Annotated in this window: 461 protein-coding genes, 7 tRNA genes, 1 other RNA gene, 5 pseudogenes and 1 other annotated feature (2 of these 475 cut by a window edge); of the genes and pseudogenes, 213 read left to right on the top strand and 261 right to left on the bottom strand. The window is 59.1% G+C overall.

The window, feature by feature from the left end:
* Positions 1-853: the 5' portion of a circularly permuted type 2 ATP-grasp protein gene (locus tag Q1A34_RS11885; RefSeq protein ID WP_300034020.1), read on the bottom strand. It extends 572 nt beyond the left edge of the window; 853 of the gene's 1,425 nt are visible here — the first part of the coding sequence; it begins with the start codon at positions 851-853; its stop codon lies beyond the left edge, outside the window.
* A gap of 427 nt (positions 854-1,280) precedes the next feature.
* Positions 1,281-3,236: a bifunctional 2',3'-cyclic-nucleotide 2'-phosphodiesterase/3'-nucleotidase gene (locus tag Q1A34_RS11880; protein WP_300034018.1), complete on the bottom strand. Its 1,956-nt coding sequence runs from the start codon at positions 3,234-3,236 to the stop codon at positions 1,281-1,283.
* 968 nt (positions 3,237-4,204) lie between these two features.
* Here Q1A34_RS11880 and Q1A34_RS11875 point away from each other — a divergent pair.
* The 7 genes from Q1A34_RS11875 (at position 4,205) to Q1A34_RS11845 (ending at position 14,801) form a co-directional block, all read left to right on the top strand.
* Complete coding sequence (locus Q1A34_RS11875; RefSeq protein ID WP_300034016.1) at positions 4,205-5,014, top strand: YgcG family protein; 810 nt, start codon at positions 4,205-4,207, stop codon at positions 5,012-5,014.
* 564 nt (positions 5,015-5,578) lie between these two features.
* Positions 5,579-8,710: an adenylate/guanylate cyclase domain-containing protein gene (locus Q1A34_RS11870; RefSeq protein WP_300034014.1), complete on the top strand. Its 3,132-nt coding sequence runs from the start codon at positions 5,579-5,581 to the stop codon at positions 8,708-8,710.
* Positions 8,711-8,841: 131 nt separating this feature from the next.
* Entirely contained in the window at positions 8,842-9,789 is a 948-nt protein-coding gene (locus Q1A34_RS11865) for a hypothetical protein (RefSeq protein ID WP_300034012.1), read from the top strand.
* A 12-nt stretch (positions 9,790-9,801) separates the two neighbouring features.
* Positions 9,802-10,386, top strand: a complete 585-nt coding sequence (locus Q1A34_RS11860; RefSeq protein ID WP_300034010.1) for a hypothetical protein — start codon at positions 9,802-9,804, stop codon at positions 10,384-10,386.
* 83 nt (positions 10,387-10,469) lie between these two features.
* Positions 10,470-11,495 (top strand): ABC transporter substrate-binding protein, encoded by a 1,026-nt coding sequence (locus tag Q1A34_RS11855; protein WP_300034008.1) that lies wholly within the window; start codon positions 10,470-10,472, stop codon positions 11,493-11,495.
* A 9-nt stretch (positions 11,496-11,504) separates the two neighbouring features.
* Positions 11,505-13,718, top strand: coding sequence for an iron ABC transporter permease (locus Q1A34_RS11850; protein WP_300034006.1), 2,214 nt, complete (start codon positions 11,505-11,507; stop codon positions 13,716-13,718).
* Positions 13,719-13,727: 9 nt separating this feature from the next.
* Positions 13,728-14,801: an ABC transporter ATP-binding protein gene (locus tag Q1A34_RS11845; protein WP_300034005.1), complete on the top strand. Its 1,074-nt coding sequence runs from the start codon at positions 13,728-13,730 to the stop codon at positions 14,799-14,801.
* On the opposite strand, the gene Q1A34_RS11840 is transcribed toward Q1A34_RS11845, so the two are convergent.
* Positions 14,789-15,571, bottom strand: a complete 783-nt coding sequence (locus Q1A34_RS11840) for an inositol monophosphatase (RefSeq protein WP_300034003.1) — start codon at positions 15,569-15,571, stop codon at positions 14,789-14,791. The two genes, Q1A34_RS11845 and Q1A34_RS11840, sit on opposite strands and share 13 nt — an antisense overlap.
* Positions 15,572-15,928: 357 nt before the next feature.
* On the opposite strand from Q1A34_RS11840, the gene Q1A34_RS11835 reads away from it, so the two are divergent.
* Complete coding sequence (locus Q1A34_RS11835; protein ID WP_300034001.1) at positions 15,929-18,034, top strand: methyl-accepting chemotaxis protein; 2,106 nt, start codon at positions 15,929-15,931, stop codon at positions 18,032-18,034.
* 625 nt (positions 18,035-18,659) lie between these two features.
* Here the strand turns inward: Q1A34_RS11835 and Q1A34_RS11830 are convergent.
* The 11 genes from Q1A34_RS11830 to Q1A34_RS11780 all read right to left on the bottom strand — a co-directional run bounded on the left by Q1A34_RS11830 (position 18,660) and on the right by Q1A34_RS11780 (position 31,305).
* The gene (locus Q1A34_RS11830) at positions 18,660-19,595 is read right to left on the bottom strand and encodes an acetamidase/formamidase family protein (protein ID WP_300033999.1); all 936 of its coding nucleotides are present in this window, start codon (positions 19,593-19,595) and stop codon (positions 18,660-18,662) included.
* Positions 19,592-20,758, bottom strand: a complete 1,167-nt coding sequence (locus Q1A34_RS11825) for a M20 aminoacylase family protein (protein ID WP_300033997.1) — start codon at positions 20,756-20,758, stop codon at positions 19,592-19,594. Before Q1A34_RS11825 ends, Q1A34_RS11830 begins: the two co-directional genes overlap by 4 nt.
* Positions 20,759-20,779: 21 nt before the next feature.
* Complete coding sequence (locus Q1A34_RS11820; RefSeq protein WP_300033995.1) at positions 20,780-21,517, bottom strand: FadR/GntR family transcriptional regulator; 738 nt, start codon at positions 21,515-21,517, stop codon at positions 20,780-20,782.
* Between the two features lie 43 nt (positions 21,518-21,560).
* Positions 21,561-22,307: a DUF1028 domain-containing protein gene (locus Q1A34_RS11815; protein ID WP_300033993.1), complete on the bottom strand. Its 747-nt coding sequence runs from the start codon at positions 22,305-22,307 to the stop codon at positions 21,561-21,563.
* Positions 22,304-24,085: a gamma-glutamyltransferase family protein gene (locus Q1A34_RS11810; RefSeq protein WP_300033991.1), complete on the bottom strand. Its 1,782-nt coding sequence runs from the start codon at positions 24,083-24,085 to the stop codon at positions 22,304-22,306. The genes Q1A34_RS11815 and Q1A34_RS11810 overlap by 4 nt, the downstream gene beginning before the upstream one ends.
* Positions 24,086-24,097: 12 nt before the next feature.
* Positions 24,098-24,985: an ABC transporter permease gene (locus tag Q1A34_RS11805; protein ID WP_300033989.1), complete on the bottom strand. Its 888-nt coding sequence runs from the start codon at positions 24,983-24,985 to the stop codon at positions 24,098-24,100.
* A 1-nt stretch (position 24,986) separates the two neighbouring features.
* The gene (locus Q1A34_RS11800) at positions 24,987-25,931 is read right to left on the bottom strand and encodes an ABC transporter permease (RefSeq protein ID WP_300033987.1); all 945 of its coding nucleotides are present in this window, start codon (positions 25,929-25,931) and stop codon (positions 24,987-24,989) included.
* A 58-nt stretch (positions 25,932-25,989) separates the two neighbouring features.
* On the bottom strand, positions 25,990-27,510 hold the full coding sequence (locus Q1A34_RS11795; RefSeq protein WP_300033985.1) for an ABC transporter substrate-binding protein: 1,521 nt from the start codon (positions 27,508-27,510) through the stop codon (positions 25,990-25,992).
* Between the two features lie 2 nt (positions 27,511-27,512).
* Positions 27,513-28,634 carry a dipeptide ABC transporter ATP-binding protein gene (locus Q1A34_RS11790; RefSeq protein ID WP_300033983.1) on the bottom strand — a complete coding sequence of 374 codons (1,122 nt, stop codon included), beginning with the start codon at positions 28,632-28,634 and terminating at the stop codon, positions 27,513-27,515.
* A complete protein-coding gene (locus Q1A34_RS11785) occupies positions 28,631-29,704 on the bottom strand; it encodes an ABC transporter ATP-binding protein (protein WP_300033981.1) in 1,074 nt (357 codons plus the stop codon). Before Q1A34_RS11785 ends, Q1A34_RS11790 begins: the two co-directional genes overlap by 4 nt.
* Positions 29,705-30,300: 596 nt before the next feature.
* Complete coding sequence (locus tag Q1A34_RS11780) at positions 30,301-31,305, bottom strand: GlxA family transcriptional regulator (protein WP_300033979.1); 1,005 nt, start codon at positions 31,303-31,305, stop codon at positions 30,301-30,303.
* A gap of 62 nt (positions 31,306-31,367) precedes the next feature.
* Between Q1A34_RS11780 and Q1A34_RS11775 the strand changes: the two genes are divergently transcribed.
* The 16 genes and pseudogenes from Q1A34_RS11775 (at position 31,368) to Q1A34_RS11700 (ending at position 45,850) form a co-directional block, all read left to right on the top strand.
* Positions 31,368-31,622, top strand: coding sequence for a DUF1272 domain-containing protein (locus Q1A34_RS11775; RefSeq protein ID WP_300033977.1), 255 nt, complete (start codon positions 31,368-31,370; stop codon positions 31,620-31,622).
* Between the two features lie 15 nt (positions 31,623-31,637).
* On the top strand, positions 31,638-32,117 hold the full coding sequence (locus Q1A34_RS11770; RefSeq protein ID WP_300033975.1) for a protein tyrosine phosphatase family protein: 480 nt from the start codon (positions 31,638-31,640) through the stop codon (positions 32,115-32,117).
* 269 nt (positions 32,118-32,386) lie between these two features.
* Complete coding sequence (locus Q1A34_RS11765; protein WP_300033973.1) at positions 32,387-33,709, top strand: sugar ABC transporter substrate-binding protein; 1,323 nt, start codon at positions 32,387-32,389, stop codon at positions 33,707-33,709.
* 88 nt (positions 33,710-33,797) lie between these two features.
* Entirely contained in the window at positions 33,798-34,670 is an 873-nt protein-coding gene (locus tag Q1A34_RS11760) for a carbohydrate ABC transporter permease (protein ID WP_300033971.1), read from the top strand.
* A gap of 3 nt (positions 34,671-34,673) precedes the next feature.
* On the top strand, positions 34,674-35,552 hold the full coding sequence (locus Q1A34_RS11755) for a carbohydrate ABC transporter permease (protein WP_300033969.1): 879 nt from the start codon (positions 34,674-34,676) through the stop codon (positions 35,550-35,552).
* 46 nt (positions 35,553-35,598) lie between these two features.
* Positions 35,599-36,657: a sn-glycerol-3-phosphate ABC transporter ATP-binding protein UgpC gene (ugpC, locus tag Q1A34_RS11750; RefSeq protein ID WP_300033967.1), complete on the top strand. Its 1,059-nt coding sequence runs from the start codon at positions 35,599-35,601 to the stop codon at positions 36,655-36,657.
* Positions 36,658-36,661: 4 nt separating this feature from the next.
* Positions 36,662-37,972, top strand: coding sequence for a histidinol dehydrogenase (hisD, locus tag Q1A34_RS11745; protein ID WP_300033965.1), 1,311 nt, complete (start codon positions 36,662-36,664; stop codon positions 37,970-37,972).
* Positions 37,973-39,004: a LacI family DNA-binding transcriptional regulator gene (locus Q1A34_RS11740; protein WP_300033963.1), complete on the top strand. Its 1,032-nt coding sequence runs from the start codon at positions 37,973-37,975 to the stop codon at positions 39,002-39,004.
* Entirely contained in the window at positions 38,991-39,950 is a 960-nt protein-coding gene (locus Q1A34_RS11735) for a nuclear transport factor 2 family protein (protein ID WP_300033961.1), read from the top strand. Before Q1A34_RS11740 ends, Q1A34_RS11735 begins: the two co-directional genes overlap by 14 nt.
* Positions 39,951-40,067: 117 nt before the next feature.
* Entirely contained in the window at positions 40,068-41,036 is a 969-nt protein-coding gene (locus tag Q1A34_RS11730; protein ID WP_300033959.1) for a cupin, read from the top strand.
* On the top strand, positions 41,036-41,731 hold the full coding sequence (locus Q1A34_RS11725) for an alpha/beta fold hydrolase (RefSeq protein WP_300033957.1): 696 nt from the start codon (positions 41,036-41,038) through the stop codon (positions 41,729-41,731). The genes Q1A34_RS11730 and Q1A34_RS11725 overlap by 1 nt, the downstream gene beginning before the upstream one ends.
* On the top strand, positions 41,716-42,426 hold the full coding sequence (locus Q1A34_RS11720) for an RraA family protein (RefSeq protein WP_300033955.1): 711 nt from the start codon (positions 41,716-41,718) through the stop codon (positions 42,424-42,426). The genes Q1A34_RS11725 and Q1A34_RS11720 overlap by 16 nt, the downstream gene beginning before the upstream one ends.
* A 340-nt stretch (positions 42,427-42,766) precedes the next feature.
* Positions 42,767-44,044, top strand: a complete 1,278-nt coding sequence (locus Q1A34_RS11715) for a multicopper oxidase family protein (RefSeq protein WP_300034139.1) — start codon at positions 42,767-42,769, stop codon at positions 44,042-44,044.
* 74 nt (positions 44,045-44,118) lie between these two features.
* A pseudogene (locus tag Q1A34_RS11710) lies at positions 44,119-44,464 on the top strand (IS1595 family transposase); the annotation flags it as partial.
* Positions 44,465-45,089: 625 nt separating this feature from the next.
* Positions 45,090-45,359, top strand: a complete 270-nt coding sequence (locus tag Q1A34_RS11705) for a DUF6527 family protein (RefSeq protein WP_300033954.1) — start codon at positions 45,090-45,092, stop codon at positions 45,357-45,359.
* A gap of 128 nt (positions 45,360-45,487) precedes the next feature.
* Entirely contained in the window at positions 45,488-45,850 is a 363-nt protein-coding gene (locus Q1A34_RS11700) for a hypothetical protein (RefSeq protein WP_300033952.1), read from the top strand.
* On the opposite strand, the gene Q1A34_RS11695 is transcribed toward Q1A34_RS11700, so the two are convergent.
* From Q1A34_RS11695 to Q1A34_RS11675, 5 genes are all read right to left on the bottom strand, one after another.
* Positions 45,842-46,834, bottom strand: coding sequence for a hypothetical protein (locus tag Q1A34_RS11695; RefSeq protein ID WP_300033951.1), 993 nt, complete (start codon positions 46,832-46,834; stop codon positions 45,842-45,844). The two genes, Q1A34_RS11700 and Q1A34_RS11695, sit on opposite strands and share 9 nt — an antisense overlap.
* A 144-nt stretch (positions 46,835-46,978) precedes the next feature.
* Positions 46,979-47,055 (bottom strand) — tRNA-Arg (locus Q1A34_RS11690).
* A gap of 102 nt (positions 47,056-47,157) precedes the next feature.
* Complete coding sequence (locus Q1A34_RS11685) at positions 47,158-48,585, bottom strand: HAMP domain-containing sensor histidine kinase (protein ID WP_300033949.1); 1,428 nt, start codon at positions 48,583-48,585, stop codon at positions 47,158-47,160.
* Between the two features lie 11 nt (positions 48,586-48,596).
* Positions 48,597-50,015, bottom strand: a complete 1,419-nt coding sequence (locus Q1A34_RS11680; protein WP_300033947.1) for an FAD-dependent oxidoreductase — start codon at positions 50,013-50,015, stop codon at positions 48,597-48,599.
* Position 50,016: 1 nt separating this feature from the next.
* Positions 50,017-50,748, bottom strand: coding sequence for a VTT domain-containing protein (locus Q1A34_RS11675; RefSeq protein WP_300033946.1), 732 nt, complete (start codon positions 50,746-50,748; stop codon positions 50,017-50,019).
* A gap of 303 nt (positions 50,749-51,051) precedes the next feature.
* Between Q1A34_RS11675 and rpmH the strand changes: the two genes are divergently transcribed.
* From rpmH to yidD, 3 genes are read left to right on the top strand one after another with little or no spacing between them, the layout of a single operon-like run.
* Positions 51,052-51,186, top strand: a complete 135-nt coding sequence (gene rpmH, locus Q1A34_RS11670; protein ID WP_037911188.1) for a 50S ribosomal protein L34 — start codon at positions 51,052-51,054, stop codon at positions 51,184-51,186.
* A 29-nt stretch (positions 51,187-51,215) separates the two neighbouring features.
* Positions 51,216-51,632 (top strand): ribonuclease P protein component, encoded by a 417-nt coding sequence (rnpA, locus tag Q1A34_RS11665; protein ID WP_300034137.1) that lies wholly within the window; start codon positions 51,216-51,218, stop codon positions 51,630-51,632.
* Complete coding sequence (gene yidD / locus Q1A34_RS11660) at positions 51,629-51,856, top strand: membrane protein insertion efficiency factor YidD (protein WP_300033944.1); 228 nt, start codon at positions 51,629-51,631, stop codon at positions 51,854-51,856. Before rnpA ends, yidD begins: the two co-directional genes overlap by 4 nt.
* 3 nt (positions 51,857-51,859) lie before the next feature.
* Here yidD and Q1A34_RS11655 read toward each other — a convergent pair whose 3' ends face one another.
* Positions 51,860-52,387: a DUF3833 family protein gene (locus Q1A34_RS11655; RefSeq protein ID WP_300033942.1), complete on the bottom strand. Its 528-nt coding sequence runs from the start codon at positions 52,385-52,387 to the stop codon at positions 51,860-51,862.
* A gap of 100 nt (positions 52,388-52,487) precedes the next feature.
* On the opposite strand from Q1A34_RS11655, the gene ttcA reads away from it, so the two are divergent.
* From ttcA to Q1A34_RS11610, 9 genes are all read left to right on the top strand, one after another.
* Positions 52,488-53,324, top strand: coding sequence for a tRNA 2-thiocytidine(32) synthetase TtcA (ttcA, locus tag Q1A34_RS11650; RefSeq protein ID WP_300033941.1), 837 nt, complete (start codon positions 52,488-52,490; stop codon positions 53,322-53,324).
* A 102-nt stretch (positions 53,325-53,426) separates the two neighbouring features.
* Positions 53,427-54,977, top strand: coding sequence for a bifunctional diguanylate cyclase/phosphodiesterase (locus Q1A34_RS11645; protein ID WP_300033939.1), 1,551 nt, complete (start codon positions 53,427-53,429; stop codon positions 54,975-54,977).
* 138 nt (positions 54,978-55,115) lie between these two features.
* A complete protein-coding gene (gene yidC, locus Q1A34_RS11640; RefSeq protein ID WP_300033937.1) occupies positions 55,116-56,939 on the top strand; it encodes a membrane protein insertase YidC in 1,824 nt (607 codons plus the stop codon).
* Positions 56,936-57,673, top strand: coding sequence for an MOSC N-terminal beta barrel domain-containing protein (locus tag Q1A34_RS11635; protein WP_300033935.1), 738 nt, complete (start codon positions 56,936-56,938; stop codon positions 57,671-57,673). Before yidC ends, Q1A34_RS11635 begins: the two co-directional genes overlap by 4 nt.
* Positions 57,670-58,320 carry a ribosome biogenesis GTP-binding protein YihA/YsxC gene (gene yihA, locus Q1A34_RS11630; RefSeq protein WP_300033933.1) on the top strand — a complete coding sequence of 217 codons (651 nt, stop codon included), beginning with the start codon at positions 57,670-57,672 and terminating at the stop codon, positions 58,318-58,320. Before Q1A34_RS11635 ends, yihA begins: the two co-directional genes overlap by 4 nt.
* Before the next feature lie 53 nt (positions 58,321-58,373).
* Positions 58,374-59,237, top strand: coding sequence for an acetylglutamate kinase (gene argB / locus Q1A34_RS11625; protein ID WP_300033931.1), 864 nt, complete (start codon positions 58,374-58,376; stop codon positions 59,235-59,237).
* 69 nt (positions 59,238-59,306) lie between these two features.
* Positions 59,307-60,101, top strand: coding sequence for a sterol desaturase family protein (locus tag Q1A34_RS11620; protein WP_300033930.1), 795 nt, complete (start codon positions 59,307-59,309; stop codon positions 60,099-60,101).
* The gene (locus Q1A34_RS11615; protein ID WP_300033928.1) at positions 60,101-60,748 is read left to right on the top strand and encodes a ferredoxin; all 648 of its coding nucleotides are present in this window, start codon (positions 60,101-60,103) and stop codon (positions 60,746-60,748) included. The genes Q1A34_RS11620 and Q1A34_RS11615 overlap by 1 nt, the downstream gene beginning before the upstream one ends.
* 2 nt (positions 60,749-60,750) lie before the next feature.
* On the top strand, positions 60,751-61,245 hold the full coding sequence (locus tag Q1A34_RS11610; protein WP_300033926.1) for a histidine phosphatase family protein: 495 nt from the start codon (positions 60,751-60,753) through the stop codon (positions 61,243-61,245).
* A 3-nt stretch (positions 61,246-61,248) separates the two neighbouring features.
* On the opposite strand, the gene Q1A34_RS11605 is transcribed toward Q1A34_RS11610, so the two are convergent.
* From Q1A34_RS11605 to rpsM, 14 genes are all read right to left on the bottom strand, one after another.
* Entirely contained in the window at positions 61,249-62,019 is a 771-nt protein-coding gene (locus Q1A34_RS11605) for an amino acid ABC transporter ATP-binding protein (protein ID WP_300033924.1), read from the bottom strand.
* A 16-nt stretch (positions 62,020-62,035) separates the two neighbouring features.
* The gene (locus Q1A34_RS11600) at positions 62,036-63,334 is read right to left on the bottom strand and encodes an amino acid ABC transporter permease (protein WP_300033922.1); all 1,299 of its coding nucleotides are present in this window, start codon (positions 63,332-63,334) and stop codon (positions 62,036-62,038) included.
* A 3-nt stretch (positions 63,335-63,337) separates the two neighbouring features.
* Positions 63,338-64,552, bottom strand: a complete 1,215-nt coding sequence (locus tag Q1A34_RS11595) for an ABC transporter permease subunit (RefSeq protein ID WP_300033920.1) — start codon at positions 64,550-64,552, stop codon at positions 63,338-63,340.
* A gap of 132 nt (positions 64,553-64,684) precedes the next feature.
* The gene (locus Q1A34_RS11590; protein ID WP_300033918.1) at positions 64,685-65,701 is read right to left on the bottom strand and encodes an amino acid ABC transporter substrate-binding protein; all 1,017 of its coding nucleotides are present in this window, start codon (positions 65,699-65,701) and stop codon (positions 64,685-64,687) included.
* 197 nt (positions 65,702-65,898) lie between these two features.
* Positions 65,899-66,609, bottom strand: a complete 711-nt coding sequence (locus Q1A34_RS11585; RefSeq protein ID WP_300033916.1) for an ATP12 family chaperone protein — start codon at positions 66,607-66,609, stop codon at positions 65,899-65,901.
* Entirely contained in the window at positions 66,606-67,289 is a 684-nt protein-coding gene (locus tag Q1A34_RS11580) for an HAD-IA family hydrolase (protein WP_300033914.1), read from the bottom strand. The genes Q1A34_RS11585 and Q1A34_RS11580 overlap by 4 nt, the downstream gene beginning before the upstream one ends.
* Positions 67,289-68,329, bottom strand: coding sequence for an RluA family pseudouridine synthase (locus Q1A34_RS11575; RefSeq protein WP_300033912.1), 1,041 nt, complete (start codon positions 68,327-68,329; stop codon positions 67,289-67,291). The genes Q1A34_RS11580 and Q1A34_RS11575 overlap by 1 nt, the downstream gene beginning before the upstream one ends.
* Positions 68,326-68,709, bottom strand: a complete 384-nt coding sequence (gene crcB / locus Q1A34_RS11570; protein WP_300033910.1) for a fluoride efflux transporter CrcB — start codon at positions 68,707-68,709, stop codon at positions 68,326-68,328. The genes Q1A34_RS11575 and crcB overlap by 4 nt, the downstream gene beginning before the upstream one ends.
* A 31-nt stretch (positions 68,710-68,740) precedes the next feature.
* Positions 68,741-70,051, bottom strand: coding sequence for a replication-associated recombination protein A (locus Q1A34_RS11565; protein WP_300033908.1), 1,311 nt, complete (start codon positions 70,049-70,051; stop codon positions 68,741-68,743).
* A gap of 3 nt (positions 70,052-70,054) precedes the next feature.
* Entirely contained in the window at positions 70,055-71,383 is a 1,329-nt protein-coding gene (locus tag Q1A34_RS11560; RefSeq protein ID WP_300034135.1) for a trypsin-like peptidase domain-containing protein, read from the bottom strand.
* 183 nt (positions 71,384-71,566) lie between these two features.
* Complete coding sequence (rplQ, locus tag Q1A34_RS11555) at positions 71,567-71,986, bottom strand: 50S ribosomal protein L17 (RefSeq protein WP_300033906.1); 420 nt, start codon at positions 71,984-71,986, stop codon at positions 71,567-71,569.
* Between the two features lie 134 nt (positions 71,987-72,120).
* Complete coding sequence (locus tag Q1A34_RS11550) at positions 72,121-73,137, bottom strand: DNA-directed RNA polymerase subunit alpha (protein WP_300034133.1); 1,017 nt, start codon at positions 73,135-73,137, stop codon at positions 72,121-72,123.
* 113 nt (positions 73,138-73,250) lie between these two features.
* Complete coding sequence (rpsK, locus tag Q1A34_RS11545) at positions 73,251-73,640, bottom strand: 30S ribosomal protein S11 (protein WP_300033904.1); 390 nt, start codon at positions 73,638-73,640, stop codon at positions 73,251-73,253.
* Between the two features lie 13 nt (positions 73,641-73,653).
* A complete protein-coding gene (gene rpsM, locus Q1A34_RS11540) occupies positions 73,654-74,022 on the bottom strand; it encodes a 30S ribosomal protein S13 (protein WP_300033902.1) in 369 nt (122 codons plus the stop codon).
* A gap of 161 nt (positions 74,023-74,183) precedes the next feature.
* Between rpsM and Q1A34_RS11535 the strand changes: the two genes are divergently transcribed.
* A complete protein-coding gene (locus tag Q1A34_RS11535; protein WP_300033900.1) occupies positions 74,184-75,440 on the top strand; it encodes a hypothetical protein in 1,257 nt (418 codons plus the stop codon).
* A gap of 16 nt (positions 75,441-75,456) precedes the next feature.
* Here Q1A34_RS11535 and Q1A34_RS11530 read toward each other — a convergent pair whose 3' ends face one another.
* The 3 genes from Q1A34_RS11530 to rplO form a co-directional block, all read right to left on the bottom strand.
* On the bottom strand, positions 75,457-76,101 hold the full coding sequence (locus Q1A34_RS11530) for an adenylate kinase (protein WP_300033898.1): 645 nt from the start codon (positions 76,099-76,101) through the stop codon (positions 75,457-75,459).
* Positions 76,098-77,468, bottom strand: a complete 1,371-nt coding sequence (gene secY, locus Q1A34_RS11525; protein WP_300033896.1) for a preprotein translocase subunit SecY — start codon at positions 77,466-77,468, stop codon at positions 76,098-76,100. The genes Q1A34_RS11530 and secY overlap by 4 nt, the downstream gene beginning before the upstream one ends.
* A 121-nt stretch (positions 77,469-77,589) precedes the next feature.
* Positions 77,590-78,072: a 50S ribosomal protein L15 gene (gene rplO / locus Q1A34_RS11520; RefSeq protein ID WP_300033894.1), complete on the bottom strand. Its 483-nt coding sequence runs from the start codon at positions 78,070-78,072 to the stop codon at positions 77,590-77,592.
* A 219-nt stretch (positions 78,073-78,291) separates the two neighbouring features.
* Here rplO and nrtS point away from each other — a divergent pair, with 219 nt between their 5' ends.
* A complete protein-coding gene (gene nrtS / locus Q1A34_RS11515; RefSeq protein WP_300033892.1) occupies positions 78,292-78,633 on the top strand; it encodes a nitrate/nitrite transporter NrtS in 342 nt (113 codons plus the stop codon).
* A gap of 35 nt (positions 78,634-78,668) precedes the next feature.
* Here the strand turns inward: nrtS and Q1A34_RS11510 are convergent, their stop codons facing one another.
* The 14 genes from Q1A34_RS11510 to Q1A34_RS11445 all read right to left on the bottom strand — a co-directional run bounded on the left by Q1A34_RS11510 (position 78,669) and on the right by Q1A34_RS11445 (position 86,033).
* Positions 78,669-79,331, bottom strand: a complete 663-nt coding sequence (locus tag Q1A34_RS11510) for a hypothetical protein (RefSeq protein ID WP_300033890.1) — start codon at positions 79,329-79,331, stop codon at positions 78,669-78,671.
* Between the two features lie 129 nt (positions 79,332-79,460).
* A complete protein-coding gene (locus Q1A34_RS11505) occupies positions 79,461-80,474 on the bottom strand; it encodes an acyltransferase (RefSeq protein WP_300033888.1) in 1,014 nt (337 codons plus the stop codon).
* A 149-nt stretch (positions 80,475-80,623) separates the two neighbouring features.
* Positions 80,624-80,812, bottom strand: coding sequence for a 50S ribosomal protein L30 (gene rpmD, locus Q1A34_RS11500; RefSeq protein WP_300033886.1), 189 nt, complete (start codon positions 80,810-80,812; stop codon positions 80,624-80,626).
* A 2-nt stretch (positions 80,813-80,814) separates the two neighbouring features.
* A complete protein-coding gene (rpsE, locus tag Q1A34_RS11495) occupies positions 80,815-81,390 on the bottom strand; it encodes a 30S ribosomal protein S5 (protein ID WP_300033884.1) in 576 nt (191 codons plus the stop codon).
* Positions 81,391-81,494: 104 nt separating this feature from the next.
* The gene (gene rplR / locus Q1A34_RS11490; RefSeq protein ID WP_300033882.1) at positions 81,495-81,854 is read right to left on the bottom strand and encodes a 50S ribosomal protein L18; all 360 of its coding nucleotides are present in this window, start codon (positions 81,852-81,854) and stop codon (positions 81,495-81,497) included.
* A gap of 11 nt (positions 81,855-81,865) precedes the next feature.
* Positions 81,866-82,399, bottom strand: coding sequence for a 50S ribosomal protein L6 (gene rplF / locus Q1A34_RS11485; protein WP_300033880.1), 534 nt, complete (start codon positions 82,397-82,399; stop codon positions 81,866-81,868).
* Between the two features lie 10 nt (positions 82,400-82,409).
* On the bottom strand, positions 82,410-82,802 hold the full coding sequence (rpsH, locus tag Q1A34_RS11480; protein ID WP_300033878.1) for a 30S ribosomal protein S8: 393 nt from the start codon (positions 82,800-82,802) through the stop codon (positions 82,410-82,412).
* Between the two features lie 12 nt (positions 82,803-82,814).
* A complete protein-coding gene (gene rpsN / locus Q1A34_RS11475) occupies positions 82,815-83,120 on the bottom strand; it encodes a 30S ribosomal protein S14 (RefSeq protein ID WP_300033876.1) in 306 nt (101 codons plus the stop codon).
* Between the two features lie 16 nt (positions 83,121-83,136).
* Positions 83,137-83,700 carry a 50S ribosomal protein L5 gene (rplE, locus tag Q1A34_RS11470; RefSeq protein ID WP_300033874.1) on the bottom strand — a complete coding sequence of 188 codons (564 nt, stop codon included), beginning with the start codon at positions 83,698-83,700 and terminating at the stop codon, positions 83,137-83,139.
* Positions 83,693-84,004: a 50S ribosomal protein L24 gene (gene rplX, locus Q1A34_RS11465; RefSeq protein WP_300033872.1), complete on the bottom strand. Its 312-nt coding sequence runs from the start codon at positions 84,002-84,004 to the stop codon at positions 83,693-83,695. The genes rplE and rplX overlap by 8 nt, the downstream gene beginning before the upstream one ends.
* A gap of 2 nt (positions 84,005-84,006) precedes the next feature.
* Complete coding sequence (gene rplN, locus Q1A34_RS11460) at positions 84,007-84,375, bottom strand: 50S ribosomal protein L14 (RefSeq protein WP_011567679.1); 369 nt, start codon at positions 84,373-84,375, stop codon at positions 84,007-84,009.
* A 72-nt stretch (positions 84,376-84,447) separates the two neighbouring features.
* Positions 84,448-84,687, bottom strand: a complete 240-nt coding sequence (gene rpsQ / locus Q1A34_RS11455) for a 30S ribosomal protein S17 (RefSeq protein WP_300033870.1) — start codon at positions 84,685-84,687, stop codon at positions 84,448-84,450.
* A gap of 11 nt (positions 84,688-84,698) precedes the next feature.
* Positions 84,699-84,905, bottom strand: a complete 207-nt coding sequence (gene rpmC, locus Q1A34_RS11450) for a 50S ribosomal protein L29 (protein WP_300033868.1) — start codon at positions 84,903-84,905, stop codon at positions 84,699-84,701.
* A gap of 291 nt (positions 84,906-85,196) precedes the next feature.
* Positions 85,197-86,033 carry a hypothetical protein gene (locus tag Q1A34_RS11445; protein WP_300033866.1) on the bottom strand — a complete coding sequence of 279 codons (837 nt, stop codon included), beginning with the start codon at positions 86,031-86,033 and terminating at the stop codon, positions 85,197-85,199.
* A 215-nt stretch (positions 86,034-86,248) separates the two neighbouring features.
* Here Q1A34_RS11445 and Q1A34_RS11440 point away from each other — a divergent pair, with 215 nt between their 5' ends.
* Together Q1A34_RS11440 and Q1A34_RS11435 are read left to right on the top strand one after the other, a co-directional pair.
* Positions 86,249-87,292, top strand: coding sequence for a hypothetical protein (locus Q1A34_RS11440; RefSeq protein WP_300033864.1), 1,044 nt, complete (start codon positions 86,249-86,251; stop codon positions 87,290-87,292).
* Positions 87,293-87,602: 310 nt separating this feature from the next.
* Positions 87,603-88,277 (top strand): urea carboxylase-associated family protein, encoded by a 675-nt coding sequence (locus Q1A34_RS11435; RefSeq protein WP_300033862.1) that lies wholly within the window; start codon positions 87,603-87,605, stop codon positions 88,275-88,277.
* On the opposite strand, the gene Q1A34_RS11430 is transcribed toward Q1A34_RS11435, so the two are convergent.
* A complete protein-coding gene (locus Q1A34_RS11430; RefSeq protein WP_300033860.1) occupies positions 88,262-88,897 on the bottom strand; it encodes an adenine phosphoribosyltransferase in 636 nt (211 codons plus the stop codon). The genes Q1A34_RS11435 and Q1A34_RS11430 overlap by 16 nt on opposite strands.
* Positions 88,894-89,640, bottom strand: coding sequence for an adenine phosphoribosyltransferase (locus Q1A34_RS11425; protein WP_300033858.1), 747 nt, complete (start codon positions 89,638-89,640; stop codon positions 88,894-88,896). Before Q1A34_RS11425 ends, Q1A34_RS11430 begins: the two co-directional genes overlap by 4 nt.
* 79 nt (positions 89,641-89,719) lie before the next feature.
* Here Q1A34_RS11425 and Q1A34_RS11420 point away from each other — a divergent pair, with 79 nt between their 5' ends.
* From Q1A34_RS11420 to speB, 8 genes are all read left to right on the top strand, one after another.
* Positions 89,720-90,772: a LysR family transcriptional regulator gene (locus Q1A34_RS11420; protein ID WP_300033856.1), complete on the top strand. Its 1,053-nt coding sequence runs from the start codon at positions 89,720-89,722 to the stop codon at positions 90,770-90,772.
* Complete coding sequence (locus tag Q1A34_RS11415; RefSeq protein WP_300033854.1) at positions 90,756-91,892, top strand: spermidine/putrescine ABC transporter substrate-binding protein; 1,137 nt, start codon at positions 90,756-90,758, stop codon at positions 91,890-91,892. Before Q1A34_RS11420 ends, Q1A34_RS11415 begins: the two co-directional genes overlap by 17 nt.
* Before the next feature lie 162 nt (positions 91,893-92,054).
* Entirely contained in the window at positions 92,055-92,843 is a 789-nt protein-coding gene (locus Q1A34_RS11410; protein ID WP_300034131.1) for an ABC transporter permease, read from the top strand.
* Positions 92,840-93,637, top strand: a complete 798-nt coding sequence (locus Q1A34_RS11405) for an ABC transporter permease (RefSeq protein ID WP_300033852.1) — start codon at positions 92,840-92,842, stop codon at positions 93,635-93,637. The genes Q1A34_RS11410 and Q1A34_RS11405 overlap by 4 nt, the downstream gene beginning before the upstream one ends.
* A 1-nt stretch (position 93,638) precedes the next feature.
* On the top strand, positions 93,639-94,724 hold the full coding sequence (locus Q1A34_RS11400; protein WP_300033850.1) for an ABC transporter ATP-binding protein: 1,086 nt from the start codon (positions 93,639-93,641) through the stop codon (positions 94,722-94,724).
* A gap of 1 nt (position 94,725) precedes the next feature.
* Positions 94,726-95,613, top strand: a complete 888-nt coding sequence (locus Q1A34_RS11395) for a polysaccharide deacetylase (RefSeq protein WP_300033848.1) — start codon at positions 94,726-94,728, stop codon at positions 95,611-95,613.
* A 12-nt stretch (positions 95,614-95,625) separates the two neighbouring features.
* The gene (locus tag Q1A34_RS11390) at positions 95,626-96,069 is read left to right on the top strand and encodes a nucleoside deaminase (protein ID WP_366942831.1); all 444 of its coding nucleotides are present in this window, start codon (positions 95,626-95,628) and stop codon (positions 96,067-96,069) included.
* A 31-nt stretch (positions 96,070-96,100) separates the two neighbouring features.
* Entirely contained in the window at positions 96,101-97,063 is a 963-nt protein-coding gene (speB, locus tag Q1A34_RS11385) for an agmatinase (protein ID WP_300033844.1), read from the top strand.
* Positions 97,064-97,650: 587 nt separating this feature from the next.
* On the opposite strand, the gene Q1A34_RS11380 is transcribed toward speB, so the two are convergent.
* Positions 97,651-98,484, bottom strand: coding sequence for a DUF1194 domain-containing protein (locus Q1A34_RS11380; protein ID WP_300033842.1), 834 nt, complete (start codon positions 98,482-98,484; stop codon positions 97,651-97,653).
* Between the two features lie 511 nt (positions 98,485-98,995).
* Here Q1A34_RS11380 and Q1A34_RS11375 point away from each other — a divergent pair.
* A complete protein-coding gene (locus Q1A34_RS11375; protein ID WP_300033840.1) occupies positions 98,996-99,889 on the top strand; it encodes a class I SAM-dependent methyltransferase in 894 nt (297 codons plus the stop codon).
* A gap of 31 nt (positions 99,890-99,920) precedes the next feature.
* Here the strand turns inward: Q1A34_RS11375 and Q1A34_RS11370 are convergent, their stop codons facing one another.
* Positions 99,921-100,382 (bottom strand): hypothetical protein, encoded by a 462-nt coding sequence (locus tag Q1A34_RS11370; RefSeq protein WP_300033839.1) that lies wholly within the window; start codon positions 100,380-100,382, stop codon positions 99,921-99,923.
* Positions 100,383-100,407: 25 nt separating this feature from the next.
* On the opposite strand from Q1A34_RS11370, the gene Q1A34_RS11365 reads away from it, so the two are divergent.
* From Q1A34_RS11365 to Q1A34_RS11355, 3 genes are all read left to right on the top strand, one after another.
* The gene (locus Q1A34_RS11365) at positions 100,408-100,554 is read left to right on the top strand and encodes a hypothetical protein (protein ID WP_300033837.1); all 147 of its coding nucleotides are present in this window, start codon (positions 100,408-100,410) and stop codon (positions 100,552-100,554) included.
* Between the two features lie 106 nt (positions 100,555-100,660).
* Positions 100,661-101,281 (top strand): 2OG-Fe(II) oxygenase family protein, encoded by a 621-nt coding sequence (locus Q1A34_RS11360; protein WP_300033835.1) that lies wholly within the window; start codon positions 100,661-100,663, stop codon positions 101,279-101,281.
* 194 nt (positions 101,282-101,475) lie between these two features.
* On the top strand, positions 101,476-101,925 hold the full coding sequence (locus tag Q1A34_RS11355; RefSeq protein WP_300033833.1) for a hypothetical protein: 450 nt from the start codon (positions 101,476-101,478) through the stop codon (positions 101,923-101,925).
* Positions 101,926-102,012: 87 nt separating this feature from the next.
* Here Q1A34_RS11355 and rplP read toward each other — a convergent pair whose 3' ends face one another.
* From rplP to Q1A34_RS11295, 12 genes are all read right to left on the bottom strand, one after another.
* Complete coding sequence (gene rplP / locus Q1A34_RS11350) at positions 102,013-102,426, bottom strand: 50S ribosomal protein L16 (protein WP_299146850.1); 414 nt, start codon at positions 102,424-102,426, stop codon at positions 102,013-102,015.
* 13 nt (positions 102,427-102,439) lie between these two features.
* Entirely contained in the window at positions 102,440-103,147 is a 708-nt protein-coding gene (gene rpsC / locus Q1A34_RS11345) for a 30S ribosomal protein S3 (RefSeq protein WP_300033831.1), read from the bottom strand.
* A complete protein-coding gene (rplV, locus tag Q1A34_RS11340; RefSeq protein WP_298844823.1) occupies positions 103,147-103,527 on the bottom strand; it encodes a 50S ribosomal protein L22 in 381 nt (126 codons plus the stop codon). The genes rpsC and rplV overlap by 1 nt, the downstream gene beginning before the upstream one ends.
* Positions 103,528-103,530: 3 nt before the next feature.
* A complete protein-coding gene (rpsS, locus tag Q1A34_RS11335) occupies positions 103,531-103,809 on the bottom strand; it encodes a 30S ribosomal protein S19 (RefSeq protein ID WP_071969830.1) in 279 nt (92 codons plus the stop codon).
* A gap of 3 nt (positions 103,810-103,812) precedes the next feature.
* The gene (gene rplB / locus Q1A34_RS11330; RefSeq protein ID WP_300033828.1) at positions 103,813-104,655 is read right to left on the bottom strand and encodes a 50S ribosomal protein L2; all 843 of its coding nucleotides are present in this window, start codon (positions 104,653-104,655) and stop codon (positions 103,813-103,815) included.
* 656 nt (positions 104,656-105,311) lie between these two features.
* The gene (locus Q1A34_RS11325) at positions 105,312-105,518 is read right to left on the bottom strand and encodes a cold-shock protein (protein ID WP_300033826.1); all 207 of its coding nucleotides are present in this window, start codon (positions 105,516-105,518) and stop codon (positions 105,312-105,314) included.
* Between the two features lie 297 nt (positions 105,519-105,815).
* On the bottom strand, positions 105,816-106,967 hold the full coding sequence (locus Q1A34_RS11320; RefSeq protein ID WP_300033824.1) for a hypothetical protein: 1,152 nt from the start codon (positions 106,965-106,967) through the stop codon (positions 105,816-105,818).
* 269 nt (positions 106,968-107,236) lie between these two features.
* Positions 107,237-107,533, bottom strand: coding sequence for a 50S ribosomal protein L23 (locus tag Q1A34_RS11315; protein WP_300033822.1), 297 nt, complete (start codon positions 107,531-107,533; stop codon positions 107,237-107,239).
* Complete coding sequence (rplD, locus tag Q1A34_RS11310) at positions 107,530-108,147, bottom strand: 50S ribosomal protein L4 (protein WP_300033820.1); 618 nt, start codon at positions 108,145-108,147, stop codon at positions 107,530-107,532. Before rplD ends, Q1A34_RS11315 begins: the two co-directional genes overlap by 4 nt.
* Positions 108,144-109,019, bottom strand: coding sequence for a 50S ribosomal protein L3 (gene rplC, locus Q1A34_RS11305; RefSeq protein WP_300033818.1), 876 nt, complete (start codon positions 109,017-109,019; stop codon positions 108,144-108,146). The genes rplD and rplC overlap by 4 nt, the downstream gene beginning before the upstream one ends.
* A gap of 19 nt (positions 109,020-109,038) precedes the next feature.
* On the bottom strand, positions 109,039-109,359 hold the full coding sequence (rpsJ, locus tag Q1A34_RS11300) for a 30S ribosomal protein S10 (RefSeq protein ID WP_195819727.1): 321 nt from the start codon (positions 109,357-109,359) through the stop codon (positions 109,039-109,041).
* A gap of 241 nt (positions 109,360-109,600) precedes the next feature.
* Positions 109,601-110,278, bottom strand: coding sequence for a VPLPA-CTERM sorting domain-containing protein (locus tag Q1A34_RS11295; RefSeq protein ID WP_300033816.1), 678 nt, complete (start codon positions 110,276-110,278; stop codon positions 109,601-109,603).
* 409 nt (positions 110,279-110,687) lie between these two features.
* On the opposite strand from Q1A34_RS11295, the gene Q1A34_RS11290 reads away from it, so the two are divergent.
* Positions 110,688-110,903: a hypothetical protein gene (locus Q1A34_RS11290; protein ID WP_300034129.1), complete on the top strand. Its 216-nt coding sequence runs from the start codon at positions 110,688-110,690 to the stop codon at positions 110,901-110,903.
* A 19-nt stretch (positions 110,904-110,922) separates the two neighbouring features.
* Here Q1A34_RS11290 and Q1A34_RS11285 read toward each other — a convergent pair whose 3' ends face one another.
* The 19 genes and pseudogenes from Q1A34_RS11285 to Q1A34_RS11195 form a co-directional block, all read right to left on the bottom strand.
* Entirely contained in the window at positions 110,923-111,591 is a 669-nt protein-coding gene (locus Q1A34_RS11285) for a L,D-transpeptidase (RefSeq protein WP_300033814.1), read from the bottom strand.
* Positions 111,592-111,935: 344 nt separating this feature from the next.
* Positions 111,936-113,111, bottom strand: a pseudogene (gene tuf / locus Q1A34_RS11280) (elongation factor Tu).
* A 77-nt stretch (positions 113,112-113,188) separates the two neighbouring features.
* Positions 113,189-115,306 carry an elongation factor G gene (gene fusA, locus Q1A34_RS11275; protein ID WP_300033812.1) on the bottom strand — a complete coding sequence of 706 codons (2,118 nt, stop codon included), beginning with the start codon at positions 115,304-115,306 and terminating at the stop codon, positions 113,189-113,191.
* A gap of 65 nt (positions 115,307-115,371) precedes the next feature.
* Positions 115,372-115,842: a 30S ribosomal protein S7 gene (rpsG, locus tag Q1A34_RS11270; RefSeq protein ID WP_300033811.1), complete on the bottom strand. Its 471-nt coding sequence runs from the start codon at positions 115,840-115,842 to the stop codon at positions 115,372-115,374.
* A gap of 12 nt (positions 115,843-115,854) precedes the next feature.
* Positions 115,855-116,226 (bottom strand): 30S ribosomal protein S12, encoded by a 372-nt coding sequence (rpsL, locus tag Q1A34_RS11265; RefSeq protein WP_011570072.1) that lies wholly within the window; start codon positions 116,224-116,226, stop codon positions 115,855-115,857.
* Positions 116,227-116,653: 427 nt separating this feature from the next.
* Positions 116,654-117,520: a DMT family transporter gene (locus Q1A34_RS11260; RefSeq protein ID WP_300033809.1), complete on the bottom strand. Its 867-nt coding sequence runs from the start codon at positions 117,518-117,520 to the stop codon at positions 116,654-116,656.
* A gap of 2 nt (positions 117,521-117,522) precedes the next feature.
* Positions 117,523-117,921, bottom strand: a complete 399-nt coding sequence (locus Q1A34_RS11255) for a hypothetical protein (protein ID WP_300033807.1) — start codon at positions 117,919-117,921, stop codon at positions 117,523-117,525.
* Positions 117,902-122,152: a DNA-directed RNA polymerase subunit beta' gene (gene rpoC, locus Q1A34_RS11250; RefSeq protein WP_300033805.1), complete on the bottom strand. Its 4,251-nt coding sequence runs from the start codon at positions 122,150-122,152 to the stop codon at positions 117,902-117,904. The genes Q1A34_RS11255 and rpoC overlap by 20 nt, the downstream gene beginning before the upstream one ends.
* Positions 122,149-122,433: a hypothetical protein gene (locus tag Q1A34_RS11245; RefSeq protein WP_300033803.1), complete on the bottom strand. Its 285-nt coding sequence runs from the start codon at positions 122,431-122,433 to the stop codon at positions 122,149-122,151. Before Q1A34_RS11245 ends, rpoC begins: the two co-directional genes overlap by 4 nt.
* Positions 122,430-126,566, bottom strand: a complete 4,137-nt coding sequence (gene rpoB, locus Q1A34_RS11240) for a DNA-directed RNA polymerase subunit beta (protein WP_300033801.1) — start codon at positions 126,564-126,566, stop codon at positions 122,430-122,432. The genes Q1A34_RS11245 and rpoB overlap by 4 nt, the downstream gene beginning before the upstream one ends.
* Before the next feature lie 264 nt (positions 126,567-126,830).
* Positions 126,831-127,205: a 50S ribosomal protein L7/L12 gene (gene rplL / locus Q1A34_RS11235; RefSeq protein WP_298845321.1), complete on the bottom strand. Its 375-nt coding sequence runs from the start codon at positions 127,203-127,205 to the stop codon at positions 126,831-126,833.
* 73 nt (positions 127,206-127,278) lie between these two features.
* Positions 127,279-127,794: a 50S ribosomal protein L10 gene (rplJ, locus tag Q1A34_RS11230; RefSeq protein ID WP_300033799.1), complete on the bottom strand. Its 516-nt coding sequence runs from the start codon at positions 127,792-127,794 to the stop codon at positions 127,279-127,281.
* 239 nt (positions 127,795-128,033) lie between these two features.
* Positions 128,034-128,732, bottom strand: a complete 699-nt coding sequence (gene rplA / locus Q1A34_RS11225; protein WP_300033797.1) for a 50S ribosomal protein L1 — start codon at positions 128,730-128,732, stop codon at positions 128,034-128,036.
* Position 128,733: 1 nt separating this feature from the next.
* Positions 128,734-129,159, bottom strand: coding sequence for a 50S ribosomal protein L11 (gene rplK / locus Q1A34_RS11220; RefSeq protein WP_300033795.1), 426 nt, complete (start codon positions 129,157-129,159; stop codon positions 128,734-128,736).
* Positions 129,160-129,289: 130 nt separating this feature from the next.
* Positions 129,290-129,823: a transcription termination/antitermination protein NusG gene (gene nusG / locus Q1A34_RS11215; RefSeq protein ID WP_300033794.1), complete on the bottom strand. Its 534-nt coding sequence runs from the start codon at positions 129,821-129,823 to the stop codon at positions 129,290-129,292.
* A 207-nt stretch (positions 129,824-130,030) separates the two neighbouring features.
* Positions 130,031-130,225 carry a preprotein translocase subunit SecE gene (gene secE, locus Q1A34_RS11210; RefSeq protein WP_300033792.1) on the bottom strand — a complete coding sequence of 65 codons (195 nt, stop codon included), beginning with the start codon at positions 130,223-130,225 and terminating at the stop codon, positions 130,031-130,033.
* Positions 130,226-130,291: 66 nt separating this feature from the next.
* Positions 130,292-130,855, bottom strand: coding sequence for a hypothetical protein (locus tag Q1A34_RS11205; RefSeq protein WP_300033790.1), 564 nt, complete (start codon positions 130,853-130,855; stop codon positions 130,292-130,294).
* 160 nt (positions 130,856-131,015) lie between these two features.
* Positions 131,016-131,091 (bottom strand) — tRNA-Trp (locus Q1A34_RS11200).
* An 87-nt stretch (positions 131,092-131,178) separates the two neighbouring features.
* On the bottom strand, positions 131,179-131,829 hold the full coding sequence (locus Q1A34_RS11195; RefSeq protein WP_300033788.1) for a CatB-related O-acetyltransferase: 651 nt from the start codon (positions 131,827-131,829) through the stop codon (positions 131,179-131,181).
* Positions 131,830-132,056: 227 nt separating this feature from the next.
* Between Q1A34_RS11195 and Q1A34_RS11190 the strand changes: the two genes are divergently transcribed.
* Positions 132,057-132,206, top strand: coding sequence for a hypothetical protein (locus Q1A34_RS11190; RefSeq protein ID WP_300033786.1), 150 nt, complete (start codon positions 132,057-132,059; stop codon positions 132,204-132,206).
* A gap of 234 nt (positions 132,207-132,440) precedes the next feature.
* Here Q1A34_RS11190 and tuf (Q1A34_RS11185) read toward each other — a convergent pair whose 3' ends face one another.
* The 3 genes from tuf (Q1A34_RS11185) to parC all read right to left on the bottom strand — a co-directional run bounded on the left by tuf (Q1A34_RS11185) (position 132,441) and on the right by parC (position 136,719).
* Positions 132,441-133,616, bottom strand: a complete 1,176-nt coding sequence (gene tuf / locus Q1A34_RS11185) for an elongation factor Tu (RefSeq protein WP_300033784.1) — start codon at positions 133,614-133,616, stop codon at positions 132,441-132,443.
* A 109-nt stretch (positions 133,617-133,725) separates the two neighbouring features.
* The gene (locus Q1A34_RS11180) at positions 133,726-134,310 is read right to left on the bottom strand and encodes a hypothetical protein (protein WP_300033782.1); all 585 of its coding nucleotides are present in this window, start codon (positions 134,308-134,310) and stop codon (positions 133,726-133,728) included.
* Positions 134,311-134,415: 105 nt separating this feature from the next.
* Complete coding sequence (parC, locus tag Q1A34_RS11175; RefSeq protein ID WP_300033780.1) at positions 134,416-136,719, bottom strand: DNA topoisomerase IV subunit A; 2,304 nt, start codon at positions 136,717-136,719, stop codon at positions 134,416-134,418.
* Between the two features lie 194 nt (positions 136,720-136,913).
* Between parC and Q1A34_RS11170 the strand changes: the two genes are divergently transcribed.
* The 6 genes from Q1A34_RS11170 to Q1A34_RS11145 all read left to right on the top strand — a co-directional run bounded on the left by Q1A34_RS11170 (position 136,914) and on the right by Q1A34_RS11145 (position 141,207).
* Positions 136,914-137,585, top strand: coding sequence for an SH3 domain-containing protein (locus Q1A34_RS11170; protein WP_300033779.1), 672 nt, complete (start codon positions 136,914-136,916; stop codon positions 137,583-137,585).
* A 53-nt stretch (positions 137,586-137,638) separates the two neighbouring features.
* A complete protein-coding gene (locus Q1A34_RS11165; protein WP_300034127.1) occupies positions 137,639-138,469 on the top strand; it encodes an SDR family oxidoreductase in 831 nt (276 codons plus the stop codon).
* An 80-nt stretch (positions 138,470-138,549) separates the two neighbouring features.
* On the top strand, positions 138,550-138,744 hold the full coding sequence (locus tag Q1A34_RS11160) for a twin transmembrane helix small protein (protein WP_300034125.1): 195 nt from the start codon (positions 138,550-138,552) through the stop codon (positions 138,742-138,744).
* Positions 138,745-138,759: 15 nt separating this feature from the next.
* The gene (locus tag Q1A34_RS11155) at positions 138,760-139,332 is read left to right on the top strand and encodes a cob(I)yrinic acid a,c-diamide adenosyltransferase (protein WP_300033777.1); all 573 of its coding nucleotides are present in this window, start codon (positions 138,760-138,762) and stop codon (positions 139,330-139,332) included.
* A gap of 190 nt (positions 139,333-139,522) precedes the next feature.
* A complete protein-coding gene (locus Q1A34_RS11150) occupies positions 139,523-140,281 on the top strand; it encodes an electron transfer flavoprotein subunit beta/FixA family protein (RefSeq protein WP_300033775.1) in 759 nt (252 codons plus the stop codon).
* Positions 140,281-141,207 carry an FAD-binding protein gene (locus tag Q1A34_RS11145; RefSeq protein WP_300033774.1) on the top strand — a complete coding sequence of 309 codons (927 nt, stop codon included), beginning with the start codon at positions 140,281-140,283 and terminating at the stop codon, positions 141,205-141,207. Before Q1A34_RS11150 ends, Q1A34_RS11145 begins: the two co-directional genes overlap by 1 nt.
* A gap of 52 nt (positions 141,208-141,259) precedes the next feature.
* Here the strand turns inward: Q1A34_RS11145 and Q1A34_RS11140 are convergent, their stop codons facing one another.
* The gene (locus tag Q1A34_RS11140; protein WP_300033772.1) at positions 141,260-142,096 is read right to left on the bottom strand and encodes a DUF6473 family protein; all 837 of its coding nucleotides are present in this window, start codon (positions 142,094-142,096) and stop codon (positions 141,260-141,262) included.
* A gap of 153 nt (positions 142,097-142,249) precedes the next feature.
* Here Q1A34_RS11140 and Q1A34_RS11135 point away from each other — a divergent pair, with 153 nt between their 5' ends.
* The gene (locus Q1A34_RS11135) at positions 142,250-143,125 is read left to right on the top strand and encodes a 3-hydroxybutyryl-CoA dehydrogenase (protein WP_300033770.1); all 876 of its coding nucleotides are present in this window, start codon (positions 142,250-142,252) and stop codon (positions 143,123-143,125) included.
* A gap of 6 nt (positions 143,126-143,131) precedes the next feature.
* Here the strand turns inward: Q1A34_RS11135 and Q1A34_RS11130 are convergent, their stop codons facing one another.
* The 7 genes from Q1A34_RS11130 to Q1A34_RS11100 are packed head-to-tail and all read right to left on the bottom strand — an operon-like array spanning position 143,132 to position 148,503.
* Complete coding sequence (locus Q1A34_RS11130) at positions 143,132-144,010, bottom strand: lysophospholipid acyltransferase family protein (RefSeq protein ID WP_300033768.1); 879 nt, start codon at positions 144,008-144,010, stop codon at positions 143,132-143,134.
* Between the two features lie 40 nt (positions 144,011-144,050).
* The gene (locus Q1A34_RS11125) at positions 144,051-144,320 is read right to left on the bottom strand and encodes an HPr family phosphocarrier protein (RefSeq protein WP_300033766.1); all 270 of its coding nucleotides are present in this window, start codon (positions 144,318-144,320) and stop codon (positions 144,051-144,053) included.
* A 15-nt stretch (positions 144,321-144,335) separates the two neighbouring features.
* Positions 144,336-144,728, bottom strand: a complete 393-nt coding sequence (locus Q1A34_RS11120; protein WP_300033764.1) for a PTS fructose transporter subunit IIA — start codon at positions 144,726-144,728, stop codon at positions 144,336-144,338.
* Positions 144,729-144,732: 4 nt separating this feature from the next.
* The gene (gene rapZ / locus Q1A34_RS11115) at positions 144,733-145,620 is read right to left on the bottom strand and encodes an RNase adapter RapZ (RefSeq protein WP_300033762.1); all 888 of its coding nucleotides are present in this window, start codon (positions 145,618-145,620) and stop codon (positions 144,733-144,735) included.
* Positions 145,617-146,069: an HPr kinase/phosphorylase gene (locus Q1A34_RS11110; RefSeq protein ID WP_300033760.1), complete on the bottom strand. Its 453-nt coding sequence runs from the start codon at positions 146,067-146,069 to the stop codon at positions 145,617-145,619. Before Q1A34_RS11110 ends, rapZ begins: the two co-directional genes overlap by 4 nt.
* Positions 146,070-146,072: 3 nt before the next feature.
* Positions 146,073-147,761: a sensor histidine kinase gene (locus Q1A34_RS11105; RefSeq protein WP_300033758.1), complete on the bottom strand. Its 1,689-nt coding sequence runs from the start codon at positions 147,759-147,761 to the stop codon at positions 146,073-146,075.
* Between the two features lie 40 nt (positions 147,762-147,801).
* Complete coding sequence (locus Q1A34_RS11100) at positions 147,802-148,503, bottom strand: response regulator transcription factor (RefSeq protein WP_298974843.1); 702 nt, start codon at positions 148,501-148,503, stop codon at positions 147,802-147,804.
* 356 nt (positions 148,504-148,859) lie between these two features.
* Between Q1A34_RS11100 and Q1A34_RS11095 the strand changes: the two genes are divergently transcribed.
* A complete protein-coding gene (locus Q1A34_RS11095) occupies positions 148,860-150,458 on the top strand; it encodes a phosphoenolpyruvate carboxykinase (protein ID WP_300033756.1) in 1,599 nt (532 codons plus the stop codon).
* Between the two features lie 59 nt (positions 150,459-150,517).
* Here the strand turns inward: Q1A34_RS11095 and Q1A34_RS11090 are convergent, their stop codons facing one another.
* Complete coding sequence (locus Q1A34_RS11090) at positions 150,518-151,234, bottom strand: hypothetical protein (RefSeq protein WP_300033754.1); 717 nt, start codon at positions 151,232-151,234, stop codon at positions 150,518-150,520.
* A gap of 40 nt (positions 151,235-151,274) precedes the next feature.
* Positions 151,275-152,219, bottom strand: coding sequence for a LysR family transcriptional regulator (locus Q1A34_RS11085; RefSeq protein ID WP_300033752.1), 945 nt, complete (start codon positions 152,217-152,219; stop codon positions 151,275-151,277).
* A gap of 154 nt (positions 152,220-152,373) precedes the next feature.
* Between Q1A34_RS11085 and Q1A34_RS11080 the strand changes: the two genes are divergently transcribed.
* The 4 genes from Q1A34_RS11080 to Q1A34_RS11065 all read left to right on the top strand — a co-directional run bounded on the left by Q1A34_RS11080 (position 152,374) and on the right by Q1A34_RS11065 (position 155,755).
* Positions 152,374-152,733 (top strand): helix-turn-helix transcriptional regulator, encoded by a 360-nt coding sequence (locus Q1A34_RS11080; RefSeq protein ID WP_300033750.1) that lies wholly within the window; start codon positions 152,374-152,376, stop codon positions 152,731-152,733.
* Between the two features lie 249 nt (positions 152,734-152,982).
* Entirely contained in the window at positions 152,983-154,668 is a 1,686-nt protein-coding gene (locus Q1A34_RS11075; RefSeq protein WP_300033748.1) for an acyl-CoA dehydrogenase family protein, read from the top strand.
* A 164-nt stretch (positions 154,669-154,832) separates the two neighbouring features.
* Positions 154,833-155,354, top strand: coding sequence for a TetR/AcrR family transcriptional regulator (locus Q1A34_RS11070; protein ID WP_300033746.1), 522 nt, complete (start codon positions 154,833-154,835; stop codon positions 155,352-155,354).
* A complete protein-coding gene (locus tag Q1A34_RS11065) occupies positions 155,351-155,755 on the top strand; it encodes an META domain-containing protein (protein WP_300033744.1) in 405 nt (134 codons plus the stop codon). Before Q1A34_RS11070 ends, Q1A34_RS11065 begins: the two co-directional genes overlap by 4 nt.
* Here Q1A34_RS11065 and recO read toward each other — a convergent pair.
* From recO to folK, 12 genes are all read right to left on the bottom strand, one after another.
* Positions 155,739-156,464, bottom strand: coding sequence for a DNA repair protein RecO (recO, locus tag Q1A34_RS11060; RefSeq protein ID WP_300033742.1), 726 nt, complete (start codon positions 156,462-156,464; stop codon positions 155,739-155,741). The two genes, Q1A34_RS11065 and recO, sit on opposite strands and share 17 nt — an antisense overlap.
* Entirely contained in the window at positions 156,464-156,793 is a 330-nt protein-coding gene (locus Q1A34_RS11055) for a DUF1491 family protein (protein ID WP_300033740.1), read from the bottom strand. The genes recO and Q1A34_RS11055 overlap by 1 nt, the downstream gene beginning before the upstream one ends.
* Positions 156,794-156,826: 33 nt before the next feature.
* Positions 156,827-157,735: a GTPase Era gene (era, locus tag Q1A34_RS11050; protein WP_300033738.1), complete on the bottom strand. Its 909-nt coding sequence runs from the start codon at positions 157,733-157,735 to the stop codon at positions 156,827-156,829.
* A complete protein-coding gene (gene rnc, locus Q1A34_RS11045; protein ID WP_300033736.1) occupies positions 157,732-158,418 on the bottom strand; it encodes a ribonuclease III in 687 nt (228 codons plus the stop codon). Before rnc ends, era begins: the two co-directional genes overlap by 4 nt.
* Positions 158,415-159,254 carry a signal peptidase I gene (gene lepB / locus Q1A34_RS11040; RefSeq protein ID WP_300033734.1) on the bottom strand — a complete coding sequence of 280 codons (840 nt, stop codon included), beginning with the start codon at positions 159,252-159,254 and terminating at the stop codon, positions 158,415-158,417. The genes rnc and lepB overlap by 4 nt, the downstream gene beginning before the upstream one ends.
* Positions 159,255-159,335: 81 nt before the next feature.
* The gene (gene acpS, locus Q1A34_RS11035) at positions 159,336-159,740 is read right to left on the bottom strand and encodes a holo-ACP synthase (protein ID WP_300033732.1); all 405 of its coding nucleotides are present in this window, start codon (positions 159,738-159,740) and stop codon (positions 159,336-159,338) included.
* Positions 159,741-159,985: 245 nt separating this feature from the next.
* Positions 159,986-160,408, bottom strand: a complete 423-nt coding sequence (locus Q1A34_RS11030) for an ABZJ_00895 family protein (RefSeq protein ID WP_300033730.1) — start codon at positions 160,406-160,408, stop codon at positions 159,986-159,988.
* A 254-nt stretch (positions 160,409-160,662) separates the two neighbouring features.
* A complete protein-coding gene (locus Q1A34_RS11025; RefSeq protein ID WP_300033728.1) occupies positions 160,663-161,415 on the bottom strand; it encodes a pyridoxine 5'-phosphate synthase in 753 nt (250 codons plus the stop codon).
* Positions 161,416-161,429: 14 nt separating this feature from the next.
* Positions 161,430-162,104 (bottom strand): DUF2062 domain-containing protein, encoded by a 675-nt coding sequence (locus Q1A34_RS11020; RefSeq protein WP_300033726.1) that lies wholly within the window; start codon positions 162,102-162,104, stop codon positions 161,430-161,432.
* Between the two features lie 86 nt (positions 162,105-162,190).
* A complete protein-coding gene (locus Q1A34_RS11015; RefSeq protein WP_300033724.1) occupies positions 162,191-164,350 on the bottom strand; it encodes a bifunctional (p)ppGpp synthetase/guanosine-3',5'-bis(diphosphate) 3'-pyrophosphohydrolase in 2,160 nt (719 codons plus the stop codon).
* A gap of 32 nt (positions 164,351-164,382) precedes the next feature.
* On the bottom strand, positions 164,383-164,736 hold the full coding sequence (rpoZ, locus tag Q1A34_RS11010) for a DNA-directed RNA polymerase subunit omega (protein WP_169639358.1): 354 nt from the start codon (positions 164,734-164,736) through the stop codon (positions 164,383-164,385).
* Between the two features lie 70 nt (positions 164,737-164,806).
* On the bottom strand, positions 164,807-165,418 hold the full coding sequence (folK, locus tag Q1A34_RS11005) for a 2-amino-4-hydroxy-6-hydroxymethyldihydropteridine diphosphokinase (protein ID WP_366942827.1): 612 nt from the start codon (positions 165,416-165,418) through the stop codon (positions 164,807-164,809).
* Between the two features lie 97 nt (positions 165,419-165,515).
* Between folK and Q1A34_RS11000 the strand changes: the two genes are divergently transcribed.
* The 6 genes from Q1A34_RS11000 (at position 165,516) to Q1A34_RS10975 (ending at position 169,202) form a co-directional block, all read left to right on the top strand.
* A complete protein-coding gene (locus tag Q1A34_RS11000) occupies positions 165,516-166,070 on the top strand; it encodes an NYN domain-containing protein (RefSeq protein WP_298844286.1) in 555 nt (184 codons plus the stop codon).
* A 77-nt stretch (positions 166,071-166,147) separates the two neighbouring features.
* Positions 166,148-167,098 (top strand): 4-hydroxy-3-methylbut-2-enyl diphosphate reductase, encoded by a 951-nt coding sequence (ispH, locus tag Q1A34_RS10995; RefSeq protein ID WP_300033722.1) that lies wholly within the window; start codon positions 166,148-166,150, stop codon positions 167,096-167,098.
* Entirely contained in the window at positions 167,095-167,547 is a 453-nt protein-coding gene (locus tag Q1A34_RS10990; protein WP_300033720.1) for a DUF3429 domain-containing protein, read from the top strand. The genes ispH and Q1A34_RS10990 overlap by 4 nt, the downstream gene beginning before the upstream one ends.
* Positions 167,544-168,137: a bifunctional 2-polyprenyl-6-hydroxyphenol methylase/3-demethylubiquinol 3-O-methyltransferase UbiG gene (locus Q1A34_RS10985; RefSeq protein ID WP_300033718.1), complete on the top strand. Its 594-nt coding sequence runs from the start codon at positions 167,544-167,546 to the stop codon at positions 168,135-168,137. The genes Q1A34_RS10990 and Q1A34_RS10985 overlap by 4 nt, the downstream gene beginning before the upstream one ends.
* Positions 168,130-168,582 carry a ribonuclease HI gene (gene rnhA, locus Q1A34_RS10980; RefSeq protein WP_300033716.1) on the top strand — a complete coding sequence of 151 codons (453 nt, stop codon included), beginning with the start codon at positions 168,130-168,132 and terminating at the stop codon, positions 168,580-168,582. Before Q1A34_RS10985 ends, rnhA begins: the two co-directional genes overlap by 8 nt.
* Positions 168,579-169,202, top strand: a complete 624-nt coding sequence (locus Q1A34_RS10975; RefSeq protein WP_300033714.1) for a trimeric intracellular cation channel family protein — start codon at positions 168,579-168,581, stop codon at positions 169,200-169,202. Before rnhA ends, Q1A34_RS10975 begins: the two co-directional genes overlap by 4 nt.
* 1 nt (position 169,203) lies before the next feature.
* On the opposite strand, the gene Q1A34_RS10970 is transcribed toward Q1A34_RS10975, so the two are convergent.
* Genes Q1A34_RS10970 through Q1A34_RS10960 form a run of 3 tightly spaced genes read right to left on the bottom strand, consistent with a single transcriptional unit; the run spans position 169,204 to position 172,240 of the window.
* Complete coding sequence (locus Q1A34_RS10970) at positions 169,204-170,229, bottom strand: substrate-binding domain-containing protein (protein ID WP_300033712.1); 1,026 nt, start codon at positions 170,227-170,229, stop codon at positions 169,204-169,206.
* A complete protein-coding gene (locus Q1A34_RS10965) occupies positions 170,199-171,575 on the bottom strand; it encodes a sensor histidine kinase (protein ID WP_300033710.1) in 1,377 nt (458 codons plus the stop codon). The genes Q1A34_RS10970 and Q1A34_RS10965 overlap by 31 nt, the downstream gene beginning before the upstream one ends.
* Positions 171,572-172,240: a response regulator transcription factor gene (locus Q1A34_RS10960; RefSeq protein ID WP_300033708.1), complete on the bottom strand. Its 669-nt coding sequence runs from the start codon at positions 172,238-172,240 to the stop codon at positions 171,572-171,574. The genes Q1A34_RS10965 and Q1A34_RS10960 overlap by 4 nt, the downstream gene beginning before the upstream one ends.
* Positions 172,241-172,342: 102 nt before the next feature.
* On the opposite strand from Q1A34_RS10960, the gene Q1A34_RS10955 reads away from it, so the two are divergent.
* The 6 genes from Q1A34_RS10955 (at position 172,343) to Q1A34_RS10930 (ending at position 177,790) form a co-directional block, all read left to right on the top strand.
* Positions 172,343-173,311, top strand: coding sequence for a tripartite tricarboxylate transporter substrate-binding protein (locus Q1A34_RS10955; protein ID WP_300033706.1), 969 nt, complete (start codon positions 172,343-172,345; stop codon positions 173,309-173,311).
* The gene (locus Q1A34_RS10950) at positions 173,311-173,802 is read left to right on the top strand and encodes a tripartite tricarboxylate transporter TctB family protein (RefSeq protein ID WP_300033704.1); all 492 of its coding nucleotides are present in this window, start codon (positions 173,311-173,313) and stop codon (positions 173,800-173,802) included. The genes Q1A34_RS10955 and Q1A34_RS10950 overlap by 1 nt, the downstream gene beginning before the upstream one ends.
* 1 nt (position 173,803) lies before the next feature.
* Positions 173,804-175,324 (top strand): tripartite tricarboxylate transporter permease, encoded by a 1,521-nt coding sequence (locus tag Q1A34_RS10945; protein WP_300033702.1) that lies wholly within the window; start codon positions 173,804-173,806, stop codon positions 175,322-175,324.
* On the top strand, positions 175,324-176,679 hold the full coding sequence (locus Q1A34_RS10940) for an acyclic terpene utilization AtuA family protein (protein WP_300033700.1): 1,356 nt from the start codon (positions 175,324-175,326) through the stop codon (positions 176,677-176,679). The genes Q1A34_RS10945 and Q1A34_RS10940 overlap by 1 nt, the downstream gene beginning before the upstream one ends.
* Positions 176,672-176,971: a DUF4387 family protein gene (locus Q1A34_RS10935; protein ID WP_300033698.1), complete on the top strand. Its 300-nt coding sequence runs from the start codon at positions 176,672-176,674 to the stop codon at positions 176,969-176,971. The genes Q1A34_RS10940 and Q1A34_RS10935 overlap by 8 nt, the downstream gene beginning before the upstream one ends.
* 126 nt (positions 176,972-177,097) lie before the next feature.
* Positions 177,098-177,790 carry a D-lyxose/D-mannose family sugar isomerase gene (locus Q1A34_RS10930; RefSeq protein ID WP_300033696.1) on the top strand — a complete coding sequence of 231 codons (693 nt, stop codon included), beginning with the start codon at positions 177,098-177,100 and terminating at the stop codon, positions 177,788-177,790.
* 39 nt (positions 177,791-177,829) lie between these two features.
* On the opposite strand, the gene Q1A34_RS10925 is transcribed toward Q1A34_RS10930, so the two are convergent.
* Positions 177,830-178,726 (bottom strand): UTP--glucose-1-phosphate uridylyltransferase, encoded by an 897-nt coding sequence (locus tag Q1A34_RS10925; protein ID WP_366942826.1) that lies wholly within the window; start codon positions 178,724-178,726, stop codon positions 177,830-177,832.
* A gap of 316 nt (positions 178,727-179,042) precedes the next feature.
* Here Q1A34_RS10925 and Q1A34_RS10920 point away from each other — a divergent pair, with 316 nt between their 5' ends.
* The 4 genes from Q1A34_RS10920 (at position 179,043) to Q1A34_RS10905 (ending at position 183,632) form a co-directional block, all read left to right on the top strand.
* A complete protein-coding gene (locus tag Q1A34_RS10920; protein WP_300033692.1) occupies positions 179,043-180,185 on the top strand; it encodes an NAD(P)H-dependent glycerol-3-phosphate dehydrogenase in 1,143 nt (380 codons plus the stop codon).
* Positions 180,182-180,958 carry an HAD-IIB family hydrolase gene (locus Q1A34_RS10915; protein ID WP_300033690.1) on the top strand — a complete coding sequence of 259 codons (777 nt, stop codon included), beginning with the start codon at positions 180,182-180,184 and terminating at the stop codon, positions 180,956-180,958. Before Q1A34_RS10920 ends, Q1A34_RS10915 begins: the two co-directional genes overlap by 4 nt.
* A 10-nt stretch (positions 180,959-180,968) precedes the next feature.
* Positions 180,969-182,456 carry a glucosylglycerol-phosphate synthase gene (gene ggpS, locus Q1A34_RS10910; RefSeq protein WP_300033688.1) on the top strand — a complete coding sequence of 496 codons (1,488 nt, stop codon included), beginning with the start codon at positions 180,969-180,971 and terminating at the stop codon, positions 182,454-182,456.
* A 189-nt stretch (positions 182,457-182,645) separates the two neighbouring features.
* Complete coding sequence (locus Q1A34_RS10905; protein WP_300033686.1) at positions 182,646-183,632, top strand: D-cysteine desulfhydrase family protein; 987 nt, start codon at positions 182,646-182,648, stop codon at positions 183,630-183,632.
* 33 nt (positions 183,633-183,665) lie between these two features.
* Here the strand turns inward: Q1A34_RS10905 and Q1A34_RS10900 are convergent, their stop codons facing one another.
* Together Q1A34_RS10900 and Q1A34_RS10895 are read right to left on the bottom strand one after the other, a co-directional pair.
* On the bottom strand, positions 183,666-183,980 hold the full coding sequence (locus Q1A34_RS10900; RefSeq protein ID WP_300033684.1) for an anti-sigma factor: 315 nt from the start codon (positions 183,978-183,980) through the stop codon (positions 183,666-183,668).
* Positions 183,977-184,561: a sigma-70 family RNA polymerase sigma factor gene (locus tag Q1A34_RS10895; protein ID WP_300033682.1), complete on the bottom strand. Its 585-nt coding sequence runs from the start codon at positions 184,559-184,561 to the stop codon at positions 183,977-183,979. Before Q1A34_RS10895 ends, Q1A34_RS10900 begins: the two co-directional genes overlap by 4 nt.
* Before the next feature lie 126 nt (positions 184,562-184,687).
* Between Q1A34_RS10895 and Q1A34_RS10890 the strand changes: the two genes are divergently transcribed.
* The 3 genes from Q1A34_RS10890 (at position 184,688) to Q1A34_RS10880 (ending at position 189,365) form a co-directional block, all read left to right on the top strand.
* Positions 184,688-185,917: a cation:proton antiporter gene (locus Q1A34_RS10890; RefSeq protein ID WP_300033680.1), complete on the top strand. Its 1,230-nt coding sequence runs from the start codon at positions 184,688-184,690 to the stop codon at positions 185,915-185,917.
* A 590-nt stretch (positions 185,918-186,507) separates the two neighbouring features.
* The gene (locus Q1A34_RS10885; RefSeq protein ID WP_300033678.1) at positions 186,508-186,843 is read left to right on the top strand and encodes a helix-turn-helix domain-containing protein; all 336 of its coding nucleotides are present in this window, start codon (positions 186,508-186,510) and stop codon (positions 186,841-186,843) included.
* A 122-nt stretch (positions 186,844-186,965) separates the two neighbouring features.
* Complete coding sequence (locus tag Q1A34_RS10880) at positions 186,966-189,365, top strand: methyl-accepting chemotaxis protein (protein ID WP_300033675.1); 2,400 nt, start codon at positions 186,966-186,968, stop codon at positions 189,363-189,365.
* Between the two features lie 478 nt (positions 189,366-189,843).
* Here the strand turns inward: Q1A34_RS10880 and Q1A34_RS10875 are convergent, their stop codons facing one another.
* The 6 genes from Q1A34_RS10875 to Q1A34_RS10850 all read right to left on the bottom strand — a co-directional run bounded on the left by Q1A34_RS10875 (position 189,844) and on the right by Q1A34_RS10850 (position 193,249).
* Positions 189,844-190,320: a lectin MOA-related protein gene (locus tag Q1A34_RS10875; protein ID WP_300033673.1), complete on the bottom strand. Its 477-nt coding sequence runs from the start codon at positions 190,318-190,320 to the stop codon at positions 189,844-189,846.
* Between the two features lie 21 nt (positions 190,321-190,341).
* Positions 190,342-191,472: a hypothetical protein gene (locus tag Q1A34_RS10870; RefSeq protein WP_300033671.1), complete on the bottom strand. Its 1,131-nt coding sequence runs from the start codon at positions 191,470-191,472 to the stop codon at positions 190,342-190,344.
* 20 nt (positions 191,473-191,492) lie between these two features.
* Complete coding sequence (locus tag Q1A34_RS10865; protein WP_300033669.1) at positions 191,493-191,870, bottom strand: hypothetical protein; 378 nt, start codon at positions 191,868-191,870, stop codon at positions 191,493-191,495.
* Between the two features lie 488 nt (positions 191,871-192,358).
* Positions 192,359-192,435: transfer RNA gene (locus Q1A34_RS10860), tRNA-Arg, on the bottom strand.
* Between the two features lie 41 nt (positions 192,436-192,476).
* Positions 192,477-192,938 (bottom strand): GNAT family N-acetyltransferase, encoded by a 462-nt coding sequence (locus Q1A34_RS10855; RefSeq protein ID WP_300033667.1) that lies wholly within the window; start codon positions 192,936-192,938, stop codon positions 192,477-192,479.
* Positions 192,938-193,249, bottom strand: coding sequence for an ETC complex I subunit (locus Q1A34_RS10850; protein ID WP_300033665.1), 312 nt, complete (start codon positions 193,247-193,249; stop codon positions 192,938-192,940). Before Q1A34_RS10850 ends, Q1A34_RS10855 begins: the two co-directional genes overlap by 1 nt.
* A gap of 223 nt (positions 193,250-193,472) precedes the next feature.
* On the opposite strand from Q1A34_RS10850, the gene radC reads away from it, so the two are divergent.
* The 3 genes from radC (at position 193,473) to uvrB (ending at position 197,641) form a co-directional block, all read left to right on the top strand.
* Positions 193,473-194,279, top strand: a complete 807-nt coding sequence (radC, locus tag Q1A34_RS10845) for a DNA repair protein RadC (protein WP_300033663.1) — start codon at positions 193,473-193,475, stop codon at positions 194,277-194,279.
* A 133-nt stretch (positions 194,280-194,412) separates the two neighbouring features.
* Positions 194,413-195,048 carry a hypothetical protein gene (locus Q1A34_RS10840; protein WP_300033662.1) on the top strand — a complete coding sequence of 212 codons (636 nt, stop codon included), beginning with the start codon at positions 194,413-194,415 and terminating at the stop codon, positions 195,046-195,048.
* A gap of 394 nt (positions 195,049-195,442) precedes the next feature.
* A complete protein-coding gene (uvrB, locus tag Q1A34_RS10835; protein ID WP_300033661.1) occupies positions 195,443-197,641 on the top strand; it encodes an excinuclease ABC subunit UvrB in 2,199 nt (732 codons plus the stop codon).
* Positions 197,642-197,673: 32 nt separating this feature from the next.
* Here the strand turns inward: uvrB and Q1A34_RS10830 are convergent, their stop codons facing one another.
* Positions 197,674-198,003: a GIY-YIG nuclease family protein gene (locus Q1A34_RS10830; protein WP_300033660.1), complete on the bottom strand. Its 330-nt coding sequence runs from the start codon at positions 198,001-198,003 to the stop codon at positions 197,674-197,676.
* Positions 198,004-198,861: 858 nt separating this feature from the next.
* On the opposite strand from Q1A34_RS10830, the gene Q1A34_RS10825 reads away from it, so the two are divergent.
* Positions 198,862-201,207, top strand: a complete 2,346-nt coding sequence (locus tag Q1A34_RS10825) for a cache domain-containing protein (RefSeq protein ID WP_300033659.1) — start codon at positions 198,862-198,864, stop codon at positions 201,205-201,207.
* On the top strand, positions 201,200-201,847 hold the full coding sequence (locus Q1A34_RS10820) for a response regulator (protein WP_366942825.1): 648 nt from the start codon (positions 201,200-201,202) through the stop codon (positions 201,845-201,847). The genes Q1A34_RS10825 and Q1A34_RS10820 overlap by 8 nt, the downstream gene beginning before the upstream one ends.
* Positions 201,848-202,144: 297 nt before the next feature.
* Here the strand turns inward: Q1A34_RS10820 and Q1A34_RS10815 are convergent, their stop codons facing one another.
* The gene (locus tag Q1A34_RS10815; RefSeq protein ID WP_300033656.1) at positions 202,145-202,750 is read right to left on the bottom strand and encodes an HD domain-containing protein; all 606 of its coding nucleotides are present in this window, start codon (positions 202,748-202,750) and stop codon (positions 202,145-202,147) included.
* Positions 202,747-203,883 carry a TauD/TfdA family dioxygenase gene (locus tag Q1A34_RS10810; protein WP_300034121.1) on the bottom strand — a complete coding sequence of 379 codons (1,137 nt, stop codon included), beginning with the start codon at positions 203,881-203,883 and terminating at the stop codon, positions 202,747-202,749. The genes Q1A34_RS10815 and Q1A34_RS10810 overlap by 4 nt, the downstream gene beginning before the upstream one ends.
* A 219-nt stretch (positions 203,884-204,102) precedes the next feature.
* On the opposite strand from Q1A34_RS10810, the gene Q1A34_RS10805 reads away from it, so the two are divergent.
* The 7 genes from Q1A34_RS10805 (at position 204,103) to Q1A34_RS10775 (ending at position 216,671) form a co-directional block, all read left to right on the top strand.
* Complete coding sequence (locus tag Q1A34_RS10805) at positions 204,103-205,545, top strand: exopolysaccharide biosynthesis polyprenyl glycosylphosphotransferase (protein ID WP_300033654.1); 1,443 nt, start codon at positions 204,103-204,105, stop codon at positions 205,543-205,545.
* A gap of 195 nt (positions 205,546-205,740) precedes the next feature.
* A complete protein-coding gene (locus Q1A34_RS10800; protein ID WP_300033652.1) occupies positions 205,741-206,280 on the top strand; it encodes an RNA polymerase sigma factor in 540 nt (179 codons plus the stop codon).
* Complete coding sequence (locus tag Q1A34_RS10795) at positions 206,277-208,151, top strand: VWA domain-containing protein (RefSeq protein ID WP_300033650.1); 1,875 nt, start codon at positions 206,277-206,279, stop codon at positions 208,149-208,151. Before Q1A34_RS10800 ends, Q1A34_RS10795 begins: the two co-directional genes overlap by 4 nt.
* 107 nt (positions 208,152-208,258) lie before the next feature.
* Positions 208,259-210,661: an FAD-dependent oxidoreductase gene (locus Q1A34_RS10790; RefSeq protein ID WP_300033647.1), complete on the top strand. Its 2,403-nt coding sequence runs from the start codon at positions 208,259-208,261 to the stop codon at positions 210,659-210,661.
* Entirely contained in the window at positions 210,658-212,205 is a 1,548-nt protein-coding gene (locus Q1A34_RS10785) for a trimethylamine methyltransferase family protein (RefSeq protein WP_300033645.1), read from the top strand. The genes Q1A34_RS10790 and Q1A34_RS10785 overlap by 4 nt, the downstream gene beginning before the upstream one ends.
* 171 nt (positions 212,206-212,376) lie before the next feature.
* A complete protein-coding gene (locus Q1A34_RS10780) occupies positions 212,377-213,504 on the top strand; it encodes an efflux RND transporter periplasmic adaptor subunit (protein WP_300033643.1) in 1,128 nt (375 codons plus the stop codon).
* A gap of 5 nt (positions 213,505-213,509) precedes the next feature.
* Positions 213,510-216,671: an efflux RND transporter permease subunit gene (locus tag Q1A34_RS10775; protein ID WP_300033641.1), complete on the top strand. Its 3,162-nt coding sequence runs from the start codon at positions 213,510-213,512 to the stop codon at positions 216,669-216,671.
* 1 nt (position 216,672) lies between these two features.
* On the opposite strand, the gene Q1A34_RS10770 is transcribed toward Q1A34_RS10775, so the two are convergent.
* From Q1A34_RS10770 to def (Q1A34_RS10750), 5 genes are all read right to left on the bottom strand, one after another.
* On the bottom strand, positions 216,673-216,909 hold the full coding sequence (locus tag Q1A34_RS10770) for a hypothetical protein (RefSeq protein WP_300033639.1): 237 nt from the start codon (positions 216,907-216,909) through the stop codon (positions 216,673-216,675).
* A gap of 114 nt (positions 216,910-217,023) precedes the next feature.
* Positions 217,024-217,929, bottom strand: a complete 906-nt coding sequence (fmt, locus tag Q1A34_RS10765) for a methionyl-tRNA formyltransferase (protein ID WP_300033637.1) — start codon at positions 217,927-217,929, stop codon at positions 217,024-217,026.
* Between the two features lie 11 nt (positions 217,930-217,940).
* On the bottom strand, positions 217,941-218,438 hold the full coding sequence (def, locus tag Q1A34_RS10760) for a peptide deformylase (RefSeq protein WP_300033635.1): 498 nt from the start codon (positions 218,436-218,438) through the stop codon (positions 217,941-217,943).
* Positions 218,435-218,938 carry a peptide deformylase gene (def, locus tag Q1A34_RS10755; protein WP_300033634.1) on the bottom strand — a complete coding sequence of 168 codons (504 nt, stop codon included), beginning with the start codon at positions 218,936-218,938 and terminating at the stop codon, positions 218,435-218,437. The genes def (Q1A34_RS10760) and def (Q1A34_RS10755) overlap by 4 nt, the downstream gene beginning before the upstream one ends.
* Complete coding sequence (gene def / locus Q1A34_RS10750; RefSeq protein WP_300033632.1) at positions 218,935-219,453, bottom strand: peptide deformylase; 519 nt, start codon at positions 219,451-219,453, stop codon at positions 218,935-218,937. Before def (Q1A34_RS10750) ends, def (Q1A34_RS10755) begins: the two co-directional genes overlap by 4 nt.
* A gap of 98 nt (positions 219,454-219,551) precedes the next feature.
* On the opposite strand from def (Q1A34_RS10750), the gene Q1A34_RS10745 reads away from it, so the two are divergent.
* Positions 219,552-220,748, top strand: coding sequence for a MalY/PatB family protein (locus tag Q1A34_RS10745; protein WP_300033630.1), 1,197 nt, complete (start codon positions 219,552-219,554; stop codon positions 220,746-220,748).
* Here Q1A34_RS10745 and Q1A34_RS10740 read toward each other — a convergent pair whose 3' ends face one another.
* Positions 220,749-221,102 (bottom strand): hypothetical protein, encoded by a 354-nt coding sequence (locus Q1A34_RS10740; RefSeq protein WP_300033628.1) that lies wholly within the window; start codon positions 221,100-221,102, stop codon positions 220,749-220,751.
* 179 nt (positions 221,103-221,281) lie between these two features.
* Here Q1A34_RS10740 and Q1A34_RS10735 point away from each other — a divergent pair, with 179 nt between their 5' ends.
* Positions 221,282-222,256 (top strand): glutathione S-transferase family protein, encoded by a 975-nt coding sequence (locus Q1A34_RS10735; RefSeq protein WP_300033626.1) that lies wholly within the window; start codon positions 221,282-221,284, stop codon positions 222,254-222,256.
* A 7-nt stretch (positions 222,257-222,263) separates the two neighbouring features.
* Here the strand turns inward: Q1A34_RS10735 and Q1A34_RS10730 are convergent, their stop codons facing one another.
* The gene (locus Q1A34_RS10730) at positions 222,264-222,650 is read right to left on the bottom strand and encodes a hypothetical protein (RefSeq protein ID WP_300033624.1); all 387 of its coding nucleotides are present in this window, start codon (positions 222,648-222,650) and stop codon (positions 222,264-222,266) included.
* 191 nt (positions 222,651-222,841) lie between these two features.
* On the opposite strand from Q1A34_RS10730, the gene cobD reads away from it, so the two are divergent.
* Genes cobD through Q1A34_RS10715 form a run of 3 tightly spaced genes read left to right on the top strand, consistent with a single transcriptional unit; the run spans position 222,842 to position 225,891 of the window.
* Positions 222,842-223,804, top strand: coding sequence for a threonine-phosphate decarboxylase CobD (gene cobD / locus Q1A34_RS10725; protein ID WP_300033622.1), 963 nt, complete (start codon positions 222,842-222,844; stop codon positions 223,802-223,804).
* Complete coding sequence (gene cbiB / locus Q1A34_RS10720; protein ID WP_300033620.1) at positions 223,801-224,709, top strand: adenosylcobinamide-phosphate synthase CbiB; 909 nt, start codon at positions 223,801-223,803, stop codon at positions 224,707-224,709. The genes cobD and cbiB overlap by 4 nt, the downstream gene beginning before the upstream one ends.
* A 15-nt stretch (positions 224,710-224,724) precedes the next feature.
* A complete protein-coding gene (locus Q1A34_RS10715; protein ID WP_300033617.1) occupies positions 224,725-225,891 on the top strand; it encodes a lytic murein transglycosylase in 1,167 nt (388 codons plus the stop codon).
* Between the two features lie 110 nt (positions 225,892-226,001).
* Here Q1A34_RS10715 and Q1A34_RS10710 read toward each other — a convergent pair whose 3' ends face one another.
* A complete protein-coding gene (locus Q1A34_RS10710) occupies positions 226,002-226,370 on the bottom strand; it encodes a hypothetical protein (protein ID WP_300033615.1) in 369 nt (122 codons plus the stop codon).
* 79 nt (positions 226,371-226,449) lie between these two features.
* Entirely contained in the window at positions 226,450-229,905 is a 3,456-nt protein-coding gene (smc, locus tag Q1A34_RS10705) for a chromosome segregation protein SMC (protein WP_300033613.1), read from the bottom strand.
* 203 nt (positions 229,906-230,108) lie between these two features.
* Here smc and Q1A34_RS10700 point away from each other — a divergent pair, with 203 nt between their 5' ends.
* Together Q1A34_RS10700 and Q1A34_RS10695 are read left to right on the top strand one after the other, a co-directional pair.
* Positions 230,109-230,723, top strand: a complete 615-nt coding sequence (locus tag Q1A34_RS10700; RefSeq protein ID WP_300033611.1) for a HupE/UreJ family protein — start codon at positions 230,109-230,111, stop codon at positions 230,721-230,723.
* A 69-nt stretch (positions 230,724-230,792) separates the two neighbouring features.
* Positions 230,793-231,581, top strand: a complete 789-nt coding sequence (locus Q1A34_RS10695; RefSeq protein ID WP_300033610.1) for an FCD domain-containing protein — start codon at positions 230,793-230,795, stop codon at positions 231,579-231,581.
* A 75-nt stretch (positions 231,582-231,656) separates the two neighbouring features.
* Here the strand turns inward: Q1A34_RS10695 and Q1A34_RS10690 are convergent, their stop codons facing one another.
* The 6 genes from Q1A34_RS10690 to Q1A34_RS10665 form a co-directional block, all read right to left on the bottom strand.
* Entirely contained in the window at positions 231,657-232,223 is a 567-nt protein-coding gene (locus tag Q1A34_RS10690; protein ID WP_300033608.1) for a F0F1 ATP synthase subunit B, read from the bottom strand.
* A 5-nt stretch (positions 232,224-232,228) separates the two neighbouring features.
* Positions 232,229-232,756 (bottom strand): F0F1 ATP synthase subunit B', encoded by a 528-nt coding sequence (locus Q1A34_RS10685; RefSeq protein WP_300033606.1) that lies wholly within the window; start codon positions 232,754-232,756, stop codon positions 232,229-232,231.
* An 87-nt stretch (positions 232,757-232,843) separates the two neighbouring features.
* Positions 232,844-233,068 (bottom strand): F0F1 ATP synthase subunit C, encoded by a 225-nt coding sequence (locus tag Q1A34_RS10680; RefSeq protein ID WP_011567586.1) that lies wholly within the window; start codon positions 233,066-233,068, stop codon positions 232,844-232,846.
* Between the two features lie 56 nt (positions 233,069-233,124).
* Positions 233,125-233,871, bottom strand: a complete 747-nt coding sequence (locus tag Q1A34_RS10675; protein ID WP_300033604.1) for a F0F1 ATP synthase subunit A — start codon at positions 233,869-233,871, stop codon at positions 233,125-233,127.
* 1 nt (position 233,872) lies between these two features.
* The gene (locus Q1A34_RS10670; RefSeq protein WP_300033602.1) at positions 233,873-234,205 is read right to left on the bottom strand and encodes an AtpZ/AtpI family protein; all 333 of its coding nucleotides are present in this window, start codon (positions 234,203-234,205) and stop codon (positions 233,873-233,875) included.
* Between the two features lie 185 nt (positions 234,206-234,390).
* Positions 234,391-235,308 (bottom strand): LysR substrate-binding domain-containing protein, encoded by a 918-nt coding sequence (locus tag Q1A34_RS10665; RefSeq protein WP_300033600.1) that lies wholly within the window; start codon positions 235,306-235,308, stop codon positions 234,391-234,393.
* Positions 235,309-235,411: 103 nt separating this feature from the next.
* On the opposite strand from Q1A34_RS10665, the gene Q1A34_RS10660 reads away from it, so the two are divergent.
* Both Q1A34_RS10660 and Q1A34_RS10655 read left to right on the top strand, forming a co-directional pair.
* Positions 235,412-235,654 (top strand): hypothetical protein, encoded by a 243-nt coding sequence (locus Q1A34_RS10660; protein WP_300033598.1) that lies wholly within the window; start codon positions 235,412-235,414, stop codon positions 235,652-235,654.
* A 40-nt stretch (positions 235,655-235,694) separates the two neighbouring features.
* Positions 235,695-236,045, top strand: coding sequence for a metalloregulator ArsR/SmtB family transcription factor (locus Q1A34_RS10655; protein ID WP_300033596.1), 351 nt, complete (start codon positions 235,695-235,697; stop codon positions 236,043-236,045).
* A gap of 109 nt (positions 236,046-236,154) precedes the next feature.
* Here Q1A34_RS10655 and Q1A34_RS10650 read toward each other — a convergent pair whose 3' ends face one another.
* Positions 236,155-237,063: a DMT family transporter gene (locus Q1A34_RS10650; RefSeq protein ID WP_300033594.1), complete on the bottom strand. Its 909-nt coding sequence runs from the start codon at positions 237,061-237,063 to the stop codon at positions 236,155-236,157.
* Positions 237,064-237,067: 4 nt separating this feature from the next.
* Positions 237,068-237,946, bottom strand: a complete 879-nt coding sequence (locus Q1A34_RS10645) for a LysR family transcriptional regulator (protein WP_300033592.1) — start codon at positions 237,944-237,946, stop codon at positions 237,068-237,070.
* Positions 237,947-238,190: 244 nt separating this feature from the next.
* Here Q1A34_RS10645 and Q1A34_RS10640 point away from each other — a divergent pair, with 244 nt between their 5' ends.
* Positions 238,191-238,769 carry an NAD(P)H-dependent oxidoreductase gene (locus Q1A34_RS10640; protein WP_300033590.1) on the top strand — a complete coding sequence of 193 codons (579 nt, stop codon included), beginning with the start codon at positions 238,191-238,193 and terminating at the stop codon, positions 238,767-238,769.
* A gap of 135 nt (positions 238,770-238,904) precedes the next feature.
* On the opposite strand, the gene Q1A34_RS10635 is transcribed toward Q1A34_RS10640, so the two are convergent.
* Both Q1A34_RS10635 and Q1A34_RS10630 read right to left on the bottom strand, forming a co-directional pair.
* Positions 238,905-239,036, bottom strand: a complete 132-nt coding sequence (locus Q1A34_RS10635; protein ID WP_300033588.1) for a hypothetical protein — start codon at positions 239,034-239,036, stop codon at positions 238,905-238,907.
* A gap of 217 nt (positions 239,037-239,253) precedes the next feature.
* Entirely contained in the window at positions 239,254-239,946 is a 693-nt protein-coding gene (locus tag Q1A34_RS10630; RefSeq protein ID WP_366942830.1) for a PEP-CTERM sorting domain-containing protein, read from the bottom strand.
* 418 nt (positions 239,947-240,364) lie between these two features.
* On the opposite strand from Q1A34_RS10630, the gene ffh reads away from it, so the two are divergent.
* The 14 genes from ffh (at position 240,365) to Q1A34_RS10560 (ending at position 248,316) form a co-directional block, all read left to right on the top strand.
* Positions 240,365-241,873, top strand: coding sequence for a signal recognition particle protein (gene ffh, locus Q1A34_RS10625; protein WP_300033584.1), 1,509 nt, complete (start codon positions 240,365-240,367; stop codon positions 241,871-241,873).
* A gap of 5 nt (positions 241,874-241,878) precedes the next feature.
* Entirely contained in the window at positions 241,879-242,214 is a 336-nt protein-coding gene (locus Q1A34_RS10620; RefSeq protein ID WP_300033582.1) for an NIPSNAP family protein, read from the top strand.
* Between the two features lies 1 nt (position 242,215).
* Positions 242,216-242,740: a GNAT family N-acetyltransferase gene (locus Q1A34_RS10615; protein WP_300033580.1), complete on the top strand. Its 525-nt coding sequence runs from the start codon at positions 242,216-242,218 to the stop codon at positions 242,738-242,740.
* Positions 242,737-243,294: a GNAT family N-acetyltransferase gene (locus tag Q1A34_RS10610; protein WP_300033578.1), complete on the top strand. Its 558-nt coding sequence runs from the start codon at positions 242,737-242,739 to the stop codon at positions 243,292-243,294. Before Q1A34_RS10615 ends, Q1A34_RS10610 begins: the two co-directional genes overlap by 4 nt.
* A gap of 94 nt (positions 243,295-243,388) precedes the next feature.
* Positions 243,389-243,994 carry a GNAT family N-acetyltransferase gene (locus tag Q1A34_RS10605; protein ID WP_300033576.1) on the top strand — a complete coding sequence of 202 codons (606 nt, stop codon included), beginning with the start codon at positions 243,389-243,391 and terminating at the stop codon, positions 243,992-243,994.
* Between the two features lie 93 nt (positions 243,995-244,087).
* Complete coding sequence (locus Q1A34_RS10600) at positions 244,088-244,384, top strand: chorismate mutase (RefSeq protein WP_300033574.1); 297 nt, start codon at positions 244,088-244,090, stop codon at positions 244,382-244,384.
* 128 nt (positions 244,385-244,512) lie between these two features.
* Complete coding sequence (rpsP, locus tag Q1A34_RS10595) at positions 244,513-244,899, top strand: 30S ribosomal protein S16 (RefSeq protein ID WP_300033573.1); 387 nt, start codon at positions 244,513-244,515, stop codon at positions 244,897-244,899.
* Positions 244,900-245,003: 104 nt separating this feature from the next.
* A complete protein-coding gene (locus Q1A34_RS10590) occupies positions 245,004-245,147 on the top strand; it encodes a hypothetical protein (RefSeq protein ID WP_300033571.1) in 144 nt (47 codons plus the stop codon).
* On the top strand, positions 245,144-245,656 hold the full coding sequence (gene rimM / locus Q1A34_RS10585) for a ribosome maturation factor RimM (RefSeq protein ID WP_300033569.1): 513 nt from the start codon (positions 245,144-245,146) through the stop codon (positions 245,654-245,656). Before Q1A34_RS10590 ends, rimM begins: the two co-directional genes overlap by 4 nt.
* Positions 245,649-246,446 (top strand): tRNA (guanosine(37)-N1)-methyltransferase TrmD, encoded by a 798-nt coding sequence (gene trmD, locus Q1A34_RS10580; RefSeq protein ID WP_300033567.1) that lies wholly within the window; start codon positions 245,649-245,651, stop codon positions 246,444-246,446. The genes rimM and trmD overlap by 8 nt, the downstream gene beginning before the upstream one ends.
* A 124-nt stretch (positions 246,447-246,570) precedes the next feature.
* Positions 246,571-246,849, top strand: coding sequence for a hypothetical protein (locus Q1A34_RS10575; protein ID WP_300033566.1), 279 nt, complete (start codon positions 246,571-246,573; stop codon positions 246,847-246,849).
* Between the two features lie 250 nt (positions 246,850-247,099).
* The gene (gene rplS, locus Q1A34_RS10570; RefSeq protein ID WP_300033565.1) at positions 247,100-247,483 is read left to right on the top strand and encodes a 50S ribosomal protein L19; all 384 of its coding nucleotides are present in this window, start codon (positions 247,100-247,102) and stop codon (positions 247,481-247,483) included.
* An 11-nt stretch (positions 247,484-247,494) separates the two neighbouring features.
* On the top strand, positions 247,495-247,716 hold the full coding sequence (gene rpmE / locus Q1A34_RS10565) for a 50S ribosomal protein L31 (RefSeq protein WP_159977188.1): 222 nt from the start codon (positions 247,495-247,497) through the stop codon (positions 247,714-247,716).
* Positions 247,717-247,899: 183 nt separating this feature from the next.
* On the top strand, positions 247,900-248,316 hold the full coding sequence (locus Q1A34_RS10560; RefSeq protein ID WP_300033564.1) for a VOC family protein: 417 nt from the start codon (positions 247,900-247,902) through the stop codon (positions 248,314-248,316).
* Between the two features lie 41 nt (positions 248,317-248,357).
* Here Q1A34_RS10560 and Q1A34_RS10555 read toward each other — a convergent pair whose 3' ends face one another.
* Positions 248,358-249,134, bottom strand: a complete 777-nt coding sequence (locus Q1A34_RS10555) for a methyltransferase domain-containing protein (protein ID WP_300033563.1) — start codon at positions 249,132-249,134, stop codon at positions 248,358-248,360.
* A 294-nt stretch (positions 249,135-249,428) separates the two neighbouring features.
* Here Q1A34_RS10555 and Q1A34_RS10550 point away from each other — a divergent pair, with 294 nt between their 5' ends.
* The gene (locus Q1A34_RS10550; protein ID WP_300033562.1) at positions 249,429-250,238 is read left to right on the top strand and encodes a division plane positioning ATPase MipZ; all 810 of its coding nucleotides are present in this window, start codon (positions 249,429-249,431) and stop codon (positions 250,236-250,238) included.
* On the opposite strand, the gene Q1A34_RS10545 is transcribed toward Q1A34_RS10550, so the two are convergent.
* Together Q1A34_RS10545 and Q1A34_RS10540 are read right to left on the bottom strand one after the other, a co-directional pair.
* Positions 250,207-250,527: a hypothetical protein gene (locus Q1A34_RS10545; protein WP_300033561.1), complete on the bottom strand. Its 321-nt coding sequence runs from the start codon at positions 250,525-250,527 to the stop codon at positions 250,207-250,209. The two genes, Q1A34_RS10550 and Q1A34_RS10545, sit on opposite strands and share 32 nt — an antisense overlap.
* A 26-nt stretch (positions 250,528-250,553) precedes the next feature.
* A complete protein-coding gene (locus Q1A34_RS10540; protein ID WP_300033560.1) occupies positions 250,554-251,006 on the bottom strand; it encodes a MarR family winged helix-turn-helix transcriptional regulator in 453 nt (150 codons plus the stop codon).
* A 282-nt stretch (positions 251,007-251,288) separates the two neighbouring features.
* Here Q1A34_RS10540 and Q1A34_RS10535 point away from each other — a divergent pair, with 282 nt between their 5' ends.
* Complete coding sequence (locus Q1A34_RS10535; protein WP_300033559.1) at positions 251,289-251,561, top strand: hypothetical protein; 273 nt, start codon at positions 251,289-251,291, stop codon at positions 251,559-251,561.
* A 16-nt stretch (positions 251,562-251,577) separates the two neighbouring features.
* Here the strand turns inward: Q1A34_RS10535 and Q1A34_RS10530 are convergent, their stop codons facing one another.
* A complete protein-coding gene (locus Q1A34_RS10530) occupies positions 251,578-251,967 on the bottom strand; it encodes a RidA family protein (RefSeq protein ID WP_300033558.1) in 390 nt (129 codons plus the stop codon).
* Between the two features lie 627 nt (positions 251,968-252,594).
* Here Q1A34_RS10530 and Q1A34_RS10525 point away from each other — a divergent pair.
* Complete coding sequence (locus Q1A34_RS10525; RefSeq protein WP_300033557.1) at positions 252,595-254,253, top strand: ABC transporter substrate-binding protein; 1,659 nt, start codon at positions 252,595-252,597, stop codon at positions 254,251-254,253.
* Positions 254,254-254,335: 82 nt separating this feature from the next.
* On the top strand, positions 254,336-254,824 hold the full coding sequence (locus tag Q1A34_RS10520; RefSeq protein WP_300033556.1) for a DUF2165 domain-containing protein: 489 nt from the start codon (positions 254,336-254,338) through the stop codon (positions 254,822-254,824).
* Here the strand turns inward: Q1A34_RS10520 and Q1A34_RS10515 are convergent.
* The 13 genes from Q1A34_RS10515 to hemE form a co-directional block, all read right to left on the bottom strand.
* Entirely contained in the window at positions 254,811-255,491 is a 681-nt protein-coding gene (locus tag Q1A34_RS10515; protein ID WP_300033555.1) for a 3-hydroxyacyl-CoA dehydrogenase family protein, read from the bottom strand. The genes Q1A34_RS10520 and Q1A34_RS10515 overlap by 14 nt on opposite strands.
* The gene (locus Q1A34_RS10510; protein WP_300033554.1) at positions 255,488-256,441 is read right to left on the bottom strand and encodes a helix-turn-helix transcriptional regulator; all 954 of its coding nucleotides are present in this window, start codon (positions 256,439-256,441) and stop codon (positions 255,488-255,490) included. Before Q1A34_RS10510 ends, Q1A34_RS10515 begins: the two co-directional genes overlap by 4 nt.
* Positions 256,425-257,621 carry a benzoyl-CoA 2,3-epoxidase subunit BoxA gene (boxA, locus tag Q1A34_RS10505; protein ID WP_300033553.1) on the bottom strand — a complete coding sequence of 399 codons (1,197 nt, stop codon included), beginning with the start codon at positions 257,619-257,621 and terminating at the stop codon, positions 256,425-256,427. The genes Q1A34_RS10510 and boxA overlap by 17 nt, the downstream gene beginning before the upstream one ends.
* A 225-nt stretch (positions 257,622-257,846) precedes the next feature.
* Complete coding sequence (gene boxB / locus Q1A34_RS10500; protein WP_300033552.1) at positions 257,847-259,298, bottom strand: benzoyl-CoA 2,3-epoxidase subunit BoxB; 1,452 nt, start codon at positions 259,296-259,298, stop codon at positions 257,847-257,849.
* A 56-nt stretch (positions 259,299-259,354) separates the two neighbouring features.
* On the bottom strand, positions 259,355-261,013 hold the full coding sequence (gene boxC, locus Q1A34_RS10495) for a 2,3-epoxybenzoyl-CoA dihydrolase (protein WP_300033551.1): 1,659 nt from the start codon (positions 261,011-261,013) through the stop codon (positions 259,355-259,357).
* Positions 261,014-261,098: 85 nt separating this feature from the next.
* Positions 261,099-261,578: a DUF309 domain-containing protein gene (locus Q1A34_RS10490; protein WP_300033550.1), complete on the bottom strand. Its 480-nt coding sequence runs from the start codon at positions 261,576-261,578 to the stop codon at positions 261,099-261,101.
* Positions 261,562-262,383, bottom strand: coding sequence for an alpha/beta hydrolase (locus tag Q1A34_RS10485; protein ID WP_300033549.1), 822 nt, complete (start codon positions 262,381-262,383; stop codon positions 261,562-261,564). Before Q1A34_RS10485 ends, Q1A34_RS10490 begins: the two co-directional genes overlap by 17 nt.
* Positions 262,383-263,924, bottom strand: a complete 1,542-nt coding sequence (locus Q1A34_RS10480; protein ID WP_300033548.1) for a benzoate-CoA ligase family protein — start codon at positions 263,922-263,924, stop codon at positions 262,383-262,385. The genes Q1A34_RS10485 and Q1A34_RS10480 overlap by 1 nt, the downstream gene beginning before the upstream one ends.
* 129 nt (positions 263,925-264,053) lie before the next feature.
* Entirely contained in the window at positions 264,054-265,373 is a 1,320-nt protein-coding gene (locus tag Q1A34_RS10475) for a TRAP transporter large permease (protein ID WP_300034119.1), read from the bottom strand.
* Positions 265,374-265,416: 43 nt separating this feature from the next.
* Positions 265,417-265,986 (bottom strand): TRAP transporter small permease, encoded by a 570-nt coding sequence (locus tag Q1A34_RS10470; RefSeq protein ID WP_300033547.1) that lies wholly within the window; start codon positions 265,984-265,986, stop codon positions 265,417-265,419.
* A gap of 72 nt (positions 265,987-266,058) precedes the next feature.
* Positions 266,059-267,099 (bottom strand): TRAP transporter substrate-binding protein, encoded by a 1,041-nt coding sequence (locus Q1A34_RS10465; protein WP_300033546.1) that lies wholly within the window; start codon positions 267,097-267,099, stop codon positions 266,059-266,061.
* Between the two features lie 181 nt (positions 267,100-267,280).
* Positions 267,281-267,357: transfer RNA gene (locus tag Q1A34_RS10460), tRNA-Met, on the bottom strand.
* Positions 267,358-267,410: 53 nt separating this feature from the next.
* Complete coding sequence (gene hemE / locus Q1A34_RS10455; RefSeq protein ID WP_300034117.1) at positions 267,411-268,445, bottom strand: uroporphyrinogen decarboxylase; 1,035 nt, start codon at positions 268,443-268,445, stop codon at positions 267,411-267,413.
* Positions 268,446-268,546: 101 nt separating this feature from the next.
* Here hemE and hemC point away from each other — a divergent pair, with 101 nt between their 5' ends.
* Positions 268,547-269,491: a hydroxymethylbilane synthase gene (gene hemC / locus Q1A34_RS10450; RefSeq protein ID WP_300033545.1), complete on the top strand. Its 945-nt coding sequence runs from the start codon at positions 268,547-268,549 to the stop codon at positions 269,489-269,491.
* 11 nt (positions 269,492-269,502) lie between these two features.
* On the opposite strand, the gene hemF is transcribed toward hemC, so the two are convergent.
* The 4 genes from hemF to clpS form a co-directional block, all read right to left on the bottom strand.
* The gene (gene hemF, locus Q1A34_RS10445; protein ID WP_300033544.1) at positions 269,503-270,396 is read right to left on the bottom strand and encodes an oxygen-dependent coproporphyrinogen oxidase; all 894 of its coding nucleotides are present in this window, start codon (positions 270,394-270,396) and stop codon (positions 269,503-269,505) included.
* A gap of 70 nt (positions 270,397-270,466) precedes the next feature.
* Entirely contained in the window at positions 270,467-271,267 is an 801-nt protein-coding gene (locus tag Q1A34_RS10440) for an SDR family oxidoreductase (RefSeq protein WP_300033543.1), read from the bottom strand.
* A gap of 39 nt (positions 271,268-271,306) precedes the next feature.
* Positions 271,307-272,299 (bottom strand): class I SAM-dependent methyltransferase, encoded by a 993-nt coding sequence (locus tag Q1A34_RS10435; protein ID WP_300033542.1) that lies wholly within the window; start codon positions 272,297-272,299, stop codon positions 271,307-271,309.
* Between the two features lie 4 nt (positions 272,300-272,303).
* Positions 272,304-272,645, bottom strand: a complete 342-nt coding sequence (clpS, locus tag Q1A34_RS10430) for an ATP-dependent Clp protease adapter ClpS (RefSeq protein ID WP_300033541.1) — start codon at positions 272,643-272,645, stop codon at positions 272,304-272,306.
* Between the two features lie 82 nt (positions 272,646-272,727).
* Between clpS and Q1A34_RS10425 the strand changes: the two genes are divergently transcribed.
* Complete coding sequence (locus Q1A34_RS10425) at positions 272,728-273,429, top strand: HAD family hydrolase (RefSeq protein ID WP_300033540.1); 702 nt, start codon at positions 272,728-272,730, stop codon at positions 273,427-273,429.
* Between the two features lie 177 nt (positions 273,430-273,606).
* Entirely contained in the window at positions 273,607-275,109 is a 1,503-nt protein-coding gene (locus Q1A34_RS10420; protein ID WP_300033539.1) for a D-alanyl-D-alanine carboxypeptidase family protein, read from the top strand.
* Here Q1A34_RS10420 and ccoS read toward each other — a convergent pair.
* From ccoS to ccoN, 8 genes are read right to left on the bottom strand one after another with little or no spacing between them, the layout of a single operon-like run.
* Positions 275,081-275,272 (bottom strand): cbb3-type cytochrome oxidase assembly protein CcoS, encoded by a 192-nt coding sequence (ccoS, locus tag Q1A34_RS10415; protein ID WP_300033538.1) that lies wholly within the window; start codon positions 275,270-275,272, stop codon positions 275,081-275,083. The genes Q1A34_RS10420 and ccoS overlap by 29 nt on opposite strands.
* On the bottom strand, positions 275,269-277,458 hold the full coding sequence (locus Q1A34_RS10410; protein ID WP_300033537.1) for a heavy metal translocating P-type ATPase: 2,190 nt from the start codon (positions 277,456-277,458) through the stop codon (positions 275,269-275,271). Before Q1A34_RS10410 ends, ccoS begins: the two co-directional genes overlap by 4 nt.
* Entirely contained in the window at positions 277,455-277,919 is a 465-nt protein-coding gene (locus tag Q1A34_RS10405; RefSeq protein ID WP_300033536.1) for a FixH family protein, read from the bottom strand. The genes Q1A34_RS10410 and Q1A34_RS10405 overlap by 4 nt, the downstream gene beginning before the upstream one ends.
* The gene (ccoG, locus tag Q1A34_RS10400; protein WP_300033535.1) at positions 277,916-279,349 is read right to left on the bottom strand and encodes a cytochrome c oxidase accessory protein CcoG; all 1,434 of its coding nucleotides are present in this window, start codon (positions 279,347-279,349) and stop codon (positions 277,916-277,918) included. Before ccoG ends, Q1A34_RS10405 begins: the two co-directional genes overlap by 4 nt.
* 42 nt (positions 279,350-279,391) lie before the next feature.
* The gene (ccoP, locus tag Q1A34_RS10395) at positions 279,392-280,258 is read right to left on the bottom strand and encodes a cytochrome-c oxidase, cbb3-type subunit III (protein WP_300033534.1); all 867 of its coding nucleotides are present in this window, start codon (positions 280,256-280,258) and stop codon (positions 279,392-279,394) included.
* A complete protein-coding gene (locus Q1A34_RS10390) occupies positions 280,255-280,440 on the bottom strand; it encodes a cbb3-type cytochrome c oxidase subunit 3 (RefSeq protein WP_300033533.1) in 186 nt (61 codons plus the stop codon). Before Q1A34_RS10390 ends, ccoP begins: the two co-directional genes overlap by 4 nt.
* Positions 280,441-280,451: 11 nt before the next feature.
* On the bottom strand, positions 280,452-281,177 hold the full coding sequence (gene ccoO / locus Q1A34_RS10385) for a cytochrome-c oxidase, cbb3-type subunit II (RefSeq protein WP_300033532.1): 726 nt from the start codon (positions 281,175-281,177) through the stop codon (positions 280,452-280,454).
* A 12-nt stretch (positions 281,178-281,189) separates the two neighbouring features.
* A complete protein-coding gene (gene ccoN, locus Q1A34_RS10380; protein ID WP_300033531.1) occupies positions 281,190-282,803 on the bottom strand; it encodes a cytochrome-c oxidase, cbb3-type subunit I in 1,614 nt (537 codons plus the stop codon).
* Between the two features lie 207 nt (positions 282,804-283,010).
* Here ccoN and Q1A34_RS10375 point away from each other — a divergent pair, with 207 nt between their 5' ends.
* Positions 283,011-283,850 carry a universal stress protein gene (locus Q1A34_RS10375; RefSeq protein ID WP_300033530.1) on the top strand — a complete coding sequence of 280 codons (840 nt, stop codon included), beginning with the start codon at positions 283,011-283,013 and terminating at the stop codon, positions 283,848-283,850.
* 24 nt (positions 283,851-283,874) lie between these two features.
* Here the strand turns inward: Q1A34_RS10375 and fnrL are convergent, their stop codons facing one another.
* A complete protein-coding gene (fnrL, locus tag Q1A34_RS10370) occupies positions 283,875-284,618 on the bottom strand; it encodes a transcriptional regulator FnrL (protein WP_300033529.1) in 744 nt (247 codons plus the stop codon).
* 63 nt (positions 284,619-284,681) lie between these two features.
* Between fnrL and hemN the strand changes: the two genes are divergently transcribed.
* Positions 284,682-286,037 (top strand): oxygen-independent coproporphyrinogen III oxidase, encoded by a 1,356-nt coding sequence (gene hemN, locus Q1A34_RS10365; protein WP_300033528.1) that lies wholly within the window; start codon positions 284,682-284,684, stop codon positions 286,035-286,037.
* 4 nt (positions 286,038-286,041) lie between these two features.
* Here hemN and Q1A34_RS10360 read toward each other — a convergent pair whose 3' ends face one another.
* From Q1A34_RS10360 to Q1A34_RS10340, 5 genes are all read right to left on the bottom strand, one after another.
* Complete coding sequence (locus Q1A34_RS10360) at positions 286,042-287,622, bottom strand: ABC transporter ATP-binding protein (protein ID WP_300033527.1); 1,581 nt, start codon at positions 287,620-287,622, stop codon at positions 286,042-286,044.
* Complete coding sequence (locus tag Q1A34_RS10355; RefSeq protein ID WP_300033526.1) at positions 287,619-288,725, bottom strand: ABC transporter permease; 1,107 nt, start codon at positions 288,723-288,725, stop codon at positions 287,619-287,621. The genes Q1A34_RS10360 and Q1A34_RS10355 overlap by 4 nt, the downstream gene beginning before the upstream one ends.
* Complete coding sequence (locus tag Q1A34_RS10350) at positions 288,725-289,813, bottom strand: microcin C ABC transporter permease YejB (protein WP_300033525.1); 1,089 nt, start codon at positions 289,811-289,813, stop codon at positions 288,725-288,727. Before Q1A34_RS10350 ends, Q1A34_RS10355 begins: the two co-directional genes overlap by 1 nt.
* 4 nt (positions 289,814-289,817) lie before the next feature.
* Positions 289,818-291,623, bottom strand: a complete 1,806-nt coding sequence (locus tag Q1A34_RS10345; RefSeq protein WP_300034115.1) for an extracellular solute-binding protein — start codon at positions 291,621-291,623, stop codon at positions 289,818-289,820.
* Positions 291,624-291,932: 309 nt separating this feature from the next.
* Positions 291,933-292,436: a cytochrome c family protein gene (locus tag Q1A34_RS10340; RefSeq protein ID WP_300034113.1), complete on the bottom strand. Its 504-nt coding sequence runs from the start codon at positions 292,434-292,436 to the stop codon at positions 291,933-291,935.
* Between the two features lie 121 nt (positions 292,437-292,557).
* Here Q1A34_RS10340 and Q1A34_RS10335 point away from each other — a divergent pair, with 121 nt between their 5' ends.
* On the top strand, positions 292,558-293,403 hold the full coding sequence (locus Q1A34_RS10335) for a prephenate dehydratase (RefSeq protein ID WP_300033524.1): 846 nt from the start codon (positions 292,558-292,560) through the stop codon (positions 293,401-293,403).
* Positions 293,404-293,412: 9 nt separating this feature from the next.
* Here Q1A34_RS10335 and Q1A34_RS10330 read toward each other — a convergent pair whose 3' ends face one another.
* Positions 293,413-293,892 (bottom strand): SRPBCC family protein, encoded by a 480-nt coding sequence (locus Q1A34_RS10330; RefSeq protein ID WP_300033523.1) that lies wholly within the window; start codon positions 293,890-293,892, stop codon positions 293,413-293,415.
* 37 nt (positions 293,893-293,929) lie between these two features.
* Positions 293,930-294,898: an NAD(+) diphosphatase gene (nudC, locus tag Q1A34_RS10325; protein ID WP_300033522.1), complete on the bottom strand. Its 969-nt coding sequence runs from the start codon at positions 294,896-294,898 to the stop codon at positions 293,930-293,932.
* 99 nt (positions 294,899-294,997) lie between these two features.
* On the opposite strand from nudC, the gene Q1A34_RS10320 reads away from it, so the two are divergent.
* Positions 294,998-296,959 carry a 5'-nucleotidase C-terminal domain-containing protein gene (locus Q1A34_RS10320; protein WP_300033521.1) on the top strand — a complete coding sequence of 654 codons (1,962 nt, stop codon included), beginning with the start codon at positions 294,998-295,000 and terminating at the stop codon, positions 296,957-296,959.
* 5 nt (positions 296,960-296,964) lie between these two features.
* An RNA gene (ffs, locus tag Q1A34_RS10315) (signal recognition particle sRNA small type) lies at positions 296,965-297,063 on the top strand.
* A 19-nt stretch (positions 297,064-297,082) separates the two neighbouring features.
* Here the strand turns inward: ffs and Q1A34_RS10310 are convergent.
* Positions 297,083-297,928 (bottom strand): neutral zinc metallopeptidase, encoded by an 846-nt coding sequence (locus tag Q1A34_RS10310; RefSeq protein ID WP_300033520.1) that lies wholly within the window; start codon positions 297,926-297,928, stop codon positions 297,083-297,085.
* Between the two features lie 161 nt (positions 297,929-298,089).
* Here Q1A34_RS10310 and Q1A34_RS10305 point away from each other — a divergent pair, with 161 nt between their 5' ends.
* From Q1A34_RS10305 to recR, 3 genes are all read left to right on the top strand, one after another.
* The gene (locus Q1A34_RS10305; protein ID WP_300033519.1) at positions 298,090-299,856 is read left to right on the top strand and encodes a DNA polymerase III subunit gamma/tau; all 1,767 of its coding nucleotides are present in this window, start codon (positions 298,090-298,092) and stop codon (positions 299,854-299,856) included.
* A gap of 67 nt (positions 299,857-299,923) precedes the next feature.
* Positions 299,924-300,268 (top strand): YbaB/EbfC family nucleoid-associated protein, encoded by a 345-nt coding sequence (locus Q1A34_RS10300; RefSeq protein ID WP_300033518.1) that lies wholly within the window; start codon positions 299,924-299,926, stop codon positions 300,266-300,268.
* A gap of 45 nt (positions 300,269-300,313) precedes the next feature.
* Positions 300,314-300,907, top strand: coding sequence for a recombination mediator RecR (gene recR, locus Q1A34_RS10295; protein ID WP_300033517.1), 594 nt, complete (start codon positions 300,314-300,316; stop codon positions 300,905-300,907).
* Between the two features lie 8 nt (positions 300,908-300,915).
* On the opposite strand, the gene Q1A34_RS10290 is transcribed toward recR, so the two are convergent.
* Positions 300,916-301,458, bottom strand: coding sequence for a TetR/AcrR family transcriptional regulator (locus Q1A34_RS10290; protein ID WP_300033516.1), 543 nt, complete (start codon positions 301,456-301,458; stop codon positions 300,916-300,918).
* Positions 301,459-301,561: 103 nt separating this feature from the next.
* Here Q1A34_RS10290 and Q1A34_RS10285 point away from each other — a divergent pair, with 103 nt between their 5' ends.
* Both Q1A34_RS10285 and Q1A34_RS10280 read left to right on the top strand, forming a co-directional pair.
* Positions 301,562-302,182, top strand: coding sequence for a glutathione S-transferase family protein (locus Q1A34_RS10285; RefSeq protein ID WP_300033515.1), 621 nt, complete (start codon positions 301,562-301,564; stop codon positions 302,180-302,182).
* 10 nt (positions 302,183-302,192) lie between these two features.
* Positions 302,193-302,873, top strand: a complete 681-nt coding sequence (locus tag Q1A34_RS10280; RefSeq protein ID WP_300033514.1) for a cupin domain-containing protein — start codon at positions 302,193-302,195, stop codon at positions 302,871-302,873.
* A gap of 155 nt (positions 302,874-303,028) precedes the next feature.
* Here the strand turns inward: Q1A34_RS10280 and Q1A34_RS10275 are convergent, their stop codons facing one another.
* A complete protein-coding gene (locus tag Q1A34_RS10275; protein WP_300033513.1) occupies positions 303,029-303,817 on the bottom strand; it encodes a DUF1013 domain-containing protein in 789 nt (262 codons plus the stop codon).
* A gap of 140 nt (positions 303,818-303,957) precedes the next feature.
* Here Q1A34_RS10275 and Q1A34_RS10270 point away from each other — a divergent pair, with 140 nt between their 5' ends.
* Positions 303,958-304,590 carry a ribonuclease T2 gene (locus Q1A34_RS10270; RefSeq protein WP_300033512.1) on the top strand — a complete coding sequence of 211 codons (633 nt, stop codon included), beginning with the start codon at positions 303,958-303,960 and terminating at the stop codon, positions 304,588-304,590.
* A gap of 345 nt (positions 304,591-304,935) precedes the next feature.
* Positions 304,936-306,546, top strand: a complete 1,611-nt coding sequence (locus Q1A34_RS10265) for a DUF4139 domain-containing protein (protein WP_300033511.1) — start codon at positions 304,936-304,938, stop codon at positions 306,544-306,546.
* Positions 306,547-306,840: 294 nt separating this feature from the next.
* Here the strand turns inward: Q1A34_RS10265 and Q1A34_RS10260 are convergent.
* Positions 306,841-308,071: pseudogene (locus Q1A34_RS10260) on the bottom strand (IS3 family transposase).
* Positions 307,666-307,782, bottom strand: a sequence feature (AL1L pseudoknot). Its footprint overlaps the pseudogene before it by 117 nt.
* Positions 308,072-308,119: 48 nt before the next feature.
* Between Q1A34_RS10260 and Q1A34_RS10255 the strand changes: the two are divergent.
* Positions 308,120-308,461: pseudogene (locus Q1A34_RS10255) on the top strand (transposase); the annotation flags it as partial.
* 491 nt (positions 308,462-308,952) lie between these two features.
* A complete protein-coding gene (locus tag Q1A34_RS10250) occupies positions 308,953-309,918 on the top strand; it encodes a VPLPA-CTERM sorting domain-containing protein (RefSeq protein ID WP_300033510.1) in 966 nt (321 codons plus the stop codon).
* A 148-nt stretch (positions 309,919-310,066) separates the two neighbouring features.
* Here Q1A34_RS10250 and Q1A34_RS10245 read toward each other — a convergent pair whose 3' ends face one another.
* Positions 310,067-311,461 (bottom strand): aminotransferase class III-fold pyridoxal phosphate-dependent enzyme, encoded by a 1,395-nt coding sequence (locus tag Q1A34_RS10245; protein ID WP_300033509.1) that lies wholly within the window; start codon positions 311,459-311,461, stop codon positions 310,067-310,069.
* A 127-nt stretch (positions 311,462-311,588) separates the two neighbouring features.
* Here Q1A34_RS10245 and Q1A34_RS10240 point away from each other — a divergent pair, with 127 nt between their 5' ends.
* From Q1A34_RS10240 to Q1A34_RS10220, 5 genes are all read left to right on the top strand, one after another.
* Complete coding sequence (locus tag Q1A34_RS10240) at positions 311,589-312,026, top strand: hypothetical protein (protein WP_300033508.1); 438 nt, start codon at positions 311,589-311,591, stop codon at positions 312,024-312,026.
* A gap of 16 nt (positions 312,027-312,042) precedes the next feature.
* Positions 312,043-313,053, top strand: a complete 1,011-nt coding sequence (locus Q1A34_RS10235) for an ABC transporter substrate-binding protein (protein WP_300033507.1) — start codon at positions 312,043-312,045, stop codon at positions 313,051-313,053.
* A gap of 111 nt (positions 313,054-313,164) precedes the next feature.
* Positions 313,165-313,971: a taurine ABC transporter ATP-binding protein gene (locus Q1A34_RS10230; protein ID WP_300033506.1), complete on the top strand. Its 807-nt coding sequence runs from the start codon at positions 313,165-313,167 to the stop codon at positions 313,969-313,971.
* Positions 313,968-315,236 (top strand): ABC transporter permease, encoded by a 1,269-nt coding sequence (locus Q1A34_RS10225; protein ID WP_300033505.1) that lies wholly within the window; start codon positions 313,968-313,970, stop codon positions 315,234-315,236. Before Q1A34_RS10230 ends, Q1A34_RS10225 begins: the two co-directional genes overlap by 4 nt.
* 175 nt (positions 315,237-315,411) lie before the next feature.
* Positions 315,412-316,452: a fatty acid desaturase gene (locus Q1A34_RS10220; protein WP_300033504.1), complete on the top strand. Its 1,041-nt coding sequence runs from the start codon at positions 315,412-315,414 to the stop codon at positions 316,450-316,452.
* 12 nt (positions 316,453-316,464) lie between these two features.
* On the opposite strand, the gene Q1A34_RS10215 is transcribed toward Q1A34_RS10220, so the two are convergent.
* Positions 316,465-318,699 (bottom strand): DEAD/DEAH box helicase, encoded by a 2,235-nt coding sequence (locus Q1A34_RS10215; protein ID WP_300033503.1) that lies wholly within the window; start codon positions 318,697-318,699, stop codon positions 316,465-316,467.
* A 204-nt stretch (positions 318,700-318,903) separates the two neighbouring features.
* Here Q1A34_RS10215 and Q1A34_RS10210 point away from each other — a divergent pair, with 204 nt between their 5' ends.
* Positions 318,904-320,358: an aldehyde dehydrogenase family protein gene (locus tag Q1A34_RS10210; RefSeq protein ID WP_300033502.1), complete on the top strand. Its 1,455-nt coding sequence runs from the start codon at positions 318,904-318,906 to the stop codon at positions 320,356-320,358.
* A 435-nt stretch (positions 320,359-320,793) separates the two neighbouring features.
* Here the strand turns inward: Q1A34_RS10210 and Q1A34_RS10205 are convergent, their stop codons facing one another.
* The 5 genes from Q1A34_RS10205 to Q1A34_RS10185 form a co-directional block, all read right to left on the bottom strand.
* Positions 320,794-321,735, bottom strand: a complete 942-nt coding sequence (locus Q1A34_RS10205) for a patatin-like phospholipase family protein (protein ID WP_300033501.1) — start codon at positions 321,733-321,735, stop codon at positions 320,794-320,796.
* Positions 321,735-324,005, bottom strand: coding sequence for a hypothetical protein (locus Q1A34_RS10200; RefSeq protein WP_300033500.1), 2,271 nt, complete (start codon positions 324,003-324,005; stop codon positions 321,735-321,737). The genes Q1A34_RS10205 and Q1A34_RS10200 overlap by 1 nt, the downstream gene beginning before the upstream one ends.
* A gap of 374 nt (positions 324,006-324,379) precedes the next feature.
* A complete protein-coding gene (locus tag Q1A34_RS10195; protein WP_300033499.1) occupies positions 324,380-324,940 on the bottom strand; it encodes a hypothetical protein in 561 nt (186 codons plus the stop codon).
* Positions 324,941-324,974: 34 nt separating this feature from the next.
* The gene (locus Q1A34_RS10190; protein ID WP_300033498.1) at positions 324,975-326,792 is read right to left on the bottom strand and encodes a caspase family protein; all 1,818 of its coding nucleotides are present in this window, start codon (positions 326,790-326,792) and stop codon (positions 324,975-324,977) included.
* Between the two features lie 369 nt (positions 326,793-327,161).
* Positions 327,162-327,515 (bottom strand): nuclear transport factor 2 family protein, encoded by a 354-nt coding sequence (locus tag Q1A34_RS10185; protein ID WP_300033497.1) that lies wholly within the window; start codon positions 327,513-327,515, stop codon positions 327,162-327,164.
* Between the two features lie 353 nt (positions 327,516-327,868).
* Here Q1A34_RS10185 and Q1A34_RS10180 point away from each other — a divergent pair, with 353 nt between their 5' ends.
* The 6 genes from Q1A34_RS10180 (at position 327,869) to Q1A34_RS10155 (ending at position 336,926) form a co-directional block, all read left to right on the top strand.
* The gene (locus tag Q1A34_RS10180; protein ID WP_300033496.1) at positions 327,869-329,380 is read left to right on the top strand and encodes a PLP-dependent aminotransferase family protein; all 1,512 of its coding nucleotides are present in this window, start codon (positions 327,869-327,871) and stop codon (positions 329,378-329,380) included.
* Positions 329,381-329,436: 56 nt separating this feature from the next.
* The gene (gene xsc / locus Q1A34_RS10175; protein WP_300033495.1) at positions 329,437-331,215 is read left to right on the top strand and encodes a sulfoacetaldehyde acetyltransferase; all 1,779 of its coding nucleotides are present in this window, start codon (positions 329,437-329,439) and stop codon (positions 331,213-331,215) included.
* A 40-nt stretch (positions 331,216-331,255) separates the two neighbouring features.
* Positions 331,256-332,254, top strand: a complete 999-nt coding sequence (gene pta / locus Q1A34_RS10170) for a phosphate acetyltransferase (protein WP_300033494.1) — start codon at positions 331,256-331,258, stop codon at positions 332,252-332,254.
* Between the two features lie 16 nt (positions 332,255-332,270).
* Entirely contained in the window at positions 332,271-335,099 is a 2,829-nt protein-coding gene (locus Q1A34_RS10165; RefSeq protein WP_300033493.1) for a molybdopterin oxidoreductase family protein, read from the top strand.
* Between the two features lie 202 nt (positions 335,100-335,301).
* Complete coding sequence (locus Q1A34_RS10160) at positions 335,302-336,054, top strand: 4Fe-4S dicluster domain-containing protein (RefSeq protein ID WP_300033492.1); 753 nt, start codon at positions 335,302-335,304, stop codon at positions 336,052-336,054.
* Positions 336,054-336,926, top strand: coding sequence for a DmsC/YnfH family molybdoenzyme membrane anchor subunit (locus tag Q1A34_RS10155; protein WP_300033491.1), 873 nt, complete (start codon positions 336,054-336,056; stop codon positions 336,924-336,926). Before Q1A34_RS10160 ends, Q1A34_RS10155 begins: the two co-directional genes overlap by 1 nt.
* On the opposite strand, the gene Q1A34_RS10150 is transcribed toward Q1A34_RS10155, so the two are convergent.
* Positions 336,911-338,086, bottom strand: a complete 1,176-nt coding sequence (locus Q1A34_RS10150) for a M20 aminoacylase family protein (protein WP_300033490.1) — start codon at positions 338,084-338,086, stop codon at positions 336,911-336,913. The two genes, Q1A34_RS10155 and Q1A34_RS10150, sit on opposite strands and share 16 nt — an antisense overlap.
* Positions 338,087-338,190: 104 nt before the next feature.
* Positions 338,191-339,066, bottom strand: a complete 876-nt coding sequence (gene dapA, locus Q1A34_RS10145; protein WP_300033489.1) for a 4-hydroxy-tetrahydrodipicolinate synthase — start codon at positions 339,064-339,066, stop codon at positions 338,191-338,193.
* Positions 339,067-339,192: 126 nt separating this feature from the next.
* Here dapA and Q1A34_RS10140 point away from each other — a divergent pair, with 126 nt between their 5' ends.
* A complete protein-coding gene (locus tag Q1A34_RS10140) occupies positions 339,193-341,166 on the top strand; it encodes a lytic transglycosylase domain-containing protein (protein WP_300033488.1) in 1,974 nt (657 codons plus the stop codon).
* Here the strand turns inward: Q1A34_RS10140 and Q1A34_RS10135 are convergent.
* Entirely contained in the window at positions 341,131-342,000 is an 870-nt protein-coding gene (locus Q1A34_RS10135) for a DMT family transporter (RefSeq protein WP_300033487.1), read from the bottom strand. The two genes, Q1A34_RS10140 and Q1A34_RS10135, sit on opposite strands and share 36 nt — an antisense overlap.
* Positions 341,997-342,662 carry a tRNA (5-methylaminomethyl-2-thiouridine)(34)-methyltransferase MnmD gene (gene mnmD, locus Q1A34_RS10130; protein WP_300033486.1) on the bottom strand — a complete coding sequence of 222 codons (666 nt, stop codon included), beginning with the start codon at positions 342,660-342,662 and terminating at the stop codon, positions 341,997-341,999. The genes Q1A34_RS10135 and mnmD overlap by 4 nt, the downstream gene beginning before the upstream one ends.
* 75 nt (positions 342,663-342,737) lie before the next feature.
* On the opposite strand from mnmD, the gene Q1A34_RS10125 reads away from it, so the two are divergent.
* The gene (locus tag Q1A34_RS10125; protein WP_300033485.1) at positions 342,738-343,769 is read left to right on the top strand and encodes an FAD-dependent oxidoreductase; all 1,032 of its coding nucleotides are present in this window, start codon (positions 342,738-342,740) and stop codon (positions 343,767-343,769) included.
* On the opposite strand, the gene Q1A34_RS10120 is transcribed toward Q1A34_RS10125, so the two are convergent.
* A complete protein-coding gene (locus tag Q1A34_RS10120; protein ID WP_300033484.1) occupies positions 343,761-344,573 on the bottom strand; it encodes an acyl dehydratase in 813 nt (270 codons plus the stop codon). The genes Q1A34_RS10125 and Q1A34_RS10120 overlap by 9 nt on opposite strands.
* Before the next feature lie 30 nt (positions 344,574-344,603).
* On the opposite strand from Q1A34_RS10120, the gene Q1A34_RS10115 reads away from it, so the two are divergent.
* On the top strand, positions 344,604-345,020 hold the full coding sequence (locus Q1A34_RS10115) for a VOC family protein (RefSeq protein ID WP_300033483.1): 417 nt from the start codon (positions 344,604-344,606) through the stop codon (positions 345,018-345,020).
* Here Q1A34_RS10115 and Q1A34_RS10110 read toward each other — a convergent pair.
* The 4 genes from Q1A34_RS10110 to Q1A34_RS10095 form a co-directional block, all read right to left on the bottom strand.
* Positions 345,017-345,559 (bottom strand): NADPH-dependent FMN reductase, encoded by a 543-nt coding sequence (locus Q1A34_RS10110; protein WP_300033482.1) that lies wholly within the window; start codon positions 345,557-345,559, stop codon positions 345,017-345,019. The genes Q1A34_RS10115 and Q1A34_RS10110 overlap by 4 nt on opposite strands.
* A gap of 111 nt (positions 345,560-345,670) precedes the next feature.
* Positions 345,671-346,336, bottom strand: a complete 666-nt coding sequence (locus Q1A34_RS10105; protein ID WP_300033481.1) for an OmpA family protein — start codon at positions 346,334-346,336, stop codon at positions 345,671-345,673.
* 132 nt (positions 346,337-346,468) lie between these two features.
* Positions 346,469-347,335, bottom strand: a complete 867-nt coding sequence (locus Q1A34_RS10100) for a bifunctional helix-turn-helix domain-containing protein/methylated-DNA--[protein]-cysteine S-methyltransferase (protein ID WP_300033480.1) — start codon at positions 347,333-347,335, stop codon at positions 346,469-346,471.
* A gap of 51 nt (positions 347,336-347,386) precedes the next feature.
* Entirely contained in the window at positions 347,387-348,376 is a 990-nt protein-coding gene (locus tag Q1A34_RS10095; RefSeq protein WP_300033479.1) for a Hint domain-containing protein, read from the bottom strand.
* Positions 348,377-348,526: 150 nt separating this feature from the next.
* Here Q1A34_RS10095 and nth point away from each other — a divergent pair, with 150 nt between their 5' ends.
* Genes nth through Q1A34_RS10080 form a run of 3 tightly spaced genes read left to right on the top strand, consistent with a single transcriptional unit; the run spans position 348,527 to position 350,762 of the window.
* The gene (gene nth / locus Q1A34_RS10090; RefSeq protein ID WP_300033478.1) at positions 348,527-349,171 is read left to right on the top strand and encodes an endonuclease III; all 645 of its coding nucleotides are present in this window, start codon (positions 348,527-348,529) and stop codon (positions 349,169-349,171) included.
* The gene (locus Q1A34_RS10085) at positions 349,168-350,157 is read left to right on the top strand and encodes an adenosine kinase (protein WP_300033477.1); all 990 of its coding nucleotides are present in this window, start codon (positions 349,168-349,170) and stop codon (positions 350,155-350,157) included. The genes nth and Q1A34_RS10085 overlap by 4 nt, the downstream gene beginning before the upstream one ends.
* Positions 350,158-350,159: 2 nt before the next feature.
* Entirely contained in the window at positions 350,160-350,762 is a 603-nt protein-coding gene (locus tag Q1A34_RS10080) for a GNAT family N-acetyltransferase (RefSeq protein WP_300033476.1), read from the top strand.
* Here Q1A34_RS10080 and Q1A34_RS10075 read toward each other — a convergent pair.
* Together Q1A34_RS10075 and Q1A34_RS10070 are read right to left on the bottom strand one after the other, a co-directional pair.
* Complete coding sequence (locus tag Q1A34_RS10075; RefSeq protein WP_300033475.1) at positions 350,753-351,235, bottom strand: RNA pyrophosphohydrolase; 483 nt, start codon at positions 351,233-351,235, stop codon at positions 350,753-350,755. The two genes, Q1A34_RS10080 and Q1A34_RS10075, sit on opposite strands and share 10 nt — an antisense overlap.
* Complete coding sequence (locus tag Q1A34_RS10070; protein ID WP_300033474.1) at positions 351,232-351,690, bottom strand: GNAT family N-acetyltransferase; 459 nt, start codon at positions 351,688-351,690, stop codon at positions 351,232-351,234. Before Q1A34_RS10070 ends, Q1A34_RS10075 begins: the two co-directional genes overlap by 4 nt.
* 96 nt (positions 351,691-351,786) lie before the next feature.
* Here Q1A34_RS10070 and Q1A34_RS10065 point away from each other — a divergent pair, with 96 nt between their 5' ends.
* Entirely contained in the window at positions 351,787-353,814 is a 2,028-nt protein-coding gene (locus Q1A34_RS10065) for an NADPH-dependent 2,4-dienoyl-CoA reductase (protein ID WP_300033473.1), read from the top strand.
* A gap of 295 nt (positions 353,815-354,109) precedes the next feature.
* Positions 354,110-355,015: a LysR family transcriptional regulator gene (locus Q1A34_RS10060; RefSeq protein ID WP_300033472.1), complete on the top strand. Its 906-nt coding sequence runs from the start codon at positions 354,110-354,112 to the stop codon at positions 355,013-355,015.
* A gap of 55 nt (positions 355,016-355,070) precedes the next feature.
* On the opposite strand, the gene Q1A34_RS10055 is transcribed toward Q1A34_RS10060, so the two are convergent.
* Genes Q1A34_RS10055 through Q1A34_RS10040 form a run of 4 tightly spaced genes read right to left on the bottom strand, consistent with a single transcriptional unit; the run spans position 355,071 to position 358,081 of the window.
* Positions 355,071-356,057 carry an OmpA family protein gene (locus Q1A34_RS10055; RefSeq protein ID WP_300033471.1) on the bottom strand — a complete coding sequence of 329 codons (987 nt, stop codon included), beginning with the start codon at positions 356,055-356,057 and terminating at the stop codon, positions 355,071-355,073.
* Positions 356,054-356,626, bottom strand: a complete 573-nt coding sequence (locus Q1A34_RS10050; protein WP_300033470.1) for a peroxidase-related enzyme — start codon at positions 356,624-356,626, stop codon at positions 356,054-356,056. The genes Q1A34_RS10055 and Q1A34_RS10050 overlap by 4 nt, the downstream gene beginning before the upstream one ends.
* Positions 356,619-357,359, bottom strand: a complete 741-nt coding sequence (locus tag Q1A34_RS10045) for a GNAT family N-acetyltransferase (protein ID WP_300033469.1) — start codon at positions 357,357-357,359, stop codon at positions 356,619-356,621. Before Q1A34_RS10045 ends, Q1A34_RS10050 begins: the two co-directional genes overlap by 8 nt.
* Positions 357,356-358,081 (bottom strand): molybdopterin-binding protein, encoded by a 726-nt coding sequence (locus Q1A34_RS10040; protein ID WP_300033468.1) that lies wholly within the window; start codon positions 358,079-358,081, stop codon positions 357,356-357,358. The genes Q1A34_RS10045 and Q1A34_RS10040 overlap by 4 nt, the downstream gene beginning before the upstream one ends.
* Before the next feature lie 49 nt (positions 358,082-358,130).
* Here Q1A34_RS10040 and sfsA point away from each other — a divergent pair, with 49 nt between their 5' ends.
* The 4 genes from sfsA (at position 358,131) to Q1A34_RS10020 (ending at position 362,331) form a co-directional block, all read left to right on the top strand.
* Complete coding sequence (gene sfsA / locus Q1A34_RS10035; RefSeq protein ID WP_300033467.1) at positions 358,131-358,838, top strand: DNA/RNA nuclease SfsA; 708 nt, start codon at positions 358,131-358,133, stop codon at positions 358,836-358,838.
* A 53-nt stretch (positions 358,839-358,891) separates the two neighbouring features.
* Positions 358,892-359,722 carry a type I methionyl aminopeptidase gene (gene map, locus Q1A34_RS10030; protein ID WP_300033466.1) on the top strand — a complete coding sequence of 277 codons (831 nt, stop codon included), beginning with the start codon at positions 358,892-358,894 and terminating at the stop codon, positions 359,720-359,722.
* A gap of 96 nt (positions 359,723-359,818) precedes the next feature.
* On the top strand, positions 359,819-361,357 hold the full coding sequence (locus Q1A34_RS10025) for an acyl--CoA ligase (protein WP_300033465.1): 1,539 nt from the start codon (positions 359,819-359,821) through the stop codon (positions 361,355-361,357).
* Positions 361,354-362,331 (top strand): 2-dehydropantoate 2-reductase, encoded by a 978-nt coding sequence (locus tag Q1A34_RS10020; protein ID WP_300033464.1) that lies wholly within the window; start codon positions 361,354-361,356, stop codon positions 362,329-362,331. The genes Q1A34_RS10025 and Q1A34_RS10020 overlap by 4 nt, the downstream gene beginning before the upstream one ends.
* Before the next feature lie 44 nt (positions 362,332-362,375).
* Here Q1A34_RS10020 and Q1A34_RS10015 read toward each other — a convergent pair whose 3' ends face one another.
* The 8 genes from Q1A34_RS10015 to Q1A34_RS09980 all read right to left on the bottom strand — a co-directional run bounded on the left by Q1A34_RS10015 (position 362,376) and on the right by Q1A34_RS09980 (position 369,879).
* Positions 362,376-363,896 carry a tripartite tricarboxylate transporter permease gene (locus tag Q1A34_RS10015; RefSeq protein ID WP_300033463.1) on the bottom strand — a complete coding sequence of 507 codons (1,521 nt, stop codon included), beginning with the start codon at positions 363,894-363,896 and terminating at the stop codon, positions 362,376-362,378.
* A gap of 36 nt (positions 363,897-363,932) precedes the next feature.
* The gene (locus Q1A34_RS10010; RefSeq protein ID WP_300033462.1) at positions 363,933-364,436 is read right to left on the bottom strand and encodes a tripartite tricarboxylate transporter TctB family protein; all 504 of its coding nucleotides are present in this window, start codon (positions 364,434-364,436) and stop codon (positions 363,933-363,935) included.
* Positions 364,437-364,494: 58 nt separating this feature from the next.
* On the bottom strand, positions 364,495-365,466 hold the full coding sequence (locus Q1A34_RS10005) for a tripartite tricarboxylate transporter substrate binding protein (protein WP_300033461.1): 972 nt from the start codon (positions 365,464-365,466) through the stop codon (positions 364,495-364,497).
* 133 nt (positions 365,467-365,599) lie between these two features.
* On the bottom strand, positions 365,600-366,454 hold the full coding sequence (locus tag Q1A34_RS10000; RefSeq protein WP_300033460.1) for a universal stress protein: 855 nt from the start codon (positions 366,452-366,454) through the stop codon (positions 365,600-365,602).
* 364 nt (positions 366,455-366,818) lie between these two features.
* Positions 366,819-367,616 (bottom strand): hypothetical protein, encoded by a 798-nt coding sequence (locus Q1A34_RS09995; protein WP_300033459.1) that lies wholly within the window; start codon positions 367,614-367,616, stop codon positions 366,819-366,821.
* Between the two features lie 298 nt (positions 367,617-367,914).
* Positions 367,915-368,100, bottom strand: a complete 186-nt coding sequence (locus Q1A34_RS09990; RefSeq protein ID WP_300033458.1) for a hypothetical protein — start codon at positions 368,098-368,100, stop codon at positions 367,915-367,917.
* 16 nt (positions 368,101-368,116) lie between these two features.
* Positions 368,117-368,674, bottom strand: coding sequence for a 16S rRNA (guanine(966)-N(2))-methyltransferase RsmD (gene rsmD, locus Q1A34_RS09985; protein WP_300033457.1), 558 nt, complete (start codon positions 368,672-368,674; stop codon positions 368,117-368,119).
* Positions 368,671-369,879 carry an FAD-dependent oxidoreductase gene (locus Q1A34_RS09980; protein WP_300033456.1) on the bottom strand — a complete coding sequence of 403 codons (1,209 nt, stop codon included), beginning with the start codon at positions 369,877-369,879 and terminating at the stop codon, positions 368,671-368,673. Before Q1A34_RS09980 ends, rsmD begins: the two co-directional genes overlap by 4 nt.
* A gap of 95 nt (positions 369,880-369,974) precedes the next feature.
* Here Q1A34_RS09980 and Q1A34_RS09975 point away from each other — a divergent pair, with 95 nt between their 5' ends.
* Entirely contained in the window at positions 369,975-370,463 is a 489-nt protein-coding gene (locus Q1A34_RS09975) for a peroxiredoxin (RefSeq protein WP_300033455.1), read from the top strand.
* A 74-nt stretch (positions 370,464-370,537) separates the two neighbouring features.
* Here the strand turns inward: Q1A34_RS09975 and Q1A34_RS09970 are convergent, their stop codons facing one another.
* Genes Q1A34_RS09970 through Q1A34_RS09950 form a run of 5 tightly spaced genes read right to left on the bottom strand, consistent with a single transcriptional unit; the run spans position 370,538 to position 374,127 of the window.
* The gene (locus Q1A34_RS09970) at positions 370,538-371,377 is read right to left on the bottom strand and encodes a mechanosensitive ion channel domain-containing protein (RefSeq protein ID WP_300033454.1); all 840 of its coding nucleotides are present in this window, start codon (positions 371,375-371,377) and stop codon (positions 370,538-370,540) included.
* 5 nt (positions 371,378-371,382) lie between these two features.
* Entirely contained in the window at positions 371,383-371,667 is a 285-nt protein-coding gene (locus Q1A34_RS09965; RefSeq protein WP_300033453.1) for a 4a-hydroxytetrahydrobiopterin dehydratase, read from the bottom strand.
* Positions 371,664-372,851, bottom strand: coding sequence for a GNAT family N-acetyltransferase (locus Q1A34_RS09960; RefSeq protein ID WP_300033452.1), 1,188 nt, complete (start codon positions 372,849-372,851; stop codon positions 371,664-371,666). Before Q1A34_RS09960 ends, Q1A34_RS09965 begins: the two co-directional genes overlap by 4 nt.
* A gap of 50 nt (positions 372,852-372,901) precedes the next feature.
* On the bottom strand, positions 372,902-373,672 hold the full coding sequence (locus tag Q1A34_RS09955) for a glycerophosphodiester phosphodiesterase family protein (RefSeq protein ID WP_300033451.1): 771 nt from the start codon (positions 373,670-373,672) through the stop codon (positions 372,902-372,904).
* Positions 373,669-374,127: a RidA family protein gene (locus Q1A34_RS09950; protein ID WP_300033450.1), complete on the bottom strand. Its 459-nt coding sequence runs from the start codon at positions 374,125-374,127 to the stop codon at positions 373,669-373,671. Before Q1A34_RS09950 ends, Q1A34_RS09955 begins: the two co-directional genes overlap by 4 nt.
* 331 nt (positions 374,128-374,458) lie before the next feature.
* Between Q1A34_RS09950 and Q1A34_RS09945 the strand changes: the two genes are divergently transcribed.
* Entirely contained in the window at positions 374,459-375,229 is a 771-nt protein-coding gene (locus Q1A34_RS09945) for a VacJ family lipoprotein (protein WP_300033449.1), read from the top strand.
* Positions 375,219-375,818, top strand: a complete 600-nt coding sequence (locus tag Q1A34_RS09940; RefSeq protein ID WP_300033448.1) for a phospholipid-binding protein MlaC — start codon at positions 375,219-375,221, stop codon at positions 375,816-375,818. Before Q1A34_RS09945 ends, Q1A34_RS09940 begins: the two co-directional genes overlap by 11 nt.
* Positions 375,819-375,836: 18 nt before the next feature.
* Here the strand turns inward: Q1A34_RS09940 and Q1A34_RS09935 are convergent, their stop codons facing one another.
* On the bottom strand, positions 375,837-378,041 hold the full coding sequence (locus tag Q1A34_RS09935) for a transglycosylase domain-containing protein (protein ID WP_300033447.1): 2,205 nt from the start codon (positions 378,039-378,041) through the stop codon (positions 375,837-375,839).
* A gap of 260 nt (positions 378,042-378,301) precedes the next feature.
* Between Q1A34_RS09935 and Q1A34_RS09930 the strand changes: the two genes are divergently transcribed.
* The 3 genes from Q1A34_RS09930 to Q1A34_RS09920 all read left to right on the top strand — a co-directional run bounded on the left by Q1A34_RS09930 (position 378,302) and on the right by Q1A34_RS09920 (position 380,608).
* Positions 378,302-378,640, top strand: a complete 339-nt coding sequence (locus tag Q1A34_RS09930; protein ID WP_300033446.1) for a P-II family nitrogen regulator — start codon at positions 378,302-378,304, stop codon at positions 378,638-378,640.
* Between the two features lie 27 nt (positions 378,641-378,667).
* Positions 378,668-379,975 (top strand): ammonium transporter, encoded by a 1,308-nt coding sequence (locus tag Q1A34_RS09925; protein ID WP_300033445.1) that lies wholly within the window; start codon positions 378,668-378,670, stop codon positions 379,973-379,975.
* A 165-nt stretch (positions 379,976-380,140) separates the two neighbouring features.
* Positions 380,141-380,608 carry a hypothetical protein gene (locus Q1A34_RS09920; protein WP_300033444.1) on the top strand — a complete coding sequence of 156 codons (468 nt, stop codon included), beginning with the start codon at positions 380,141-380,143 and terminating at the stop codon, positions 380,606-380,608.
* Positions 380,609-380,656: 48 nt separating this feature from the next.
* Here Q1A34_RS09920 and Q1A34_RS09915 read toward each other — a convergent pair whose 3' ends face one another.
* From Q1A34_RS09915 to smpB, 3 genes are all read right to left on the bottom strand, one after another.
* On the bottom strand, positions 380,657-381,841 hold the full coding sequence (locus tag Q1A34_RS09915) for an amino acid aminotransferase (protein ID WP_300033443.1): 1,185 nt from the start codon (positions 381,839-381,841) through the stop codon (positions 380,657-380,659).
* Positions 381,841-382,695 (bottom strand): 3-mercaptopyruvate sulfurtransferase, encoded by an 855-nt coding sequence (gene sseA, locus Q1A34_RS09910; protein WP_300033442.1) that lies wholly within the window; start codon positions 382,693-382,695, stop codon positions 381,841-381,843. Before sseA ends, Q1A34_RS09915 begins: the two co-directional genes overlap by 1 nt.
* 65 nt (positions 382,696-382,760) lie before the next feature.
* Positions 382,761-383,249, bottom strand: a complete 489-nt coding sequence (gene smpB / locus Q1A34_RS09905) for an SsrA-binding protein SmpB (RefSeq protein ID WP_300033441.1) — start codon at positions 383,247-383,249, stop codon at positions 382,761-382,763.
* A gap of 139 nt (positions 383,250-383,388) precedes the next feature.
* On the opposite strand from smpB, the gene Q1A34_RS09900 reads away from it, so the two are divergent.
* Together Q1A34_RS09900 and Q1A34_RS09895 are read left to right on the top strand one after the other, a co-directional pair.
* Complete coding sequence (locus tag Q1A34_RS09900) at positions 383,389-384,243, top strand: hypothetical protein (protein WP_300033440.1); 855 nt, start codon at positions 383,389-383,391, stop codon at positions 384,241-384,243.
* A gap of 274 nt (positions 384,244-384,517) precedes the next feature.
* The gene (locus Q1A34_RS09895) at positions 384,518-384,895 is read left to right on the top strand and encodes a histidine triad nucleotide-binding protein (RefSeq protein ID WP_300033439.1); all 378 of its coding nucleotides are present in this window, start codon (positions 384,518-384,520) and stop codon (positions 384,893-384,895) included.
* Positions 384,896-384,902: 7 nt separating this feature from the next.
* Here the strand turns inward: Q1A34_RS09895 and Q1A34_RS09890 are convergent, their stop codons facing one another.
* The 3 genes from Q1A34_RS09890 to Q1A34_RS09880 all read right to left on the bottom strand — a co-directional run bounded on the left by Q1A34_RS09890 (position 384,903) and on the right by Q1A34_RS09880 (position 386,423).
* A complete protein-coding gene (locus Q1A34_RS09890; protein WP_300033438.1) occupies positions 384,903-385,556 on the bottom strand; it encodes a DUF1523 family protein in 654 nt (217 codons plus the stop codon).
* 13 nt (positions 385,557-385,569) lie between these two features.
* Complete coding sequence (locus Q1A34_RS09885) at positions 385,570-385,836, bottom strand: hypothetical protein (protein ID WP_300033437.1); 267 nt, start codon at positions 385,834-385,836, stop codon at positions 385,570-385,572.
* 116 nt (positions 385,837-385,952) lie between these two features.
* Positions 385,953-386,423 carry a MarR family transcriptional regulator gene (locus tag Q1A34_RS09880; RefSeq protein WP_300033436.1) on the bottom strand — a complete coding sequence of 157 codons (471 nt, stop codon included), beginning with the start codon at positions 386,421-386,423 and terminating at the stop codon, positions 385,953-385,955.
* 98 nt (positions 386,424-386,521) lie between these two features.
* On the opposite strand from Q1A34_RS09880, the gene Q1A34_RS09875 reads away from it, so the two are divergent.
* The gene (locus Q1A34_RS09875; protein WP_300033435.1) at positions 386,522-386,950 is read left to right on the top strand and encodes an organic hydroperoxide resistance protein; all 429 of its coding nucleotides are present in this window, start codon (positions 386,522-386,524) and stop codon (positions 386,948-386,950) included.
* Positions 386,951-387,013: 63 nt separating this feature from the next.
* Here the strand turns inward: Q1A34_RS09875 and Q1A34_RS09870 are convergent, their stop codons facing one another.
* Both Q1A34_RS09870 and Q1A34_RS09865 read right to left on the bottom strand, forming a co-directional pair.
* Positions 387,014-388,237 (bottom strand): aminopeptidase P family protein, encoded by a 1,224-nt coding sequence (locus tag Q1A34_RS09870; RefSeq protein ID WP_300033434.1) that lies wholly within the window; start codon positions 388,235-388,237, stop codon positions 387,014-387,016.
* 114 nt (positions 388,238-388,351) lie between these two features.
* Positions 388,352-389,146, bottom strand: a complete 795-nt coding sequence (locus tag Q1A34_RS09865; RefSeq protein WP_300033433.1) for an alpha/beta hydrolase — start codon at positions 389,144-389,146, stop codon at positions 388,352-388,354.
* A gap of 83 nt (positions 389,147-389,229) precedes the next feature.
* Here Q1A34_RS09865 and Q1A34_RS09860 point away from each other — a divergent pair, with 83 nt between their 5' ends.
* The 4 genes from Q1A34_RS09860 (at position 389,230) to Q1A34_RS09845 (ending at position 392,703) form a co-directional block, all read left to right on the top strand.
* The gene (locus tag Q1A34_RS09860; protein WP_300033432.1) at positions 389,230-390,708 is read left to right on the top strand and encodes an NAD-dependent succinate-semialdehyde dehydrogenase; all 1,479 of its coding nucleotides are present in this window, start codon (positions 389,230-389,232) and stop codon (positions 390,706-390,708) included.
* A gap of 188 nt (positions 390,709-390,896) precedes the next feature.
* Positions 390,897-391,223 (top strand): hypothetical protein, encoded by a 327-nt coding sequence (locus Q1A34_RS09855; protein WP_300033431.1) that lies wholly within the window; start codon positions 390,897-390,899, stop codon positions 391,221-391,223.
* 25 nt (positions 391,224-391,248) lie between these two features.
* A complete protein-coding gene (locus tag Q1A34_RS09850; RefSeq protein WP_300033430.1) occupies positions 391,249-392,055 on the top strand; it encodes a DUF2145 domain-containing protein in 807 nt (268 codons plus the stop codon).
* Between the two features lie 33 nt (positions 392,056-392,088).
* A complete protein-coding gene (locus Q1A34_RS09845) occupies positions 392,089-392,703 on the top strand; it encodes a TetR/AcrR family transcriptional regulator (RefSeq protein WP_300033429.1) in 615 nt (204 codons plus the stop codon).
* Here the strand turns inward: Q1A34_RS09845 and Q1A34_RS09840 are convergent.
* A complete protein-coding gene (locus Q1A34_RS09840; protein ID WP_300033428.1) occupies positions 392,696-393,325 on the bottom strand; it encodes an NAD(P)-dependent oxidoreductase in 630 nt (209 codons plus the stop codon). The two genes, Q1A34_RS09845 and Q1A34_RS09840, sit on opposite strands and share 8 nt — an antisense overlap.
* Before the next feature lie 71 nt (positions 393,326-393,396).
* Here Q1A34_RS09840 and Q1A34_RS09835 point away from each other — a divergent pair, with 71 nt between their 5' ends.
* A complete protein-coding gene (locus Q1A34_RS09835) occupies positions 393,397-393,990 on the top strand; it encodes a TetR/AcrR family transcriptional regulator (RefSeq protein ID WP_366942823.1) in 594 nt (197 codons plus the stop codon).
* A 61-nt stretch (positions 393,991-394,051) separates the two neighbouring features.
* Here Q1A34_RS09835 and Q1A34_RS09830 read toward each other — a convergent pair whose 3' ends face one another.
* The 6 genes from Q1A34_RS09830 to Q1A34_RS09805 all read right to left on the bottom strand — a co-directional run bounded on the left by Q1A34_RS09830 (position 394,052) and on the right by Q1A34_RS09805 (position 400,369).
* On the bottom strand, positions 394,052-394,519 hold the full coding sequence (locus tag Q1A34_RS09830; protein ID WP_300033426.1) for an Hsp20 family protein: 468 nt from the start codon (positions 394,517-394,519) through the stop codon (positions 394,052-394,054).
* A gap of 128 nt (positions 394,520-394,647) precedes the next feature.
* Positions 394,648-395,484, bottom strand: coding sequence for a trypsin-like serine protease (locus tag Q1A34_RS09825; RefSeq protein ID WP_300033425.1), 837 nt, complete (start codon positions 395,482-395,484; stop codon positions 394,648-394,650).
* Positions 395,485-395,488: 4 nt separating this feature from the next.
* Complete coding sequence (locus Q1A34_RS09820) at positions 395,489-396,307, bottom strand: trypsin-like serine protease (protein ID WP_300033424.1); 819 nt, start codon at positions 396,305-396,307, stop codon at positions 395,489-395,491.
* 108 nt (positions 396,308-396,415) lie between these two features.
* Positions 396,416-397,738 (bottom strand): glycolate oxidase subunit GlcF, encoded by a 1,323-nt coding sequence (gene glcF / locus Q1A34_RS09815; protein ID WP_300033423.1) that lies wholly within the window; start codon positions 397,736-397,738, stop codon positions 396,416-396,418.
* Entirely contained in the window at positions 397,738-398,883 is a 1,146-nt protein-coding gene (locus Q1A34_RS09810) for an FAD-binding protein (RefSeq protein ID WP_300033422.1), read from the bottom strand. Before Q1A34_RS09810 ends, glcF begins: the two co-directional genes overlap by 1 nt.
* Positions 398,884-398,920: 37 nt before the next feature.
* Complete coding sequence (locus Q1A34_RS09805) at positions 398,921-400,369, bottom strand: FAD-linked oxidase C-terminal domain-containing protein (RefSeq protein WP_300033421.1); 1,449 nt, start codon at positions 400,367-400,369, stop codon at positions 398,921-398,923.
* Between the two features lie 80 nt (positions 400,370-400,449).
* Between Q1A34_RS09805 and Q1A34_RS09800 the strand changes: the two genes are divergently transcribed.
* Positions 400,450-401,142 carry a DUF599 domain-containing protein gene (locus Q1A34_RS09800; protein WP_300033420.1) on the top strand — a complete coding sequence of 231 codons (693 nt, stop codon included), beginning with the start codon at positions 400,450-400,452 and terminating at the stop codon, positions 401,140-401,142.
* Between the two features lie 35 nt (positions 401,143-401,177).
* A complete protein-coding gene (locus Q1A34_RS09795) occupies positions 401,178-401,531 on the top strand; it encodes a hypothetical protein (protein ID WP_300033419.1) in 354 nt (117 codons plus the stop codon).
* Positions 401,532-401,603: 72 nt separating this feature from the next.
* Here Q1A34_RS09795 and Q1A34_RS09790 read toward each other — a convergent pair whose 3' ends face one another.
* From Q1A34_RS09790 to Q1A34_RS09770, 5 genes are all read right to left on the bottom strand, one after another.
* A complete protein-coding gene (locus tag Q1A34_RS09790) occupies positions 401,604-402,782 on the bottom strand; it encodes a peptidase S41 (RefSeq protein ID WP_300033418.1) in 1,179 nt (392 codons plus the stop codon).
* 75 nt (positions 402,783-402,857) lie between these two features.
* Positions 402,858-403,328: a 23S rRNA (pseudouridine(1915)-N(3))-methyltransferase RlmH gene (rlmH, locus tag Q1A34_RS09785; RefSeq protein WP_300033417.1), complete on the bottom strand. Its 471-nt coding sequence runs from the start codon at positions 403,326-403,328 to the stop codon at positions 402,858-402,860.
* Between the two features lie 28 nt (positions 403,329-403,356).
* A complete protein-coding gene (rsfS, locus tag Q1A34_RS09780; RefSeq protein ID WP_300033416.1) occupies positions 403,357-403,725 on the bottom strand; it encodes a ribosome silencing factor in 369 nt (122 codons plus the stop codon).
* 179 nt (positions 403,726-403,904) lie between these two features.
* Complete coding sequence (locus Q1A34_RS09775) at positions 403,905-404,651, bottom strand: hypothetical protein (RefSeq protein WP_300033415.1); 747 nt, start codon at positions 404,649-404,651, stop codon at positions 403,905-403,907.
* Positions 404,652-404,709: 58 nt separating this feature from the next.
* A complete protein-coding gene (locus tag Q1A34_RS09770) occupies positions 404,710-406,017 on the bottom strand; it encodes a mechanosensitive ion channel domain-containing protein (protein ID WP_300034111.1) in 1,308 nt (435 codons plus the stop codon).
* Positions 406,018-406,317: 300 nt separating this feature from the next.
* Here Q1A34_RS09770 and leuC point away from each other — a divergent pair, with 300 nt between their 5' ends.
* From leuC to Q1A34_RS09750, 4 genes are all read left to right on the top strand, one after another.
* Positions 406,318-407,724: a 3-isopropylmalate dehydratase large subunit gene (gene leuC / locus Q1A34_RS09765; protein WP_300033414.1), complete on the top strand. Its 1,407-nt coding sequence runs from the start codon at positions 406,318-406,320 to the stop codon at positions 407,722-407,724.
* A gap of 195 nt (positions 407,725-407,919) precedes the next feature.
* Entirely contained in the window at positions 407,920-408,525 is a 606-nt protein-coding gene (leuD, locus tag Q1A34_RS09760; protein ID WP_300033413.1) for a 3-isopropylmalate dehydratase small subunit, read from the top strand.
* Between the two features lie 387 nt (positions 408,526-408,912).
* Positions 408,913-409,755, top strand: coding sequence for a hypothetical protein (locus Q1A34_RS09755; RefSeq protein WP_300033412.1), 843 nt, complete (start codon positions 408,913-408,915; stop codon positions 409,753-409,755).
* 95 nt (positions 409,756-409,850) lie between these two features.
* Complete coding sequence (locus Q1A34_RS09750) at positions 409,851-410,801, top strand: endonuclease/exonuclease/phosphatase family protein (protein ID WP_366942822.1); 951 nt, start codon at positions 409,851-409,853, stop codon at positions 410,799-410,801.
* Here Q1A34_RS09750 and Q1A34_RS09745 read toward each other — a convergent pair.
* Entirely contained in the window at positions 410,768-411,400 is a 633-nt protein-coding gene (locus tag Q1A34_RS09745) for a DUF2306 domain-containing protein (protein WP_300033411.1), read from the bottom strand. The two genes, Q1A34_RS09750 and Q1A34_RS09745, sit on opposite strands and share 34 nt — an antisense overlap.
* A 231-nt stretch (positions 411,401-411,631) precedes the next feature.
* On the opposite strand from Q1A34_RS09745, the gene leuB reads away from it, so the two are divergent.
* The 3 genes from leuB to Q1A34_RS09730 all read left to right on the top strand — a co-directional run bounded on the left by leuB (position 411,632) and on the right by Q1A34_RS09730 (position 413,945).
* Complete coding sequence (leuB, locus tag Q1A34_RS09740) at positions 411,632-412,735, top strand: 3-isopropylmalate dehydrogenase (RefSeq protein WP_300033410.1); 1,104 nt, start codon at positions 411,632-411,634, stop codon at positions 412,733-412,735.
* A 126-nt stretch (positions 412,736-412,861) separates the two neighbouring features.
* Positions 412,862-413,839, top strand: coding sequence for a DMT family transporter (locus Q1A34_RS09735; RefSeq protein ID WP_300034106.1), 978 nt, complete (start codon positions 412,862-412,864; stop codon positions 413,837-413,839).
* A 29-nt stretch (positions 413,840-413,868) separates the two neighbouring features.
* Positions 413,869-413,945, top strand: a tRNA-Pro gene (locus Q1A34_RS09730).
* A gap of 22 nt (positions 413,946-413,967) precedes the next feature.
* On the opposite strand, the gene Q1A34_RS09725 is transcribed toward Q1A34_RS09730, so the two are convergent.
* Together Q1A34_RS09725 and Q1A34_RS09720 are read right to left on the bottom strand one after the other, a co-directional pair.
* Complete coding sequence (locus Q1A34_RS09725; protein WP_300033409.1) at positions 413,968-414,315, bottom strand: hypothetical protein; 348 nt, start codon at positions 414,313-414,315, stop codon at positions 413,968-413,970.
* Positions 414,316-414,459: 144 nt separating this feature from the next.
* Positions 414,460-414,536: transfer RNA gene (locus Q1A34_RS09720), tRNA-Arg, on the bottom strand.
* A gap of 120 nt (positions 414,537-414,656) precedes the next feature.
* Here Q1A34_RS09720 and Q1A34_RS09715 point away from each other — a divergent pair.
* Entirely contained in the window at positions 414,657-415,697 is a 1,041-nt protein-coding gene (locus tag Q1A34_RS09715) for a LacI family DNA-binding transcriptional regulator (protein WP_300033408.1), read from the top strand.
* Positions 415,697-416,908 (top strand): crosslink repair DNA glycosylase YcaQ family protein, encoded by a 1,212-nt coding sequence (locus Q1A34_RS09710; protein ID WP_300033407.1) that lies wholly within the window; start codon positions 415,697-415,699, stop codon positions 416,906-416,908. The genes Q1A34_RS09715 and Q1A34_RS09710 overlap by 1 nt, the downstream gene beginning before the upstream one ends.
* Here Q1A34_RS09710 and Q1A34_RS09705 read toward each other — a convergent pair.
* On the bottom strand, positions 416,905-417,606 hold the full coding sequence (locus Q1A34_RS09705) for an aspartate/glutamate racemase family protein (RefSeq protein WP_300033406.1): 702 nt from the start codon (positions 417,604-417,606) through the stop codon (positions 416,905-416,907). The two genes, Q1A34_RS09710 and Q1A34_RS09705, sit on opposite strands and share 4 nt — an antisense overlap.
* 31 nt (positions 417,607-417,637) lie before the next feature.
* The gene (locus Q1A34_RS09700) at positions 417,638-418,153 is read right to left on the bottom strand and encodes a winged helix DNA-binding protein (RefSeq protein WP_300033405.1); all 516 of its coding nucleotides are present in this window, start codon (positions 418,151-418,153) and stop codon (positions 417,638-417,640) included.
* A gap of 135 nt (positions 418,154-418,288) precedes the next feature.
* Here Q1A34_RS09700 and Q1A34_RS09695 point away from each other — a divergent pair, with 135 nt between their 5' ends.
* From Q1A34_RS09695 to Q1A34_RS09660, 8 genes are all read left to right on the top strand, one after another.
* Positions 418,289-419,527 carry an FAD-dependent oxidoreductase gene (locus Q1A34_RS09695; RefSeq protein ID WP_300033404.1) on the top strand — a complete coding sequence of 413 codons (1,239 nt, stop codon included), beginning with the start codon at positions 418,289-418,291 and terminating at the stop codon, positions 419,525-419,527.
* A gap of 30 nt (positions 419,528-419,557) precedes the next feature.
* On the top strand, positions 419,558-420,547 hold the full coding sequence (locus Q1A34_RS09690; RefSeq protein WP_300033403.1) for a TRAP transporter substrate-binding protein: 990 nt from the start codon (positions 419,558-419,560) through the stop codon (positions 420,545-420,547).
* Positions 420,548-420,617: 70 nt separating this feature from the next.
* Positions 420,618-421,142, top strand: coding sequence for a TRAP transporter small permease (locus tag Q1A34_RS09685; RefSeq protein ID WP_300033402.1), 525 nt, complete (start codon positions 420,618-420,620; stop codon positions 421,140-421,142).
* Between the two features lie 4 nt (positions 421,143-421,146).
* The gene (locus tag Q1A34_RS09680; protein WP_300033401.1) at positions 421,147-422,457 is read left to right on the top strand and encodes a TRAP transporter large permease subunit; all 1,311 of its coding nucleotides are present in this window, start codon (positions 421,147-421,149) and stop codon (positions 422,455-422,457) included.
* Between the two features lie 2 nt (positions 422,458-422,459).
* Entirely contained in the window at positions 422,460-423,386 is a 927-nt protein-coding gene (locus Q1A34_RS09675) for a hypothetical protein (protein WP_300033400.1), read from the top strand.
* Position 423,387: 1 nt separating this feature from the next.
* Positions 423,388-424,125, top strand: a complete 738-nt coding sequence (locus Q1A34_RS09670) for an allophanate hydrolase subunit 1 (RefSeq protein WP_300033399.1) — start codon at positions 423,388-423,390, stop codon at positions 424,123-424,125.
* The gene (locus Q1A34_RS09665; protein ID WP_300033398.1) at positions 424,122-425,144 is read left to right on the top strand and encodes a biotin-dependent carboxyltransferase family protein; all 1,023 of its coding nucleotides are present in this window, start codon (positions 424,122-424,124) and stop codon (positions 425,142-425,144) included. The genes Q1A34_RS09670 and Q1A34_RS09665 overlap by 4 nt, the downstream gene beginning before the upstream one ends.
* A 12-nt stretch (positions 425,145-425,156) precedes the next feature.
* On the top strand, positions 425,157-425,927 hold the full coding sequence (locus Q1A34_RS09660; protein WP_300033397.1) for a 5-oxoprolinase subunit PxpA: 771 nt from the start codon (positions 425,157-425,159) through the stop codon (positions 425,925-425,927).
* On the opposite strand, the gene Q1A34_RS09655 is transcribed toward Q1A34_RS09660, so the two are convergent.
* The 4 genes from Q1A34_RS09655 to Q1A34_RS09640 all read right to left on the bottom strand — a co-directional run bounded on the left by Q1A34_RS09655 (position 425,924) and on the right by Q1A34_RS09640 (position 431,189).
* Complete coding sequence (locus tag Q1A34_RS09655; RefSeq protein ID WP_300033396.1) at positions 425,924-426,313, bottom strand: VOC family protein; 390 nt, start codon at positions 426,311-426,313, stop codon at positions 425,924-425,926. The two genes, Q1A34_RS09660 and Q1A34_RS09655, sit on opposite strands and share 4 nt — an antisense overlap.
* Before the next feature lie 137 nt (positions 426,314-426,450).
* Positions 426,451-427,959 carry a serine protease gene (locus tag Q1A34_RS09650; RefSeq protein WP_300033395.1) on the bottom strand — a complete coding sequence of 503 codons (1,509 nt, stop codon included), beginning with the start codon at positions 427,957-427,959 and terminating at the stop codon, positions 426,451-426,453.
* A gap of 77 nt (positions 427,960-428,036) precedes the next feature.
* Positions 428,037-430,100 (bottom strand): lipase family protein, encoded by a 2,064-nt coding sequence (locus Q1A34_RS09645; protein ID WP_300033394.1) that lies wholly within the window; start codon positions 430,098-430,100, stop codon positions 428,037-428,039.
* Positions 430,101-430,271: 171 nt separating this feature from the next.
* Positions 430,272-431,189: a LysR family transcriptional regulator gene (locus Q1A34_RS09640; RefSeq protein ID WP_300034104.1), complete on the bottom strand. Its 918-nt coding sequence runs from the start codon at positions 431,187-431,189 to the stop codon at positions 430,272-430,274.
* A 113-nt stretch (positions 431,190-431,302) separates the two neighbouring features.
* Between Q1A34_RS09640 and Q1A34_RS09635 the strand changes: the two genes are divergently transcribed.
* From Q1A34_RS09635 to Q1A34_RS09625, 3 genes are read left to right on the top strand one after another with little or no spacing between them, the layout of a single operon-like run.
* The gene (locus Q1A34_RS09635) at positions 431,303-432,079 is read left to right on the top strand and encodes a CmcJ/NvfI family oxidoreductase (RefSeq protein ID WP_300033393.1); all 777 of its coding nucleotides are present in this window, start codon (positions 431,303-431,305) and stop codon (positions 432,077-432,079) included.
* A gap of 13 nt (positions 432,080-432,092) precedes the next feature.
* A complete protein-coding gene (locus tag Q1A34_RS09630) occupies positions 432,093-433,055 on the top strand; it encodes a TIGR03571 family LLM class oxidoreductase (protein ID WP_300033392.1) in 963 nt (320 codons plus the stop codon).
* A gap of 12 nt (positions 433,056-433,067) precedes the next feature.
* Positions 433,068-433,856: an SDR family NAD(P)-dependent oxidoreductase gene (locus Q1A34_RS09625; RefSeq protein ID WP_300033391.1), complete on the top strand. Its 789-nt coding sequence runs from the start codon at positions 433,068-433,070 to the stop codon at positions 433,854-433,856.
* Between the two features lie 319 nt (positions 433,857-434,175).
* On the opposite strand, the gene Q1A34_RS09620 is transcribed toward Q1A34_RS09625, so the two are convergent.
* From Q1A34_RS09620 to Q1A34_RS09610, 3 genes are all read right to left on the bottom strand, one after another.
* A complete protein-coding gene (locus Q1A34_RS09620) occupies positions 434,176-435,225 on the bottom strand; it encodes a permease (RefSeq protein ID WP_300033390.1) in 1,050 nt (349 codons plus the stop codon).
* Positions 435,226-435,280: 55 nt separating this feature from the next.
* Positions 435,281-435,598, bottom strand: a complete 318-nt coding sequence (locus tag Q1A34_RS09615; RefSeq protein ID WP_300033389.1) for a metalloregulator ArsR/SmtB family transcription factor — start codon at positions 435,596-435,598, stop codon at positions 435,281-435,283.
* Positions 435,599-436,059: 461 nt separating this feature from the next.
* A complete protein-coding gene (locus Q1A34_RS09610) occupies positions 436,060-436,707 on the bottom strand; it encodes a GntR family transcriptional regulator (protein WP_300033388.1) in 648 nt (215 codons plus the stop codon).
* A 140-nt stretch (positions 436,708-436,847) separates the two neighbouring features.
* On the opposite strand from Q1A34_RS09610, the gene dctP reads away from it, so the two are divergent.
* The 5 genes from dctP (at position 436,848) to Q1A34_RS09585 (ending at position 442,523) form a co-directional block, all read left to right on the top strand.
* On the top strand, positions 436,848-437,834 hold the full coding sequence (gene dctP / locus Q1A34_RS09605; RefSeq protein ID WP_300033387.1) for a TRAP transporter substrate-binding protein DctP: 987 nt from the start codon (positions 436,848-436,850) through the stop codon (positions 437,832-437,834).
* A gap of 66 nt (positions 437,835-437,900) precedes the next feature.
* Positions 437,901-438,449 (top strand): TRAP transporter small permease, encoded by a 549-nt coding sequence (locus Q1A34_RS09600; protein ID WP_300033386.1) that lies wholly within the window; start codon positions 437,901-437,903, stop codon positions 438,447-438,449.
* Complete coding sequence (locus Q1A34_RS09595) at positions 438,449-439,765, top strand: TRAP transporter large permease (protein ID WP_300033385.1); 1,317 nt, start codon at positions 438,449-438,451, stop codon at positions 439,763-439,765. The genes Q1A34_RS09600 and Q1A34_RS09595 overlap by 1 nt, the downstream gene beginning before the upstream one ends.
* On the top strand, positions 439,762-441,015 hold the full coding sequence (locus Q1A34_RS09590) for a malonyl-CoA decarboxylase (protein WP_300033384.1): 1,254 nt from the start codon (positions 439,762-439,764) through the stop codon (positions 441,013-441,015). The genes Q1A34_RS09595 and Q1A34_RS09590 overlap by 4 nt, the downstream gene beginning before the upstream one ends.
* Positions 441,012-442,523 (top strand): malonyl-CoA synthase, encoded by a 1,512-nt coding sequence (locus tag Q1A34_RS09585; RefSeq protein ID WP_300033383.1) that lies wholly within the window; start codon positions 441,012-441,014, stop codon positions 442,521-442,523. The genes Q1A34_RS09590 and Q1A34_RS09585 overlap by 4 nt, the downstream gene beginning before the upstream one ends.
* A gap of 757 nt (positions 442,524-443,280) precedes the next feature.
* On the opposite strand, the gene Q1A34_RS09580 is transcribed toward Q1A34_RS09585, so the two are convergent.
* The 3 genes from Q1A34_RS09580 to Q1A34_RS09570 are packed head-to-tail and all read right to left on the bottom strand — an operon-like array spanning position 443,281 to position 444,888.
* On the bottom strand, positions 443,281-443,433 hold the full coding sequence (locus Q1A34_RS09580) for a hypothetical protein (RefSeq protein WP_300033382.1): 153 nt from the start codon (positions 443,431-443,433) through the stop codon (positions 443,281-443,283).
* A gap of 56 nt (positions 443,434-443,489) precedes the next feature.
* Positions 443,490-443,807, bottom strand: coding sequence for a muconolactone Delta-isomerase family protein (locus tag Q1A34_RS09575; RefSeq protein ID WP_300033381.1), 318 nt, complete (start codon positions 443,805-443,807; stop codon positions 443,490-443,492).
* Positions 443,808-443,811: 4 nt separating this feature from the next.
* Entirely contained in the window at positions 443,812-444,888 is a 1,077-nt protein-coding gene (locus Q1A34_RS09570; RefSeq protein WP_300033380.1) for an L-dopachrome tautomerase-related protein, read from the bottom strand.
* Positions 444,889-444,979: 91 nt separating this feature from the next.
* Between Q1A34_RS09570 and Q1A34_RS22040 the strand changes: the two are divergent.
* Both Q1A34_RS22040 and Q1A34_RS09560 read left to right on the top strand, forming a co-directional pair.
* A pseudogene (locus Q1A34_RS22040) lies at positions 444,980-445,105 on the top strand (LysR family transcriptional regulator); the annotation flags it as partial.
* Between the two features lie 165 nt (positions 445,106-445,270).
* Complete coding sequence (locus Q1A34_RS09560) at positions 445,271-445,849, top strand: substrate binding domain-containing protein (RefSeq protein ID WP_300033378.1); 579 nt, start codon at positions 445,271-445,273, stop codon at positions 445,847-445,849.
* Between the two features lie 235 nt (positions 445,850-446,084).
* Here Q1A34_RS09560 and Q1A34_RS09555 read toward each other — a convergent pair whose 3' ends face one another.
* From Q1A34_RS09555 to Q1A34_RS09545, 3 genes are all read right to left on the bottom strand, one after another.
* Entirely contained in the window at positions 446,085-446,687 is a 603-nt protein-coding gene (locus Q1A34_RS09555) for a hypothetical protein (RefSeq protein WP_300033377.1), read from the bottom strand.
* A gap of 131 nt (positions 446,688-446,818) precedes the next feature.
* Complete coding sequence (locus tag Q1A34_RS09550; RefSeq protein ID WP_300033376.1) at positions 446,819-447,049, bottom strand: hypothetical protein; 231 nt, start codon at positions 447,047-447,049, stop codon at positions 446,819-446,821.
* A gap of 171 nt (positions 447,050-447,220) precedes the next feature.
* Positions 447,221-447,296: transfer RNA gene (locus Q1A34_RS09545), tRNA-Lys, on the bottom strand.
* A 98-nt stretch (positions 447,297-447,394) separates the two neighbouring features.
* Here Q1A34_RS09545 and dapF point away from each other — a divergent pair.
* From dapF to Q1A34_RS09525, 4 genes are all read left to right on the top strand, one after another.
* The gene (gene dapF / locus Q1A34_RS09540) at positions 447,395-448,237 is read left to right on the top strand and encodes a diaminopimelate epimerase (protein WP_300033375.1); all 843 of its coding nucleotides are present in this window, start codon (positions 447,395-447,397) and stop codon (positions 448,235-448,237) included.
* On the top strand, positions 448,234-449,487 hold the full coding sequence (gene mtaB / locus Q1A34_RS09535; protein ID WP_300033374.1) for a tRNA (N(6)-L-threonylcarbamoyladenosine(37)-C(2))-methylthiotransferase MtaB: 1,254 nt from the start codon (positions 448,234-448,236) through the stop codon (positions 449,485-449,487). Before dapF ends, mtaB begins: the two co-directional genes overlap by 4 nt.
* Positions 449,488-449,728: 241 nt before the next feature.
* The gene (locus Q1A34_RS09530) at positions 449,729-450,403 is read left to right on the top strand and encodes a Crp/Fnr family transcriptional regulator (RefSeq protein WP_300033373.1); all 675 of its coding nucleotides are present in this window, start codon (positions 449,729-449,731) and stop codon (positions 450,401-450,403) included.
* 13 nt (positions 450,404-450,416) lie between these two features.
* Complete coding sequence (locus Q1A34_RS09525) at positions 450,417-450,662, top strand: hypothetical protein (RefSeq protein WP_300033372.1); 246 nt, start codon at positions 450,417-450,419, stop codon at positions 450,660-450,662.
* Positions 450,663-451,075: 413 nt separating this feature from the next.
* On the opposite strand, the gene Q1A34_RS09520 is transcribed toward Q1A34_RS09525, so the two are convergent.
* A protein-coding gene (locus Q1A34_RS09520; protein ID WP_300033370.1) for a cytochrome c1 crosses the window boundary here: on the bottom strand, positions 451,076-451,358 show its 3' end. Its footprint extends 509 nt past the window's final position; 283 of the gene's 792 nt are visible here — the last part of the coding sequence; its start codon lies off the right edge, out of view — the gene reads right to left on this strand; the stop codon is at positions 451,076-451,078.

Here is a 451,358-nt window from a genome sequence, read left to right as displayed (position 1 = left end):
TGAGCGGATCAAGAAAAGCGTCATCGACCCGTCTATAAATGACATCTACTGTGCGATAGCCGCGCGTTGTTCTTACAGCAATACGCCCATCCAGAATGCGCAGATCGTGCCCCTCGACCAGTTCGACGCCCATTTGATCGGCGAGAAAGCTATGCTCGTAGTATGCGGAGTTGTGAATCCCGGGGGTCAGAACAACGACAAACGGGCGGCCTTCGCAGTTTGGTGGTGCCGAGGCCTCCAGCGACGCCCGCAGGTTCTTGGGATAGTCACTGACCCGCTGCACCTTGATCTGGCTGAAGAGCTCAGGAAACATCTGCAGCATGGTTTCCCGGTTTTCGAGCATGTAGCTCACACCCGAAGGCGTACGGGCGTTATCCTCCAGCACATAGAATTCATTTTCGCCGGTGCGAACAATATCCGTCCCCACAATATGCGTATAAACCCCACCAGGAGGTGTGAAATCCATCATCTGGGGCAGAAAAGCGTCGTTGCTGGCGATCAGTGAGCGGGGCACGACACCCGCACGAAGAATTTCCTGCCGGTTGTAAATGTCATGCAAAAACGCATTGATCGCACGGACGCGCTGCTCGACTCCGCGTGCCAGTTTTGTCCACTCTGAATTCGACAAAATGCGGGGCACCAGATCAAATGGAATAAGCCGCTCTTCGGCATCCTCCTGACCGTAAACGTTAAAGGTGATCCCGGTGCGTCGGAAAAAGCGCTCTGCCTCTTCAGACTTCTGAGCCAGGCGCGCGACGTCCTGTTTGTCGAACCAGGTACTGTAGTCTTCGTAGGGCATGCGCACGCCCGATGCTCTTCGCATTTCGTCGAAGAAAGGAGTATTTTCAGCCATGTCTGAGTGTTGCGTTAATAAGTCTGGGTGACAAGCCGGGAAAATGTTTATCGAAGATTGATCCTCGATCTGCCTGTTTTTTGGGCACTGGCATCCGGTTCCGGGGCCGAAGTGCCAACGCGGGCCAAATCCAAATCTGCTCTCTCCTGCTCAGGGCAATTCCTGAGGAGTTTCCGCTTGCTGCCGGTCAAAACCGGATGCGTGCCTTCAAAAAATGCTGTTAACGCCCGGATTCAAGCTTCGACCGCGCCAGACGGCTGACCGGCTGTTGCGTTAAAAGTCCGGCACTCACTGGTGCGTTTCGCACCTGCGGCCCGCAGCCACGCCCTGTACCGCATTTCAGAATTATGAGCGGCACAAGTCTGTTGCAGGTGTTGTAAGGACGCCGGGCCGAGGTGCAGATAACAACACCCCGGCCCACCGGGTATCAGAGCGAAATGCGGAAGCGCGCGAAGCCGTCCGGCCCATCGCCGGCGGCCTCGATATCGACGTCCACCTGATCAAGATAGGCTTTCGCCGCCGGGCCCGTGTCGAAGAGTACCGTGGTGCCCTCCATTGGCGCAAAGGACCAGTTGCTGTCAGCACGCGGGCTGATCGTTCCTTTTTCCACGATGTAGCGCACGATAACGTCGCGATTTGTATCAGGCCCTTCAAACACGGTCGTCTCCGCGCTTGCGCCGGGAAAGCTTCCGCCGCCGCCCGCACGGTAGTTGTTGGTCGCGATGATGAATTCCGCCGCCATGTCCAGAGGTGCGCCATTGAAGGTCAGGTTTACGATGCGATTTGCGTCTGCATTTACCAACACACCCTTAGGATCATATTTTGAGGGTTGTGACAGATCAATCTGGTACTCCACACCGTCAATGACGTCGAAGTTGTAACTCGGGAACGCGGGATTGAGCAGGACCACATCCTGTCCACCGGGCGTAACCTGATTAAAAATTCCCGCCGACCGTTCCAGCCAGTCTTTGACCTGTTGGCCGGTCACACGAACGGCGCGCGCAGTGTTGGGATAAAGATACAGATCCGACACGTTTTTGATCGCAACATCGCCTTTGGGAACGTCTGTGAAGTATTCCGGACCGCCCCGTCCGCCCGCTTTGAAAGGCGCAGCAGCAGACAGGATGGGCAGGCCCTCATGCTCCGTCCCCGTCATCATCTGTTCGATATACCAAAGCTGAGCAATCGACACGATCTGTACAGATGGATCATCTGCAACCAGAGCAAAGTAACTGTGCAGCGGTGCATCCGTTTTGCCAACAGCACGTCGCACGTATGTCAGTGTTTCGTCGTGCTCGGCCTGTACGGATGCCAGAATTTCCGGGACACTCTCAACAAGGGGCGTTACAGAACGGTCTTCATTGCGTTTCGAGATTGGGCGGGCTTCAGAAACCGCGGACACAACGCGCCATTCATTGCCGTCCTTTTCAACCAGCAGATCAATAAGACCCATGTGACTGCCCCAGAACCCGCCCATGGTGGCCGGCGTACCCATCAGTGTACCGGCATCCACATCGGCACCGGCAAAGTCCGCATAGCCTGGTGAGGGGAAAACAAGATGACTGTGACCGGTCAGAATAGCATCCACGCCCTCCAGCCCGGCCAGAGGAACCGACGCATTTTCCATACCGTCGCTCGCGTCCGCAGATCCAATGCCCGAGTGCGAAAGCACAACAATGATATCCGCGCCCTCTTCCTTCATTTGCGGAATATAGGCCCTTGCGGTCTCAAGGATATCGCGCGCCTGTACTTTGCCCTCCAGATGGCGACGGTCCCAGTTCATGACCTGCGGCGGCGTGAAACCGATCAGACCAACGCGGATCGGGTGATCCGTTCCGGCACCATCTGTCACTGTGTGATCCAGGATCACATAAGGCGGTATCAGCGTTTTATCCTTTGTGGGATCGCTGCCCAGTTCCAAAGCAACGTTTGCATTTACGACGGGAAAATTCGCCCCGGCCAGAGATTTCATCAGGAAATCCAGCCCGTAGTTGAACTCATGATTGCCAAGTGTTGAGGCGTCAAAACCCAAAGTGTTCATCGCCTGGATGACCGGATGGGTATCGCCGTCCTTCATGCCTCTTTCATAGGCAATGTAATCACCCATCGGATTTCCCTGAAGAAAGTCACCATTGTCAATCAGCAGTGAGTTTGACGCTTCGTCGCGGATGGCCTGGATCAGAGAAGCCGTACGCGCAAGACCAACAGTGTCGCGTTGTTTGTCTGCGTAGTAGTCATAGGGGAATACATGCACATGCAGATCGGTTGTTTCCATGATACGCAGATGCGCCTGGTTGGTCGCAGCATTGGCCGAAAACGGATGCAGTGCGATAAAGCCCGCAGTACTGGCAAGAAATCCGCGGCGGTTGAGCGTGGCTGACATGATAGAATCCCCCAATGGTTGAATTTTCCCTGTTACCCTGGAAGCGAATTCAGCCGATGTCACGTCAGTTAACCGGCCATCTGCAGGGATTTCGGAATGCCGCGTTTAAAAACCGACTTTGCAATTCGCAAAACAGCACCTGAAAGGCGGAAACCTGCCAATTGTCTTAACGGCGGTCTTGTCTGAAAAAACGTCCCGGCTCAGTTCTGGGGTCGAATATTGCAGCAGCGTCGATTTGGCTTGGGTATTCAAAAAATGCAAAGCCAGCGACCGCTTTATTGTTTCGATTACTCTGGAGTGCGGTAGTTTTGCCATTTGCCCAGCGAAACCGCTTTGCGCCGCGCTTCCATGCCCCGGGTGATTATGCGCATTTCACAGCTTTTGCTTTCCAGCACTACCTCGCTTACTTTCGCGATGTTTCGTCGCCACAGTTTGCCGCAAGGCTGCGTTGCCAGGCTGCAGTGACTTCGGACGCACTGGCCGCAGTGTCTTTGGCCTGCTCAGGTCAAGGTCTGACACCATTTTGCTGCTGCACACGGTTTGTGCGTGCCCTCGGAAGATGGCAGGATAACCAACAGGATGCGTCAGATAACCCGTGTTCTGCGGCGCAGACAGCGCTTCAGGCTGGAAACACCCCGACCTGCGTGATCTGCTCAATCAAGGGCAGATAGAAATGCGCACATTAGTGTTCCAAAAGAAGAGTTCGTCCGAGGCCAGCGACGAACTGCCCGCATTGAAGGGCACGGTGCAGTAGCAACAACTGATCTGGTCTGATAGACACGGCTCGCTTTATCAAGGCGATAAGGGGCACCCATCGACCCTGGCACAACGCTCAGACAGGGGCTTAAACAAAAAATTGCATGGTAGCAGGCGAATCCGTGACACATCTTCCAAAACCACACACGCAAGTCCGAACTGGCCTTTGGCACCGCGTTAGCAGCACTGCCATATTACCAATCCTGGTGGTGATGCTTTCACTCTTCCTGATATCGGGTGCCGTACTTGCCCAGCCTTATCCGGACTACAAAAGTCTAACGGTAAACGACTATGCAAATATCTTGCCCGCCGCGGAGGAAACACAGCTCTCGCTGCAGCTTGAAACACTGCGCCGGGAAACAGGGGTCGAAATGACAGTGCTGACCCTGAAAACACAAAACGACTATGCACCCGACAAGACGCTGGAACAGTTCGCGACGGGTCTGTTCAATCACTGGGGCATTGGCGATGCAGGTCGGAATGATGGGGTTCTCGTTCTGATACTGAGCGATGACAGAGCCATGCGCATAGAACTGGGCGCGGCGTATAAACGCGACTGGGACAGGGTTTCTGAAAGGGTGATTGACGACCATTTTCTCGATGCCTTCGCCGCCGGGAACTTCCCAAAGGGCATTACCGAGGGCACCACAGCAATTATCGAGACGATTGTACGGCCCTTCCTGCAAGGCGAAACGCCGAGCGGAAATGACCAGAATGAAACATGGATTATCGGCATTCTGATTGCACTGTTTTTCGCGTTCTCTGCCAGAAAGAAAATTGGTGATCTGAGTGTCCGCCTTCGGATCTGCCCCCGCTGCGGTCAACGCAGTCTGCGTCAAAGCCGAAGCACTTCAGTTTCTGCAAGCAAGGAAACCGCTGGTCAGGGCGTTTGCAGCCGTTTTTGCACTGATTGCGATTTCAAAGAGGACGAATTGTATGTTATTCCGCGCCTGTCATCGGGCTCATCCGGCAGTTTTGGTGGCGGCAGTTCCGGTGGCGGTGGTGCTTCGGGGCGCTGGTGACCAAAGGGGGTGTTACCGCTTGAACATGGGCGGCATCGCAAACATGCATCACTCCATCCGCTGATCGACAAACACTATCGCTACGGCTCGGGCCGCGTGGCTACTAAGATGGTCTGTAAAGATGCCGCCCTATCCGGTGTAGAAAGCTTTTTGCGGACAGGCCAGGACCGCCTGAATGCAGGCAGGCTCCCGTCCGTTCTTTCAGGTACTTTCGAGGATCACCTGATAAGCTTTCAAAATCGCAGCAGACTTCGGACTATGTAGCGCCGGGTTTATTCTACATCAATTGAACGCCGCGTCCGTGGGGATGTCTGCGGTCACAAACGTGGGGCTGGCATGTGCCAAAGAGGCGTGGGGCGACCACCGGGGTCGTGTTTGTCACTCCGAACGCTTGGAAAGGCCTCGTGGAAACCCACAGGTACTTGCCTGAAAATCCGCTGCTGGCGTTTTTCCCAGCAGGCAGCAGACACCAAACCTGGGGATTTCTGCCTGGTGAAATGTTTTGGTTGATCAACTCCCACCTGCGTCTGCTACAGTTACTCATTATTGAAAGATATTTGAACAATGAGTGCTCTTGCGACGTGGCTTGCCTCAATAGGCATGGAAAAATACCTGGATGTTCTGGAGTCTGACTCCGTTGACCTGGACATCATTGACCAACTGACGGACTCCGATCTGGCCGGGCTGGGCATTCGGCTGGGTGATCGCAAGCGTTTGCTGAGTGCCATTCGAGCCACTGGAAACGAAGCGTCTGCGGTTTATCCCACGGGCTTTGAAGAGGCCAGCGCAGAATTTGGCGGTGATCCTGCCCGCGCTGGACGGTCCATCGGCGAGCTTCGGCAAATGACCATAATGTTTGTCGACCTGGTCAATTCGACCGGACTTGTTCAGGATATGGGCATCGAGAAATACCGCGACGCGCTCAAGGCTTACCAGAATTGCAATATCCGGGCGATCCGCGACAACTTTGGTTACTTTGCACAGTTTATCGGCGACGGAGTTGTCGCCTATTTTGGTTTCCCGCTTGCAAATGAAGACGATGCAGAGCGGTCCGTGCTGACGGCCCAGGCCATTATCAAAGACGTCGGTGCTATATCTGTTGAGCCGGACACCCGGCTGTCGGTGCGTGTCGGTATCGCCACGGGTGACGTACTGATCGAAGACCTGATGCACAGCTCTAAACAGGCCGACAGTTTCGCCCTCGGCAATATCCCCAACCTTGCTGCACGCCTCCAAAGCCTGGCTGAGCCTGGCCAGATTATGATTTCCGAACGTACCCGCAGACTTTTGGGCAGTAACTTCAGATGCACATCAATTGGCGAAAAGCAACTTAAAGGCTTTTCGGACCCCCTTGGAGTCTGGCGTGTCGAGGGGTCAGAAAATACAGAACTGAGGTTTGACAAAAGAAGAACCAGCGCACTCACACCGCTCATCGGGCGCGATGACGAATTCAACCTGTTGCGCGGACGATGGGACGCTGTCCTGCGTGGCGAGGGACAGGCCGTTTTTCTGTCGGGTGAAGCCGGTCTGGGAAAATCACGCCTCGCCGAGGAAGTGTATCGTCAACTTGTCTCCCCTGACGGTACCCGCCTTGTTTTTCAGTGTTCTCCCTATCATCAGAACAGCTCGTTTTACCCCATAAAGACGCACCTGAACTATGCCATCGGCCTGACAGACAACGATACTTCGCAAGATCGCGCACAAAAACTCGAAGACTTTGTAACGGAGAATTTTGGTAATTCCTCTGGGACCCTGGGGATATTGACCGCCTTTCTCGGCGACGGCGCATCCGGACAGCAGGAGACAGTTGCGCCTGAAGAATTCAAAGGGCGGATCATCGAAACGCTGATCCACTTTGCGGAAAACCTGTCTGACGAACAGCCGGTTTTTCTGCTGTTTGAGGATCTTCACTGGATTGATCCCTCTTCTGAGGAACTGTTGAATATCCTGATTGACCGGCTGGGGGAAAGAAAGGTCATGCTTCTGGGCACGTACCGGCCCGAATATGTCCCGCGCTGGTCCATGCGAGCAAAGGTCACGACGCTTTCGCTGCCGGGTCTCGGCCCACGCGAGTCCAAAGCACTCCTTTCAACCCTCAACACCAGTGAGATTGCGCTGAATGGCTTGTCAAAAATCATTGTGCGCCGGTCTGAAGGTATCCCCCTGTTTATTGAAGAGATGGCCAGCATGCTGTCGAGTGCCGCCAGCGATGACTGGAATATCGGCGATGCAGAACACGAGGCCCTATTTCCCTCAAACCTCAAAGATCTCCTGCGGGTGCGGCTGGACCATCTTGACGTTACGCCCGACACCATTTCCATCTGCGCCGCGCTGGGGCGCAATTTCACCACCCGGCTCGTGGCCGCTGTTTCGGACCGGCCTGAACCCGAAATTCAAACAGAGTTGGACAGCCTCGTCCAGGCACAGATACTGGTTCAGCAGAACCAATGGGCGGAAAATACATTTTCATTCCGGCATGCGCTGATCAGCGAGGTAGCCTATGATGCCATCCTTCCACAACGTGCGAGACAGCTTCATCAGCGGATTGCTGAAACCCTTGTTCGGGGGTTTCCCCGGCTTTGTGGCCGGCACCCCGAAATTCTGGCAATGCACTACCAGAAAGCCGGACAGTTCACCGCGGCGCGTGACAAATGGCAGGAAGCCGGCACGCTGTGCATAAGCAACTATGCGAGCCGGGAAGCTATCGCACACCTGACCGCTGCACTGGATGCCAATGATCATGTCGCCGGTGACGAAAACTCAGACCGGACAGAGATCGAACTTCGTCAGAACCTCGCTGTTGCTCTTGAAATGCGCGGGTGGGGATCACCGGATATTGCGACGAACCTGGAAAAGCTGATCGCGCTGAACGAAAAGTCCGGGGAAACTGCCCTCGCTTTCTCCAATCTGCATCATCTGGTCGGCGAATATCTGATTGCCGGGCGACCTGACGTGGCTTGGGAATATTGCAAGCGCACCGAAGAACTCGTGGGTTCCGATGCAGATCCGGCGTGGCTGACCCTGAGCGAGCACAGCAGCGGGATGGCATCGCTTTTGCTCGGGGAATTTGACCGCGCCATTATTCATTTTGACAAGGCGCTGCTCTGGCGGTCCAAATCCGACCTTGGCGAAATAAACCGATACTATTCGGCAGACCCGGAAACCATAGACATCGTGATGCGGTGCTGGGCTGGCGCGCTGAAGCATGGAGACAGTGCAAAAATTGCCGACGAACTCGAAGAGGCCGTGGCAAAAGCAGAAGCGCAGACCAGTGAGTTCACGCGCTGCTATGCGCTGAGCATTATTGCAACGATCTATTGCGTTCTGGACAACCCGGTGCAGTCACGTGTTTTCGCCCGAATGGCACATAAGATCAGTGAGAAGATTGAGTTTCTGTACTGGGAGGCCTGGACGAGCGTTGTTCTTGGATGGGCCGAAGCGCGCTGCGGCGCCTCAGACAAAGGCATCGCAACCCTGCGCGCAGGGCTGGAAAGATACGTGGCAACCGGGTCTGGTCAGATCATTGCGTTTTCTCACACGCTCCTGGCGGATGCCTATCTCCATGCGAAGGAGCCCGAAGAGGCCGCCGTGCAGATTGGTGAAGCGCGCAGCGTGCTTGAGGGTTCGGCTATCCGGTTTCACGACCGCATAACCGAAGCGGTTTCCCAAGCCATCGAAACACAAAAGAGCGCCTGAATTTGCCTGTAGTGGAGTAAGCATGCGCCGGCATCGTAATTTTCCCAAGGCAACGCGATACACAAATTGTTTCGATTTCAGCGACGGTCTGTGCTAAGGTTAACAAATAGTTAACGTATTAGGAGACTAAAATGAACAAGCCCGTTTTGAAGGCTGCAATGTTTGTTTTCGCCGCTTTTGTTCTTTCTGCCTGCGCTCAGGGTCCGAAGGATCCGCAAACCGCCAAGATTCTGGACACAGGCGATTTACCCAAACAGAAATTTGTGGTGGGCGGATATTCCAGTGACAGAAACGCTCCGCCGAAGCCGGTCGGAGACCTGACAGATCAGGAGTTCCAAACACTGCTCATGGCACTCGACAGCCGTCAGTGCAAAAAGAATGACTCGGTCGAAAAATGTGCCGAAAGAATTGAGCGCGCCAACCTCAAAAAGCTTTCAAACGGTGTATCCGGCATTACCGGCCGTGCGCTGCTCAGAGCGGCGCAGGGCGGAAAGAACGCAAACGACAAACGCGAGGTGCTGGTACGCGGTCAGATCCTCGAATACTGCGAACATGACAAGTCTTTGCCAGGTTACCACTACGACAAGAATACCGGGCACCTGCGCCTTTGCGTGATCATGGAAACCGAGATCGTCAAATCCAAGAATGCAAACAACAGGATCCGCTACCAGTATTTCCACGTCGAAGCGAAAAAAGCGCGTGTTGACACCAAGAACACCAGCGATCCGGCAAATGTCTTCCCTGCCGCAGCAGCTGCAACAGGTCTGAAAGTGAATGCAACCACAGCAGCGAACTTTAACTACAAACTGTACGCAGCAGGCAAGAACATCGAGGTCAAACAGTATTGGGAAGCAAATGCGAAAAACAAGCAGGCCAATCCGGCCTGGAAAAAGTACGTCAAGGGCCAGCCAGGGATACCCAAACGCATCGCCGACTACTTTGAAACCGACCACGACGGTTGCATCGATATGATGTTCCCGTTGCCGTCAGTCCCCGAAACACTGCCGCCGGGCGCAGCAGGGGGCATTCATTACTGCCTGGGACGGTGCGAAAATCCACCTATCGTGAATACGCGCTGATACAAATATTCAATGCGTTATGACCGGCGGGCCATCTGTGCCTGCCGGTACTGCACTTACACTGGTTTCTTTTTTGAAATCGCCATGCAGACGCCGGGGTCGAAAAGCGCAAAATCAATGTTTGCATGGCGGCTTTTTCATCCGACAAGCGAAACGGCAGAGTATTTCCCGGTTCTTTCCCATGCTGCGGGTACGGTTGTCGACGCGAAGACTTCCACGGCGCCGGATTTGCTTTGCTTGAGCGCCATGGATCCGGTCACGCCAGAAAGCATAGCTGACAGGTGGACTGACGGTCGGGTTCAAAAATTTATCTGTTTAGAATGCCACAAGAGCTCCCCTCGCGGGCAGAAACTTCTCGATAAGGCGGATGCCTGGACACCAGTTCACGGCGCCTTGCGCTGTCCTGCCACCTGGCTGCAACGGATGCCGCAGACCAGCAAACCGCCGGACAAACACCGCAGATCCTCGATCCAAAGCGATTTGACCGCCAGCCGTCGAATTATCACCTTGCGGCATTCCGCTGCCTGTGCCGCCGCAGCTTTCGCAGCGCGCGGTTCTTCCTCCCAGCCCTCATTTCCCGAGGGCCGACGATTTTAATTGCCACGGCCAGAGTGCATTCCTAAGGTCTTGTCATAAAAATGTAATAAAACTGTTACAATTGGTATCTGGGAGGAACCTCAATGACTTCAATAAAGATGATGCTTGGTGCATCTGCCGTCGCACTTACGGCGGCGTCCGGCGCGGCACAGGCTGACAAGCTCACATTTTACTGCTCGGCTCAGGAAGACTGGTGTCAGCTGATGGCCAACAGCTTTCAGGATGCCACCGGAATTGACGTGGCCATGACACGCAAATCGTCGGGCGAAACCTTTGCCCAGATCAAAGCTGAAAGCGCCAACCCCAAGGGCGACGTCTGGTGGGGAGGAACCGGTGATCCGCATCTGCAGGCGGCCGAAGAAGGGCTGACGGCCGAATATGTATCGCCCATGCGCGATCAGCTCCACGACTGGGCAATTTCCCAGGCAGAAAGCGCCGGCAACAAGACCATCGGTATTTACTCCGGTGCGCTCGGGTATGGCTACAACACCGATCTGCTGGCCGCGAACAATCTGCCTGAGCCGACATCCTGGGAAGATCTGACAAAGCCCGAGTACAAAGGCCATGTTCAGATGGCAAACCCGAATTCGTCAGGCACAGCCTATACCACGCTTGCAACGATGATGCAGCTTTTCGGCGAAGACGACGGCTTTGACTATATGAAGAGGCTGCACGCCAACATCAACCAGTACACCAAGTCCGGATCTGCGCCCATCAAGGCAGCAGGGCGCGGTGAGAACACTATCGGCATCGTCTTCATGCATGATGCAGTCAAGCAGGCTGTCTCAGGCTTCCCTGTAAAGGTGGTCGCACCCTCAGAGGGAACCGGCTACGAAATCGGATCCATGTCCATTATCGATGGCGCCCGCAATATGGACGAAGCCAAAAAGTTCTATGACTGGGCCCTGAGCACGGATGCACAGAACCTCGCGCTGCAGGTCAACGCCTTTCAGGTGCCGTCCAACAAAAACGCGGAAACCTCTGCAAGCGCTCCGGACATGTCATCGATCAAGCTGATTGACTATGACTTCAAAACCTACGGCTCTTCGGAAACCCGCAAACGGCTTTTGAAAAAGTGGGACGACGACGTTTCGGTGCTGCCGCAGTAATCCATCGCAGTGCGCACACTGACAACCGAGCAAACCACCCATCCCGTTCTGATCTTCTGGATCATTGCGGGCTGGGTTGGATTTTTCCTCCTCCCCTGGTACGGGGTGGAGGAGTTTTTTTCGTTTGAATGGCTGATCGACGGATATCCATTTGACGAGGACTACGCCCCGGCGGCCTTTCTGATCGGTCAGGGCCAAAAGCTGTGGCTGGCGCCAATTTTTGCGGGCCTTGTGTTACCGCTCTTTGCGCTCGGGCGGCGTAAATCCGACCCTGTTTATGCCAGGATGCTTATCTTGGCGGGTGCCGTTGGCTTTGGCTGGCTGATCCTTCAGGGCTTTGCAATCGGCATCCGCGGCTGGAACTTTGATTGGGCCCGCGCTCTTTTTGGCGATCTTGGCGACAGGCAATACGGTATGGGCTATGGCGCGCTGATCTGCGCGTCTGCTTTCCTGTTTTTGTTCACGCAGGGTATCGCCGCGCGGGGGGCGATCAACGGCGATGTTTTCGTTGTCAGTGCCATCGGCGGTGTGATCGTGATCGTCACAGCCTTTGTGTTCTTCCCCATTGCCAAGATGCTGACAGCCGCATTCATCACCGAAGATGGTGGATACTCTGCCGGTGTGTTCGCCTCAAAGTTTTTTGATGACAGGCTGTGGGGGCTGGGCTGTCTCTCTGGCGGGCGCTGCGGCGTCGCATGGAATTCGCTTTTTCTCGCCGTACTGGTCGGCCTGATCACAACGGTGCTGGGTCTGATCTTTGCGCTTGTCGTCACCCGCTCCGGCTTTCGGTACAAGCGGGCTCTGCGGGCGCTGACTGTGCTGCCGATCATCACGCCACCCTTTGTGATTGGTCTGGCGCTGATCCTGCTCTTTGGGCTGTCCGGGTCGGTCACTGTTTTCATTTCTGATGTTTTCGGCGTTCAGCCGACCCGCTGGCTTTATGGTCTCCCCGGTGTCCTGATCGCGCAGACGCTTGCGTTTACGCCCATCGCATTTCTTGTCCTGATCGGTGTTGTTGAGGGTGTCTCACCATCGATGGAAGAGGCGGCACAGACCCTGCGGGCATCAAAGTGGCAGGTCTTCAAAACCGTTTCGCTGCCCCTGATGCGCCCCGGGCTCGCAAATGCCTTTTTGCTGGGCTTCATTGAAAGCATGGCGGACTTTGGCAACCCTCTGGTCCTTGGCGGTAACTTTGACGTGCTGTCGACAGAGATCTTTTTTGCCATCGTCGGTGCACAGTATGACCAGGGTAAGGCCGCCGTGCTGGCCATGGTGCTGCTCTGCTTTACGCTCGGCGCATTCTATGCCCAGCGCTTCTGGCTTGGAAAGAAAAGCTACACCACCGTCTCGGGTAAAGGCGACAGCGGTGTGCATCCGCATATGCCACGTGCCTTGTCCCTGCCCGTTCTGGCGCTTGCGCTGATCTGGGCGGGTTTCACGATGGTTGTCTATGCGATGATCTTTTATGGCTCGGTTGTCGAGCTTTGGGGTGTGAACAACACGCTGACATTCAAACACTATGTCACCGCGTTTTCCTTCCGGTTCGAGGACAGTGGTATCCGCTGGTCCGGTGCCGCCTGGGACAGCTTCTGGACGACGTTGAAAATTGCGGCTATCGCCGCACCTCTCACAGCTATCGTGGGCCTGATAACCGCCTATCTGCTCACGCGGCAGACTTTCGCCGGAAAAAATGCGTTTGAGTTCGGGACCATGCTTTCCTTTGCCATTCCAGGCACGGTCATCGGTGTCAGCTATGTCCTCGCATTCAATGTACCACCGGTTGAGATTACCGGGACGGGTATCATCCTTGTTGTCAGCTTCATCTTTCGCAACATGCCCGTCGGTGTGCGCGCCGGTATTGCAAGCATGTCCCAGCTGGACAAATCGCTTGACGAGTCCTCGCTCACACTGGGGGCGAACTCATGGCAGACCTTTCGCAGGATCATTCTGCCCCTGTTGCGTCCGGCGATCCTTGCCGCTCTGGTCTACAGTTTCGTGAGGGCTATGACGGCGATCTCGGCGGTGATTTTCCTCGTGAGTGCCGAATATGACATGGCGACCAGCTACATCATCGGGCGGGTCGAGAATAACGACTATGGTCTCGCCATTGCCTATTCGACAACTCTGATCTTTGTGATGCTCAGCGTTGTCGCGCTGATGCAGTTTGTCGTTGGTCGTACCGAAATCGGTCGCCGCATGACCCAGTCACGCTCCAGTGTTTAAGGACGCCTCATGAGTATCAATTCCAAAGCCGCCCCCGTCAGTTTCCGCAACGTGACAAAAGTCTACGGCAAGGACGTCGTGGCTGTGGATGATATCAACCTGGAGATTGAAGCGGGCAAGCTTGTCACCCTGCTGGGCCCGTCGGGCTGCGGTAAAACCACAACGCTGCGGATGATTGCCGGGCTCGAAATGGCGACACATGGGTCTATCCATATCGGTGATCGTGACGTGACGCTTTTGCCCGCCACCGACCGCGACGTCTCGATGGTTTTTCAAAGCTATGCGCTCTTTCCCCACATGTCGGTGATGGAGAACGTCTCCTATGGTCTTGGCTTTTCCGGCTACGACAAAGAAGAGACGCGCGCACGGGCACAGCAGGGTCTTGATCTGGTGGGGCTGAAAGGCTACGGCGACAGGCTGCCTTCAGAGCTGTCTGGTGGTCAACAACAGCGAGTGGCCGTTGCACGGGCACTCGTGCTGGAACCTCAGGTGCTTCTCTTTGATGAACCCCTGTCTAACCTTGATGCAAAGCTGCGGCGGCAGGTGCGCGAAGAAATCCGTGATATCCAGCAGAACCTCGGCCTGACAGTCGTCTATGTAACGCACGATCAGGAAGAGGCTCTCGCTGTTTCGGATGAGATCGTCGTGATGCGCAATGCCGGCATTGCCCAGATTGGCAGCCCCCGGGAGCTTTACGATGCCCCGGCGGACCGGTTTGTTGCGGATTTCATCGGCGAGGCAAACATTATCCCCTGCGAAATCCTTGAAGTGTCAGAAGGCACGGCCAGCATTCGGATCGGGGATTTTGCCCATTCTCTGCCCGCACGCGGTCTGGGGCCGGGCCCCGCAGCGCTTGCCGTCCGTCCCACGCGGCTGAAGCTTGGTGCCAGGACCGGCATGCCAATGACGCTGGCCAAGGCAACTTATGTCGGCAGCCGTATGGAATACACACTGGATGCAGGCTTCGGCGAGGTTTTTGCCGTCAGCGAAGACGTCGACACGCCTTTGGAAGCCGGAGCGCAGATCACCGTGGGGCTGGACAGTATCGGCCCCGTGCTGCTGCCCGCGGATCAGGCGCCATAAGCTTCATTCGCTATTTCGATCAGATCATCAAACACACCTGCACTCCCGGCAACGACGCGACCGCCATTTGCAATCATGTCATCCGCACTTTGCTCTTCGACGCGTCCGCCAGCCTCCGAGATCAAAAGCTGACCGGCAAGGCAGTCCCAGGCATTCATGTGTTCTTCAAGGTATCCGATCAGCCGACCTCCTGCCACATAGGCCAGAGACAGGGCACCAGACGCATTGCGGTGGAAAACACCTCCCCGGCTCGTTACCCCCTGCAAAACGCGTACCGTGGTTTCTGCACTGATCCGGTTGCAGTACCCGGTGCTGACGGAGCCGCGGGTAATGGCCGTATCCGAATTGCACACTAATCGTTCGCCATTCAGCGTTGCACCGGCACCACGTGTCGCAACAAACATCTCATCATGGATCGGATCATAGGTCACACCGATCTGCGCTTTGTCGTCGCAAACAACGGCGATAACCACGCACCACACCGGAATTGCTGTAACGAAGTTTGTCGTTCCATCAATCGGGTCAATGATCCACGTATAGCCTGAAGAGGAAGTTTTCGGGGCATGTTCTTCGCCCACAATGCCGTCTTCCGGAAATGCGGCCTCAATTCCGGCACGGACGTGCAGTTCAACAGCTTTATCAGCCTCTGAAACGAAATCCTGCGGCCCCTTATCCTCGATCACGAGCGTGTTCAGCTTTTGGAAATAGTCCAGCGCGAGCGCTCCTGCGCTTCGTGCGATTTGCTCGGCCACATCTGATCTGTTTAACATTGAGTCTTTTCTCCTGCCTGCGATCTTTGTGTAAACACTCGCAGCGGCCACTCACAGAGTCGAGCAGCTTTGCGGACGGACAGTGCTGAACCTGTCAGGAGCACGCACAGGCCGGCCTGCGTATTAGCAGTAAAACGCAACAGATTCTGCGACAAAGCCATAGACTGAAAGTGACAGGGTGACACACCCGCCCTGATGTCCCTGCCGGAACCCGAATGCCTGCGCACAGGTTAACCCGCACCAACACCCCGCTGGTATGCAAGGCCTTTGCAAACCAATTCTTAACACTTCGCAGTCAGAAGCTGACCGTCTGGCTTGCTAAGGCCAACCCTCAGGTGTGTTAAAAAGGAGCGTTCCGTGAGCTTGCAATGGTTTGAAGACAGTTCGATCAAAAAGAAAATCCTGTCCGTCCTTGCAGTGCCCATAGCATTCATCGCGATCGTAGGCACGATTGCGATCGTTTCGCTCCAGTTCGTTTCACACAATGCGCACTGGGTCGATCACACGCATCGGGCCCTGGCAAAGGGAAACGCCATTGTCGCCGCAGCGGTGGACATGGAAACCGGAATGCGCGGCTTTCTCGTTGCCGGGCAGGACAACTTTCTTGAACCATATGTATCCGGTGAGAAGCGGATTTTCGCGGGCCTGGCAGATCTGCAGGCAACCGTATCAGACAACCCCGGCCAGGTAGAGCGGCTGGGCCGCGCTGAGCAGACGATACGTGAATGGAAAACCGAGGTTGCCGACGTGCAGATCGCAATGCGCCGCACGGTGGGCACCGACAATTCAATGGAAGACCTGGTCGCGTTTGTCGCCGAGGCGCGCGGCAAAGCCTATTTTGATGCCTTCCGCGGGCTTATGGCCGATTTCGGCGCAGAAGAAGAAGTACTGCTTGGCGTCAGATCCGCCAATCTCCAGTCCGCAAAGACTATGGCAAACATCTCAATCGGCCTCTTTTTGGTGATCGCCATCGGCTCGGGGATCTGGATTGCAACCAGGGCCGGAGCAAGCATCGCGGAGCCCATCCAGAACATCATAGCAGCAATGCAGAAAATCATTGACGGCGAGCAGGACGTCGAAATTGCCGGGCAGAACAGAAAAGACGAAGTCGGCGATATGGCCCGGGCCACACAGGTCTTTCAGGAGAACGCTGCAAAAGTCGTGAAGCTGGCTGAGGCGGACGCAGAAAATGCACGCAAGCTCGAAGATGCCGCGAAAAAGACAGCTGAACAGGCCGCAGCTTCTGCTGAAAAAGAAAAAGAAGACCTGGCACTGGCAGAAGAGCGCCGGAAAACAGCGGTCCGGTTGCAGCATTCGATCCAGGCGGTCGTAAGCAAGGCAGTTGACGGAGATTTCTCCGGGCGCGTCGATCTCGATTTCGAAGACAAAGAACTCGTAACGCTTGCAGCGAGTGTAAACACGCTTGTCGAAAGCGTAGCACAGGGTGTGAAAGCCGCGCGCAGGACGCTGGAACTGGTCGCTCAAGGCGATTTGACAAAGACAATGGATGGGGACTTTAAAGGTGAGTTCGGCGACCTGCAGAACAATACCAACGACATGATACTCGCCCTGAAATCACTTGTCGGAGAGATAGGTGAAAGCGCTTCCAACCTGGCCTCGTCTTCCGGCGAACTGCGTGACACTTCGGATTCACTTTCGAAACAGGCTGAACAAAACGCGGCTTCACTGGAAGAAACTTCCGCTGCCTTGGAACAGCTGACGGCGAGTATCAAACAGGTCAGTGAAAATGTAACAGATGCGAACAAAAATGCTGGCAGCGCCAGCGAAACAGCGAAATCCAGCAGTGTCGTGGCGGCTGATGCCGCAGAAGCAATGTCACGCATCGCAGACGCATCCAAGGAAATTGCCAAGGTTGTTACAGTAATCAATGACATTGCGTTCCAGATTAATCTGCTTGCGCTGAACGCCGGTGTCGAAGCCGCCCGCGCAGGAGAAGCTGGACGTGGCTTTTCCGTGGTTGCATCTGAAGTGCGCCAGTTGGCCCAGCGCGCCGGCGAAGCGGCGAAGGAGATTGATGACGTTATTGCCCGAAGTGACAATGCTGTTTCGGAAGGCGTTGCAAAAGTAACGAACGCTCAGGAATCGCTCGAAAAAATCTCGGACAGTGTGGTTGGCGTTTCGCAGGGGATCGAACAGATATCCACAGCAATTTCAGAACAGGTACACGGTATCACTGAAATCAACAGCGCTGTCGCTCAGATCGATACAAATACGCAAAAGCAGGCGGCGTCATTTGAGGAAGTGACAGCAGCCGGAGCATTGCTTTCGAATGAAGCGGACAGTCTCAAACTGTCTACGTCACGCTTCAAGACTGAAGCAAATCAAACCGCAAAACCCACGGCAAAGCCGGCGCCCACCGCACGTTCTGTTGCAAAAACGGCAACTGTTCCGGTTGTCGAAGGCAATCTCGCTCTTGACGACGGCGGCTGGGACGAATTCTGAAACCGGTTAGGGACGTGCAAAAGTCATCGAACAATCAGGGCTGGCGGTTGGCACATGTCTTCCGGCCAGAGGAAAGCACTCCTGAAACGGGCCCATAGAAATCTCCGGATCAGCGGGTAGAGCGCGCAGCGAAACAGTCCGCTTCTCGCCGCAACGATAGAATACCTGCTGCAAACTGCCCGCAATAATGCGTCCTGGGCTTACACAATTCAGACACCGGGCGACAGGCGCTGTTTCACAAGCCAACTCGGACGCAGGTACAACGTCCCCCGATCACTCGCCGCATTTCAGGTGGAATAAGGGTCAGATTGTCCGGACTGAGTACAGCGGGAATTGCTGTCACCTGCCGAACGTTCTTTTGGCTTTGATGTGGCCTGGAAGCGCATTTTACCAAAGTCACTCGCTCATCAAGTTTGTAGTACACGTCCAGTGCAGCAATCAGCTCCGCGCCCGGGAGCACGCTTCAGATTCCGACCATTTCCGGCCATTCAAAGAAGCAGTGCCGTAATGGAGCATTACAACCGCCTCCCAGAATTATGGAAAGAACGAACCTGGAGCAATGAATAGCAAACAAACGCGTTACGGTGGCTCGTCCATTTATCTGTTCGCTCTCGCGCAGAAACCTTCACGTATCTGTTTTCAGATGCGTTTTGCTCATCATCATATGCACACCTTTTTCACGGTTCACGGTCTGGGTAATCCGCAGATCACCAGCCAGTGAGCAAAGCATATAGGCTTGTTCCCGGCTGATTTGCAGGCCCTTGGAAACCAATGTAATCATACGGCGCAGTGCAATTTCCACACAAATATCCAGATCCGCATGCATGCCCATTGTAATGAAGTGCGTTGGGGTTTCCGCTTCGGGGTATGACAAATCCAGATCACGGCGCACCGTCAGACGGAACGTGCCTGTCAAAGCGGTTTCGATTGCCGTGACACAGACTTCGCCGTCCCCCTGCGCGCCGTGGCCATCTCCGCAGGAAAACAACGCCCCTTCTTCAAAGACAGGCAGGAAGAGAGTCGTCCCTGCGACAAGCTCCCTGTTATCCAAATTGCCACCATGTGCACGTGGCTCAATGGTCGAAATCCGGCCCCAGCTTCTCGGCGGAGCAACTGCCATCACGCCGAAAAACGGCGACAAGGTCAGCGTTGAGCCCCATGGCATCTGCCCTGTGCCCGCGCTCGCGTCCAGCGGAATGTGCGTCAGACAGGGCGAAGTGAAATCGAGTGGCAAGGTACCGGCGAGCGGGCGGATGACATTGTAACCCCAGTCCTGCCGCAGCCGGACATCGAGGATGTCTACCTGAAGTACGTCGCCCGGCATCGCCCCTTTGATTGCCACCGGGCCTGTCAGAATATGACCAGTTATTGATGCATCTCCCATGGCATGGATGGCGAGCAGCTCTGGTGGAATATGGAAACCGTCTGCAGGCAACATCGACGGCCCACCTGAGACTGTCTTGATTGTGACTTCTGACCCGCTGTCGATGGTTGCAACCGGATCGCGCGTTGCGTCGAAATAACCCCAATGGCAGTTGTCCGGGCTCGCCTCAACAATCATGTCGGTAGCCTCTGCTCGGCGAGGCTGACCCAATAGGAACAGCCCGTGGGGATCACGTCGTCGTTGAAGTCATACTCAGGATGATGAAGCCCGGGCCCTTTGCCAATGCCCAACTGAATGTAAGCGCCGGGGCACGCCCGGAGCATGTAGGCAAAGTCTTCACCGCCCGTCGTTCGGGGCGCGTCGGTTATACAGTCACCCGCAACCTGACGTGCCGCGCTGATACAATGCTGTGTCTCAGCTTCATGGTTTGCCATGACCGGGTAGGGTTCCTCGTCAAAACCGAACTCTGCCGAAGCGCCATAACTTTGCGCAGTCAGGGATACGAGATTTTCTATTCTTTCAATCGCAGCGGCACGCGCTTGTGGGTCAAAACTGCGGATAGTGCCGCGCAGCCGAGCATTCTCAGGGATGACGTTGAAGGCATCGGTTTCGGTTCTGAACGATGTAACGGACACCACAAGGGGTTGCTGCGGGTCTGTATTGCGGGACACAACCGACTGCAGTGCCATAACAATGGCCGATGCTGCCAGCGTTGTGTCAATTGTATTGTTTGGTCGTGCAGCGTGCCCACCCCGGCCTTTGACGTGAATATGGAAACTGTCTACCGCGGCGTAAAACGCACCCGGTCGGATCGCGAACTGTCCCAGCGGCAGCAGGGGAGAGTTGTGCAAACCGTAGATCTCGGAGATTCCGAAACTTTCAATCAGGCCGTCCCTGATCATCGCTTCCGCGCCGGCACCACCCTCTTCCGCGGGTTGAAAAACCAGGGCAACGCGGCCATCAAAATTTCGGGTTTCAGCCAGATACTGCGCCGCACCCAGCAGCATGGCCGTATGCCCATCGTGGCCACAGGCATGCATCCGACCCGGTATTGCAGAGGCGTGTTCCGCGCCCGTCGCTTCAATAATCGGCAGGGCGTCCATGTCGGCTCGGAACGCAATGGTCCTGTCGCTGTCGTTTTTCTGTCCATGGATCAAAGCAACCACGCCGCTGCGCCCGATGCCCTCCACCACGTCATCACAGCCAAATTGCCTCAGCTTTTTGGCTACAAACGATGCCGTGCGAGGGAGGTCGTATTGCAGTTCCGGATGGGCATGCAGGTCGCGTCGCCATGCAGTGATTTCCGGATGGAGCTCGGCAAATCTGTTGCGGACTGGCATTCGGTTTCCTTTCTGTATCCGTTACTTTGTGATCAGAGTGTCCGGGGTATCATTCGGAATACCCGGTCCGCCGCTCAACGCCTCAAATCGTGTCTGGAGATGGTCGCGCATTGCAAGCCGCGCCGCATCTTCGTGGCCGGCTTCAATTGCATCGATGATCGTTGTGTGTTCGCTGTGGGTGACCTGCAGGGATGCTTCTGTACGGGCTTTGGCCCGCAAACTGACCCAGTCAGGATTGGAACGTATCTTGTCCAGCATTGAATAAGCCGTCAGCAACGGACGGTTGCGCGCGCACTGGGCGATCAGGCGATGCAGTGATCCGTCCCATAGCTCCATCGCCTGCGCATCGGTGGCTTCCCACTGACGTTGTGCCAGCATCCGCAGCCGTTTTACTTCCTCTGCGTGCATCCGCCGGGCACAAAGAGCCGCCAGTTCGGGCTCAATACACAGTCGTGCCTCCATGACTTCCAGGGCGTTTGTCTCACCTGTTATCTTTGCAGCCAGATCCCCGATCGGATCGGAAGGCTGGCCTGCGAAGGTTCCTTTGCCCTGTTTGCGCCAGACCAGTCCTTCGGTTTCGAGCGCATCAAGCGCTTGCCGTACAAAACGCCGACCCACGCCAAAACGATCAGCCAGCGCGCGCTCCGTGGGCAGTTTCCCGCCCGATCCGAGGTCTCCGGATTTGATCAGTTCCAGCAGGCGCATTCTCACCTGCTGTGGCAGGCCGTTTGATGGCATTGCGTTCATCTTGTTTCCCATGACTGCAGACGACCGGTCCATATTCTGTCAGCGATCCGAGTTACTATTCATATTCTACTGCATGCGATCTGCTGGGCCGTCCCGCCGCAATACGCTCGGCTTCAGCGCGTGCGATATCCGCATCAATGCCCTCGCGTGTGGGATAGCCCGAAAACCGCTGAGCATCTGGCATACCTTTTGCAAAATGCACATACCGCTCCTGTGCGACATCCCAAAGCCGCGAAAGTTCTCCCAGCGGATCCGCGTGATCATCTGCCCGCAGATCAAGCCAGGCATGAGACTGTCCGCGGTGGATCACAAGACCTGCGGCCTGCCTGCCCCGCCTGTCGCCGCCTTCAGCCTCGCCTGCTTGCATCGCCCTGATAAGACGCTCCGCAAAAGGCAGGTTGGCCCCGCCAGAGTAGGCCTCCGATGTGGCTTCGATAACCTGCCGGCCGGCGAGCATGTTGCCCGCAACAGAGTGGTCCCCGCTGATCTGATGGCCAGCCCAGTCGACGCAATCCCCGCCGGTATAGGCCGCAAACTGTCCTGATATGTCGAGCATATGAGCCTGCCGGATTGCGCGCCCTCGGTCCCGGGCTGTCAGATCATCAATGACGTTCTGCGCCGTTTCACCCGCTGCCATGCGCGCCAGCCCCTCGGTGCCCCAGACGGGATTGCAGAACGCCTGGCTGGCGACCGCAGCCTTTTCAGAAACAAATGGCACGACAGCGCCGCAGGCAAAGAACTTGCTGGCAACGATCAGACCAATGCTGCCATCGGCGTCCTTTGCGATCAGGGAAAACGTCATCGGCCCACCGCATATGCCTGCATCAGGCGCGGCGTGGCAGCAGCACGCAATGTACCGCAGGGCTCGCGCATGGCCGCAGTCAGGCGCCCAACAGTCCATGGCTCGGCAACTGTCACTTTGTGGCCGCGCGCACGCAACCCGGCGATCACCTGATCTCCTATATCTGGTTCAATCATGATTTCACCCGGTTTGACCTCTCTTGGAAAAAACGAACTCTGGAAATGCATTGTGTGAAACAGGGGCTGATCCATACCCTGCTGCAAACCCATGCCAAAATGAATAAACCTCAGGAACCATATCAGTTGCCACTGGTCCTGCTGGTCAACACCGGGCGTGCCAAACACCAGTTGTGTACCGTCCTTTTCAGCATAGCTTGGCGTCAGTGTCGTTCTGGGCCGGCTGCCGGGAACAAGCGAGGTTGGAAGGCCTTCTTCAAGCCAGTACATCTGCGCCCGGGAGTTAAGTGCAAAACCGAGGCCTGGTATGACCGGGCTGCTTTGCAGCCAGCCGCCCGAAGGCGTGGCTGACACCATGTTTCCCCACCGATCAATGACATCCAGATGCACGGTGTCACCACGTTTTTCCGTAAGGTGCGACATGGTCGGTTCCTGCGCTTCAACCGGACCGACGTTGAAATCGCGCGATGCCCGTTCGATGTACGCGTCCGCCTGGGCCTCGAAACCCCTGATGCGCCCGGGACGCTGCTCGAAAGATGCCTTTTCAGTGATCAGGCGGCGGCGCTCCTTGTTGTAGTCATCGCTCAACAGTACATCGATGGGAATCTCGCTGAAGTCAGGGTCGCCGTAATACGCTTCCCTGTCGGCGTAAGCCAGTTTCATGGCTTCAACGACCGTGTGCACGAACTCCACTCCGCTGGGGTCCATAGCTCCCAGATCAAACCCTTTCAGGATGGCCAGCGCCTGCAGAAACACCGGTCCCTGGGACCAGGCCTGCGTTTTGTGAACCGACCAGCCATGATAGTCATAAATCAGTGGCTCTTCGTAGCTTGCCCGCCAGGCAGCCATGTCTGAAGGCGACAGGACAGCAGAATGTCTGCCCTCGGACACGTCCACGACCCGGGCGTCCGCGAGGTACTCAAAAATTGCGTTCGCAACGAAACCTTCCCGCCATTCAGCGCGCGTGGCGTCGATCTGCTCTTTACGTGTTTCACCTTTCGTCGATGCAAGGCGGTCGTAGGTCTGCGCCAGATCGGGGTTTTGAAACAATGAGTGCGGCGCTGGCGCGACCCCGTCGGGTGCCCAGACCTTGGCTGAGGACGGCCATTCAGTTTCGAAAAAATCTTGCAGGCCTGCGATAGTATTGGCCACCCGCGGCAGGATGGGATGTCCATCCCGGGCGTAGTCGATTGCTGGTTGCATCACCTCACGCGGTGTCATCGTCCCGTAGTCGCGCAGCATCAGCATCCAGCCGTCAAAAGCACCCGGTACAACCGTCGCCAGCAAACCGGAGCCAGGAATCAGCGTCAGCCCCTTTTTCCGGTAATGGTCGATTGTCGCGGCCTCGGGCGCAACGCCCTGTGCGCACAGCACCTCGACCCGACCGGTTTTCGCCGAACGGATGATCGCGGGCATGTCACCTGCAGGTCCGTTCAGATGTGGTTCAACAACCTGAAGCGTCAGCGCTGTAGCAACTGCAGCATCAAAAGCATTTCCTCCCTTTTCCAGAATGCTCATGCCCACGGCAGACGCTATCCAGTGTGTCGAGGTCACCACGCCAAAGGTGCCTCTGATCTCTGGTCGGGTTGTAAATCCTGTCATGGAACTTCCCGATCAGTGTTCGCGCGGGTCAAGCGCATCGCGCAGGCCGTCGCCCAAAAGGTTGAAACCGAGCACAACAAAAAAGATCGACAAGCCAGGCCACATTGCCATCCAGGGCGCCTGGTTCAGGAAGTTTTTGGCTGTGTTCAGCATTGATCCCCAGCTTGGTGCGGGCGGCTGCTGGCCCAGTCCCAGAAAAGAAAGGGAAGCCTCTGCGATGATCGCGGTGGCGATGGTCAGTGTTGCCTGAACCAGAATTGGTGGCAGCACGTTCGGCAGGATATACCGGGACAATATTCTGGGTGTCTGCAGACCAACTGCGCGGGCGCTTTCCACATAGTCCTCTGCCTTGATACTCAGAACCTGTCCCCGGGTGAGACGTATGAAAATCGGTGTTGCTGAGATACCGATGGCGATCATGGCGTTGGTAAGCGAAGGGCCCAGAAACGCAGCCAGCGCGATTGCGAGAATAAGAAACGGAACCGCTAGGAGCGCTTCGGTACAGCGTGAGATAACCGCGTCTGTCCAGCCGCCAAAGTATCCGGCAACGACACCCAGCGGAACACCGAACAGGACGGCGATTCCTACAGATACAACACCAGCCAGCAACGAGGCCTGAGCCCCCCATATCAACCGCGACAGCACATCGCGCCCGATCTCGTCCGTGCCCATCCAATGATCCCAGCTTGGTGCCTTGCGTACCGCACCCCAATCTGTTGCTGCAGGATCCGGGATCGGGAGCAGAGGTGCAGCAATCGCAATCAGAACAAAGAAAGCGACCAGAACACCGCCGACCACAGCGCTTTTGTGACTTCTGAACTTCTTCCAGACACGGCTTTGCTGACGTGTCTCGGTAACGGGATCAACCCCAACCGGGGGATTGGTTGCAGACTGCGTCATGTCATTGCCCCCTCAGCCGCGGATTCAGCACGTAGTACATGGCATCCGCGAAGAGGTTCATGAAAATAAATCCGACAGCGGTGACAAGGACGATACCCTGTACGACGGCGTAGTCGCGGTTGAACACCGCGTCGACAACCAGCTTGCCGAAACCGGGAATGGTAAAAATTTGCTCCGTCAGAACCGCACCGGCTACCAGTTCGCCGAACAGCAAAGCCGTGAGGGTCACGATAGGTGTGAGCGCGTTTCGAAATGCGTGTTTTAGAATGACGACCCTTTCGCGCAGCCCTTTAGCCCGCGCCGTACGCACGTAATCTGCGCTCAGTACGCCAATCATGGACGATCTTGTGTGTCGCATGAGTGTCGCTGCCAGGGCCGTTCCCAGCACGAACGAAGGCATCAGCATCGTTCGTACCGACTGCCACAAATCTTCAGACGGTGGCACGTACCCGGATGCAGGCAACAGCTGCCACTTTACTGACACCAGCAGGATCAGCATGATCCCCAGCCAGAAATTCGGAATGGAAAGGCCAGACAGAGCCACAACATTCGCGACATAGTCCGTAGCAGTTCCCTTTTTTACGGCCGACAGGATACCAGCCGGAATACCAATGACGAGCGCGAAAACCATGGACATAAAAGCGAGTTGAATTGTGACAGGCAACTTCTCAGCCATCAGCTCTGTTACCGGCTGATTGGTGCGCAGCGAAACACCCAGATCACCCTGCAATGCATTCCCAACCCACGCTATATACTGCACGGGAACAGGGTCGTTCAGACGGTATTTTTCGCGCAGCGCTTCCAGAACATCGGGATCGCGTTCCTCTCCCGCAAGGACAAGGATGGGGTCACCGGGCAACAGGTGTTGCAAACCAAAAACCATGATCGAAATGATCACAACAGTTGGAATGGCAATCAGAATGCGTCTGAGCAGAAACGCCAGCATACTACAGCCTCAGTTTGCAGGCCTCCGCCAGCACTTCGCTGGCGAAGGCGGGTTCAGATCATTCTTCCCAGGTGACGTTCTCAAGACGGATCATGCCATCCGGATAGGGTGTGAACCCTTTCATGCTGGCGTTGTGAGCCCAGATCCAATTGACATGGTAAAGGAAAACCCGGTTCAGATCGTCCAGCATGATTGTCATTGCTTCGTCATAGAGCGCCTTGCGCTCCTCCGTTGATCCGGCAACGCGGGCAGCGTCCATCAACTCATCCATTTTGGGATTTGAGTATTTGGAGTCGTTGATCCCGCCGTTTGTCGTGACGAACTGATGGTTGTTTCCATCAGGGTCGACGCGCCCAGACCAACCGATCTGGCTTGCGGTGTAGTCGCCTGCAGACTGATCTGCCAGAAGGGTCGCAAACTCTTTTGACGTCAGTTTGATATCAATACCGGCCTCTGCGGCCATTGCCTGAACGACCTGCATCACGGCAAGCGGTTCCGTGGAGTTTGGCACCTGAACTTCCAGTTCCAGCCCATCAGCAAAGCCCGCTTCAGCAAGCAGTGCTTTCGCCTTTTCGATATCACGGCCCTCAAGCGGCAAAGACTGGTTGTACCACGGGGACGTAGACGGGAACGACTGGTTTCCCGGGGCAAAAGCACCATCGAAGACCACCTGGTTTAGCGCCTCGCGGTCGATTGCATAGCTGAGAGCCTGGCGCAGTCGTTTGTCATTGCCCCAGGGGTTGTCGCCGCGTGCACCATTGTTGATGTTAAAGGTAATCCCCTGGTATCCCAGCGAAACAGCACTTTCGACAACAATACCGGAGTCGCCCCGTGCCTGGGTCAGATCTGTGGCTGCGAGGCGTTCCAGCATGTCGATATCACCAGACTGCAGGTTCGCAAGTCGTACTGTAGTGTCAGGGATCGGAAGGAATGTAACGCTGTCAAAGTTGATCGCTTCCGCATTCCAATAGTCGTCAAACCGGGTCAGAACGATTTTGTCCTGTGCCACACGCTCAGAAAAACTGAAGGCGCCTGAGCAAACGGGATTGAGACCGAAATCTGCACCTGCTGCCGCAGCCGCCGTGGGAGAGATCATCATACCTGCACGGTCCGCAAGCTGCGCCATAAGCGTCGCATCGGGCCCTGCCAGACTCAGTACTATTTCGTATTCGCCCGTGACTTCTGTCGAGGTGATGGAGGCAAGTTCAGATTTGCGCCTCGATTCATCCAGTGTTTGCGAGCGTTCAATGTTTGCGGCAACCGCCTCTGCATTAAAGGGTGTGCCATCATGGAACACGACACCTTCACGCAACTGCATTGTGACCGCGGTGCCGTCGTCAGAAGTTGTCCAGGATGTCGCCAGTTGCGGAATGATCTCCAGGTTCGGCGTGATATCAACAAGCTTATCGCACAGGGACGCATAGACGATCCGGCCTACAAACGTCCGCGACTGGTCGGGGTCCAGTACATCGGCGTCAGATTGCAATGCAATCCGCAGATCCTTGGCGAAAATCGGGCTTGCTGTCAGCGCAGTCGCGCCGACCAGTGCCGTGATCATGGCCTTTTTCAGTTGTGACATTGTCAGGTCCTCTCTGTCTGTTGGTGTTGATTTGGGTTTTTTAAATGCTTTACGGTTCCGCCCTCTGTCGCCGCGCGGTACAGCGCAAAACGGGCTTCAACAGTTTCTGATCTCGGTTTTGGCGCAACAAGCGACGCCGGGCGTTCCAGTGTTTCCGAAAAATGACACGCCACCTGATGAGACCGCCGGGCACCGGGACTCAGATGCGGCGTTTCTGATCTGCACCGATCCTGTGCATAGGGGCATCTGGTGTGGAAGCGGCAACCAGAAGGAGGATCAGACGGGCTGGGCATTTCGCCCTTCACAGTTGCACTATGATCCGTCCTCTTTCCATCCATCGACGGAATTGCTGCGAGCAGAGCCTGGGTATAAGGGTGCTTTGGGTCCGTAAACACATCTTCGGTCGAACCAATCTCAACGATTCGTCCAAGATACATTACAGCCACGCGATCACTCATGTGCCGGATCACTCCCAGATCATGAGCGATTATGACCAGTGTCAGCCCAAGCTCACGGGAAATATCCCCAAGCAGGTTTATAACCTGAGCCTGAACGGACACGTCGAGCGCTGAAACGGGTTCATCACCGATGATCAGCTTCGGACCGGATGCCAGGGCCCTGGCAATGCCAACACGCTGCCGCTGCCCGCCACTGAATTCATGCGGATATCTGTCAGCATGTTCCTGACGCAGACCGACCTGCCGCAGCAGCGTCGCCACTTTTGAGCGGCGCTCCCGAGCGGACAGTTCCGGTGCATGCACTTCCAGCGGCTCACCGACCAGTTTGCCCACTGTCATCCTGGGGTTCAGCGATGAAAACGGATCCTGAAAGATAAACTGCATGTCCCGGCGCAGCTTTCGAAGCTCTTCTCCTTCGACAGAGCTGATCTGGCGCCCTTCGAACAGGACATCGCCGGAGGTCTGGCTCAGGAGGCGCATCAAAAGCCGCGCAAGCGTCGATTTCCCGCAACCGCTTTCGCCGACGATTGCAAATGTTTCGCCTCGCATGACGTCGAACGATAAGCCATCCACAGCCTGGACAACCGGGGCGCGCGTCAGCCAACCATCGCCGCCTCCAAAGTGTTTGACGACATCGATGGCCTGCAGAATGACCTGATCACTCATGCTGTAACCCCGATGTTTTCTTCCAGAGGCGCGAAGTGACAGGCGACGCTGTGTTGCGCGGCAAATTCGGACAGCCCGGGGCGGCGTTCACATTCGGATGTTGCAAAGGCGCATCGCGTTCTGAAACGGCAACCATCCGGCATATTGGAGATGGCTGGCACGGTCCCCGGAACAATAGCCAGCCGGCCACCCGGGCGATCCAACCGTGGCATGGCACTCATCAGGCCAATTGTGTAGGGGTGCTGCGGGTTCTCAAAAACGTCCCGAACCGGACCTTGCTCAACCACCTGCCCACCATACATGACAGCCACACGATCAGCAATTTCCGCAACGACGCCAAGGTCGTGAGTAATCATGATCGTACCCATACCGGTGTCATCCCGCAGGTCGCGGATAAGGTCGAGAATCTGAGCCTGTATTGTCACATCGAGCGCGGTCGTCGGCTCATCCGCGATGAGAACCTGTGGATCGTTGGCCAGAGCCATTGCAATCATTACACGTTGCCGCATACCACCGGACAATTGGTGCGGAAACTCAAACAGGCGTTGCGCAGGGTTTGCGATTCCAACGCGCTTCAACATTTCTTCGGCGCGCGCCATCGCGTCAGAACGGCTGACGTTACCGTGACTGAGAATCGCCTCGCATATCTGATCACCGATCCGGAACACAGGATTGAGAGACGTCATCGGCTCCTGGAAAATCATGGCTACGCGGCTACCGCGCATCTCACGCGGCAGAGCATCACGCGTGAGATCAAAGGATATCCCTCCAACATTCAGGTTTCCAGATGAAATTATGGAATAATCCGGAGACAGAAGCCCCATCAGGGCCATGGCTGTTACGCTCTTTCCGCATCCCGACTCGCCAACGACGCACAGAACCTCCCCCTGCCCAACGGCCAGAGAAACCTGATCGACAACGTCATTTGGCTGACCGCGAAAGCGTAGTGAAAGATCCACCAGCTCCATCGCGTGAGCCTGCGCGCCGTTCTGAGCAGCTGACGTTCTGTTTTGAATTATGTTCGGCACAGAGTCTTCCTGTAGACAATTCCCAACAAAAAGGCGAACCAATTACAGATTGGTACGGAAGCTGAAACTCTCCAGCGAGTCAACAGAAATCCCCCGACCGTCTTTTGTCCAAATAGTTCCGGCACTTTTTTAGGCAAATAACTCTGTTGTTCCTCAGTGATGCTGAAGTGTCACCAGTCGCTTGGGTTCAGTCAGTTTCCCGATACACAGACTGGCTATCATTGATCGGCTGAAATTGGTCCGGATGTTGCTCCCGGCATACACCCAAAAGAGAACGTTACTGATGTCCAGCAAGAAACCCGGCCAGCCGTTTTTAATCTGATCATCAAAGCAGTATAAAACTTTTTGAGTTTACATTCCTGTTGGTGAAACGACTGACTTGCCGCTGAAATGGAGCCGCCGTTGGTAGAAAGCCGGGCCTCGCCATCAGCGCCAGACCTGAAAGCAAACAATCCGTCGGGTGCATTGAACCACCACACCCGGATCACCGTTTCAACGTCCTGATTGCCCCGTACCCAACCTGCTCAATCACATGAACATTCTCGAAAGCTGATGGGCCGCGGTTTCCACCAGATCCGGGATGGAAACGACGGACCGTATGCGCAAAGAAACGGTGCGGACACCCATCTACAATCCCGTCACGAAATCTGAAAGTTCTGCCGGTATTCGGAAGGTGACAAATTCATAGCCCTGACAAACGCGCGGCGCATACGGTCTTCTCCGTTGAAACCACACTCCGTGGCGATCTGCTTGATACTCATAGAGCTCGCCGCCAACAGGTCCTGTGCTTTTTCGATCCGCATAGCCTCGACCGCCTTGGCCGGCGTAATCCCCATAGTTTTTGAATAGATACGCGAGAAATTGCGCGCGCTCATGCCGGCCCTGTCCGCCAGGGTCTCAACGGGCAAGGGCGCATCGAGGTTTTCCTGAATCCATGCATGCAAAGCTTCAAAACGCCCTGCGCCGTCAATTGCCTGTCGCCCCAGAGCCGGACTGAATTGCGATTGCCCGCCAGAACGAACCATTTGAGCGACCATCGATCGGGCGACAGCCATTGCAGAGTGCCGCCCCAAATCCTCGGACACTATCGCCAGCGCCATGTCGATGCCCGCCGTAATACCCGCAGATGTCCAGACATCACCATCCTTGATGTAAATCGGATCAGGTTCAACGCGAACTCTGGGAAATTCTTCTGCGAGCATCCTGCAATCATCCCAATGCGTTACCGCACGTCTGCCATCCAGCAAACCAGTGGCTGCGAGTACCAGCGCACCGGAACAAACGGAACACACGCGCACTGAACGGGCAGCCAGCGTCCTGATAGTGTCAACAAGACGTTCGTTACGCATGCCAGGTATCGCGCCGTCGCCGCCGACGACAATCAACGTGTGGATGTGGTGACCGGCAATTTCAGAGACCGGCTGGCTGGGGATTGAGACGACGGTATTCGTCTCAGTTGATCCGCCATTTACCGACACAACTACACACTTGTACCCGTTTTCTTGCGTTTTCGGATCTGGCGCATGAGAGAACACCTGCAACGGACCAACCAGATCCAACAGCACTATGTCCGGATACACAACAAAAACGACAAGCTTAGGATTCATATGCTGAAGTCTCACTTTGGCCGTTTTTGCAGTCATGTTGTCATTCCTGCCAGACGGTAAGCGGGTAGTCTACAAACCGAATTGCAGGGAATGATGATATGCTGATTTTAAAACCAAATTGCGAGTGCTGTGACAGGGGTCTGCCACCATCCTCGACAGACGCTGTGATCTGCTCATTTGAGTGTACTTTCTGCAAAAGCTGCGCTGAGCAGAGGTTTGCCAACATTTGCCCCAACTGTGGTGGCAACTTCGCAAGCCGTCCCTTGCGGCCGAAAAGCAAGCTTTCGAAGTTTCCAGCGTCAACAGAGCGCTACAGAAAAGCACATGTTGCCTGTTCCGATTTTGACGTTTGAAGCAAGGAGGGCGACATGAAAGACCCCGACGATATTCTGAACTGGCGGCGCATTAATGCGCGCCTGACGACTTCAGGACAACCTGACGCTTTGCAACTCGCAGATATTCAGCGCCTCGGTGTGACACATATCGTCAACACGGGTCCAGGACATGGTGAGGGGGCTCTCGAAACCGAAGCCGAAACTGTTGCCAGGCTTGGAATGGTGTACATCCACATTCCTGTCGATTTTGAAAATCCAACCGATCAGAATTTCGAAGACTTCAGGAGCGTTCTTGAGGCCAATTCCGACAAGCTTATTCACGTGCATTGCATCTACAATGCAAGGGTCAGCGCGTTTTTCTACCGCTACGCCAAAACCAACAACGAGGTGTCAGATGAGCAGGCATTCGAAATCATGGAGTCTATCTGGCGACCCGGCAGTGACTGGGCGGAATTCATCGGCGACCAAAAGGCGGAAAACGTACCCAATCAATACGCCGGCGAGGATTACTGACATCCGGTTGGCACTGCAGGTGGAACCGTTCGTTCATGCGCTTCCCCCCTGATACGGGATATACCAGCGGGCCCTGATATCTGCCGTTATTGCTGATGTGCCCGATCAGGGATTGCGTACACCCTGGCGCAGGCCACGGCGATTTTTTTTCTCTCCCGCATGTGCATTCGCCGGCGGGGTCATCACAAACGAATTCTGAAATTTGTTGAATACGTATTCTTGCAATCCTATGCTCAACCTGAAGTTTGCGAATCACGAGGGAGGAAATGATGCGCAAAAGAAATTTTCTTATGACCGGAATGGCGGCTGCGACTATGCTGCTCGCCCCGCTTTCTGTTTCTGCACAAGACGTTCCATACAACCTTTTGGAGGGCAAACCTTTTGAGGGAGCCAAACTGAACATCCTCAGTGTTGTCACCCCGCAGTTCGACGGGCTGATGCTGCGGGACGATGAATTCACCGAGCTTACAGGCATAGAAACAGAATGGACGTTTATCCCGTTCGGGTCGCTTCAGGAAAAAATCAACGCCGAAGGCATTGCGGCCAACGGCACATTCGACGTTGTGAACTATCTCGACAGCTGGGGCCCACCCAACTCTCACTGGCTGATGAAGATCGATGAGCTGATGGCGCGTGACGGTATTTCAATGGACCGGTACCCGGCTGCGTTTGCGCGCTCGGCACAGTTTGAAGGTGAAACACTTGGGTTTCCTCTGCGCGCACATCCGCAGCTCATGTTTTACCGCAAAGACCTGATCCCTGAGCCCCCCACCAGCTGGGAGGAAGTCATCGAAATCGGCAAAGAGCTGAAAGAGACCAACCCGGACATCGCGCCGCTGGCTCTTTACTATAATAACGACGGCAACCGTCAAAACCTCTTCATCTGGATCAACTTCCTCTGGGCCGCAGGTGGCGACGTCTTTAATGACGACTGGACGCCGGCATGGACGTCAGAAGAGGCATTACAGGCAACCGAAGACTACATCGCCCTGCACACTGTGCACGGCGTGACCAACCCAAACAGCCTCGCCTTTGTCGAGCAGGATGCGCGCCAGTCCTTTATGCAGGGCAATTCAGCCATGATCCCTGTTTGGTGGTGGGCCTACTCCGGCTTTTACAATCCGGATACATCCACTCTGACCAAAGATCAGGTCGCGTTTTCTGGCATGCCGTCCTACAACGGCACAACAAAAACTTACGCAATTTCAATGCCTTTCTCGATTTCGGAATACTCCGACAACAAAGATGCCGCCTGGGAATTTCTCAAGTGGCTGTCGAACCCGGAGATGGACAAGGCAAATGCTGTCGAGCGTGAAGTGGCAGGAAAACCAATCGTTAACAACGTGGTAACACACGTCAGCTCGCTTCAGGACCCCGATGTGAATGCTGCAAACGACGGCATTCAGAAAGCCGCATGGGAGTCACTTAAGGAATCCGACATCATGCCGCAGATCCCGGAATGGCCGGAAGTAGGTGATATCCTGTCTGCTGCAATCGCCGAGGCTGCCGCCGGGGGAGACACCCGCCAGTTGATGATGGATGCCGCAGAACAGGCAACACGCGTTCTGAAACGTGCCGGTCGCATCGAATAACCCTTCCTCCCTGACCGGGCCGCGGTCCGGTTAAACCAAAATCTGCCCCGCAAACTGGTGGGGCAGATCTCAGGATGCCGGAGGTGTCATGCGCGACAACACGCTGAAATATCTGTTGGTTCTGCCGGCTGTTCTTGTGGTTTTTGCAACTGCAGTCTGGCCCCTGATCGAAAGCCTGCGTCTGTCGTTTACTGTTGGACGCCTGAACCGGCCCGGGTCATTGGATCAGTATCTGGGTTGGGAGAACTTTACCTGGGCGTTCAGCCAGGAACCTGCTTTCTGGAACTCTGTCTGGGTAACGACGGTCTATACATTTCTGACCGTCGCGCTGACAACGGTACTGGCCCTTGGCCTGGCAATGCTCCTGGCGCCCGGTGGGAGGTTCCGGTCGGGCGTGCAGACGCTGCTCATCCTGCCGTTCGCGATGAGCCCCGCGCTCATTGGTGTCAGTTTTCGCTTTATGTTTAACCCGGAATTCGGGCTGTTTGACGCCTTCTTTGGCGTTATCATTCCCCCTCTTGCGGATGTCAGCTGGCTTGCCGATCCGGTTCTGGCTTTTGCCGTCTGCGTGATGGCCGACGTATGGGGCTGGATCCCGTTTCTGACACTGGTTCTGATCGGTGGACTGGCAAGCGTTCCGCAGGATACGATCGAAGCCGCCCAGGTCGATGGCGCTTCGGGATGGAGGGTTTTCAGGGATATCACACTGCCCCAGCTTGCGCCCGTCCTGGCGGTAGTAATCATCCTGAAGTCGATCTTCAGCCTCAAGACATTTGATCAGATTTTCATGTTAACAAACGGCGGTCCGGGCACGGCCACGCAAACGCTGAGCCACTACATCTACTTTAACGGCATGAAGTACGGCCAGATCGGCTATGCCGCTTCGGTAGCATGGCTGATGGTGATCCCGATGATTTTCCTGACCTACGCCTATGCCAAATTTGTGTTCAGAAAGAACTGAGACATGACAACTTCTCCCACGTCCGACCAGCAAAACTCCGGCCGGCGCAGCGGCATCACCGGAAAACAGAAAAAGCGGATAAGCTGGGCACTCCAGAGCTTTCTGATCCTGATTGCAATCATCATTATGCTCACACCGATTGTCTGGATCTTCATGGCGGCATTCAAAACGCACGTGGATGTTTACCAGCTGAAACTGTTCTTTACGCCCACCCTGGAAAATTTTGGCCTCGTCTTTGACGCACCCTATTACCTGGGTGACAAGTTGCTGAACTCTACGATCGTCGCCTTTGTCACAGTCGTTTTTGCGATCCCCATTGCAACAATGGCCGCCTATTCCTTCAGCAGGTTCGAGCTTCGTGGTGAAACGGCAATGCTCGTGATTATCCTCGCCACGCAATTCGTTCCGGCGGTCGTGATCATCCTGCCATTTTTTGTGATGTTTCGAGATATCGGGCTGCTTGATACGCGGCTGGGGCTGATCCTGGTGAACCTGGCCATCGTGATGCCGTTCGCCATCTGGATGATCAAAGGGTTCATCGATGGCATCCCGATGGAAACCGAAGAGGCGGCAATGGTTGATGGCTCATCAAGAATACAGGTAATCCGAAACATAGTATTGCCTATGGCCGCACCAGGTTTGCTGACGGCCGGTATTTTCTGCTTCATCATCGCCTGGAACGAATTTTTGTTCGCCCTGATCCTGACAAACAAGGATGCGGTCACCCTGCCCATCGGTCTTGCACTGTTCAAGGCGGAAGAAGGCGATCTGTGGAACCTGCTGAGTGCTGCCGGCATCATCATCATGCTGCCCATGTTCGTACTCGCTCTGATCATCCGAAAATACTTTGTGCAGGGCATGACAATGGGAGCGGTCAGATGAGTAGAAACAGAAAATGCGCGCCGGGCGCAGCGGGAGCTGATGGGTAATGGCTGAAGTCACGCTTAAGAATCTGACCAAACGCTGGGGTGACTTTATCGGCGTCGACAATCAGTCACTGGAGATCCACGACAAGGAATTTCTGGTTTTGCTTGGCCCCTCGGGCTGCGGCAAGACAACGACGATGCGTATGATCGCCGGACTGGAGGATCCGACCGACGGCGAAATCCGGATCGGGGATCGCGTGGTCAACGATGACCTGCCGCGCGACCGCGACGTCGCCATGGTCTTTCAGAACTATGGCCTCTACCCGCATATGACGATCTTCGACAACATCGCCTACCCGCTCCGGGTGCGCGGCACGCCCAAAAACGAGATCGAACCGCGTGTTCGCAAGGCGGCTGAACAGGTCGAGCTGACCGAGTTTCTGCATCGCAAGCCCAAAGCGCTGTCGGGCGGTCAGCGCCAGCGTGTCGCCCTGGCACGTGCCATCGTGCGTACACCCAAAGTGTTTCTGATGGACGAGCCGCTTTCCAACCTGGATGCAAAACTGCGCGTCACAATGCGCGCTGAACTCAAGCACCTCAGCCGCGCCCTCAAGATCACGACAATCTATGTTACCCACGACCAGATCGAAGCCATGACGCTGGCGGACCGTGTCGCCGTCATGAAAAACGGCATTATTCAACAGCTTGGAACACCTGACGAAATCTACAACGATCCTGCAAATCTCTTTGTTGCTGGCTTCATCGGATCCCCCGCCATGAACCTGATCAACGGGTCGGTCCAGGACGGCCACTTTGTGACAACAGGCGGGACAAAGCTGGTTCGCGTTGCGGCACCAGACAGCCCCAGCGTGGTGCTGGGCGTGCGTGCCGACGATATGCGCGTTGCCGAAGAGGGCGAGGGGGATCTCGATGTCCGCATTTATGCATTTGAAAACACGGGAGAGGCCACGCTGTTAACCGTGCAATGGGGTAAACAACGCGTCATTGCGAAAGGCGACCGCCACCTGCGCAAGGATCAGGACGACATCGTCAGCGTTTCTCTGGATTCTGACCATCTGTACCTGTTCGACCCCGAAACCGGTGACCGTATCAAGAGATGAAAAAATGACTGTCGAGTATTTAAAACGTGGCAAGCCTGATACCGAACGCGCAGATGACGACGCAAAGGTGCGCGGTGTGGTTGAAGAAACACTGAGGGCAATCGAAGACGGTGGCGACGCGGCGGTCCGAGCGTTGTCCGAGAAATTCGACAAGTATTCACCCGGCAGCTTTCGTCTGAGCCAGGGCGAGATCGCTGCGCTCATGTCAGAGGTGTCCGAAAGAGACATGAAAGATATCAGGTTCGCACAGGATCAGGTGCGCAACTTTGCTCAGGCGCAGCGTGACAGCATGCTGGATATTGAGGTGGAAACGCTGCCAGGCGTTGTCCTGGGGCACAAGAACATACCCGTGCAGTCGGTTGGGTGTTACGTACCAGCCGGCAAGTTCCCAATGGTCGCCAGCGCGCATATGTCAGTGGCCACGGCGTCCGTGGCAGGTGTGCCACGCATCATTGCCTGCACGCCGCCGTTTCAGGGCAAACCCAATGCAGCTGTTATCGCGGCGATGCATCTGGGCGGTGCGCATGAGATTTATGTCCTCGGCGGCATACAGGCGGTCGGCGCAATGGCGATCGGGACTGAAACAATCGAACCGGTTCATATGCTGGTGGGCCCGGGCAATGCATTCGTCGCCGAGGCCAAGCGCCAGCTCTATGGGCGCGTCGGGATCGATCTGTTTGCCGGGCCAACCGAAACCATGGTCATCGCAGACGAGACCGTGGACGCTGAAATGTGCGCGACCGATCTTTTGGGACAGGCAGAGCACGGCTACAATTCTCCCGCGGTTCTGGTCACCAATTCCAGAAAGCTCGCACAGGATACGCTCAGCGAAATCGACCGCATCCTGGAGATTCTGCCGACGGCCGAGACAGCTTCGGTTTCCTGGCAGGACTATGGAGAGGTCATCGTCTGCGACACCTATGACGAGATGCTGGAAGTCGCCAACGATATCGCGTCAGAGCATGTGCAGGTCATGACAGACCGGGATGACTGGTTCCTAGAGCACATGCACAGCTACGGAGCGCTGTTTCTGGGACCGCGTACCAATGTGGCCAATGGTGACAAGGTGATCGGGACAAACCATACGCTGCCCACAAAAAAGGCCGGGCGGTATACGGGCGGCCTTTGGGTGGGCAAGTATCTGAAAACGCACAGCTACCAGAAAATTACGACAGATGAGGCAGCAGCATCTATAGGGGCCTATGGATCGCGGCTCTGCATGCTGGAAGGATTTGTCGGCCACGCCGAACAATGTAATCTGCGCGTCCGCCGCTTTGGCGGCAAAAACGTTCCCTACGGCGAAGCCGCAAAGTAAATGGCGGAGATGCGGATAACGGCGGCGCATGTTGCTGCAAAGGCGGGTGTCAGCCAGCCTACAGTCAGTCGCGTTTTCACGCCTGGAAGCCGTGTCTCTCCCGACAAGGTAAAGAGGGTGCAGGAGGCCGCGCGCGAGCTCGGATACCGCCCCAATACACTGGCGCGCTCGCTCAACACCGGCAGGTCTCACACCATCGGAATTGTGCTCGCGTACCTCAAGAACCCCTTTTACGCCGAAGCGCTGGAGAAACTCTCGGAACACCTGAGCGCGCGCGGCTATCACGTAATGGTTTTTTTTGCCATGAACATGGCCGAAGAAGTCGATGGTGTTGTTGAAGGGCTTTTGGCGCATCAGGTGGATGGGATCATCCTTGCATCAACCAGTATGTCAAACCGGCTGACGGCGCGGCTCCAGGAACTGAACATGCCTTTTGTTCTGTTCAACCGGGGTCAGGATGACCGTGCGCTGCCTTCTGTCACGGCGTCAAACTACGATGGCGGGCTGCTGGCCGGGCGTTTTCTGGCCGCGGGGGGACACAAACGCATCGCTCATATCGCCGGGTGGAAAAAATCCATCAACGGACGCGACAGGCAAAGAGGGTTTGTCGACGGGTTAGCGGAATACGGCATGCAGCCTTTTGCAATCATCGACAGCCATTACCGTCGGACCATGGCTGCAGATGCCACATTGGAGCTGTTTAAAGGCCCCGAGGTCCCGGACGCCGTCTTTGTTGGTAACGATCACATGGCTTTTGCTGTTCTGGAGACGCTGCGATGCGACCTGAAACTGCGGGTGCCTGAGGATGTATCGGTTGTCGGGTATGACGACGTCGCGATGTCGGCCTGGAAAACATTCGATCTGACGACCCTTCGCCAGCCGGTAAACCGCATGGTGGAAGAGACGGTGGCGATGTTACTGGGCATGGTTGAAAAATCGGGCAACCCGAACGGACGGGTCGAGATCGAAAGCGAACTCATTGTCCGGGGCAGCGCCCGCATACCCGAAGGCTGGACCAATGAAGGGGTTTGACGCGGAATACACCGACCTGCCCGACTACATCCTGAAGTGTACAGCACGCATTTGGGAAGGCCGCGACATCGCAGCACTAAACTGGCACTACGCCGACAGTCTTATCGTCCGAACACCCGGTGGGATCAGCCGCGGTAACGCAGCGGGCAAGGCCAACACAATGGCCACACTGGCAGAGTTTCCGGACAGGCGATTGCTGGGTGAGGATGTGATCTGGTGTGGCGATGACGAAGCGGGTTTTCTCTCGTCCCACCGCATTCTGTCAACAGCCACGCATCGGGGCGGCGCCTTTGGTCCGGCCACTGGGCGGTCTGTCATGTTCCGCACAATCGCTGACACCTTTTGCCGCAACAACTGTGTGCAGGATGAATGGCTGATCCGCGACAATGCAGCCATCGCGCTGCAACTGGGCTCTACGGCCCGGGATACCGCGCGCAACATGATATCCGGCGGGAACCCCGACGCACCACTGACGCCAGGGACAGATGAATGCGGGCCTTACTCAGGCACGGGCAATGACAACCTCTGGGGGCAGCGCCATAGCGACATTCTGTGCCGGATTTTCAGTGCTGATTTTGGCGTTATCAGCAGAGAGTACGACCGTGCCTGCCATGTGTCCCTGCCCGGTGGTGAAGACGTTCATGGGCACCCGGGGATTGACCGCTTCTGGCTTGGATTGCGATCTGCGTTTCCGTCTGCTGACTTCAGGATTGTTCATCAGATCGGACGTGAAGACCCCATGTTCAGTCCCCGCAGTGCAGTCCGCTGGACCCTGACTGGCCGCCACGACGGCTGGGGACGCTATGGAATGCCTACGGGGAGTGAAACGCATGTGATGGGGGTAAGTCACGTGGAGTTCGGCCCCCGGGGGGTGCGGCGTGAGACGACCCTGATTGATGAGGTCGCGATCTGGAAACAGATCCTGCTGAAAACGGGTGATTGCTGATGCACCGTTACCGCCCCTGTCGACAGAATCTGAGGACCGGACACCTCAATGCAGATTTCCCGCAATCATTTGGCATCCAACAGGCCAGCCACCAATCCGACGAAAGAACCCACTGACATGACACCACAGGAAATGGAAAAACACATTGTACGCTACGGCGAGTTAAAACCGTGCAAAACGGCGTTCATTGATGCCCACACACCGGGCAGCGACCAAAAGGAAAACTTCACCATTATTGGCGGCGGCGTATCAGAAAGCCCGGACCAGCATGTGCATATCCGCGAAACGCCCGGGTTCAATATCGGTGCGGCAGGGCAGCCACCACGCTGCAGGAATTCGCTGCATGATCACAACACCGCTGAGGCATTTTTTGTTTTGAAAGGGCGCTGGCGTTTCTTCTGGGGGCGCTGGGGGAATGCAGGCGAGGTGACGCTGGAGGAAGGGGACATCTTTAACATTCCGACCGGCATCTTTCGGGGTTTTGAGAATATCGGAACAGACTATGGAATGATCATGGCATTCCTGGGCGGCGACGACGCGGGCGGAGGCGTGAACTGGGCACCGCAGGTGATTGAAGAGGCCAGGGAACACGGGTTGGTACTGGGAGAAAACGGTGTTCTCTATGATAGCCGCAAGGGCGAAACCCTGCCCCACAACGTAAGCCCGATGCCGCTGATGTCAGGAGAAGACCTCGCAAAGCGCGGAGAGCCAACAACCGTCGACGTGGTCCCGCACTACGTGGCGCGCTACTGGGATCTGATGGCGCTGGCCGACAGGCAACCCGTAAAAGTGATCGGCCCGGACGCGGTTATTCGCGACCGCCCCGGGTTTGAGGTCGATTTCATCAGCCGCGCGTCACTTGCAAACGATTTTTACGATTGCGATGTTCAGGAGGTTCTGATGCCCATGAGGGGCTACTGGCGACTGGCCTGGGACGGAGGTGAAACGACGCTTGCCCCTGGTGACACCTGCCTCGTTCCCGAAAACATACCGCGCATGCTCGTACCTTCTATGTCGGGTGAGGCCAGCATGTACCGCGTGCGGCGGACGCACGACCCGGCCGGCAAAACCATGCCGCTTACCTGATGCAGGAGCCACTGGTTTTTCTGCCCGGAATGATGTGTGACGCGCGCCTTTTTTCGCCGCAGATCGCCGCATTTTCCCATGACCGCGCGGTGATGACGATACCACTGACAGGACATGACACCATGACAGAACTAGCCACCTCGGCACTTGCAATTGCCCCGCCCAGGTTTGCTTTGGCGGGCCTGTCGATGGGTGGCATTGTGGCGATGGAAATGATGCGCCAGGCACCCCGTCGTATCAGCCGGCTGGCGCTTCTGGATACCAACCCACTGGCAGACCCGCCAGAAAAGGCTGAACTGCGAGAAGCCCAGGTGGCACGTGCTCAGAACGGTGCACTGGAACAGGTCATGCGCGATGAAATGAAGCCCAACTATCTTTCAGACGGGCCCCGGCGTGCGGCAATTCTCGATCTGTGCATGGATATGGCGGGCGATCTTGGCCCACAGGTCTTTGCGGATCAGTCAGCGGCCATCCAACACAGGCCGGATCAGTCCGGTACGCTGAAGACCGTGCGCGTGCCGGCCCTGGTTCTTTGTGGCGAGGACGACCGGCTGTGCCCGGTGTCCCGCCATGAACTGATGCATAAACTGATACCAGGGTCACAGCTGGCTGTGATCCCCGGTGCGGGCCATATGCCCACCCTTGAACAACCGGAACAAACCAACAGGAAACTTAAAAAATGGCTGACCCAGTAATCCCCGAAGATCTGCTAGCACTTCTGCGCTCTGTCGATACGCCGACGGTATGCAATGCGATCGAAGTCGTGCAGGGCAAACGCGGCTTTAACCGGTTTACACGCGGAACCATGCCGCACTCAAAACCCGGTGATCCGGCCATCGTGGGTTTTGCAAGAACGGCCAAAATCTCTGGCCTTGCACCACCAAATGAACCGGCAGACGTCATCCGGGCACGCCGTATGGAGTATTTTCGGTCGATGGCCGGAGGCACAGGGCCCACCGCTGCAGTGGTCGAAGATGTCGATTACCCCAACTGCATTGCAGGGTGGTGGGGCGAGGTGCATGTGGCGGTTCACAAAGGGCTTGGGCTTGCCGGCGCGGTCAGCAATGGGGTCATGCGTGACCTCGATGTTATCGATGACGGTTTTCCGATCCTGGCGGGTTCTGTCGGGCCCAGCCACGGTTTTGTGCATGTGGTGGAGATCGGAACCCCGGTCAATATCATGGGGATGCGACTTGAACAGGATGAACTGGTTCATGCTGATCGCCATGGCGCGCTGGTGATCCCTGCTGACGTCATCCCGGCGCTGAAAACAGGCATCGAAACGGTCATCGCCAACGAGAGCATCGTCCTTGGCCCGGCGCGCGTACCGGGGTTCAACATCGAAAAACTGGAGGCCGCCTGGGCGAAGTTTGAGGCAGCAAGGACCTGATGAATACTGACGGATCGGCAAAGAAAGATCCAAAATCTGATTAGTGCGGGGTCTGAAAATGACCCCGTCCACCGACAAGCAGCCATTGAAATCCGGGTTGCCGCCCGTCGATTCATGATGGGTAAGGACAACCATCCAGGCGGTTGCGCCTGGAAAAACCTCCCATCCGGAGTGTCTCTTTCCACTCCTTGCTTTGACAACGCACCTGATTTGCATAAGCTCTTCAGATCCACTGGCGTTGCACGCGGCGTTCCATCCTGGATGGGTGTTCCGTCGCCGTTGACACGCTCACCGACAAAAAGAGGCTCAGGTTTTGATCAGGCTGACGCGGCGCACCTTTATGGGCTCAACTCTCGCAGTTTCCGCAGCGCCTCGCTGGGCTTTTCCAGCCACTGAGGTGCTGCGCTCTGAACCTGTCAGCCTGCAGATACTACCCGAAGGTCAGAACGCGACTGCACTCTTGGGGTTCAACGGATCCTCACCGGGGCCTGAGCTGCGGCTGCGCCAGGGCGAAACGCTTGCGGTCCGGTTTGAAAACCACACAGATCAGCCTTCTTCCATTCATTGGCACGGTATCCGCTTGCCAAACGCAATGGATGGCGTCCCGGGGCTGACGCAACCGCTCGTGCAACCCGGAGAGGCATTCGATTACTCATTCACAGTGCCGGACGCGGGCACTTACTGGTACCATTCTCATCATCAATCCTGGGAGCAGGTGGCGCGTGGGCTTTATGGGCCACTTATCGTCGAGGAAGCTGTCCCTCCTCATGTTGATGCCGACATAACGATAACGCTGGACGACTGGCGTCTGGATGATAAGGGCGCGATTATGGGCGGCTTTGGCGATATGCATGATTTTTCGCATGCCGGCCGGCTTGGGAATTACGCGATGATCCTGCCATCTGAAAAGACGGTGCGCATCGGGGATCGTCTGCGCCTGCGCCTTATCAACACCGCAACGGCAAGGATCTTTCCCGTTCGGATTGAGGGTTTGAACGCAAAGGTGGTTGCGCTCGACGGCATGCCCCTTTCGGAGCCTCGGGATCTGGCGGACATGGAAATTGCTCCGGCACAGCGCGTCGACATCATCGGTGACGTGACCGCGCAGATCGACTTCCTGTTTGTCGCGCGTGACGGGATCTATGAGATGGGCTCTTTGTCTGTTCAGGGAGAAAACCCGAGCCCGGCGAACACGGACATTTCTGCTTTACCACGAGCTCGCTTGCCCGACCTTTTTGAAAATCCGGACAAATCTCTTACTCTCCGGATGGAAGGGGGTGCCATGGGCGGCGGGCATACGGGCGACAACATCTGGGCGTTCAATGGCGCCTCCGGTCTGCAAGAAAAGCCGTTCGCAACGTTCCGGCGTGGCGAAACTGGAATCATAGAGCTGATCAACGACACGAACTTTCCGCATGGCATTCACCTGCATGGTCACCACTTTCATGAACTGGACAGTGACGGAACGCCGGGTGACTTCAGGGATACGTCTCTTGTTAAACGGGGCACCTCCCAAAAAATCGCCGCAGTCTTCGACAACCCGGGAAAGTGGTTGATGCATTGCCACATGCTCGGGCATCAGGCTTCAGGAATGAAAACCTGGATTGAAGTGACTTAAGTTTTGACGATTGTACAACTCGCAAATCCAGCTGAATTTCCTGTCTCGGGGTCAACAATTTAGAGGGTTTTGAAATGTCCGTTCTTTCTGCCGAGAACATGTACGATGAAGCAGCAGCCTTTGAGCATGCTGAAAGTATGCTCAAAGGCTGATGGTACGGTCTGCCTGCATTGCGGAGTTGTGGATAGCGCGTATTGCATGAAAGGTGTTCGTACAAAGCCGTCTAAGTAGAACACAGAAGTCAATGAACGCGACAGCCTGTGGAAGTGCCGCGAGTGCCGCAGCAATTCACCGTGCTCAAGGGCACTATCTTTGAGGAAAGCCACCTGCGCTGCACCTTGGCTGCAAGCCATTCACCTGAAGGTGTCCAGCAAGAAGGGTATCAGCAGCCACCGGCTACACCGCATCCTTGGCATCACATGAAAGTCTGCATAATTCCTGACGCACCGCATTCGTGAGTGTATGAGTAGCGGCGCACACCCGTGACGCGCTGAAGTCCTGCGACGTCATCTTCGGGTGCACGGACGATCACGCCGGTCGCCTCTACCTGAACCGCGTCGCGCATTTCTACCTAATCCACGTCATCGATGTCGGGCTGGTCCTGATGCCCCGTGACGATGGTGAGCCCGGCCTCCTCGAGATGGCTGCGCGGGTCAGCGTGCTGTTTCCCACATTGGCGTGCCACGGCTGCCGCGGCATAGTCGATCGTTTCAGGACCCGCGAGGAGGACCTCCGGCGATCGGACCCCGCCCAAATATGAACGGCAGAAGACCCAGGCCTATGTCCGCGGCCGAGGTAATCCCGCGCCGGCCGTCGTAACCTTCACCTCCGAGGCGGCCACCATGGCAGTGAACGAACTTCTTGCTGGTCTCGTAGACTTTTGCGGTGGCGGTGGATGGGCGCGTCAACGCTATCGCAAGCTCGACAAGGGCTTCGAGCGTTCGTAAGCGGCGCGGCGCCAGCCGGAATGCCTAGTCTGCGGTAGTGAGGAATACTGGGGCATCGGCGACGTCGACCCGTTCCTGGATCGTATCGGGTGAGTGGCATGATGATCGACACTCTGAGGAAGAGCCTCGAGCTCTTCCGCGTCATTCCGCGAAGTGACCTGATCGCCAGGATAACACCCACACACCAGGCGCCGGATCAGATCGTGTCGGGGGAGATCACCATCGTGCGCGATGGCGTCGACAAATGGGCTTGCTTCCACTGCCTCGGTGGGTGTGGCGAAACCATCAAGCTGTCCCTGAGCAAAAACGGGCGGCCTAGGTGGACGGCCATTTCAGACTGTTTGAGGCGCCCGACCATCTCGCCCTAAGTCCGACAGATGAACGAATGCGGTGTAACTTCTGGATCCGGCAAGGGCGAATTGATTGGTGCAAGGATAGTCTTCACCGTTGGCTTCGCAGCAGCGATAGTGCGAAAATGGATTTCAGAAAAAAATGGATGATGGTTCTGAATGGCTGCTATTCTGAATTGCCAGAGTTTGTCTCGCGCTTGCAGCTAATGACGGCTTTCCGCCCATCGCTGCAAAAGCAAATGCATCGGCAGAAAATGCCGCTAAAGAATCGAGCTGGCCAAGACGGAGATGAGGCGGACACGGAAACACTCATCTTGCTTTGCAACGCATATTCCGCCCGCAAGATACTGATTTTATTAAAGAAGTGGCGGACCGAGGAGCAGTTCTACGAATTTAAACTTGGCAATAATTTATATATTTATCATACAGTTATAACCATTTTTGGGGCAATGCGCCCTGCCAATGTTGCGGGATTTGTTGCGGGATATCCCGCAACACTTTTAGAGTAGCTTGAGTTGCCTAGCGCCTGAGATGTGCTCTTTTACTTCGATGATCCGTGTCTCGGTTTTTAGACGTGATCCAGCCAACTGTTGCGTTTCCTGAATTGCGCAACGCAGCGTGTCATTTTTTGAGAGAACGACTTCGGATTTATCCAAGCGCTTCACAAAGGTTTCATCTTCCATCGAAGCCGTAAAAGTATTTGTTCCGTCTGTGAAACGCCAAAGATAGCCTTCTTCAAACTGCGCGCTTACAATTTTGAGCAACGCTTCCCGCTCGACACTTGTTTCTGTTATCTCCTCATCCGACAATTCGGGAACCAGAACCGATCCGACATCGCCTTTGGTCAATACCAAGTCCGACTCTTCTTCACTTGCATCGCCCCCGCCAATTAAAACTGTCTGAATACCAGCTGGTTTGAACGACGTCCTGACGAATTTCTCAGTTGCCTCGCGCATTGGATAGTCTTCCAGCAAAACAATTGTACGTTGGTCAACGATGATTGTTGTCCCACCTTTTGTGAGCGTGGTTGTTCCATCATCGTTTTTTGATGCACTTTCTGGTCTACCACCTTTCAGCCATTTGAGCGTTTGGAAGAACCCATATGTGCCGCCCGCAATTGTGCCACCCTTAATAACTAAGTCCAGAAGTTGGTTGGCCGCCGTCATCCTGTCGGGATGAGCGGCAACCAAATCCAGCATGTCTGCGACAAAGCTGACATCCAACGAAAGAAGTGCAACAAAGCTACCTTTTTCGCTTGCTCTAATCTTCAGCTTTACATCGCTGCGATCTTTATTCAGCGCGCGATTTGCAGCCTCGAACAGATCGCCGAGCGCCAGAAGAGCGGGCGCTAGATCGGCAACCTCTATTTCACCGTTATCAACTGACGGTCCATCAAAGCCAATTCGAAATGTGCTCACCGCTGACGCCTCTTTTTCTTCTGTATTACATATGGACTCTGGCTGGGCTACGGATTTCTGGCCAATGCCGAACATAACCGCGACACCAAAACTGTTGCGGGATTTGTTGCGGGAAAAAGGGATGTTGCGGGATTGCCCAACTATTAGGCAAAATCTGATTGCCTAATGTACTGATATAAATTGATTTAATCAGAAACGCCTAATTATTAGGCGAAATAGTGGCGGACCGAGGAGGATTCGAACCCCCGACCCCTTGATTCGTAGTCAAGTACTCTATCCAGCTGAGCTATCGGTCCACTGACGCGGGGTTTAGTCCCGCTTGTTCAGTTATGCAAGCACAAAGCGCGCAAAAAATGACGACAACTTCGACCACTTCAGTCAGACCTCTGATGAACATTTTAACCTTCCGAAGTCCGCAGGTCCGCGAGCGTTTCACTGACTGTAACTGCCCCATCCCCTTTTGGCAGACAGATCACAAACCTTGTCCCGCTGGCGTCACTGTGGGCCAGTTCGAGAGTGCCGCCGTGGCCGCGCACCAGCTCGGCTGAAATCGCAAGCCCCAGTCCTGAGCCACCTTTTCGTGCGCCCCCCTGGAAAGGGGTAAAGAGGTGCTCACGCGCTTTTTGCGGCAGTCCGGGACCCGTATCCACCACCTCTATCCACCAGGCAGACATATCCTCGTAGCCTGTGATGTTGATCTCGCCCGGTGTCTGGGTCGCGACAATGGCCTGGCGGGCGTTGCGGATCAGGTTGGCCAGCACTCTGTAAAGCTGTTCCGGGTCCGCCCGCAACATCAGGTTTGCGGGAATATCACACGTGAATTTCAGAGCAAAATCCCCAACGGCCAGTCGCTCACTTTCGACCACCTCTTCCACCAGGTCGTCCAGGGACAGCATTGTAAGTGTCGGGCTTGGCTCCTCTGCTTTGCCAAAGGCGAGCGTGCTCTCGCAAAGATGAACGGCACGTGTGATAGACCCCACCAGCTTGGGCGCCATCCGTTTGACCGCAGGGTCTTCGCTCATTTCAATGCGGTCGGTAAAGAGCTGGGCAGACGTCAGGATATTACGCAGATCGTGGCTGATCTTGCTGACGGCACTGCCCAGTTGCGCGAGGCGTTCTTTTTGTCGCAGGGCCTGGGTCAGGTCCGTTTCCAGCTGCTGCAAAGCAACCTCAGCCTCGTGCAACTCCGTCACGCTGGCCGAGGGGGTGATGATGCGGCGCGCATCTTCCGGCGCTGCGGCATAATTCAGCATGTGCCGCACCACGCCCTTGATCGGTTTGAGCAACAGCGCCCGCATTGCAAGAAACAACAGAAACGCCGTGATGACCGATATGACCGCGGACAGGACCAGAATGCGTATCCCATAGTCGATCATCGCAGCCCGCATAGGGGCCGTATCCATCGTTATCTCGATCAGCAGACCCGCATCCCGGACGGGCGCACCGATGACGCGGATCACTTCGTTTTCGGTAGTCACCATCCGGGACATGGCGTCCCGGATCAGCACGGCAGCAGAGTTGTCCCGCATGTCATAGGTCGCGGCAATCGGCTGTGGCATGTCCGAAGACAGCATAAGCTGCCGCGCTGTGTCCCGTCTCAGAACGACGTTAAAAACACCTGCGTTTTCAAGCAGTTCAGCTTCCAGTTCGCGGTCGATCATGTCGTCGGCCAGCAACGCAAGCGAGGCGATCTGTGCGCGCTCCAGCCGGTTCATCATATAGTCTTCCCGGAAACGGGCGATGGATGGCACAAAGATCAGAACTTCTGCAATCATCACGAAGATGGTTGTCAGTATCAGCAGCCGTCCTGAAAGCGAATTGAACATGCGTCAGCGTTTCATGGGATCCATCGCTGGACAAGACCAACGACCCGTTTCACGGTCGGATTTTCAAAGAGTCGCGGGCTGAAATAGGCACCGGCTGCGCGTTTGTTGACCTCGCCGATTGTCGGATAGGGCGCGACCATTGCAGCGATCTGACTCATTTTCATTTTGTTCGCGAGTGCCAGAGCCCAGAGGCTGATAAGTTCACCGGCCTGATAGCCGACGACAGATGCGCCAACGGGCCGCCCCCGAACGACCATTACTTTGATAAACCCGGTCGTTTTTCGCTCAGCTATAGCGCGGTCATTATGCTCATAGTCAAACCGGACCACCTCCAGGCGTTCGCCGTATTCCTCGCGCGCCTGCGCCTCGGTCAGGCCCACCTGAGCTAATTCAGGATCCGTGTATGTAGCCCAGGGAATATGTGTTGTTTTCGCCCTGGACGGCAGTCCAAAGAGCATGGAACGGATGATCACACCCGCATGATATCCCGCCACATGCGTGAACTGCAGCCCGCCTGCAATATCTCCGATCGCATAGACCCTGCGATTGGTCGTGCGCAAAGAGGCATCTGTTTTGATGCCGGAGCGGGTGATTTCAATCCCCGCTGCCTCAAGGTTCAGCCTGTCTGTATTCGTCTTGCGGCCAACCGCCATAAGAAGGTGGCTGCCTTTGATCACCCGGCCATCCTTTGTGTGGACTTCTACAGCGCCGGGTTTTCCGCGGATTTCTTCGGCCAGAGCATCCTCTTCGATGACAACGCCCTCATCGCGCAGGTGGTTCAGGACGACAGCGGCCAGTTCCGGATCATCCTTGCCCAGGGCTTTGGCCCCTTCGATCACAGTCACCCCGCTGCCAAGCCGGACGTGGGCCTGCGCCATCTCCATGCCAATCGGCCCCCCGCCAATGATCAGCAGATGATCCGGACGTTCACGCAGATCAAAGAGTGTTTCATTTGTCTCAAAGGGCACTTTGTCCAGGCCAGGTATCGGAGGAACCAGCGGTGACGATCCCGTCGCAATCACGACCCGCCGCGCAGTGATGACTGTATCCCCGGCCTCAACCTCGGTAGGTGAGATAAACCGGCCAAATTCCCGGATGACATTTACACCCAGGCTTTCAAAACGTTCCTGGCTGTCGACCGGCTCAATCTGCGCGATCACACTTTTCACATGATCTTTGGCAGCGGCATAATCCGCGGTGCCGGGCGCGTCGGCCACACCGAATTTAACTGCGTCACGCTGGACCGCCGCGGCTTTGCCACTGGCGATCAGAGCCTTTGAGGGCACACAGCCATAATTCAGGCAGTCGCCCCCCATTTTGCGTCCTTCCAGTAAGGTGACACTGGCACCCATCTGAACGGCCCCTGCCGCGACAGACAGACCGCCAGAACCCGCACCAATGACCAGCACATCCGTCTTGATACGTTTCATATCAGATGTCTTTCCTGCCAGTGACGGCCTTTATCGCGACGGGCAGCAGCGACAGTGCGCTCAGACCAAGAATTGGGAGAAGAATGTGCGGCTCAAAGATAACACCGAGGTCCGGGCTTTCACCCCGCTCGAAAACGGTGCCAAGCCCTGCACCGACGGAGGAATAGACAAGTGAACCGGGGATAATCCCGACAAATGTCGAGACCACGTAGCGATGCAGCGGAACAGCGAGGAATGCCGGGATCAGGTTGGCCACAAAGAATGGCACGACCGGCACCAGGCGCAAAAAAAACAGCATAGACCACTGGTTTTCGTCGATACCCTCTTTGATTTTCCGGATCTTGCCCTGAGACGCATCCATCCGTTCTTTTAGTTTTTCGCCGAGGCCGTAGCGCGCAGCGAGAAAAATCACTGTAGCGCCGATGGTGGCGCCGGTAACGCTCAGCGCAGAGCCCCCAAGCGTGCCAAAAAGAAAACCGCCCGTCAGCGTTGCGATCAGCGCGCCCGGCAACGAGAAGGCCACGATCACAATGTAGGACACAACAAACACCAGAACGGTCAGCCCGATATTGGCATCCCGAAAAGCAATCAGTGCCTCGCGGTTGTCGCGCAATGCGTCAAAACTGATGTAATCCCGCAGAGTAAAAGCACCGATGGCCGCGACGGCCAGAATGACAATCATCGGAAGGTAGCGCACAGCGCTTTGTTTTGGGTCCTGTGTCATATCAGACATCTTTGTCGCCTTTCCCTCAGCGGGTTGCAATTGCACTGATACATGACGCCTGGCGGGTCGCAGCGACAGGGGTATCACGCGCGCTTGATCCTGCGTGACGCAAAAGCGATCAGGACGCGGCGTTTCTGACCCCGCCTGTAACATCGCACGGTAAAAGTGCCGTTTATATTGCAAAAAAGACTACAAATCAGTGCCCGGGGGGTTTGACTTGCCGGGCGGTCCGCTTTAGGAGACGGGCTTCTATTGATATCTGACGCGGGCCGATTCCGCGAAGGACCCGAAAGCAGCATTGGAGACGGAGCGATGAAACGCACCTATCAACCCTCGAACCTCGTGCGCAAGCGGCGCCACGGTTTCCGCGCGCGTATGGCCACAAAAGCCGGCCGCAAGATCATCAACGCACGCCGCGCGCAGGGTCGTAAGTCTCTGAGCGCCTGATACCGACGGTCTCCGACGGTTCTGACATGATGAAGCCGCCGCAAGCCCCCCATGACGGTTCGGAAACCGCCCGGGATGTGCCTGCGGCGGTTTCTGCACGTAAAGTGAACGTTTTGCAGAATCGCAGCGATTTTCTGCGCGCCGCAAAAGCGCTGCATATCGCAAAGCCAGGCTTCGTCTTGCAGATGCGGCGTCGCAATCCCGGCGAGGCCGACGGTATACGCGCCGGCTTTACCTGTTCTAAAAAGGTCGGCAATGCGGTGGCCCGCAACCGCGCCAAGCGGCGTCTGCGTGAAATTGCGCGTCTGTCGCTGCCGCAAAACGGACGCGACGATACAGATTACGTACTTATCGGCCGGCGAGAGGTTACGGCCTCCATGTCCTTTGACCGATTGCAGGTGGATTTTGATGCTGCACTCGATGCGCTGCACCGGCGCCTGAAATGAGCCCCCTGTCCGGCCTGATCGCCCTGCCCGTACGTGCCTACAGACTGATCTTCAGCCCCTGGGTCGGGCACAACTGCCGGTACCAGCCAACCTGCAGCGCCTATGCGCTTGAGGCGCTCGAACAACACGGCGCTCTGAAAGGCAGCTGGCTTGCTGCGCGCCGTATTCTGCGGTGTCACCCCTGGGGGCGGTCAGGATACGATCCGGTCCCGGACGAGGACTGAGCGTCAGGGCTGTTTCTCAAAGGTGATGATGACCTCGCCAATATCCACACCATACTTCTTCATATAGGCACGGTTCAGAACGCGGTCATCGTCCAGCAGCCACATCCAGTCGTCAAAACTGACGCGCAGGGTTCCGTCCGGCACCGGCAGATCGATACGGTACCGCCAGTTGAAAGTATCGCCGCGCTCCTCACCGGTGGCCAGTCCCAGCACGCCCGGCGCCGACCCTTCCCAGCTCTCCGGTCCGGTTTTCCGCAGCGTCCAGATGCGCTGTTCGGTTGAGCTGTCCTCATAGACGAAATCCTCGACCAGCGTCAGAACCCCGCCATCCCATGTGCCGTTCACTTCTACATCAAACCGGCGTCGCACGGTGCCAAACACATCCTGGAACTGACCTTTGGCGAGCACCTGCCCGTCGAAAAACTCTTCCAGGTTAAACTCCCGGGCTGACAGCTTCTCGTCATCGATTGCGGGTTTTCCGACACAGGCCGCGAGGCTCAGTATCAGCAGTATGGACGCCAGTACGCGCATGCGCTTCCTTTCGGTCTGTTGTAAATGTACGGCACCGATACTCTTTTGGTTCACCCTTTGCACCGGTATATAGGCCCCATCAATCGCAGGACTGCCCGACATGCTTGATTCCCAGGACGAAATCCATCCGCTGTTTGAGGGTGCGCCAAAGACAACTGAATTCCGCAAGCTGCGCAAACGTATTGTGCGCTCTGTGCGCGAGGCAGTCGATCAATACGGCATGATCGAACCGGGCGCGCGCTGGCTGGTCTGTCTGTCAGGCGGCAAGGACAGCTACACCCTGCTGGCCGTGCTCTATGAGTTGAAATGGCGGGGCCTGTTACCTGTCGACCTTCTCGCCTGCAATCTTGATCAGGGGCAACCCGGGTTTCCGGCAACCGTCCTGCCCGCGTTTCTCGAAAAGATGCAGGTGCCGCACCGTATCGAGTACCAGGACACCTATTCTGTCGTTATGGATAAGATCCCGCAGGGACGCACCTTCTGTGCCCTGTGCTCGCGCCTGCGGCGTGGTCATCTTTACCGGATCGCCCGCGAAGAGGGCTGTTCGGCGGTGGTTCTGGGGCACCATCGCGACGATATCCTTGAGACCTTTTTCATGAACCTCTTTCACGGTGGCCGTCTGGCGACAATGCCACCCAAACTGGTCAACGAAGAAGGTGACCTTTTCGTGTACCGTCCCCTCGCTCATGTGGCAGAACAGGACTGTGACAGGTTCGCGCGGGCCCTCAACTATCCGATCATTCCCTGCGATCTCTGCGGCAGCCAGGACGGATTGCAGCGTCAGCAGGTCAAAGCCATTCTGGACGGCTGGGAAAAAAACAGCCCCGGTCGGCGGCAGGTGATGTTCCGGGCTCTGACAAATGCGCGTCCGTCCCACCTGCTTGATCCCAAACTTTTTGACTTTCAGGAACTGGCACGAAAAAAGACTGAATTTTAGCCAGTTTAAACTCTCTGAATGCTATGATGTTAACCCTACTCTCACTGACCTGGTCATAGGGTGAAGGATACACACGAAGTTTAGGTTCTGAGAGGACATTCCATGGCAGGAGACCTGGTTCGATGCCTGACAGCAATGCGGGACAAGATCGCGTTCGTGTTTCTTAGTCCGATTGCTCTCGCCAGTCTTCCGGCCCTGTCACTCGCTGCGTACTGGATCGGGGGCGAAACCGCCCTGATGGCAACAGCGGTCATCGTACCTCTGTTTTACCTCACAATAGGTGGCGCAGATGCCCGCAGGTGGGGCTCTGCTGTTTCGCAGGCTGCAAAACGAACACTGATGCCACGAGACGCTTTTCGCGAGATCGTCGGCCAGACGTTCTCAGAGGCCAACGAAGCCGGCCAGAAAACCGCCCTCTTCATGTTCGAGATTGACGAGCATGACATGCTCGAAAAAACCTACGGACGCGCAGCAGCCGACACGATCACCGCACTGACCGGTGACCGCATTATCGCGACGCTGCGCGAATTCGACGCTGTTACAATGACCGGAGCGTACCGGTTTGCTGCCTGCCTTGGGCCTGTCCAGCACCTTGATCTGGAGCTTTGCATCCAGCTGGCCGGACGTTTGCAAAGCGCTGTTGAAGAACCAGTCTCGCTGGATGGGACAGCCGTCTACGTAACGGTAACTGCTGGATTCTGTCAGCATGCGCTGGTGTCCGGAAAGAACCCGCTGGCCTGGATGGAAGCCGCAGACCTTGCCTTGCAGGAAGCGCGGCGCAACGGGCCGGGCTCAATCCGTGCTTTTGCGCCGGATATGCGGCGGCGTTCCGGAAACCGCAGCGACCTCAGCGATGAAGTCGTATCCGCGCTTGAAGCGGGCCAGATCCGGCCCTGGTACCAACCCCAGATTTCGACAGACACAGGTCTTGTAACCGGGTTTGAGGCGCTGGCCAGGTGGCACCATCCGGAGCGTGGTATGATCCCGCCCATCGATTTTCTGCCATTGATCGAAGAAGCAGGCCAGCTTGAGCGCCTAGCGGAGGTCATGTTGCACAACGCCTTCACTGCGCTGAACGCCTGGGATCGCGCCGGAGCAATTGTCCCCCAGGTCGGGGTAAACTTCGCCGGACCAGAACTCAATAATCCAGACCTCATTCAGAAGGTGAGCTGGGAGCTGGATCGTTTTGAGCTTGCACCGGAACGGCTTGCTGTCGAAGTGCTTGAAACTGTTGTCGCCAGTTCGCCCGACGATATGGTGTCGCGCAACATCAACGGACTGGGCGAATTGGGTTGCAAAATCGACCTTGATGATTTCGGCACCGGTCACGCCTCGATAGCGTCGATCAGACGGTTTTCTGTCAGCAGAATAAAAATCGACCGCTCTTTTGTCATGAAATCCGACCGGGACCCTGAACAGCAACGCATGATCAGCGCCATCCTCACAATGGCGGAACGTCTGGGCGTGGAAACACTTGCGGAAGGTGTCGAAACCTCGGGTGAGCACGCCTTGCTGTCTCAGTTGGGGTGCGATCATGTGCAGGGCTTTGGCATCGCCAAACCTATGCCGTTTGACGAGACCATTGCCTGGATAGAAGCCCATAACGCCCGTCTCCAGGACGCCCCGCGTATCATGGGCGGCCCCTCGAACTGATAGGTGCCCTTTCGCGCGGGCTAAAACCGCAGCCTGCGGACCGCACTGCGTGATTTGCAGCCATCGATTCCGCTTGACCTTTGCCCCCACACTCTGTTGAACCCTCGCTGATATCAAACAGATCAGGTGGCAGTCCCGATGGACGATCAGAACAAGAACCTCATTCTGGCAACAGCTCTCAGTTTCATTGTGATTCTGGTTTGGTTTGTCCTTTTTCCGCCGCCCGAACCCCAGGCGCCGGTTGACACGCAGACTGCCGAAGAACTGCTCCCACAGTCTCCTGTCGCGACAGCGCCGACAGCCGCAGACGCCGCACCCTCGGATGTCAGTGCGCAGAACGCCGAAACCCGGCAGGAGGCCCTCAGCGCCGCGCCACGCGTTGCCGTCAGCACCGACCGCCTTGAAGGATCCGTTTCACTGCTGGGCGGTCGCATCGATGATCTGTCCCTGAAAGACTATCGTGTGACGCGGGATGCTGACGCAGAAATCGTGAAAATGCTGTCACCTGTAGGCAGCCCCAACGCCTACTACGCACTTTATGGCTGGGCTGCCGGGTCCGGACTTGACCCGGCTCTTGTGCCCGGCCCGAATACACTGTGGCAGCAGACCGCCGGCGACGTCCTGAGCGTTGGAGCACCAGTCACACTGACCTGGAACAATGGCGCAGGCCTGACATTTCAGCGCCAGATCGAAATCGACGAGGACTACCTTTTCACCATTACGCAATCGGTGACGAACTCGGGCAATTCAACTGTCACGATGGCGCCTTACGGTATCCTCGCGCGCCACGGTGAACCCACCGATCTGATGAACTTCTTCATTCTGCACGAGGGCGTCGTGGCTATGGCGGACGGTGAGCTGACCGAAACCGACTGGTCCGACATGCCGGATTTCGCCTACTCTGAGCGTGAGAATGCCCGCGCGGAAATTCAGCAGGTCCAGCAGGATGGCTGGATCGGCTTCACAGATCACTACTGGATGTCCACGCTCATTCCCGCCCCGGGCAGCGCGTTCAAATCCGTGGCCAAGTATGATGATCGCCGCGATATCTACCAGGCCGAGGTTGTTCTGCCAGTGCAGACGCTGGCCCCCGGTGCAACCGTTTCTGCGCAGAGCGAGCTTTTTGCAGGCGCAAAAGAATGGGAGACGATCCGCAATTACCAGACTGCTGGTGTTGACCGTTTCATTGACAGCATCGACTGGGGCTGGTTCTTTTTTCTGACCAAGCCGATCTTCTGGCTCCTGCATTATCTCAACCAGATAATCGGAAACATGGGCTGGGCAATCATTGGCCTGACCCTGATCATCAAAGCGGTCCTCTTCCCATTGGCATATAAATCCTACGTCTCGATGGCGAAGATGAAAGAACTGCAGCCGCAGATGGAAAAGCTGAAAGAAGAAGCCGGCGAAGACCGTCAGAAAATGCAACAGGGCATGATGGAGCTCTACAAGAAGGAAAAGGTAAACCCGGCTGCGGGCTGTTTACCGATCCTGCTTCAGATCCCGATCTTCTTTTCACTCTATAAAGTTATCTTTGTAACGATCGAACTGCGACACGCCCCGTTCTTTGGCCCGTTCCAGGACCTCAGTGCGCCCGATCCGACGTCTTTGATGAATTTCTTTGGCCTTCTGCCCTTCTCCGGGCCGGAGCCAGGGTCGCTGATGGCGCTGATCTTTATCGGAATTCTGCCGCTCCTGCTCGGGATTTCCATGTGGCTCCAGCAGAAACTGAATCCGGCACCCACTGACCCGACCCAGCAGATGATCTTTGCCTGGATGCCATGGGTTTTCATGTTCATGCTGGGTGGTTTTGCCAGTGGCCTGGTGGTGTACTGGATCGCGAACAACACGATCACTTTCACACAGCAATACATCATCATGCGCAGTCAGGGCTACAAGCCCGACGTCTTCGGCAACATCAAAAGCGGGTTTGGCAAGAAGTCCAAGACAGACAGCGAATGACCCGTCTGACAACACTGTTGAGGTACCCGCTCAAAGCCCATGGCCGCGAGCGGATACCAGACGTCGTGTTGCGCGCAGCAGAAAGCATGCCGTGGGACAGGCTCTGGGCCGTCACGCATGAAGCCTCCAGGCCCGGCGATGGCTGGGTCAGTTGTTCCAACTTTACCCGCGCCGCCGGATCGCCGGAACTCATGGCGATCACAGCGCAGTTGTCAGACGACGGATCGTCACTGACCCTGCGCCATCCACGGTTACCGGACCTGACCTTTCAACCAGACAACCAGCAGGATGTCTTTCTGGTCTGGGTGGCGCCTCTGATGCCTGCAGGGCGGGCCGCGCCCACGGGTATTCTCCGCCTCGATGGACGGGGATTTACAGACAGCGACTTTCCGTCTGTTTCGCTGACATCGCATGCGTCGCACCGCGCGGTGGAGGAAACGCTGGGACAGGAGTTGTCACTGCACCGCTGGCGCTCGAACATGTGGCTGGACGGGCTTGAGGCCTGGCGGGAAACAGACCTGGTCGGCAAAGATGTGGCGCTCGGGGAAGCCGTGCTGCACATCCGCGAACAGATTACCCGGTGTCGTGCAACAACGGCCAACCCCGAAACGGGCCAGCGCGACGCAGATACCCTGGGCGCATTGGACAGTCTCGGCCATCAGGAGTTCGGTGTTTGCGCAGAAGTCGTCCGCGGTGGGCTTGTCCGCGAAGGCGACCTTCTGGAGGTACTGTGATGCTGACCTTTCCGCTGGCCGAAGAGCCGGACACCGCCACAGCCGAAAAGGGTCGTCTGCTTTTCGCGGGGGAAACAGAGTTTGTCAAAGGCGTCGTGGCCATGTCGGGCCTGCCGCCTGCGGACCGGATGGAGGTTTGTTTTGCCGGGCGATCCAATGTGGGCAAGTCCTCTCTGATCAATGCGGTGACCGGGCGCAAAGGGCTTGCACGTGCTTCCAACACGCCCGGGCGCACACAGGAGATCAACTATTTCACGGCCGGAGACGCACATTACCTCGTCGACCTGCCGGGGTATGGATATGCCAACGCACCGCTCCAGGTTGTCGAAAAATGGCAACGTTTGCTCAAACAATACCTGTCCGGGCGTCAGACGCTTCGCCGCGCTTTTGTGCTGATTGACGCACGACACGGCGTGAAAAAGGTTGATGAGGAAATCCTGTCGCTGCTCGACAGCGCAGCTGTGACATTCCAGGTGGTGCTGACCAAGGCGGACAAGGTCAAAGAAGCAGAACGCTCAAAAGTGCTCGACCAGGTACGGCAGGCCCTCAGCAAACACCCCGCTGCTTTCCCGGAACTGATTGTCACCTCCAGCGAAAAAGGCTGGGGCATTCCGACTTTGCGGGCCATAATCGCCACACTTGAATAGGCTCTTGCAGCCTCGGCGGCCCACGCTCATAACCATCGGACCACAGCCCTGATATGAAGACCCAGGATATGAACCGCGACTGGATTGCAACCGCAAGCACTCTCAACAAGGCCCTGCCCTATCTGCAGCGCTATGCCGACGCCACGGTTGTCATAAAACTTGGCGGCCATGCCATGGGCAGCGACGAAGCGATGGATGAGTTTGCCCGCGATGTCGTTCTGATGCGGCAGGTCGGCGTCAACCCGGTGATCGTCCACGGTGGCGGCCCGATGATCAACGCCATGCTGGAACGGCTTCAGATCAGATCCGACTTTGTGAACGGCAAACGGGTCACCGACGCGGCGACAATGGAAGTTGTCGAAATGGTCCTCAGCGGCGTGGTCAACAAGCGTATCGTCCAGGCCATCAATCGCCAGGGCGGGCGGGCGGTTGGCCTGTCCGGCAAAGACGGTGGCATGATCGCCTGCACGCAGACAGACCCCGCACTTGGTTTTGTTGGCACTCCGGATGCCGTCAACCCTCGCCTGCTGCGCGACCTGACCGACAAGGAATACATCCCGGTCATTGCGCCACTGGGTGCTGGCTCAGAGGGCGAAACCTTTAACATCAACGGTGACACTGCCGCAGGAGCCGTCGCGGCAGCGCTGAAAGCGGATCGGTTGCTGCTGCTGACAGATGTGCCAGGCGTGAAAAACGCGGAGGGCGTTGTCGTCACTGACCTGAGTGCCGCGCAGATCCGCCAGATGACGCAGGACGGTGTCATTGCCGGTGGCATGATCCCGAAAACCGAAACCGCGCTCAACGCCATTGACGGGGGCGTCCGGGCAGCTGTCATTCTGGACGGGCGCGCACCCAATGCCTGCCTGCTTGAGTTGTTTACCGAACACGGTGCCGGCTCGATCATCCGCGCCGACTGAAACGCGCGCTGACGCAGATGTGTCAGCCTGTCGCTTGTGCCGCGCCGCCATCGGGTTAGGTTGTGCAGCATGGAGAACGAAGCACTCATCAGGTTTGGCGTATTTCTTGGGCTTTTTTCGGTTCTGGCGCTGCTGGAAACGGTTGCGCCGCGCCGTATCCGTACGCAACCGCGCTCCCGCCGCTGGCTGACCAATTGGGGGGTAACCATCGTCAACACCCTGACACTGCGCGCCCTGGCCTTTGCGCTGCCGCTGCTGGCTGTTGGTGCCGCCGTGGATGCCGAGGGACAGGGATGGGGGCTGTTCAACAATCTCGCCCTGCCCGTCTGGTTTGAGGTGCTCCTGTGCATCCTGATTCTGGATTTTGCCATCTGGCTTCAGCATCTGATCACCCACAAGGTGCCGCTTCTGTGGCGTCTGCACCGGGTGCACCACGCAGATGTGGATATGGATGTGACGACGGCGATCCGCTTTCATCCGGTTGAGATTGCGCTGTCCATGCTGCTGAAAATAGGGCTGGTATATCTGCTGGGGCCCGCTGCTATAGCGGTTGTGCTTTTTGAGATCATCCTCAACGGTACGGCCATGTTCAACCATTCAAATCTGCGCCTGCCGTTGTGGCTCGATGCGATTGTCCGTCGGGTTTTTGTCACACCCGACATGCACAGAGTGCACCATTCGGTCGACCGTGCTGAGCATGACAGCAATTACGGTTTCTCCCTGTCCATCTGGGACCAGCTCTTTGGCACCTATATTCCGCAGCCCCGCGACGGCCATGACGATATGCAGGTCGGACTCCAGTGGCAGGACGACCGGCCGTCACGCTTTGGCTGGTCGATGGCGCTGCCCTTTACCCGCAAGTGATGTTTGAAGCACTCGAAGCCGGGGCGCGGGCCCGCAACCTGACCATACTTGGTGGGTTTCACCCGGGCCCGGACGATAATGCACCCGAAGGGTGTCAAACACTTCTGATGCTGGGGCCGTCAGCCCCCGCTTTCTGGCCTGCATTCAGCACATCCAGTGAAGCACAGGACGGCTTGCCCGACCCGATGGACAGATGGTCAGAGCGTGTGATCGGCGGTTGGGCACAGCAGATCGGTGCCCGGGCTCTCTATCCCTTTGGCGGCCCGCCCTGGCTGCCGTTTTTCACCTGGGCCCGGCGTACCGGGCGCATTCATGCCTCTCCGATTATGCTGCTGGTGCATGATCAGGCCGGATTGTTTGTTTCATTCCGAGGTGCCCTGGCACTGCCATGGGCGGTCGACCTGCCCGCAGCACCACCATCACCCTGCCTGAGCTGTTCTGATCAGCCCTGCCGGACGGCCTGCCCTGTCGATGCATTTGACGGCAGCAGCTACGACGTGGACAGGTGCAAATCGTGGCTGCGCGAGAGCAGCGGACTGGACTGCATGACGTCAGGTTGCCGTGCCCGCCGCGTTTGTCCGGTCTCACAGAACCACCCGCGCCAGGCTGAGCAGTCGGCCTATCACATGCAGATATTCCGGGGATAACAATGCTCAGACTGATCCTGATGCGCCACGCGAAATCCGACTGGAGCCATGCCGGTTTGTCCGACCACGACAGGCCCCTCAACAAGCGCGGGACAGCGTCCGCTGATGCGCTGGGGCACTGGCTGCGCAGCCGGGAACTGCAGCCCGGAGAAGTGCTGTGCTCTTCTGCTGAGCGGACCAGGCAGACACTCGGGCGGTTGGGATTACCGTCGCAGACGCCGACACGGTTTACCCGTACCCTCTATCTGGCCGAGGCGGATGAGATGCTCGCTGAGCTCAAATCCGCTGCGGCTCCGACGGTGCTGATGGTGGGACACAATCACGGCATCGCTGATATGGCGCACCAGCTGGTAAAAACGCCCCCGGATCACGAACGCTTTGATGATTACCCCACTGGGTCAACCCTGGTCTGCGATTTTAATGCCGGGAGCTGGAACGAAATCGGCTGGCACCAGGGCCAGCCGACAGATTTTGTCATTCCGCGGGAACTGAGCTGAGGATCAGTGTCCGAGGATCTGGCTGAGGAACAGCTGTGTCCGCGGGCTCTGTGGATTGTTAAAGAACGCTTCGGGCTCGTTCTGCTCCACAATCTGACCCGCATCCATAAAGATCACACGGTTTGCCACCTGACGGGCAAAACCCATCTCGTGGGTCACGCAGAGCATGGTCATGCCTTCTTCGGCCAGCTCGATCATGGTGTCGAGCACCTCTTTGATCATCTCCGGGTCCAGAGCGGACGTGGGTTCGTCAAAGAGCATGATCCGTGGCTTCATGCAAAGCGAGCGGGCAATCGCCACACGCTGCTGCTGACCACCGGAAAGCTGACCGGGATACTTGTTCGCCTGATCCGGAATTTTCACCTTTTCAAGAAAATGCATCGCCGTTTCCTCGGCTTCCTTCTTGGGTGTCTTGCGGACCCAGATCGGCGCCAGGGTACAGTTCTCAAGGATTGTCAGATGCGGGAAGAGGTTGAAGTGCTGAAAGCACATGCCGACCTCTGACCGGATCTTGTCGATGTTCTTGAGATCAGAGGACAGCAGCGTGCCGTCCACCTCAATTGACCCCTGCTGGTGCTCTTCGAGCGCGTTGATACAGCGGATAAGAGTGGACTTGCCGGAACCCGACGGGCCACAGATAACAATCCGCTCCCCCCGGTTCACGGTCAGATCGATGTCGCGCAGAACGTGGAACGCGCCATACCACTTGTTCATCTTGGAGATGGTGATCGCGATCTCGTCTGAGACCTGCATTTGTTTTGCTTGTTCAGCCATTATTCAGGCCTCCTTATCAGCGGTGGTCGGTCGCAAGGCGACGTTCGAGCCATTGTGAATATTGCGAGATGCCGTAGCAGACCACAAAGAAGAGCAGAGCCGCAAAGCCCAGCAGTTCCCAGTAGACGCCGTTCCATTCCGTGGATGCGAGGATAGGACCCCGGATCATCCCGAGGATATCGAACATCGAAATGACCGACACCAGAGTGGTGTCCTTGAACAGTCCGACGGCGATGTTGACTATCCCGGGGATGGAAATCTTGAGCGCCTGCGGCAGAATGATAAGCCGGGTTGCCTGAGCGTAATCGAGGCCCAGACTGTCCGCACCTTCGTACTGCCCCTTTGGCAGGGCAGCCAGGCCCCCCCGGATCACTTCGGCAATATAGGCAGCCGAAAACATTGTGATCATGATCACCACGCGCAGGAACAGATCCACACTGGATTCAGGCGGGAAGAAATACGCCAGCATCACCGAGGCCACAAAGAGCAGAGTGATGAGCGGAACGCCCCGGATGAATTCGATGAAGACCACGCAGATCCATTTGATCAGCGGCATGCTGGACTGGCGCCCGAGGGCCAGTGCAATGCCAATCGGGACCGACAGGGTAACACAGGTCACGCCCAGCATCATGTTGAGCATAAAGCCCCCCAGGTCCCGCGATGGCACAGCGCCCAGCATGGCATTGTCGGATGCGGTTTCCGGAATGAGGAACCCGCCAATCTTCCAGATCACATAGGCGGCAACGATCCCGCCAAAGAACCCGGCAGCAAAGGAACGGTTGACCAGCTTTTGATAGACCATCGCGCCACCGGCCACGCCGACAAAAGCCAGCACCGGAGAGAGCACAGTGCCGCCCCAGATCAGCCAGAACGCAATGAACGGGTAGACCGCCGTGAAAGCCAGCAGTTTGCGCGGCAGATCAAAGAAAAGCACAGGAGCGACAGCGACGAACAGCAGCAGGAATGCCACTGTCGGACGCCAGTAGTACTCCGGTGGATACTTGAAACCGAATATCAGCTGTGGCCAGCGCTCGCTGAGGACCGCAAAGCAGGCTCCGCGCGTTCCATCCAGAATCTCACGGCACTCTGTCAGGCTGCCCGCGTTCCAGACGCCGTTGAAAATCCATGGCAGAACACCGGACAGCGCCACATAGATCACGTAGAGCGCCACCAGGGTAAGAAGCCCGTTGGCAGGCGTGGCGAAAAGGTTCTCGCGCATCCATTTGACCGGTCCGGATGCGGCATAGGGCGGCTCGCGCTCTGGCAGCGTTTCGGTACGTACAAAGGAAACGGTATGTGCATGTGTATCTGACATGGCTCAGCGCTCCTTCAGCTTAACGGAATTGTTGTAGACGTTCATGATCGCCGAAATGCTCAGAGAGATCGTGAGATAGAACAACATCAGCAACAGAACACATTCGATCGCGCGGCCCGTCTGGTTGAGCGTAATACCACCCAGCGTGCCCGTGATGTCCATGTACCCCACCGCAATCGCCAGCGAAGAGTTCTTGGTGATATTGAGGTACTGGGAAATCAGTGGCGGAATGATCACCCGCAGCGCCTGCGGCAAAACCACCAGGTTCATGATCCGTCCGGGACGCAGGCCCAGCGCGCCGGCAGCTTCAGTCTGGCCCTTGGAGACCGCCTGAATACCGGCCCGTACGTTTTCTGCGATAAAGGCCCCGGTGTAGATCGACAGCGCAAACCACAAAGCGATCAGCGGGGCACCGACCTTGATGCCACCCCGGAAGTTAAAGCCCTGCAGCGCAGGCGTGTCCAGTCCGACAGGCCGACCCATGATAAAGTACATCAGAATGGTCGGAACCAGCAGGATCACCAGGCTGGGCCAGCCCGTTGGCAGCAGCTGACCGGTGGAATACAGCAGCGTCTTGGCATACCGGCGATAGGCAAACACGCCAAAGACTGAGGCGATAAAGACGGCCACAACAACCATCGATCCCGGGCCCCAGACAGGTGCCGGCAGGTAGATACCACGGTTGGTGAAGGCAAACATGTCCATCAGCATCGAACTTGTCGCGTTATCGCCACGGAAGGCATTTGGCGGCGGCAGAACCGCTGTCATGATCGTGTAGATGATGATGATCCAGATCAGGACGGGAATATTGCGGAAAATCTCGACATAGAAAGCCATCAGCTTGCTGACCAGCCAGTTCTTTGACAACCGCAGTACCCCGGCGATGACGCCGAATATCGTCGCCATCATACAGGCAAGAAAGGCAACCAGCAGTGTGTTGAGCACACCGACAAGTGCTGCTCTGGAATGGCTCATCTGGTTGTCATATTCGATCAGGCGCTGATCGATATCATAGCCTGCCGGATCAGCAAGAAACCCGTAGGAGATATTCAGACCCTGGGCCGCAAGGTTCACAAGCAGGTTGTTGGTCAGATAGGCAATGGCCACAATGAGCGTCAGCAACGCTATCGCCTGAAAAGTCATCGACCGATAGCGCGTGTCGTACAGCAGCATGGATAGCCGGAACGACCCCTGTGGCGGGTCCGTCATTGTCGTCATGATATTGTTCCCCGTGGTTCCGGCCTGTTTTTGTGTCGGACGCTTCTGCGTCTCTGGTGGCCGGGTTTTGGTTTTTGTCGCCCAAAAGTGCAAAGGGCGCAGAGATTAATCTGCGCCCTTGCGTTAGTGTGTTCAGCGGAACGGAGGCGAGTAGATCAGGCCGCCGTTTGTCCACTGTGCGTTCAGACCACGGGACAGAGCGATCGGGGTTTCTTCGCCGATGGTCGTCGCGAAGATTTCACCATAGTTGCCCTGGCTGGAAATGGCGCGCATCGCCCAGTCGGCGTCGAGGCCGAGCATTTCGCCCAGTGTGCCTTCTGTGCCCAGCAGACGCTTGACTTCCGGGTTTGTGGAACCGGATGCCATTTCGTTAACGTTGGCTGATGTAACGCCCAGCTCTTCGGCTGTGATCAGTGCGTTCAGCGTCCAGCGAACCACGTCACCCCATTCGTCGTCGCCGTGGCGGACGAGCGGACCCAGAGGCTCCTTGGAGATGATCTCAGGCAGCAGCGCGTGCTCGCCCGGGTTCTCGAATGTGGCACGCGTCGCGGCCAGACCGGATGCGTCTGTTGTGTACGTGTCACAGGCACCGGCCAGGTACTGTTGCTGACCTTCGGCGTTTGTTTCGATTGGCACGGGATCATAGCTGATGTTGTTCGCGCGGAAGAAGTCCGCGAGGTTCAGCTCTGTTGTTGTACCGGTCTGAACGCAGACCGTTGCGCCGTCCAGCTCTTTGGCCGAGGAAACGCCGAGCGCTTTCGGAACCATGAAGCCCTGACCGTCATAGTAGTTCACGCCGACGAAAGTGAACTTGAGGTCCACATCGCGGGAGAATGTCCATGTTGTGTTACGTGCCAGCATGTCGATTTCGCCGGATGCCAGCGCTGTAAAGCGTGTCTTACCGGTTGTGGGAACGAATTCCACTGCTGTTGCGTCACCCAGAACGGCTGCGGCAACCGCACGGCATACGGAAACGTCAAAGCCTTTCCATTCGCCGTTTGCATCGGGGGCCGCAAAGCCCACCAGACCGGTTGTCACGCCGCAGTTCAGTGTACCGCGGGCTTTGACGTCATCCAGCGTACCGGCAGCAGCTGCACCAGCGGCCAGACCGGCGACTGTAAGCGCGCCAAGAAATACTGATTTTTTCATTTTTACCTCTTCCTGATTTTCCGCCCCTCAGACGGGGCGGTTTCGACCGGCACTTCAGCCGGTGGCGATACTGAAGGCTCTCCCCCTCAGGTGGGCATCATTCTGGTCGAAATCTGCCAAAAACGTCAAGGGCGGGTCGCCCTAAAATCAGTCACGTTTCGCAGGCATTGCACGGTTTTCGGGCAGCCGTGTCTGTTTCAGGTCTGCAGCAGATCAAATACTTGTTTTGCATGCAGAAAATCGGCCTTTTTTGTCTCGGCCAGTGCTTCGGCCTCTTCGTCCTGGCCCCATTCCTCTGCCTGCCAGATCTCATCCAGACGGGAAATATCCCAGATCTGTGCAACCGGCCTGTGCCCGAGCGCTGCCGCAAACCCCAGAATCAACGACCCCGAAAGGCTGACAAGATCGTGAAAAGCGGCCAGTTCAAAGGATGTAAGCCCGTACACCCGCTGGCTCAGCGATTTCAGCGCAGCAGCATCCTGCGGTGCGTGCATCACGCCTGTACGGGGTGACAGTCGGGCGCCTAGAGTCCCGGCCGCCCACTCCAGGAATGGGTCCCACTGCTCGGACTGGCGCGCAACCAGACTGTCCGGACCTTCCGCCCGGTAGCACAACAGATCGCTGTCCCCATAATCCGCCAGCAGGCCCGCGACCTCCCCGTGCTGTACCGCGACCTTGTCAATTGCGGCGTTGACCGTACGGGTAAAGGGCATTGTGCGCGGGTCGATTTGCTCGGACTGTGCTTCCCACTCCCCCGCCACGGCCTGCGCCAGCGCTCTTGTCGGCACCACAAGCAGTTGTTTTGCAGGTGTTTTCACCGGCCGGGCATCCAGTTGAATGCCAAAACCGTCCCCGGCAGCAGCAACCGTAACATCTGTCCAGAACCGTTTGCTTTTCCAGGTGCTCATCCGGAAATCTCCCACATGTCCGAAACCGCGGCCGGCAAAGCCGCAAAATCCGTCAGAATCCGGTGTGCAGCTGTCAGATGGCTCACAGGATGATACCCCCAGCTGACGCCCAGCGCGCCAACACCTGCAGCCCGGGCCATCTCCATATCAAAACTCGTGTCCCCGATCATTACCGTGTCAGCGGCAGTCACGCCGGTTTCACGCATGGCTTCCAGGATCATAGAGGGGTGTGGTTTGGACGGGTGAAAGTCCGCGACCTGCTGCGTGACAAAAAACCGCTCCAGCGCATGGGCCTCGATCAGTTTATCCAGACCCCGTCGGGACTTGCCGGTTGCAACCCCCAGCAGCACGTCAGGCTGACTGTGCAGCTGCTCCAGAATGGCCTGCGCGCCCGGATACAGCGGCGATGACTGTGCCGCACCCACTTTTGCACGCATTTCCACATAGGCATTTTTATAGGCGTCCACCATCCGCGCACATTCCGGCGCTGTCGCATCCGGCACCAGCCGCATCATCGCTGTCTCCAGCGACAGCCCGACGATCCCCAGAATGGTACTGCGGTCCGGCACAGGTCGGCCAGCGGCCATAAACGCCTGCCCCATGGCACTCAGAATGTCGGCCTGGCTGTCTACCAGAGTGCCGTCCACGTCGAAAATCACCAGCTTTGCACCAGCGCTCATTACAGGGCCTCAAACGGGTCTTCTGCTGCCAGGTCTTCTGTCCAGCCAAAGGTGTCCCAGCTATGCGCCATGTGCTCCGGCATCGGCGCGGTCACGGTGATTTCTTTCCGGCTCACCGGATGCTCGAAACGCATCATACGCGCATGCAGGTGCAGTTTCTTGGAAATCACACCGCCCAGCTGTGCGCCCCAGCCATCGCCCATGTTTTCCTGGCCCGACCCGCCGTATTTGCCGTCTCCGACAATCGGGTGGCCGATCTCTGCCATATGCGCGCGCAACTGATGGGTGCGCCCGGTCACCGGCTCCATCGCCACCCAGGACGCACGGGACCCGACCCGGTACAGAGTGGCATAAAGCGTGTGGGCACGTTTCGCGCCCGGGGTTTCATCCATCTCGCGCGGGTGTACGGCAATCATTTTTTCACCTTCACCGCCTTTGCCACGGCCACCCGCTTTGACCAGTCCAAAACGGATTTCCCCCAGATAGGGCGTGGGCACCCCGGCAACCAGCGCCCAGTAGATCTTGCGCGTTTCCTTGTGCCGCATTGCGGCTGTCAGCCCGCGCGCCGCGATACGATTGCGGGCCAGAAGCAGCACGCCAGAGGTATCCTTGTCCAGCCGGTGCACCAGACGCGGTTTGTCTTCCAGCCCGAATTTGAGCGCTTCGGCCAAGCCGTCCACATGGCGCGTCTGGCCGGAGCCACCCTGAGTGGGCAGCCCCGCCGGTTTGTTAATCGCGATCACGTCGTCATCTTTGTAGATCACACAGCCCCTGATCATTTCCGCATCCGCCTTGCTGACGCTCGTGCGCGTCGCGGGCGGCGGGGCAGCTGCATCGGGCAGCGGTGGCACACGCACCTGTTGCCCGCTTTCCAGACGGGTTGATCCCTTTACGCGTCCGCCATCAACCCGGATCTCGCCTTTGCGGCACATCTTTTCGATACGCCCCTGGCTGATCTGAGGAAACTGCTGACGAAACCAGCGGTCAAGCCGCATATCCGCGTCATCAGCGGCAACTGTTACAGTCTGAACCCGGCTCACAGCACCGCACTCCGCATCATCCACAGACCCGCCATCAGCCCCAGCACAGAAAGCCCGACCGACAGCACGATGTACATCGCCGCCGGTCCGATCTGACCCCGCTCCATCAACGTCACGGTTTCCAGCGAAAAGGCAGAAAAGGTGGTGAACCCGCCCAAAAGACCCGTCATCACAAAGGGGCTGAGGTGAGTCAGACCCTTTTGCGCGGCCAGCACCACAAAGGCACCCATCAGAAACGACCCCAGCACATTGGCGCTCAGGATCGCAACCGGGAAGGCGCCGGGTCCGCCCGCCAGACGGTAAACGGAAAGGCCCCACAAAAAGCGCAGCGCGGCACCAAGAGCGCCACCAAGGGCCACAAAGATCAGAGTTTTCATCATCCGCGGTCTGTCACGCCTGCGCGTTCAAATGTCAAGTTTCGCGCTTGTCCCGAAGCCGTGTGAAATAATCCAGCCGTTTTTTCAGATCACGCTCAAAGCCGCGTTCGACCGGCTGGTACAGCGCCGGGCGCGCCATCCCGTCCGGGAAATAGTTCTGGCCTGAAAACCCATCCTCTGCGTCGTGATCATAGGCATAGCCGTCGCCATAGCCCTGATCCTTCATCAACGCGGTCGGTGCATTCAGAATATGTTTGGGCGGCGGCTCTGATCCGGTCTTTTTCGCCGCTGCCCTGGCTCCCTTGTAGGCGACGTAGCCCGCATTGGATTTCGGGGCCAGCGCCAGATAGGCAACCGCCTGCGCCAGCGCCAGCTCCCCCTCCGGACTGCCGAGCCGCTCATATGTTTCCCAGCTCTGCAGGCAGATCGCCTGGGCCTGCGGGTCAGCCAGACCGATGTCCTCCACCGCCATCCGTGTGATCCGCCGCGCCAGATAGCGCGGGTCCTCACCCCCTTCGAGCATCCGTGCAAACCAGTACAGGGCCGCATCGGGATCCGATCCGCGCACTGATTTATGCAGGGCAGAAATCAGATTGTAATGCGCATCACCGCCCTTGTCGTACTGGGCCGCCCGCTTCATCAGACGCCCCGACAACCCGTCGACGTCCAGGGGCTTGTCCGGCGTCCAGGCCGCCACCTGCTCGATCAGATTGAGCAGCGCGCGCCCGTCCCCGTCCGCCATGCCGATCAGGGCAGACCGCGCATCAGGTGTCAGCGGCAGCTCCAGCGCCAGCTCAGCCTCTGCACGCCGGACCATGAGCTCCAGATCCTCTGCCGGCAAACGCTCCAGCACCATGACCTGCGACCGGCTGAGCACGGCCGCGTTAAGCTCAAAAGACGGGTTTTCCGTCGTCGCCCCCACCAGCAGGATGGTACCATCCTCCATATGGGGCAGAAATCCGTCCTGCTGGGCCTTGTTGAACCGGTGGATCTCATCCACGAACAGCAGCGTTCCCTGCCCGTTCTGCCGCCTGATCTTCGCAGCCTCAAAGACTTTGCGCAAATCAGGAACACCCGTGAAAATCGCGCTGATCTGCACAAACTGCAGGTCAGTCTCATGGGCCAGAAGGCGCGCAATGGTCGTTTTCCCCACGCCCGGTGGCCCCCAGAAGATCAGAGACGACAAAGCGCCGGAGGCCAGCATGACCGTCAGCGGCGCTTCAGGGCCCAGAACCTGCCTCTGCCCGATGACCTCTGACAGGCTTTGCGGACGCAGACGATCCGCCAGCGGCTGATGCGCAGAGGTCTCTGCAGGTGGTGTCCCGGAAGAAAAAAGATCACCCATGCGTCACACCCTGAACTGCACAACAATGCGCCGGGCACCGCGCAGCACAATCATTTCATACCTGCCGGCCCGCTGCGCCATCATCCGCCGGACATCTTCCGGACGCGATACAGCCTGTTCGTTGATCACCTGAATGACATCCCCCCGCACCAGGCCAGCCCGCCGCCCCAACCGTCCGGTATCCGAGACAAGAACGCCCGCGGCTTCCAGCGGCAAACCAAAGGCCGCAATCACAGAAGGGTTCACCCGCATCAGCTCCAGCCCGTCCAGCACCTCACGGCCGGTCAGCACCGTTGTCTCGCGCGGCGGCACGTCCGGCGCTTCGATCATTTGCACCATGGTATCAGCAGGCATGCCATTGCGCACCCGGGTAATCACGACCTCTGCACCGGGGCCCGCGACAGTCATCCTGTAGATCATCTCAGAGGGCGTGTTTACAGGCTGCCCGTCCACGGCAGTGATCACATCCCCAACCGCAACGCCCGCCACGGCAAAAGGACTTGCCGGATGCAGGCCCGAGACAATGATCCCGCCGGGGCGGTCCAGCCCAAAGGCCTCCGCCATTTCAGAATCCACCGCCTGCCCGCTGATGCCGGCCCAGGGGCGCACGAAAATGTCCCGCCCGTCCTGCGCCTGTGCCACAAAAGCCGCAACCAGATCGGCGGGAATCGCAAACCCGATGCCGTTTGATCCTCCCGAACGGGTCAGGATCGACGTATTGATCCCCACAAGCCGCCCGGCCATATCCACCAGCGCCCCGCCGGAGTTGCCCGGGTTGATCGGCGCGTCGGTCTGGATGAAATACCCGCGCCCGCTGCCCGTAGCAGCACCTGACCGGGCCAGACCTGATACGATCCCACTGCTCACTGTCTGACCCACACCAAAGGGGTTGCCGATGGCCAGCACCAGCTCGCCGACCTCCACAGTCTCCGAGGCCCGCAAGGGCAGAAACGGCAGATCCTGTGCGTTCTCCAGTTGCAGAATGGCAAGATCGCTCTGGGCGTCCCCCAGCAACACCCTGGCGCTGAATTCGCGACGGTCCTCCAGAACCACCCGGATCTCCGTGGCATTGCCCACCACATGGTAGTTAGAGACCACAATGCCGTCAGAACTGAGTATAACGCCAGAGCCCAGCGAATTCTGCACCCGTGGCTGTTCGCGCAGACTGTCGCGAAAAAACCGCTCAAAAAAAGGATCGCCCTCAAAGGGGCTGCTGCGTCCCGGGCGGATCACCCGCGCATAGATGTTCACAACCGCCGGTGCCGCTTCCCGGACCAGTGGCACAAAACTCAGCTGTATCTCCGCGGCAGACTGCGGCACCTGCTGCGCCATCAGCCTATGAGGAGCCGTCAGCAAGGCAAGACAGGCCACAAACAGTCCCAACCATCTCAGCTGCATCATACTGCCCCCCGTCTTTTGCGTTTTCTTCTGGCTGTAAATATCCCCGCCGGAGGCATAAAAAAAGCCCTTGTCCGGCAGGACAAGGGCCTCAGACCGGCGCAAAGCGCACAATCCTTATTCGTCCGCGGCTTCCTCAGCAGCCAGGCGCGCTTTGTCGCCGGCTCCTTTGGCGTCGCGGTCACGATCAACAAATTCGATGATCGCCATCGGTGCCATATCACCATAACGGAAGCCCGCCTTGAGGACGCGGACATACCCGCCCTGACGGTCCTTGTAGCGCGGCCCGAGCACATCAAACAGCTTGGTGACATACTGGTCCTGCTTCAGCTTTGCCGCTGCCTGACGGCGTGCGTGCAGGTCGCCGCGCTTTGCCAGCGTGATCATTTTCTCGATGATCGGGCGCAGTTCTTTTGCCTTGGGCAGGGTTGTCTTGATCTGTTCGTGCTCGATGAGCGAACCTGCCATATTCGACCACAGCGCCTTGCGGTGCTCATGTGTACGGTTCAGGCGGCGGTATCCACGTGCGTGACGCATTTTCTATCTCCTGATTGTGCCCTCTACGGGCGGTTTTGCTTTGTCTGACCGGGTGATGCGTGTCACCCGGTTCTCCTTGGGGCCATATGGCCCTGATTGTCCCCGCATCGGTCGCGGGCATGATTGAAGACCCCTTAAAAGGAGTCTTCGAATTTCTTGGCCAGATCCTCGATGTTGTCCGGCGGCCAGTCCTCGACGTCCATGCCAAGGTGCAGACCCATACCAGACAGCACTTCCTTGATCTCGTTCAGGGACTTCCGGCCAAAGTTCGGCGTGCGCAGCATCTCTGCTTCGGTTTTCTGGATCAGATCCCCGATGTAGACGATGTTGTCGTTCTTCAGACAGTTTGCCGACCGCACCGACAGCTCCAGTTCGTCGACCTTCTTGAGCAGCAGCGGGTTGAATTCCAGACCGTCATCCTCATCGGCGCGCGACGCGGATTCCGGCTCGTCAAAGTTCACAAAGATGCCCAGCTGGTCCTGCAGGATGCGCGCCGCGAAAGCCACAGCATCATCCGGTGTGATCGAGCCGTCTGTCTCCACCTTCATGGTCAGTTTGTCATAGTCCAGCACCTGGCCCTCACGGGTGGGCTGCACGTCATAGCTGACCTTTTTGACCGGCGAATAGATCGCATCGATCGGGATCAGACCAATGGGTGCATCCTCGGGCTTGTTCTTGTCGGCAGACACATAGCCTTTGCCCTGATTGACCATCAGTTCCATATAGAGATCGGCACCATCGTCGAGGTGACAGATCACATGATCACGGTTCAGCACCTCGATGCCTGCGCTCTCGGAAATGTCTCCTGCGGTCACAACGCCGGGGCCCTTTGCAGAGATCGACAGGCGCTTGGGCCCTTCGACTTCCATGCGGATGGACACACCTTTGAGGTTCAGAATGATGTCGGTCACGTCTTCACGGACACCGGCAACAGACGAAAACTCGTGCAGCACGTTGTCGATCTGTACAGATGTGATCGCCGCACCCTGCAGCGAGCTCATCAGCACACGGCGCAACGCGTTGCCCATTGTCAGACCAAAACCACGCTCCAGCGGTTCTGCAGTGACTGTTGCCTGGCGTGCCGGGTCGTTGCCCGGTTTTACGTCAAGCTGTTGCGGCTTGATCAGTTCAGCCCAGTTCTTGTGGATCATGCGTCCCTCCATTCCCGTCAGCGCCCCCATGTCCTAAGGCTGCGACTCTCGAGGTTTCAAAAAAGCGGATTGGGGCCGCGCGAAAACACGCAGCCCCGAAAGGTCTTTTACGATTATACGCGGCGGCGCTTCGGCGGGCGGCAGCCGTTGTGTGCCATCGGTGTTACGTCACGGATCGATGTGATGTTGAACCCGGCAGCTGCCAGTGCGCGCAGGGCGCTTTCACGACCCGAACCCGGGCCCTGAACCTCAACTTCCAGCGTCTTGACACCGTGTTCCTGTGCTTTGCGGCCCGCATCCTCGGCAGCCATCTGTGCCGCATAGGGTGTGGATTTCCGCGAGCCTTTGAAGCCCATGGTACCGGCAGACGACCACGAGATGGCGTTGCCCTGCACGTCGGAGATCAGGATCTTGGTGTTGTTGAAGCTCGAATTCACATGCGCAACACCTGCTGCGATGTTCTTGGAGACCTTTTTCTTAGTGCGTGTCTTTTCACGTGCCATTGATCAGCCCCCCTTATTTCTTCTTGCCGGCAATGGCCTTTGCGGGGCCTTTGCGTGTGCGTGCGTTTGTGTGTGTACGCTGACCGCGGACCGGCAGGTTGCGGCGGTGGCGCAGGCCACGGTAGCAGCCCAGATCCATCAGGCGTTTGACGTTCATCTGCACTTCGCGGCGCAGGTCACCTTCGACGGTGTAGTTGGCGTCAATGTGCTCGCGCACGGCCAGAACTTCCGCATCGGAAAGCTCGTTGACCCGGCGGGTCGCGTCGATACCAACAGCTTCGCAGATCGCTTTTGCGGAGGCATTGCCGATACCAGTGATATATGTGAGGGCGATTGGAACCCGCTTTGCAGTCGGGATGTTTACGCCGGCGATACGTGCCACGTGTCGAATTCCTTTTTCGTTGCGGGTCCGTAACGCCAGACCCTTTTTTCACAAACGAAGCCCGGAGCGCAAAGGCCGCCGGGCATCAGCTGATCAGGTGATCCTGTCCCCCGGGAGCGACCCTTCGGACAAATTGATTCTCAGTCGAGATAGCGCGTGTTATGGGGTTTTGGCCCAGGCGTCAACCCGCCGGTAACAGCACGCTTGCAGGTGGGCGGGAATACTTGATCTGGCAGGGCGTTTCTACCTATGGTAGCGCAGTGATCAACCTGCCTGAAAACGGGAGCTGCGCCCTGCCAATAAGGACTTTCATACCTCCGGGCAAGACACCCGAACAGCCTGCATCACAGGCCCGCACCGGACGCAGCCCGACCGGCGCACCGCTGGCAGCGCTGCAGCGTCAGGCCGATACCAGTCCTGGTGCGCGATCACTGGCGGTGCTCCAGCAAAGAGCCGATCACGTCGCACAGCGTGAGGGCGGGGACGAAGACGAAGAAAACGCGGCACCGGCGCAGGAGACGGTGATCGTCAGCATGGATGGCGACAAGATCGGCAGCATCTACTTCGGTGATGGCCGCATCCGGACCACGCATGGCAAGGGGCCCGAGGATGACCGGGGCAAGCAGCGGAACATCCACCGTTTCAACATTGACCGCGAAGCGGCGGCAAAGGATTTCAAGCGTGACCGCAAGGCAAAAAAGACCCCGCGGAAAAAGCTCAACTGGTACATCCGCGACAGGCTGGAGGCCGGCACACCAGACTGGGCCAGGGACGGCGAGGTCACGGACCCCGCGAGCGCACCGGCCGACGCACCGGACGGGCGCAAGCTTTTGGAGTACTACGATGTCGACCCTGTAAGCGAACAGGACACAGGTCGCAGGGTCCACCCCTCGCGCGGGGCGGCGGTGCAGATCACACGGCCTGCCGCGGATATCCAGACGCTGAAAGATGCCGTCGCCCTTGTCGACGAAAGCCTGTCAGCTTCGGCCAACAACCGCGCGTTCTTCGGGAAAATCCTCGCGGACGGCTCTGCCATGAAGTCAGAGATCCGCATGCCCGAGGAGGTTGACGCCGAGATGACAGAAAAGGCGCTCAAGTCGCTCACCCGGTGTGCAGAAGCCCTGGCCGAAGCGGTCGGGTGGGACCTGAGCAAAAAGTCGACAGACGGGCGCAAAACCTACACAGACTACGTCAAGAAATGCGCTGACGCTGGTCGCGATGCCATGCGCGCCGCCCGCGAAGCTGCGAAAATGGCACGCGATGTCAGCTATCGCGCAGCGCATGTTGTCGATGTCAAACTGGAGATACGCGCAAAAAATGCCGCCGCAAAGGCATCTGACACCGAAAAAGCGGCCGAAGCAGTCCATGCCACGCTGCTTTCCGATTTTGCAAAGTTCAGAGGGAAATGGGGCGGCTGAGCGCGCGCAGCTCCCCTCAGGCGTCGAGCGCCGTTCTGATCTCGGCCTGCACCGCATCGATGGTGCCCAGACCGTCCACGCGGGACAGCATATCCTTGGCGTAGTAATATCCGATCAGCGGCGACGTCTGCTTATAGTATTCCATCAGACGGGTGCGCAGACTGTCCTCGTTGTCATCCGCGCGGCGCTTGAATTCAGTGCCGCCACAATTGGTGCACTTGCCATCCGCAGGGATGGGTTTGGTCTCGTCGTTATAGACTTCACCACACATACCGCAGGTCGACCGCGCGGTAATGCGCGCAACCAGCGCAGTATCGTCCACACGCATCTCAACAACTTTGTCGAGCGTCTGACCTTCTGCTTCCAGCAGCTCGCCCAGGGCATCTGCCTGCGCCAGCGTGCGGGGAAAGCCGTCAAAGATGAACCCGTTGGCTTTGACCGTCGCGAGCTTTTCGCGGATCAGGCCAATGACGATCTCATCGGTGACCAGGGCACCACGGGCCATGACGTCAGCGACGACCCTGCCCATTTCTGTGCCGCTGTCCTTGGCTTCGCGCAGCATGTCGCCTGTGCTCAGCTGGACCATGCCCCGTTCTTCAACAAGCACACGTGCCTGTGTTCCTTTGCCCGCGCCCGGCGGTCCCAGAAGGATAATGTTCATCGGCGTACCGGACTCCGTTTCTTGCGGCCTTTACCACCTGCACTTTTGCCGCGCAGCTGAGATTTCTCAAGCAGACCTTCGTATTGGTGTGCCAGCAGATGGCTCTGGACCTGCTGAATAGTATCCATAGTTACCGACACAACAATCAGAACCGACGTCCCCCCGAAATAGAACGGGATTGCAAACTGGCCGCGCAGGATCTCCGGCAACAGGCAGACAGCCGCCAGATAGCCCGAGCCCAGTACCAGAAGACGGTTCACGACATACTCAAGGTACTCGGCGGTCTTTTTGCCAGGGCGGATGCCCGGGATAAAACCGTTCTGGTTCTTGAGATTGTCCGCGACATCATCCGGTTTGAACGACACATTGAACGTGTAGAAGTAGGTGAAAAAGACGATCATCAGAACAAAGAACGTCAGATAGAGCGGCTGGCCAGGGCCAAAATTTGCCAGCAGCCAGGACATCACCGGGTTGGTGGAGTTGCCCGAAAACGTGCTGATCGTCACCGGCAGCAGCAGCAGCGAGGAGGCAAAGATCGCCGGGATAACGCCCGCCGGGTTCACTTTGACCGGCAGGTGGCTGGAGCCCCCGTCATAGACTTTCATGCCGACCTGGCGGCGCGGGTACTGGATATGGATCTTGCGCAGGGCGCGCTCCATAAAGACCACGAACATGATCGTCGCCACCACCATCACCAGCACGCCGATAATCACTGCAGGGCTGATCGCACCGGAACGGCCCGAGGCAAAGAACTGGGCAATTGCCGCAGGAATCTCGGCAATAATGCCGACGAAAATGATCAGCGAGATACCGTTGCCGATGCCGCGCGCGGTGATCTGCTCGCCCAGCCACATCAGGAACATGGTGCCCCCGACCAGCGTGATGACGCAGGACATGCGGAAAAACAGGCCCGGATCGGTGACGATGTCACCGGCCTCGAGGCTGACCGCCAGACCATAAGCCTGCACAGTCGCCAGGAACACGGTCCCGAAACGCGTGTACTGGTTGATCTTTTTGCGGCCCTGTTCGCCCTCTTTCTTCAGCTGTTCAAGCTGCGGCACCATGGCGGTCAGCAGCTGAACGATGATCGAGGCCGAGATATACGGCATAATCCCCAGCGCAAAGATGCCCATCCGCCCCAGCGCGCCACCGGTGAACATGGACACCATGCCGCCGATGCCCTGCCCGGCCTGTTCCATGAATTCGCGCAGGGCGACACCATCAATGCCCGGAACGGGGATGAAGGTGCCGAGGCGATACACAATCAGCAGACCAAGGGTGAACAGGATACGGTTGCGAAGGTCAGTTGCCTTGCCCAGCGCAGACCAGCTGGTGTTGGCAGCCATGTTTTCGACAGCAGAAACCATTAAGGGCTCTCTTTCGTAACAAATACGCCGCCCGGGCCGTTTTCCGGCGGGGCGGCGGTAAGGAAAACTCTCGAGACTATGTAAGCGGCGATGCCGCCGCCCACAAGTCTCAACTGAGGGATCAGGCCTCTGACGTTTCCGCGACCGGCGCCGCCACTGTCAGCGAGCCGCCTGCCTTTTCGACAGCGGCAACAGCAGACTTCGACGCGCCTGTGACCTCGAGGGTCAGTTTTGCGGTGACATCACCCTTGGCCAGAACGCGAACACCGTCCAGTTTACGGCGCACCAGGCCGGATGCGACCAGGACGTCTTCGGTGATTGTGCTGCCTGCGTCGATTTTCTTGGCATCGACGAATTTCTGGATCAGACCCAGGTTGACCACTGCATAGGATTTGCGGTTCGGCTTGTTAAAGCCACGCTTGGGCAGACGCTGGTAGAGCGGCATCTGGCCGCCCTCGTAGCCATTGATGGCCACACCGGAGCGTGATTTCTGACCTTTGATACCACGGCCACCCATTTTACCGGTGCCGGAACCGGGGCCACGGCCAACGCGCTTGCGTTTTTTGGTGGCGCCGTCGTTATCGCGCAGTTCATTCAGTTTCATTGTCGCTTCTCCTTTTGCCGGATGCGACCCCCAGCGACGGGAGCGGCCGAACGCGGCGTTTCGATTCATATCGTGGCACTCAGGGCCACCACGCGCCTATAAACGGGAGCGCCGGTGTGATCAACCCCCGGGCACTCCCGCCGACGTGTTTTGTATTTCAAAAGCTTTTTGGCCCATAGAGGCACCGGACAGACAGAAAGATACACGCCTATGCCCGCCATGACACTCCAAGACCTCAGACCACTTTTCCACCGGTCCATCAAGGTTGCGCTGATCGTCGGACCGGTCCTGACACTGATCAATCAGTGGGAGGCCGTCAGCACCTTTCAACGCCCCGACATGCTCAAGGTGGCACTGACCTTTATGGTGCCCTTCTGTGTCTCATTCTCTTCGGGCTATTCGATGCGCAAAAGCGTGACACAGCAGATGGACTCGGCACAGGCACAGATCGCCGACCTGCGCGCCGAGGTGCGCAAAGCGACCCATGAGGCCAGCGAGGCACGTCGCGCCCTGGCGGTGTTCACGCATGCCGCTGCCCCGCAGGCAGAGCAGAACCGCTGAGGGCCAGCGCTAACCGGCCAGACTGCAGACCGGGGTCAGCGCTGAAAGCGCCGTGCGCCAATTAGACCGGCGGCGGCCGTCATCAGCAGCAAAGCGCCGGCAGGCAAAGGCACAGGGGTTACCGCCCAATGGCCGGACTGGGTTGTGCGCGCACTGGCCCGCTCGCTGCCTGTACCGGTGCCGCTGGTCGTGCTGAATGCTGAAATCCGCGCCCGTGCGATGGGTGCCTGCTGCACTTCATATTCGAAATTGTACTCGGCCAGTGCGCCGCTGCCGCTGCTGACAATCATCTGGGCCAGATCAGCCCCAAAGCCGGAATAGGCATGGAAATACCATTCCACGACACTGCCTGTGCTGTCTGTGCGGAAAAACCCGTCAATTTCCCTGGCGTCAAATTCATTGATGCCATCAAACGCCCGCACCAGCTCCAGTGCGCGGCTGCCGGTCGACGCAGCGGGGTAGCCGCCCAGACGATAGTGCATATCCGCCTCAAGCTCGCCGTCCATCTTTACGTCCAGCCGGGCTGCCTGGGCCTCTGAATAGGCGCCGCGCAGGCGGTAGTTGTCGCAGCAGGGGGGCGCAGAGGCAAAGTAATCCGTCTCCTGATAGGTCGCGCCGAAGTATGAAAGGGTGGTTGCCTGCAGGGGGCCCGCGATGGCGCAGCCCACCAGAAGTGAAAGCGTTAACAAATACCGCATAGTTAATCCCCGCCGTTAATAAAATATTAACACTATCTAACGGGGGAAGGGCTCAGGTCAAGAAAGGATCGGAAACCTGATTAACAGCGCGGCGCGGTATTCAGTAAAAACAAGGGCTTAACGGCATGTTCAGCGCCCGAGCACCAGATGTCCGGGAAAGGGGGTTCTGGTGGCCAGGCGGTGCAGCAGCACAGGCAGCAGCACCCCGGCCATAACGCCCAGCACAAAGCGCGGCTCGGTGGCATTAATCTCCAGCCTGTCACAGAGCAGGCGCATGCCAGCGGTGCCAAAGACATGGTAGAGGTAGATCGTAAAGGCATAGGGAGAGAGCCTCTCGAGCCATGCGACGCGCGGCAGCCACAGCATGGCCAGCACGCAGGCAGAGAGCCCGAAGCCCAGGCTTTGCAGATCGCGACGGGCCAGTGACAGCATCTCTGTCTCGAAATAGATCCGTACATTCCAAAGCGCACTGGCCCCGCAGATCACCACCAGCACAATGGTGAGCCTGCCGCTCTCCCGCATGATCCCGGCGGCGTGCCGCAGGAACACGACACCCAGCAGAAAGAACGGCAGCAGGTAAAAAGCGCTGTCCACTGAGAAAAACCGCGTGCCGAAATGAAAATCCGTCAGATAAAGCACACAGGATGCCGCCAGCAGCGCAGGCGCAGACCGGTGCCCTGTCAGACAGTCGACCAGCCCCACACAGACAAACAGCACCAGAATGGCCTGCAGAAACCAGAAATGCGCATAGGAAAACACAAAGACCTGCCAGACCTCTGTGATGCTCACCGCAAAACGGTTTCCCAACAGCGCCGCGCAGAGCGCAAAGGCCGCCATGGCGACCGCGCCGGGCAGGTACAGCCGCCGGAACTTGCCCGCCACAAAGGCGGAATACTGCTCCGGCGCGACAGGGCGCAGCGCATAGATGTATCCGGCGATAAAGGCAAAGAACGGCATGCGCAGATCCACAAAGAAATCCGCATAGAGCCGCAGGGGATGCGGATAGGAGATATCCAGCGCAGTACCGGCCGCAGGGCCCACAACGTGATAGCTGACCAGCATGATCACCGCGATGCCACGCATCGTCTCGATGGGGATCTGGCGGGAAAGGGCGTCGGGCGCCACGCCCGGGAAAGCAACCATGCGTCATCCTCTGCCCCACCCCAAACCCGAAAATGACCCGTCGGATTTGTTGAAAATTTTATCGGACACGAGGGTTAAACAAACATGAAAAAACCCCCGGAAAATCCGGGGGTTTCAGATGTTTACAGCACTTTATGGTTAATGGCTGTTCAGCCTTTTTCCTCAACGATCTCGACCATGTGCGAGATTGATCTGATCATACCGCGTACAGAAGGTGTATCTTCCAGCTCGCGGGTGCGGTGCATTTTGTTGAGCCCAAGGCCGATCAGCGTTGCACGCTGTTTGGCGGGGCGGCGGATCGGAGAGCCGATCTGCTTGATCACGATTGTCTTGGCCATGATTATGCCTCCTCAGCCACTTGCGCGGATGTGTCCACGGCGTCTTCACGCTTGGGCAGAATGTCGGCCACTTTCTTGCCGCGACGCTGCGCGACCGAACGGGGGCTGGATTCTTTTTTCAGACCGTCCATGGTGGCGCGGATCATGTTGTACGGGTTCTGCGAGCCGATGGACTTGGACACAACGTCCTTGACGCCCAGCATCTCGAAAACGGCACGCATCGGACCACCGGCGATGATCCCGGTACCTTCAGGTGCTGTCCGCATGACCACTTTGCCGGCGCCGTGACGGCCTTCCATATCGTGGTGCAGCGTGCGGCCTTCGCGCAGCTGAACGCGGATCATCTGGCGTTTGGCCTGCTCGGTTGCCTTGCGGATTGCCTCGGGCACCTCTTTGGCTTTCCCTTTGCCAAAGCCGACGCGGCCTTTCTGGTCGCCGACAACGACGAGGGCTGCAAAGCCAAAGCGCTTACCGCCCTTGACGGTTTTGGAAACGCGGTTGATCGCGACCAGACGGTCTGCGAATTCCGGTGCCTCATCGCGATCGCGACGGCCCCGCTGGTTCTGGTCTCTGGCCATTCAGGCCTCCTTTGGTATGCGGGCACACGGGCCCATTGTCTCAATCCTGGTGGGCGCAATGCCCCCGGATCATCGGGAGGGCCGCAAAGCCCTCCACAGGTCTTTTATATCTTCAGACCACCTTCACGCGCGGCGTCGGCAACTGCCTTGACCTTACCGTGAAAGAGGAAACCGCCACGATCGAAATAGGCTTCTTCAACACCGGCCTTTTTGGCGCGCTCGGCAATGGCCGTGCCCACTTTGGTGGCTGCTTCGATGTTGTTCTTGCCCACAACGCCCAGGTCTTTCTCGAGTGTCGATGCGGAGGCGAGTGTTGTGCCTGCCACGTCGTCGATGAGCTGAACGGAGATGTTCTTGTTCGAGCGGTGAACCGAAAGGCGCACGCGACCTGCGTTGACCTTGCGGAGTTTGTTCCGGACGCGAAGACGGCGCTTGAGGAACAGGTCTCTTTTGCTGTTTGCCATTTTTGCGGTCCTTACTTCTTCTTGCCTTCTTTGCGGAAGATAAACTCGCCTTTGTAGCGGATACCTTTGCCCTTGTAGGGCTCGGGCTTACGCCACTGACGGATGTTCGCGGCAACCTGACCAACAAGCTGTTCGTCAATGCCTTCCACCACAATCTCGGTTTGTTTCGGAGCAGTTACAGTCACACCCTCGGGTGCGGTGTAATCCACGTCATGGGACAGGCCGAGGTTCAGCTTCAGGGTATTGCCCTGCATCTGCGCCCGGTAACCCACACCCTGGATCTCCAGCTCTTTCTTAAAGCCTTCAGTCACGCCGGTCACACAGTTCTGAATCTGTGTGCGGGACATGCCCCACTGCTGACGAGCGCGCTTGGACTTGCCACGCGGTACAACAGTGATGACGTTGTCCTCTACGTTCAGATCCACATCATCTGTGGCGCTGAACGAACGTGTGCCCTTGGGGCCTTTGACTTCGATGGTCTGGCCGCTGACCGATGCGGAAACACCGCTGGGCAGCTCAACCGGTTTTTTACCAATACGAGACATCGTGATCTCCTTAGAATACGGTGCAGAGCACTTCGCCGCCAACATTGGCGCTGCGTGCAGCCTGGTCCGACATCACACCCTTGGGGGTGGAGACAATCGACACGCCCAGGCCCTGACGGACAACGGGGATGTCATTGACGCCCATGTAAACACGGCGACCGGGTTTGGAGACCCGCTTCAGCTCGCGAATAACAGGTTCGCCCTCGTAATACTTGAGGCTGATCTCGATGGCCGGGTGGCCGTCAGCACCAGTGGTTTTCTCATAGCCGCGGATATAGCCTTCGTCCGCGAGCACATCCAGAACCCATGCACGCAGCTTGGAAGCCGGTGTCATGACAGTGGATTTGCCGCGCATCTGGCTGTTCCGGATACGGGTCAGCATGTCTGCGATAGGATCGTTCATTGCGTGCCCTCCTTACCAGCTCGACTTGACCATGCCGGGGATCTGGCCCTGCGAGCCAAGATCACGCAGCGCGATCCGCGAAATTTTCAGTTTACGATAATAAGCGTGCGGGCGGCCTGTCAGCTGGCAGCGGTTGTGCAGACGCACAGCGCTGGAGTTGCGGGGCAGCTTCGCCAGCTTCAGGGAGGCGCGGAAACGCTCTTCCATCGGCTTGCTTTCGTCATTCACGATCTCTTTCAGCGCGGCACGCTTGGCAGCGTACTTTTTCACGAGCGCTTCACGCTTTTTCTCGCGTGCGATCATAGATTTTTTAGCCATATCTATATCCTCCCGATCAGCTGTTGAACGGCATGTTGAACGCTTTCAACAGTGCCTTTGCTTCAGCGTCGGTTTTCGCCGTGGTGGCGATTACGATGTCCATTCCCCAGTTCTCATCGATCTTGTCGAAATTGATCTCCGGGAACACGAGATGCTCTTTGAGGCCCATGGCATAGTTGCCGCGGCCATCGAAAGACTTGCCCGATACGCCGCGGAAGTCGCGGATACGGGGCATTGCAATCGTGATCAGACGATCGAGGAATTCGTACATACGGTCAGCGCGCAGTGTGACTTTGGCACCCAGCGGCATGTCCTCACGGACACGGAAACCCGCGATGGATTTCTTGGCCGTTGTGGTCAGCGCTTTCTGGCCGGCAATCAGCGTCAGGTCTTCCTGCGCGGATTTGGCTTTCTTGCTGTCACGGACTGCCTCGGCACCACAGCCGATGTTCAGGACGATCTTGTCCAGACGCGGGATCTGCATCTCGTTTTTATAGCCGAACTCTTCTTTGAGAGCGGCACGGATGCTGTCGCGGTAGACAGATTTCAGACGGGGTGTGTAGGTTGCGGAATCAAGCATCGATCACGTCCCCTGTGGTCTTGGCGAAACGGACCTTCTTGTCACCTTCCATGCGGAAGCCGACGCGGGTCGCTTTGCCGTTCTTGTCAACAATCGCCAGATTGCTCAGATCCAGTGGCATCGCCTTGGGGATGCGACCGCCCTGGGATGTCTGGGACTGGCGGGTGGCGCGGATGGAGATGTTTACACCGTCCACGATGGCCTTGCCGGTTTTCGGGTCAACAGACGTGATATTGCCTGTCTTGCCCTTGTCCTTGCCGGCCAGCACGATGACCTTGTCACCTTTGCGAAGTTTAGCAGCCATGATTACAGCACCTCCGGAGCGAGCGAGATGATTTTCATGAAGTTTTTCGCACGCAGCTCACGCACAACCGGGCCAAAGATACGTGTACCGATGGGCTCGTTGTTGTTGTTGAGGATGACAGCAGCGTTGCGATCAAAGCGGATCGCTGTGCCGTCTTCGCGGCGGACTTCCTTGGCGGTGCGAACGACAACGGCCTTGCGGACATCGCCTTTTTTCACACGACCGCGGGGGATGGCTTCCTTGACCGACACGACAATGATGTCGCCGACGGACGCGTACTTACGCTTGGAACCACCCAGGACCTTGATGCACTGAACACGGCGCGCGCCGCTGTTGTCAGCAACATCCAGGTTGGTCTGCATCTGGATCATTTGGTTTCTCCCGACCTTTGGGGGGCCGATGCGTGGCCGTGTCCCCAGGGTTTCGATTTAGCTGTTAGAGCTTCAGGCCTCAGCGGCTTCAAGCACTTCCCAGCGTTTGGTCTTAGACTTCGGTGCACATTCAATGATGCGGACGGCGTCGCCCGTTTTAAATGTGTTGTTCTCATCGTGCGCCCGGTACTTTTTGGACTTACGGATGGTCTTTTTCAGAACCGGGTGCGTAAAGCGGCGCTCTACGGATACGGTCACTGTTTGTGCATTTGCGTCGGAGGTCACGACGCCGGACAGAATACGCTTGGGCATGTGTGCTCTCCTTATTCGGACGCAGCAGCGGCTGCTGCTTTTTGATTCAGTACAGTTTTGACACGCGCCGCGTTCCGGCGGGCAATGCGCAGCTGTGCAGGGTTTTCCAGCTGGCCGGTGGCCTGCTGGAAGCGCAGGTTGAACTGCTCTTTCTTCAGATTGGCCAGCTCTTCACGCAGCTGGTCAGGCGTTTTGTCGTGCAATTCCTTGGCGTTCATCGCCTTTTTCCTTTCAACATCACGGGCAGGCCGCAGTAAGTGCGTCACCCTGATTCCCGTGGAGTCCATGATGAAGGGGCCGTATAGGAGGCTTGCGCAGCCTTGGCAACCCCTTATTCCATTGGCAAATCACCACTCTGCCCGTCCCGCACCACAAGCTGCGTTGCCGGTATCTGCAGAGACCACGGCGGCCTGAAACCGTCAGGGGCAGCGCAGCGATCCGCACAGTTTTACCCGCACGGCCCGGGCCGCCCCGGACAACACGACCGGGCCCGGCAAAACCAGGGTGGTTTATCCCACCGCCTGCACCGCCCTGGCAATCAGCAGCAGCACCAGGGCACCGCCCGTCAGGAACACACCGATAGACCGGACAGGTCTGGACTGTATCGGCAGCGCGTATTTGAGAACCGGCAGCAGCCTCGCGGACCACCGCAACCCATAATACCCGGCCAGCGCCAGCAGGCTCCAGCCCACCGTGACAAATGTGGTCAGAAAGGCCGACATCATATACCTGCCCACATCTTCTGACGGGATTGTCGAAAACAGTAGCCTGATTTCCGGCACGAAGCCGCCGTTAAAGTTGACAATACCCGGACCCATAAAGTTGCCCAGCTGCGTCAGCGCAATCATCAGAATGGACCCGGAAATGACGGCCGTCAGAACCACATCCATCACCAGCAATACCGCCGGGGGCCAGTCACTGCTCAGCAACTGCCGGGATTTCCACAACGACAGGTAGTCCGCGACCACATTGACAAAGCACAGGGCGATGAGAAGAAACAAAAACAGGTCCGGCGCGTCAAAAAGCAATGCCACGAATGAGAAACCGGCGATGAAGTAGTACGTCACTGAAAACAGGAAAACACTCACGAACGTCGACATAAAGCCACACTTCACGCTCAGATGGCTGCTGCCAAAGACAAAGTTCAGCCACGCCAGAACAAACCGCCGGACGTCCGGAAAAGCCTGTCGCTGCGGCTCCAGCAGCAACAGTCTGATCGCGATATCCTCGCGCAGGTCCTGAGATATGGCGTCGTCACCTTTCCAGAAAGCGCCAAGCACCGCGATCAACGCGGCCCCGGCGCCGAAAACCTCAATCAGACCTTCCCCAAACAATGCCGTTCCCACTCAGTATTCTGTGCGTTTCAATCCAGGTGTGCCGGTAACTGACACCCGGGACCTGATACCATGGAAACAACGGCGGCCCCAAAGCCAAATCGCCCGCAGGCCCCTGCCGCTCAGGCCCCCGCCGGAAAGAAAAAAAAACGCCCTCACCTGCCCCCGGCGCAGCCACCTGCGAACAGAATCCCCACAATGCGAAAATCCGTGCTATTCCTGTCCCCATGACCACGACTGCCACGACGCCGACAGCCACACCGCCACGCCAGGTCCCCCTGCGCTGTTTCGCGATCATCCTTGTGCCCGTGATCACCTTTTCCACCCATAAATTCATCGGCGGCAACCTGATGCCCCGCGATCTGAACGTGCCTGCCTCCATCCTGACCGAAGGCCAGGACTGGCTGGAGGCCGCGGGCCGTTATCGCTTCCTTGCGGCCACCTGGCTCTTTGGCGCGCTGTCGGTGCTGGCGGCGGCAATGCTGTGCATCACGCTCGCACGCCCCACCACAAGGGGCACGCGCATCGCCGCCATTGCGGCCTTTCTCTTTGTGCTCACCCTCGCGGCCCTGCCCACCTTGCGCGGTTTCGGCGATGTGACCGGCGGGCAGGTCTATGACCGGCTGGGCAAAGAGGTGTTCGAGGGCGTCCTGTCCCGCGGCACGCTCAAAGACTGCGCCAGCCCCGACGACACCTGGCTGATGGGCCCCTGCGGCACCGCGCCCGTCATCTCGATGTTTGCCAGCGTCGTCGGCGTGGTCAATATTTTCGCAGGCCTCTCGCTGGGGGCCATCATCGTGGGCATGATCCTCTGCCTCAACAACCGCCCCTGCGCGGATATCGAGCAGGAAGCAGCACTTCTGGCCGAAAACCTGCGGCACATGCGCCAGCAGCTGTATCTGTCGGGCCTCGTTCTGTCCTTTGGCATGCTCTATGCCGCCAGCTGGATCTACTGGCCTCTGCCGCTGGTCCAGGGTGACGCGCGCGATGCCTATAGTGCTGTACTGCTCTCGGCGGCACTCTATACAGGCACCTATTTCAGCCTGCTGATGCTCAGCTTTTATCTGCCCGTTGCCTTTATCCTGGATGGCCGGGTCAAGGCACTGGCCCGGCGCGCGGGCGATGCGGATATGGCAGGCGAGCCGCCCGACACCCAGTCCTGGCGCTCTGAACGCGGGCTGAAAGAGGGGGCCGCAGATTACCTGCGCGCGGGCTTTGCCCTGACCTCGCCCATCCTCGCGGCCTTTGCGGGCGGCATCTCGCCGCTCTGAGCGCCCGTCCGGGCCAGCTTTACCGCTCATCAACCTTTTCACAGCGCGCGGTCGTTTAACCCCCCGATCGCGGGCAAAAACCGACGCGCGCACCGACGTAATACCGACGTTTTACCGACGTCATACCGACGTGCCTTTTGCCAGTCTGTGCAGGCATTCCGGGCAAAATCTCTCCCCGGGCCCCCAAAGCGCGCGCAGCCGTTGCGCGTCCGCCCCGTTAACCCGCACCGCACGGTGCCAGGCCCCGCCCGCACTTTTCAGATCGCCGGCAAAGGGCTACCACAGACGAAACACTCCAGAGGCGACCCTCATGCCAGATACCGACCCTTCCGGCGGCACCAACCAGACACCGCATCTTGCCGTCTCGCCCGACGGCACGCCCGCGCCGGGGCGTCTTTACACACTCCCCGCCCGCTGCGGGATCGCCCTGCGCCTGCGCGCGGGCCAACAGCTGCGCATCCTCAATCCCAGCGGCCATCAGGTCTGTGATTTCTGGGCCTTTGCGGCAGAGGATCTGTCCGAGCATCTGTCCATGGCGCATCTGCATACATCGCTGGGCTCGGTCTTTCCCAGACCGGGCGACGCGCTTGTCTCCGGCCTGCGCCGCCCCCTGATGACGCTGACAGAGGACAGCTCTCCCGGGGTGCATGACACGGTCGTCGCTTCCTGCGATCCCGCGCGCTACCGCGACCTGGGATGCGCGGGCTATCACGACAACTGTGCCGACAATCTGCGCATGGCACTGGCGGCCATCGGGCTGCAGGCCCCGCGGGTGCCTGCGCCCTTTAATATATGGATGAACGTGCCCATCGGCGCAGACGGATCCGTGCATTTCGCACCCCCCGTTTCGGCCCCCGGCGATCACGTCACCCTGCGCGCAGAGACGCCTGTCATCGCTGTGATGTCCGCCTGCCCACAGGATATGACGCCCGTCAACGGCGCAGGTGTGGCCCCGGATATGCTTCAGTTTCAGGTGCCCGTCTGACCGGGAAACGCCATTTCAGGGCGATACGCCGCAAAGCTCGACAGGGTCTGCCTGTTGCATTCGCTCTGCCAGCGTGAGCCGGGCACCACGGCCGAGATGCACGGCCAGGTGGCGCGGTATTCTGCGGTGCGCGCGTTTTCTTCGATGGCGATGGCCAGCAGGCCCGCGACCACGCCCTGCTGCCGCTCTACCAGCCGGATCGCGCCGTCCATCGTCCCGCCCGTTTCCACCCACTGATCGGCCAGCAGGACGCGCGTTCCCGGCGCAAAGGCCGGTGTGCGCATCTCCATCTCCTGGGTGCGGCCTGAATAGTTGCCAAAGGTCACCCTGTCAGTGTCCACACAGAGCTTTCCGGCCTTGCGGATAGGCAGAAACCCGACACCGGAGCGCGCCGCAAGGGCGGCTCCCAGCACAAACCCCATGGCGTCCAGCCCGGCCACCACATCGTATTCCACGCCCTCCAGATCGGCCATCAGGTCATCCAGCAGGTCGTTGAAAGCATTGCCGTTTATGTAGATTGATGTCGGGTCCAGCCAGGCGAATTTATCGCCCTTTGTGTTGGGCGCCATGATGTTCAGATACCAGCGGTCATCGCGCGGGCCTTTGTCCGGTGCGGTCATTCTGTCTCTCCTCTGCCCAGGGCACATGTGACCTGCATCAGCCTGTCCAGCCGTTCAGGGTCGATGTCATAGAAATTGCCCGGCGCGTTGATCCCAGTGGCCACCATAAAGCAGTCCACATCGCCATAGGTCGCGGCGTTTTCGGGTGTCACGCCCGAGGCCAGCGCAAGCGCCCTGTCCCCGATGGCTGCGCGAAACCTGTCTGTCTTGCCCTGCTCTGCGGCCTCTCCCGTGGCGACACCGGATGTGGTCACCACATCCATGAACCCGCAGGCATGGCGCGCGGCATCGGCATAGTGCTCCGGTGCCACTGGCCGCTGCTTTTTGAAACAGGTGCCCCCGAAATACAGGCCGTCCCAGCCGCTGTCCGCGTAAACCTGCGCGATCTTCTGCGCCTCGGCGTTGTGGCCATGCTCGTCAATGCGCGCATCATCGGCCCAATAGGCATCCACCGCCACACCCTCTGCGGCCAGACGCCCCAGCACAGGAAAGGCATCCCGGCCCGTCACGGCCAGAAAATTCACCCCCATCCACAGCGCGGGATGTGCCGCGCGCACGTCACGGATCACCGGCAGCAGACGCTCCTGTTCGAAATCATGGTTGATCAGAAAACAGCCCGCCGCCCCGGCGCTGATCACTTCGCGCACGTTGCGCAGGGTCCGGGCGGTGTCCAGGACATGAATGACCGGCAACACAACAGGCCCCGGGGATTTGAACAGTTTGTGGAATTCATCGCGCTTCATCGGGCCAGGCTAGCAAGCGCCCGATGATTTAGAAAATTTATTCTTGCAATCTATCCATGAGGATTGGAAATCTGTCCTCATGCGCACCGTGAACCTGCCCACCGACCTTTTGCGAACCTTCATTACGGTGATCGAGGTCAAAAGCCACACCAGGGCCGCCGATCTGCTGAACCGCTCTCAGCCCGCGATCAGCCTGCAGATCAAACGGCTTGAGGATCTCGTCGGCTACAAGCTGATCCGCCAGAAGGGCCGCACCATGCATGTGAGCGAAAAGGGCGAGGCCCTGGCCATGCATGCGCGCCAGATCCTGCGCCTCAATGATCTCGCCATGGGGCTGTTTGAACGCCACGACGCAGATACCGACCTGCGGATCGGTCTGCCGCTGGACTATGGCGTGCGGCTGTTGCAGCGCGAGGTCACAGACCTGCTGCATGAAAACGACGCTCTGCGCCTGACAGTGCGCTGTGATCTGTCGCACAGCCTGCACGATGCGCTTTTGCGCGACGAACTGGATATCATCGTTGCCCTCTACCAGGACGGCGATCCGCAGTTTCTGGTGCAGCACTGGCGCGAACAGCCCGTCTGGGTCGGTGCTGAAACCATCCGCCCGGGCGATTTTGACGACCTGCCCCTGGTGGCCCATCCGCCCGGATGCGTCTACCGCCAGCGGATGACCGACGCGCTGCGTTCGGTGGAGCGCAGCTGGAAAGTCGTCTTTTCCAGCCCCGACATCGACGCGGTACAGCAGGCGGTGCGCGACGGGATGGGCTTTACCGGCCTGACCATCCCCACCACCCAGCGGGGCATGCGCCAGATCTCTCCGGGCGAGGGGCTGCCACCACTGGAACCTCTGCGCATCGGGCTCTTTTACCGGCAGACGCGGCTGGGCAGCTGGGGAAATCTGGTGGCCGAACGGCTGACCGCGGCCATCGAGAATGTGCTGCAAAACGATGCAGATCCGGGCAGCAGCCATAACAATCTGCAATCCAACCATATCTCACATAAATTTCCTATGGTGCCCGATTCTGACTACCCTGACGGCAACAGGTCCGGCACAGTCGCAACGACGGCGAAACAGGGCGTGAAAAAGACCAGAAAACAGCGGAGTATGACTGATGGTGAAATCGACTAAAACCCAAAGTAATCATTACCTTAGAAGAGACGTCCTGCGGATCGGCGGCGGTGTCGCCCTGGCCGCGCCATTTGTCGGCAGAGCCTGGGCCGAAACAACCGAGATCAACATGCTGGCCTGGTACGGCCACGGCGAGCCGGACATGGTCGGCGCGTTTGAGGAGGCCAACAACGTCAAGTTTGTGCCTAAATATTATGCAGGCGGTGACAATATGCTGGCACTGATCGCGCAATCGCCTCCCGGCACCTATGACATCATCCTGTCCGATGCCGAGTTTGTGCAGCAGCTGAACGCCGCTGAATACATCGAACCGCTGGACGCAAACGACTATCCGTTTGACGACATGCTGCACGAGGATTTCACAAAATTCCCCGGCCACTGGGACGGTGACACGCTCTATTCGATGATCCTGCGCGGCGGGCACCTGGGTGTCTCTTACAACACCACTGCCATGAGTGCCGAGGAAGCCTCCAGCTACCAGGGGTTCTGGAAGCCGGAACTGGCGGGCAAGGTCGGCCACTTTGACTGGCACCTGCCCAGCCTCGGGATGATGAGCCTCAAAAACGGCAATGGTGCCGGTCTGTGGGATCTGAGCGACGCACAGTGGGAAGCGGTGCAGGAAACCACCATGAGCCTGCGACCGCAGGTCGGGGGCTACTTTGACTATGGCGGCACCTTCAACGGCCTCAAGAACGGCGAGATGCTGGCCATGTGCGGCATCGGCGACTGGATCACCGGCGTGCTGGAACGCGACGGCGCCCCCGTGGCCTCCGTCATCCCCAAAGAGGGTGGCATCCAGTTCACCGAAAGCTACTGCATCGGCAGAGGCAGCGGCAAAGCGGACCTGGTTAAATCCTTTATCCAGTACATGATGTCGCCCGAGGGTCAGGTGAAATCGGCCCAGATGCTGGCCTATCCGGGCTTCTGCGTGACCAAAGCAGGCCGCGCCATGCTGCAGGAGGTGGACCCCAAAGAAGCCGCCCGCAGCCACCAGATGGACGGCATGGCCAATGATCCGATTGCCCTGATCAACGAGGGCCGCATCCACTACCGCGATATCCCGCAACAGCAGAGCCTTGAGGACTGGAACGATTTCTGGTCCGAATACAAAAACGCCTGAGCTGCGTTTGCGGATGAAAGACACTGCGCCCGGCACGGCGCAGCGCGGGCGGCCCTTTCGGGGGCCGTCCGGTGACAGGCAAGGACAGCAGATGTGAGCGCCCCACGCAGACTAAACCTTTATGCCCTGACATGGCGGCTGCCCATTATCCTGTGGCAGCTGATGTTCTTTGTGGGCCCTGTCCTTTTTATGGTCGCGATCTCCTTCTTTGTGGTCCGCAACTACCGCATGACCGAGGCCTTCGAGTTCGTGAACTGGGAGAAAATGCTGACGCGCGGCTATTTCTGGGACAGCTACTGGTACACGCTTTTCATCGCCTCGCTCAGCGCCTCTGTCGCCATGCTGGTGGCCTTTCCCGCCGCCTGGGCGCTGGCCTTCCGCGCATCCGACAACCTGCGCCGCTGGGCGGTTTTCCTGCTGGTGATCCCGTTTTTCACCTCCTATCTGGTGCGCACCTTTTCCTGGTATGTGATCCTGGCGGAAAGCGGCGTGCTGAATGCGATGCTGGGCTATATCGGGCTCGGTCCGTTCAAAATGCTCAACACCCATTTCGGCACCGTTGTGGGCTATCTGACCCTGACGCTGCCGCTCGCGGTAATCCTGCAGACCGTCACCATGGCCAATATCGACAAAACCCTGATCGAGGCCGCGCGTAATCTGGGCTGCAAACCGCTGGCCACGATCTGGCGCGTGGTGCTGCCGCTGTCGCGCACCGGGTTCATCGTCGCGGCCCTTTTCTGTTTCATCCTCGCCTTCGGGGACTTTGTCGCGCCCTTTTATCTGGGCGGCAGCCAGGAGCCGACGCTGCCCATTCTGATCCTCGACACGACCAAATCCGGCCAGCAATGGCCCCGTGCCGCGGTGGTCGCGATCATGATGATGCTGACGCTCTTTACCGTGGCCTTCACGGCCATTGCGCTGGCCTACCGTAAACCGGCGGGGTCGCGGTGATGCAGGGGCGCGGGCTGAACATCATTCTGGCACTCTATGTGGCGCTGATCTTTACCTTTATCTTTGCGCCCATTCTCTTCAGCCTTGTCTTCTCCTTTAACTCCCAGCGCTTTCCGACGATCCCGCTGGGGGAGTTTTCGACCGAATGGTACGTGAAAATCTTCAACGACCCGGACGTCTGGCAGGCCGTGCGCAACTCGCTGATCGTCTCGTCCAGCACCGCTGTACTGGGCACCGCACTCGGGTTCTGCACAGCCTATTCTGATTTTCGCTATAACTTCCGGTTCAAAGGCCCCTATCTCGCGCTGATCCTGCTGCCGCCGACCATTCCGCTGATCATCATGGCGCTGGCCATGCTGGCCTGGCTGTCACGGATCGGTCTGTCAGGGCAGCTGTGGTCGATCATCCTGGCCCATTCCGTGCTGACAGCGCCCTTTGCGATGGCGATCATCCGGCTGCGTCTGCACCAGATGGACCCGGATCTCGAGGCCGCCGCCTGGAACCTTGGCGGCAACGAATGGCAGGCGATGCGCCACGTCATTCTGCCCTTCTGCGCGCCTGCGATCGTGTCCGCCCTGTGCCTGACCGCAGCGGTATCCTTTGACGAATTTGCCGTGGCCTGGTTCGTCTCCGGCCTGAACAAAACCGTGCCGATTGTGATCCTGGAGATCGTTCAGGGCAATATCGACCCGCAGGTCAATGCCATCGGCACCTTTGTTTTCCTCACGTCCATGACGCTGGTAATCCTCGCCCAGGCGATCTTTATCAGCCGCCAGATCAAGAGCCATTCCTGATATGACCAACCCGCTTGTCACCTTCCGCAATGTCGAAAAACGCTTTGGTGATTTTGTCGCCGTGCGCGACATGACGCTGGACATCCACGAGGGCGAATTCCTCGCGATCATGGGCTCGTCGGGCTGCGGCAAGACCACCACCCTGCGCATGCTCGCCGGGCTGGAAAGCCCCACAGCCGGGGAAATTCGCATCGGCGGGCGGCTTATGAATGACGTACGCCCGCACGAGCGGGACACGCCGCTGGTCTGGCAGTCCCTCGCGCTCTTTCCCTTTCTCAGCGCGCGCGAAAACGTCGAATTCGGCCTGAAAATGCGTGGCGTGGCCGCGGCCGAACGCAAACACCGCGCTCTCGACTGGCTGGACCGGATGCAGATCGCGGAATTTGCCGAACGCAATGTCGCCACCCTGTCCGGCGGGCAGAAACAGCGCGTGGCACTGGCCCGCAGCCTGGTGATGGAGCCACAGATGCTGCTGCTGGACGAGCCGCTCTCGGCGCTCGATGCCAATCTGGTGATCCGCATGCAGGGGGTGCTGACCCGCCTGCAAAAAGAGCTCGGCATCACCTTTGTCTATGTGACCCACTCGCAGTCCGAGGCCTTTGCCATGGCCGACCGCGTGGTCATCATGAGCCAGGGCGACATCGCCCAGACAGGTGCGCCGCGCGACATCTACCGCGCGCCCGCCAACCGGTTTGTCGCGGAATTCGTGGGCCGCAACAACATCCTGACGGGCACAGTCACCACCACCAACACCGGCGGCACTGAGATCGCCACACCCCAGGGCAACTTTACCGCCCAGACCCCCACACCGCCGCCGCAGACCGGCCAGCAGGTCAGCTTTACCGTCTCTGCCGATCTCGTCTCGCTCTCCGGTGATGCGCCGGGCACCGTGAACCAGGCCCGCGCCACGCTGATCTCCGAGGAGTTCATCGGCTCGGTCGTCACCCTGTTTCTGGAAGGCCCGGAAGGCCAGGAATACAAGGTTCAGATGCAGGAACGCGCTCTCACCGGATTTGACCTGACCCCCGGCACAGACTTCTGGCTCAGCTGGGAGCCCGGAAACGCCAATATCCTGGAGGCCGGCTGACATGATCCGCAACCCCATCCCCTGGCCCGATAGCGCGAAATGCGCCGTGGCCATTACCTTTGACATGGACGCAGACAGCCTGATCCATGTCGCCCGCCCGGACGACAGCCACCGCAGGCTCTATCCCATCTCGATGGGGCGCTATGGCCCCAACGTGGCCCTGCCCCGCATCCTGGACACCTATGCGCGCTTTGGCCTGAAACAGTCGTTCTTTATCCCCGGCTGGTGCCTGGAACAGTACCCCGATACGGTCGAAAACATCCTGAACGGCGGGCACGAAATCGGCCACCACGGCTGGATACACGAAGACCCCATCGCCACTTACGGCAACCAGCGCGAACCCTTTGAACGCGCCCTGGACGCCCACAAACGCCTCTGCGGCAAAACCCCTGCAGGCTACCGCGCGCCGGTCTATAACATCACCGGCGAGGTGGTGGACCTGATGCTGGAACACGGCATGCGCTATGACAGCTCACTGATGGGCGACGACATCCCCCATGCGCTGGCCACCCCCGGCGGGCAGCTGTATGAAATGCCCGTGCACTGGGGCACCGACGACTGGCCCCCCTTCGCCCATTACGACGAAATCGGCTATATGATGCCCGTGAAATCCCCCTCCCAGGGGCTCGCAGGCTTCTGGGAGGAGTTCGAGGCACAATACACCGCCGGTGGCTTTTTTATGCTGATCGTGCACCCCTTTCTGACCGGCAGACTGGCGCGCTGGCAGCTGGTCGAAAAATGGATCGAACAGACGCTGGAAACACGCGATGTCTGGTTCACAACACTGGGCGGCATCGCCGACCACATGGATGACCTGACCGCGCGGGGGGTCTGGTCTCCGAGCGTGGAAACCCTGCCCTTCTTTGACGCCCCGCCCGCAACCCAATGAGGCCCTGACATGATGACAGACGACGACACACGACTGCTGCGGATCGCCTATGACGAGGCCAAAGCCGGCTTTGACGAGGGCGGCTGCCCCATCGGCTCGGTGCTGGCGCGCGGCGGCCAGGTGGTCAGTCAGGGCCGCAACCAGCGCGTTCAGGGCGGCGACCCGATTGCGCACGGCGAAATGGATGCGCTGCGCAAAGCCGGACGGCAAAAGACATACCGCGACACGGTGCTCTATACCTCGCTTTCGCCCTGCATGATGTGCTCGGGCACCATCATCCAGTTCGGCATCCCCCGCGTGGTAATCGGCGACACCACCAATTTCGGCGGCAACGAAGAATTCCTGCGCTCCCGGGGCGTCGAGGTGGTGATTGCCGAGGATCCCGACTGCGTGGCGCTGATGAAACGCTTTATCGACGAAAAGCCGGATCTCTGGGCCGAGGATATCGCCGAATGAACCCGCCAGGACAGGCGCTCCGGGGGACAGCATGAGCGATCCCTTCTTCCGGCCCGTATCGGGCTTTGATCTGCCGCGCTTCGCAGGCGTGCCGACCTTCATGCGGCTGCCTCATGTGGACCCTGCGCACCCGCGCTTTGCCGATGTTGACATCGGCATCATCGGCGTGCCCTGGGACAGTGGCACCACCAACCGCCCCGGCCCGCGTCACGGCCCCCGCCAGCTGCGCGACATGTCCACCATGATCCGCGCGCAAAACGGCGCCACCGGGGTGCGCCCTTTCGAGGCGGCGAACTGCGCCGATCTGGGCGACGTGCCGCCCAACCCCGCCGACATTATGGACAGCATGGAACGGATCACTGCCTTTTACGACGGTGTCGTGGCCGCCGGGATCACGCCGCTGACGGCGGGCGGCGATCATCTGTCATCCCTGCCCGTATTGCGGGCGCTGGCGCGCAACGGCCCTCTGGGCATGATCCACTTCGACAGCCACACCGACCTCTTTAACAGCTATTTCGGCGGCACGAAATACACACATGGCACCCCCTTCCGCCGCGCTGTGGAGGAAGGGCTGCTGGACCCCAAACGCGTGATCCAGATCGGCATCCGCGGTTCAGCCTATGATATGGAAGACCGCGATTTCGCGGCGGCCACCGGCATCCGCATCGTCCCGATCGAAGAATTCTTTGCCCGCGGACCAGAGGACGTGATGGCCGAGGCACGCGCGCTTGTCGGGTCTGATCCCACCTATGTCTCCTATGACATCGACTTTGTTGACCCGGCCTTTGCGCCCGGCACCGGCACGCCCGAAGTCGGCGGTCCCACCTCCTTTCAGGCGCTGCAGGTCGCGCGGCTCCTGTCCGGTGTCACCATCGCCGGGGCCGATCTGGTCGAGGTCTCTCCGCCTTTCGATGCATCGGGCGGCACAGCCTTTCTGGGGGTATCGATCATGTTCGAAATGCTCTGCTGCATGACCGGCAATGGCACCACCTGAGCACCAGGCGCACCGGGGATCGCAACCTGCCGGTCTTTAAAGCACAGGGCGAAGTACCACAAACATCGCTGATCGATTAAAGCCCCCGGCCTTAAACCTGAAATACACCGCGCAGATCAAAACACCCGCGCAACAGGCACTGTTGCGCCGCGCCGTTCCGCCCCCCCGGAACGGCGCATTTGCAGGACGGTCGGATGTCTCAGGTTTAAAGCCGGGAGCTTTAACGCGTTGAAATCCCTGTTTTCAGTCAGCGTTAAATGATTCCGGTTTTTCGCACTTTGCGCTGACCTCTCATTAACACCTTTGGCGGACCGCAATGAAATGCCGGGCACCGTACGCTGTGCACCGACGTAATACCGACGTTTTACCGACGCGATACCGACAGCGGATTTTCCATATTTTCAAGGGCTGCGGGGGCCACATCCCGCCCCGGGGCCCCAGACACCGACATGCCCGCCCGCGCGCTGTGTTAACCGTCCGGGCACGGATCGAACGGCGCGGTCCGGTCAGCATTCTCAGGGACGCCGGGCACAAAAAAATGGCGGCCCCAAAGGCCGCCATTTCTCAGAAAGCTATGGATGTCCGGTTCAGGACTTCGCGCGCTTGCGACGGCCAATTCCGGCCAGCGCACCAAAGCCTGCGATCATCATCCAGCCAGCCGCTGGCAGCGGGATCTGACCATCGGGATCGGGACCAACAATTTCGCGCTCAATCTTGTTACGGATTGCAGGGGCAAAATCGGTAAAGTCAGGCGTCGCCACAACAAAGGAGCCGTCGCCACCAATGATGTTGTTTTCAGCATAAGCGATTGAATCGATTCTGAAACCAGCGCCCGGGCCAAAGAACGACGGGTCTGTCAGAACCATCGCGTTGATGGCATCAATGTTGTCGGCCAGAACCGCGTCACGAGCATTCTGCAGTGGCGCACAGATCGCTTCGGAAAAACGGCATCCACCTGTGGACTGAGCGCCCTCGGTCACGATGTCGATGACGTTGCGTGTGCCGTCGAAGGCATTGGTTTTAAACGCATCTGAGGCATCATCCAGCAGACCCGCCACGTTGTCCTGAATGCCAAGGCCGCCGGGCCGCACGAAGCCTTCCACGGCAGTCGCAAATGCTTCGCCAGAGGCTGCATCTTCGATCAGAAACCAGTCAGAGATGGAAATGTCGGTCGCCATAAAGGCCACGGATACCGCGATCTTACCGATCGCTCCTTCCTGGATTCTGTCGATCAGCGTGGAGTCCCGGAACGCCGCCGCGTAACCGGCAATCTGTGCGTTGAAGTCTGCTGCGGTGACGCTGCCAGACACGTCGTTCATGAACATAAGTTCAACGTCAACCGTTGTCGCACTTGCCTGTCCGGGGAGCGCCATTGCGGCCGCAACGGATGCCCCACAGAGCAATTGTTTGAAGTGTTTCATTGAGAAGTTCCCTTTGTAATACAGTACCGTAATGCGTGGCCGTCAAATCTGATTTTGTGGAATGCGCGTTAATTGCGCGTTTCAATAGTTAACCAAAAAATACCCCGACCCCCAGGCCACGACTCTTAACTATCAGAAAATGATGGATTTTTCAACAATTATGGTAAATTTGTGTCGAAAATATGGTTAACCTCAATCGTCAAAACACTTTTTTGTTAACGCAGGGTGAACCGCCCAGACACCTTCCCGCGATCATGACACTGTGAATTCAGCTATGCCTTGTTGGTCGGCCCGCTCCCGGCGCAGACCAGCATTTCGCGTCCTGATAGAAACCCTGCTCCACAGCGGTCGTACTGCCAAAAAATCTGTCCCTCAGCGGGCCACCCGGACCGGAAAAACTTGCCAGACACGGAATGCCCCCCCATCATGACGGACGCGTCGGACACGGCCGGTTGCACAACGGAACCGTGCCGCCGGCACCCCCGGCCCGTGCGACAGTGGGAGAGTGGGAATGCCAGAGACCTGTACCATCTGCGGATCAGCAGAAACCGGCATGTGGTATCGCGGCGATGCCGTGCGTACCGAATGGGCCGGCCAAAAGCTGTGGGACGTGCAACGCTGCCATACCTGCGGCCATCAGTTCACAGCACCCCGCCCTTCGGACGCAGAACTCGGCTATTATTACTCCAGCGGCTACAGTCCTCACACCTTTGGCTATGGTGTCCGCGCGACAATGGACACAGTGATCAAAACCGCCCGCGAAACCGGTTATCACAGACATGTTCGGATCACCTCCGGCATGGATGTGCTGGACGTAGGATGCGGCGGCGGCACATTTCTGGCAGTCTGCCAGGCCATGGGCGCGGACATTCAAGGGGTCGAACCTTCTGCCGACGGTGCATCCACCTGCCGCGATAACAACATTCCCGTTCACGAAGGTTTTCTGGATGACTATCTTGGCGTGGCTGACCGGCGTTTTGACCTGATCACCGCCAATCATGTGGTCGAGCATCACGCAGAACCTGTACGGCTCCTGCGCGAAATGAAATCCCTGCTCAAGCCGGACGGCAAAATCTGGTTCAGCGTGCCAAATGCCGGATGCCACGCATCGCGTCTGCTGAAAGACCGCTGGCACAGTTCCGATCTGCCCGTCCACCTTCAGCACTTCACACCACACTCCGTGCGCCGGATGATTGCCGAGGCCGGGCTGAGCCTTACAACGCTGAAAACGGAATCCGAAAATTCCCTGCCCGGCTCTTATGCCAATCTGCTGCGTCGGAAACTGGGTGTGCCCGGCCGCCTGACCCGAATGATCGCCGGTCCCGCTCTTCAAAAGAACGCATGGCTGGGGCGTCGGATTGATGCTTCCGGAAACGGCGAGGCGATCATTACCGAGGCCGCCTGACCGGATCTGCGGCCATTATCGGTCCGTGCTGTCAAACGACACGGACTTTCCCTGTCCGGGCACGTGTGCGACGGAACGGCGGGCGGATGTTTTCGTTTTCATACACCAGAGGCCGGTCCGGCATCTCGACCAGTTGAATGACAAGTCCGCCGGTGGATGTTCGTCGGAAAAAATACCGCAGGCAGGTTTCAAACAGAACGATCCCGTGAAAGTCTTTGTGGGACCAGTTAACCCAGACTGAAAAATGCTGCCTGCCATGCAGGCTTTGGGCAACCACACGTGCTGCAACTGAACGCGTTCCAAGGGCATAATTGGCCATGCAGTGCTGGCGCAGCGTCTCCTCCAGGCTGTCCGCATTCGACCAGACGACGATATCGTCTTCCAGATAGGCGGCCCCCGGGCAGTCGTAGAACCTGGTCAGTGCCTTAAAATCGCGTGCGCAATATGCCTCGGCCATGGCTTCAAAAAAATCTTCCGGTCTTTCATGTTCCATCACAGTCTCCGGACCCGCAAAAATTATGACGGGCGAACAGCAGGTGAATTTTCTGAGTATTTTTGACCACGTGGTCAATTCAATTATTGTCGCTGAAATGCACCCGGAACAGCCAGCCGGGTCGCCGAAAACCGACCCCCACTTGCCTGCCAGCGACACGCCTTGGTTGTGACGCTACGGAACGTGTAACCACAAGGTGTGTCAGCGGAGATCAGTTTTCCCGGTTCCCCTTCAGGGCTCCCTTGTCTCTGCGCGGAATTCTGAGTTAGGGACAGAGCATGTCACAGATTTCATCTCTCTTTGTCACCCGTCTCTATCATGCCTATTTGTCAGAGCGGGGAAATCCCATCGATGCATCCGAACTGGAGGCGTCCTGCTGGTCGATTGCGCAGGACGACGAAGCCGGACAAACATGGTGCGATGAAAACGGGTTTCCGGGATACACAAGCTATGCGTCCCTGACAGATCTGCCTTACCGCTTCCCGATTTTCAAAGATCTGGTCAAAACCCTGAACAAACATGTAAAGGCCTTTGCCCGGGATCTGGAATTTGATCTGGACGGCCGGAAACTGAGGCTGGAAGACATCTGGATCAACATCCTGCCGCCTGGCGGCATTCATACATCGCACATCCATCCGCATTCGGTGATCAGCGGAACCACCTATGTGGCTGTGCCTGAGGGCGCCAGTGCGATCAAATTCGAAGACCCGCGGCACGCCATGATGATGGCGGCCCCGCCCCGCATCAAGGATGCACGCCCGCAGATGCGGCCTTTTCACTATGTCGCGCCCGTGCCTGGCGATTTGCTGCTCTGGGAAAGCTGGCTGCGTCATGAGGTGCCGCTCAACATGGCGGAAGAAGACCGTATCAGCATAAGTTTCAACTACGCCTGGGCCTGAGTCGGGGGAATTCAGCAGGTTGCCGCGCGTAAAAGTAATGCCCGCACCTTTACTTCTAGCTCAGATAGAAGATTGGCGGAAAATCTCTGATTTTTGAACTCAAATTCACTACAGACTTGAAACAAAACACTTTTCACAACAGTCTGGCCTGACATTAAAGGCGAGACCCTTGGCTTGCGCCATCGGCAAAATAAATGCAGCAGAATTTTAAGACCGCGAAAGATGTGTCCGAGCACCTCCTCGAACTGACGGGGGGTGCGCTGATGGCCGGTGATTTTGAACTCTTCCTGACGTGTTTCCAGCTTCCTTACAGGCTGGAGACTTTTGAGGGGAACAGAGTGCTGAACACAAGCGAGGACCTGCGTGTCGTCTTTGATGCGGTCCGCGCGCATTACAATAAATGCGGTGTCACCCAGATGTTCCGGCATTGTGTCGAGGCCCGTTTCCGGGACCCGGCAACGATTGCCGCCACACATGAGACCCGCCTGATCAGTGGTACTGTCATCACCCAGGAACCATTTGCGGTCTATTCCATCCTGGAACACACGGGAGAAAAATGGGTTATCACCAGCAGTTCCTATGCGATCGGCGACCGTGAGGACCATAACTCAGCACTTCTCGGCGCGGGAACATCTGCCGACTGAAGGCTGATCACACAAAAAGAAAAAGCTCCGCCCTTTTTCAAGGGCGGAGCTCTGCATTGCTCGCGCGGGCCCGCAGGCCCCCGGTGCTTACCAGTCCTCGCGGACCACAACGCGTGTTTTGATCGGCAGTTTCATCGCCGCCAGACGCAGCGCCTCGCGGGCGATGTCGTCATTCACGCCGTCGATTTCGAACATCACACGGCCGGGTTTTACCTTGGCTGCCCAACGGTCAACCGAGCCCTTACCTTTACCCATACGAACTTCGATGGGTTTGGCAGTGACAGGCACATCCGGAAAGATACGGATCCAGACACGGCCCTGGCGTTTCATGTGACGCGTCATCGCGCGGCGTGCCGCCTCGATCTGACGTGCAGTGACCCGCTCGGGCTCAAGAGCTTTGAGACCATAGGTGCCAAAGTTCAGGTCAGACCCGCCCTTTGCCAGGCCTTTGATAGAGCCCTTAAACTGTTTGCGGAATTTAGTACGCTTTGGCTGAAGCATTGATCATTCCTCCTCAGCGACGACCGCCGGCACCACGCGGTGCAGGGCCATCCTGGAGTTCCTGTGCTTTACGGTCACGCGCGGCCGGATCGTGCTCCATGATCTCACCTTTGAAGATCCATGTCTTGATCCCGATGATGCCATAGGCAGTCGTCGCTTCCACGTGTGCGTAATCGATGTCGGCGCGCAGCGTGTGCAGTGGCACACGACCTTCACGATACCATTCAGTCCGCGCGATTTCGGCACCGCCCAGACGGCCGGCAACGTTGACACGGATGCCAAGAGCACCCATGCGCATCGCGTTCTGAACCGCACGCTTCATGGCGCGGCGGAAAGAAACCCGGCGCTCCAGCTGCTGTGCGATGGATTCACCAACGAGGGCCGCGTCCAGCTCGGGCTTGCGCACTTCAACGATGTTGAGGTGCAGCTCGCTGTCGGTCATCTTGGCGATTTTCTGGCGCAGACCTTCAATGTCCGCACCTTTCTTGCCAATGATGACACCGGGGCGTGCTGTGTGGATTGTCACGCGGCACTTTTTGTGCGGACGCTCAATGATCACACGGGCCACACCGGCCTGCTTGCATTCTTCTTTGATAAACTCACGGATTGCGAGGTCTTCCAGCAGAAGATCACCGTAATCCTTGGTATCGGCGTACCAGCGGCTGTCCCAGGTGCGGTTCACCTGCAGGCGCATGCCGATCGGATTGACTTTGTTACCCATCAGGCTTGCTCCTCAACTTGACGTACGACAATCGTGATTTCCGAGAACGGCTTGATGATCTTGCCGAACCGGCCACGGGCCCGCGGGCGACCGCGCTTCATTGTCAGGTTCTTACCAACGTAAGCCTCTGCAACGATCAGCTCGTCCACGTCGAGATTGTGGTTGTTTTCGCCGTTCGCAATTGCGGACTGAAGGCATTTCTTCACGTCCAGAGCGATCCGTTTCTTGGAGAAAGTCAGGTCCGTCAGGGCCTTGTCGACTTTCTTGCCACGGATCATTGCGGCAACGAGGTTCAGTTTCTGCGGGCTTGTACGCAGCATGCGCAGTTTTGCACGTGCTTCGTTGTCGGCCACGCGGCGGGGATTTTTATCCTTGCTCATGGCTTACTTCCGCTTCGCTTTTTTATCTGCGGCGTGACCGTAGTACGTCCGTGTCGGCGAATACTCACCGAACTTCTGACCGATCATGTCCTCAGACACGTTAACAGGAATGTGCTTGTGGCCGTTGTAGACACCGAACGTCAGGCCCACGAACTGGGGCAGGATTGTCGAGCGGCGCGACCAGATCTTGATCACTTCGTTGCGACCGCTTTCGCGGGACGCCTCGGCCTTTTTCAACACATAAGAGTCGACAAAAGGACCTTTCCATACAGAGCGTGCCATCTATCAGCGCCCCTTCTTCTTGGCGTGCCGCGAGCGGATGATCAGCTTGCTGGACGCTTTTTTAGCATTACGGGTCTTGGCACCTTTGGTCGGTTTGCCCCAGGGGGTAACCGGGTGACGACCACCGGACGTACGGCCTTCACCACCACCGTGCGGGTGGTCGATCGGGTTCATCACGACACCACGCACAGACGGGCGGATGCCTTTGTGACGCATGCGGCCCGCTTTACCGTAGTTCTGGTTGGAGTTGTCGGGGTTGGACACGGCACCAACGGTTGCCATGCATTCCTGACGGACGAGACGCAGTTCGCCGGAGCTCAGACGGATCTGAGCATAGCCACCGTCACGGCCCACGAACTGGGCGTAGGTACCGGCGGCACGTGCGATCTGACCGCCTTTGCCGGGCTTCATCTCGATGTTGTGTACGATTGTCCCGATCGGCATACCCGAGAAAGGCATGGTGTTGCCGGGTTTGATGTCCGCCTTTGCAGAGGAAATCACGCTGTCACCAACCGCGAGGCGCTGAGGCGCCAGGATATAGGCCTGTTCGCCGTCTTCGTATTTCACGAGGGCGATGAAGGCTGTCCGGTTGGGGTCATATTCGATGCGCTCGACCGTGGCCGTCACATCCATTTTGTTCCGCTTGAAGTCAACGATCCGGTAGAGGCGTTTTGCCCCGCCGCCTTTGCGGCGCATCGTGATCCGTCCGGTGTTGTTCCGTCCGCCATTCTTGGTCAGACCCTCTGTGAGGGACTTGACCGGGCGGCCTTTCCAGAGCTCCGAACGGTCGATCAGTACCAGCCCACGCTGGCCCGGCGTCGTCGGTTTATACGACTTGAGTGCCATGTTGTCTGTCTTCCGTTTTGCTGTCCGTCGTCGCGATGACGACTATGGTATGAAGGCCCCCGTAGGTGCCCGTTTAGGATGCCCTTGCGGGCAACGACGAGGCCCCGGACGAATCCGGGGCCTTGCCGATGGGGTCTGATAGGGGAGCGGGCCGGGCGGGTCAAGGCCCGCAGCCGGTTAATCGACCGTTCTGCCCGCTTTAGCCCATGCGCAACGTCCCGGCCCGTTAACCCCAGTAAAATATGGAAAACCCAACGTCGGTATAACGTCGGTATTTTGTCGGTATTACGTCGGTGCAAGCGTCGGTGGGGCCCCGGGTTAAGACGGCGCACGGCGGCAGGTTTTAACGGACCTTTGCAGAATACCAGGACAGCGCGCGGCCCTTTGGCCGGCAACAGGGCATTGGGCCAGGCGATGAGGCCGGCCATTGAAGTGCGTTTATTTTTGTACGGAATTTCCGCGCGGATATAGCGCGTTTAGATGCACCACACCAAGCAGCACTGCGCCCTGAACAGAACGCATCGGCGCGCGCGCATCCGCAGGGCAGTGGCCTCGCGATCCACGTAGTTTGCCGCGGCACCCGCGCACGAAAAAGGGCGCGTCCCGAAGAATGCGCCCCGTTCCGGTTCTGTTGTCCCCGCGTGGGGACGCAAAGCTTACGCCAGTGCGAGGTTTGTCGCGCTTTCGCGGCCATCACGGCCTGCTTCGATGTCGAAGGTCACTTTCTGGTCGTCGCTCAGACCTGTCAGGCCAGCGCGTTCAACGGCAGAGATGTGCACAAACACGTCTTTGCTGCCGCCGTCGGGCGCGATAAAACCAAAACCTTTAGTAGTGTTGAACCATTTGACGGTGCCAGTAGCCATCGTCGTACTCCTTGATTTAAGACTGCCCGCATCATGCGGCAGATCGGCAAAGTCATTGAAAGATCGTATGACAGAGCTTTTTGGAGCAGTGTAACCGATAGATAATGTAACGTCGCACCGCCCGCCTACGCGCCCTGGTAGCAAATAGCAAGCAATTTAAATTGGTGGTGGAACGGGCAACCGGGCTGTCCCGGCGGATTTCCGCGCGACTTTGCGGCCTGTTCCGACGCGTGGCGGAGGGCTGGTCGTGCGGCGCCTGTTCTTTGCCGCCGGGCGCTGCTGGCACATCTGCGGGACCTAGCGTTCCTCGCGGTTACGGCGCCACCAGGGCAGCGGTTCAGGCTCGGGCTCGACCAGTTTGGGCCGTCCGGCCAGCCAGATTTCGACCCGGCCCGGCACCTGTACATTCTGCGAAAAGTCGCGCGCGGGCACGCCAAGTTCCTCTGCCAGCGCCATTGCCGCATCGGCTGTTTCCGCACTGTAATAGCGCAGATGGGTTGTCGACACGCGGAATGCCTCGCGGCCGATGCCTGCCACCTCGATGCCGTTGGCCTCAAGCTCGGCCACATAGCCGCGCAGACGTCCCTGCGGCAGGCCATCGGGTGCATGGATGAAAAACGCGGGCGGCGCGACCGGTGTCCAGACCTGGTCGGTGGCCGCGTCCGGCGCGGCGAGTGAGCGCAGCTGCTGCGCATCGTCGGGCGCCAGATCAACACTGGTGTAAACGATGTCCGAGATCTGCGGCATGGGTCCGGTTACCGGCAGAACAGGCTCGGGCGCGGGCAGACCATACATCAGCACCGGGATCACATCTGCCGCGGGGCCTTCCGGCGTTTCTGTCTGCGCAGGCTGGATGCTATCGGGCGATTCGGTCAGCGCGGGCGCTGCATCAGCCACCGGTGCGGGGGACAGCGGGTCATCCTGCTGCGCGGATTGCGGCAACAGTTTTTCGGGCTCGATCAGGGCGGGATCGGTCGCGGCAAGGGATACCTCTGGCAGGCTCACAGGCGCTGGCTGCGCGGCGGGCAGCGGTTGTGCGATAACGAGCGGCTGCTGTGCCGGGACGGTCTGGCCCGCGCCAATCAGTATCCCGATGCCCAGCACAGCCCCAAGGCCAAAACCGGCACTGCCGGAGAAGATGAACAGGGCTTTGACGGCGGCAGGGCCCGTAATCCGCAGCCGGACGGCTGAGTCTGCATCGGCCTGAACGGGCGCAGGCAGCGGTGACTGTTCCGGGGTCGGGCTCACAGGCGGGGGTGCTTCGCCCTTTGCCGCGTCGGGCGCTGTCGCCGAATTTGCCGTCGCCCCGGCCATGGCGCGCGCGGACAGCACCTGCGAGCGTTTGGCGCGCGCCGCACTCAGCCGCTTTTCGAGGCTGGTGTCCGCCGTCCCGCCCACAGGGGTATCGGCGGAATTGTGAGTATCGGTGTTCGATTCATTGTCAGACACGGCATCTGCTCCCGAAAAGGTACGGTCTCCAGGACTTGCAATCGAGACCCATCGCAGCGCGAAACCGTTAATTTCCTGGAACAAGTACCTAATCTAGCACGACAAAAGGGTTTATTGGTGGCCTATTTGCTACAGTAGAGCGTTAATGACCGGGCGGGATCCCTGATGTGCCCTGACCAGCGGTGATCCGCCTGCGCAATGTGCAAAACGAAAAACGCCCCGGGGCCATCTGGCACCGGAGCGTCTGTCACAGGACGGATATCCGACGGTCAGAGACCGGTGGATACGTCGATTGTGTTGCCCTCTTCGAGCGTCACATAGGCCTTTTTAACGTCTTTACGCTTGCCCATCTGGCCGCGGAAACGTTTGACTTTGCCTTTGGTGATCGTGGTGTTGACCGCTTTGACCTTGACACCAAAGAGCGCCTCGACGGCCTCTTTGATCTGCGGTTTGTTGCTGCCCATTGCCACTTCGAAGACCACGGCACCGTTTTCGGATGTCATGGTGGCTTTTTCTGTGATGATCGGCTTGCGGATCACATCGTAGTGTTCTGCTTTGGCACTCATTTCAGTCGGGCCTCCAGAGCTTCGACACCCGCTTTGGTGATCACCAGCGTGTCACGCTTGAGGATGTCATATACGTTTGCGCCCATTGTCGGCAGGATATCCAGACCGTCAATGTTGCGTGCTGCCTGAGCAAAGTTCTCGTCCACAGAGGCACCATCGATGACCAGCGCGCGTTTCCAGCCCAGGTTTGCAACCTGTTTGGCCAGAGCGGCGGTTTTGCCTTCGGCGGCGGCTGCGTCGATGATGACCAGCTCACCGGCCTGCGCTTTTGCGGAGAGTGCGTGGCAGAGGCCCAGCTTGCGGAACTTTTTGGTCAGTTCGTGACCGTGGCTGCGCGGGGTCGGGCCCTTGTAGATACCACCCTTGCGGAAAATCGGTGCGTTGCGGGAGCCGTGACGTGCGCCACCGGTGCCCTTCTGGCGGTAGATCTTCTTGGTCGAGTAGCTGGTCTCGGAACGGGTCTTGACCTTGTGCGTACCGGCCTGCGCGTTGTTACGCTGCCAGCGGACGACACGGTGCAGGATGTCCGCGCGCGGCTCCAGACCGAACAGCGCTTCGTCCAGCTCTACAGAGCCGGCTTTGCCGCCGTCGAGTTTGATGACATCGAGTTTCATGCGTCACCTTCTTTCTTGTCTTCATCCGCGGCAGGCGCGTCGTCAGACTTTTCAGCTTCGATTTCAGCTTCGGCTGCTTTCAGCGCTTCGGCTTCTGCGGCTGCCTGCTCTTCGGCCAGACGCTTGGCTTCTGCTTCGGCCTCGGCTGCGGCTGCAGCGGCGGCTTCTTCAGCGGCTTTCGCGGCTTCTTCGGCTGCGGATTTCAGAGCGGCTGGCAGGATAGCATTCTCAGGGAACGGCTTTTTGACCGCATCCTTGACTGTAACCCAGCCACCTTTGGAGCCCGGCACAGCGCCTTTGACCATGATCAGGCCACGGTCTGTGTCTGTGCGGACGACCTGCAGGTTCTGCGTGGTGACACGGGCTGCACCCATGTGACCGGCCATTTTCTTGCCTTTGAAAACCTTGCCCGGGTCCTGACACTGGCCAGTGGAGCCGTGCGAACGGTGAGAAATAGACACACCGTGCGACGCGCGCAGACCACCGAAGTTGTGGCGCTTCATCGCACCGGCAAAACCTTTACCGATGGAAGTACCCGCCACGTCAACGAACTGACCTTCAAAGTAGTGATCCGCGATGATTTCTTCGCCCACACCGATCAGGTTCTCTTCGTCTACGCGGAACTCGGCCACTTTACGCTTGGGTTCCACTTTTGCCGAAGCAAAGTGACCGCGCATGGCCTGGCTTGTCCGCTTGGCTTTGGCCACACCGGCGCCGAGCTGAACAGCTGTGTAGCCATCCTTTTCAACGGTCCGCTGGGCCACAACCTGCAGCTTGTCGAGTTGAAGAACGGTCACAGGGATCTGCTTGCCGTCTTCCATGAACAGCCGGGTCATACCGACTTTTTTTGCAATAACGCCTGAGCGCAACATATGATTACCCTCCCTGCGCTTATGACTGCAGCTTGATCTCGACATCCACACCAGCGGCCAGGTCGAGCTTCATCAGCGCGTCCACGGTCTGGGGGGTCGGATCAACGATATCCAGCAGACGCTTGTGCGTGCGGATTTCGAACTGGTCACGGGATTTCTTGTCAACGTGCGGGCCACGCAGAACGGTGAACTTCTCGATTTTGTTCGGCAGCGGGATCGGGCCGCGAACGGAAGCACCTGTACGCTTGGCAGTGTTGACGATTTCTTGTGTGGAAGCATCCAGCACGCGGTAGTCAAACGCCTTGAGGCGGATGCGGATGTTTTGGCTTTGAACGGCCATATGCATCACCCTTTATATCAGGGTCCAGATCGGAGAGGAGGATGGGCGCTCATCGCACACCCTCATCGCGTCTTTTGGTCCAACGGAAAAGGGCGCGGCTGACCGCACCCTCATTGGATTTGGGTCGTTTAGGGGGTCGCGCCCGAAAAGGCAATGGGATTCAGCATATGAATCTGCGCAGCACTCAAAAAAAACGGGGCCACCAAAGCGACCCCGTCTGCATGAATGCCCTGTAAAGGGATCAGGATTTGCGACGACGGCGCGCGGCGACGCCCAGACCACCAAAAGCGGACAGCAACAGCAGGCCCGCTGCCGGGACCGGTACCGCCGTGATGGTCAGGTCATAGAGCGCGGCTGCGTTTTTCTGCGGACCGACGGATCCGTCAATCGTCAGAGTGTAACGCGTGTTGCCCAGACCTGTGAACAGGAAGGGATCGTCGCCCGCCAGGATGTCTGTTGCAAAGGTTCTGCTGACAGACGTTCCGCCACCCGTGAGCGTGAAACGAACACCTTTGGAGTCGAGACCCGGGGTCGGATCGCCGCCCCGGCTTGCCTGGCCCACAAGGCCGGAGTTGGTTTCATATGCACCACCGGCGGAATCTGCCAGCTGGTAGCCGTCGAGATCAAAGAAAACGCCAAAGCTTCTGGACATCTCGAAGGTGTAAGAGAAGGTGTCCACCGCAGAGACGATCCGACCGTGGATCTGCAGTGTGTCGCCGGCGCCGAATGGATTGCCCGCGCCGTCATCAAGCTCAAAGCCGGGTGTGGACGGATCTGCGTCTTCCAGATCGACGGAGCCTGCAACCAGTTTGCGGTTCTGGCCGTCGCCCTCTGTCCATGTGAAAGTTGCCGCAGACGCAGCACCGGCAGTCAGGGACAGGGCAAGGAGTGTCGACGCGATTGCGTTTGAAATCTTCATATCTCTTCCTCGTTACAAAATTCTGCCACAATGTTTACTCGAAATTAACACACCCGTACAGGCGAATTTCCGCTGTTTATTCCCCCCAGCGTTTTTTTGGTCGACAATTCAACCGGTGCGTGATTCTCCGTTGCCCGCCTGCAACATTACCCCCAGCGATTGCCTGATAACCGGGCGTTTGCGCAAGAGTGGACGGCGCACACCAGCGTCAGAACAACGAGTCTCAGCGGCATCAGGGGGATGTCACACTTTCCGCAAAGCGATGATCGCCTTTGTATTGCCGGGTTGTTAACGGATAGCCTGTAAACCGACGATGCGAGTATGAAATTCGCCCCTGTTCCAGAAAGGAGTGGCCGTGCCCTACCGAATTCTTGCGCCAATCGCCCTGTGTTCAACCCTTGCAGCCTGTGTGGATGCTTCCGGACGGCCCGGCGGTGCGCCGGTCAACCTGCCCGCAGCCGTTCAGGACCTGGCGGGACCGAACCAGGACCTGAGCACCGTGCGTCTGATGGACGATGGTTGCTACTGGTACCGGCATCAGGGCCCGGTGGAGGCCACGATGCTGCCGTTACGCACAGCCGCCGGCAACCCGATCTGCACCAGTGCGACTGCAGAGGCCTCCTGACCGGGGCCCCTGCCAGCGTTCAGCTTTGTGCGGAGATGAAGGTCTCGGCCGGATAGAGAATGCTCTTCGATCCTGTCTCGACGTTTTCGTAGAGGCCGATGATATGTGCCATCACCATGCGCACGCAGCCCGAACTGGCACGCCCGCCGATTGAACGCGGGGACGGTGTGCCGTGGATCCGCAGATAGGTGTCGCGGTTCCCCTCAAACAGATAGAGCGCCCGCGCACCGAGCGGGTTTGTAGGCCCCCCGGGCTGTCCGTCCGCATATTTTTCATAAGCGGCGGGGTCGCGGGCGATCATGGCCTTTGTCGGCGTCCACTTGGGCCAGCGTGCCTTGCGCCGGATTGTGTAGGTGCCCGGCTCATAGAGATTGCCCTTGGCGATGGCAACGCCATAGCGCATCGCGGTACCATCATTGCCGACGTGGTACAGATAGCGCGCCACCGCATCGACATGCACATCGCCGGGCACCAGACCATCGTTCGCCTCGACCCGTGTCGGCAGAAATCGGGGATGCAGGCCCCAGGGATTGGTGGTCGCCGGATCGAAATTCGCCGGTGTCACCTGCGCGTCCCATGCGGCCCATTTGCTCTGCGCTCCCAGGGCCTGGGTCGCGGCAAGAGATGCCGGGAGGGCCGCGGAAAACAGCGCGGTTGTCGTTCGGATGAAATGTCGTCTGGTCAGCATGATTTTTTACCCCACTCATTAACGGTCACACAATACACACAAGCCGCAGCAGCGTTGTGCCCCCGCACCGCTATCACGAAACCCGTGCATGTTTTTCTAACAACGCAGGGTCCGATCGGGTTCCAATATACAGCATTTTCGCAAAACTCAGCATGATTCGGGTTGGCGACCCTCTGAGGTGGCGGCGCATGATCCGGTCAGCCGGGCCCCTGGCGCCCCCCCCTTTCCGCCATCTGTGCACAGCAAAAAGGCCACCCCGGGGGGCGGCCTTTCTGTCTGAACCGTCGGACTGCGGTCCTGCTGTCTCCCCCTCAGGGGCCGGCAGGACGTGCTGGTCCGGGGCCTTATTCAGTGATCTTGGACACAACGCCCGCGCCGACCGTACGGCCGCCTTCGCGGATCGCAAAGCGCAGACCCTGCTCCATCGCGATCGGCGCGATCAGCTCAACGCCAAAGGAGACGTTGTCGCCGGGCATCACCATCTCGGTGCCCTCGGCCAGCTGAACCGTGCCGGTCACATCCGTGGTCCGGAAGTAGAACTGCGGACGGTAGTTCGCAAAGAACGGCGTGTGACGGCCACCCTCATCCTTGGTCAGGATATAGGCTTCTGCCTCGAACTTGGTGTGCGGTGTCACGGAACCCGGCTTGCAGAGAACCTGACCACGCTCAACACCTTCACGGTCGATGCCGCGCAGCAGGGCGCCGATGTTGTCGCCTGCCTCACCGCGGTCCAGCAGTTTGCGGAACATTTCAACACCTGTGCAGGTGGTCTTTTTCGTGTCGCGGATACCGACGATCTCGATCTCGTCGCCCACGTTGATCACGCCACGCTCCACACGGCCTGTCACAACAGTACCACGGCCGGAGATCGAGAAGACGTCCTCGACCGGCATCAGGAACGGCTGATCCACCGCACGCTCAGGCGTCGGGATGTACTCGTCCACAGCCGCCATCAGCTTTTTGATCGATTCTTCACCGATCTCAGGGTTGTTGCCTTACATCGCCGCGAGCGCCGAGCCGGGGATGATCGGAATGTCGTCGCCAGGGTACTCATAGGAGGACAGCAGCTCGCGGATCTCCATTTCAACCAGTTCCAGCAGCTCTTCGTCGTCCACCTGGTCCACTTTGTTCATGTAGACAACCATGTGCGGAATGCCGACCTGACGGCCCAGCAGGATGTGCTCGCGTGTCTGCGGCATCGGGCCGTCAGCGGCGTTCACAACCAGGATCGCGCCGTCCATCTGGGCGGCACCGGTGATCATGTTCTTGACGTAGTCCGCGTGGCCGGGGCAGTCGACGTGCGCATAGTGGCGCGCTTCGGTTTCGTACTCAACGTGCGCCGTCGAGATCGTGATCCCGCGGGCTTTCTCCTCGGGCGCGCCGTCAATCTGGTCATACGCCTGGAAATCACCAAAATACTTCGTGATCGCCGCCGTCAGCGTCGTCTTGCCGTGGTCAACGTGACCAATCGTGCCGATGTTTACGTGCGGTTTCGTCCGTTCAAACTTTGCCTTTGCCATGATGGCCTCCTTAGGTGTTCTGTCGGGCGCTCATCGGCCCGGTGTCTGGTGTCAGAGCGCGTTGCCGCGCTCTGGTTTTAAGCGAATTTTGCCTGGATCTCGTCAGAGATGTTCTGCGGCACGGGCTCGTAGTGGTCGAACTGCATGGTGAAGTTCGCACGACCCGACGACATCGACCGCAGCGTGTTGATGTAGCCGAACATGTTCGCCAGCGGCACAAATGCGTCGATGGCAATCGCGTTTCCGCGCGTGTCCTGACCCTGGACCTGGCCACGGCGGGACGTCAGATCGCCGATGATGCCACCGGTGTATTCCTCTGGCGTCACCACCTCGACCTTCATGATCGGCTCGAGCAGTTTCGCGCCGGCTTTCTTCATGCCTTCGCGCATACCCATACGGCCCGCGATCTCGAACGCCAGGACCGATGAGTCAACGTCGTGGAATTTACCGTCGATCAGAGCAACCTTGAAGTCGATCACAGGGAAACCCGCCAGCGGACCGGAGTCCATGACCGAGTTGATGCCCTTTTCCACGCCCGGGATGTATTCTTTTGGAACAGCACCACCAACGATGCGGGACTCGAAGGAATAGCCCTCGCCCGGCTCTGTCGGCATGAGGATCATCTTGACCTCAGCAAACTGACCCGAACCACCCGACTGTTTCTTGTGGGTATAAGTGATTTCGGCCTCTTTCGAGATCGTCTCACGATAAGCCACCTGCGGCGCACCGATGTTCGCCTCAACCTTAAACTCGCGCTTGAGTCGGTCCACCAGGATGTCCAGGTGAAGTTCGCCCATGCCCTTCATGATCGTCTGACCGGATTCCAGATCCGTCTCGACGCGGAAGGACGGGTCTTCGGCAGCAAGACGTGCCAGACCTGTGGACATTTTCTCCTGGTCGGCCTTGGTTTTCGGCTCGACAGCGATTTCGATCACCGGATCAGGGAAGGTCATCGTTTCCAGCACGACCGGATCGTTGACCGCGCAGAGCGTGTCACCGGTTGTGGTGTCTTTCAGACCTGCCAGCGCGATGATGTCACCCGCGAAGGCTTCTGTGATTTCCTCACGGTCGTTGGAGTGCATCATCATCATCCGGCCAACGCGCTCTTTGCGCTCTTTGGTCGAGTTCAGCAGCGTGTCGCCTTTGTTCAGCTTGCCCGAGTAGATGCGCGTGAAGGTCAGCGTGCCAACGAAGGGGTCGTTCATGATTTTGAACGCCAGTGCGGAGAAGGCCATGTCATCGTCCGCGCGGCGGGCAATGTTACGGGTCTCTGTCTCGTCGCCCGGTTTGAAGCCCATGTAATCGACAACGTCCATCGGGGACGGCAGATAGTCGATCACAGCGTTGAGCAGAGGCTGAACGCCTTTGTTCTTGAACGCGGAGCCACAGAGAACGGGGATGAATTTGATCGCGAGCGTGCCTGCACGGATCAGGCGACGCAGTGTGGGTACGTCGGGCTCATTGCCTTCCAGGTACTCCATCATCGCGTCGTCGTCCATTTCGACGGCCACTTCGATCATCTTGCCGCGCCATTCCTCGGCCTGCTCTTTCAGGCTGTCACGGATCGGACGTTTTTCCCACGACGCGCCAAGGTCTTCGCCGGCCCAGACCCATTCTTCCATGGTCACAAGGTCAATCATGCCCTCGAGCTCGGTCTCGGCACCGATCGGGATCTGTATCGGGCAGGGTGTTGCGCCTGTACGGTCCTGGATCATGTGAACGCAGTTAAAGAAGTCGGCGCCGATCTTGTCCATCTTGTTGACGAAAACGATGCGCGGCACTTTGTAGCGGTCGGCCTGGCGCCAGACGGTTTCTGTCTGCGGCTCAACACCGGCGTTGGCGTCCAGCACGGCAACCGCGCCGTCGAGAACGGCCAGCGAACGCTCAACTTCGATGGTGAAGTCAACGTGGCCGGGCGTGTCGATGATGTTCATGCGGTGCTTGGGCGTGTCTGCGGTCGCACCGTCTTCGGTACGTTCCCAGAAGGTTGTTGTCGCCGCAGATGTGATGGTGATGCCGCGTTCCTGCTCCTGCTCCATCCAGTCCATGGTGGCCGCACCATCGTGCACCTCACCGATGTTGTGGGACTTGCCTGTGTAGTACAGGATGCGTTCCGAACAGGTGGTTTTGCCGGCATCAATGTGCGCCATGATGCCAAAGTTGCGGTAGCGGTCGAGCGGGTAGTCGCGTGCCATGGGGCTGCTTCCTCAGGATATCTAAAAACGGATCATCGCGCCCGCGGGGGGGGGCGCGACGTAATTTACCAGCGGTAGTGGCTGAACGCTTTGTTGGCGTCGGCCATTTTGTGGGTGTCTTCGCGCTTTTTCACCGCGGTGCCGCGGGACTGAACAGCGTCCAGAAGCTCGCCTGCGAGGCGCTCTTCCATGGTGTTCTCGTTGCGCGAACGGGAGGCTTTGATCAGCCAGCGGATGGCCAGGGCCTCGCGGCGCTCGGGGCGCACTTCGACGGGAACCTGGTATGTCGCACCACCAACACGGCGCGAGCGGACTTCCACAGAGGGTTTGATGTTGTCGAGTGCTTCGTGGAAGACCTCGACAGGGGCGCGTTTGATCTTTGTCTCAACGCGTGTGAGGGCGTTGTAAACGATGCGCTCTGCGACCGACTTTTTGCCGTCGATCATCAGGTTGTTCATGAATTTTGTCAGAACCAGATCGCCATATTTGGCGTCGGGCAGGACTTCGCGTTTTTCGGCTGCGTGGCGACGGGACATCTTGGTCTCTCCTTACTTCGGACGCTTCGCGCCGTATTTCGAACGACGTTGCTTACGGTCTTTGACGCCCTGGGTATCGAGCACACCGCGCAGGATGTGGTAACGCACACCAGGAAGGTCTTTGACACGGCCGCCACGGATCAGAACCACAGAGTGCTCCTGAAGGTTGTGGCTTTCGCCCGGGATGTAGCTGATGACTTCGAAGCCGTTTGTCAGGCGTACCTTGGCAACCTTCCGCATCGCCGAGTTCGGCTTTTTCGGTGTGGTTGTGTAGACGCGCGTGCAAACGCCACGCTTCTGCGGGCATTCCTGCAGGTGCATGGACTTCGAGCGTTTAATTTTCGGCTGCCGCGGTTTGCGGATCAGCTGTTGGATCGTTGGCATTCCGGTTCTTTCCCCGTCTAAGCTCACATATGTGTGCACGGGGACGACCCCATGCGGTTTAAATTCAGCTGGTCATGCGTCCATGACCGGCCCGGTGCGCGAAAAGCGCGTTTATTTCTCATCGTGTCTACACACGACAACAAAAAAACCGCCTCCGTTTCCGTACCGGGGAAACGACGCGGTGGGATTACAGAGGATCGGGCCGATAGGGGGCCGGATCGTGACCACTTCATTTTGATTACCGGGCACAGAGCGACCCCTGCCTCCGGGATGACGCGCGTATAAAAGGAGTCGGTGCCTGTGTCAACAGCGCCAGAGGCGTTCAGAGGCCAGACCTGCAGCCTGTGGAAATCCCCGCCCGGGACAATGCGCGCCACATGGTATCAGCGGACCAGACGGCGCGGCAAACCCCCTTGTTTTTCAGCATTCACCGGCGCATCAGACTGCGCTCGCGCCAGAGCGTGAAAAGCCCCGTCGCCACGATGATCGCCGCGCCCGCGAGCGTCAGCGGCTGGGGCCAGTCACCGAACACAAACCACCCCAGGACAAGCGCCCAGATAAGCCCCGTATAGCGGAAGGGCGCAATGAAAGACACGTCCCCTGCCCGCATGACCTGCACCGAAAAGAAGTACCCGCCCACAATAAACACCGCCGCCCCCGCGATGAGCCATGCCAGCGGCGCGGTAACCGGAGCCCACGGCGCCGCCAGCGAGGCGAACCCGGACACCACGAGCACCGTGACCGATGCCGAGAGCGTCACCAGCAGCGACGGCACGTCGCGCGACAGACGCCGGGTGGACAGGTCGCGCACCGTGACACAAAGGACAGCAACCAGCGCATAAACCGACCAGACGGTAAAGCCTTCTGTGCCCGGGCGGACAATCAGCAGCATACCGACGAACCCGATGCAGATGGCCAGCATCCGGCGCCAGCCCACCGCCTCGCGGAAAAACAACGCGCTGCCCAGGGTCACGGTCAGCGGCAGGACCTGAAGAATGGCCGTGACATTGGCCAGTGGCATGTTCAGCAGCGCCGTGACAAAGAAATACGCAGCCCCCACTTCCGCGAGCGACCGCAGCGCAATCAGGCCTTTGTCATGCATTGAAACTGTACCCTGCACGGCTCCGCGCTGCCATGCCATCAACCCGATCAGGAGGCTGGCCAGAATACCGCGCAGGAACAGCAGCTGGAACAGCGGCAATGCACCACCCGTCATTTTGAACAGCGCATCATTCAGGGTGAAGCAGGCCATCGAGGCCATCATCAGCAGCGCGCCCGCAAGGTTCGGTGACATGTCTAGAGCAGCCCCGGATCTGCGAATTCCGGAGCGCAACTGTCCGCCGACCCGCCGGTCGCCACCGCTGCCGTCGGAAACCCGCGGGCAAAGCCCAGGCCTGTCTGAGCCAGCGGCGCAGGGGCGTCGGAGATGTGAAAGCACAGCCCCCTGCGCCCGGGAGAGTAAGTGCGCGCTGCCGCCTTGTTCTGCATATCAAAAGACCCGTTGTGGTCGGTGGGGGTCAGACCGCAAAACCGCCACAGCCCCATGATTTTCAACCCTGCCGCCATCTGCCACCCGACTTCCTGTCTGCCGGCAACAGACACCGGGTTCGGCAAAAAGAAAAGCCCCCGCCGGGTGCGACCGGCGGGGGCTTTAAGATGTTCAGAGCAGGTCAGCTCAATCGCGGCTGTCTTCATCCGCCGGGATGATGGTGTCAAAGACATCGCCACCCACCATATCGTCGTTTTCCATGACAGGTGCTGCCAGCGCTGCTGCGGCCTCGGCTTCCTCGCGGCGCGCCTCGATCACAACATTGTCGCGGTCCTGGGCAACGCGACGCACTTTCATGGTCGCACCGCCTGTACCTGCCGGGATCAGACGACCCACGATCACGTTTTCCTTGAGACCCACGAGCTTGTCTTTCTTACCCTGCACGGAGGCTTCGGTAAGAACACGCGTGGTTTCCTGGAAGGACGCCGCCGAGATGAAGCTGCGGGTCTGCAGCGACGCCTTGGTGATGCCGAGCAGGATGGGTTCACCCTGTGCCGGACGACCGCCTTTGGCGATGGACTTCTCGTTGGCCTGATCGAACTCCTGCTTGTCGACGTGTTCGCCCTTGAGCAGCGTGGTATCTCCGGATTCCTGGATCTCCCACTTCTGCAGCATCTGACGCACGATAACCTCGATGTGCTTGTCGTTGATCTTCACACCCTGCAGGCGGTAAACGTCCTGGACTTCATCAATCATGTAATCCGCCAGCGCTTCGACACCCATAATCGCGAGGATGTCATGCGGTGCAGGGTTACCGTCCATGATGTAGTCGCCCTTCTGGACAAAATCACCTTCCGCAACCGGGATGTGTTTGCCCTTGGGCACCATGTATTCGACCTTGACGTCCGGATCCTCGGAGCTCTCGATGGCGATACGGCGCTTGTTCTTGTAGTCCTTGCCGTAGCGCACATAGCCGTCGATTTCCGCGATGATGGCGTGGTCTTTGGGGCGGCGCGCCTCAAAGAGTTCGGCCACACGCGGCAGACCACCGGTGATGTCCTTGGTTTTGGCGCCTTCGCGCGGGATACGCGCGACAACGTCACCTGCCTTGATCTCGGTCTGGTCCTCGATAGACAGAACCGCATCCACGGACATCGGATAGGTCACCGGGTTGCCCGCGTCGTTGCGGACCGGCTCGCCATCGGCATCCACCAGGATGATCTCGGGCTTGAGCTCGTTGCCTTTGGGGGCTGCACGCCAGTCGATCACGATCTTCTGTGTCATACCGGTTGCATCGTCGGTCTCGTCCCGCACGGCAATACCGCTGACCAGGTCAACGAATTTGGCCATGCCGGATTTCTCGGCGATGATCGGCAGCGTGTAGGGATCCCACTCAAAGAGCTTGTCGCCGCGGGCCACGTTCTGACCATCGGTGACAAAGAGCTTGGTGCCGTAGCCGACCTTGTGGCTGGCACGTTCCTCGCCATTCTCGTCCTGGATGATCAGCTTCATGTTCCGGCCCATCACCATGATCTCGCCAGAGGCGTTCTCAAGGGTCTGCGCGTTCTCGAACACGACCTTGCCGGAATGGCTGGCCTCGAGGAAGGACTGCTGGCCACCCTGGGCAACGCCGCCGATGTGGAATGTCCGCATCGTCAGCTGTGTGCCGGGTTCACCGATGGACTGTGCGGCGATGATGCCGACAGCTTCACCGGTGTTGACCATCGTACCGCGCGCCAGATCACGGCCATAGCACATGGCACAGACGCCCTCTTCGGCCTCACAGGTCAGCGGGCTGCGGATCCTCGCAGAGGCCACACCGGCCTCTTCGATGATATCCGCCATCCGCTCATCAATCAGCGAACCGGACGCCACGAGAACCTCGTCGGTGCCGGGGCGCATGATGTCCTCGGCCACAACGCGGCCCAGCATACGCTCGCTCAGCGATGCGACAACCTCACCGTCATTGACCGCGGCAACAGCCGTGATCGACGTCTCGGTGCCGCAATCGTTCATGCGCACGATGCAGTCCTGGGCAACGTCCACCAGACGGCGTGTCAGGTAACCGGAGTTCGCTGTTTTCAGAGCGGTATCCGACAGACCTTTCCGCGCGCCGTGCGTGGAGTTGAAGTACTCCAGAACGGTCAGACCTTCCTTGAAGTTCGAGATGATCGGTGTCTCGATGATGTCGCCGTTCGGCTTGGCCATCAGGCCGCGCATCCCGCCGAGCTGTTTCATCTGCGTGACCGAGCCCCGCGCACCGGAGTGCGCCATCATATAGACCGAGTTCGGCTCCATTTCGGCACCGGCATCGTCGCGCTGGCTGGCAGAGATCGAGCCCATCATCGCGTCCGTGACCTTGTCGTTACATTTCGACCAGGCATCGACCACTTTGTTGTACTTCTCACCCTGGGTGATCAGACCGTCCATGTACTGCTGTTCGAAATCCTTCACCAGCTCGCGCGTCTCTTCGACGATCGGCCATTTGGTGTCGGGGATCAGCATGTCGTCCTTGCCAAAGGAAATCCCGGCTTTGAACGCTTCGCGGAAGCCCATTGTCATGATCTGGTCACAGAAAATGACAGACTCTTTTTGTCCGCAATACCGATAAACGGTGTCGATGACCTGCTGCACTTCTTTCTTGCGCAGCAGACGGTTCACCAGCTCGAACGGCGCCTTGGCATTCAACGGCAGGAGCGCGCCCAGACGGATACGTCCCGGCGTGGTTTCAAACCGCTTCATCACCTCAAGACCGTTTTCGTCGATCTGCATGATCCGCGCAGTGATCTTGGAGTGCAGGTGCACAAGCCCTGCGTCCAGCGCGTGCTGAACTTCCTCGACCGAGCCAAAGACCATGCCTTCACCTGGCATGCCTTCACGCGCCAGCGTCGTATAGTAAAGACCAAGGATCATATCCTGCGACGGCACGATGATCGGCGCACCGTTTGCAGGCGACAGAACGTTGTTCGTGGACATCATCAGAACGCGCGCTTCCAGCTGGGCCTCAAGGCTCAGTGGTACGTGCACCGCCATCTGGTCACCGTCGAAGTCCGCGTTAAAGGCGGAACACACGAGCGGGTGCAGCTGGATGGCTTTACCTTCGATCAGAACGGGCTCGAACGCCTGAATGCCAAGACGGTGCAGCGTGGGCGCACGGTTCAGCATGACAGGGTGTTCGCGGATGACCTCGTCCAGAATATCCCAGACCTCGGGGCGTTCCTTTTCGACCAGCTTTTTCGCCTGTTTCACGGTCGAGGACAGACCTTTGGCCTCAAGCCGCGAATAGATAAACGGCTTGAAAAGCTCGAGCGCCATCTTCTTCGGCAGACCACACTGGTGCAGCTTCAGCTCCGGGCCGGTCACAATGACCGAACGACCCGAGAAGTCGACGCGTTTCCCCAGAAGGTTCTGACGGAAACGGCCCTGCTTGCCTTTCAGCATGTCCGACAGCGATTTCAGCGGGCGCTTGTTGGCCCCCGTGATCACGCGGCCACGACGGCCGTTGTCAAAGAGCGCATCAACGGATTCCTGCAGCATCCGCTTTTCGTTACGAACGATGATGTCAGGTGCGCGCAGCTCGATCAGACGCTTCAGACGGTTGTTCCGGTTGATGACCCGACGGTAGAGATCATTAAGGTCCGATGTCGCGAACCGACCTCCATCCAGCGGCACCAGCGGGCGCAGTTCTGGTGGGATCACGGGGATCACTGTCAGCACCATCCACTCCGGGCGGTTGCCGGATTCCAGGAAGCTTTCAACGACCTTGAGGCGTTTGATGATCTTCTTGGGCTTCAGCTCGCCTGTCGCCTCTTTCAGATCAGCGCGCAGCTGCTCTGCTTCGGCTTCCAGATCGATCGCCGCCAGCATTTCGCGGATCGCTTCGGCGCCGATGTTGGCGGTGAAAGCGTCCATGCCGTAGGCGTCCTGGGCGTCCATATACTCTTCTTCGGTCATCATCTGACCGTATTGAAGATCTGTGAGGCCCGGTTCGATCACCACGTAGTTCTCGAAATAGAGCACCCGCTCCAGGTCACGCAGCGTCATGTCCAGCATCAGACCGATGCGGGAGGGCAGCGATTTCAGGAACCAGATGTGCGCAACGGGTGAGGCCAGTTCGATGTGGCCCATACGCTCGCGGCGCACCTTCTGCAGCGTGACTTCCACACCGCATTTCTCGCAGACGACGCCGCGATACTTCATGCGCTTGTATTTACCACACAGGCATTCGTAGTCCTTGATCGGCCCGAAGATGCGTGCGCAGAACAGACCGTCACGCTCCGGCTTGAAGGTCCGGTAGTTGATGGTCTCGGGCTTTTTAATCTCCCCGAAAGACCAGCTCAGGATGCGCTCTGGCGAGGCCAGAGACACCTTGATTTCGTCAAACACCTTGGGCGGTGTCAGCGGGTTAAACGGGTTATTTGTCAGTTCCTGGTTCATTCGGAAACCTCTGCCAATTCGGGGCAGACAAAAAAGTCTGCACGATTGTAATTTCGCTCGGTAATCGTTCCTTTGAGAAGGATACCGTCTAAAGCCTCGCGCGGGGGCGATGTGATCTGTTGACGATCCACTCCACACTCGGTGAAAAAGTCTGTGCCGTTTGCATTCCATTCGGCATAGACTTTGGATCCGTCACGCGCATCCAGATAGTCGGCTCCACCGACTATCTGGCACCCGATAAGGGGCGACGTAGCCAATCCAATGACTACCGCGTTTCTCACTCATCTTCCTCCGCATCCAGGAGTTCCATGTTGAGGCCGAGACCCCGGACTTCTTTGACCAGAACGTTGAAGCTCTCGGGCACGCCCGCTTCAAAGTTGTCCTCGCCTTTGACGATGCTTTCATAAACTTTCGTCCGTCCGGCCACGTCGTCCGATTTCACGGTCAGCATTTCCTGCAGGGTGTATGCAGCGCCGTAGGCTTCCAGAGCCCAGACCTCCATTTCTCCGAAACGCTGGCCACCGAACTGCGCTTTCCCGCCCAGCGGCTGCTGGGTGACAAGGCTGTAAGGCCCGGTCGAGCGCGCGTGGATTTTGTCATCCACAAGGTGGTGCAGTTTCAGCAGGTACTTGATGCCCACGGTCACAGGGCGGGCAAACTGCTCGCCTGTGCGGCCGTCAAAGAGCACCGACTGACCGGAACTGTCAAAGCCCGCGCGGGTCAGCGCGTCGTTCACGTCTGCCTCTTTCGCACCGTCAAAGACCGGCGTCGCAATCGGCACACCGCGTGTGACATTGCCCGCTGCCTCGATCAGCGTATCCTCGTCCATAGTCGCGATGCCTTCGTCATAGACGTTCTCGCCGTAGGCATGGCTCATGGCATCCCGCACAGGGGTCAGGTCGCCGGAGCGACGGTATTCCTGCAGCGCTTCGTCAACGTTGATGCCAAGACCGCGCGCAGCCCAGCCCATATGTGTCTCAAGGATCTGACCGACGTTCATACGTGACGGCACGCCCAGCGGGTTCAGACAGAAATCAACAGGTGTCCCGTCCGCCAGGAACGGCATGTCCTCCATGGGAACCACTTTGGAGATAACACCCTTGTTGCCGTGACGTCCGGCCATTTTGTCGCCCGGCTGCAGCTTGCGCTTCACCGCCACGAAGACCTTGACCATCTTCATCACGCCCGGGGGCAGGTCGTCGCCACGGCGGACTTTCTCGACCTTGTCCTCAAAGCGCGCATCAAGCGCACGTTTCTGGATTTCGTACTGCTCGTTCAGGGCTTCGACCACCTGGGCGTCGGCCTCGTCCTTGAGTGCGAGCTGCCACCACTGACCACGGGACAGCATTTGCAGCAGATCCTCTGTGATCTCGGAGTTTGACGGCACACCTTTGGGGCCTTTGACGGCTACCTTGCCCATGATCATGGATTTGAGACGCGCATAGATGTTGCGATCCAGGATCGCCATCTCGTCGTCCCGGTCACGGGCCAGACGCTCGACTTCCTCACGCTCGATCTGCAGCGCACGTTCGTCTTTTTCCACACCGTGGCGGTTAAAGACGCGCACCTCGACGACCGTACCAAAGTCACCCGGTTTGACGCGCAGCGAGGTGTCGCGTACGTCAGAGGCTTTCTCCCCAAAGATGGCGCGCAGGAGTTTTTCTTCCGGCGTCATCGGGCTTTCGCCCTTGGGTGTGATTTTGCCCACAAGGATATCGCCCGGCTCCACATCGGCACCGATGTAGACGATGCCCGCCTCGTCGAGGTTGCGAAGAGCTTCCTCGCCGACGTTCGGGATATCGCGGGTGATCTCTTCCGGCCCAAGCTTGGTGTCACGTGCGGCGACTTCAAATTCCTCGATGTGGATCGAGGTGAAGACGTCGTCACGGGCAATCCGCTCGGAGATCAGGATGGAGTCCTCATAGTTGTAGCCATTCCAGGGCATGAAGGCGACGACGACGTTCTTGCCAAGCGCCAGTTCACCCATGTCTGTGGACGGGCCATCGGCAACCACCTGACCTTTGGAGACACGGTCGCCCACTTTGACCAGCGGGCGCTGGTTGATACAGGTGTTCTGGTTCGAACGCTGGAATTTACGCATGCGGTAGATGTCCACACCCGCGTCCCCCAGTTCCAGATCCTCTGTCGCGCGGATAACGATCCGGCTGGCATCAACCTGGTCGATCACGCCTGCGCGTTTCGCCATGATCGCCGCACCGGAGTCGCGTGCCACAACTTCTTCGATGCCTGTCCCGACGAGCGGGGCCTCGGCCTGCAGAAGGGGCACCGCCTGACGTTGCATGTTCGAGCCCATCAGAGCGCGGTTGGCGTCGTCATTTTCCAGGAAGGGAATGAGCGATGCCGCAACGGAGACCAGCTGTTTCGGGCTGACGTCGATCAGGTCAACGTTTTCCGAAGGCGACAGCGTGTAGTCACCGGATTTCCGCGTGGAGACCAGATCGTTCACGAACTTCATGTCGCTGTCGAGGTTGGCGTTGGCCTGGGCCACGGTGTGACGCATTTCCTCGGTCGCGGACATATACTGCACCTCGTCGGTCACCTTGCGGTTCTCGACCTTGCGGTACGGTGTTTCAATGAAGCCGTATTTGTTCACGCGGGCAAAGGTTGCCAGCGAGTTGATCAGACCAATGTTCGGGCCTTCCGGCGTTTCAATCGGGCACATCCGGCCATAGTGTGTCGGGTGCACGTCGCGCACCTCAAAGCCCGCACGCTCACGTGTCAGACCGCCTGGTCCAAGCGCCGACAGACGACGTTTGTGCGTCACCTCGGACAGCGGGTTGGTCTGGTCCATGAACTGCGAAAGCTGGCTGGAGCCAAAGAATTCGCGCACAGCAGCAGCCGCTGGTTTCGCGTTGATCAGGTCCTGCGGCATGACCGTGTCAATTTCGACCGAGGACATGCGTTCTTTGATCGCGCGCTCCATGCGCAGCAGACCCACGCGGTACTGGTTTTCCATCAGCTCGCCGACCGAGCGCACACGACGGTTGCCAAGGTGGTCGATGTCGTCGATGTCGCCACGCCCGTCGCGCAGATCGACCAGCGCCTTGATGCAGGCCACAATGTCTTCGCGGCGCAGGGTGCGCTGGGTGTCTTCGGCATCAAGCGCCAGACGCATGTTCATTTTCACACGGCCAACGGCGGAGAGGTCATACCGCTCACTGTCAAAGAACAGCGTATCGAACAGCGCCGAGGCCGCCTCGACGGTGGGCGGCTCGCCCGGACGCATGACGCGGTAAATATCCATGAGCGCGGTATCGCGGTTCATGTTCTTGTCCTGCGCCATGGTGTTGCGCATATAGGGGCCGACGTTGACGTTATCGATGTCGAGCACCGGAATTTCGGTGATGCCCGCATCCACCAGCTCTTTGGCCGTACCGCCAATGAGCGTGCCGTCTTTGTCGTATTCCAGCGTCAGTTCATCACCGGCCTCGACATAGATTGCGCCGTTTTCTTCGTTGATGATGTCTTTGGCTGCGAATTTACCCGCGATGTGGTCATAGGGTAGCAGCAGTTCGGTCACATTGCCTTCGTCGATCAGTTTTTTGACGGCGCGCGGCGTGACTTTCTTGCCTTTTTCAAACAGCACTTCACCGGAACCGGCATCTACCAGATCATATGTCGGGCGGGTCCCGCGCACACGATCGGGGAAGAACGGGGCGACCCAGCCTTTGTTCTTCTCGAGCCTGTAAGTGATGGTGTTGTAATACGCATCCATGATCGCTTCCTGATCAAGACCCAGCGCATAAAGCAGGGTTGTCACAGGCAACTTGCGACGGCGGTCGATGCGCGCAAAGACGATGTCTTTTGCGTCAAATTCAAAGTCCAGCCAGGATCCGCGATAGGGGATGATACGGCAGGCAAAAAGCAGCTTGCCGGAAGAGTGCGTCTTGCCTTTGTCGTGGTCAAAGAACACGCCGGGCGAGCGGTGCATCTGGGAAACGATCACCCGTTCCGTGCCGTTTACCACAAAAGTACCGTTTGGCGTCATCAGGGGCATGTCGCCCATGAACACGTCCTGTTCCTTGATGTCCTTGACGGACTTCGCACCTGTATCCTCGTCCACATCGAATACGATCAGGCGCAGCGTCACCTTGAGCGGCGCGCTGTAGGTCATGTCGCGCTGCTGACATTCCTCAACATCGTATTTGGGTTTCTCGAGGTCATATTTCACGTACTCGAGCGTGGCCGTTTCGTTGAAATCCTTGATCGGAAACACGGAATCAAAGACGCTGGCAATGCCTTCGTCGATGCTTGGTGTGTCCCCGTCGCCGGAGTTCAGGAAAAGGTCATAAGAAGATTTCTGCACCTCAATGAGGTTCGGCATATCCAGAACTTCACGGATTTTGCCATAATATTTACGAAGACGTTTCTGGCCAAGGAACGATTGCGCCATGTCAGGTGTCACCTTTCAGAGTTCTCACCGGTCAGAGCAGCCGTCGGGCCACGGCTCTCCGCCCATACGAGACGATACGTTTCGGTCCATTCTGGCTGCCGTCCCACCGGCAACCTCCCGACCATTGAAGCGTATCCAGGAAAGGGCCCTTTGAAAAAGGCCCTTGCCAGGACAGGCTGAGCCGGACCCGGAAACCTCCGGGTCCAGCTCATTTTTTTCAGCGGGGCTGGCAGGCAGTCATGGCCTGCTCCCCTGAAGACCGGATCAGGCCAGTTCGACCTCGGCGCCAGCTGCTTCCAGCTTGCCTTTGATCTCTTCTGCTTCTGCCTTGTCGCAGCCTTCTTTGATCTTGCCGCCGGCTTCGACCAGGTCCTTGGCTTCTTTGAGGCCCAGACCGGTGATGCCGCGAACTTCTTTGATCACGTTGATTTTCGATGCGCCTGCGTTTTTCAGGACAACGTCGAATTCCGACTTTTCTTCTTCCGCGGCACCAGCGCCGTCAGCAGGACCAGCCATCATCACTGCGCCGCCAGCTGCGGGCTCGATGCCGTACTCATCCTTGAGGATTGTTTTCAGTTCTTGTGCTTCAAGCAGGGTCAGACCAACGATCTCTTCTGCCAGTTTTTTCAGATCAGCCATGTTCAGCTCTTTCCGTTAACGATATGTGTGTTCCAACGTCGCGTTTTCAACCCGACGCCGGTTTGACGATGCTTTATGCGGCCGCCTTGTCCTCGATTGTGGACAAGATGGATGCGATATTGCTTGCAGGTGCGCCAATGGCCCCGGCGATGTTGGAAGCAGGTGCGCCCAGCATGCCCGCGATCGTGGAGATAAGCTCCTCGCGCGAAGGCATTTTGGACACGGCTTCTACACCGGCGACGTCCAGTGCGTTCTCACCCATTGCACCGCCGAGGATGACAAACTTGTCATTGCCCTTGGCGTAGTCCTGAGCAACCTTGGCCGCAGCCACAGGATCCTCAGAATAGGTCAGAACGGTCATACCCGTCAGAAGGTCGGCAATGCTTTCGCATGGCTTGCCCTCAAGGGCGATCTTGGCGAGCCTGTTTTTGGCAACACGCACAGACCCACCCGCTTCACGTGCTTTCGCGCGCAGGTCCTGCATTTCAGCAACTGTCAGACCGGCGTAGTGGCTAACCACAACGACGCCAGAGCTTTCAAAGATCTGGCCGAGTTCGTCGACCAGCTGTTCTTTTTGTGCTCTATCCACAGTTTCACTCCAATTGTGGGAGGCATCTGCCTCCCGGCTCAGTTCAGGGTGCGATGGTCTGCGCCCGTTTCGGGTCCAATTCAGGGTCCCGAGACCAAAACCGCCCGAAGGCTGGAATTTTCTCGTTTCCCATCTCAGGAAGGAATTATTCGGGATGATCCCCGAACCCTCCGTCTCGGACAGAAGCAGGGCCAGTATATCGGCCCTGCCTATCTGGCGGGTCACCCCACCAAATCTGGTTACTCAGTTACGGCGTTATCGACCGAAACAGAAACGCCGGGGCCCATTGTGGAGCTCAGCGCGATTTTTTTCATGTAGGAGCCCTTGGCACCTGTTGGTTTGGCTTTGGACACAGCGCTTACAAAGGCGCGGATGTTCTCGACCAGTTTGGCCTCGTCAAAGCTCAGTTTGCCAACGCCTGCGTGCACAACGCCGCCTTTTTCCGCTTTGAACTGAACTTCGCCGCCTTTTGCTGCTTTCACAGCGGCTTCAACGTCCATTGTCACGGTGCCGACCTTGGGGTTCGGCATCAGGTTACGCGGGCCCAGAACCTTGCCCAGACGGCCGACGATCGGCATCATGTCCGGTGTTGCAATGCAGCGGTCAAAGTCGATTTTGCCACCCTGCACGGTTTCCATCAGATCCTCTGCGCCGACGATATCTGCGCCAGCCTTTTCAGCTTCTTCAGCTTTCGGGCCGCGGGCGAAGACTGCAACACGTACAGTTTTGCCTGTGCCGTTCGGCAGACCGACCACACCGCGGACCATCTGGTCTGCGTGACGCGGGTCAACACCGAGGTTCATTGCGATCTCGACGGTTTCGTCGAACTTGACGTTCGAGTTACCTTTGATCAGCGCCACGGCCTCTTCGACTGTGACGTTCTCTTTGCCGGCGAATGCTTCGCGTGCGGCGCGGGTTCTTTTACCGAGTTTTGCCATCTTATTTCACCTCGATGCCCATAGAGCGGGCGGAGCCCAGGATAATCTGCATGGCGGCCTCGACAGAGTTCGCATTCAGATCATTCATTTTTGCTTCAGCAATCTCACGGATCTGTTTGGAGCTGACGGAGCCCACAGTCTCACGGCTGGGATTGTTCGCGCCGGATTTCACCTTGGCGGCCTTCTTGAGGTAGTAAGACGCAGGCGGCGTCTTGATATCCATCGTGAAGGATTTGTCCTGGTAGTATGTGATCACGGTCGGGCACGGGGCACCCGGCTCCATGTCTGCTGTTTTGGCGTTGAACGCTTTGCAGAATTCCATGATGTTGATGCCGCGCTGACCCAGCGCCGGTCCGACCGGCGGGGAGGGGTTTGCCTGCCCTGCGGGCACCTGCAGCTTCATGCTGCCTACGAGTTTCTTGGCCATCGGCCTTCTCCTTTTCCAACCCTTCGGCAGCGCGCTGCCTCCGGTTCATCCGCAGCCCGCCCGGGGCTGCTCCTGTTGCCGTGGTCCGGTCCGGGTGCCGCGGCACCCTCGCCTCCCACGTCCGAGCACGTCAGGTCTGTTTGTTGACCTGCGTGTATTCCAGTTCGACCGGTGTCTCCCGGCCAAAGATCGAGACCGACACCTTCAGGCGCTGGTTCTCGTCATCCACTTCTTCGATCATGCCGTCAAAGTCCTCGAACGGACCATCGGCAACCTTGACCTTTTCACCCACTTCAAAGTGGATGAGCGTGCGCGGCGCATCTTCGCCTTCCTGCACGCGGTTGAGGATCGCGTTCACCTCAGCATCGCGCATCGGCATCGGACGCCCCTGCGGCCCCAGGAAACCGGTGACGCGGTTGATCGAGTTGATCAGGTGGTATCCCTGATCCGACATTTCCATGTGAACAAGTACATAGCCGGGCATGAACCGGCGTTCCGCCGTGACTTTCTTGCCGCGCCGGACCTCGATCACCTCTTCGGTAGGGACCAGTACCTCGTCGATCTGATCGTCGAGACCCTGCTCGGCAGCGGACGTACGGATTTGCTCTGCGATCTTCTTTTCGAAGTTCGACAGGACACTGACCGAATACCACCGCTTTGCCATCTGAACCCTGATCCCTGTCTGTCACGCGGCCTGAACGGGCCGCTAAATTCACTGCTTTTCAGACACTTATGCCTGCTCACCAGAATAAAAAATCGGCGCGCAACTCGAATCGCCGCACGCCCTGTATCTGGTCAGGGTTGCGGCATACTCCGCAGAGCCCAATGTTTCAAGAGGTTTCAGGCGTTTTTTGAACGTCGCTGTTCGGTGTCACCCGAACATATTCAGAACGGCCTGCAGGCCACCGCGGATGATAATATCAACGGTCGCAAAGAATACCGCGAACAGCGCAGACAGGATAAACACCATCACCGTGGTCAGCATGACCTCGCGGCGGGTCGGCCATACAACTTTTGCTACCTCAGCACGGGCCTGCTGAACGAACTGAAAAGGATTGGTCGCCATGGATCACCTGAAAGATTGCTCTGAGGTCCGCATGTATCCAGCGCAACCACAGAATTCAAGAGCGTTTCACAGCCCGCCCCGAATGTCGGCACCCGATGACAACCGGTTCAGCCGGTCAGAGACGATGGCCGTGTGCCGTGCTTCTGCTTCCGCCGTCGCCCGAAAGTCGGGAAACTGCAGATGTTGTGCCAGTGCCGGCGGCAGATACCCTGTCAGTCGAGCCCATTTCCGCATCGCAATCCACACACGTGCCCGCCAGCGCCGGGCCTCCCGAGGATTGAGGCGGGCAAAACGGTCGGACAGGCGAGAAAAAACGGCCACTGAGCGCTCTGGCCCGAGGCACCAGAAGGCCACCGCCCCCACCAACAGACTGATCAAAAGAATGCTCAGCACAAAGCCTGGCTGCAACAACACCAAAAGCACGAGACCAGTGATCAGAATTGCCTTGCGATCAGGTCTGTACGATCCGATGGCGCTCACTGCCACGCTTACCAGCCTGTGCATCACAAGTTTCCTCTGATCTGTTTGATCAGCAGCCTGTCGTGCCGGGCCTGCAGCAGTTTGGTGTCCGGACATCAGATTGCGCACAGCGGCAACATCACTGTCCACCGTCTGAGGCTTCTGGTTCATCTGTTGTTCCGACAAGATGGAAATCCTCCGGATCGTTGCCCACCGCGTTCGGGTAGACCACATCCAGGGCGTCAGCATGTCAGAGAGACGGTATTTTCCGGGCAGTCAAAGCGAACGCCCGACAGGGCCGCGCAACAATACTGTGAGCATTTGGGGAAAGTGGCAGGGGCTGAGGGACTCGAACCCACGACCCTCGGTTTTGGAGACCGATGCTCTACCAACTGAGCTAAACCCCTGTACCGCTGAGTGGCGTATTCGGAATCAGGCAGTTGTTCAAGAGGGATCAGAGCGGTCAGACGTAAAAATACGCGGACCTGCGGGCCTCACACTGCTTCAAGCGCATCGATATCCGCCCCGGTGATCAGCGCTTCGTGCCCGATGATCTTTTCGATTGGCCAGTCCCACCAGGCTAGCTGCATCAGACGACTGATCACATCCTCGGGAAACCGGAGGCGTATGATCCGCCCCGGATTGCCGACCACAACAGAATAATCAGGTATATCGCCCGCGACGACACTGCCTGCGCCGATGATCGCACCACGCCCGATCTGCGCACCGGCCAGAACGCAGGCATCGCGCCCTATCCATACGTCATGCCCCACAACGGTGTCGCGCCCGCGAGGGAATTCCTGATGGTAGGTCAGCAAGCGATCAGGATCATGGATCGCAAAGGGATAGGTCGAAAAACCGGACATCAAGTGATTGGCGCCATGTGTGATGAAACGCACCCCTTCGGCAATCTGAACAAAACGCCCGATGACCAGACGGTCGGCTGCATTGGCATAAAGGTAAGGCGCCAGCCGCGCGGCCCAGCCATCCGGCGTGTCCGTCGGGTTGGAATCGCTGGCATAGCTGTAGGCGCCCACACTGATACGCGGATGTTCCAGTGCCGCCTGCAAAAAAACGTTTTGTGTGACCGCAGTTCCATCTGGCAGCCGCACAGGATGAAGCGTGTCCGGAGAAGGGTATTTCATCTGGCTCCGGTCCCATTCTCAAAGCGGAATTGCCCGGATTTCAAAGCAGGCAACCGGAAAAGTTAAAAAAGTACAGCATCTGTGAACTGGATTACGGAACGTCACCTGACACCGGGTTATGGTCATTACATACCGGCACAACAGCCCGGTTGAGACAACAGACAGTTTAAGACGCGTAACAGGTTTTCAGGTTCAGATTTAAAACACCGGACAAGGGGATACCCAAAATGAAATTCAGAACACTCGCCATTATTGCTGCACTTTCCACCGCTCTTATGGGATGTGCTGAAAACGGATACTACCCGATCTCCGGTACAGAAATCGGCGCAGCAGACCAGGTACAGTTCATGTCTCCTCCCCACGTGGTACAGTACTGAGCGCCACCGCACGCTGCGTTAGTGCGGGAAGGGCCACCGGAATTTCCGGTGGCCTTTTTTCCTGTACCGCTGGTGATCAGACCGCCCGGTATTGGTTGATTTAAAGCCCCCCCTTTCCGCCATCTGTGCACAGCAAAAAGGCCACCCCGGGGGGCGGCCTTTCTGTCTGAACCGTCTGACTGCGCTCCTGCTGTCTCCCCCCCGGGGGCCGGCAGGACGTGCAGGGCCGGGGCCTTATTCAGTGATCTTGGACACAACGCCCGCGCCGACCGTACGGCCGCCTTCGCGGATCGCAAAGCGCAGACCCTGCTCCATCGCGATCGGCGCGATCAGCTCAACGCCAAAGGAGACGTTGTCGCCGGGCATCACCATCTCGGTGCCCTCGGCCAGCTGAACCGTGCCGGTCACATCCGTGGTCCGGAAGTAGAACTGCGGACGGTAGTTCGCAAAGAACGGCGTGTGACGGCCACCCTCATCCTTGGTCAGGATATAGGCTTCTGCCTCGAACTTGGTGTGCGGTGTCACGGAACCCGGCTTGCAGAGAACCTGACCACGCTCAACACCTTCACGGTCGATGCCGCGCAGCAGGGCGCCGATGTTGTCGCCTGCCTCACCGCGGTCCAGCAGTTTGCGGAACATTTCAACACCTGTGCAGGTGGTCTTTTTCGTGTCGCGGATACCGACGATCTCGATCTCGTCGCCCACGTTGATCACGCCACGCTCCACACGGCCTGTCACAACAGTACCACGGCCGGAGATCGANAAGACGTCCTCGACCGGCATCAGGAACGGCTGATCCACCGCACGCTCAGGCGTCGGGATGTACTCGTCCACAGCCGCCATCAGCTTTTTGATCGATTCTTCACCGATCTCAGGGTTGTTGCCTTCCATCGCCGCGAGCGCCGAGCCGGGGATGATCGGAATGTCGTCGCCAGGGTACTCATAGGAGGACAGCAGCTCGCGGATCTCCATTTCAACCAGTTCCAGCAGCTCTTCGTCGTCCACCTGGTCCACTTTGTTCATGTAGACAACCATGTGCGGAATGCCGACCTGACGGCCCAGCAGGATGTGCTCGCGTGTCTGCGGCATCGGGCCGTCAGCGGCGTTCACAACCAGGATCGCGCCGTCCATCTGGGCGGCACCGGTGATCATGTTCTTGACGTAGTCCGCGTGGCCGGGGCAGTCGACGTGCGCATAGTGGCGCGCTTCGGTTTCGTACTCAACGTGCGCCGTCGAGATCGTGATCCCGCGGGCTTTCTCCTCGGGCGCGCCGTCAATCTGGTCATACGCCTGGAAATCACCAAAATACTTCGTGATCGCCGCCGTCAGCGTCGTCTTGCCGTGGTCAACGTGACCAATCGTGCCGATGTTTACGTGCGGTTTCGTCCGTTCAAACTTTGCCTTTGCCATGAGTGTGGCGCCCTTTTTTCTGAGGGGTCACGTCCGCGACCCTGTCGTTCACATGGCGCGGCATTTATTGGCATCTGACAGGAAAATCAAGCACGACCTGCGTGATCCGTCAGCGGCTTTCCGGTTCCGGCTTCTCGCCGGTGTCGATCCTGGCATCTTCGGTGAACCATCCGTATTCGGCATTCTGGGCGACGAGATAATTTTCAACGGCCTTGGCTACACTCCGTGACATCTCCTGCAGTTGCTGGTCGCCGGTTTTCAGCAGGCCGGAGCCGAAAACATTCTGCCCGGACAATTCCTCGAGCACGGTGATCTGCGCGGGCTCTGTATTCAGTTTGGCACCCAGTGCGTCATCCCAGACCGTCAGCTGAACAATCATGGCAGACTTGGGCGACAGCAGAACGGGAATACCCGGTTTGGCCAGAACGTAGGCCTCGACACTCAGACCGAAGTGATAGTCTTTGGGGCCGTCGTATCTGTCAAACCGTTCGGCCATCGCTGCCTGAATGGAAGCCGTCAGCTCATCTTTGGGTACTTCGCGGCTGGCCGGGCCTTTTGCAACCTTGGGCGCAACAACCACATTGTGGCCCAGGCTGAAATCCCCAAGCGGCACTGCCGGGTCGTTCAGATCCGCACTGTTCACACAAGCCGAGAGCGCCAGCGCACCCAGCATCCAGACTGCTTTTTTCAACATAACTGCCTCTTTTCCTGCCTGATCAACTGCTAGCCTATGGCATTCGTCAGCGCAATGCGCCGCCGTGCTGCATTCGGCAGGAAGAGGCCGGGCACGGTTCTGCGGTCAGGTAAACCGGTTGTCTCTGGGGAAACCACGGGGGGCCATCCGGCCCGCGCCGGCGCGCTTGCCGGACCACTCGTCCAGCGCGGTCTCTGTCCGTGTCCGGCCTGCTGGGTCAAGCCAAGACAGCCCTTCGGCGCGCAGAAATGTCGTTGCATCCGACAGACCGCCATCTTTGTATTTTTGCAGACGGACACCTTTGCCACGGCCCATTTCCGGCAGTTCATCAAGCCCAAAGACCAGCACCTTGCGGTTTTCACCAACCACGGCGACGCTGTCACCGGTGACGGGCCTGCACACCAGCGCGCGGGTGTCACCGCGCACATTCAGCACCTGTTTGCCGCTGCGGGTCTGGGCCACAACATCGTTTTCGGGCACCACAAATCCGTCACCTGCGTTCGAGGCGACCAGCAGCCTGCGATCCGGCCTGTGGGTCAGGATCGTCACGATATCCGCCTCGTTGGGCAGATCAACCATCAGGCGCAGGGGTTCTCCCATACCGCGGCCCCCGGGCAGGTTGGCGGCCGAAACGGTATAAAAACGACCGTTCGTGCCAAACACCAACAGCCTGTCGGTCGTTTCAGCATGGAAAATAAAGCGCGGGCCGTCACCGTCCTTGAACTTCAGCTCGCGGTTGAGATCGATGTGACCGGTCATAGCACGGACCCAGCCCATCTGAGAGCAGACAACCGTAATGGGCTCGCGGTCGATCATCGCCTCGATGGGCACTTCCTCAATCTCGCCGCCCTCGGCAAAGGTACTGCGGCGGGCACCGCCATCCCAGTCTTTGCCGAATTGCTTTTTCGTCTCGCGCAGCTGGGCCGCGATGCTGTCCCATTGCAGGGAGGGATTTTCCAGCAGATCCTCCAGGCCTGCACGTTCTTCCATGAGCGCTTCCTGCTCGCGCAGAAGTTCCATCTCCTCAAGACGGCGCAGGGACCGCAGGCGCATGTTCAGAATGGCTTCGGCCTGAACCTCGCTCAGTTCCCCTTCGCCGGGTGCTGGTGATACATAGTCGGCCTCGTCCTGTGCGCGGACGTGGGTCCTGCCCCAGTCTTCGCGCATCAGCGCGCCTTTGGGATCATCATCATAACGGATTATGTCGATTACCCGGTCGAGATTGAGGAAGGCTATGACAAAGCCCTCGAGCACCTCAAGCCGGTGGTCAATCTTCTCCATCCGGTGGGTCGAGCGCCGGATCAGAACTTCCTGGCGGTGATCAAGGAATGCGCGCAGCACCTCTTTCATGGAGCAGACTTTGGGCGTCACACCATCGATCAGCACGTTCATGTTAAGTGAGAACCGCACCTCGAGATCCGACGACCGGTACAGCATGCCCATCAGCACTTCCGGATCCACATTCTTGGACCGGGGCTCCAGGATCATCCGGATATCGTCCGCACTTTCATCACGCACATCCGCCAGGATCGGGATTTTCTTGGTCTGGATGACTTCAGCAATCTTTTCGATCAGCTTGGATTTCTGAACCTGGTACGGGATCTCGGTGACCACAATCTGCCACTGGCCGCGGCCCAGATCTTCCACTTCCCAGCGACAGCGCAGACGGAAAGACCCGCGGCCTGTCCTGTAGGCCGTGGCAATGTTTTCGGGCGGCTCCACAATCACGCCACCGGTCGGAAAATCCGGCCCTGGCACGTATTTCAGCAGCGTGTCGTCGCGCGCATCAGGTGATTTGATCAGATGGATGCAGGCATCACAAAGCTCGGCAATATTGTGCGGCGGGATATTGGTCGCCATGCCGACCGCAATACCTGACGCGCCATTGGCCAGCAGATTAGGAAACTGCGCCGGCAGAACAGCCGGTTCGGTCAGCGTGCCGTCATAGTTCTCGCGAAAATCGACGGCATTTTCGTTGAGCCCTTCGAGCATCGCTTCGGCAACAGCCGTCATGCGTGCTTCGGTGTAGCGGCTGGCCGCCGGGTTATCCCCGTCGATGTTGCCAAAATTTCCCTGCCCGTCGACCAGCGGATAGCGTACGTTGAAATCCTGGGCTAGACGCGCCATCGCGTCATAAATCGCCGCATCCCCATGCGGGTGATAGTTGCCCATCACATCGCCCGAAATTTTGGCCGACTTGCGAAAGCCACCTGTGGAGGTCAGCCGCAGCTCGCGCATCGCAAAAAGAATTCTGCGGTGCACCGGCTTGAGCCCGTCGCGCGCATCCGGCAACGCGCGGTGCATGATCGTGCTGAGCGCATAGGTCAGATACCGGTCACCCAGTGCCCGGCGCAAAGGTTCAGAAAGGTCCCGGGACGCAGGATCGGTTGTGTCGGTTTCATCAGCCATTGCCATTGTGTAACGAGCCGCCAGGGGGCGGACAAGACGCATAACGCAGCCGCCGTTACCCGCCTGCAACACAGCTGGCTGTGATGTTTTTCCCGCTATTTTCCCACTCACAGAAAAAAATCTGATCTGTTAGGGACCTCAATGGGCGGTCTGTGTGTTATGCTCACACGCCGATGGGAGTGGGATGTTCTGTTATGAAGTTGTTTATTGTTCTGGTTTTGGGTTTCCTGACGCTTGGTTTTTATGAGCTGAGTGGCGGCTCGGATTTTGATCCGGTCGCAGCGCGTGAAGCTGCTGTACTGGCCCGTGTGCAGGAAGCGGCCGACAAAGCGCCGGGGCCTGTGAAGGTCGCTGCTTTGCCCGCACGGGAGATCGCGGAGCCCGTTGCCCGCGTTCAGAATGCGCCCGAAAGTGAAGCCACCGTAACCCGCGCATCACTGAACCTGACCGCCTTTGATGCGGTTGCAAATGCCGCACCACTGGCTGCCGTGACGGCAGAGCCAAAGCTGGAAGGGCTGGCTGATGAGGCTCGCCCTGCAGCGATCGTTGCACAAGGCGTTTCGCTGGAAGTGCCCGGCATGGCAGAAGGTGCGGAAGAGACCGGCACCATCCCGAGCCTAGTCTTTGAAGGCAAAAAACTGGCGTCCACGGACGTGACCGATCCCCAAACCGTTGTCCGCACTGTCGCGGGCGATCTGGTGAACGTGCGCGGTGGCCCCGGCACAGGTTACAGGGTCGTCAACCAGCTGAAGAAAGATGCTATGGTCGAAGTGATCGCCGACAACGGCGCAGGCTGGGTCCAGCTGCGTCCGGTTGACGGCAGCCCGTCCGGCTGGATGGCTGATTTCCTGCTCAACGACGGTTAGGATTGCACAGGCCCGCCGAAAAAGGCATCTCCCTGCGGTGAAGCGGGGGGTACATTGTGCAGAAATCGATTCTTATCACAGGGTGCTCCTCGGGCATTGGCTATGCCGCTGCGGTGGGGCTGCGTGCCGATGGCTGGCGCGTTTTTGCCGCCTGCAGGCGACAAGAGGACTGTAAACGCCTTCAGGCCGAGGGCTTCGAAAGCCCGCTCATCGATTACACGGACACGGCGACCATTACCGCAGGGCTGGAAGAGGTGCTGCAGGCCACGGGCGGAACGCTGGACGCCCTGTTGAACAATGGTGCACATGGCACGCCCGGCGCGGTCGAGGACCTGCCAACAGAAGCGCTGCGTGAGATTTTCGAGGCGAATTTCTTTGGCTGGCATACGCTGACGCGTGCCGTTATCCCGGTGATGCGCAAACAGGGCCACGGGCGGATCCTTCAGTGTTCTTCCGTTCTGGGTTTTGTCACACTGCCCTGGCGGGGTGCCTATAACGCCACCAAATTCGCGCTCGAAGGACTGACAGATACGCTGCGGGTCGAGATGCGCGATACCGACATACACGTGGTGCTGATCGAGCCCGGGCCGGTCACGTCAAAAATCCGCGAAAACTCGATCCCGCATTTTGAGCGCTGGATTGACTGGCAAACATCACCCCGGCGGACAGACTATGAAAACCTGCTCAACAAGCGGCTCTATCACAGCAGTGGGCCCGACAAATTTGAGCTGCCGCCGGAAGCCGTGGTTCAGAAAATGCGCCATGCGCTGACGGCTGCCCGGCCCAGACCGCGTTATTATGTCACGACACCGACCTACATTATGGGCACGCTGCGGCGCATTCTGCCGACGCGCGCACTGGACTGGGTGTTGTCGCGCACCTGAAAGCGCGCTCCAGCGTCGCATATGCCTCGTTTTTCTGAACACGCCACCTACATGCAAGCCGAACTGATAAAAGGACTGTTATCGTGGACCCGCTCTTTGCCCTCGTCGTCATCGCCTGTCTGGCGGTTGTTGTTATCCTGGTGTTTGGCCTCGGCGGGTTTGCCGGCGGCGGAAAATTCAACAAGGAAAACTCGAACAAGCTGATGCGCTGGCGGATCGGAGCCCAGTTTGTCGCGGTGATCCTGATCCTGATTTATGTCTATTTCCGCAACTGAGGAGGCTGACCCACAATGGTCGTGCTGAGCAAAATCTACACTAAAACAGGCGATGCCGGAGAAACCGCTCTGGGTAACGGTGCGCGCGTGGCGAAACACTCCAGCCGCGTCGCCGCCTACGGCACCGCGGATGAGCTGAACTCCTTTGTGGGTGTCGCGCGTCTTGAGGCTAATGGCGATGTCGATGCCGCCCTCAGTCGCATTCAGAATGATCTCTTCGACATTGGCGCTGATCTTTGCCGCCCGGACATGGAGCAGGATGCCGAAGCCGAGTACCCGCCCCTGCGCGTCGCAGAAGCCCAGGTGGAACGTCTCGAATCCGAAATCGACCTGATGAACAGTGATCTTGAGACCCTTCGCAGCTTTATCCTGCCGGGCGGCACGGCGCTTGCGGCGCATCTGCATGTCTGCCGGACCGTATCGCGCAGAGCAGAACGGCTGTGCGTTGAGCTGGCGACAATGGAATCCATCAATCCGGCCGCAGTGAAATACCTCAACCGCCTCAGTGACTGGTTCTTTGTCGCAGCACGCACCGCAAACAACGGCGGAAAAGATGATGTTCTGTGGGTACCAGGGGCCAACCGCTGACGCCCCATGCTGCACGTAGCGGATCGGAAACTTTTGCCCCTGAGCCTGAAATTCGTAAAGAACGCGGCGTTCCCGGACCGGATCGCGACGATTTTGCACTGTTTCCGATGCAACTTGCCGGGTAAACCACGCTTCAGAAAACGTCGAACTCGCGCGGCAGCGTGAGTCGCAAACAAGGAGAGATGCGCCAATGAAGGTTCTGGTACCTGTCAAACGCGTGATCGACTACAACGTAAAAGTGCGCGTCAAAGCGGACGGCTCCGGTGTCGATCTTGCCAATGTGAAAATGTCGATGAACCCCTTCGACGAGATTTCCGTCGAGCAGGCGATCCGCCTGAAGGAAGCGGGTCAGGCTGACGAGGTTGTCGTCGTCTCCGTCGGCGTAAAGCAAAGCCAGGAAACCCTGCGCACCGCGCTCGCCATGGGTGCCGACCGTGCCATTCTGGTGATCGCAGCTGACGATGTGCACAATGACATTGAACCCCTCTCTGTTGCCAAAATCCTCAAAGCCATCGTCGACGAGGAACAACCCGGTCTGGTGCTCTGTGGCAAACAGGCCATCGACAACGACATGAACGCCACCGGCCAGATGCTGGCAGCGCTCATGGGCTGGTCGCAGGCCACATTCGCGTCCGAGGTTGCCATCGAGGGTGACAAGGCCGTGGTAACCCGCGAAGTGGACGGCGGTCTGCAAACGATCAAAGTCAGCATGCCAACGGTTGTCACGGTTGACCTGCGCCTGAATGAGCCGCGCTATGCCTCGCTGCCGAACATCATGAAAGCCAAGAAAAAGCCGCTGGATGAAAAGACAGCCGCTGACTACGGCGTCGACGTCACGCCACGGCTGGAAGTGGTCAAAACAGTCGAGCCCGAAGCACGTGCGGCGGGCATCAAAGTGGGTTCGGTGGACGAACTGGTGGCGAAACTCAAAGAAGCGGGGGCTGTGTAATGGCTGTTCTTCTCCTTGCAGAAATCAATGACGGCGAACTGGCGATGGATGCCACCGCCAAGGCCGTGACAGCCGCACAGGCGCTGGGTGATGTCACTGTTCTGGCAACCGGTGCTACCTGTGCCGCTGCCGCGGCTGAGGCTGCGACCATCTCGGGCGTTGCTAAAGTGCTCTGTGCCGAAGATGCGCTTTATGGCAAACGCCTGGCCGAACCGGTCGCCGATCTGATCGTTTCGCTTGCGGGCGACTATTCGCACATCGTTGCGCCTGCGACGACCGACGCGAAAAACATCATGCCCCGCGTCGCGGCATTGCTGGACGTGATGGTGATTTCCGATGCAACCGCCGTTGTGGACGCTGACACTTTTGAACGCCCGATCTATGCGGGCAACGCCATGCAGACCGTCAAATCTGCTGATGCGAAAAAAGTGATTACATTCCGTGGCTCTACCTTTGATGCGGCGGCCACTGGCGGCTCAGCTGCAGTGGAGACCATCAGTGCTGCAGCGGACCCTGCCCTGTCTGAATGGGTTGAGGACAAAGTGGCGGCGTCTGACCGCCCTGAACTCACATCAGCCGGTGTGGTCGTATCCGGCGGGCGCGGTGTCGGGTCTGAGGATGACTTTGCTCTGATCGAGAAACTGGCCGACAAACTGGGCGCCGCTGTCGGCGCGTCCCGTGCGGCTGTGGATTCCGGTTACGCACCCAACGACTGGCAGGTCGGACAGACAGGCAAGGTTGTTGCACCTGATCTCTATGTCGCTGTTGGTATTTCCGGCGCGATCCAGCACCTTGCGGGTATGAAAGACAGCAAAATCATTGTCGCAATCAACAAAGATGAGGAAGCCCCCATCTTCCAGGTTGCTGACTATGGTCTGGTGGCAGACCTGTTCACTGCTGTACCGGAACTGATCGAGAAAATCTGACGCTCACATTTTCGCGCTCAGGCAAAGGCCACCCCATCGCGGGTGGCCTTTTTCATACAAAATCCTGCAAAACCGGACCAAGAACCCGGGCAACCTCGCCATGCGCCTGCGGACCCAGCATGCGCCCGGCGGCCACGGCTTCCATCTCATTAAACACCATACCTGATGTGCCGGCAGCAACGGCTTCCGAAGTGGCCTCGACTTCCACGATAGCGGCAACTTTCTGACGCAACATATCCAGCATCTCCCGCGTCACGAACAGCGGATCACTCGCTTCGACAGAGCAATCCTGTCCCTCTTTTTCCGTCATTGGCGCATGGTCGCCTATCCACACCAAAACCACCGGGCTGCTGATCCTGCTCAGCAGCAGGCGCATCCGTGCCAGCCAGGCCATCTGAAGTTCGCTGCGCACGACCGAAAACCGGTCAATGCTGACCTCCTGAAGAAAGCCCAGCATATGGCGGTTGAAATGGAACTCGGCGAAGTCGACCTCCGGATACACGGTCTTGAGCATCGCGGAAGCCGTCAGAAACCGGTCGTTCCGGCGCGGATGTACCGAATAGAAGCGGTTTGACAGGTTTTGCGCACCGACCACCTGTATCACCGTCATCTGCGCGCTGCTGGCAGATTCAATCAGTGTTTTGTCGTTCACAAAGACATCAACACCAGCATTGAGAATGCCAAAGTTGACGCAGTTGACCCCCAGACCGCTCTCGACCAGAGCCGGGAACGGCGCCTTGATAAACTTGCCGTATGTCTCTGTCCCGCCCAGGAACGCCACATACGGCGCATCAAGGCGTCGTTTTGGTCCCCGGAACAACAGTTTTGAATTGCCATAGCAACAGGGCGCGTAATCCAACGCTCCTGTGCTCATCACATCGTAACTCATAACCCACCTATTTACTCACCCGTTGCCTGTATGACGTGTGATCCCTGATAAAGTCTTAAAGCTATAATTTGACCGGTATTTATCCGCCCACGTGGCCTTGCAGCCGCCCCCTGCGCGGCCTTACACTGCGGCCGACACAGAGGGGCGCGGGGCATGGAAATCAAATCAGTTGGTATTGTTGGCGCGGGCCAGATGGGCAACGGGATTGCGCATGTGATGTCCCTGGCAGGCTATGATGTAATGCTCAATGACATCAGCGACGATGCCCTGGATGCAGCAATGACACTGATGGCGGGCAACATGGACAGGCAGGTCGGTCGTGGCAAGATCACGGCCGAAGAGCAGGCAGCGGCTCTCGCCCGCATCAAACCAACCACGACGCTGAGTGATCTTGGTCAGACCGATCTGATAATTGAGGCGGCGACAGAGCGCGAGACCGTCAAACAGGCGATTTTCGAAGACCTGGTGCCGCATCTGCAACCCCATACGATCCTCACCTCAAACACCTCATCGATTTCAATCACACGCCTCGCCAGCCGGACGGACCGGCCCGAAAAATTCATGGGTTTTCATTTCATGAACCCTGTTCCGGTCATGCAACTGGTGGAGCTGATCCGGGGCATCGCCACCGATGAGCCGACTTTCAGCGCATGCCGCGACGTTGTTGCCCGGCTCAACAAAACAGCTGCGTCGGCCGAGGATTTCCCGGCTTTCATCGTGAACCGTATTCTGATGCCAATGATCAACGAGGCCGTTTATACGCTTTATGAAGGCGTCGGGAACGTTCAGTCTATCGACAGTTCACTGCGTCTTGGCGCCAACCATCCGATGGGGCCACTGGAACTTGCTGACTTTATCGGGCTCGACACCTGCCTTGCGATCATGAATGTGCTGCACGACGGGTTGGCAGACACAAAGTATCGTCCCTGTCCGCTGCTGACAAAATATGTAGAGGCCGGCTGGCTTGGTCGTAAAACCCAGCGTGGTTTCTACGATTATCGTGGCGACATGCCCGTTCCGACACGCTAGGCCGGATCAGTCCTTCAAGGACAGGGTGTGCTCTCGCAGCCAGGCCATAAAGCCGCGCGGGTCATCTGCCCATTTGTCGACAGTTTCCTTGCTGAGAGGTTCGCCGACAACCGGTGCCTGGGGTTTGTCGAAGGCGTGAACCACTTCGTGCAGCAACAGGCCCTGGCGCAGCATGGGTGATATCCGGTTTGCGATCTGGTAGGCCCGGGAGTTCTGGCCGGGAAACTTGATCGGCACAACCGTTGCGCCAGAACGCCGGATCAGTTTGGCGGTAAAAACATTCCATTCCGCCTCAACCGCAGGGCCGAACCAGGTTTCCGAAGCCGCCACAGACCCCGACGGAAACAAAGCCACAACGCCCCCGTCCTTGAGATGGGCCATCGCATTGGCCCGCATCTCAACGCCTTTCCGCTGTGCATCTTCGTCATGCGGAAAAGGTACCGGGATCATGAATGACCCTGCCACCTCATCAATAGCGGTCAGCAGAGATCTGGTGAGGATGCGATAGTCCGGGCGCACCCGGCCAATGAGATCGGCGAAAATCATTCCATCGATCATCCCATGCGGATGGTTCGATACGACAATCACCGGGCCTTCTTTTGGAAAACGGTCCAGCTGGTACTGTGGTGTCTGAAGTTCGATGCCCATCACGTCGAGCGCGGCACGCCAGAAGGCCTGTCCCTGGGGTGCGCCGCGGCGCTCAAACTCGCGGACTTTTCGCAGAATGGTCAGTTTACCCGTAAACGCCTCGATCACCTTGATCACCGCAGACTTCAGCGGATCATCAAACGTGGAAGCATAAGACAGGCTGCGGCGGTCGTATTTGGAAAAATCCACCGGTGCGGGCTTTTTTACCCGACTGATATCTTGTGAGCTGTCCGTCAAACACACGCCCCCGGATTGCTGCCAAAGTTGAGAGACCCGGTCAGGCCTCTTCGCCGAACTTACCGTCCACAAGATCCGTCAGTGCCTGTGCAAGCGCCTCAGCCTCGGTACCGGTAGTCTCAACGTCAATAAAGGTTCCCCGCGAAGCTGCCAACATCAAAAGACCCATAATGCTGTCACCTGATGCCGTCATGCCATCCTTTGAAACCTCTGCGCTGGCGTCAAACTGCTCAACAACTTCGACGAGTTTGGCAGAAGCCCGCGCGTGCAGGCCCTTTTCGTTTACGATTTTCAGGGTGCAACTGGTCATGGATACCGCGGCCTCTTATTCAACGCTGATGTTCTGGCTGTCGATGTATTTCTTGCCCGCTTCAAGAGCCGCGCGAACGGCATCGGGGACAGGTTTTCGGCGGCTTTTTGCAAGCTTGATCAGCATTGGCAGATTGGCACCATAGAGGATGCGACGATTACCTGGTTTGCACGCCAGCAGACTGAGATTAGAAGGCGACCCGCCATACAAATCAGTAACCACTATGACGCCGGCGCCGGTATCCACGTCATTGGCCGCTGTACAGATTTCGCGTTCTTTCGCCTCGCGGTCGTGATCCGCATGAATTGAAATTGCCCGCACGCCGGTCTGTTTGCCCACGACATGCTCGATCGCTGCGAGGTATTCTCCCGCAAGCCCGCCATGCGCAACAATGACAATTCCGATCAAGGTTTCAGGCCTCTTCTTTTTTACGAAGATCGAGTTCGCGGTGCCTAATTGACACCTGCCAGCCTTCCTCTGCAAGGCGCAAAGCAAGCCTTTCGGCCATAGTTACCGATCGGTGTTGTCCGCCGGTGCACCCAAAGGCGATTGAAAGATGGGATTTTCCCTCATCGCGATAAGCCGGCAGCAATAACAGTGCCAGATCCTCAACTTTTGCTGCAAAAGTTTCAAACCGGGAATCTTTTTGAACGTATTCCGCGACCTCTGAGTCGCGCCCGTCCAGACTGCGCAATGCAGGTTCCCAATATGGATTCGTCAGGAACCGGCAGTCGAAAACCATATCGACGCTGCGTGGAAGGCTCCGTTTGTACGAAAAAGACTGAACCGAAACGCTGAGACTGTGGCGCCCGTCAGGGGCAAACCATTGCTCAGTTTCAACCCGCAGCTGGTGGACGTTGAGATCACTTGTATCAATCAGCACGTCAGCCCGTGCGCGCAGCGGTTGCAGCATTTCCAGTTCCCTGCGGATACCGGCTGCCGGCCGGTCGTCAGGAGACATCGGATGCCGCCGCCGGGTTTCCGAAAAGCGCCGCAGCAAAACATCCGGGTGGCAATCTAGATACAGGAGCTCCGGCGCCACCCCTGACATTGCAGCAAGGCGCCCCAGTGCGTCAATGATACGCGTTGTCGAGAAATCGCGGTTGCGAGGATCAATCCCCAGAGCCAGAGGCTTGTCATCATCCGGACTGTCCAGCAGCGCATCCACGAGGCGAAGCGGCAGGTTGTCTATGGCCTCATACCCTGCATCCTCCAGCACGTTCAGCGCGCTGGATCGACCTGCGCCGGAGGGCCCGGTGACGAATATGATGCGCCTTGCGCCTGATGTCTGTGCTGTCATTGCGGTTCTCTCATCCCACCCCTGAGATATTGCAGAACGGCAGCAGGAAAATAGCCGGCCCCGACTTTGTGAATACATCGCAGTCTGACACCACAAATCGTCACAAACTCCGGTTCAGGCAGCCGTTGGCCGGTCACCCTGTCGAGGTCCACCACAAACGCAACAGGTGCGGAAACGATTGTTTCCGACTGCAAAATCCCCAGACCACGCGCTTCGATCAATCCTCTGATGTTGCCCGGGCAGGACGCGATAAGGTCGCCGTCGCGCGCGGTGAGGGCCGTTCGATCGTCCGCGATAAGACGCGCTCCATAGGCCAAAAGCTGCAATGCCAGCGCAGATTTTCCAGAGCCGGAAGCACCGGTGATGAGCGCGCTCCTGCCTTCAACGGCGACGGCACTGGCATGCAGGATCTGAGTGTCCCCGGTGGATCCAGGCGGGGGTGCGGACACGGATCAGATCGGGAGACCCACGACAAAGCGGGCCCCGAGCGGATCAGAAGTGATGTCGGCTTCGGTCGGGCGAATATTCTCCGCCCAGATCACGCCGCCATGCGCCTCGACAATCTGTTTTGAAATCGCAAGCCCAAGGCCGGAGTTATTGCCAAAATGCTCGTCAGGGCGCTGCGAATAAAACCGTTTGAAAATTTTCGACAGTGCCTGGTCTGGAATGCCCGGTCCGGTATCCTCGACGACGATCAGAACCCTGTTCTCTTTTTTACGGGCCCAGATCCGAATAGCGTCACCGTCTTCGCAAAAAGAAATCGCATTGGTAATCAGATTGACAAAGACCTGCGCCAGACGCGCTTCCAGGCCATAGACTGTGATGGGCGTTTCCGGCAAGTCGGTAATGAATTCAATGCCTTGAGTCTTTGCGTCTTCACCCAGATACTGACCAAGATTGGTCAGCGTGGTCAGCACATCAAAAGGCTCTTCCTCTTCTTTGACCAGTTCGCTGTCGAGGCGCGATGCATTGGAGATGTCGCTGACAAGACGGTCAAGACGGCGCACGTCATGGTCGATCACATCCAGCAGCTTTTCGCGCTGATCGTCCCGTTTGACCATGCGCAATGTGCCCACCGCCGATCGCAGGGAGGCCAGGGGGTTTTTGATTTCATGGGCAACGTCGGCCGCAAACTGTTCGTTCCCGTCGATACGGTTGTAAAGGGCCGCAATCATTCCCCGCAGTGCGCCGCTGAGGCGTCCGATCTCATCCGGCCTTGCGGTCAGGTCGGGAATTCGGATGCGGCCCGGATTCATCTTGCGGGCGTTCTTGTCACGCCCGAGCTCAGCAGCGGCCGCAAGATCAGCCAGCGGGTTTGCAATCGTCGATGCCAGCACCAGGCTCAGGCCGACCGAAACAAGGGTCGCGATCACAAACATCTGCAATACCCGCTCACGTTCTGAACGAACGAGTTTGTCGATTTCTCCAGCCGCCGTAGCAACTGCCACCACGCCGATCGCCTGGCCGTTTTGCAAAATTGGCGTTGCGACTGTAAAAAGCGCGCCGCCGGCAACGTCGAGTTCGTTGCGGATCTGGGTGCCTTCCCGCAGGGTCTGTCCGATCAGTGGTCTGATTTTTTCGCTGAGAGGCGTGAGGTTGATCTCTTCTTCTTCAGTGAAGGTCCCGGAAACAGCTGCCCAGAGCCAGCTGAGCCCATCAGTTAGAAGGGTACGTCCCCCGGGGCCACCGGCAATTTCATCTGCCGCCAGTTTACCTTCTGTATTGGAAACGAGCGCGCCGGACGGGTCATAGACAAAAACTTCAATGCCGCTGCGCAGATCCAGCCCGGACAGCGTACCGCCGACATCGACACCGTCACCAGTCACAAGATTCACCGGCGCGCCTGCTGGCAGCTGTGCCTCGACCACGTCTGCGATCAGTTCGGCTTCCGACACCAGAGAGGCAGCCCGCTGGAGTGCAAGGCTGTCCCGTGAAGAATTCAGATACAGAATGCCCGCAACGAGAACGTTGAGGGCAATCAGATTGAAGGTAATGATCTTGCGCGTCAGCGGAGACGTTCGCAGAGACATTAACCCTCTGCGTTCCCTGCTGGCGCGCATTTCGTTTCCGGTCGCACTGTCAGGTGCAACCCAGTCTTCGCCGAGTACCAGGTCTTCGTCCCTCGGCTGAGGGGGCGTCATATCCCGCACGAAATTCCTTTCGGCCAGGGCCATCGGTTAATTATTCTTCGTTGTACCTGTAACCGATACCGTAGAGCGTCTCAATTGCCGAGAATTCATCATCCGCGGTGCGCATTTTTTTACGCAGGCGTTTGATATGGCTGTCAATCGTACGGTCATCTACATAGACCTGATCATCATACGCCACGTCCATCAGCTGGTCGCGCGACTTTACGAAACCAGGGCGCTGAGCAAGAGCCTGGAGCAACAGAAATTCTGTCACTGTCAGCGACACATCCCGGCCTTTCCAGCTTACCGCATGGCGCAGCGGATCCATGCGCAGATCACCGCGCTCCATAACTTTTGTTTCCTCGCTGTCAGCGACGACATCGCCGGCAACCGCATCCTGCCGACGCAACAGCGCACGGATACGTTCGACAAGCAGACGCTGGGAGAAAGGCTTTTTGACATAGTCATCCGCCCCCATCCGAAGCCCGAGAACCTCATCGATCTCATCATCCTTGGATGTCAGGAATATAACCGGCATCGCCGTTTTCTGACGCAGGCGTTGCAGCAGATCCATACCGTCCATCCGGGGCATCTTGATATCAAGCACCGCCATATCCGGCAGTTTCTTGTTAAATGCGTCCAAAGCGGCCTGACCATCATTATAAGTCTCGACCTCGAACCCTTCAGCCTCGAGTGTCATTGACACGGACGTCAGGATATTCCTGTCGTCGTCTACCAATGCAATTTTAGACATTACGTGCTTCCTTGTACTGCTCGTTTCTCGGGTTTTTGGAGATATTCACCATTTTTAACCCTTCCGAATCAATTGTTAACTGCGAATCAGTGCAGCACCTGGGCGCAATTGGGGCAGAATTTGGTTACGGATGACTAAATTGCCGCACATTGTTGACGGCTTCGTTAAAATGATAGCGCCCACATAAACCATGCCGACAAATAGTTACGACAAAGTTCGTGATGGTGGCGCTAACTGCGCCAAAGCGTCCTGTTCACGATATAAAACGTCATGTTATGAGGCCGCGTGGGTGTGGATAATTCGTCTGCACAGCTTCAGCCTTGCACCGCGCAAGCGGTCTATCGGGAGAAAAAGTAATGACAAATGGCCGCGTTAACCCGGACTTCAAACTGGAGGATCAGGGAATAAAGGGCCTTTCGGATGTCTATTACAACCTGATGGAACCCGATCTGATAGAGCAGGCACTGGCCCGCGGCGAAGGCCGTCTGGGCAAAGGAGGCACCTTTCTGGTCACCACCGGCAAATTTACAGGTCGCTCGCCCAAAGACAAACATGTGGTCAAAACAAGCAGCGTCGCGGATACCATCTGGTGGGAAAACAATGCCGCAATGACGCCGGAGGGGTTTGATGCTCTTCACGCCGACATGCTGGCCCACATGGAAGGACGTGAGTACTTTGTACAGGATCTCGTTGGTGGCGCAGATCCCAAACATGCCATCAATGTCCGCATGGTGACCGAACTGGCCTGGCACGGGCTTTTTATCCGCCATATGCTGCGTCGTCCGGACCGGGAAGACCTTGACGAATTCACAGCCGATTTCACCGTGATCAACTGCCCGAGTTTCCAGGCTGACCCCAAAAAGCATGGCTGCAGGTCTGCAACCGTCATTGCAATGAACTTTGACAAAAAGCTGATCCTGATCGGCGGGACAGAATACGCTGGTGAAAACAAGAAGTCTGTTTTCACTCTGTTGAACTACCTGCTGCCTGAAAAAGGCGTAATGCCGATGCACTGTTCGGCCAACCATGCCAACGGCAACCCCGTCGATACGGCCGTGTTCTTCGGGCTTTCCGGCACCGGTAAGACGACGCTCTCTGCCGACCCGTCCCGGACGCTGATCGGTGATGACGAGCATGGTTGGTCTGAAACCGGCACCTTCAATTTCGAAGGCGGATGCTACGCAAAGACAATCAACCTCAGCGCGGATGCTGAGCCAGAGATTTTCGCCACGACAGAGAAGTTCGGCACTGTCATTGAAAACATGATCTACGATGAGCAGACGCGCGAGCTGGACTTTGACGATGACAGCCTGACAGCGAACATGCGCTGCGCCTACCCGCTGCATTACATCTCCAACGCCTCTGACGCAGCGCGGGGCGGACATCCCAAAAACATCATTATGCTGACCTGCGACGCCTTTGGTGTCCTGCCGCCCATCTCGCGGTTGACACCCGCGCAGGCGATGTACCACTTTCTGTCCGGCTTTACCTCAAAGGTCGCGGGCACCGAACGCGGTGTGACGGAGCCAGAGCCCACTTTCTCCACCTGTTTCGGCGCACCTTTCATGCCGCGCCGCCCCGAGGTCTATGGAAACCTGCTGCGCGAAAAAATCGCGACCCATGGGGCAACCTGCTGGCTCGTGAATACCGGCTGGACAGGCGGAGCGTATGGTACCGGCAGCCGTATGCCGATCAAAGCGACACGGGGGCTGCTGACTGCCGCGCTGGACGGCTCGCTGGCAGATGCCGAATTCCGCAAAGATCCGAACTTTGGGTTTTCGGTACCAATTGATGTTAAGGGTGTGCCAAATATCCTGCTTGATCCGCGTCGGACCTGGGACAACCCGGAGGCGTATGACCGCCAGGCAGCCAAGCTGGTCAAAATGTTCTCTGACAATTTTGCCCAGTACCTGCCCTTCATCGACGACGACGTGCGCGCAGCAGCGATCAGCTGACGTCACAGGTTCTGTCTACGCCCGCAGGTGCCACTGCCCTGCGAGCGTGAAGCAGTGTGCTATGCGGCCATGTCCAGAATATCTGACAGTGGCATATCCAGCAAAAAGCGGATGTCATCCCGGCCGACATAGACCAGATACCCTTCGAGCGGGTTTTCATTATTCTTAATGTACCAGCGCAGTGCACTGGGTTCCATGTGCATGTAACCATGGCGCGCAGGGAACCCCTTGAAGACGACTGTGCGCTCCATAAAGCCGAAGATGTAATCCGGGTCGTACATCTGAAGGCCCAAAAGGAAGGCATACCGCCCCAGGATGTAAGAAAGTCCGGTGCCACGGTACTGCCCGGGAGTGCCTCCCATCCAGAATTCTCCGTGATAACAGACCTGTCCTTTGATCCTCTGGGCGCCCGGACCTGCGCGGTAACGGGACCGATTCATGTCGAGATCCATGCCCGACGGCGGGTAATCCACGAAGCGGCGACGCAGATAATCTGAGAGATAGCCCCCATGCAGGTCCACACAGCGCATCGCCTGGGTATGCATGATTGTCCCATTGCCGTCGCGTCCCGCAATCCAGAAAGAATTTGCAGGAGTCATTGGCTGTAAATCCGGGTTAAGAGGCGCACCCAGAGTGTGTCCCGGCCTGGCCTCGGCAAGTATCTCCCGATACTCGTCAAAGTCGTGGCCGACCTGAAGTTCTATACCGTGCTCATTCAGCAGACTGGAGCTGCTGGCCAGGAACCGTGTTCCGTCCTGAAAAGTGTGCAAGGTCATTAAGGCTTCTCCTCTGATGGTATTACCATCACAGGTTAACCTAAATAATCGTTGCCTGCTCGTATTTTACGCAGGATGGGTCAAAGTCGACCTGCGAATCCATGGGAGCAAGGTCGAGAACCTCTGCGCCAAGTCCCGGAATATTCATTTCACGCGAGCGGTCAAGCACCGCAATCAACGCAAAACTACCATCCGGAAAAGCGCCTCCCATCAGCATCCTGTGGTATGCGGTTGGCACAACGTCTCCGCCCGGCATACGTGGAACCTGGGTAAATATCTGATCTAAACGACATCCTCCTGTTGTTTTAACGTCCTTGTAAGGCAGATCGAGCATCAGCGCGAAATCCTGCCCGCCCGGAAACTGACCGATCGGACGGCCGATACTGCTCCGCGCGTTCGTCCAGCCAAACCAGATCGAATAGAACGATTTCTCGCCCATTTCGACGCAGATCCAGCCGGTCGGCGACTCACGATAGACCATGAGATAAGGGCGAATATGTGCCATATTTGCGTGCTCAATGTGGCCGCTGCTCATCGTCCACGCGCGAAATGCCTCGCGGAAAAGAATGTTTTCCGGCTTCCAGATTGAATCGATTCGTTGCTGGTGCTGATGAAAACTCCAGCCGTTCGGCTGCCTGTGCGACAGTGTGAGCAGACCGCTCAGGTGATTCATATCACCCTGCAGCCAGGCGTTGCCGCGCGCCAGAATTTCCTGCGCGGCAGGCAGCGCCTGCTCGCCGGCTTCCGTCAGCCGGTACTGGCGGTCTTCTATCGCAAACAGTTCTACACCCTTGGATTCTTCCAGCAGTGCGATGTGGCGGCGCACCGTCTGGCGCGTGCTTCCCAGTTCCCGAACCGCATGACTGAGGTTGAGAGTTCTAGCAAGGGTAGTAAACGACCGGATCATCTCATGCAGAAGGCTATGAGATTCCGCGGCCTTTTTCGAAGCCGAAGCCGTCTCTGGTGGTTTCATAATCTCGTTCATTACGCACAATGGTAAATAAATCACCCACTAATGCAACATTTTTCACCCATCACCTGAACATTTTTAGTCAAAAAAAAATAAAAGGTAGTCAGTTGATCGAAACCCGGTTTCCCGCGATGAGAGTAGTCAGTCTCAACCAGAGGTGTTAAAAAGTATGTCCCATCCTGTAGATGTTCACGTTGGCCGAAAGCTGAAGCAAATTCGTACGATCCGTCGTTTGTCCCAGACAGACGTGGCGCGCGAGCTTAACCTTTCGTTTCAGCAAATTCAGAAATATGAAATCGGCTCTAATCGTATTGCCGCCAGCCGGCTGTACGAACTGTCAAGAATACTGGACGTTCCGACGTCTTATTTCTTTGAAGGTCTTGATGCTTCAGAAGAAGCCTCTATCGGTCGCGATCCCAGCATGGAAATCGTGACAGCGCTCGCCGCAATCCGGGATGACACTGTCAAATCCCGCATCGTAACGTTCATAGAAGACGTTTCCGGCGTGACGGTTGCCCGTCAGGGGTAAGGGGGGAATCGGCGCTGTTGCTGATTCTGTGTTACGAGTGATGAACCGATGTACCGCGCCAGAACGGCCGGTGTATCGGTTTTTTTATGCCTGCCTCCGGCCCGAGGCAACACAACATTGTTGCAGCGCAGAAATTTCCGTAATTCCCTGACGTAATTTTCGTACAATTCGACGCAGGCTATTGTATTTTTGTTGCGCTGCACCTGCAAAGTGCCTAGACCTCTGAGCGACTGGAAAAGGATGTTTCGGATGGCACATGACGGACAAGACCCCGCACCCCAAAACGAGGTTCTGCTAGCGGATCTTCTTTCTCTCACAGGTGCAGCCCTTCCCGCTGTAGAAAGTATCCTGGAGAGTGCGACGGCACGTGTCCGTGAAAAGGTCTCACAGGATGGCCGGATATCAAGTGCGCTGATCGAAGAACACCAGACCGCCGCACACGGTCTGGCGTGGCTTGCAACATATGCGCAGTCGCTGCGGCAGATGCAAAAGTGGGCCGAAACCCTGAATTCTGAAGGCAGGTTTGGCGAAACGGAACAGCTGATCCATCAGATCGCTTTCGGAGAATACCTCTGGCAGATCTATGGCGGTATCCAGATGAACCAGGGGGAAATCCTCCGGCTTCAGGACCTCGGGCTAAGCCAACAGGATATGCGCGCACTCATCGAGCCCGCTGTCATGGCCCTTACACAGCAGGGAAATACCCAGGCGGCAAGAACGCGGCTTGTCGCGCTGATGCAGGAGCACTCTGCCAACATCACTGTGGGCACGACAGGCCTTGAGGATGAGCTGGAGATGATCCGCGAGCAATTCAGGCGCTATGCTGTTGAGAAGGTCGAACCCTTTGCGCATGACTGGCATCTGAACGACGAACTGATCCCTATGGAAGTGATCGAAGAGCTCGCTGAAATGGGCGTCTTCGGTCTTACCATTCCTGAAGAATATGGCGGTTTCGGCCTTTCCAAAGCCTCAATGTGCGTCGTGAGCGAGGAGCTGTCACGCGGATACATCGGGGTCGGCTCGCTCGGGACACGTTCCGAAATCGCAGCAGAACTGATCCTTGCAGGCGGTACAGACGCGCAGAAAGAAAAGTGGCTGCCGCGTCTGGCATCCGCCGAAACCCTGCCCACTGCCGTCTTTACCGAGCCCAATACAGGCTCTGATCTCGGCAGCCTGCGCACCCGCGCGGTCAGGGACGGCGACGACTACCGCGTTACCGGGAACAAGACGTGGATCACCCACGCCAGCCGAACGCAGATCATGACCCTGCTGGCCCGCACAGATCCCGACACTGCGGATTACCGCGGCCTGTCCATGTTTATTGCCGAAAAAACGCCCGGCGATGAAGAAAACCCGTTTCCGACCGAAGGTATGACCGGCGGTGAAATTGAGGTGCTCGGGTATCGCGGCATGAAAGAGTATGAACTGGCTTTCGACAACTTCTTTGTCAAAGGTGAGAACCTGCTGGGCGGCGAAGAAGGCAAAGGCTTCAAGCAGCTGATGGAGACATTCGAATCCGCGCGTATCCAGACCGCAGCCCGCGCCATTGGTGTGGCTCAGTCCGCTTTGGATATCGCAATGCAATATGCACAGGACCGCAAACAGTTTGGCAAGTCGCTGATTGAGTTCCCGCGTGTCTCGGGAAAACTGGCGATGATGGCCGTGGAAATCATGATCGCCCGGCAACTGACCTATTTTTCTGCTTTCGAGAAAGACGACGGCCGGCGCTGTGATGTCGAGGCTGGCATGGCCAAGTTGCTCGGTGCCCGCGTGGCGTGGGCTGCTGCCGACAACGGCCTGCAGATTCACGGCGGCAACGGGTTTGCACTGGAGTACAAGATCAGCAGGGTCCTGTGCGATGCGCGCATCCTGAATATCTTTGAGGGGGCTGCCGAAATTCAGGCGCAGGTCATCGCCCGGCGTCTGCTCGGCTGACGGCTGGACAAATCCGCGGGGACTGTGGGCCATTGACGGCGCCGGGGCGGTATTCTGCCGACAGGCGCATCAATTTTACGCTGCGCCGCGGCGAAACGTCCCGTATCAGGCGATTACCCCGCGCGCCGCTTGCGCAGACCTGCCGCGCTTCTTATGGCTGGCATATGAAACGCGCCCGCCTGAACCGCCAGTCCTGGATCGACGCTGGTCTGATCGCTCTCGTTGCAGAGGGCCCGAATGCGCTGGCTGCGGAACCACTCGCGCGCAGACTCGAAACGACCAAGGGCTCGTTTTACTGGCACTTCAAAGATGTGCCCGAATTCCAGAAAGCCGTTATCCGCGACTGGCAGAGCCGTGCTTTTGCTGATGTGGTCAATGCCCTGGCTGAAGATGGGAGCGCTGAGCAGCGCCTGCGCCGCTTTGGCAAAAGGATGCTTGCAGACCGTCAGGACCCGGCACTGCGCACCTGGGCGCGCAGTGACAAATCCGTCGCCCGCGCGATTGCGCAGGTTGACGCAGAACGCCTGACTTATCTTGGAAACGTGCTGAAGCAGCTAGGGATCACAAACCCGGAGTTTGCGCAGAGCACGCTTGCAGCGCTCATTGGCCTGCCTCAGATCGGTGGCAAGACCCGGCCCGCCCGCGCGTTTGAAACGCTGACTGATCTGGTGGTGGCTTTGCAGTGACCAGAGTGTTTGCCTGCGTATCCGCGCTCTGTGCATTGACAGTCACTGCCGCCTGCTGGAAAGACGAGACCCTGTCAGCCTACGGCGCTGCAGACCGCACGTGGGTTTTGTCCGAATTAGATGGAAAACCATTCCGCGCCCCGGCGACACTGACATTCCCGGAACCGGGGCAGATGGCCGGCGCAGGACCCTGCAACAGCTTTTCAGCTGTGATGGAAGCACCCTACCCCTGGTTTGAAGCCGGACCTCTGGCCGCCACCCGCAGGGCCTGTCCTGACCTGCCTTCCGAAACGGAATATTTCCGGGCACTTGGCGAAATGAGCCTGTCCGAAGTGCTGGGCGACACTCTCATTCTCTCGACGCCCGAAGGCCGGAGCATGGTCTTTACAGCCGGCGGCTGAACTGGTCGACAAACCGGGCGCGTGCATCGGGCAGTGGCCGGCCTCCGAGGTCCCGGGCAAGATGCTGCTGCAAAAAATAACCCGTTGTCTGAAAGGCTTCTGCGATCTCGCTATCGGGCGCTTCCCCGTCGCCGCGCAGCACCGCAGGCAGGGGCAGCATCCGGTCGGCCCACTCTCCGGCAGCCCCCCGGGACACGGCACGTCCGGATTTGGGAGATACATAAAACAGGTCGTCATTCTGCCCGGTTACTGCGCATCGATCGAGTTCCAGCGCATACCCCATATCCTGCAAAAGCTGCACTTCCCATTTCAGGTAGGCCAGCGGCCAGATGTCATTCTGCCCCAGCAAGTCCAACAGCTGTTCGGTCTGCCGGTAGAGATCCCCATGCGGCTCGCGCTCCGGCAGGCAAAATCCCAGAAGCGCCGTCACCGCGTTCAACCCGGCCAGCGCCAGCCTGTCTCCCAGCGCCGCTGCCGCGCGGCTTCGCACAGGCTCTACCTGAAAACTGCCGATGTGCTCCTCAAGGCGCGCACGCCACAGCAGGTCCAGTTGCGCACCGGGTTGCAGATGGGGTGCAATCCGGCGGCTCGTCCCACCGCGCACGACACCTGCATGTCGGCCATGCCCCGGCGTGAAAACCTCGATGATGGCGGATGTTTCGCCGTGGCGACGGCAGCTCAGTAGGATACCCTGATCACGCCATTCCATCAGGCAAGACCGGGCTGATCCAGCAAATGACGGCCTTGCCGGTCCTCGACTTCGATCACCCACAGATCCGGATCGAAACCACGTTGTCTGGTCAGCGCGGCATCTACTTCAGCTTCAGGGCCGGCACAGAGTGTGCTCCAGGCCTGGGTGTCCTGCATCAGGTCCCATGTGCGCTGATAGAGACTGCCCTGACCATCCAGCGTATTGACCTTTACCAGAACGGCACCGGCAGAATCGTCACCATGCGCGACGACAAACGCGGGAATATCTGCGCCCCGTAAACGGGTCAGATAGGCATCCACCCAGAACCTGGCGGTCAGACGTGCCATTCGCAGCTCTCTCCTGCCGGGCGTCGCAATGCCTCAGGTATTCCCATCCTTAAACTCCAGCCCCATTTCCGAATACCGTTCAGCCTCGTCCAGCCAGTTCGGCCGCACTTTCACCTGCAAAAACAGATGAACACGGCGCCCGAGGAATGTCTCGAGCTCTTCACGTGACGCTTTTGATACAGCCTTGATCGTCTCGCCTTTGTGGCCGAGGACAATTCCCTTGTGTCCGTCACGGACGACATAGATCAGCTGGTCGATACGGGCCGATCCGTCTTTGCGTTCTTCCCATTTCTCGGTTTCCACCGTCAGCTGATAGGGCAGTTCCTGATGCAGTCGCAGCGTCAGTTTTTCGCGTGTCATCTCTGCCGCAATCATGCGCATGGGCAGGTCTGCGATCTGATCCTCCGGATAGAGATACGGCCCTTCCGGCACTTCGCTGGCCAGCCAGCGGCGCAAGTCGTCAACTCCGTGCCCGCGTTCTGCTGAAATCATGAAGGTTTCGGCGAAATCGTACTTCGCGTTCAGCTTCTGGCTGAGGCCCAGCAGCACCTCGGCGGCAACGCGGTCAATCTTGTTGATCGCCAGTGCAACGCGCCTGCCGTCACCAATGTCCTGCAGACCTTCCAGAATACGCTCTACGCCTTCGGTGACACCGCGGTGGGCCTCGATCATCAGAACGACCACATCTGCATCCGCAGCACCGCTCCACGCAGCCGCTACCATCGCGCGGTCCAGCCTGCGTTTTGGCTGGAACAGACCCGGGGTATCCACGAATACGATCTGGCTTTGGCCTTCCATCGCCACCCCGCGAATGCGCGCACGCGTCGTCTGAACCTTGTGGGTCACGATGGACACTTTGGCACCGACCATACGGTTCAGCAGCGTTGATTTTCCGGCGTTCGGCTCGCCTATGAGGGCTGCAAAACCTGCGCGCGTGGTCATTGAGTTTTCTCCAGTTCGGACAGCAGGGCGGCTGCGGCGGCCTGTTCGGCCTGCCTTTTTGATCCGGCCTTTGCTGCCTGCTGCGCCCCGTTTTCAAGGCTTGCGGTAATCGTAAACTGCGGCGCGTGGTCGGGTCCGGTTCGCGCCGTTTCGGTGTAGTTTGGTGGTCTGAAACCCCGGGCCTGTGCCCACTCCTGCAGCGCAGTTTTTGCGTCACGCGCATCGGCCTCTACGTTGCGGACGCGCGTACCCCAAAGCCGCAGAATGAGTTCTTTGGCCGTGTCGAAACCGGCATCGAGGTAAACTGCGGCAATCACCGCTTCGATCCCATCCCCCAGCAGCGCCTGTTTCCGACGGCCACCAGACACCATTTCAGAGCGCCCCAGCCGCAACACCGCACCCAGATCTATCTGGCGGGCGACATCCGCGCAGGTTTCTTTGCGAACGAGGGCGTTAAAGCGTGGTGCCAGCTGGCCCTCGCTCGCGGTCGGGTCCAGCGCCAGAAGCGCTTCGGCCATCACCAGACCCAGAACCCGGTCTCCCAGAAACTCCAGTCGCTGGTTGTCATCGCGGGTTGCCGAAGACATGGACGCGTGCGTGACAGCCTGTGCCAGCAATTCAGGCCGTGTGAACCTGTGGCCTAACCGATCCTGAAAGGCCCCTAGTTCGGCAGAAAGTTTCACTCGACTGCCCTGAAAAAGCGATCACCACGCCATGTCCAGAAAAACAGCATCGACCGGCCACCGGACGAGAACATGATGCGGTCCGCCCGGCCAATCAGGTTTTCATAAGGCACAAAACCGACGCCCTGCACCTGCTGAGCAAGGCGGCTGTCAGCAGAGTTGTCCCGGTTGTCACCCATAAAGAAGTAATGACCCTCCGGGACCGTATATATACCAGTGCGGTCAGATGACTGCGGCCCGATGTCCAGCACGAGATGAGAGGAACCATCTGGCAGTGTCTCAATTGCCCGGGCTTTCAGGCAAGCCCCGCCGTCACCCACCGGCCCGTTCATACAACGCGGGCGGCGCCCTTCCGGTCCCTGTGGCTCCATCAGCTCCTCGAAAGTACCAGCAGGCTCCTGCGGCAGCACCTCGCCGTTCAGCACCACAAGTCCGTCGCGCAGCTGTATCTGGTCACCGGGCAGCCCCATCAGCCTTTTGATGTAATCCCTCCCGGAAACCGGGTGGCGAAAGACAACCACATCGCCGCGCTCAGGATCGCCGCCCCAGAGACGGGAGTTGTCACCGTCCAGAAAGCCGCAGATATCCTGTGCGTCGACGTCCACGCCGAACCGCGGCAGATAAATGCTCGGGCAGGACGCATAGGAATACCCATAGGCCATTTTGTTCACAAAGAGAAAATCACCAACGAGCAGCGTCTCTTTCATAGAGCCCGACGGGATCCAGAAGGGCTGGAAAAACAGTGTCCGGAACACACCCGCAATGAGCAGCGCGTAGACGATCGTTTTCACCGTCTCGACAAAGGCATTCGGTGGCTTTTTTTCTTTGGCGGCCATGAGGTATTTTCCTGACTGGTTTGAGCCGTAATGCGCAGCCAAACGGGGCAAGTCAAGGCGGTGTCCGGTCACGAACAGGTATCAGGCAGTGGCAGGCCTTGCTTCGATAACGACGAATGCCTGTGCCCAGGGGTGATCATCGGTGAGCGTCACGTGAATGATCGCCTCATGACCGGCAGGTGTCATCTCTGCCAGGCGATCTTTGGCCCAGCCGGTCACCTCCATAACCGGTTGCCCGCTCCGCAGATTGCTTACGGCCATGTCCTTCCAGGAAATACCCATGGCCAGTCCGGTGCCCAGGGCCTTGGAGCAGGCCTCCTTGGCCGCCCAGCGTTTGGCATATGTTCCGGCCACATCCCTGCGCCGTTCCGCCTTGCGCTGTTCTGTTTCCGTGAACACGCGGTTCTTAAACCGGTCGCCGAAACGATCCAGAGTGCCTTGAATCCGGTCAATGTTTGCGAGGTCTGTTCCGATACCAAGGATCATCGTCTGCCTTTAAGTGCCGTTAGAAGGGCCAGACCAGAACAATAGAGAAATCGGCCCGCGTTCCAAGACCCTGCCCGCAGCAACTCCGAGGCTCGGACAGAAACACGTGGGACCCGAACTGGCGTTCCTTACTTCACCAAAGTATTTTCTTATTCGCCCGCAAGCTACGACGGGCAGTTTCTGCCGCAAAAAAAGGCAAAGAGCCGACTTCTAAGGAAAATAGTGAACTGACAGGGCAAACAACTTTAGGATGTGTATCTGTCGAGAACAAGTTTAAGCCCGGCTTCGTAGCTGAAGCGTACTGCAACGCATGTTGCGACAGACAAACCGATCAGTGCAAAGGCGAAATTCACGGGGTCAATCTGGCTGAGCGACGCGATGTGAGAGGGTGAAAAGATACGAAAAACTGCGTAAATTGCGTCCAGAACCAGTACAGACATCGCTGTCATACTGATCGCAGCAACCCATGTTGCATCTCTGGAGGGCCTTTTTTTATTGGACTTTCCGTAATGGTGCCCTTCGAGCAGCGCGGCAATAACAATGCAGGCAAAAGGAGCAGGGCTCAGGCTGACAGGAAAACCCGCGAGCAAAAACAAAAGACGAGCCATGCCATAGAGAGCAAGAAGAGAAATCAGCAGGGTCAAACAGAATCGGATGGGGCGGAACATAGTGAAAAACCTTGATAAAAATATCGTACTACGCAACCTAAAGATGATATGTGTCAACTTCTGGGCAGCTTTTGCCTTAATTTTGCCATAATGCGAAATTCCGCCTGGTCGGAAAAAATGCCCGGCAAAGTCCCGCTGAAATCGTAAATTGGTCAGGTCCGGACGTATGCGGAAAATTAAGGAAAAACCATAGGAAACCAACACCGAAGTTGTGAAAAATACACACCCAGGTGTCGGTTTTTCCAGGCTGCAATTTATCCGGAGCGGGCATCATCCATCAGGCGGCGCATCTCGGCGATAGCCGGTGACAATCCAAGAAAAATGCTCTCTCCGATCAGAAAATGGCCGATGTTCAGTTCCATTACTTCTGGCAGAGCCGCAACGGGAGACACAGTGTCATAGGTCAGCCCATGTCCTGCGTGCACCTCCAGCCCCAGACTGTATGCAAATGCCGACATTTCCCGCAACGCGGCAAGTTCACTGTCCCTCGTTTCAAAATCACCCTCGGCATGGGCGTCACAGTAGGCCCCTGTATGCAGTTCAATAACCTGGGCACCAATGCGGTGCGCGGCTTCGATCTGGCGATGATCCGCCGCAATAAAAATGGAGACCCGGCAGCCTGCGTCCCGCAGGGGCGCTATAAAGTGGGCCAGCCTGTTTTCCTCGCGCGCCACTTCCAGCCCGCCCTCTGTGGTCCGCTCTTCGCGTTTTTCGGGCACGATGCAGACCGCATGCGGTTTGTGACGCAGTGCAATTTTCTGCATTTCGTCCGTAGCCGCCATTTCAAAGTTCAAAGGCACTGTCAGCACATCGACCAGCCCCTCAATATCGGCATCCGATATATGGCGTCGATCTTCGCGCAGGTGCGCTGTGATCCCGTCTGCACCCGCCTCCTGTGCTATACGCGCCGCCCTCAGCGGATCCGGAAAGGCTCCACCGCGTGCATTCCGCACAGTGGCCACGTGGTCGATGTTTACGCCAAGGCGCAGTTTACCAGAAAAAGACATACGTCCCCCCTTTGTTATTCCCCGGCTGAATGATGTTCCGCTTTGCGCTTTGCATCCGCTTTTGCTGCGGCTTTTGCTTTCAGCGCGTCAAATTTTGCCTTGATCGCGCCCTTGCGTCGTTTCTGATAGGCCCGGATCAGCGGTACAGAAAGATAGTAGCACAGCGTCGCAAAGAAGATACCCGGCAAAACGCCGCCAACCATGTATGGGAAAAAGATCTCATCATAAAAAACGTGCCACCCGGTCCAGTCCGCTGTTTCGTCGGTGAACATCGCTTTGAAATTATCTCTCAGGTCGGCACCGGCATCGACGAATTTGCCACCAAAGGACCGCTGGACAGCTTCGTCCATCTTATCCCCCAGCAGCCAGTGTCCCGTTGACAGAGCCGCGACACCGATCGGCACATAGGTCAGCGGATTGCCAAAGAAGGTGGCCATCAGCGATGCAATGACATTACCCCGCATGACGGTTGCCAGACCCGCCGCAATAAAGAAGTGCAGCCCGTAGAACGGCGTGAAGGACGCAAACACCCCGGCCCAGATTCCCCGCGCGATGCGCTCCGGACTGTCAGGCAGCCGCCGCATACGGTGTTTGACGTAATGAAACGCCCGTGCCCAGCCACCGCGCGGCCACAGAAACTCAAGCACGGCACGGGGCCAGCTTTTGGGATCTCTGCGTTTAAAGACCAAGCGGGGAAGTCCTCTTTGCTAATCGGTTGGAGCCGTTATGACAGACCATCGTGTAAATATGACTACCAGATGACCCGGTTGCGACATCAGGTGGGTGTTTCTGTTTGTATCTGCGACATATTGCGCGAGCGGGAAACAGAAGCCACATCACTTTCGGCTTCCAGCGTCAGCATCAGCGAATGCAGATGCGCCACATCCCTGAGTTCCAGATAGATCAGCAACCGGTAAAAGTCAGGCTTTCGGTCAACAAACTGCAAATCCGAGATGTTTGCCCGCGTTTCACCGATCAGCGTGCAGATACGGCCCAGCGTGCCGGCATCATTGTTGAGGGTAATCTCAAGGGTTGCCCCATAAACTGCGGGGTGACTGCCTTCGTGCCAGCGAAGATCCAGCCAGCGCTCCGGCTGATCCTCGTAGGCGCTGACGCGGTCACAATCGATCGCGTGTACAACAACGCCGCGCCCTTTAAAGGTGATCCCGATAATCCGCTCCCCCGGCAGCGGCTGACAACAGAAAGCCCGTTCAAATGACTGATCCGCCGACAGGCCGATAACAGCGCGGCTGGCATCAACCTTTTCTCCCGCTTTCGGGGTGAGGTCCGGATAGACCGACTGGACGACCTCCCGCCCGGTGATCTCTGCACTGCCAAGGCGGGCGAGCAGATCGTCACGGTTTTTCAGCCGCATATGGCGTGCCGCAGTTGACAGGGCTTTGTCCGTTGCTTTGCGACCGACATGTTCAAATGCCGAGCGTGCAAGCTCGCGACCCAGCTTCACAAAACGGGCACGGTCTTCCTCGCGCAGGGACTTGCGGATCGCCGCACGCGCCTTACCGGTGGTTGCAATGTCCAGCCATGTGGCCTGTGGGCTCTGGCCCTCGGCTGTGATGATTTCGACGTTCTGGCCGTTTTTGAGACGCGTCCAGAGTGGCACGCGCATGTGGTCCACCTTGGCACCGACACAGGCCATGCCGATCCTTGTGTGGATGGCAAAGGCAAAATCAATTGGTGTGGCACCACGTGGCAGTTTGACCACCTCGCCTTTGGGTGTGAAGCAGAACACCTGGTCGGAGTACATTTCCAGTTTAACCGCTTCGAGGAAATCCTCGTGATCTTCCTCGGCATCAAACTGTTCGGTCAGGGTTGTGATCCACCGTGCCGGGTCAACGGCAAAGGGGTTCTGACTGCGCACGCCGTCACGATAAGACCAGTGGGCGGCCACACCGGTTTCGGCCACGTCATGCATCTGGCCGGTGCGGATCTGAACTTCGACCCTTTTGCCATCACGCCCTGAAACGGTGGTGTGGATCGACCGGTACCCGTTGGATTTGGGCTGACTGATGTAGTCCTTGAACCGGCCCGGCACCGCGCGCCACCGCTGGTGAATAGCGCCGAGTGTTCTGTAGCAGTCTTCTTCGGTAGCTGTGATGATCCGGAAGCCATAAATATCCGACAATCGCGAAAAGGTCTGTTCCTTTTCCTGCATCTTGCGCCAGATGGAATACGGTTTTTTAGCACGGCCAAAGACGTCGGCCTCAACCCCGGCCTTATCGAGTTCCAGCCGCATGTCACCTGTAATCCGCTGGATCACATCACCGGTTTCGCGCTGCAGGTTGATAAAGCGGCGGATAATGCTTGCACGGCCCTCCGGATTGAGAACGCGGAACGCGAGGTCTTCCAGCTCCTCCCGCATCCACTGCATACCCATTCGTCCGGCAAGCGGCGCAAAGATCTCCATAGTCTCGCGCGCTTTCTGCGCCTGCTTTTCGGGGCGCATCGCTTTGATTGTGCGCATGTTATGCAGGCGGTCCGACAGTTTGACCAGGATGACGCGCAGGTCCTTGGACATTGCCATGAACAGTTTGCGGAAGTTTTCGGCCTGTTTGGTCTCGGTCGAGTTGAGCTGCAGGTTGGTCAGCTTGGTCACACCGTCGACCAGCTCAGCAACTTCAGTGCCAAAGCGGGTTTCCACCTCGGAGTAGGACGCTTTGGTATCCTCGATCGTGTCATGCAGCAGCGCCGTGATGATCGTGGCATCATCTAGTTGCTGTTCTGTCAGAATAGCCGCCACCGCGACAGGATGCGTAAAATAAGGCTCGCCCGAGTGGCGCAGCTGCCCTTCGTGCATCCGCCGCCCATAGTCATAGGCGCCGCGGATTAGATCAGCATTTGTCTTGGGATTGTATTTGGCGACCAGCGCGATCAGATCGTCGGCAGTAATGTCCAGATCTTCAACGGTGCTCGCCATACCATCTGTTCCTCAGGCAGGGAACAGGCTGGTCAGCCCTGCCCCTGTGCCGCCATCAGCTGGCGCAGCAGCATTTCTTCGGACATGCTGTCTTCTTCGGGTTTGTCCTGCTCGGCCCCCATCAGAAGCGCCATTGCGTCTTCTTCAGGTTCATCAACCTCAATCTGGTTCTGGTTGCTTTCGATCAGACGCTCACGCAGCTCTTCTGCGCTTTGGGTCTCGTCTGCAATCTCGCGCAGGGACACGACGGGGTTCTTGTCGTTGTCGCGGTTTACGGTGATCGCTGCACCCGAAGAAATCTCGCGCGCGCGGTGTGCTGCCAGCATAACCAGCTCAAACCGGTTCGGGACTTTATCAACGCAATCTTCGACTGTGACGCGGGCCATGAAACTCTCCGTGCGGATGCAGATGTTAGAAGTGCGCTATGTAGGTCGGATCTGCGTGGTTTACAAGCGCCTATTGCAGGGCGCGGACCTCTTGCCGTGCGCCGTCAGGCAGTTCTTTCAGCATCTCAGAAACTGTCTTTTTCAGCAGCGGATGCTCCCAGTCCGGCGCTACATCTGCAAGCGGAACCAGCACAAAGCCCCGCTCCTGCATCCGGGGGTGCGGCAGGATCAGGCCGTCGGGCACCTCGCGCATCTGCGCTTCCAGGCTGAGCGAGCGCCATGTTTTGTGGGTTTGCGCATCCGGGAGCACCTGATCGTCAAAGGCAATCAGATCAAGATCAAGGGTGCGCGGCGCCCACCGTTCGCGGCGGACGCGTCCCATGCCGGCCTCGATGCCATGCAGAAACGCCAACAGAGCCTGCGGGGTCAGATCGGTCTCGGCACAGACTGCGGCGTTCACGAAATCGGGACCGTTTCCCGGCGGAAAAGCAGGCGTCGTATAGAGCATGCTCTGGGCGCGAATCACCGTGTTGTCCGACGGGATAGCCTTTATACCCATTCGGATAGTTTCCGCCGCGTCACCCGATACTGACGGATAGTTCGCTCCCAGGGCAATCAGGGCAACTGACCGGAATTGAGGCAGGTTTCCGCCTGTATTTGTGAGTTTGTGGTCTTGCGACACCTGGAAATTCCCCTATTTTGCCCGTCAAACGGACCGCATAATAATTACGCCAAATGGTTCAGAGTACCAGCGTCCGGTACCATCGGAAGGACTGACAATGTTTTACAAGGACGAGCGCCTTGCTCTGTTCATCGACGGCTCGAATCTTTACGCAGCCGCCAAAGCGCTCGGATTTGACATCGACTACAAACTGCTGCGGCAGGAGTTCATGCGTCGTGGGAAGCTTCTGCGGGCATTCTATTACACCGCGCTTTTGGAAAACGATGAGTACTCGCCCATTCGTCCGCTCGTAGACTGGCTGAACTACAACGGGTTCACCATGGTGACCAAACCGGCCCGCGAATACACCGACAGCATGGGCCGCCGTAAGGTAAAGGGAAACATGGACATCGAACTGACGGTTGATGCCATGGAACTTGCACCCCGCGTGGACCACATCGTTCTGTTTTCCGGCGATGGTGACTTCCGGCCGCTGGTCGAAAGCCTGCAACGATCCGGTGTGCGCGTGTCCGTCGTGTCGACAATTCGCAGTCAGCCGCCGATGATATCCGATGAACTGCGCCGCCAGGCAGACAATTTCATCGAACTGGATGAGCTCAAGGACGTGATCGGCAGACCGCCGCGTGATTTTGCCGAGGCAAGCAACGGCTGACAGGCACCTGCTGCAACGGACCACTGGACGCTGCGCCGGCAAAGCCTTAACTCTGGTTTCGCAATCCGGAGACTGTCATGACCAGACCGCCCCTTACCCTCTATCTTGCCGCACCGCGCGGTTTCTGCGCGGGTGTTGACCGTGCCATAAGAATTGTCGAGATGGCGCTGGAAAAATGGGGCGCGCCCGTCTACGTTCGGCACGAGATTGTGCACAACAAATTCGTGGTAGACGGCCTGCGCAGCAAAGGCGCTGTTTTTGTCGAAGAGCTGTCCGAATGCCCCGACGACCGGCCGGTAATCTTTTCTGCACACGGTGTTCCAAAATCAGTACCCCAGGCAGCCCAGGCCCGCGAAATGGTCTATGTCGATGCCACATGTCCACTGGTGAGCAAGGTGCATATCGAGGCACAGCGCCATGCGGACAATGGATTGCAAATGGTCATGATCGGCCACGCCGGCCACCCGGAAACCGTGGGCACCATGGGGCAGCTGCCCGAGGGTGAAGTGCTGCTGGTCGAGACCCCGGGCGATGTCGCAGATATCAGCGTACGCGATCCCGAAAGGCTGGCCTATGTGACGCAAACCACGCTCAGCGTAGATGATACTGCCGATGTTGTCGCCGCCCTGCAGGAGAGGTTTCCGGCCATTGTCGGGCCCCACAAAGAAGACATCTGTTATGCGACCACCAACCGCCAGGAGGCGGTCAAGGCGATGGCACCAAAGTGCGACGCGATGCTGGTGGTCGGTGCGCCGAACTCTTCCAACTCAAAGCGACTTGTGGAAGTGGGCGCACGCGCAGGATGCAACTATGCCCAGCTTGTGCAACGTGCCGATGATATCGACTGGCGTGCGCTTGAGGGGATAAGGTCTGTGGGGATCACAGCGGGAGCATCTGCACCAGAAGTGCTCATCAACGAAGTAATCGACGCCTTTTGCGACCGCTATGACGTCGCGCGCGAACTGGTCGAGACCGCCGTCGAAAACGTGGAATTCAAAGTACCCCGCGTGCTGCGCGAACCGGCATGAACCGCATTCCTGCTGCCCCCCTGATCCTTGGCCTGGCGGGCCTGATACCGTTTGTCTGGGGCGCTCTGACGTATCTGAACCCCGCCCTTGCTGACTGGGGCCTCAGAGCGTTCGGCCCAAGATTTATCGGACCCTACGTTCAGCTCTTTTACGGCTCTGTCATTCTGTCTTTTATGTCCGGGGTGCTCTGGGGGTTCGCGACAAAAACCAGCGGCACACAGGCTGCCGTGGGCTACACACTGTCGGTGATCCCGGCACTCTGGGCGTTCTTTATGACCGGAGGGGGACCCGTCAGTGCGGGGTTGAACCTCATGTTTGGCTTTGGCGGCCTTCTCATCCTTGACTTTGCTTTTCACCGGTGGGGGCTGACGCCGTCATGGTGGATGCGTCTGCGGATTTTGCTGACGACAGTTGTACTGGCCTGCCTGGCCGTTGGAGTATTCCTGTGAGCGACAAAGAAACGCTGGGCGTCTACGCCAGCAAGGCCGCAGAGTATGCCGACCTGACTACCGCCGCAAATACCGCTGACCCCTTGCTGACTGCCTTTATCGCTGAAACGGTCCCGGGTGGCACCGTGCTGGATCTTGGCTGCGGTCCCGGAACATCAGCGGCCTTAATGGCGCGCGCGGGTCTTCTGGTACATGCATGGGATCCGGTGCCCGAGATGGTGGCACTTGCCCAACAGCACCCGGGCGTCAGCGCGCGTGTCGCCGGGTTCGATGATCTGACAGAAACCGCCGTCTATGATGGCATCTGGGCAAACTATTCTTTGCTGCATGCATCGCGGGACGCCATGCCACGCCATCTTTCCGCAATAACGAATGCGCTCCGGGCGGGCGGTCGCTTTCACATAGCACTGAAATCCGGCAGCGGCTGCAAACGCGACCGGCTTGGCAGGCTCTACACCTACTATTCAGATGTTGAACTGACCAGCCTTCTTGAGGATGCGGGACTGACCGTAACCGGGCGGGCGGAGGGCGTTGGCACAGGTCTTGACGGGTCCTTGTCCGAATGGATAAGCCTCGCCGCACATGCCTGAGCTTTTTGCATATACAGACGGCGCCTGTTCGGGCAATCCCGGCCCCGGCGGCTGGGGCGCCCTGCTCCAGGCCATGGACGGCAAGACCGTTGTCAAAGAACGCGAGCTCAAAGGCGGCGAGCCACAGACCACCAACAACCGCATGGAACTGCTCGCCGCGATCAACGCGCTGGAAAGCCTGAACCGTGAAAGCACGATAACCATCGTGACCGACAGCAACTATGTCAAAAACGGTATCACCAGCTGGATATATGGCTGGAAGAAAAACGGATGGAAAAACGCCGCGAAAAAACCGGTGGCCAACGCAGAACTGTGGCAAAGGCTGGATACAGCAAACCAGCGGCATACCGTGACCTGGAAGTGGGTCAAAGGGCACGCGGGGCACCCTGAGAACGAGCGGGCAGACGAACTGGCGCGGGCGGGCATGGCCCCTTTCAAGAAATGACGCTGCTCGGTTTTCTGGACTATGCGTCTGTTTTCATTTTTGCGCTGACCGGGGCCCTGGTTGCCAGCCGCCAGCAGCTGGATGTTGTCGGCTTCGCCTTTGTGGCCTGCCTGACAGCCGTTGGCGGCGGTACGGTCCGCGATGTGTTGCTGGACCGCAACCCGATTTTCTGGATCGCGCAACCGTCCTATATTGCGACGGCCTGTGCGGCGGCCGTGCTGGTCTATCTGACGGCGCATCTGTTCGAGAGCCGTCTGAAAACGCTGATCTGGCTGGACAGTTTTGCGCTTGCCGTTGCCGTACCGGCGGGTGCGGGTGTGGCTCTGGCACTTGGTCAGGCACCTTTGGTTGTCGTTCTGATGGGTACGATCACCGGCTGTATGGGCGGGCTGTTGCGCGATGTGGTTCTGAACGATGTGCCGACCGTTCTCAAGCAGGGCGAATTGTATGTGACAGCCGCCTTTTCAGGCGCGACAGCAGGCGCATTGGCACGGCCATATTTCGATGACGCGCTTCTGCCTTTGCTGATCTGTGCCGCTCTCACCTGGGCATTGCGCGCAGGATCAATCGCCTTTGGCTGGAGCCTGCCCGTCTACAAGTCCACACCGCCGCGCAGCTGATTTACTCCTGCTCGACCGAGCTGACCCAACTGCGCAGAAAGGTTTCCCGCCGCATCCGGTCCAGAAACACAAGAAGGCCGGGGCCCAGACGGATCGGTCGCAGAACACTCTCGTCACCGTCCCTTGCATCAAGACTGACCGGCGGCAGGCCCGTTGCCTGCACCAGCTCTGGCCGGTTGCTCATCCCGGCCAGAAAGTCGATCATCAGACCGGCCTCCTCAACAGCTCTGGCATTCATGGGGATCAGCGCAGAACGGAGCATGACAGACACGAAATCCTCCATCTCAACCACCCTGATGCCCGGGGTGTCCTTTAGCCGGACCCGCGCGTAAGAGCCCAGTACGTTATACGCCAGCGCCAGGTCTCCGCTGGCCACGTCTGTGATCATCTCCCCCGAACAGCAATACAGCTGCGTCTCAAGCCGCCCCATTACCTCCGTCAGTCGCCAGTAGCTTTCCGTGTTCCGCGAATCCTGCGTCGCAAAAAGATACCCGAGGCCGGATCTGCGCACGTCATAGGTTCCGATCCGGCCTCTGAATACCTGCGGATTCCCGCGCAGCAACTCTATCAGCCCTGCGCGGTTGCGGGGTGTCTCCAGATCGCGGAACAGACGGTCATTGACGACGAGGACTGCAGGCTCCTGGGTGAACGCAAACACCATGTCGCGCCAACTGGCCCAGGCCGGCAGACGCGCAGTTGCTTCCGACAGATAGGCCTGAGCCAGACCGTCATTTGCCAGCTTGGTCTGCAGGTCCATCGCCGATGAGATGACAAGATCATAAAGTGCTCCCTCATCCTGGATGGCGGCCATGACACCCGTGCTCCCCGCAACATCATAGACAATTGATATCTCAGGGTTCTCCGCCTGGAAACTGCGCAATATCGGATCAAAAACGGCCTGGTCCGCCGTTGACAGAATGCGCAATTCGGACGCGCCTGCCGGGTAACTGTGGCTTTCCTCTATGTCGAACGCGGCAGAACTTCCCGCCCACCAGGTCAGCAGCAGGGCAAAACAAGCGTAACGCATGCACCACCTCCTTTCGGGTCGGTCGCAATTTCCAGAGATCCGCCGTGCGCGCGCGCCACATCAGTGACAATCGTCAGACCAAGCCCCGAACCCACGACATCCCCCACATTAGTGCCCCGTGAAAAACGGTCCGGCAAGCGGGCAATATCCGCGGCCTCAAAGCCGCGGCCCTGATCACAAAAGGTCATACGACAGATATCGTCTCCGCTCAGGGAAATCGCGATATCGGTTTCCGCCGGGGAATACTTGATGGCATTGTCCAGGATATTGCGTACGGCGTTCTGCAACAGAATCGGATCGCCGCGCACCCGCAGCGGCTGGTCCGGCAGATCAAGACGAATGCTGATATCACGCAAATCCGCCGTAGGTCCGAGCCGGTCTACCACCTCCCGCAGCAGATCAGCCGGGTTCACGATTTCAGTCTCCAGGTGGTCCGAACGCAGCGTGACCATAGCGTGATCCAGAAGCTGCCCGGCAGAGCGCGAGCTTTCATCAATGGCGCGGATCATCTGCCGCAATGCCTGCCGGTTTTGTGGTTTCTCCATTTGCAGGTGTACCACTTCGGCCTGGGTTCTGACGGTCGCCAGCGGGGTTCGCACGCGATGTGCCGCCTCTACAATCAGATCCTCAGATCGCCCCAGCGCAGCACTCAGCCGGGACATAAAACTGTTCAGACCCCCGACAAGAGGTGCCAGTTCAGACGGTGCTTCGGCACTGACGGGCCGCAGGTCTTTGGGACCTCTGCGCGCCATAGCCTCGGCAAGGCGGCTCAGGGGGCGCAGGGCATTCTGTGCCGCCAGGGCACTCAGTGCTGTGGCAACCAGAAAGAATGCTACACCAATCGCTGTGGCGGTTGTGGTGATCCGTGACGATATCGCAGCAAGCCCCAGACGCGTCTGCGCCACAACAACTTCAACGCGTCGGGGCTGATTGGCCGCCGCGAGAGTACGCGTCACAACCACTGCGCGCAGGCTGTCACCGCGATAGGAATAGGTATCAAACAGCGGCACACCGGGCCTGCTCTGCCCCTCCGGTACAGGCAGGTCATCATAGCCGGTCAAAGTCTTACCATCGAGGATAACGTGGTAAAACACGCGGTCCTCGGAAACCGTGCCCAGCATCGAAAGCGCCGAGTAGGGAATTTCGACCCGCACGGACCCGTTGTCCGAATAAAGCGCATCGGCAATCGATGTCGCAGAGGCCGCCAGAATATTGTCCTGGGTCTGTTCCGTTGCATTGCCCGCGACACCTCTGACGGTCAGAAAAAACGCCACTGACAAGAGTGCCGCAACAAGGGCCAGTTGGATAACAAGCCGTCGGCGAATGGACAGTGTGGATCCGTTCATCCCCGGCGAACCATGCGGTAGCCAAGACCGCGCACCGTCTCAATTGTTGCATCTGAGCCTGACAGCCTGCGTCTGAGCCTGCCGACATAAACCTCGATGGCGTTTTCCGAGACTTCCTCTGAAAAAGAAAACAACCGGTCCATCAGATGCGATTTGGAAAAAATCTGACCCGGTGCAGCAAAAAATACCTCCAGCAGACGCATCTCTCTGTTACGCAGTTGCACAGTCTCACCGCCTGCCGAAATAATTCCGCTGGTCGAATCAAAGGTCAGACCTGCAAATTCCCGACTGTTATCTGCAGCCCCGCCATGACGCCGCATCACAGCACGCACACGCGCTTCGAGCTCGGTAAAGTCGAAGGGTTTGGTGATATAGTCATCCGCGCCCAGGTCCAGCAAGCCCACCCTGTCGGACACTTCGGAGCGGGCCGTCAGGACAATCACGGGTGTTGGATTATCTGCGCTACGGTGCCGTCGCAGGAAACCCCGCCCGTCGCCGTCGGGCAGCATAATGTCGAGCAAAATCAGATCGTAATCCACAGTTTTCGTGGCCAGCTCGGCATCTGACAGACAATCGGCATGATCCACAGCATGGCCGCCTAGGGCAAACCGCCCTGTGAGGGCGCGCGCCAGATCAGCATTGTCTTCTACCAGCAGAAATCTCATCAGGCTCCGGTGTTCTTCATGCGTGACAGGTTGGTGTCAGGTTCCTACAGTCATGTGGCTACACAAGCGGGTGGAGACCCGCGTGTCAAATGGGAGGAACCAATGACAAAACGTCTCGTAGGGGCGCTCATCACGAGTGCCGTGCTCACTTTTGGTGCCGGTGGCGCCGCAACTGCTGCGGAATGCATCGCACCTGCAAACCCGGGTGGTGGCTGGGATTTTACCTGCCGCCAGATCGGTAAAATCATGTTCGACATCGGTGCCGTGGACAAACCCGTTCAGGTCACCAACATGCCCGGCGCGGGTGGCGGCCTGGCTTTTGGCAACGTTGTCAACGAACGCAGCGATGACACAGACCTGATTGTCGCGGCTTCCACCGCAACAACTACACGCCTCGCGCAGAATGCCTATGCAGGAATGACTGCGGACCAGGTACGTTTTGTGGGCGCCATCGGTGCTGATCCCGGCGTCATCGTTGTGGCCGCGGACAGCGCGTTCCAGTCACTCGGCGATCTGGTTGAGGCGATCAAAGCCGACCCGGGTTCGGTTGCCTTTGCCGGTGGCTCAGCAGTTGGTGGCTTTGACCACATGAAACCGCTGATGGTGCTCAAAGAGGGCGGCTTTACCGACATCACCAAGGTGAAGTACATCGGTGTTGACGGTGGTGCAGACGCGATCACACAGACAGTCGGCGGCTTCACCCAGGCAATGACCGGCGACATGTCCGAAGTCGTCAGCTTCCTTTCGAACGGCGATATCCGCGTCATCGCGGTTCTGACCGATGAGCGGGTCCCGGGTTTTGAGGATATTCCAACAGCCAAAGAGCAGGGCTATGACGTTGTAGCTGTGAACTGGCGCGGTCTCTATGTGCCCAAGGATATTTCCGACGCGAGGTTCGACGAATGGGCGGGCAAACTGCAACAGGTCGCGGACAGCCCCGAGTGGGCCCAGGCGATGGCCGACAATGGCCTGGCACCCTTCACCAAAGTTGGCGGTGATTTCCAGTCCTACATCGACGGTCTGGTTGCTGACATTGCTGCACTTTCCAAAGAGCTGGGGGTTACCCAGTAATGGCTTCAGACCGCATCTTCGGTCTGGTCACTCTGATCACGGCAGTCGCGTATATCGCGGCTGCCACTCAGATTCAGACGAACTTCTTCTCGGGCGAGTTTCTGCCAAAACTGTTTCCGCTGATGATCGGCGCGGTCGCAGTAGTCTGTTCTTTGTCGATAATCTTCAAGCCCGATCCCGACCCGGCCTGGCCGCAACCGCCCACGTGGATTTCCATGGGTATCGCCGTCGTGGTTCTTGCTTTCTATGCGGTGCTGCTGACACCGCTTGGGTTCATCCTGCCCACAGTCTTTGCCGCAGGCATTCTCAGCTATCAGATTTCGCCGCGGATACGGCCCGCCATCCTGTCAGGCATCGGCCTGTCGCTGGGCCTTTTCGTGCTGTTCAAATACGCGCTTGGTCTCGGCAACATCGTTGCATACCGCATCCCGACCGCCGCCAAGCTCTGGGACGCGATTGCCATTCTTATTCCGTTCGTCGGGGGACACTGACATGGATATCCTTGCAAACCTCGCCATCGGCTTTGGCGTCGCGCTGTCGCCCTATACCCTTTTTCTGGCGGTCTGCGGCTGCTTTCTGGGCACCATTATCGGTGCGCTGCCCGGGCTTGGCCCGTCGAACGGTGTCGCCATTCTGATCCCCATCACCTTTACGCTTGGCCTTGATGCGACATCCGCCCTGGTGCTGATGACCTCGGTCTATTACGGCGCGATGTATGGTGGCCGGATTTCTTCCATTCTGCTCAACATCCCTGGCGACGAGCCCGCGCTGATGACCACGCTCGACGGATATCCGATGGCAAAGAGTGGTCGCGCGGGCGACGCGCTGGTGCTCTCTGGCGTAGCTTCTTTCGTCGGTGCCTTGCTGGCCACGATCGGCCTGATGCTGCTGGCGCCTTCACTGGCGCGGGTCGCATTTCTCTTTGGTCCGGCGGAATACTTTGCACTTTATCTTCTGGCCTTCTGCACCCTCGGTGGCATGGCCTCCAACAACCAGGCCAAGGCGGCCCTTGCGGCCTGTATTGGCCTCGGCATTGCGATGATCGGTGTGGACAGCTCTTCCGGTCTGCCCCGTCTGACCGGTGGCAATCTGCATCTGTACGACGGCATTGATTTCCTCGTGGCAATCGTGGGCCTCTTTGCCATCGCCGAGATTTTCTTTTTCATCGAAAGCCACGGCAAAGGGTCTTCCATAGGGATCAAACTCGACAAGGTCACGATCCCCTGGAAGGACATCATGGCCACGAAATGGACCATGCTGCGGGCTTCGGGCGTCGGGTTTATCGCCGGCATCCTGCCCGGCGCGGGCGCATCGCTCGGATCATTCCTGGCCTATATGACCGAGAAATCGATCGCTGGCCCCAACGGTGGCTTTGGCAAAGGTGCGGCCAAGGGCATTGCCGCTCCAGAGGCCGGAAACAACTCGGCCGCAGGCGGCGCCCTTGTTCCGATGCTGACACTGGGCGTGCCCGGATCAGGTACCACGGCGGTGTTGCTGGCACTCCTGATGACGCTGAACATCACGCCGGGACCTACACTCTTTTCCGAACGCCCGGAAGTGGTCTGGGGCCTCATCGCTTCACTGCTGATCGCGAACTTCGTCCTGCTGGCGATGAACGTGCCTATGGTCAAAATCTTTGTGCGCATCCTGATGGTGCCCGCATGGGTGTTGCTGCCCGGGGTAACGATGATCTCCTTTGTCGGCATCTATTCGCTTTCGGGCAGCTATTTCGACCTGCTGCTGATGATCGGTTTCGGCGTGCTGGGGTATTTCCTGCGCAAACTGGATGTGCCCACCGTACCGGTCATTCTGGGTATCCTGCTGGGGGGCAATATGGAGGACGCGCTGCGTCGTGCCATGACGCTGTCAGATGGTGATCCGATGTATCTTTTCTCGTCGCCCATCGCCATCGGGTTCTGGATCGCCGCGATTGCGGGTTTTGTCGCCCCGATGTTCCTGCGCGGTGTTCTGAAGAAACCTCAAAAGCACCCGACCGACGGGCCCATCGACTGATGGTAAAGGTCCTTGTTCCTTCCGGCGCTCTCGGTCTGAACTATGATCAGGAGGCTCTCACGCGCGGCATCGCGGCTGGGCCCGACATCATCGCAATTGACGGCGGCTCGACAGACAGCGGGCCGTCATACCTGGGGCGCGGCGTATCGAAATACGCGCGTTCCTCTACCAAAATCGAATGGGCGGGTCTGATGCAGGCCCGGGCCGAAGCCGGTGTGCCGCTGGTCATCGGTACGGCTGGAACCTGTGGTGCAGACAGCGCAGTGGACTGGATGCTCGACATCACGCGCGAGATCGCTGCCGAGCAGGCACGGCCTTTGCGGATTGCCGTGCTGCGTAGTGGTCAGGACCCTGAATTCATTGCGTCCGAGTGGGAGGCAAACCGCATCACCCCTCTGGGCAACGCGCCCGAGATTGACGCCGATCTCCTGCGCAGCTGCACCAACATTGTTGCGTTGGCGGGCGCTGAACAAATCGCTGCAGCGCTGGAAACAGGCGCAGACATTATCATTGCAGGCCGCACGACGGACACGGCAATCCTCGCAGCACTTCCGCTGATGCGGGGCTGTCACGCGGGCGGTGCCTGGCACGGTGCAAAAATCGGGGAATGTGGCGCGCTGTGTGCGACCAACCCGCAGTCCGGCGTGATCATGATCGACTTTGACGATGCCGGTTTCACCGTGACGCCGCTTGCGGATGGCGCGCATGCCTCTCCGCATACGGTCTCGGCGCATATGCTCTATGAGAACTCAGACCCTTTTATTCTGTATGAGCCCGGCGGCCATCTGGATGTCACAGATGCTGAATACACCAGCATCGATGCGCGGTCTGTGCGGGTGACCGGCTCGGAATGGGTGCCGACAGATGACTATACGGTCAAGCTGGAAGGCGCGCGCGCCGTGGGCTACCGAAGCGTCGCCATCGCCCTGCTGCGCGATCGGCACTATGTGCAGAACGCACCCGCCTGGGCGGATGATATCGTGGCGAAGTGCAGTGCCAAAGTCATGGAGCGCATGGGGCTGAGCGCCGACGCATTCACGCTCGAGCTGCGTCTGATCGGTCATTCCGCCAGCTTTGGCAAACTGGAAAAACGCACTGCAGACCCGGTTGAGATCGGCGTGGTGGCGATTATCACTGCGCCAACCGAGGCACAGGCCGGTGAGATCGGCAAAATGCTCAACCCTTATCTGCTGCACCATCCGCTGACGCAGGAAGAGGAGCAGCCCACCTTTGCCTTTCTTTTCTCACCTCCTGAAATGGCGCATGGCGTGGTCTATGAATTCGCGCTGAACCATGTGCTGCATCTGGACGACCCAATGCGCGCCTTCCGCCTGGAGGTCATGGACATTGGCTGAACTCCGCTCTCTCGTCACCAAGGTACGCAGCAAAAACGCCGGCCCGTTCTGGCTGACCATCGACATTTTCTGTGGCTCGGCTGAGAGCTTTGCGCGCGTGCGCGACGGGCTGAGCGTTTCTCAGATTGCCGCCGTGTTTGAGGCCGATACCCAGACGGTCAAACGGTTCGATATCGAGAACCTGCATGTCGTGAAATTCAGCCTGCCCCGCCCGGCGGTTCAGGGTGCCGTCGAAGACCGCGACATGCATGGCGCGTCCTGGGCTGCGCTGATCGGTGAGCTCGACATCTGAATATTCATCCGAATTCGGCGTGTTGCGGTTGCCGAAACATGTTTCGTCATGCGCCATGCGCAAAAGTACTTTTCCCGCGCCACTGACGCGGCTAAGGACTGCAGGAAAATCCCGGAGGCCCGACACATGAAACGCTCAGAAATCAACACTATTCTGTCCGAGGCAGACGCATTCATCCGAGCCTTCGGCTACTCCATGCCGGGTTTTGCCTACTGGTCCCCCGATGAGATGCTGAGCCGCAAAGCAGATATAACCGGGATCACAGGTGCCCGTCTTGGATGGGACATCACTGACTATGGCGCCGGCGATTTCGACAACATGGGGCTGTTCCTTTTCACCACGCGTAACGGCTCGCTGGCCGAACTGCAGGCGGGCGGCGGCATGTGCTATGCGGAAAAGATCATGATCTCGCGGCACAACCAGATTTCACCGATGCACCGCCATGTGCTCAAGACCGAAGATATCATAAACCGCGGCGGTGCAACGCTGGCGATCGAGATGTTTGAAAGTGCGTCCGACGGCAGCATTGATCGCGGGGCGCCGGTGCCGGTGGCCTGTGACGGTGTGCTCCGGACCCTGGCACCTGGTGACGTGCTGGAACTTGCGCCGGGCGAAAGCGTCACGCTGCGCCCGGGCAACTGGCACAAGTTCTGGGGTGAAGGCGGCGACGTCCTGATCGGCGAAGTATCGGCTGTCAACGACGACCTGACGGACAATATCTTTGAGCAGGAGATTGGGCGTTTTGCCAGCATCGACGAGGACGTGGCGCCGAACCACCTGCTCGTCTCTGATTACGAAGCCTGGGGGTTGCTGACCTGAAGCGTGGGCGCGGGCGGTTTTCGGCGCCCGCCGCATGTGTCACGCTGCGAGCGTGCCCGCAGTTGCTGCCGCGATCATCTCTTCCAAAACCGCTTCGCATTCGGGATCATCTGCCGCCAGATGCAGTGTGGCCCGCAGCATGCCGGCCTTGGATCCGCAGTCAAACCGCTGACCGGAAAACCGCAGCCCGGCCAGACCAACCCGGTCAGCTCCCCGCGCAATGGCGTCTGTCAACTGTATCTCGCCCCCTGCGCCGGGCGTCTGCTTCGCCAGGTCATCAAAGATTGACGCATCAAGGATGTACCGGCCAACAACGGCCTCACGGGACGGTGCTTCTGACGGTTCCGGCTTTTCAACCATGCCATCTGCCCGGAGCACCCTGCCTTCGGTTTTGGTCACGGAAAGAATGCCATATTTTCGCGTTTCCTCTGCCGGGACTTGCATCGTTGCCACCATGTGTCCGGGTGTATTCCGGCGGTAGGCATCTACCATTTCCCCGATGCAACCCTGCCCAAGAATAAGATCGTCCGGCAGGATGACGGCAACCGGTCCGGGCAGGACATGGTCGCGTGCGCACAGGACCGCATGCCCGAGCCCGAGTGGCTGGTCCTGCATTGTGAATACCACCTCGTCCGATCCTTCCGGAAAAGATGCCTCGCGCAACTCGTCTGCGAGTTCTGCTTTGCCCCGCGACCTCAACTCGGCGCGCAGGCGCGCGTCGTCCATCACATGCCGTTCAATGGCTGATTTGGACGGGTGACTTACAAACACCATACGCTCAATACCAGCCGCCTGAGCTTCGTCGATTGCATAATGAATGAGCGGCGTATCGATAACCGGCAGTAACTCTTTGGGTGTTGCTTTGGTAGCGGGGAGAAAACGGGTCCCCAGTCCGGCGACAGGAAAGATTGCAGTGCGGACGGCGGGCGTTGGCATGATCATAAACTCCTGAACTCGTGCTGCGTTGCGGCATGATATAATGCCATTGCCCAAAATGTCAAAATACGACGCATATTTGTCGCTTTCCGTCCATTTGATGCATATTTTTTAAGCAGTATAGCCTGTTTCCTTTGCACATCAGCTCAACCAGTGCGGCGAAACGGTACAATTCTAGGTATAATTTGCTATTGCAGCATTGATTTAACGGATAGAGGGCACACGTTTGCGACATCCTCGGATCATTTACGACACATTCCGGGGTAAGCGTGCCACTCCGGGCGCAGCGCACTGATAAAAACAGACGAGGCAACCGATGAAGCACCAACCGGTATCCGGAACCCCCTGCCCTTTCCCCGCACGCCCCTATGCACGGGCGGCAGTCATCGGTGCAGGCTCATGGGGCACCGCGCTCGCAGCAACGCTTGCCAGGGCGGGCGTAAAAACATGTATCTGGGGCCGTGACAGCGCGGTAGTCGATGCGATTAACACCAGGCACGAGAACACAGCCTATTTGCCCGGCGTGGCTCTGCCCGGCAAACTGCGCGCCGCCCGCTCGATGTCTGATGCACTGGAGCAGGCGCAGGTAATTCTGATTGTTGTGCCATCCCGTAGTATCCGGAACGTTGCACGGCAGGTTGCCGAATACGCGCCGGCCGGTGTTCCGGTTGCAATCTGCGCCAAGGGCATTGAGGCTGAAACCGGTCTTCTGATGACCCAGGTTGCCGAGGAGGAACTGGGAGAGCATCCAACGGGCTGCGTGTCCGGCCCGACGTTTGCGCGCGAAACTGCGCTGGGTCACCCGACCGCCGCGACAGTTGCGTTCCCCTTTACCTATGCGGATCGTCTGCGCCCCGATGAAAGCCCTGCTGCGCGTCTTGCAGTGTCCCTGACGACCGAAAGCTTCCGCGCATACGTGTCTGATGATCTCGTCGGTGTTGAAATCGGTGGTGCCGTAAAGAATGTAGTTGCCATAGCCTGCGGGATGATGACCGGCGCGGGGTTTGCAGAGAATACACGTGCCGCCCTGATCACGCGCGGCCTTGATGAAATGAAATGCCTGGCCGAGGCCCTGGGCGGGCGGCGCGAGACAGTTACCGGACTGTCCGGTATCGGAGATCTCTCCCTGACCTGTTCGAGTGCGACATCGCGCAATATGGCATTGGGTCAGCAACTGGGACAGGGCACGCCAAGAGACGCCTGTTTTGACGGCAGACCGGTGGTTGTAGAGGGCGAATTGAACGCGCGCTCCGTGACCGACCTGGCCCGCCGCGTCGGTGTCTCAATGCCCATATGTGAAACCGTGCGGGACATCCTGCATGAAGGGGCCGATCTGGGCATGGCTTTCGCCAGCCTCTGGGCCCGGCCAATCGAAGCTGAACCGCGGGCAATGGACGTTGCCTTCAGCCACCCGGCTTCGGACCACGACATTTCAACACTTGCCGAAAGGATATCATGACCCGTCACGAAACCTTCACCGCACCCGACATTGCCGACAAAGACCTGGTTCTTGCGACGGACCTCGACGGAACGTTCCTTGGTGGAACGGACGAAGAGCGCAGCCGCTTCTACAACTGGATCGAAGCCAACCGCAGCCGCGTCGGGCTGATCTTTGTAACCGGTCGTGACCCGGGGTTCATCAGTGATCTGACGCGGAACCAGGGCGTTCCGCGACCCGAATACGTCGTGGGCGATGTTGGAACCACCGTCGCAAAGGTTGGCACAGACCATGTCCTGGAACCCATTGAAAAACTGGAAGAAGAAATCGCGACCGCCTGGAACGGGGCGGGACTGCGCGTGCAGGCGGCCCTCGCCGGGATGCCGGGGCTGAAACTTCAGTCCGCCGCCTTCCGCTACAGGGTCAGCTATGACATGGACGCCAACAGATTTGACGGACGCGCTGTCGACGTGATCGCAGGGCTTGGTCTCGACACGCTGATTTCGGACGACCGATACTTTGATGTTTTGCCGCGCGGGGTCAGCAAAGGGCCCACGCTTCTGCGCCTTCTCGCCCATCTGGGCATTCAAAACGAAAAGACGCTCGTTGCCGGGGACACACTGAACGATCTGTCGATGCTGACGCTAGGCCTGCCCGCAGTTGCTGTTGGCAACTCCGAGGATGCGCTGTTCCGCGAAGTCGACGGCCTCGAGCATGTTCACAAGGCCGAGGCACATGGTGTCGCCGGCATCGCCGAAGCCATCATCGCCCGCAAGATGTTCCCCGCCAGCTGAGGAGTTTCCTATGTCGTCCGATCTGATCATTGTTTACCACCGGCAACCCTACGAAGAAGTGGTGGAAAACGGAGAAACTGTACTTCGGGAAAACAAAAGCCCGAACGGCATTGTGCCGACGCTCAAAAGCTTCTTCGGCGGCGTGCGCCACGGCGCATGGATCGCCTGGAAACTGGCGGACGATCCGGAAAACCCCGACTTTGAGCAGCGGATCGAGATTGACGACGCCTATGGAAAATACTCCGTGTCCAGGTTGCCGCTGTCTGCGGAGCAGGTGCGCGAATACTACCACGTCACGTCAAAGGAAGCCTTCTGGCCCATTCTGCACCAATTCAAGGAACGCTATAACTATGACCCGGTAGACTGGCCCAATTTTCAGGCTGTAAACCGGCGCTTTGCCGAGGCAGCGGCGGCAGAGGCCGCCCCGGGCGCTCTGGTGTGGGTGCATGACTATAACCTGTGGCTGGTGCCCGGTTACCTGCGCGAACTGCGGCCGGATGTGCGCATTGCCTTTTTCCATCACACACCGTTTCCATCCGTGGATATGTTCAACGTGCTGCCCTGGCGCAAAGAGATTATGGCGAGCCTGCTGGCCTGCGACGACGTCGGCTTTCACATTCCGCGCTATGCAGCAAACTTTGTTTCAGTTGCCCGCAGCCTCTTTGATGTAGAGGTCACCGAACGCGAACGCGTGCCAGAGAAGTGGATTTCCGAGGGCACGGCACTGACGGAACGCATCATGCCAACAGAGATCGGATTCGAGAACCGTCGCGTCGCTGTCAGCGTGACGCCGGTTGGTGTGGACACTGCCTTTATCGACGATCGCGCCCGGTCTGATGAGGCACAGCAAAAGGCTGCACATCTGCGCAAAGGGCTCGGTGATACTCAGTTGATTTTGTCAGTCGGACGGACGGATTACACCAAGGGTGGCATTGAACAGCTCACCTGTTTTGAACGTTTGCTCGAAAACCATCCGGACCTGCGCGGCAAAATCCGTCTGATGCATGTCTCCGTGTCAGCCGCGCGCGAAATGACAGCTTATGAAGCGGTCCAGAATGAGATCGAGCAGACAGCGGGGCGGATCAACGGGCGGTTTGGCACACTCGACTGGCAACCCGTCGCATTGATGTCGCGTGCAATACCTTTTGCTGAACTGGTCGCCTACTACCAGGCGGCAGATGTTGCATGGATCACACCGCTGGCCGACGGCATGAACCTGGTGTGCAAAGAGTTTGTCGCGTCGCGTGTCGATGGAGACGGCGCACTGGTGCTGTCCGAATTTGCAGGGGCGGCTGTCGAATTGGGCGATGCCATCGTCGCAAACCCCTTCTCGAACAAGTCGATGGACCGCGCAATTCTGACGGCTCTGGAAATGCCTGAGCAGGAACGCAGGACCAGAATGGCGTCTTTGCGACAGGCCGTATTCGAAACAGATGTACGCAGCTGGACGCCGGGGACGCTGGCGCTGGATCCGGGCTGGGTCGTCGCTGCCGAATAGTTTTTGATCGTAAAACCGGCACCCGTAGGTCGGGACAGTCTTGAGCTGCCGTGCCCCGATGGGCATGGCAAGACGGGCCTGCCATTGCGATATGCGCGATTGTCCGCAAGTATGGCATCAGCGCTCGCGGCTCCCTTGCACGGGTGATAACGACGCTGCTCCGAAACATGCACGGAACTTCCGGCAATGATGTCAAAAGTGCCCATTGTCAGCCAACCCACACCTCTTGAGAGGCTGCCGCGGCTGTCTGAAACGCTGGGTATTGATCTGTTTGTCAAACGGGACGATCTGGCTGGCCCCTCGCTGGGCGGTAACAAATCACGACAACTGGAGTACTATTTTGGTGCAGCCCTGGAAGCAGGGGCAGACACTGTCCTGATCACTGGCGCGGTCCAGTCCAACTTCGTGCGGTTGACTGCTGCGGTGGCAGCGACGCTTGGAATGCAGGCCGTGGTCCAGCTCGAAGACAGGGTGGGGGACCACTCGCAGGAATATCAGGCAGGTGGAAATGCGTTGCTCTGCGATCTGCTGGGCGCAAGGATACTGCGTTATCCCAAAGGCGAGGACGAAGCGGGCGCAGACGCCGCGTTGCATACCCATGCTGAAATCCTGCGCGCCGAAAGGTATAAACCATACGTCATCCATCTCTCAGAGGGGCATCCTCCGCTGGGTGCGCTGGGGTATGTTGATGCGGCTCATGAAATTCTTGCACAGAACAGCGGCTTTGACTTTTTCGTCGTCGCGTCCGGCAGTGGATCCACGCACAGCGGACTTTTGGCAGGTCTTCGTGGGGCCGGGTCGACCGCCCGTGTGATCGGCAGCTGTGTACGACGGCCAGCGCGCGCACAGGCCGCCCGCATCTCACGCATCATCAGCCGCCTGTCCGACATCAGCAACGACGCAAGGGCTGTTAAAGAAAGTGACATAGAGATCTGGGATGGTGCACTGGCGCCCGGATACGGGCAACCGGGCCAGCCCGCTGTGGACGCAATGAAGCTGATGGCGCGTCAGGCGGGCCTTGTCCTAGACCCGGTCTACACCTCGAAATCCTTCGCGGCGATCCCGGCACTTGTGGAAAGCGGTCAGATACCGCGCGGCAGCCGGGTCTGCTTTGTGCACACCGGTGGCCTTGGAGCGCTTGGCGCTTACGGTACGGCCATCCGCGATATTTTATAGCGGGGATTGTTACACGGTGTCCCATGCTGCAGTCTATTTGCGCGCGTTCTTGTCCAGAATTTCCTGAACCAGAGACTGCGAAACCTGGCCCATCCCCAGCTGCTCATAGGGCACATCAAAGAGTGCACCGGTCAGGGCAATGGTGCGATTGTAAGCTGCCAGATAAGCGCGGCATTCCCGGCAGACTTTCAGGTGCAGTTCGAATTTCATCCGTTCCTGCCATGAAAGATCAGCAGCCAGATAATCGTCGATCTTCAGTTCCAGATCGCTGCAGCTCATCATCAGCGGCATCCTGAACATCACGCTGCGGGCCTTCTTCCTGAGTGTGCGGTGGGATTTGTCGTTCACAGCTGGCCCTCCAGTCGCAGTTCTTCCAAAAGTGTTCTGAGTGCTGCCCTGGCACGGTGCAGGCGGACTTTGACATTGGTCTCACTCAACCCCAGATGATCACTCACTTCGCGCGTGCTCAGCCCTTCGATATCACGCAGGCACACAACGATACGGTAGTCTTCCGGCAGAGACCGGATCGCCATTGTCACCGCCTGGACCGTCTGCGCGCTTTCCAACAGCTGCTCTGGTGTCACCTGATCTGTCAGAGCGGGATCCAGCCTGCATCCACCACCGTCGAATTGTGGTTGCAGAGCATCTATGTCCAGTTCCCTGCGGCTGTTGATTTTCCGGCGCAGCATCAGTGCTTCGTTGATGACAATACGGTGCATCCAGCCTTTTAAACTGCCACGCCCGTCAAAATCGCCGGCTTTGTCCAGAATTCTGGAAAAGGCCATCTGAACCGCATCCTCAGCATGCCCTTTTTCCATGAGTATGCGGAGCGCCACGCCCATCATCCAGCCCAGATTTGCCTGTACAAACCCCGCCAGGTCCTCTGGCAGAACCGCGCTGTCTCTCTCCGAATGCGGCAGCTCAGTCACCTGTGGTTCAATCCTCTCACGGAAGCCTGACGAATTCCCAGCCAGATGTGTAACGTCAGGCCTGTTAAATTCATCCCGTATGGTAACAGTAATTACAAGCAGGACAGACCGTCCGAAGGAGGCAAAGTGATCGGGTTCTTTATTGTCTGTGTTCTTGTCGCAGGTTTTACGATGGTGGCGCACCGCCTTGCTTATTCGGTTGTGACACCGCCAATGACCTTCCTGTTTCTGGGGGCAGTGCTGGCAATCAGCGGTCTGATCGATCCGCATACTGCGGAACAACTGCTCCATCCGGTTGCCGAAATCACCCTGGTTGTTTTGCTGTTTCTGGACGCCTCGCAGATTGATCTGCGGGCTTTCAGACATCAGCACCTCTGGCCCTCACGCATGCTGTTGCTGGGCCTTCCGCTGGCACTGTTGTTCGGAACTCTGGCTGGCTGGTTGCTTCTTCCAGCATGGCCACTGGTCGGCGTGGCGCTTGCAGCTGCCATCCTCGCACCCACGGATGCGGCCCTGGGCCAGGCCGTGGTGTCTAACCCAAACGTGCCCGACAGGGCCCGTCGCGCACTGACAGTTGAAAGCGGTCTCAATGACGGACTTGCCTTGCCAGCGGTCTTGTTTTTTGCCAGCCTCGTCGCCGCGTCAGAAACACCGGACGCGACGAACTGGCTGGCATTCGGGGCAGCCCAGATCCTTTTGGGGCCTGTAGCCGGGGCCATTGTCGGCTACTGCGGAGGCAGGATGCTTCTGCTGGCAAAAAAGTATAAGACCACATCAGAACTTTATGAAGGCGTTGGAGCACTGGCGCTGGCAGGTGCGGCCTATCTTGGTGCGACCCTGATAGGCGGCAACGGATTTATTTCAGCGTTTGTAGCAGGCCTTGCTTTTGGCGCTGTGGTGAAAGGAGCCTGTGCCTTTGTCTATGAGTTTACGGAAAGCGAAGGCCAGTTGCTGTCATGGTCAGCCTTTCTTCTGCTCGGAGCAGCGATTGTACCTGAGGCGATAGGTCATCTGACCTGGTCCTCCTTTGCGCTTATTATGGTCAGTCTGTTTGTTGTGCGCCCTTTAGCGATCTGGCTGTCGCTGACGGGCACTGATGCTTCGATTACATCCCGGTTGTTTTTTGGCTGGTTCGGTCCGCGTGGCCTTGCAACCGCACTCTTCGCGTTGCTGGTCGTGGATGAAATCACTCATGACCTTGCGGAACCTGTTCTGTTTCTCGCCGTTAACACCGTTTGGATCAGCGCCCTCTTGCATGGGGTCACTGCCGGTCCGGCCGCCCGCTGGTATGGCGCGAAGGAAGCCCGAATGGCTTCGATCACAGGATCGGCCAAACCTCTGACAACCAAAGAGTAAAGGTCGCACCTGTCTGCGGATCAGCATGGTTCCGGGCGGGCGTACTGCCCGGCGGGGCCGCCCTCCACAGCTTTACGTCTCAGCCAGTGTTCTGCGCGCCCTGGCGCCGAACGGACAGATACCCGACAACAATTTTCTCTCTCACGCCGTAACCAACTGCCTGCACGATGCATCGTACCTTTAACGCCGCGAAACCGCGGCAAGGTAAGGGCAGAGCATTTGGCATACAGACACATCATCCCAACGTTGGTGACACCCGGACGTACGGAGCGGACCCCTGCGCACACTGAGCAGCGCGGGATGTTTGCGAACGTTTCAAAGGTGCCGCCGCACTCGGTCAATCCAACCGGGCAAGAAGCGCACAGATGCCTGATTTTTCTTCGGGTTCCGCATCCGGTGGCAAGCCTGGACTGCGCCCGGGCAATTCCGTTTGGTCCACGAAAGTCTCCGGTTGCTACCGAGACACCCCTGTGGCCGGACGGCATCGCAGCCCCTGAAACTGTGCCTGATGTCCGAACCCACATCAGGAACAGACCCTCAGCCTGCAAGGACCGGAAAACCCCATCTGAACATCTGAATGAGGCAGCAGGATGCTGACAAAAACCGAAACCGCTTTGCTGAAATTTTTGTTGCGCCTCCAGGACGGCTGCAACCGGGAGCGTTTGATGCAGGAAGTACTGGGATACCATCCAGCCGCGGAAACCCATGCGCTGGAAACGCATGTCTGGCGGATCCGGCGGAAAATCGAAGCCGATCCAAAGTCACCGCGCATCCTGATCTCGATTGAGGGGGGATATCGTCTCGATCTCACGGAATGCGTACATGGCGCGCCGCGATGGGTGTATTTTTTTACGGAAATGACAAAGACCTGCTCTGTCCTGAACACGTATGACCCCGACCGCTCGCAACGACACAGCCGCGTATAACTCGCCGCTCAGCTTCGGCATTCCCGGGCCCACCTGTTCCCGATTTACGACTTCGTAATCCTTTCAGACTACTTTTCGTGCTGCATTTCACCTGGATGCGCCTACGCGAAAGACAAATGAAGATGACGTCCTCCCAACCGATCTCGCGCCAGATTTCTTCAATCAGCACTCTCCTGCTCTCAGGTCTGCTTGCTCTCTCTCTGGTCGCCATCGTAACCACTCTGCTGATCAGAACCACATTTACTGAGTATCGCGAGACAGCGCGCAGCACGCTGTTCGCCGGCGCCGTATTCGAGGACGTATTCGAGGCCCGGATGGCCGCGCTCAAATGGCGGATTGATCCCGACGCAGCGCTGATCGAAGAGTTTCGCGACAATATGGAGGAGCTCAAAACAGCTGAGGCCGACCTCAAAGATCTGAATTGGGCCGCAGCCGGTATTGAAGAAGTATTCGCCAATCTGGAGGCAGAGCTGGCAGAATATGAGACCCAGTTCGATATCACTCTCTCCGCACATGATCAGTATATGTCGGTCGAAGCGGAAATCGTGGCCAGCGGATTGTCCGCCCGAAAAGCCCTTACAGATATCATGACAAACGCTTATGAAACCGGGAATGTGTCTGGTGCGTACTTTGCTGGCCGCGCCCAGGAGGCACTGCTGCTCGGGCGCTACTATTTGCGTACTTTCCGGCAAACGGAACAGAAAGAACACCTGGACAGGTCCATATCAGAAATGCGGCGGGCAACTCAGGAACTGCGAACGCTCAGAGCGGAATTGCAGGATGGGAGCCTTATTTCTTTAACGGATCAGGCGTTTCAGGACCTGATGAGCTTTGTGAACAGGGCTGCATTACTGGGTGAAGCTGTACAAACCAAAGTGGCAGCCCGCGCCGTTATGGACGAGCTGGGGCCCAAAATCGTAGCTGACGTTGAGCAGGTCATAGACGCCGCAACGGCCCGCCAGAACACTCTGGGGCCCCGCGGTCAGACAATCGCTCTATGGGCTGTGATATCAATCTGTGTTGCAGCCGCGATGATCGTCGTCGTCGGATGGCGGATATCACGTCAGATTTCGTCACGGATTTCCGGAGATGTTGAAAAAGCGGTAGCTGTAATGTCACGCATTGCGGACGGCGATCTCGAAACAGAAGTGACCGGGATCGAACACGACAATGAAATTGGTCGGATGGCTCAGGCACTGGAAGTTTTCAAAGCGAACGGCAAAGCTGCCATAGCCGCCGCTGAGCAGGAAAAAGCCGCGGAAACTCAACGCCGGAAACAAGCTGAGAACATGCGGCTGGCACAGGAAGAAAGGGACGAGGAAGCGCGACAACAGGCCGAGCTCGACCGCAAGGCGATGATCGCAGAACTCAGCACATCACTGGGAAAAGTCGTTCACGCCGCGTCTTCCGGCGACTTTTCAAAGCGGGTCGACGCTGACTTCACTGATGAGGAGCTGTCAGCTCTCGCGTCCGGCGTAAACACACTTGTGGACAGCGTAGATACCGGACTTGCGGCAACAGGTCAGATGCTCGAACGGGTGGCCCGGGGCGATCTCACCGAACGAATGGAAGGTGACTTCCGTGGTGCATTCAAAGAGCTTCAGGGCAACACAAACGCGATGATAGACGCACTGCGGTCTCTTGTCGGCGAAATCGCCGGAAGCACCGAGAACCTGTCAATGTCATCGGGTGAATTGCGGGATACATCCAACGTTTTGTCAAGACAGGCCGAACAAAACGCGGCATCGCTCGAAGAAACATCTGCGGCTCTTGAGGAGCTTACCGCCAGTATTAAGCAGGTCAGCGAAAACGTCGCGGATGCAAATACAAACGCCAGCGTCGCCAGCGAAACAGCCAAATCGAGCAGTACAGTTGCGGCAAACGCCGCCGAAGCCATGAGCCGGATTTCAGACGCCTCGAGCGAAATTGCAAAAGTGGTAACCGTTATCAACGATATCGCTTTCCAGATTAACCTTTTGGCTCTCAACGCGGGAGTAGAAGCTGCCCGGGCCGGAGAGGCGGGTCGGGGTTTCTCTGTAGTGGCCTCTGAAGTAAGGCAACTTGCTCAGCGGGCCGGAGAGGCAGCTAAAGAGATCGACCAGGTAATCGCGAGAAGCGACAGCGCTGTTTCGGAAGGCGTTTCGAGAGTTACCAGCGCGCAGGAATCTCTGGAGAGAATTTCCGAAAGCGTCGTTGGCGTATCAGAGCGGATCGAGCAGATTTCGGGGGCAATATCTGAGCAGGTCCACGGGATTGGAGAAATCAACAGTGCTGTTTCACAAATAGACCAGAACACGCAGAAACAGGCAGCGTCCTTTGAAGAAGTCGCAGCCGCCAGCAGCTTGCTTTCGAATGAAGCCGACGGGCTCAAACAATCTGCGTCCCGCTTCAAAACCGGCGAAGATCAGATATCAATCCGGCCGACTGCTCTCACTGAAGAAGGACCAAAGCAAACCAAGGCCGCGCCAGCTCCGGTTTCTGGCAACCTCGCCACAGATTTGAACGGTTGGGATGAATTCTGACCGGAGAACTGTATCACTGGTATATCAGCCTTTGGCAGAAGACAGAAATCACAACAGCCTCAGCCCTTTTAAATGCGCGTTCAGTGCAGAAAAAGGACGTTTCGGACCAAGAGTGAAAAGCTATACACTTGTCAATAACCCGTGAAAATCACTATTCTGACAGCTCTCAAGCCCAATCTTTTTTTGTGTAACCGCCACGAACATGCAAAGCAATTATTGCTCAGGGAGCTTTGCCGGAATCTCTGTATTGAAACATAGCTGTTGCAGTCATCATAAATGCAAACAGCACTTCTGCCCAGGAATTCGCAATTGCCGAAGGTTACTGAGTGTACGAACTCCGGTTTTGTATTCGATGGAATATGCTGCCCTGACCGGCCAAAATCTCGCCATTTGTAAAAATTTCCTGCCTGCAAAAAGCTGACTTGTTCCGCAGGCAGCCCGTCGAAGCTCCCAAATATCCGGCAAAGTCAGTGACAGTTCAGACAATGAGTAAGTTTACTCTGTCACCTGTTTTCGAAAACTGAGACATAGCGCGATCAAGAGGATCAGACGCAATCATTTGTGGTTCTATCCAGTAGAGTTTGCGATCGTCGGCCAGGAAAACCCAGTTCAGCGCATGATATTCATCAGGACTGAAACTGGAAAACTGGCCCCATCCGATCCCAATCGCGAATGGCAGGTCGTTCGGGCGGTTTTCCTGATACCATTGGGTCACCAGTCCCTTGAAAGAGAACGCAAAATCATCACAATCAAATTTTCCATTCTGGGTGTATTCCGATCCATTCGGCATCCTTGGCCGAATTGCATCAACGATTGATATTAACTGATCCTTTGTCGGAATCTCCATATCCGGGTCAGAAGCCTGCACTAATGTGCGCGTGGAAAGCGACCGTGGCCGGGGTTTCATGTGCTGGCTTGCATACTTCACGAGCGAAGTGTGATTAAGTCTGGCCATTCTGAACCTCCTGGTTAACGGTCAACCTTCAAGCCCGGGACTGTCGCTGTCGTCATCTTCAGCATTTATTTCGCTTCCGACCGTGTCGAGGGAGGGTGAGTTTCCGCCGCCGCTGTCGACACCATTTGGAAAAGTTTCGCTGTAAGTTTTTCGATATGCGGCGAGGGCTTTCAGCATGCTCGCCTGAGCGTTCAAAAGATCAGCCTGCGCGGCCAGATCGTTCTTTTTCAGGCCGAGCAGCGACTGAACTGCGTCGTTCACTCCCTTGAAAACCGCCTCGACAACCGCGAGTGGCAACAATGCGGCCGCCGCAACTTCGCTCGGTTTGGTCACGTCTATCGACTTTGGGGAGCCATCCGCAAAAGTCAGAATAGTGTCACGCTTGATAAAGGGGGACCGTTCGATGTCCAGACCTTCTATCTGATGCGGGTCCGGTACGGATGCGGCAAACTCGATTACATTGCCCGACTTTCTGTCACGGAAAGTGACCACCACTGAGGTCAGCGGGCGGAAGCACACAGAATGGTTGCAGGCAGGTAACGTGACAACAGGCCTTGGCGACGGTGTAACTTGTATCTCGAGATGGCCACGCAACAAATTTTGCGCCCTGGCGAGGCTTGCCGGATCTGTCGGATCCAGCCGGACTATGCCTACGGTCTTGTCGATCTTCGTCTCATCACCAGCACCGGCACCTGGAGTATCAAGGCCAAGGCCCGAACCGAGACGCGAAATGCGCCCGAAGGCTTCCGCCAGATCAATCAGCGCGCGGCCAGACTGGTCTTCCGTCGATGTCGTTATGGACTGCAGTATCTGGTTATCAATTTTGACATCGACTTTGTCTTTGGAGAAGCGCGATGGTTTGTAGTTGATCGTGTAGCGGAATGCGGAACTCGCATCCGGCACAAGTAAGTCTGATGCCGGGTCCCTTTTTACGCTGAAAGCGGTCGACTGGTGCATTCTGGTTGACGTTCCAAGAACCTCAAAACTCATCAGGCGCCGGGGTAATGAATAGGTGCCAATAAACTGTGTAGCTGCCGGCTGTCCGTTCGCCCCCAGAAACACAGTTCCTGCCCTGTTGCTGTCTATGACACTGCACCCGGAAAATACCAGGCTGCTCAGCGCCATCGCAAAAAACCTGTGAAATCGCAGCATCGAAGGTCTCCTTGTGAATGTCAGGTCAGATCAATTTTGGGGGACTCATCATCAATCGTATTTGCTGCAAGCGCAGGCTCATTCTCATGCACCGGTCTGTGCGACGTTCCGTTCTCGGGACCGATAACAACCGCTTCCTCAGGTTTGAGGTCTTCGGGCTTGCCAGGTTCGCCATTGGGAAAGCCACTGCCGCGACTGCCGAACCAAAAACCGGCGATGCCCGCGGACAGAGTTGCAAGCCCGTTGAAAACACCGAGGGCCAGTTCAGTCTGTTTGGTGGCCATCAGGAAGATCGTAATGCCCACCGCTGAAACGCTGTACAGGCCGACCACAAAATATGTGACGAAAATTCGCACGTTACTTTTTCGGATTTCTTGCTGAATTGTCGTATCGGTCAAATGAAAGTATCCGTCGATATTAAATATGGTTAACGTCTCACTAAGCGCTTCAAAAATCAACCTTTCTTAGAATCGTTTCGGGTAATGCCCGTCCTGAAGGAGTGATGTCAGCTTCAGCGGAGCATGAATTTCGATGCCACAACTGCGGATGTTTGCTTTCTTTGTCAGGCCGTTACCCGACAGAAACTGAGCCCATATTCGCGGGTTCAGGTCGTACTGGTCTGGTGCAACAATGACGGAAACCTCGATCAGTCGGGCTTCAATTTGGAAAGACTGGAATTCGCGGGAACGAAAATGGGAAACTGAGCGCCCAATGGACCGACCGCCCGACAAGGTGATCAAAACGGCCGGCAAACAGCCTCAGACAGCGGAGTACCGCAGGTTCAGGGAGGACGGCTTTCTGCTGCAATGATACCAAGCAGATGAAGGCTGACCGGAATACATCTCTTTGGCTGTCGGTCTGTATGGCCGCCGGCCGAATGAAACTATGGCGATCCCTGAAGGACTCGAACCCTCAACCTGCTGATTAGAAGTCAGCTGCTCTATCCAGTTGAGCTAAGGGACCGCTGCCCCGTACATGCCGCAGCCTGCCGCGTCGCGCAAGCCTCAGATCCCGCGTGTCATGAAAATGCTGAGCGGGTCCTTGGTATATGTCCAGAACGGGGCACAGACAGCGAAGCCTTCAGAAGCATAGAGCGAACGCGCCGCCGAGTGTTCCGGTCCCGCGCCTGTCTCGAGCCAGAGGTCCCGCACGCCGACATCCCGGGAGTGACGGATCAAGCCTTGCAACAGAGCACGGGCATAGCCCCTGCCCCTGTGTTCCTGTGCCGTGTGCATGGACTTCAGTTCGCCGTCGGTTTCTCTGAAACGCCGCAAGGCACCGATTGCGACAGCAACATTGTCTACCCGCAGGGCGAACATGGATATATCCGGGTGGTCCAGCGCATCGGCTGGCAACACGTGACAACTCTCCGGCGGAGACTGGGAGCGCATCAATTCAAAGTGCCGCCCCAAAAGAAGTGCTACATCCGCGTCCCGCGCATCTGCACGGACGACTGCGGGCTGCATCAGTGCGTCCACGCCCCACGACGGTTGGTCGCAAAGTTTTCTCCATAGCCGCCCGGACGTATATTTGCGCTGCGTTTTTTCGGTTCCATTACGTCGGCAGTGATCCCATTGTCCCGGGCATATTCCACAGCTTCCTCGCGTGTTTTAAAGCGCATGCGTACCTGGCTTTGCGTATCATCCGATGAAGTCCAGCCCATGAGTGGATCAACCTCACGTGACGACGCAGGCGCATACTCAAGCACCCATGTATGGGTTTTCGCCATTCCAGACGACATGGCGGTTTTGGCTGGCTGAAAAATACGTGCACGCATACATCGGCTCCTGATCTGGCTGTTGTCGTTTATCCGGGATTTCAACAGCGCGGGCAAGACAGCAATTTGCCGTGCGTGACAGCCAGCAGTGAGCCTTTTAATCAAAAAGCGCCCGAACCGGCTGGCAGACCCAAAAACAGATCCCTGCACTGTGCTTTTTAACCAATCGCTAACCATGGCCAGGGAATATCAGGCAGCGCCCAACGGAGGAAAGGAGTGACCAGTGACCAGCCAGAAACACGGATTTTCCGAAGAAGCACTTCGCGGTCTGGAGGATCTTGACCGCAGAATACCGGCATGGGCTGAAACACAGTCACTTGGGAAAGGCGAATACGCGTCGCGCGGCGGTGGGCCGTCACCGCACTATGTTGGCCACCGGCAGCGGTTGCGGACCCGGTTTCTGACCGGCGGACATACAGCGATGCCGGAATACGAACTGCTCGAACTGCTGCTCTGCAACGCTATTGAGCGGATCGATGTAAAACCCCTGGCAAAAAAGCTGCTTGAGGCCTTCGGCGATCTCAACGGTGTCGTTGCCGCTTCTGAACACCGCCTTTTGCAGGTCAAAGGCACCACCCAGAAGGTCTTTTTCCAGCTGCGCCTCGTCGAGGCCTTTGCCCAGCGAATGGCCCAGTCCCGGGTGCTGCAGCGCTGTGTTTTGTCGTGTTGGGACGACCTGATAGATTACTGCCGCACCTCTATGGCGCACCGCGACACGGAGCAGTTCCGCATCCTGTTTCTGGACAACAAAAATGTTGTGATCGCGGATGAAGAGCAGGCCCGTGGCACCATCAACCATGTACCTGTCTACCCGCGCGAGGTCGTCAAACGCGCGCTGGAACTGAACGCTGCAGCACTGATCCTTGTGCACAACCATCCCTCTGGCGATCCCTCGCCCAGCGAGTCCGATATCACCATGACGGATGCAATCGTCCGCGCCTGCGAAGCAATTGATGCGCGCGTTCATGACCACGTTATCATCGGCAAAAACAGCGAAGCATCATTCCGCTCGCTGGGGTTGCTGGGCTGAACCGGAACGCCGACAGCCACTTGAATGGCCTACAGCCTGTGATGGCGTAATCCGGATAACACAGGAACTCGTGACCAGAACCGCCCTCCCCTCACCAGCGCAGCAGACAAAGTCCACGGGCGTCGGAAAAAACATGCAACCGTCCAGAGAAACCGGTGGTCGTCTCGCGGGTCTGCAGTCCTTGGCCGATCTGAGCCCGGCGGTGCAGCGTCTCACTGCCATAGGCTGCTCTGATCTCCCGGTTATGCAACTCAAACGGCTTGATGAGAAACTGAACGACGGTGACAGGAAAATCGCAATCGTCGGGGAAATCCACGGCGCGGTGAAGCCCGAGGCCGAGATCAATGCCTATGCCAGCAAAAATATCGATGTAGAACACGAAGACGCGGACATCGAAGTGCAAAAGGGCGGCGACTGTAACAAAGTCGCGCCGGACGACGCTGCACTGCGACGGATGTTTCTTACGACACATATCGCCGAATATGTCACGAAACTGCTGTCTAAACCGGTAGCTGATGACACCCGGACCATTGAACTGATCCAGAGCGAGAGTGACGTACTGGCCGCTCTCTTTGGCAAATTCAAAAACGAACAACTCCATGTCAAACAGTTACTGGCAGAGGCTAACGAAAGCGGCGCGTCGCCTGTTTCTTTCGATGCCGCCACAATCGACAAGCCCGGCGCAGGCTCGCGAAGGCAACGGCCGCCGATGACGCGGACGTTGCCTCGGTCAACTACGATGACGTCCGGCTCTGGACCAACAGGTTAATCTCAGTAGCGCAAACCATGGAGGAAGAGCGTGGCAGCGTGCAGGGCTTCGCTCTGGTCCCTTCGGCAGACTACAGTATGTTGCGCGCCAAACATATGTACGACGCTGTCGAAGGGCTGACAGCTTCTCGCGACAACCTCATCTACAAGGTTGGCAACAACCACATCATCGAGATGAAGTAGATCATCAAAAACGTCTCTGCGGACATCGAAATTCTGGACAAGAATGCCTACGTCAGCGAGCTTTTTGAACTGCTCGATGTTCTGGATCCGTCGGACGGAACCGACTGACCAATCCCAGCGTTCCTGACATTTTATGACAGGAGCCGGACCCCGCCCCCCTTGAACCCCTGACAAATCATGACACCTTGGCAGTAACCCCGGGGAATCTGCATATGTCTTACGCTCACACCGACGGCTCAGAGGCCGTTCTGTCCAATCCCGCGCCTGACGTGCGCGCCCGCCCCAAGCTGGAAGGTGGCCGGAAATTTGTTCTGGCGACAGAATTTGAGCCTGCGGGCGACCAGCCCACGGCCATCGCCGAACTGGCAGAGGGTGTGAATTCCGGCGAACGCGACCAGGTGCTGCTGGGCGCTACGGGCACCGGCAAAACCTTCACCATGGCCAAGGTCATCGAAGAGACCCAGCGCCCCGCCATCATCCTGGCCCCTAACAAAACACTGGCTGCGCAATTGTACGGCGAATTTAAGGGCTTCTTCCCGGATAACGCCGTCGAATACTTCGTAAGTTACTACGATTATTACCAACCCGAAGCCTATGTGGCGCGATCAGACACCTACATCGAGAAAGAAAGCCAGATCAACGAACAGATCGACCGGATGCGCCACTCGGCCACCCGCGCACTGCTCGAACGCGACGATGTGATCATCGTGGCCTCGGTCTCCTGCATCTACGGTATCGGTTCGGTCGAGACCTATGGCGCGATGACCCAGGATCTGAAGACGGGCCAGATGTATGATCAGCGCCAGGTCATGGCCGATCTCGTGGCCCAGCAATATCGTCGTAATGATCAGGCGTTCCAGCGTGGATCGTTCCGGGTGCGTGGTGACAGTCTGGAGATTTTCCCCGCACACCTGGAAGACCGCGCGTGGAGGCTGTCATTTTTCGGCGAGGAACTGGAAAGCATTACCGAATTTGATCCGCTCACCGGCGAAAAAACGGATAACTTCGACCAGATCCGCGTCTATGCGAACTCGCACTACGTCACACCCAAGCCGACCATGCAGCAGGCCGTTATCGGTATTAAAAAAGAGCTGAAAATCCGCCTAGATCAGCTGGTGAACGAGGGCAAACTCCTCGAAGCGCAGCGTCTGGAACAGCGCACCAATTTTGATCTGGAGATGCTTGAAGCGACCGGCGTCTGCAACGGCATCGAGAACTATTCACGCTATCTGACAGGGCGCGCACCGGGCGAGCCGCCCCCCACCTTGTTTGAATTCATTCCCGATCATGCCATTGTTTTCGCCGATGAATCCCATGTTTCCGTGCCGCAGATCGGCGGCATGTACAAAGGCGACTACCGGCGCAAGTTCACGCTGGCGGAACACGGGTTCCGCCTGCCGTCCTGCATGGACAACCGCCCGCTGAAATTCGAGGAATGGGACGCCATGCGCCCGCAATCGGTGTTCGTCTCCGCCACGCCGGCCTCCTGGGAGATCGAGCAGACCGGCGGTGTGTTCACCGAACAGATCATCCGCCCCACCGGCCTGATCGACCCGGAAATCGAAATCCGGCCTGTTGAAATGCAGGTAGACGATCTGCTGGACGAGGTCCGCAAGGTCGCCGCCGATGGCTACCGCACGCTGGTCACCACACTGACGAAACGCATGGCCGAGGATCTGACCGAATACATGCACGAACAGGGCATCCGCGTGCGCTACATGCACTCGGACATCGACACCATCGAACGTATCGAAATCCTGCGCGACCTGCGGCTTGGCGCTTTTGACGTGCTCATCGGGATTAACCTGCTGCGCGAGGGTCTTGATATCCCTGAATGCGGGCTGGTGGCCATTCTGGATGCGGACAAAGAGGGTTTCCTGCGCTCGGAAACCTCGCTCATCCAGACGATCGGCCGCGCCGCGCGGAACGCCGAGGGCCGCGTGATCATGTACGCCGACCGCATCACCGGGTCGATGGAGCGCGCGATGGGCGAAACCAACCGCCGCCGCGCTAAGCAGCTGGCCTATAACGAAGAACATGGGATCACGCCGACGACGGTGAAAAAGAACGTAGAGGACATTCTGGCCGGGCTCTACAAAGGCGACGTGGACATGAACCGCGTGACCGCCAAGGTCGACAACCCGATGGCTGGCGGCAACCTGCAGACGGTGCTGGACGGTCTGCGCACCGACATGCGCAAGGCCGCCGAGAACCTGGAATTTGAGGAGGCCGCGCGCCTGCGCGACGAGGTCAAACGGCTGGAAGCGGTCGATCTGGCAATTGCGGATGACCCGATGGCCCGGCAGTATGCAGTGGAAAAAGCCGTGGACGACGCCCAGAAAGCCTCAGGCCGGAGTACAATGGGACGGGGTGGTATGCGCGGGGGCGTGAAACGGAAGCGGGGGCGGTAGCACTGGCTGTGGTCAACAGCCGGCACCTTCTATCAACCGTTGCACGTTGGATTAAGCCCAAGCTTCAAGTCACGCTCTTCGGCGAGCCGGGCGGCCTCACCACCACTGTGAGCGTGCGCATGAATATGGGTGGCACCATTGCGCTTAAAGCATGCAGCTTTATGGTGGCTGTCAAAGCGCTCGCTGAGATCGTTCGTTTGCCCAACGTAAATTGGCCTCCACTTGCCCGGAGCAACCTCTTTGGCAAAAAGGTAGTTGCCCGGAACGGAATCGAAGTTAGGCGGCAGCGGGTAAATCCAATATTTATAACGCGCGCCAGACGCGCCTTGCCACTCAATAGTTCTGGTTCTTGTAGTACTCATAGCGAAACCTCGCTTTTTTAAGAAAGGTCGCTTGACACTCAACGTCGCAGCGGATTCACTGCGGTCACTCTGTTCGGGTCCGCCACGACCTTCCAAGGAAAAGGCGGGGCTAGAGTTAGACGCCGCTGTGGCCTGCACGCCTAGCGGCGTCGTCTATTCTAACCGTCAACGACATCATCGAATGCTCTCAACGCAGAGTCAACGATTTATACGACAAATTGGGGGATTGACCCACATAGCTGGGGTGCCTTCTAGATAGCCCACTATATGATGTGTTGTCAATAAGCTTTATCCCTGATTTTAGGGGCTAGAAGAAGAAATCGAGGAGATTTCGTTGAGTGATGCTGCCCGAAATTGCGATCAATCCGCACTGACTAACTATATATAGACGGCTCGAATCGGGGTTTTCCCGTGGGTTAGTCCAGCGAAACCGATAGTAGAGCCTCGCGCCTGCCCTCAAGGGGGCGTGAAGCGCCCTCGTCTCACTGAAGGTGAGCCTTAAAAGCTGGCAGTCTTTGGCGCGACGGGGAGGGGCGAGCGCGGGTTTTGCAGAGCAAAGCCTCTGGTGGATTTCCAGCATTCTCCGACTACCTCCACCTCCTGCGTACACTCATCGCCCTCACCCTGCTCGCCACCCCCGTCGCCGCCTCGAAATGAACGCCCGGCCCGCCCTGCATCCTGACCCACAGCACGCCGCAGGCAAGAACTCTCATTGTCACCAGAGCCCTGAACCCAGCCACCTTTGACGCTCTGTGATGCGAGGCAAAAACCGGCCCGGCCCTGTCCTGGACGAAATGTCCGTGTAACCACGCACAATCAGGTCTTAACATCGGTCGAAAACTCGGGAACACTGGTCGTATGAAGCTGTCACTTGGTCTGTTACTTGCGCTTTGCCTGGCGGGGCTGCAATTCGTTGCTGTCACGATTGTGGTGTTTTCATCCTATGTGACGTCAGAACGTGCGCTCCTGGAACACGCCCGTGACCTGCTGGGCGACGTGGGCACGAACACCATCGAACACTCAAAAGGCTTTCTCAGCCCGGCCAAGGGCGCGGTTGAGCTTGCCACACGTCTTGCGGAAAACCGCGTGATTGCAAGCGAGGATTTTGAACAGCTGGAGCAGTTGCTGTTTCAGCAGTTACAGATATCGCCCCAGTTTGCCGGGATATTCTACGGCGATAAATCCGGCAGTTTTGTCTATGTGATGCGCAGCGAAGGCCCCGGCCCTTTCCGGTCCAAGATCATCATGCGCGAGGGCGACGTGCGCGAAACCGATCTGATCTGGCGGGACAACCAGTATGCCATCGTATCGCGCAAAGACGACCCGCAGGACACCTATGACCCGCGCGCGCGGCCCTGGTTTCAGGCGGCCGAGGCCGATCTGACAAGCATCTGGACCGATCCCTATATCTTTTTCACGTCGCAGAAACCGGGCATCACTGCGGCTTCTCCGGTGTTCAATGCCGATGGCGGGCTGCGCGGGGTTGTCGGTGTGGATATCGGCATCGACGCGATTTCGGATTTCCTGTCGCGGCTGGACATCGGGGAAAGCGGTCGCGCTGTGATCCTCAATAAAAATGGTGATGTTATTGCGCATCCGGATCAGGATCTGATCCGTCGGGAAAACGCGGATGGCACATTTCGCTTTGTGAACATTACCGAAATTGACGATCCGGTGGCACGCGCAGCCTTCAGCGGTCTGTTGTCCGGGCGGGACGTGTCTGTGGACCGCGAGGTCGCCACACGCTTTGAGTTCGGCGGATCGACCTATGTCTCTACCATCATGCCTGTGATCAGTGACGAACTGCCCTGGACCATTGCCGTTTATGCACCAGAGTCTGATTTCACCGGTCCGATCGAGGCCAACCGGGCGCAAAACATCTGGATCGCCATTGCCATTGCCATTGTGTCGGGTTTTATCGGTCTGTTCCTCGCCAACTACATCCACAAACCCGTACGCGCCTTTGCCGTTCGTTCCGCGCTTGTGTCACAGGGGGAGGTGCTGCCCACGGACCCGATGCCCAAAACTTACAGCGAACTGACCCGGGCCAATGAAACACTGGTTCAGGCAATTGCCGAGCGGAAAAGATCGAAAACTGAATACGACCGCACCTTTGATCTGGCATCCCGGGGCATGGCCCAGATAGAAGCGCGGACCGGAAAAATTCTTCGCGCGAACAAAAAACTGGCGGAAATGCTGGGGTATGAACCTAACAGGCTTGCGCAGCTGACCGTTCATGACATCTCGCACGCGGATGACCCTGTAGCGACGGTGTTTTTGAGTGACGTACAGGGCGGTGGGTCTGAATACGTACATGAAAAACGATATCTGCGTGCAGATGGTGCGCCGCTGTGGATCAGCGAAAATGTGATTGTGATCCGCGATGACACAGGCGCGCCGCTGCACGCTGTTGTTACTGTAGACGAGATTACCGAACGCAAGGCTGCGGAGCGCCGGATCCAGCAGCTGAACCTTGATCTGTCACACTCCACCCGGGTCAATGCGATGGGGCAGATGGCAACGGGTCTGGCACACGAACTGAATCAGCCGCTGGTGGCCATTTCACAGAATATGGACACGGCACTTTGCCTGTTGCGCAACGGAACAGACAACAGTGACGAGCTGGAAACGATCCTGCGCGAAACCGACCAGAGCGCTCACAGAGCAGGCGACATCATCAAGGCTCTGCGCGGATTTGTAAAAAAGGAATCTGTCGAGAAAGCCGAATTTGATTTTGCAGAACTGGTAGAACAAACGCTCCACCTGGTGCGGCCTGAAGCCAAGGAAGCCGGGATCAGCATCGTGACCGAGATCGGACCGCTTGATCCGGTTTATGGCTCAAGAGTGCAGGTGGCACAGGTCCTGGTCAACCTGCTGCGCAATGCGACGGATGCGATCGCGTCGGGCTCTGACGGAGAAAATCGCGTGACGGTTCACGCAGAGAATTCTGATACCGGCACGCTGATCACCGTAACAGATACCGGTCCGGGATTTCCGGACGGCACCAACGTTTTCGAACAGTTCCACACCACCAAAAAAGAAGGCATGGGTCTGGGGCTGTCGATCTGTCGCACAATCGTCGAGGCGCATGGTGGAGAGATCTGGTACCGGCGGGATGCCGCCGGAAGGTCACAGTTCTGCTTTACACTTGCAGCGCTCAACCCCAAACCATCGGTACATACGCGGAGTGCCGAGAGTGTCTGAGCCCTGTATTTTCATTGTCGATGATGACGATGACATCCGAGCATCGCTGTCGCGTGCCTTGCGGACCCGCGGCTACAAAACGGAAGTTTTTGCATCTGCACAGGCGTTCCTGGACAGCGACGCCGCAGACCGGCCGGGATGCATGATACTGGACTATGGCTTGCCTGGAATGACAGGGCTGGAGCTTCAAAAACACCTTCTGGAACGCGGAAGCCGTCTGCCGGTTATATTCATCACAGGACATGGCGGTGTTTCAGAGGCTGTACAGGCGATGAAATACGGGGCTGTGGATTTTCTGGAGAAGCCGTTCAGGCAGGAAAAACTGATCGAACGTATCGAGGCGGCCCTGGCCCAGGATGCCCGGTCACGCCAGAGCGAGGAAAGCTCGCGCGCCGCCCGTATCCGCCTCGAAACGCTGACAGACCGGGAGCACGAAATCGCACGGTTTCTCGTGTCAAACCCTGCGCAGAGTTCCAGCAAAGAAGTCGCGCGGCATCTGAATATCAGCCCAAGGACGGTCGATCATCACCGGGCCAGAATTCTGGATAAGATGAATGTCGCATCCGTGGCAGATCTGGTGAACCTGTGCATTGCAGCACGGCTTTTCGAGGATGCGGCACCCGTGACCACCGATAGGTAATTTTACCTAGGCAACTCTACTTATATACGTTTTGCCGCGTTTGGCGCATCCTTTGGTCACGGTGCGGATGGTGGTGGAAAAGTACCATGGCCATTATAATTTAAGAGTAATTGAGGTCGGAATTAACCGACCATCCTGGTACCCGGAAATTCTCCCCAGAATTAGATTTCCGGCAGAAATGCCTGAATGACTGGATCGCGTTACGGGCTGGACCGCATCACCGGCTCGTAACGCACCTTAATATCCCCGACATTCCAACCTCTTGCAGTGCGCGCAACGCAGCACTCAAGACGCCGGTTATCCACTTGCAGCGCTCTGCGCGTCGCGGGTCTGATCCACAACCCGCTGGATCATCGGCGCAAAATGCCAGAAATCAGGCGTCGTCATATCTTCGCGTTTTCCCGCATCATCCAGATACCTGACCGCAACAATATGCTCGAGGTTCGGTGAACGTTCAAAGTCTGCCACCTCATCCGCTGTCATGGGCCCGCCCTGCAGTTTTAATGAATGCAAAGAGGCTTCGGACAAACGGCGCAGGTATTCAGGCCGCGTTGCGCACAGATACCGTTTTGCAGCCACATGCCAGCGGACGCAGTCAGTTACAACCGATGGGAAAAACCGCTCAAGCACTTCGGCACCCGCGTCCTCGTGGTGGCGGTCTTCTGTGTCGTCCATCGTGAAAGTACCAAACTCAGAGGTGAAGTGCCCGATGTCGTGCAGCAGGGCAGCAACAATGATCTCTTCGGGCTGGTCATTCTGCTCGGCAAATGTTGCGCTTTGCAGCATGTGTTCTCCCATTGTAACGGGCTCTCCCAGATATTCTTCGCCACCCCGGCGGTCGAAGATGCCGCCCAGAAACTGCACGATGTTCTCAGATGTCAGCGTGTCTGCGTCCGGTTTCATGCATCCGCCTCCGTCTTTTTCGCCATCAGCATTGCATCCCTGAGTGACCGCAGCCCGTCTTTGTCAGCGTAGCACCCCTGCAGCCAGCGGGTACCGGTCCCGGAATACCCCCTGCGTGCGTGCAGCACGCGCGTGTTGTCGACAACAAACGCCTCTCCGGGCTCAAGGCGAAAGGCGATCTGCATGGCAGGATCATCGATGATTTCGCCCAGACGTCTGTAGGCGGCATACCAATCCCCCATAAGGTCGAAAGGCACATCTGTAACGGCTGCCAGTGAACGGTTGTTGAACCGGACGGATATGAGCTCTCCATCGGGCGCGAGGCCAATGATGGGCTGACGCGCTGTGAGGTGAACACCGGCCTCGCCGGAATACTCGAACCTGGCACAGTGATCTGCCAGCAGATCAAACCAGTACTCATTTTCTGCACGCAGGCGGGTGGCCGCAGCAAAACCGTCGACAACCATATTCTCGCCGCCAGCCGCCGAGCTTTCGAGGCAGTGCAGCACCTGGAGGGTCGGAACCGGATCACGGTACGGATTGTCTGTGTGAGCCTGTAAACCCAGTCCGGTGAAGGCAAGATTAGTTGGGTTCACCTCTGTCCGGACATCAAAATGACGACCATAGTTAGTCTCTCTCACAAACCCGAAAAGCGCCACGATATCAAAAAGAGCGCCTTCGACGACCGGCACACCACTGATCCTGCCAAAGCCGAAACGCACCAGCTGGTCCAGCCAGCCCGCCAGCGCATCGCCCCCGGCGCGGAGCGTTGCGTAGTCCGCAGCTTTCACATGGCCGGTATGGCTGGCGTCCCACAGCTTCAGGTCGTCGCCTGTCCGGCCACGGTCCGTTGCAGACGGGCGGTCATAGGCGTTCTTCATCAGCCATGCCGGATCGTATTCGACGGTTTTTTCTTCTGGTGAAAAAGTCACAGATACCTTGCCCGCCGCGAGCCGCGCGCCCTTTATGAAAGTATCGGTCGGGATATCCTGCAGGCAGTGCAGTCGCTGGCCATTCACCGGCGAGCGGGAGGCCGCGTCAGGTGCGTTGTCGCGCAACCATATTGCGTGAAACCGGGTTGGTCCTGTCGAACTGTGCAAAGCCAGAAACTGTCCCGTAGGGTCACATGTCACTCTGGTCAAACGTCGTCCTCCCGCGATTGTATCACTGGCACTTTTCATCGAATTTCTGTCGGAATCAAACGTTCTTCGACGCAGAAACGGATCATCAGTTGGCAAACAGATACAGACCGGACCGCAGGTCAGTAAGTATTAACGCATCACAGGGTACACAGGGGCTCAAATCGCCGGGTTGCGGCGGATACATTGCAAAATAACGGCGCTCTGACGGTTATGGCTGAACACTCACGACACCTCAACGAAGCCGCGCGCACCGTGGCCCTTGGTCTGCGGCGCGGCGCACTGGAGCCATTCTGGCTGATGTGCGTGGCATTGTGTATCGAGTTGCCTGTTTTCACCCTGGCCTTCTGGTTTGCGCTTTACGGATCCATACCAGATGGCAATTTCCAGCCCTTTGTCGCCGCAGGCTGGGCTGTTCTGGCAAGCCTTGGCTACGCGACCGGTATGATAGCGGTGAACGCTTATCGCAGTGCGGTGATGGCTGATGGAACTGCGTTTGCGCTGCGAACCGTAATTTGTCTTCTGCCACCGGCGACTGCGCTGCTCCTGCTGACACCGGTTACAGATACTGCTGTTGCGGTCTGGGCCACCGCGCTGAGCCTGATCACGGCAATTATACCAACGCGGATCGGCATCCAGACGGCCGTCAGATGGGTTATCGAGACCGGGCTTGTTGCACGACGCGCAATCATCGCTGGTGGCGGAGAAGAGGCTGAGCGGCTGATCCGTGGACTAAATCAACGGCCGGGAAACGACATCCGTCTCTACGGGATATTCGATGACCGGGACGACATCCGATCACCAAAGCAGGTGCTCGGAGTGCCAAAGATCGGCGGCTATGGCGATCTGGTTTCTTTTGTGCGGGCCTCAAGTGTTGATCTGGTGATCATTGCACTGCCCTTCTCGGCCGAGGCGCGGATCCGATGGCTGCTGGACGAATTCAAGGTGTTGCCGGTTGAAGTCGGCCTGTCCAATTACAGCAGAGACTATTCATTCGAGCAACCTGGCCGCGCGCCCGTTCTCGCCAAGATCAGCCGCAGTTTTGCGCCAAAATGCCGGTTGACCAAGCGGATATTTGATATCTTCTTTGCTATCTGCGCTCTGATACTGCTCTGGCCGGTTCTTGTGATCACGGCAATCGCAATCCGTCTGGAAAGCCCGGGGCCTGTTCTGTTTCGCCAGCCCCGTCACGGCTACAACAACCGTATCATTGAGGTCCTCAAGTTCCGCTCAATGTATGCCGATCAGACGGACCGCGCCGCGAAAAAAGTGGTCACCCGCAACGATCCCCGTGTCACCCGGGTGGGGCGCTTTATACGGCGCAGTTCCATTGATGAATTGCCGCAGTTGTTTAACGTTCTGCGAGGCGATCTTTCGCTGGTGGGCCCCCGTCCGCATGCTATTGACGCTCTGTCCAGCCAACAGGAACGGTTCTCGCAGATTGTGGATGGTTATTCGGCCCGGCACCGCCTGCCGCCGGGCATCACAGGCTGGGCTCAGATCAACGGCTGGCGCGGAGAAATCGACGAAGCCGAAAAACTGGAAGCCCGGTTCGAACATGACCTGTACTATATCGAAAACTGGTCCGTTTGGCTCGATTTCCGGATCCTGATGCGCACCCCGTTCAGCCTGCTCAGCAGCAAGGGCGCTTATTAAGGCGTTTCGGCTTCACCCTTAGACATCGCAAAACCCTTTTCGCCTTCGACCAGCGGAAGAGGCCGCGAAAAAGCCATTCATCGTCTATTCGCAAAGCTGCAGCAGCCCACTTGTGATCATAGTCAAAAAAATCGAAAAAAGTGTGCGGTTGGCCAAGGATTGACGCTTCACGCGCGTCTAACCAACGTGATGCGCATGAAAACAAGTGACGGAACCCTGGCCCGTGCTGCGGCGGCGGGCGATGCAGAAGCCTTCTCGGCTTTGCTGCACCGCCACTATGATGGTGTTTTCCGCCTTGCTTTCCGACTGACCGGATCCCGCGCCGAAGCAGAGGACCTGACCCAGGATATCTGCGCGGCTCTGCCGGCCAAGTTACAGCGGTTTTCCGGAAAATCACGCTTCTCGACCTGGCTCTACCGCGTGGTTGTAAACGCCACCCACGACCGGCGCCGGGCTCACGCGTCATACAAGCGCGCGACAGACGGCTGGGGTGACTGGGAAATGCACCGCAGGGCTGCTGATGCAGAAACCGACAGTCAGCTGGACTGGCTGACCCGGGCAATGCGCTCCCTGCCCGATGATCTGCGCGACACGCTGGCTCTGGTCCTGGATGACATGACGCAACGCGAAGCGGCCGAAGTTCTGGGCGTTTCGGAAGGCACTGTCAGCTGGCGCGTGTCCGAAGCCAAAAAACATATGCGTGCACTTCACGCCGCTGAGGAGGCAACGCAATGACAGATGAGCTGAATGACCTGAGAACTGCTTTGAGAGCCGCGACGCCAGCGGTTGATCCGGACAGAAAGTCAGACGACCTGGCCCTGGCGCAAAAAAACTTTGCGAATGTCCAGGAATCTCAGACGCAGGCGCGTCAAACCTCCACCAGACCCCTTAGCGGGTTGCTGAACGGAGTGACAAAAATGATGACTGTACTGACCTCGCGCGGTGGACTGACCGCAACAACGGCACTGGTAGCGGGTGGATTCCTGTTTCTTACCCCTCTGGGAAAAGACCTGCTGTCGCCAGCCGGTGACAACCTCATCCCGGCACACATTGAAGCGCCCGTCGTTTTGCAGGAAGCCGAAGGCGCAGTGGCCGCGCCGGCGGTGCAACAGCGATCTGTAGCTGAAAAAGCCGAAAGATCCGCGCCAGCAGATTTTGCGCTGATGGAAGCGCCTGCGCTGCCGGACATCCGCCCATTGCCGGTACCGGAAGCGGATACAGAGGATTTCGCGCACGCGGATGCAAACCCTCTGCAGATCACGGCTGAAAACCCGGTTTCTACATTTTCAATTGATGTAGATACCTTTTCCTACGGCCTCGTGCGGGACAGTCTGAGGCAGGGTATTCTGCCTGATCCGCAGGCCGTGCGAATCGAGGAGATGATCAACTATTTCACCTACGACTACGCGGCACCCTCCGGCGACGCACCTTTCCAACCGACGGTTTCGGTCATGCCGACCCCCTGGAACCCAGGCACGCAACTGGTGCAGATTGGTATCCAGGGCGCTCTGCCAGCGATCGACGACAGACCGCCACTCAACCTTGTGTTTCTGGTGGATACGTCCGGCTCTATGAACCACCCGGACAAACTGCCCCTGCTTGTGCAGTCCTTCCGTCTCATGCTGGGCCAGCTCCGCCCGGAAGATGAGGTTTCAATTGTGACTTATGCGGGTAGTGCCGGCGTGGTTCTGCCCGCAACCTCCGCATCAGACCAGTCAGCAATTCTGGACGCGCTGGAAAGATTGCAGGCTGGCGGATCGACAGCCGGAGAGGCCGGGCTGACGATGGCATACCGCACTGCCAGAGCCATGAGCGCACCGGGGGAGGTCAGCCGGGTCATTCTGGCAACTGATGGCGATTTCAACGTTGGTCTTTCAGACCCCGAAACGCTGAAAAAATACATCGCAGATCAGCGCGACAGCGGAACTTATCTGTCAGTGCTGGGTTTTGGACGTGGCAATCTGGATGACGCAACCATGCAGGCCCTGGCGCAGAACGGAAACGGCACCGCCGCCTACATCGATACGCTGTCGGAGGCGCAGAAAGTGCTTGTTGACCAGCTGACCGGCGCACTTTTCACAATTGCCGACGACGTGAAAATCCAGGTCGAGTTTAACCCCGCGCAGATTGCCGAATACAGACTGATCGGATATGAAACCCGCGCGCTGCGACGTGAGGATTTCAACAATGATGCCGTCGATGCGGGCGAAATCGGGGCAGGTCACAGTGTGACAGCGCTCTACGAGGTTACCCCCGTTGGCTCGCCTGCACAGCTGAGTGACCCGTTGCGATACGCGGCACCCGTGTCCACCCCACAAAACGACGAGCTGGGATTTCTGCGACTGCGCTACAAAACACCCGGAGCCACCACGAGCCGGCTTGTAGAATTGCCTGTCCCGGCAAACACCACATCCGACGGCGCACCAAGCTTTGCAGTTGCCATCGCCGGCTTTGCGCAACTCCTGCGCGGCTCCCCCTATGTGGAAGGCTGGACCTACTCTGACGCAATTGATGCCGCTGTCTCAGCGCGCGGCAATGATCCCTTTGGCTACAGGGCTGAAGCGATCAGTCTGATGCGTATTGCCCGGGGCCTGAGCGTCAAATAACGACCGCTTCACGACGCTTGACGCAGCCGGGCCTTTGGGCATAGCGTCCCGAAAAGTACTGGACACAACTGTCCAGAAACTCCGAGACGCCACCAGGGAGGCCCGGCATGAAGTCGCACTACAGAGTTGTTGTAATCGGTGGAGGCGTCGTTGGCGCTTCGGTGCTCTATCACCTGGCAAAATTCGGCTGGACTGATGTTTGCCTGATCGAGCGTTCGGTGCTGACAGCCGGGTCAAGCTGGCACGCAGCGGGTGGGATTCACGCGCTGAATGCCGATCCCAACATTGCCGCCCTTCAGGCTTATACGATCGACCTTCTCAGCGAGATCGAAGAGGAAAGCGGGCAGAACATCGGGCTGCACATGACGGGCGGTCTGACCATGGCGGGAACACCGGATCGCTGGGAATGGCTGCAGTCGGCCTACCGGACCTTTCAGTCAATCGGGATCGAGGACTGCCGCCTGGTATCCGTTGAAGAAGCCGTCGCGCTGAACCCGATCATGTCGGGCGAGGGTCTGCTGGGCGGCATGTGGGCCGACCGCGAAGGCTACATCGACACAACGGGCACGGTACATGCCTATGCAGGGGCCGCGAAAAAGCGCGGCGCAGAGGTGATAGAGCACAACCGGGTGCTGGAGCTGAACCAGACACTGCAGGGCTGGGAAGTCGTCACCGAAAAGGGAACGGTCACCTGCGAACATATCGTCAACGCCGCCGGTCTCTGGGCCAAACAGGTCGGGCGCATGGCAGGTGTGGAGCTGCCTGTGTCGCCGCTGAACCACCACTATCTGATTTCGGATACCATCCCACAGCTCGAAGAGATTGATTTCGAGGTGCCGATGACGGTGGACCTTGAGGGCTTCACCTATCTGCGACAGGATCAGAAAGGCGTACTGCTCGGCATCTACGAAATTGATCACCAGCACTGGATGATGGACGGCGCGCCATGGGAATACGGGTTTGAACTGCAGCAGGAAGACCCTGACAGGATTGAAAACGAACTGACCATGGGCTTTGAACGCTACCCCTGCCTGCAGGAAGTGGGCGTCAAAACCTGGGTCAACGGCGCCTTTACATTCTCCCCCGATGGCAACCCGCTGGTTGGCCCCGTGCCGGGCAAACGCGGATACTGGTCAGCCTGTGCCGTGATGGCCGGTTTTCTGCAGGGCGGCGGCGTCGGCAAAAGCCTCGCAGAATGGATGATCCATGGCGCGCCAGAAGCGGACGTCTACGGTATGGACGTGGCGCGTTATGGCATCTGGGCTGAAAACAAGCAGTACATCAAAGAAACCACCGGCCAGTTCTACACCCGGCGTTTCGTGATGACCTATCCCAACGAGCAGTTGCCCGCAGGCAGGCCGCTGAAAACCCCCGGTGCATATGCGGATATGTCCGCCGCCGGATGCCAGTGGGGTCAGAGCTGGGACCTGGAAGTACCGCTCTATTTTGCGGAACAAGGCTTTGAAGAAACGCCATCACTCAAACGCTCCAATGCTTTCCCGATTGTCGCGCAGGAATGTCATGCCGTACGCGATGCGGTTGGTCTGCTGGATATCTCAGGTTTTTCCCGCTTCGAAGTCTCGGGCCCGAACGCGCGAAACTGGCTGGACCGTATAATGGCATCAAAACTGCCAGCCCCCGGTCGCGCACGGCTTGCGCCGATGCTGGCCGAGGATGGGCGGCTCAAGGGCGATCTGACCGTATTCAACTGGGGCAATGGCACCTGGTGGATTATGGGAAGCTATTACCTGCGCGCCTGGCACATGCGCTGGTTTGACGATCACGTGGACGCAGGCGTCACAGTTCGCGACCTCGGAGAAGACACTGCCGGATTCTCACTTTCAGGCCCCGCCTCGTCAAAAGTGATCGAGAAACTCACCGATGGACCGGTGACCGAACTGCCTTTCATGGGATGTGGGGATTTCGACATCGGACTGTTGCGCTGCCGGGTCGGGCGCCTGTCCGTCACAGGCGAGCTTGGCTATGAGATCCACTGCCGTGCGGGGGATCACGCGACATTGCGCAAGGTTCTGCTTGAGGCAGGAGCAGATGTCGGGATCCGCGAGATCGGGTTCAATGCGTTGCTCAGTCTGCGGCTGGAGAAGAGCTTTGGCATCTGGAACGCCGAATTCACGCAGGGCTACACAGCTGGCATGACCGGAATGGATCGCTGGATCGACTGGGACAAGGATTTTGTCGGCAAGGCGGCCGCCCTGCAGGAGCGGAACGGAAACGGGCCTTCCAAACGGCTCGTCACCCTGGAGATTGAGGCGGGTGACGCGGATGCCAGCGGGTATGAGCCGATATGGTCTGGTGGCCAAAAGGTTGGCTTTGTTACGTCCGGCGGCTTTGGTCACACCACCTGCAAATCACTGGCGATGGCTCTTGTTGACACGGCGCACTGTGCGGCAGGGACCGGGCTCTCGGTTCATGTGGTCGGTGTTGAACGCAAAGCAACCGTGATCACTCCCTCGCCGTATGATCCGGAGGGCAAGGCCATGCGCGGATGAATACGGTGGAAAACCAGGGTCGGCGCAGGACCAGACGCGGAGGGAGCGGCGGCAGGACCGCGCCGGTGCGCGACGTAAACTATCGCAATCTGCGCAACCCGTTCCCCCCCGCTGCCATCTTCTCCGAAGACAGGGTCAGCGCAATACACGAGGCCGCCCTGTCGGTTCTGCAAGACCTTGGGATCAGGGTCCTGCTGCCAGAGGCGCGCCGCATCTTTGCCGCCGCCGGTGCCCGCGTTGACGAAGAAAGCGAAATGGTCTGGATCGGAGGGGACATCATCACGGCGGCCCTAGACAGCGCGCCAAAGTCCATTTCCGTGCGTGGCGGTGCGCGACACCGCGATCTGGTGCTGGAGCAGGGCGCGCTGATTTTCCAGCCCGGTGCAGGAGCACCGCACGCGACCGACAGGGTGCGCGGCAGACGACCCGGGACAGGTGAGGATTTTCGCGAGCTGATCCGTCTGACCCAGCACTTTGATGTGCTTCACATGGCCCCGCCTCTGGTCGAACCGCAGGACGTACCGGTGCACCTGCGTCACTACATGACCATGGAAACCATGCTAAGCCTGTCTGACAAGACACCGTTCATCTATGCGCGTGGGACCCCACAATCCGAGCAGTGCTTTGAAATGCTGAAGGATTTCCGTGGCCTGTCGGATGATGAATTCATGGCAGAAAGTCATTGCTACACAATCATCAACACCAACTCGCCCCGTCAGATCGACACCCCAATGGCGCAGGGCCTGATCGATTTCGCGCGCGCCGGGCAGGTCAGTATCGTGACGCCCTTCACGCTCATGGGGGCGATGGCGCCGGTGACCGTCGCCGGAGCCATAACACTCAGCCATGCCGAAGCACTGGCAGCAATCGCACTCACCCAGTTGGTCAGGCCGCGCGCGCCGGTCTGCTATGGGACCTTCACCTCTAATGTGGATATGAAATCCGGGGCTCCGGCGTTCGGCACACCGGAACACTTCAAAGCCAGTCTTGCCGCCGGACAACTGGCCCGTCTGACCGGGCTGCCCTGGCGATGTGCGACGGGTGCGGCAGGAAACATCAGCGACGTTCAGGCAGCACATGAAACGCAGATGGGGCTGTGGGGGTGCCTGATGGCGGGTTCAACCGTGGTCATCCACGCCGCCGGGTGGCTCGAAGGCGGTCTTTCCGTGTCCTATGAAAAGTTCATCACGGATATTGAGGTTCTGCAAATGATGGCAGAGCTCTGCGCAGAGACACCCGCAGAAACCGCCGATATTGCACTGGAAGCGCTGGCCGAGGTTGCACCCGGCGGTCATTTCTTTGGCGCGGCCCACACGATGGAGCGATACCAGACAGCCTTTTATGAACCCCTCATCGGGGATCTGTCCAATTTCGGCACCTGGCAGGAGAACGGCGCGGAAGACGCCACCACCAGAGCCACGAAAAAATGGCAGAGCATTCTGAATGACACGCCCGGCCCAAAGGTCGATGCAGATGCTCTGGAACGTCTGCACGAATGGATCCGCCACAAGACAGACGCGGGCGAAGCACCGCCGGAAAGCTGAAACACCGGGCGGCACGGCGCTCGTCTTCGGAACTGCGAAAAGCGCATGATAGAGCAGCACAAGACAGCGAGAGACCCATTCAATCCGCGCGCAGGCCGGATTTCCTGTTTCATTTCAGCCAAAAAGCCCTATCTCAGGGTCTTGATTACCATTTTCTGACAAGGGCTGGATATGAGCCGCAAGGACCGCTGGTTTCGCCTGAGCTGCGTTTTTTTGACTGCAGCAATTACCTGTTTTGGCACGCACGCCCCGGCGCAGGGGCGGGCCGCAGCCGTAGGTGTGGAAACCGTTGAATTTCAGAGCATTGCAGAAACGGTGCCACTGTTTGCCGAGGTCGTTACATCGCGCGAAGGCACCATTGCCAGCCGGATTTCCGGCAATGTCGAGAAAGTCCATGTGCTGGAGGGCATGAGCGTGTCAGAAGGCGGGGTTATCGTGGAACTGGACACAGAGCTGTCCCAGATCCTTGCCCGTCAGGCCGAGGCACGCCTTGCTGAGACCAGCGCCGGGATTGTTACCGCCCGCGCCCGCGTTGACCGCGCCACCAAAGCGCTGGGACGCATCGACGGGCTGCGCGACACCAACGCTTTTTCTTCCAGCCGGTTTGACGAAGCACAAAGCGACCTGTTCGAAGCCCGCGGCCTTCTGGCCGAGGCAGAGGCCCGTGTCAGCAGTGCTGAAGCCGCCCGGGCAGAGGCCCAATACCAGCTGGAGCGCGCACAGATCACAGCGCCCTTTGCTGGTATCGTTCTGGAAGTAAACACCAACCCGGGTGAGTTTATCAGCTCCGGCGCGCCCGTTGTTACCCTGTTGGATACCAGCTCATTTGAAGTGGAGGCCTCGGTGCCCGCGCGGTATATCGGCACCCTGTCCCCGGGACTGGCTGTGTCGGGACAGACAGAAACCGGTGTCGAGCTTGAGATGACAGTCCGGGTGCTCTTCCCCGTAGAAGATCAGTCGACACGCACGCGCCCTGTGCGTTTCACCGCCCCGCAACTGCTCGACATGGCAGACACTGCCATCGGGCAGTCAATTACCGTTTCGATACCTGTCAGCAAACCACGCGATGTGCTGTCCGTGCCCAAGGACGCTCTTGTCCAGGCACGCGGCGGCTGGACGGTTTTCGTCAGTGAGGACGGCAAGGCACAGCCCCGGCAGGTACAGATCGGTGTCGCTCTCGGGGACAGGTTTGAGGTGCTCAGCGGTCTGAGCGAGGGCGAAGTCGTTGTCACGCGCGGCAATGAACGACTGCGCCCGGGACAGGATATCGCGCCCATGGGCGGCGGGGATCAGGGGTAACTGCGATGGATATCATCCGCTTTGCGATCGACCGCCCGGTAGCCGTAATGGCCGCCGTCATCATGGCGGTATTGTTCGGAATTATTGCCGTGACGCGCATTCCGATCCAGCTGGCACCTGATGTACGCAAACCCATTGTTGTGATCACGACCAACTGGCCCGGTGCCGCCCCCTCTGAAGTCGAGCGCGAGATCATCAACCCGCAGGAGGAAGCGCTGCGCGGGCTCGAGGGCCTCGATATCATGACATCGCGCGCGCGCACCGGCGAAGCAGAGGTGACGCTCGAATTTGGCATTGGCACTGATATGGGTCAGTCGCTCCTGCTGGTTTCCAACCGACTGGACCGCGTCGGCGATTACCCTGATGAGGCAGGCGAGCCGTCGCTGGACACCTCGGGCGCAGACGACAGCCCGATTGCCTGGGTCCTGCTGACCGCAGCGGACGGCAATACGCGCGAAATGCCCACCTATGGGGACTTTGTTGAAGATATCATCAAAGACCGGGTGGAACGGATCGAGGGCGTCTCTGCTGTCAACGTTTTTGGCGGAGTCACGCGCGAGTTGCAGGTCGTTGTCGACCCTCGCCGCCTGTCGCGGTTTGACCTGACGGTGCCAGAGGTCGTGCGGATCCTGCGCAGCGAAAACATTTCTCTGTCTGCAGGCGATGTAGAGGAAGGCAAACGCCGTTACATCGTGCGCGCCGAAGGCAACCTGAACACAGCGGAAGCCATCGAACAGGTCGTGCTGCGCTCGGATATCGGTTCGGGCGGTTCGGGCCGTGTGCGCGTGGGCGATATCGCAGAGGTAGGATTTGCCTATCAGGATCCGACCGCGCGCCTGCGGTTTCGGGGCGCGCCCGGTCTGGCCTTTAACATCGTGCGGGAACCCGGTGCGAATGTGATCGAAACGATGGATTCTGTCCGCACAGTTCTGGCAGAACTGAACGAAGGGCCAGTCACGGACGCTGGTCTGAAAATGCGTCAGGTCTATGACGAAACCGTCTACATCGACGGCGCGATCCGCCTTGTTACCCAGAACATCTGGATCGGCGGTTTGCTCGCTGCCGGCGTACTCCTGCTGTTTTTACGCAGCATGCGTGTCACGCTGGTGGTCTCGTTGGCAATCCCGGTGAGTATCGTGGCGACTTTCGTGGCGATGGCCGCGACCGGGCGGACTCTGAACGTGATCTCACTCGCCGGTATTGCCTTTGCGGTCGGGATGATTGTGGACGCCGCAATCGTGGTTCTGGAAAACATTTACCGGCTGCGGGAACAGGGCAAAAACCGGCGCGAGGCCGCCTATCTGGGCGCGCGACAGGTCTGGGGGGCAATTCTTGTCTCTGCGCTGACAACAGTGCTGGTGTTCATTCCGATCCTCATCATGCAGCTGGAGGCCGGCCAGCTGTTCCGTGACATTGCGGTTGCGATCTCTGTCTCGGTGCTCCTGTCACTGGTTGTGGCCGTGACCGTGATCCCCGCACTGGCCAGCAGGCTGCTCAGGCGTGGTGAGCAGAAAACCCTGCGAATCTGGGGCCTCGACCATCTGGCCGGCGGGTTTCACAGGCTGGTCATGTCCTATGTGCGCCTGACAGTGCGGTTCCGAACGATCGGCCTGGCGATGGTAACTCTCATCGCAGGCGGTGCTGCAGTTGCAAGTTTCGTGTTTCTGCCACGGCTTGAATACCTGCCCGAGGGCAACCGAAACCTTGTATTCGGCCTGATCATTCCACCGCCGGGGTACAATCTGGACACCACACAAACGATCGCCCAGCGCATCGAGGCCGTGGCGCAGCCCCTGTGGGAAGCGGCTCCCGCCCCGGCGATGGAAGACGGAACACCAACCATCGAGAACTTCTTTTTCGTGGCAACGCCGGGCAACAGCTTCGTGGGTGCAGCGGCGGTCGATGGCAGCCGGGCAAGTGATCTGATCCCCGTGCTGTCCCGCCCGATCTTTGCCGAACCCGGCACCTTTGGGTTCATGACCCAGCCGTCGCTCTTTGGTCGCGGGGTCGGTGGTGGCCGGACCATTGAGCTGAATATCTCCGGCCAGGATCTTGATGAAATTCTGGCAGTGGCCGGACAGGCCGCAGGCACGATTGCCGGTCTTCTGCCACGCTCAGAAGGTCACCAGTTCCGCCCGATTCCGGGGCTTGAGCTTGGGGCACCCGAAGTGCGTCTGGTGCCTGACCGGCTGCGACTGGCGGATGCAGGGCTGACCGCCTCTGATCTTGCGACAACGGTTGACGCCTTTAACGACGGATTGCGCGTGGCCGAAATCACCGTGGGCGCTGAACGACTGAACCTGATGCTCAAGGGCGATCCGGGATTGCAAACAGCACAGCGGACACAGGACATCGGCAATTACCCTGTTGTAACACCGTCCGGCGAGATCGTTCCGGTCTCGGCGCTCGCCGACGTCGTTGTAACGGCAGGTCCCACCGAAATCCGGCACCGTGACAGGCTGAGGACGGTCACACTCGAAGTACGGCCCTCAGATGCTCTGCCACTTGAAGCAGCGGTCGAACTGCTGGAGACAGAAGTGGTTGATGTGCTGGAGGCGCGCGGTCTGCCAAACGGCATCCGGGTCAGTGTTTCCGGCACCGCCGACCAGCTGAGTCAGACCTGGGACGCCATCCAGATCAACCTTGCTGTTGCTCTGGTCATCGTCTTTCTTGTGATGGCCATTCTGTTTGAGAGCTTTGTACTGCCGCTGGTCATTTTGATCTCTGTGCCCGTGGCGGCAGCCGGTGGCGTCGGCGGGCTTGCGCTGCTCAACACCTTTCAGACGCAGCCGCTGGATATGCTGACCCTGCTGGGCTTCATTATTCTGGTGGGCATCGTCGTGAACAACGCGATCCTGATTGTACACCAGACACTCTATCACCTGCGCGACGAAGGCATGGCCCCGGTGGATGCCATCGAAGAAGCGACGCGCAACCGGATCCGGCCGATCTTTATGTCCACCCTGACATCGGTCTTTGGCATGATGCCGCTGGTTGTCTTTCCCGGCGAGGGTTCCGAGCTTTACAAGGGGCTTGGCGCGGTTGTTGTCGGGGGCCTGTCCATGTCGGCGTTTCTGACGCTGCTGACAGTTCCACCGCTGCTGCGCCTGTGCGTCCGGGCCCCGCGTGAAGACGAGGAAAGCCTGTCCCGTGCACCCGCCGAATAGGCTACCTGCGCCAGTGAAAGGGCACGATAATCAGCGCGCCGACCGAAGACGCGATGGCGTTCATACCGGGGCTGCCAAAGCCCAGGCCAAACATCAGCGTCACAAAGTAAAAGACAAACGCACCGCCGACACAGATAACGATGCTCTGCAAAACCCCGTTGTGCGTAAAGCCGGACCGTTCTGACAGGTACCCGACGATGCCTGCAATAACGACGGTTCCGATGAGTGTCGGGAACATGAGCCGGTCTCCTATAACGAGTGATGAAGTATTCAAAGCATAGTGCATCATGCAACACGTCGAAATCTATGATTTCAGGCCGCGTTGCGTGAGCCGGGTTTTTCGGTTGACGCGTTAAAACGCTGTGCCAGGGGCCAGCGGCCAGCCCCGCAGAAACTCTTCGGCTGACTGGGCACCCCTGCCCGCGCGCTGCAGTCGTGTCAGCTCCACGGCACCTGCGCCGCAGGCAACACGCAGGGGGTTGATCAGGACAGTGCCCGGCACACCATCGCCCTGTGCCCGCCGCGCGCCAAGCACCTTGATGCGGGTACCATTGTGTTCCGTCCAGGCCCCGGGAAACGGTGACAGACCACGGATCTGCCTGTCCACCTGAGCTGCGGGAAGGGTCCAGTCAATGCGGGCCTCGGCCTTGTCGATCTTTGAGGCATAGGTCACACCGGCTCCCGGCTGTGCAACAGGTGTAAGACCGTCGGGATCCGCCAGTGCTGCTACAATCAGTTCCGCGCCCATCACGCTCAACCGGTCGTGCAGCTGCGCTGTTGTCTCTTCTGTGTCGATTGGCGTGGCCCTGCGCAGCAGGACAGGCCCGGTATCCAGCCCCGCCTCCATCTGCATGATACACACGCCTGTTTCAGCATCCCCTGCCATAATCGCCCGGTGAATGGGCGCGGCACCGCGCCAGCGGGGCAAGAGACTCGCGTGGATGTTCAGGCATCCACGTGCCGGCGCGTCCAGGATCGCCTGTGGCAGGATCAGCCCGTATGCCACGACCACGGCAATTTCTGCCTCCAGCGCCGCAAAGTCAGCCTGGGCTTCTGTGGTTCTGAGAGATACCGGGTGCCGGACTGTCAGGCCCGCGTTCCGGGCAGATATCTCCACCGGGCTGGGGCGGTCCTTTTTGCCCCGGCCTGCAGGACGCGGCGGCTGGCAGTAGACGCATGCAATTTCGTGACCCGCTGCAATCAGCGCCTCAAGAACCGGAACCGAAAAATCCGGGGTGCCCATGAAAACAACACGCATTCCGGTTCCTGTCAGTTTTTGATCTTGCGGGCGCGCCGCAGAAACATGTCGCGTTTTACTTTGCTCAGACGGTCGAAATACATGCGACCGTTCAAATGGTCGATCTGATGCTGAACGCTGGTCGCCTCAAGCCCTGCAAAATCACGCCGCACCCATGTGCCGCTTTCATCCATGAACCGTACCGAGACGCCGCGGGGCCGTTTAATGGCCGCATAAATACCGGGCAGATTGGGGCTGGCCTCTTCGTGCTCGTTCAGCACTGCAGAGGCATCGATGATCGTGGGGTTCGCCAGCCGGATCCGCTTGTTGCGGTTGTCCGAGGCATCGACCACCGCCACCTGCAGCATCACGCCGATCTGCGGAGCCGCAAGACCGACGCCTGGCATCGCATCCATTGTCTCAATCATATCATCCCACAGGCTGCGGATGTCGTCTGTGATCCCGGCCACCGGCTCCGCTGCTGTGCGCAGGCGTTTGTCGGGCCACCTGAGAAATGGCCGCACCGTCACAGGGACGCCCCGGCATATTCCTGCAGCAGCCGTGCGCGCGCAGAAGGGTCCAGATGATCCAGGGTGACGCGTCCGTCCAGATGATCCAGCTCGTGCTGGACACAGGCCGCCTCAAACCCCTCGAACCATGCGTCCTGTGCGGCACCTGTCAGATCATGCCAGGCCAGGCGCACGCGACCCGGTCGGGCAACACCGGCGCTCACACCGGGAAGAGACAGGCACCCCTCGTCCTGTGTGACAAGATCACTGCCGGTTTCCCTGATTTCGGGATTGATAAAGATCCTCGGGTTCCGCTCTCCGTCCTTCCAGGTGGTGTCCATCACAAAAAGCCGGATCATCGCCCCGATCTGTGGCCCCGCCAGTCCACGCCCGGGCGCCGCATACATGGTTTCCAGCATATCATCCGCCAGTTGTCGGATATCCGCACTGATCTCCCCCACCGGCGCGCAGACCTGCGACAGGCGCGGGTCTGGCCACAAAAGGATCTGCAGGACGCTCATGAGCGTGCAAGCTCCCGCTTCAGCTTGACCATCTTGCGCGTAATCATCTGGCGCTTGAGCGGCTTGAGATAATCGATGAACAGTTTGCCATCCAGATGGTCGATTTCGTGCTGCGCGCAGGTCGCCCAGAGACCTGTAAAGTGTTCGGTCTGTTCCCTGCCATCCCGGTCTATCCAGCGGACATCGACCTCGGCCGGGCGGGTTACATCCGCGAACTGGTCCGGGATCGACAGGCACCCTTCCTCATAGACGCTGGTCTCATCCGACGATGCGATCACCTCCGGGTTAAACATCACCAGCGGGCGCGGCTTTTCGCTCTCGCCTTTTACACAGTCCAGAACAATGAGCCGCTGCAGAATGCCCACCTGCGGCGCCGCCAGACCAATCCCGGGCGCCTCATACATTGTTTGCAGCATGTCATCCGCCAGCCTGCGCAGATCGTCTGTCAGGTCCGTCACGGGGTCTGCCGTCTTTTTCAGGCGTGGGTCAGGGTGGAGCAGAATATTTCGTTTCATGGGGCTGATGTATGCCAACACTTCGTGACCTGCAATAAGTTGGGGTTGCGCGGCATCTGTTTCCAGCTATCAAAGCCGGGTTCAATAAGGAGTTCGGTATGAGCAGCGCACACAGCACAGATCCACGGTTTCACACAGTGATTGACCGGCGGGGCACGCATTCGTCCAAATGGGACTACATGGATGCCTACTGTGGTGTGACAGCGGACGATGCTCTGGCGATGTGGACCGCGGACAGCGACTGGCAGACAGCGCCCTGCGTGCTGGATGCGCTGCGCCGCGATCTGGAACACGGCGTTTTCGGGTATATGCCGCCGCATGAGGCCTATCACGATGCGATCCGCTGGTGGATGGGCAGCCGCCACAACTGGGACATCCGCAACGACTGGATCCTGACAGCTCAGGGACTGGGAAATGCCATCGCCGTCGTGATCGATGTCTGCAGTGAACCGGGCGATCACGTTGTGACGTTCAACCCGGTTTACCACGAGTTTCGCGTGAAAACCGAAAAATCCGGACGTCATGTAACGGAATGCCCGCTGGCGCGGGAGGGTGACCGGTACATGCTGGATCTTGAAGACGCGCAGTCTCGCATGACGGGCAGGGAAAAGGTGTTGCTGTGGTGTTCACCCCAGAACCCGTCAGGCCGCGTCTGGTCCGCCGAAGAATTGCGCAGCGTTGCCGAATTTGCCGCGCGCAATGATCTCATCATTGTCTCGGACGAAGTGCATCACGATCTGGTTTTCCCGGGCAATACATTTGTGCCGATGCACACCGCAGCGCGGGAACACGAGGACCGTCTGATCGTCGCGACAGCGGCCTCTAAAACGTTCAACATCGCAGGCCAGCGCACCGGTAACATGATCATCCCCGATGCTGCCCTGCGCGGGCGCATTACGCAGCGCCTGCGGGCGCTGGACTACAAGCCGTCAGGTCTGGGTGTTCAGATGATCACGGCAGCCTACAGCCCTGCCGGTGCGGAATGGGTGGATGCGCAGGTCGAATATCTGATGGGGAACACTGCCGTGTTTGACGCGGCAATAAACGCCATCCCCGGCGTCCGCTCGCTGCCATTGCAATCGACATATCTGGCCTGGGTCGATTTTTCCGGCACAGGCATGACGTACGAGGAAGTCTGCCGCCGTGTGCATGATGATGCCCGGATCGCACCCAGCGACGGGCCCGCTTTCGGTGCGGGTGCCGAGATGTTTCTGCGGTTCAATCTGGCCGCGCCCCGCGCCCGGATCGAAGAAGCCTGCAAACGCCTGGCAGAGGCGTTCGGCGATCTGCAGTAATCAGCGGCGCGCGTCGCTGATCAGCGCGACCGGTGCATCTTCAGGCAGCTCAAAATCCAGTGCGGCGCGGTCGGCCACGGCCGTCGCCCGCTTGAATTCATAGAGCATCTCGCCCGGCGCATCTTCGGCCGCGACGATCAGACACTGAAACATATGAATACTGCCATCATAGAGATCGACAAACCCGCGCAGAGCCGGACCGCCGGCTTCGGTCGCGAACCCTGTTTTCCACATGCGCAGCACGGGGAACTGGCTGCCATCAATGTCCACTCTGAGCCGCGAGGATTTCCTGAGGGCGTCGGAACGCGCCCGGTCGAGGCCCGCCTGAATTTCTTTGGAAAATAACGCTTCCATACTCTTTACTCCGCTGTTCCCCCGGGGGTGACCCTGCCCCATTCCGATTAAAAATCAAGTTAACTTTTTGTAATACAACCAGAGGTTTATGCACTCTTGCGGCAGTCACTGTGCGCAGACAGCCGGTTGCCACCTGCCCGCCCGGGCTTACTTTAGCCAGAGGAATAAAGGAGATGGGCATGGGCCTTCTGGTGGACGGAGTATGGCAGGACCAGTGGTACGACACGAAATCGACCAAAGGAAAATTTCAGCGTTCTGAAGCGAAATTCCGAAACTGGGTAACGGCGGACGGATCACCAGGACCCTCCGGCACGGGGGGATTCGCTGCCGAATCGGGCCGGTACCATCTCTATGTCAGCTACGCCTGCCCCTGGGCGCACCGCTCGCTGATCTTCCGCCAGCTGAAAGACCTGGGCGATCATATCGCAGTTTCCGCCGTTCATCCCGACATGCTTGGCGATGGCTGGTCCTTTGACACAGACCAGAACGGCGCCACCGGCGACAGGCTTTTTGGATCTGCCTTTATGCGGGATATCTACACCCGGGCGGATCCGGTCTTTTCAGGCCGCGTGACGGTTCCCGTCCTTTGGGATACCGCTCAGAACACAATCGTTTCGAACGAAAGCTCCGAAATCATCCGGATGTTCAATTCGGCCTTTGACGGCATTACCGGCAACACCGATGACTACTGGCCACAGGCCCTGCACGAAGCGATCGCACCGGTAAACGACCGGATTTATGACACCCTGAACAACGGCGTTTACAAATGCGGATTTGCAACCACCCAGGATGCTTATGACGCAGCCGTAGGCCCTCTGTTCGACACGCTGGACTGGATCGAAGAGCGGCTTTCCACCAACCGCTATCTGATGGGCGATACCCTGACCGAAGCAGACTGGCGGCTGTTCACCACCCTGATCCGGTTTGACCAGGTCTATCACCTGCATTTTAAGTGTAACCGCCAGAGAATAATCGACTATCCGAACACCAGCGGATACCTGCGGGAGCTGTATCAGATGCCCGGTATCGCCCCTACGGTCAACCTGGCGCATATCGTGCGTCACTATCACTACAGCCACGAGAGCGTGAACCCGCACCGCATCATTCCGATCAATCCGGTGCCGGATTTCGATGCGCCCCACGGGCGCGACTGATGGGTGGTCAGCGTCTCGCCGGGCCCTGTGGCTCCGGACGGGGCGCGTGATGCTCGACCATTGCCGCCAGATCCGAGGGTGGCGTGCGGGTCGGCACAAAGGCGCAGGCGTTCGGTGCCAGTGAAAAGATCGACCCATCCGAGAAGAAGCTGGTGTTGGTCACGAAAATGACCCGCGCCCACGGCTGCCGGTAACTGGCATAGTCAGCCACAGCCAGCGCCGAGTCCTCTCCCAGAATAAGATTCAGAATGATGACCTCAACGTCATGACCCGCCAGGTATTCTGTAGCCTCGACCTGGCCTGGCGCGTGAAAGACAGACATACCGGTCCGGCGGAGATAGGAAACCCATATCCCTGCAAGACCTTTGTCTTTCTCAACAATAAGGACTTTCATCTGATCACCCATCCGGGATAGCTGCATTGTGCGCTGGTACACCACTGGTCTGCTTCAAAGATTAACAAACGGTTAAAATCAGCCTGTCCCGTGAACACATCTCTGTAAGTCTTGAACAAACGGCTGGATTCCGCTTTTTGTCGGTGAAGGACGCGCGGATAAGCGCCGGTCAGGCAGGAAAGAGCGGAAAAGTGAGCACCGACAAACGCGATCACGGCGGCGGACTGGATGCGGCGGTAAAACGTTGGGGCGGCTCACGAATCGGGTGGATCGACCTGTCGACCGGTATCAATCCGCACCCCTATCCCATCGGACGCTATGACCAGGAAGCCTGGACTGCTCTGCCGGACAGCGCCGCACAACAGGCCCTGCAGGACGCCGCCCGCAGCTTCTGGAATGTGCCTGACGGCGCTGATGTCCTGGCGGCACCGGGCGCGTCAGCTCTTATTGCAGCACTGCCGGGCCTGTGGCCGGCGGACAGGGTGATGATCCCGCCACCGACATACAACGAACACGCCGCGGCTTTCCGCGCGCACGGCTGGGATGTGCAGACCAGCGGGGATGCAACAGCGCAGGTTGTTGTCCATCCCAACAACCCTGACGGTGTGCGGTGGAGACCTGACACGCTGCCTTCGCGCGATGCAACCCTGACGGTGATCGACGAGAGCTTTTGCGACGTCTGTCCGGAGGCTTCCATGATCGCGCTGGCGGAAAAGCCGGGTTATGTGATCCTCAAGAGCTTTGGGAAATTCTGGGGATGCGCCGGGCTGCGTCTTGGGTTTGCAATCGCCACCCCGGAGACAATCGCACGGCTGCGCGACAGGATCGGCCCCTGGGCTGTGTCCGGCCCCGCCCTGCACACCGGAACCGCTGCTCTCAGGGATACCGCATGGGCGCAGGCCACGCGTCTGCGGCTGAAACAGGACGCAACCCGGCTGGATGCGCTGATGACAGGCGCGGGGGCGACCCCCGCAGGCAAAGGCGGCACAGACCTCTTCCGCCTTTACCGGGTCGAGGATGCGACCGCGTTGCAGCACCGGCTGGCCGAACACCATATCTGGACCCGGACGTTTCCCTATTCTGCAGAATGGATCCGCCTTGGCCTGCCTGCCGCGATCCACTGGCCCCGGCTCGGGGCGGCACTGCGCGCATGAGCCTTGCAGCCCTTCTTGTGGCGGCACTGCTGCTGGATGCGGCTCTGGGCGAGCCAGACTGGCTCTGGAAACGGTTGCCACATCCCGCGGTTCTGATGGGGCGGATGATCGGTGGACTGGACCGGGCGCTGAACACCGGCAGTGCGCGGCGGCTCAAAGGCGTCTCCGTTGCCCTGCTGCTGGTATTGACCGGCGTGTTCGCCGGAACGGTCCTGTCACTGGCGGGCCCGATTGCAGAAGTCGTCATCGCGGCCATCCTGCTGGCACAGCGCTCACTGGTTGATCATGTCCGTGCTGTCTCAGACGGTCTGCGGCACTCGCTGAAAGAAGGGCGCAGACATGTCGCCATGATCGTCAGCCGCGACACAGACGGCATGGACGATACTGCCGTCGCCCGCTCCGCCATCGAAAGCGCGGCAGAGAACCTGTCAGACGGTGTTATCGCGCCTGCCTTCTGGTTTCTGATCGCGGGGCTGCCCGGGCTGATCACGTATAAACTGGTGAATACCGCTGACAGCATGATCGGCTACAAAAACGCGCGCTATGCCGAATTCGGCTTTGCTGCGGCGCGTCTGGATGATCTGCTCAACCTGATCCCTGCACGCCTTACCGCCGGTCTGATCGCTGTTGTGTCCGGTGTGACGGATGTGCGGGGCATCTGTACGGATGCGCGTCTGCACCGCTCTCCGAATGCAGGCTGGCCCGAGGCGGCGATGTCGCGGGCGCTGGGTGTCGCACTTTCAGGGCCGCGCGCCTATGACGGCGAGATGCGGGATTTCGCCTATGTGAACGAGGCCGGGCGGCGCAGCCTCGGTCTGGTGGACATCGACGGCGCAATCGGCATGCTGTGGCGGACATGGGCGCTGTTTACCGCCCTGTGCCTGATGATTGCCCTGCTGACCTGATACAGGAGTCTTTGAATGCGTCTGACAACCGCCGCCTTTGTGGCTTTCGCCGTTTCCGCATCAACCGCCGTGGCCTGTGGCGGCAGCTTCAGCAGCTTTGTCGGCGGACTGAAATCCGAGGCCCTGTCCCGGGGCCATTCCCAGGCCAGTGTTGACAGGTTTTTTGCCAGCGTCCGGCAGAGCCAGAGCGTGCTGCGCGCTGACCGGGCACAGGGTGTTTTTCAGAAACCTTTTACTGATTTCGCCCGCAACCTGATCTCGCAGAGCCGTCTGAAAAAAGGCCAGGCCAAAGGGCGTGAATTTGACCGCGTGTTCGACACAATTGAAAAACAATACGGGATCAACCGGGGCGTCCTGCTCGCTTTCTGGGCTTTTGAGACAGATTTTGGCGGGTTTCAGGGTGATTTCAACACGGCCAACGCGCTGGTGACACTGGCCCATGACTGTCGCAGGCCCGAGCTGTTCCGCCCGCAGGTTTTTGCCGCTTTGAAACTCTATGAACAGGGCGGATTTGATCCGGCCACCACCACCGGCGCCTGGGCCGGCGAGATCGGGATGGTCCAGATGCTGCCCGGGGACATTCTGGAGCATGGCACCGACGCCGATGGCGACGGGCGCGTGTCGCTGAAAACCTCTGCACCTGATGCGCTTGTTTCTGGTGCCGCTATGCTGAACGGGTTTGGCTGGCGTCCGGGAGAACCATGGCTGCAGGAAGTGCGCGTTCCGGCAGAGATGGACTGGTCGCTGAGTGGCATCACCACCACGCTGCCCGTGTCGAAATGGCAGTCGCTGGGCGTTGCGGCCCGCAGCGGAAATCTCGCACAGGGGATGAAAGCCTCGCTGATCCTGCCGCAGGGGCGCAAAGGCCCGGCGTTCCTGGCCTATCCGAATTTCAACGTCTATTTCGACTGGAATCAGAGTTTTACCTATGTTCTGACGGCCGCCTATTTTGCCACCCGTATCGAAGGCGCGCCTGCATTTGATCCCGGAACCCCCGAAGCAGGCCTGGCAGGCGAGACCATGAAACAACTGCAGCGCAAACTGCAGAACAGGGGCCACAACGTGGGCAAAATCGACGGTATTCTGGGGGCCGGAACACGCGCAGCGGTGCAGGCCGAGCAAAAACGTCTGGGTCTGCCTGCCGACGCCTGGCCCACGCAGGCCTTATTGTCCCGGCTCTGACGTGCTTGGCGTTAACCTTTTTTTACCCGAATTAACCTAAATTCTTCCGCGAGACATACATTCAGGTTTGTTTTTTACTTATGACCCTGTCCGGACCCGATCCGGCAGGGTCATTTTTCCTGCTCAGGGCGCACCGGAAACCGCTCGCCTTTTTCCGTCAGCAGGATGATGCGCCCGGCGTTTTCCACGTATCTGTCACATCGCGCAAAGCCGTTACGATAATCGATACAGACCGTGCCATCGGCCCTGATCCGGTACCGCCCGAATGCCGTCTGGCCGCTGGCATAGGTGTAGGAATAAGCACCCCCGGCTGAATAGGCAGACCGGCCGTCGTCATAAAACGTCAGCGTGCGCCCTTCGGTCAGCGTAGCAGCTTCCCTGGCATCCAGCGGGTGATCGCCGTCTCTTATGGCCCAGTCCTGCGCTGTCGCGGCAGAGGCCAGCACCATAATCACGGCTGTTACGGTAAAACGTCTCATCGCCTCAGGTTTGCACATCCTCGGGCGGGTTTCTCACACGTTTCAGTGAGCGCCCGGGCAAAGGCAGTGACCAGCCGGATCAGGCGACCAGCGTCTCAGCCTTTTTCAGATCGACCGAGACCAGCTGGCTGACGCCCTGCTCGGCCATTGTCACGCCAAAGAGCCGGTCCATGCGCGCCATCGTCACGGCATGGTGCGTGATGATCAGAAACCGCGTGTCGGTCTGGCGGCACATCTCGTCCAGCAGATCACAGAACCGCGTGACGTTGGCATCATCCAGCGGCGCATCCACCTCATCGAGCACGCAGATCGGTGCGGGATTGGCCAGAAACACCGCAAAGATCAGCGCCATAGCTGTCAGGGTCTGCTCACCACCCGACAGCAGGCTGAGGGTCGAGAGTTTCTTGCCCGGCGGCTGACACATGATTTCCAGGCCCGCTTCCAGCGGGTCATCGCTTTCGACCATCACCAGATTGGCCTCACCCCCGCCAAACAGGTGTTTGAAGAGCATCGAGAAATTGGTGTTCACCTGCTCAAAGGCTGTCAGCAGACGCTCGCGCCCTTCTTTGTTCAGACTGGCAATCCCGCCGCGCAGCGTGCGGATCGCCTCTTCCAGATCTGCCTTCTCACGGGTCAGCGTATCGTGCTCTGTCTGCACATCCTTTGCGTCCTCCTCGGCCCGCAGGTTCACCGCCCCCAGGGCATCGCGCTGGCGTTTGAGACGGTTCACATCCGCCTCCAGGGCCTGAGCGTCCGGCATTGCGTCTGGTGTGGTGTCCAGCTGGCCCAGCAACTGGCTCGGCGTGACCTGTGCCTCATCTGCTATCCGTTCTGCCGCTGCCGCCACTGTTTCACGGGCTGCGTCACTGCGCGCCTCTGCCCGGGCGCGGGCCTCACGTGCCTCAGACGCCAGCCGCTCGGCGTCCCGCTCCGCGATTGTGGCTTCGCGCAGCGCTGTCTCTGCCACCGACAGACGGTCGGCGCTTTCTGCACGGCAGGCCTCTGCCGTGGTGATCGCCTCTGACAACTCTTCGCGCCTGGCAGCCAGCTCTGCGGGGGCCGCACTGGCCTCTTTCAGTTCTGCTTCGGCGTGGCCTTTGCGTTCGACCAGCTCTGCGCTGCGTTTTTCCGCCGTCTCCAGGCGATGCCGCCAGCCGCTGATCTCTTTTGTTACTTCCTGCGCCCGTCTGGTCCGGGCCTCGCCCTCGCGGCGCAACTCATCATGGCCGGAGCGGCGCGACATCATGGTGATCCTTGCCGCCTCAACCGCCACACGCACCGCCTCGACCTGATCGCGTGCCTCGGCCAGATCGCCCAGTTCCTCAAGCGCGCGCTCGGCCTCCTTCAGGCGGGTGCGCGCGGCCATGGCCTCTTCCTCGTGGCGCGCCACCGCCAGCCCGAGCGATTCCAGTCTTCCCTCGGCCAGGTTGCGATCTGCCTCCGCCTTGCTGAGCGCGCGCCCCGCATCTGCCACCAGACGGTCGGCGGCGCGACGCGCCTCACGGGCCATCTGGTCGGCGCGGGTCAGCTCGCCCAGCTGCGTTGTCAGCCGCTCATGTGCGGCCAGCGCCCCTTCGGCTTTCTGACTTGCCGTCTCCAGCCCCTGTTTCAGCCCTTCTAGACGGTTCAGCTGCTGCAGACGCAGCGCGGCAGCCGACGGCGCATCCTCCGCCCAGGCGCGATAGCCGTCCCAGCGCCACAGATCCCCCTCTGAGGAGACCAGCCGCTGTCCCGGCAGCAAATCTTTTTGCAGGCGCGGCCCGTCATCTGCATCCACCAGACCGATCTGGCCCATCCGGCGCGCCAGCACACCTGGCACCGACACAAAGAGCGACAGGGGCTGAACGCCCTGCGGCAGGGGCTGGTGCTTTTCATAGGCGGGCAGAACCGCCCATCCCGACGGACCATCCGCAGCCACCTCGGGCGCGCGCAGATCATCGGCCAGTGCGGCCCCAAGCGCTTTTTCGTACCCGGATTTCACCTGCAGATCATCCAGGATCTGGCCACCCTCTGCCGTGTCGCGCGCCACCAGCTTGGCCAGGGCACCAGCCTCGGCGCGCAGCGCATTGACCTCCCCTTCGGCCTCGGAACGGTGCGCGCGGGCATCGGCCTCGCGGGCCTGTGTTTCGGCACGGGCCTCCTCGGCTTCCTGCAATGCTGTGTCCGCATCTGCGGCGGTTTTCACCGCCTGCGCTTCTGCGGCATGCGCAGTGGCAAAATCGGCGCCCGCTTTTTCCAGCGCGGCTTTGCTGGCGGCCACGGCCTCACGGGCACGGGCGGCCTCCGCTCCGGCGCGGCTTTCGGTTTTGCGGTTGTCCTCCAGCAGACGCTGCGCAGACTGGTGACGCGCCGCCAGACGGGCCATATCCTCGGTCTGCTGAGACATCTCGCCTTCGCGGGTCTGCAAAACGGCTGCCGCCTCGCGCGCCGCCTCGCTGGCCTCTTCGAGCTTTTCGCCGTGACCCTCTGCAGCCTTTGCGAGTTCGCGGGCTTCCCATTCCAGCCGTTCGATTGTCTCGCCCGCGTCACGGTTCAGCCCGCCTTCGCGTTCAATATCGCGGCTCAGCTGCGCAATGCGGCCCGTCAGCGTCTCAATCTGCGCCTCGGCCCGGGCCTCCTGATCGCTCAGCGTATCGCGCTGAACGGCCAGCCGCTGCAGGACCGCTGCCGCAATGGCTTCTTCTTCGCGCAGCGGCGGCAGCGCGTCCTCTGCCGTCTCGCGGGCTTTGGCCGCCTCGCGCACGGCGGCCTCTGCCCGGGCTGCGGCTGTCACCCGCTCGCGCAGCACTTCTTCGGCAGTTGCGCGGGCATCATCCGCTTCGCGCCAGCGACGATAGAGCAGCATGCCTTCGACCCGCCGCAGCTCGTTGCCGATCTCGCGGTAGCGCGCGGCCTGACGGGCCTGCCGGGCCAGCTGCGACAGCTGTGCCGCCAGCTGTTCGATGACATCGTCAACACGCGCCAGGTTGGTCTCGGCCCCCTTGAGTTTCAGTTCCGCCTCATGCCGCCGCTGATACAGCCCGCTGATCCCGGCTGCTTCTTCCAGAATACGGCGGCGGTTCTTGGGGCGCGCATTGATCAGTTCTGCGATCTGTCCCTGACGCACCAGCGCGGGGCTGTGCGCGCCGGTAGAGGCATCGGCAAACAGCATCTGCACATCGCGGGCGCGCACATCTTTTGGCCCGACCTTATAGGCACTGCCGACATCGCGGGTGATGCGGCGCACAATCTCAAGCGTGTCTGCATCATTAAAGCCGGCAGGTGCCAGACGTTCGCTGTTGTCGATATGCAGGGACACTTCGGCAAAGTTGCGCGCGGGCCGCGTCGCCGCCCCGGCAAAAATCACATCTTCCATACCGCCGCCGCGCATCGCGGTGGGACGGTTTTCTCCCATCACCCAGCGCAGCGCCTCGAGCAGGTTCGATTTGCCACAGCCATTGGGGCCGACCACGCCGGTGAGACCATCGGTGATGATCAGATCGGTCGGATCAACAAAGCTTTTAAAGCCCGTCAGCCTGAGTTTGGAGAAGCGCAATCGAGTGCCCCGGTGTGATTCCTGTTAATCCCCAAGCCTGAGGTCCAGGCACGGGAACTGTCAACCGAAAGACACCACAGGATGCGGCATCCGGGCACTTATCCACAAGATATTGTTGAAATGCCGGGATCAGACCGCTGCGTTATTGACAATCCGCTGCATCCTGCGTCCCATGGTGACACTGACGACTGCCGGACTTTTCAATGCGCCCCCTGATCTTTTCTCTTGTGACACTGACCGCTGCTGTAACAGTGGCCGGACCGGCCAGCGCGATGGCACCGGCAGAGGTATTCAGCCGCAGTGTTCTTCTTGGCTTCAACCACCCGGTGCCTGATGCACTGCACCTTGTCTTTGTCCTGGTCATCGGTGCTGCAGCAGCACTTTCCGGTCGTCTGGTGTCCGGCACCCTGTCCTGGCTCGCGTCCATGCTGCTGGCCTGTCTGGCCATCGCAGCACTGGACGAGACACTGCCTCTGCGCCAGGTGCTGATCGGGGTTTCCGTGCTGACCACAGGCTGCCTTATTGCTTCGGCCCGCCGCCCGTCCCTTGCGACCGTGGCGGCTGTATTCGCAGGGTTCGGCCTGTTGCAGGGTGCAGTTTTCTATGGGCCCATTGTCGCCGGTGCCGGTGCAGCCTCCCCTGGTGCCATTGGCAGCTATCTGATCGGCTTTGGGGCGACCCAGGCGCTCATTGCCGCAGCTGCGGCCTTTCTGGCATTGCGCATTCACCCCGTATCTGTGCGCCTTGCCGGGGCTGCGCTGGCGCTCTCGGCGCTGCTGCTGGCGTTTGAGGTGGCAGAAGCCGCATTGCTCGGCTGATACAGGGCACGTGAAACCAATTGCCGCCCGCCTGTTTTGGTAATATAAAATGACCAATCAGGAGGCCCCATGCCCTTTCGTCCCGTCCAGTCCGAAAAACTCTCCTCAGCGGTGGTGCGGCAGATCGAGCTGCTGATCCTGCGCGGCATCCTGCGCCCGGGAGAGCGTCTGCCGGCGGAACGGGAACTGGCGGAACGCCTCAAGGTCTCCCGCCCCAGCCTGCGCGATGCCATCGGCGTGCTCCAGGAACAGGGACTGCTGAGCGCACGCGCCGGTGCCGGGATCTATGTGGCAGATGTCCTGGGCTCGGCTTTTTCACCTGCGCTGGTCCAGCTCTTTGCCCGGCACGAGGCCGCTGTTTTTGACTACCTGTCCTTTCGCCGCGATATGGAAGGGCTGGCCGCCGAACGCGCGGCCAGGGTGGGCTCAGAAACCGACTTGCGGGTTGTGCAAACAGTATTCGACCACATGCGGGCCGCCCACGACAGCCGCAATCCCGAAGAAGAAGCACAGCTGGACGCCCGGTTTCACATGGCGATTATCGAGGCGAGCCACAACGTGGTTATGCTGCACATGATGCGCTCCATGTACGAACTGCTGCGCGAGGGCGTCTTTTACAACCGCCAGATCATGTTCCGCCAGAAAACCACGCGGGGCAGACTGCTCGAACAGCATGCAGCCATTAATGATGCCCTGCAGGCACGCGACCCGGAAGGGGCCCGCGCCGCTGTCGAAAGCCACCTGTCCTTTGTGGAAAAGGCCCTGCGTGATCAGCAGCGGGCCGACGCGCTTGAAGAGGTCGCGCGCCAGCGGCTCGATCACGAGACAGAACACAAACCGGCGCCCGCCCGGCGCTGACCGCGGGCCCGGGCCAAACAAAAACCCCGGCACAATGGCCGGGGCTTTCAAATCATATCATGCGTGTCAGCAGTATCAGTGCAGACGCGCATCCACCTCGGCGATGGCGCTGTCGATCAGGCTGTTCGCGTCCGACGCTGTCATCTGGCTTGCAATCACTTCACGCGCAGCAGCAACAGCCACGGTGATGGACTGATCCCGCACGTCCTTGATGGCCGCAGACTGCGCTGTGGCGATCTGCTCTTCTGCAGCGGCCATGCGGCGCTTGAGCGAGGTTGCCAGATCGGCACGGGCTTCTTCAGCAGCGATGCGGGCGTCTTCCTTGGCCGCCTCGACGATGCGGTCCGCCTGTTCCTGCACTTCGCGCTGCTTGCGCTCATAGCTGGCCAGCAGGCTCTGTGCCTCGTCCCGCAGCGCACGCGCCTCGTCCAGTTCCGACCGGATGCCCTCGGCACGGCTGTCGAGCATTTTGCCGATCATGCCCGGCACTTTGAAATAGATCAGAATACCGATGAAAACGACGAGACCCAGGAACACCACGAAGTCCGTGTTCGCGAGGGAAATACCGCCACCGGCAGCAAGGGCCGGGCTGGCTGCGGCCAGTCCTGCACCAAATGTCATCAGGCTGGTGAGAATACGCATGTCTGTTATCCTTTCAGCCGGGCGCCGATGGCAGCATCGACGGCTTTGTCGTCCGCTTTACCACCCAGCGCTGTGACCAGCTCTTTGGCGGTGTCCGACGCAACCACTTTGACAGCGTCCATCGCACCGGCGCGGATCTCTGCAATTGCCTTTTCGGATTCCGCACTCTTGGCGGCGATCTCGGCGTCGGCCTTTGCGATGGCGACGTCCAGATCGGACTGAATTTCTGCTTTGGCTTCTGCAACGATGCGCTGTGCCTCGGCACGGGCGTCGATCAGGGCCTTGTCATATGCAGCCTCGGCCTCCTGGGCTTTCGCCTTCAGGTCCTCTGCTGCAGCAATGTCGTTCGTAATCGTGCCCTGACGCTCTGCAAGAACAGAAGCGATCCGGGGAAGAGCCACGCGGGACAACACGAAATAGATCACCACAAGGGTCAGCACCAGCCAGAAGATCTGGTTCCCCCAGGTGGAGAAATCGAGTTGCGGCATGCCGGGTCCGGCAGCGGCCTCAGCGCCTTTTGTTTCGGTTGCCATATTGGTCTCCTGAAGAAACGGCCGTTACATCGGGCAGCGCACCATCAGCACGCCGCCCGACCGTAAGGAATATCGTCTCTTAAGTTCTCAGACGGCAAACATCAGCAGCAGGGCGACGAGGAAGGCGAAGATGCCCAGAGCCTCGGCGAACGCGATGCCGATGAAGAGTGTTGCTGTCTGGCTTGCAGCAGCGGATGGGTTGCGCAGGGCGCCCGCCAGGTAGTTACCTGCAACGTTGCCAACCCCGATTGCGGCGGCACCAGAACCGATTGCTGCCAGACCTGCGCCGATGTGTGCGAGTTCGCCTTCCATGTGAATTCTCCTTACGATTGGAAGTTGAGTATTTGAACGGGCGTTTCCGTCCGAAATCAGTGATGCGGGTGAAGCGCGTCCTTGAGGTACACGCATGTCAGAATGGTAAAGACGTAGGCCTGGATAAAGGACACAAGGACCTCCAGGCCGTACATCGCCGTGATGCCCAGGATCGCGACCGGGCTGACAACGGTCAGCGCGGCAAATCCTGCGAAAACCTTGATCACCGCGTGACCCGCCATAACGTTGCCCGCAAGACGAATAGAATGGCTGACCGGGCGCACAAAGTACGAGATCAGCTCGATGATTGCGAGGATCGGACGCAGTGCCAGCGGAGCGGAAGAGACCCAGAAGAGGCTCAGGAAACCGGCACCGTTTTTGACAAAGCCAACAACGGTCACGGTGATGAACACGGCCATGGCCAGCACAACCGTCACAGCAAAATGGGACGTGGGCGTGAAGGACGCCGGGATCAGACCCAGAAAGTTAGCACAGACGATGAACATAAAGAGCGTCATGATATAGGGGAAGAACTTGAGCCCTTCTTTACCGCAGATATCCTCGACCATTTTGTAGACGAAACCATAAGCCAGCTCGGCGACCGACTGCGAGCGCGACGGCACAACCGCACGCTTCGAACTGCCAACCACCAGAAGAAGAATGATCGCCACGATCGACAGGCCCATCCAGAGCGCCGCATTGGTGGGCGTGTACCACGTCACATCACCGCCAAAGATCGGCTTGATGAGAAACTGGTCCATTGGCTTGAATACCAGACCGCCGCCTTCTGCCTTGTCCGCCATTTCAGGCTCCCTCGTCTTTCATCTCGGCCTCTTCGGCCAGTTTCTTCTCCTGGATCTCCTGCGCGGAGCGGAGCATCGTTTTGACCCCGGCCGCCAGACCCAGCATAGTAAACAGCACCATGAACACCGGCAGCGTTCCGAACAGAACATCAAGCCCGTATCCCATGCCAAAACCGATCCCGAGACCCGCGACCAGCTCGATCACCATTCGCCAGGCAAGCTGCGCCTGAGAGTAGTGCTCATCCATCCGGGGGCCCGGCTCCTGCGCCTCCTTCGCAGCCTTGATCCGAGCTTCCAGCGCTTTGAGTTGCTGATCCGGCTCGGTGTCTGACACGCGAAAACGCCCCCTTCATGGAACTGCCGCTTAGCTATTGCGCGCCGCCACATGAGTCAACAGGCATCAAATGGGTGACGGCAGGCATTTAAACTGTTGATTTTAAGTGTATTTCACCCCCAGCAGAACAGACGGGTCACCCTGTCGCAGGGGTGTATTCGGGGATTACGGGCCAATCGCGTTATTCAACCAATCGGTTGATCTTGGCCGCCCGCCCCGCCGGCGCGATAGGCCTGTGTCTCGTCCAGCAGCCAGGCGCTGAACCGTTTGACCGCCGCGCGGCGCCGGGCCTGCGTGCCGTACACGAGGTAGAACGCACCGTCCCGGATCCCGGTCTCAGAACAGCGCACGAACCGGCCCATCGACTGGTCATGCGACACGCATTCGGTCGAGCCCATGTAAAGCCCCAGACCGTTCAGCCCCGCCTCATAGGCCAGCGGTGATTTCAGCCGCCAGCCGCCCTCCGGCAGGCGCGTCGCGCTGATCCCGGCGGCCGCAAACCAGTCGTTCCAGATGTTTTTGGACCGGTCACGTAACATCGGCAGGCCCAGCATGTCCTCCGGGCGGTCGATCCTGTGCCGGTCCAGAAACGCGGGCGAGGCATGCGGATATATGGGCGCAGAGCTCAGCAGGTCCGCCGGCACGTCCAGACGCCCGGTATGCGCAAACCTGATCGCCAGATCAGCCTCGTACCGGTCCACATCCGCCAGCATGGGCGAGGAGTCCAGCCGCACCTCGATGTCCGGATAAGCGGTCTGAAACCCCGACAGACGGGGCAGAATGAACCGTTCGGCAAAGAGCGGTTCGCTGTTAACGGTCACGCGCCCGCGCGGCACCGCAGACAGATCCTCTGTTGCCTCTGATATCGCATCCAGCGCGGGCAGGATGCGTTCCAGATAGTCCTGCCCAGCCGCTGTCAGTTCCACGCCGCGCGGCAGATCGCGGAAAAGCTGCACACCCAGACGCGCCTCCAGCCCGCGCACATGGCGGCTCACCGCAGAGTGGCTGACGTTCATCTCGTCAGCGGCCCGGCTGAAGCTCTGGTGCCGTCCGGCAGCATCAAAAGCGCGCAGCGCATTGAGCGGTGGGAGTGTCCTCGACATGCCCATACGTGACTTTTCTGCACATATCTTGTCAAGGATTGGCGTTTGTGGCGGCGCAACAGGTCGATTAGACAGGCATTACACCCCTGAAAACAGGTTCATCATGACTTTAATGCACACTAACGCGCCCCGGCGCGACCCATCCCTGCACGCGGAAACCAGGCGGATCACACTGATTTCGCGCATCGCTGCGGCCATGAAGCGGTGCATTCCGGCGCGCGGACGCTATGACAGGCTGCCCCCGCTCAGCGACCATCTGGCCCGTGATATCGGGCTCGACGCGGCCGATCTGGCAGCGTCCCGCCACCGGTTCCCGTCGCAGACGACCTTTCATCCGCGCGGGTGACGCCCCTTTTCTGTTCTGCTCTGCGGGGGTATGACGGGGCATGACTGGCAGTATTGATCAGGTGTTTGCAGCGCTGGCCGACCCGACACGCCGGGAAATCCTCAGGATGCTGCTGGAGGACGACATGGCCGTCACGGACGTAGCCGAGCCCTTCGAGATGTCGCTTGCCGCGATATCAAAACATCTCGGTGTGCTGACGGCCGCCGGGCTGATCAGTCAGGAAAAAAGAGGGCGGGTAAAGTGGTGCAGGCTGGAGCCGGACGCACTGCGTGACGCGTCCGTCTGGATGCAGGGGTTCGGGCAGTTTGAGCCAGTGAACCTGGAAGCTTTTGAACGGTTTCTCGCCGCCGAACTGCCTGTGGCGTCCGGCGGCGATGAAGCGGCAGGTTAGGCGATACCGGCAAACCGCAGAATAGCCATAACAACCACCACAAGCCCGATCAGGTAAATAATACTGCGCATTTCAAGTCTCCTTCCAGCGTCTCAGAGGGCTAACGTGTTCAGGGGCTTTCCGGTTCCATCGCCGGTTTTTCCTCGTCGCGCAGGAGCAGCACAAGTGCGGAAATGGTCAGCACAACACCGACCCCCACCAACAGGGGCGGCGTACCATTGCCCAGCGCCATTTCCCAGATGATCACCCAGGACGGTGTCAGATAGGTATAGGCCATGACCTTGGCGCTCGGCAGGCGCAGGGTGGCGAACTGCAACAGCACAAAGGTCGCCGCCGAGGCAAAGAGCGCCACATAAATGAGTGTCACCCAGACAATACCCGGCAGCGTGGCCCAGGGCGTGGCGCGCAGATCCTGCCAGCCCCAGAGCGTCAGAACCACGGCCCCGGCCACCAGCATGCCAAAGGTGAACACCACGGCAGGTTCGCCCCGGTTCAGCTTGCGGACCATCGGCGTGTAAAGCGCATGGCTGACGCAGCCGACAAAATAGATCATCTCGCCCCGCCCCACTTCAAAGGCGCGCAGCGCCGCCAGATCCGCCCGGAAAATAACCCAGAGCGCTCCGACCGCCCCAACGCAAAGCGCAAGCGCCATGCGCGTGGTGGTGATCTGGCGCAGCAAAAGCCAGCCAAAACCCGCCGCAACCACCGGGGTCAGGGTAAAGACCGCAGCCGCACTGACCGGTGGCGCCGTTTTGAGCCCCTCAAACATCAGCACAAAATAGACGGCAAAGAGCCCGCCCAGAACCAGGTAGCGCCAGGGGGCCCGAAACGCGCCGCGCGACACGTCCGTCGTCGCCATCATTGCCGCCCCGATGACAAGGCTCGCAATCATGAACCGCACGGCGTTCAGCGCAGCAGGCGAGATTTCATTTGCTGCCAGCGAGCCCAGCGAAAAGGACCCGGCCACCAGCGCGGAAAACGCCAGCATGGCCGCGTGACCCTGCAGCGCCGGCGTCAACGGGTCATACTTTCCAGTCTTTCGACTGCTCTTTGAGAAAGGTCAGAAAGGCCTGCACCTTGGTCGTTCTGTGCAGATCCACATGGGTGACCAGCCACAGCGGGCCCGCCCAGCTGTCATCGCGCGGGTGCACCTCGACCAGATCGTCATCCGCCTGGGCGTCAAAGACAGGCATAAACCCGATGCCCGCTCCGGCGCGGATTGCCGCCTCCATCGCGCGGGTGTCCGTGCTGCGGAATGTCAGGGAGCTGGCCGGTGCCATCTGGCGCAGCCAGCGTTCAAAAGGCGCGCGGCTGTCGTCTTCGTCCTGGGCCACAAAGCGGTGCCGCGCAAAGCTGTCGATCCCCTGCGGCATGCCGTGTGCCTCGATGTATCCCCGGCTGGCATACAGGCCCATTTTCTGCTCGTGAAACGGCTGCACCACGTTGTCGGGCTGATCAGGCACCGTACCCGCACGGATCGCCACATGCGCCTCGCCATACTCCAGCCGGAAAAGGCGCGCGCCCGTCAGATAGCGCACGATGACCTCAGGGTGCGCGCGCTGGAACTCGGTCAGCAGCGGCGCCATGCGCGGCGCAATACTGATGAGCGAAGTGACAACCAGCTCGCCCGAGACGTCATTGCCCCGCCCTTTGATCCGGCCCACCAGCTGGCTGAACTGATCATCGGTGGCCTGGGCCACACGCAGCAGGTCCTGACCTGCCTCCGTCGCGGTATAGCCGCGCGCATGGCGCTGAAAGAGTTTGACGCCGAGCCGTCCCTCCAGCGCATCAATATGCCGGATAACGGTCGCATGGTGCACGCCCAGCACTTCGGCAGCACCGCTGACAGTGCCCATGCGCGCCACCTGGAACGCTGTCCGGATCTCATCCCAGTTGTCCACCTGCACACTCCCGCAACCGCATTTTTCACCTGCGGCCAAGGATTTTCGAAAGATGTGCGGAATTTCAAGGAACTTTTGAAATCAGAGGAGAATACGCGCGAATTCGAACGATCCCATGATCGAAGTTTACAGCATAAGTGCGAATTTGCACAATTAATGTTGATTTGTTGTAATTGTGTGCATCTTTGCGTTGATCCATATAACCAGCACAGACACATTTTTCCTGCAACGAAGGACATGACACATGACACAGACCATACTGCAGATCGATGCCTCCGCCCGCCTTGCCGGGTCCACAACCCGCCAGCTCACAGCCAAAATCGCCGACCGTCTGGGCGGTGAGATTGTCAGACGTGACCTGTCCGAGGCAATCCCCCAGATCACCGAGACCTGGGTCAACGCCAACTTCACACCCGCAGATCAGCGCACCGATGCGCAAAAAGAGGCCCTGTCCCTTTCGGACAGCCTGATCGAAGAGATCCGCAGGGCGGATGTCCTGGTGATCGGCGCGCCGGTTTACAACTTTGGTGTGCCTGCCGCGCTCAAAGCCTGGATTGACCAGATCGCCCGGGCCGGTGTTACCTTTAAATACACAGAAAACGGGCCTGTTGGCCTGCTGGAAGGCAAACGCGCGGTGATCGCGCTGGCCACCGGCGGTACGCCAGTGGGATCAGAGATCGATTTCGCCTCGGGCTATATGCGCCACATCATGGGCTTTATCGGCATCACCGATGTCGAGATCATCGCCGCCGATCGCCAGATGGCGGATGCAACTGCCGCCATAAGCGCCGCAGAAGCAAAGATTGCAGACCTGGCGGCGTAGAGCGCCCGCGCCGGAAGCACAGGCTCACAAATGCAGGAAGGCGGGCACATGCGGGCCCGCCTTCTTTTTGACAACCCGTTGGAGGTCGGGCTGAGAGAGAGATTTCCGAGCGGCCGTTCCCGCCGCCGGGTCGTATCAGTTCAGATGATCAAAGGCCGCGTGCGTGCTTGTCATTTCCAGCGATGTCTGTGTGAAAGCCGCCTGAAATTCTGCTGCCGTCAGACCGACACCAACCGCACAAACCATGATTGCAAGACGTGTAAACATTACGGATCACCTGCTCTTTTACATTCGTTTAAAACTCCCGGTGGTTTTACGACGAATTTGAACAAAGCATGAGACAAATCTCATGGAATGGTTAACCTGTGCGTGTGTTCCCCATCCGGAAACGACCGGCCCGTGTGCCTGTTCTGCGGTCCGGCTTGCAGGTTCACGGCACAGGCTGCACCCGGCACGATCACTGTATAGTGCCCGCTGCGCGCCCCTATGCCCCGGTCTTGCGCCGAAGCTTCAGCGCGCCAAACAAACCCATACCACCCAGTAACAACGGCAAGGCTGCAGGCACAGGCACCTGCGACGGGTCAGGCACGGCGGACAGATCCGTAAACGTGGCAGAGGTGATCCGTGCCGTCAGGTTCTTGTCGACTCCGCCTCCACCAACCAGCCGGAAGCTTGAGGTGGAAAAGTCCAGTTCGTCAAAATCCGGGATTTGCGACAGATCCGTTCCGCTCAGAAGGCCGCTCGAACCCTCCAAACGAATCTGAGCCTGCATGTCCGCAACCCCGGCGAACGTCACTGGAGTTCCTTGTCCTCCGACGTTAATTAGGTCGTCCGTAAATATGGGGTCGCCTGCTGTTCCGTCCGTCAGTTGGACGATATCCAGTGACGTCCCGGCCGCGCCTTCCGAATAGGTTTGCCCGTTAAAGGTCATCGAAAAGGAAGACGTCGGGTTATCAAAATAAGTTGCGATGCTACCGCTGATGACCGATTGGGGCGCGTTCGAATCGTACTCCCAGATCAGAGAGGCCGACTGGCCGGTTGCAAAGCCCGCACCCGTAAAAGCGCTGCCAACGGTTGAAATCGTCGCTTCGGCTTCGATCCGGAAAGTTGCAGCCTCGCTGTCGGTGGCTGCAAAGCATACGCCGCAGGACAGCAGCACGGTCAGACAATATTTCATCAAAAACACTCCAATTGTATCGGGGGACGCGAACAGTTTTTCAAAGACCCGTCAAGCAAATTGCAACTGCGCGGCCAAGAAACTGGCCATCAGGCTGGCATTTGTCTTTTAGAGTGCTTCTGTTCGGCTCTGCACGCGCGATGCGGCACACCGCTTGACTCAACCGGCACAGCGTTCTAAACGCGCGTCACACCCGGAAGGATCATTCTTCCGGTCCTGTATCTCAACAGGATCGCCCCCCGTCAGCGCGTTGCGCCCACGGGGGCGCCTGGCGTTGGATCGCCCCCGCATGGGGGACGGAAGGCGCGGTGCCCCCGGGGTGCCAGGGGTGCCGCCCGGATACGGGTGATTGTGACAATCGCGCGGGATGCTTACGTCAATGGCATTCCGCAACCGACAACGAAAGGGGCCGCGGCCCATGTTTGAAAATCTGTCCGAACGCCTTGGTGGCGTCTTTGACCGTCTCACCAAACAGGGTGCACTGTCCGACGAGGATGTTGCCACCGCCCTGCGTGAGGTCCGCGTGGCCCTGCTCGAGGCGGACGTGTCCCTGCCCGTTGCCCGTGATTTCGTCAAAGCCGTCCAGGAAAAGGCCACCGGTCAGGCCGTCACCAAATCGATCACCCCTGGCCAGCAGGTCGTCAAGATTGTGCATGACACCCTGGTGGACGTGCTCAAAGGGTCCGAAGACCCCGGTGCGCTGAAAATCGACAACCCGCCCGCACCTATTCTGATGGTCGGTCTGCAGGGCTCCGGTAAAACCACAACGACCGCGAAACTCGCCAAACGCCTCAAGGAAAAAGACGGCAAGCGCGTGCTGATGGCCTCGCTCGACGTGAACCGCCCCGCCGCGATGGAACAGCTGGCCATTCTGGGCACCCAGATCGGCGTCGACACCCTGCCCATCGTCAAGGGCGAGGACCCGGTCGCCATCGCAAAACGCGCCAAGACCCAGGCGGGTCTCGGTGGCTATGATGTCTATATGCTCGACACGGCCGGCCGTCTGCACATCGATCAGGAACTGATCGCCCAGGCCGCCGCCGTGCGCGATGTGGCCAACCCGCGCGAAACCCTGCTGGTGGTGGACGGGCTGACCGGCCAGGACGCCGTGAACGTCGCGACCGAGTTTGACGACAAGATCGGCGTCTCCGGCGTTGTTCTGACCCGGATGGACGGCGACGGACGCGGCGGTGCGGCGCTGTCGATGCGCGCTGTCACGGGCAAGCCCATCCGCTTTGTGGGTCTGGGCGAAAAGATGGACGCCATCGAGACCTTTGAGCCGGACCGCATCGCCGGCCGTATCCTCGGCATGGGCGACATTGTGGCCCTGGTGGAAAAGGCGCAGGAAACGCTCGAACTTGAGCAGTCCGAAAAGATGGTCAGGCGCATGATGAAGGGTCACTTCACCATGAATGACCTGCGCGTGCAGCTGGAGCAGATGCAGAAAATGGGCGGCATGCAGGGCATGATGGGCATGATGCCCGGCATGGGCAAAATGGCTAAGCAGGTCGAGGATGCAGGCATCGACGACAGCATCATCAAACGCCAGATCGCGCTCATCCAGTCCATGACCAAAAAGGAACGCGCCAATCCGCAGATCCTCCAGGCCAGCCGCAAAAAGCGCATCGCAAAGGGTGCGGGGATGGAAGTCTCCGAGCTCAACAAGCTTCTCAAGATGCAGCGCCAGATGGGCGACATGATGAAGAAGATGGGCAAAATGGGCAAAGGCGGCATGCTGAAACAGGCCATGAAGGGCATGTTCGGCAAAGGCGGCCCCTCGCCCGAGGATATGGCCGCCGGCATGGACCCCAAAGCGCTGGAAGCCGCCGCAAAGCAGATGGGCGGCAGACTGCCCGGCGGCATGGGCGGTATGGGCGGCGGCATGCCCCTGCCCCCGGGCCTCTCCGGTTTTGGCAAAAAGAAATAAGCGCGATGATCTCCTGCACCGTCAGATATGAAATCGATCCCGCAAAGCTTGCGGATTTCGAGACCTACGCACGCTTCTGGCTGTGGAAGGTGCCGCAGCTTGGTGGCACGCACCACGGCTATCACATGCCCCATGAGGGCCCGAACGACATCGCATACTGCCACTTCTCCTTCCCGTCGCTGGCCGCATACGAGGACTACCGCGCCAGAATGTGGGAAGATGCAGACTGCCTGCGTGCCTATGAATTTGCGACCCGAACGGCCTGTATCCGCCGCTATGACCGCTCCTTTACACGCCCGGTGCTCGATGGCGCCACCCCGGCTGAACTGGGGCTGAGCTGACATGACCGCCTGGCCCGTCCTGACCACAGAACGCCTTGTGCTGCGCGCGCCCGCCCCTGCGGACGCCGGGGCTTTCATGGCGTTCTATCAGACGGACCGCGCCCGCTTTGTGGGCGGGCCGATGACGCCCCGCCAGGCCTGGAACTTCTTCGGCACCGAAATCGGCCACTGGGTCATGCGCGGCTTTGGCATGTTTACCGTGACACGCCAGGGCTCTGACGCACCGCTCGGGATCGTCGGTCACTGGTACCCGCACGGCTGGCCGGAAAAAGAAGTGGGCTGGGTCCTCTTCGATGCCACAAGCCAGGGCCAGGGCATCGCGCAGGAGGCCGCGCGCGCCTGCCTTGATCACGCCTGGACCGTGCTGGGCTGGGACACGGTCGTCAGCTACATCGACAAGGGCAATGATGCCTCCGTGCGCCTTGCTGAACGGCTGGGTGCAGCGCTCGATACCGGTGCCGCCATCCCGAACCCGGAAAAGGACGTGCTGGTCTACCGCCACCCCCGCCCGCAGGTGCTGCAATGACATTTGCCTGCGAAACACCACGCCCGGGTGCGGCGGCGCTCTTTGCCCTCGGCCTGCAGGAAAAACTGCCGACCCTGCGCACCGCGCGGCTGATCCTGCGCGCGCCCCGCGTGACAGATTTCGACACCTTTGCACAGATCGCCTGCAGCGAGCGTGGCAGATACCTAGACGGGCCTATGACGCGCGAGGATGCCTGGACGGATTTCGCGCAGATGACCTCCACCTGGCTGCTGCACGGCCACGGCATCTGGACTATCGGATACCAGGGCAGCATCGCGGGGTTTGTCCTGCTGGGGTTCGAGCCGGGCGATATGGAACCTGAACTGGGCTTCGTGCTGACCGCCGCGGCCGAAGGCCAGGGGCTCGCCACCGAGGCCGCCGCCGCTGCCCGCACCCATGCTTTCGAGACGCTGGGCTGGTCCACCCTGGTCAGCTACATCGACCCGGCAAATACCCGCGCGCAGGCCACTGCCCGTCGCCTTGGCGCGCACCAGGACGACATGCAGGATGACGCCCAGGTCTGGCGCTGCAACAACGGGGGGCATGTCGCATGACCCGCGCGCGAACCGCCCGTCTTCTTCTGGCCGCAAATATCCCCGCCGGAGGCTCCCGCAGGCACAACCAGGCGCCCGGGCCGGAGGTGTCGCTGTGACCGAGACACTGATCCCCGTGCTGGAAACCCGGCGCCTGATCCTGCGCGGCCCCGAACCCCAGGACTATCCGGACTTCAAGGCAACTTTCACCAGCTACCGCGCGCGCTTTATGGGCGGCCCTCTGAACGCTTACGAAGCGTGGATGCTCTACGCGGGCGAGATCGGCCACTGGCAGATCCGCGGCTATGGCATGTGGATGATCCACGACCGGCAAACCGATAAAACCTACGGCATGGCGGGTGGCTGGAAACCGGCGCAATGGCCCGAGGCCGAGATCGCCTGGGTCATCTGGCCCGATATGGCGGGCAAAGGCTATGCGCTCGAGGCAACGCATGCAGTGCGCGGCTATCTCTATGGTCACTGCGGCTGGGACACTGCCGTCAGCTATATCGACCCCAGAAACCTGGACAGTATCCGTCTGGCTGAACGTCTGGGGGCAGTGAAAGACCGTAACGCCGCCACAATCGACGGCAATGACGCGGTTTACAGGCATCCCTCGCCCGCAGCCCTGAACGGCTCGCAACTGGCCCACGGCATTGAAATGGAGATCGGTCACTACGCCGATCCGCTGTTCAGACCGAAAGGATGGGCCCTTGACTGATCCTTACACAACCGTGCGCCGCGCACCGACGCAATACCGACGTGATACCGACGCTGTACCGACGTGGCACAGACGCAGCTTTGGAGGCTACATATGACCGACGCCGTGACCCGCGCCGCCCGGGTGCTGAAAGAGCATCGCAGCAGCATCGACCGGCTCGATGCGATCCTCGTCTATACCCTGGGCGAGCGGTTCAAGCACACGCAGGCTGTGGGGAAACTCAAAGCCGAACACGACCTTCCCCCGTCCGATCCGTCGCGCGAAGCGGCCCAGATCGAGCGGCTCGAAGATTTGGCGAACCAGGCCGATCTGGATCCTGAATTCGCCAGGAAGTTTCTCAACTTCATCATCGCTGAAGTCATTCAGCACCATCGTAAACACCAGAGCTAGCGCACCTTCGGTGCGACAAACATCAAGCGCACCTTCGGTGCGACAAACCCAAGCGCACCTTCGGTGCGACAACCCCAATCCTGAGAGGCTCCGGCCTCATTTAAAAAACACCAAGAGGAAAACACACCATGGCTATGAAAATTCGTCTCGCCCGCGGCGGCTCCAAAAAGCGCCCCTTCTACCGTATCGTTGCAGCGGACAGCCGCATGCCGCGCGACGGCCGCTTTATTGAAAAGCTGGGCACCTATAACCCGCTGCTGCCCAAAGACAGCGAAGAGCGCGTGAAAATGGACGTCGAGCGCGTGCAGCACTGGCTCTCGCAGGGCGCACAGCCCACAGACCGTGTGGCCCGCATGCTCGAAGCCGCCGGCCTGAAAGAGAAGTCCGAACGCAACAACCCCAACAAGGGCACACCCGGCAAGAAAGCCCAGGAGCGCGCAGAAGAGAAAGCCGCCAAAGCCGCCGAAGCTGCTGCCCCCGCCGAAGAAGCCCCTGCAGAAGAAACAGCGGAATAATCCGCACGCGGTCCGTTCCCCGCGGGGACAGACCCCTTTCATGACACCGGCGCTGCCCGCACCCTGCGGGCAGCCCATACCTCCGCCAGGCTGACAGGCAGAATATGTTCAGACCGGTCCGCACCCTGATCATGGTGCTCCTCACCTTTTTTGCGGGTATCATGTACGAACGTGCGCGCCAGTCAGACAGCTGTGAAGCGCGCGGCGGAGCCATGTCCGAAGGCATCTGCATTGGAGTGGACGAATGAGTGATGACAAAATCTGTGTCGGCGCGATCGGGGGCGCTTATGGCGTGCGCGGCGAGCTGCGCATCAAAAGCTTCTGTGCCGTGCCCGAAGATATCGAGACCTACCGCCCCCTGACCTCAGAGGATGGCGCGCGCAGTTTTCATCTGGCGCTGGTGCGCCCCATCAAAAACGGGTTCGCGGCCCGTATCGCAGAGGTCTCCACCAAAGAAGAGGCGGACGCGCTCAAGGGCGAACGGCTTTATGCGCTGCGCGATCAGCTGCCGTCCCTGCCCGATGACGAATATTACCACGCAGACCTCATCGGGCTCGATGTGCTGGACACCGGCGGCACCCTGCTGGGCACTGTCAAACTGGTCCAGGACCACGGCGCGGGGGATCTGCTTGAGGTGCAGCGCCCCGGCTCATCAGAAACGGTGCTGCTGCCCTTTACGCTTGCGGCGGTGCCCACGGTCGATCTGGCCACGGGCCGGATCATCGCAGACCCACCTGACGGGCTCTTTGATGGCTGATGCCCCGCGCAGCCACGGGCGCAAGGCGATCCGCCCGGCCCTGAAGCCCCGCGCCCTGATGGATGCGGGAGAGGAACTGGCAGGCGTCTGGCAGGCCCGCATCGTGACGCTCTTTCCCGATGCCTTTCCCGGGGTGCTGGGTCTTTCCCTGACCGGCAAGGCCCTGCAGGAGGGCAAATGGCAGCTTCACACCCATGACCTGCGCGAATTTGGCATCGGCAGGCACCGCAACGTGGATGACACACCTGCAGGCGGCGGCGCGGGCATGGTGCTGCGCGCAGATGTTGTCGGCCCGGCGCTGCAGGCCGCCCAGGCGCATGCGCGCGGGCGCTGGCCGGTTCTTTACATGTCCCCGCGGGGAAAACCCTTTGACCAGGCTATGGCGCGGGATCTGGCGCGCTGCGACGGTGTCACGATGCTCTGTGGCCGGTTCGAGGGCGTGGATGAGCGCGTGCTGGAGCATTTCGGTGTCACCGAGGTCTCGCTGGGGGATTTCGTGATGACCGGGGGCGAGCTGGCGGCTCAGGCCATGCTGGACGCCACTGTGCGCCTGTTGCCCGGCGTGCTCGGCAACGCGGAAAGCACGGTTGAGGAGAGCCATTCCAGCGGTCTGCTGGAGCATCCGCAATACACCCGGCCCGCCACCTGGGAAGACCGTGACATCCCGCCGGTCCTGATGTCCGGCAACCATGGCGAGATTGAAAAGTGGCGGCGCAACCAGTCCGAGTCGCTGACAAAAGCCAGACGCCCCGATCTTTGGTCAAAACGGCGCAACAATCCCGAAGATTAAGTATGATTGGCGGCCGTTGGACGCAACTGGCCCTGTTTTGGCCATGAATTCCGGAAGATTTGACAAAAACCTGACAGAATCCGCCTCAATACTACTCATGGTTAACAACACGGGGAGAGCGTCCATGCTGAAGCTGCTGAATGTCCTGTCAGGTCAGGACCCCTATGCGTCCGGTCCCAAGGAGCGGTACTCGCGGTTTGAGACAGATCACAAGCGCCAGCGCGTTGTTCGCGCCGTACCGCCCGGCCCGCCAAAACCCGCGCCCGAAGCTGCCAGACAACCGGTTGCTGCCCCGGCACCGGCCCCTGTAACCGATCTGGTGGCACAGCTGCACTGTGAGAGCTCGATCTCGACGTCCGTGCTGCGCAGTGCTCTGCCCAACCGCTTTGCCCAGGCAGGGTAGACAACGCCGCCTGGACCTGAGAAATCAGACCTCCGGCAGGGCTTGATCTGATCTTATTTTAAGCCTAGACAGCGCGGGTTCGGAATCGCTTTTGCGGCTCCGGCCCGTTTTCATATGGAGAACGGCTTTTCAAGGAATGATGTTTGTATCCTCCCGGCGGGCGCGGCAAGCGGACCCGATCACAGACCGGAAGCTCTGAGACGCACACAAACTTCGTGGACCAACCACGAGCAGTATAGGAGACGATCAGATGGATCTGATTGCACAGATTGAAGCGGAACAGATTGCCGCTCTGGGAAAAGAAATTCCCGACTTCCGCGCCGGCGATACCGTCCGCGTCGGTTTCAAAGTGACCGAAGGCACACGGACCCGTGTGCAGAACTACGAAGGCGTCTGCATCGCACGCAACAACGGCCACGGCATCGCCGGTTCGTTCACCGTGCGCAAGATTTCCTTTGGTGAGGGCGTGGAACGTGTGTTCCCCCTGCACTCGACAAACATCGACAGCATTACAGTTGTCCGCCGGGGCCGTGTGCGCCGCGCGAAACTGTACTATCTGCGCAGCCGTCGCGGTAAATCCGCACGGATCACCGAAAACTCCAACTACAAGCCCCGCTCGGGCGCCAGCGCGTAAGGACCGGACCGATGAAAGCAGATACACATCCCGAATATCACATCATCGACGTCAAAATGACCGATGGCACCGTGGTGCAGATGAAATCCACATGGGGCAAAGAAGGCGACCAGCTGTCGCTCGACATCGACCCGTCTGTGCACCCGGCATGGACAGGTGGTTCGTCCCGCCTGATGGACACCGGTGGCCGCGTGTCCAAGTTCAAAAACAAATATGCAGGTCTTGGGTTCTGAACCCTTGCCCGCATCGCATTACCAAAGGCTGTCCCCCCGGGGACGGCCTTTTTCGTTTGTGCACCGCTCTGCCATGGCCAGCGCTGCGCCATCCGGGCAACTGTACCCTCCCCGTGATGTACCAGCGCGCCGCGGTGCTGTAGTCTCGGCGCGACAGAGCACGTTGCAAAAGGAGCCTCTGGCATGATTGCCTATGTCACCGTCGGTGCAGATGATATCGCCCGTGCAAAACGGTTTTATTCGGCCTTTCTGCCTGCCCTGGATTACGGGCTGGAAGAGGGCACCGAAGGCCTGAGCTATGTGCTGCCTGTGGCCCCCGGCCAGCGCCCTGTTCTGCCGGATTTCTACGTCAAGCCGACCTATGACGGGCGCCCGGCATCCGCCGGGAACGGGGCGATGGTCGCGTTTGAGGCACGCAGCCAGCAACAGGTGCGCGACCTGCACGCCGCGGCCCTGGCAGCGGGCGGATCCGACGAGGGACAACCCGGTTTCCGCGCAGATTATGGACCACATTTTTACGTCAGCTATCTGCGCGACCCCCAGGGCAACAAGATCGCGCTGTTTTCCAGCAATCCGAACGAACCCGGGCGGGACGGATAGCAACAGCCATCAATCACACAGACAGTCGCCCGCGCCGCAGATCAGATCCTGACGGCACTCATCCTGTAATACGTCAGCGAAAAAAAGAACCGCCCCTCGCGGGCAAGCGCCACCTGCTCGTCAAACCAGGCTTTGGTTTCCTCTGCGGGCATGTGGCCGTTTTCGGCAGCATAGCGCGACATCAGATGCATCAGCATAAACGCGATCCCATCCGGCCGCATCGTCACATCGCAAAAGGTAAAGGGCCGGATCTCAGGTGCCGCAAAGCCTGCATCCCGCATCAGTCCGGACCAGCGCGCCGCCACACGCGCCTCTGAATAGTGGTGATCCCAGGCTGCCTGGAAACGCTGCATGCGCGCTTCGTTTTCCGAAAACCAGTCCAGAGTGCCGCACCCGGTATCCACCGCAACAAACCGTCCACCAGGGCGCAAAACCCGGTGCACCTCGCGCACGGCGGCTGGGATATCCGGAAGGTATTCCAGCACCTGAACCGCGACGGCCTTGTCGGCCTGGCCGTCTTTCAGCGGCAGCGCATCGGCCAGCCCTTCGCGGATCTGCACCGACGGGTAATCTGAGCAACGTGCCTGCGCCAGTGCCCGCATATCCGCGCTGGGATCAACGCCGGTCACATGCCCCGTTTGCCCGACTGCGCGCGCGATCTCTTCGCTCAGCAGGCCGTTGCCGCACCCGATATCCACTACGGTATCACCCTCGCACAGGTGCAGAGCGTCAAAGGCTTCGCGCCTGCGGCGGGTCACATCGCAGCCCTGATAGGCGATTTCGAGCAGTTTTGTGGTTTCTTCATCGAACTTCAGCATCGTGACTGTTTACCGCAAATCAGCGCAAAGTAATATCCACACCTGCAAAAAAACGGGACATGCCAGGGTCACAGGGCTGCACGCCCCCCGCTTCGCGCGCTGGCGCATAACAGCGCAAAACAGCGCAATGCCCCACCTGCCGCAGCGGAACCTGTGACAGCGAAGCCGCGGCTGCCGTTTTCCCGCAGAACAGAGACGAATTTGGCGCGGCGACCGCTTCCCAAACACAAGAGCCCAACTTATAGTCCGCGCTCACAACAGCCGCACAAAGCGGCGGGGTAAAGGATCGGGCATATGGCGCATATCATCGTCGTCGGAAACGAAAAAGGTGGCGCGGGGAAATCCACCGTCTCCATGCATGTGGCAACGGCTCTTGCCCGGATGGGCCACAAGGTCAGCGCGCTCGACCTGGACCTGCGCCAGCGCACCTTTGGCCGCTACACCGAAAACCGCGAGGCCTTTCTGAAAAAGGCCGGCCTGTCGCTGGCCAGCCCGCAGGTGCGGGAACTGCCGGAAATTGCGCCTGAAACCCTGAAACCCGGCGAGAATATCTATGACCACCGGCTTTCTGCTGCCGTGGCAGAGCTGGAACCGAACAATGACTTTATCCTGATCGACTGCCCCGGGTCCCACACCCGGCTGAGCCAGGTCGCCCACAGCCTGGCGGATACGCTGATCACACCGCTGAACGACAGTTTTGTGGACTTTGACCTGCTGGCGCGTACCGATGCCACGGGCGAGGAAATTCTCGGCCCGTCCGTCTATTCCGAGATGGTCTGGAACGCGCGACAGCTGCGCGCCCAGGCCGGTCTGACGCCGATTGACTGGATCGTGGTGCGCAACCGGATGGGCGCACAGCGGATGGTCAACAAGGAAAAGATGGAGCGCGCGATCCAGAACCTGAGCAAGCGGATCGGGTTCCGCATCGCGCCCGGGTTTTCAGAACGGGTCGTCTTCCGGGAGCTTTTCCCGCGCGGCCTGACCCTGCTGGATCTCAAGGATATTGGCGTCAAACAGCTCAATATCTCTAACGTCGCTGCCCGGCAGGAGCTGCGCGACCTGGTCAAAGCACTCAGACTGCCGGGGGTATCGGCAGATTTCTGACCCTGTGGCGCCGCAGCGCCCGGAGGTTTGAGACAAAGAGCGCGCCGATCACCACCGAGCCGCCCGCCAGCGCCCAGGCGCCCGGGTGTTCGTGCACAATCGCCCAGACCAGTAACGGTGCCAGAACGCTTTCCAGCAGCCCCAGTGCCGAGACCCCGCCTGCCAGCAGCTGCCGCCAGAAGGCGATGGTCAGCGCATCCGCATCGATCAGTCGCACAAAGAGCGCGTCCGGCACCACCAGCAGCACACCGGCGAGCGTAATCAACAGGCCTTTCATCTGATCGGTCATGTGCAAGCGGTGCCCTGAAAGCGGCGTCAGGTAAAGCGACCGCTTTGCATGCCCGCAAGTTTTCGCAGTGCCGTGCGCAGGACTTTGAGTTCCGTTTCACTCAGCTGGTTGCTCAGCGCCTCGTCATAGTCGGCGGCAATCCCACGCAGCTCGTTGAACACTGCCCGTCCCCGCGGGGTCAGGTCCAGATGCTCCACACGGCGGTCGGCCCCGTCCCGGTTGCGCGTGATGTACCGGCGTTCGGCCAGACGGTGCACCGCGCGGCTGATCTTGGTTTTGTGGGTGCCGGCGGCTGCACCGATCCCACCAGCGGTCATTGTCCCGTACAGCCCCAGATGAAACAGCACCCGCCATTCCGTGCGCAGCATGCCATAGCGGTCACGGTAGACCTGCTGAAACTCCAGGCTGCTGCGTTCTGCGGCCTGGGTCAGCAGGTAGGGCAGAAAAGACTGCAGATCAAAGGTGCTTTCCGGACGCATCAGACGGCCCTCGAATATTGTTACAGTTACAACTTTCCGGGACAGATATCCGGTTTCGCGAAAGATGTCTGCACCGCAATCCCCGGCAGGGCTTGTGAAACCGCCGCCACCGCCGGATAACTGTCAGCGACAGGGCGGGCATTCTGCCCCGTACCGCGGACAGGGAAAGCGATAAAATGTCTGAAGCTCTGAGTGATCTGTTGTTCTGGATCGTTGTTTTTGTAGCGTTGTTTTTTCTGTTTCGCTGGCTGCAGGCCAGAAAGAAAAAGGGCTCCGACAAGGATGAGTGACGGGCCGCGTTCTGATGGCGTTTCGCCGGATGACGCGTCTGACACGCGCCGTCAGAACCGTTTCGGACCCTCGCGCGGCGATCTGACCTTCCGGGCGGCCTTTGCTGTTGCGGGGCTGGCAATGACAGGCTTTGCGCTGGTCTGGCGCGGTTTGCCCCAGGGGCCCGGTGGCTGGGAAGCAATTATGATCTCTGTCGTCTTTTTCGGCGGCACACTGATCTGGAGCCTGCGCAGACTGATCCGCCGCGACTACCCGGACACATAACGCCCGCCGTCCGGCCTCAGGGCGCAGCCGCCCAGACCTCAACCTCGACGACAAACTCGGGCCTTGTAAATCCGGACACGATCAGCAGCGTTGACGACGGCAGAACCGGCACATCCGACAACCAGGCATCACGCGCCTGCATGTACCCCGTCATGTGTTCCCGCCCGGTGACAAAGGCCGAAACATGACAGACGTCTGCGGCATCCATGCCCGCCTCTGCCAGAATGGCGGCGATATTGCCAAAACAGATACGGGCCTGCTCCAGCGCGCCGGACGGGACCGCCCCGTCAGTGGCAAGACCAAGCTGCCCGGATGTCCGGACCAGACGGTGACCGGCGGGGATCTCCACACCGTGAGAATACCGCGCAACGGGCGCTGAAATGGTGTTCGGGCTGAGCGCTCTCATCACATGTCCTTTGCCTGCTCTTTGGGGCGACTGTGGCCCGGTTTTCCGCAGATGAAAACCTGCGAGGTGGGGGCTGGCGCGTGGATTTTCATGAACCCTTGCCCATGAGACGCCCCGGCGCAGCAGATTCGTATTCCGGCGGGTCAGCCATGCGTTTTTTGCACAGGTGTGCATTTTCCGATGCAGCTTCCGTAAGGGAAGCCGCCCGGCCACACCAAAAAAGCTGTGCGCCTCAGCCGGACGCAATCTACCGGTCAGCGTCAGATTTTGATCTCTGTCGGCGGTGTGCAGGCAGACAGTGCGCCTGCGATCAAGGTCGCAGAGCGACACCGATGGTAGAAATTGCGTCATTCGCGCTGCAAAAACAGCGGTTGCCCACGCTGAGTATCACGGTGCGACACCCGCTCCGGTGGTATCATGACCGGCCAGCAGGTATAACCGCGCCAGACACTTCGGTCCCGGGCAATTCAGCCTGGGGAAGTTAGGGTTGACGCCAACAGTCTGGTTGTTGAAACTCACCGCGTCCCCCGGGAGGGGCCGATCAAAAGCAGAAAACTGCATCACCAGACCGGAACAATAACCGGCACTCAGCGCGGCCCGGAGCCGCGCATAACAGAGAGGAAGAACATGACCTTTTACACCCGTACCGGCAAGCCGCTGCCGCAGTCCATCGTGGACTCTGCACCGAAGGTCGGTCATGACGCCGTCAACCGCCGCGAATTTCTGGCACTGGCCAGCGCATTCGGCGCAACAGCGGCAACCGCCTATTCCATGATTGGCATGGCCGCACCGGCACAGGCCGCCGGTCATAAAATGGGCGGCACCGTCCGCATCCAGCAGGAAGTCCGCGCCCTCAAGGATCCGCGTACATATGACTGGAGCCAGATTGCCAACTTCAGCCGTGGATGGCTGGAATACCTCGTACACTACGAGAATGACGGTACCTTCACCGGCAAACTGCTGGAGAGCTGGGAAATCAACGACGATGCGACAGTCTATACTCTGAACGTCCGCAAGGGCGTCAAGTGGAACGACGGCAGCGACTTTACCGCCGAAGATGTTGCACGCAACATCACAGGCTGGTGTGACAAGGGCGTGGAGGGTAACTCCATGGCCGGCCGTTTCGCCACCCTGATCGATGCGGAAACAGAAAAGGCAATCGACGGTGCTATCGAGGTTGTGGACAGCCACACCGTGCGCCTGAACCTGCCCGCACCCGACATCTCCCTGATCCCTGGTATGGCGGATTATCCGGCGGCCATCGTGCCTGCGTCCTACACAGCAGACACAGCGCTGAGCAATCCTGTGGGCACCGGCCCGTACCTGCCGGAATCGCTGGAAGTCGGCGTCAAAGGCGTGCTCGTGCGCAACGAGAACCACACATGGTGGAACGAGGGCAACGGCGCCTACATGGACCGTGTGGAATACATCGACTACGGCACGGACCCTTCGGCATTTGTTGCCGCCGCCGAAGCCGAAGAGATCGACATGACCTACTCCATCGAGGGTGACTTCATCGACATCTTCGACACGCTGGACGGCTGGCAGAACAACTCGGTCGTGACGGCGGCGACAATCGTGATCCGTCCCAACCAGCTGGCCGAAGTTGATGGCATGCAGCCCTATGCGGACAAGCGCGTTCGTCAGGCGCTGGCGATGGCTGTGGACAACGCGGTTCTGCTGGAGCTGGGCTATGCCGGTCGCGGTGAAGTGGCCGAAAACCACCACATCGGTCCGATGCACCCGGAATATGCCGCCCTGCCCGAGCGCAAGGTGGACCCCGCAGCCGCCAAGGCCCTGATGGATGAGGCTGGCATGGGCGAATATGAGCACGAACTGCTCTCGATCGACGATGCATGGCGCAAAGACACCACCGATGCGGTTGCCGCGCAGCTGCGTGACGCGGGCATCAAGGTAAAACGGACGATCCTGCCCGGTTCCACCTTCTGGAACGACTGGTCCAAGTACCCGTTCTCCTCGACCAACTGGAACCACCGTCCGCTGGGCGTCCAGGTCTGGGCGCTTGCCTACCGCTCCGGTGAAGCCTGGAACGAGTTCGGCTGGGCCAACGAAGAGTTCGACGCCATTCTGGCCGAAGCTCTGGCAACCCCGGATGTTGAGGCGCGCCGCGCGCTCATGATGAAGGGTCAGGCCATCGTTCAGGACGAAGGTGTCACAATGCAGCCCTACTGGCGTTCGCTCTACAACCACACCCGCGAGGGTCTGGTCGGTGGTGCGCACCATATCTCGTTCGAGATCCGTCCCGAGCAAATCGCCTGGACCTGATCCTGACTTCAGAAAACCCATGGGGCCGCGCAATGCGCGGCCCTTTTTCGTCGCATAACCCGATTGCAAAAGAGAGCACCGAATGGAAACCGCGCTGATCCTGGCCCAGACCGTAGCAACCGGGCTGATTGCGGCTTGGCTGACGCTGGGCCTGCGTGACAACATCCTGCATCCATCCATGAACGAGACCTATACTGCCGAAGTGCTGAGCATGGCCCGGATGAAGGAAGCCTGGCCGGAGGATTACAAAACGGTCTCGTACCGCGCGATCACGGACCGAAGCCTGCAGAAGCTGGCATTCCGGCTGGTTGTCATCGCAGAGGCCATTGCCTGTGCAATCCTGTGGGCCGGTGTCGTACTGCTGATCCTGTCACTGGCCGGGCTTGTTATGAGTGATACCGGGCGCACGGTTGCCCTGCTGGGGGCGACGGCGTTCACCGCCGTCTGGGGCGGCTTTCTCGTCGTCGGAAACCATTTTTATTACTGGTACTGCCACGAGGGCGCACAGAACACGCATTACCAGATGACGCTCTGGGGCATGGGCACGATGATCCTGATCAGTCTGGCATAGTCTTTCCCGCTTCGCGCGCCAGTCCGGTCAGGTACGGCGCAGGCGTCCAGACACCGGCAGGGCCAGAGGCCGCCAGATCCTGCAGCTTTGCGCAGATTACCCCGGCACCGATCTGGTCTGCGGTCTGCAAAAGCCCGCCGCGTTTGACCGGAAAACCAGGCACACTGAGAGACGCCGTGTTCACCTGTTGCGCGATCTGCGGGTCGCGCAGCGGCAGCACATGCGCCAGGACATTGACCAGCCCCGCAACGACCGCACTGATCAGTTCAGGCCCATCCAGCTCTGTCCTGGTGACACCCGCAAACCAGGCTTCCTCCCGCAGCAGATCCTCGACAAGGGGGTCAATCACCAACCCGCCACCGCCCGGATACCGATACCATCCGACACCGGCTGTGCGGCCCTGGCGGCCCTCGGACACCATCCGCTCCAGCACAGGGCTGTCCTGCCACAGCTCCTGGTGCGGGCGGTGTGCGCGGCGCGCAAGCAGACGGATCAGACCCTGGCTGTCCTGTGCCTCGCAGGCTCCTTCTGAGAACCCGAAACCGACCATCGCCTCGTCCAGTTCCCAGGGCGTCGTATGCACAAAGAGAAGGGCATCGGTCACCGCAGCCATTGCATCTGTCAGCGCCGCCCCGACTGCATCGTCGTTCAAAGCCCGCGTGCTCACGGCCGCTGGGAGTTCAGAAACCGGTTGGATGCAAACACGGCCAGCAGATCATTCAGCGATGCAGACACCGTGCGGTTAGAGGTGTTTACCTGCGCATCGGCGCGCTCATAGAGCGGGCTGCGGGCCTCCAGCAGGGCGCGCAGCTGGGACATGGCCGCAGGATTACCTTCCATCGGGCGCAGGTCACCCTGAGCCCGGACACGCTGCATATGCTCAGCCGGCGACGTGCGCAGCCAGACTGTATGAAAGCGCTCCAGCAGCAGCGCATAGGTCTTTTCTTCGGCCACGATCCCTCCCGCAACGGCCAGGATCATTTTGTCGTGCTGTTCCAGTACGCGCAGCACAGCCTCGGACTCCAGACGCCGGTATCCATCCTGCCCGTACAGCGCCAGCACCTCCGACATCGGCATGCCCGTCCATGCCTCGATCTCGCTGGACAGCTCGACAAATGGCAGTGACAGCGCCTCACCTGCCAGACGGCCCAGCGTCGATTTACCAGCACCTCTGAGGCCGACAAGGCAGATGCGGCCACTGCGCAGCGCGCCGGGGTTTTCCGCGGACAACAACCGGCGCACCTGGCTCTGCACCTCTGCCGGTGCAAGACGGTAAAGCGTCATGACTTCCTGCGCCTCGGGGTGCGTTGCCTCTCCGCTGGCGAGCAGGGTTTCCGCCGTAACGCCCAGTGCTTCTGCCACCCGTTGCAACAGAGCGATGGAAATGTTCCCCTCGCCCGCTTCCAGTTGCGCGAGATACCGCGGCGATACACCCGAGGCCTCGGACAGGGCGCGGCGCGGCATGCGCTGGGATTTGCGCAGCTCCCGCACTCTTGAGGCGACGCGTGCCATCAGCCGCAACGCGCTGTCCTGCGATGGCACCTCTTTGGGCGGTGCTGTTGCCTTGCCCGTTCGGGAGCCAGCCGCCCGGGTGCCCGCTTCAGTACGTTTCGACATGATACCTGCCATCGGCACGCATGGTGTCACGCAGAGAAGACCAGTCACGACCGGCTGCAGCGGCGATATCGCTCAGAGCGGCATCAACGCCCTCTTCCATATCTTTGCGTCCACAGATGTAGATACAGGTCCTGTCGCCCTGCAGCAGTCCGCCAATCCGCGCTGCCCCTGCCCGCAGCCTGTCCTGAACATATTGCCCGTCGCCGTCGTCCGGACGGCTGAAAGCAAAGTCTTTGTGCAAAAACTGGTCCGGAACCTTCTGTAGCGGGCCGAAATAGGGCAGCTCCCGCGCATTTCTGGCACCGAACACCAGTGTCAGACTGTCCTGTGCGCCGGGCGTTTCGCGTTGCCGGCGCATCGTAAACCCACGGAACGGGGCCGAACCGGTTCCTGTACAGATCATCAGCAGATGCATGTCCGGATCGCCCGGCATCAGGAAAGTGGAGCCGAACGGCCCGGTCACCTGCACGCTGTCACCCGGTTCCAGATCACACAGGTAGTTTGAGCAGACGCCCTTTTCCTCGCGTTTGACCGTCAGGGAAATATTGCCATATCCGGGCCGTTCACCGTCGCGGGGGCTGGACACGGAATAGAGCCTGGGCAGATGCGGATTGCCCGAGGCATCCGTGCCAGGCGCGATAATGCCAATGCTCTGCCCTTCCAGAACCGGGAAAGGCAGGCCGCCATGATCCAGGATGATATGGCGGACATCCCCGTCGCTGCCCGCATCCGTCAGTCGGTAGTTGCCCTGTATTGTCATCCGGGCAGGTGCACCGATTGTGTACATATTGATCGTCGGTTTCGACGCAGACCGTGGTGCTGCGGCTTTTCCACCAGCGCCCTTGTGCGCCTCGGCCAGAAGCGCCGCGATGGCCTCCTCCTGCGCCTCGCTGCTGTCGTTTCCATCGGGATCGCTGGTTGCGATGTCTTCCTGCTCGGGCAGCTCATCAAATCCGAACTGCTGTTCCAGCGAATAGGGCGTCTGCACAACGCGCCATTCGTCAATCGAACCGGTCGGGCAGACCGGGATACAGTCCATGCAGAAATTGCACTTGTCAGGGTCAACAACCACGTTGTTGTCGTCATGCTCGATCGCACCGATCGGGCAGGTCATCTCGCAGGTATAGCAGCGGATGCAGATTTCGGGATCGATAAGGTGTTGTTTGACGGGCGTGTTCATGGACCGGCAGCGGACCGTCGCAAAATCACATCAGGCAGTGACAAAAGATCGAAAATATCGCGGCACATGCCTTTGCAATCCGCGCAGCCAAGGCAGCGTTTTGCGGGTGTGGCGCCTGTTCCGGGTGTCCGTGTCTGCATGGGTCCGTTTCCTCCTGTTGTGTGGGGTCACTGTCGTGACGCGGTCCATTAATCCCGGACCGCGCCGGCGATGCGTTGATCTGGATCAAGCCATATGGAGCTTAACGTACTCAAAATCTCCGGGTTTATTGTCGATCCCGACCTTGGGCGGCGCGATCCAGGACGCGTATTTTCCAGGCTCAAAACAGGGCTGCATCAGAGACTGGATAAAATCTCCGTCGGCTTTAGTGGGCAGCCATTCATGCCGGCGCTTTTCCCATTCTTCCGCTGAAACGATCTGGCCGTCCGGATCCACCGCAACCGACGAAAAGACCCCGATCTGACGGTGGAACCCCTCATGCGGAAGCTTCAGCTCGAATTCGATACCGGATTTGCTGATCGCTTTGTTCCAGCGTCCGACACCGCCTGCTGCATCGCGCACATAGTCGTCGCGCAGGCGCATGTTGATCGCCGTCAGCGCTGGCACCTCTTCGGTCAGGATGGCCCCGTCAACGATTGACGTCACCGGATAGGTGTCGTTCTGCAGACGGTGATCATCATCGATCCGCAGCTCCATGTACCGGCCCTTGATGCCCGCGTTAAAGGCATTGGCCGCGTTGGTCGACACTTCCTGGCCGAACAGATCCAGGCTGAGCGTATAGTGCAGGTTCAGTTTTTTCTGGATCGTCGGCAGATCAATCACACCCAGATCGCGGATTTTGTTGATGTCGAACGGATCGGTGATACCATTGGCAGTCATGGCTTCCAGCGTCGCCTGAATTGTCCGCCCGACACCGGTTTCACCAACAAACATATGGTGTGCCTCTTCGGTCAGCATGAAACGGCAGGTCCGGCTGAGCGGATCAAACCCGGACTGTGCCAGGCTTTCCAGCTGCATCTTTCCGTCCCGGTCAGTGAAATAAGTGAACATGAAAAACGACAGCCAGTCAGGCGTTTCTTCGTTGAACGCCCCCAGCATCCGCGGTGCCTCCTCAGAACCGGACGAGCGCACCAGCATGTCGTCGGCTTCTTCGCGACCGTCCCGGCCAAAGTATTTCTGCAGCAGGTAAACCATGGCCCAGAGGTGTCTGCCCTCCTCCACGTTCACCTGAAAAAGATTGCGCATGTCATAAAGCGACGGTGCGGTCAGTCCAAGAAACCGCTGCTGTTCGACCGAGCCGGGTTCTGTATCGCCCTGAATGACGATGAGGCGCTTGAGCATGTTGCGGTATTCGCCGGGCACTTCCTGCCAGGCTGGCTCGCCATGATGTTCACCCATCGGAATTTTGCGATCCTCGACCGCCGGAGCAAGCAATACGCCCCAGCGGTATTCGGGCATTTTCACATAGTCGAACTTCGCCCAGCCTTTTGGGTCAACCGAGACAGCCGTGCGAAGATAGACCATGCTTTCCTGGAAATTCTGCGGGATCAGGTCATTCCACCAGCTGATGTACCCGGGGTGCCATTTTTCCAGTGCTTTGAGCACCTTACGATCAGAACTCAGCCCAACGTTATTGGGTATCTGACTGTCATAGCTTACGTTTATCAGGTCGGTCATTCCGGTCTCCCCTCAATTCGGCGGCGCGATCAAATCGCTGTTTTCGGTGCGGTGTGTCAGACCCGCTGCATGTTGTACTGGCCCCGCAAACCGGAGCCATATCGCTGGAGTGCGCCTTCGGGGCCCACCGCATTCGGGCGCTGGAAAATCCAGTTCTGCCAGGCGGTCAGCCGTCCGAATATCTTTGTTTCCATGGTTTCCGGGCCCGCGAAACGCAGGTTGGCCTCCATGCCTGTCATGGCATCGGGCGAGAAACTCGCCCGTTCCTCACGGAAAAGACGCACCTCATCTTCCCAGTCGATGTCATCAAAGGCCCAGGTCACCAGGCCCAGATCTTCTGCGTCCTCCCCCTCCAGGGCTTCTCCGATACGCTGGCGCAGCACATCAATCTGTTCCGGCACGCCCAGAAAACGTGTTTCCAGTCGGCTCAGCCCATTCCCCATCGGGAAACTGCCGAAATTTGCAGCGGTCAGCGTCACGCTTGCCAGGGGCCGGTCATCGTCGTCGAAAGCATCCAGCATCATGTAACTGCGGTCCGCCGCCCAGAGCAGCTCGGCCAGCACACCGGTATAACACGAGCCATGCTCGACAATCGCTGCCAGGCTGCGCGACGTCATATCGACGCGTTTCAGCACCCGCTTCCAATAGTGCATGACCTCACGGGCCAGCCAATGATCGCCCGCATCCCGAAAAACCGCTTCGTGGGCTGCGACAGCCAGCGGATCACCGGCGGTCTGGAATTCGATCAGGCCAATCTCATCTTCGTTTGACCGCAGGTGCAGGATCGCGTCGTCCAGTTCACGCGCGCAGCGCAGCATCCACGTGCGGTCACCCTGCGCATGCGCATCTGACATGTCCGCAGGTGCAGCCTCCTGTGGGCCCAGAATTGTCACCACCGCCCGGCGCGCAGGCCGGTCGACAGCAACGCGCACTGTGGAATAGGTCACGCCATCGTCGGCAAAACTGCGATCCAGCGGGTTCAGCGTAATGCCCCGGGTGGGGGTATCTGTGCCAGAGGCATCTGCCAGGGCCTGCGCCCGCTCGGCGACGCGCTGGTCAAAGCTGGCATTGGGGAAAACCTCATCCACCAACCCCCATTCCAAAGCGCGGCGCCCCCGCACGCCTTCCTCCAGGGAGCAGAACACATCCGCTCTGTCCCGCCGGACACGCCGCTTGTCCGTGACACGGGTCAGCCCGCCGGTCCCCGGCAGAACGGCCAGCAACGGTACCTCTGGCAACGCGACAGCAGAGGTGCTGTCATCGGTCAGCATGATGTGATTGCAGGCCAGCGCCAGTTCATATCCACCGCCCGCGCAGGAACCCTGTATCGCGCAGATGTAATTCTGATCACTGTCCTCCAGTGCGGCCTCGAACGTGTTGCGCGTCTCGTTAGTAAACTTGCAGAAATTCACTTTGTGCGCATGGGACGCCCCGCCCAGCATGCGAATGTTTGCACCGGCACAGAACACCCTGTCCCTGGCCGAGCGCATAACGACAACGCGTACTTCGTGATGTTCAAACCGCATGCGCTGCACCACGTCGGCCAGTTCAATGTCCACGCCCAGATCATAGGAGTTCAGCTTCAGCGCATAGCCATCGAAAAGCCCGGCGGTTTCGTCGACATCCATCCAGAGAGTTGCGACCGCGCCATCATAGTCGACACGCCAGTGGCGCATTGCATCCGGGTCCACCTGGAAATCGATAAGGTCTGCCAAACGGCCTCTCCCGTACACCTGAGCTATCCTGCATTAGTGTACTTTAATTCCACTTCCTGTCTAATCTGTGCGCGAGTTAAATTGATTATCGCTGATTTAGTGCACTATAGTTCTCGATTGTCTCTGTGCGGGTCTGGTGTACGCCCTCGACCAACCGCGCAACCGGCAGGCCCAGAATCACTGCGTTCTCCGGGTACCTGCCCAATTGTGTTTCCACCATGCTGCACAGCCTCAGAGCCGCACGCGGTCTGCCCATCAATATTTTAAGGCGCGCATTTGCAAGCTGAATGATGGCCTGGACAATGTCTCTTTCCGCACTGGAATCCGGGGCCTGCAACCACACAGCTTCCAGAACCTCATGGCACTCCCAGAAATACCCGGCGTTGAAATAGGCCCGGCCTGCGACAAAGGCTTCGGTCTCGTGCAGCTCAACGGCAGGAGTACCCGCATGAACCGATTTTTTGATCGGATCAAACCATCCTTCGGGATGCCTTGGTGTTTTGCCGGGAATGTAACGGTGGGGCGGCACGGGGATACCTTCGGGAATATCAGCCAGTGTCGACATCTGCGTGTTCCAGCCTTTCCAGACGTTCACAGAATTCAGCAACGGCCCCAAGCGTTTCCGCCTGCCTTTCCAGATGCGGGGCGTGACCACAATCCGGCAGGATCAGCCGCTCCAACGGTGAATAGATGCGGCTGTCGATCTCGTCGATCTGTGCCAGTGTGCCATAGGGATCCGCCTCACCCTGAATTGCCAGGACCGGTATGCGCAGGTGATCAATGCAATCTGAGACATCCCAGCCGGTAAAATCCGGGTCTGTCCAGGCATCGTGCCAGCCCAGAAAAGCCATGTCCGGATCGTCGTGATAACGGGCCAGCTTGCCGCGCAGGTCACCATCTGAAAATTCGGCACCTGCGTCCCGGATGGCGGCAAGACCCGAAGGTTCCGTGAAGAAATGCGGCGCCAGCAGAACAAGGGCCCGGATGCGCAGGTCGCTGACGGACCCGGCATATATCGCGCTGATGGTCGCCCCATCGGAGTGCCCCAGCAGCACCGCGCGCCTGATGGCAAAAGCATCAAGCAGCGGCCCGAGCCCATCTGTCGCTTCGCGCGTCATGTAATCCAGTGGACGGGGCAGCGTGACCGGGCCCGACCGGCCATAGCCCGCGCGCGACCAGACAAGAACCCCCATGCCGGTGGCTGCGGCCAGCTTTTCGGGAAAATCCCGCCAGAGTGCGACACAGCCCAGACCTTCGTGCAACAGAACGAGCGTCGGGGCCTGATCCGGTGGCGGGCCGTAACAGGCATATTCCAGGTGCTGTCCGGCGACGACTGCACGTTCAGACGGGGTCTGTTCCCAGGATACCATCAGGCAGGTTCGTCCCGCAGCCGGAACCGCTGAATTTTGCCCGTTGCCGTTTTCGGCAGGTCTGTGACGACGTCCACCCGACGGGGGTATTTCCATTTGCCGACGCGCTCTTTGACATGCTCTCTGAGCACCTCTTCGAGGTTTTCCGCCCCTTTGTCCTGAAGCACGACATAGGCCCGGGGTTTCTCCAGCCCGTCAGCATCGCGCATTGGGACGACGGCGGCCTCCAGAACGGCTGGATGACTGGACAGTGCCTGCTCTACTTCGAAAGGAGACACCCAGATGCCCGACACCTTGAACATATCATCCGTGCGCCCGCAGTAGACATATCGTCCGTCAGCACGCCGCTCGTATTTATCGCCCGTGCGCGTCCATACGCCCTCGAATGTTGCCCGTGATTTCTCCCGCTTGTTCCAGTAGCCGGAAGCGGCAGATGCCCCCTGCACCAGCAACTCGCCAACTGTGTTGTCCGGCACCTCCTGACCGGTCTCGTCCACAAGTCTGACTGAATAGCCGGGCACGGGCCGCCCGGAGGTCCCATAGACGACATCATCCGGCTGGTTGCTCAGAAAAATGTGCAGCATCTCTGTGGAGCCGACACCGTCCAGGATGGCTACGCCGGTGTGCGCCTCCCACCGCACACCGACGTCCTCAGGCAGCGCCTCGCCCGCCGAGATTGCTCTGCGAAGCGGGACGTCCGGCGCGCCTGCGGTATCCATGCCCGCGACCATGGCTGCATAAAGAGTCGGCACACCGCAGAAAACACTTGGTTTCTCCGTTGCCAGCACAGCAAGCATGTCGTCCGGTGCAGGACGACCGGAAAAAAGCACGCTTGTGGCGCCGACTGCAAGCGGAAAGGTCATCGCATTGCCAAGTCCATATGCAAAAAAGAGCTTGGCCGCGGAAAAGACCACGTCGTCTTCTGTCAGCCCCAGCACCCTGGCCCCGTAGGTATCTGCTGTCGCCTTCATGCTCGAATGGATGTGATGAACACCCTTTGGCTGACCGGTCGAGCCCGACGAATAGAGCCAGAAAGCCGTTTCATCAGCAGACGCCGGCTGGGTCGGGCAGGGATCACCGCTTTGCACAAACGCATCCCAACCAATCGTGCCCGAGGGCGCATCGCCGCCAATCACAACGACCTGGCGCAGCCAGGGATTTTCAGCCAGCACAGGTGCCACAGTCTCGAAAAGCGGTGCAGACACAAACAGAATGGCCGCACGGCTGTCACGCAGAATGACGTCATAAACAGGCGTGGCCAGCAGCGTGTTCACCGGAACAGGAACCACGCCGCACTTCATCGCTCCGAAAAATATCTGTGGGAACTCCAGGGTATCCAGCACAATCATCGCAGCACGTTCTTCGGGCCGGATATCTGCCTGTTTCAGCGCACCGGCAACAGTTTCTGACCCCGCTGCAAGGCCTGCGTAGGTCAGGGTGCGGCCGGTGCCAGCCTCGCGACAGGCAGGTTTGTCGCCGCGTCCTTCACTCAGATGACGGTCAACAAAAAAACTCGCAGCGTTTGCGGCAATTGTGGCCACTGATCCCTCCCAAGACTCGGTGATCCCTGTTGCTCTATCGTGCATCTGCACTGCCCGTTCGCAAGACTTGCGGCACATTGCGGCACTTTAGTGCATGAAAACCGGACGTGATCGTGGAATTGGAGGGGCTCAGCCCGGCAACAGGAAAAGTGTAATTGCGGGGAAAGCCACAAGGATCACAACACGCAGGATGTCGGATCCAACAAAAAACATCACTGCCTTGTAGGTTTCGGTCATGGGTGTTTCGCGGTCCATCGCATTGATGATGAAAAGGTTCATTCCGACCGGCGGGGTGATCAGCCCCACTTCAACGACAATCAGCACCAGAATGCCGAACCATATCGCCACATGTTCCGGCGACATGCCGAAATCCATCGCCGAGATGACCGGGAAGAAGATCGGCACCGTCAGCAGGATCATTGACAGGCTGTCCATCAGACAGCCAAAGATCAGATAAAACAGCAGGATGATCGACAAGACCAGCCATGGGGAAAAGCCCTGGGTCAGCACCCAGTCCGCCATGAACTGTGGCACGCCCGAAAGCGCCAGAAACCCGTTGTAAAAGCTGGCACCCAGTACGATGAAAAAGATCATCGCCGTTGTGCGCGCCGTGCCCAGCAGGCTTTCCCGGAACACTGACCAGTTCAGACTGCCTGAGAGCAGAGCGACCAGCCCGGTGCCCATAGCACCGATGGCAGAACCCTCAGTCGGCGTGAAAAAGCCCAGATAGATGCCGCCCACAACAACCGCAAAAATGACCAGAACCGGCCAGGTCGCCCCCAGGGCCTTCCAGCGTTCGGCCATAGGCACCGCGTCGCGCGTCCCTGCAGATGCAGGATAGAGCCGCACATAAAGCGAAATCGTGAGCATGTAGCCAAGTGCGGCCAGAATGCCCGGCACGAATGCTGCAAGGAACAGTTTGGCAATGTTCTGCTCTGTGATGATCGCATAGATCACCAGAATCACCGAGGGCGGGATCAGGATACCCAGTGTGCCTCCGGCGGCCAGCGTGGCCGTGGAAAACCCGCCGGAATACCCATAGCGCCGGAGTTCCGGCAGGGCCACGCGGGACATCGTCGCCGCCGTGGCGAGCGATGAGCCACAGATCGCGCCAAAACCGGCGCAGGCCCCCACTGCAGCCATGGCAACACCTCCCCGGCGATGGCCCAGAAAACTCTCGGCAGCCCGGAACAGCGCGGCTGACATGCCCGACAGGGTCGCGAACTGCCCCATCAGCAGAAACATCGGGATGATCGACAGCGAATAACTGGAAAAAGTCGTGTAGGTCTCGGATTTCAGCTTGGCCAGCAGCGGTGTCGGATTGCCGTTCATGGCATAATACCAGCCACCAAATCCGCACAACAGCATCGCCAGACCAATCGGCGCGCGCAGAAAAATCATGCCGAGAAGGACGGCAAAGGACCAGAAGCCCAGCTCAAGCCGGCTCATGTCCGCAAAGGGCAAAAGATCAAGCAACGTGCCCATGTCCGGATCAGGCCACAGGCATCATCGGGCGACCGGTCAGGCTCTCGGCCACACGCATCAGCGCACAGTAAACTGCCACAATACAGGTGACGACAGAGGCGGCGAAACTCGCCGAATAGGCCCACCACACCGGAAACTGCAAAAACAGTGTTGTCTCGCCGTTGCGCAGATATCGCTGCACACCGCCAAACAGCTGCACGCAGATCAGGATCAGTGCGGCGGCCAGCACCACCTCCCAGAAAGCAGAGATACCGCGCCCCACCGGACGGGGCAGGCGCGAAGTAAAGATGTCCACCGTGGCATGGCCACTGTAGAGCTGACAGACCGGGAAAAACGAAAAAATGGCAAAGGCAACGCCGGCCTCAAGCAGCTCGTAACTGCCGTTCACTTCGCCGATTCCAAGATCCAGAAACCACTGCGCAATGCCCCCGAAGGTGCCCTCGACCCAGTCGGAATGCAGCCATTCATTGATCGACCGGCCAATAATCGAGAGCGTGGTCATAACGACGAGGCCGGTCAGCACCAATCCCCCGATGATTGATGTCAGACGCGCCAGCAGTGACATGGCCTTGTGCATCGGTTATTCCTGAAAATCGGGTACAGAAAAGCCCGCAACGTTCTGACACGCTGCGGGCCGGTTGGGCTCAGATTACTCGGTATATTTGTCGATCAGCATGCGCGCTTCGTCGATCAGCGCCTGACCATCGATGCCTTTTTCATTCATGTCAGCGACCCATTCATCATAGATCGGCTGAGCAACTGTTTTCCAGGCTTCGGTCTCTTCGGCGTTCAGAGTGACGATGTTGTTACCGCGCGCTTCGGCAGCTGCGCGGGCCGGGCCATCGCTGTCAGCCTGTGTGCCGCCTGCAAAGACCGAGAATTCGAGCCCGGAGTTATCGTCGATCACCTTTTTGAGATCATCCGGCAGGCTCTCATAACGGTCTTTGTTCATGGCCAGCACAAAGGTCAGCACATAGAGCGCGTTGCCTGTGAATTCGGTATGGTTGCCAACCAGCTCGGGGATTTTCAGTGCTGCGGTCACTTCCCACGGGATCGTTGTGCCGTCAATCACGCCCTTGGACAGGCCTTCTGGTACGGCAGGAACTGGCATCCCCACCGGCGTTGCGCCGACTTTTTCCAGCAGCGCATTCGCGAGGCGCGACCCACCGCGGATTTTCATGCCTTCCATATCGGACGGTGAGCGGATTTCCTTGTTGGCGTGGATCAGGCCCGGACCGTGGACCCAGGTCCCGAGAATGTGCACATCTTTGAATTCCGTGTCTTTCATATGCGTTTCAAACATTTCCCAGTATGCGCGGGATGCGGCACGGGCGTTTGTCATCATGAAAGGCAGTTCAAACACTTCGGTGCTGGGGTAGCGACCGGGCGTATAGCCTACAACGGTCCACACGATATCGGCGACACCATCAATGGCCTGGTCCATCAGCTCTGGTGGCTTGCCGCCCAGCTGCATCGACGGATAGCGGTCAATTTTGATGCGGCCTTCGCTGGCCTCTTCAACATTGTCCGCCCAGACATCCAGAACCAGCTTTGGCACGTTTGCCTGCGGCGGCAGGAACTGGTGCAGCGACAGGGTGACTTCCTGAGCAGAGGCAGCACCCGCGCCCATACCCATCGCCAGCGCCGCAGCACCCGCCAGATTGAGAAAAGTTTTGCGTGAGACAGTCATGTGTTTCCTCCCTGAAACCCGGTCACGTCACGCTGCCCGTGATCTCTGACCCGTTTATCTCTGATAAATTGCTATTGCAGATGTCTGGGCTTGTCACCCGCATTTGTAACTATTCCGGCGACACGGACGGCATCGGAAACGTATTTCCAAAGCCACAGAAGAGACACGCAGGGCAGAGAAGTGGTGGCGTTACCTGGACTTGAACCAGGGACCTAACGATTATGAGTCGTTCGCTCTAACCAACTGAGCTATAACGCCATCGGCGCGTGACCTAAGCCAGCCTGGCAGCGCCGTCAAGCCACAATCCGTGATTATGCCTCCCGAACAGCGTCAATCATCCGCTGAACGTTATCCGGGTCCGCGTCGGGCGTGATCCCGTGGCCCAGATTAAAGATGTGCGGCCCGCCCGAAAACGCCTTCACGATGGCACGTGTCTCATCCACCAGCGCCTGGCCGCCTGTTACCATATGGCTGGAGGCGAGATTGCCCTGGACACACCCATCCACCTGAACATTCGTCGCCGCCCATTCTGCATCCACGGAATTGTCCAGTGCGACACAGTCCACACCCGTCGCCCTGGCAAAGCCGACATATTTGTCACCGGCTTCACGCGGGAAACCAATGATCGGCACGTCAGGATACCGCGTCTTGAGCGCTGCTGTGATTTCGCGCGCGGGTTCCAGTGCATATTTTTGGAAATCATCTCCCCTGAGAGATCCTGCCCAGCTGTCAAAGATTTTGACCACTTCGGCACCGGCATCGATCTGTGCTGCGAGATAGTCGATCGTGCCTGCAGTGATCCGGGCCAGAAGCGCCTCAAACAGCGGGCGGTTTTCATCTTTGAGCGCATGCGCAGGTCCCTGATCGGGCGTTCCCCGACCGGCGATCATGTAAGTGGCAACTGTCCAGGGCGCGCCGGCAAACCCGATGAGCGTTGTTTCGGCGGGCAGTTCGCGCCGCAGAATGCGCACCGTTTCGTAAATCGGGTTAAGCGTTTCGTGAATGTCACTGACCGGCCCAAGTTTGTCAAAGTCAGCCTGTGTGGTCACGGTCGAAAGGCGTGGCCCCTCGCCCGTCACGAACCACAGATCCGCGCCGAGTGCCTGCGGCAACAGCAGAATATCCGCAAACAGAATAGCTGCATCAAAACCATAGCGTCGGATCGGCTGAAGCGTCACTTCGGCGGCCAGTTCCGGGTTATAGCACAGCGACAGAAAGTCCCCGGCCTGCGCCCGCGTCGCCCGGTACTCCGGCAGATAGCGCCCGGCCTGGCGCATCATCCAGATCGGCGGAACCGGCAGCGTTTCACCCGCCAGGGCCCGCAGGATGGTTTTGGTCTGGCTCATTGTGTGAATTCCGTCTTTCATTGCACGCATCCTGCTTCTAGCCTGAGATTCTCGATCATTCCAGTTGTCAGTTTAAGTTGACACATCTAAAAGATAAACCCATGACAGTGCAGCTTCCCTCCCCCGACTCTCCGTTGAAAATCGGCACCCGTGGCTCGCCGCTTGCGCTCGCGCAGGCTTACGAGACGCGCGAAAGACTGATGCAGGCCTTCGGCTTAGCCGAAGAGGCCTTTGAAATCGTGATCATCAAAGTCACCGGCGACGCCATCCAGGATCGCCCGCTCAAAGAGATCGGCGGCAAGGGCCTCTTTACGCGCGAAATCGAAGAAGACCTGTTGTCAGCGAAAATTGACATCGCCGTTCATTCGATGAAGGACATGCCGACCGTCCAGCCGGATGGCCTCATCCTTGACACCTATCTTCCGCGCGAGGACGTGCGGGATGCTTTCGTTTCCCCAAAACTGGGCAGTATTCATGAACTGGCAGCAGGCGCAGTTGTGGGAACATCCAGTCTCAGGCGGCGGGCACAACTGCTCTACCGCCGACCGGATCTGAAAGTTGTTGAGTTCAGGGGCAACGTCCAGACGCGCCTGAAAAAGCTTGCCGATGGCGTGGCCGAATGCACGTTTCTGGCGGCGGCAGGTCTCAACCGTCTCGGGATGGAGGATGTTCCGGCAACACCGATCGATACTGACGATATGCTGCCCGCAGTGGCGCAGGGTGCCATCGGTATCGAGCGGCGTATCGACGACGAAAACACGGCTGAAATGCTGTCCGCCATCCATGACACAGCCACAGGCCAGAGGCTGGCCGCCGAGCGGAGTTTTCTTCTGACGCTCGACGGATCGTGCGAAACACCGATTGCCGGTCTGGCGCAGCTGAACGGGGACAGCCTGCATCTGCGTGGTGAGGTGCTGCGCCCTGATGGCAGCGAGGCGGTTTCAGGCAGCCGCAGCGGCCCCATCGCAGAGGGGCCGGAAATGGGACGGGCACTGGCGCAGGAGCTGCTCTCCGGCGCTGGCAAGGGCTTTTTCGACTGGCACTGAATTCTGGGCCGTCAGATCCATTTGGCCAGCGGCGGCAGGCTCATCAGCACCGCATTGGCATCGTGGCCGGTTTCGAGCCCGAATTTGGTGCCACGGTCATAGACCAGGTTGTACTCCGCATAGAGGCCGCGATGCACAAGCTGAATGTCTTTGTCCGCATCTGACCAGGGCGTCGTGCGGCGCTTGCGCACCAGAGGGACATAGGCTGGCAGAAACGCCCGCCCGATATCCTGCGTCAGGGCAAAATCCGTCTCCCAGGCTCCGGTGCAGTGGTCGTCCATGAAAATGCCGCCAACACCCCGCGCCCGGCCCCGGTGCGGAACAAAGAAATATTCATCCGCCCAGGCTTTCAGTTTCGGATAATGCTCTTCGCCATGCGGATCGAGGTGCTCTTCCTGGGTCTTGTGAAAATGTGCCGTGTCCTCGTCATATTCGATGCAGGGGTTCAGGTCTGACCCGCCACCGAACCACCAGGCATGGGGCGTCCAGAACATGCGCGTGTTCATGTGTACCGCTGGTGCATGCGGGTTCTGCATATGCGCAACCAGGCTGATACCACTGGCCCAGAACCGGGGATCGTCCTTCATGCCCGGGATCCCCTTGCGCGCAGCCATCGCCATCTGCGCCCGTTCGCCCAGGGTGCCATAGACTGTCGAGATATTGACGCCGACTTTTTCAAACACCCGACCGCCGCGCATGACGCTCATCAGACCGCCACCGGCATCAGAGCCGTCGTCACTGCTGCGGGTTGTTTCCGAGACCTCAAATGCTCCGGGTTCAGCGTCGCTGAGCGGGCCGGTATCGTGGTCCTGCTCCAGCTGTTCAAACGCTGCGACGATACTGTCGCGCAGGTCGCGGAACCAGGCAGATGCCTGCTGTTTCTGGGAATCAAATGTATCGGTCATAACCCGCCTGAAGTGTCAGTTTTCTCTGACACTTACTTAACGTGGAATTCCTGCGGACGGAAAGCAGAAATCAGTGCGCCGGTGCAGCAACCACGTCCAGCAGGCTGCGACCCCCATCCACAGTAATGATCTCACCAGTCATAAAACCGGAACTGTCGGCGGCGAGAAACTGGACCGCATCGGCGAGCTCGGTCGGGCTGGCAATGCGTCCCATGGGTGTATGATTGCGAATATCTTCGCGCCATTCGCTGTTTTCGACGACAGATGACTTGAGCGACGCGCTCATCACCGAGCCAAAGGCGACGGCGTTGACCCGGATACGTTCCGGCGCCAGCGCAAGCGCCATGGACCGCGTCATCTGCTCAAGTGCAGCCGATGCGATTGAATATCCCATCAGCTCTGGTCTGGTGGTTCGCGACACAATCGAACTGAGGTTGATGATGGATCCAAGTTGTCCTTCCGGCTGGTCCTTGCCCTGCCGGATCATGCGTTTGGCAACCTGCTGGGTCAGTTGCAGCGCTGTCATCAGGTTCTGTTCCAAAAGAACCTCGACCGAAGTATCCTCTACATCCAGCGCATCGGTGGGCATGACCTGGCGCGAAGCGTTCACCAGGATGTCTACACGGTCAAAGGCGTCAATCGTGGCTGACACCAGATTTGCAATGGTCAGCCGCTGGCGCAGATCACCGGCAAAATACCGCAGCGGTGCATCATCCGGCTGGTCGCCCCACTCGGCGGCCAGTTTTTTTTCGTCCATATCCGCGCACATCACATTGGCGCCCCGATCGGCAAACTGGCGCGCGATGGCCAGGCCGATCCCGTTAGCGGCACCGGTCACGATGGCTGTTTTTCCTTTGACGGAGAATGACATCTTTTCCTTTCTGACGCCGCGGGCGCCGTGTGGAACCTGTTATTTGCGGCGCCTGACCGGGCGCGCTGCGTGGAACAGTTTGAAACGGTTGTCAGACCCCGTTTCAGTCACTTTTACAAAATACTTCTGCAGTGTTGTCTCATAAGGCAGATGGCGGTTGGCGACCATCCACAACTGACCGTGCGGGGCCAGAATCCGCGCTGCAGCAGCAACAAAGGATTGCCCGAGCGCCGGATCAGCAGCGCGGCCCGTGTGAAATGGCGGGTTCATCACAACGCTGTCAACCGTGGCGGGCGGCTGCCAGGACGGCGCATCCGCCCAGTGAAACGCGGCGCGCGGGTCTGTGACATTCCGGCGTGCGCATTCCAGTGCCATATGGCCTGCCTCGACCAGATGAACCGTCTTTACATCTTCGCGCACAAGCACATGAGCCGACAGAAATCCCCAGCCCGCGCCAAGATCGGCAACCGTTTTTCCCAGGCGATCCGGCAGAGCGTCCGCCAGCAGGGCAGATGCCGGGTCGACAGCATCGGCAGAAAAAACGCCCGGAGCGGTCCAGAAGCCGCCGTCGGTGCGTGACGGACCAATGCGCCAGTCCGTAAATTCGTCCGCATCAGAACCTGACACAGCGAACAGCTTTCCATGCGCTTTGGAGACAGGGCCGCTCACGCCGGTGCGTTTGCGTACGTCTTTCAGGATGCTGTCAATTCCGTCGGTTTTCTGACCGTCCACCAGAACCGGCCCGTCCGTCAACTCCAGAGCTTCGGCAATCAGCGCCCGGCCCTGCAGTTTTGATCTGGGCAGGCTGACAATGGCACCGTCATACTGACCTTCCGCCGCAACAGCACAATCATAGCCGCGCGTCTTCCAGATATCGTGTGACGGGCGGAACCCTTCGATGATCTGCACGTCAAATCCGGTCAGTGCAGTCAGACCTGCCTCAGTCGGAGGGCCATATACGGCCAGCCGGCCACCCTCGGGCCAGGCGACACCGCTGCCTTCCAGCACCAGCGGCAAACGGGCATCAATCATGCGCCTATTCTTCTTTTTCCATGGTGCATTGCAGTGGATGCTGATGGCGGCGGGCAAAATCCATAACCTGAGCCACTTTGGTCTCGGCGATTTCATGGCTGAACACGCCCACCACCGCGACACCCTTTTTGTGCACCGTCAGCATGATCTCAAAAGCCTGCGCGTGATTAAGACCGAAAAACCGCTCTAAAACGTGAACAACGAACTCCATTGGCGTAAAGTCGTCATTCAACAGCAGCACCTTGTACAAAGGCGGGCGCTTTGTTTTCGGTTTCGTCGCCGTCAGAACAGAGGCATCGCCCTCGTCATCTGTCCGGTCTGACATCATAATCGCTTCTCGGTGCATTGCTGCTCCTGACGGGCCTGGCGTACGGTTCATCTCAGATGGCTCTATATAACCTGTCCTGTGATTTAGAAAAGGGGGCGTCATGGCCCGCAAAATAACAACCGTAGGCTTTGACGCAGATGATACGCTCTGGCACAACGAGCGCTATTTTCAAATGACGCAGAGCTATTTCGCAGAACTCCTGTCGGATTACACCGAAGCAGACACTCTCATGTCGAGACTGGTGGCGGCTGAGAAACGCAATCTGGGGCACTATGGATTCGGGGTGAAGGGCTTTACGCTGTCCATGATTGAAACCGCGCTGGATGTCACGGACAGGCGCGTACCCGGCGCAGTTATTGAACAGATCCTGGAGGCCGGCCGGGAGATGCTGGCGCATCCGGTTGATCTGTTGCCGCATGCCAGAGAAGCCGTGGAAAGCGCCGCCCGGACGCACCGTATTCTTCTGATAACAAAGGGGGATCTGCTGGATCAGGAGCGCAAACTGGCGCAGTCTGGTCTGGGCGATCTGTTCGATGCGGTAGAAATCGTCTCCGACAAAAATCCGGGCGTTTACCGCAGCATCTTTGACCGGCACGGTCACAGCGCGATTTGTGGCGTCATGGTCGGGAATTCGGTGAAATCAGATATTCTGCCCATGATCGAGGCAGGCGGATATGGCATTCATGTTCCGCATGACGTCACATGGGAACTGGAGCATGCCGAAACGCCATGCGACCATGACCGGTTTCGCAGCCTGCCCGATCTCGGCGGTCTGGCAAAGGTGCTGGAAACTCTGCGCTGAAAGACGCGTCTTTTTCAGGCACAAGTCACACCGCCTGCGCGTTTCAGGCCGCTTCATCGAAACTTAACGCAATTCCTTTAAAACAATAACTTTATTGAGACCAAAACCTGTGTTAGCCTCGCACACATAAAAGCCAGTCGAAAAAATCGGCGGCGTGAGGCAGAAAAGGCAGTGATCATGAAGGCTCGGCGTATATGGCCGGCCCGTTACGGGCTATTTGTACTTGCAGCTTTGTGGATGCTGGTCATCCTCCCACTCAGCGCCGCCGCGGCGCCCTATGCTGCGATGGTGATGGATGCGCGCACAGGCGAGGTGCTGCACTCGCGCAACGCCGATACCCGCCTGCACCCCGCCTCCCTGACAAAAATGATGACGCTGTACATTGCGTTCGAGGCCGTGGAGCGCGGTGAGATCTCCCTTGATACCAAGGTGCGGATTTCCCGTTTCGCAGCATCAGAGCCGCCGTCAAAACTGGGGTTGCGCGCGGGGCAGAAGATTTCCTTTCGCTACCTGATCAGGGCAGCCGCGGTGAAATCCGCGAACGACGCAGCAACTGCAATCGGTGAAGCGCTTGAGGGATCCGAGGCTGCTTTTGCGCGGCGGATGAACCGCACGGCCAAAGCGCTTGGCATGACCCGGACAACCTTTAAGAATGCGCATGGCCTGACGGAGCGCGGCCACATGTCCACGGCCCGCGACATGACGATCATGGGGCGTCACATGCTCTATGACTATCCGGAGTACTATAATCTCTTTTCCCGCCGTTCCACGCATGCCGGCGTGCGCGATGTCGCCAACACGAACCGCCGTCTGCTGGCGGCCTATCGCGGCGCAGATGGTATCAAAACCGGATACACACGCGCCGCAGGGTTCAACCTTGTTGCTTCTGCTGAGCGGGGTAAGGAACGCATAATTGCGACCGTTTTCGGCGGCACATCAACGAGCGCTAGGAACGCCCGAGTGGCTGAACTTCTGGACATGGGTTTCAAACGTGCGCCAAGCCGTGCGAGACTGAAGAAGCCCGCTTTGCCTGTCTACAATGTCGCGCCAGCCCGGCCCAATACGATTCTGGCCTCCAGCCTGCGACCCGCCAAACGCCCAAACGCGGCCGCAGTGACACCGCTGATATCCGTGCCCAGTACGGATGAGGCAATCGAGGCGGCTCTTTCGGACGCAGATGCACCGACGGCGACAGTACAGCCTTCTGCGGCAGCAAGCACCGCCGGACTGCTGGATACGGATACCACGACCGCACTGATCGCCGCACAGGCGACGGAGGCCACAAAACCGCCAGAAGCTGATACAGCACCCAAAGATACCTTCCTTTCGGCACGTCCGGTTTTGCGCCCCGGAACGGTTACCAGCCCGGAACCAGCTGAGCAGACAGAAGCAGCAGTGGTCTTGCCCGAACCGGAAGTGGTCACGCGCCTGTCTACGTCGGGTGGTCACCAGTGGGGCGTAAACATCGGGCAGTTTACCACGCAGCACAGAGCGGAACGCGCGCTTGTGACGACGGCTCTGGCTGAAATGGCGACACTTGACGGAACACTTCGTAAGGTTGTCAGACGATCCACCGGTTTCGATGCAAATTTCCTTGGCATGACGCGAGAGAGCGCTGACCTGGCCTGCCGACGTCTCTCAGCCCGCCAGATCACCTGTCAGACGGTCGGTCCTTCCTGACCGTCTCGGGCCTTGGTTTGTCATCCCATGTATCGCCAAGGATTCTGCGACTGTCGCCTTCGGGGTCATCGTACTGGCTGCTTCTCAGTGTGAAAACGAACGCTGCAAGGCCGATCCCACCAAGCAGCAGTGACACCGGAATAAGGTAAGCCAGAACGTTCATTTGCGCCTCCCCGCAACTCTCAGCGCGTTTACCGAAACTGTCAGGGACGACAACGACATGGCAAGTGCCGCAATGAGTGGTGTTGCCATGCCCGCGACCGCCAGCGGCACAGCAACCACGTTATAGACCGTCGCAATCCGGAAATTCTCGCGTATGCGTCTGGTCGCTTGTCCTGCGGTTTCTATTGCCTCTGCCACCGGTGATAAATCCTGCCCCAGCAAAACGATGTCTGACGCTGCCCGCGCCGCGTCCAGCGCCTGCGCCGGACTGACAGAGACATGTGCCTCCGCAAGGGCTGCCGTATCGTTCAGACCATCACCTACCATCAGAACACGGTGCCCCCGATCTCTCAGGTCTCTGATGTACTGCGCTTTTTCTTCAGGCAGAACGCCCGCCCGCCAGGACGAGATCCCAAGTGCCGCGGCCGTCCGGCCTGCGACCTCACTGCGGTCCCCGGATAGCAAAGCAACCTCCAGGCCCATCGACAACAGCCGCTTTACCAGCTCTTCGGCGCCCGGTCTCAGGCTGTCCTCGAACGTGAGCAACGCGGCGGGTGCGTCCCCGACCTGCAATGCAGAACACAGCCCATCGCCTTTGGCTTCTGCTCCCACCCAATCCGGTCGGCCCAGTCGCGCCGGCTCGCCGCCAATCAGACCTTCTGTGCCATACCCGGGCACTTCGCGCAGGTCTTCGGCTGATAAAGACTGCCCGGGGTTGGCCTCCGCTGCTGCGATCACGGCCAGAGAAAGAGGATGGGATGACCCCCGCGCGAGCAGCACAGCCGCTGCTTTCTCCCGCTCAGAAAGGCTGCTCCAGTTTGTCAGCACCGGATTTCCAGAGGTCAGCGTGCCCGTCTTGTCGAACACAACTGTATCTGCCTCGGCCAGCCGTTCCAGCGCGGTGGCGTTTTTGATGAGCAGTCCCCGGCTGAAAAGACGCCCCGAAGCAGCAGTCGTGACCGCAGGTACCGCCAGCCCCAGCGCGCAGGGGCAGGTGATAATGAGAACCGCTGCCGCGATGTTGGCCGCGACGCGCATATCACCCGACCAGACAAGCCAGCCTGCAAAAGACAGCGCCGCCAGGATATGAACGCCAGGCGCATAGAGCCGCGCGGCTCTGTCTGCGAGCGACGTGTATCTTGACCGCCCGCTTTCGGCGACGGCCACCAGCGCTGCCAGTCTGTTCAACGATGTGTCAGAGCCAACGGCGGTTGCCACGACGGTCAACGGCCCTGTCAGGTTGAGCTCACCCGCGCTCATATGATGGCCCGGGCTGCGCACTTCAGGTAAGGTCTCTCCAGTCAGCGCTGACCGGTCGACTTCAGAAACACCTGCCGTAATACGACCGTCCACCGGCGCGCGAGCGCCCGGGCGGATGAGCAGAGCATCGCCGGGGGACAGCTCCGCAACGGCGACTTGCACAGCTTCGCCCCCCTCCATTTTCCACGCCCGCGGGACTTCCAGAGCCGTCAGTTCTTCAGCAGCGGATCGGGCGGCGGACCGGGCTCTTGCTTCGAGCCATCTTCCCGCCAGCAGAAAAAACGTCAGTGTCAGCGCCGCGTCAAAATACGCGTGTTCGCCCGACAACCAGGTCTCCCAGAGAGATGTGGCAACAGCCAGTGCTATCGCCAGACTGATCGGCACATCCATGTTCAGCCGGCCCGCACGCAGCGCGCTCCATGCATTTCGAAAAAACGGCTGCGCAGAGAAACCAAGTGCAGGCAGGGTGATGGCGGCAGAAATCCAGTGGAACAGATCGCGCGTCGCGTCAGTGGCACCGGACCAGACCGCCACCGACAAAAGCATCACGTTCATGGCGGCGAAACCGGCAACAGCCATGCGCATCAGCAGATCGCGCCCCGTGCTGCCGGTCAGCGTGTCCTGCAGCGCGGCGGGATCCAGCTCCCATGCTTCAAACCCCGCAGCGCGCAGCCGCCCGGCGAGCTCCTCGGCTGTGACATCACGGTCTGCGTCGATCATCACCCGCTTGCGCGTCAGGTTTACACGCGCCCCGTTTACCCCCGGATGCGCGTTCAGTGCCTCTTCGACGCGGGCAATGCAGGCCTGACAATGGATGGTTGGAAGAGACAGGATCAGCCTGGCATCCGGCAGCACTATTTCCGGCGTATCCGGTGCGGCCACACACCCCGGGCATCCCATTGCAGCTGGCTGCCCGGCGTAGCTCATGATTTCTGACCTGCCACATGCAGCACAACGCGTTGCCGGAACTCGGTTCCGGCGGCATCCTGGGCCACCATCCGGATGTTCCAGTTGCCGGGCGCGAGCCTGGCCCTGGCGACATAGGCCTCTCCGTTAAAAGTAAAGTCCGGGTGCTGGTCATCACGGACATGGGTCGCCCGCCCCAGCTCCGCTTTGATCATTGTAACCTCGACCGGGTCACCATTCGCGTCGCGGATTGAGAGAACCACCTCATCGCCAAAGGCGTCTGCACGCACTGTCCAGCCAAGAGACTGTTGTGCGGCCCGGTCAGCATCAAAGGTCTGGCTGGCAACATAGGAATTCCTGACCTCCAGCCCCGGGAACGTCTTTACCGCACTGAAAGCCAGGGTCAGGTTCACCGCGATGATCACTGTAAAGGCGGCGCAAAAAATAATGGCCACGTGACGGCCGGTCAGTTCCCGTGTCATTGACGCTCTCCCGTTCCGATAAAACTGCTGTCTTTATATGCTCGGTCCCCGTTGGTCAGATCTTCGACCCAGAACCGCAGATCAACCCGTTCTTCGCCCGCAGGTGCAGAGCCCGGCGGTGCAATCACATAGACCCGCTGCAAAAGCGACGTATCCGCAGGCACTTCGACAGATCCATAGGGGGTGCCCTCCAGATCGATCCTGACCGCGGGATCACCGGCAACACTCAGACGGAAGAGGCGGTTGTCGTTGTTCTTGTTTCGCAGCCGGATTTCGTAGGTATTTCTGATGGATCCGTCTGACAGCGTCACGAATGTCGGGTTACGCACGGCGCCCACTGTCATTTCGATATCTGCACGGACAAAAAGCGCCACCACAAGAGCAATGCCCACAGCACTCCACAGTGCCGTGTAAAGGATCGTACGCGGGCGGAAGACGTGCTTCCAGACAGGCCTCGGCGCCGCACCTGCGCGCTCGGCTGTCTCGTCAGACAGTGCCAGATAGTCGATCAACCCGCGGGGCTTGCCTATCCGCTCCATCACATCATCGCAGGCGTCGATACAGAGCGCACAGGTGATGCATTCCATCTGCTGGCCGTCGCGGATGTCGATGCCGACGGGGCAGACATTCACGCAGGCCATGCAGTCAATACAATCGCCCATCGGCTCCGTTTTCGCGGCCTCGCTGTGTTTGCGCGGCTCGCCCCGCCATTCGCGGTACGCAACGGTCAGGGTATCTTCATCCATCATCGCACCCTGGATGCGCGGCCAGGGGCAGGCATAGATGCAGATTTGTTCGCGGGCGAAACCACCAAATACGAATGTTGTCGCGGTCAGAACAGCGACAGTGATATAGGCGACTGCTGCGGCCTGACCGGTAAACAGATCAACCAGCAGGGTCGGTGCATCCGCAAAGTAAAACACCCAGGCCCCGCCCGTGGCCATGGCGATCAGCAGCCACAGCGACCATTTGGTCAGGCGCAGGCGCAGTTTCCGGAAATCCATTTTCTCCTGCCGGTGCAGGCGCAGACGGGCATTGCGGTCCCCCTCGACCCAGCGCTCAACCAGAATGAAAAGATCGGTCCAGACCGTCTGCGGGCAGGAATAGCCACACCAGACACGACCAAGGGCGGATGTGAACAAAAAGAGCCCAAGGCCCGCCATGATGAGCAGACCCGCGACAAAGTAAAATTCATGGCTCCAGATTTCGATCCAGAAAAAGTAAAACCGGCGGTTTGCCAGATCGAGCAAAACCGCCTGATCTGGCAGCTCGGGGCCCCTGTCCCATCTGATCCATGGCACCAGATAGTAGATGCCCAGTGTGACCGCCATGATCACCCATTTCAGATTGCGAAACCTGCCGGAAACGCGGCGCGGAAAAATAGGTTCGCGCGCCGCGTAAAGGCCAGGAGGAGGAACTTGATCTGTCACGGATTATCCTTTGAGGCTCGGGTCATGGCCGCCGGGCACGGGCTATTCCCCGCCACCCAGCTGGTGCACATAAAGTGACACTGCCCTTATTTCTGCCTCAGAAAGACGCTGGGTCCAGGGTGGCATAACGCCATAGCGACTCCAGGTCACAGTCTCGACCAGGGTGTCATAGTCGCCGCCATAAAGCCAGATCGCGTCCGCCAGGTTCGGCGCACCCAGATCGCGGTTCCCCAGGCCTGCCTCGCCATGACAGGAGCTGCAGTTATCAGCATAGAGCTCTGCCCCGGCGGCTGCCGCTTCTGCGTCGGGTGGTGTGCCCCCGGAAAGTTGCATCACATAGCCTGCAACCTGCGCGATTTCCTCTTCTTCGAGGATATCGCCGAATGCCGGCATCTCGGAATACCGCGCGTCATCGTCCTCTTCATTCCGGATGCCATGCGCGACGGTTAGGTAGATGTTTTCAATATCCCCGCCCCACAGCCAGTCGTTGTCCAGAAGGTTCGGATAGCCGACAGCACCGCCAGCACCGGACCCGTGACACTGCGTGCACCAGGTTCTGTAGACAGCAGCACCCGCGGAAACGGCATACCCGTTCAGATCCGCATCAGCCGCGACTTCGGTCAGTTCTGAAGCGGCCAGACGGGCATTGATGGGTCCGTTTGCTGCCTCGGCTGCCGCAATTTCGGCAGCGACTTCGCCGCGTGTGGCGTATCCGAGCATCCCGGTCGTTGCGGACGACACCAGAGGCCAGGCCGGATAGGCGATTGTATAGGCCACCCCCCAGATGATGGTGATGTAGAATGTCCACAGCCACCAGCGCGGCATCGGGTTGTCAAATTCCTCGATACCGTCCCAGCTGTGGCCGGTGGTATCAGGATCGCCCTCTTGTTTCGGGGGTACTTTGGTCATTTCTCTGCCTCCTCAGCCGGAGCGGGTCGTTCGTCATTTCGGAAAATCATGTTTGCAGTGTCGCGGTGCAGCGGGCGGCTGCCCGGGCGGAACACCCAGAAAGCCATGCCGACAAACACCGTGAAGAGCAGCAAAAGCATCCAGCTGTCGGCGAATTCGCGCAGGAGTGAATAGGTTTCCATAATTCGTCTCCTCAGCGGCTGGCATCAGGGGTGAAGGTCGAGAAATCGACCAGCGTGCCCAGCATCTGCAGATAGGCGATCATCGCGTCCGCCTCCGAGATGCCGGGCTGCCCGTCAAAGTTGCGCACCTGCGCACCCGGGTAGCGTTCGAGCATGTCGTCGTAGTCGCTGTCAGGATCCGCCTGGGCGCGGAAATCTGCAGCTGCCGCTTCGATCATTTCATCGGTATAGGGCACACCAACAAAAGCATGTGTGGCCAGCAGATCCTCGATGTGTTCGGGCTCGATCAGCTTTTCTTCGAGGAACGCATACTTCGGCATGATGGATTCCGGAACGACAGACTGCGGGTTGCGCAGGTGCACGAGGTGCCAGTCGTCCGAATACCGGCCACCGACACGCGCCAGATCCGGCCCTGTCCGCTTGGAGCCCCACTGGAACGGATGGTCATACATCGACTCTGCCGCAAGAGAGTAATGGCCGTAGCGTTCGACCTCGTCCCGCATGGGGCGGATCATCTGGCTGTGGCAGACATAGCATCCTTCGCGGATGTAGATGTCACGCCCCGTCAGCTCCAGCGGAGAGTAAGGACGCATGCCCTCAACTTTCTCGATGGTGTTTTCCAGATAGAAAAGCGGCACGATCTGCACCAGCCCCCCGACCGAGACCACCAGAAAGCTGAGCACCAGAAGCAGGGTTGCATTGGTTTCGATGAACTTGTGTTTGGTAAGGATCGACATTTTGCTCCCCCCTTATTCGGCTGGAACGGCTGTGGGCAGCGCGTCTTTGGCGGGCGCGGCTCTCACAGTCATCCAGAGGTTGTAGCACATGATCAGCGCGCCCGAGAGGAACATTACCCCACCCAAGCCCCGCACCACATACATCGGGAACTTTGCGCTCACGGTGTCGGCAAAGCTGTTCACCAGAAAGCCGTTTGCGTCGACTTCTCGCCACATCAGACCTTCCATAATACCGGTCACCCACATGGATGCGGCGTAGAGCACGATACCGATTGTCGCGAGCCAGAAGTGCCAGCTGACCAGTTGCAGGCTGTAGAGCCGTTCGCGTTTCCACAAGACCGGCACCAGGTAGTAAAGTGCGCCGAATGTGACCAGACCGTTCCATCCCAGTGCACCCGAATGCACGTGCCCGATGGTCCAGTCGGTATAGTGGCTGAGCGAGTTGACCGAGCGGATCGACATCATCGGCCCCTCGAACGTCGACATGCCGTAAAAGGCAAGGCTGGTGACCATCATCCGCAGTACCGGATCGGTGCGCAGCTTGTCCCATGCGCCCTGGAGCGTCATCAGGCCATTGATCATACCGCCCCAGCTGGGCATCCACAGAATGATCGAGAAGACCATACCGAGGGTTGAGGCCCAGTCCGGCAGAGCTGTGTAGTGCAGATGGTGCGGCCCCGCCCAGATATACAGAAAGATCAGCGCCCAGAAGTGGATGATCGAGAGTTTGTAGCTGAACACCGGGCGCTCGGCCTGTTTGGGAATGAAATAATACATCATGCCCAGAAAACCCGCCGTCAGAAAAAAGCCGACGGCGTTGTGGCCATACCACCACTGGACCATCGCATCCTGAACACCTGAGAAAACCTGTACCGATTTGCTGCCCCAGATGGAGACAGGGACCGAGAGGTTGTTCATAATGTGCAGCAGCGCCACAGTGACGATAAACGCAAGGAAGAACCAGTTGGCCACATAGATATGCGGCTCGCGGCGTTTCACGATCGTTCCGAGGAAACAGGCGAGATAGGCGACCCAGACGATGGTCAGCCAGATATCAACGTACCATTCAGGCTCGGCATATTCCTTTGACTGCGTGCCGCCCAGAACATACCCGGTCGCCGCCAGAACAATAAAGAGCTGGTACCCCCAGAAGACGAACCAGCCCAGGTTGCCCCCCCAGAGCCGCGCCGCGGAGGTCCGCTGGACCACGAAAAAAGAAGTCGCGATCAGCGCGTTGCCACCAAAGGCAAAAATTACTGCCGATGTGTGCAGCGGCCGCAGCCTTCCGAAATTGGCGTAGCCGTCAGCCCATTCAAAGTTGAGCCCGGGATAGGCCAACTGGAACGCGATAACGACGCCAACGAGAAAGCCAACGACCCCCCAGAACGCCGTGGCAATGACACCTGCGCGCACAACCGAGTCGAAGTACTCGTTCTGCGGTATGGCCGCTTTTGGTTCATCAATCCCACGCACAGTCACCAGGAAAAGCCCTGCCCCGATCACCATGAAAATTACCATGTGAAGCTGATAGGCCAGATCCCATGCATAGCTGGCTGCAACCATTGCAAACAGCGTCACGAGACCCAGAACCACCAGCTTCAGGTAGTCAGTTGTTCCGGTTTCCATTTCTCCGGTTTCCTTCCATCTGGCACACCGGACCGCCGCACCTGGCAGGTCCGCTGAAAATACTTGTGCCACCTTAGTGCCAGCCGGCGCAGTGCGGTGCTTTGATCTGCATCAAGAAGTGCTTTGAAATTGCGTGCTAGCGTGCGTCGTCAATAAATGATGCGGAAGCTGACAATCGGCCTCCGCCTGCATCGAAAGGATGTCGCAATGGCTTTCAAAACACTTCTGACAGTTCTCACTTCGCCCCGGATCGAAGCATCAGCGCTTGAGGATGCGATCGTTCTTGCACGTGGATATGACGCCCACCTCGAGGTGATATGCCTCGGCCTCGACCGGTCCCACGCCGCAGAATACCAGTTGGGGGTCAACGCGACGGTGATGCATGCGGCAATTGAGCAGGCGCACGAAAAGGCAGAAAAAATCCAGAGCGCTGCACGGCCCGTGCTGGAAAACTCAGGTGTACGCTGGGATATTTCTGACGCCGTTTCAATGGCTGGCGACGCTGGCCGGGCCGTTGTGCATGCAGGTCGTTTTGCGGATATGGCTGTATTGCCGCTGCCCTACGGAGAAGACGTACAATCCGAGGACAGTGCTGTACTGGAAGCACTGCTTATCGATGCGCACTGCCCGGTCTGCGTTGTGCCCCCAAAAGCGACAGCGCCTGCCACCCCTGAAACTGTGATGATCGCCTGGAATGAAAGCCCCGAGGCCCTGCGTGCCATCAGGGCAGCACTGCCGGTTCTGCAGTCCGCTGCCAGTGTCCATATCGCGATCATCGACCCGCCGGCGCATGGAACGGACCGTTCCGATCCGGGTGGCGCACTGGCAACCTGGCTTTCGCGCCACGGAGTGCATTGTGACATACAGATCATGTCCCGCAGCGGCGGCAAAGTCAGCGACCGTCTGGCACAGCACGCTCTTGAAACCGGCGCGGGGTTGCTGGTCATGGGCGGTTACGGACACTCGCGTTTTCGCGAAGCAGTTCTCGGGGGGGCTACCCGTTACATGCTGGAAAACGCCAGGGTACCGGTGCTGATGATGCATTGACAAAAAGTGCGGCGCGGGCGGTGGTCAGTCTACCAGACCACCGTCGCTGTCGTCTCCGGCCTCTTCAAGCAAACGGCTCATATCGGGCACGATGATCTGCCGTTTGCCATCCAGAATGATCACACCATCTTTCTTCAGCGCGGACATCTGGCGGCTGACTGTCTCCAGTGTCAGACCCAGGTAGTCGGACATCGCCTCACGTGTCAGCATCAGATCAAAGGAGATACCTTCGTAGTCTGTGGTGTCATCGAGATCTGCAATGCGACGCGCGATGATCGCCAGCAGGCTGGCAATCTTTTCGCGGGCGTTTTTACGTCCCAGAACCAGCATCCATTCCCGCGCTGCATCCAGTTCATCCAGCGTCATTTCCAGCAGGCGGTGGGCAATATGCGGCGTTGTATCAATCAGCTGTTCAAACGGTTTTCTGCGGAAACAACACATGACCACATCGCTTGCGGCGGTCACTGTATAGCTGGCCCTTTCACGCCGGGGCCGGCCGACGAAATCAGAAGGCAAAAGCAGACCCACCATCTGACGGCGGCCGTCCTCCATCGTTTGCGTCAGTGTCGCCACACCCGACACCACAGAGGCCACAAACTGCATCTGGTCACCGGCCCAGATGATTGTCTGCCCGGCGCTGAAACTGCGGTAGTATTTGATCTCTTCCAGCCGCGCCAGCTCATCCGCTTCGCACCGCGCGCAGACCGCGCGATGCCGTATCGGACAATCACTGCACTCCTTGAAATCCGGCGCAGTCATCTGCGTCATCGAAAGGCTCCCGTTTTGATCTGTGTCAAGGCGAACTGACACAATACACCCTATGGGTGCAGTATGCATATGAACTCACAGATGGAAAAGCTTGGACTTTTCGATGCCCGCGTTCCCCGGTACACCAGTTACCCTACGGCACCCCGGTTTTCAGCGGCTGTGGGGCCGGATCAAATGGCCAACTGGCTGTCTCAGATCAGGCCCGGATCCGGCATCTCTCTCTACCTGCATATCCCCTTTTGCCGCAGACTTTGCTGGTTTTGCGCCTGCCGGACGCAGGGCACCCGCAAAGACGGACCTGTCGCCGCATATCTGAAAACGCTGGCAGCTGAGCTTGATCTGCTTGCCCGCCATCTGCCGGAGGGTGTTACACTCAGTCGCATGCACTGGGGTGGCGGAACGCCCACTCTGCTGAGCCCGTCCATGATTACCGGGCTCGCGGAGCGAATCGCACAGGTCGCCCCCTTTTCGCCGGGGGCCGAATTCTCTGTTGAGGTGGACCCGAACGAGATTGATCAGCAACGGGTAGATTCCCTGGCCCGCGCGGGCATGAACAGGGCGTCGATCGGCGTTCAGGATTTCGATGGCGATGTGCAACGTACGATCGGCAGGATACAGGGATTTGAAGCAACGCGTGACGCAGCTGACATGCTGCGCGCTGCGGGTATCCGCTCTCTGAATGCCGATATCCTGTTTGGATTGCCACACCAGGACCGCGCGCGCATCGCAGCAACTGTACAGAGCCTCCTGACGCTCAGCCCGGACCGCGTCGCGCTTTATGGCTATGCGCATGTTCCATGGATGGCACGTCGCCAGTCCCTGATCCCATCAGACGCGCTGCCGGCACCGAAAGAACGTCTTGCACTCTTTGACACAGCCCGCCAGCTTTTCGAATGGGACGGATACAGACAGATTGGCATTGATCATTTTGCACTTCCCGATGACACCCTGGCGATTGCTGCGCGCAACGGCACTCTGCGGCGCAATTTCCAGGGATACACGGACGAGCCGGCGGAAACGCTGGTGGGCCTGGGTGCCTCTGCCATTTCGAGATTCCCTCAGGGTTACACGCAGAACCAGCCTGCAACCTCTTCGCATACGGCCTCAATCCGGGCGGGTCACTTCAGCACCGTGCGGGGCCACATGTTTACAGACGAGGACAGGCTGCGCGCACGCATCATAGAGGCATTGATGTGCGATTTTGAAGTGCGCAGCGGGGAGCTGGAAAATTCATTCCCTGACCTGAGCAAGCTTGCCGGCACCCTGCTGGACAGTGCAGCCCACGCGTTCGGCGATACGGTAAAACGGTCAGAAAGCGGCCTTCGAATTGTAGAAGGCGCACGCCCGCTTACCCGCATCATCGCCAGGCACTTTGACGCCTATCAGGTTTCCCAGCAGGCGCACGCCTCGGCGATCTGACGGATCAGGTCGCGGCGTTCAGGAGTGTGCGGGTATATTCATGCTCGGGCGCGTCAAATATCCGGTCAACCGGGCCCGCCTCGACAACATCCCCGCGTTTCATCACCATCACCTGATGGGACATCGCGCGCACAACCCGAAGATCGTGGCTGATGAAGATATAGGCCAGTCCATAGCGTTGCTGCAGTTGCCGCAACAAATCCACAATCTGCACCTGAACTGTCATATCCAGCGCGGAAGTCGGCTCGTCCAGAACCAGCAGTTTCGGTCGCAGTACCATCGCCCGCGCGATGGCAATACGCTGCCTCTGACCACCGGAAAATTCATGCGGATACCGATCCATGGTTTCGGGGTCCAGCCCAACTTCGGTCATGACTTCCCGCACCAGGTCGCGTGGGGCCCGGTCCGGATCGACGTTGTGAATGGACAGACCCTCTGAAATGATCTGAGCACAGGTCATTCGTGGGCTGAGAGAGCCGAACGGGTCCTGGAATACGATCTGCAGATCCTTGCGCAGACTGCGCAGCTGGCGTGTTGACCATTTGCGCACGTCCTGCCCGTCAAAGATGATGTCTCCTTCGGAGGAAATCAGACGCATGATAGCAAGCGCGGTGGTTGTTTTGCCGGACCCGCTTTCCCCGACGATGCCGATGGTTTCGCCTGCGCGCACCGTCAGACTGGCATCGTTGACAGCCTTTACATGGCCAACCGTCCGGCGCAGCAGACCTGCCTGGATCGGGAACCAGACTTTAAGCTTGTCGGTCTGCGCAATAACCTCCGCGTTATCCGGTACTGGTGCCGGGGCCCCTGATGGCTCTGCGCTGAGCAGCTTTTTGGTATATGGGTGGCTGGGGGCATCAAATATTTCAGACGTGGGGCCGGTTTCAACGATCTCGCCGTATTGCATGACACAGACCCTGTCGGCGATCCGCCGAACAATCCCAAGATCATGCGTAATGAACAAAAGCCCCATGCCGAGCCTGTCTTTGAGGTCTTTGAGCAGATCCAGAATCTGCGCCTGGATCGTAACATCAAGGGCGGTCGTCGGTTCATCTGCGATCAGCACGTCGGGCTTGTTGGCAAGTGCCATCGCAATCATCACACGCTGACGCTGCCCGCCGGAGAGTTGATGCGGATAGCTTGTCAGACGCGTTTCGGCGTCTTGGATACCAACCTGATCGAGCAGCTCAAGAATGCGCGCGCGTGCCCCGGCACCGGCCAGCCCCTGGTGAAGGGCGATGCTTTCGCTGAGTTGTTTCTCGATCGTGTGCAGCGGATTGAGCGATGTCATCGGCTCCTGAAAGATAAAGCTGATATCGTTGCCACGTACCTTGCGCAGCAGCGCTTCATCCGCGCCGATCATCTGCTGCCCGTCATAGGTCACGGAGCCAGACACCTGCGCACTGTCCCCCAGCAGGGACACGGTAGACAGAGCAGACACCGACTTTCCGGAGCCGGATTCACCTACCAGTGCTACGGTCTCACCACGCTCTACCGCAAAGCTCACACCTTTGACGGCCTCGGTGATCTGGCCGTCCTGACGGAACCCGACGCGCAGGTCTTTCACCTCCAGCAGCGCACTCATGAAAAGGTCTTTCTGGGGTCAAAGGCATCGCGGATACCCTCGAAGATGAACACCAGCAGCGACAGCATAATGGCGAAGGTGAAAAAGGCCGTGAACGCAAGCCAGGGCGCCTGGAGGTTCTGCTTTGCCTGAAGGGTCAGCTCTCCCAGACTGGGCGCGGATGATGGCAGACCAAAGCCAAGAAAGTCGAGGATTGCCAGTGTAGAAATCGTGCCGGTGATGATGAACGGGAGCATTGTCAGCATCGCGACCATCGCGTTGGGCAGCATATGGCGGAACATGATCGTGACGTTAGAGACACCCAGCGCACGGGCCGCGCGGACGTATTCCAGATTGCGCGCGCGCAGGAACTCGGCGCGCACCACGCCCACCAGAGATGTCCAGCTGAACAGCACCAGTAATATGACCAGCAACCAGAAACTTCGCCCCAGAATGGCGAACATGATGATGATGACATAAAGCGACGGCGTGGAGGACCAGATCTCGATGATCCGTTGAAAAATAAGGTCTGTTTTCCCGCCGAAAAAGCCCTGTACGGCCCCCGCAATGATCCCGATCAGACTGGACAGCCCCGTCACCACGAGGGTGAAGAAGATAGACAGGCGGAAGCCATGGATGACCCGTGCCAGCACGTCACGTTTGGTGCCATCGGTCCCCAGAAGGTTCTCGCCATTTGGTGGCAGGGGTGCGGCACCAGGCCGGTCCACGGCAGTGTCATATGAGTAAGGCACCAGCGGCCAGATTGCCCAGCCCTTCTCGATGGCTTCGCCCTCAATGACCCCGTCTTCTGCATCCTCGATGTAGCCCTCGGGGTCGTCGAAACACAGATCCAACCCGCCTGTTGCGATCAGGCATTTCACCTCAGGATCACGGTAAACGGCTTCGGTCTGGAAATCCCCGCCAAAGGCTGTTTCGGGATAGAACTGCCATATCGGCGTGTAGTACTCGCCTCGATACTGCACCAGGATCGGTTTGTCGTAGGCAATGAACTCTGCAAAAAGCGACAATCCAAACAGCACTGTAAAAATCCACAGCGACCAGTAAGCCCGCCGGTTGCGGGTAAAGTTGCGCCAGCGGCGCTGGTTCAGCGGAGACAATGCCATCAGCCTTCTCTCCGCTCAAAATCAATGCGCGGATCAACAAGCACATACATCAGATCAGACAGGATACCCACGATCAGACCAATCAGGCCAAAGATGAAAAGTGTCCCAAAGACGATCGGATAGTCCCGCGCAACCGCCGCTTCAAACCCCAGCCGGCCCAGGCCGTCGAGGCTGAAGATCGTTTCGATGATCAGGGACCCGCCGAAGAAAACACCGATGAAGACAGCCGGGAAGCCAGCGATAACGATCAGCATCGCGTTGCGGAACACATGGCCATACAGCACTCTGGATTCTGACAGTCCTTTAGCGCGGGCGGTCATGACGTAGTGTTTCTTGATCTCATCCAGAAAGCTGTTTTTGGTCAGCAGCGTCAGCGTTGCAAACGCAGAAATAGTTGAGGCCAGTACGGGCAGCGTGATGTGCCAGAAATAGTCGGCGACCTTGCCCAGCGTCGATAACTCGTCAAAGTTATCGCTGGTCAGGCCGCGCAGCGGGAAAATCTGCCAGTAGGACCCACCGGCAAAGAGCACCAGCAAGAGGATCGCAAAGAGAAACCCCGGGATCGCATAGGCCGCAATGATGGCCCCGGACGTCCAGGTATCAAAACGCGATCCGTCCCGCACAGCCTTGCGTATCCCCAGCGGAATAGACACCAGATATGCGATCAGCGTTGACCAGAGCCCGAGCGTGATCGAGACAGGCAGCTTTTCCTTGATCAGATCAATAACCGAAATTGATCGGAAATAGCTCTCTCCGAAATCGAACCGCATGTAGTTCCAGATCATGTTCAGAAACCGCTCGACCGGTGGTTTGTCGAACCCGAATTCAGCTTCAAGCTCTGCGATGAACTCCGGCGGCAGACCCCGCGCACCGATGTACTGAGAATCATTTGTGCTCAGATCCTCGGCACCCGCATCGTTGTTTGTTCCTGAAAATCCCTCGAAAACGTCGCCACCGCCCTGAATGCGGGCAATGGCCTGCTCAACCGGCCCACCAGGCACGAACTGCACCAGGGCAAAGTTGATCAGCATGATCCCCAGCAGCGTTGGGATGATCAGCAGCAGCCTTCTGACAATATAGGCGCCCATGCGCTTACCTCAGAGCTCCTGCAGCGCGCAGGGCTTCCGCCTTTTCCTCATTGTACCACCAGAAATCCAGCCCCCCGAGAGAGAAGGCGGGGATTTCCTCCGGGTGCTCATACTGGTCGTAATATGCGACCCAGTGGCTTGGGTTGTACCAGACAGGGATCATGATGCGTTCGTATCGCAGTGCCCGGTCGAGCGCAGTCAGAGAAGCCTGCTCCTCTTCCCGGTTCTGCGCGTTCAGGGATCGCTCGATGATTTCATCCACCAGCGGACTTGCGAGGCCCGCAGGGTTAAACAGGCTGAAGGCCGCCGCCTCGGAGCCGTAGCGCTGCATCAGACCAGTGCCGGTTCCCAGAAATGCGCCATAAGAGTCAAAGACAAGATCATAATCACGGTCGCGCTCGCGGGTCGTATACTGGGCCGCGTCCACCTTCTCAAAGGTGATGTCGATGCCCAGTGTTTTGACGTTAGCCACAAAGTTTTCCATCACAGCGCTGAGTGTCGGAGAGGTTGCACTGTTAAACAGGAAGTTGAGCTTAAGCGTATCGCCGGATGCGTTGCGCCGTATCCCGTCGTCGCCGACGCCCCATCCGGCCTCATCCAGAAGGCGCATGGCCGCGCGTGCGTTGCGCCTGTCCAGCAGGCGCTCTGCCCGCGATGTGTGCGGCTCCAGCGCAGGCTCGCTCAGCATTTCAGGCGGTACAAGATCGCCGAGCGACTGCAAAAACGCGAGCTCTGCGCCTTCGGGCAGACCGCTCGCCATCAAAGGTGTGTCCTGCGTAAACGAAGCGCGTTGCCTGAACAGGCCGTACTGCAGGCTTTCGTTCGTCCACTCAAAGTTAAACGCGAGCGAAAGAGCCTCCCGAACACGGCGGTCACTCAGGTTTTCGCGTCCGAGATTGAACACAATACCCGAGGGTGTGGGCGGTGATCCGTCTGGCAGTTCTTTGGTAACCACAAGACCTTCACGCTTTTTCGGGAAGTCATAACCAGTGGCCCATTTCTTTGAATCGCCCTCGGTGCGGAATGTGTACTCCCCCGCTTTAAAGGCCTCAAAAGCGGCAGTGTCATCGCCGAAATACTCGATGCGGATTTCATCAAAGTTATTTCGACCCACGTTGAACGGCAGGTCATTTGCCCAGTAATCAAGGTTGCGGCGATAGACGATGCGCCGGTTCACATCGACGGAATCAATCATGTAAGGACCGGATCCCGGCGATACTTCGAGGCGGCTCTCATCCAGGCCAAAGCCTGTATCCTCGTACCACTTTTTCGACCATGCAGGGACAAAGCCAACCTGATCAATCAGGCTGCGGCGGGAGATACCTCCGGTAAAGTAGAATTTGATGGTGTGGTCATCGATGACTTCGACTTTGGGAATTCGTTTGCGCACCGCGTCCGCATAGGATTTCAGCCCTTCATCCAGCAACAGGTTATGGCTGAAGGCAATGTCATGCGCGGTAACGGGCGATCCGTCCGAGAAGCGCGCCTCGGGCCGCATGTAGAAGATGACCCAGTCTTTGGTTTCAGGGTACTCAATCCGCTCACACAGCAGGCAATAGGATTCTCCGTAGACATCTGCAGGAGCCGAGGCGCCGCCGGTACCGTCCCCCAGCAGGCTCTCGTACATGATGCTGGACAATGCGCCGGCGCGGCCTTTGCGCGTGTAGGGATGCATCGAGTCGAATGTCCCCACGACACTCAATGCGATTTCGCCGCCTTTGGGTGCCTCGGGGTTCACATAGTCAAAATGCGTGTAGTCTGCCGGATATGTCAGATCGCCATAGAAAGAATAGCCATGGCTGACGACCATGTTGTCCTGGGATTTTGCCGCGCCTGACCAGAGAAGTGCAAAGAGAAGCGTCAGAAAACCAAAACCTGCAGTCAGGTTCGATACCCCGGTTTTTACAGCTGTCGCGCGGCTCTGTGCGGCATTCATCTGGAAGTTCCTCCTGTCTCGGACCGGTTTCTCCGGCACATCTGCTCAGATGTAAGCTAAAGCGGGCGCAGGCCAAGATACAAGTTGCGAAAACGTGATCCCGGCCGCCAACGCCCCGAAAGCCAACAAAAAAGGCCGCCTGCGATACAGCAAGCGGCCATTTTGGTTAACACGGGGTTAAGATCAGTCGTCGAGACTGTCGAGATAGGCAATCACGTCTGCCCGGTCCTCAACCTTTTTCAGTCCGGCAAAGCTCATGGATGTGCCGGCAGCATAGGCCGACGGACGCTCCAGAAAACCGTTCAGATTTTCAACCGACCAGTCTCCGTCCATGGATGCCAGCGTGTCAGAGTAGGCAAACCCATCGACACCGCCTTTGTCACGTCCAACAACACCATACAGGTGCGGGCCGGTTCCATTGGCGCCATCTTCCAGCTTGTGGCAGGCAGAACATTTGCGGAAAACCTTTGCGCCATCCTCGACGCTCGCAGATGCCAGCACTGTCGCGAAATCTACTTCCTCGACCTCGGCTACGTCCTCGCCACTTTCAACTTCGATGACATAGGCTGCCTCGCCGTGTCCATCGACATGATACAGTTCCTCAGCGGCCCACTTGCCCAGAAGAAACACAAGCAGAGCGCCGCAAACGCCGCCGGCCGCTTTGGTGAAAGTCATTGTGTCGAGCATTGCATTCACATCCATTGCTTTATCTTTGGAGCGGTATCTATTGCTTCCCCTTGTCCGTGGCAAGGTGTACTTACCGCGACGAAACGACCATATTCAGAAGATTTTGCTTAAGGACGACCCCATGACCGCCGATGCACCCGCCCGCGTAGCCTTTCAGGGCGAGCCTGGCGCTTACAGCCATGAGGCCTGCCGGAGCGCCCGGCCGGATATGACGCCGGTGCCCTGCCGCACTTTCGAGGATGCCATTGAGGCTGTGCGCAAAGGCGACGCGGAACTGGCGATGCTGCCCGTGGAAAACACCACCTATGGCAGAGTTGCGGATATCCATTCGCTGCTGCCCCGCTCTGGTCTGCACATCATCGAAGAAGCGTTTGTCCGGGTCCATATCAACCTGCTGGCCGTCCCGGGCACGCCGATGGATCACATCAGGAGCGCGAAAAGCCATACTGTGCTGCTCGGACAGTGCCGGAAATTTCTCGCACAACATGGCATCAGCCGGATCACCGGTGCAGATACCGCCGGATCTGCCAAAGAGGTGGCCCTTGCAGGTGATCCGTCCGTTGCGGCTCTGGCCAGTGAACTGGCGGGCGAAATTTATGGTCTGGATGTTCTGGCCCGGCACATCGAGGACGAGGGGAACAACACAACCCGCTTTCTGCTGATGTCGCCGGAGGCTGATTACTCGCGTCGCGGCGACCATGGCATGATCACCAGTTTTGTCTTTGAGGTCCGCAACATTCCCGCAGCTCTTTACAAAGCCATGGGCGGGTTTGCGACAAACGGTGTGAACATGACCAAGCTGGAAAGCTATATGGTCGGCGGGTCATTCACCGCGACCCAGTTCTACGCCGATATCGAAGGACATCCCGAGGACCCCGCCGTCCGGCGCGCCATGGAAGAACTGGAATACTTCACCAACATGATCGAGGTGCTGGGGGTATATCCGGCACAGGACGCCCGCACCTGAAGCTGCGCCCTATGCCCCGCCTGCGAGGCTTTGGGCATACCGCTCCTCCATGCCCCGGACATGTTCGGCAACGCGTTGCTGATACTTCGCAGTCAGTGAGTTTTTGTTCAGTTTGAGAGACTGAACCAGCAGGCGCGCCGGCAGGGTTTGCGCTCGCAGATCAACCCCCGCCGTCATCCTGGTCGTGTCAGGCGTCAGGGCGTCGAGTTCGAAAGTGACCTGCCCGGTCAGCCCGGGCGATGTTATGCTGAAAACCAGATCGTGCGGACGGGAAAACCCGACAATTGCCAGTTCCATCTCTCTGGGACGTCCACGCAATACAAACCGGGTTTTCCAGGTCATGCCAGTGCCCGGCTCCGGGAGGCTGTCGGTACGTTCTACTGTTGCCCCTCTGGCTTCGGCCGCTTTTTCAAAGGTGCTGAACTCGCACAGCATATCAAAAACCGCCCCGGCGGGAGCTGCGATATTTTCCTGCGTCGAAATCTTCATTGCCGGGCCCTGTGGAGTTCACGTGCCCAGTGTCAGGTCATTCCAGCCGGTCCGCAAGCCAGTTTTCCAGCAGGAAATGTGCAATAGCCCCTTTGCGCGCCGGCAGCATAAACGGATGATCGCCCGCAAAAGCCTGCATCATTTCCTCCCGGCTGACCCACATTGCGTCTTCAATTTCCACGGGATCTATCGTGATGTCCGTGCTGGTCGCGATACCGGAACAGCCGAACATCAAAGACGCCGGAAACGGCCAGGGCTGGCTGGCAAGATAGCCCACAGATCCGACGTGCACGCCTGTTTCCTCGAAAACCTCCCGACGCACTGCCGCCTCCAGTGTTTCTCCGGGTTCGACAAACCCCGCGAGCAAAGAATACATCCCTTCCGGCCAACCCGGTGATCTGCCCATAAGAACCGAATTCCCATGGGTGATCAGCATGATCACAACCGGGTCCGTTCGGGGAAAGTGGGAGGCATTGCAGCTGACACAACGCCGCTGCCAGCCGCCCTGCGCGGGCTCCGAGGCGGCGCCGCATTTGGCGCAAAAACGATGTGTCTCGTGCCAGCCCAGGATGGCTTTGCCGGTCGCAGCCAGTTCCGCATCGCGCGGCGTGAGCCAGGTCATAACCCGGCGCAGTTCGGCAAAGACCACGTGCTCGGAGAGATCGGGATGGCGTTGCTCTGTCGGGTCGAGAAACCCGCCCAGCTGATCCGGCTCCAACCCTTCCGGCTCCCATTCAGAAATATCAAACGCAAAACGCGCCGCACCATCCTCGCGGCCCAGAAACACCGGCGCGCTGCGCGCCAGACGGGTGACCGGGTGATCCATCGGCAACCTGGCCAGCTGCGCCGGCCGCGTCGTGTCGACCAGCGGCTTGCCGCGCCAGAAAACCACAGCGCGGGCCGACGGGTCAGATGCGGCAGCCTCAAGAGCACCTGCGTCGTTGCGGAGCTCTCCGGCACGGTCAAGAGATGAGCCACCAAACGTAACAGTTTCTGCAATTTTCATAGGTATCCCCGGTTTTGGTCCGCACTGCTACATGCCCCGTTTCCGCCGTTAAGTACAAAAGGAAAATTGGGCAGCTGCACTGGACATTCCAACCATCGCATGATCTCACTTCATACAACTCATCCTTCGGTTGTTCTCGCTCTGTATCAGGAGGTTACCGCAATATCCGCCCGCCGTTCCTCTCCCGCTGCCCGGCAAAAAGCCCGGATCACGGTGCTCGCCACCAGTGATCTGCACATGCAGCTGACTGACTTTGATTATGCCCGCGACGCATCGCGGGGCGGTTCCAGCCTTTCACGTCTGGCGCCCGTTATCCGGCGGGAAAAGGAAAACGCCGTAACAGAAGGCCGTCAGTGTCTGCTGTTTGACAACGGCGACACCCTTCAGGGCACCCCGCTGGCAGGCTATGTGACCGAACACTGTGGTGGTGAAATACACCCAATGGCGGCCTGTATGAACCTGCTGGAATATGATGCTGTCGGTCTGGGCAATCATGATTTCGACTATGGACTCGCGGCCCTGTGCCAGGCGCTGTCCGGTTTCAACATGCCGGTTCTGGCGGCCAATACCACATGCCCTGCGTTGCCGATGCTGCAAAAGTCAGTTCTGATCCGGCGCGGCATCCGTCGCGGTGACGCGGTGCTGCCGCTGCGCATCGGGGTCACATCCGTTATTCCGGCACAGACAATCAACTGGAACCGTCATCATCTCACAGACAGAGCAGAAATCAGTGATCCGCTTTCTGCGCTGGAGGCGGAAGTGGCAGCGCTGCGCGCAGAGGGGGCAGATGTCGTTGTCGTACTTGCTCACATGGGCATCGCCCTCTACGACGAAGGCCCCAAGGCTCAGAACCAGCTGGAAGCCGTCGCACAGTTGCCGGGCGTCGATGCCGTGATCGGGGGTCACACGCACCTGAGGTTTCCGGGACCGGATCATGCGACAATCCCTGGCGTCGACCACACAGCAGGAATGATCGGCGACACGCCGGTCGTCATGCCCGGGGCGTCGGGGTCCCATCTGGGGCGCATTGACCTTGAACTGTCCATGAAACCAAACTCTCAGTGGGCCGTCACCGCAGGCAGCAGCCGACTGCTGCAGGCGGACCCTGTGGACGCCCCTGATCCGGATGTCGTGTCGCTCATCACGCCGGTGCACAATGCGACCAGACTGCACCTGAACGAACCCGTCGGGCACCTGGCAGCACCGATGAACAGTTACTTTGCCCTGGCACATCCCAGCCCGGTGCCGTCGCTGATCGCTGCGGCCAAACACCAGGTGATATCACGGGCCGTCGAAGGGACCGAGCTTGCTGACCTGCCACTGCTTTCCGTCGGTTCGACCTCGGCAACCGGTGGCTTTGACGGGCCGGGCAATTTCATCAGCCTGTCGAGTGGACCGCTCATGCGCCGTCATATCGCCGGGCTGACACCCTATGCCAACCAGATCTGGGCCGTCCGGACGCGGGGCGCACGGGTGATAGACTGGCTGGAACGCTCTGCTCTGATTTTCAGCACACTGACGCCGGAAAACCCTGATCAGCCCCTCATCGACGTAAACATCCCGGGGTTCAGGTTCGATTCGATTTACGGCCTGACCTACGACATCGACCCGTCGAAACCACCCGCTTATGACCCATCGGGCCGGCGCCTTTATGACGGGCCGGGCAGGATCAGCAGGGTCAGATGGCAGGGCGAGCCGCTCGAGCCTGACCAGGAATTCCTGGTGGCGACAACAGATCACCGGACAGGCGGCGGGGGTGCGCTGAAACCATTCGCAGATGAGGATATTGCCTTCCGCGGCCATGCTCCGATGGACGAGGGACTTGTGGAATACCTCAGAAAACCGGACTGCCGGCAAGTGCGCGAGACCCGGCCCTGGCGGTTCCGCTGTGCCACGGCCTGTTCGGCCATTCTGCTGACGGCGCCGGACGCGCTTCAGCATCTGGAAGAGATTTCGGCTCTGTCGCCCGAAAATTGCGGATTGTCCCCTGAGGGCTTTGCGCAGGTGCGCCTGCACCTGTCACACCCGGGCTTGCGTCGGACCGGTCCCTTACATATATGATCAGTCGAGAGGTTGGCGCGGGCGAGCGCCTCGCCAACCCGGTCAGGTCCGGAAGGAAGCAGCCGTAACGAGCCCCGCTTGGGTCGTTGTCCAGCCTCTCACCAGCTTCTCCTGCCCCCGGTTTCAGAGCCTGCGGGCCGAGAAGGTATCGCAGTCCCGCATCAGACCGCTGTCATATCCCCGCTCAAACCACCGTGCGCGCTGCTCCGACGTACCATGTGTGAACGTATGCGGCTGCGGGACACGACCCGCCTGGCGCTGCAGGTGATCGTCCCCGATCATACGTGCCGCGTTCAGTGCCTCTGCAAGATCCCCGCGTTCCATCAATCCGCGCACAGACCGCGCCCAGACGCCGGACAGGCAATCTGCCTGCAGCTCCAGACGTACGGTCAGCGCATTGGATTCGGCCTGCGAGGCCGATCTGCGTGCCTGATTGACCTGCCCCAGGATGCCCAGTTCGTTCTGAACATGATGTGCGACTTCATGTGCGATCACATAAGCCGCAGCAAAATCGCCCCCTGCGCCAAGCTGCTGTTCCAGCTGGCGGAAAAAGGTTGTGTCCAGATAGGCCATTCGATCCGCCGGACAGTAAAAGGGACCGGTCGCACCCGATGCACCGCCACAGGCGCTCTGGGTCACACCTGAGAAAATGACGAGCTGCGGCGGCGTGTAGTCGCGGCCAACCTGCTGGGGGAATATCTGCGACCAAACTTCCTCGGTGGTGGTGAGAACCTGCGCAGAGAACTGGACAGTCGCCTCATCCTCTGCTGTCACTGTGCGGCTTTGCTCAACCGGCGCGCTGCCCCCGTTCAGCAGCGGCGTAACATCAATGCCAGTGAAGTACCCCAGCGCCAGCACAGCCAGAACACCGAAGATCCCCAGACCACCTGTCCGCCCGGCCCGTCCGCCGCCGCGGCCACGGCCGCGCACTCTGACATTCCGGCTCGACCGTATTCCCTTAAGACGCATACTGATCACTCCCTGTTCTGACATTATTGTGCACCCGCGCCGGTGGCTGACACAACAGTTTCGTTCAGGGGCCGCCTGGAGCTGTCTGTCTGTGTTTACGTCCGGGCCCGCAGCACCTACCCTGTGGTGTGATCCGCGAATCTTGCCGCTCAGGGGCCCGAATGTCCGAAACCACCAAAACTGAATACCAGGTTCTTGCCCGCAAATACCGCCCGGAAACCTTTGCGGATCTGGTTGGACAGGACGCTATGGTCCGCACGCTGAAAAATGCGTTTGAGGCGGACAGGATTGCGCAGGCATTCGTCATGACCGGCATCCGGGGAACGGGCAAAACAACGACCGCCCGGATCATCGCCAAGGGGATGAACTGTATCGGTGCCGACGGTACAGGCGGGCCGACAACCGAGCCCTGCGGGACCTGCGAGCACTGCACAGCCATCATGGAAGGCCGCCATGTCGATGTGATGGAAATGGATGCCGCCTCAAACACCGGTGTCGCGAATATCCGCGAGATTATCGATTCGGTGCACTACCGGGCAGCCTCTGCGCGCTACAAGGTCTACATCATCGACGAAGTTCACATGCTTTCAACGGGCGCATTCAATGCCCTGTTGAAAACGCTCGAAGAACCGCCATCGCACGTAAAATTCATCTTTGCCACGACCGAAATCCGCAAGGTGCCGGTCACGGTACTGTCCAGATGTCAGCGGTTTGATCTGCGCCGGATTGAGCCCGAGGTGATGATCGCCCTTATGCGCAAAATAGCTGGCGCAGAAGCTGCGGAAATCACGGACGAGGCGCTGGCCCTGATTGCCCGCGCTGCAGAGGGCTCCGCCCGGGACGCGACATCGCTTCTGGATCAGGCGATCAGCCATGGTGCGGGTGAAACCACGGCTGATCAAGTCCGCGCAATGCTGGGGCTGGCAGACCGCGGGCGTGTTCTGGATCTGTTTGACATGATCCTGCGCGGCGATGCCGCCGGTGCTCTGACAGAGCTGTCTGCACAATACGCCGAAGGCGCTGATCCGATGGCCGTTCTGCGCGATCTTGCGGAAATCACGCATTGGGTTTCGGTGGTCAAAATTACCCCCGAGGCCGCAGAAGACCCGACCGTTTCCCCCGATGAGCGCGCGCGCGGGCTGTCCATGGCGGACGCCCTGCCAATGCGTGTGCTGACCCGGCTGTGGCAGATGCTGCTGAAAGCACTCGACGAAGTCGCAAGTGCGCCCAATGCCATGATGGCTGCCGAAATGGCCATCATACGCCTGACACATGTCGCCGATCTGCCTTCGCCTGAAGAACTGGTGCGCAAATTGCACGATGCAACGCCTCCGCCTCCGCAAACGGGTGGACCCGGCGGCGGTGGTGGCGGGCACAGGGCGCAGGCTGGTTCATCTGCTGGACCAGAACAGGCCGTTGCCGGAGCGCGCGCAGGTGCCGATGGCAGAACAGGCGCCGTGACGGCACAGGCGCTGGATGCAAACGCTGCCCTCGCGCGGTTTCCGACGTTTGATCACGTGATCGAGCTGATCCGCGCCAACCGCGACGTCAAACTGCTGGTCGAGGTGGAAACCTGTCTGCGCCTTGGCGCGTACCAGCCTGGCCGCATTGAATTCACCCCAACCGACAACGCGCCACGAGACCTGGCGCAGCGACTGGGCCAGCGGCTGCAGCACTGGACAGGAAACCGCTGGGCGGTCACCGTTGTGGGCGATGCCAGTGCCGAAACCATTGCCGAGGTCAGAGATGCCACAGACCTCGCATTGCAGGCAAAAGCGACAGAGCACCCTTTGATGCAGGCCGTTCTGACACAGTTTCCAAAAGCGAAAATCACGGCGATCCGCACGCCTGAACAACTGGCAGCAGAAGCCGTCGAAGAGGCCCTCCCCGAAGTTGAGGACGAGTGGGACCCCTTCGAGGACGACTGAAGCCCTTGTTCCTGCACGGCGCGCCCGCATATATTAGCTCAAACCCTCACCACAAAGGACGACCCTGATGTTCAAAGGACTTGGCGGCCTCGGCGATATGGCCGGGATGATGAAAAAAGCCCAGGAAATGCAGACCAAAATGGCCCAGATGCAGGATGACATGCATAACATCATGGTCGAGGGCGCGTCCGGCGCAGGGCTGGTCAAAGCAACCTGTACAGCCAAGGGCGAGTTGAAAACTCTGGATATTGACCCGTCGATTTTTAACAGCGACGACAAAGAAGTTGTTGAGGATCTGATCCTGGCTGCGATCAAGGACGCCCAGACCAAGGCATCCGAACGCGCGCAGGAAGAAATGGCAAAGCTCACCGAGGGCATGGGTCTGCCCGCAGATATGAAGCTGCCGTTCTGAGCGGGGTGACTTGTCCCGGCTGGCCCCCTGAGAGCGTCTGACCCTGTGAGCAGCACCAGAGACATAGATGCCCTGATCGACCTTATGGCGAAACTGCCGGGGCTCGGGCCCCGGTCTGCCCGCCGCGCGGTGCTGCACCTGATCCGCAAACGCAGCCTACAACTCATTCCGCTTGCCGACACCATGCAGCTAGTAGCGGAAACGGCACGCGAATGTCTGAACTGCGGCAATGTCGGCACAACAGACGTCTGCGATATCTGCACCTCCGAAAAACGGGCCAACGGCGAACTTTGCGTGGTCGAGGATGTGGCTGATCTGTGGGCCATGGAACGCTCAGGCGTCTTCCGGGGCCGGTATCACGTTCTGGGTGGTACACTGTCCGCACTGGATGCCGTTGGGCCGGAAGAGCTGCGAATACCCCGGCTGATCGACCGTGTAAGTACCGAAAACATCACCGAGGTTATTCTGGCGCTGAATGCTACGGTCGACGGACAGACGACCTCACATTACATTGCTGACCAGCTGGAAAACAGCGTGCGCCTGACGTCACTGGCGCAGGGTGTCCCAATTGGCGGCGAGCTTGATTATCTGGATGACGGGACAATTACTGCGGCAATGCGCGCCCGTAAATCCGTCTGATCCGCGCTTCACAGACCTGCCTTCACAACCTCTGCTGCTGCATCGAAAACAGAGATATCGTCCATGTTGTGGCTGAGCATCATCGCACCCTGCAACGCCGCGAGAACATGAGACGCCCGTGCCGTTTTTGCAGCCGGATCCAGGCCTTTGGGCATCGCATCCACCAGCCACTCGAGATTCGCCCGGAAAAACGTGCGTACAGCCGATGATACAGCGTCTGGCAGACCGGAGGTTTCGGCCCCCAGCATACCGCACAGACAAATGGCATCCGAGCTGGTGAGCGCTGTACGATACGTCTGGCAATAGGCGTCGAGCAGCGCTTCAGCGGTCCTGGCACCATCAGCCCGCTTTTCCAGAACTGCAAAAAACCGCTGGCTGTATCTGTCGACCAGGGCGACACCCAGATCTTCTTTTTTGCGGAAATAGTAGTGAACGCTGGCACTTTTGATCCCCAGCGCGTCCGCAAGCTCCCGGAAACTGACAGCGTTGTATCCGCCAAGACGGATACTGCGCTCGGCGGTATCCATCAGAATTTCTCTGGTATCCGGCACCTGATCACCCACCTGTGTGTTTACCTGCCAATAGATAGGCTTGACAGCTGCCAGCGTCAAGGTGTAGGACCTACCTATCACCAGATAGGCAAAGGATCAGAAAATGAAAATCTACGACTTCGAAGGCTTCCCAAACCCTGCCCGTATCCGCATCGCCCTGGCTGAAAAGAATTTGACCGACCAGGTCACATTCGTGTCGGTGGACGTCCCCGGCGGCGAGCACAAAACCAAAGAATTTCTGGCGCGGAACCCAAGTGGCCTTGTCCCGGCCCTGGAACTGGACGACGGCACCGTGATCTCTGAATGTACCGCCATCACAGAATACATTGACGCGGTATCAGAGGGCCCCTCTCTCACAGGTGAAACCCCCAAAGAGCGGGCCGTTACCCATATGATGCAGCGCCGTGCCGAAGCGGAGTTGCTGGATGCTGTCGCCGCGTATTTCCACCACGCCACGCCCGGCCTTGGCCCGGATATCGAAACCAGCCAGTGCGCTGACTGGGGGAACCTGCAAAAAGAGCGCGCACTGCGGGGCATGCGGTACTTTGACGATGTACTCGCCGACCGTGAATTCATGACCGGTGACAGCTTTTCGATGGTGGACATCACGGCCTTTGCCGGGCTGGCCTTTGCTGATTTTGCAAAGATCGACGTTCCCGCGGACTGTGCTAACCTGATTGCATGGCGCCAGCGGGTCGCAAGCCGGCCCAGCATTGCGGGATGAGGACAGAAACATGGAACTGAATGCAGATTTTGACAAACGCGCAGTGGTGCATGCGGCACAGATCCCTTGGAAACCCTCGCCGATGGCCGGGGTGGATCGCCGGATGCTGGACCGGATCGGGGATGAGGTTGCACGCGCAACCTCGATCGTTCGCTACGCACCCGGCAGCCGGTTTTCGGCCCATACGCACACGGGCGGAGAGGAGTTTCTGGTACTGGAGGGCGTCTTCCAGGACGAACATGGGGACTTTCCCGCCGGGACCTACGTTCGAAATCCACCAACAACCAGCCATACGCCCGGGTCCGAAGACGGCTGTGTGATTTTTGTAAAACTGTGGCAGTTCGATATGCAGGACCGCAATCAATTCCGTGTGGATACCAACGGCGATGATTATGTGCCCGTACAGAACGCGCCGGGCGTGACCCGCATGGACCTGCACCAGGATGCAGACGAGGACGTGTGCACAGAGCACTGGGCACCGGGCACCAGTGTCGCGCTTCATGCGCCCGACGGTATGGAGATACTTGTGCTGAGCGGCAGCTTCACCGAAGCAGGCGAACAATTCAGCAAAGATTCCTGGCTGAGACTGCCCAGAGGCGCCGAGACCACCGCAACAGCGGGCGAAGAGGGTACAAAAGTGTGGATCAAGAGACGCCATCTGGCACGTCCGCCACAGATCCCCGGCACCTGACGCCCAAAAACCGGACAACACCTGTCACAGTTCACCCCCTTGCACACCATGCCCAAGCTGCTGCAGCGCGGGCCCGCATAAAGACATCCCGGAACGAACAAACCCGGCGCTTCTGAACGCCGGGTTTGTTTTCTTTCGACCAGACTGAACCGATGTCAGCTGCCAGACTTTCCAGACGTTTCTTCCGCTTCGTCGTCTTCGTCCACGGGGCCGTCGGGCAGGTTGAAAAAGCTGTCCGCATCCGAGAAATCTGCGGCAGAGTTTTCATCGTCATCATCATCCGCGGTTTCACCAGACAGCGTGAACGTCTCCAGACCCTCGATCGCCGTCGGAATTTTCGGTTCTGCGTCCATGCCCAGGCTCTGTTCCGTGCTCACCAGTTTGCGGCGCTCGTCGTCACTCATCACGGGTGCATCGGCTGCTTTCTTGGCTGCCGCTTTCTGTACGGCCGCGTCCAGCTCGGACTGTTTACACAGCCCCAGCGCGACCGGATCAATCGGCTGGATGTTTGAGATATTCCAATGGGTCCGCTCGCGAATCGACTGGATCGTCGGCTTGGTTGTACCGACCAGTTTGCTGATCTGGCCATCGCTAAGTTCGGGGTGAAACTTGACCAGCCACAGAATGGATGCCGGACGGTCCTGGCGTTTGCTGAGTGGCGTGTAACGCGGTCCGCGCCGTTTCTGCTCGCCTTCTGCTGCGGCATTGAACTTGAGCTGCAGTTTGTGCAACGCATTGTCCTGGGCCGCGTCGATCTCGTCCTGCGTCAGCTGGTTGTTGGCAATCGGATCAAATCCTTTGACGCCCTGGGCCACATCGCCGTCTGCGATGCCCTGAACCTCAAGCTCGTGCATTCCGACAAAGTCCGCGATCTGTTTAAAGCTGATTGTCGTGTTATCTACCAGCCAGACGGCTGTGGCTTTTGCCATGATCGGTTTTGCCATGTCTGTTCTCCTGCGACATCTCTTGTTTGCCCACATCTTTCCCGTCGCCTGGAAGGGCGGTCCCGGAGGCCGGAACGGGTTACCATTGTGGGGGAACTTGGGGTGTATATAGTCGGCGCAGCAAAATAAGGAAAGACCCAATGCGCAGCGTGCTGATCTGGTTTCTGATGACCTTTCCACTGGCGGCACCAGCCCAGGACCGTGCTGGCGTTTTTGACTACTATGTGATGGCGCTGAGCTGGTCACCGAACTGGTGCATACGCGAAGGCGACGCGCGCGGCTCGCCTCAGTGCGAGAGCAGTGCGGACCATGGCTGGATCCTGCATGGCCTCTGGCCGCAGTACGAAGCCGGCTATCCGGAATACTGCAACACGCCCGAACGCCAGCCCAGTCGGCGCATGACCGGGGAGATGGCAGACATTATGGGCACATCGGGGCTGGCCTGGCATCAGTGGAAAAAGCACGGCACCTGCACCGGACTGTCAGCCGCTGACTACTATGCACTGTCGCGCGAAGCCTATGCGCGGGTGGTCAGACCGCCCGTTTTCCGAAAGCTGGACAAAGCCGTCCGGCTGCCTGCATCCGTTGTTGAGGAAGCCTTTCTGCGGGACAATCCGCAGTTTGAAACGGACATGATCACTATCACCTGCAAGCAGGGGCAGATTCAGGAGGCGCGGATCTGCCTGACACGGGATCTGGAGCCGCGTCGCTGCGGACGGGACGTGCAGCGCGACTGCACCGCAACCGATGCGCTCTTTACGCCGATCAGATAACTGCGAACGCCGTCCGAGCCACAGATGCGATCCGCTGCGTTCATTCCCGTGAGATGCCTGCAATCCGCCCGGACAGTAGATGGGCTGGCCGTCTGGGGGTTTCGGGGTAAACAAACCAGTGCGATGAACAAATCGGTCATTTCTGCTCGGCCCGGGCTTATCGCCATTCATGAACCGCGACAATTCGGTGCGGCCCGCATCAAATGCGGTGCCATCGTTTTTGTTTGAGCCGGCAGGTTTTGCGTACCCGGCAAAAGCAATTGCACGCCTCAGAGTTGTGATTTTGTCTTTCAATCATGGCCTGCCGGTGGCAGCCTGCGGTGAATGAAATCAAACAGGTAGGTTATGCGAAAATATTGTGTCGCACTGTTGTGTTTTGCCTCCCCCGTCGCAGGCGATACGATTGTCGCCTACAGTCAGCCGAACTCTGTGGTCGTTTACCTTGAGGGCGCTGAAGTCACCCGGAACGTCATCCTCGACCTGCCCGCCGGGCGCCACACAGTTGTTCTCCCCGATCTGCCCCCGGACGTGGCGTACCAGCTACCACGAATTTCAGTGACGAACGCGGTAACCGGCGCCGTGTCCGTCCGGTCAGACGTGCTGCCCCTTCTTGCTGATGAGGAAACACCAGACATCATCGCTGCGCGCGAGCAACTTGAAGCCAGCAAATCTGCGCTCGCAGTGCATGCGGACATAGAAGAAGGCTTCAGGGCAAAAGCTGAGGCCGCAGAAACACAGATCGGATTTCTCAGGTCACTGGCTCTGAATGAAGGGTTAAACTCTGACCCGGAAAACCTGCGCCAGGTGATTGCCCTGGTCGGAGAGCAAACTGAACGTGCCCGGCAGGTGATACTGAACGCGCATAAATCTATCCGCGAATTGGCCCCCGCCCGCGCCGCGCTGGAAAAAGATGTCGCGACCGCACAGGCCGCTCTGACCGCCTTGCTGACCGCAAACGAGGGCCGGGTGCAGGCTTCTGTCACCCTGTCTTCCGGGAAAGCCGTGCAGGCGGAACTTACCGTTTCATATTTTGTATCGGCTGAATGGGAGCCAACATATGACGTTTCACTCGCCACCGGGGCGCCAGACCGGCTCGAAGTCAGGCGCGGTGCCGCGAACAGCCAGAAAAGCGGCGAAGACTGGACGGACGTAGAAATCGTTCTATCCACACTTTCGCCCGGCCAGGGGCTTGCCCCATCAGCAATTTACCCGCGCAAACGCCTCTTTACAGATCCGGTGCCGCCTGTCGAACTGCAACGCCGCAGTGATGGCGCTTTTGCGGAACCTGTTGTTGAAGCTCCGCTGCTCATAGAGGAAGCTGCAGGAGCGGTCTACGACGGGCCCGGAGTGGCATATGTCGTGCCGGAGCGTGTAACAATCGCGAATTCCGTTGATGACACGCTGATATCCCTGGATGCCCTGTCTTTTGAAGCGCAGGTGTTTGCGCGCGGCATCCCGTTGCGTGATGATACGGCTTTCCTCATGGCACGTTTCCAGAACACGTCCAACGACCCCTTTCTTTCAACAGAAAGAACGCTTGTCTCTGTTGACGGTCGCTTTGTGGGCACCCAACGGATGCCTGATGTTCCTGCCGGTGATGAAGCTGTGCTTGCCTTTGGCCCCATCCGGGAACTGCGTTTGGACCGGCAGGTTCTGGACAGGACCAAGGGTGACAGCGGTTTTGTCAGCCGTTCCAGTCGCCAGGAAGAAGACGTCAGAATTTTCGTCAGGAACCCTGGGTCGGAGACCTATGACCTGGAACTGCTCAACCGGGTACCCTACAATGAGCAGGAGGATCTCCGGATTTCCTACACAGCCGTGCCAGAGCCGGATGAGCAGAATGTGGAGTTCGGGCGTGGTATCCTGATGTGGCGGATGGAGATGACGCGTGGATCCGAAGCCGTTGTTTCTCTGTCAAAAACCCTCAGTTGGCCCGAAGGCAAAGTCCTGCGGTAAACGCCTGATCTGCAAAAGTCACGGATGCAGCCCACAGACATCGAACTCATGGGCTTTCCCCTTTGCCCGTCCCGAGCCAAAAAGATCCCGGCTGACCTGCTCCCCTGAAGTGTTCAGCATTCAGGGGCAGACTGTTCCCCAGCTGTGGAGTCAGACGATGAAGAGAAGCCGTTTCGGCGGCGTACGCGTGGCCCGCGAGTTGGATTGGATCGCCGAACTGCGCGGTTATCCTTGTTTGGTGGTCTCGGACAACGGGAACCGCCCGGTTTTACCCGAGACTGTTAAGCTCGTATTTCAAGCTGCAATGTTGTCTGTTTTCAAGCTTTGATAGTACGCATCTTCTGCTTCTTGCGGTGTGCTGTATCCAAGTGGCTCAAGAAGCCGCTTAGTATTGAACCAACCGACCCATTTCAGGGTTTCCCACTCAACCTGATCTTTGGATTTCCATGGGCCCAAGCGGTTGATGGCCTCGGCCTTGAACAAGCCAATCATCGTCTCGGCGGGCGCGTTGTGGTATGAGTCACCTACGCTGCCGACGGATGGTTCCAGTCCAGCATCGGCCAGTCCTTCAGTGTATTTGGTCGACACATATTGAGAGCCGCGATGAGAATGGTGAATGAGATTGTCCGCTGGTCTGCGTGCATAGATGGCCTGCTTCAAGGCATCCAAGACAAACTGCGTGTCCTGTGAGGTCGAGGCCTTCCAGCCAACAATTCGGTTGGCGAAGGTATCGATGACGAAGGCGACGTAGACCAAGCCGCGCCAGGTCGACACAAAGGTAAAATCAGACACCCAAAGCTGGTTGGGCTGAGAGGCGCGGAACTGTCTGTTCACCTTGTCTAATGGACAGATTTCAACAGGTTGGCCATGAGTTGTTCTGACCTTCTTACCGCGCCGTACGCCCTCAATGCCGATGTCTCGCATCAGACGCTCAACAGTGCAGCGGGCAATTTCAATCCGTTCCCGCTTTATCGCATGCCACAACTTACGTGCGCCACAGACCGAACGGTTTTCCTGCCAGACACGCAACAGTTCAGGGCGCAACTCTTCATCACGTTTGGCCCGATCCGGCGCTTGATCCGGATCGCGCGCAATGACCTGATGATCATAGAACGTCGAAGGGGCGATCTGCAGAACTCGGCATACCGGCTCGACCCCATGTTGACCTCGATGGTCCCTGATGAACCCGATCATTTCCAAAACGGGCGATCGAGCGCCGCACGGGCAAAATAAGCAGATGCCTTTTTCAATATCTCGTTCGCCTGACGCAACTGCCGGTTCTCACGTTCAAGCTCTTTGATCCGATCCCGCTCTGCCGTGGTCAATCCCCCACGCAGACCGCTGTCCGTCTCATGCTGCTTTATCCAGATGCGCAAGCTCTGTACCGGCTGCATCCAACCTTCTGCGAAACCGATGAAATCGCGGCTGACCTGCTTCGATATTCGCTCTCGTGATCCAAGACCATGCGTACAGCACGTGCACGCAATTCGTCTGGATATCTCTCTCCAAAGTTCTTCTTTTCCATAACCCAGTATCCTTACTTCCGGGTCTCCGGCAAACAAAGGGCGGTTCAAACGGGACGGAGCTGACCAGAAATGCGATGCTGAAATGGCAAGAAGGTCGAAAGGTCGGCTCGCATAACATCGCACCGGGCAAACCAGTGCAGAACGGTCTGGTCGAGAGCTTCAGCGAACGGATGCGTGAGGAATGCCTGAAAGAATACCTGTTCCCGTCTCTGCGCCATATCGTCGTCCATTGTACTCGGACCAGAGGCGTAAAATGAACGACCATGATTGCGGCATGGCGCGCAGATTACAATCACAGCCGGCCTCTCTCCAGCCTAGCTGGTCTGACGCCACACGAATATGCGAACCCGTCAAAGGACGACCAGAACCTGAACAGAGCCAACCAACAGACCGGACCACAGAGGGGCGCAGTTCAGAGTCTATACCGCGAAAACGGATGGCGGCGGCACAGGCCTGACCAGACGGCTCTATGTGATCCACCCTTATTCTCTGTGTTGCGCCTGCGCGTCGGTCACCAGACCACCGCAGCGAACCAGGACAGAAACACCATACCGAAAACACGTGCTCCTCATGCACCTGGAAACTGCCAGACAGGCAATATCTCATGAGGTGTGGATTTCGGCAGGCTGTCGCCCGATGGGCTGATCATGTCGATCTGCGGATTTTTCGGGCCGCCCGGGGCGTGAGGCCGGAAAACGCGCGGAAAAGCCAGGCGGAGAACGACGCCCGGACCCATCCAAAAAATCTTGACGCAAGGGAAGGTATGCAGCAAAATATGTCGCATTATCTGTAAGCGATTGGAAGAAAAAGATAATTGACTGCGCTGCCGACTAATCGCTCTGGTATCAGAGCAACGCAGTCAAAGGGACTGGGTACATCTATGAATACTGTATTTTCTATGGCCGGGCATCTGGTGTCGCGGCAAAAGCAATCTGCGATCCGGGCTACAGCACTTGGCGTGATTATGGCCTGCGCGGGTGCCGCATCCGTATCGGCAGCAACAGTCGTACAGACTGTTACCTTCAAAGCGGAAGACATGGATCTTTTTGTCGAGACCGCTGTGCCGAGTGCTGTTGTGATCGGGAACTCCAAAGAGGACAGCGACGAAGAAACGGTGCGCTCCACGGAGGAATTTCTGCCGTTCGATACCACTCTGGGTACACTGACCGGTGTGACATGGGTTTTTGACATTCAGGCTGACCTGGCCACGGATTCGATCTACGGGTGCACGGCGCTGATATCTTTAACATGCCTGATGGATACGACCCTCACGACAAAGCTGAGCGCCAGCGTGACAGCTTCGGTGAAGGGAACGACGACAAAGGAAATTACTGTTGGCCCGGGTCAGACAATCGAGTTTGAATTTCCGCAGAACAATGTACTGACAACGACACTGGATCCGATCACAGAAACGCTGACGCCTTCCGGTACGGGGTTGGTCGGCTGTTTTGCGCAGGAGATAACGGGCCTGGGCGACGGTTGTAAGACTGAAGAAACCTATACCGATGAGATACAGGAGACCAAAACGGACGATCCGCTCGACGCCTACGCCAATGGCAGGATTGCCCTTAATTTCGCGGCTATCCTGGAGGGAACAATCGATACCGACTGCCGGGTCCTGGGGCTTGTTGGCAGCTGCTACAGCCGGAATTTTCCGGAAGCCAATGTGAGCGCCTTTGTGTCGCTGACCTATGAATACACACCGTTCCAGGATCCCGATCCCGTTGACGATGACGATGGCGATGCAGCTGATGTATCCGCGGTGCCGTTGCCCGCCGGGTTCCCGATGCTGTTTGCCGGGCTGGGGTACCTTGGACTGATGGCGCGCCGCAAAAAGGCGGCCTGATCCAGGCAGCGACATCGTGTGACGGGCGGGGCGTGCAGATGTCCCGCCTTTTTCACGCGCACTGGCCATTGCGCCGCGCGCTGTCCGGCGGACACAAAAAAGGCCCCGGCGGAACACCGGGGCCTTTTTGCGCAGTTTGTCCTGTGCGTCAGCTGAACACGCGGGTCAGCGCGGTGTCGACCGCTTCGACGATCTGGTTGATGTCGTCTTTGGTTGCGATCAGCGCGGGCGAGAAGCACAGCGTGTTGTTCTTGCTCGGGATCGAGCGGTTGGTGGCACCGATGATGACGGCCTGGCTCATGCAGTCTTTGACAACGGCCTGAACCTGGGCTTCGGCCAGCGGCTCTTTGGTGTCGCGGTCTGCCACCAGTTCGGCGCCCAGGAACAGGCCCTTGCCGCGCACGTCGCCGATGACGGCGTGTTTGTCCTGCAGCGCGCGCAGCTGGTCGAGCATATAGTCACCCATGGCCACGGTATTGCCGAGCAGGTCCTCGTCCTCGATGATGCGCATGTTTTCCAGCGCTGCCGCCGGACCCGCCGTGCAGCCGCCAAAGGTGGAGATGTCACGGAAGTAGTTCATGTGATCCGTCGCGTCGTCCATGAACATGTCAAAGACGGCGTTTGTGGTCGCCAGAACAGATATCGCCGCATAGCCCGAGGCCACGCCTTTGGCCATTGTCACCATGTCCGGCTGGATGCCGTAGTGCTGATAGCCGAACCATGTGCCGGTCCGTCCGACGCCGCAGACAACCTCGTCGATGTGCAGCAGGATGTCGTACTTTTTGCAGATCTCGGCAACGCGGGGCCAGTAGCCGTCGGGGGCCTCGATCACACCGCCACCGGCTGTCACGGGCTCAAGGCAGAGCGCGCCCACGGTGTCGGGGCCTTCGCGCAGAATGACCTCCTCGATCTGGTTGGCGGCCCATTCGCCGTAGTTCTGATCGGGCGCACCTTCCTGCTCGTGCTTGCGGTATTCCAGGCAGTGCGGCACACGCACGAAACCGGGGGCGAAGGGGCCGTATTGCGCATTGCGCTCGTCCTGGCCGCCCGCGGACATCGTGGCCAGAGTGGAGCCGTGATAGTCGCGGTCGCGGTAGAGGATTTTGTATTTCTTGCCGCCATAGCGTTTGTGGGCGATCTGGCGCACCAGTTTGAACGCCTTCTCGTTCGCCTCGGAGCCGGAGTTGGCATAGTAGACGCGGTCGAGGCCGGGCATTTTGGAGATCAGCTTTTCAGCAAAAAGCGCGCCGGGCACGGTGCCGACGGTGCCGCCGAAGAAGTTCATTTTGACGATGGCGTCGCGCACAGCGTCGCCCATGCTCTCGCGGCCGTAGCCCACGTTGACGGTCCAGACGCCGCCGGAAACCGCGTCGATATGCTCGATGCCTTTCTGGTCCCAGACGCGCAGGCCCTTGCCTTCGATGATGATCTTGGGGTCAGCGCCGGTAAAGAAGGGCTGGTGCTGGATGAGGTGGTGCCAGACATTCGCGCGGTCCGCTTCGATCACGCGGCTGATGTCGTTTTCGCTGAAATTGCCGTCCATGGGTCAGGCCTTTCCTTATACATAGAATCAGGTGAAATCGGATGGCTTTTGATCCGGTTTAAACCGACATGACTGTTTTTCCGGCGTTTCAAGTAGGGCCAGAAGCCTGCCAAAGATAAGGCCAGAAATGGCCGTCTGGCAAGCGGTTCTGCGCGTGCCACCGGGGAATCCGAGATATTTCAGGACCTTCGGCATGAATTTGAGCACGGATCGCGCAGCGGGTATCCGGCTGCCGGACCGCTGCCAGAGTTCTGCGGCGCGCGCGGGTCAGAACTGGACTTATGGTGATGCGGAAACTGGACATTTAACGAAAGCGCCGGGCGTCGTCAGTATGTCGCGCGCCGGATTGACGCGCGTCCGGCAGCCTGCCGGACACGGCTGCCAGAAGGGCGCAGAGGCAGGGCTGAATATTCAGGCAGGTGCCATGAATTCAGGCTGGCGTCTCAACTCGGCTCTTGCAGGCGCAGTGAATCTGACATTGGATACAGGCGTGCAAGGAAGAAAGAACGGCGGCGCCAAGGCCGCCACGCACTATAAACGCCGGCCAGTGAAAGCCGGTGAATGATCAACGGGAGAAAACAATGATCAAAAAGACAGCATGCGCTTTTGTAGCAGGCGCAGTTATGGCGATGACGGCACAGACCGCCACCGCAGACGGCCACGGTGAGATCACCGTCGGTTACTTCCTGGAATGGCCGATGCCTTTCCTCGCAGCCAAGGCGTCGGGTGCTTATGACGAAGCACTGGGCATGAAAGTAAACTGGGTTTCCTTTGAAACTGGTACAGCCATGTCTGCTGCCATGGCATCGGGCGACGTTCAGCTGTCCGTATCCCAGGGCGTTCCGCCTTTCGTTGTTGCCACATCCGGCGGCCAGGACATCCAGATCGTAGACGTTGCGGTTTCCTACTCTGACAACGACAACTGCGTTGTTGCCGAAGCGCTGGAAATCGACAAGGACAGCGCGGGCGAACTGGCCGGCAAGAAAGTCGCCGTGCCGCTGGGAACAGCTGCGCACTACGGCTTCCTGCGTCAGATGGACCACTTTGGTGTGGACCTCGCGTCGCTGCAGATCGTGGACATGGCGCCGCCGGAAGGTGCTGCTGCTCTGAGCCAGGGCGCTGTTGATTTCGCCTGCGGCTGGGGCGGTGGTCTGTCCCGCATGAAGGAATACGGCAACATCCTGCTGACCGGCGACGAAAAGCAGGAACTGGGTATCCTGGTGTTTGACGTTACATCGGCTCCTGCCTCCTATATTGCTGAAAACGGCGATATCGTTGCGAAGTTCCTTGGCGTGACAGCGGCTGCAAACGCCGACTGGAAAGAAAACCAGAGCGAAGAAATGCTGGCCGTCATCGCCGAGCAGTCCGGTATGGACCTCGAGGCGGCACGCGGTTCCATCGCGGGCTTTAAATTCCCGTCCGTGGAAGAGCAGCTTTCCTCTGCATGGTTCGGCGGCAACGCGGCACCCTTCATGAAAGGTGTTGCAGACGTCTTTGTTGAAGCGGGTTCCATTGACTCCGCGCTCGACAGCTATGCTGACACAGTGAACACCGGACCGCTCGAAGCCGTAGCGGCAGCCGGCGGCTCCTGACAATAAAGAGCGGCGCGGGGCACCCCCCGCGCCGTTTTACTTCAGTGCGCAGAGGCAGGATTAAGCCTGCCCGGCCAACCGCCCGATACGGGCGCACCAGGTGGGGACCACATGACCGGATTATCCATAAACAATTTATCCATGCGCTTTGATCTGCCGAACGGCGATCATGTGCAGGCGCTGCAGGATGTATCGCTGGACCTCAAGGCGGGTGAGCTGCTGAGTGTCCTCGGACCATCGGGCTGCGGCAAGACAACGCTTCTGAATATCGTGGCCGGTTTTCTGGCACCGACTGCGGGCGAGCTGATCCTGAACGGGCACAAGGTGACCGGGCCGGACGCGGAACGCGGCATGGTGTTCCAGCAGGGCGCGCTGTTTGAGTGGATGTCCGTGCGCGAGAATGTGGGCTTTGGCCCCTCGATGAAGGGCACGCCGAAAAAGGACAAGGACGAGACGGTCAACCACCTGCTGGATGTCGTCGGTCTGCAGGATTTCAAGGAAAAGGCGGTGTACGAGCTGTCGGGCGGCATGCAGCAACGCGTGGCCCTGGCCCGGTGCCTGGCCAATGACCCGGACGTCATTCTGATGGATGAGCCGCTGGGCGCCCTTGATGCGCTGACCCGCGAGAAGATGCAGAGCCTTGTGCTCAAACTGTGGAAAGAGACGGGCAAGACGATCATTCTGATCACCCACTCGGTCGAAGAGGCCTTGCTGCTGGGCGAGCGTCTGATCGTTATGGCGCCGCGCCCCGGTCGGATCCACAAGGAATACCGTCTGCCCTTTGCCGATCTGGGCGTTGATGCGGACCTGCGCGAGGTCAAGAAACATCCCGAGTTCGGGCCCAGGCGCGAAGAGATCCTGAACATGATCTGGGATATGGAAGAAGAAATTATGGGCGGAAAGGAGGACGCGGCATGATCCCTCTGATCATTTACGTTGTCATCTTTGTTGTTGCCTTTTTTGTGGTGACCAAAGTCGTCCAGGGCGCGGGCCTCAGGGATTATACATCGCTCAAGACCGTGACCTTTGGTGACGAGAGCGCGGTGCGGCCCAACCGGGCGGCGGGGGTTATCTCGATCCTGACGATCTTCCTGATGTGGGGGATTTTTACGGGCTCCAGCCTGCTGCCGGGGTTCCTGCACGCGCCGGGCCCTTATGAGGGCACGACCACCTTTACCTATACCGCCCAGGTCGAGGGTCAGGCCCCCGACGATGCGACGGTCACCGTTGTGGTGCACCCGCGCGAGGTCGATACCGATGCGCCCGAGGTCGATCCGGGTGACGGGTTCGCCAGGAACGATTCCGCGGCCATTGCACAGTGGCGCACGGGTCTGATCAATGTGGCCCGCAACGATGACATCTCCAAGGCGGATGGCAATAAGGTCATTGCCATCAACGGCCAGAAGATCGCGCCCGGTGAGACGGTGGAAGTTGAGGGCGGTGCGGTGACCCTGTCCGACAAGGGCACGCCGAACTTTGAGCCGACGCGCGGCTGGCAGATGGAGCCGCTTTATCTGCCCTCGCCAGAGGCTGTCTGGGTGCGCTCTATCGAGATCGCCAAAGAGGGCTTCCGGAACTTCACCCTGCTGGAGCATCTGGGCTACTCGCTCTTCCGCGTTGTGGTGGGCTTCTTCTTTGGTGCGCTGGTGGGCATTCCGCTGGGCTATGCCATGGGTCTGAGCGACTGGTTCCGCGGGTGGTTTGACCCGATCGTGGAATTCATGCGCCCGGTGCCACCGTTGGCGCTGATCCCGCTGGTGATCATCTGGGCCGGGATCGGGGAGGCCGGTAAGATCATTCTGCTCTTCCTGGCGGCCCTGTGGATCATGGCCATTGCGGCACGATCCGGTGTGTCGGGGGTGAAAATCTCCAAAGTGCACGCGGCCTATTCGCTGGGCGCCAGCAAGTGGCAGATCATGCGCCACGTCATCGTGCCCAACTCGCTGCCGGAGATCTTTACCGGTGCGCGGGTGGCCATGGGTGTCTGCTGGGGCACGGTGGTTGCGGCCGAGCTTGTCGCCGCCGAACAGGGCGCCGGTATGATGATCATGACCGCGTCCAAGTTCCAGAACACCGACATCGTGATCATGGGGATTATCCTCATCGGGGTCATCGGTTTCGGCATCGACATGCTGATGCGCTGGGCCGAACGCCTCCTGGTGCCCTGGAAGGGCAAGGGATAATTCCCCTGCAAATTGCAGATGCGGGGCCCTTCGGGGCCCCGTTTTCGTGTCAGGCGTGCACTTTTGCGTGACACAGGCCGCAGGGAAAAATAATCGCGTTCATCTGCGGTCAAGGTCCTTGTGTAATCCTTTCACTCAGGTAACCCTGAGGAAACGGGCAGAAAAGGCAGACTACATGACAGTTGAGACACCCTCCGGGGCGGACGCATATGCGGACGCGACCCCTGTATCGGCTGCGGGCTGGGTCCGTATTCTGGCAGGATACCGTGAACCGGATACGCTGCGATCCACCTTTGAGATCGGTGTCAGTCTGATCCCCTTTGCGGCAATCTGGACAGTGGCCTGGCTGCTGATCCCTGTCAGCCCGCTGGCGGCAGCGGCACTGGCCTGTGTGAACGGTCTGTTCCTGCTGCGGCTTTTCTGCATCCAGCACGACTGCGGGCATGGCTCTTTCTTTTCCAACCGGACGCTCAGCGACTGGATCGGGCGTGCCATCGGTGTGCTGACGCTGACGCCCTATGACGTCTGGCGGCGGTCGCATTCGATGCACCATTCGGGGGCGGGCAACCTGCAGCGGCGCGGCATGGGCGATGTGCTGACCCTGACGCTGGAGGAATACCGCGCGCGCAGCTGGTTCGGGCGCCTGCGCTACCGGGCCTATCGCAATCCGCTGGTGCTTTTTGTGCTGGGGCCGGCCTATGTCTTTTACGTCGAAAACCGCGTGCCGCTGGGTCATATGGACGCCGGCTGGCGCATCTGGGTCAGCTCGGTCGGGACGACGCTCTGTGCCGGTCTGATGGTCGGTCTGATTGCCTGGTTCGGCGGGCTGATGCCGCTGCTGCTGATCTTTGTGCCCACAACCCTGGTTGCGGCAACGCTTGGGGTCTGGCTCTTTTACGTGCAGCATCAGTTCGAGGAAACGCACTGGGATCATCCCGAGGACTGGGACATGCATGACGCAGCCCTGCACGGATCATCGCACTATGTCATGCCAGGCTGGCTGCAGTGGTTCACGGCCAACATCGGCATCCACCACGTGCATCATCTTTACAGCCGCATCCCCTTTTACCGCCTGACCGAAGTGCTGCGCGATCACGCAGATCTGGCCCAGGCGCAGCGGCTCAGCATCGCCGAGAGCCTCGCCTGTGCGCGCCTGCATCTGTGGGATGAAAGCCAGCGCCGCCTGCTGTCCTTTGCAGAGGCGCGCGCGGCCTGATCCTCTGACCCCTCAGGGCTTGCCGCGTTTCGGCGTGGCATTGGGCCCTTTGCCTGCAGATTTCTGACCCCGTTTATTCGGCGGCACAAAGCGCTTTGACGTATCTGCTGCGCGTTTGCGGCTGGCGCTGTCATCGCGCGCGCCTTCGGGTTTTCCGCCGGGTTTACCTGCGGGCTTGCCCGCCGGTTTGCCTGCGGGTTTCCCGAACGCTTTGCCATCCGGTCTGCCGCCGGGTTTCCCCCCCGGTTTCCCAAAGGGTTTGCCTGCCGGTTTTCCGGGCCGTTTGTCCCCGCCGCGGCCTGCGGGCCGCTCGTCCCAGTCGCCCTGGTTTTCCGCATCGCGCTCTTTACGGGCGGTTTTGGCGGCGGCGCGGTTTTCTTTTGTCCAGACGGGTTTGGCTCTGGCGCCAGTGCGCTCTGCCGGTGCCGCAGCCCCCGATTTCGCCTTTGGCTTCTCACCCGGTTTCATGGGCGAGCGGTCTGTTTTATGGGACTTGGGCGGTTTTTTCCCCTTGGGGGCCGCTGCCGGTTTCCGGGGTTTGCTGTCCGCTGCGGGCTTTTCGCGGCGCGGTGCGCGGGCCGGGGCAGCATCGGGGTCATATGCCGGTTTGTCCGGGCGCGGGCCCCTGTCGGGCCTGCCTTTGCCGCGTTCCTCGCGGGGGCCGCGTTTTTCCGGGGCGGGCGGGCCGTCCCGGCGGGTCAGGGTGACACCGTCCTCCAGTTTCATGTCGGGCCCGAGGGTGGACATCAGCGCATCAACGCGGCTCTCCAGTACCTCGACAAAGCTTTCGCCCGGGCGGATGCGGATGGCACCGATGTCGTCTTTTGTCAGATCCCCCCGGCGGCAGATCATCGGCAGCAGCACACGCGGCTCTGCCCCGTCGTTGCGCCCCATAGAAACAGAGAACCACACCGACGGACCAAAGGCCTGACGGGGCCGGTCATCAGGAGTTGCGGCATCGCTCAGATCCTCGGGCGCGGAACTGCGCGCGCGGTAGAGATTGACGAACCCGGCAGCCAGCTGCTCAGCGGTGAACTCAGCGGCCAGACGCGCTGCCAGACCCTGCACTTCTTCCGCGACCGGATCGGTCCAGACGCTGTCTTCCAGCAGGCGGGTCTCGTCCATTGCGGTGACCTCGGCGGCCGAGGGCGGTTCGGCCCAGGTCACTTTCAGTTTGGCCCAGCCGATCAGACGGTTGGCTTTGGTGCGGAATTTCGGCGGGACGATCAGCGCAGAGACACCTTTGCGGCCTGCGCGGCCCGTGCGGCCCGACCGGTGCAGCAGCGTATCGGCGTTGGAAGGCAGATCGGCGTGGATCACCAGCTCGAGATTGGGCAGGTCGATGCCACGCGCGGCTACATCGGTGGCCACACAGACCCGCGCGCGCCCGTCGCGCAGCGCCTGCAGCGCGTTGGTCCGCTCGGATTGCGTCAGCTCGCCCGAGAGTGCCACAACGGAGAACCCGCGGTTTGTCAGTTTGGTGGTCAGGCGTGCGACAGCGGCGCGCGTGTTGCAGAAAACGATGGCATTGCGCGCCTCATAATAGCGCAGCACGTTGATGATGGCGTTTTCGGTATCGCGCGGATGCGTATTGAGCGCGCGGTATTCGATGTCGGCGTGCTGGCGGGCCTCGCCGGCGGTGGTCACGCGATGCGCGTCTTTCTGGTAGCTTTGCGCCAGTTTGGCGATGGCCGCCGGAACGGTTGCGGAAAAGAGCAGTGTGCGGCGGCTTTCAGGGGCCTCCGAGAGAATAAACTCCAGCTCTTCGCGAAAGCCCAGGTCGAGCATTTCATCGGCCTCGTCCAGCACGACCGCGCGCAGGGAGGACAGATCGATGTTGCCGCGTTTGATGTGGTCGCACAGGCGGCCCGGCGTGGCCACAACCACATGGGCCCCGCGATCAAGCGCACGGCGTTCGCTGCGCTGGTCCATGCCCCCCACACAGGAGGTCACCTCAGCCCCGGCCTCGCCATAAAGCCAGGTCAGCTCGCGGCGCACCTGCATGGCCAGCTCGCGCGTTGGCGCAATGACCAGGGCAAGGGGCGCTCCGGCGCGGCCGAAATGGGTGTCCTGGCCCAGCAGCGTGGGCGCAATGGCAAGCCCGAAGGCCACGGTTTTGCCGGATCCGGTCTGGGCAGAGACCAGCAGATCGGCGGCCTCCAGGGCGGGGTCGGTGACGGCTTCCTGCACGGGGGTCAGTGTTTCGTAACCCTGACGGGCAAGAGCGTCGGAAAGTGTCTGTATCACGGAATGTCCAGTCTGTTGTGCGGTCTGCGCCGCAGGGCGCAGGGGGCTGCGCCGGGGTCAGAGGCGTCGTTATGCCTTTCCGTGCCGGGAGTCGATGCCTTTCCGCGCGGGTGGGTTAAGAGCGGGGGCACAGGGGTGCGCACCATTGCGGGGCGCGGGCGTCCGGGGCAGACTGCGCACAGTCAGCAAGAAAGAGGTTTTGTGATGTCCCTGCGCCCCCTTGGTCTTGATCCCGCGCTCTGTCTGATCGGCGGGGCGTGGCAGCCACCTGCAGGCGGTGACCTGCTGCAGCTGACCGACCCGTCCATGGGCGGGACGCTCTGCGACATTGCCCGGGGGGGTGCTGCGGATATCGATGCCGCGGTGTGTGCGGCGCAGGCCGCGCGGGCGGGCGAGTGGGGCCGTGCCACGGCCTCCGAGCGGGGCCGCATTCTGGCGCGCACCGGACAGCTGGTGCTGGAGAACGCGGAGCATCTGGCAGAGCTGGAGGCGCGCGATGTGGGTAAACCGCTGAGCCAGGCCCGCGCTGATGTCACGGCTCTGGCCCGTTACATGGAGTTTTACGCAGGGGCCGCCGATAAGGTACATGGTGCAACAATTCCCTATCTGGAGGGGTATACCGTTTACACCCTGCGCGAGCCGCACGGGGTCACGGGCCATATCATCCCCTGGAATTATCCGATGCAGATCATCGGCCGGTCGGTCGGGGCGGCCCTGGCCATGGGCAACGCCTGTGTTCTGAAACCGGCCGAGGAGGCCTGCCTGACCGCACTCGCCTTTGCAGAACTGGCCCGCCGCGCCGGGCTGCCGGACGGCGCGCTGAATGTGGTGCCGGGCACGGGGGCCGAAGCGGGTGCGGCGCTGAGCGCGCATGCGGGCGTGCAGCATATCTCCTTTACCGGTTCGGTGGGTGTCGGGCGGCTCATTCAGCAGGCGGCAGGCACCAATGTGGTGCCGGTTACGCTTGAGCTGGGCGGCAAATCCCCGCAGCTGGTGTTTGAGGACGCCGATATCGACGCGGCTCTGCCTTTTCTGGTGAACGCGGGCATCCAGAACGCGGGTCAGACCTGCTCGGCGGCCTCCCGCATCCTGGTGCAGCGTGGGGTTTTGGAACAGGTGACAGAGGCCATGGCCGCGCGCTACAGCGCCCTGCGGGTCGGCCCGGCGATGGAAGATCACCATGTCGGGCCCCTGATTTCGGCCCGGCAGCAAAAGATCGTCAACAGCTATCTCGCGGCGGGCGCGGATCTGGACCGCGTGGCCACCGGCACCATCCTGGACAGCGCGCCTGCGGGCGGAGCCTATGTCACGCCTACGCTCTTTGCCGGCGTGCCGCCCGCGCACCGTCTGGCGCAGGAGGAGATATTCGGCCCCGTGCAGGTGATCATCCCCTTTGAGGATGAGGCCGAGGCGCTGCAGATCGCAAATGGCACGGACTATGGCCTCGTGGCCTCGGTCTGGACGCGGGACGGCGCGCGCCAGATGCGCCTCGCCAAAGCACTGCGGGCGGGCCAGGTTTTTCTCAACAACTATGGCGCGGGCGGCGGTGTGGAACTGCCCTTTGGCGGCACGGGCCTGTCCGGGCACGGGCGCGAAAAAGGTTTTGAGGCGCTCTATGCTTTTTCATCGCTCAAGACAGTGGCAGCACGACACGGTTGATTTTTGCCCGTGTAAAGGGGTCGGTATCTTTCCGGTGAGCGGAGATGCGCGGCGCTGTCGCTGGTTGGAATTGAGGTGAAACCGAAATCGTCTGCAGACAAACGGCCTGTCGGCGAAGGTCTGAATTGCGGACCTAGCCGTCTTTGAAGCTGCAAACTCGAATGTCCGGTTTTTGAAGCCGCTTTCGGGTTTCCACCAAGGCCATACCATCGACAATCGAACTTTCAATGCGCGTCACGGCATGTTAAATAGTTGAAAACATTGCGCCAAAACCAACCTGTGCTAGCTTTGAGCATCGATACGCGGACCGAGCTTTTGATTGGCGCTTTCGTTCAGGAAGCGTCTCACAACGTCCTTTGCTGACCATCGTAGAAAAGTGACAAATAATCGCAAAACTGGGGCGCATAAATAGCGGCCCAGTGCCATGCGCAACAATCAAATAATATCCCTAAACAGTTTAGTTACTGAATCTTTCGAGACCTCAGCGGCTCTTTTCAGATCATCAGGCGCCTGCGTAAGACGGTGTACGTAGTCAATCCCATCTGGCAGGTTTATCCCGAATAGCTCTTCCCCGTTTGGGCCACTGCCCGCTTCGAGATGATCAACAGATAGGTTTATTCGCCGGCTACGGTCTCTGTAAATCGCGCCTATACGACCGCCATACAAGAGTTGGAGAAATGACGCTTGCAAAGAGAGTTTCCAAGACTTTTCCGGGCGATACTGTTCATCCTTACGGCGAGTTAGCAGCCCCAAGACCTTTGTTGCTCCAAGGCTCAAGGCTGACTCGACAGCGATCTGTTGTAGCAACCCACCGTCCATTACCCGCAACCCATCAATATCCTTTGGTCGCCCGGCTATAAACGGAAGCGTTATCGATGCCTTTAGACAGCTCCTATAATGCTCGTAGTCTTTGAATTCGCTCACTATGTGCGGTTCGCCAGAGTCGATATCGGTCATAACGATGTATAACCTCGGAGAGATGTCTTTCAGGCGTTGAAAGTCTATTGGCTTAATCTGCATCATAACATGATCAACGAGGTACGAAGTATCCATGATATCGCGGCCCCAGAGCAATCGCCGCGTGTCAATGAACTCCTTTCCAATCAAGTCCTCGTAGAAGATTCTTGTACCGAAATTTGCTTGCCCGCTTGCAAAGTAGGCGCCTGCTGCCGCACCGGCAGACGACCCGTGGACACTATCAAAGCAGTCCGTGAGCCCTAGATCTTCTAATGCCGAAACCATTCCTCCGGCCGCAACGCCCCGCATTCCGCCGCCTTCGACAACCAAGGCAATATGATCACCATCGTTGTCTTTGCCCGCAACATAGCCATCCTTTGCTCTACCTTTCAGCGCCCGAATGATGTTGCTATCCGCCATTACGTCATATCTCCGATATCGTTTGAAAGTCGCCCCTTGTCAAAGAGCGCCAAGTTTGCAGCCCAAACTCTAGTATTGTTTTGATCCCCGCGAATATGCTGCCAGAACCAGTACAGAGTAAAAGCTTCTAGGAAAATCATAGCGAAGTAGATTGTTTCATCCGAAAATGGCATTGTGACCACTTTCTGAGTTAGTATTGATATGTCCACAAATAATGGAGCGCTAACCAATCCTATCAGCAAAACGACGACCACATTTATCGCTGATCTCAAACCCCAACCATATGTGATCCCCTTTATCTCACCTGAAAACTGCGCTTGCCTGCTAGCCGCCATCAAAGAGAGGCCATAAACAAAGCCGACGGCGACAATGGGAATCACGAAAAGCTGCGGGAGAAATGCTACGAAGACTCCGAGGGACGTGCCTATAAGTGAGAAGAACCTCGCGAAGGCCCTAGGGAAACCACGAGTTGAATGCTGGATGTAGGCTCGGTTTACGCGATCGATGTAAGACACCCATAATATGTGAACTATGAAGTGCGGTAGGTAAAAGATTGGATTAATGTAATAATCTGGGACTGTGAAGAAAACCGAGTCAGGCAGAAGCGCGTAAAAAGCTTTAAAGTAAGATGCCATCTCTTCCGAAAAGATAACGCGGAGGAGCCCAAATATCACAAACGCGAACACTGCAAGATAGCTCAATGAGAAAAAGCCTGCCCGAGTACTCTCAATCGCTCGCGGAAACGACTGAGGCCGTGTCAATCGCCGGGTTTCAAATGCATTATCAGTCAATGATCTCATCGCATTCACACCACGCGAATGAATGTCTAGTTTCTCAGATTTGAGAATACGGTCAGAAAGCCTGTCATGCACTAAACGGAAGTGTTGGATATTGCCCTTAATAGAGACCTGTATTATATGAATTGAACTCAGATATTGAAGAACGCCCTGGACGTCATCGATCGGAAAGTGTGCTACGCTAGCTACTCGTCGCGCCGAGCACGCGGAACCCGCACTGACATTTTCAGCTGCAAGCGCAAATATCACTGTATCGTACAATGCTCGGTTATCGATTTGGCAGGTTGTAGCTACCCAGCTCTCGTATGCAGCATCCAGAAGAACATCCACAAAACCGTTTATGTCATGCGCGTTGTTCAGTCTAAGATGGTATTCTGCTCTATTGCCCAAGACTTCATACAAATAGCCGCCGAGTCTTAGCGCAAAGGAGTCAGCATGCATCTGGCTCGCAAACCGCGATATACCAAATATCCGATCTGCTATCTCTCGTGAGCCGAACTTGTCATAAACCTGTCCAGACACCTTGTCGAAAATACCGGGATCATCATGGCTATTAATTCCCCAGAGGAAGTAAAACTCGATGACTTCATCGATATTTTCGCCGTTTGCCTTTGTGTTAAACAGATTGCTCAGAGATCCAAAGAAATGGTCGCTTCGCACAGCGAAAACGGTACGCACTGAGTCGATGTCGCGAAGCGTTTTAAGTATGCGATGAACAAGCTTGGTCTTCCTCTCAAATTGGGCTTGATCAAGCTTTGACTCTCTTTCTGAAAGAAAAAGATACCTTTCAACTTGATCGAACAAGAACACTGCCTTTGTACCCGCTAAGGCAGAATTAATGCGCTGACCTATGTCCTTGAGTAGTTCGGCGGAATGGGTGCCTTCGTCAGCTTCAAGCTTCTGGTTCAACTCGAACAATTCGTCTGAGAAGGAACTATCAGGACTTGCTGAAGCTACCAAACGGAGAAGACTAAAGACATATTCATCGTACTCATCTAGAGGTGCTAGAACATGGTATCCCTTCAGTTCTTCCGCGAGTAGATGATTTAACACTACCGACTTGCCGGATCCGGTTGGAGCAACGAGCAAGAGATGTTTGTGGGGGTGATCGATCAGTCTTTGAGCAATGTCCGAGCTGATTTTCCGCGGCCATGGTTGCCAGTTTTCCCTTGCAGAAAAGGGATCAAATAGTGTCTCTCCCGCGGGAAGCTTATGCCGTCGCCCGAGCTTGAGCGCGTGCCAACCGGTTTGTATCAGAACTACCGCAATGGCTATTAGAAACAGAATGCGGATGGCAATCGGCAGGTCGCCGATCTCTATAGAAAACACAGCAAGCGCCGCGGTGACGAGACCAACTGCCAAGACGGCAGGGTTTTCACTCGCCGACCTCACCGTACGTGCAAATCCGCTCGACCTTTCTGCCATGACGCTGCCCTGTACACTTGCCCTTGCTGTCACAGTACCTTTAGCCACAGTGTTGGCAAGTAGGCGGATGCGATCTTCGCCGCGGCCGCGCCGATGGCGGCTTCGGCGAAACCGGATTCCAAAAGGCGGCCGCTTTCAAGGTTCAGAGACGGTTTTACTGTTTGGCTCTCCAACACGATTCTTGGGAGAAACCAGGTCGAAGCAACCCTAACGCGGTTCTATCTCTCCAAGAACACTGCGATCAATCACACTGTGGAATTGCTCGAGAAAGGCCAAGGGCCCAAAGGACAAATCCTAGGCGGCTTCAACTTGCTGGACCACATCCACTCTCTCAATCGCCTCAGCAAGGACTCGGCGATACTGAAACACGCAGCCGAAGTTACGAAGGACTCGGTGGTCGACTGCTTCTTGAACGCCCGCCACTAGTCCACGAGTTGATTAATCTGTGCTGCGTATCCGTCTGTTTGCTCGATCATTTGCTTGATTTCTTGCTCACTAAGCGGGAACAGATCATGACGCCCTGCGCGCCTTTCTATGAGCAACAACTCTGAATCCATTTGGCTTAACTTACCAAACTCTTCCGAGGATGCGATCCTTCGTCCATTTGGGGCTGTTTGAAAGTAGTCGGCAAATATCACAACAATGCTACCGATAGCAGTGAGTATGGCGCCGAGAACCTTTTGCCAAGCTTCGCCAAGATCGGTTGCCGTTGCAACTGCAGTAATAACGCCGGCCAACGCCGCTACGATCGCGCCGAAAAGCGTAATGCGACGCGAACGTTTCATCATCTTGAGAACCGCTGCCAACAGGCTATCCATCTCTTGGCGAAGAGGTTGCAAGCTCTCCAGTAAGAAATCGCGCATGTCGTCTAAAGCGGAAGCCACGCCACCAGAGTTGGCACCCTTAGTCTGAGCGGTGTTGCCACCAGGGTGCACCCTGTTGACCAAATTCCTCAACTCATCGGGATTCTTTGTCCGTTCCATCAATGCTCACTTCCTAGTAGCTCACAAGTGTTCTCTAGCGCGCCCATAACAACTCCCAAACCGAGCCGTCGCGCTCAGTAAAAACTTTGGTCGCTGCAATTAGGACCCCAAAACCGAGCCCAAACACCATCCCATAAGGCAACCCAGCTATGATCAAGTATGTGTACCTTTGGAACAAAGGCTTAGCGGTATCCCAGAAACCTTCGTGGGCCCACGATTCGACAGATTGAATGAATCCGGTAAGCGCGAGCAACCCAACCATGAGTGCCAAAGCCACACCAGCACTTATTGTGCCTACTAGGGCCCCTGCTGTGCTGCGTAAGAGCCGTCGGCCGGTGAATGTCTCAAGCCGATAGTTTGAAATGCAGAACGCCATGACAGCGACCGCAACAACGGAAAACGGGATCACAAAGTTTGGCTCGAGGAACGGTCGATCGAACTGTCCAAAATAAGCAGTAATCACTGGGCCAACAACGATTCCTGCCAGAAGACTACCCAGCATTGAACCACCCAAGACCAAAACAGGTTGTGGCAGTTCAAAGAAGTGCGCTGGCTTGCCACGCGTCGCCCATTCAATGAAATGCATTGAGAAGAAACCAAGAGCCGCCAGAATGTAGGTTCCTGCGAGTGAGCCCTCGACCAGGAGCTGTGCCAGCCGTGGGCAATCCGCAGGTGTCGCGAAGTGAGCCCAATGGTATCCAGGGCAGTCCGCCTCCAGCACAACCCAATATTCGTCTTCATGACGCCAGTCGAACCAATACGGTACCATCACCAAAGCTGACGCGATGATCCCGCCAAGGGTTCCTCCAACTGCTCCGTAGGTGCCCGCAGAAGACCACTTGAAAAGGCGGAACGCCCCTTCTCGCTGCCATTCTGGTGTCTCACCACGCACTCGCCGGTAAGCCCGCCCTATGCCAAAAAGAAATACTGCGGACGTCAAAAACAAAACTGCTAAAGAGAGAACCACCCAAAGCCACCGGTCCTTTCCGCCGAAGAACTCTGCAACTGCTGCATCGTAAACCACAACGCAAAACGTGAAGAGTGCCACCACGAAAGCCATCATCGCCATAGCATTCCCAACGAGAAAAAGAAGAGAGCTTGGGTTGAAGAAATAACTTGCACTAAGTGAGGTGCTGTCCCAAGTCTTCTGGTACGCGGGTTTTCCGTCTTCAGTAATGATGTGTGCAGTATCTTCCCTGACGCTGTTACGCACCCTCGCCATCAGCACTGACAATGGCAGATCGACTTCGTGGATGAACCGAGCGAGTGCGTCTGCGTAAGGGCTGTTCGGCCGCCCGCCCACCCCATCATAGGCTGGTTCGCCCGGCGCCGCTGAAAAAGAAATGAAAGTATTGTCAGCCGCATCGAAATCAGCCAGCCCGCGCTCGATTTTTGGAGCCTGACCCGGCGGCAAACCCCTGCTTCGTACGATTTCGATTTGCGGCGTTTTAGTGTCTGTGTAGTGGCGACAAGCATCAAGAAAGACCAACCGTCTATGTGAAAAATCCGATATCTTGTCGACTAAGCTCTGCAGATCGTACGCGACTGCGGCCTCTTTCCTTCCACAAGGCAACAGATAGTTGATCCCTCCATCCTGAAAACCATGGCCAGAAAAATAGAATATAGCGCTGTCAACGCTTTCGAGTGAGGTGAGGCGTGCCACAAAGCGGTCGATTGCACGATCCATACCCGCACGATCCAGATTCTGATACATGTGAACTTCGAAACCAACCTCTTCGAGCCGTTGTGAGATTAGCTCGGCATCGTTTGCGGCGTTAGGTAGTTTTCCACCATCGTCGTATTCAGAATTTCCTATGACTAAAGCTGCGCAGCCAACATTTTTTTTTGGCATCGGAAACAAATCATGGGCCCTTTAAAGCAGATTTCAAAAAATATGCGGAAATTCAGTCTAACGGTTCTGGCGTCGATACAATTTTACACATCGAGTGGCCAAACTATAGAACTCAAACGTATTCCCGTCTAGATAGTACTATTGGTTTAGCCAAATTGGCAATTCCGTTTGCACGTATTCTTGAGTGACTTCATGTCCCAATTCACGGGCTAGATGAGGCAGAGTATCGAGCTGTGCTACAAACCTTGGCAAAGCTCAGTTTGATCTTGTCGCGATTCTTTTCTTAGCGCAAACAGCCGACGTTGGTGCGATCTGCAGAATTCGGTAGTTTGGGCTCAAAGCTGACACCCGAAACCTCCCACAAAATCTCTACCCGTGTGGCGGCCCGAAAAATCCACAGATCGACGTGATCAGCCCATCGGACGACAGCCTGCCGAAATCCACACCCTCAACAATCACCGCACCTTCCGGCAGCGCAAGGTGCCAGGCAAAGTAGAAATTGTCATGATGCGTGCTGATCCCGCTGGTCAGCTCAATCCGCGCGCCGGGAAACTGCGCCTGCACGCTGCCGATATGCGCCGCCAGGGCATCGCGCCCCTGCACATCCGCGCCCGGGTCCTGATACTGCCCGTCCGGGTGCCAGCAGGCCGCCAGCAGCGCGGCCCGCTCGCCTGCATCCTCTGTGCACCAGGCCGCACTGTAGGTTTCGATCAGTTCTGTCACAGACACCGGCGCGCCCCCTTTTTCCGATATGGTCCTCCGGCCTCAGCATCACCCGCGACGTGGCGGGATGCCAGGCCAAAATGCGTGCCGGCGGCGGGCGCGGGCGCGCGGGTTAAGAGTATCTGCAGACAGCGTGCGCTGCGCACCGACGCGATACCGACGTTAAACCGACGCGATACCGACAGCCCACCGACACGCAATGCTTGCGGTTTATGCGTAATAATGATACGAAAGGTTTCATTAATCGTCACTTTTGTTCAGGCAAGTGCTTGATAACAGGGGCTGATTACCGCATTTTCCTCAATTTTTAATACCAGATTGCATCAGTCATAGGTCCAGTGTATGATGCGGAAATGGCGCTTCCCGTTGAAACCTTCTTTCTGCACCCGGATGCACAGGGCACCCTGCAGTCCCAGATCCAGCAGATGATCGCCCAGGGCATCCTGTCGGGGCGGTTTCAGCGCGGCGAAAAGCTGCCCTCGACGCGCAAGCTCGCCGGTCACCTGGGTGTCAGCCGGATCACCGTGACGATCGCCTATACCGAACTGCTGGCCAATGACTATCTGTCCTCGCGCGGGCGCTCGGGGTATTACGTGTCCGAAAATGCCCCCGTACCCCCCGCCTTTACGCCCAGCCAGACCGGCCCCGATGCCATCGACTGGAACCGCGCCATCGGCCAGCGGTTTTCGGGCGGGGACATGCCGCGCAAGCCGCCCAACTGGGCCAGCTACAAATATCCCTTTATCTACGGCCAGGCCGATCCGACGCTCTTTGACCACGCCAACTGGCGCATCTGTGCGCTCAAGGCGCTGGGGCAAAAGGATTTCACCGCGCTGACCACCGACTATTACGACCAGGACGATCCGCAGCTGATCGAGTTTATCGCGCGCCACACCCTGCCCCGGCGCGGCATCAACGCCCGGCCCGAGCAGATACTGATCACCCTGGGCGCGCAGAATGCGCTCTGGCTGACAACGCAGGTTCTGCTGACCCAGCGCCGCAAGGCCGCCCTGGAAGACCCCTGTTATCATGCGCTTAGGGACATTCTGTCGCAGTCGCGCTGCCACGTGGCGCCGGTCCGTGTGGACCCCCACGGCATGCCGCCCGATGCCATTCCGCCCGACACGGATGTGATCTTTACCACCCCCAGCCACCAGTGCCCGACCACCGGCACCATGCCCATGCACCGCCGCCACGATCTGCTGAAACGCGCGGCCGAAATGGACGCCGTGATCGTCGAGGATGACTACGAATTTGAGATGTCCTTTCTCAAAAGTCCCTCGCCCGCGCTCAAGAGCCTCGATACCGACGGGCGCGTGGTCTATGTCGGCAGCTTCTCCAAATCGCTCTTTCCCGGCCTGCGTCTGGGCTATCTTGTCGGCTCCGAGCCCTTCATCCGCGAGGCGCGCGCCCTGCGGGCCTCCGTGTTGCGTCACCCGCCCGGCCACGTACAGCGCACCGCGGCTTACTTTCTGTCCCTGGGGCATCATGACGCGCTGATCCGCCGGATGGGCAGCGCCCTGCACGAACGGCGCGAACATATGACCCGCGCCATCGCCCACGAGGGTCTGCAGATCGCCGGTCAGGGCACCAATGGCGGCTCGTCCTTCTGGATGCGCGCTCCGGACGGCACCGACACCCAGGAGCTGGCACGCAGGCTGCGCAACCGCTCTGTGCTCATCGAGCCCGGGCATTCGTTTTTCGCCGGGCCGGACCAGCCCGTTGAGTTTTATCGCCTCGCCTATTCCTCCATTCCCGCCCAGCGCATTCCCGAAGGGGTTTCCATTGTGGCCTCTGAAATTCAAAGCATGTCGGGTCTGGCGCTATCCCGATCCAAAACTGGCCCTAACACCGCCCGCGTCTAAGCACTACTGTCTGACCAAACCCAGAATCGCTAACCCAGCCCTCAGGAGCTACCGCCATGAAAATGACCACCGAAGAAGCCTTTGTAAAAACACTCCAGATGCATGGGATCGACAATGCATTCGGCATCATCGGCTCGGCCATGATGCCCATCTCCGACATCTTCCCGGATGCGGGCATCAAATTCTGGGACTGCGCGCATGAAACATCCGGCGGCATGATGGCCGACGGCTTCACACGCGCCACCGGCAAAATGTGCATGATGATCGCCCAGAACGGCCCCGGCATCACCAACTTTGTGACAGCCGTGAAAACAGCTTACTGGAACCACACACCGGTTCTGCTGGTCACACCACAGGCGGCCAACAAGACAATCGGCCAGGGCGGCTTCCAGGAAATGGAACAGATGAACCTCTTCGCTGACTGCGTTGCCTATCAGGAAGAAGTGCGTGACCCGTCGCGCATCGCGGAAACACTGAACCGTGTGATCATGCAGGCCAAACGCGCCTCTGCACCGGCACAGATCAACATCCCGCGTGACTTCTGGACCCAGGTGGTCGACATCGAACTGCCGGTCATCGTTGACTTTGAATTGCCACAGGGTGGCGACGCTGCCGTGGCCGAAGCTGCAAAAATGCTCAGCGAAGCGAAATTCCCCGTCATTCTGAACGGTGCCGGTGCGGTGCTGTCCAAAGGCGGCATCGAAGCCTCCCGCGTGCTGGCCGAGCGTCTCGATGCGCCGGTCTGCGTGGGCTACCAGCACAACGACGCCTTCCCCGGCAACCACCCGCTCTTTGCAGGTCCGCTGGGCTACAACGGCTCCAAGGCCGGCATGCAGCTGATCAGCCAGGCCGATGTGGTTCTGTGCCTCGGCACACGTCTGAACCCCTTCTCCACACTGCCGGGCTACGGCATCGACTACTGGCCGTCGGATGCGAAAATCATCCAGGTCGACCTGAACCCCGACCGCATCGGCCTGACCAAAAAAGTCACCGTCGGCATCGTGGGCGACGCGGCCAAAGTGGCTAAAGGCATCACAGCACAGCTGGCCGATGACGCAGGCGACACAAACCGTGCCGACCGCAAAAACACCATCGCGACAACCAAATCCGCATGGGCGCAGGAACTGACCTCCATGACCGAAGAGCAGGACGATCCCGGCACCGACTGGAACGTACGTGCCCGTGCGGCCAAGCCGGACTGGATGAGCCCCCGCATGGCATGGCGCGCCATTCAGGCCGCTCTGCCGGTCGAGGCGATCATCTCCTCGGACATCGGCAACAACTGCGCGATCGGTAACGCCTATCCGTCCTTCAACGAGAGCCGCAAGTATCTGGCCCCCGGCCTCTTTGGCCCCTGTGGGTACGGCCTGCCCTCCATCGTTGGTGCGAAAATCGGCAAGCCGGACGTACCGGTCGTTGGCTTCGCAGGCGACGGTGCTTTCGGCATCTCGGTCAACGAGCTGACAGCCATCGGCCGCGGCGACTGGCCCGCGATCACACAGATCGTTTTCCGCAACTACCAGTGGGGCGCTGAAAAGCGTAACTCGACACTCTGGTTCGACGACAACTTCGTCGGCACCGAGCTGGACGAGGAAGTCTCCTACGCCGGTATCGCGAATGCCTGTGGCCTCAAAGGTGTTGTGGCCCGCACAATGGACGAGCTGACAGCGGCCCTGGATCAGGCGATCAAGGACCAGATGGAGAACGGCGTGACCACGCTGATCGAAGCCATGATCAACCAGGAACTGGGTGACCCCTTCCGTCGCGACGCGATGAAAAAGCCGGTTGCCGTTGCGGGCATCAGCAAAGACGACATGCGTCAGCAGACAGTCTGAGGGTGCATCGCAGCCTCTGCATAAACAAAGGGATAAGGCCATGAGCGTACTGCGCGATCTTACAAAACGCGCGAGCGCCCGGCCTGCCCATATCGTGATGAGCGAAGGCCACGATCCCCGGATCGTGGCCGGCGCCATTGCCGCCGTCCAGGCCGGCACCGCCCGCATCACGCTGGTGGGCCCCGCGGACGATGTCGCCGCACAGCTTGTGGCCGCCGGCACCCCCAATAATCCCGCAATCCAGATCCAGGACCCGGAAACATCCGCGCTGTCCGCTGAATTTGCCACCGCCTTTTTTGAGCTGCGCAGGCACAAGGGTGTCACACCCGAGATTGCCGAGACCCAGGTTCGCAACCCGCTGGTCTTTGCCGCTATGATGGTCCGCCAGGGCCACGCCGATGGCACCGTCGGCGGCGCTGTTGCAACCACATCCGACACCGTGCGCGCGGCGCTTCAGGTGATCGGCAAAGCTCCCGATGCCCCGCTCGTTTCCAGTTTTTTCCTGATGGCCCTGCCGGACAATCACCCCTCTGGCCGGGACGCGATGATCTTTGGCGACTGTGGTCTGGTGATCGACCCCACGGCCCAGGAACTTGCCGCCATCACCGTTGCCTCCTGCGCCTCCTGCCAGCAGTTGCTGGGCACAGAGCCGGTAGCAGCGCTGCTGTCCTTTTCCACCATGGGATCGGCAAAGCACGCGAAAGTCACCAAAGTGACCGACGCCGTGACCCTGCTCAAAGAAAACCACCCCGATCTCAAGGCCGACGGCGAGCTGCAGTTTGATGCGGCCTTCGTGCCCGAAGTGGCCGCCTCCAAAGCCAAAGGCTCCGCTGTGGCAGGCCAGGCCAATGTGATGATTTTTCCCAACCTTGATGCGGGCAATATCGGCTATAAGATCGCACAGCGCATCGGCGGGGCCGAGGCCATCGGCCCGGTGCTGCAGGGGCTGGCCAAACCCGCCAACGACCTCAGCCGGGGCTGCAACGCTGCCGACGTGACCAATATGATCGCCGTGACTGTCCTTCAGGTCGCGCGCTAACCGAAGGGATTTTTCCATGAACCAGCCAGTCCTTGATCTGAGCCCGAAAGTCTCTGATGAGGTGCGCAAGACCACCTGTTATATGTGCGCCTGCCGCTGCGGCATCAACGTGCACATGAAGGACGGCCCCGATGGCAAAAAACAGGTCGCCTATATCGAGGGCAACAAGGACCACCCGGTAAACCAGGGCGTGCTCTGCGCCAAAGGCTCGGCAGGGATCATGCAGGTCAACGCACCCTCGCGTCTGCGCAAACCTCTCAAACGCGTGGGCCCGCGCGGCTCCGGCGAGTTCGAGGAGATCGAATGGGACGAAGCGCTGAAGCTCGCCACTGAATGGCTCGAGCCGGTGCGCCGCGACAATCCCGAAAAACTGGCCTTCTTCACAGGCCGTGATCAGTCACAGTCCTTTACGTCCTTCTGGGCGCAGAATTTCGGCACCTGCAACTACGCCGCCCACGGCGGCTTCTGTTCCGTGAACATGGCGGCGGCGGGCATCTACACCATGGGCGGTGCCTTCTGGGAGTTTGGCCAGCCCGACTGGGACCACACCAAACTCTTCATGCTCTTCGGCGTGGCCGAGGATCACGACAGCAACCCGATCAAAATGGGGATTGGCAAGATCAAGAAACGCGGCGCGCGCGTCATTGGCGTCAACCCCATCCGCACCGGCTATAACGCCGTGGCCGATGACTGGGTCGGCATCACCCCCGGCACCGACGGACTCTTTATCCTGGCGATGATCCACTGCCTGATGAAGGCGGGTAAAATGGATCTGAACTATCTGGCGCAATATACCAACGCGCCGGTGCTGGTGATCAATAACCCTGGCGCTGCCGATCATGGCCTGCTGATGCGTGACGGGAATGGCAAAGAGCTGGTGATCGACCGCGCCACCGGCAAGCTCACGCCCTTTGACCAGCCGGGTGTAAAACCCGACCTTGCCGCCACATACGAAAAAGACGGCCAGACGCACCGCCCCGTGTTCCACCAGATGGCGGATATGTATCTCGATGACCAGTACGCGCCGGAAAACGTGGCCGACCGCTGCGGCATCCCCGCCGACCGCATCCGCGCCATCGCCGCCGAACTGGCCCGCGTCGCCTTCGAGGAAAGCTTTGAGCTGGACCACGCCTGGACAGACTTTCGCGGCGAAAAGCACGACAAAATGATCGGCCGCCCGGTCTCTTTCCACTCCATGCGCGGCATCTCGGCCCACGCCAACGGGTTCCAGACCTGCCGTGCGCTGCACACGCTGCAGATCATCCTCGGCACCGTCGAGGTGCCCGGCGGCTTCCGCTTTAAACCGCCCTACCCCAAACCGGCCACGGCGCACCCGAAACCGCACTGCAAGGTGACACCCGACACACCTCTCGACGGCCCGCACCTGGGCTTTGTGCACGGCCCCGAGGATCTGGCCCTGAAAGACGACGGCTCGCCTGCGCGTATCGACAAGGCCTTTACCTGGGAAAACCCCATGTCCAGCCACGGGCTGATGCATATGGTGATCTCGAACGCCTACGCAGGCGATCCTTACAAGATCGACGTGCTGTTCATGTATATGGCCAACATGTCCTGGAACTCGTCCATGAACACCCGCGGCGTGATCGACATGCTGACGGACAAGGACGAGAACGGCGAATATGTTATCCCGAAACTGATCTACTCGGATGCCTACAGCTCCGAAATGGTCGCCTATTCCGATCTCGTGCTGCCCGACACCACCTACCTGGAACGCCACGACTGTATCTCCCTGCTGGATCGTCCGATCTGCGAGGCCGATGCCGCCGCTGATGCGATCCGCTGGCCGGTGATCGAACCTGACCGAGATGTCAAAGGGTTCCAGTCCATGCTCTGCGAGCTGGGCGCGATGCTGAAACTTCCCGGCTTCACCAACGAAGACGGCAGCCAGAAATACGCCGATTACGGCGACTATATCGTCAACCACGAACGCAAGCCGGGCATTGGCCCGCTGGCGGGCTTCCGGGGCGAAAACGGTGATCAGGCCGGCCGGGGTGCGGTGAACCCCAACCAGCTCGACCGCTACATCGAAAACGGCGGCTTCTTTGTCGAACATATCCCGGCAGGGGCCAACTACTACAAACCCTGGAATGCCGCCTACCAGGACTGGGCCGTGGGCATGGGGCTTTACGACAGCCCGCAACCCTATCTCTTTTCGCTCTATTCCGAGCCGATGCGCAAATTCCAGCTGGCCGCCGAAGGCCACGGCGATCGTCAGCCTCCAGAACATCTGCGCACCCGCATCAAAGAGAAAATGTCCCCCCTGCCGATCTGGTACTCTTCCGAGGAGGAAAACCAGGTCGCCGACTTCCCCGTCACAGCCCTCACCCAGCGCCCGATGGCGATGTATCACTCCTGGGGGTCACAAAACGCCTGGCTGAGGCAGTTGCACGGTCACAACCCGCTCTATCTGCCCACAAAGCTGATGCGCGAAAACGGCCTCGCAGACGGCGACTGGGCAAAGGTCACCTCACCCCACGGCGAGATCACCGTGCCGGTGCTGGAAATGGCCGCCCTCAACAAAAACACCGTCTGGACCTGGAACGCCATCGGCAAACGCAAAGGTGCCTGGGCGCTCGAGGAAAATGCGCCCGAAGCCACCCGCGGCTTTCTGCTCAATCACCTGATCCATGAGTTGCTGCCGCCCAAAGGCGACGGGCTGCGCTGGGCCAACTCCGACCCGATCACCGGCCAGGCCGCCTGGTTCGACCTCAAGGTGCGGATCGAAAAAGCCCCTGCCCCCGACGAATCCAAACCCGGCTTTGACGCCATTAAATCCCCCGTCGGCAAAGGTCCCAAAGACCTGAAATGGAAGGTGGGCAAATGACACACTCCGCCTTTCACCCTTCCCGAAATACTCCGGGGTCCGGGGCAGCGCCCCGGGTTCGGGAAACATCTGCGACGGCAGCGCCCGGGGAAAATTCCCCTAACAGGGCCCTGCACCACCGCGCGCCGCGCACCGACGTAATACCGACGTTAAACCGACGTGATACCGACGCCGCACTGACGGCCAGAAAAGAGGGCCCGAAATGACCACTCTGCCAGCACAGACCGACAAGAAACTGGGCCTCGTGATCGACCTCGACACCTGCGTCGGATGCCACGCCTGCGTGATCTCCTGCAAAGGCTGGAACACCGAAAACTACGGCGCGCCACTCTCCGATCAGAACGCCTACGGCGCGGATAACTCCGGCACTTTCCTCAACCGCGTACACTCCTTCGAGGTCCAGCCCCAAGCCCCGGACGCCGCCGCCCAGCTCATCCACTTTCCCAAGTCCTGCCTGCACTGCGAGGACGCGCCCTGCGTGACCGTCTGCCCCACAGGGGCCAGCTACAAACGGGTCGAAGACGGCATCGTACTGGTGAACGAGAGCGACTGTATCGGCTGTGGTCTCTGCGCCTGGGCCTGTCCTTACGGCGCGCGCGAACTCGACCAGGCCGAGGATGTCATGAAGAAATGCACCCTCTGCGTCGACCGGATCTATAACGAGAACCTGCCCGAAGAAGACCGCCAGCCCGCCTGTGTGCGCACCTGCCCCGCCGGTGCGCGTCACTTTGGCGATCTGGGCGATCCGGACAGTGACGTCAGCCAGCTTGTCGCAGAGCGCGGCGGCATGGACCTGATGCCCGAACAGGGCACAAAGCCGGTGAACAAATACCTGCCCCCACGACCCAAAGACGCTATGCCCGAGTTTGACGTTCTGGCCCCCTTCCTGGAACCTGTCGCCCAGGAGCCCAAAGGCTTCCTCGGATGGCTCGACAAAACGCTGGAGAAACTCTGATGCATCCTGCTCCTTCCGTTATTTTCTTCACTGTTTTCAGCGGCCTGGGCTTTGGCCTGCTGACCTGGCTGGGCCTTGGATACCCTGCAGTCACCGGCTGGACGGCCTTTGCCTTTTTCGCCATTGCCTATGCGATGGCGGTAGGCGGGCTGCTGTCGTCGACCTTCCACCTGGGCCGGCCCGAGCGGGCGATAAAAGCCTTTACGCAATGGCGCTCCAGCTGGCTCAGCCGCGAGGCCTGGTGCGCCGTTGGTGCGCTGGTGGCCATGGGTCTCTACGGCGCGGGCCTCGTCTTTCTGGGCGAGCGCTACAGCCTGCTGGGCCTCATCGGTGCGGCCCTGTCCATGGCCACGGTCTTCACCACCTCGATGATCTACACCCAGCTGAAAACCATCCCGCGCTGGAACATGCCCGTCACGCCGGTCAAGTTCCTGTCGCTCTCGCTTGCCGGTGGCGCGCTGCTCTCGGGCCAGGTCACGGCGGCGCTTGTGCTTCTGGTGATCGCCGGTGCCGTGCAGCTTCTGACCTGGAGCATGGGCGACAAGGCGCTGGCCGCCTCCGGCACCGATATGGCTTCGGCCACCGGTCTGGGCGGCATCGGCAAGGTCCGCGCGTTCGAGCCCCCGCACACCGGCACCAACTATCTGCTGCGCGAATTTGTGCACCAGATCGGCCGCAAACACAGCCAGAAGCTGCGGATCATTTCGCTGGTGCTGATGGTGGCTCTGCCGGTGATCCTGCTGGCCCTGCCCTTCTCACATTTCCTGGCCCTGCTCGCGGTGGTCAGCCACGTGGCCGGTGTCCTCACCGCCCGCTGGCTCTTCTTTGCAGAAGCCGAACATGTGGTCGGGCTCTACTACGGCAAGCGCTGACGCGGCATCCGCCGTTCCACAAGGCGCGCGATGATCGAGGCACCGACGGGCAGGATTTCCTCGCCCAGAACAAACCCGGGATTGTGCAGCGGCAGCGTGCCGCTGTGCCCCAGACTGCAATAAGCGCCCGGGACCACACGCAGCATATCCGCAAAATCCTCGGACCCTGTGGTCGGCGCATCATTGCGCGAAACGTTGTCCGCTCCAACAACATCGGCTGCCGCTTCAGCGTAAGCCTCTGACAGGTCGTGGTCGTTCATCAACACGTCAAAGACGTTGCGCAGGTCCAGATCAATCTGCACGCCGTGGGCCAGGGCAAACCCATCGCAGATTGCCTGCATGCGGTCAGCCGCCAGCGTATAAATCTCGTCCCGGAAATACCGGATCGTACCTGCGAGAGAGGCTGTGCCCGGCACGATATTATAGGCCGTGCCCGCGTGCAGCTGTGTCACTGACAGAACGCAGGTGTCCTGGGGCGGGATGCTGCGCGCCAGAACGGTGTTCAGCTCAGTGGCCAGGCTCGCCGCCACCATCAGCGCATCGCGGGATTCGTCCGGATGGGCCGCGTGGCTGCCGGTGCCCTGCACGTCGATATCGAAAAATGCAGCGCCCGCCAGTGCCGCGCCTTTGCAGATCCCGAATTTTCCCGGCACACCCGTGGGGTAATTGTGCAGCCCGTAAACTTCGTCACAGGGGAAACGCTCGAAAAGCCCGTCCGCAATCATGCCCCGCGCACCGCCCAGACCTTCTTCGGCGGGCTGGAAAATCAGCACCGCAGTGCCCTCAAAATCGCGGGTCGCCGCCAGATGTTTTGCCGCCCCCAGCAGCATTGTGGTATGCCCGTCATGGCCGCAGGCGTGCATCACCCCCTGGTTTTCTGAGGCCCAGGGCAGGTTCGTTGCCTCGACAATCGGCAGCGCGTCCATATCCGCCCGCAGGCCGACACGCCGGTTGCCCTGCCCCTGCCCATGGATCAGCGCCACAACGCCGGTGCCCGCGATGCCGGTATGCACTTCATCCACACCGTAGCGTTCCAGCGTTTCCGCGACGATCCCAGCGGTCCGGGTTTCCTCGAAACCAATCTCGGGATGGGCGTGCAGATCGCGGTAGAGCGCCGTCAGCGCATCCGTTTCGTTTTCGATTTCGGGCAGAATATTCAAAGCACATCTCCAGTATACGGGCACTGCGGCCCACAATTGGAGATCGCCGTCCCCGGGTCAACGCCCCGGAGACGGAAGGGGTGAAAAACCCCGCCGGTGCTGGCTCAGTTCATCAGGCCCGCGTGGCGCAGACCATTGTCCACCAGGACGCGCGTCTCGTCCGACAGACCGGTCAGCGGCAGGCGTACCTCGTCCGAGCACAGATCAAGGCGTGACATGGCGTATTTCACACCCACAAGGCCCGGCTCGGTAAAGATGGCCTTGTGCAGCGGCATCAGACGGTCCTGTATCTGCAGAGCGGTTGCGTAATCGCCCGCAAGGCAGGCGGCCTGCATCTGGCTGAGCATCTTCGGCGCGACATTCGCGGTGACAGAGATGCAGCCCGTGCCGCCCTGGGCGTTGAACCCATGCGCCGTGGCGTCTTCACCCGACAGCTGGATGAAATCCGGCCCGCAGGTCATGCGCTGGTCGCAGACGCGCGCCAGATCGCCCGTGGCGTCCTTGACGCCGACGATCCGGGGCAGTTCCGCCAGCCGGCCCATGGTTTCCGGGCTCATATCCACAACCGACCGGCCGGGGATATTATAGATAATGATCGGCAGTTCGGCACAGTCATGCAGTGCTGTGAAATGCGCAATCAGACCGGACTGGGTGGGTTTGTTGTAATAGGGCGTCACGACCAGGGCCGCATCCGCGCCAACCGATTCGGCATGCCGCACAAGGCGAATGGCCTCTGTGGTGTTATTGGACCCTGCACCTGCAATCACCGGCACACGCCCTGCGGCGGCTTTGACGACCTCCTCGACAACCACCTCGTGTTCACGGTGGGTCAGGGTCGGGCTTTCACCGGTTGTGCCAACGGGCACCAGGCCATTGCTGCCTTCACCGATGTGCCATTCTACGAGTTTCTTGAGTGTATCCAGATCCAGCTCGCCGTTCCGAAACGGCGTGACGAGGGCAGGCATTGAGCCTTTGAACATATTCACGCTCCTTTTAATTGTGGCCGGCAAAAGGCCTGGGTTTTACCACTCTTTAAGCATGATCGTGATTTGATCGTGGGTCAGAGAGGTTTATGTTCAAAGCCTCTAGCCCTCAAACGTCGGGAAATGCAAGTGATCAGGCGCCAGCTGACGATTCTGACTTTGGTTCTGTTGACCGCCCTGCCCGCCTGGGCGGAACGGCCACGGCCTCTGAGCCTCGCCTTTGACGCTCTGCGCAGCGGCGACTGGAATGCAGCCGCGCGTGTGGCTGCCAAAGATGGGGACGTGGCCGCCGACATCGTCGAATGGGCCCGCCTGCGCGACGGCAGGGGAACACCAGGCGAGGTCACCCGGTTTCTGACCCGCAGGCCTGACTGGCCGGGAGAACGTTATCTGCGCCGCCAGTCCGAAGAAGCGATCGCCCGCGCGGACAAAGCCACAGTGCTTGCCTTTTTTGCCGGAACACCCCCGCAGACACCGCGCGGCGTGCTGGCCTGGGCGGATGCCCATGGCGATGCAGCCAACTCCGGCGAGGCGCGGGCTCTTATTGTGAATGCCTGGCGCAATTTTCCGATGACAGCCGAAGAGCAGGCCGCGTTTCAGTCCCGCTATGGCGGCTATCTGCGCGGCCATCATGACGCCCGTCTCGACACAATGCTGTGGAAAGCTGCATATGGAAACGCGCGGCGCATGTTCCCGCTGGCCTCTGCGGGTGCTGTTGCCTCGGCAAAGGCGCGGATCGCGCTGCGCGAAGGCGACAAGGGTGTTGATACGCTGATCGAGGCCATTCCTTCAGAATTCGCAAACAACGGTGGTCTGCAATACGATCGCTTTGTCTGGCGCCTGCGCAAGGGCCGTTATGAGGCCGCCAAGGACCTGCTGGAAGCGTCATCGTCCAGCGCAAAAGCTCTCGGGCGTCCGTCGGAGTGGTCCAACAGACGCCGGTCCATGGCACGGGACGAAATGCGCAACGGCGACCCCCGGCGGGCCTATGCGCTTGCATCGCGGCATTTCCTGGCGGCGGGATCCGACTACGCCGATCTGGAATGGCTGGCGGGCTATATTGCGCTGCGCAAACTGGGCGATCCTGAAACGGCGCTGAAGCATTTCAGCAATCACGAAGCGGCCGTCCGCTCCCCGATCTCAAAGGGGCGTGCCGGATACTGGCGCGGACGCGCACTGACCGGCATGGGCGATGTGGCAGCGGCAGATCAGGCCTTTCTTGAAGCTGCGCAGTACCAGACATCTTTTTATGGGTTGCTGGCCGCAGAGCAGGCGGGCCTGGGCTTTGACATGGAGCTTGCGGGTGAAACAGCGACCGGCGACTGGCGCAGTTCTGATCTGGTTGGAAACGATGTTTTTCAGGCCGGTCTGCTGCTGCTCGCCGCGGGTGAGCTGAACCTGGCAGAGCGTTTCTGGACACATCTGACAGAAAGCCTTGGACGCAATGACGCAGGACTGCTGGCACAGGCGGCACTGGAACTTGAAGAGCCCCACCTGGCCGTGATGATCGGCAAACGCGCGGCACGCCAGGCCATTGTGATCCCAGGCGGATACTACCCGCTGCATCCCGTGGCCGGACAGACCCTGCCTATGGCCCCTGAAATGACCCTGGCCATCGCCCGCCGAGAGAGTGAATTTGACCCGTCGGTACAAAGCGGTGCGGGCGCGCGCGGCCTGATGCAGATCATGCCCGCCACCGGGCGCGAGGTCGCCCGCAGGCTGGGGCGCCAGAGCGGCCATTCCACCGCGCGGCTGATCACCGATCCGGCCTATAACGCCGAGCTGGGTGCCACCTATCTGTCGGTCATGGCAGGGCGCTTCCGGGGGAATGTTGTGATGATGTCAGCCGCCTACAATGCCGGGCCCAGCCGGCCCGACAAATGGATGCAGGTCTACGGTGATCCGCGCCGGGGAGCTGTGGATATCGTCGACTGGATCGAGCACATCCCCTTCCGCGAAACCCGGAACTATGTGATGCGCGTCACGGAAAGCCTGCCGGTGTACCGGGCCATGCTGGGCAAGGACCCGTTGCCTGTGCCCTTTACTGATGAACTCACCGGCTCAACCCTTCTGGCGTTCGCGCCACAGGGTGAATAGGCCCGCACAGACGATCACTGCTGCCCCCAGAGCCACATTCGGGCGTACGGTCTCGTCGAAAACCAGCAGCCCGATGGCTGCGGCAAACACCAGCTGAAAGTAGGCAAAGGGCTGAATGGCACTTGCTTCGGCCAGCTCATAGCAGCGGATCAGCAGCCAGTGTCCGGAGGCTCCGGTCACACAGAGCACGGCCATCCACCCCCAGTCGCTTTGCGTCATCGGCTCCCAGTACCAGATGCCCAGAACCGTCATGGTGATCGCCCCGACGGTTCCCGTCCAGAAAAAGCTGGTCGCCGTCGTGTCCTGCCGCGAGACAAAACGGGTGAGCAGCGCATAAAGCGCAAACATCATAGCGGAAATCAACGGTACAATTGCCGCCGGATCAAAGACACCATAGCCCGGCTGCAGGATGATCATAACCCCGGCAAACCCTGCCGCAATCGCCGCCCAGCGACGCCAGCCCACACGCTCGCCCAGAATGGGCCCGGACAGGGCTGCCACCACCAGCGGATAACAGGCAAAAACCGCATGGCTTTCCACCAGTCCCAGCAGCGTAAAGGCCGCGACCATGACACAGACCTCGGTGGCCAGCAGAAACCCGCGGAACGCCTGCAGCACCGGTTGACGGGTCGCTGCAGCCGCGCGCACGCCTCCGGCACGGCGGGCCGCAACCGCGATCACAAAGGCCGCAAAGAACCAGTAGCGGATCATGACCACCATCAGCACATTGTAGGTATCGGCCAGATGCCGCGAGATGCCGTCCTGCAGGGCAAAGACAAAAGTGGTCAGCAGCATAAGCAGCACTGCCAGGCGCAGGTTGCTGGTCTGTGTCACGGGCGCAGCACGCCCCAGCTCATATGTCGCTTGCGTCCGAACCCGGGGCTGCGGGTCACGTCAAACCCGCCCTCCGCCAGTGCCCGGCGCACAAATCCTGCGGCCGTGTAGGTGGCAAAGGTACCGCCCTGATCCGTATGCGCAGCAACCTCGCCCATCAGATCCGCTGACCAGAGCTCAGGATTGCGCGCAGGCGAGAACCCGTCGAGAAACCAGGCGTCCGCGCGCCCGGTCCAGGCGGGCAGAGTGGCGCGCGCATCGCCAATGATAACCTCCAGATGCACGCCGGGCGGCACCTCGGCACGGCATCCGCTTGTCTGCCACTGCGCGGTCAGACATCCGGACACCTGCGCCAGCTCGGGAAAAGCGGCCAGGGCACGGGTCATCTCATCGCGGCTCATCGGATAGGCCTCAAAGGATGTGAAAAAGAGCGGCCCGGGCGCACCGGCTTCCTGCCACGCCAGCAGAGCCGTCAGAAAATTCAGCCCGGTGCCAAAGCCAAGCTCGGCAATGTGAAACCCTGGCTGGAAACGCGCCGGAAGATCATTGCCCGCCAGAAAAACGTGGCGCGTCTCAGCCAGGCCATTCTCCAGGCTGAAATACGGATCATCAAAACGCACAGACACCGGCACATCGCCGGTTTTCCATGTCAGATCAGCCATCTGGTTCTGCACAGCTCAGCCCTGTAGGATGTCAGAAATCATGCGCGACACTGGGACAGAAGGCAGTTTTTGGCAATGGTCGAAATAACGGTTCGCGGGGCGGGCATTCTGGGGCTCAGCATTGCCTGGGTCTGTGTCCTGCGGGGCGCGCAGGTGCGGGTCATTGACCCGAACGGGCCTGCCGCCGGCAGCAGCGGGGGCGTTGTTGGAGCCCTCGCGCCGCATGTACCGGAAAACTGGAACCCCAAAAAGGCTTTTCAGCTGCGCAGCCTGCTGGCAGCGGAGGAATTCTGGTCCGGGGTCGCAGAGGCAGGCGGGCAGGCGCCGGGGTACCGGCGCAGCGGCAGGCTGCAAACCGTGGCCGATGAACACGCGCTGGCCCTTGCGCAGAGCCGCAGCCGGTCGGCGCAAACACTCTGGGGCCAGCATGCCAGATGGATCGTGGAACCGGCACCCGACACTCCATGGTCGCCCCACAGCCCGACAGGTCAGGTCATCCGCGATACGCTGAGCGCTCTTGTGCATCCCCGGCAGGCCTGTATGGCGCTGGTCAGCGCGCTTGCCGCACGGGGCGTGATGACACAAACCGATGGCCCGGACGCGGGCCAGGTCGTCTGGGCCACCGGCGTGCAGGGGCTGGACGCGCTGAGCCGCGAACACCACAGGCCCGTCGGCAACGGTGTCAAAGGTCAGGCCGCCGTGCTGGATTACGATGCCGCAGGGGCGCCACAGCTCTTTGTGGACGGGGTACACATCATTCCGCATCTGGATGGCACAGTGGCCATTGGATCGACGTCCGAACGGGAGTTTGCAGACCCGTACACGACCGATGAACAGCTCGATGCGGTTATTGCAAAGGCCCGGGCCGCCGTACCGGCCCTCGTGGACGCACCGGTTCTGGCCCGCTGGGCCGGTGTCCGCCCCAGAGCCCGCAGCCGCGCGCCGATGCTGGGCCCCTGGCCGGGACGGCCCGGCCATTTCATTGCCAACGGTGGTTTCAAGATCGGGTTTGGCATGGCACCCGCGATCGCCCATGTGATGGCAGATCTGATGCTGGAAGGGACGGACAACATCCCGGAGGGTTTTGAGGTTACCGCCTCATTCTGAGACCGTTGCGAACTCTGCCCGCATGCACAGACGCCCGTCCGCGGCACGCACCCACAGATCCTGCTTTTTTCTGCACAGGGTCGCCACCTCATGGTGCATCAGCGGCGCGGTTGCGCGGAAAGAAAACCGCCGCAACCCATCCGCACTGTCGCTTGCAAAAAGCATCAGCAACTGTGCCAGAAGCGGCCCGTGCACCACAAGGCCGTCATACCCTTCGGTCCCGCGTGCATAGTCTTCGTCGTAGTGAATCCGGTGCCCGTTGAATGTCAGCGCCGAATACCGGAAGAGCCGTGTGGTGGAAAAGCGCACCTCTTTCGCGGCGTCCTCATCGCGCGGCGCTTTGGGCGCAACGGGTCCGGGCGCATCGGGCGTGGCCGCCGCGCGGTAGATCAGATCCTGCCGTTCCGTCACGCACAGCGCGCCCTGTTGCCGGATTTCATGGCGCAGCGTGACCAGCGCCAGCGGTCCACTGCGCCCGTCTTTGTGCGTCACGCTTTCACAGACAGACGTTTTTGTGGCCATCAGACCCGCCCGCAGCGGCGCATCAAACGACAGACGCCCGCCTGCCCACATGCGGCGCGGCAGCCCGGTATCAGGGATCAGCCCACCGGTTTTCGGATGCCCGTCGCCCCCCAGCTTTTGCGCGGGCTGCGCATCCCAGAAGTAGATCTGATGAAAAAACGGGGGCAACGGCTCGGACACAGCAATCTGGCGGTCAATGCCCAGCGTCACCAGCAGGGCATTTGCCCGCGCCGGATCCATCAGGTCACTTTGACTTGTCCCGTCCTGCGTTGCATCCTGCATGCACCGGACCTCCCCGGCAGAACAGGTGCCATGAGCCAGAGCGAAATTCAATGCCGGGTGCGGACCCTCGACCACCTGGTTCTAACCGTCACCAGCATACCCGATGCCGTCCGTTTTTATACGCAGGTCCTGGGCATGCGCGGCAAACAGTTCGAGGCCGCCGACGGGTCACGCAGATGGGCGCTGCTTTTCGGGCAACACAAAATCAACCTGCATCAGAAGGGCCGTGAGTTTGAACCAAAGGCAGCGCACGCCCACCCAGGCACGGCTGATCTGTGTTTTCTGACAGATGCTCCGCTTGATGACTGGATCGCCCATCTCGGGGTTCACCAGGTCAGCGTCATGGAGGGGCCGGTCAGACGCTCAGGCGCGACCGGACCCATCTCCTCGCTCTACATCCGCGATCCGGACAATAACCTGATCGAAATCTCCGTGCCTGCAGACTAGCGCGCGATCTCATCCGCCAGGGACTTCATCAGCGCTGTCAGGTCGCGGATGTACATCTCGCTGGTCAGTCTGCCATCGTTGTCGAACTGATCAGAACACCGGGCCAGGTGGATCTCCGGCCCCTGCAAAATCCGTGGACGGAAGGGCACCATAAAACCGCGCAGCACCATCTGCGCGCGTTCACCACCAGCCCGCCCTGCCGCCGCGGACATGACTGCCACGGGTTTTCCGGCCCAGGGGCTGCCCTGTGTCCGGCTGATCCAGTCGAGCGCGTTTTTGAGCGCGCCGGAGGGCCCTTTGTTATACTCCGGTGTCGAAATGATCACCCCATCCGCAGCTGCGATCTGATCCGACACCTTTTGCACCGCTGCGGGCACGCCCGTTGCTGCTTCCTCATCCCCGTCAAAGAGCGGAAAGCGGATATCTGCAGTTTCATACTTGCATGGGCCGAAAAGCCGCGCGGCTTCGACCAGCAGTTTTGTATTTGTGGAGCCGCTGCGCAGCGATCCGGAAAGTCCCAGCAGGTTTATCTCGGCCATTTCACTCACCCGTTATTTCTGTTGCGGGTAAGTGTGGGGCGGGGCCGCTCAAAGACAAGAGGCCACGCCCTGATGGGCATGGCCTTTGCTGTTCAGTGTATATGCCGCAGATCAGGCGTTGGGCAGGATGACAATCTCGACCCGGCGGTTCTGCGCCTTGCCGGTGGCGTTCAGATTGCTGGCCACAGGCTGTGTTTCTCCGCGCCCGAAAGTGCGCACGCGCTGGGGCGACACCCCGGCATTCAGCAGCACAGAAGCCACCGCACTTGCGCGGCGCTCAGAGAGTTGCTGATTATAAGCCGCATCGCCGTCACTGTCGGTATGGCCGATGACCTGAATGGTCGACTGGGGATATTCCTGCAGGTTTCCGGCCACGGCGCGCAGATCATTCTGCAGGTCAGGGCGTACCGCGAAACTGTCGGTGGCAAACAGGATGTCCTGGGGCAGGCTGACAATCAGACGGTCGCCTGTGTTCACGATTGTTACATCGTCGTTGCCCAGATCGTTGCGCAGGTCCGCTTCCTGTTTGTCGAGCGAATAGCCGATGCCTGCGCCAATTGCGGTGCCGATCACAGCACCGACGAGCGCGCCGTCGCCACGGTTGCCATCGCCCTTGCTCAGCGCGCCCAGAAGCGCGCCCGCACCGGCGCCGATCAGAGCGCCCTGCTGGGTTTTGGGGTTGTTGGAATTTGCGCCGATCTGCCCGGTTTCTGTACAGGCTGCCAGAGCGAAAATGCCCGCGAATGCGAGCGCTGCAGGGGTTTTTAAACGTGTCATATTCGTACTGCCTTCAGTGGTTGCGGCCCCGTTCGGGCAGGGCGTCATTGTAGGAACGCACTATATATGGGCCCAGTTCCGCTGCAAACAAAGGGGAAAAAACACCAGGCAGAAACCTGCCGGTATCACTTCTCAGTGTTCCGCGCCGACAGTTTCCCAGGCCAGCATGGCCCGTTTCATGGGCAGACCCCAGTGATACCCCCCAAGGCCCCCCGATTTGCGCAGCGCCCTGTGACAGGGGATCAGCCAGCTGATCGGATTGCGCCCGACAGCCGTGCCCACCGCACGGACCGCGCGCGGCGAACCGACAGAGCGGGCAATTTCCGAGTAGGTCGTGACCTGTCCCGAGGGGATGCTCAGCAAGGCTTCCCACACTTTGATCTGAAAGGGCGCACCGATCAGAAAAAGCGGCGCGGTATCGAGTGTCCCGTCACCCGCGCCAAAGGCCTGCAGCACCCAGGGGCGCAGCATGACCGGGTCTTCGGTGAATTCAGCCAGTGGCCAGCGTGACACCAGATCCTCAAACGCCGCTTCGGCACCCATTTCGGCGGCAAAGCCAACGCCGCAGATCCCTTTGTCCGTGCCCATCACAATGGCCGGTCCAAAGGGGCTCTCAAACCAGCCCCAGTAAATGGTCAGTCCCGCGCCCCTGCGGGCGAAATCCCCCGGGCTCATTGCTTCCCAGCGCACAAAAAGATCATGCAGCCTGCCTGATCCGGACAGCCCCACAGACTGTGAAACCTCCAGCGTTGTGAACCGTTCCGAAAGAAGGGTCTTGGCATGGCCCAGCGTCAGATACTGCTGATACCTTTTGGGGGAAACACCGACCCACCGTGAAAACACCCGCTGAAAATGCGCCGGGCTCATGCCCATATCTGCTGCGATTTCCTCAAGCGAGGCGGGCGTTTCGGCACTGTCTATCATGTCGATAGCCCGCCGGATCACCTGGTAGTGATAGGCGGATTCGGTGTCGTCCGGGATGTGAGTATGCTTTGTCATGCCCTCAGAATAGACAGCGTCGCGACCATGTTCGACCCGAAACCTGCGCTTTTACACGCGGCGCCCCTGCGTTTCGCCGCCCCCGGCCCGGACCCGGATCAGATCTGCAGCACGCGCACGGGGCACAATGGGGCGCACCAGGCGGTGTCCGTGCAGGTCTGTGCCCAGGCGGTACACGATGGCCTCTCTGGCCGAAGGGCTCAGCTGTTCCATTGCCGCCGGATGCGCAAACATCGAGCCGACCCAGGCGCCCTCTGCCATGATGATCTGGTGATCGGCGCACAGAATACTGGTCAGGGTAAAGCTGCGCCCCGGGCGCAGGGGCGTCGCACGCGCACTGTCAGCCCAGGCAGCCGCCAGGGCCAGTACTTCTGAGCCTGCCGCCGGATCAGATGCACCCATGGTCATCAGCAGAGGGTGGTCCCGCGTCACGGTCAGGTCGTGCGTCGGAACACCCGCTGCGATCGTACCGGTGGCAATCCTGAGGGGTGCACAGTCCGGGTTACGGGCGAAAAACCCCGGATCACGACGTGTCCTGCCGATCCACATCACAGGCTGATAGCCGTTGTCTTTTGTGAGAACCCGGTCGCTGGTTTCCAGCCATTCCACCGGAATTTCGCCATCCTCGGTGCGGATCATCGTGCCTGGTCCAAATGAGCACAGACCCGTCGCCTCCGGCCCGCAGAGCGGAACGGCAGAAATATCCACAACCTCGGCTACAGCACAGGCAACACCGGGAGCCAGCGGCTGGGACGTGACAAACCCCGCCACCACACCGTCCGCCGCGACGCGCTCTACTGTGATGCGGGCGCCATCCGGCGCCAGCACCACAGCACAGGGCGCGGACAAGGTCGCGCCCGCGAAAGCCTCTGCGCCATCTGCAAAACCTGCAGCATCTGTGCCAGTTGCGGCATTTTCCGGAAGGCTGAAAAGAATATGGTCCGTGCCGGTATTGAAATCCGCTTTCAGGGTCAGCGTGCCCGCATCGGGGTCAGTGATCAGGGCATCCGGCGCATAGCCGGGACGTTTCAGGACAGGCATGGTGATTCCGCAGGGATTGAGTTCCGCGCAGCCTGACAGGCGAGGGTAAACAACATCCTGGCAACCGCGCCAGGAAATCACCTGCATTGTAAAAAATCGCCGCCCCCAACGGCTTGCCCCGGGGGCCAAATCCCCGCATAACCCGATGCTATGGCAAAACAGCTCGGCTATCATACGATCCGCGAGATTTTCACCCGCTTTCACGAGGCTGATCCGGCGCCAAAGGGCGAGCTGGAGCATGTGAATGTCTATACGCTGGTGGTTGCGGTTGCCCTCAGCGCTCAGGCCACAGACGCGGGCGTGAACAAGGCAACGCGCCACCTGTTCCAGATCGCCGATACGCCGCAGAAAATGCTGGATCTGGGGCTCGAGAGCCTGACCGAACATATCAAAACAATCGGGCTCTTCAGGCAGAAAGCCAAAAACGTCATGAAGCTCAGCCAGATCCTTGTGGATGACTACGGCGGCGAAGTGCCCAACAGCCGTGCAGCACTCCAGGGGCTGCCCGGCGTCGGGCGCAAAACGGCGAATGTGGTGCTGAACATGTGGTGGCAACAACCGGCCCAGGCCGTCGACACGCATATCTTCCGCCTCGGCAACCGGTCCGGTATTGCACCCGGCAAAACGGTCGAAGCCGTCGAGCGCGCCATCGAAGACAACATTCCTGCTGATTTTCAGCTGCACGCCCACCACTGGATGATTTTGCACGGGCGCTACCATTGCAAGGCGCGCAAGCCGCAATGCCCGACCTGTATCATCCGCGATCTCTGCTCTTTTGAGGACAAAACCCAATGAAACAGTACAAACTTGTCGGGATCGGTAACGCGGTCGTCGATGTGATCAGCCATGCCGATGACAGCTTTCTGGACCATATGGGGATCGAGAAGGGGATCATGCAACTGGTCGAGCGGGACCGCTCCGAGGCGCTTTATGGTTCTATGTCTGACCGTTTGCAGACGCCTGGCGGCGCAGTTGCGAATACGGTTGCAGGCGTCGGTGCTCTGGGCCTGCAGACCGCATTCATCGGCCGGGTCCGCGACGACGCGCTGGGGAAATTCTACGCCAGCGCGATGACGGACAATGGCATCGATTTCGTCAACCCGCCGGTGGTGGACGGCGAAACACCCACGTCGCGCTGCATGATCTTTGTCACGCCCGACGGGGAGCGGTCGCTCAACACCTATCTGGGTATTTCAACCGGGCTGACCTCTGATGACGTCCCGGTCGAGGTTTCCGGCAACACGCAGATCATGTTCCTGGAGGGCTACCTCTTTGACCATGACGCGGGCAAAACAGCCTTCCGCGAAGCCGCCCGCGCGACCAAAGCAGGCAATGGCATTGCGGGTATCGCCATTTCCGATCCCTTCTGCGTCGAACGCCACCGCGCCGATTTCCTTTCGCTGATTGAGAACGATCTTGATTACGTGATCGGCAATGAGCACGAAATCAAATCACTGTTTGAAACCGACGATCTGGACCTCGCACTGCAGAAAACCGCCGCGATCTGCCCGATGGTTGTATGCACCCGCTCAGGTGACGGTGTGTCTGTGATTGCCGGCGGCGCACGCACCGATGTGCCCGTTCAGGAAGTCACCCCTGTGGATGCCACGGGCGCGGGCGACCAGTTTGCTGCCGGGTTCCTGTACGGCGTGGCCACCTCGCGCGACATCGAAACCTGCGCGCGCATGGGCAATGCCTGCGCGGCAGAGGTGATCAGCCATATCGGCCCGCGTCCGCAAAAGGACATGATGGAAGTTTTCCGCGCAGAGGGTCTCGTCTGAGCATGATCGCAGACGGTTTTCATGACGTCCCACCTGGCAAGGTGGCGATGATCGTCACACATCTGGAAATGCACGCCCCCGCCGCTGTCCGGCCTGTTTCCCTGCCGGACGGGATCGGTTTTCACCCCGTCACCCCGGACCCCGACTGGTACCGCGATATTTTCCGGCGGGTCGGCTCGCAGGACTGGCTCTGGTATGGACGCCTGCGCAAGAGCGACGCAGAGCTGACGGAGATTCTCGGCGATCCGGGCGTCGAAGTATTCACCCTGCGCCGTGACGGGCGGGATGAAGCCCTGCTGGAGCTCGATTTCCGCGTCCCCGGCGAATGCGAACTGGCCTATTTCGGGCTGACCGCCGCGCTGATCGGGACAGGGTCAGGCCGGTATCTGATGAACGAGGCAATTGCGCGCGCCTGGGCGAAACCGATCAGCCGGTTTCATGTGCACACCTGTACCATCGACAGCCCGCAGGCCCTGGCGTTTTACCGTCGCAGTGGTTTCACACCGTACCGCCAGCAGGTCGAGATTGACGATGACCCGCGCGTCATCGGTGTGCTGCCCGAAGACCACGGACCCAATGTGCCGATCTTCCGCGCTCAGAAATAGCCGCGAAAATCCTTCAGCACGGCGGCATAGACGTCGCGTTTGAACGGCACGATATTGTCCACCAGATCGTTAACCGGCAGCCAGCGCCATTCAGCAAATTCCTGGTGTTCCTGTTCGATCCGGATGTCACTGTCCGAACCGTGAAACCGCATCAGAAACCACTTTTGCTGCTGGCCGCGAAACCGGCCTTTCCACAGCTTGGGCACCAGGTCGTGTGGCAGCTCATAGGGCAGCCAGCGCGGGCTTTCGGCCACAACGGTCACCTTATCGGCTGTCACACCCGTCTCTTCGGTCAGTTCGCGCAGTGCTGCGGTCTGTGCCTCTTCGCCCGCATCTATTCCGCCCTGGGGCATCTGCCAGGCCGCAACCTTGCTGTCGATGCGCTGGCCCACGAAAACCTCGCCGCCGGCGTTCATCAGCATGACACCCACGCAGGGGCGATAGGGCAGTTTTTCGATCTCTTCAGGGCTCATGCCAGACCTTTCTCCATTTCCGCGCGGCGCAGGTGCTGGCCTGCGCGCTCAACCGTCTCGTGCTGGATAACGTGAAAGCCCACAGCCTGAAAGGCCGGTTGCGCCATAAGGCTTGCATGTGTCCAGAGGCGCGCCTCACCAGCCCGCCGGGCCCGCGCCTCGATTTCTGAATACAGCGCGCGGAACACACCGCGGCCCCTGTGCGCGGGCAGGATAAACGCCAGATCAATATATCCGCCCGGTTCGGTCGTCATGAAGCCCACTGCCTCATTCCCATCGCGGAACAGAACACAATCCAGCGCGCCCAACCGCGCCGCCCAGCGGTCCGGGTCGGGCGGGTGCGGCATCCAGGCCTGCCGCTCGGCCTCTGTGTAGGGGCTGTCGCCTTCACGCACCGCACGGAAAAAGACCTGCGCCAGCGCGGGAGCATCTGCTGCAGTTGCCAGGTGGATCATTTGATGTTCTCCCTCGCGCGTGACGCGGCGTTCGACGTGACACCGCATATGTGAAAATGTGAAGTGTGCACAATCAAAACCGGGGAGGGTTTTCCGATGGCCAATTATCCGCATCTTCTGGCGCCGCTGGATCTGGGGTTCACGACTCTCAAAAACCGCGTGCTGATGGGGTCCATGCATACCGGGCTGGAGGAAACCAAAGACTGGAACCGGGTCGCTGAATTCTATGCCGCCCGCGCGCGCGGTCAGGTGGCGCTGATGGTCACCGGTGGCATCGGCCCGAACCTCGAAGGCTCCGTTCTGCCGGGGGCGGCGATGATGGTGTCAGACCAGGACGTGGCCAACCACCGTATCGTCACGGACCGCGTGCACGAAGCGGGCGGCAAAATCGCCATGCAGATCCTGCACGCAGGCCGCTATGCTTACGGCCCGAAGTGCGTGGCGCCCTCGGCCATCAAATCCCCGATCTCTCCCTTTCCGCCGACCGAACTCGATGCAGACGGCATTGAAAAACAGATCAGCGATATCGTGACCTGTGCGCAGCGCGCGCGCGAGGCCGGGTATGACGGTGTCGAGATCATGGGCTCCGAAGGGTACTTTCTGAACCAGTTCCTCGTGACCCATACCAACAAACGCACCGACGACTGGGGCGGGGCCTACGAAAACCGTATGCGCCTGCCGGTCGAGGTGGTACGCCGCGTGCGCGCAGCGGTCGGCACGGATTTCATCATGATCTACCGGCTGTCGATGATCGATCTGGTGCCCAACGGCTCGACCCATGAGGAGGTCGTGCAACTGGCCCGGGCAGTCGAGGCGGCAGGGGCCACGATCATCAACACCGGCATCGGCTGGCACGAGGCGCGCATCCCGACGATTGCCACCTCTGTACCGCGCGCGGCCTTTGCCTGGGTGACAAAGAAACTGATGGGCAAGGTGGGTATCCCCGTCATCACCTCCAACCGGATCAACACCCCTGATGTGGCCGAAGACGTGTTGGCAACAGGCTGTGCCGATATGGTCTCGATGGCGCGGCCCATGCTGGCGGATGCGGATTTTGTTGCCAAGGCCATGTCCGGCGATGGCGACCAGATCGCGCCCTGCATTGCCTGCAACCAGGCCTGTCTCGATCATACTTTCTCGGGCAAGATCTCGAGCTGCCTGGTGAACCCGCGCGCCTGTTACGAGACCGAACTGACGATCAGCCCGGCGTCTGAGCCAAAGACAATTGCTGTTGTCGGTGCCGGCCCTGCAGGTCTGTCCACCGCGATCACGGCGGCACAGCGCGGGCACAATGTCACCGTCTTTGACCGCGCCGACGAGATCGGCGGCCAGCTGAACATGGCCAAACAGGTCCCGGGCAAAGAGGAATTCTTTGGGCTGGTCGACTGGTACCGCACCATGATCGCCGAGACCGGTGTGACCGTACACCTGGGCCGCGAGGTCGGTGCCGACGATCTGCAAAGCTTTGACGAGGTGATCGTGGCCACCGGCGTGGTCCCGCGTGATCCGGGCATTCCGGGCCAGGACGGCGCACATGTGCTCGACTATATCGACGTACTGCGCGGCAAGGCGCAGGTGGGCAAACGTGTGGCCATCATCGGCGCAGGCGGCATCGGGTTTGATGTTGCGGAATTTCTGGTGCACCAGGGCGAAAGCCCAACCGAAAACCTGCCCGAATGGATGCGCGAATGGGGGGTGACTGACCCGGCCGAGCACCGTTCGGGTCTCGCACCCGAGGGACCGCAGCCGGCAGCCCCGGCCCGCGAGGTCGTGCTGTTGCAGCGCAAGGCCGAAAAGCCCGGCAAACGCCTGGGCAAAACCACCGGCTGGATCCACCGCGCGGCGCTCGCCATGAAAAACGTGAAAATGATCGGCGGTGTCAATTACGAGAGAATTGAAGAGGGCGGCCTGATGATCTCTCGCGGCGAGGCGCGTGAAACGCCGGAACTGATTGCAGCCGATACCATCGTGCTCTGTGCCGGTCAGCTGTCCGAACGCAGCCTGGCGGACGCTCTCGAAGAACGCGGCATCCCCTGTCACGTGATCGGCGGGGCAGATGTTGCGGCAGAGCTGGACGCCAAACGGGCAATCGACCAGGGCACCCGGCTGGCAGCGGCACTGTAAGACGCGGTCGGCTGTGGTGAAATTCGTTCCGATTTCGCCACAATCGCGCACAATTTAGTCAATTTTGCCTTAAGTGTAAACAAACGCCTCGGGCGTTAACACATGGTAAAAGCGCTGAATAGCGTCCTGTTTTCAGCACCTTACATCGACGTCTGCGCATGGTTTACGGCATCTTTCAGCGTTTCCAGCCGCAGAACGATCCATGCAAAAACCCCGATACTGTCCCAGATGCGCCCCGTTCCTGCCTGATTTGAGCGTCAGACAAGTGCTCAACTCAGAGATGGAAGGAACGGTAATGGACCGCCTCACAGAAATGGAAGCATTCGCAACGGTCGTGGACCAGGGCGGCTTTACAGATGCGGCCAAAAAGATGGGGATTTCGAAATCCGCCGTCTCCAAGCATGTGTCCTCGCTCGAAGCGCGCCTCGGCGCACGGCTGCTGAACCGGACAACCCGGCGCGTCAGCCCGACAGAGATCGGACTGGCCTATTATGACCGTGCCCGCCGCGTTCTCAATGACGCAGGCGAGGCGGATGCGCTCGTCACCTCGATGCAAAGTGCACCCTCGGGCCTGCTGCGCATCTCTGTTGCAACGGATTTCGGGGTAAACCACCTCTCCCCTGTCCTCAGTGAATTTCTGTCCGATTTTCCGGATATCACCGTGAATATGGTGCTCAACAACCGCTATGTTGAGCTGATTTCAGAGGGCTTTGACATGGCCGTGCGCATTGGTGAGCTGGAAGACAGCACCCTGCGCGCCCGCAAACTGACCGAAACAACCAAACGCATGATCGCCAGCCCGGAGTATTTTGAAAAGTACGGACGGCCCGAAAAGATCGACGATCTGAATGATCACAAGCTGCTGCACTATTCCAACCAATCCTCCGGCAACGTCTGGAAACTGACGGCTCCTTCGGGTGAGAAACGTCAGGTCCGCACCGCAGGCTGGCTCAGCGTCAATGACGGCCAGTCGCTTCTCAACGCGGCCATCTCCGGACTTGGCATCGCTTATCTGCCCAGTTTTCTCTATGCCGATGCCATGGAAAAAGGCCTGGTCGAGGATGCAATCCCTGATTTGCCGATGGAGATGCAGGGCATCTATGCGGTCTACCCGCCGGGTCGTTTCACGCAGCCCAAAGTGCGCGCGTTCATTGATTTTCTGGTCCATTCCTTTGCTGAAAAGGGTCCCTCCGACTGGTAAATACCGTCACCGTCCCGTGACGTTCAGACCCTCGGGTGCCCCTGGTATCCGGGGGTTATCTTTGTTCCGCTTCCAGAACAACGGCCTCTACCCGCCGGTTCGCCCGGCGGCCCTCTTCGGTCAGGTTCGAGGCAACGGGCGCCAGATACCCCATGCCTTCGGCATCCAGCCGCGCCGCTGCAATGCCGTATTCACTGATCAGCCGCTGCCGCACCGAGCGGGCGCGGGCGCGCGACACCGCAATGTTCGGCTCCAGCCCGCCAACCGTATCCGTATGCCCCACCAGCGCGATGCGCAGATCCGGACGTTCGGTCAGAATCTCCGCCAGTTGCTGCAAAGACGCATAGCTGCCCGGGCCCAGATCGGTTGAACCGGTCTCGAATATCAGATCGCCGAGCACAGTGAATCCACGCGCCAGCAGGCCTTCGCTGGTCATCTCATGCAACTGTGCGCCCCCGGTCTGCACCGGTTCAGGCAGCGGGTCCGGCGGGGCTACTTCGGGCACCAGCACGTCGGCGGCTCTGCCGGTGTCTGCGGTAATGATCTGTGCATAGGCCGAAGAAGAGGTCACGCTGACCAGCACACCGATGGCCCGACGCGGCGCATCGCGCGGGCCGTCCAGCGCGGTCAGATAGCGGAACCGCGCCAGATTGACGTACATATTCGGGCCGGGCAGTACCTCTGTCGCAAAGCGGAAATCGAACCCTCCGCAGGAGGCAGCGGCACATTCAAACACAACTTCATAGCCCGCCGCCTCGATCTGTTCGCGCAGGGGCACAATCACCTGCAACGGCGTCAGACCGGCTGTGCCGATGCGCCAGGCCTGGCGGGTGATGGCCCCCTCCACCGCAATGGCAGGCAGAACACCGTTGGCAAACCGGCCGGTGGGGGCGTCAAAACTGTCAAGCTGACTGTCGCGGGCCACGGTTTGCCGTGCGCCTACGGGCAGTTCCGGCTCAAAAGACCGCCCGGCGTCCGGCAGCGCAACACAGGCAGCGCAGAGCATCAGAGCGCGCCATCTGCCCGCCCCGCCGATCATCATCTGGCCTGTGCGTGATAGTCGTCGTTCGGGCGCATATCTGTGGCACTGGCCACACGGTTCGTCATGTTGAAAAACCCGGCGACATTGGCAATGTCCCAGATGTCCGCATCCGTGAACCCCACATCCCGCAGCGCCTGGCGGTGGGCCTCTGCGATGGTGGCGCTGGCCGTTGTCATGGTGACCGCAAAATCCAGCATTGCCCGGTGGCGCGCATTCAGATCAGCAACACGGTAGTTCATCACCAGGGCCTCGCCCAGCATCGGATCACCGGACATCGCGCGCACCGCCGCCCCATGCGCTACAAGGCAGTAAAAGCACTTGTTGACCGACGACACGACCACCGCGATCATCTCCCGCTCCAGCTTGCTCAGCCCGGAGGGCGCCAGCATCAGGTTGTTGTACATGCCTGTGAAGGCGTCAAGTTTCGCGATATCAAAGGCATAGGCCCGCAGGACGTTCGGGATCATGCCCAGCTTTTCCTGACAGACGTCAAAATAGCTCTGCGTGGCCTCGGGCAGCGGGTCCACCATGGGCAGGTTCAGCGCAGTGGGCAGGTCGGTTTCAGCCATGATCTTCGGCTCCTGAGCGGGGTTTCATGCGGTAATGGTACTGTCCGGCAGGCGCAAAGCCCAGAGCGGAATAAAGCGCATTGGCCGGCCCGTTTGCCTGGGTGCACAACACCGCAATATGCCGCGCGCCCTGGTCCGCGGCCCAGAAGGCCGCCGCCCGCATGATCCACGCCGCGACGCCCTGACGGCGCTGATGCGCCAGCACCTCAACCGCATGCACCATCGCCACATCGCCGGACAGGGCCACAAACCCGGTGCCCGCCGGTTTTTCGTTCCAGCGCAACAGGACAGCCGTTTTCGTCTCTGCGCGGTTCATAACGTCGATCCGCGCGGGCCCGATACCGCCCGCCGCCCAGATCTCGCGCATGATCGCCAGCGGCTCCCAGATGGTAAAGGCCGTCACCGGCGGCACTGGCGCATCCGTCAGCCCCGCCACCGGCATGACCAGAAGGCTCACCGGATCAACAATGGCGTAGCCACGCGCGGCCAGCAGGCCGTCCAGCGTCTCTTCGCCTGCGCGGATCATGAACAGGGGCTGTTGCCCCAGCGCCAGCATCTGCGCCTCGGCCAGTGCCAGGTCCTGCTCCCCCACAGGCGCCTCTGCGGTGGCGGCCGAGACACGCTTGCCCCCGCCCCGGCCCTCGCGGATCAGCCAGGGGCCCGCGCGCCGCACCGCAGCCGCAGGCCAGGTTGCATCCACCGCCGCAAAAAGGGTCGGCGCGTCTGGTGTCATCCCGGAAAGGCCGCTGCCAGTTCGGCCATTGCCGCGCGCACCATCTCCGGGTCCTGCCCGCGGATCACCACATTGGACCCATATGCCCCGTTGTCCTGCTGGAAAGGATAGGATCCCATGCTCAGTGCCGGATATTCCTGCGCCAGCGCCCCCAGCGGCCCGGCGATATCGCCCTCGCCCTGATCAATCCGCAGCGTCTGCGAGATCAGCGGCGCGCCACCGGACAGTTTCGGCAGCATGCTTTCCACCATCGCCTGAAAGACCGACGGCACACCGGCCATGACATAGACGTTTTCCAGAATGAACCCCGGCGCGACAGAGACCGGATTGTCGATCAGTGTCGCGCCATCCGGAATGCGCGCCATGCGCAGCCGGGCCGCGTTCAGCTCCTTGCCTGTCCGCGCATAGTGATCGGCCAGCAGCCGCCGCGCGTCCTCGCGCACATCGATGTTGCGGCCAAAAGCTTCGGCGATGCAATCGGCGGTAATGTCATCATGGGTCGGGCCGATGCCACCGCTGGTGAACACATGATCAAACCCGGCAGACAGGGACTGAACCGCACAGATGATCGCCTCCGGATCATCGCTGACCACGCGCACCTCGCGCAGGTCGATGCCGGTCTCTGTCAGGCGGCCCGCCAGGTGATACATATTCGCATCCCGCGTCCGGCCCGACAGTATCTCATCGCCGATCACCAGCATTGCCGCTGTCGGATTTGCCATTGTTACCCTCCCTTGCACCGGTCTTACTGCGAGGTATAGACGTGGGCTCATGCGCTTTCAAACCGATCTTGTGCCCGCCCGTCTGACCCGCCGTTACAAACGGTTTCTGGCCGATTGCGTGCTGGAAGCCGATGGCCGGGAAGTCACCGCGCACTGCGCCAACCCCGGCTCGATGATGGGTCTGGCCGAGCCCGGCACCCGCGTCTGGCTTGAGCCCAATGACGACCCGAAAAAGAAGCTGAAATTCGGCTGGCGGCTGGTCGAACATGCAGACGGGCATTTCACAGGCGTCGATACCAGCGTGCCCAACCGGGCGCTGAAAAACGCGCTGATGGCCCGGCAGCTGGCGCCTTTTGCCGACTGGCCGCTGGTCCGAGCAGAGGTGAAATACGGCACAAACAGCCGCATCGATTTTCTGCTCAGCGGCGCCGGGCAGCCGGACCTCTACGTCGAAGTGAAAAGCGTCACGCTGAGCCGTGAGAAGGGCCTGGCGGAGTTTCCCGACAGCGTGACCGCGCGCGGCGCAAAACATCTGGCCGAGCTGGCGGACATGGTCGCCCGGGGCCACCGCGCCATTATGCTCTATCTGGTGCAGCGCACAGACGCACAATCTGTTACACTGGCAGGCGACATTGACCCCGCCTATCTGGCGGCCTGGCAGGCTGCGACATCTGCGGGCGTTGAAACTCTGTGCTTTGGCACCAATATCTCGCCAAAGGCAATCGGGGTCGGCCAGGCGCTGCCCTTTACGCTGTGATGGCGGCTGGTGCCTGATCCCGGGGTACGCTAAAAGCCGCCCGAACCACCACGATGGAGACCCAGGTGAACGAAGATCTTCGGGGCCGTCAGACCAAAGACGGCATACGCATCTACGAGGCAGGCGATTTCGCGGGCATGCATGCCGCGGGCGCACTGGCCGCGCGCATCCTGGACGACATTGCCGGGCTTGTGTTTGTGGGCCAGACCACCGGTGCAATCGACAAACGCATCACCGAGATGGTCGAGGAAGCGGGCGCGACCTCGGCCACCATCGGCTACAAGGGCTATCAGCACGCCAGCTGTATTTCCGTCAATCATGTGGTCTGCCACGGTATCCCCGGGGACAAGACACTGAAAGACGGCGATATTCTGAACATCGACGTCACGGTGATCGTCGATGGCTGGTTCGGGGACACCAGCCGCATGTATGTGGCCGGCAAACTGCCCCGCAAGGCCGAACGTCTGATCCAGGTCACCCATGACGCGCTGATGCTGGGCATCGAGGCGGTGAAACCCGGCAACACCTTTGGCGACATCGGCCATGCCATTCAGTCCTATGCGGAAAGCCACCGCATGTCCGTGGTGCGCGATTTCTGCGGGCACGGGCTGGGCCGTGTGTTCCATGCCCCGCCCAATGTGCTGCACTATGGCCGACCGGGCACGGGTGCCGTGCTCGAAGAGGGCATGTTCTTTACCATCGAGCCGATGGTGAACCTGGGCCGGCCCGAAACCAAAACCCTGGCCGACGACTGGACAGCCGTGACCCGCGACAAGTCGCTCTCGGCGCAGTTTGAGCATTCAGTGGGCGTCACGGCAGACGGGGCAGAGATCTTTACGCTCTCTCCCGGCGGCCTTTTTCACCCGACCTATACGGCTGACTGACACCCGGGCCCTGACAGGGCCCGGAAATACTGAATTCGCGTTGAAACCCGCCACATCTGCGCTATTTTTCCGCCCACACCAAAGGGAGAATTTATCGTGGCAGAGACGCTCAGAGAGTTAATCGCAGGTCACCCCGGATCCGCACCCGCAATCGGTGCGCCGGACCGGGAATGGCTGAGCTATGCGGGCCTGCGGGCTCTGTCGGATCAGGTGGCATCTGCGCTGCACGCGGCGGGCATCGGGCGCGGCGACCGTGTGGCGATTGTGCTGCCCAACGGGCCCGAAATGGCCACGGCCTTTTTCACCATCGCGCAGACGGCTGTCACCGCCCCGCTCAACCCTGCCTACCGAGAGGATGAGTTTGCCTTTTATATCGACGATCTGAACGCCAAAGCTGTTGTGCTGATGGACGGCCAGGAAGGCCCGGCACTGGCCGCGGCGGAAAAACTGGGCGTGCCGGTTCTGCGGCTGTCCTCTGATCCCGCTGATCCGGCGGGCACCTTCACGCTGTCCTCCGACACCAGCGGCACCTGCGATCAGAGCGCCCCTGAGGCGGGGGATGTCGCGCTGATCCTGCACACCTCCGGCACCACATCGCGGCCCAAGATCGTACCGCTGCTGCAATCCAATGTCGCGGCCTCAGCCCATAATATCGCGGTGTCCCTGGCGCTGACACCGGACGACCGCTGCATGAATGTCATGCCGCTCTTTCACATCCACGGCCTTCTGGCGGCGGTCTCCTCGACGCTGGCGACGGGTGGCCAGGTCTGGTGCGCGCCGGGCTTTGACGCGCTGCGCTTTTTCGGCTGGCTGCGCGATGCCGACCCCACCTGGTACACTGCCGTGCCCACCATGCACCAGGCCATCCTGGCCCGCGCCGGGCGCAATGCCGACGTCATCGCCGCCGCGCGCCTGCGGTTTTTGCGCTCTTCTTCGGCCTCGCTGCCGGGGCCGGTCATGGAAAAACTGTTCGAGACCTTCGGCGCGCCTGTGGTCGAGGGCTACGGCATGACCGAAGCCGCCCACCAGATGTGCTCCAACCCGATCGAGCCGGGCACGCAGAAACCCGGGGCCGTCGGCCTGCCCGCCGGGCCCGAGGTGCGCATCGCCCATGAAGTGGAGCCCGTGCTTACCGATGGCGGTGTCGGAGAGGTCGTGATCTCCGGCCCCAATGTCACGCCCGGCTATGAAAGCAATCCGGATGCCAATGCCAAAAACTTCTTTGAGGCCGAAGGCAAACGCTGGTTCCGCACCGGCGATCAGGGCACCTTTGACGCCGATGGTTATCTGACCCTCACGGGCCGCCTGAAAGAGATCATCAACCGGGGCGGCGAGAAGGTCAGCCCGCTGGAGGTGGACGGAGTGCTCTCGGCCCACCCGGCGATTGCCCAGGTTGTGACCTTTGCCCTGCCCCACCCGAAACTGGGCGAGGAAGTCGCCGCCGCCGTTGTCCTGCGCGATGGCGAGGAAGTGACCGACCGCGATATCCGCGACTTTGCCCTGGAGCGGCTGGCCGACTTCAAGGTGCCGCGCAAGGTGATCATCCTGGATGAAATCCCCAAAGGGGCCACCGGCAAAATGCAGCGCATCGGCCTTGCCGAAAAGCTGGGCCTGGTGGAAACGGCCGCATCATGAAAATCTGTATTTTCGGCGCCGGGGCCATCGGCGGATATATGGGGGCAAAACTGGCCGAAGCCGGGGCCGATGTCAGCCTTGTCGCGCGCGGACCGCATCTGGCGGCGATGCAGGCAAACGGCCTGACCCTGATCGAAGAAAGCGGCACAAGAACTCTGCCCGTGACCGTATCGGAAAACCCCGAAGATCTGGGGCCCCAGGATTATGTCATCGTCACGCTCAAGGCCCATTCCGTGCCGCCGGTGGTCGCCCGGATGCAGCCGCTGATCGGCGAGGGCACGACAATTGTCTCAGGCGTGAACGGCGTGCCCTGGTGGTATTTCCACGGGGTGGGCGGTGATCTTGAGGGCACGCGCCTGGCAAGCGTTGACCCCGGCAATGCGCAGTGGGACGGTTTTGGCCCGGACAATGTGCTGGGCTGTGTCGTCTACCCGGCGGCAGAGGTCAGCGAACCGGGCGTGATCAGGCATATCGAAGGCAACCGCTTTTCGCTGGGCGAGCCCTCGGGCGAGAAATCCGAGCGCGCCCTGCGGCTGTCAAAAGCGCTCAGTGCCGCCGGTCTCAAAGCACCGGTGCGCCCGAAAATACGCGATGAAATCTGGGTGAAACTCTGGGGCAACCTGTCGTTCAACCCGATCTCGGCACTGACACATGCCACGCTTGATGTGCTCTGCACCGAGCCCGGCACGCGCGACGTCGCGCGCAATATGATGCTCGAAGCGCAGACCATCGCCGAAAGCCTCGGCGTGAAATTCCCCATCGATGTGGACCGGCGCATCCAGGGCGGCGCCGATGTGGGCGCGCACCGGACATCGATGCTGCAGGATCTGGACGCCGGACGGCCCATGGAGATCGATGCACTGGTGGGCTCTGTGCAGGAGCTTGGCCGCGTCACCGGCACACCGACCCCGACCATTGATACCGTTCTGGCGCTGATCCAGCTGCGCGGCAAAACTGCCGGTCTTTACGGCTGACCCCACCGCACAGGCCGGTCCCGGGCTGAAAGCCGGCGTTTCCCTTACGCCGGCTTTTTGCTTTTGCGACCGACCCGGCGGCGCAGCACCTTGAGCGCGGGCAGAAAGATCAGGATCAGTGCCACGACCGTGATCGGCCCCGCCACCGGCCGGGTGAAAAAGATCGACGGATCGCCTGACGAGAGCAGCAGCGACTGCCGCAGCGTCGGCTCGGCAATCGGGCCCAGCACAATCGCCAGCACCGCAGGGGCCAGCGGATAGTCAAACTTGCGCAGAAAGAACGCACCCAGGCCAAAGACCACCATCAGCCAGATATCAAACATATCCCGCGTGGCGGCATAGCCCCCCGCAATCGACAGCACGAAAATCATCGGGGCCAGGATGGTAAAGGGCATCCGCAGCATCCAGATGAACAGCGGGATAAACGCCAGGTTGATCAGCAGCGCCGCCGCGTTGGAAATGTAAAACGACCCGATCAGCCCCCAGACAAACTCCTGCTCGTCCACAAACAGACGCGGGCCCGGCACAAGCCCCCAGATCACCATACCGCCCAGCAGGATCGCCGTGGTGGGCGAGCCGGGAATGCCCAGCGTCAGCATCGGCAGCATGGACCCTGTCGAGGCGGAATTGTTCGCAGCTTCAGGGGCCGCAACCCCATCAGGCGACCCCTTGCCAAACTCTTCCGGGTTGCGCGACAGCATCTTGGTCACACCATATGACATCAGCGAGCCCGGCGTCGCCCCGGCTGCGGGCAGAACGCCGACGAAAAAGCCCAGAAAAGAACCGATCATCGTGCCCCGCCAGCCGCGTTTTGCGGCCTCTTTGGTGTCCGCAGTGATGCCCTTGATCGTCATTTTCGGCGTCGTGCTTTCGATCTCGCCCCGGCTTTGCTCGATGGTCCAGAGCATCTCGCCGATGCCGTAAACCCCGATGGCCAGCACCAGAAAACCGATACCCTGCAAAAAGCCGTTGTAATCAAACAGCACCAGGCGCGGCGCTCCGGAAATCTGGTCAAAGCCGATCGCCCCCAGCACCAGGCCAAAACAGATCGAAAAGATGGTTTTGGGGATGTCATCCCCCCCGAGCCCGACGAATGTGGCAAAGGCCAGCAGCATCAGCGCAAAAACCTCCGGCGGGCCAAACGACAGCGCGGCAGAGGCCAGCACGGGCGCAAACAGCGTAAAGAGCACATTAGCCACCGTGCCGCCCACGAAAGAGGCCAGCGCCGCCGTCACCAGTGCGAGGCTCGCCCGGCCCTGCCGCGCCAGGGGCCGCCCGTCAAAGGTGGTGGCCACCGCCGTCGATGCCCCCGGAATGCCCAGCGTGACCGAGGACACCGCCCCCCCGTACATCGCGCCGTAATAAATCGCCGCCAGAAAGATGATCGCAGAACCGGGCGGGACCAGAAAGGTCACCGGCAGCAGGATCGCCACACCGTTCACCGACCCCAGCCCCGGCATCGCGCCGATGAAGAGCCCCACCGTAACCCCGATCAGGATCATCGCGAGGTTCAGAGGCTGGAGCGACAACAGCATGCCATCAGCGAGCAGAGACAGAACTTCCATGGTCAGACACTTCCAAAAGAGACGTCCGCAGTGACCTCAGTAAATGATGTCATAGAGGATGTTGAAAACCGGATCGGTAAAGGGCAGCCCCGACGGCATGGTGATCTGCATCGCGCCCTCAAAGAAGAAAAACAGCGCAATCGGCGAGATCAGCGAAATCGCCAGGCTCAGCGCCAGGCCGTGCCGCCCCAGAAACCACACATAGTAAAACAGGAACACGGCGATGGCCCCGTACATCGAAATGACGCTGACAAGGGCCACAAATCCGATGATCCCGCCGCCCACCAGCAGCAGTGTGCGCCACCCGTAGCTGTCCAGAACCGGCTCGTCTGATTGCGAGGCAGGGCTGGAGCCGCGCCACCAGTTAAAGGCGATGCAGCCGCAGCATACCAGCATGATCCCCGACAGCCAGAACGGCCAGGCGCCGCCCCCCGGACCCTGACCGGCAATATACCCGATGGGCAGCTCGGTGCTTTTCCACATCAGGTAAAGCGACAGGAGGGCCAGAATCCCCGCGGTTACAAGTTCACCAACGCGCATCTGGCCCTCCCTTCTTGTCTCGTGTGGTCCCGGGCGGGGTTACCCCCGTCCGACAGCTTTATTCGCCAAGTGCGGCAAGCAGTTTCTTGTGGTTCTCGACCTGCAGCGCCCAGTAATCCCGCTGCTCATCCGCGTTCATCCACAGCGGAGAGAGGCTCTCGGATTCCAGATAGCCCTGCCATTCGTCGCTCTCGTAGATCTGCGTAAACACATCCTGGTAATAGGCCGCAGCCTCATCCGACATGCCCGGGGCACCAACAACCGCCCGCTGGTTATAATAAGAGAAGTCATGCCCCTGCTCTTTGATCGTGGGCACATCCGGATAGGCCGGCATCCGCTCGTCGGAGAATGCCAGAAGCGGCACGAAATCACCCGCCGCGTAAAACCCCTTGGCCTCGGCGGGGTTGTTCACGCTGGCCATGATCTGCTGACCGGCCAGATCCTTGGCCACTGCGCCGCCACCGTCATAGGGGATATATTTGATATCCAGACCGTAGGCCTCGGACATATATGCGATCACGATGCTGTCTTCCTGACCGGCACCGGTGCCGCCCATGACGTATTCACCGCCCATTTCCCTGACCGTCTCGACGTATTCATCGATTGTGGTGATCCCGCTGTCCTTGTGCACCCACAGGACAAAGGGGTCGACGCCCATCATGGCCACCGGCGTGAACTTCTGCACGTCGATGCCCAGATTGCTCTGCCGCAGCGGGGTCGTGAAAAACGAATTCAGCGTCACCAGGATCGTGTGATCAGGATCATTGGCATTGCTCACATGGATCAGCGCTTCCGCGCCCGAGCCGCCGCCCTTGTTGTTGGGTACGAGCGGGCGGTTGGTCAGGTCTTTCTTTTCGGCGACCGACTGGACGAAACGGGCGATCTGATCCGCGCCGCCACCCGGTCCGGCCATGATCACGAAATCAATCGGTTTGCGCGGTTTCCAGCCGTCTGCCAGCGCCTGCATCGGGGTCGTGGCCAGCAACGCTGCACCCACAGCACCCATGAAAATACGTTTCGTCAGCTTCATCAGAAATCCTCCCAGATATGTCACTGCAACCGTTGTCGCCGCAGAGTTGTACAGTCCGTTTAAATTCCCTTAAGCAATTATATTACTCAAACGGCATTTCAAGAAAAACTTTGTTGCGGGGCCAATGAATACCTTAGTGTACCAAAACCACCGGAATTTCTGATTTATCTACAACGACTTGCGTATTTCCACCAAAGAGCGTCTCGCGCTCATGGTTGTGCCCGTAGGCCCCCATGACCAGAAGACTCGCCCCCATTTCGGCGGTCAGCCGGGGCAGTGCCTCGCCGGGATTGCGGGCTTCAAACCGATGCGAAACGGCCGTGACACCGCGCAGCCGGTAGTACGCTATCAGCTCCTCTGCGGTGGCCCCATGCGGCTCGCCCTTGCCACCCGACAGGATGGTCACCGTTTGCGCGGCCCGGGCCAGATCCAGCGTCATCGCCACCGCGCGGGACGCTTCCAGCGACCCGTTCCAGGCCAGGGTGATATGCGCACCGAATTCGGGCGCGACCGTGCCTTTGGGCGGGCACATCAGCACCGGACGCCCGGTCTGGTAAAGCGCGGACTTCAGAGAATTCGTGCCGATGTTCCGGTCCCTGTCCGGCCTGGCCACCACCACCAGGTCCGCCAGCCGGCCATTGTGTTTGATCACATCCGCCATCTGCCCGTATTCCTCGACAAACTCGACAGAGGCTGTGCCCGGCTCGGGCGTGTCGGTCTCGCGCACGTCCAGCGAAACCGCAAAACGGTGCAACTGCTCGCGCACCTCATGCTCTTCCTGGTCGGCCTGGGCCTGTGACTGTTCGATCATCGTGGTGCGCGCAAAGCCCGGCAGCGCACGGCTGTAGGGCCGCATGTCCTCGGTCCGCTTGCGGCAGTGGGCCACCACAATATGCGCCCCGTGATGCCGCGCCAGCGCCGAGGCATGCCCCAGCACCGTGTCGATCATGCCGTCGCCGCGCACCGGCACCATGATTTTTCTGAGCATTGTCGCTTCTCCTCCTCTGGCCATGCCGTCCCGTGGTGTCCTCCCCGGACGGTCCCCCGCATCCCCGCGCTTTTTCCGGCGGGGTTGTGGACCTGGCTGTTGTCCTGGGGACAATAGTGCGATTTACCCGCTGTGCCTGAAAGTTTTTCATACCCCCTGCCCGGCCTGCGCCCGACAGACAGGTGTGTGCGGCCAGCAATGCGCGAAAATTATCCAGCCAGAACAGGACCCTGCACATCCCCGCCCGATGGCCGGAACCTGCGGCAACAAATTTCCTGTCAGACCGGCGCTGACCCTGAAACAGGCGGGTCGCATCCAGCCATGCCCGGTCATACGCCGCGCGCGCGCGACCCGTCCGCCTGCCTTACCAGCCCTCTTTATGCGGATAGGCGGAATCAACCGTATCGCCGTTGATAAGCGCGTCGATCACGATCCCCGTTTTCAGCCCGCGACCGGTCGCAACCAGGCCCTGCTTTTTGAAAGTGTTGGCCACATAGATGGCCTCATACCTGATATCCGCCAGAGACATCGTGGCGGGAAAAAACGTGCTGCGCCCCGAGTTGCCCGTTTTGTCGGTCCCTGCGATTTTCACGCCTGATGCGAAATAGGCGCCCTTGCCCAGGGTGCCCCGGTCTCTGTACTTATAGGTCCCCCCGTTGCGGGCGTGGAACGCCTCGGTGTGCCAGCCGACACCGGCGTCCTCTCCTTTGACGTGGCTGTCGAAACTGCCCGCCAGGGCTTTGGTCGGCGCTTCAGGATAGGCTTTCATGCCCTTGCCTTTGACTTTGGGGCCCCAGGCCAGGCTGCGCAGCAGCACCACATCGGCGCGGTCATGCTGCGGATATGCGGATTTGAATTCCGTGGTGATCCGGCGCACGTATTCGCCCCTGTCCTCCGTGCCTTCCATCTCCTGTGTCGCCAGAAATTCCTTCAGTCCGGATTCCGTGTGCTGTCGTCTCTGGATCGGCGGCGGCGTTCCGGCAGCGCCTGCGGCCTGCGCCTGGAGTGTCGCCAGTTTTCGGGTCTCTGCGCTGTCGTCCGCACGCCGCTGCAGGCTCTCCAGCACAGAGCCTTCCCGCGCGGCCCGCGCACTCGCACCGCCCGCCCCGGCGCGCGCCGTCTCTGCCCGGGCGGGCAGCTGTGCTCTGGCCTGCGAACTCATCGGAGCGGGTATTCCATCTGTACCGGTCTGTTTTCCTCAGGTCCCCGAAATCTCACACCCTCCCCGGCTTTAAGCAAGAGATTTCCGGGCAGCAGCGCCTGCCTGCACCCGGGGCCGTTTCTTAATCTTTGGGTCATAAACCCCACCGAACGCTCTGTTACTGCCGGGCACCGTACGCTGCGCACCGACGTAATACCGACGTTTTACCGACGTGAAACCGACAGGCAAAATGACCCTGATTTCCCCTGTTAACCAGCGTTTCCGGCGTGATTCGCACCCCCGGCCCGCACCGAAGTTCTCAGGTGTTGCGCGTGTCGCTGTCAGCGGCGTCTTCGCGCAGCAGGCTCAGCAACAGGGTCTCCCCCGCCCAGGGCTGGACCGCATCCCCGATAAAGAGCGGCGGCGCTTTGCGCACCCGGCGCGGCGGGGCCGTCGCACTGTCCCGCGCATCGGTGAAAAAGGGAAGGAAGGCCGTGGCAAACATACCCAATCCTGGCATATTAAGCCGCGGATTTCGACATCATTGTGATCCAGGTATCGCCATAGCGCCGCTGGTCCAGGGGCGCGAACCCCGGCGGCACCTGCACCGGCGCGGCCTCCTCCCAGACGACAAAGGCGTCATCACCCAGCCAGCCGCCATGTGCGGCCTGCACAAGCGCCTTGTCGCCCAGCCCTTTGCCATAGGGCGGATCGAGGAAGATCAGGTCAAAAGGTGCCCCGTCACAGGGCGGCAGTCGCAGCGCATCGCGCGCCACCAGACGCGTGCTTTCCGCCACTCTCAGGCGTTTGATATTTTCCCGGATCAGCCGCTGGGCCACACGCCCGTCGTCCACAAACGTGACATGCGCCGCCCCGCGTGACAGCGCCTCCAGCCCCAGCGCACCGGTCCCGGCAAACAGATCCAGCACCCGCGCGCCGTCAAAAATATCGTATCCGTTCAACACGTTAAAGAGGCTCTCGCGGACACGGTCTGTGGTGGGTCGCAGGTGCGCGCCCGCGTCCCCCTTGCCCAGGGTCGCCAGGGCTACGCTCCGGAACTGGCCTGCGATGATCCTCACGCTTTCATCAATGCTTTCAGGTCCGCGCCTGCATCCGCGACCACATCCGGATCAGCGGTTTTGCCCGCCTCGATCAGGCGTTTGCCGATCATATAGGCGCGCGGGTCGTTCATCGCATCCACGGCCAGCAGCTGCCCGTCTTTGTAGTACCAGAAGGACGCGGTCTGGCCCTCTCCGATGCGCGATACAACCCCGGTATACCCGGTGTTCAGTCCTGCGATCTGCAGTTTGACATCATACTGATCCGACCAGAACCACGGCTTGGCGGTATAGTCTGTCGCCGCCCCCATGATGTTCTGCGCAACCTGTTCGGCCTGGTCGATGGCATTGGGTACGCTTTCCAGCCGGATACGCCCGCCCTGCCAGGGAAAGGACGCACAGTCGCCCGCCGCCCAGATATGCGGTGCCGAGGTCCGGCCCAGGGCGTCGGTGGCAATCCCGTTGTCGATTGTAAGGCCGGCCTCTTCCGCCAGCGCCACAGCGGGCCGGATGCCCACGCCGACGATCACAAAATCCACGTCCAGCGTGGTCCCGTCGGTCAGTTGCGCGCCACTCACACGCCCCTCGCCCAGCAGCCGCTCCAGCCCGGTTCCTTCCCTGATATCAACGCCCTGGCCGCTGTGCAGTGCCCGGAAATAATCGCTGGTCTGGGGGGCTGCGACCCGTTGCAGGATACGGTCCGCCATCTCGACCAGCGTAACACGGACGCCGCTTCTGGCAGCAACCGCTGCCGCTTCCAGCCCGATGTATCCGCCCCCCACGATGAGCGCCCGCGCACCCTCCCGAAACTGTGGGGCCATGGCGTCTGCATCCGCCAGATCACGCACACAGAACACATTTTCCAGGTCACCGCCGATGCTGGCAGGCAGGCGGTTTGGCACCGAGCCTGTTGTCAGCACCAGATCGTCATAGCCCAGCACCTCACCCGCCAGCGTCACGGTGCGGGCTTCTGCGTCGATCGCTGTCACCGGCGTGCCCATGCGCAGATCAATGCTGTTGTCGGCGTAAAAGCTCTCAGGGCGCAGATAAAGCCGCTCCAGCGCCATATCGCCCATCAGATAGGCCTTGGACAGGGGCGGGCGCTGATAGGGTGGGACCGGCTCGGCCCCGATGAGCGTGATGCCCCCGTCAAAGCCACCGTTGCGCAGCTTTGCCACACAGGAAGCCCCTGCCTGGCCCGCGCCGATTACGATTACCTGGCCCATTCCGGTCCTCCTGCGCCCGTTTCTTCTGGTCCGCCCCGTGCCCGCAACCTATATCGGGCAGGAAGACGAACGCAATTACAGGAAAGGCGTATCACATGACAATCTCACAGGGCGACCAGCTTCCCGACGCAACTCTGGTTGAAATGGGCGCGGAAGGGCCAGCGCCGGTGTCTCTCGCGGACAAGACAAAGGGCCGCAAGGTTGTGATTTTTGCTGTGCCCGGCGCCTATACGCCCACATGCCATTCCGCGCATGTGCCCAGCTTTATCCGCACCAGGGACCAGCTGGAAGCAAAGGGCGTCGAGGAGATCATCTGCGTCTCTGTCAATGATCCCTTTGTGATGAAATCCTGGGGCGAGGCTACAGGCGCCACCGCCGCCGGCATCACCATGCTGGGCGACCCGGACAGCAGCTTTACCAAAGCGCTTGGCATGGAATTCAGCGCGCCACCTGCGGGTCTCAACGACCGCTCAAAACGCTATGCCATGCTGGTCGAGGACGGCAAAGTCACGCTTTTCCAGCCCGAGGAAAGCCCCGGTGTCTGCGAAGTTTCCGCAGGCGAGGGCCTGCTCGACAATATGTGAATGAACAAGGGGCCGGTCAGCCACAGACCGGCCCCTTTTTTCCGGTGTCCGATGTCCGGAACAGGCGAAACGCCTCAGGACTGGATTACCGTGCGGGTCGGGAATGGAATGTCCACGCCGCCATTGTCCAGCGCCTCTTTGACCGCCCGTTTCATATCAGCCTGGTAGGCAAAGAATTCTGCCGATTCCACCCAGACACGCACCAGGAAATCGACCGAGAAGTCACCCAGATTGTTGACCTGGATAAACGGTTCTGGGTCGGCTTTGGACCGGGGGTCGGCCATGATTGTCTCGCGGATGATCTTTTCCGCACTGGCCAGACTGGCCCCATAGCCCACTCCAAACGTCCATTCCGCGCGGCGCATTTTGTTGGTGGAATAATTGGTGATGATGTTGCCCCAGACCATCGAGTTGGGGATGATCACCTGCACATTGCTGACATCCGCCAGCTCTGTGAAATTCAGCGTGATGGCTTTAACCGTGCCCATCGTGCCGCCCACATCGACAAAATCGCCCATTTTTATGGGCCGGAACAGGATCAGCATCACGCCCGCCGCGACATTCGACAGCGTGCCCTGCAAGGCCAGACCGATGGCCAGACCGGCGGCACCGATGACCGCGACAACAGATGTCGTCTGCACGCCAAAGGTGTTCAGCACAAAGAGCGCCGTGAAACCCAGCACCACATAGCGCACAATGGACGACAGGAAGTCGAACAGCATGTCGTCCAGATGCTTGTATTTGCGGCCCAGGTTCTGCACCCGGCGCTGCAGCCAGGCAGAAATGGTCCAGCCGAGCAGCAGGATGGCGATTGCCGCGAGCACCGAGCCCGCAGTGCTCACCAGAAAGTCGAGAGAGAGCAGGTCCGCCAGGGTTTTCCCCTGCCAGATTTCCGTCGTCAGCAGTTCGTTCATTGGTCTTACTCCGTCAGGCTGTCCATCCTGCGCGCCAGCCGGGCATCCAGATCACTCAGCCCGCCGGTATCATGCGTGGTCAGCACTACATTTACAGTCTTGTATACGTTGTCCCATTCGGGATGGTGGTTCAGTTTCTCTGCCCAGATGGCCACGCGGGTCATCCATCCGAATGCTTCGACAAAATTGCCGAAAACATAGGTTTTGGCGATTGCGTCGCGTCCTTCTACCATCTGCCAGCCATTTGCAAGCAGGTCGGTGCGATCTGTGTCTGTTATCGGTGTTGTCATTGCTGTTCCTCCACATCGGCCCTTCGGAACGGGCCATATTCCGTCAGTACGCTGATTTCCTCGTCAACTGCGTCTTTCTCTGCCTCCAGATAGCGGGCGATGGCATCCGCAAAACCCGGATCTCCGACCCAGTGCAGCGACCATGTCGGACGCGGCAGATACCCGCGTGCCAGCTTGTGCTCGCCCTGGGCCCCGGCCTCGACACGCGACAGTCCACGCGCAATCGCGATATCGATGGCCTGGTAGTAGCACAGTTCAAAATGCAGACAGGGGTGATGCTCGATGCAGCCCCAGTAGCGGCCATAGAGCGCCTGAGCGCCCACGAAATTCAGAGCACCGGCAACCCAGCGGCCATCGCGCTCGGCCATCACCAGGGCCATATCGTCCCGCAGAGTGTCCTGGGCGATGTCGAAAAACCGGCGGGTCAGATAGGGCGTGCCCCATTTGCGCGCACCGGTGTCCTGATAAAAGACCCAGAATGCCTCCCAGTGCTCGGGCAGGAGCGCGTCTCCCGAAAATGTCTGGATCGTACCGCCAAACCCCTGTGCCTGGACGCGTTCTTTGCGGATGTTCTTGCGCTTTCGCGAACTGAGGCTGGCCAGAAAACCGTCAAAGCTGCTGTAGTCGTTGTTTTCCCAGTGAAACTGCTGTGTCTTGCGCCGCATCAGGCCCAGGGCCTCGCCACGGTCTGCCTCCTCCCGGGTGCAAAAGGTCAGGTGCAGCGATGAGATTTTGTTGTTTGAGGCCAGTTGCACCGCCCCCTGGAGCAAGGCCGATGTGCCGGTCTCCTCAAAACCCGGACGGACCAGCAGGCGCCTTCCTGTGGCAGGCGTGTGTGGCACGGCGACCTGCAGTTTAGGGTAATAGCGCCCACCCGCGCGCTCGTAGGCATGGGCCCAGTTGTGATCGAAAATATATTCTCCCTGGCTGTGCGATTTGGCGTACATCGGCGCCACACCGATCAGCAGATCACCGATGTATGCGGTCAGATACTGTGGTTGCCAGCCGGTGCCGGCCCCGACCGAGCCGCTTTCCTCCAGCGCGCTGAGAAAGCGGTACGTGGTAAAGGGATCGTCAGGCCGTGCGCCCTCTGCAGCCTCCGGGCAGGCACAGGCATCCCAACCCGCAGCGTCAATGTCGCGCAGACTTGTTACGACGCGGATTTCGACTTCCTGTTCCTGCATATCGCTGCCTCTGAGATTGTCAGTTTAACCTGTGCCGGCAGCTGTCAGGTTCAAGCCGGATGTGGCGCGGCATATTGCTCAAAGGTGATATTCTGCGCCACCTGACGCGCCTGTGCCTCATCTGCCGGGGATTTCACCGTCCAGCACAGAATGGCAGCACCGTTTTTGCGCAGCTCTGCCACGCGCGGGCGGGACAGATCCTGCCATTTGTGGCTGATGAAACTGCTGCCCGTGCGCTTAAAATCGGGAATATCCCTGAGCCGGGCCAGAGTTTCTGCAGGCACCGGCCAGTCCGCCGCCTCAAACGGGTCTGTCACGAGGCCACGCGGCACCTCCGGCAGCAGTTTCGCCATTTCAGCCACGGCATGCGGGTTGAACGACATGACAGCAACGGGGCCGCTGTAGTCGGCCAGCGCCTCCGCTACGCTTGCCTCAAGGGGTCCCACATCCGGGCCCAGAGCGCCGTCCTGGTCCTTGATCTCCACCAGCAGCGGCACACGACCTGCCACAAGGGCCAACACCTCTGGCAGGGTCGGAATCCCCTCACCATCCCCGCCTTTCAGCGGGATGCCACGCAGATCGCCGGTCGAACGGGCACGAACCGGGCCTGCAGCCTCGGCCAGTCGCGCAAGCTCATAGTCGTGAAAGACCAGCGCACCGGCATCCGCACTCAGTTGCACGTCGATCTCGATGCCGTACCCGGCGGCCACGGCTGCGGCGATCGCGGCCCGGCTGTTTTCGGGCCGTCCGTCGCACACATCGTGCAGCGCACGGTGCGCCAGCGGCGTGGTCAGAAAGACCTCAGGCAGAGCAGGTGTCATCGGATTTCAAAAATGCCTTCGATTTCCACAGCGACGCCAAAGGGCAGCGACGCGGCAGAAACCGCCGAGCGGGAATGGCGCCCCGCATCCCCCAGCGCTGCAACCAGAAAATCTGAAGCACCGTTGATCACTTTGGGCTGTTCGGCGAAATCCTGGGTCGAATTCACAAACCCGGTCAGCTTTACAACCCGCACGAGGCGCTCAATATCGCCATCACAGGCGGCGCGCACCTGCGCCAGCAGGCTGACAGCACAGCTTTTTGCCGCCTCTGCCGCGTCTTCAATACTGATATCAGCTCCCAGCTTGCCGGTGATGAACCCGTCCGGTCCTGCAGAGACCTGGCCCGAGACATAGAGCGTGTTACCGACGCGGACCCAGGGCACATAGTTTGCCGCTGGCGCGGGTGCATCCGGCAGGGTTACCCCCAGTTCGGAAAGTTTGTCTGTGATGCTCATTGCGGATCCTTTCTGCAGTGTGTTTTCCGGGCCCGGGCCCCTTTGCGGCGTTTAACTGCTCAATCCACGAACACCTAGGCACGGCTTTGCCCACAGTCGCACATTTGTCAGTCATGTCTGCTTCACATCTGTCACCCTTAGCGGTACTCTTTCAACCGCCGATGGTTGCGATTTTCACGATCTGCCAACATTTTAACGGTACATTCGCCCGGCGTTTGGTCTGACCATGTCGCTCAACTGCCACAACACCCGCCCGACTTGCATTTGCTCTCTGGGCATTGCTCAAAAAATATCTACTTACAGCACAGACCATATTCGCAGGATTTCCCAATTGTCACTCTCATCGCTCCGCCACGCCTCAGGCCGCATTCTTCTTGCCCTGACCGCCGCTCTTTTTGTCAGCGCCTGTGCCACAACACAGGATGTGGCGACCCGCAGTAACGGCATTAATGACCCGTACGAATCCACCAATCGCAGCATCCACGCTTTCAACAAAGGGCTGGACAAAAACCTCGTGCGCCCCGTGGCCATGGGGTACGGTGCCGTGGTTCCTGTTGAAATACGGAACACAATCAACAACTTCTCTGACAACCTCTCGACACCAGGCTACGCCGTCAACAGCCTGCTGCAGGGTGATCTCAAAAGCGCCGGCATCTCGCTGGTACGCTTTGTGATGAACACGACCATCGGTATCGGCGGGCTCGTCGATGCGGCCGGTGAGCTGAACATCCCGGCGCGCGAGACCGACTTTGGCGAGACACTGGCCGTCTGGGGCAGCGGAGAAGGCGCCTATATCGAGCTGCCGGTCTTTGGGCCCTCAACCCAGCGTGACACAGTTGGTCTTGTGGTGGATTTCTTCACCAACCCGCTGACACTCAGCACCATTGATGACGAGCCGGAACGGTACGTGCCGCCCACAGCGCTCGCGGCCTCTGTTCTGAACGATCGCGAAAAGTTCAGCCGCCAGATCGATTCGATTCTGTATGAGAGTGAAGACAGCTACGCCCAGTCCCGGCAGATCTACCTCCAGAACCGCCGGTTTGAGCTGGGCAATGACAGTGCCAGTGAGGTTGATCCCTATGAGGACATTTATGCAGAGTAAACTGAACCGCCGCGGCGTTCTTGCCGGATTTGCGGCGCTGACGGTCTCTACCGGCTTTCCTGCCTATGCACTCGATGAGGCCGGCGCGCGCAAGCTGGTCGACACCGTCGTGGCCGAGATCAACAAAGTTATTGAGGCCGGCAAATCAGAATCTGCCACGATCCGCGATTTCGAGAAGATTTTCTCGCGCTATGCAGATGTGCCGACAATGGCGCGGTATGCTCTGGGTGCGGATGGCCGCAGCGCCAGCGCCGGTGAGTTACGCGCCTTTACGGATGCTTTTCAGGGATATCTTGCCCGCAAGTACGGTAAGCAGTTCCGCGACTTCATCGGTGGGCGCATCGAATTCGAATCCGTGCGCGAGATAAAAGCCGGGTACGAGATCCGTTCGACCGCCTTTCTGCGCGGTCAGGATCCTGTCAGTGTCTCCTTTCTGGTATCGGACCGCTCCGGCTCGGACCGGCTGTTCAACATCTTTGTTGAAGGCGTGAACCTGCTCCTGACGGAACGGACTGAAATCGGCGCGATGCTCGACAACCGCCGGGGCGATATTGGTCAGCTGACCAAAGACCTGCGCTCTGCGGGCTGAAACGACGGGTTCAGACAGTTATCTGTCTGAACCACTTACGTTGCCTTTCGGGCTTGCACTGCCTGAACTGCCACCCAGAATATCTCTCAGCAGGTTTTCCAGCAGGCCGCCAACACCACCCCCTGAACCACCGCCGGGACGTCCGGCACCGGGGTCGCGCATTTCACCGCGGCCACCAGGCGCCATCATCGGCAGTGGCCGTACAGGGATCCCCTCGTGCACCCGCTGCATGGTTTCACGCCAGATTTCGGCGGGCAGGCCGCTGCCAGTCACCCCGGTCAGGGGCGTATTGTCATCGTAGCCCATCCACACGCCAGCCACGAAATCTGCCGAAAACCCGACGAACCAGGCGTCACGTGCTGCCTGAGTTGTGCCGGTCTTGCCCGCCAGCTGACGGCCACCGAACTGCGCCCGCTGCCCTGTTCCTTCGGACACGACCTTTTCCATCATCCAGATCAGCTGGCGCGCGGCGTCTTCCTGAATCACACGTTCGCCGATACCGCCACCGGTGCCCATCAGCGGCTCCTCGTCCCCCAGAAGGCGCAGGTCAATCAGGCCATAAGGTTCCACAGACGATCCGCCGTTCAGTATGCCCGCATAAGCGCTGGTCATTTCAATCAGTGTGCTTTCTGATGCCCCCAGCGCCAATGCAGGACCTGCTGCCAGATCGCTTTCCAGCCCAAAGTCGTTGGCTACCTGACGCACCAGATCCCGGCCAACAAACTCGGACACTTTGACCGCCGGAACGTTCAGGCTGTCCCTGAGTGATCGTGTCAGAGTGACCGTGCCGTAGTGTTTGTTGGTATAATTCCGGGGCGACCAGGGGCCGGAGCCGGGAATATCGATTGTCAGAGGCGCGTCCTCGACCGTGTCATTGGGCGAATACCCCAGATCGAGAGCGGCGGCATAAACAAAGGGTTTAAAGGCCGACCCGGTCTGACGTTTTGCCTGCACCGCCCGGTTGAAAGCACCGTCGACCCTGGTTCTGCGGCCACCCACCATCGCCCGGACCGCGCCATCAGCGGACATCACGACAATCGCCGCCTGGGCTTTGCTGCCCGCGCGGACTTTGTTGTCGAAAACCCATGTCATCGCCTCTTCGGCACTGCGCTGGATACGCTGATCGAGCGTGGTGCGGATAATGACATCTTCTGTCGTCTTTCGGGTGAAAAATTCCGGCCCGGTTGACATGACCCAATCTGCGAAATAGCCCCCTGATCGCTCCTGCGCGGCTTCGGACAACTGTGCAGGGTTGTTCTGAAACTGCGTGGCTTCGGCGGCAGACAGATACCCCTGTTCGTTCATCAGCCGCAGGATCGTGGCCGCCCGGTTGCGCGAACGGGTCAGGTCATTTGTTGGCGCGAACCGTGTCGGCGCGACCAGCAGCCCGGCCAGCATGGCGGCCTCGGCCGGATCAACGTTGGCAGCTGATTTGCCAAAATACCGCTGGCTGGCGGCCTCAAAACCGCGCGCACCCGCGCCCAGAAACGCGCGGTTCATGTAAATTGTCAGGATTTCATCCTTGGAATAGCGCGCCTCCATAGCGAGGGCGTAAATCGCTTCCTGCGCTTTGCGCTGAATTGTGCCGCGCCTGCAATCGCGCTCATACTCTGCCTCAGTCTGCACCTGCGGGTCGTAAGGGACGCCCAGACACAGCAGCTTGGCGGTTTGCTGTGTGATGGTTGATCCGCCGTGCCCAGAGAGTGGCCCGCGTCCTTCCCGCAGATTGATCCGGACCGCGCTGGCGATCCCGCGTGGGCTCAGCCCGAAATGCCGGTAAAACCGCTTGTCTTCGGTCGCAACAATCGCGTTTTTGAGGTGCGGTGATACGGTCTGCGCTGTCACTGCCCCGCCAAACTGATCACCACGCCAGGCAAAGACCTGACCCTCGTAGTCCAGCAGGGTGACAGACCCGCGGGCCCGGCCATCAAGCATCTCCTCAACCGGTGGCAGTGTCGTGTAGTAATAGCCGACAAACAGGGCCAGAACAGCAGCAGCCAACAACCCCACGCGCCACGTGATGCGCCAGATCAGACGCAGGACCCACCGGAACAGCCGCTGGACCAGGCCGACCAGACCGCGCCGCTGCGGGCGCGCCTGCCTGCGCCGTTTTGCAGGCTTCTTTTTCGTTGTTCCGGCTTTCTTGCGCGCTTTGGTGGGCGACGCTTTGGAATAGCGCCGGTCGGCCACCAGCGGCTTCCTGCCTCTGGGTGAATCACTCATGAAGAACCTGCCCGGCTCACTGTTGTTTTGCGCAGCTTATCCGGGTTTTCCAGGATTGTTGAGGTGAACTATAGCCCCACAGGCATCAATTTTGTGCACATTTTATAGGCATTTTTTTTAATTTGCCTAATTTTTGATCTCCAAGTGGCGGATTCTGCGCCTCTTCGAGCCCGGAAACTTCCATCCGGGACACCCTGCGGGCCACACCTTCTGGCACAGAACCGCAGGAATGCAGCCTGCTCAGGACGAGGGGACGTTAGGTGAAACTCATCATTGCAACAATCAAGCCGTTCAAGCTGGAAGAGGTCCGCGAAGCGCTGACCGAAGCCGGTGTGCGCGGGATGATGGTCACAGAAATCAAAGGATTCGGATCACAGTCAGGTCACACAGAGATCTACCGTGGGGCCGAATACGCCGTGAATTTCGTGCCGAAAGTAAAAATCGAAATCGTGGTGCCCGAGAGCAGCGTCGATCAGATCGTCGATACAATCACGAAAACAGCCCACACCGGGAAGATCGGTGACGGCAAGATCTTCGTGCTCAGCGTCGACCAGGCCGTGCGGGTGCGCACCGGTGAAACCAACGAAGATGCGCTGTGAAGCTGGCTTAAATCAGGGATAAGACCTATGACACACTTTAAAACACTTGCCTCCGCAGCGGCGCTGACTGCGCTGCCGTCGCTGGCACTGGCACAGGATGCCGCACCGGGCTTTGATGAAATCGGCCCCTATATCATGACCACCCTGCTGTTCTGCATGGCTGGTTTTCTCGTTTTCTTTATGGCTGCCGGCTTTGCAATGCTCGAAGGCGGCCTCGTACGTTCCAAGAACGTGACGATGCAGATGACCAAAAACATCGCGCTCTTCTCGATCGCGGCCATCATGTACTGGATCGTTGGTTTCAACACGATGTACCCGGGTGACTTCAACGGCTATTTTGCCCTTGGCGGCCAGACGGTTCTGGACGCCGTCGGTGTATCTGCTGCTGATGCCGCGCTGGACTATGCTTCTGTCGGTTCGGACTTCTTTTTCCAGCTGGTGTTCGTCGCTGCAACCGCGTCCATTGTGTCCGGTGCGGTAGCAGAGCGGATCAAACTGTGGCCCTTCCTGATCTTCGTGGTCGTGCTCACAGGCTTCATGTACCCGATTTCCGGTTCCTGGCAGTGGGGCGGCGGCTGGCTGTCTGAAGCAGGCTTCTCCGATTTTGCCGGTTCGACCGTTGTACACTCGGTAGGTGGCTGGGCCGCTCTGGCCGGTGTGATCGTGCTCGGCCCGCGTCTGGGCAAGTACAAGGATGGCAAAGTAAACCCGATGCCCGGTTCCAACCTGGCACTTGCAACACTGGGGACATTCATCCTGTGGCTTGGCTGGTTCGGTTTCAACGGTGGCTCGCAGCTCGCGATGGGCACCGTGGGCGACGTGTCTGACGTCAGCCGCATCTTCGCCAACACCAACATGGCTGCTGCCGCAGGCGCTGTGACCGCTCTGATCATGACACAGATCATGTTCAAAAAGCCCGACCTGACGATGATCCTGAACGGTGCACTGGCGGGCCTCGTGTCCATCACAGCCGAGCCTCTGGCACCCACACTCTTCGGGGCGCTCTGGATCGGTGCTGTCGGCGGTGTCATCGTGGTTCTCGCCATCCCGATGCTGGACAAGCTCAAGCTGGACGATGTTGTCGGCGCCATTCCGGTTCACCTCTTTGCCGGTATCTGGGGCACAATCGCGGTGATCTTCTACGGTGAGGCGAGCCTCGGCACACAGCTGATGGGTATCATCGCCTACGGTGTCTTCACATTCGTGGCCTCGCTGATTGTCTGGTTCATCCTCAAGGCCGTCATGGGCATCCGCGTCAGCGAAGAGGACGAGATCAACGGTCTCGACGTCTCCGAGCTGGGTATGGAAGCCTATCCGGAATTTGCAAAAGGCTGATCTTCCTCTCCTCCCGAGGAACACCACTGGCCCGGGCGTTCGCGCCCGGGTTTTTTTGTTCTGAAATCTACTTCAGTTTCACGCTATTTTCACGATCAGGCCTTGTTCATGTCGCAACTACCAACGACAAAATTGACAAACGCGTTTTCTGATCGGATCAAGTGCATGAGACAAACCCTTTCAGATGCCGGGCTTGACGCAAGGCTGCTGTTGCTGATCCCTTTTTCCACGGTCTTAACGGTGTTGTTTCTTGTTTTGGCGGGCATGTACCTTTCCGCCGGTGAATTCAGCCGAACGCTTTCCGAAGCCTTCGAGATTTTCGTTACTTTGTTATTTTTTAGCCTGATGGCAGCGGTGCTTGCCTGGCAGTGGACATTGCTGCCAGCCTTGGCAGGCTGGGTTGCCAGCCAGGTTTTTCTCCGGCGTCTGGGCGTACCCTCCTATCCAACCCGCATACTGGGTGGCTGCATGGCTGCTGTTTGCGGCATGATGGGCATGCCTGGCGGGTGGCCGCCAGATCCGACAGATGCCAACTACATGCTGCTTGCCGTACCCGCACTGGCCGGGGGTGCTATCTCCGCAGCCATCATATATCGAAAGCCAAAGCCTCCGCGCCAGTCAATGTACGCGTAACTGGTTCACGTAAGAGCGTCTCCTCCGGAGCGGTCAATTTGCAAAGTCTCAGACACCCGCGTCGATAATCGCTTTTGCCAGCACAGGGATCGTCTCCGCATTCAGGCCCGCGATGTTCATGCGGCTGTCCGCTACCATGTAAATCCCATTCTCGCTGCGCATCTGCTCGACCTTGTCTTTGGTCGTGCCAAGGCGCGAGAACATGCCACGGTGCTGCGCCAGAAACCCGAAACGGTCCGAGCCGGACAGACGCTGCAATTCGCCTGCCAGCTGACTGCGCAGACCCAGCATGTTGCCCCGCACTTCTTCCAGTTCGGCCATCCAGTCAGCACGCAGGGCCTCGTCGTTCAGGATCATTGTCACAATCCGCGCACCGTGATCGGGGGGAAAGCTGAAGTTCTGGCGGTTGAGGAAGGCCAGGGTGTCCTGATGCAGTTTGCGCGCCTCTGCGTTCTGGCTCACCGCCATCAGCAGCCCGGTGCGCTCGCGGTAAATGCCAAAGTTCTTGGAACAGCTCGCGGCGATGATGCATTCGGGGACGGATGACGCCACCAGGCGCGTCGCCGCCGCGTCCTCTTCCAGCCCGTCGCCAAAGCCCTGATAGGCGATGTCGATCATCGGCACCGCGCCGGTTTCGACCAGCACGTCCACCACAGCCTGCCACTCAGTCATGTTCAGGTTGGCGCCGGTCGGGTTGTGGCAGCAGCCATGCAGCAGCACCACATCACCCGCTTTTGCGGTCTTCAGATCGGCAATCATCCCATAGAAATCAACGCCGCGGCTTTCCTCGTCAAAGTAGCGGTAATCAACCCGCTCCATTTCCAGATAGTTCAGGATGGACAGGTGGTTGGGCCAGGTCGGGTCAGACACAAACACACGCGCGCCAGGCCGTGCCATACGCACCAACTCAAACGCCTGGCGCACAGCACCCGTCCCGCCGGGTGTGGCCACAGCGGCGATGTTGTCGCGCGCAACTGCATCCGCAAGCACCAGACGCACCATTGCGTCACCAAAAGCGGGATCACCGGCGAGGCCGGTATAGACCTTGCTGTCCTGGGTTTCCCACAGCTGATGCTCCGCTGCCTTGACCGCGCGCATGACGGGTGTGAGACCCGTCGCGTCCTTGTAAACCCCGACGCCAAGGTCAATCTTGGTCGGACGCGGGTCGTCTTTGTACAGCTGCATCAGAGTCAGAATACCGTCTGCAGGGCGTTCTTTCAGGGTCTCAAACATCAGGCGTCTCCGGTTGCCACGGGGACCGTGGGGAACATGCCCCATTCGGCCCAGGATCCATCATAAAGCGACCACTGGCTGTGGCCCATCCGCTCCAGCGCCAGCGCCAGAATGGCAGCTGTCACGCCAGAGCCGCAGGAGGTGATCACCGGCTTGTCCAGATCGACACCGGCGGCCTCAAACACTGCCCGCGTCTCATCGGGGCTTTTCATCGTTTTGTCTGCGTTCAGCAGGGTCGTAAAAGGGACCGACCGCGCACCGGGGATATGGCCCGCGCGCAGACCTTCGCGCGGCTCCGGGGCTTCTCCTCTGAAGCGGATTGCGGCTCTGGCATCCACGATAGCGGGGTCCCCCAGTTTTGAAGCCGCAGCCACCTGTGTCACGTCCCGCACCAGATGGTTCTGGAACCGCACGGTCATGTGCCGGTCGCGCACGATGGGTGGCATATCCTCGGTCGGGTGCCCTTCGGCCTGCCATTTGGGAAACCCACCATCCAGCACCGCGACGTTTTCCTGACCCATCAGGCGGAACAGCCACCACACGCGGGCAGCAGACAACAGCCCGGCACCATCATAGACCACCACCTGATGCCCATCGCCGACGCCCATTGCCCGCATGCGGGACATGAATTTTTCAACAGGCGGCGCCATATGCGGCAGATCAGAGCGGCTGTCGGAAATCTCATCGATATCGAAGAACCGCGCACCGGGAATATGCGCCTCGTTGTACTCATCCCGCGCATTGCGCCCGGCCTCTGGCAGATACCAGGAGGCATCCAGAACCCGCAGATCCGGATCTTTCAGGTGTTGTGCCAGCCAGTCGGTTGAAACAAGCGTTTTCGGATCATCGGACATGAGGCAGATTCCCAGAGACAGCAAACGTCTCTGACTAACGCCGGGCGACCGGGCTGGCAAGCCTGTCAGCCGTGATCCTTGAGCAAACGTGATTTCTGCCGCGACCAGTCACGCTTGGCCGAAGTTTCGCGCTTGTCATGCAGCTTTTTACCTTTGGCGACGCCGATCTTGATCTTGGCCATGCCACGGTGGTTGAAATAGAGCACCAGCGGCACCAGGGTCATGCCTTTGCGCTGCGTGCTGTTCCACAGGTCAGACAGCTCTTTGCGACTGACCAGCAGTTTGCGGCGGCGGCGTTCTTCATGCTGAAAGGTCTTGGCCTGTTTGTAGGGCGCGACATATGCGTTTACGAGCCACAGCTCGCCGTCTTCCACTGCCGCATAGCTCTCGGCGATGTTGGCACCGCCTCCGCGCAGGGACTTCACTTCCGAACCTTCCAGAATAATCCCGCATTCCAGATCCGTTTCGATGGCATAATCAAAACGGGCGCGCCGGTTTTCGGCCACCACTTTGTAGTTCGGGTCAGATTTTGATGCGGATTTCACCTGTGCCATAGGCGCAGACTTAGGGGCTTGTCGGTCCTGGTGCAAGCTGTGCCCGTCGGCCATACGTGCAGCCAGCACGAAGTGAATACACAGATTGTGCGAAATGGTGTATGCAGAGCGGAACCCGTCACAATGATCCGGACCTGAAATGTTCAATCCGACCGCAGAACTGGCCTCGTCTTTTGCCACGCATCTTTCGGAAACATTTCTGGATTATTTTTCCGGGCGGCAACCGGAATATGCCGCTTTTATTGGCGGATGCGCGCGTATGGTGCTTGAACGTCTGGGCAATTCCGATGCGCTTTACCACAATGCGGAACACACGATCATGGTTACGCTGGTGGGCCAGCAGATCCTGCGCGGGCGTCTGGTGACCGAGTCCGTCCAGGCAGAGGACTGGCTGCATTACGTCGTCGCCCTGTTGCTGCACGACATTGGTTATCTGCGCGATATCGTAGACGGGGACCAGGAAAACCTGGTGGTGATCAACGACCAGGGCGATACGGTCAAACCACCGCGCGGCGCCTCTGACGCCTTTCTCGCTCCCTATCACGTGGAGCGGGGCATGATGTATGTACGCCAGCGGTTCAGGGGCACAGATCTGATTGATGAGGAGCGGATCGCAGCGGCGATTGATTATACCCGTTTTCCGGTGCCCGAGGATCCGCACTATCAGTGCACAGCCAGCGAACCGGCGCTGCTCCGGTCTGCCGACCTGATCGGTCAGATGGCCGACCCCTTCTATCACCGCAAAATCGGAGCGCTCTATCAGGAATTCAGCGAAACCGGCATGAACGAGGAGCTGGGGTATGAAAGCGCCGTTGACCTGATGGAGCAGTTCCCGGATTTTTTCTGGTCACGGGTGCAGCCGCTGATCGGGCCGGCCCTGGGTCATCTGGAACAGACGATGGAGGGCAAACAGTGGGTCGCCCAGCTCTATAACCACATTTTCCAGGTAGATCACCGCACCAGTATGCTGGGCCCGTTCACAGGCCGCGCCTGAGTTCAGTTTTCCAACCACAATCGCCATCCGGAACGGACGTGCCGTATCCTGATCGTTCCGCGACACCCAGGACCGGCTGTTATCAGTGCGCTGCAAGGGCACTAGCGGTACAACCGATCGTTTGCGGGTCTGAGAATGTCTTTCGTATGGACGAAAATCCCGCTACATCGGACAACACAGAGGCGATGGTCGGATTTTGCAGGGCCCACCGTTCCAGGACCGCGAGATTGAACAGTCTGACGGCCTTTTTGCCGACTGAGACAACGGAGAGACGATGAGTTATTCCTACGATGATCAGAACATTTTCGCCAAAATCCTGCGCGGTGAAATTCCAAAAAACACCGTTCTGGAAACGGAACACGCTCTGGCGTTCCGGGATCTGTACCCCCAGGCACCAACGCATGTTCTTGTGATCCCAAAGGGTGCTTATGTGAGCTATGATCACTTTGCAGCAGAGGCCACAGAGGCGGAGATCGTCGACTACACCCGTGCCATCGCCGAGGTCTGCCGCCTTGAAGGCGTCACGCTGACCGCTGGTGAGGGGTTTCGCATGATCTCAAACGCAGGTCTGCACGGTGTACAGGAAGTGCCCCATCTGCATGTACATATTCTCGGCGGTCGCCCGATGGGCCGCATGGTCGCCAAAGAGTGACGCCCGTTCAGTAACCGCGGCGTTTTTCAGCCCACCAGCGGCTCAGCCGCCCGCGCTTTTCGGCAACCGCATCACCGGTTGCCTCCCAGCTGTCCTGGATTTCTTCCAGCGTCGGGTCAATGCGCCGCGCTCGGAAACGGCGCCAGCGCACCCAAAGGCCGTACCACACAGCCGCAACCAGTATCAGGATGACGATATTGACCCAGGGCAGGGGTTTACCCGCGTCCGGTCCCTCGACCGGGCGAACAGAAACCGCGTTCGGAAAGATCGAGAAAAACTCATTGCGCCAGCCATAGTGTCTGATGGCCACGTATTGCGGATCCGCCGCGGTCGAACGCAGATCCGCCGCTTCTGCCTGAAGGTTGGAGGTGTCGAATTTAAAATAGGGCGGCCAGTGCCAGCCGGTGTCTTCGTTACGGTACACCATCACACGGTCGCCGCTGGCCTGGCGGGTCTGGATAAAGAAAACGTCGCGCCCGGAGGCGGCCGGATCGCTGCCGGCATCCCCACGGGACCAGAACAGGCTGTTCTCGCCCGGGTTTTCCCGTTTCTCATAGGTATCCGTGATCCGCACGATGTCGACCTGTGGCAGCGTGTAGTGAAAGAACCCGGCCACAATCAGCCAGAATGCGGCAATCAAACTCCATTTCACATACGCCATAACCAGCCCCTTTTCAGGCGAAATTCGTCAGATAAATGATCAGCGCCACTGTCAGGGATGGCACCACGTAAACACCCCAGATCAGTTTGCGGCGCAAAGATCCGTCATAGGCCTCAAGACCCTCGCGGATGTACTGGGCCCGCGCACCGGGGCCTTTGGCCGCATCCCACGCCTGCTCAAGCTTTTCGCGCCGCCGCGCACGCGAATAGAGCGACAGGCAGACATAGACGACCGACAGGACGACAAAGCCGATAATCACAAGTCTGGCGAGAGCAAACATTTCTGTCCTTTTAACACGCGGGGCTGTGCACAGATATAGGCATGTAAACAGAATTTACATGGCCCTGTTCCACGATTCCACGCCTGAATGACAAAAGGTCGCGTGGCTGGAAAGCGTTATTTCTGCCCCACCGCACTTTGCATCCCGCGCGTCAGAGCCCGAAGCTGTTTCTGAAGCGCGAGGAGTTCTTTCGGCGTCATCCCGGTTGCGGCCAGAATACCCGCCGGTACATGAACGGCTTTTGGCTCCAGTGCCGCACCTTTTGCTGTCAGTGCAACACTGACGCGCCGCTCATCCCCCGGGTCGCGCTCCCGGGTCACCAGGCCCGCGTCCTGCAGCCTTTTAATCAGCGGGGTCAGTGTGTTGCTTTCCAGACCAACACACTGACCGATATGCCCCACAGTCAGCGGCGCCCGCGCCCAGAGGTTCAGCATAACAAGGTACTGCGGATAGGTCAGGCCGAGCGGTTCAAGAAGGGGTTTGTAGGCGCGTGTAAAGGCCTGCGAAGCCGCATAGAGATCAAAGCAGATCATCTGCTCCATCGGGTCGGTCTGCGGCTGGGTGTCGGATTCTGTCATTTCACTCATTTATGTCGCGGGCGATTTAATCGCAAGCTTGACATCATCAGCACAGCTGATTTACATCGCACACGATCTAAACGCTTACGATATAAAAGGAGACGCCAATGCCCAAAGAAGTTCTTTACCGCACCAGTGCCACAGCGACGGGTGGCGGTCGCGAAGGTACGTCAGCCGTTGATGATGGCAGCTTCACCGCGCGGCTTGTCACACCCACTGAACTGGGTGGCGGCGGTGGCGAGGGGGTGAACCCCGAGCAGCTCTTTGCTACGGGCTATGCCGCCTGTTTCCTCGGGGCGCTGCGATTTTATGCCAGCCAGAAAAAGATCGCCGTTCCCGATGATGCGACCGTGAATGTCAGCGTCGGGATCGGCCCGCGCGAAGACACGGGCTTTGGACTGGATGTGTCCATCCGTGTGTCCCTGCCCGGTGTCGAACGGGATGTGGCGCAGGATCTGGTTGCGGGTGGGCACGCCGTCTGCCCCTACAGCCACGCGACAAAGGGCAGCCTGACGATCACACCAGAACTGGTCTGACCGATACGCTTTCGCACCAGGTTTCCCGCCGCAGATCATCACGACCTGCGGCGGGTTTTTTTGCTATCCGACGATGTTGAACGCCGGCCCATAGGGATACCCGGTGATGTTCTCGTTACCGTCTTCACCGATCACCAGAATATCGTGCTCCCGGTATCCCCCGGCACCTGGCGCGCCCTGCGGAATCGTCAGCATCGGCTCCATGGAAATGACCATGCCGGGCTCCAGCACCGTGTCGATATCCTCGCGCAGTTCCAGACCGGCCTCGCGCCCATAGAAATGGCTCAGCACACCGAACGAGTGCCCATAGCCAAAGGTCCGGTATTGCAGCATGTCACGCTCTTCCAGAAAGGCGTTGATCTGTGCGGTGACATCCGCACAGGAAACACCAGGCCGCAGCAGGCTGATCCCGTATTCATGGGCGGCGACGTTTGCCTCCCAGATAGCGAGGCTTGCCGGATCAGCCTCGCCCACAAAGAGCGTCCGCTCCAGCGCGGTGTAGTAGCCCGATATCATCGGGAAGGTGTTCAGGCTGAGAATGTCGCCATGCTCCAGCACGCGCCCGGTCACCGGGTTATGCGCCCCGTCGGTGTTCAGTCCAGACTGGAACCACACCCAGGTGTCGCGGTATTCCGCGTCAGGAAACCGGCCGGCAATTTCCAGCTCCATCGCATCCCGCCCGGCCATGGCAACGTCTAATTCACGCACGCCAGGGCGGATGGCATCACGAATGGCATAACCACCCACGTCTGCCACTGCCGCACCAGCACGGATCAGCGTGATCTCTGCTTCTGACTTGTGCATGCGCTGCCGCATCGTCGTCTCAAAAAGATCGACCATCGTCAGCGGGTTCAGAAAGTCCTCCAGTTTGTCGCGCTGCATCAGGGTAAGGTGATCCCCCTCGTAGCCGATAATCTGGTTTTTCCCGGCCACATGCGCAACCGCGCGCCAGAAATTGTCCCGCTGCCAGTCCGTATAGGTGATGTTGTCGCAGAAACTGCGCCGCCAGGGCTGGCCCGCGTCGATACCCGCACTGATGGTCACACAGTCCGTTTCGGTCACCACCAGCCCGTAGGGCCGCCCGAATGCACAATACAGAAACCCCGAATAATAGGCGATATTATGCATCGAGGTGAAAACAGCCGCTGTGACACCCGCCGCTTCCATTCTCTCGCGCAGTTCTTCCAGCCGGGCTTCATACTCGGAGACGTCAAAAGGCAGGGGCGATTTTTCCCCATTGTGGAACCGGTACATATCCGGGCGGGCAGATGTGGATTGAGTGGTCATGTCAGACCCTCCTTTTCAGAAAGGTCCCGGCGTTCAGGACAATACAGGCACATGTGCAGCGCGACGCCATCGGACTGCAGCCACCCCCAGCCTTTACCCGATCCGCCGTGCGGATCAACCCTGCTGAGGCGTCAGAAACCGTGTCAGACGGCTTTCAGGGTCCGCCAGCGCATCGATGACATCAAAATGGTGCTGCCCCGGCGCAACAATCTGCGGCGCACCCCAGACCCGCGCCAGCTGTGCGGCATCTTCCAGAAACACAGGCCGTTCCGCTGCACCCACATACACCTCGATGGGCATCGGCGGCACAGGCATGAAAATCGGGCTTTCCGCCGCCGCCTCATCCGCATCCAGATGCAGAATGTCGTTAATCGATGTCTCCATCAGCGGTGCCAGATCGCTCACCGGGGATATCGGTGCCACGGCCACAATCCGCTCGCGCACGGCCGTGGGCAGGACGCCCGGGCCGGTCATACGGGACACCAGATGCCCGCCTGCGGAATGCCCTGTCAGGGTCACCGGCCCGTCGGTCCGTTCGGCGATGGCCGCCACGGCGCGGGCGATCTGCCGAGTGATATCGCGGATGCGCACGTCCGGGCACAGATCATACCCCGGCATGGCAACAGACCACCCACGCGCCATCGGACCAGCCGCCAGCCAGGACCAGAAGCTGTGGTCAAAGGCTTTCCAATACCCGCCGTGCACAAAAATCACTGTGCCCTGCGCATCCTCTCCGGCGTTGAAGAAATCAAACACCTGCCGCGTACTGCTGCCATATGAAATGCCTGTTCCAGCCCGGTCTCCCAGTGCTTCGCGAAATGCTGCGGCTTCTTCAGTCCAGCGCGGTGGATAGCCGTCTGCGCCAGGAATGTAGGCGGCATTGGCATAGGCATCGTCCAGTGGCTTCATTTGTTACACCTGTCTTTTCGGAACTGGACAATCATACTCAGAGTTGGTTTGAGAGCTACAGCCATTTTCGCGGAGGACCCGAAATGAAAGATATTCTAAACACCGACCTGAAATCCCTGCTCAATGATCCCGACCTGCTCCAGACGCGCGCCTATATCGGCGGCGAATGGGTAGACGGTGACGAGGGGACTTTCCCGGTCACAAACCCGGCACGCGGCGACGTGATCGCCGAGGTTGCCGATCTGAGCCGTGCACAGGTTGCCGGTGCCATCGCTCAGGCCGAGAAAGCGCAAAAAGCATGGGCCGCGCGCCCGGCCAAGGAACGCGCCGTCATCATGCGCAAATGGTATGACCTGATGATGGACAACGCCGACGACCTGGCGACTATCCTGACCGCCGAGCAGGGCAAACCCTTTGCCGAAGCCAAGGGCGAGATCGGTTACGGCGCAAGCTTTATCGAATTCATGGGCGAACAGGCCAAGCGCGTCTATGGCGAGACGATCCCCGGCCACCAGGCCGACAAACGTATCACCGTTCTGAAACAGCCCATTGGTGTCGCCGCGTCGATCACGCCCTGGAATTTCCCCAATGCGATGATCACCCGCAAGGCGGCCCCGGCCCTCGCGGTTGGCTGTTCCTTTGTGGCCCGTCCCGCCAAGGAAACACCGCTCAGCGCGATTGTGATGGGTGTCCTGGCCGAACGCGCGGGCATTCCCGCCGGTGTATTCAACGTGGTGCCGTCGTCCTCCGCCTCTGCCATCGGCAAAGAGTTCTGCGAGAACCCGGCAGTGCGCAAACTGACCTTCACCGGCTCTACCGAGGTGGGGCGCATCCTGCTCAAACAGGCCGCCGACCAGGTGATGAAATGCTCCATGGAGCTAGGCGGCAATGCGCCGTTCATCGTCTTTGATGATGCAGATCTCGATGCCGCTGTCGAAGGCGCGATGATGTGCAAATTCCGTAACAACGGTCAGACCTGCGTCTGCGCCAACCGTATTTATGTGCAGGCTGGGGTCTATGATGCCTTTGCCGCAAAGCTGAAAGTGGCCGTGGAAAACCTGAAAGTTGGTGACGGTCTTGAGGACGGTGTCACCACCGGCCCGCTGATCAACGCCGAAGCTGTGGACAAGGTCAAAGAGCATATGGACGACGTTGTCGCCCATGGCGGCGCGATCCTGACCGGCGGCAAGGCGCATGAAAAAGGCGGCACTTTCTTTGAACCAACCGTGGTCACAGGTGTGACCCAGGACATGAAAGTTGCGCAGGAAGAGACCTTTGGTCCGCTCGCCCCGCTCTTTAAGTTTGAGGATGAGGATGAGGTGATCGCCATGGCGAATGACACGATCTTTGGTCTCGCGTCTTACTTTTATGCCAAAGACCTCAGCCGTGTGTACAAAGTGGCAGAGGCGCTGGAATACGGTATCGTCGGCGTGAACACCGGGATCATCTCGACCGAGGTCGGTCCATTCGGTGGTGTCAAACAGTCTGGACTGGGCCGCGAAGGCAGCCACCACGGAATCGAGGATTACCTGGAAATGAAGTACATCTGCATGTCCGTCTGACCGGAACATCCATAATGTTACAAAGGGGTCGCGTTTCGCGGCCCCTTTTCTTTTGTTTGGTTACAAAGAGTTACTCAACTTATCTGGCAGTTTTCTGCATTTTTCGTGAACTTTGTTCACAAAACTGTTGCTGAACAGGTCAGCGGCCTCTACATGTTATGAACATTGTTCACAAAAGGAGAAACACAATGTTCATTCGCTCTGCCATCGTTGGCCTCGCCCTTGCCGCAACCGCGACAGCCGCTGCTGCCGGACCCAGCGGACAACACTCAGCACAGGCCGTTGAACACAGCGGCCAGGCTGCAAGTCATGCAGGCACTGCTGTCGTGTCCGGCGCGGCGACGGTTGCCTCCGTACCGATCGTTGCCGTCGGCTCGGCCATCGCCCTTACCGGTGCCGCGCTGGAAGAAGTCGGGACAAGCGCCATCGACACCGGCGCCGGTCTGAGCCGCGTCGGCCAGCCGCAGACCGTCAACATCATCGTCGCACCCGGTGCGGCACCGACACTCGACTAAGCCGAGCAGAAAAGGGAGACCCCAAATGAAACGTATTGTCAGTGCCGCACTCATTCTGGCCACAACACTTCTGCCGACCCTCACCCGGGCCGGCAGCAACCAGGACACAACCCCAATGCTGAACCAGGATGAAGTGGTCAGGTTTTCCACCGAGGTACAGGAAACACTCGCGGTCCGCGGCGCGCATGTCGCCATTGTCGGACGCGTCGGGCGCGACCCGGATACGCTGCCCAACGGCATTGAATACACCCATGTCGCCTATTGGGTCTATTCGCAGATGCTGCGCGAGGACGGCACAAGCTACAAAGGCTACCGGGTTTACAACCTCTATCAGCAGGGCAAAGACGGGCGCACAAGCCGCCTCATTCAGGACAGCCCGGCGGACTTTTTTGCCGGCGCTTTCGAGCTGAATGCAGGGATCATCATTCCGGACAAAAGGCTGCAGAAAAAGCTGATGGGCGTCATTGCCAGCCCGGCATACAGCCAGCTGCACAATCCCAGCTATTCCGTGCTCGCCAACCCCACCACGCTGCAATTCCAGAATTGCACCGAGCACACGCTGGATGTCCTGATGGCCAGCCTCTATGGCACCACCAGCTCTGCGCAGATCAAAGCCAATATCGCAGCGCACTTTGATCCACATCCGATAAAAATCGGTGGTATCAAACGTGTCCTGGCACCGGCGGCCTCGCCTGCGCTGACCACCGCAGATCACAGCGGCAGGGTCGCAACCGCAACCTTCGGCTCCATCGCCCGGTTCATGCAGACACATGATCTGGACGACGGGATCTACCGGCAGCGGCCCGGCGGCGCGATCTCATACCTGAATTGACAAGGCGGGGACGATCCCACAAGACATGTGGCGATGAGTACAGACAAACCCATGTCGCGGCGCGACCGCAACCTCGCGGGTATCCGCCAGAAGGCCACGGAACTGGCCGAACGCATCGTCCTCGAACAGGGGGGCGATGCGCTTCATGCACGGGGGCTGGCCAAAGAGCTGAATATCTCTGTGGGCTCGCTCTATAATGCCTTCGGGGATCTGGATGGTGTGGTGCGCGCCGTAAATGCCCGGTGTGCGGACCGGCTGGCGGAAAAACTGCGCATCGCGGCCCGCACAGAAGCGAGCGACCCGGTTGCCCGGATCAATGCCATCGGCGAGGCCTATTTCGACTTTGCCGTGGCCGAACCCCGCCGCTGGTACATGCTTTTCGAGCGGGATTCCGACCTGCAGCTGGATCTGCGCACGCAGGAGCTGCAGGAAGGGCTGCTGAACATGCTGATCCGTGCCGGCGAAGGAGACCCGGACGACCGGCAGCACCGGGAGTTTTACCTGATGCTCTGGGCGTCCGTGCACGGGATCGTCTCGCTGGCCTGCCGGCCCTCCATCACCATGATCGACCCCGGCTCGGCGCGGGCCTACATCCGCTCACTGATCCGCGCCGCCTTTCGCAATTTTCCCGAAACCGCCCCTAGTTAGATATTCCGACCGCGCGGTGCAGGTACTGCGCCTCTGCCAGCTGGCGCGCGAGGAATGCGGCAATATCCCCCAGCGGAATTTTCAGTGACAGCCGGCGTTCTGACGGGGCAAAACCCTCGCGGTACCCGCCGGTCGCAGGCCCTGTGTCAAAGGCAGACGGGCGGACGATGGTCCAGTCCAGACCGCTGGCGCGCACCAGCTGCTCCTGCAACTCGTGATCCTGGAAGACCGGGCGCAGCAAGGCGCCGAACATGATCCGCTTCCAGAAGAAATTCAGATTACCCCAGCTTTCATGCGCCCCGAGCGTGGACTGACAGATCAGTCGGCGGACACCGTGCTGCTGCATCCCGCGGATGATGTTCAGCGTGCCCTGTGACCGGATCCGGCTGCGCCTGTTCATGCCAGCCCCCAGCGTGACAACAACAGCGTCATGACCTTCAAGTGCTTTTGCAACGGCCTGCGCATCCAGCGCGTCACCGGACACCCCGCGCACAGCAGGCAGATCAATGGCGGCATTTTCCGCGTTACGGGCAAAAGCAGTCACCACATGCCCCTGTTGTGCCAGCTGGCGGGTGACGATTTTTCCCAGGGTGCCCGTGGCACCGAAGACGATGACTTTCATAGTTTTCTCCTTTGCGACTCACGCTTGACACCATGTCAAGTTGACACGGTGTAAATAGTGTTTAACTTTACATGATGTCAAGTGAAAAGAATCCGACCCGAACCCGCATCCTCTCTGCAACCCGCACGCTGCTGGAAACGCAGGGCACTGCAGCTGTTCGCATGTCCGATATTGCAAAGGCCGCAAAGATCAGCCGCCAGGCACTCTATCTGCACTTTCCCAACCGCGCAGAACTGCTCAGGGCCACAGTGCGCTGGCTCGACGAGGTGTACGATATAGAAGAACGCCTGCGCCCCAGCCGGTCCGCACCCGACGGGCGCACCCGGCTGAACGCGTGGATCAGCGTCTGGGGCGGCTATATTCCACAGATACAGGGTGTCGCGCGGGCCCTTCAGGCCATGCGGGACACCGATGCCGAAGCAAAGGCTGCCTGGGATGACCGGATGACCGCTGTCCGCCATGGCTGTGCGGCGGTTGTTTCTGCGCTTGTTGCGGATGGGCTGCTGACGCCGGACCTGGCGGAAGACGAGGCAACGGATCTGCTGCACGCGCTCTTGTCTGTGCAGACCTGGGAACAGCTGTGCAAAGACAGCGCCTGGCCCCAGGAGCGCTATATCGCGGTGATGCAGCAAACCGCAGAACGCGCGCTGATCCGCACGGTCTGACGCGCAGGAAAAAGGGGCGCGACCCGCCGGTCACGCCCCCTGTCAAGCTTCGGTTATCGGATCAGTTGACGGCTTTTGCGTCAACCACATCCTTTTCGATCTGTTTCGATGTCGAAATCGCAATCTGGCGTGGCTTCAGCGCTTCGGGCACTTCGCGTTCCAGATCGATGTTCAGCATCCCGTCCACATGAGCAGCACCGGTCACTTTGACATGATCGGCAAGGTGGAAGCGGCGCTCGAACGCGCGGGTCGCGATACCACGGTGCAGATAGGTGCGGTCTGTGTTTTCGTCTGCTTTGCGGGCTGCGACGATCAGTGCATTCTCACGCACTTCGACGGACAGATCACTGTCGGAAAAACCTGCAACCGCGATCGAGATACGATAGGCGTCGTCGTCAAGTTTTTCGATGTTATACGGGGGATAGGCGGGCTGTGTGCCCTCTGTGGTCAACACCCGGTCCATCAGGTCAGCAATCTGGTCAAAGCCAACGGTGGCACGGTAGAGTGGTGCAAAATCAAAAGTACGCATAGTTCATCCTCTTTTCTGAGCGATAATCTCCGGACGCTCCCATCAGGGACGCGCCACGGCGTTATGTTACCCCCGGGCCCTCAACAGGCACCCGGAACAGGACTAATGTGGGAAAGGATTTCGGGCTTTCAAGACCCCCCGGGGCGAACAAATTTGGCCCCACCGCCCCCCGACAATCTGCGGTTTCCAACCGTCACGCGGCGCAGTTCCGGCACCGGGCCGGATGCATTGGCGCGCATCTGCTGTTTCAGTTCCGCGACCACCGATGGCAGGGACATACCATAAGACACCCTGCGGCCGTTGAACGTCCCCAGACCAGAGACGACAGACACGATCTGTCCGCGCCCGTTGGAATGGGTAAAGACCGGCGCGCCCGAAGAGCCAAAGGTAACATTGCAGTTCATCACAAGAATACCGTCGTGTTCCTGCAACAGTTTGCAGACGTCCTGGCGCGACGGGATTTCAGAACGCCCGCGCCCGTAGGATACAACACTCACCGCCCCTGATGTGATCCGGCGCTGGTGCAGTACAAAGGGGTCCAGCTCATGTGTGGGAATGGGCCGCGCAAGGCGGAGCAGTGCCACGTCGTGACGGATGTTTGATGCGGTCAGGCCGTCTTTGGGGTCATAGGCTTTATGGGCCTCGATCTGGGTGATGCCACGTTCCGCAGCGGCCTGGCCATTCCGCAGACCGGCCCGGAAGGTCAGATCCTCCGCTTTCAGCGCCTCGCCTGTGCGCGGGGAGTACACACAGTGCGCAGCCGTCAGAACATACTCAGGCGAGATCAGTGTCGCCGTGCAAAACCCTGTCCCGTCCGCATCCAGTCGGCCCACAGCGCGCCAGACCAGCGCGTCATTGGCCCCGGCCATGCCCCGCAGGTCAGTGGTTTGCTGCTGTGCCGCAGCCTCCTGGCCCGAAACAGATGTCAGCAGCAGCGCGACCGCGCAGATCAGGGAACGCATCATCGGATTACTCCCCCGGCCTGACAAATTTCGCACCGGTGTCACGGCGGCTCTCGCCCACCACGATGCGGCTGACCGGGGCAACCTTCTGATAGACGCCTTTGCCTGCATCCAGCTCACTGCGCAGATAGGCCAGCGGGCCGCTCAGCGCAGTGCCGAGGGAGACATTCTGACCGTCCATTTCGGCCTTGGCAGAGACGACAGATACGATATGCGCCTTGCCATCCGCAAAGGTAAAGATGGGCGCGCCGGATGACCCGAAATCAACCGTACAGGAGGTCACAAGCACGCCTTCCTGGCGCGCCAGAACCCGGCATACTTCCTGAAGCGAGGGAGCTTCCGAGCGGTTGCGCGCATAGCTGACAACACCCACCCGCGCGCCCGGGCGGGGACGGGTTGCCGTCTCAAATGGCTCGATTGTCGTGTTACGGATCGGGCGCACCAGCTCCAGCAGCGCCACGTCGTTGCGCACCCGGGCAGACGAGACCTCTTCGGCATAACTGTAATCGGGGTGGACAACGGCCCGGCGCACCTTGCGGTAGGCGGATGCGCGGCCGTTGCGCCAGCCCGCCAGAAACTCGACAGTCTCGTGGTTGATGCGCTCACCGGACGTTTTGTCAAAAAGACAATGCGCCGCCGTCAGCACCAGATCCGGCCCGATCAGCGCGCCCGTGCAAAACCCTGCACCGCCGATGTCCAGACGGCCAACCGCCTCCCAGGGCGTGGCATCCGTTCCCACATCCAGCGACCGCAGGCGGCCGTCCTGCGCGATTGCGCCGGTGGTTGCCACTGCCACAACCGCGGCCAGAAAAACCCATTTCCACACAAAACTATCCCTCTTCAACGGGGACAGACTTACCTGCGATGTGCGGCAAAAATGGGGCCAGGGTGGTCCGATTACCCCCTTTATGGTTAACGGACCGTCGCTGTTTTCTTAACGAAGGCGGGGAATCTCAGACCCTGGGTTGAACCCTTCCACCATGGCGGGAGGTTTCGGCCCGCCCGTGGCCCAGTCCAGCAATTCGACCGTGTGCACGATGGGCACCTGAGTCGCCGATCCGATCTGCATCATGCATCCGATGTTGCCCGCAGCGATAATATCGGGATTGCGCGCCTCCAGCGTGCGTACTTTGCGTGCCTTGAGCTGACCCGATATCTCGGGCTGCATCAGATTGTACGTCCCGGCAGAACCACAGCACAGATGGGAATCCGCCGGCTCAACCACCGTAAACCCGGCGCGCTTCAACAGGTCCTTGGGATAGGTTTTGATCTTCTGACCGTGCTGCAGCGAGCAGGCCGCGTGATAGGCCACGACCACTTCCCTGTCCTGCCCTTCCGGCACATCCAGCGTCATCAGCAGCTCGGATATATCCATCGCAGCGGCAGATACACGCGCCGCATCTCCGGCCAGTGCGTCATTGCGGAACATATGACCATAATCCTTGACCGTCGTGCCGCAGCCCGAGGTGTTGATCACAATGGCATCCAGCCCGCCCCCGTCCATTTCCGCAGCCCAGGCGCGGATGTTTTTCGCCGCCGTCGCGTGGCTTTCGTCGGCCTTGCCCATGTGATGGGTCAGCGCTCCGCAACAGCCCGCCCCCTTGGCCACCACAACCTCGCAGCCCAGCCTGGTCAGCAGACGGATCGTGGCGTCGTTGATATCGGTGTTCAGCGCTTTTTGTGCACAGCCCGTCATCAGCGCCACACGCTTTTTGCGCGGCGCGGTGGGTGCAAAGGTCTGCGGATCATCGTTACGGCTCACCGGGGGGATGGTTTTCGGGGCCATCTCCAGCATCGCGCGCAGCCGCGCATCGGGCATCAGCCGGGCAAACGGCCGGCCGATTTTAGCGCCCAGCAGCGCCACACGAAACCGCATAGGATAGGGCAGAATACGCGCCAGGATCCAGCGCAGTGCGCGGTCACTGAACGGGCGCTTATAGCGCTGCTCGATATATTCCCGCGCATGATCAACAAGATGCATATAATGCACCCCCGACGGGCAGGTGGTCATACAGGCCAGACAACTGAGGCAGCGGTCGATGTGTTTTACCGTTTTCGCATCCGGGTCCCGGTCGTTCTCCAGCATGTCCTTGATCAGGTAAATCCGCCCGCGCGGGCTGTCGAGTTCATCGCCCAGCACCTGATAGGTCGGGCAGGTCGCGGTGCAGAAACCACAGTGCACACAGGCGCGCAGGATCTCGTTGCTGCGCTCTGTCGCCGGGTCGCGCAGCTGTTCGGGTGTGAAAGTTGTCTGCATTATGCCGGCTCCCCTGCCATCACCGGCCCCATCAGACCTCTGTTCAGTATGCCGCGCGGATCAAACCGCGCCCGCAGGCCCGCACTCAGGCGTGCAACGCCCGGGGCCTCCGGCTGGAACACACCCGGTGTTGCCCGCGTCTCTTCAGAGGCGCGCACCAGTGTTGCATGGCCGTCAAATGAACCCAGACGGGCACGCAGGTCTGTACCCGGCGCCATGCGGAACCAGATCAGCCCGCCGCCCCAGTCGGTAAAACACTCCTCTGCCCCTGCAGCGGCATCAAGGCCCGGCCCGTCTGACGGTTTGCACGACACCCGCCATACGTCCCCCTCAGCCTCCGAGAATTTACCGGCGTTGCGCACACCGTCCCAGAACCAGTCCGACATGTCCTGCGGCGCGATCTCCATATCCACTCCCCGGTCGGCAAAAAGTGTTTTCAGCTGCTGCAGACGGTAGTTCACAGAGTCCTCAAAGCCTTCGACCCGCAGGGCTGTTACCGGCCTGTCGTCAATGATTTTGGCGCAATGCGACGCACCGGTAATCTCCCAGGGCGATCCCAGCGCCCGGGACATCACTTCTACGGCGTCCTGCGCTGTCAGGTCGCGCAGCATCAGCGTACCGCTTGTCTCCGGAACCGGCAGCACCTTGAGCGAAACCTCCGTCAGCACGCCCAGTGTGCCGTATGCGCCGCACATCAGTTTGACCAGGTCATAGCCGGTGACGTTCTTCATCACGCGGCCACCGTTGCTGACGATTGTACCCGCGCCATCCACAAACCGGACACCCAGCGCATAATCCCGTGCCGCACCGCCCTGGATGCGGCGCGGGCCGCTGACATTTGCGGCCATCACCCCGCCCAGGGTCGGCTCACCGGTTGTGCCCATCACTCCACGGTGGTCCATCGGCTCAAAGGCCAGCCGCTGGTTTTCGGCGGCAAGAACGGCCTCGATCTCTGACAGGGGGGTCCCCGCACCGGCAACCAGGGTCAGCGCGCCGGGCTCATAGAGCGACACACCCGACAACCCGCCGGTTTCCAGAACGGTGCCGCCGGTGGAAAAGCCGCGCGTGCCGCCGCCCCGGATGGCCAGCGGGCCATCGGCTGATCTGATCATTTCGGCCAGGGCCGCTTCGCTGTCGGGTCTCATAGGGTATCCAATCTGCTCTGACGTGGGGGCGGCCGGGTTATTCTGCGGCGACAGACAGGGCGCGTCTGGCCTCGGACGAGGCAAGCGGGAACACCTTGGCCGGGTTCAGCAGCCACTGCGGGTCAAACACATCCTTGACCGCCATCTGTGCTTCCAGATCCTCGGGCGCGTACTGATAATTCATCAGATCACGCTTTTCGATGCCCACGCCGTGCTCTCCTGTCAGACAGCCACCTGCCTCGACGCAGAGCTTGAGGATCTCGGCACCGAACTCTTCACAAAGCTCCAGATCACCGGGTTTGTTCGCATCAAAGAGGATCAGCGGGTGCATATTGCCATCGCCTGCGTGGAACACGTTGCCCACTTTCAGGCCGAACTTTTCAGACATCTCGCCGATACGGCGCAGCACAAAGGGCAGCTCGCTCACCGGGATGGTGCCGTCGAGACACATATAGTCGTTGATCTGTCCCATGGCGCCAAAGGCCGACTTGCGGCCCAGCCAGATGCGCGCGCTTTCATCAGCTGATTTGCTCTCGCGCAGCTCAACAGGGTTGTGCCGCCGGGCGATCTCCATGATCAGCGCCAGCTGGTGGTCGATCTCGGCCTCCGACCCTTCTACCTCGACGATCAGCAGCGCTTCGCACATCGGGTATCCGGCCTGGGCAAAGGCTTCGGTCGCCTCGATACAGGGCCGGTCCATGAATTCGATGGCCACTGGCAGCACGCCCGCCTTGATGATGTCGCTGACGCAGGCGCCCGCCACCTCATTGTCGTCAAATCCCATCAGCACGGGCCGCGCGCCTTCGGGCTTGGGCAGAATGCGCAGTGTCGCCTCGGTGACCACGCCCAGCTGGCCTTCGGAGCCACAGATCAGACCCAGCAGATCGAGCCCGCCGCTGTCCATATGCGCGCCGCCGATTTCCACGACCTCGCCATCCATCATAACCATCGTGACGCCCATCAGGTTGTTCGTCGTCACGCCGTATTTCAGACAATGCGCCCCACCTGAATTCATCGCGATATTACCGGCGATGGCACAGGCCAGCTGGCTGCTTGGATCGGGCGCATAGAAAAAGCCGTTCTCCTCGACCGCGCCGGTCACGCTCAGATTGGTGCGGCCGGTCTGCACGCGAATCGTGCGGTTGGGATAGTCCGTCTCCAGCACGTCATTCATACGCGCCACACCCAGGATCACCGAATCCGCCGTCGGCAGCGCACCCCCCGCAAGCGAGGTGCCCGAGCCGCGCGGGACAACAGGAACGCCCTCTTCATGGCAGATCCGCAGCACATCCGAAACCTCGGCGGTGCTCGATGGCAGCACAGCGACCATCGGCGGGCAGCGATAAGCCGTCAGCGCGTCGCACTCATAGGCGCGCGTCTCGGACAGATCAGAGATCACGGCATCGCGCGGCAGAACAGCACTCAGCCGCTCCACAACGCGGGATTTACGCGCCAGAATCGCGGGATCGGGAATCGGCATTTCCATGGTCACTCCTCCGTTTGGTAAACTAATATTACCAATTTCACCTATTGGCAAGATTTATCCGACCTGCCACACGCTGTCCCATGACCTTAGCAGATCGCATCGCCCTCTTCAGCACACTGGACTATGTCGCTCTGGCGCTGCTTTTTGTCTGCTGGCTGGGGATCGGCTGGCGGATCGAGCATCCGGGCAAGAAACACCTGTCTACTTCGGTGCTGATGGCCGATTACCGCCGCGCCTGGATGAACGAGATGGTCACCCGCGAGCCCCGCATTTTCGACGCCCAGGTGCTGGCCAGCCTGCGCGAGGGGACAGCATTCTTTGCCTCCACTTCTGTCATCGCCATCGGCGGCACGCTCGCCCTGATCGGCAACGCGGAAAAACTCGGCGGTGTCGCCAGCGAGATCACCCTGATGGATCACCCGGCGATTGTCTGGGAACTGAAACTGATGGTGGTGACCCTGCTGCTGACCAACGCATTTCTCAAATTTGTCTGGTCGAACCGGCTCTTCGGCTACTGCTCGGTGCTCATTGCCTCTGTGCCAAACGACCCCGGCGACCCCGAGGCCTACCCCCGCGCCCGTCAGGCCGCCGAGATCAACGTGACCCTCGCGCGCAGCTTTAACCGGGGCCTGCGCTCGATCTATTTCGCGCTGGCCTGTGCCGCCTGGCTAGCAGGGCCCGTCGCCTTTATCGCGGCCACCCTCACCACGCTGGTTGTGATCTGGCGCCGGGAATTTGCCTCGCACTCTCGCAAAATTCTGCTGAACGCTTAAATTACACGGTACAGACAACTGGTTCGGGTACAGATATGAAACGTTTACTTGTGGCGGCACTGATGCTGGGCGCGTTGCCTGCGCTGTCCGCAGAACCCACGATCGAGAATGTAAAAGCACAGCGCACAGGCGACACCTGGCGTTTTGATGTGACAATTGCGCATCCCGATACCGGATGGGACCACTATGCCGACGCCTGGCGCGTTCTGGATATGGAAGGCAATGAGCTCGGCATCCGCGTACTTGCCCACCCGCATGTGGATGAGCAGCCCTTTACCCGGTCACTTTCCGGCGTCCGCATCCCCGAGGGCACCAGACAGGTGCGCATCCAGGCCCGCGACCTGCCCGGCGGCTGGAACAGAGGGTCTGTGACGGTCAATCTGCGCTGAAAAACCGCCCCCGACGCGGGGATCAGGCCCAACAAACCCGGCTGCGGCACCTGAAAAGCTGACCTCCGCGCGTCACGCCAGAGCGTCGGCGAGCCTGCGCCAGGCCAGATCGCGCGGTGTCGCGTCAAAGGGTGTCGCGACCCAGTGCCGGTCAATATCCAGCCTGCGAACGGGAACAACGCAGCGCGCAATCTCTGGCGGGGTTGTCTCGTCCGTCGATCCGTTTTCCCAGTCATGAAAGGCTGACGCATAGCGGACAGCTGCGCCGCTGGCAGGCAGGTCGACCGTTCCGCCTTCTGCAAAAAACCTCAGACCGTCCCCCATCTCTTCTCCGACGAGGACCATTCGGTCACCCAGCCGGTATTTCAGAAGGGCGACAAACACGATTGCGGCGGAAAAGGTGAACTTGTCCACCAGCACCGCGCAGACGCGCTCCCTGGTGCGTTCGGCAATGGCATCAATCAGCGGCATTGTCTTCAGAAAGTCACCACCGGTATTGCCCCGGACGTCAATTACCAGAAATCTGTCGGGCTGCGCCCTGACCCCGGCGGCGGCTGCGCTGATCGCCTCGGCCAGGGCGTTCGTTTTAGTCTCCAGAAAGCCCGGCAGCGCTATGGCAAGGCATTCGGCAGAGATTTCGCTGATCTGAGCAAATCCTCCGAGTGCCGGAACCGGGTCCGCCCGCCCATGCTCGGCAACCGGGTAGAGCGTGGATGCCGGAACCGTCTTTGCGTGTGGCGCCGTCACTTCAGACAGCTGCCCTTCGGCATTCTCGAACCGGTAAGTCGTCTGATGCGCCTGTCCCGCAACGCCCAGCCGCGCCAGGGCTGCGGGCCAGGCCAGCAGGATGGGCCCGATGACGCGCTTTCGTTGTGGTGTGCCTGCCAGATAGCCTGCAGCGGCGCGTTCAATCTCAGACACGGGCGTACCGTTCACCGCGACCAGCCTGCTGGCCTGCTCCCCCGCCTGTACCGGGTCGGTGCTGGTCAGAAAAACGCCCGCGCCAACGCAGACAAACCGGAATGGCAGAACAGAGATCGCTTTGTTGGGGATCAGGCGCGTATGCCCGTTCCCGGCAAGCGCCAGCAGACGCATGGCCGCCAGCAGGAACGCGTCGGTATCATTCTGCGCGACCTCTTTGCGCAGATCCCCGACGGCGCTGTCGATGCGCGCGCGCCCGACCCCCGCAAAGCCCGGATCGGCACGGTCCACAACGTTGAGAATACATTCCAGATCCTGACTGAGTGACATGGGCGAACCCTGGCGACCGGCGCGCGGAAAGTCCACATCCGCGGGCTGTTCAGGCACCACTCGCGTTCGGGCCGGTCACTCCCGGTGATAGGGCGCTCCGGCCAGGATAGATGCCGCCCGGTACAGCTGTTCGGCCAGCATCACGCGGACCAGCATATGCGGCCAGACCATCTTGCCAAAGGACAGGGCGAAATCCGCCTCGGCCCGCAGGCCCGGGTCAATGCCGTCTGCTCCGCCGATCACCAGGGCCAGATCACCACGCCCCTGATCACGCCAGGCCGCCAGCCGGTCCGCAAAAGCAGGCGAGCTTTCCGTGCGGCCCCGTTCGTCCAGCACAGCAACAACCGCACCGGCAGGCAGCGCCCGGCGGATGGCCTCCGCCTCGGTCGCCATACCACCGCCCTTGCGGTCATCCACCTCGACCACGCGCGCAGGGCCCAGCCCCAGCGCCCGGCCGGTGCGGTCAAACCGCTTCAGATAGTCGTCAATAAGGTCTTTTTGCGGACCGGCGCGCAGACGCCCGACCGCGATGACATGCACACGCATGATGGCTCAGCCGCTGACCCGCAGGGGATCAGCCAGCCGCAGCGCCCGGACCTGACACAGGCTGCCACATCTTTTCGAGCTGATAGAACTCGCGCACTTCCGGACGGAAGACGTGCACGATCACATCACCTGTGTCGATGAGTACCCAGTCGCCTGCGTCTTTCCCCTCGACCCGGGCCGTGCGGCCATAGGTATCCTTGATGGTCTGAGCCAGCTTTTCCGAAATGGCCGACACCTGGCGCGTGGAGCGCCCCGAGCATACGACCATATAGTCGCCGATCTCGGTTTTGCCGCGCAGATCGATCTGCACAACATCTTCGGCTTTGTCATCGGAAAGGGATTTGAGGATTGTCGCCAGCAGGGCGTCGCTGGTGCTTGTGTCGGCAGCGGTGGCCATCACCGCAGACCCGTTGTCAGCGGCCTGAACCGCTTCGGCATGTATAGACAGGACATTGTCCTCCTTTGATCGCGCCGCCAGACCCCCGGCGCTGGGGATGATCCGAATTTAGCAATATGCGTAAGACAATTCAATGACAGCCGTGGAAACACAGCGTCCGCAGGGTGGCATCTGACCGGTTACGCGGCGATGATGCGCCGGTTCTGTCCGCCAGCGCCAAGAGCCGCGCGCCATTCGGCATCCAGTGCGGCCAGGGCATCAGCATCAAAACGGGCAGACTGTTCCCAGTAACGGCCCGAGGGCACGTCATAGCCAAGCGCCTGTTCCCGGGCCAGCAGCCGGTCAGTCTGCGCCGTGCCGGGCAGTTGCAGATCACCGCGCCGCAGATCACGCGGACGCAGACGCGGCAACAGCAGCTCACTGCGATCTTCCGACAGATTGGCACACAGACACCCCTGCCGGGCGGCCACCAGCGCCAGCCGCGCCGATTTCGCCCCAAGATCGCGCAGGGTCACATCCGCGCGCAGCGGATCCGCGGTCCCGGTGCCATAGAAATGCGTGGGGCCCGTGCCGGGATAGACCATGTCGCAGCCCATAAAGGCGATCACCCGGGGGCGCAGCGCATAGAGCGCCCAGTATCCGGCAGTAAACGCCATGGTGCCGCCCGCAAATACGAAACCGCCCCAGGCATTCTGCGCAGGTACAAAGCGGTCCGCCTCGATCAACCGCTGTCCGGGCTGCAGACCGGCAGGGCGCCGCGCGGCGGGGAAATCCTCCGGACAGATCAGATCATCCCAGTCGGGCCGCACCTGCCAGGCATTGTTGATGGCGACAATCCGGTCAAAGGCATCGCGCGGCCAGTCTGCGGCCTCGCGCGCGTTCGGCCCGCTGCCAAGTATCAGAACAATATCTGTTTTCCGGTGCATTCCAGCCTCCACCCGCCGCGCGTGTAAGACTAGATCGCCGGACCGCCCCGGCAAGGGTTCATCCTGTCGCGTCGGTGCCGGCCACCACGATCTCCTCGTTCAGCACGCGCACCTCGCGCTGCGGGAAGGGGATGGAAATATCATGTGCCTGAAACGTATCCCACAGCGCCAGATACACATTGCCCCGGATATTGGTCAGCCCGCCCGTGGGGTCGCGGATCCAGAACCGCAGGATGTAATCCACCGAACTGTCGCCAAACCCCACGATATGACAGACCGGTAACTTGGGATGGGACAACACCCGCTCCACATCCGCCGCGGCCTCGATCGCCAGTTTGCGCACCTGATGCGGATCACAGCCATAGGAGGTGCCGAAAAAGATATCCAGACGCACGTATTCATTGGAATGCGACCAGTTCACCACCTGCCCGGTGATCAGATCCTCGTTGGGGATCAGGTATTCCTTGCCGTCGCGTGTAACCACACTGACATAGCGCGCACCGAGCGCATTGATCCAGCCAAAGGTCTCGCCCAGGCTGATCACATCGCCGGGCTTGATTGACTTGTCGAGCAGGATGATCACGCCCGACACCAGGTTCGAGACGACCTTTTGCAGACCAAAACCCAGACCCACACCAATCGCACCGGAGAGCACCGCCAGACCGGTCAGATCAATCCCGACGGCCTTGACCCCGAGGAAAAAGGCACAGCCGTAAAACACGACCTGCACACCCTTGACCGCCAGCACCTGCATCGACGGGCTGATATCCTCGTTCGAGCGGATGCGCGCGGCGGTGGTCTTGCTGGTGATCCGCGCCAGCGCCAGCAGCGCCCCGATCACCGCAATCGCCGTGATCACCCCCAGCACCGAAATCCGGAAATCACCCACCTCCAGCGCCAGATCATCCAGGAAAGCGGCCACAACACCTGACACGCTCAGGAAATGCAGCGTGGCCCAGATCCACAGCGCCCAGGTCACGATCCGCCGCAGGGGCCGGTTGCTGACCATCTGCGCGGCAAAGGCTATGCCCACCCAGACCGCCGCCAGATTTGACGCAACCCCGATCAGATGCGACCGGCTGGGCCATGTGACCTGCTGCATCACCGCATAGACGGCAAAAGACAGCACTGCAAAAAGGATCAGCCCCATGCGGCGCTTAATCTGCACGATCAGCCGCAGCTGCCATTTCGACCAGCCCTCGCGGCTGCGCACCCAGCGGTCCAGCGTGTTGCCGCAGACCCGGTGGAACATCCAGCACAGCGCCATCAGCACCAGGATGATGATCACCTGGTTCTGCCGCCAGCCCGGCGTGGCCACCGTTGTCAGAAAGCTGATCACCAGATGCCAGATTTCGCTGACAGACATCAGCGCACCCGCGAACTGGTCGGGATCAAACTCCAGAATGTTTTCCTGCTCCATAACGCGAAAGTTGCACAGCCGCCGCGCGGCGACAACAGGTCTGTGCACCCGGCCAGACACCTTGCCACAAATCGCACAACCCTTTATGTCACCCGCATGACTGACCGTGCGCCCTTCAGAATCGACCTGGACGACCGTGCGCGCCTGCGCGAGCGCTTTTTCGGCGCCACGCATACGGTGCTGGCACGGCTATAAACGCGCCTGCCCGACAGACTCTGACCTTTTACACATTACGGGAGTGGACCCATGTCCCCCAAGACACTCTATGACAAAATCTGGGATGCCCACGTCGCGCACGAAGCCGACGATGGCACCTGCCTTCTCTATATCGACCGTCACCTGGTGCACGAAGTGACCAGCCCCCAGGCCTTTGAAGGCCTGCGCATGACGGGCCGCAGCGTCCGCGCGCCGGATAAAACAATCGCCGTGCCGGATCACAACGTGCCCACCACACCGGGCCGCGAGAACCCCGAGAACATGACAGAGGACAGCGCCATTCAGGTCGCAGCCCTCGACACCAACGCCAAAGAATTCGGCATCCACTATTATCCGGTCTCTGACGTGCGCCAGGGCATCGTGCATATCGTGGGCCCTGAGCAGGGCTGGACCCTGCCGGGTATGACCGTCGTCTGCGGTGACAGCCACACGGCCACCCATGGCGCCTTCGGCGCGCTGGCCCATGGCATCGGCACTTCCGAGGTCGAGCACGTGCTGGCCACCCAGACGCTGATCCAGAAGAAATCCAAAAACATGAAGGTCGAGATCACCGGCAAACTGCGCCCCGGCGTGACGGCCAAAGACATCACCCTCTCTGTGATCGGCGCGACCGGCACGGCGGGCGGCACCGGCTATGTCATCGAATACTGCGGCGAAGCGATCCGCGATCTGTCGATGGAGGGCCGCATGACGGTCTGCAACATGGCCATCGAGGGCGGCGCGCGTGCAGGCCTCATCGCACCGGATGAAAAGACCTTTGAATACTGCAAAGGCCGTCCCCACGCCCCCAAAGGGGCCCAGTGGGAAGCGGCCATGGACTGGTGGAAAACCCTCTATTCCGACGATGACGCGGCCTGGGATATGGTCATCACACTCAGGGGCGAGGATATCGCCCCCGTTGTGACCTGGGGCACCTCGCCCGAGGATGTTCTGCCGATCACCGCCAATGTGCCGTCTGCTGAAGATTTTGACGGGGGCAAGGTGGGTGCCGCCCAGCGCTCGCTCGACTATATGGGTCTCACACCCGGCACCCCGCTGAACGAGGTCGAGATTGACACCGTCTTTATCGGCTCCTGCACCAATGGCCGGATCGAGGACCTGCGGGCCGCAGCCGCAATCCTGAAAGGCAAAAAGAAAAAAGACGGGCTGCGCGCGATGGTCGTGCCAGGCTCCGGTCTTGTCCGCGCCCAGGCCGAAGAAGAAGGCCTGGCCGATATCTTCAAGGAGGCCGGTTTCGAATGGCGTCTGGCCGGGTGTTCGATGTGTCTGGCGATGAACCCCGACCAGCTGCAACCGGGCGAGCGCTGTGCCGCAACCTCGAACCGCAACTTTGAGGGCCGTCAGGGACGCGGCGGTCGCACCCATCTGATGTCACCCGCCATGGCGGCAGCAGCGGCCATCACCGGCAGGCTCACGGATGTGCGCGAACTGATGTAAGCACACAGGCCCCCTCCCGTAAGACCGGGCGGGGGCCGCGCTGCACCATCGGTTTTGCATACCGCCACTGAACAAAAAGAGACATTTGACCCCTTAACGCACCGTTCGCCGCGCACCGACGTAATACCGACGTTTTACCGACGTGATACCGATCCCGCACCGACAGCGTTTTCAAAGGGGCTAAGGAGAGACGAAATGGACAAGTTTACGACACTCACAGGGATCGCGGCACCGATGCCGCTGATCAACATCGACACCGATATGATCATCCCCAAACAGTTCCTGAAAACGATCAAACGGTCCGGTCTGGGCGTGAACCTCTTTGACGAGATGCGCTATGATGACGACGGCAACGAGATCCCGGATTTCGTGCTGAACAAGGATGCCTACCGCGACGCCGAGATCATCGTCGCGGGTGATAACTTTGGCTGCGGCTCCTCGCGGGAACACGCACCCTGGGCCATCAAAGACTTTGGTATCCGCTGCGTTATCGCGCCATCCTTTGCGGATATTTTCCACAATAACTGCTTTAAAAACGGCATCCTGCCCATCGCCCTGCCCCAGGAGCAGGTCGACGTTCTGATGAAAGACGCGGAAAAAGGCGCCAATGCCCGCATGAGCGTTGATCTCGATGCACAGACCATCACCACCTCTGACGGCGAGGTTTTCAGCTTTGAGGTGGACGCCTTTAAAAAGCACTGTCTGATGAACGGTCTGGACGACATCGGTCTGACCATGGAGAAAGCCGCCTCCATCGACAGCTTCGAGGCCACAGCGGCACAATCCCGCCCCTGGGTCTGAACTTTTCAGCGGCTTTCCGCTGAACCGGCCCGTACCGCCTGCTGCGGTGCGGGCTTTTTTGTGCCCGCGGGCCGGGTCGGGCACTCCCCGATCGTGGTTAATCCTCTTTACACGCAGAGGTTAAGGCGAGTTGTGCCCTTGTTTCCCAAAACCACACAATGTTGCGATTTGCCTGTTTTTCGCCACAGATTTGATGCAGGAACGCACCACTCCTTCCCTCAAAAGGTCTAACGGATTGCGTCTTGTTAACCACGAGACTTGCAGAACTCGGACGAATGATGGCACAAATGGGGCGAGAATGAGGCAGACCACCGCCCCGGTGGCATCAAGTTGGAACAAGAACGCGGCATTGTATCGCTTCTGGCCAGTTTGAAGGGAAAGAGACGAATGTTCGTACGTATGTCGGGCGCAGCCCTGCGTGGACTATTGGTTGCACTGTTGATTGCCACACCGGCACTGATGCTGCGGGATGTGGCATCGGATCAGTCGCAGATTGTTGTTCTTGTCGCACTGCTTGCGGCGTTCCTCACCTTTGTCGAATACAACTCCAACGCGCCCAGCATTGTCGAATTCCGCGATGCGGCACCCTTTAACCGCCTGCGTTTTGTCACCCTTTTCGCCACGCTGATTGTGCTGACCGCCATTTCGCGCGGCAAGATCGAACCGACCTCTGTCACCCAGGGCCTGACGTCGCTGGGCACGATTGTTGGCAACGCGATCGACTTTCCTTTTTCACCTGTCCGCCTGATTGTGCTGATGCTTCCCTATGATGCGCGGCCCGATCTGATCACCGATGTCCGGTCGGCTGCCGGCATGTCCTATCTGATCTCGCTCGTTGCGATGGCCTGGTTCATTGTGATGGTCCGCTGGGGCGGGTGGCCCGTGCGGCGCGGCTCCTTCAACGTGTGGGTCAACCTGCCGCTGTTTGACCCGACCGCCGGGGGCGATGTGCTCTTCCGGCTGCAACGCGACGCGCGCGTCAACATTGCGCTGGGGTTCCTGCTGCCCTTTGTTATCCCGGCGGTAGTCAAAGCAACCTCTGATCTGGTAGACCCGGTCACACTTGAGAACCCGCAAACCCTGATCTGGACAATCACCGCATGGGCCTTCCTTCCTGCAAGCATGATCATGCGTGGAATTGCTATGATGCGGATTGCCAGCATGATCCAGGAAAAGCGCCGCAGAGCCTACGCCACGGCCGCAGAAGAAAACGGATTGCAGGCTGCCTGACGGGTCTGTGCCTGCTGGCCACCCCGGTCGGAGCTCAGGACATACTGCGCATCGCCACGTTCAATACGGAACTGCAGCGCGACGGCCCCGGACTGTTGCTGCGGGATATACTGCGGGGCGAGGACGCGCAGACGGATGCCGTCATTTCCGTAATCTCCGCAACACAGCCTGACATTCTGGTACTGCAGGGTTTTGACTATGACCTGACGGGGGCTGCGCTGAACGCCTTCGCCGCCGCACTGGCAGACAGCGGTTCAGTCTACCCGCATCTTTTCGCCCGGCGCCCCAACACCGGCATGCCAACAGGGCTGGATATGGACGGCGACGGGCGGCGCGGGGACCCGCGCGATGCCCAGGGATATGGCCGTTTCTCCGGGCAGGGTGGCATGGCTGTCCTGTCGAAATACCCCGTCATCAACGATGCGGTACAGGACTATTCAGGCATGTTATGGCGGGATTTTCCGGGCGCATTGCTGCCCGAAACACCTGCGGGCCCGTTTCCTTCCGAAGAAGCACAGAACATTCAGCGTCTGTCCACGACAGCGCATTGGGTGGTGCCCGTGGATACTCCGGAGCTGGGGCGCATTGATCTGCTGACCTTTCACGCCACACCGCCTGTTTTTGACGGACCCGAAGACCGGAACGGCAGACGCAATCATGATGAGATACTGTTCTGGACCTACTATCTGGATGGCCGGTTCGGCCCGGTGCCGCCCGGCTCTTTTGTGCTGCTCGGGGATACAAACCAGGATCCCATCGGTGGATCCGGCCTGAAAGACGCCATTCGCGGGCTCCTGTCTGATCCGCGCCTGCAGGACCCGGCACCGGCCAGTACCGGCAGTGCCGCAGTCTCAGGCGATCCGATGGATACGGCAGACTGGGACGACCCGGTGCCCGGAAATCTGAGGGTCGATTATGTTCTGCCCTCCTCTGATCTGGTGGTCACGGGCAGCGGCGTGTGGTGGCCCGATCCGGACACCCAGGCAGGTCAGACAGCAGCAACCGCCAGCCGTCACAGGCTGGTCTGGGTGGACATTTCGCGCTGAACCGCCGGCCGGCGGAACCAGACTTCGAGCACCAGCAGATAGGGCATGTAGAACGCAAAATTCTGCACCAGATCAAATGCGCCGGTGAATGCCCCGTTTGAGGCAACACCGCCCGTCAGGGCGTACCAGATGCCATAGTGCACACGGTAGGCCCAGGAACCCAGCGCCAGCACAAACAGCCGCAACGCCCAGCGTCTGTGCCGGTCAATCCGCCGCCGTTGTGCATTGCGCACCGTCTGGACGGCGGCACCGATCATCAGCGTGCCATAGATGGCAAAGCCAAGGTCCATCCAAAACCCGCCGATGGTGCCCCGCAATGCAATGTAAGCAAGGCCACCAGCGCCCGCCAGCATGGCACAGGTAAACATCGCATAGCCATTGATATGGTGCAGACGCGGCCAGCGCGCGCGCAGGCTTCCCAGCAACTGCAGCGACACCAGCAGGGTGAGCAGCCCGCCCACGACCATATGGGCAAAGACGGCCATGTTGGGAACCGGCCCGTTGCGCGTGAACAGCCTGCTGCCCGTGGCGGCACCGTCGTTCAGCCCCTGCAGCCCCAGACGGATGGCATAATGCGCAAAAGGCCAGACAATCGCCATCACGAGCAGGACCGCACCGGCGGCAGCCGCTGTTCTGATCCAACTGTTTCTTCTGATACCGATGTTGCGACTCGCTCGTTCTGATACGAGGGCAGAATACGTCTGAATTCAGAAAATTGCACGTATAAGGCGAACCGATTGCACCGCAGACGCCATTCGTCCCACCGCTTCTTGACCCTGCATCCTGTGCGGGATAGGCCGCTGCCAGGTAATTCACGCAGGAGTCTTCGCATGGCCAACCCTTCTCTTCTTATCCTTCCCGGTGACGGCATCGGCCAGGAAGTTATGGAACAGGTCAAACGGGTCATCAGCTGGTTTGGCGATAAACGCGGGCTTGCCTTTGACGTCAGCGAAGATCTGGTGGGCGGTGCAGCATATGACGCGCATGGCACGCCGCTGCATGACGACACGATGGCCAAAGCGCTTGAGGTCGACGCGGTTCTGTTAGGAGCCGTCGGCGGCCCGAAATACGACGATCTGGACTTCAGCGTTAAACCGGAACGTGGTCTGCTGCGTCTGCGCAAGGAGATGGATCTGTTTTCCAACCTGCGCCCCGCCCAGTGCTTTGACGCACTGGCGGATTTTTCCTCACTGAAAAAAGATATCGTTGCCGGGCTCGACATCATGATCGTGCGCGAGCTGACTTCGGGCGTCTACTTTGGCGAACCCCGCGGTATCTTTGAGGAAGGCAACGAGCGCGTTGGCATCAACACACAGCGCTATACCGAAAGCGAAATTGCACGCGCCGCCCGTTCCGCTTTTGAGCTGGCAATGCGCCGCAACAAAAAGCTCTGTTCCATGGAAAAGGCGAATGTCATGGAAAGCGGCATTCTGTGGCGCGATGTGGTCAATGAGATCGCGGCTGAATACCCGGAAGTGGAGCTCAGCCATATGTATGCCGATAACGGTGCGATGCAGCTGGTGCGTGCACCCAAACAGTTTGATGTGATCGTTACAGACAATCTTTTCGGCGATATCCTGTCTGACTGTGCTGCAATGCTGACCGGGTCGCTGGGCATGCTGCCCTCTGCCAGCCTCGGCGCGCCGATGGCCAATGGCCGCCCCAAGGCGATGTACGAGCCCGTGCACGGCTCTGCGCCTGATATCGCAGGTCAGGGTAAGGCCAACCCCATCGCCTGTATCCTCAGCTTTGCGATGGCATTGCGCTACTCTTTCGACAAAGGTGACGAGGCCGCGCGTCTGGAAGCCGCAATCGAGAAAGTGCTCGCAGATGGCGCACGGACCGCTGATCTGATGGGAGAAGAAGGCGGCACCCCCATCAGCACATCCGAAATGGGTGACGTTATTCTGGCGGCGCTGGACGCCAGCCTCTGAAAACAACCGTCCCGGTGTCGGGGAGGCCGCAGGGCGGCGCCGGGGCGGAAAACACTGTGCCACCTGTGGGTCAGGGACGTATCCCGGCCCGGTTATGAACAGGACTCCCCGATGCCGCGAAAACCCATGAACCCGAACATCAAAGGCGCGCTGCTGGCGCTGCTGGCCTTTGCGATCTTTGCCAGCCATGACGTCATCATCAAGGTTCTGGGGGGCGGCTATTCCCCGGTCCAGATTGTCTTCTTTTCAGTTCTTTTTGGTATTCCGCTGGCCATGCTGGCTCTGTTGCGCGATGCGACCCATGGCACTCTGCTGCCCAGACACCCGTGGTGGATGGCTGCGCGCACCTTTGCCGCGATGGTGACCGGGTTCTGCGCATTCTATGCGTTTTCGGTGCTGCCACTGGCACAGGTCTATGCCATTCTTTTTGCGGCACCGCTGCTGATCACTGTTCTCGCGGTGCCGATGCTGGGCGAGCCGGTGCGTCTGCGCCGCTGGGCGGCTGTCGGCGTCGGCCTCTCGGGTGTTCTGGTGGTTCTGCGCCCGGGCGAGGCTGATCTGGAACTGGGGCACCTCGCCGCCCTGATTTCCGCGATTTGCGGCTCTTTTGCGTCGATCATCGTGCGCAAGATCGGACGCGAAGAGCGGACCATTGTGATCATGCTCTATCCGATGATGGCAAACCTTGTGGTGATGGCGGCCGTTCTGCCCTTTGTCTACAGCCCTCCGCCCATCGAGGATCTGGGCCGGCTGGCCGTGATCGCGCTCTTCGCCTGGGTGGCCGGGCGGTTCCTCATCGCAGCCTATAACAGCGCCGAGCCGATTTTCGTGGCCCCCATGCAGTATTCCCAGATCATGTGGGCCGCGCTTTATGGCCTGCTGTTTTTCGATGAAAGGCCAGACCTGAATACGGTCATCGGTTCCGCAATCATCATCGGCAGCGGTTTGTTCATTGTTCTGCGCGAAAGCCGGGCTCCGGATTCCGAACAGCCGGTTCTGCGGACACGGTCGCGCCCGGAAACCGGTACTGCGCCGCGGATCTCAGGCTTTATTGATCCCGCCCGCAGGTGGGTAAAATCCTCCGACCGCGACTTGCCAAAGTAGCCTGTTAGATGTAGGCCACGCCCATCGGTCGGGCTGTAGCGCAGCCTGGTAGCGCACCTGCTTCGGGAGCAGGGGGTCGGAGGTTCGAATCCTCTCAGCCCGACCAGTTTTCCCCACAATTCTCTGGATCAGTGGCTGTGCGCGCGGTTGTAGCTGTGCGTGTGGCCAAAGTCTCCGTGCCGGTGAAACCCGCTGTGGCGCGGTCCTTTGCCGTGCAGTCTTTTGCGGGAAATCTTTTTCTTCTGGTGGCGCTGCGGCTGGTGATAGCTGCGGTGACCATTGTGATACTGCCGGGAGACGTTTTGTTCCTGTCTGTCCGATCTGAGCCTGTCAGCAACAACGCCAACCGCAATCGCACCCAGCAGCAGCTTGCCCAGATCAGCGCTGTCACCGGCCCGTGCCTGACCGGAAAAACCGGTTCCGATAACCGTTACGACCAGTGCGGCCAGAGAAACCTTCTTTACGAATACATTCATGTTTCTGCCTTTCCAACTTGTTCACGGCGGCGCTGCCTGCGTCGTCTGTGAAAGAGGTAAACGGATTGGCTGAAACAATAAGGGGCAACTCAGTCACCTTGTGTCACGCACCTGCGACCCGGCGAGACTTATCTGTGAGGCACATGGCGATCCCGGCAGGATTCGAACCTGCAACCTGCCCCTTAGGAGGGGGCTGCTCTATCCAGTTGAGCCACGGGACCGCTGCTTTCAGCTTTAAAACAGCTGACGGGGTTTGTCATGACCTGATGTGCAGCCAAAGCAGGTGGTTGATAGCCGGGTCTGTCATGCGCTAACGTTGTTCAACAGCACAGGAAATCATTGTGACAAGACCAAAACAGCGGCCGCTTACACTCCGGGATGTCTCAGAAGCCTGCGGGGTGTCGGAAATGACGGTCAGCCGTGTTCTGCGCAACCGTGGTGACGTGTCGGCAACAACACGTGAGAAGGTGCTCGAGGCGGCGAAATCGCTGGGCTATGTGCCGAACCAGATCGCCGGGTCACTGGCATCCCAAAGGGTCAATCTGGTGGCTGTCGTCATTCCATCGCTGTCCAACATGGTTTTCCCGGAGGTGCTGACCGGGATCAACCAGGCCTTTGAGGATACACCGCTCCAGCCCGTTGTCGGCGTCACGGACTATCTGCCGGAAAAAGAAGAACAGGTCCTCTATGAGATGCTGTCGTGGCGTCCGTCCGGCGTTATTATTGCTGGCCTTGAACATTCAGACGCGACGCGGGCCATGCTGAAGAACGCCGCGATCCCGGTGGTCGAAATCATGGATACCGACGGCACGCCGATCGATGCCATGGTCGGGATCTCGCACCGGCGCGCGGGGCGCGAGATGGCGGCGGCGATCCTGAAACAGGGGTACCAGCGGATCGGCTTTCTGGGCACCAAGATGCCGCTCGATCACCGGGCCCGCAAACGCTTTGAAGGCTTTACCGAAGCGCTGGCCAAGGCAGGCGTAGAGATTGAGGACCGGGAGTTTTATTCAGGTGGTTCAGCGCTGGCAAAAGGGCGCGAGATGACGGAAATGATGCTTCAGCGGTCACCTGATCTGGATTTTCTGTATTTCTCGAATGACATGATCGGCGCGGGGGGTCTGCTGTATCTGCTGGACCAGGGGATTGATGTGCCGGGCCAGATCGGTCTGGCGGGATTCAACGGTGTTGAACTGCTGGACGGGCTGCCCCGCAGGCTGGCAACAATGGATGCCTGCCGCAAGGAAATCGGGACAAAGGCCGCGCAGATCATACTGGAACGCAGTCAGTTGCCGGAAGACGTTCTGCCCGAAGATCCTGGCCACTTTACGCTGGCGTCAAAGATTTCCTGGGGTGATACGCTTCGGCGCTACCGGCGTTGATGAACACACTCACGCTGAGCAATTCTGAGGCACGCAGGCTTTTTCTGGATCGTCATGCCCTGGCAGAAAACCCTGCCGGCGAGGCGCGCGGGCCTGCCCTGCTGGACATGATCAGGCGCCTTGGTTTCGTACAGCTGGACAGCATCAACACGGTTGCCCGGGCCCATGATCTGATCCTGTTTTCCAGGCGACCCCGATACCGGCCAAAGCATCTTAAAACGCTCTATGAGAAAGACCGTGCCCTGTTCGAACACTGGACGCATGACGCCGCTGTTATCCCCATGGAGTACTACGCCTGGTGGCAGCTGAGGCGGGAACGGGACGCAGAATACCTGCGCAGCAGATGGCGTGAAGGGCGGCGGGACGGCTACGAGACCCGGTTTCAGCCGGTTCTGGACCAGATCCGTGCGCAGGGCCCGTTGTGCTCATCAGATGTGGGCGCCGATGAAAAACGCGGCTCCGGCGGCTGGTGGGACTGGCATCCGTCAAAGACGGCCCTGGAGTATCTGTGGCGCAGCGGAGCGCTGTGCGTGGTCGGCCGCGACGGGTTCAGAAAGCGCTATGATCTGACCGAGCGGATGATCGATGAGGCGCTGTGCCGGCCGCTGCAAAGCCCGGAGGACACAGCGCGCACGATTGACTGGTGCTGTTCCGGGGCGCTGGACAGGCTGGGATTTGCCACACCGGCAGAGCTTGCAGCATTCTGGGATCACATAAAGCTGGCCGAGGCGCGAGACTGGTGCACGAACGAGCTGGCCGCAGGCCGATTGCAGCCCGTGCGGATCACCGGTGCGGATGGAGCCGTACGCGATTGCCTGGCACGGCCCGGCATCGGTGACGATCCTGCACTGAACACACCCCCAACGGCGCGACTGCGCGTTCTCAGCCCGTTTGATCCGGCGCTGCGCGACCGAAAGCGTGCCGAACGACTGTTCGGGTTCGATTACCGGATCGAAATCTTTGTGCCCGAAGCCAAGCGCCGTTACGGATATTATGTGTTTCCCGTGCTGGAGGGCGACCGGCTGGTCGGCCGGGTCGATATGAAGGCCTTTCGGGATCGCGACGAACTGGTTGTGCGGGCGATATGGCCGGAACGTGGCATTCGCTGGGGTAAAGGGCGTACTCAGGCGTTTGAAAGTGAGTTGTCGCGGCTGATCCGGCTGGCCGGGGTCAGCTCATGGCGTTTTGAGGATGGGTGGCTGCGCGCTTAGGGGGCGGGGAAACGTGCCGGCGAAAGGCTGGCGTGGAACCAGTTCAGATACGACCAGATGGAATACACCGGCAGGCCCGTTTCGCGCGCAATATCCGCGGCATAGGGGACCATATTTGTACACTCCAGCAGGACAGCGCCAACCTCGGGCGCCTCGACAATCATTGTCCGTACGGCCTGTATCAGCTCTCTCCGGGCACGCACCGTATCCAGGTCGGGTTTATTCCCCAGAATGCTGTCTGCAAAAGCCGTTTGCCCGACGCCCCGGATCACGGCATCAGGCGGCACACCTGCAACAGAAAGATGTGCCCGCGTCAGGTTGGGCGCTGAAATCGTCAGAATACCAATCCGTTTTTTCGGGCCGAGCGTCGCCTGTATCTGAGCGGCCTGCTCCAACGCTGAAGCTGCGACTGGCACACCGAGTTCCTGCACAAGGCGGGAACGGATCAGCGACAGGAAACCACATGTTGTCGCGATCCCGGTGCATCCCTGCCCGATCAGATCGCGCCCGGCCTGGATAAAGGCCTGCACGAAGGGTTCGGGATCCTCGCAGACCACTGCCTGCGGTGTCGCACCCGGAACAACCGCATATCGCACCGGAAACGCCCAGCTGGCCGGATTGCCGACGTCTCCGGGAATACGCGGAAACTGCGTATCAAGCATCAGGATGCCCAGACGCGGTGTCAGTTCTTCAGTCATGTGAGGTTAGTGCCCTGCCGCGCCTGCGCAATCAATAGGTGGTTGCCGCCCGCGCCGCCTGATCATACTGGCCGGACATCAGGCGCAACAGCGTGGCCGCCCGGCTGACCTGCTCAGGCTCCAGCCCCAGTTCGGCCACAGCCCGCAGCAAAAGGCCCTCGCGGATATCCCGGTACCTGACACAGGTTTCTGCCCCTTTCTCGGTGACAGCTACGGTCTTTTCCTTACCCTGTCTGCCGTCTTTGACCAGACCGGCCTTGATCAGTTTCTTAATGGAATAGTTGACCGTATGCGTGTCCTCGACATTCAGAACAAGGCAGATGTCGGCAAGCTTCTTGGGCCGGTCCCGATGGAAAACCGAATGCAACACCAGCACATCCAGCGAGCTGAGCTCAGGGTACCCGGCCATTGAAATGGCACGCACAGTCCAACGCTGGAACGCATGCGTGCTCAGGATCAGCCCGTATTCCAGTTCAGAAATCTCGGCAAAAGAGCCGCTGGCAAGATGGGCGGAGGAAACAACGGGTCCGAGAAAGCTGTCTGACATGGCATCAGAGTGCCCAACGCGGATAAAATGTCAACAAATTGTTGACGTATTGTGAAACATCGCCAGTATTGACCTCGGGGAATCGTTTCCCGGGGGTACTATGCCGTTTTTGAACACAACGGATCGGGTCGTGCGATGACGCAGCATGTGGTCATCGTCGGTGCCGGTATTGTCGGTGTTTGCACCGGCATCTGGCTGCGCCGTGCCGGGCTGGACGTCACAATCATCGACCGCGCCGGACCGGGCAAGGGGACCTCTCATGGAAATGCCGGTGTTCTTGCGGCGGTGTCGATGGTGCCGGTTACGGCGCCCGGGCTGATCCGCAAGGCCCCGGGCATGCTGTTATCGCCGGACTTCCCGCTGTTTCTGCGCTGGAGCTACCTGCCGAAACTGATGCCCTGGCTGGCAAAATACCTCTCGAACGCCAATGACACCGACACACGGCGCATTGCGCGCGACCTGGCACCCGTCGTGACCGACAGCGTTTCACAGCATAAATCACTGGTCGCGGGCACGGGTCTCGAGCATTGGGTTACCGAGAGCGACTATTGTTTTGCCTACAGGGACAGAGCGGCCTTTGACGGCGACGCCTATACCTGGGCGCTGCGCCGCGACGCTGGTTTCGAGCCCGAGCTGATCGAGGGCACAGATGTGTCCGACTATGAGCCTGATCTGGCGGGCGCGGGGCTGATTGCTGCGCTGAAAGAACACGGCTTTATCCGGGACCCCGGCGGCTATGTAGCCGCTCTTGCAGGACATTTTGAGGAACTGGGCGGAAAGCTGATCTTCGCGGATGTTAAGGACTTTGACCTGTCCGGTGGCAGCATCCGGGCCGTAGAAACGACGCAGGGCCGGTTTGAGTGCGACAATGCGGTTCTGGCCACTGGCGTCTGGTCCGGGCCCATGATGAAAAAGCTGGGGATCAGCGTGCCGCTGGAAAGCGAGCGCGGCTATCACATCGTCTTTGAAAACGCCGAAAAAGGCCCGAAGCGGCCGACCATGATAGCTGCGGGTAAATTTGTTGCGACGCCTATGGCACAGGGCGTGCGCTGTGCCGGGATTGTGGAACTGGGCGGGCTGGACGCCGGCCCGTCAAAAGCACCTCTTGAACTGATGCGACGGCAGGTCAGTGCGGCATATCCTGCGATGACCGCAACGGACGAGATTGAATGGCTGGGGCACAGGCCGGCTCCCAGTGACAGCCTGCCTCTGATCGGACAGATCGGGCAGAGTAAGGTGTGGACGGCTTTTGGGCATCACCACATTGGCCTGACCGGGGGCCCGAAAACAGGGCGTCTGGTGGCGGGTCTGATTGCGGGTCAGCCAACAAATCTGGACATGACCCCTTATGCACCGGAACGTTTCCGGAAATGATATAACAAACCGACCAACAAGGAGAAACTTATGAAACTGACAAACAGACTGATGGCAGGAGCTGCAACAGCGGCACTGACACTGGGCGCGGCGCTGCCGGTTGCCGCGGCAGACAAATGGGATATGCCAATGGCTTATTCTGCGTCTAATTTCCATTCGGAAAACGGTGTTGCGTTCGCAGAATGCGTTGGCGCCGGAACGAACGGCGAGATCACAATCGAGGTGCATGCGGGCGGTTCGCTTTTTGCAGGTGCTGACATCAAACGCGCCATCCAGACCGGCCAGGTCCAGATCGGCGAACGCCTGTTGTCCGGCCATCAGAACGAAAGCGCCGTATTCGGCTTTGACAGCATTCCGTTCCTGGCCCCCTCTTTCGACGACAGCGAAAAACTCTACGAGGCCGCCAAGCCCAAGATCGAGGCATTGCTGGACGAACAGAACCTGGAACTGCTCTATGCCGTGCCGTGGCCACCTCAGGGCCTGTACTTCAAAAAAGAGGTCAACTCTGTCGCCGACATGGCAGGTGTCAAATTCCGGTCCTACAACAACACCACAAGCCGTCTGGCCGAGCTGACAGGTATGCTGCCAGTGACTGTTGAGGCCGCGGAAATCTCCCAGGCCTTTGCCACAGGTGTGGCCGAGTCCATGGTGTCGTCGGGTGCGACAGGCTATGACCGCAAGGTCTGGGAAAGCCTGACACACTTCTACGAGGTCGATGCCTGGCTGCCGCGCAACTACGTCATGGTCAACCAGGACGTCTGGGCGGATGTATCTGATGCAAACAAAGCCGCCATTCAGGCCTGTGCATCCGAAGCAGAGGCGCGCGGACTGGAAGCCTCCAAGGCCTACACTCAGTTCACGATGGACGGTCTGGCCGCAGGTGGCATGACCGTACAGCCGGCTGGTGACGCTCTGATGGCAGAGCTGCGCGAAATCGGCGCGACAATGACCTCTGAGTGGCTGGAAGCTGCTGGTGAAGAGGGCGCAGCCCTCGTGGATGCCTTCAAAGCGGCACAGTAATCTCTTACGGGTGGCCTCCGGCAACGGGGGCCACCGCACGCTGAATTCATGCAGTTCTGGGAGTACCGGCATGTCTGCGATCCGCAAGATACTTGATTTTCTGTACCTCGCCGCAGGCGTTTTGGCCGCTCTGTGTCTCATTTCAATTCTGTTGCTGATTGTTGCGCAGATGGTGGCCCGCTGGACCGGCGAGATCTTTCCAGGCGCGCCGAATTACGCAGGCTATGCGATGGCTGCTGCCAGTTTCCTTGCCTTTGCCAACGCGCTGAACCACGGGGCCCATATCAGGGTCTCGATCCTGCTGAACGCGGTTCCCGCCGGGCCGAAGAAGCTTCTGGAGATATGGTGCTTTGCGCTCGGAGCCGCCGTGGCCTGGTACTTTACCTACTACGCCTACTGGTTCGTCTACTGGTCCTGGAAATTCAACGAGGTCAGCCAGGGACAGGACGCCGCCGCACTGTGGATACCGCAATCTGTCATGGTGATCGGCGGCGGGTTGCTGGCCATTGCACTGACCGACAACCTTTTCCACGTCATTTTCAAAGGTGAGCACCGGATTGTCCGGGACACCGTCGACGAAAACTTCGAGGTATAATCAGATGACTGAGATTTATGCGATTATCCTCTTTCTGGTCGTTCTTTTCCTCTTGCTCGGCACGGGTGTCTGGGTGGGTCTCGCGCTGATGGGTGTCGCCTGGGTCGGCATGGAGCTTTTCACCACCAGGCCCGTTGGTGATACGATGATCACAACGATCTGGGCCTCGTCCTCCAGCTGGACCCTGACCGCGCTGCCGCTTTTTATCTGGATGGGTGAAATCCTGTACCGGACGCGGCTGAGCGAGGACATGTTCAAAGGTCTGTCACCCTGGCTTGCCCGGATGCCCGGCGGTCTGGTGCACACCAACATCGTTTCCTGCACGATTTTTGCCGCTGTCTCGGGCTCATCAGCGGCAACACTGACAACGGTCGGCAAAATGGCTATCCCGGAGCTGCGCGCGCGGAAATACCCCGAAGAAATGGTCATCGGAACGCTCGCAGGTGCTGCCACCCTCGGCCTGATGATCCCACCCTCCATTGCGCTGATCGTCTACGGCGTCACCGTCAATGAAAGCATCACAAAACTCTTCTTTGCAGGTGTCTTTCCCGGCCTGATCCTGGCTTGCATGTTCATGGCCTATGTGGCGATCGTTTCCAAAACGTCCTCGCGCTGGAACCCGATTATGGAAACCGGCATGAGCTTTTCGGAAAAGCTGCAGAATTCGCGTTTTCTGCTGCCGGTGCTGGCGCTCATTACTGTCGTGATCGGCTCCATGTACGGCGGCTGGGCCACCGCGACAGAGGCTGCGGCCATCGGTGTCATCGGTGCGCTGTCGCTCGCGCTGGCACAAGGGTCACTGACGGTATCCTCCTTCAGGGAAAGCCTGATGGGTGCCATGCGCACCTCGGCCATGATCGCGCTGATCCTGGCGGGCGCTGCCTTTCTGAAACTGTCGATGGGTTTCACCGGCCTGCCCCGTGCACTGGCTGATGGTATTGCCGCGATGGAACTGGCGCGTTTTGAACTGCTCATGGCGCTGCTCGTGTTCTACATTATCCTTGGCATGTTCCTTGACGGGATTTCCGCGGTGGTGCTGACCATGGCCATTGTCGAGCCGATGGTACGCGAGGCCGGCATCGACCTGATCTGGTTTGGCATTTTCGTGGTGGTCGTCGTGGAAATGGCGCAGATCACCCCGCCCATCGGCTTTAACCTGTTTGTGCTCCAGGGCATGACCGATCACGAAATGGGCTACATCACCAAAGCAGCCCTGCCGATGTTCCTGATCATGGTGCTGATGGTGTTTGTTCTGATCTGGTTCCCGGAAATTGCAACCTGGCTGCCGGACAACCTCCGACAGACCCCTGGCTGACGGTGGAGCGTGTCCTTTGGCTGATATCCGACAATGCGCGCGCCTGCCTGATCATCGGGCTGCTGCTGGGCCTGGGGCTGCCAGGGCTGGCGGCAGCGATGGCCCCGTGGCTGCCTCAGATGGTCGCCGTATTGCTGGTGATTACAGCGCTGCGTATCGGCCACCGGGCTGCCATGGGGGCCCTGTCAGATCTTCGCTGGGGCATCGGGTCCGTTCTGGTTTTGCAACTGGCCCTGCCGGTTTGTCTGTGGCTTTTATGCTATGCTGGAGGGGTCGTGGCGACACCGGTGGCAATGGCCGCAGTGCTGGCCACCGCCGCTCCCGCTCTTTCCGGCTCTCCCAACCTGGCGCTTTTGCTGGGCCAGGATGCAGGGCGGATGATGCAGATCCTGGTACTGGGTACGGCCTGCTTTCCCCTGACCGTATTGCCCATACTCCTGCTGATGCCACAGCTGGGCGCAGCCGGGGACGTAACCGTCGCTGCCCTGAGGTTGCTCGCAGTTATCCTTGTGGCGGCTGGGATTGGGTTCGCTCTGCGCGCCTTTCTGTTTCCCGCACCATCGCAGGACCGGATCAAATCGCTCGACGGTCTTTCGGTTCTTGCCTTTTCCGCCATCGTCATCGGGCTGATGGCGGCTCTCAACCCGGCGCTGCGCAGCGATCCGGTGACAGTCGCTGGCTGGGCGCTTATGGCGTTCGGCCTGAGCTACGGCGTTCAGGCCGCAACGTTCCTGTTTTTGTCACGCGGGCAGCTTGCCTGGATCGCGGGCCCGCTGGCCATCGGTGCGGGAAACCGCAACATCGCACTCTTTCTGGTCGCCCTGCCGCCCGAGACAATCGCCCCCATCATGGTGTTTGTCGGCTGCTGGCAACTGCCAATGTATCTCACGCCTGTTCTGCTACGCCGTTTGTACCGGTCGGAGACCTGATATGACAGATTACCCTATCATCCGAACCGTCGGTCTGTCGGGGCTGCTCGTGACATTTGCCGGCACCATGAGCGAGGCTGCCAACAAAGCCTCGGTTGCGTTCCGCGCAGCCGTGGACGCCGAAGACTGGCCGGAAGTGTCAGAAACAGCGATGTCTCTGGTATCCGTTTTTGTCATCACCGACCTTGTGGCCCATGACGCAGATCGGATGATCAAACGGCTTGAAACGCTGCTAGCTTCGCGCGACTGGCTCGCAGCACCGCTTCCCGAAGGCCGGACACTGTGGCACATCCCAACCGTCTACGGCACCGATCTAGCGCCGCAATTGGAAGAAGCGGCAGCCGCAGCCGGGGTCGATCCGGACGAGGCGATCAGGCAGATATCCTCGACCCGGGTACGGGTGCTGACCATCGGTTTTGCACCGGGGCAGCCCTATCTGGGCGAGCTGGCAGAAAACTGGAATATCCCCCGACAAAAAGACCTGTCGCTGAACGTCCCGGCGGGCGCGCTGGTGGTGGCCATCCGGCAACTGGTGATTTTCACCAACACCACCCCCACCGGCTGGCGCCATATTGGTCAGACGGCATTTCGCACGTTTGACATGTCCGGCACCGAACCTTTTGCCCTGTCTCCGGGAGACGAGATCGTATTTCCCGCTGTCCCGCGCGCAGAACTGGAAGCCCTGCGCGGAAAATACCCCGACGGGTTTGGCGCTGCAGAGCGGGAGGCGCTGGCATGAGCGGATACCTCAAAGTGCTGACTGCCGGGCCTGCGATGAGCCTGCAGGACATGGGCAGAAGCGGTTACTTCGCCCATGGCCTCACACGTGGTGGTGCTGCTGATACGCTGGCCCTGCACGAAGGGGCGGCACTGCTGGGGCAGTCTGCGGATCTGGCGGCCATTGAGATGGTCGGCATGGGCGGTACTTTTGAGGCCAGCGCGGACACGGTTGTCGCACTGACCGGTGCCGTGATGACGGCCAGCATCGATGGCGCACCACTGGTCTGGAATGCCAGCTACGCGCTGCCTGCGGGCGCAAAACTGACAATCGGGGGGGCACAGTCCGGTGCCTGCGGCTACCTGCATGTGGCCGGCGGATTTGATGCACCGGTCAACATGGGTGCGCGCGGAAGCCACCTCAAAGCGGGTATCGGCGGCCTGCTCAAAGCCGGTGACGACCTGCCGCTCGGGGCAGCAGGAAATTGCCGGCCCGGGTACCGGCTGCCAATTGCCGACCGGCTGAGTGGCGGTACGGTCCGGGTTGTCGAATCTGCCCAGACCAATGAATTCAGCCGCGATACCATCGAGCGTTTCAGCAACACCGAATTCCGCAGAGACGCCCGGGGTAACCGGCAAGGCGTTCGAATGGACCAGGACGGCGAAGGCTTTTTTGCCAATGACGGGCTGTCCATCGTCTCGGAGGTGATCGTGACCGGCGACATTCAGGTCACCGGCGATGGCGCGCCCTATGTTCTGATGTGTGAAAGCCAGACAACCGGCGGGTACCCCCGGATCGCAACGGTGATCCCCAGCGATCTGCCCCTTGTCGCGCAGGCCCCCGTCGGCGCGCCGCTGCGGTTTGAATTCGTCAGTCACGAAGAGGCGCGCGCGCTCGAATCCCGCGCCCGTGCGGAAATACGCACCCTGCCCGGCCAGACAGAACCTCTGGTACGGGACCCCCACGACATTGCAGATCTGCTGAGCTATCAGCTGATCAGCGGCGCGGTATCGGCACTGGCCGATCCGTTCAATACCTGAAGGAGACAGCGGATGACACGGGTAGATATTAACGCCGACATGGGTGAAAGCTTTGGCCCCTGGAAAATGGGGGACGACGCCGCCCTGCTCAAAACAGTCACCTCGGCAAATGTGGCCTGCGGCGCCCATGCGGGGGATCCGGATGTGATGTCCGCAACCATGAAAATGGCGCTGGAAAATGGCGTTGGCATCGGTGCCCATCCCGGCTTTTCCGACCTGCAGGGTTTTGGACGCCGCCGCATGACCGTACCGCGTGCCAGCCTGCAGAACTCTATCCGCTGCCAGGTGGGCGCGTCGATTGGAATGGCACGCGCGCTGGGTGCCAGCGTGCGGCACGTCAAACTGCACGGCGCGCTGGGGAATATGACGTCAGAGGACGAGAGCCTGGCGCGGGACTGTTATGAGGCGGCGTTGTCCGTCGATCCGGACCTGATCGTGATGGTCCTCTGTGCCACAGCACAGGAAGCAGCGGTACGGGATCTGGGCTGTGCCTGGGCGGGCGAGATTTTTGCAGACCGGGCCTATAACGATGACGCAACTCTCGTGGATCGCAGCCTGCCCGGTGCTGTAATCCATGACGCCGGTCTTGCCGGACAGCGCATGGTCGACATGGTTCAGGCCGGTGCGATCATTACAGAGTCTGGCAAGCGTATTGAAACCAGCATCGACACGATCTGCTGTCATGGAGATACTCCCGAAGCCGTCCAGATCGCGGCTTCCGTCCGCAAGACACTGGAGAATGCGGGCATTACCGTTGAGACACTGGAGGGCCGCAGGGATTAATCGGTGGTTTCGTCGGTGTAGAAATCCACATGAATATGGTTTCCATCCGGATCCCAGACATTGAACGCGGCCGTGTTGATTTCGCTGATGTCCGTACGCCGATAGGTTTCGCCGTGCGCTTTTAGTGTGGCTTCGAACTTTGCTGCACCCCTGGCGCGAAAGGCAAAGTGCTCCATTTTCAGCGCGCCTTCTGATCCGGCACCCGCTTCATCTGAAACGCCCACCAGATGAATTACCACCGTGTCACCCGCGTAAAGCCAGGCCCCCGGAAACGGAAAAGCGGGCCGGTAGCCAGCGTTCAGCCCCAGAATTTCCGTGTACCATTTCACCATCCGATCCAGCTGCGATGTGCGCAGGTTTACGTGATCCAGTTTGTCAATCTGCATGTCTGTCCCCGGCGTAGCGAAAGATGTCTGACAGCACATATTGTCCGGGCAGGATGACAGAGACAAGACGTACCCTGCGCGCAACCGAACGCGAACAGTGCGCCCGGGGTGGTGTCGGTCACCCCAGTGCGCGCACCTTAACGGAAAGTCGTCAGATGTACGGCCAGAAGCTGGGTGTATTGCTCCAGCGCCAGGTCGGGATCAGACGGACAGGTGATTGCTCCCTCGCAACGATCAGGGTCATCGAAGAACGGAAAAATCGTCACTGTGGATTTAAAGATGAACTCTCCGTCGACGGCGAAACTGAAATAGTCGTAGGCATCGTATACATCGGGACCGCCGGTGACCCGCCGCAGGCCAGCTTTCACCACCTTGACGCCGGGATCGTCAAAGGGGATCTCAACTGCCATATGTTCGTCGCAGGTATCCTCCATGGCCTTGCAATCTTCGATCAGGCCGTCAACGACCTTGTCAAAGAACGCCGGATCGTCAACGCCATACCACTCGTATCCGGACAGAGACAAAATTCCCGATGGGATATCCCCCTCTGGCAAAACTTCGAACGTCAGCAGACTGGCCGTGAGACCCTGAGATGATGACAACAGCGCAGATATCCCCGGGTTTCCCTCCGGATCCAGTTCCTCGTAGGTCAAGGGCTGACCAGCAGGCACAGCAATGATAAGTTGCTGGTACTCGTCCTCGTAGATATCGAACTGCAGTTGCTGGATCATCTCCTCGTAGACATCGTCCTCTACCCCGGCCGCCAGTCTGTAGTCCTCAAGAAAAATCTCGACACCCTCAGGATCATCGGCCGTTACCAGAAGATCCGCCAGCGACGCCGTTTTCGACAGCACAAAGCGGAAATCCCGATTGTGCTCGGTGAATTCAACAACGGTTCCGGCGCTTTCATCAGCACTTGGAGACGAGAAAAGAATGCCCTGAATCTGTGCAACTTCCGGCGGGATGGTTGTTTCTGAAGCAGCCACTTTCTGCATCAGCTTTTCGATGTTGGACGCAGGGATAACCCAGTTGTAGTTGGACGTTCCTTTGTTAAGCCCGCCATCCACAATCCCGATCAGCCGGTTCGCAGAATCGAAAACAGGCGCGCCGGAATACCCCGGCAGCAGCCCGCCTTGCACGTAGAAAATCTCAAGATCAAGACTGGGGATATTGAACTGGGCCAGCATGTCCCGCGTTGGCCCCGAAGTCAGATAACGCAGTATTTCGGGGTCGGCGTAGCCTTTTTCCATCGACCGCGACGTCTTGGATTGCGAACTTTCGTGATGCCCCAGTGTATGGAGCCGGTCTCCTGGGCTGGGCGGGGTTGTCGATTTGATCTGTTCGCTCAGCGGCGCACAGTTTGGCATCGGGCCGGTTTGTAACGCGATCAGATCGGCTTCTTTCAGCACGCCTGCGACTGTGGCGGGAAAGCTCTCTCCGCGGCATTTTACCAGGATGTCCAGTCCACCGGGCACCGCATGCAGTGTGGTTACGACGAAACCGTCGTCGTTCCAGACAAAGCCGCTGGCTGCCCGTGCGTTCTCGGTACCTGCACCAACCACAACGCGCACCACCGAACTTTCAACCTGTCCGGGGTTAAACTGCGCCAGGGCCAGACCCGGCATAGAGAGGAAAGTGGCGGCCATCGCCCCGATAGCCGGGCGCGAAAAACACCTGCGGACGATTTTTAAAACAGGAAAAGGCATCAAAATCTCCAATCCGGTTAATCAGTTGATGTGCAATACAATCCGGTCAGTAACGCCAGCGCCGGCGCCTGGTTTTCTTTGTTCTGTAAAGCCGCGACACGGGTAAGGACCGGCTGCATATTCTCCGCGCTGCTCAGAGCCGTTTTGTAGGCATCGACAGAGCTGAGTTTATCCGCGCCGGTGAGAGCATCGCACACTGTGGCAGACAGCGCGAATGCCTCGTCCCCCGCACACATCGTGTCGCGGGCAATAAACAGTACCTCTTTGCGATCGGCACCTTCGATATCGTCTTCGACCAGAGCGGCAAAATCGGCCCAGCCCTCTCCCCCTTCGTTCTTGAAGTTGTTAATCGCGGCTTCGGGCGCGAGTGTCTTGTCAAAGGGTGTGCGCAGCTGCTCACAGGTATTCAGCGCAACGCCACCACTGAAATGCGCTGTCGTTTTCGCCTTTTGCAGCGTTTCATTCTGCGCCAGCGCAGCAGTGGCCTTGTTCTCGGCATTTATCAGGTTCGCGAGGAGTGTCTTCACCGTCCCCTCATCCAGACCCAGCGCCTCGTACTCGGCCTTGGCCTCGGCCAGTGTCCGGACCTCCGTCTCTGGCGACAGAACCTGGTGTGTCCGCAGATAGGTGCCGCTCAGAGCGCCCAGAATGGCCGTGAAACAAAAGGTGCCGATCCGCACTCCTTTGGTGACGGTGAAGTGTTTGTCATTGAGACCAAGCAATGCCGCCAGCCCGGTTGCGAGTGCCCCGACCAGCAACCCGACGACTTCGGAGACGGCCATGCCAACCAGATAACCCAGCAGCAGCCCCGCGCCCGCGCTGCTGAAAAGCGACACCATAAGACCGGCGCGCGCCGCGTCTTTTTCGGAATTTTCAGAAGCAGAAATCGTCGAATTTCCTTTTGGATCAGTATTTTGTGTGCCCGTCACGCGTGTACTGTTTAAATCAGGATTCATTGAATGGTTGTACTGTGACATTGAGTGATCGCCGATGCCAGAGAATATTCTGCTGCTCAGAGGGCCTTTTTGTACCAACGCGGCCCAGCGGGCACGCGCCTGTAGGCTCAGCAGAGAAAGTGCTGACGGGTCGCACACCGGGGCATTCCCGCCATCCAGATAGACGGCTCTGCCAACATGACGGTAGCAAAATCGGGACATCCAGTTTGGGCGGTCTTTTCCATCAGGCCGCTCAAGGACCATACCTGCTGCTGTGTCGAGCAGCGACAAACCTTCGGGCGGCACGCGGGTGACAATATCGTTGCGGTTGACCATCCTGAAATGGCGCTCAGCCAGCGGATAGCTCCCGGCAAAATCAGCGTCACCGACGCGTGGCTGCCCGAATGTGTAGACACCGGCGATGTCATCTGCGTCCAGAGTACCATCTGCAACCAGACGCGCCGCTGCAAGCGTCGCCAGCGCGCCGCCCAGACTGTGTCCGCATATCCAGACAGGGGCAGATGGCGCAGACCGGCGGAACTGTCCGAGCACTTCACTCAGCCCCTGTGATGCTTCGCTGTCGTCCGGATCAGGCCACACCAGCATGGGCATTCCAGGATCCAGCCAGACCTCGCGCAGTGCCTGCCAGAAACCGGTGTGCAGCCGACCGGGGACATTCCAGGCCATCAGCGGCAGCGCCAGAAGATCAGCAAGAATATCCAGCAGCCTGTCGGGTTCCGTGCCGCGAAAACTGACAACCAGTATTTCGTCCGTACCGGCAATAATGCACTGCGTCCCAAAGCCAGACATAAAATGGACCCGGTCAAAACCCATCGCCCGCAGATCGCGCTCTACGCGTGCCGCCTCGACCGATGCGAGCCTGCGGCTCAGAACCGGGATGCTGTTTTCAATCGAGTTTTTTATTGTCTCGTTTCGCCGGTTCAGAAACGACCAGCCGGATATGCGCTGCAGAAAGGACTGGCGAATGGCCAGCGTCTGCGTTTTCAGATCGCGCGAGGCCTCTTTTTCCGCGTCACTGAGGGGGTACACAAGCTCAGATATCCGGCCGAGCAAACGCGCGCGTTCCGTGTCATAGTCCAGCCCGTTTTGCGGATTGAAAGCCAGTTCGAGCTTGGCCCGGCTCATTCAGCTAAGCGTACAGAGTTTGCAGGCATGGCGGCGCTCCGAAACAACCTTTCGATGAGTATAGACGACACGGCCGGTTGTTTCCACGAAACAAGTCATGGCCGCATTTTCGTGTGAATGCGCCCCCCCCGCCTGACTGATCACACAAGTCTGGTTGCCAACGCGGGCGCCTCACTGCCCGACCGGATGCAGCCAGGGAGGTTTCTTCCCGATCTCTGCAATCAGGAAGTCCATGAACAAGCGGACCTTTGGCGAGAGCACGTTTGATTTCGGGTAAATCAGCCAAAGCACGTTCTCTTCTGCGCCCTCATGATCCGGAAGAACCCGTTTCAGCCGACCTGACGCCAATTCCCCATGAACACTCCAAAGCGCATTCAGCGAAATACCCGCGCCCGCCAGTGTTGCGTTTTTCTGGCTCAGGCCGTCATCCATGATCAGCTGGCTCTGTGCTGCTCCCGGATAATAGACCCCTGAGTTGCCGTGTACGGTTTTCAGCTGCCTGGGGCGAAGATCACGAAAAGCGATCAGTTTGTGGGCGACCAGGTCCTCTGGTTTCTGCGGTTCCCCGTGGGCTTCCAGATAGTCAGGAGCAGCGCACAGAATACGCGTATCGTCCGCGAGTTTGCGGCCTTTCAGGCTGGTATCAGGGAGCGGCGCATTCCGAAGCGCCAGATCAAAGCTGCCTTCGATCAGATCAAACTGAACGTCCGAAAGGCGCAGATCAAGGATTAGACCCGGATGCTTCTCCAGGAATTTCGGCAGGATCGGAGCGATATAGGACTGCGCAAAAGTACTTGGTGCGGCAAAACGAAGTGTGCCCGAAATTTCTGCTGATCGCTGACCCAGGGCCGTGAGGGCCGCATCTTCCTGCGCGATTATCTCTCGCGCAAAAGGCAGGAAGTCCGCACCCTCTACAGACAGGGACACTTTGCGCGTTGTGCGGTGCAGCAATTCCGCGCCGACACTGTGTTCCAGTTTGGCAAGTTTTGCGCTGGCGACCGCAGGGGCCATACCCAGACTGCGCCCGGCTGCACTGATGTTCAGAAGCTCGGCGGCCAGCGCGAACAGGCGCAATCCATCTGTATCCATACTCATTATATACAATTACCGAATTGTGTATGTAATTTTAAGCCATTTATTTTGGTATACGAATAAACCAAATCAGTCTGCAGAGATAACACTTAACTGAAATGGGTTCTGCGATGACATCGAGCGCAACAGTAAACTACCATGTTCACAAGGACGAACGTCAGTGTTTTGAACTGGACGCCGGCGGCATTGCTGGCAACCTGATCTCGCCTGAGCTTGCACCAACCCGCGTATCAGTTGCTGACATGCGTGCAGAGGCCGAACCTGTCCGCTTTGAGCGGGACGCCGTTGAATTTGCACAAGCACCAGGCGCGGTCCGTGATTTTACCGGAGACAGCTGGAAAGACCTTTATGATCAGGAACTGACCGCGCTCCTCATGGACCGTCTGGGAGTGCAGGAGGTTGTCGTTTTCGACCACACGGTGCGCATCGACGACCCCAAAGCCATCCGGAAACCCGCTCGCAACGTGCACAGCGACTACAGCGAGGACGGCGCCAAACATCGTCTGATCGATCTGCTCGGAACAGAGAAAGCCGCTGAATGGAGCGGTGGGCACTTTGCGTTCATCAATGTCTGGCGGCCGGTTGAGCACCCGATCAACAGCGCTCCGCTGGGCTTTGTACGCCCTTCCAGTGTCGCCTCTGACGACTGGATCCTGCTGGACCTGATCTACCCTGATCGAAAAGGCCAGATCATGGGGCTGGTGGGAAATCCGGCGCACGCCTGGGTGTATCAGTCAAAGATGACACCGGATGAAGTTGTATTCTTCAACATTTATGACAACCAGGGTCTGCCATCAATCGCACACAGCGCTCTCGATATGGTCGAGGACCCGAACGTCACGACAATCCGCAAAAGCATCGAGAGCCGGACGCTTGTGCGGTATTGAGGGAGGCATTGTTTTGGATAGAACAGCAACCGGAAAGTTCCCGGTGATCAACAAAGCTTATAACCGGGTTTTTCGCCCCGGTCGGCTTAGTCTGGGGCTGGTACTGCCACTGGAGGCTTACGCGGTGGGTGCTGAGCCGACAATGCGCGGGCATGTAAAGATCGCTCAACTGGCGGAACAGTTGGGATTTCAGGCGTTGTGGCTGCGGGATGTTCCGTTCAACGTGCCTGGCTTTGGGGATCCCGGACAGATGTTTGATCCATTTGTCTATCTGGGCACGCTCGGCGCGATGACCGGACATATTGCCCTGGGAACCGCCAGCATTATCCTGCCACTGCGCCACCCGGCGCATGTTGCGAAGGCAGCGGCGACAGCGGACGTTTTGTCGGCGGGCCGGTTGCTTCTCGGTGTCGCTTCCGGTGACCGGCCCGAAGAATACCCGGCCATGGCGCAAAACTACCCTGAACGCGGCGCCCGGTTCCGGGATAGTATTGCGTACATTCGCAGGATGGCGGAGCCTTTTCCGCGGCATGATAACCCGCTGGGTATCCTGTCCGGCCAGACAGACATGCTTCCAAAACCGAGCGGGTCACGTCTGCCGCTTCTGATCACGGGCGGCAGCCAGCAAGCGCCTGACTGGGTCGCACGAAACGGCGACGGGTGGATGACATATCCGCGGGATCCGGGGTCGCAAAATCGCGCAGTTGCCGAATACCGCGCGCACCTCAAAGCGGCAGACCAGCCGGACAAGCCGGTCATGCAGTCGCTTTACGTTGACCTTCTGGATGATCCGCACGCCGGGGCACGGCCCATCCACCTGGGCTTTCAGTCCGGCACCGGATTTCTGCGCCGGTATTTGCGCGAAATTGAAGCCCTCGGCATCAATCACGTGGCTCTGAACCTGCGCTTTAACAGCGCTCCAATCGACACGACACTCAAACGGCTGGCAGAAGATCTGCTGCCCGACTTCACTTAAAAGGACCGATCCATGACAAAAACTATTCTGATAACGGGCGCCACTGATGGCATCGGGTTGCTGACCGCCAAAAAGCTGGCGGCTGCCGGGCACCATGTTCTGCTGCACGGTCGCAACGATACCAAACTGCAGGCAGCCGCAACTGAGATCGGCGGGAATACCGCAACCTTCAGCGCCGATCTGTCAGACATCGCTGCCGTTAAAGAACTGGCCAGTGCCATCCACTCCAGACACGAAAAGCTCGATGTGCTGATCAACAATGCGGGCGTGCTGAAAACGCCGCACCCCACACTGGCGAGCGGTCTCGACGTCCGGTTTGTGGTCAATACCCTGTCACCATACCTGCTGACGGATCGGCTGCTGCCGCTGATCCCGCAGACCGGTCGGGTGTTGAACCTGTCGTCAGCGGCGCAGGCGCGGGTAAACCTTGATGCGCTGGCGGGCAAAACACGCCTGTCGGATATGGAGGCCTATGCGCAGAGCAAACTTGCCATCACGATCTGGACGCGCGAATGGGCCAGAGAGCTTCCGGATGGGCCAGCCATGATCGCCGTGAACCCAGGCTCACTGCTGGCATCAAAAATGGTCAAAGAAGGCTTTGGCGTCGCGGGCAGTGATCTGAACATCGGCGCTGACATCCTGGTCGATGCAGCCCTGGGCCCACGTTTTGCGGATGCATCCGGATCGTACTTTGACAACGACAGTGGTGCTTTTGCGGACCCCAACGCAGCAGCGCTGGATGCGGATCACGCTACTGCGGTCATGGAGGCGATACGGGCCTTCGCGCGGGAGAACACATAAACCACGACACGCACCAGCTCTTTTACCGCATCTCAAGCCTTCGCAACACCGATGACGGGGACCCGCACAGGGGCCCCCATCAACTGATCACTGCAAAGCCAGATCGACATCGATATTGCCTCTGACAGCGGCTGAATAGGGACAGATCCTGTGCGCGCCATCGACAATTTTCTGTCCGGTTTCCTTGTCGATGCCGGGCAGAATACTGCCTGGGGCAGTGGCGCATTCGCTTGTCCGGCAATCGTCATTTACAGCCCGAACGTGGCCAATACATCTTCGAACAGACCCGGGAAACGAATGTCGCCCGGGTAATTCGTTTTCAGATCGTTTGCCAAAGCTGAAACAGGAGGCCAACGGCAAAGGCACCCGAAAGGGACAGAAGGATGTAAAGGACAAAGACACGCGGTTTTGCGAGCGCCCAGACGGCCATTGCCGCCGGGATCGAGGTGACGCCACCCGCGACAAGAAAGGCCATACCTGCCCCAGGCGCCATACCCTGTTCGATCAGCCCACCAACCAGAGGCAGGGCTGCATAACCGTTCAGATAAGCAGGAACGCCGACAAGAGTTGCCGTGACGATGGGCAACACGCCGTCACCACCAAGAGCTTGGGTCACCATTTCAGCCGGAACCCACGCCAACATCAGACTTTCGAGAATGAAGGCCAGAAACAGCCATTTGCCGAGGAAGAGAGTGTTGCTCAACGCGTTGCTGGCAAATTTTGCGCGGCGCTCACTATCAGTCCAGAATTTCCAGACCACCGGCTTTGGTGCCCGAACCTTGGCGCCCCCGCAGCCACCATTGCCAATGCCCTCTCGCAGCGGGTCATTCAGTGCTCCGCCCTTGCTCAGCATGTAGACAACAGCACCGCCGAAAACACCCAGCCCGATGGCTGCAAAGGTTTTTGCGACCGCGAACTCCGCACCCAGAACACCTGCTGTCAGAAAGAACATGGAGGGGTCCATAATAGGAGAGGCCAGCCAGAAGGCCATGACCGCCGACAGGGGCACACCCATCGCAAGCAGTGCTGCGATCAGCGGAATAACGCCGCAGGAACAGAAAGGCGAAAGACCACCTGCCACGGCGCCCAGCAGTATCATAACGACAGGAGCTCCGGTAAAGGCGCGGGCGATCAGATTGTCCGCCCCGGTCGCACCTGCAAAGGCCGCGACAGCAATTGAAAAGATCAGATATGGCGCGGTGTGCAGCAGAGCCGCCACTGCGAAATCTGTGCTGTCGACGGCCTGTGGCCGGTCAAATACAGCCAGAAGCAAGAGAATCAACGCCGAAGCCAGCCAGACGCGCTGTTCAGAAGCGAATTTCCAAAGCACAGCACCTGGCCGTACGGAAATATGGGAGGAGGCAGACATAGTTATATATCCAGTTTTGTAGTTTTTTCAGAGTGAAGAAAATACCCGCATGCCATCACGCGGCATTCTCTTTTTGATTGAGTGACACGCCTTCGCAGCACTCGGATGTTATGAAATCTGCAAGCTGCTGCGCGACGTCAAAATCTGCACGGTTTATTACATCCCGGCCAACTTTTTCCTGCACAACCAGTTCAGCAGAAACAAGCGTCGAAAGGTGATGCGCCAGTGTCGATGGTGCCATGTCGAGATGCTGCACTATCTCCCCAACCCGCAAGCCGTCGCGCCCTACCCTGACAAGCAATCGAAAAATTGCCAGCCGGGCATCGTGACCGAGGGCTGCAAGAGCGCGGGCATGTCTGGTTCGAATCGTCATGCCACAAACATAACTACTAAACTAGTTTTGTAAAGACGCATATGGATTTGCACCCGCCAGCAATTGATCAGGGGTGTCAGACATCCGCGCGCAGCGGTCCCGCCACATCGTTTTGCAAAAGAGCAACTTTGCCTGATTTTCATCATCAGCGCGTTGACCGTGAGAAACCGTTTGTGACACCTGATCGCTGACTGTCCCCGGGTATGACCGGTCACCGACCCACCGGCTGGTTTGGACATTCAGCCTCACATTGATACACCGGCACGTCCTGAAACAAAGGGGGCGACCACTGCGGTTGCATTCGGTCCCTCGCCGCATTCAGCCCCATTCGATATTTGGTGCTGCACGGCCCGCTGAAGGATGCATGCACCGCACTTACGGCAGCAGGACTTCAGAACCCCGAAGAACGTTCCCTAATTGCGGAAGCCAAAGGCCAGTTACGACCGGTCAAACGGCAAAACTCAGCGCTTAAGGCTTGCCATAAGCTGATGGAATTTTTCACCCTGGACGGCAACGTGCCCCCTCAGCGCCCTGGCGGTGTTATCCGCATCACCATCTCTGAGGAATTGCAGGATTTCGGAATGCTCGCTCATGGATTGCCTGAGCCGTCCCCGGAAACGGAGCTGAATCCTCCGGTAGGCTCTCAGGCGGTTTTGCAGCTGCTTCGCCTGTTTTTCAAGGAAACTGTTCGCGGCGCCCCTGTAGATGATCTGGTGAAACGTCTCGTTTTCCGAATAGTAGCGATCGTGATCTGACGCCTGGATAGCCTGCTGGCAGCGATCGTTTGCGTCTGCCAGCGCGTCCAGTTCCTGATCACTCATGCGCGTCGCAGCGAGGCGGCCACAGACGGCCTCGATCTCGGCCATCGTTTCAAACATTTCCAGCAACTCAACTGGTCCTGGCTGGCGGATGAAAACGCCGCGGCGCGGGATTTGCTCGGCCATGCCGGATGTGACCAGCACCTGCAGAGCTTCCCGGATCGGCGTTCGGGAAACATGGAACTGCTCAGCCAGCTTCAGCTCATCGAGGCGATCACCGTCCTGAAATTCACCCGCAAAAACAAGCTGTTCAAGCGTATCTGCAATCTGGTCTGCACGTCTGATATCCATCTGTACTATCTACCACGGCATCAGTTCAAAATGCAATATCAGAGTTATTGTATACAAGATTATTGACTTGTTATGCGAGGCGTGTGACCTTCCCGCGCAGCGTCAACATCACAAGTTGATACACACCCAGGGAGGAAATTATGAATTTCGCGAAACTGACGGCGACGGCCATCGCAGCGTGCCTGACCATTGCATCGGCGGCGAGTGCTGAAACACTGCGCCTGTCGCACCAGTGGTCCAACAAAGACATACGTCACCAGGTCGCGCAGATGGTTGCCGATGATGTGGCCGCCGCCGGCGTTGATCTGGAAATCCAGATTTTCGGTTCCAAGTCTCTTTTCAAGCCCCGTGAGCAATACCGCCCGCTGAGCCGCGGCCAGCTTGACATGACCGTTCTGCCGCTGAGCTACGCGGGTGGCCAGCAACCTGCCTATAACCTGACGCTGATGCCCGGCATGGTGAAGAACCACGATCACGCCGCCCGCCTGAGTGCATCGCCGTTCATGGCTGCACTTGAGGAGAAAATGGCCGACGATGACGTAATGGTGCTGGTACACGGCTACCTCGCCGGTGGCTTTGTCGGCAAAGACAAGTGCATCACCAAGCCAGAGGATGTCAAAGGGCTGCAGACACGCGCGGCGGGTAAGGCGTTTGAACAGATGCTGGCCGGTGCTGGTGCGTCGATCACAGGCATGGCCTCATCCGAGATCTACAACGCGATGCAAACAGGTGTTCTGAACGCGGCAAATACGTCGTCTTCGTCCTTTGTATCTTACCGGATTTACGAGCAGGTCAGCTGCTACACACCCGCGGGCGATGTTGCGCTGTGGTTCATGTATCAACCGCTTCTGATCAACAAATCGAGATTTGACGGGCTGAATGCCGACCAGCAGAAAGCATTGCTGAAAGCGTCTGCAAAAGCACAGACATTCTATCTGGAGGAAGCCAAAAAGCAGGACGCTGCATCCGAGCAGGTATTCCGCGACGCGGGTGTCGAAATTGCCCAGATGTCCGCCGAAGACTTTGAGGCATGGCGCGCGCTGGCACAGGAAACCTCTTATGCCAAGTTCGTCTCTGAAGTTGAGGGCGGCCAGGAGCTGCTCGATATGGCACTGGCTGTCGAGTAACCGACCTGATTGGGCCGTGCTCGTGCGTGGCCCAATCCCATTTACCCGTTGTTTAAGGACATCACTATGGCAGGCCAAAGCTCTGTCGCGGTGGCACAGACAGGGAACAACCCTTTTCTGCGTCTCGTGGCTGCTCTCTCTACACTTGCAGGCTGGTGCTCGGCCGCGATGATCGTTGCGGCGATCGGGATCACCTGCCAGATGATCTTTGTGCGGTTTGTGCTGAACGGGTCGACCATCTGGCAGACAGAGGCGGTGATATACCTTGCCATTGGTGCGACCCTGATAGGTCTTCCCTACGTTCAGCGCCTGCGGGGACATGTGAATGTCGATCTGATCCCACTCGCTCTGGGGCCACGTGCGCGTTTCGTTCTGGCGATGTTCACACTGTCGCTGTCCATCGTGATGGTCGCGATCATGCTATGGCATTCTTATGAATTCTGGCATCTCACTTGGGAGCGCAACTGGAAGTCTGACACTGTCTGGGGCGTGCGACTGTGGATACCTTATCTGGCTTTGCCCATCGGATTTGCCCTGTTTATGCTGCAACTCATTGCAGACATGGTCGCGATCCTCCTGAAAATTGAAAAACCATTTGGCCTGGAGGACGGGTAGTGGATCCGCTCACACTCGGCGCGATTGTCGCTGTCTGCACCATTTGCGTCCTCTTTTCCGGGGTCTCCGTGGCCCTCGGCCTTTTGATTGTCTCTACAGCCTTCATCATGATCTTCGATGGCGTGCGCTCGCTGGAACTGCTGCCCGAGATCCTTTTCGGCAAGCTTGATAACTTCGCACTTCTGTCGATCCCGATGTTCATTATTATGGGGTCGTCCATCGCATCCACGCGCGCGGGTGCCGACCTCTATGAAGCATTGGAGCGCTGGCTGACCCGTGTGCCGGGCGGTCTTGTGATTTCAAATCTTGGCGCCTGCGCGTTGTTTGCGGCGATGTCCGGCTCCAGCCCGGCGACATGCGCCGCCATCGGCAAAATGGGCATCCCGGAGATGCGCAAGCGTGGATACCCTGACGGTGTTGCCGCGGGCTCCATTGCGGCAGGCGGCACTTTGGGTATCCTTATTCCGCCTTCGGTCACGATGATCGTTTACGGCATTGCGACAGAGCAATCCATCGGGCGCCTGTTTCTTGCCGGTGTCCTCCCAGGCCTTATGCTGGTCGGCCTGTTCATGGCCTGGTCGCTCTATGCAACATGGAAATCCGGCGACCAGAAATTGCTGGCACAGGGCACCTACTCGTGGAAAGAAAAAATCGAAATTTTGCCACGGGTCCTGCCGTTCCTCTTCATCATCGTGGGTGTGCTTTATGCGATGTATGGCGGGGTCGCCACGCCGTCGGAAACAGCAGCAGTCGGCGCTCTGTTGTGTCTGATCATCGCAATGGTGATCTACAAACTGTGGAACCCTGCGGATCTGTGGGTCGTCTTGCGCGACAGCACCAAAGAAAGCGTGATGATCCTGTTCATTATCGCCGCGGCCGGTGTCTTTTCCTACATGTTATCAAGCCTGTTCATCACACAGTCCATTGCGGCATGGATTGGAACGCTGGATGTGAACCCATGGGTGCTGATGGGCGCGGTCAATATTTTCCTGCTGATCGCGGGGTTCTTCCTGCCGCCTGTCGCTGTGATCTTGATGGCAGCGCCTATCCTCCTCCCGATCATCACGACAGCGGGCTTTGATCCGATCTGGTTTGCAGTTGTTCTGACCATCAACATGGAAATCGGCCTGATTTCGCCTCCCGTTGGCCTGAACCTTTACGTGATCAACGGGATTGCGCCGGATATCTCGCTGAAAACAATCCTCAAAGGGTCTCTTCCATTTGTCGCCTGTATGGTCATTGCGATCATTCTGCTGTGCATCTTCCCGGGACTCGCCACCTGGCTGCCAAACGCTGTCATGGGGACTGCGATATGAGTTACCTCAGCGGTCTGTTCTCAACCGTGTTTGAACGTCGTTTCGCACGCGCCGTATCGACGGATGCACAGGGACGCGCGATTGCCGATCTGGCCCGCGACCTGCTGGGCACCCAGGGTGAGGTGTCCGGAACCACGCTGGCGCGTTTAATTCTGGACCAGTATGCGCGCGCTGATGCTGAGGGCAAAAAGGCGTTCTTTGACTTTCTGCTATGCGATCTGGAAATCGACCCGGTCGAGGTTGTGGAAACCCTGAAAGACTACAAAGCTTCGCCGTCAAAGCGCAGCTACCGTGCTTTTGCTGTTGCAAGTGAGCCGGGTCGCCAGGAACTGCTGCGACGGCTCAATCAGGTACGTGGCGGGACACAGCGTCTGGTATCCATGCGCCGGGATCTGTTGGATATGATGCGCCAGGACCCGGCACTCGAGCTGCTGGACGTTGATTTCCAGCACCTTTTCGCATCCTGGTTCAATCGCGGGTTTCTGGTTTTACGGCGCATCAACTGGTCGAGCCCCGCGGCAGTTCTGGAAAAGATCATCGCCTATGAGGCCGTCCATGCCATTGACAGCTGGGACGATCTGCGTCTGAGGCTGCAACCTGCTGACAGGCGTTGTTTCGGGTTTTTCCACCCGGCAATGCCGGATGAGCCGCTGATTTTTGTTGAGGTTGCTCTCACCCAGGGCATCCCGAACTCCATCCAGACACTGCTGGCCGAAGGGCGCGCGCCGATTGAGGCAGAGGAAGCCGACACGGCAGTATTCTATTCTATCTCGAACTGCCAGGCCAGCCTCTCGGGTATCTCCTTTGGCAATTCACTGATCAAACAGGTGGTCGCTGATCTGTCGCGGGACCTTGCTTCACTCGATACCTTTGTAACGCTGTCCCCGATCCCGGGCCTGGCTGACTGGCTTGATCAACGCCAAACATCAGCGCCCGATGACGCCACCCTGCAAGCACAGGCAGCCCATTATCTGCTGTCCGCAAAACGATACGATCACCTGCCAGCAGATCCGGTCGCGCGGTTTCATCTTGGCAACGGGGCGGCGGTGCACGCCGTTCATGCCAATGCTGACCTGTCTGAAAACGGGATGCGCCAGTCCAAAGGGGCGATGGTCAACTACCTCTATGACCTGTCGCAGATTACCACCAATCACGAACATTTTGTCACTGAAAAGACCGTGGCGGCCTCGGCCGCTGTAAGCAGACTGAGCGCGTCGGTCTCGTCCGGCTTCACAGGAGCACAAGAATGACAAACCCGCTCTATGACACATTGTTTGGCCAGCACGATCAAAGTAGCGCTGTTTTTTTGCATCTGCCAGGTGGCAAAACGCTGAGCTACGCGGACTTCCTGGGAATGGCGGCACAATATGCCGGATACCTTACGCAAATCGGGCTGACCCCCGGTGATCGGGTCGCTGTTCAGATCGAAAAATCGCCACAGGCGCTGGCTGTCTATGCAGCTTGCGCCCAGGCCGGGTTGGTCTTCCTGCCTCTTAATACTGCGTACACGGCGGAAGAGGTCGCTTACTTTGTAGAGAACAGCGGCGCTGGTGTTGTACTGTGTGATGACCGTAAACACAGCGATCTCGTGCCAATAGCCAGACGCTGTGGTGCACGCCTGGAAACGCTGAATGGTGACGGCTCTGGCAGTTTCGCACAGCATTCCGAACCGCTTCCACAGACGTTTGAAACTGTGACACGGAGCGAAGACGATCTTGCCGCGTTCCTTTATACCTCCGGCACGACGGGCCGTTCCAAAGGCGCGATGCTGAGCCAGGGTAATCTGCTATCCAACGCCAGGACGCTGACGAACGCATGGCAATTCACCCCGGCAGACATCTTGCTGCACGCTTTGCCGATTTTCCACACGCACGGTCTTTTTGTGGCAACCAACATCACCTTGCTGGCAGGCGGGCAGATGATCTTTTTGCCAAAGTTTGACTTGGACCAGATGATCAAAGAAATGCCCCGCGCCACCACGATGATGGGCGTGCCGACCTTTTACACCCGCCTGCTGGGGGACGCGCGTTTCACAAAAGAGCTGACTGCGCATATGCGTTTGTTTGTATCGGGCAGCGCCCCGTTACTGGCGGAAACCCACGTGCAGTTCGAGGATCGCACCGGCCACCGTATTTTGGAACGCTACGGCATGACGGAAACAAACATGAACACCTCAAACCCCTACGATGGTGAACGCCGCGCCGGCACGGTTGGGTTTCCATTGCCCGGGGTGGAGCTTAAAATCACAGACAGTCAGACCGGCGCAACGCTGCCACAAGGCGACATCGGCGAGATCGAAGTACGCGGTCCGAACGTTTTTAAGGGGTATTGGCAAATGCCTGAAAAGACTGCCGAGGAACTGCGAAGCGATGGCTTTTTCATCACCGGTGATCTTGGACAGATTGATGCGGACGGATACCTCAGCATTGTCGGGCGCAGCAAGGACCTGATCATCTCGGGCGGCTACAACATCTATCCCAAGGAAATCGAGTTGTTGCTTGATGAGCAGGAAGGCGTGCTGGAAAGTGCGGTCATTGGCGTTCCGCATGCAGACTTTGGTGAGAGTGTTCTGGGGGTTCTTGTGGCAATGCCCGGCGCGGCACCCGATCTGGATCAGATCACTGCGAAACTTTCCAAATCGCTGGCCCGGTTCAAACAGCCCAGAAAGCTGGTGATCTTGCCTGAGCTTCCCCGCAACACGATGGGCAAAGTTCAAAAGAAGGCCCTCAGAGAACAATTCGCCACTACTGGCTGGTGATGGCTTCGGAGCGGACCGTTGGTTCCAGGAGCCCTTCTGACTTCAGAAGCCATCGTGGCAAGGTGGAAGAAGAACCCGTTACCGCTGTCGGGTGCACCACGGGCTCGACCTGATAAACGAACACATCTTCGGCAGCCTGGCCGAAGCCCGGAAGATCATCTAAAAATATGGGAATAATTGTTACACACAAATGCCCCGCACATCGCTTGGCGCACCGGCCCCGGCCGTCTACGCCAATCTCAACCGCAGCACTGCGCCCCGATCAGGGGCGGGGTCACTGCGGTGTATGGTCGGTCAAACTACACAACCACGCAGGACAGCCAATACGGACCCTGGCAACAAGAGCTCGAAGTTGAATATGGAGCCGCCGCGGCATTGCGAAAACTGTCATCAAAGCAACGCGCTGCTCGCAGCCAAAGCCGGTCACTCCGGCATATGCTGCAAATTTGTACTGCAGCCCGGTTCGCAGACATTCGCCTTGTCCGCGAAGTGCATAGTTAAGCGGACTGAGTTGCCATTGTATTTAACCTGCTCAAAGACTGATTTCTGCGATCACAAGCAATCTGAAAACAAGTTTACCAGGGGTCGAATGGGCCTTAATTGAACCGCCCCGCGCGAAGGCAAAGATGTCCCTGACCTCCATCCCCAGGTCGACATATTTCGTATGTCCCGCATCAGGATCAACAACGGACACTGCAAAGTAGCCGCATACATTGTCGAGCTTACAGGGCTCATGCTCCTTATTGCTGAGGGCCGGTCAGAATACAAAATCGCTGTTTTGATCGCTCAGCTGGGTGAGATAAAAATCTTCGAAATCCACCTGGTCGACCAAGGCCAGGCCGCAAACGTCGGAATAGAAAATAATGGCATCGTCCGGAACTCGGAGCATTGATTGGATGCGCTCAGTCATTGCAGGGTTTCAGCTGGGTAAGGGACGCGCTTCCACTGCGCGCCCCGATGATGGCGTTACACGCGTCCAAGCCGCTCTTTGACGTCCGCCGCAAAGTCCTCATAGCGTCGCAGGGATTTCACGTCGACCTGAACAAAATGTCCCATCTTTTGCATGATCGGCAGATCAAACAGAATGCGGTCAAGATCATCAGGGGTTTCGACATCGACTATTGCCAGAACCTTGCGTTCACCCACCACTTTCCAAAGATCGACGACAACACCAGCTGATTTAGCACCAAGTGCCGCTTCTGCTTCTTCGGCCCAGACACCCAGCAGCCCCTGCTGTTGCATTGAGGTGTCATATTCAACTGTAAAGTCGAGTTTGTAGAGCATGGAGCTACCTCCCAGACACGCCGCCGCCCAATGCAGGGAAGCGCATGATGCTGAATTCGCCTTGTGTCGCGTCGACGCCGTCATTCAGGACGGGTGAGCGATGCAGCTCGTTGATTGTCACATAGACGTATCCATCGTGCCCCATCGAGAACCCGTCGGGCCAGGACATGTTGTCGGCCTGATAGAGGATCTCGTAGGTGCCATCCGGCCTGGTTACACCAACCGCGTCTTCGGTTATCGACGTGATGTAAACATTGCCCGCGGCATCGATTGTTGACCCATCCGAAATCGGCTTGTCGCCATAGCGTTCTACCCGCGCGGCCAACGCATCATCCGACAGGGTTTCATCCAGCAAATCTGTAGTGCGCACCCGGTACATCGCGCTTGCGGTCATCGGGGCAAAATACACCCATTCATTTGTCGGATCGATCGTGATGGGATTTGCCCCGATCTTTGCCGGTGCGCCGCCAAGACTGACTGCATTGCCATCAATCACCATCTCGGTGTCTTCGGGTACTGTGAACGGTGAGGCTTGCAGAACACGCCGTGCACGGCCGGTATCGAGATCAAGCACAATGAGCGCTGTGGTATCCGCATCAGCGGTGTCGGTGATGTAAATTGCGTTGTGCTCGCGGTCCACTGCGAGGTCATTGAGAAAACTCGTCGGCAGAGTTGCCGGCTGCCCGAGGTAGTGTATCGCATGCAGCGTTTCGGTGTTGGTATCCCAGCCAACGATACGCCCGGTCTGGCCTTCGCCCTGACCATCAAGCATCCACAAGATACCTTCACGGTCTGCACGCAGGCCGAGCACACCCTTAAGTCCGGGTCCATCACCCACCGGCGCGCTGGCCCATGCTTTATTGGGGTAAGGCCTGGTTGATCCGTCGGGCATGACCTCAACGATGCGCAGATCTTTCCCGTAGAATTCATGCACGGACATAAACATGCGTCCCTCGGGGCTGATCGCCAGATTGCCCGGAGGCATATCTGACCCGAAGGTTGCGTAGGTTTCGATTTCCGCAAAAGCCTGCGTACAAAGGCCTGCACTCAGCAGCGTAGTTTGGATAAGTGTTCTGAACATGTTTCCTCCGATTTGAATTTCCGAAGGTTTATCATTCGAACAAGCAGGCTATAATGCGGTCATTTCCGAAACCATCATTCGAAAAATCCAAATGTATAGTATCGACGACCTTCAGACATTTGTTCAGATCGCGCAGCGCGGTGGCATCACCGCTGCCGCCCAGGAACAGGGCCTGTCTCCGGCAACTGTGAGTCACAGGCTCAGCAAACTGGAAAAGTACCTCGGCGTGGTTCTGTTCCATCGCAGCAGCCGGATGATCTCGCTGAGCGTTGAGGGGTTGTCCTTTCTCGAACGGGTTCAGACCATCCTGGACGATCTCACTGATGCCGAACTGGAGATCGGGAGCAATGGCGGCAGGCTGAAAGGCCATTTACGTGTAACCATGGCGCCCTGGATCTTTTCGCGTTTCGTCCTGCCCAGACTTCACATACTCCGGGAGGCTGAGCCAGGGTTGACGTTTGACTTCCTCACTGTTGATCGCTTCGTCAATCTGGTGGAAGAACAACAAGACTGTGCGATCCGTGTCGGCGCTTTGACTGACAGCAGCAATCTGACCAGAAAACTGGCGGACAACCGGCGCATCCTGTGTGCTGCGCCTTCATATATCAAACGCCACGGTGTGCCTCAGGTCCTGTCGGATCTGGCGGAGCATCAGGCGGTTTGTTTGCCCTGGCAAAAAGACTGGGGGATTGGCGCGAGCATGCCCAGAGTTTCCGTGACAGTCTCGAATTCAGATATCCTGACGGATGCGGTCACACAGGGAGCAGGCATTGCCATCAAATCGATACTGGCTGTGGCAAGTGAACTGGAGACCGGTCAACTGGTCGAAGTCTTACCGGAATGCCTGCGATCAACAGAGGCCCCAATATCCTGCTTACGACCTCCAAAACTGAAGGGATCACGGAAGGTAGATGCGTTTGTCACTTTTGCATCGACATGTTTCCACCCCCTTCCAACTTAGCGCTGTCGCCCAAAGAGCGGTCGAACATAATCCTTATGCCCGTATCGGTATGTCAGAACAAACATCGATACATCACACAGGATTGGCGCAGAGGTATGGAATGCGCCGACGGCTCATCCAAGTCGGCATAGTCCTGCGTTGCGGCCCTTTATGGCCGCCGTTCGCTTCGATACCCATATCGAGAATTGAACAAGAGACCCGCTTACAGCCCGCATTCGCCCAAAAGCCTGTTTTATTAGGGCGCAGGCACTTCAAAACTTGCCAGAATTGTTCCGGACCTCCTTTGCGCCGGTCTTTTTTTAATGTGCCAGCGCTCAACGATCGCGCTGCCTTGGAGACGAAACAGATCAAACCACGCCCAGTCCGCGCCGCCCTGTTGAACAAGGTTGCAGATCACGACAAAGCTGCCCTGGCCAAGCAGATCGTGCACTTTGACGTATCGATCAAGCTGGCCACTCTTCATCACGTCCTTAAGGCTCTTGCCGAAACCCTTCAGACCGTCGCCGACCTCCGGGTTGTGTCCAACGCACTGTTCGGTCGAGATACAGTCGGTCATGATAAATTCCCGAAGCCCCTTCACACCGGAGAAGATCAGCATGAGCGGCCAACCGGGCTTCCTGAGCAGAGACTTGAAGCTATCGATCAGAATGTTCCGGGCCTCGGCGGACTTGTCTTTGAAGATATGTTGGCACTCACCGTGGTGAATACACACGACGCCGTGTTCCCGGGCATGTTTTGCAACCAGATTCCAGATAATGTCTTGATTTGCTTGTTGCGGAACCTTGATTGGAAAGCCAGGTTCTATCAGCGTGCTTGAGCCGAGCATTTTCCACGTCACAAGGCCGCTTAGTGGCAATTCGTATTCAACTGCTTGAGCGGGCCGTCCCGGAGCTCAACAAGTGGAAACACAGCATCCCATGGCAGTATCAAAGTCGATTCGCTGTCATGGTTCCCAACAGTCGAGTGCTTTCAAGCGCCCGGTAACTGATCGAATATCCCTTTAAGGTAGCCAGCATCCTTTGACCTTGGGCCAAAAGCGAAGTCCCCAATGATCCAGAGATCGACATCCTCGTGAACCCTCTCGCACATGTTTGCGATCAAGACGGCATCCATCTCCTCCACGGAGGAAAAGGGGCGATCACAGAACTTCATAACGTTCTCATGACCGAAATGCGTATCGGCAGTATACCAGTAAGCCATGACTGTTATCCGAGTTTTCCGGATTTGTTCTTAGGATATCTGGTCTTGCCTACGCCGCAATATCAACCGGTCCGAACACAACTCTGATTTCAGCAGCAGTGACCGAACCGACAAATCTGCACACTTACACGCAAGCCTGCGTTCTTCTGAGTAAACGACAGAAAATACAAATGGTGAGCCGTGCAGGATTCGAACCTGCGACCCGCTGATTAAAAGTCAGCTGCTCTACCAACTGAGCTAACGGCCCCACTAGGCGGTCTACTTAGAAAGGTGCCGGGACCGGGTCAAGCCCCAAATCCGCCTTTTCGCAAGGACATACTGGATAGTTTCGCCGCATCAGCTTATATGCCCGCCATGCGCAGCGCAGAAGATATCGGAATGCCCTTCATGAAGATGCACGGGCTGGGAAACGACTTTGTCGTTCTGGACGCGCGCGCGGATGGAATTGATGTCACACCCGGTCTCGCATGCGCGCTGGGTGACCGCCACCGCGGGGTCGGATTTGATCAGCTTGCTGTAATGTCCACAGGCCCGCGCGGCCTGCACCTGACTTTCTACAATGCGGATGGTTCGCTGTCAGCGGCCTGTGGAAACGCGACCCGCTGCATCGCCCGATATGTCATGCAGGAAACGGCCGCAACTTCTCTGGATCTGACAACAGATCGCGGTGTTTTACAGGCGTATGATGCCGGTGACGGGCTGACGGCTGTCAATATGGGACACCCCCAGACCGACTGGGCGGATGTCCCGCTGGCGCATGAGACGGATACCCTGTCCCTGCCGATTGATGGCGCGCCGGTCGCAACAGGCATGGGCAACCCGCACTGCACTTTCTTTGTTGCGGATGCAGAGGCTGTGGATCTTGCCGGTTTTGGCGCAGCCCACGAGCATCATCCGCTGTTCCCCGAACGCACCAACGTTCAGGTCGCCGGGCTGATCGGGCCGGACCACCTGCGTATGCGGGTCTGGGAACGGGGTGTGGGAATCACCCTGGCCTCAGGTTCCTCCAGCTGTGCGACCGCTGTTGCCGCCGCACGGCGTGGCCTCACCGGGCGCAAAGTACGTATTGATCTGGACGGTGGTACTCTGCTGATCGACTGGCGAGACGACGGTGTCTGGATGACAGGGCCGAGCATGCATGTTTTCTCGGGTCATCTCACCCGGTCGTTTATGGACGCCATCGCATGAGCGCGCCTGTTTTCTCTACCATGGGGTGCCGCCTGAACGCCTACGAAACAGAGGCAATGCGGGAGCTGGCCGGAGCGGCCGGGCTGAAAAATGCGGTTGTTGTGAATACTTGTGCGGTGACCGCAGAGGCGGTGCGCAAAGCCCGCAAGGACATCCGGCGCCTGCGTCGTGAAAATCCTGATGCGCGGCTGATTGTGACCGGCTGCGCCGCTCAGACAGAACCGGAAACCTTTACCGCAATGGCCGAGGTCGACGCAGTCATTGGCAATACCGAAAAGATGCAGGAAAGCACCTGGACCGGTCTGGCCGCTGACTTCATCGGAGAAACCGAAGCTTTGCAGGTCGACGACATCATGTCTGTCACTGAAACAGCAGGGCACCTGATTGATGGTTTTGGCACCCGCAGCCGGGCGTACGTACAGGTGCAGAACGGGTGTGACCATCGGTGCACCTTTTGCATCATCCCTTATGGCCGGGGCAACTCGCGGTCGGTACCTGCTGGTGTGGTCGTAGATCAAATCAAACGCCTGGTGGACAAGGGGTACAACGAAGTTGTCCTGACCGGTGTGGATCTGACCAGTTGGGGCGCAGATCTGCCTGCAACGCCCAAACTGGGAGATCTGGTGATGCGGATCCTGCGGCTGGTGCCGGATCTGCCGCGTTTGCGGATCAGTTCAATCGACAGCATCGAGGTCGATGAAAATCTGATGCAGGCCATCGCAACAGAACCGCGTTTGATGCCGCACCTGCATTTGTCCCTGCAACACGGCGACGATCTGATTCTCAAAAGAATGAAGCGCAGGCATCTGCGCGATGACGCGATCCGATTTACCGAAGATGCGCGAAAGCTGCGCCAAGAGATGACGTTTGGTGCAGATATCATCGCAGGATTTCCGACAGAAACGGATGCGATGTTCGCCAACAGCCTCGCCCTGATCCGGGAGTGCGATCTGACATGGCTGCATGTGTTTCCCTATTCGCCGCGCCAGGGCACGCCGGCCGCACGAATGCCCGCAGTGGACGGTGCAGCCATTCGCGAGCGTGCAGGACTACTCCGGGACGCAGGCGCGACCCAGGTCAGACGCCATCTGCAGCAACAACTGGGCCGCGGTCATAAAGTACTGATGGAAAGCCCTCATATGGGGCGTACAGAGCAGTTTGCCGAGGTGCAGACAGCCACTCCCCTGACGCCCGGACAAATCGCCTCTGTGACTGTTTCAGGTACTGATGGGACCGTCCTGACAGCCTGACAGGTCCGGTTTGTTAAGAAACCGCGTGACAAAGCTCTGCCGCCATCGCTAGTCTCGGAGTACTGGTGGGGAGTACCGGTGATTGTAACTGTGTGAGTGGTTTGCAGCGACGGACAGTCCGAGGGGTCTGTCTGTGAACTGTGCTGACTGTCCTTGTTTTGCAGGGATGGATGTCAGGGCCCTCTTGAGCACTGTTGGCGATGCCCGGCTCCCGCTGCCGAGGGAAAGTACAGAGATCGCCATGGATAATTCGACCCTTCCAAAGTCCGGCTTTCTGGCCAATGCATCGTCCGATTTGTCAAATCTGCTGAATTCTGTTTCGACGGTCGTTGACCTGGCAGAGGGGGAGGTTCTGTTTGAACACGGCGATCCCGGCGATGCGCTCTACGCGATTGTGTCCGGGTCTTTAGAATTCAGTATTATCTCACGCGAAGGCCGCAAACTGTCTCTGGATGTCATGCGGCCCGGAGCGCTGTTTGGTGAAATTGCCCTGTTTGACCCGGGCACCCGGACAGCAACGGTAACAGCGCTGGAAAAATCCCGGGTGCGCGGCGTGAAGAATGCAGACGTCATCGCTGCCATTCGTGAGAATCCGGAACTGGGCATCGATATGATCCAGCTTGCCGGGGAACGCATGCGATGGATCAGCAGCCAGCTGAACGAACAGGTCTTTCTGCCCATGCCCGCGCGTCTGGCCCGGAAAATACTGTATCTGACACTGGATGGTTCTGAACAGTTGTCGCTGCTGGCGCTCTCGCAATCAGAACTGGCGGAGTTTGTCGGCGCGACCCGGGAGGCGGTATCCAAAACGTTGTCGCTTTGGAAAAGAGCCGGTGTCATAGACGTCAGCCGAGGGGGCGTGCGGGTTCTGGACCGTGACGCTCTGCAGATTATGGCGGACCTGCACCAGATTTAATTCTCTTCGTGTGATGCGTTTCACAGACGTTGATTCGCTTTTGGTGCATCCTGGGTGCAGTCAGAAGATATTGTTTCTCCCCGGAACACAGCTCACAGAGGATCGCAAAATGCATCGCCCCGGAAAACTCCCCGCCAAACCGGAAATCCCTCCCGCCCGCAAATCGCCCGTACGCGCCATGATCAGCTGGTTGATTGAGACGGATCGTGAATTTCGCGTTGCCCAGACCATGGTCAACGACACCCGATTTCGCCGCTGAAGATGGCAGTGCGCTGGACGATACAGAGTGCAAACCGGCAACGGATGACGCTTTGGATGAACCCTGGAAACAGGAAAAATCCGACAAATCGCGCGGCAGAAATCATCGAATGTGAACTGGATCACATACAACGATGCTACCGTCAGTTAGGATTAACACATTGTTGGTGAGCTTAAGTGGTAAACGCCGGATTTAAAGGCGTCTGAGGTAAGTGGGATTTAAAGGTACGGCCAGGCAAGACAGGTGTGATTTCAGCAGAATTAGCTGCCAGATACACACCTACACGTCCCCTGGCTGATTGGTACTCTCCCCAGGGTCTGTAATTAGCCTCCGTGCTTTGGAGGTACAGACGGAAAAACCCCCCGTGCAGGTTATGCCGGGGGGTTTTTTTAATTTCAGACCTGGGTATCTGATCAGCTGGATTTCTTGCCTTTGACAGGAGCCCAGATGCGCTTGTTGGTCAGATACAGCAGAACCGACAGGATCGTCAGGAACACCACGCCCACAAAACCGGCCTGTTTCCGTGCCATCATTTTTGGCTCTGCGGTCCACATCAGAAAAGCAGAAACGTCTTCCGCCATATGATGAATATCGTTGGCGTGGCCATCGGCAAACTCCACCTGTTCATCATAAAGCGGTGGTGCCATTGCGATGTATCCACCCGGGAAGGCCGTGTTTTCATAAAGAGTAACGCCG

Source organism: uncultured Roseobacter sp. (assembly GCF_947491795.1).
Lineage (GTDB): Bacteria > Pseudomonadota > Alphaproteobacteria > Rhodobacterales > Rhodobacteraceae > Roseobacter.
The sequence above is the reverse complement of the archived record's forward strand: the minus strand, read 5'-3'. Positions and strand labels throughout refer to the sequence as shown.

Excerpts from the sequence above, each read along its gene's own strand:
- Q1A34_RS11880 (WP_300034018.1), bottom strand. The coding sequence starts at position 3,236 with ATGTCAGCCACGCTCAACCGCCGCGGATTTCTTGCCAGTACTGCGGGC.
- Q1A34_RS11875 (WP_300034016.1), top strand. The coding sequence starts at position 4,205 with ATGCTTTCACTCTTCCTGATATCGGGTGCCGTACTTGCCCAGCCTTAT.
- Q1A34_RS11870 (WP_300034014.1), top strand. The coding sequence starts at position 5,579 with ATGAGTGCTCTTGCGACGTGGCTTGCCTCAATAGGCATGGAAAAATAC.
- Q1A34_RS11865 (WP_300034012.1), top strand. The coding sequence starts at position 8,842 with ATGAACAAGCCCGTTTTGAAGGCTGCAATGTTTGTTTTCGCCGCTTTT.
- Q1A34_RS11860 (WP_300034010.1), top strand. The coding sequence starts at position 9,802 with ATGCGTTATGACCGGCGGGCCATCTGTGCCTGCCGGTACTGCACTTAC.
- Q1A34_RS11855 (WP_300034008.1), top strand. The coding sequence starts at position 10,470 with ATGACTTCAATAAAGATGATGCTTGGTGCATCTGCCGTCGCACTTACG.
- Q1A34_RS11845 (WP_300034005.1), top strand. The coding sequence starts at position 13,728 with ATGAGTATCAATTCCAAAGCCGCCCCCGTCAGTTTCCGCAACGTGACA.
- Q1A34_RS11840 (WP_300034003.1), bottom strand. The coding sequence starts at position 15,571 with ATGTTAAACAGATCAGATGTGGCCGAGCAAATCGCACGAAGCGCAGGA.
- Q1A34_RS11830 (WP_300033999.1), bottom strand. The coding sequence starts at position 19,595 with ATGATTGTTGAGGCGAGCCCGGACAACTGCCATTGGGGTTATTTCGAC.
- Q1A34_RS11825 (WP_300033997.1), bottom strand. The coding sequence starts at position 20,758 with ATGCCAGTCCGCAACAGATTTGCCGAGCTCCATCCGGAAATCACTGCA.
- Q1A34_RS11820 (WP_300033995.1), bottom strand. The coding sequence starts at position 21,517 with ATGGGAAACAAGATGAACGCAATGCCATCAAACGGCCTGCCACAGCAG.
- Q1A34_RS11815 (WP_300033993.1), bottom strand. The coding sequence starts at position 22,307 with ATGACGTTTTCCCTGATCGCAAAGGACGCCGATGGCAGCATTGGTCTG.
- Q1A34_RS11810 (WP_300033991.1), bottom strand. The coding sequence starts at position 24,085 with ATGACAGGATTTACAACCCGACCAGAGATCAGAGGCACCTTTGGCGTG.
- Q1A34_RS11805 (WP_300033989.1), bottom strand. The coding sequence starts at position 24,985 with ATGACGCAGTCTGCAACCAATCCCCCGGTTGGGGTTGATCCCGTTACC.
- Q1A34_RS11800 (WP_300033987.1), bottom strand. The coding sequence starts at position 25,931 with ATGCTGGCGTTTCTGCTCAGACGCATTCTGATTGCCATTCCAACTGTT.
- Q1A34_RS11795 (WP_300033985.1), bottom strand. The coding sequence starts at position 27,510 with ATGTCACAACTGAAAAAGGCCATGATCACGGCACTGGTCGGCGCGACT.
- Q1A34_RS11790 (WP_300033983.1), bottom strand. The coding sequence starts at position 28,634 with ATGAGTGATCAGGTCATTCTGCAGGCCATCGATGTCGTCAAACACTTT.
- Q1A34_RS11780 (WP_300033979.1), bottom strand. The coding sequence starts at position 31,305 with ATGACTGCAAAAACGGCCAAAGTGAGACTTCAGCATATGAATCCTAAG.
- Q1A34_RS11775 (WP_300033977.1), top strand. The coding sequence starts at position 31,368 with ATGCTGATTTTAAAACCAAATTGCGAGTGCTGTGACAGGGGTCTGCCA.
- Q1A34_RS11770 (WP_300033975.1), top strand. The coding sequence starts at position 31,638 with ATGAAAGACCCCGACGATATTCTGAACTGGCGGCGCATTAATGCGCGC.
- Q1A34_RS11765 (WP_300033973.1), top strand. The coding sequence starts at position 32,387 with ATGCGCAAAAGAAATTTTCTTATGACCGGAATGGCGGCTGCGACTATG.
- Q1A34_RS11760 (WP_300033971.1), top strand. The coding sequence starts at position 33,798 with ATGCGCGACAACACGCTGAAATATCTGTTGGTTCTGCCGGCTGTTCTT.
- Q1A34_RS11755 (WP_300033969.1), top strand. The coding sequence starts at position 34,674 with ATGACAACTTCTCCCACGTCCGACCAGCAAAACTCCGGCCGGCGCAGC.
- ugpC (WP_300033967.1), top strand. The coding sequence starts at position 35,599 with ATGGCTGAAGTCACGCTTAAGAATCTGACCAAACGCTGGGGTGACTTT.
- hisD (WP_300033965.1), top strand. The coding sequence starts at position 36,662 with ATGACTGTCGAGTATTTAAAACGTGGCAAGCCTGATACCGAACGCGCA.
- Q1A34_RS11740 (WP_300033963.1), top strand. The coding sequence starts at position 37,973 with ATGGCGGAGATGCGGATAACGGCGGCGCATGTTGCTGCAAAGGCGGGT.
- Q1A34_RS11735 (WP_300033961.1), top strand. The coding sequence starts at position 38,991 with ATGAAGGGGTTTGACGCGGAATACACCGACCTGCCCGACTACATCCTG.
- Q1A34_RS11730 (WP_300033959.1), top strand. The coding sequence starts at position 40,068 with ATGACACCACAGGAAATGGAAAAACACATTGTACGCTACGGCGAGTTA.
- Q1A34_RS11725 (WP_300033957.1), top strand. The coding sequence starts at position 41,036 with ATGCAGGAGCCACTGGTTTTTCTGCCCGGAATGATGTGTGACGCGCGC.
- Q1A34_RS11720 (WP_300033955.1), top strand. The coding sequence starts at position 41,716 with ATGGCTGACCCAGTAATCCCCGAAGATCTGCTAGCACTTCTGCGCTCT.
- Q1A34_RS11715 (WP_300034139.1), top strand. The coding sequence starts at position 42,767 with ATGGGCTCAACTCTCGCAGTTTCCGCAGCGCCTCGCTGGGCTTTTCCA.
- Q1A34_RS11705 (WP_300033954.1), top strand. The coding sequence starts at position 45,090 with ATGATGATCGACACTCTGAGGAAGAGCCTCGAGCTCTTCCGCGTCATT.
- Q1A34_RS11700 (WP_300033952.1), top strand. The coding sequence starts at position 45,488 with ATGATGGTTCTGAATGGCTGCTATTCTGAATTGCCAGAGTTTGTCTCG.
- Q1A34_RS11695 (WP_300033951.1), bottom strand. The coding sequence starts at position 46,834 with ATGTTCGGCATTGGCCAGAAATCCGTAGCCCAGCCAGAGTCCATATGT.
- Q1A34_RS11685 (WP_300033949.1), bottom strand. The coding sequence starts at position 48,585 with ATGTTCAATTCGCTTTCAGGACGGCTGCTGATACTGACAACCATCTTC.
- Q1A34_RS11680 (WP_300033947.1), bottom strand. The coding sequence starts at position 50,015 with ATGAAACGTATCAAGACGGATGTGCTGGTCATTGGTGCGGGTTCTGGC.
- Q1A34_RS11675 (WP_300033946.1), bottom strand. The coding sequence starts at position 50,748 with ATGTCTGATATGACACAGGACCCAAAACAAAGCGCTGTGCGCTACCTT.
- rpmH (WP_037911188.1), top strand. The coding sequence starts at position 51,052 with ATGAAACGCACCTATCAACCCTCGAACCTCGTGCGCAAGCGGCGCCAC.
- rnpA (WP_300034137.1), top strand. The coding sequence starts at position 51,216 with ATGAAGCCGCCGCAAGCCCCCCATGACGGTTCGGAAACCGCCCGGGAT.
- yidD (WP_300033944.1), top strand. The coding sequence starts at position 51,629 with ATGAGCCCCCTGTCCGGCCTGATCGCCCTGCCCGTACGTGCCTACAGA.
- Q1A34_RS11655 (WP_300033942.1), bottom strand. The coding sequence starts at position 52,387 with ATGCGCGTACTGGCGTCCATACTGCTGATACTGAGCCTCGCGGCCTGT.
- ttcA (WP_300033941.1), top strand. The coding sequence starts at position 52,488 with ATGCTTGATTCCCAGGACGAAATCCATCCGCTGTTTGAGGGTGCGCCA.
- Q1A34_RS11645 (WP_300033939.1), top strand. The coding sequence starts at position 53,427 with ATGGCAGGAGACCTGGTTCGATGCCTGACAGCAATGCGGGACAAGATC.
- yidC (WP_300033937.1), top strand. The coding sequence starts at position 55,116 with ATGGACGATCAGAACAAGAACCTCATTCTGGCAACAGCTCTCAGTTTC.
- Q1A34_RS11635 (WP_300033935.1), top strand. The coding sequence starts at position 56,936 with ATGACCCGTCTGACAACACTGTTGAGGTACCCGCTCAAAGCCCATGGC.
- argB (WP_300033931.1), top strand. The coding sequence starts at position 58,374 with ATGAAGACCCAGGATATGAACCGCGACTGGATTGCAACCGCAAGCACT.
- Q1A34_RS11620 (WP_300033930.1), top strand. The coding sequence starts at position 59,307 with ATGGAGAACGAAGCACTCATCAGGTTTGGCGTATTTCTTGGGCTTTTT.
- Q1A34_RS11615 (WP_300033928.1), top strand. The coding sequence starts at position 60,101 with ATGTTTGAAGCACTCGAAGCCGGGGCGCGGGCCCGCAACCTGACCATA.
- Q1A34_RS11610 (WP_300033926.1), top strand. The coding sequence starts at position 60,751 with ATGCTCAGACTGATCCTGATGCGCCACGCGAAATCCGACTGGAGCCAT.
- Q1A34_RS11605 (WP_300033924.1), bottom strand. The coding sequence starts at position 62,019 with ATGGCTGAACAAGCAAAACAAATGCAGGTCTCAGACGAGATCGCGATC.
- Q1A34_RS11600 (WP_300033922.1), bottom strand. The coding sequence starts at position 63,334 with ATGTCAGATACACATGCACATACCGTTTCCTTTGTACGTACCGAAACG.
- Q1A34_RS11595 (WP_300033920.1), bottom strand. The coding sequence starts at position 64,552 with ATGACGACAATGACGGACCCGCCACAGGGGTCGTTCCGGCTATCCATG.
- Q1A34_RS11590 (WP_300033918.1), bottom strand. The coding sequence starts at position 65,701 with ATGAAAAAATCAGTATTTCTTGGCGCGCTTACAGTCGCCGGTCTGGCC.
- Q1A34_RS11585 (WP_300033916.1), bottom strand. The coding sequence starts at position 66,609 with ATGAGCACCTGGAAAAGCAAACGGTTCTGGACAGATGTTACGGTTGCT.
- Q1A34_RS11580 (WP_300033914.1), bottom strand. The coding sequence starts at position 67,289 with ATGAGCGCTGGTGCAAAGCTGGTGATTTTCGACGTGGACGGCACTCTG.
- crcB (WP_300033910.1), bottom strand. The coding sequence starts at position 68,709 with ATGATGAAAACTCTGATCTTTGTGGCCCTTGGTGGCGCTCTTGGTGCC.
- Q1A34_RS11565 (WP_300033908.1), bottom strand. The coding sequence starts at position 70,051 with ATGGGTGATCTTTTTTCTTCCGGGACACCACCTGCAGAGACCTCTGCG.
- Q1A34_RS11560 (WP_300034135.1), bottom strand. The coding sequence starts at position 71,383 with ATGGCGCAGCAGGTGCCGCAGTCTGCCGCGGAGATACAGCTGAGTTTT.
- rplQ (WP_300033906.1), bottom strand. The coding sequence starts at position 71,986 with ATGCGTCACGCACGTGGATACCGCCGCCTGAACCGTACACATGAGCAC.
- Q1A34_RS11550 (WP_300034133.1), bottom strand. The coding sequence starts at position 73,137 with ATGATCCACAAGAACTGGGCTGAACTGATCAAGCCGCAACAGCTTGAC.
- rpsK (WP_300033904.1), bottom strand. The coding sequence starts at position 73,640 with ATGGCACGTGAAAAGACACGCACTAAGAAAAAGGTCTCCAAGAACATC.
- Q1A34_RS11535 (WP_300033900.1), top strand. The coding sequence starts at position 74,184 with ATGGGGTTTTGGCCCAGGCGTCAACCCGCCGGTAACAGCACGCTTGCA.
- Q1A34_RS11530 (WP_300033898.1), bottom strand. The coding sequence starts at position 76,101 with ATGAACATTATCCTTCTGGGACCGCCGGGCGCGGGCAAAGGAACACAG.
- secY (WP_300033896.1), bottom strand. The coding sequence starts at position 77,468 with ATGGTTTCTGCTGTCGAAAACATGGCTGCCAACACCAGCTGGTCTGCG.
- rplO (WP_300033894.1), bottom strand. The coding sequence starts at position 78,072 with ATGAAACTGAATGAACTGCGCGATAACGACGGCGCCACCAAAAAACGC.
- nrtS (WP_300033892.1), top strand. The coding sequence starts at position 78,292 with ATGACACTCCAAGACCTCAGACCACTTTTCCACCGGTCCATCAAGGTT.
- Q1A34_RS11510 (WP_300033890.1), bottom strand. The coding sequence starts at position 79,331 with ATGCGGTATTTGTTAACGCTTTCACTTCTGGTGGGCTGCGCCATCGCG.
- Q1A34_RS11505 (WP_300033888.1), bottom strand. The coding sequence starts at position 80,474 with ATGGTTGCTTTCCCGGGCGTGGCGCCCGACGCCCTTTCCCGCCAGATC.
- rpmD (WP_300033886.1), bottom strand. The coding sequence starts at position 80,812 with ATGGCCAAGACAATCGTGATCAAGCAGATCGGCTCTCCGATCCGCCGC.
- rpsE (WP_300033884.1), bottom strand. The coding sequence starts at position 81,390 with ATGGCCAGAGACCAGAACCAGCGGGGCCGTCGCGATCGCGATGAGGCA.
- rplR (WP_300033882.1), bottom strand. The coding sequence starts at position 81,854 with ATGGCAAACAGCAAAAGAGACCTGTTCCTCAAGCGCCGTCTTCGCGTC.
- rplF (WP_300033880.1), bottom strand. The coding sequence starts at position 82,399 with ATGTCTCGTATTGGTAAAAAACCGGTTGAGCTGCCCAGCGGTGTTTCC.
- rpsH (WP_300033878.1), bottom strand. The coding sequence starts at position 82,802 with ATGAACGATCCTATCGCAGACATGCTGACCCGTATCCGGAACAGCCAG.
- rpsN (WP_300033876.1), bottom strand. The coding sequence starts at position 83,120 with ATGGCTAAAAAATCTATGATCGCACGCGAGAAAAAGCGTGAAGCGCTC.
- rplE (WP_300033874.1), bottom strand. The coding sequence starts at position 83,700 with ATGCTTGATTCCGCAACCTACACACCCCGTCTGAAATCTGTCTACCGC.
- rplX (WP_300033872.1), bottom strand. The coding sequence starts at position 84,004 with ATGGCTGCTAAACTTCGCAAAGGTGACAAGGTCATCGTGCTGGCCGGC.
- rplN (WP_011567679.1), bottom strand. The coding sequence starts at position 84,375 with ATGATCCAGATGCAGACCAACCTGGATGTTGCTGACAACAGCGGCGCG.
- rpsQ (WP_300033870.1), bottom strand. The coding sequence starts at position 84,687 with ATGCCCAAGCGTATTCTGTCCGGCGTCGTGACCTCCGACGCAAATGCA.
- rpmC (WP_300033868.1), bottom strand. The coding sequence starts at position 84,905 with ATGAACGCCAAGGAATTGCACGACAAAACGCCTGACCAGCTGCGTGAA.
- Q1A34_RS11440 (WP_300033864.1), top strand. The coding sequence starts at position 86,249 with ATGACCACGACTGCCACGACGCCGACAGCCACACCGCCACGCCAGGTC.
- Q1A34_RS11435 (WP_300033862.1), top strand. The coding sequence starts at position 87,603 with ATGCCAGATACCGACCCTTCCGGCGGCACCAACCAGACACCGCATCTT.
- Q1A34_RS11430 (WP_300033860.1), bottom strand. The coding sequence starts at position 88,897 with ATGACCGCACCGGACAAAGGCCCGCGCGATGACCGCTGGTATCTGAAC.
- Q1A34_RS11425 (WP_300033858.1), bottom strand. The coding sequence starts at position 89,640 with ATGAAGCGCGATGAATTCCACAAACTGTTCAAATCCCCGGGGCCTGTT.
- Q1A34_RS11420 (WP_300033856.1), top strand. The coding sequence starts at position 89,720 with ATGCGCACCGTGAACCTGCCCACCGACCTTTTGCGAACCTTCATTACG.
- Q1A34_RS11415 (WP_300033854.1), top strand. The coding sequence starts at position 90,756 with ATGGTGAAATCGACTAAAACCCAAAGTAATCATTACCTTAGAAGAGAC.
- Q1A34_RS11410 (WP_300034131.1), top strand. The coding sequence starts at position 92,055 with ATGTTCTTTGTGGGCCCTGTCCTTTTTATGGTCGCGATCTCCTTCTTT.
- Q1A34_RS11400 (WP_300033850.1), top strand. The coding sequence starts at position 93,639 with ATGACCAACCCGCTTGTCACCTTCCGCAATGTCGAAAAACGCTTTGGT.
- Q1A34_RS11395 (WP_300033848.1), top strand. The coding sequence starts at position 94,726 with ATGATCCGCAACCCCATCCCCTGGCCCGATAGCGCGAAATGCGCCGTG.
- Q1A34_RS11390 (WP_366942831.1), top strand. The coding sequence starts at position 95,626 with ATGACAGACGACGACACACGACTGCTGCGGATCGCCTATGACGAGGCC.
- speB (WP_300033844.1), top strand. The coding sequence starts at position 96,101 with ATGAGCGATCCCTTCTTCCGGCCCGTATCGGGCTTTGATCTGCCGCGC.
- Q1A34_RS11380 (WP_300033842.1), bottom strand. The coding sequence starts at position 98,484 with ATGAAACACTTCAAACAATTGCTCTGTGGGGCATCCGTTGCGGCCGCA.
- Q1A34_RS11375 (WP_300033840.1), top strand. The coding sequence starts at position 98,996 with ATGCCAGAGACCTGTACCATCTGCGGATCAGCAGAAACCGGCATGTGG.
- Q1A34_RS11370 (WP_300033839.1), bottom strand. The coding sequence starts at position 100,382 with ATGGAACATGAAAGACCGGAAGATTTTTTTGAAGCCATGGCCGAGGCA.
- Q1A34_RS11365 (WP_300033837.1), top strand. The coding sequence starts at position 100,408 with ATGACGGGCGAACAGCAGGTGAATTTTCTGAGTATTTTTGACCACGTG.
- Q1A34_RS11360 (WP_300033835.1), top strand. The coding sequence starts at position 100,661 with ATGTCACAGATTTCATCTCTCTTTGTCACCCGTCTCTATCATGCCTAT.
- Q1A34_RS11355 (WP_300033833.1), top strand. The coding sequence starts at position 101,476 with ATGCAGCAGAATTTTAAGACCGCGAAAGATGTGTCCGAGCACCTCCTC.
- rplP (WP_299146850.1), bottom strand. The coding sequence starts at position 102,426 with ATGCTTCAGCCAAAGCGTACTAAATTCCGCAAACAGTTTAAGGGCTCT.
- rpsC (WP_300033831.1), bottom strand. The coding sequence starts at position 103,147 with ATGGGTAACAAAGTCAATCCGATCGGCATGCGCCTGCAGGTGAACCGC.
- rplV (WP_298844823.1), bottom strand. The coding sequence starts at position 103,527 with ATGAGCAAGGATAAAAATCCCCGCCGCGTGGCCGACAACGAAGCACGT.
- rpsS (WP_071969830.1), bottom strand. The coding sequence starts at position 103,809 with ATGGCACGCTCTGTATGGAAAGGTCCTTTTGTCGACTCTTATGTGTTG.
- rplB (WP_300033828.1), bottom strand. The coding sequence starts at position 104,655 with ATGGCACTCAAGTCGTATAAACCGACGACGCCGGGCCAGCGTGGGCTG.
- Q1A34_RS11325 (WP_300033826.1), bottom strand. The coding sequence starts at position 105,518 with ATGGCTACTGGCACCGTCAAATGGTTCAACACTACTAAAGGTTTTGGT.
- Q1A34_RS11315 (WP_300033822.1), bottom strand. The coding sequence starts at position 107,533 with ATGAGTGCCAAAGCAGAACACTACGATGTGATCCGCAAGCCGATCATC.
- rplD (WP_300033820.1), bottom strand. The coding sequence starts at position 108,147 with ATGAAACTCGATGTCATCAAACTCGACGGCGGCAAAGCCGGCTCTGTA.
- rplC (WP_300033818.1), bottom strand. The coding sequence starts at position 109,019 with ATGTTGCGCTCAGGCGTTATTGCAAAAAAAGTCGGTATGACCCGGCTG.
- rpsJ (WP_195819727.1), bottom strand. The coding sequence starts at position 109,359 with ATGGCCGTTCAAAGCCAAAACATCCGCATCCGCCTCAAGGCGTTTGAC.
- Q1A34_RS11295 (WP_300033816.1), bottom strand. The coding sequence starts at position 110,278 with ATGAAGATTTCAAACGCAATCGCGTCGACACTCCTTGCCCTGTCCCTG.
- Q1A34_RS11285 (WP_300033814.1), bottom strand. The coding sequence starts at position 111,591 with ATGCTGACCAGACGACATTTCATCCGAACGACAACCGCGCTGTTTTCC.
- fusA (WP_300033812.1), bottom strand. The coding sequence starts at position 115,306 with ATGGCACGCGACTACCCGCTCGACCGCTACCGCAACTTTGGCATCATG.
- rpsG (WP_300033811.1), bottom strand. The coding sequence starts at position 115,842 with ATGTCCCGTCGCCACGCAGCCGAAAAACGCGAAGTCCTGCCCGACGCC.
- rpsL (WP_011570072.1), bottom strand. The coding sequence starts at position 116,226 with ATGCCAACGATCCAACAGCTGATCCGCAAACCGCGGCAGCCGAAAATT.
- Q1A34_RS11260 (WP_300033809.1), bottom strand. The coding sequence starts at position 117,520 with ATGTCACCGAACCTTGCGGGCGCGCTGCTGATGATGGCCTCGATGGCC.
- Q1A34_RS11255 (WP_300033807.1), bottom strand. The coding sequence starts at position 117,921 with ATGAAGACAGCCGCGATTGAGCTGACCTGCTCTGAACATCTTAAAGCC.
- rpoC (WP_300033805.1), bottom strand. The coding sequence starts at position 122,152 with ATGAACCAGGAACTGACAAATAACCCGTTTAACCCGCTGACACCGCCC.
- rpoB (WP_300033801.1), bottom strand. The coding sequence starts at position 126,566 with ATGGCGCAATCGTTCCTTGGCCAGAAACGTCTTCGTAAATATTATGGC.
- rplL (WP_298845321.1), bottom strand. The coding sequence starts at position 127,205 with ATGGCTGATCTGAAAAAACTGGCAGAAGAGATCGTTGGTCTGACCCTG.
- rplA (WP_300033797.1), bottom strand. The coding sequence starts at position 128,732 with ATGGCAAAACTCGGTAAAAGAACCCGCGCCGCACGCGAAGCATTCGCC.
- rplK (WP_300033795.1), bottom strand. The coding sequence starts at position 129,159 with ATGGCCAAGAAACTCGTAGGCAGCATGAAGCTGCAGGTGCCCGCAGGG.
- nusG (WP_300033794.1), bottom strand. The coding sequence starts at position 129,823 with ATGGCAAAGCGGTGGTATTCGGTCAGTGTCCTGTCGAACTTCGAAAAG.
- secE (WP_300033792.1), bottom strand. The coding sequence starts at position 130,225 with ATGGCGACCAATCCTTTTCAGTTCGTTCAGCAGGCCCGTGCTGAGGTA.
- Q1A34_RS11205 (WP_300033790.1), bottom strand. The coding sequence starts at position 130,855 with ATGAACCAGAAGCCTCAGACGGTGGACAGTGATGTTGCCGCTGTGCGC.
- Q1A34_RS11195 (WP_300033788.1), bottom strand. The coding sequence starts at position 131,829 with ATGAAATACCCTTCTCCGGACACGCTTCATCCTGTGCGGCTGCCAGAT.
- Q1A34_RS11190 (WP_300033786.1), top strand. The coding sequence starts at position 132,057 with ATGAAATTCAGAACACTCGCCATTATTGCTGCACTTTCCACCGCTCTT.
- Q1A34_RS11180 (WP_300033782.1), bottom strand. The coding sequence starts at position 134,310 with ATGTTGAAAAAAGCAGTCTGGATGCTGGGTGCGCTGGCGCTCTCGGCT.
- parC (WP_300033780.1), bottom strand. The coding sequence starts at position 136,719 with ATGGCTGATGAAACCGACACAACCGATCCTGCGTCCCGGGACCTTTCT.
- Q1A34_RS11170 (WP_300033779.1), top strand. The coding sequence starts at position 136,914 with ATGAAGTTGTTTATTGTTCTGGTTTTGGGTTTCCTGACGCTTGGTTTT.
- Q1A34_RS11155 (WP_300033777.1), top strand. The coding sequence starts at position 138,760 with ATGGTCGTGCTGAGCAAAATCTACACTAAAACAGGCGATGCCGGAGAA.
- Q1A34_RS11150 (WP_300033775.1), top strand. The coding sequence starts at position 139,523 with ATGAAGGTTCTGGTACCTGTCAAACGCGTGATCGACTACAACGTAAAA.
- Q1A34_RS11145 (WP_300033774.1), top strand. The coding sequence starts at position 140,281 with ATGGCTGTTCTTCTCCTTGCAGAAATCAATGACGGCGAACTGGCGATG.
- Q1A34_RS11140 (WP_300033772.1), bottom strand. The coding sequence starts at position 142,096 with ATGAGTTACGATGTGATGAGCACAGGAGCGTTGGATTACGCGCCCTGT.
- Q1A34_RS11135 (WP_300033770.1), top strand. The coding sequence starts at position 142,250 with ATGGAAATCAAATCAGTTGGTATTGTTGGCGCGGGCCAGATGGGCAAC.
- Q1A34_RS11125 (WP_300033766.1), bottom strand. The coding sequence starts at position 144,320 with ATGACCAGTTGCACCCTGAAAATCGTAAACGAAAAGGGCCTGCACGCG.
- rapZ (WP_300033762.1), bottom strand. The coding sequence starts at position 145,620 with ATGACAGCACAGACATCAGGCGCAAGGCGCATCATATTCGTCACCGGG.
- Q1A34_RS11105 (WP_300033758.1), bottom strand. The coding sequence starts at position 147,761 with ATGACGCCCCCTCAGCCGAGGGACGAAGACCTGGTACTCGGCGAAGAC.
- Q1A34_RS11100 (WP_298974843.1), bottom strand. The coding sequence starts at position 148,503 with ATGTCTAAAATTGCATTGGTAGACGACGACAGGAATATCCTGACGTCC.
- Q1A34_RS11095 (WP_300033756.1), top strand. The coding sequence starts at position 148,860 with ATGACAAATGGCCGCGTTAACCCGGACTTCAAACTGGAGGATCAGGGA.
- Q1A34_RS11090 (WP_300033754.1), bottom strand. The coding sequence starts at position 151,234 with ATGACCTTGCACACTTTTCAGGACGGAACACGGTTCCTGGCCAGCAGC.
- Q1A34_RS11085 (WP_300033752.1), bottom strand. The coding sequence starts at position 152,219 with ATGAACGAGATTATGAAACCACCAGAGACGGCTTCGGCTTCGAAAAAG.
- Q1A34_RS11080 (WP_300033750.1), top strand. The coding sequence starts at position 152,374 with ATGTCCCATCCTGTAGATGTTCACGTTGGCCGAAAGCTGAAGCAAATT.
- Q1A34_RS11075 (WP_300033748.1), top strand. The coding sequence starts at position 152,983 with ATGGCACATGACGGACAAGACCCCGCACCCCAAAACGAGGTTCTGCTA.
- Q1A34_RS11070 (WP_300033746.1), top strand. The coding sequence starts at position 154,833 with ATGAAACGCGCCCGCCTGAACCGCCAGTCCTGGATCGACGCTGGTCTG.
- recO (WP_300033742.1), bottom strand. The coding sequence starts at position 156,464 with ATGGAATGGCGTGATCAGGGTATCCTACTGAGCTGCCGTCGCCACGGC.
- Q1A34_RS11055 (WP_300033740.1), bottom strand. The coding sequence starts at position 156,793 with ATGGCACGTCTGACCGCCAGGTTCTGGGTGGATGCCTATCTGACCCGT.
- era (WP_300033738.1), bottom strand. The coding sequence starts at position 157,735 with ATGACCACGCGCGCAGGTTTTGCAGCCCTCATAGGCGAGCCGAACGCC.
- lepB (WP_300033734.1), bottom strand. The coding sequence starts at position 159,254 with ATGGCCGCCAAAGAAAAAAAGCCACCGAATGCCTTTGTCGAGACGGTG.
- acpS (WP_300033732.1), bottom strand. The coding sequence starts at position 159,740 with ATGATCCTTGGTATCGGAACAGACCTCGCAAACATTGACCGGATTCAA.
- Q1A34_RS11030 (WP_300033730.1), bottom strand. The coding sequence starts at position 160,408 with ATGTTCCGCCCCATCCGATTCTGTTTGACCCTGCTGATTTCTCTTCTT.
- Q1A34_RS11025 (WP_300033728.1), bottom strand. The coding sequence starts at position 161,415 with ATGTCTTTTTCTGGTAAACTGCGCCTTGGCGTAAACATCGACCACGTG.
- Q1A34_RS11015 (WP_300033724.1), bottom strand. The coding sequence starts at position 164,350 with ATGGCGAGCACCGTTGAAGATCTGGACATTACTGCCGACGATCTGATC.
- rpoZ (WP_169639358.1), bottom strand. The coding sequence starts at position 164,736 with ATGGCCCGCGTCACAGTCGAAGATTGCGTTGATAAAGTCCCGAACCGG.
- Q1A34_RS11000 (WP_298844286.1), top strand. The coding sequence starts at position 165,516 with ATGTTTTACAAGGACGAGCGCCTTGCTCTGTTCATCGACGGCTCGAAT.
- ispH (WP_300033722.1), top strand. The coding sequence starts at position 166,148 with ATGACCAGACCGCCCCTTACCCTCTATCTTGCCGCACCGCGCGGTTTC.
- Q1A34_RS10990 (WP_300033720.1), top strand. The coding sequence starts at position 167,095 with ATGAACCGCATTCCTGCTGCCCCCCTGATCCTTGGCCTGGCGGGCCTG.
- rnhA (WP_300033716.1), top strand. The coding sequence starts at position 168,130 with ATGCCTGAGCTTTTTGCATATACAGACGGCGCCTGTTCGGGCAATCCC.
- Q1A34_RS10975 (WP_300033714.1), top strand. The coding sequence starts at position 168,579 with ATGACGCTGCTCGGTTTTCTGGACTATGCGTCTGTTTTCATTTTTGCG.
- Q1A34_RS10970 (WP_300033712.1), bottom strand. The coding sequence starts at position 170,229 with ATGCGTTACGCTTGTTTTGCCCTGCTGCTGACCTGGTGGGCGGGAAGT.
- Q1A34_RS10965 (WP_300033710.1), bottom strand. The coding sequence starts at position 171,575 with ATGAACGGATCCACACTGTCCATTCGCCGACGGCTTGTTATCCAACTG.
- Q1A34_RS10960 (WP_300033708.1), bottom strand. The coding sequence starts at position 172,240 with ATGAGATTTCTGCTGGTAGAAGACAATGCTGATCTGGCGCGCGCCCTC.
- Q1A34_RS10955 (WP_300033706.1), top strand. The coding sequence starts at position 172,343 with ATGACAAAACGTCTCGTAGGGGCGCTCATCACGAGTGCCGTGCTCACT.
- Q1A34_RS10950 (WP_300033704.1), top strand. The coding sequence starts at position 173,311 with ATGGCTTCAGACCGCATCTTCGGTCTGGTCACTCTGATCACGGCAGTC.
- Q1A34_RS10945 (WP_300033702.1), top strand. The coding sequence starts at position 173,804 with ATGGATATCCTTGCAAACCTCGCCATCGGCTTTGGCGTCGCGCTGTCG.
- Q1A34_RS10940 (WP_300033700.1), top strand. The coding sequence starts at position 175,324 with ATGGTAAAGGTCCTTGTTCCTTCCGGCGCTCTCGGTCTGAACTATGAT.
- Q1A34_RS10930 (WP_300033696.1), top strand. The coding sequence starts at position 177,098 with ATGAAACGCTCAGAAATCAACACTATTCTGTCCGAGGCAGACGCATTC.
- Q1A34_RS10925 (WP_366942826.1), bottom strand. The coding sequence starts at position 178,726 with ATGCCAACGCCCGCCGTCCGCACTGCAATCTTTCCTGTCGCCGGACTG.
- Q1A34_RS10920 (WP_300033692.1), top strand. The coding sequence starts at position 179,043 with ATGAAGCACCAACCGGTATCCGGAACCCCCTGCCCTTTCCCCGCACGC.
- Q1A34_RS10915 (WP_300033690.1), top strand. The coding sequence starts at position 180,182 with ATGACCCGTCACGAAACCTTCACCGCACCCGACATTGCCGACAAAGAC.
- ggpS (WP_300033688.1), top strand. The coding sequence starts at position 180,969 with ATGTCGTCCGATCTGATCATTGTTTACCACCGGCAACCCTACGAAGAA.
- Q1A34_RS10905 (WP_300033686.1), top strand. The coding sequence starts at position 182,646 with ATGTCAAAAGTGCCCATTGTCAGCCAACCCACACCTCTTGAGAGGCTG.
- Q1A34_RS10885 (WP_300033678.1), top strand. The coding sequence starts at position 186,508 with ATGCTGACAAAAACCGAAACCGCTTTGCTGAAATTTTTGTTGCGCCTC.
- Q1A34_RS10880 (WP_300033675.1), top strand. The coding sequence starts at position 186,966 with ATGACGTCCTCCCAACCGATCTCGCGCCAGATTTCTTCAATCAGCACT.
- Q1A34_RS10875 (WP_300033673.1), bottom strand. The coding sequence starts at position 190,320 with ATGGCCAGACTTAATCACACTTCGCTCGTGAAGTATGCAAGCCAGCAC.
- Q1A34_RS10870 (WP_300033671.1), bottom strand. The coding sequence starts at position 191,472 with ATGCTGCGATTTCACAGGTTTTTTGCGATGGCGCTGAGCAGCCTGGTA.
- Q1A34_RS10855 (WP_300033667.1), bottom strand. The coding sequence starts at position 192,938 with ATGCAGCCCGCAGTCGTCCGTGCAGATGCGCGGGACGCGGATGTAGCA.
- Q1A34_RS10850 (WP_300033665.1), bottom strand. The coding sequence starts at position 193,249 with ATGCGTGCACGTATTTTTCAGCCAGCCAAAACCGCCATGTCGTCTGGA.
- Q1A34_RS10840 (WP_300033662.1), top strand. The coding sequence starts at position 194,413 with ATGCAACCGTCCAGAGAAACCGGTGGTCGTCTCGCGGGTCTGCAGTCC.
- uvrB (WP_300033661.1), top strand. The coding sequence starts at position 195,443 with ATGTCTTACGCTCACACCGACGGCTCAGAGGCCGTTCTGTCCAATCCC.
- Q1A34_RS10830 (WP_300033660.1), bottom strand. The coding sequence starts at position 198,003 with ATGAGTACTACAAGAACCAGAACTATTGAGTGGCAAGGCGCGTCTGGC.
- Q1A34_RS10825 (WP_300033659.1), top strand. The coding sequence starts at position 198,862 with ATGAAGCTGTCACTTGGTCTGTTACTTGCGCTTTGCCTGGCGGGGCTG.
- Q1A34_RS10815 (WP_300033656.1), bottom strand. The coding sequence starts at position 202,750 with ATGAAACCGGACGCAGACACGCTGACATCTGAGAACATCGTGCAGTTT.
- Q1A34_RS10805 (WP_300033654.1), top strand. The coding sequence starts at position 204,103 with ATGGCTGAACACTCACGACACCTCAACGAAGCCGCGCGCACCGTGGCC.
- Q1A34_RS10800 (WP_300033652.1), top strand. The coding sequence starts at position 205,741 with ATGAAAACAAGTGACGGAACCCTGGCCCGTGCTGCGGCGGCGGGCGAT.
- Q1A34_RS10795 (WP_300033650.1), top strand. The coding sequence starts at position 206,277 with ATGACAGATGAGCTGAATGACCTGAGAACTGCTTTGAGAGCCGCGACG.
- Q1A34_RS10790 (WP_300033647.1), top strand. The coding sequence starts at position 208,259 with ATGAAGTCGCACTACAGAGTTGTTGTAATCGGTGGAGGCGTCGTTGGC.
- Q1A34_RS10785 (WP_300033645.1), top strand. The coding sequence starts at position 210,658 with ATGAATACGGTGGAAAACCAGGGTCGGCGCAGGACCAGACGCGGAGGG.
- Q1A34_RS10780 (WP_300033643.1), top strand. The coding sequence starts at position 212,377 with ATGAGCCGCAAGGACCGCTGGTTTCGCCTGAGCTGCGTTTTTTTGACT.
- Q1A34_RS10775 (WP_300033641.1), top strand. The coding sequence starts at position 213,510 with ATGGATATCATCCGCTTTGCGATCGACCGCCCGGTAGCCGTAATGGCC.
- Q1A34_RS10770 (WP_300033639.1), bottom strand. The coding sequence starts at position 216,909 with ATGTTCCCGACACTCATCGGAACCGTCGTTATTGCAGGCATCGTCGGG.
- fmt (WP_300033637.1), bottom strand. The coding sequence starts at position 217,929 with ATGCGTGTTGTTTTCATGGGCACCCCGGATTTTTCGGTTCCGGTTCTT.
- def (WP_300033634.1), bottom strand. The coding sequence starts at position 218,938 with ATGAGCGTCCTGCAGATCCTTTTGTGGCCAGACCCGCGCCTGTCGCAG.
- def (WP_300033632.1), bottom strand. The coding sequence starts at position 219,453 with ATGAAACGAAATATTCTGCTCCACCCTGACCCACGCCTGAAAAAGACG.
- Q1A34_RS10745 (WP_300033630.1), top strand. The coding sequence starts at position 219,552 with ATGAGCAGCGCACACAGCACAGATCCACGGTTTCACACAGTGATTGAC.
- Q1A34_RS10740 (WP_300033628.1), bottom strand. The coding sequence starts at position 221,102 with ATGGAAGCGTTATTTTCCAAAGAAATTCAGGCGGGCCTCGACCGGGCG.
- Q1A34_RS10735 (WP_300033626.1), top strand. The coding sequence starts at position 221,282 with ATGGGCCTTCTGGTGGACGGAGTATGGCAGGACCAGTGGTACGACACG.
- Q1A34_RS10730 (WP_300033624.1), bottom strand. The coding sequence starts at position 222,650 with ATGAAAGTCCTTATTGTTGAGAAAGACAAAGGTCTTGCAGGGATATGG.
- cbiB (WP_300033620.1), top strand. The coding sequence starts at position 223,801 with ATGAGCCTTGCAGCCCTTCTTGTGGCGGCACTGCTGCTGGATGCGGCT.
- Q1A34_RS10715 (WP_300033617.1), top strand. The coding sequence starts at position 224,725 with ATGCGTCTGACAACCGCCGCCTTTGTGGCTTTCGCCGTTTCCGCATCA.
- Q1A34_RS10710 (WP_300033615.1), bottom strand. The coding sequence starts at position 226,370 with ATGAGACGTTTTACCGTAACAGCCGTGATTATGGTGCTGGCCTCTGCC.
- Q1A34_RS10700 (WP_300033611.1), top strand. The coding sequence starts at position 230,109 with ATGCGCCCCCTGATCTTTTCTCTTGTGACACTGACCGCTGCTGTAACA.
- Q1A34_RS10695 (WP_300033610.1), top strand. The coding sequence starts at position 230,793 with ATGCCCTTTCGTCCCGTCCAGTCCGAAAAACTCTCCTCAGCGGTGGTG.
- Q1A34_RS10690 (WP_300033608.1), bottom strand. The coding sequence starts at position 232,223 with ATGCGTATTCTCACCAGCCTGATGACATTTGGTGCAGGACTGGCCGCA.
- Q1A34_RS10685 (WP_300033606.1), bottom strand. The coding sequence starts at position 232,756 with ATGGCAACCGAAACAAAAGGCGCTGAGGCCGCTGCCGGACCCGGCATG.
- Q1A34_RS10680 (WP_011567586.1), bottom strand. The coding sequence starts at position 233,068 with ATGGAAGGCGAACTCGCACACATCGGCGCAGGTCTGGCAGCAATCGGT.
- Q1A34_RS10675 (WP_300033604.1), bottom strand. The coding sequence starts at position 233,871 with ATGGCGGACAAGGCAGAAGGCGGCGGTCTGGTATTCAAGCCAATGGAC.
- Q1A34_RS10665 (WP_300033600.1), bottom strand. The coding sequence starts at position 235,308 with ATGTCGAGGACACTCCCACCGCTCAATGCGCTGCGCGCTTTTGATGCT.
- Q1A34_RS10660 (WP_300033598.1), top strand. The coding sequence starts at position 235,412 with ATGACTTTAATGCACACTAACGCGCCCCGGCGCGACCCATCCCTGCAC.
- Q1A34_RS10655 (WP_300033596.1), top strand. The coding sequence starts at position 235,695 with ATGACTGGCAGTATTGATCAGGTGTTTGCAGCGCTGGCCGACCCGACA.
- Q1A34_RS10640 (WP_300033590.1), top strand. The coding sequence starts at position 238,191 with ATGACACAGACCATACTGCAGATCGATGCCTCCGCCCGCCTTGCCGGG.
- Q1A34_RS10635 (WP_300033588.1), bottom strand. The coding sequence starts at position 239,036 with ATGTTTACACGTCTTGCAATCATGGTTTGTGCGGTTGGTGTCGGTCTG.
- Q1A34_RS10630 (WP_366942830.1), bottom strand. The coding sequence starts at position 239,946 with ATGAAATATTGTCTGACCGTGCTGCTGTCCTGCGGCGTATGCTTTGCA.
- ffh (WP_300033584.1), top strand. The coding sequence starts at position 240,365 with ATGTTTGAAAATCTGTCCGAACGCCTTGGTGGCGTCTTTGACCGTCTC.
- Q1A34_RS10620 (WP_300033582.1), top strand. The coding sequence starts at position 241,879 with ATGATCTCCTGCACCGTCAGATATGAAATCGATCCCGCAAAGCTTGCG.
- Q1A34_RS10615 (WP_300033580.1), top strand. The coding sequence starts at position 242,216 with ATGACCGCCTGGCCCGTCCTGACCACAGAACGCCTTGTGCTGCGCGCG.
- Q1A34_RS10610 (WP_300033578.1), top strand. The coding sequence starts at position 242,737 with ATGACATTTGCCTGCGAAACACCACGCCCGGGTGCGGCGGCGCTCTTT.
- Q1A34_RS10600 (WP_300033574.1), top strand. The coding sequence starts at position 244,088 with ATGACCGACGCCGTGACCCGCGCCGCCCGGGTGCTGAAAGAGCATCGC.
- rpsP (WP_300033573.1), top strand. The coding sequence starts at position 244,513 with ATGGCTATGAAAATTCGTCTCGCCCGCGGCGGCTCCAAAAAGCGCCCC.
- Q1A34_RS10590 (WP_300033571.1), top strand. The coding sequence starts at position 245,004 with ATGTTCAGACCGGTCCGCACCCTGATCATGGTGCTCCTCACCTTTTTT.
- rimM (WP_300033569.1), top strand. The coding sequence starts at position 245,144 with ATGAGTGATGACAAAATCTGTGTCGGCGCGATCGGGGGCGCTTATGGC.
- trmD (WP_300033567.1), top strand. The coding sequence starts at position 245,649 with ATGGCTGATGCCCCGCGCAGCCACGGGCGCAAGGCGATCCGCCCGGCC.
- Q1A34_RS10575 (WP_300033566.1), top strand. The coding sequence starts at position 246,571 with ATGCTGAAGCTGCTGAATGTCCTGTCAGGTCAGGACCCCTATGCGTCC.
- rplS (WP_300033565.1), top strand. The coding sequence starts at position 247,100 with ATGGATCTGATTGCACAGATTGAAGCGGAACAGATTGCCGCTCTGGGA.
- rpmE (WP_159977188.1), top strand. The coding sequence starts at position 247,495 with ATGAAAGCAGATACACATCCCGAATATCACATCATCGACGTCAAAATG.
- Q1A34_RS10560 (WP_300033564.1), top strand. The coding sequence starts at position 247,900 with ATGATTGCCTATGTCACCGTCGGTGCAGATGATATCGCCCGTGCAAAA.
- Q1A34_RS10555 (WP_300033563.1), bottom strand. The coding sequence starts at position 249,134 with ATGCTGAAGTTCGATGAAGAAACCACAAAACTGCTCGAAATCGCCTAT.
- Q1A34_RS10550 (WP_300033562.1), top strand. The coding sequence starts at position 249,429 with ATGGCGCATATCATCGTCGTCGGAAACGAAAAAGGTGGCGCGGGGAAA.
- Q1A34_RS10545 (WP_300033561.1), bottom strand. The coding sequence starts at position 250,527 with ATGACCGATCAGATGAAAGGCCTGTTGATTACGCTCGCCGGTGTGCTG.
- Q1A34_RS10540 (WP_300033560.1), bottom strand. The coding sequence starts at position 251,006 with ATGCGTCCGGAAAGCACCTTTGATCTGCAGTCTTTTCTGCCCTACCTG.
- Q1A34_RS10535 (WP_300033559.1), top strand. The coding sequence starts at position 251,289 with ATGAGTGACGGGCCGCGTTCTGATGGCGTTTCGCCGGATGACGCGTCT.
- Q1A34_RS10530 (WP_300033558.1), bottom strand. The coding sequence starts at position 251,967 with ATGAGAGCGCTCAGCCCGAACACCATTTCAGCGCCCGTTGCGCGGTAT.
- Q1A34_RS10525 (WP_300033557.1), top strand. The coding sequence starts at position 252,595 with ATGACCTTTTACACCCGTACCGGCAAGCCGCTGCCGCAGTCCATCGTG.
- Q1A34_RS10520 (WP_300033556.1), top strand. The coding sequence starts at position 254,336 with ATGGAAACCGCGCTGATCCTGGCCCAGACCGTAGCAACCGGGCTGATT.
- Q1A34_RS10510 (WP_300033554.1), bottom strand. The coding sequence starts at position 256,441 with ATGTCGAAACGTACTGAAGCGGGCACCCGGGCGGCTGGCTCCCGAACG.
- boxA (WP_300033553.1), bottom strand. The coding sequence starts at position 257,621 with ATGAACACGCCCGTCAAACAACACCTTATCGATCCCGAAATCTGCATC.
- boxB (WP_300033552.1), bottom strand. The coding sequence starts at position 259,298 with ATGACCGACCTGATAAACGTAAGCTATGACAGTCAGATACCCAATAAC.
- Q1A34_RS10490 (WP_300033550.1), bottom strand. The coding sequence starts at position 261,578 with ATGTCGACACTGGCTGATATTCCCGAAGGTATCCCCGTGCCGCCCCAC.
- Q1A34_RS10485 (WP_300033549.1), bottom strand. The coding sequence starts at position 262,383 with ATGGTATCCTGGGAACAGACCCCGTCTGAACGTGCAGTCGTCGCCGGA.
- Q1A34_RS10475 (WP_300034119.1), bottom strand. The coding sequence starts at position 265,373 with ATGAGCCGGCTTGAGCTGGGCTTCTGGTCCTTTGCCGTCCTTCTCGGC.
- Q1A34_RS10470 (WP_300033547.1), bottom strand. The coding sequence starts at position 265,986 with ATGCACAAGGCCATGTCACTGCTGGCGCGTCTGACATCAATCATCGGG.
- Q1A34_RS10465 (WP_300033546.1), bottom strand. The coding sequence starts at position 267,099 with ATGACTGTCTCACGCAAAACTTTTCTCAATCTGGCGGGTGCTGCGGCG.
- hemE (WP_300034117.1), bottom strand. The coding sequence starts at position 268,445 with ATGAGCCAGACCAAAACCATCCTGCGGGCCCTGGCGGGTGAAACGCTG.
- hemC (WP_300033545.1), top strand. The coding sequence starts at position 268,547 with ATGACAGTGCAGCTTCCCTCCCCCGACTCTCCGTTGAAAATCGGCACC.
- hemF (WP_300033544.1), bottom strand. The coding sequence starts at position 270,396 with ATGACCGATACATTTGATTCCCAGAAACAGCAGGCATCTGCCTGGTTC.
- Q1A34_RS10440 (WP_300033543.1), bottom strand. The coding sequence starts at position 271,267 with ATGTCATTCTCCGTCAAAGGAAAAACAGCCATCGTGACCGGTGCCGCT.
- Q1A34_RS10435 (WP_300033542.1), bottom strand. The coding sequence starts at position 272,299 with ATGATTGATGCCCGTTTGCCGCTGGTGCTGGAAGGCAGCGGTGTCGCC.
- clpS (WP_300033541.1), bottom strand. The coding sequence starts at position 272,645 with ATGCACCGAGAAGCGATTATGATGTCAGACCGGACAGATGACGAGGGC.
- Q1A34_RS10425 (WP_300033540.1), top strand. The coding sequence starts at position 272,728 with ATGGCCCGCAAAATAACAACCGTAGGCTTTGACGCAGATGATACGCTC.
- Q1A34_RS10420 (WP_300033539.1), top strand. The coding sequence starts at position 273,607 with ATGAAGGCTCGGCGTATATGGCCGGCCCGTTACGGGCTATTTGTACTT.
- ccoS (WP_300033538.1), bottom strand. The coding sequence starts at position 275,272 with ATGAACGTTCTGGCTTACCTTATTCCGGTGTCACTGCTGCTTGGTGGG.
- Q1A34_RS10410 (WP_300033537.1), bottom strand. The coding sequence starts at position 277,458 with ATGAGCTACGCCGGGCAGCCAGCTGCAATGGGATGCCCGGGGTGTGTG.
- Q1A34_RS10405 (WP_300033536.1), bottom strand. The coding sequence starts at position 277,919 with ATGACACGGGAACTGACCGGCCGTCACGTGGCCATTATTTTTTGCGCC.
- ccoP (WP_300033534.1), bottom strand. The coding sequence starts at position 280,258 with ATGACCAAAGTACCCCCGAAACAAGAGGGCGATCCTGATACCACCGGC.
- Q1A34_RS10390 (WP_300033533.1), bottom strand. The coding sequence starts at position 280,440 with ATGGAAACCTATTCACTCCTGCGCGAATTCGCCGACAGCTGGATGCTT.
- ccoO (WP_300033532.1), bottom strand. The coding sequence starts at position 281,177 with ATGTCGATCCTTACCAAACACAAGTTCATCGAAACCAATGCAACCCTG.
- ccoN (WP_300033531.1), bottom strand. The coding sequence starts at position 282,803 with ATGGAAACCGGAACAACTGACTACCTGAAGCTGGTGGTTCTGGGTCTC.
- Q1A34_RS10375 (WP_300033530.1), top strand. The coding sequence starts at position 283,011 with ATGGCTTTCAAAACACTTCTGACAGTTCTCACTTCGCCCCGGATCGAA.
- fnrL (WP_300033529.1), bottom strand. The coding sequence starts at position 284,618 with ATGACGCAGATGACTGCGCCGGATTTCAAGGAGTGCAGTGATTGTCCG.
- hemN (WP_300033528.1), top strand. The coding sequence starts at position 284,682 with ATGCATATGAACTCACAGATGGAAAAGCTTGGACTTTTCGATGCCCGC.
- Q1A34_RS10360 (WP_300033527.1), bottom strand. The coding sequence starts at position 287,622 with ATGAGTGCGCTGCTGGAGGTGAAAGACCTGCGCGTCGGGTTCCGTCAG.
- Q1A34_RS10355 (WP_300033526.1), bottom strand. The coding sequence starts at position 288,725 with ATGGCATTGTCTCCGCTGAACCAGCGCCGCTGGCGCAACTTTACCCGC.
- Q1A34_RS10350 (WP_300033525.1), bottom strand. The coding sequence starts at position 289,813 with ATGGGCGCCTATATTGTCAGAAGGCTGCTGCTGATCATCCCAACGCTG.
- Q1A34_RS10345 (WP_300034115.1), bottom strand. The coding sequence starts at position 291,623 with ATGGTCGTCAGCCATGGCTATTCTTTCTATGGCGATCTGACATATCCG.
- Q1A34_RS10340 (WP_300034113.1), bottom strand. The coding sequence starts at position 292,436 with ATGCTCGACACAATGACTTTCACCAAAGCGGCCGGCGGCGTTTGCGGC.
- Q1A34_RS10335 (WP_300033524.1), top strand. The coding sequence starts at position 292,558 with ATGACCGCCGATGCACCCGCCCGCGTAGCCTTTCAGGGCGAGCCTGGC.
- Q1A34_RS10330 (WP_300033523.1), bottom strand. The coding sequence starts at position 293,892 with ATGAAGATTTCGACGCAGGAAAATATCGCAGCTCCCGCCGGGGCGGTT.
- nudC (WP_300033522.1), bottom strand. The coding sequence starts at position 294,898 with ATGAAAATTGCAGAAACTGTTACGTTTGGTGGCTCATCTCTTGACCGT.
- Q1A34_RS10320 (WP_300033521.1), top strand. The coding sequence starts at position 294,998 with ATGATCTCACTTCATACAACTCATCCTTCGGTTGTTCTCGCTCTGTAT.
- Q1A34_RS10310 (WP_300033520.1), bottom strand. The coding sequence starts at position 297,928 with ATGCGTCTTAAGGGAATACGGTCGAGCCGGAATGTCAGAGTGCGCGGC.
- Q1A34_RS10305 (WP_300033519.1), top strand. The coding sequence starts at position 298,090 with ATGTCCGAAACCACCAAAACTGAATACCAGGTTCTTGCCCGCAAATAC.
- Q1A34_RS10300 (WP_300033518.1), top strand. The coding sequence starts at position 299,924 with ATGTTCAAAGGACTTGGCGGCCTCGGCGATATGGCCGGGATGATGAAA.
- Q1A34_RS10285 (WP_300033515.1), top strand. The coding sequence starts at position 301,562 with ATGAAAATCTACGACTTCGAAGGCTTCCCAAACCCTGCCCGTATCCGC.
- Q1A34_RS10280 (WP_300033514.1), top strand. The coding sequence starts at position 302,193 with ATGGAACTGAATGCAGATTTTGACAAACGCGCAGTGGTGCATGCGGCA.
- Q1A34_RS10275 (WP_300033513.1), bottom strand. The coding sequence starts at position 303,817 with ATGGCAAAACCGATCATGGCAAAAGCCACAGCCGTCTGGCTGGTAGAT.
- Q1A34_RS10270 (WP_300033512.1), top strand. The coding sequence starts at position 303,958 with ATGCGCAGCGTGCTGATCTGGTTTCTGATGACCTTTCCACTGGCGGCA.
- Q1A34_RS10265 (WP_300033511.1), top strand. The coding sequence starts at position 304,936 with ATGCGAAAATATTGTGTCGCACTGTTGTGTTTTGCCTCCCCCGTCGCA.
- Q1A34_RS10250 (WP_300033510.1), top strand. The coding sequence starts at position 308,953 with ATGAATACTGTATTTTCTATGGCCGGGCATCTGGTGTCGCGGCAAAAG.
- Q1A34_RS10245 (WP_300033509.1), bottom strand. The coding sequence starts at position 311,461 with ATGGACGGCAATTTCAGCGAAAACGACATCAGCCGCGTGATCGAAGCG.
- Q1A34_RS10240 (WP_300033508.1), top strand. The coding sequence starts at position 311,589 with ATGGCCGTCTGGCAAGCGGTTCTGCGCGTGCCACCGGGGAATCCGAGA.
- Q1A34_RS10235 (WP_300033507.1), top strand. The coding sequence starts at position 312,043 with ATGATCAAAAAGACAGCATGCGCTTTTGTAGCAGGCGCAGTTATGGCG.
- Q1A34_RS10230 (WP_300033506.1), top strand. The coding sequence starts at position 313,165 with ATGACCGGATTATCCATAAACAATTTATCCATGCGCTTTGATCTGCCG.
- Q1A34_RS10225 (WP_300033505.1), top strand. The coding sequence starts at position 313,968 with ATGATCCCTCTGATCATTTACGTTGTCATCTTTGTTGTTGCCTTTTTT.
- Q1A34_RS10220 (WP_300033504.1), top strand. The coding sequence starts at position 315,412 with ATGACAGTTGAGACACCCTCCGGGGCGGACGCATATGCGGACGCGACC.
- Q1A34_RS10210 (WP_300033502.1), top strand. The coding sequence starts at position 318,904 with ATGTCCCTGCGCCCCCTTGGTCTTGATCCCGCGCTCTGTCTGATCGGC.
- Q1A34_RS10205 (WP_300033501.1), bottom strand. The coding sequence starts at position 321,735 with ATGGCGGATAGCAACATCATTCGGGCGCTGAAAGGTAGAGCAAAGGAT.
- Q1A34_RS10195 (WP_300033499.1), bottom strand. The coding sequence starts at position 324,940 with ATGGAACGGACAAAGAATCCCGATGAGTTGAGGAATTTGGTCAACAGG.
- Q1A34_RS10190 (WP_300033498.1), bottom strand. The coding sequence starts at position 326,792 with ATGCCAAAAAAAAATGTTGGCTGCGCAGCTTTAGTCATAGGAAATTCT.
- Q1A34_RS10180 (WP_300033496.1), top strand. The coding sequence starts at position 327,869 with ATGGCGCTTCCCGTTGAAACCTTCTTTCTGCACCCGGATGCACAGGGC.
- xsc (WP_300033495.1), top strand. The coding sequence starts at position 329,437 with ATGAAAATGACCACCGAAGAAGCCTTTGTAAAAACACTCCAGATGCAT.
- pta (WP_300033494.1), top strand. The coding sequence starts at position 331,256 with ATGAGCGTACTGCGCGATCTTACAAAACGCGCGAGCGCCCGGCCTGCC.
- Q1A34_RS10165 (WP_300033493.1), top strand. The coding sequence starts at position 332,271 with ATGAACCAGCCAGTCCTTGATCTGAGCCCGAAAGTCTCTGATGAGGTG.
- Q1A34_RS10160 (WP_300033492.1), top strand. The coding sequence starts at position 335,302 with ATGACCACTCTGCCAGCACAGACCGACAAGAAACTGGGCCTCGTGATC.
- Q1A34_RS10155 (WP_300033491.1), top strand. The coding sequence starts at position 336,054 with ATGCATCCTGCTCCTTCCGTTATTTTCTTCACTGTTTTCAGCGGCCTG.
- dapA (WP_300033489.1), bottom strand. The coding sequence starts at position 339,066 with ATGTTCAAAGGCTCAATGCCTGCCCTCGTCACGCCGTTTCGGAACGGC.
- Q1A34_RS10140 (WP_300033488.1), top strand. The coding sequence starts at position 339,193 with ATGCAAGTGATCAGGCGCCAGCTGACGATTCTGACTTTGGTTCTGTTG.
- mnmD (WP_300033486.1), bottom strand. The coding sequence starts at position 342,662 with ATGGCTGATCTGACATGGAAAACCGGCGATGTGCCGGTGTCTGTGCGT.
- Q1A34_RS10125 (WP_300033485.1), top strand. The coding sequence starts at position 342,738 with ATGGTCGAAATAACGGTTCGCGGGGCGGGCATTCTGGGGCTCAGCATT.
- Q1A34_RS10120 (WP_300033484.1), bottom strand. The coding sequence starts at position 344,573 with ATGCAGGATGCAACGCAGGACGGGACAAGTCAAAGTGACCTGATGGAT.
- Q1A34_RS10115 (WP_300033483.1), top strand. The coding sequence starts at position 344,604 with ATGAGCCAGAGCGAAATTCAATGCCGGGTGCGGACCCTCGACCACCTG.
- Q1A34_RS10110 (WP_300033482.1), bottom strand. The coding sequence starts at position 345,559 with ATGGCCGAGATAAACCTGCTGGGACTTTCCGGATCGCTGCGCAGCGGC.
- Q1A34_RS10105 (WP_300033481.1), bottom strand. The coding sequence starts at position 346,336 with ATGACACGTTTAAAAACCCCTGCAGCGCTCGCATTCGCGGGCATTTTC.
- Q1A34_RS10100 (WP_300033480.1), bottom strand. The coding sequence starts at position 347,335 with ATGACAAAGCATACTCACATCCCGGACGACACCGAATCCGCCTATCAC.
- Q1A34_RS10095 (WP_300033479.1), bottom strand. The coding sequence starts at position 348,376 with ATGCCTGTCCTGAAACGTCCCGGCTATGCGCCGGATGCCCTGATCACT.
- nth (WP_300033478.1), top strand. The coding sequence starts at position 348,527 with ATGGCAAAACAGCTCGGCTATCATACGATCCGCGAGATTTTCACCCGC.
- Q1A34_RS10085 (WP_300033477.1), top strand. The coding sequence starts at position 349,168 with ATGAAACAGTACAAACTTGTCGGGATCGGTAACGCGGTCGTCGATGTG.
- Q1A34_RS10080 (WP_300033476.1), top strand. The coding sequence starts at position 350,160 with ATGATCGCAGACGGTTTTCATGACGTCCCACCTGGCAAGGTGGCGATG.
- Q1A34_RS10075 (WP_300033475.1), bottom strand. The coding sequence starts at position 351,235 with ATGAGCCCTGAAGAGATCGAAAAACTGCCCTATCGCCCCTGCGTGGGT.
- Q1A34_RS10070 (WP_300033474.1), bottom strand. The coding sequence starts at position 351,690 with ATGATCCACCTGGCAACTGCAGCAGATGCTCCCGCGCTGGCGCAGGTC.
- Q1A34_RS10065 (WP_300033473.1), top strand. The coding sequence starts at position 351,787 with ATGGCCAATTATCCGCATCTTCTGGCGCCGCTGGATCTGGGGTTCACG.
- Q1A34_RS10060 (WP_300033472.1), top strand. The coding sequence starts at position 354,110 with ATGGACCGCCTCACAGAAATGGAAGCATTCGCAACGGTCGTGGACCAG.
- Q1A34_RS10055 (WP_300033471.1), bottom strand. The coding sequence starts at position 356,057 with ATGATGATCGGCGGGGCGGGCAGATGGCGCGCTCTGATGCTCTGCGCT.
- Q1A34_RS10050 (WP_300033470.1), bottom strand. The coding sequence starts at position 356,626 with ATGGCTGAAACCGACCTGCCCACTGCGCTGAACCTGCCCATGGTGGAC.
- Q1A34_RS10045 (WP_300033469.1), bottom strand. The coding sequence starts at position 357,359 with ATGACACCAGACGCGCCGACCCTTTTTGCGGCGGTGGATGCAACCTGG.
- Q1A34_RS10040 (WP_300033468.1), bottom strand. The coding sequence starts at position 358,081 with ATGGCAAATCCGACAGCGGCAATGCTGGTGATCGGCGATGAGATACTG.
- sfsA (WP_300033467.1), top strand. The coding sequence starts at position 358,131 with ATGCGCTTTCAAACCGATCTTGTGCCCGCCCGTCTGACCCGCCGTTAC.
- map (WP_300033466.1), top strand. The coding sequence starts at position 358,892 with ATGGAGACCCAGGTGAACGAAGATCTTCGGGGCCGTCAGACCAAAGAC.
- Q1A34_RS10020 (WP_300033464.1), top strand. The coding sequence starts at position 361,354 with ATGAAAATCTGTATTTTCGGCGCCGGGGCCATCGGCGGATATATGGGG.
- Q1A34_RS10015 (WP_300033463.1), bottom strand. The coding sequence starts at position 363,896 with ATGGAAGTTCTGTCTCTGCTCGCTGATGGCATGCTGTTGTCGCTCCAG.
- Q1A34_RS10010 (WP_300033462.1), bottom strand. The coding sequence starts at position 364,436 with ATGCGCGTTGGTGAACTTGTAACCGCGGGGATTCTGGCCCTCCTGTCG.
- Q1A34_RS10005 (WP_300033461.1), bottom strand. The coding sequence starts at position 365,466 with ATGAAGCTGACGAAACGTATTTTCATGGGTGCTGTGGGTGCAGCGTTG.
- Q1A34_RS10000 (WP_300033460.1), bottom strand. The coding sequence starts at position 366,454 with ATGCTCAGAAAAATCATGGTGCCGGTGCGCGGCGACGGCATGATCGAC.
- Q1A34_RS09995 (WP_300033459.1), bottom strand. The coding sequence starts at position 367,616 with ATGAGTTCGCAGGCCAGAGCACAGCTGCCCGCCCGGGCAGAGACGGCG.
- Q1A34_RS09990 (WP_300033458.1), bottom strand. The coding sequence starts at position 368,100 with ATGTTTGCCACGGCCTTCCTTCCCTTTTTCACCGATGCGCGGGACAGT.
- Q1A34_RS09980 (WP_300033456.1), bottom strand. The coding sequence starts at position 369,879 with ATGGGCCAGGTAATCGTAATCGGCGCGGGCCAGGCAGGGGCTTCCTGT.
- Q1A34_RS09975 (WP_300033455.1), top strand. The coding sequence starts at position 369,975 with ATGACAATCTCACAGGGCGACCAGCTTCCCGACGCAACTCTGGTTGAA.
- Q1A34_RS09970 (WP_300033454.1), bottom strand. The coding sequence starts at position 371,377 with ATGAACGAACTGCTGACGACGGAAATCTGGCAGGGGAAAACCCTGGCG.
- Q1A34_RS09965 (WP_300033453.1), bottom strand. The coding sequence starts at position 371,667 with ATGACAACACCGATAACAGACACAGATCGCACCGACCTGCTTGCAAAT.
- Q1A34_RS09960 (WP_300033452.1), bottom strand. The coding sequence starts at position 372,851 with ATGCAGGAACAGGAAGTCGAAATCCGCGTCGTAACAAGTCTGCGCGAC.
- Q1A34_RS09955 (WP_300033451.1), bottom strand. The coding sequence starts at position 373,672 with ATGACACCTGCTCTGCCTGAGGTCTTTCTGACCACGCCGCTGGCGCAC.
- Q1A34_RS09950 (WP_300033450.1), bottom strand. The coding sequence starts at position 374,127 with ATGAGCATCACAGACAAACTTTCCGAACTGGGGGTAACCCTGCCGGAT.
- Q1A34_RS09940 (WP_300033448.1), top strand. The coding sequence starts at position 375,219 with ATGCAGAGTAAACTGAACCGCCGCGGCGTTCTTGCCGGATTTGCGGCG.
- Q1A34_RS09935 (WP_300033447.1), bottom strand. The coding sequence starts at position 378,041 with ATGAGTGATTCACCCAGAGGCAGGAAGCCGCTGGTGGCCGACCGGCGC.
- Q1A34_RS09925 (WP_300033445.1), top strand. The coding sequence starts at position 378,668 with ATGACACACTTTAAAACACTTGCCTCCGCAGCGGCGCTGACTGCGCTG.
- Q1A34_RS09920 (WP_300033444.1), top strand. The coding sequence starts at position 380,141 with ATGAGACAAACCCTTTCAGATGCCGGGCTTGACGCAAGGCTGCTGTTG.
- Q1A34_RS09915 (WP_300033443.1), bottom strand. The coding sequence starts at position 381,841 with ATGTTTGAGACCCTGAAAGAACGCCCTGCAGACGGTATTCTGACTCTG.
- sseA (WP_300033442.1), bottom strand. The coding sequence starts at position 382,695 with ATGTCCGATGATCCGAAAACGCTTGTTTCAACCGACTGGCTGGCACAA.
- smpB (WP_300033441.1), bottom strand. The coding sequence starts at position 383,249 with ATGGCACAGGTGAAATCCGCATCAAAATCTGACCCGAACTACAAAGTG.
- Q1A34_RS09900 (WP_300033440.1), top strand. The coding sequence starts at position 383,389 with ATGTTCAATCCGACCGCAGAACTGGCCTCGTCTTTTGCCACGCATCTT.
- Q1A34_RS09895 (WP_300033439.1), top strand. The coding sequence starts at position 384,518 with ATGAGTTATTCCTACGATGATCAGAACATTTTCGCCAAAATCCTGCGC.
- Q1A34_RS09890 (WP_300033438.1), bottom strand. The coding sequence starts at position 385,556 with ATGGCGTATGTGAAATGGAGTTTGATTGCCGCATTCTGGCTGATTGTG.
- Q1A34_RS09885 (WP_300033437.1), bottom strand. The coding sequence starts at position 385,836 with ATGTTTGCTCTCGCCAGACTTGTGATTATCGGCTTTGTCGTCCTGTCG.
- Q1A34_RS09880 (WP_300033436.1), bottom strand. The coding sequence starts at position 386,423 with ATGAGTGAAATGACAGAATCCGACACCCAGCCGCAGACCGACCCGATG.
- Q1A34_RS09875 (WP_300033435.1), top strand. The coding sequence starts at position 386,522 with ATGCCCAAAGAAGTTCTTTACCGCACCAGTGCCACAGCGACGGGTGGC.
- Q1A34_RS09870 (WP_300033434.1), bottom strand. The coding sequence starts at position 388,237 with ATGACCACTCAATCCACATCTGCCCGCCCGGATATGTACCGGTTCCAC.
- Q1A34_RS09865 (WP_300033433.1), bottom strand. The coding sequence starts at position 389,146 with ATGAAGCCACTGGACGATGCCTATGCCAATGCCGCCTACATTCCTGGC.
- Q1A34_RS09860 (WP_300033432.1), top strand. The coding sequence starts at position 389,230 with ATGAAAGATATTCTAAACACCGACCTGAAATCCCTGCTCAATGATCCC.
- Q1A34_RS09855 (WP_300033431.1), top strand. The coding sequence starts at position 390,897 with ATGTTCATTCGCTCTGCCATCGTTGGCCTCGCCCTTGCCGCAACCGCG.
- Q1A34_RS09850 (WP_300033430.1), top strand. The coding sequence starts at position 391,249 with ATGAAACGTATTGTCAGTGCCGCACTCATTCTGGCCACAACACTTCTG.
- Q1A34_RS09845 (WP_300033429.1), top strand. The coding sequence starts at position 392,089 with ATGAGTACAGACAAACCCATGTCGCGGCGCGACCGCAACCTCGCGGGT.
- Q1A34_RS09840 (WP_300033428.1), bottom strand. The coding sequence starts at position 393,325 with ATGAAAGTCATCGTCTTCGGTGCCACGGGCACCCTGGGAAAAATCGTC.
- Q1A34_RS09835 (WP_366942823.1), top strand. The coding sequence starts at position 393,397 with ATGATGTCAAGTGAAAAGAATCCGACCCGAACCCGCATCCTCTCTGCA.
- Q1A34_RS09830 (WP_300033426.1), bottom strand. The coding sequence starts at position 394,519 with ATGCGTACTTTTGATTTTGCACCACTCTACCGTGCCACCGTTGGCTTT.
- Q1A34_RS09825 (WP_300033425.1), bottom strand. The coding sequence starts at position 395,484 with ATGATGCGTTCCCTGATCTGCGCGGTCGCGCTGCTGCTGACATCTGTT.
- glcF (WP_300033423.1), bottom strand. The coding sequence starts at position 397,738 with ATGCAGACAACTTTCACACCCGAACAGCTGCGCGACCCGGCGACAGAG.
- Q1A34_RS09810 (WP_300033422.1), bottom strand. The coding sequence starts at position 398,883 with ATGAGACCCGACAGCGAAGCGGCCCTGGCCGAAATGATCAGATCAGCC.
- Q1A34_RS09805 (WP_300033421.1), bottom strand. The coding sequence starts at position 400,369 with ATGGAAATGCCGATTCCCGATCCCGCGATTCTGGCGCGTAAATCCCGC.
- Q1A34_RS09800 (WP_300033420.1), top strand. The coding sequence starts at position 400,450 with ATGACCTTAGCAGATCGCATCGCCCTCTTCAGCACACTGGACTATGTC.
- Q1A34_RS09795 (WP_300033419.1), top strand. The coding sequence starts at position 401,178 with ATGAAACGTTTACTTGTGGCGGCACTGATGCTGGGCGCGTTGCCTGCG.
- Q1A34_RS09790 (WP_300033418.1), bottom strand. The coding sequence starts at position 402,782 with ATGTCACTCAGTCAGGATCTGGAATGTATTCTCAACGTTGTGGACCGT.
- rlmH (WP_300033417.1), bottom strand. The coding sequence starts at position 403,328 with ATGCGTGTGCATGTCATCGCGGTCGGGCGTCTGCGCGCCGGTCCGCAA.
- rsfS (WP_300033416.1), bottom strand. The coding sequence starts at position 403,725 with ATGGCCACCGCTGCCGACACAAGCACCAGCGACGCCCTGCTGGCGACA.
- Q1A34_RS09775 (WP_300033415.1), bottom strand. The coding sequence starts at position 404,651 with ATGCACCGGAAAACAGATATTGTTCTGATACTTGGCAGCGGGCCGAAC.
- Q1A34_RS09770 (WP_300034111.1), bottom strand. The coding sequence starts at position 406,017 with ATGTCTGTCAGCGAAATCTGGCATCTGGTGATCAGCTTTCTGACAACG.
- leuC (WP_300033414.1), top strand. The coding sequence starts at position 406,318 with ATGTCCCCCAAGACACTCTATGACAAAATCTGGGATGCCCACGTCGCG.
- leuD (WP_300033413.1), top strand. The coding sequence starts at position 407,920 with ATGGACAAGTTTACGACACTCACAGGGATCGCGGCACCGATGCCGCTG.
- Q1A34_RS09755 (WP_300033412.1), top strand. The coding sequence starts at position 408,913 with ATGTTCGTACGTATGTCGGGCGCAGCCCTGCGTGGACTATTGGTTGCA.
- Q1A34_RS09745 (WP_300033411.1), bottom strand. The coding sequence starts at position 411,400 with ATGGCGATTGTCTGGCCTTTTGCGCATTATGCCATCCGTCTGGGGCTG.
- leuB (WP_300033410.1), top strand. The coding sequence starts at position 411,632 with ATGGCCAACCCTTCTCTTCTTATCCTTCCCGGTGACGGCATCGGCCAG.
- Q1A34_RS09735 (WP_300034106.1), top strand. The coding sequence starts at position 412,862 with ATGAACCCGAACATCAAAGGCGCGCTGCTGGCGCTGCTGGCCTTTGCG.
- Q1A34_RS09725 (WP_300033409.1), bottom strand. The coding sequence starts at position 414,315 with ATGAATGTATTCGTAAAGAAGGTTTCTCTGGCCGCACTGGTCGTAACG.
- Q1A34_RS09710 (WP_300033407.1), top strand. The coding sequence starts at position 415,697 with ATGAACACACTCACGCTGAGCAATTCTGAGGCACGCAGGCTTTTTCTG.
- Q1A34_RS09705 (WP_300033406.1), bottom strand. The coding sequence starts at position 417,606 with ATGACTGAAGAACTGACACCGCGTCTGGGCATCCTGATGCTTGATACG.
- Q1A34_RS09700 (WP_300033405.1), bottom strand. The coding sequence starts at position 418,153 with ATGTCAGACAGCTTTCTCGGACCCGTTGTTTCCTCCGCCCATCTTGCC.
- Q1A34_RS09695 (WP_300033404.1), top strand. The coding sequence starts at position 418,289 with ATGACGCAGCATGTGGTCATCGTCGGTGCCGGTATTGTCGGTGTTTGC.
- Q1A34_RS09690 (WP_300033403.1), top strand. The coding sequence starts at position 419,558 with ATGAAACTGACAAACAGACTGATGGCAGGAGCTGCAACAGCGGCACTG.
- Q1A34_RS09685 (WP_300033402.1), top strand. The coding sequence starts at position 420,618 with ATGTCTGCGATCCGCAAGATACTTGATTTTCTGTACCTCGCCGCAGGC.
- Q1A34_RS09680 (WP_300033401.1), top strand. The coding sequence starts at position 421,147 with ATGACTGAGATTTATGCGATTATCCTCTTTCTGGTCGTTCTTTTCCTC.
- Q1A34_RS09670 (WP_300033399.1), top strand. The coding sequence starts at position 423,388 with ATGACAGATTACCCTATCATCCGAACCGTCGGTCTGTCGGGGCTGCTC.
- Q1A34_RS09665 (WP_300033398.1), top strand. The coding sequence starts at position 424,122 with ATGAGCGGATACCTCAAAGTGCTGACTGCCGGGCCTGCGATGAGCCTG.
- Q1A34_RS09660 (WP_300033397.1), top strand. The coding sequence starts at position 425,157 with ATGACACGGGTAGATATTAACGCCGACATGGGTGAAAGCTTTGGCCCC.
- Q1A34_RS09655 (WP_300033396.1), bottom strand. The coding sequence starts at position 426,313 with ATGCAGATTGACAAACTGGATCACGTAAACCTGCGCACATCGCAGCTG.
- Q1A34_RS09650 (WP_300033395.1), bottom strand. The coding sequence starts at position 427,959 with ATGGCCGCCACTTTCCTCTCTATGCCGGGTCTGGCCCTGGCGCAGTTT.
- Q1A34_RS09645 (WP_300033394.1), bottom strand. The coding sequence starts at position 430,100 with ATGAGCCGGGCCAAGCTCGAACTGGCTTTCAATCCGCAAAACGGGCTG.
- Q1A34_RS09640 (WP_300034104.1), bottom strand. The coding sequence starts at position 431,189 with ATGGATACAGATGGATTGCGCCTGTTCGCGCTGGCCGCCGAGCTTCTG.
- Q1A34_RS09635 (WP_300033393.1), top strand. The coding sequence starts at position 431,303 with ATGACATCGAGCGCAACAGTAAACTACCATGTTCACAAGGACGAACGT.
- Q1A34_RS09625 (WP_300033391.1), top strand. The coding sequence starts at position 433,068 with ATGACAAAAACTATTCTGATAACGGGCGCCACTGATGGCATCGGGTTG.
- Q1A34_RS09620 (WP_300033390.1), bottom strand. The coding sequence starts at position 435,225 with ATGTCTGCCTCCTCCCATATTTCCGTACGGCCAGGTGCTGTGCTTTGG.
- Q1A34_RS09615 (WP_300033389.1), bottom strand. The coding sequence starts at position 435,598 with ATGACGATTCGAACCAGACATGCCCGCGCTCTTGCAGCCCTCGGTCAC.
- Q1A34_RS09610 (WP_300033388.1), bottom strand. The coding sequence starts at position 436,707 with ATGGATATCAGACGTGCAGACCAGATTGCAGATACGCTTGAACAGCTT.
- dctP (WP_300033387.1), top strand. The coding sequence starts at position 436,848 with ATGAATTTCGCGAAACTGACGGCGACGGCCATCGCAGCGTGCCTGACC.
- Q1A34_RS09600 (WP_300033386.1), top strand. The coding sequence starts at position 437,901 with ATGGCAGGCCAAAGCTCTGTCGCGGTGGCACAGACAGGGAACAACCCT.
- Q1A34_RS09590 (WP_300033384.1), top strand. The coding sequence starts at position 439,762 with ATGAGTTACCTCAGCGGTCTGTTCTCAACCGTGTTTGAACGTCGTTTC.
- Q1A34_RS09585 (WP_300033383.1), top strand. The coding sequence starts at position 441,012 with ATGACAAACCCGCTCTATGACACATTGTTTGGCCAGCACGATCAAAGT.
- Q1A34_RS09580 (WP_300033382.1), bottom strand. The coding sequence starts at position 443,433 with ATGACTGAGCGCATCCAATCAATGCTCCGAGTTCCGGACGATGCCATT.
- Q1A34_RS09575 (WP_300033381.1), bottom strand. The coding sequence starts at position 443,807 with ATGCTCTACAAACTCGACTTTACAGTTGAATATGACACCTCAATGCAA.
- Q1A34_RS09570 (WP_300033380.1), bottom strand. The coding sequence starts at position 444,888 with ATGTTCAGAACACTTATCCAAACTACGCTGCTGAGTGCAGGCCTTTGT.
- Q1A34_RS09560 (WP_300033378.1), top strand. The coding sequence starts at position 445,271 with ATGGCGCCCTGGATCTTTTCGCGTTTCGTCCTGCCCAGACTTCACATA.
- Q1A34_RS09550 (WP_300033376.1), bottom strand. The coding sequence starts at position 447,049 with ATGGCTTACTGGTATACTGCCGATACGCATTTCGGTCATGAGAACGTT.
- dapF (WP_300033375.1), top strand. The coding sequence starts at position 447,395 with ATGCCCGCCATGCGCAGCGCAGAAGATATCGGAATGCCCTTCATGAAG.
- mtaB (WP_300033374.1), top strand. The coding sequence starts at position 448,234 with ATGAGCGCGCCTGTTTTCTCTACCATGGGGTGCCGCCTGAACGCCTAC.
- Q1A34_RS09530 (WP_300033373.1), top strand. The coding sequence starts at position 449,729 with ATGGATAATTCGACCCTTCCAAAGTCCGGCTTTCTGGCCAATGCATCG.
- Q1A34_RS09525 (WP_300033372.1), top strand. The coding sequence starts at position 450,417 with ATGCGTTTCACAGACGTTGATTCGCTTTTGGTGCATCCTGGGTGCAGT.